The following is a 452,100-nucleotide window of genomic DNA, read 5'->3' on the forward strand; positions in this document are numbered from 1 at the left end:
CGAGCCCCGCGTCGAGGCAGTTGTCCGCCACCGCCAGCGGCGCGTCGAACGTCCACCCCGTTCGGCTGTCGACCAGTTCGATCGCGGGGTGCACCGTCGCCACCGCGTCGCGGACACGGGCGCGGGAGGCGTCGGGCGGGAGATCGTCGTCGAGCCGGAACGCGATCTCCGGCTCGATCCGGAGGTCGACGAACTCCGCGGCGGCGACGGTTGCGGGCGGGTCGACGACCGTCGATTCGAGGAGTCGGCCGTACCCGGGTTCGTCGACGCCGAGATCCGCCCGAACGCGCTCGTTGGTGAACCCGATCTTGTACCCGACCGGGTCGTCGCGGTCGGCGGCGAGTCGGTCGACGAGGCGCGCCTGTACGCGGTAGGCGTCGTCGATCGATCCCGGAACGACGGACATCGACCCGTCGTCGGGATCGAGCGGCGATGCGGTCCGGTGGGCCGCCGCGAGCGCCTCCGCGACCTCGTCGGCGTCGTCGGGCGTCATCGCCGGCTGCCGGGCTGCGGGTCGACGTGCGGCTCGGGCATGAGGTCCGCGAACGGCTGGGCGTCGATCCACTCCAGGAGATGCACGAGCTGGTCGGTCGCCGCCTCGAACAGCTCCTCGCCCACCTCGGGCGTCGCGTCGGTCTGATCGCCGAAGACACCGTTCTCGGAGTTGTCCGCGGAGTCGTAGAACGTCCGGGCGCCGAACTCCCGGTGATCCGCGTCAGAGAGGTCGACGATGCCGCCGTCGCGGGCGGACCCCAGGCGGTCGGTCCGCACCAGCTCCTCTGCGATGTGCATGACCATCGCGGTCTCCTTCGGGCCGCCGTGCGGGCCGTTATGCTCGAAGACTTCCGAGACGAGATCGGGGATCGACTCGTCCCACATCCACTCGACCGCGAACGCCGTCTCGTCGCGGCGGAGGCGACGGCCGACCTCGCGGAGATGCTGGACGTTGCCGCCGTGGGCGTTCACGTACACGATGCGGTCGATCCCGTGGTACGCGAGGTTGCGCGAGAAGCTCTCGACGTAGTCGCGGAAGACCGCCGGCTCGACCCACATCGTTCCGTGAAACTGTCGGTGATGCTCGGAGACGGCGATCCGCACGGGTGGCGTGCAGAGCAAGTCGGTTCGATCGGTCGCCTCGCGGGCGAGCGCCTCGCCGATGAGGTAGTCCGTCGCCAGCGGCAGATGCGGGCCGTGCTGTTCCGTGGAGCCGAGCGGGACGACCGCGACCGACTCCTCGGCGACGTAGTCGCCCAACTCGGGCCATGTCTGGTGAGAGAGGTACACGTACCCCACGAGGGTCGCGGGGGGGATGAAACGCGGGGATGGCGGGTCGTTCACGAACGTGGGCGAGAGACGGCCTTCCTTCGTCGGGTGCCGCCAGCGGCCGCTTCGCCACGCTTTTGCTCCGCGCGGTCGACCTCACGGGTATGTTCGGAGGCGGCGGGATGAACCCGCGCAAGATGCAGCAGATGATGAAGCAGATGGGCATCGACGTGACCGAGATGGACGCCGAGGAGGTCGTCATCCGCACGGGCGACGAGGAGCTCGTGTTCGACGGCGCGCAGGTCACGCGCATGGACGCCCAGGGACAGGAAACGTACCAGATCGTCGGCGAGCCGACGACCCGCGAACTCGGCGACGGCGACGAGGGCGGCGACGGCGACGCGGCCGAGGCCGTCGAAAGCGAGGCGGACGCCGACGGCATCACCGACGAGGACGTCCAGCTCGTCGCGACCCGTGCGGGCGTGAGCGAGGCCGACGCCCGCGAGGCGCTCGAGGACGCCGACGGCGACCTCGCCGCGGCGATCTCCGGGCTGGAGTGAGCTCGTACCTCCTCGTCCACGCCGACTCGGACCGCGAGTACCTCCGCGGTCCCGGCGACGAACTCCAGACCGACCTCGGCGTGCTGGAGGTGCCCGACGACGTGGCCCACGGCGACGTGCTGGAGACGCATCTCGGCGAAGCGTTCCACGCCCGACGCCTACGTGGACCGGATCTGTTCAACCACTTCGAGCGCACCGGCGCGCCGATGATGCCGCGCGACATCGGGCTCGTCATCGGCCACACCGGCGCGCAGTCGGGCGATCGCGTGCTCGATGCGGGCACCGGAACGGGGGTCCTGTCGGGATTCCTCGGTCGGATCGGCGCCGACGTGACCACCTTCGAGGTCGACCCCGAGTTCGCCGAGGTCGCCCGCGGGAACATGGAGCTGGGCGGCGTGAGCGACCGCGTCGACGTTCGAACCGGCGACCTCACCGACGAACTCGACGACCTCGCCGCGGGCGACCCGTTCGATCTGATCACCCTCGACACCGGCGACGCCGCCGCGGTCGTCGAACGAGCCCCGCAGTTGCTCGTCCCCGGCGGCTACGTCGCCGTGTACACGCCGTTCGTGGAGGACGCGCGCGACACCGAACTCGCCGCCCGGGAGGCCGGCCTCGGCGACGTGGAGACGCTGGAGACGATCCAGCGCGAACTCACCGTCGACGAGCGCGGCACCCGCCCGAGCACAGCGGGCGTCGGCCACACCGGCTACCTGCTGTTCGCTCGCCGCGTCGAATAGTATTTCAACGAGAAAATTACGGAAATAATCCGGAGCGCGTCACACGCTTCGGCATCAGTGAGACCCCGTGCGATCGAGGGGGCAACACAACACAGCGAGTCCCGGGGCGCTCCGGACCACCGAGACGCCGGGGAACACCGATAAGTCGGTCGGAACCCTTAGTCCAGATAGTAATGAGCGCCGACGACACGGCCGAGGCCCGTCGAGGGGAGCCGACCACGTGGTCCGACTTCGGCATCGCCCTGTACGAACGGCTCACGGGGCGGGGCGCCGAGGTCAGCTACAGCTTCGACGATCTGGAGGTGGATGTCCCGAGTAGTGCGGACGAGGACGCGGTCCACGCCCACTGGAGACTTAACGGGACGGTCCGCGTCTCGTCGAGCGAGCACGAGGACCCCGAGGAGTGACTGACGGTTCGCCGCGCGACGGCTCCCGGCCGGCGGGCGGCGACGCCGACCCGGTCGCCGTCGGCGACCTCCGCGTCGCGGTCGACGTCGAGGCGACCGTCGACGGCGACCGACTCGTCGTTCGCTCCGTCGACGGTCGGATCGACGTGTCGGCCGACACCCTTCGGACGCTCGGACGATTGGAGTCGCTTCTCGAGCAGCTACCGGGCCGGGTCGGTGAACTGATCCACCGGGTCCCGATCGGCGTCCACGTCGGCGACGTGGAGGTCGCTCGCGTCGACCCCGGCGTCCCGGCGGGCCCGCTCGCGCACGTGCTCGGTGTCGCGCCGGCCCGACTCGACGTGGGAGGAGTCGCCAGCGCGGTGCTTCGCGGTCGGTGGTGACGGCGACGCGGCGAGATGCCGTCGCATTCCTGAACGATCACGGTTTTCGGGCGCCGTCGCGGTCGACGATCACCCCGTCGAACGTATCAGCGAGAACAACTCCTCCCTGAAGCCGTCCGAGTCGAACGCCTCGGCGAGCGCGTCGTCCGTGTGCTCGTCGGGCGCAGTTCGGACGGCGGTCGGATACGCTCCCCCGACGAGGAGGTACGCGCCGCCGACGGGACGGACGGCCGCCCAACCGCGCGCGCGGACGGCGACGCCGTCGAGGCGACACAGCGCGTCGTACCCCGCGACCCGCGAGTCGTCGCCGAGCGCGGCCGCCGACGAGTCGACCGCATCGGGGTCGACCCGCCGGACGCCCTCGAAGCCGCGCTCCGTCAGCGTGTCCGCGAACCCGGCGTGGGCCCGGTTGGCGACGAGGCTCGTGAGCGCCGAGGACGGGCGGGTCGCCGGCGACACCGTGAGCCGACTCGCGACGAAGAACCGCCACAGCCGGTCCAGCCCCGTCTGTTTGGCGACCCGGTCGCGGAGCGTGCGGTCCTCGTACACGACGGTCGCCGCCTCGACGGTGACGACCGCCGCGTCGAACTCGGTCGTCCGTCGACGCTCGCGCTCGCACCACCCTCCCTTCGCGAGTGTGTCCGTGGGGACTGACGGATACGGGTCCGACATGCGTCGGGATCCGGTGTCGGGTGCGGCAGGGATAACTCTGCGTGACGGACACCGCGATCCGCTCCCGAGCTTCGGTCGAAGACGGTCCGGGCCCGGAGCGGCGGGTGCCCCCGGCGCTCGCGCCATGGCGACCCGCCGAGTCGGTGACTTTAACCGATATCCACCCCCATAATCGACAAATGGCTTTTGAGGACCTCCTGGAAGACCCTGTTATCCAGAAGTACCTCCACGAGCTCGTCGGTCCGACGGGGATGCCCGTCGCCGCGGCCCCGCCGGACGGCGAGGTCACCGACGAGGAACTCGCGGAGGAGATGGGACTGGAGTTGAACGACGTGCGTCGCGCGCTGTTCATCCTGTACGAGAACGACCTGGCGTCGTATCGGCGCGTGCGCGACGAGGACTCAGGGTGGCTCACCTACCTGTGGACGTTCCACTACGAGAACATTCCGGAGAACCTCCAAGAGGAGATGCATCGCCTGCTCGAGGGGCTCGAGGAGCGCCGGTCGTACGAGTCCGACCACCAGTTCTACCTGTGTGAGATCGACTCGATCCGCTTCGAGTTCGAGGAGGCGATGGAGTTCGGCTTCGAGTGCCCCGAGTGCGGGTCGCCGCTGGAGTCGATGGAGAACAGCCGCCTCGTCGAGGCGATGGAGTGGCGCATCGACCAGCTCGCGGACGAGCTCAACGTCGACCGCGAGGAAGCCGAGGCCGAAGCCTAAATGGTCGTTCTCGCGACCAAGTGCTACGTCTCGGGCGACGCCCGCGAGCGTGCGCTCGACGGGATGACCTCGCTCGTCGCCAACGACCTCGGCGACCTGGACGTGGAGTTCGAGGTCGGCGTACGACACGACGACTTCGTCTCCGTGACCGTCTCGGGCGACGACGAGACGGTCGCTCGAAACGTCCTCCGCGAAGAGTGGGGGGAGATCACGGACCACTTCACCGACGGCGAGAGGTACGTCGGCACGCTGGAGGGCTGGGACGAGGACGGCTTCGTGCTCGACGCCGGCACGGAGGTCCGGATCCCGGCCGACGGGCTCGGGCTCGGGACGGGGTCGCCCGAGCAGATCCGCGACCGCTTCGGCATCGTCCAGCATCTGTCCATGCGGTTCGTGTACGACGAGGACGGCGACCACGAGCTCGCGGACGACGAACGCGACCGGCTGTACGACTGGACGCGCGGCCAGGGGCGCGTGAACGCCAACTCCGCGACTCGCGCGGAGGTACGCGCGACCGTCAACCGGGCGGGCCACGCGAACGACATCGTCACCGTCGAACGGCTCGGCCTGCTCGAACAGAGCGTCATCTGCCGGGAGAACACGGACGCCCCCGGCCTCCTGGCGTCCATCGGCGGTTATCTCCCCGCGGAACTGAAGGCCGTCATCCCGCAGTAGCATGGCTCGACGGAGACGACTCCTCGCGCTCGCGGCGCTCGTGGGAATGCTCGCGCTCTCGGGGTGTCTCGGCTTCTTCGGCGGCGGCTCCGTCTCCGACGAACGGCTCGACCAGTCGCCGGCGGGCGGCGAGTACGACTGGAACGCGAGCGTCGACTCGGAGCTGGACGCACACATCACGATCCACGACGACGCGACGTTCTCGGCGGTGTACGCGGTCAACGGGAGCGAGCTCGAACTGTTCAGACGCGACGGCCTCGGCGGCACGAACCCGCTGGACGTGCGGGCGGTGCGCTACCGCTACCCCAACGGAACCGTGATCAACGGCTCGGAGCTGGCCGATCGCGGCGCGGTCGATCGGACGCGCGACGTGGTCCGGATCGACCTCCCCGGCGACGGCGACGTCGAGGGCGACCGAGTCGCGTTCACCGCGGGGTCGACGCCCAAGCGGTTCGCGCTCCCGACGTACGTGAAGGGGTCCTACGAGGTCGTGCTCCCGCCGAACCGCCGCGCGTCGCTGCCGGTGTTCGGCGACGTGAACCCCGGCGGAGCGACCACGTCCGTCGACGACGAGAACAGGCTGCACGTCCGCTGGGACGACGTGCAATCCGAGTCTGTGATCGTCCAGTTCTATCTCCCGCAGGACATCCGGATCTTCGGGGCGGTGTTCGCCCTCCTCGCGGTCGTCGGCGGGGGCGGACTGCTGTACTACCGCCGGCAGATCGACGCGCTGCGTGAGCAGCGCGAGAAACTCGGGCTCGACGTCGACACCGACGACGACGACCTCGGGGACGACGGCCCGCCGCCGGGAATGCGCTGAGTCTCGGGACTTCCGGCCGGGGTTCGACGTTCACCCTGCGGAACCGACGCCCCTTTTCGCTGGCACCCCCTTCGCCCGTCAATGACGACCGATCCGTCCGCCGGCCTCGATATCCCCTCGGAGGCCGACCTCCCGCCCCTGGCGCTCGACATCGACGGGACGTTGACGACGCCCGAGCACACGATCGACCCGCGCGTGTTCCGGGTGCTCCCGGCGTGGCCCGCGCCGGTGGTGCTCGCGACGGGCAAGTCGTTCCCGTACCCGATCGCGCTGTGTCATTTCGTCGGGATCCCCGAGCGGGTGATCGCGGAGAACGGCGGCGTCGTCTGCGTCGACGAACAGGTGCGCATCGAGGGCGACGTAGAGCGCGTCGCCGCGGCGGCCGACGCCTTCCGCGAACGCGGCGGTGAGTTGGGCTGGGGGGACGCGGACACGGCGAACCGCTGGCGGCAGACGGAGGTCGCCGCCCGCGTCACCGCCGACGAGGCGCTCCTCCGCGAGGTGGCCGACGAGTTCGATCTCACCTTCCTCGACACGGGGTACGCGTATCACCTCACCGACCCGAGCGTGAGCAAGGGGAACGGGCTCCGGGAGGCGGCGTCGGTCCTCGGCCGGGAGCCGTCGTCGTTCGTCGCCGTCGGCGACTCGATGAACGACGCCTCGACGTTCGCGATCGCCGGCGAGAGCTACGCGCTCGCGAACGCCGACGGGGTCGCGACGGACGCGGCGGACGTCGTGGTCGATACGGGATACATGGACGGGACGATGACGGTGCTCGCGGACGTGATCGACCGAGCGGAGCGCTGAACGGGGAGCGGGCGCGGGCGACGTCACGCTGTGATGCGGGGTTCGCGGCGAGGACCCGATCGCGTCAGGCTTCGGTCGCTTCGTCCTCGAACGGAACGAACGAGCCGTTGATGTCCCACTCGTGGATGCAGTACACTTCGCCGGCGGCGTTGTCCCCGGCGACGACCCAGCTTCCGGTCTCGTCGTCGAACCGCTCCTCGCGGCCGCACCGTTCGCAGGTGCGCGCCCGCGGGCGGCGGATGCGGACTGACATACTGCACGGTGGTCGGCGTATCACCTTAACGCTCTCGGGGAGCCGACGCGACCGCCTCGGCGTCGCCGCGGTCGGCCTCGCGGACGTGCATAGTGGCCGCTCGACAGGAGGCGACAAACCGCCGGGGGTATTATTCCTCGACACCTACCGAACGACGATGGGATTTCACACGTTCGACGCCGACCGCGCGGACAAGCTCGAAGACCCCGGCCGATTCCGCTACTGCTCCGGCGAGGAACTGCTCGCCGCGCTGGCGGTCCCCGCGGACGCGACGGTCGCCGACCTCGGGTCCGGAACCGGCTTTTACACCGACGTGATCGCGCCGCACGTCGGCACCTGCTACGCCGTCGACGTGCAGTCGGAAATGCACGACCTGTACGCCGAGAAGGGAACTCCGGAGAACGTCGAGACAGTCACCGCCGGCGTCGAGGACCTCTCGCTGGCCGACGACACCCTCGACGCCGCCTTCTCGACGATGACGTACCACGAGTACGCGAGCGACGAGTCGCTGGCGGAACTCGCGCGCGTCGTCCGCCCCGGCGGCCGCGTCGTCACGGTCGACTGGACCGCCGACGGCCCCGGCGAGGCCGGGCCGCCGCGCGACGAGCGGTTCGGCGTCGGCGACGCCGCCAGCGCGTTCGAGGACGCCGGCTTCACCGTCGAGCGCGCCGAGACACGCACCGACACGTTCGTCCTCGTCGCGCGTCGCTGAGGATCGGCGGACGGCCCGACGGCGACTCCCGACACCCCGGAGCGGCACGAGCGGGTGTCCGTGCCGCACCGCTCGCCCGAACAACCGACGGGTGGGACTGAAAGGGGCCGGCGTTCTGCGCGAAGCCCGACGAAGCAAGCACCGCAGGAGGGAGGCGAAGCCGACCGACGAGGAGCACAGCGAGTCGCGCGAGCGCAGAACGCCGGGGGCGTTCGCGGTCGACACCGAATCCATGACTGCAGCGTCGGAACTGCCTGTCTCAACCGCGGCGACTACCGATGATCGTCCCAGAACCGCTCCAGCCCGAAGCGTAGCATGTCCGAGCTCACCGGGCGGAACTCCTCGCGCTCGTACTCGGGGAGGTACTCCCGGACCGCGTTCCACGACTCGCGCGCGTAGCGCGCGTCGATCAGACACCGCACGCCGACCTCGTCGCTGCCGCGGATCACCCGACCGATCGCCTGCCGGGCCTTCCGAACCGCGGGGACGGTTAGCGCCGTCTCGAACCCCTCGCCGAACTCCCGGTCGTACGCCGTCTTCACCGCACGCGTCCGCGGCGACGACGTGTTGATGATCGGGACGCCGCAGATCACCGCCGCGGCGAGGCGGTCCCCCTCGTAGTCGACGCCCTCGGTGAGGGTGCCGCGGATGCTGGTGACGAGCACCTTCGCGTCGCCGTCGAAGAAGTCCGTTTTGAGCGCCTCGGTCGCGGTGTCGTCGCTGGACTCGTCGATGAGGACAGCCTTGTCGACCCGGCCGTTCGCCTCCAACTCGCCGGCCATCCACTCCGCCTCGCCGTAGCTGGGCATCCCGACGAGGACGTTTCCGGGTGTCGTTGCCGCCACCTCCGCCGCGGCGTCGGCGTGCGCGCGCCGGGTCTCGTTGTCCTCGCCGGGAGGACCGCGATTCGAGAACGTGAACTTCGGCGCGTCGACCGCGAACGACGCCCGGTTCCCCTCGGGGAACCCGAGGCCGTAGGTCCGATCCTCGACGGGTCGTCCCTCGGACTCGAGGTAGTTGAGCCCCGTCACCTCCCGGAACACGTCGAGCGGCGCGAGCGTCGCCGACATGAGCACGCCGCCGCCGAAGTCGGCGAGGCGCTCGCCGATGGCGTCCGCGGGCACGCAGTTGTGCAGCGCGAGCCGGGCGTTGTAGGCGCGGCGCCAGGAGTCGGACGGCTCGGTCTCGTCCCACGTGCGCAGGAGTTCGAGTTCCCGGAAGTACGTCTCGTGATCGCAACGGTACCAGGCGTTGAGCGTCCGTCCGACGCCCGGGGCGGCGCGCTGGCGGTCTCGCGGGCTTTGCCCGCTCGACGATTCCGAGGCGCTTCGCGCCTCGCCGTCCTCCTCTTCTGTTTCGTCCAAGATCCGCGCGGCGACGGCGCCCACCTGCTCGGCCCTGGCCCACACTTTTTCGCCGTAGCCGGCGTCGCGGGCCCACTCGGTTATCTCGTCGACGCCGGGCTCCTCGGGGTCGCGAAGCGGGATCTCCTCGTCGTCCAGGTCGGTCGGGTCGTCGCGCCAGCCGCGGCGCTCGGCGTCGAGGAAGCCCTCGACGCGGCGGTCCAGTTCCTCGCGGAGGTCGCGGAGAAACTCGACAACCAGCTTCACCTCGTCGAGGCTCACCTCGGCGTCGGCCAGCTCGCCGCGCACGAGGTCGGCGTCGGTCGTCCCCTCGACCCGGCGTCCGGAGTCCTCGAACTGCACGGGCTGGAGGACGCGCGTCAGTTCGTTCTCGGCGTCGCGAAGGCTCGCGTCGGCGACGCCGTCGGAGACCAGATCCCGGACGCGCGGCTCGAGCATGTGCGCCTCGTCGCAGACGACGAACGTCGAGTCGTCGACCAGCGCGCCCGTGAACCCGCCGACCGTCGTCGGGTCGAACGCGTGATAGTAGTTGCCGACGACGACCTCCACTTGCGGGAGGATCGCCCCCATCATCGAGTGCGGGCAGGTGCCGTGGCCCGCCGAGAGGCGGACCAACTCCTCGGCGTCGATCAGTCCGCGGTCGGCGAAATCGAACGGCACCGCCTCCGCGGCGTCGCCCTCCTCCGGGAGGTCGTCGAGGTACTGTGCGTAGAAGGGGCAGTACTCGACCCCGTCCCGGGTGGCCGATCCTCCGTGTTCGGGCATCTCCGGGAGATAGGGCGTCGGCTCGCCCGCCGTTTCGAGGTAGCTCGCCCCGTCATCGCCGGTGTCGGAGAGTCCGGTCTGCGCGCGGCGGGCCTGCTCGGCGAGCGCGCCCGCGGTCGTCTCGCCGCCGTCGCCGACGAGGTCCCGGGTGCGCTCGCGCAGCCCCTCGCAGCGCTCGTACACGTTCGAGGTGTCGATGCCGCCGCGGTTCTCGCGGGCGTACGGGCACACGTCGGCCTTCCCGACGAGCGTCATCCCGGAGACGGGGCGCCAGTCGTCCGGGAGGTCGTCGTTGATCGTGCGGAGGTCCGCCTCGAACTGTCGGAGCTGCTGCTTGACGCTCGTGAGGACGAGCACGCGCTCGTAGTCGCTGTCGGGGTCGCGAACCAGGTCGATGCCGGCGGTCAGCGCCAGCATCGTCTTCCCGGTGCCGCATGCGCCTTCCAGCGCGAGGAATCCTCCGTCGTCGGCGACGGTGCGGGCCGCCTCGATCCCGTCGGCCTGCTCGGGGTACGGGTCGGGGTGCCCGAACACGGTTCGCCACGGCTCGTCCGTCGCCTCGGTCACGGTGTAGTCGGCGGTTGCCACGGGTTTACGTCCGTCGATGGTCCCGCTTTCGTATTTGAATCTGCAGTCCGGTCCGCCGACCTTGTCGCCCCCGGAACTACCGAACTCGTCGCTGCCGCGGCGACCGTCACAGCAGGCTCCCGCCGAGCACGATCACCGAGAGGTTGTTGGCGAACACCCCGAGGCCGGCCGCGACGAGCAGCCCCAGCCACACCTCGATGAGCAGGCCGTAGTAGGGACGAACGCGCGCCGGCGTCAGCCGGTAGGTCTCCATCAGCCCCCGGAAGACGACCGCCGCGAGCACGACCGCGCCGAGGTTCACGCCGACGATCACGGGCAGCGGCTGTCCCAGCGCCCACCGCATCAGCGGGTTCGCCTCCGCCTCGGCGCCGACGACCGCGGCGGCGAACATCGTCGTCAGGAGATCGACCGACACCAGCAGGAACAGCGCGACCGCCGCCCACGCCCAGTACTCCTCGACGCGCTCGGCGATCGCGGGCCCGCCGGGTTCACTCACGGGTTCGGGACGGCAGCGTGTCGGGGTAACGGTTTCGGCGCGATCCGGGACCCCGGGGCGTGGCGCGGGTCACGGACCACGGTGCGCCCACGACCCGTCGCCCGCGCTCGCGTCGTCGCCCGTACGGTTCCCCGTGCCCGCGGCGGCGACGGCGGATCCGGGGTCGATCCGCCCGTCGACGGCCGTCTCGCGGAGCAGTCGCTCGGCCTCCGCGGGCGTGAGGCCGTCCTCCCCGGCGGCGGCGCTCATCTCGGCGACGACGCCCGCGACGGCCGGCGCGGCGGCGGAGGTCCCTTCGAGAGTCGTCCCGTCCGGGAGCGCGACCGTCCCCGCCGCCCGTACGTCCGTGGTCGACGGCGAGTACGCCGCGAGACGGCCGTCGGGACCCACCGCGCCGACGGAGATGACGCCATCGGCGGTCGCGGGCGCGACCGCGCTCCCGTTGTCTGCGGCGTGGGCGAGTCGGTGGCGCGCGGCGAACAGGTCCACGTGGCCGTCGCCGGGGTCGCGTACGTCGACCGCGACGTAGTAGGAGCCGCGGGGAAGCACCGCGTCGATCGCCTCCGCCCGCCCCGACTCGCGGGTCGACTTCGCGACGACCTCGTCGGGACCGTCGGCCACATCACGGTACAGATACAGGTCGTAGTCGCCCCCGCCCGTCCAGTACAGCCGCAGCGTCACGGCGCCGGAGACCCGTCCGTCCCCGAGGCGGTTGCCCTGCGTGCCGTTGTCGTCGAACGCCAGCCAGCCCGGGTCGGTCGCCGTGCCGCGCCAGTGCCGCCGCGCGGCGTTGCCGCCGGAGCTGACGAACACGGTGCCGGCGTCGGCCGCGCGCTCGGCGACGCCCGCGATCCGGTCCATCCCGTCGGCCGTCCGCGGGTAGTAGCTCCCCGCGTCGACGATCACGTCGACGTCGCGCTCGAGGAGCCAGTCCACCGCGCGGGCGTACGCTTCGGGCGTCGGTTCGTGGCCGACCGAGGCGAGATACAGCGACGACTCCGGCGCGCGCTGTCCGACGACGCTCGCGACGGCGGCGTCGTGACCATCCGCGTCGTGGTCGCCCACGATCAGGCCGAACCGCGAGCTCGTCACCCGCTCCCGCGCGACCACCCGGCCGTCGATGTCGGCGGCGTCGCCGAAGGTGCTCCCGATGACCCCGACGCGAACCCTGTCCGTCTCCGAGTCAGCGCCGACTGATTCGGTTGGAGACGGCTCGACCCGTGCGCGATCTATCGGGGCGTGAACGGACGACCCCGATACGGATCCGGCGGTGACCCCGGCGAAGAGTTGGCCGACGTCGCCGTACTCCGGGGGCGAGCTACCGCCGACGACCGCGGCCTCGTTGGTCACGTCGGCGCCAACGAGGCCAGCGCCGGCGCTCGCAACGACGATGACGACCGCGAGGAGTGCTGTCGTTCGACCCATCGTCGGTCACCGCGCGCGAACGCGATCGGCGGCCACGAGTGTCGCGAGCACGAGCAGTCCGCCGGCGAGGAACGCCACGCCCGGCGAGAGCGTCCCGAGTGTCTCGCCGCCGGTCGCCCCGACGGCGTCGCCGATCCGCGGCACCGTCTCCGGCCCGGAGAGCGTCGCGACCGCCGGACCGAACACCGACTGTACGAGGACGCTCGCCCCCGCGAGCACGGCGACCGCGCCCAACAGCCCGCGAAGCGAGTCGAGCAGCGAGGAGCGCTCGGACTCGCCGCCGACGGCCACGACGACGCGGTCGTCCGCGGGGCCGTACACGGTCATCTCCCGCCCCTTGACGGAGTAGCGGGTGTCGGCGGCCTCGACCAGTCCGGCGTCGACGAGCTTCGAGACGTGGTGGCGGACGTTCTGGACGGACGTGTCGGCCGCGTCGGCCAGTTCGGAGGCCGTCCGCGGTTCCTCGTGAACCGCCCCGAGTATCGTCCTGGCCGTCCCCGGGGCGAGGGCGCCGATGAGGTCGTCCGCGCTCTCGTCGTCTATCCAACAGACTCGGACGCTCTCGTCGTCGTCCGCCGTCGACGGTTCGGTGTCGGTCGACGCGGAGGACGTCGTGTGCTCCGGCGTGGCGGGATACCTCGGCAACGCGGCGCCGGAGTCGGCGGTTCCCCCGTCCGCCCGTGCGCCGTTCGCCCCGTTCGGGTCGTCCGCCCGTTCCCCGTCCTGCTCGTCCGGAACGCGGTCGCTCCCGTTCGATCCCTCGGCGTCGTCGGGATCGTCCTGGCTCGACGGGAGCGGCTCTGACATACAGGGAAATCTTACATAGAAGAACAAAACGTTTCGGTCCGGACCTGTCGGATCGCCGGGAAACCGGGACCCACGGCGACAGTCTCTCACTCACTCGCCGTCCGATCGCTACCGATCGGTGTGGGGAACCGGCCGAGAACGTACAACAGCGCCGTGAGCACGAGCACCGCCGCGACCGCGACGGCGAACAGCCGGAACACCCGATCGAACCCGACGCCGGCGTCGGTGAGCGCGCCGACGACGCCCGACCCGTTGGCTTCGAACAGCAGCGCCGCGCCCGAGAAGACGGCGTACGCGCTGGCTCGGTCCGGCGCGGGCAGCGTCGACAACATGTACGTGTCGACGGCGGGGAACAGCGCGTGGGCGGCGTAGCCGATGAGCGCCGAGACGACGGCGAACGCCGCCAGCGACCCGGCGTACGTGAGCGCCACCAGCGACGCGAGGAACGCGGCGTTGAGCGCGAGCAGGTACGGCACCTTCGGGAGCCGGTCGGCGAGGCGCCCGCCGAGCCAGAACGCCGGGACGCCCGCGGCGAACGCGACGGTGAGCAGGAGGTTGGCGTTCGCGGGCGTCAACCCCTCCGAGAGCAGGTAGCTGACGTAGAAGTTGAACACGCCCTGCCAGGCGAACCCAGCGACCGCCACGAGCGACATCCCCGCCAGCACGATCCGCCAATGCGACAGCGCCGACCGGAAGTCGCGGTCGGCCTCCTCGGGCGACGCCGGCCGGTCCCCCGCGGAGCGACGCACGACGACCACAAGCGAGGCCGTGGAGGTCGCGGCGCCGACGGCCAGCGCCCAGAACACGACGCGCCAGTCGCCGAGGCGCGCGATGACCGTGAGAACGAGCACCGGCGCGACGACGCTCGCGATCTGGCTCGCGGTGCCGTGAATCCCAACCGCTCGCCCGGTCCGCTCTGGGTACAGCGCGCCGATGAGGGGGATCGCGGCGACGAAGTAGCCGCCGGTGGCGAGGCCGACGGCGAACGCGCCGATCTGCAGGGCGTACAGCGAGTCCGCGGTCGCGGTGAGCGCCGCCGCGGCCGACAGCGCGACGCCGGTTGCGAGGACGACCCGTTCGCGGCGAACCCGCGTGAGCACCCAGCCGACCGGGATCCGCGGCGCGGCGGTGCCGAGCCACACGAGTGTCGTGACCGAGCCGACCGCGGCCGCCGAGAGCCCGAGCTCCCGCTGGAACTCCGGGACAAGCGGGGCGAACGCGACCCGCCCGAAGTTGACGAGGAAGACCAGCCCACAGAGGGTGGTGAAGAGGCGCTTCGTCACGTGAACGGGTGTCGATTCGCGCGGCGGGTGTCAAGCGTTGCGGAACCGGGGACCGGTCCCGTCGGTGTCCGTGGCCTCGGGCGCGACGGTGACGCGATCGAAACCGAGAGCCGATCTCGGCGCTCCGTTGATACAGACTTTTGTTCCAAGCATATGTACGTTCGATCGGTATGTCACGGTCAAAACTCATCGCTGGCGTCGCGATCGTTGGTATCGTTGCTATTGCGCTCCGTCGTCGCCGTGGTGGAGAGACGGAAGCGGACGACTGATCCGACCACGCGTCCCGACTGTTCTTTGCGGTCCGTCGCTTGGGGCTCCACCGAACCGTCCGGCGGTAGCCGTCCCCTCGCCGGCGACCACGGATCCAGCACGCTCAAACCCCGACCCGCCGAAGCCGGAGTCACCCGACCGTGCGCGTCCTCGACTACCTCGAACTCGACGCCCAACTCGACCGCGCGGGCATCGGCACCGCCCACGACCAGCAGGTCGAGGCGCTCGACCGCGCCCGCGCGGCCGGCGCCGACGTGGCGGTCGTCACCTCCCCGTGGGCCGGCGGCGACCCCCGAACAGCCCTTCGCCGGGCCGTCTCGGGTCGCTCACTCCTCGCCGACGTGGACGTGATCCACCTGAACCTCATCGGCCCCGCGAGCGTCGCGCTCGCGCGGTACGCGAGGCTGACGGACACGCCGCTGGTGCTGCACTGTCACGTCACGAGCGAGGACTTCCGCGAGAGCTTCCGCGGGTCGAACGCGGTGGCGCCCGCCCTGCGCCGATACCTCCGGTGGTTCTACTCGCAGGCCGATCTGGTGCTCACCCCCTCCGAGTACACCAAACGGCAGCTGCTGGAGTACCCCGTCGACGCGCCGATCCGCGCGCTGTCGAACGGCATCGACCACGACTCCGTCGCCGGCCACGAGGCGTACCGCGAACAGTACCGCGAGCGCTTCGATCTGGACGGCGTCGTCGCGTTCGCGGTCGGCTCCGTCTTCGAGCGCAAGGGGCTCACCGACTTCTGTGAGGTGGCCCAGCGTACGGACCACGACTTCGCGTGGTTCGGCACCGTCGATTCCGGACCGCAGGCCTCCAGGACCGTGACGCGATGGACGGACGACCCGCCCGAGAACGTCACCTTCACCGGCTGGGTCGACGACAAGCCCGGCGCGTTCGGCGCCGGCGACGTGTTCTTCTTCCCGACGAAAGAGGAGAACCAGGGTATCGTCGTGCTGGAGGCGATGGCCTGCGGGAAGCCGTGCGTCCTCCGGGACATCCCCGTGTTCCGCGAGTACTTCGAGGACGGCCACGACTGCCTGCTGTGTGACTCCCGCGAGGAGTTCGTCGAGGCGCTGAACCGGCTCGCGGACGACCCCGATCTCCGGGAACGACTCGGCGAGAACGCCCGCGAGACGGCCGCGGAACACTCGCTGGAGCGCGTCGGCGAAGAGTTGGTCGACACCTACGAGCGGCTCGTCACGGCGCGGTAGCCCGGTCGACCCGCGTGAGCCGCGCCGAAGACGCAAGGCATTACCCCTCGCTCCGGAAACGGCGGACGAATGCAGACCGTCGCCGCGTTCACCGACACGTACCTGCCGACGGTGAACGGCGTCACTTACACGCTGGAGTCGTGGCGCGAGGAGTGGCGCGCCCGCGGCGGCCGGATGGACGTGGTGTTCCCCGACGCGCCCGGGCACGACCCCACGAACGGCGAGCACACCACCCGCAGCGTCGGCTTTCCCTTCTACGACGGCTTCCGGATGGGGCTGCCGGGTATCCCCGACGCCGTCCGCGACGCGGACGTCGTCCACGCGCACACGCCCTTCGCGCTGGGTCTCTCGGGGTGGTATCTCGCGCGACGGATCGACGCGCCGCTGGTCGCCTCCTACCACACGCCGACCGCCGAGTACGCGGACTACCTCGCGGCCGGCCCGGCCGCCGCCGTCGTCGAGGGCGCCGCCCGACGCTACGAGCGACGGTACATGAACGCCGCCGCCGCGGTCGTCGTTCCCAGCGAGCCCGCCGGCGATCACCTCCGCGATATCGGCGTCCACACACGCGTCGAGGAGGTTCCCAACGGCGTCGACACCGAGTTCTTCGCGCCGCCGGACGCCGAGACGCTCGCCGCCTTCCGAGACGAGTACGACCTGCCCGACCCGTCGGACGGTCCCCTCCTCGGCTACACCGGCCGTCACGGCTTCGAGAAGGAGCTGACCGAGGTCCCGCCGGCGGTCGCGGCCGCCGACGCCGAGGCGACGATCGTGTTCGGCGGCGACGGCCCCGCCCGTGACGCGGTCGAGGCCGCCTGCGACGAGGCCGGCGTCGACGCGCGCTTCCTCGGCTTTCTCCCCCGCGAGGATCTCCCGGCGCTGTACGCGGGCCTCGACGCCTTCGTGTTCCCCTCGCCCGTCGAGACGCAGGGACTCGTCGCGCTGGAGGCCAACGCCTGCGGGACGCCCGTCGTCGGCGTCGACGCCGGCGCGCTCGCGGACACCGTCGTCGACGGGGAGACCGGCTACCACTACCCCCACGGCGACACTGCGGCCTTCGCCGACGCCATCGACCGCACGCTCGCGGAGCGCGAGGCGCTCTCCGAGCACTGCCTCGACCGTCGCGGGGAAACGAGCGTCGAGCACGCGGTCGACCGGCTGGCGGACCTGTACGACTCGGTGACCGAGTGAGGCCGGCCGCGCCGCTCACCGTCGGTCGCGTCGAAAAAGGGGACGCACTGCGGTCGGTTTCCTGGTTACTGGGTGGAGCGGCACGGAGACCGCTCCGCCGCTTCATCGAGACCTCCCTTCGCGGAACTCGCTCCGCTCGTTCCGCGTGCTCTCGTTCGCTCCCCCCGGTCGCTCACGAGAACTTCGGTCGGTCTCGTTAGCTTCTGGGCGGCTCGCCCACAAGCTCGCCGTCGATGTACCGAGACCTCCCTTCGGTCGGTCTCGCTAGTCTTCCAGCGCCTGTGCGATCCGCTGAAGCTGCCGGGTCGCGTCGCGGACCTCGTCGCGGAGCTGGCGCACCTCGCGCACGAGTTCCTCGTTTCCGACGGACTCCTCCTCGGCGCCGGGGCCGCCGGGGCCGCCGGGGCCGCCGCCCATCCCGCCACCCATGCCGCCGGGACCGCCACCGCCGCCCATCATCCCGCCCATCATCTGCGCGAAGGGGTTGCCGCCGCCGCCCATGCCGCCGGGACCGCCACCGCCGCCCATCATCTCCTCGGGGGAGGGAGCGCCGCCCTCACCCTCCTCGCGCTCCTGTTCGCGTCGCTCGCGGATCTCCTCGACACGCTCGCGGAAGGACTTCTCCTCGCCGTCGTCGCCTCCGTCGGCGCCCTCGTTTCCGTCCGATCCGGCGTCCTCGGGGTCGTTGTCTGCCATGAATCCGGGTTCGGTCCGGCGTCCGAAAAGCGTTGTTCCTCGGGGGGCGGAACCGAGCCCTCTTGTACCCCGGTCCCCGAGCGGGGCGCGTGTTCGCGGATCGGTCCGACGCCATCGCCGACGACGCGCCCCATCGCGGCTACGGGGTCGCGCTCACGCCGGGCGTGAGCGGGCCGTGCGCGTTCGTCACCGGCTACGGACCCGGGAACCGCCTGCTCGCGTGGCGCGACGGCGCCCTCCGCGACGTGGCGACCCCGGCCGTCGCCGACGAGGGCCGTCACGCGATCGGCGTCGTCGCCGCCGACCTCGACGCCGACGGCGCCGAGGAGATCTACGTCCACAACACGGAGTCCTATCGGGGGAAGACACGGGATACCGACCTCCTGCTCGACCCCGTCGACGTGCTCCCGGATCACGAGGACATACGGTGGCGCGACCTGTTCGGCCTGTCGATCAACGCCGACCGCGGCAACTTCCGCGCGGGCCGCTCGGTCGCCGCGCTCGACCGCTACGGCACCGGCCGCTACGGCGTCTTCGTCGCCTGCTACGGCGTCCCGTCCCGGTTCTACGAACTCGGCGACGACGGCGAACTCTCGGACATGTCGGAGGCGGTCGGCCTCGACCTCGACGCCGGCGCCCGATCGCTGTACGCCGGTCCGCTCGTGAGCGATCGGATGGATCTGTTCGTCGGCGTCGAACGGGGACCGAATCGACTGTTCCGAAACGCGTCGGGTCACTTCGAGGAGGTCGCCGGAGTCGTGGGACTCGACGCGCCCGGGACGAACGCCCGCGGCGTCACGATGGCCGACGGCGACTTCGCGGTCGGCGGCTGGGAGACGCCGAGCCGGCTGTTCGCCCGGAGACCGCCCGCTACCGGCGACGCGCACCCGGACGGCGGACCGCCGCCGGAACGATTCGCCGACGTTACCCCGTCCGCGTTCGCGGCGCCGACGCGGGTCCGGACGCTCGTCGCGGCCGACTTCGACAACGACGGTCGCGAGGAGCTGTTCTGTAACGCGCTGGGCGCCCCGAACCGCCTGTTCCGCAAGGAGCGGGAGGGGTGGACCGCGCTCGACCCCGGCGACGCCGCGGAACCACGCGGGCTGGGAACCGGCGCCGCAGTCGCCGACTTCGACGGCGACGGTGCCCTCGAGCTACTCGTGGTCCACGGCGAACTCGCCGCCCAGCCGCTCTCGCTGTACGCCGTCGACGGCGCCGCCGAGAACGACTGGCTCCGCGTGCGCCCGACCACCCAGTACGGCGCCCCCGCCCGGGGCGCGGCCGTCACCGTCGAGACGGCGTCGCGCACGCGGACGAAGGTCGTGTGCGCCGGCTCGGGCTACCTCTGTCAGATGGAGCCGGTCGCCCACTTCGGCCTCGGCGACGAGACGCCCGAGCGCGTCACCGTCCGCTGGCCGGACGGTCGCGAGGCGACGCTGGAGTCGCCCACTCCGCGGGCCGAACACGACCTCGCTCACCCGATGGCGCCGCGGTTCTGATCGCTTAGGCTCGATCCCCACTCGGTGACGTAACCGCTTTGGGGCGCCCCGGCGCACGTCGAGCCGTGACCGACGAGCGCGCGCCGAGACGGGGGAAAGTCGACCGCGACGCCTTCGAGTCGGCGGTGCGGCCGAACCTCGGGGCCGCCCGCGAGGACGTGCGCCTCGGCCCGACCCACGGCGTCGACTTCGGCGTCGTCGACGTGGCCGACCGCGCGGTCGTGTGCGCGACCGACCCGATCTCGCTGCTGCCGGAGTTGGGCTACGAGCGCGCCGGTCGCTTCGCGCTCTCCTTTGCCCTCGGGGACGTGGCCGTCTCCGGCGTCCCACCCACCCACTTCTGTCCCTCCTTCGCCCTCCCAACCGACGTGGGCGACGACGACTTCGAGGCGTTCTGGGCCGCCATCGCCGCCGAGTGCGAGGCGCTCGGCGTCGCGATCCCGACGGGTCACACCGCTCGCTACCCCGGCGCGTCGCTCCCGTGGGTCGGCGCCGCCACGGTGCTGGGCGTCGGCGATCCCGACGACGTGATCCGACCCGACGGCGCCCGCCCGGGCGACCGTCTGCTCGTCACGAAGGGCCCTGGGATCGAGACCGCGGGGCTGTTCGCGTCGCTGTACCCCGACGAACTCGCCGAACGGGGGCTCGACGAGGCGACGATCGACGCCGCGGCCGCCCTGCTCGACGAGACGAGCGTCGTGCGTGACGCGCTCGCGGCCGCGGAGGCCGGGCGCGAGAGGGTCGGCGGTGACGGTGCCGCCGCGAGCGACGGGGTCGGTCGAACGGTCGACGCCGACGCGGGTGTCTCCGCGATGCACGACGCGACCGAGGGTGGCCTCCGAGGGGCGCTGTGTGAGACGGCCGAGGCTGGCGGCGTCCGCATCGACGTGGACTCGACGGCCGTCCCGACGAACGCCGCCGCCGTGGCGGCGTGCGAGGCGCTCGACCTCGACCCGTGGGCGTGTACGACCTCCGGGACGCTCCTGCTGGCCGTCGACCCCACAGCCGTCGACCGCGTCGTGGACGCGTTGGAGTCGAGGGGAACCCCGGTCGGCGTCGCCGGCGAGGTCCGTGAGGGATCGGGCGTGTTCGTCGACGGCGAACGCGTCGAGCCGCCCGTCGAGGACGCGTCGTGGGCGGCCTACGAGCGACTCTCCGGGTCGGACTGACCGATATCCCGACTCACAGTTATTCCTCGCCCCCGGCGGCCGCCAGTCGCTCCCGTGTCGCCGCCGCGAGGTCGTCGAACGCCGCGTCGGCGGCGGCGACCTCGTCGGCGAACGAGAGGAAGCCGTGGCACATCCCCTCGTAGTCCAGGTGCTCGGCGTCGACCCCGGCGTCAACGAGCCGGGAGACGTAGGCGGCGCCGTCGTCGCGCAACGGGTCGCGCTCGCCGGTGACGACGACCGCGGGGGCGCCGTCGGCGAGCGTCGCCTCGTCCGCCCGCAGCGGCGCTGCGTACGGGTTAGCGGCGTCCACGTCCGAGCGGAGGTACTCGCGCCAGAAGCGACGCATGTCCGCGCGTGTCAGGAGCGGGCCGTCCGCGTTCGCCTCGTAGGAGTCGGTCCCGAAGTCGCGGTCGGCGATCGGGTACAACAGTGTCTGGACCGCGGGTGCCTCCCCGTCGGGAGTCGCCAGCGACGCGGCGGCCGCGAGGTTCCCGCCGGCCGAGGACCCTGCGACGCCGACGACGCCGTTTCCGCCGAACTCGGCGGCGTGTTCGCGGGTCCACCGGAGGGCGCGGATCGCGTCGTCGACGGCGGCGGGGAACGGGTGTTCGGGCGCGAGTCGGTAGTCGACGGAGACGACGACGGCGCCGACCCGGCGGCACAGCCGCCGCGCGAGGTCGGCCGCGGAGTCGAGCGTGCCGAGACACCAGCCGCCGCCGTGGAGGAAGACGAGCGTCGGCGCCGGCGTCTCGGCGGGGCGGTACACACGAAGCGGGAGGTCGTCGCCGTCGGGGCCGTCGATGGCGAGGTCGAGGGTTGAGTCGACCGGGAGATCGGCGGCCGAGGTGAACAGCTCGTCCTCGATGCGCCGGGCGCTCTCCACGGAGAGGGCGTGCCACGGCGGGACCCCGAGCGACTCGGTCTCGGCGACGACCTCGCGGAGTTCGGGGTCGAGGCCGGCGAGTCGATCCGGGCGGGTGCCGTCCTCGGCGGCGTCGGTCATGCACCCTCGGATGCGCGGGGGCGACAAGAATCCCCGCGTGCCGGATCGCGCACCACCGCGGTCACCGAAACCGAGCCGCTCTTGCGAGGGCGTGCCGGACGTCTCAGTGTGTCGCTCTCGCTCGCTCGTATCGTCGGCGACGACGCGGACGTGCTCGACGACCGCGACTTCCGCCTGCTGTTGCTCGCGTCGCTCATTTCGCCGATGGGCGCGTCGGTCGTCTCGCCGGTCGTCGAGTCGCTCGCCGGCCCGTACGGGGTTTCGGCGACGGAGGCCGCGCTGCTCCTCTCGGCGTTCACCGCGCCGGGGATCGTCCTCATCCCCCTCTCGGGTGTGTTGGCCGACCGCTACGGCCGCAAACCCGTGCTCGCGTCGGGGCTGGCACTGTTCGGGCTCGCGGGCGTCGCGCTCACGCTGACGACCGACTTTCGGACCGCGCTCGCGCTTCGACTGCTTCAAGGGGTCGGCTACACCGGGATCGGCCCGATCCTGATCACGGCGACCGGAGACCTGTTCTCGGGTGCCCGCGAGTCGGCCGCGCAGGGCGTCCGCTTCACCGCCGTCGGCGCGTCGCTGACGGTGTTCCCGTTCCTCGCGGGACTGCTCGTCGGGTTCGCGTGGCAGTACCCGTTCGCGCTGTACGCCGCCGCGCTCCCCGTCGCCGCGGTCGTGTGGCTGCGGTTCGAAGAATCCGCGGACCTCGGGAACGCTGGCGGCGACGCGGAGGTGGCCGGCCGCGACGCCGACACCGCAGGCGACGAACGCGGCGGCGTCCGCACGCTGCTCGCGCTGGCGACGCGCCCGCGCGTCGCCGCGACGCTGGTCGGCCGGGCGGTTCCGGGGTTCCTCTGGTTCGGCTTCCTCACGTACAACTCGATCGTGGTCGTCCGCCTGCTCGGCGGGACGCCCGGCGCCGCGGGCGCGCTCGTCGCCGTCGCTTCGATCTCCAGCGCCGTCGCGACGACCCAGACCGGCCGGATAACCGCCCGGTTCGGCCGGACGGCGCCGACGTTCGCCGCGCTCGTGCTCGCCGCCGGCGGGCTCGCGGGGCTCTCGCTCGCGCCGTCGGTCCCGGTCGCGCTCGCCGCGGGCGTCCCCGTCGGCGCGGGCTTTTCGGTGTCGCTGACGCTGTACCGCTCGGCGATCACGGGGCTCGCCGGCGACGACACCCGCGGCGGCCTCGTCAGCCTCGGGGAGTCGATCGGCCGGCTGGGCTCGACCGGCGCGCCGGTCGCGATGGGCGCCGCAGTCGGGTTCCTCGCGGACGCGGTCGGGTACGCCGCCGCCGTCAGGACGGTCTCGGTCGCCGTCGCCGTCGGCGTCGTGGCGGTCGGGGGCGTTCTCCTCCTCGTGGGCGATCTGGGCGCCGACACCGACGGCGAGTCACCGACCGCCACCGACGACTGAGCTCGCGGCCGCGGGCCGCGACGCCAACGCCTAACCGTCTCCCGTCGAACGCCGACCCATGACCGACACGAACGCCGGGGACGACCACGCGCTCGCCGCCGCCCGCGAGCGCGACGCTGCCGACCCGCTCCGAGCCTATCGGGACCACTTCTCGGTGCCCGACGGGGAGCGCTACATGGACGGGAACTCGCTGGGCCTCGCCTCCGACACCGCCCTCGCGACGCTGGAGCGCGTCGTCGACGAGTGGCGCGAGCTCGCGATCCGCGGGTGGGAGGCGGCCGACCCCGACTGGTTCCACTACGGCGAGCACCTCGGCGACCTGCTCGCGCCGCTTGTCGGCGCTCGCGAGTCCGAGGTCGTCGTCGCCAACTCGACCACCGTCAACATCCACACCCTGATCGGGACGTTCCTCGACACGCTCCCCGGCACGCCCGCCGGTCCCGATCCGTCGGCCGACCCGCCGGCGGTGCTGGTCAACGACCTCGACTTCCCCACCGACCACTACGCGATCCGCGCGCAGTTCCGCCAGCGTGGGCTCGACCCCGACGAGGGGCTCGTCGCCGTCGAGTCGCGCGACGGACGGACGATCGAGGAGGCCGACATCGAGGCGGCGCTCCGCGAGCGCGACGACGTCGGGATCGTGTTCATGCCCTCCGTCCTCTACCGGTCGGGCCAACTGCTCGATATCGACCGGATCACCGCGGCCGCCCACGAACACGGCGCGCTCGCGGGGTTCGACTGTGCCCACTCGATCGGGGCGGTCGACCACGCGCTCGGCACCGCCGGGGCCGTCGACGCGAGCGCGGACGGGGCGGAAAGTGGCGGCAGCGGGGACGGCGGGGGCGCCGACTTCGCGGTGTGGTGCTCGTACAAGTACCTCAACGCCGGCCCCGGCGCGACCGCGGGGCTGTACGTCCACGAGCGCCACCACGGCACGACGCCCGCGCTCGCCGGCTGGTGGGGCAACGACAAGTCGACCCAGTTCGAGATGCGCCACACCTACGAGGGGGCCGACACCGCCGGCGCGTGGCAGATCGGTACCGTCCCGGTGCTGTCGTCGGCGCCGATCGAAGGGGCGACGGAGCTGGTCCGCGAGGCCGGGATCGAGCGGGTCCGCGAGAAGTCGCTCGCGCTCACGGACTACCTGATCGATCTGGTCGACCACCGCCTCGGCGACGACTTCTCGGTGGGAACGCCCCGCGAGCACGCCCGCCGCGGCGGCCACGTCGCGATCGAGCACCCCGAGGGCTACCGCGTGAGCGAGGCGCTGCGCGATCGCGGGGTGATCGTCGACTTCCGGCCGCCGAACGTCGTCCGCGTCTGCCCGGCGCCGCTGTACACCCGATACGAGGACGTGTGGCACGTGGTCGAGGCGATCGAGGAAGTAGTCGAGTCGGGTGTGCACGTAGAGTACGAGCCTCGGGGCGGCGGCGTCACCTGACCGGGGTCACTCGCCGAGATAGCGCAGTCCCGCGCCGGCGACGAGTACGAGGCCACCGGCGATGAACGTTCCCGGAAGCGGAAGCACGAACAGGCCGAGGCCGATCAACAGCACGGCCGTGGATAGTCGCATGGCCCCCGTTGGCTGACCGGACGGAAGTACTCGGTGACGGTTCCGGCGGTACCGGAAGCCGCGAAACGACACGGTCGCCGGCGGTGTCAGCCCCGACCGATATCTTCGGTCGTGGCCGTCGTCATTCCTCAGAGTCGTCGCCCGCCGTCGCCGCCGGCCTCCTCACTCCCGAGAGTACTCGGGGGCGAACATCTGTGCGGACGTGGGCGTCGGGTCGCCTTCGGTGAGGTTGTACGCCGAGAGGTCGGCGTCGCTCGCGCCCGCGGCGCGCAGGAGGTCCTCGTCGTACGCCGAGTGGCCGGTGTACTCGTCCGGGTCGCGCGCGAGGATCGAGAGCACGGCGTCCGCGAGCACGTGCGGGGTGCGCCAGTCGTCCTCGGTACCGAGCCCGAAGTAGCGCGTCGCGCGGGTGTCGACGGCGGTCACCGGCCAGAACGTGTTACAGCCGATCCCGTCGGCCGCCAGCTCCTCGGCCAGCGAGAGGGTGACGAACGACATCCCCAGCTTCGACCACGCGTAGGCGGCCTTCCCCGGCGCCCGGTCCATCGTCACCGGCGGCGCGTTCGTGAGGATCCACCCGCCGTCCTGCTCGCGGAGGTGCGGAAGGAACGCCCTGGAGACGAGGTACGTCCCGCGAACGTTCACGTCCGTCATGAGGTCGAACCGGTTCGCGGGGAGGTCCGCGACGTTCGCCAACTGGATCGCGCTGGCGTTGTTGATCACGATGTCGACCGTGCCGAACTCGTCGATCGCCTCCTCGACGGCGGCCTCGACGGCGTCCTCGTCGCGCACGTCCAACTGGATCGCGTGGGCGTCGACGCCGCGCTCCTCGCACTGCTCGGCCGTCGTGTGAATCGTTCCTGGCAACTCGCCGCCGGGTTCGGCGGTCTTGCCGGTCGAGACGACGTTACAGCCGTGTTCGGCGAGCGTGAGCGCGATCCGCTTGCCGATGCCGCGGGTCGTCCCGGTGACGAACGCCGTCGACCCCGACAGGTCGGGCGCGTCGAACGGCGGGTCGGCTCGGTCCGGTCCGGCGGGCATCGCGGGATCGGCGTCGTCGGCTGGGGCGGTGTCGTCGGTCACATCTCTCCCTGCGGGTGGGGGCGCCGTAGAAGTACCGCCTCGGGACCCGAGCCGAACCGCGTCGGGACAAGAACTGAACCGGCTCGGGGTGGGAACTGTCTCGTCCGGCGGGCCGTCCCGAGCCCCGACTCGGCGCCACCGCCCCGGTTCGCCGGCCGCCGTCGACCGAGCTACTCGGCGCCGTCCGCCAGCAGCTGTCGTATTTCGCTCAGCTTGAAGTACGAGGCGAGGCCGAGGATCGTGACGGGCCACAGTCCGACGAACTGGCCGCGCTGCTTGTCGCCGCGCACGTAGTAGAAGTACAGGGCAAGCACGACGGAGCCGACCGATGCCAGCACGGCCGGGCCGAGACCGTCGGCACCGACTTCCTCCGCCGTTTCGATCGCCGTTTCCGCTGTTGTATCACTCACATATACTGTCTGGGTCCGTGAAGGGAAATCTCTTCCCCCACCGTCGGTTCCCACCGGGCGGAGTCGCCGAGCGTCGTCGCGCCGCGAAGGATGCTAAACGGTTACACACCGACGGCACCAGGAGTCCGCATGGACGACCTCGACCCGGACACGGCGATGATCGCCGCGGGTATCGTGCTCAGTCTGATCGCCGTGCTGGAGTACTATCCAGCCTGGAGGAACGTACGACACCGCCGGGCGGATCACCCGTGACCGTCGGCGACCCGGTCGCGTACGCCGGCCAGCACCAGTCGATAGCGCTCGACCAGCGTCGCGAGCAGGCGCCGCTCGACCGCCGAGAACCCGAGGACCCGCAACACGGCGGCGTACGCCGCGAACCCGAGGAGCGTGCCGACGACCGCCGCGGGGGCCCGGGGGAGGAGTCCGCGCGCAGCCAGCGCGATGGCCGCGAACGGAACCGCCGCAACGAGCGGCTTGGCGTGTGCGCGGGTGAAGGGCTGAAGCCCCTCGACCCGGTACAACACCGCCACCTCCAGGCCGTTGTTGACGCCGAGCATGAGGAGGTAGCTGGCGACCAGCCCCGGCAACCCGAACTCGACGGTGAGCGGGATCGCCGTGACGGCGAGAAACAGCGTGATCGCGGTGTTGACGACCAACAGCGCGCGCTGGTGGTCGGTCATTCGCAGGAGGATGCCGACGCTGCCGGCCGCACACGCCAGCACCTGCGCGAGCACGAACCCCGGCAGCAGCGGCGCGTACCGCACGAACGTCGGCCCGAACAGCGCCATCACCGCCTCGCGGTGGACGATCGTCGGCACCGACAGCCCCACCACGCCGACGAGCACGAGTCGGCTGGTGACGTGGTACAGCCGCGACAGCGCCTCGGGGTGATCGCCGTCGTTGAGCGCGGCCGCGACCGGCGGGATGAACTGGTTGATCGCCATCAGGGGGAGCCGGACGAGGCTCCCGACGAGGACGCCGACGGCGAACACGCCGCCCGCGGTGCCCGACAGGAACACGGCGATCAGCGGATAGAAGCCCAGACGCTGAGTCGTCGTCGCGAAGCCGCTGAGGAACAGCGGCGTCGTGTATCCGACGTACCGACGTCGGATCGCCGCGGCGTCGGGCACGCGGACCCGCGGCCGGAACCCTCGCGAGCGCACGAGCCAGCCCGTCCCGACGAGCGCGAGCGCGCCCATCGCGAGGGGGAGCCCCACGGCGACGCCGACGAGGCCGCCGAGTGCGACCGCGCCGGCGACGCCGACGGCCAACTGGACGAGCGGGAACGCGACACGCTGGAACGCGTTCAGCGCGGTCACCTCCTCGGTGGCGCGCAGCACCCGCGCGACCACGAACAGCGACACCGTCAGCGGCAGTCCCGCCCCGAACGCGCGGAGGTACAGCGGGAACGGCGGTCCCTTCCCGGTGAACGCGGCGATGGCGGGCGCGCCGAGGAACAGCCCCGCGCCGAACAGCGCCGAGACGCCCACCACCAGCGCCGCCGCGAACGTCGCGAGCGCGTCGCGCTCGGCCTCGTCGTCGACCGTCGGGAGAAATCGGCTGAGGCCGCTGCCGAACCCCATCGCGAGCCGTCGGAGAAACCGCGAGAGTCGCCGTGCGAGCGCGAACAGCCCGTACGGCTCCGCGGCGAAGGTGTTCGTCAACAGCGCGGTGAACGCCAGCGTCAGCCCGCGCTGGGCGAGGATGCTCGGCGTGGAGACGACCGCGCCGTGGGCGACCCGTTCGAGCGCGTCCGCGAGGCGCGCCTCGGTCGGGTCGAGGTCCGCGGCGACACCGCGGTCGGCGTCGCCGCTATCGCCGTCGGCGTCCTCTGTAGTCGCGGTCGATCCCCCCGCCGATCCCATCGACTCGCCGGAGCGGAGAGTCGGAGAAAAACCCGACGAAGTGGACCGGCTACTGTGGGTCTGGATCGTTCTCCGGGTCCGGCTCGTACGCGTCGCCGACACGCACGTCGAGCGCCTCGGGGAGCGTCCGGAAGTCGAGGCGCTCGTGGGTCGCCAGCTCGCCGTCGCGACTGAACGTGATCGGTTCGCCGTCGCTTTCGACGTGCAGCTCGGCCGCGCGAAAGTGCGTCACGCCCTCGGTCCCTCCGCCGAGCAGGCGGTGGACCGCGGCCTCGACGGCCATCCCGGGGGCGGGCATCTGCTCGGCCACGACGACGTCGAACTCGCCGTCATCCATGTCGGCCTGGCCGCCCTCCCCGACGAACCTCCGCGAGTTGCCGACGAGCACGCACAGCGCCTCGCCGGCCCACGACTCCTCGGGCGACTCGACGCGCACGTCCAGCCCGTCGAACGCCATCGTCTCGCGGGCGCCCGCCAGGAGGAACGCGAGCGTGCCGAACTGCCCCTTCAACTCGTCGGAGGTCGCCGTGCTCGCGTCGGCCGGGAGCCCGGCGATACACGAGACGAGGAACGGCTCGGCGCCCCCGTCGTCGGTTTCCGTGCTTTCGTCGTCGGTTCCTGTGCCCTCGGCGACGCCGACGTCGATGGCACGGGCCTCCCCGGTGTCCGACAGTTCGATCCCGTGGTCCAGCGACTCGATGCCGAGCGTGCCGGCGAGGAGGTTCGCCGTGCCGGCCGGGAGCACCGCGAGCGTCACGTCGCCGAGGGCGTCCGCGCGGTGCAGCCCCCGGAGCGCGTCGTTGATCGTACCGTCGCCGCCGCAGACGGCGAGCGTCGAAACACCGGTCTCGCCGGCCTCCCGGGCCAACTCGATCGTGTGGGCGCCGTCCTCGGTCTCGGTGACGGCGAAGCCGCGTGCCTCCATCGCCCGGCGGACGTGCTCGGCGTGACCGCCCGTGCCGCTGTGGGGGTTGACGAGACAGCGACGCGACCCGATCCGCATATCCGAGAAAACGTCAGCAGCGCACTTCAACCCGCCGCGTCCGCGGTCCGTCGCGACCGGTCAACTCCTCGTGTCGGCGGTCGGTGTCGGAGCGGTTCGAGACGGGACACTTCGAGTCGCGACGGGTTGGGCCGAGGCGATCCGAGGTGGCGGAACCGGCCGGCGGAGGTACGGTTAAGTCCGTCCGAGGACGTTTTCCTCACATGGGCGATGAGACTGCCGCGAGCGTCGGCGACGACGTGCTCGATCGGATGCTCCGGGGCGGGCTCCCGCGAGGCCAGGCGATACTGGTGCGCGGCGGCCCGGGGACGGGGAAGTCGACGCTTGGGATGCAGTTCCTCGACGCGGGCGTGCGGGCCGGAGAGGCGTGCCTGTACGTGACGACCGAGCAGACGCTCGACGACGTGGCCGACTCCTTCTCGGCGTTCCCGTTCGCCCTCGACGACGACTGTCTCGACGTGCTCTCGCTGCACGCGACGCCGGGAACGACGCTGGAACACCCCGACGGCACGGGTGACGTGATGACCCTCCAACAACTCGACGACGACGCGGCCATCGGCGGGGACTTCTCGTTCGGGGAGTACACCCAGGAGCTGACGGCGGCGTCCCTCCGCGAGGAGTTCCGTCGCTACGCCGACTACGACCGCATCGTCGTCGACTCCGCCAACGGCCTCGCGGGGTTCAGCGACAGCCGCACCTACCGGCGGATCCTGCTCGACGTGATCGCGATCCTCTCCGACGAGGGCGACGCGACGGTACTGTTCACGGCCGAACAGGGCGGCGACGACGCGGAAGCCGTCGGCTCCCTGCTCCAGTACGCCGTTCACGGCGTCCTCTCGTTGACGCGCGAGCGTATCCGGGGCGACGGCCACCGCTTCATCGAGATCACCAAGCTGCGCGGCGTCGACCACGACAGCCGGAAGCTCGAGCTCCATATCGACGACGAGCGCGGCGCGCACGCGGTGCCCGGTCGACGGAGCCAGCCCCCGGCGGTGAAGACCCACGGCCATCGACCGGTCGGGGTCGACGGGTTCGACGACCTCGTCGGCGGCGGGATCGTCGCCGGCGCGGGCGTTCTCTTCGAACACGACGGGACGGCGAACGTCTCGACGTTCCTGGGGTCGTTCCTCGACGCCGCGCTCACCCGCGGCGACCGGCTCGCGGTCGTCCCGACGATCCACCTCCGCCCGCACGGACTGGAGACGATCCTCTCGGGGTTCGGCCACGACGCCGACGAACTGCTCGACGACGGCCGACTCAACGTCGTCGACCCGATCGGCACGTGGGACGCCGACCGCGACGGCGTCCACGCGCCCGACACGGCCGACGGCGTCCGCGGCGCGTTCGACTCGATCCGCCCCAGCGACGACGAGACGGTGCTCACGTCGATCGTGAACGCCGACGCGTACGTGAACGCGCTCTCGCCCGCGGAGGCCCGCGAGCTCCGCTACTACGAGGAGTCGAGCCTGGTCCGCCCGAGCGACACGCTCGTGCACGTCCACAACCCGGGCATCGCGGCCGACGAGGTGTCGGCGTTCTTCGAGAACACCGCCGAGCAGGTGATCGAGACGTGGCTCTCCGACAGCGGGCTCCAGTACGTCCACCTCCGGAAGTCGCCGTGCGGCTTCGTCGGCACGACCTCGCTGGTCGAGTACCTGAACGAGGAGCCGTACGTCGCGGTTCAGCGGCCGCCGGGCGACCGCGAGAACCCGATGGCCGAGGAGCCGTATCCGGACGCGTATCCGTCCGACAAGTAGTCGAGGAGCCGGAGACGCCGACGGCCGTACGGAGGAGACAGCTGCGCGCCGGTTCGTGGTCAGTCGGCTCGCCGGTTCGTGGTCAGTCGGCTCGCTCGAAGGCCCGCACGGTGTCGTCCCCGAGGGCCTCGACGTCCGTCTGCGTGAACCCGCGCGACTCGAACACCGACCCCCAGTCGTGGCGGTACAGCGGGAGGCCGTCGTCGACCTCCACGATGCCGCCGCCGCCGTCGCCCTCCAGTTCGACGGTCACGAGCGCGTCGCCGGCGACGCGGGCGATCTCGTCGAACGTCGTGGACATCTCCGTGGGGTGGACGTGCTGAAGCGTCTCGACCGAGAAGACGGCGTCGAACGCCTCGTCCGCGAAGGTCGGGAGCACGTCGGCGATGGCGCCGGCGTGGAACGACCCGGCGTCGGCGAGGTCGGGGTACTCCTCGCGGAGCACGTCGAACGAGCCGGGGTTGATGTCGACCCCGGCGAGGTCGGTGAACCCCTCTTCGTGGAGATGCGCCAGGTGTCGGCCGGAGCCGCAGCCGAGTTCCAGCACGCGCGCGCCGCGGCCGACGGCGCCGCCGAGGCGGTCGGCGACGACCTCGCTCACCTCGTTGGGCCCGTAGTGTGCGTAGTACCGCGGGGAGAACTCCCCGGTGCGGTCCGCCCAGGCGTCGCGGAGCTCGTTTGCGTTCATACGATCCGATAGGGACGGCCACGGAGAACACTTCCGACTGGCGTCACGATCGACGCTCGGCGCCGACACGCCGACGAGGTCGCCACACGGATCCGGACAACGCCTATCCGCATCTGGCGCCAACCCCCGACGTGTCACGGCTCGCTCGACTCCTCGTCGCCGTCGCGGTGCTCCCGCACGAGGCGGCTCACGCCGCCGCAGCGCGGCTGTTCGGCCTCGACGCCGAGATCGAGGTGCTGCCGGCGTGGGCCGGCCCGGGGCGCCCGCTCGGACGATTCGACGCGCCTGTCTCTCGGGAGACGCCGACGACGGTCGTCCGGGCGGTCGCGCTGGCACCGCTTGCGTACGTCGGCGTGGCCGCCGCGCTCGACGCCTTTCTTCCGGGTGGGTCCGGGGTTCGCTATCTCGCGATCGCGCCGCTGGCGTACTGGGCGGCGCTGTCGAGCGGCGACCTCGCGGTCGCCGCCGACCCGGGGACGGTCCGCGAGCGCGGACACTTTCTCGTGGCCGACGAGGGGTGGAGCGGCCCGACTGCGGACGCGTTGACCGTGCTCACGACGGGCGCCGTGGCTGGACTGCTCATCGCGTGAGCCGGCACCTCCGTCAGTGCCCGCCCTCGAACGGAACCGATTAGCCGTGCGCATCCGTCGCCACGGACGTGCCACTGCTTCGTCGCGCCGGCGCCGCCGTCGCAGCGGCCCTCGCCGGCGCGGGTGTCATCGACGAGTCGCGCCTGCGCGCGACGACCGACCTTGCGTGGCCCCGGATCGTCACCGGCTTCGCCATCATGTCGAAGCGGACGGTCGACCTCGCGCTGGTCGGCCTCGTCATCGGTCCGACGGCGGTCGCCGGGCTGACGCTCGCGAACGCGTTCTGGATGGCCGCGAAGTTCGTCGCGATCGGGCTGGCCGGCGGAACGGTCTCGCTCGTTTCCCAGAACTACGGCGGCGGCGACGACGAGCGCGCCGCCGCGGTCGTCCGCCTCAGTGTCCTGATCGCGGCGGCGCTCGCGGTGCCGGCGGTCGCGGCGTTCGGCCTCGCGGCCGAGCCGCTCGTCGGCCTGCTCGGCGGCGACCGGACGGCGATCGGCTACGGCGCGACGTATCTCGCGGTGGTCGCGCCCGGCCTGCTGTTCGAGTTCCTGAACCTGATCGCCAGTCGAACGTACGCCGGCGTCAGCGACACCGTCACGCCGATGGTCGTCCGCGCGGGCGGCGCCGTCGCCAACATCGCGCTGTCGGCGACGTTCGTCCTCGCGTTCGACATGGGCGTCGCCGGCGCCGCGCTGGGGACCGCGCTGGCGACGGGGCTCGTGACGGTCGTGTTCGCGTGGGGGATGACCGGCCGGAGCTACCTCCGCGGGCGCGGCGCCAGCCCCGTCCCGCTGCGCGTCCGCGGGTCGGCCCACGACCGCGAACTCCTGGGACAGATCGCCAGCGTGTCCGCGCCGCTGGTCGCCCGCCGCGCCGCCCAGGGGCTCGTCGTGTTCCCGCTGCTGGCGATCGCGGCGACGTTCGGCCCGGTCGCCGTCGCCGCCGTCGGCGTCGGCCGGCAGGTGCGCGCGCTCCTCGGGAGCTTCTCGTGGGGCTTCTCGATCGCCGCCTCGACGCTCGTCGGACAGGAACTCGGCCGCGGCGACGAGGCCGAGGCCGAGGCGTACGGCCGCGGGATCACCCGGCTGTCGCTGCTCGTGTACCTCGTCGCCGCCGCGGTCGTCGTCGCCGCGGCCGAGCCGATCGCGGCGGTGTTCGTCGACGACCCCGCGAACCTGTCGCTGTCGGCGGACTTCGTCCGCGTCGCGGCGATCTCGGTGGTCGCGCTCGGGGTCGACGGGTCGATCACGGGAACCCTGCGCGGCGCCGGCGACACCCGCGTCCCGTTCGTCGCGACGCTGGCGGGCGCGTATCTCGCGGCGCTGCCGCTCGCGTGGGCCGGGACGGCGATCCCCGCGCTCGGCGTCGGCGGGCTGCTCCTCTCGCTGCTTGCCGAGACGGCTGTACCCCTGGTGGTGAACGCCCGCCGCTTCCGCTCGAACCGCTGGAAGGCCGTCAGCCGAGAGTACCGCCCGAGCGCGGGCGACTGAGGGCGCGAGATGGAGCCGACGCTCGGGGGGAGGGGGGGGGACGCCCGCGGCACCACCCACCCTTATGCCCGCCCGCGGCACCACCCAGCTATGCGAGTCACGGTACTGGGCGCGGGGACGATGGGCGCCGGCATCGCGCAAGCGGCCGCGACCGCCGGGCACAGCGTCGCGCTGCGGGACGTGGAGGAGTCGTACGTCGAGGACGGCATCGCCCGCATCGACGACACGCTCTCGGCGGGCGTCGAACGCGGGAAGGTCGACCCGGACGCGCGCGAGGCAGCTCTCGACCGGATCGCGGGGACGACCGACCTCGCGGCGGCGGTCGACGGCGCCGACCTCGTGATCGAGGCGGTGCCGGAGGACGCGGAGCTCAAGAAGGAGGTGCTCGGCGCGGTCGAGGGACACGTCGACGCCGACGCGGTGCTGGCGTCGAACACGTCGGCGCTATCGGTGACGGAACTGGCGAGCGCGCTCGATCGGCCAGAGCGCCTGCTCGGACTCCACTTCTTCAACCCGGTTCACCTGATGGGACTGGTCGAGGTCGTCGTCGCCGAGCGCACCGACGACGCGACGCTCGCGACCGCCCACGAGTTCGTCGAGTCGCTGGACAAGGTCGCCGTCGAGGTGCGCGACTCGCCGGGGTTCGCCTCCTCGCGGCTGGGCGTCGCGCTCGGTGCCGAGGCGATCCGGATGTACGAGGGGGGCGTCGCCGGCGCCGCCGACATCGACGCCGCGATGGAGTTGGGGTACAACCACCCGATGGGACCGCTGCAGCTGACGGACGTGATCGGGCTGGACGTGCGCCTGGACGTGTTGGAGTACCTGCGCGAGGAGTTGGGCGAGCGATTCCGCCCGCCGCAGGCGCTCAAGCGGAAGGTCCGCGCCGGCAAGCTGGGAAAGAAGACCGGCGAGGGGTTCTACGTCTGGGAGGACGGGGAGGCGGTTCGGCCCGCGGACGAGGCGGGTGAGGAACGATGACCGGCGATCCCGACACCGACCCCGAGACCGTCGTCGCCGACTGCGAGTTCGTCGACTGCGCGGTCGGCGACCGCGCCGACGGCGTCGCCACGGTCACGCTCTCGCGGCCGGACGCACGAAACGCCCTGAACGCACAGCTTCGCGAGGAGCTGAAACGCGTTCTCGACGCCATCGAGCGCGAAGACAGCGGCGTCCGGGTCGTCGTGCTCACCGGCGCCGACGAGGCGGGGGCCTTCGTCGCCGGCGCGGACGTGACCGAGCTGCGCGAGCGCGACACGACCGAGCAGCGTCGCGCGAGCGACCGTCCGCGGGTGTACGAGCGCGTCGCCGACCTCCGGCGGCCGGTGATCGCTCGGATCAACGGCCACGCGCTCGGCGGGGGCTGTGAACTCGCGCAGGCGTGCGACGTACGAATCGCCCACGAGCGGGCGACGCTCGGCCAGCCGGAGATCAACCTGGGGCTCATCCCCGGCGGCGGCGGTACCCAGCGGCTCGTCAGGCTGGTCGGCGAGGGGCAGGCGATGAAGCTGATCTGTTCGGGGGAACTCATCGACGCCGAGGAGGCGGCCGACATCGGACTCGTCGACGAGGTCCACGGGGACGACGACTTCGACGACCGCGTGTACGACCTGGCGGCGTCGATGGCGGACAAGAGCCCCGTCGCGCTGGAGCACGCCAAGAAGGCGGTACGAGCCGCCTCGCGGATGGGGCTCGACGAGGGGCTCGACTACGAGTCGGAGCTGTTCGTCGGGCTGTTCGCGACCGCGGACAAGGACGAGGGGATCGACGCGTTCCTCGAGGACCGCGAGCCGGAGTGGGAGGGCCGATAGGGGGAGTCGGGAGGAGAGTGGAGGCGAAGAGACGGCCCCGGAACCGGCTCAGTACCGGGCCGCCGCGTCGACGATGCCGACCGTCTGGCCGACGCCGACGAGCGCGAGGCCGGCCAGCCGGACCGGCGCGTCGATGGGCGCACCGGAAGCGAGCCCGACGACGTAGGCGACGGCGCCCGCGAGCGAGAGCGTCGCGGCCGCGTAGTTGACCGTTCGTGCGGTTCCCCGTGACTCACGGCCCGTGTACCACAGCGCGGGAACGGGGAGGAGGGTCCAGCCGACGACCGAGGTCGCGACCAGCGGCGACGACGCGGGATCCGCGGCGACGAGCAGCCCGACGGTGCCCGCGAGCGTGACGGGGATCCCGGCGAGGATCACGAGCCGCCACGCCCGGAGGACGCCCGTGGCCATGTCTCCCCACGAGAGCCCGACGAACGCGACGAGCAGCACGTCCATCACGAGGTGCGCGATCAGCACCGGTCGGTCGGCGACGGGTCCGAGGTGAGCGGCGACGGTGAACCCCCACGCGAGCGGAACGAGCCCGGCGGGCGCGGTCTCACGGGTGCGTCGGAACACGCCGGCTCGACGGCGGTCGCGGTGAAAACGGTTCGGGCTACAGGACGGCGACGCCGACGACGGGGACGAGGACGAGCAGGTAGACGGCGGCCTCGATCGCCCACGCCCGGCGGATCCGACGGAGCCGCTGACGGGGGAGCCCGCTCGAGCGCGGCAACACGACGAGCGCGAAGAAACCGACCATCGGCGGGTACATGAGCACGGCCGCGGCAACCAGGGAGATCGGGCCCGAACCAAGCACGCTCCCGACCGCGAGCAGCAGCCAGACGTACAGCGCTCCCGAGAGCGTCCCGGCGACGTAGTGAACGACCGACGCGAGGCGTTCGGGCGAGTTGTCGGGGTGGGTGTCGGTGAGGACGCCGGCGGCGACGCGCGGCGGCGTCCAGCCCTCGTCGATCCGGTCCATCACGCGATCCATCGCGAGCGTCGCGACGACGCCGGCGACGAGGCCGACGAGGAACAGCAGCGGTACCGAGATCGGAACGGCGGCTTGCGCGAGCACGGACGTGTCCACGGGCGCAAGCCACCTATCGGTTTCCGCTGTCGGGGAGCGAAGGACCACCGCAACCCGGGCGCCCGCGCGGCGACTCGTCGGTCAGTCGTCGGTGATGCGGACCCACTCCTCCAGCGTGAAGCGGTCGAACTCGGTCGACTCGACCAGCTCCCAGTCGGCCTCGTCCCACTCCGGGTAGGTGGTGTCGCCCTCGTACTCGCCGTGGACGCGGCTGAGCACCATCCGATCGACGTGCGGCTGGAACAGCTCGTAGATCGCTCCCCCGCCGATCACGGAGGCGGTGTCGACGTCGAGCGATTCGGCGATCTCGACGGCCTCGTCCACGTCGGCGGCGACGTGTGCCGTGTCGGCGTCGACCGAGTCGACGCTGCGCGAGAGGACGATCCGTGCCGACCCGGGGAGGTCGTCCAGCATCGACTCGAACGTCCGGCGGCCGAGGATCACCGGGTCGTTCGCGATTCGGTCGCGGTACTGCCGTTTGTCCGCGGGGATTGAGGGCCACGGGAGTTCGCCGTCGTCGCCGATGACGCCGTTGTCCGCGACTGCGGCGACGGATACGAGTTCGACCATACGGCGACCACGGGGCCCCCGGACATACCGTTTTCCCGCGGCGCCTCGGCTGACAGCCTGCGTCGGGGACGTCCGATCGACTTCGATCCGGCCCGACTCATCACGCCACCGCGAGTAGCCTCTCCCCTCCACCACGGTTATGTACTCGCGGCGGTCGCCTTCACTCGACATGCAGATCGGAGTCGTCGGCGTCGGCCGGGGCGGCACCGCGCTCGTGGACGCGCTGCTGGCGGACGACGCGGGGCGCGACACGGACTCCCTCGTCGGCGCGGTCGCCATCGACACCGACGCGGGCACGCTCGCGGACCTCGAGCGTGTCGCCGAGGACGATCGGCACCTGCTCGGGACGGTCCACACGGAGGGAGCGGGAACCGCCGGCGACACGGAACTGGCCGCCGAGATCGCTCGCGAGGAGCGGCCGGAACTCCAGGCGGCGGCCGATTCGCTTCCCGTCGGACAGATGGACGCCGCGCTCGTGTGTGCAGCGGTCGGCGGCGGTACCGGTGCGGGCATCGCCCCGGCGGTCGTCGACCTGCTCGGGCAGGTGACGAGCACCCCGGTGTACGCGCTCGGTGTCCTCCCGGGCGTCGCCGAGGTCGGCGGCGACGGCGACGCCGCCGACGCGACGGCCGACGGGCCGAAGCGGTCGACCGCCGCCGGCGCCGGTAGCGACGCCGGTAACGGGTCTGTGAACGGGGGGGCCGCCGGAGCCGACGACCGCGACCGACCGGAGGGACCGGACCGGCCAATCGCGTCGAACGCGGCGGGCGCGGTGCGCGCGCTCTCGGCCGCGAGCGACGACCTGTTGCTCGCCGATCTCGACGTGTGGCGCGCCAGCGGCGGCACGTACGCCGACGCGTGGCCGCAGTTGGACGCCGCGGTCGCCGGACGGCTCGGGGCGCTGTTGGCCGCTGGCGAGGCGGTCGACCCGACGCCGGAGCGCGTCCTCGACGCCAGCGAGCTGACGAACACCCTCGGCGCCGGCGGCGTCACCGCGCTCGGCACCGCGGCCACCGCGGTCGAGAACGGTCGTCGCACGGGACTCGTCGGCGGCCTGCTCGACCGCGTCGGCGGCGCCGACGGCCCCGCAGTCGACGAGGGCGAGGCGGTGTCGATCGCGACCAACGCCGCCCGGAAGGCGATCGCCCACCGGCTCAGCCTCCCGTGTGACCCCACCAGCGCGTCGCGCGCGGCGGTCGTGTTCCGCGCGCCGCCGGCGTGGCTCAGCCGCCGCGGGCTCGAACGCGCCCGGAGCCTGATCGAGGAGGAGACCGGGGTGCCGGAGATCCGCTGGGGGGATCACCCCGACCCGACCGCCGAGGAGTTCCGCGTCACGGTGCTGCTGTCCGGGATCTCCACCGCCGACCGGCTCGCCGCGCTCGGCGACGCTGTCGACCCCACGCGGCTCGGGTGACCGGTTACCGGAGGCGAATCGCCGTCGCCGGACCGCCTATCGCCGCCGAACCGACCCGTTTAGGGCGATCCCCACGCGAGTGTCGTGTATGACTACCGACGGGAGAGCCGGGACCGACGATCCGCCCGGCGGAAGCGACGAACCGACCGTCCCCATCGTCTGCGAGGAGTGTGACACCCGAACGCGCGTGCCGCTGTCGGAGCTCGCGGACCAACTTCGGCGCCACAACGAGACGAGACACGACGGCGAGGACGTCGCCGGCGTCGAGCCCGCGCTCGCCGACCGGATCGCCGATCTGGCCGCCGAGGACATGGGGCTGTTGGACGGGGAGTGAGCGTGGTTCCCCGTCACCGTCGCCGCTCGATCCGTCCGAACCGGATCAAGTAACCGGCTCCCGTAGCGCCCACGTGTCGGCCGTCGGATCCAGGTTCGAGGGTTCGGTTCCTCGGTCGGTGAGAACGCCCGCGTGATACAGCATGGTCTTCAGTTGAAACACCGTCGGCGCGTGATACACGGTCCCGTCGGTCAGTTCCGCTCGCCGTAACTCGCCGTCCGCGTCCAACACGCGACCCCGAACCTCGTCGTCGCCGCGCACGAACAGCTCGACGGTGAACGAGGGGTGCAGTTCGTGGAGGTACTCCGCGAACTGTGGGAGGGTCGGAGCGGCGACTCCGTCCTCGTGGAGTCGCTGGAGTTCCTCGACGAGCAGCTGCGTCGCCGGATACGCGTAGACGACGCGGCGGGTGAGTAGCCCCCACTTCGGCGCGAGATCACAGAACCGTGCCCGCGAGCGCTTCCAGTCGTCGAATACCTGAAGCGCAGCATCGACCGACCCGTATTCCCGGAGCACGAACCGGACGACCTCCCGGCCGAGGGGTGTCAGCCGAGCCGAGGCGGGTTGGCCGTCGATGGGGTTCAGGAAGGCCGCCCCGGTTCTGGCGTCATCAGTTGCGCGCACGACGTACTCCGCGAGGATCTGTTCTGTGTCCCGTTCGTGGTAGACAGCGAGTGGATACGCGAGGTAGTTCTTTGGATGATTGAGGCCGAACGACTTGCCGGCGACGCCTTGCGCACTGGCCTGGAATCGGATAGCCGTCGTCTCTGTCGTCGTTCGGCTCCCGACGACGCGGGGGGTTTCGACCGGATCGACGGTGCCGTCAGGCGTCACGCCAAGGATCCCGACGTTCAACTCACGAGCGAGCGTCCGGGCGGACTGCGAGACGGTGTCGGCCGGGGCGGCGACGTACGCGGCGTTCGCGTCGTGGAGCCGGTCGTACGCCTGGACGATTCCGCGCTCGACGTCGGCGGCGCTCCGATTCGTGTGGCCTTTCGCTTCGACGACCACCAGCGGCGGGTCGTCGCCGAGGCGGTCTACGGCCAGGAACTCGTCGCTCAGCAGCCGCACGCCGACGAGGTCAGGGTAGCCGGAGCCGACGCGGACGTGGTTGAACGGCGCCAGTTCGTCCGTGATGTCCGGATCGATGGACTCGTTTGCGAGCCACTGGTCGGACGAGAACTGGGTATCGACGACCGCGTACCCATCGTCGGCGTCGTCGGGGAACAGGCGGCGCTTCGCGTGCGCCAACACGCGCGGTTCCGAGAGCGGCGACGCCGCGCTTGCCATGACGGTACACTGCTATCACCAGCTTATGAAGATGGGGGTGAGCGCGGGATGAAGAGATACGTCATTATGGAACCCCGCACGATACATGAATATTCTCGAGGCGATCGCAACCGGGCACACGACCCCCAACGAGATCTCGGGGGCGACCGGGATCGATTCGGGGCCGCTGTCGAAGTACCTCCAGACCCTCCGGCGGCTGCGGTTGATCGACCGCGAGGTACCCGTGACGGCGTCGGAAAAGCAGTCCAAGCGGTCGCGGTATCTGGTGGCCGACGAGTTCCTCCGGTTCTGGTTCCGGTTCGTCGAACCGAATCGCTTCAGCATCGAAGAAGCACCCGACGTCGTCTACGACGGAACGATCGAGCCGAATCTCCCCGACCACGTCGCAACGACGTTCGAGGACGTCTGTCAAGAGGCCGTCTGGGAAGCGATCCGTCGTGGCGAACTCAAGTCGTATTCCGAAGTCGGGCGGTGGTGGTACGGCGAAGACGAGATCGACATCGTTGGACTCGCCCCGGATACCGACCGGATCTTGTTCGCGGAATGTAACTGGACGAGCGAGCCGGTTAGTCCCGCCCTTGTGTCACAGCTGCGGGAGAAAGCCGAGCGTGTTCGCTGGGGGCCGGACACGCGCGACGAGGAATTCGCGTTGTTCTCGAAAAGCGGGTTCGTCGATGGATTCGCTGACGACGTAGATAATAACTGGTCGCTGTACGGGCTGCGTGAAATGAGAGCTCTTCTGTAGTCGAACTACCCAACTTCTGTCGACCCAATACTCCCGTTCCTGTCGCAGCACGCGTCTGAACAAGGTCCCTCACTTGTAGACAACAACGCGTGAACGGTGAGAGCGATCAGGTAGTGTCGATGACACATCTAACGAGTCATTGATCATGGCTATCCCAGCCCGGTTTAGCTGTGCGCGATCCTCAGCAGCGAACACGCTCGTTCGGAATCGTTCGCCTATCGAACGGAATCAAAGTCAGCAGACACGGTTGGCATATAAGTAACCCGCCCACGTCTATCGAATTCGGACCGTTCGGAAAACGAATGGGCGCTGCAGGATTTGAACCCGCGACAGCTTGGTCCGAAGCCAAGCACTCTGTCCAGACTGAGCTAAGCGCCCGCAGCCGTTCATACCCGACAGGCCCGCTTAAGTCCCGCGCTTCGGATCGCTGGACGAGACCGAAAATATGGAGCCACCAGTCGATGGTCACCGGTGGGCGACGACGGGTACCGACGGTCGGGGCGGAGACGGGCAGTCGGTCGGGCGTCGCTTCCATGTCGGGTTGTATTCCGGTGTCGAGCCCTTCGCACGGTCGCAGTTCCATCGGCGGAACAGTGGCATCGGAACGTTCGGGCTCTCCCCCGAACGCTCTCTCGGAGTCCTCCGGACGTCGGGGTGTTCCGAAGACCGGCGTCGCGGTCGTCCCGCGTCCTTTATCCTTGCCCGGCGGGTGACCGCGAACCATGAACGCGACCCGGTCGATCGGCGGCTTCCTCGAGCTCGCCCGCGTCGGCAACGCGGTCGCGGCGGGTGCGCTCACCTTCGTCGGCTCGTTCGTCGCGGGAGGGCTCGACACGCTCTGGGCTGTCGCACTCGCGGTGATCGCGACTGCGGCGGCGACGGGCGCGGGAAACGCGGTCAACGACTACTTCGATCGCGATATCGACGCCGTGAACAGACCGGATCGCCCGATCCCGAGCGGTCGGGTGTCGGCCCGCGCGGCCGCCGGGTTCGCGGCGGCGTTGTTTCTGGTCGCCACCGCCGCCGCGCTGTCGCTGCCGCCGCTGGCGCTGGCGATCGCGATCGTGAACCTCCTGGCGCTTTTGGCGTACACGCAGCTGTTCAAGGGGCTACCCGCAGTGGGCAACGTCGTCGTCGCGTATCTCACCGGCTCGACGTTCCTGTTCGGGGCGGCCGCAGTCGGGCCGATCGCGCCGCCGACGTGGACGCTGTTCGGGCTCGCCGCGACGGCGACGTTCGCCCGCGAGGTGGTGAAGGACGTGGAGGACACGGCGGGCGATCGCGAGGAGGGGCTCCGGACGCTTCCGATCGTCGTCGGCGAGGGTCCCGCGCTCGCGCTCGCGACGGTCGCGATGGCGGCGGCAACGCTGGCGAGCGTGCTCCCGTACGTCGACGGGACGTTCGGCCCGGCGTACCTCGCCGTCGTCGTGCCCGCGGACGCGACGATGCTCGGCGCAACTGCGTGGGGATTCCGTGACCCGGCGGCGGCCCAGCGGTGGATCAAGCGTGGGACCTTCCTCGCGGCGGCGGCGTTCGTCGCGGGCCGTCTCGTAACGGTGGTCGGGTAGTCGTGCAACGGCGTCACGTCGCCCATCCAATCATAAAGAATAATACCGGCTCACGGCAATCATCGCATAGTTGGATGACTCCAGGCGAGACGGAGCGAACGACGAGCCCGCGAGAGCGCGCCGTCTGCGCCGATCGGCTTGTGAGGGCATCCCATGTATGAGGTCGAGGCGCTCGACGCCGAGATCGAGCCCGGGTCGAACGTGCTCCTCACCGGGCCGGCCCTGAGCGGAAAGCGGGAGCTCGCGCTCGACGTGCTCGCGGAGGGAACGCGCTCGGGCGAGGGCGCGATCATGGTGACGACCAAAGATTCAGCCGACCGACTCCTCGAACAGTTCGCCAAGCGGGAGCCGTACGAGGGTCGACCGGTCGCCGTCGTCGACACGGTCACACGGCAGCAGGGAGTCAACGACGTGCGCGAGAGCGACCGCATCAAGTACACCTCGTCGCCGGTCGACATGACCGGCATCGGGATCAAGCTCTCGTCGTTCCTCGAGGCGTTCTACAAGGATCGCGGTATCCGCCAGAACCGTGTCATGGTCCACTCGCTGTCGACGCTTCTCATGTACTCCGATCTCCAGACGGTGTTCCGGTTTCTCCACGTGTTCACCGGTCGGATCCAGAGCGTCGACGGGCTCGGACTGTACTGTATCGACTCGACGGCCCACGACGACCAGACGATGAACACGCTGAAGCAGCTGTTCGACGGGATCATCGAAACCAGGGAGGACGGCGAGCCGACGGTCAGGCTGTCGAACGCCTGAGCACGGGTCGACGCACGAACCCTTTTGACCCGAGACGCCGCATCGCCGGGTATGCCAGTCACCGACGACGACGGCCTGCGCGAACTGCTCTCGATGGACCCTATCGCGGTCGTCGGGTGTTCGAGCACGCCGGGAAAAGCCGCCCACGACATCCCGGCATACCTGCAGGACCACGGCTACGAGGTGATCCCGGTGAACCCCTACGCCGACGAGATCCTCGGCCGCGAGGCGTACGACTCGCTGGCCGATGTCGACGAGGACATCGGAGTGGTCGACGTGTTCCGCCCGAGCGAGGAGGTACCCGATATCGTCGACGACGTGCTCGCGCGCCACGAGGACCGCGACGACGTGAGGGGGGTGTGGCTCCAACTGGGCATCTCCGACGACGAGGCGCTCGCGCGCGCCGAGGACGCCGGGCTGGTGACCACACAGGATCGGTGTATGAAGGTCGAACACGACCGGCTGATCGCGTAGCGCGGTCGTCGCGTCGCCTACCAGTCGTCCGAGTGACGACCGTCGAGCGACCGCGGGGCGTCCCATCGTGGGTCCGCCGAGCGTGTCATTGCGGGTTCACCGGCGGTTCGCGGCGGTCGGCGCGGGACACGCCGTTTATCCGCTCGCCGGTCGAAGCGGAGCGCATGCCCGCACGCGCCCCGAACCGGAACACGCTGTGGGGTCGCGCCGTCGCCGACGAACTCGCCGCCGCCGGCGTCGGCGCCGTCTGCGTCACCCCCGGTTCGCGTTCGACGCCGCTGACCGTCGCGCTCGCCGAACACCCCGACATCCACGTCTTCTCCCACCTCGACGAGCGGGCCTCCGCGTTCTTCGCGCTCGGTCGGGCGCGCCGCACCGGCGAGGTGACCCCGCTGGTGTGCACCTCCGGCACCGCCGCCGCGAACTTCCACCCGGCGGTGATGGAGGCTGCACAGTCCAGGGTGCCGATGCTCCTCCTCACGGCGGACCGCCCGCCCGAGCTTCGCGACTCGGGCGCGAACCAGACCGTCGACCAAGAGAAACTGTACGGCGACGCGGTCCGGTGGTACAAGGACCTCCCCGAACCCGAGGGCGACGACCGGAAGCTCAGGTCGCTTCGCACCGACCTCGCCCGCGCGGTCTCGACCGCCGAGGGGACGCCGGCCGGGCCGGTCCACCTGAACGTTCCGTTCCGCAAGCCGCTGGAACCCGTTGCGGTCGAGGGCGACGTGCCCGACGATCTCCCGGAACTCGCCGCCGGGGGTCGCGACGGGGATCGCCCGTTCGTGTCCACGACCGCCGGCCACCCGATGCCGGACGACCGGGACCTACAGCAACTTGCGCGTGCGCTCGCGGTCGAACGCGGGCTGATCGTCGCCGGCCCCGCGGACCCGCCGGGCCCCGACCCGCAGGCAGTGACGGCGCTGGCGCACGCGACCGGCTTCCCCGTGCTCGCGGACCCGCTCTCGGGGCTGCGGTTCGGCTCGTCCGTCCGGGTCGCCCCCGTCCTCGGCGGCTACGACGGGTTCCTCGCGGCCGGCGCTCCCGACGGCTGGCCCGACCCCGAAGTCGTCGTGCGCTTCGGCGCCTCCCCGACCTCGAAGCCGCTCCGAAAGTACCTCGCCGGCACCGGGGCCCGCCAGCTCGTCGTCGATCCCGCCGGCCGGTGGCGCGAGGCGGAGTTCGCCGCAACGGACCTCGTCGTCGCCGACCCCTCCCGGCTGTGTGGCGCGCTCTCGCGGCAGGTGGGGCAGGTCGGGAGCGAGCCCGACTCGACGGCGTGGCGCGAGCGCTGGGAGGCCGCCGAGGCCGTCCACTGGGACGCCGTCGATGCCGTCGCCGACGAGGGGCGCTTCTTCGAGGGGCGCGTCCTCGCCGACGTGGCCGAGTTGGCTCCCGAGCCGTCGACCGTGTTCGTCTCGAACTCCATGCCCGTCCGCGACGCCGACCGCTTCGTCGCGCCCGCCGCCAAGGGGCTCACGATGCTCGGGAACCGCGGCGCCTCCGGCATCGACGGCATCGTCTCGACGGCGCTGGGCGCCGGGTCGGCGACGACCGACGACCTGACGCTCGTCACGGGCGATCTCGCGTACTACCACGACATGAACGGGCTGCTCGCGCTGGCGCGCTGTGACGTTGACGCGACGGTCGTCGTGATCAACAACGACGGCGGCGGCATCTTCCACATGCTGCCCATCGAGGAGTTCGACCCGCCGTTCACCGGGCAGTTCAAGACGCCTCACGGTCTCGACTTCGAGCCGACCGAGGAGTTGTACGACCTCTCCTTTGCCCGCGTCGACGGCGACGACCGCGAGGAGTTCCGCGATCTGTACCGCGAGAGCGTCGCGAGCGCGGGAACGGACGTGATCGAGGCGACGAGCGACGCCGAGGCGAGCCATCGCGTGCGCGAGGAGATCGCCGATGAGGTGGTCGACCGCGCCGCCGGGATCGACTGATCCGGGACCCGGCGGGTTCCCGCGACCCTGTGGCCGCTTCAGAAGCCGATCCTCCCGACGCCGCCCTCGGTGGTGGCGACGTACGCGCCGTCGGGACCGGCCGCCGGGTCCGGGGGGTAGCCGCCGGGAAGCGTCGCGCGCCACAGTTCGGTCCCGTCGTCGGTAGCGTGGGCGAACACGGTCCGTGCGTCGCCGTCCGAGGAGACGACCGCGTCGCCGGCGCGGGCCAGGGGGATCGCGAGGTCGGTCGCCTCGGCGGTCCACCGCTCGGTCCCCGAGTCGCGGTCCAGCGAGACGACCCGCGAGTCCGGGTTCGTGTAGAGGCCGTCCGCGTCGAAGGGAACGTCGTGGATGAGGCCGCCGCCGTCGTACGACCAGCGTTCGGCTCCGTCGGGGCCGAGGCGGGCGACGCGCTCGCCGCCGACGTAGCAGTCGTCGAGGTACCGCACCGAGGTGACGACCTCCCCGGCGAGGTCCCACTCCGCGCTCCCGTCGGCCGTCGACACCGCCGCCGTCGTCGGCTGATCCGGTTCCGGGTCGTAGCGGTCGAACACGAGGACGGCCCGACCGTCGCCCGCGGCCGTCGCGGTCACGCGCGCGTCGTTCGGCGCCTCTGAGCGGAAGCGCCGCTCGCCCGTTTCGAGGTCGAAGCAGTCGACCGCCGTGTCCGCCTCCACGAGCGCGACGCCGTCGGCGACGGTGCCGCCCATCGCGTCGCCGCTCTCGGCCGTCCACCGGGAGGAGCCGTCGCCCGTCTCGATCGCGAAGACGGCGTGGTCCGGCTCGTCGCTGATCGCGTCGTCGTTGGTGCCCACGACGACGGCGCCGTCGCCGAAGCCGAGGAGGGAGTGGAAGCCGGCGACGCCGGTGCCGAAGCGCCAGCGCTCGTCGCCGTCGGCCGTCAGCGCGTGGAGCACGTGGTCGTGGGCGCCGGTGCCGACGCTGATCCCGACGAGCGCGTACAGCGTTCCGTCGTGGACGCGGAGGTCGGCGGTGGGGCGACCGTACCTGTACTCGCCGTCGAGCGAGACGGCCGTCTCGAACGTCCACGCGGTCTCCCCGGTGGCCGCGTCGAGGCCGACCACGTCGGTGCCGACGGCGACCGCGACGGTCCCATCGACGAACGCCGGTTCGGAGACGAGGTCGTCGCCGAGGGACCGCTCCCACGCGAGCGACCCGCCATCGACGTCGATGCCGGTTCGGGGCTCTGGCGAGTCAGTGTCCCGATCTGCGGTCCCCGGATCTCCGTCTGAACCGCCCGAACCGTCCGTCCCGTCGTCGGTCGCTACGGTCCCTGTGCGTCCGTCCTCGGGACCGACACAGCCGGTCAGCCCGAGGAGCGCGCCGCCGCAGAGACCGAGCGCGTCACGTCTGGAGGGCATCGGGCGAGCGATCCCGACGGCGACGCATGGGTTTTGTGGGGCGATCGTCGTCCGTCGACGCCCGCCGTCGCTCGCCGTCCGCCGACACCCGCCGTCGCTCGCACCGCGCACCTTTTTGCGGGCTCCGGCCGCGCGTTCGGGTATGAGCAACAGCGACGACGCGGACGAGGCGACCGACGCCGGCGCCGACGCCGTCTCGGAGATATTCGACCCCGAGCGATGGGAACCGGTCGACGGCAGCGAGGCGTTCGACGACATCACCTACCACCGCGCGGTCGACTCGCCGACCGTCCGGATCGCGTTCGACCGCCCGGAGAAGCGAAACGCGTTCCGCCCCGGCACCGTCGACGAACTGTACGCCGCGCTCGACGACGCCCGCAAGCGAGCAGACATCGGCTGCGTCCTCCTCACCGGGAACGGGCCGTCGTCCACGGACGGCGGCTGGGCGTTCTGCTCGGGCGGCGACCAGTCGGTCCGGGGCGAGTCGGGTTACGAGTACCGCGACGACGACGAGGCCGACGAGTCCGACGACGAACTGGTCCGGGAGGCGAAAGCGGGTCGACTCCACATCCTCGAAGTACAGCGGCTCATTCGCTTCATGCCCAAACCCGTCGTCGCCGTCGTCCCCGGATGGGCGGTCGGCGGCGGCCACTCGCTGCACGTGATCTGCGACCTCACACTCGCCAGCACGGAACATGCGAAGTTCCTCCAGACGGATCCGGACGTGGCGAGCTTCGACGGCGGCTTCGGCTCGGCGTACCTCGCCAAGCAGGTCGGCCAGAAGAAGGCGCGGGAGGTGTTCTTCCGCGGGAAGACCTACTCGGCCGAGGAGGCCGTCGACATGGGGATGGCGAACGAGGCGATCCCCCACGAGGAACTGGAGGACGTGGCGCTGGAGTGGGCCGACGAGATGACGAGCAAGTCGCCGACGGCGATGCGGATGCTGAAGTACGCGTTCAACATGACCGACGACGGGATGGTCGGCCAGCAGGTGTTCGCCGGCGAGGCGACTCGGCTGGCGTACATGACGCCGGAGGCGCAGGAGGGCCGGGACGCGTTCTTAGAGGGGCGCGAACAGGACTTCAGCCAGTTCCCCTGGCATTACTGAAGCCGACGACCGGCGGCGAACGGGGACCCTCTGCCGCGGCGAACGATCGTGTTCGTTTCACTCCACCAACTATTTCCTCGTCCTCGTGGTGTTTGGTATCGTATGACATCCGATTTCGGAGACGATCCGATCGCGACCGTGACTCGCGTCCCGCCCGCAGAGGAGTCGACGGACCCGATCCCGACCGTGACCCGCGTCCCGCCCGCGGACGATACTGCCGGCCGGAGGCCGACGACACGGACGCGGTGAACGGGCGGTTGGGGCACGGCTGGGAAGCCCACCCTTCATGCCCCGCGGGTCCCTGCCTCCGACAATGAGTACGGAGACGGGGCAGGCGGACATCTCCAGACGCCGGGCGTGGGTGATCGCCGCGCGCCCGCAGACGATGCCGGCGGCGCTGGCGCCCGTCCTCGTCGGGACCGGGCTGGCCGTCCGCGACGGCGTGTTCGCGCCCCTGCCGGCGCTCGTGGCGCTGGTGGGGGCGGCGCTGATCCAGATCGGGACGAACTTCGCGAACGACTACTACGACGCCGAGAAGGGCGCCGACACCGCCGAGCGCGAGGGGTTCACTCGGGTGACCGCCGGCGGCCTCATCGACCCCGCCGAGGTGAAGCGCGCGATGTGGCTCACCTTCCTCGCGGCGATCCTCGTGGGGGCGTACCTCGTCGCCGTCGCGGGTCTGCCGATCCTGATCGTCGGGCTCGTCTCGGTGGCGATGGGCGTCGCCTACACCGGCGGGCCGTACCCGCTGGCGTACCACGGGCTCGGCGACGTGTTCGTGTTCGTCTTCTTCGGGCTCGTCGCCGTCACGGGCACCTACTACGTGCAGGCGGCCGCCGCGCTGGGCGTCGAGTTCCTCACGCTCGTCCCGCGCGCGGAGTTGGTTCCCGTCGCCGCGCTCGTCGCGGCGCTCCCGATCGCCGCCATCTCGACGAACATCCTCGTCGTCAACAACCTCAGGGACAGGGAGGAGGACGCCGAAACCGGCAAGAACACCCTCACGGTCCGGTTCGGCTACGGCTTCTCGCGGGCGCAGTTCGTGCTCCTGCTCGGCATGGCGTACGCGATCCCGCCGGTGTTCGCAGCGTCGACGGGCGACATCACGGTGTTGCTGCCGATGGCGACGCTGCTGTTGGCCGTCCCCCTCACGAGGACCGTCCTCACCGAAACCGCGGGCGACGCGCTCAATCCGGCGCTGGAACGCACCGGGAAACTGCTCGCCGCGTTCGCGGCGCTGTTCGCCGTCGGGCTGGCGCTGTGAGCGTCGTCGCGCTCCGCGAGTTCGCGCTCGACCTCGCGACGCCGCTGTCGACGGCCGCCGGCGACATCGAGACCAGAGCGGGGATCGTCGCCCGTGTCGACCTCGGAGGCACTACGGGCGTCGGCGAGGCGGCACCGCTGCCGGGGTGGACGGAGTCGGTGCCGGCGTGTCGTGCGGCGCTCGAACGCGCACGCGACGAGGGCGCCCCGCCGGGGGCGGAGACGCCCGCGGCGCGCCACGCGGTCACGCTGGCGTATCGGGACGCGTTCGCGCGACGCGGCGGCCGCTCCGTCGCCGCGTCGCTGGCCCGCGACACGCCGCCGGCGTCGGTGCCCGTGAACGCGACCATCGGCGACGGGGGCGTCGACGAGGCCGTCGCCGCCGCGGAGGCGGCGGTCGATGCCGGGTACCGAACGCTGAAGCTGAAAGTCGGCGCTCGGGGCCTCGAGGAGGACATCGAGCGGGTCCGTGCGGTCGTCGACGCCGTGGGCGACCCGGAAACAGATGGCGACGCCGTCACGCTCCGGGTCGACGCCAACGGCGCCTGGGACCGCGAACCCGCGCGCGAGGCCCTCGCCGCGTTCGACGGACTCGTCGAGTACGTCGAACAGCCGCTTCCCGCCGGCGACCTCGCCGGACACGCCGCGCTCCGCGGCGTCGGCGCCCCGGTCGCGCTCGACGAGTCGCTGGCACGGCACGGAATCGACGAGGTGATCGCGGCCGGGGGAGCGGACGCCGTCGTGCTCAAGCCGATGGCGCTGGGCGGACCGTCCCGGGCGCTCGCGGCGGGTCGCGCGGCCGCCCACGCCGGACTCGTTCCGGTCGTTACGACGACCATCGACGCGGCGGTCGCGCGGACGGCGGCGGTTCACGTCGCGGCGGCGCTCCCCGGGGGCGGCGAACGCGCACACGGCCTCGCGACGGGCGGGCTACTTGCGGCCGATCTCGTCGCCGCGGATCCGGCTCCCGTCGAGGGCGGGCGGGTCACAGTCCCGGCCGGGTCGGGACTCGCGGGCGACGCGTTCGACGGCGTCGTCTGAGAGGTGATCGCGGTCAGCCGCCGGCGTCAGCGACGACGGTGTGACGGCCCCCCGTCCCGACTGACTCCCAGGCGACGGTCGTCCCGGCGAGACGGGGACGGCCGCCGGGGCGTACGCGAGCCCGTCGCCCGCGCCGACGCGAACGGTACCGACGCCACCCACCTTCGTGAACGACCGGGAAAGACTTTAGCCGGGACCGGCCGACCGGTTCGATGGCATGACAAACCTCGTGAGGAACGTCGGTTCGACGGTCGAGGAGCACCCGGACGAGACGGCGGTGTGGTACGACGGGACCGACATCAGCTATCGGGATCTGTGGGGCCAGACCGGCGCGTTCGCGTCGGGACTCGACGACGCCGGCATCGACGTCGGCGGGCGCGTCGGCATCTACCTGCCGAACCTCCCGCAGTTCGTGATCGGCTTCCACGGGACGCTGCGAGCGGGGGGCGTCGTCGTTCCGATGAACCCGCAGTACAAGTCCCGGGAGATCGAGCACATGCTCGCCGACTCCGGCGCCGAGGTGGTCGTCACGCTGCCGGATCTTGCGGAACACGTCGCGGAGGTACGCGACGACACCGACGTGCACACCGTCGTCACGATCGGCCAGGCCGTCGAGGGGACCGTCTCCTTCGAGGAGTTCTGCGGCGACCCGGCGTTCGGGACGGTCGACCGCGCGGACGACGACATCGCCTGCCAGCCGTACACCTCGGGGACGACCGGGACCCCGAAGGGCGTGTTGCTCACTCACGACAACCTCGCGTCGAACGCCGAGATGTCCGCCTCGCTCGTCCCGGACGGGATCACGACCGACGACAAACAGCTCGGCGTCCTCCCGCTGTTCCACATCTACGGGATGACGGTCGTGATGAACTCGACGCTGTTCGACGGCGGGGCGTACTACCCGCTGCCCGCGTGGGACGCCCAGCAGGCGTTCGATCTCATCGAGTCGCAGGAGCTGACGCTGATGCACGGCGTTCCCGCGATGTACAACGACGCGATCAACCAGCCCGACGCCGCCGAGCGCGACCTCTCGTCGCTCCGCCTGTGTGGCGTCGGCGGCTCCGGCATCCCTGTCGAGGTGCTGCGCCGCTTCGAGGAGCTGTTCGACGCGACGATCTACGAGGGGTACGGCCTCACCGAGACCAGCCCGGTCACGCACTTCAACACCCCCGAGAAGGGCCGTCGCGTCGGCTCGATCGGGAAGACGCTCCCCGGCGTCTCGGCGATGGTCGTCGACGACGAGTTCGCGGAGGTCGCCCCCGTCGACGAGGGGCCGGTCGACGAGGACGAGGTCGAACTGGACGACGTGACCGGCGAGGTCGTCGTCAGCGGACCCAACGTGATGAAGGGATACCACGACCGCCCCGAGGCGAACGAGGAGGTGTTCACCGAGTCGGGCGGCAAGCGCTGGTTCCACACCGGAGACATCGGCTACCACGACGCGGACGGCTACTTCTACATCGTCGACCGCGAGAAACACATGATCAACACCGCCGGGTACAACGTCTATCCGCGGGAGGTCGAGGAGTTGCTCTTCGAGCACGAGGCTGTCGCGGACGCGGCGGTCGTCGGCATCCCGGACGACCGGAGAGGCGAGACGGTGAAGGCGTTCATCGTTCCCACGCCCGGCTCTGACGTGACGCCCGACGAGATCAGGCAGTTCTGTCTCGACAACCTCGCGGAGTACAAACACCCGCGGGAGGTCGAGTTCGTCGAGGAGCTCCCGCGGACGACGACCGGGAAGGTCCAGAAGTTCGAGCTCCGCGGGGAGTAGCCGGTCGACCGCGGGCCGTCGACCGAGGCAAGTCACGCGCTGTCGATCCGACACCCTCGTCGTGGCTCGCGTCGGACGGGGAAACGACCAAACCCCGGGGCGTCATCGCACCGGTATGGCATCCGTAACCGAGTTCTCCGACGGGACGGTCCGACTCGAACGCGACGACGGCGTCGCACGCATCGTGTTGAACGACCCCGACCGACGAAACGCGCTGTCGGTCGCGATGACCGACGGCATCGAGGCGGCGCTCGACGAACTGGAGGGCGGCGACGCCCGCTGTGTCGTCGTCGAAGGCGAGGGGCCCGCGTTCTGTGCCGGCGGCGACATCGACTCCATGCAGGAGCGGCAGGGCTCCGACGAGCCGGTGGATCACGCGGTCCGTCACGTGATCCAAGAGATCGGCCGCTGTGTCAAACGGGTGTACGAGTGCGAGTTCCCGACGGTCGCCAAGGTGGACGGCGCCGCGTTCGGCGCCGGCGCGAACCTCGCGATCGCCTGCGACGTGACCGCGCTCCACGAGGACGCCCAGATCGGCTTCGGCTTCCGCGAGGTCGGCCTCGCGGTCGACTCCGGCACCTCCTACCTCCTCCCGCGGCTCGTCGGGGAGAACGTCGCGAAGGAACTCGTCTACACCGGGGAACTGCTGAGCGCCGAGCGAGCCGAGGAGTTGGGCGTCGTGAACCACGCCGTCGACGACGACGAGTTCGAGGCGCGCGTCTCGATGCTGATCGATCGGATCGCGTCGGGGCCGACTGTCGCGCTGCGGACCTCCAAGCGCCTGCTGCGCTCGGAGTTCGCCACCTTGGGCGAGGCGATCGAGCACGAGGCCGGTGCGCAGGCTGCCGTCTTCGACACGCACGACCACGCCGAGGGCGTCGCCGCGTTTACCGGGAAGCGCCAGCCGGAGTTCGAAGGACGGTAGGGTCCCGACCGACCGCGGGGCGAGCGAGGGTCAGACGGCAGTCCGCGGAGCGAAACGTAGAAGGGACAACCCGAGAACACTGGTTGCATGGCCGAGTACACCGTAGAGTTCGTCGGCACCGGCGAGACGATCGAGGTGTCCGACAAGCAGACCATTCTGAACGCCTGCATCGAGGAGGGCATCGCACAGGAGTACTCCTGTCGCGTCGGGATGTGTCTGGCGTGCACCGCCGAGATCGTCGAGGGCGAGGTGGCCCAGCAGGCGGCCGTCGCCCGCGCGCTCACCGAGGAGGAGGCCGAAGACTACGCGCTCACCTGCATGGCCCGTGCGCAGTCCGATCTGAAGCTCGATCGCGGCAAGTACCCGCCGAGCATCGAGGACGACGCCGCGACGTCCGCCGGCGCCGCGGCCGACGACGATTGATCGACCACGATCGCGTCGAAAGCGTAGCCTCGCGATGGCGCAAGCAGGGTCTCGTGAGACCGTCGCCAGCGAGGCTGAGTGGACGACCGTGGACGTGGTCGACGACGGGTCGAGTATCTCCGAGGAGGAACCGGCGGAGGGGGGCCTCGTCATCGAGAACCTCGGCCCGTGCGGCGTCCGGGTGTCCATGCGCTTCCGGTCGGCGGAGGCAGCCTCGAGTGTGTCCTGACGAGTGCCGTCTCAGCGGTTCGCCTCCAGCCACTCGGCGGCGAAGTCGACGAGCGGCCGCATCCGGCAGACCGTGGCCTCGGCGTCGCCGACGGTTCCTCGCCATACCTCGCCACCCTGAGCGGACTCGAAGGCGGCCTCGATCGCCCGGAAGTCGTCGCGCGACTCCGGCTCGGTGAACTCGACCCACTCGCGCTCGCCGTCGACGATCACCGGACCGCCGTCGCGCTCGGGCTCCCCGCCGTAGTCGGCGCGGTACTCCGCGAGGTGCAGCGAGGTGTTCGCGTCGACGCCGATCCGGACGATCAGCGCGTCGCGGTCGTACAGCCGCGCGAGCGGCGACTCCTCCCCCATCGGCGAGTCGTACGCGTGATCCGCGGTCACCGCCTCGGCGTCGGCGCCCCACGCCGCGAACGACGTGGTCGGGTGGCGACTCCGCCGCGCACCGGGGCAGTCGCGCAGACACTCCGGGATCGCACCGACACCCCGCGTCGGCGTCACATCGGGGCGGTACGGCGCCGCCTCCGCTTTGATCGACTCGACCCACTCGTCCGGAACGGGGGGGTTCTCCCAGCTCGTGGGGTCGGACAGCTGCGTCGAGTGGGTCGGCACCGCGAGCGTCCCCCGCGCGGTCACCGCCCCCAGCAGCGCGTCGACGACGGTCGGCGCGCCGCCGGCGACCCACCCGATCGCCGACAGCGACGAGTGGACGAGCGCGGTCTCGCCGGGCGTCACGCCCAGTTCACGCAGGTCCGCACGCAGCCCGTCGGTCGTCAGCGGCGCGTCGGTGCGCTCGACGACCTCGTGTTCGCTCATGGGACGACGGCACCGCCGAGGGTGAAAACGACTCCGGGTGCGTGCTACTCGACCGCACAGTTGTTCGGGCCCAGTTCGGCCTCGAACGCCTCCTCGTCGCCCATCGACTCGGCGCCGAGGTTCGTCGCGACGATGCGCTCGAAGTTCGCCGGACGCGGGGGAAGCTCCCCCGCGATCCGGTCGACGAACGCCGCCCGGTCGAGCGCACACACCTCGAGCTCCGCGATCCGCGCCAGCGGCGCGACGTAGTCGTTCGCGCGGGCGTCCGCGAGGTCCGCGAAGTGTCCCGGCGCGATTCGCGTGTCGACGGGGAGCGCGAGCAGTCGGTCGTGGAGCGTGTCGTACGCCGTCGCCGCGAGGTCGCGGGCGCCCTCGTCGCCCGCCTCCAGGTCCGGCCGGCCGACGCTCCGCAGGAACAGGGCGTCACCCGTGAGGAGCATGTCCGCGTGCGCTCGGTCCGGCCGGCGGAGCCGGAGACACATCAGTTCGGTCGTGTGCCCCGGCGCGTGGATCGCGTCGAGTTCGGCGTCGCCGATGTCGAGCGTGTCCCCGTCCGACAGGGGAGTCGCGTCGAACCCCAGCCCGCGCTCGGTCGCGCCGGCGGGGAGAACGACGACCGCGTCGCCGTCGGTCGCCTCGCGGACCGCGCGGACCCCGCTGACGTGGTCGGCGTGGACGTGCGTGTCGATCGCGTACCGCAGTGAGGCGTCGCGAGCGTCCGCGTCGGCGACGTACCGATCGGCGAACGCGCGAAGCGGATCGACGACGGCGGCCTCGCGTCCGCCGGGGCCGTCGGCGACGACGAGATGCGCCAGACAGCCCGAGGAGGGCCGCTGGTACTGGATCACGGTCACGTCGTCGTCGCGGACGATCGGCTCCGCGAGGTACGTCTCCGCCCACGCGTCCATGCCGCCCGCGAGGTTCACCGCGTCGACCCCGGCGTCCGCGAGGTCGCGCGCGACCTCGGCGCTCGCCTCCCCCCGCCCGCAGACGACGACGATCGGCTCGGGCAGGTCCTCCGGGAGCGGGTCGGTCGGCTCCCCGCGGGCCCCGGCCGCAATGAAGTTCACGTGGGGGACCTGACGGGCGGTCACGGCGCGGCCGCCGACGTGCCACGCCTCGAACTCCGGTCGGTCGCGCACGTCGAGCACCGATACCGGGTCGCCGGCGCGGAGGCGTCGCGCGAGCGCTTCCGGTGTGATCTCGCCGCCCGCCGGCGGCCCGAGCGCAGTGGGACGGCCGGATCCGTCGCCGCCCCCTGTCGAGGCGTCGTCGCCGGCCGGGTCGCCGGCGCCGGTCGTGTCGCCGTCACCCATCCCGCGGTCGGGATCGCGCATCGTGTCGGCTCACTCCCGCGGTTCGAACGCGTGTCTGACGACCTCGCTGTCGTCGTCCCACTCGAAGGAGTCGTGGACGCGTTCGAGTCGCTCCCTGTACGCCTCCAGGTCCTCCGATCCCTCCGCGCGGGCGTCCTCGTCGGTGAGGTCGCCGAGCGTGCGGCGCTCGATCGCGGTCACCTCGAACGTCGTCCCGTCGATCTCGAAGGTGTCGCCCTCGTCGGCGTATGCGTGCCCGCGGTGGAGCTGTGTCACCGCGCCCTCCGCCGCCATCTGTTGGACGTGATCGTTGGGCAGGATCTCCGAGGCGTCGATGTGTGCCATACCGGATCGGTCGTGTCGCGCGGGGGAAACGTTAACGCCGCGCTCGGCGACCGATCGATCATGGATGGCGAGGCCTTCCGCGAGCGCATCGAGTCGGCGAAGGCGACCGAGCTGGAGCGACTCGGCTCGAACAAGCTGCTCATCGCGCTCACCGACGCGACGCTGGAACCCGAGGCGGTACTGCGGGCCGCGGCCGACTCCGAGCACGCCGCACACACCACGTTCGCGGCGTGGGCTGACGACGGGCCGATCGACCGGGAGGCAGCCGACGACGGCACGGCCGACGGCGACGGCGAGCCCGCCGCGGAGCTGTTCGAGTGGCTCGCCGAGCGCGAGCGCGACCACCGCGAGCGCGTGCTCGACTCGCTGGCGGATCTGGGCGTCGACCACGACCCCGCAGACGGCGGCACCATGCACGAGTACCTCCGCGCCCGCGAGGACCCGGTCGAGCGCGTCGCCGCCGGGACCGTCGGTCGCGGGCTCGTCAGCGACCGGTCGCACCTCCAGATCGTCTCGTTCTTCGTCAACGAGGGCGACGAGGCGCGCGCGGGTCTGTTTCGGGACCTCCGGGCGGAGACCGAGGAGGAACTGGAGCGCGGGCTGACCCTGTTGGAGGGGGCCTGCGAGACCGAGGAGGACTGGGAGCGCGCCCGGATGGTCGCCGAGTACGCGATCCAGATAGCCTACGACGACTACGCCGACGCGCTGGCGGGGATGGGTATCGACGTGAAGCCGGTGTGTTGAACCGGGCGCGACACCGGCCACGGGTCGGACCGCTCGGCGCGGGACACGCCCGTCGATCGGAGCGGTAAGAACGGATTTCGACCATCGACGGACCGCCTCCGTCAGCAGCCCGTCCGCGACCGAGCCAGTCCGGACGGGCACGTCCCTGTGAGACGTTCGGGACGCCGGCGTCGCGGGAGAGGCCGAACGGCGGTCGGTTCGTCGATCCGGACCCGTCGAGTACGGGCAGGATATCCTGCGGCGGGCAGCGATCGGGTGAGCCTACCCACACGTGTCGCCCCGCCCGAGACGGGCGACGAGAACGGAGCGTCGACCGTCCGAAAGTAATCGGCGGGCAGCGTCGGTACGTTCTCACAAACAAAGAGATTCGCCGGGAAACACACGCCGACATGGCGACGGAAACCGAGATCCGTGAGGGTCGCTCGTACACGTTCCGCCCCTACGAGCCGGGCGACGTGGGTGACTTCCTCGATCTCTTCGAGGCGACGTGGGACGAGCGACGGAGCGAGGAGTGGGTTCGGTGGCGGTTCGAGGAGAACCCCTATCTCGACCACGTGCCGATGTTCGTGGCGGAGGCGGGCGGCCGCGTCGTCGGCGCCAGGCCGTACTTCGCGTTCCGGATGCGGGTCGGAACCGAGCCGGCGCTGGCGCTGTTGACGGTCGACACCATGGTCCACCCGGACCACCGCGGCCGGGGGCTGTTCACGACGATGACGCGGCGCTCGCTCGACTACTACGCCGACGGCGACGTCGACTTCGTGTTCAACCAACCGAACGAGGCGTCCCGCTCCGGATACCTGCGCCTGGGCTTTCGCGCGCTCGACCGATGCAGGACGTACCACCGGGTCCGCCATCCCGGCGCCTTCCTCGACGAATACCTCGGCGAGTGGAGCGCCTCGGGGATCACGCGCGGCGCCGACCTCCTCATGTCGGGGTACCTCCAGCTCTCGACCGGCGACGGGTGGGACACCGACGACGTGAGCGTCCGCCGCGTTGCGGGCGTCGCGGTCGGCGAACTCGCTCACCTCGCACGGCGGCCCGTCCTCCCTGGCATCACCGCCGACCGCGACGAGGCGTTCTACAGGTGGCGCTTCGCGAGCCCCGAGTGGCAGCGAACCACCTACATCGCCTCCCAGGGCGGCGAGACGCTCGCGGCCGTCATCGCCAGAACGCGCACGAACGGGGAGGGCGTCATGATGACCCAGATCGCCGACCTAGCCCCGATGAGCGGCTGCCGTGACTGGAAACGCGGGCTCGCGGCCTGCACCGAAGCGGTGATCGCCGACGCGAGCGCCTCGGACGTGGTGTCGGCGCCGACCCGGGCGTTCCCCGCGGACGTCGCGACCGCCTACGGCTTCCGCCGGGACGACACGCTCCCGCTGTCGGCCGGGTCGTCGACCGACTCGGTCCTGTGTGTCCGTTCGCTGCACGAGGACGACGACGACCCGTGGACTCTGCACGACGTGTCGCTGTGTGACCCGCGCAACTGGGCCCTGAGCTTCGCCGAACGGGACACGACCTGAATCAGCATGGACGACTCACTCGCACGACAGACCGCTCAGTAGAGATGACTTACCGCGACTACCTCGACGGAAAGAAGGTGATCCTCACTGCCGCCCTGACAGGCGGCGTCCACGGAAAGGAGGCGAACCCGAACCTCCCGGAACACCCCGAAGAGATCGCACGGGACGCCCGAGCCTGTGAGAAACTCGGGGCCTCGATCGTGCACGTCCACGGACGCGACCCCCACGGTGAGAACGACGCGCGACGCCTTCAGGCGGTCACGGAAGCGATCGGGGAGCGCTGTGACGACATCATCGTCCAGCATACGACCGGCGGCCAGGGGCCGCTCCGCGAGCGCATCGAGGGGATCCGGACCGACCCGCCGCCCGAGATGGCGTCGCTGGATCTGGGTCCGTTCAAGCGCGGTCGCCACATCATCACCGACCACACCCGCCACAACATCGACACCCTCGCGGTGGAGATGCGCCGGCGCAACATCACGCCCGAACTGGAGGTGTTCAACAACGGCCAGTTGGCCGAGGTCACGCGCCTCGCGGAGGACGACCTCATCGACCCGCCGTACTTCGTCAACCTCGTCTTCGGCGGCGCGAACTTCTCGCCGCCGCGACCGGGGACCGTCCTCGAGACGGTGCGGTCGCTCCCCGACGACGCCGAGTTCAACCTCCTCGCGACCGGGCGGCATCAGCGCCCGCTCACCACGCTGTCGGTCCTGCTCGGCGGCCACGTCCGGGTCGGGATGGAGGACAACCTCTACATGGGGCGGGGAACGCCCGCGGAGAGCAGCGCCGAACTGCTCGCCGAGACGGTCGACCTCATCGACGCCCTCGACCGCGACATCGCGACGCCCGAGGAGACCAGGAAGCTACTCGACATCGACGAGCGACAACTGGCCGGGGACCGCCACTCCGCGTCGGCCGCGGTGTCTCCCGGCGAGCGCGACGACGGGATGTGTCCTCACCTCGAGTACCGCCGCGAGGGCGACGGCCGGACGTTCGACAACCGACGCGCGTACTGCGCGATCGCCGAGGAGTTCGTCAGCCCCATGAAGGCCGACGTCTGCAACGGTCGGTTCCACTTCCACCACGAGGAGCACTGTGACGTCTACCGCGAGCACGCGGAGGACCTCGACGTCGCGGGGGTCGAGCAGAGCGACTTCGAGACCGAGGGGTCGGAGTTTGAGGCGGAAGACTGACCGTCGCGCCACGATGGGTCATCGATCCCGGGGTGACGACACGATCGCCGGCCGCGCGCTTCGGTGGATCCTACCGACATGCATCGAACAACAGTCCTGTCGGAACCGTCTTCGGACCCGAGCGTCGACGCTCCAACCGGGGTGAACCGATGACCCTGGTTGATCGACTCACGGCGGCGGTGGACCGGGTTCGACCTGTCGACCCGTACCACTACGAGTGTACCGCGTGTGAACGCGTCTTCCCGGCCGAGCGGTCGACGTGCACCGTCTGCGGCGGCGACGTCGAGCGGGTTCGGCGCGGCACGACCTCGACGCACGGCGATCCGTCGCCGTGACCGCGGACCGACCGCACCGAGGCGGGTCGCATTCGGCACCCGCCGTTTCGAATCTCGAAACCGCGTCCCCGCCGGGGTGCACACCTGTGCAAAATCGACAGACTGCGGGCGGATCTCCGAGCCGAGCGATTGAAGGGAACCGGCGACGGCGTATTCGATGATGCGACACGACCACCTCCTCTCGGCGGGCCAGCTCACCCGGGAGGACATCGAGGCCGTCCTGGACCGCGCGGCCGACCTCGCCGACGACCCGGGGGCCGTCGGCGGGCGCCACGCCGACCGCCTGCTCGCGCTGTGCTTCTTCGAGCCGAGCACGCGCACGAAGATGTCGTTCGACACCGCGATGAAGCGCATCGGCGGCGACACCGTCGACATGGGCTCCGTGGAGTCGTCGTCGGTGAAGAAGGGGGAGTCGCTGGCCGACACCGTCCGCGTCATCGAGGGGTACGCCGACGGGATCGTCCTCAGACACCCGAGTGAGGGCGCCGCGAAACTGGCCTCCCAGTTCGTCGACGTGCCCGTCATCAACGCCGGCGACGGCGCGGGGCAGCACCCGAGCCAGACCCTGCTCGACCTGTACACGATGCGCGAGCGGGCGGGACTCGACGACCTCACCGTCGGGATCATGGGCGACCTGAAGTACGGGCGGACGGTCCACTCGCTGGCGTCGGCGCTCACCAACTTCGACGCGCGAATGCACTTCGTCAGCCCCGAGTCGCTACGGCTCCCCCGAGGCGTCCGGTTCGACCTCCACGACGCCGGCGCCCAGCTCAGGGAACACACCGATCTCGACGAGGTGCTCGCGGAGCTGGACGTGCTGTACGTCACCCGGATCCAGCGCGAGCGGTTCCCCGACGAGAACGAGTACCAGCAGGTCGCCGGGCAGTACCAGATCGACGCCGGGACGCTGGAGCGCGCCCGCGACGACCTCACGGTGATGCACCCGCTGCCGCGGGTCGACGAGATCGCCCCCGACGTGGACGCGACCGACCACGCCGCCTACTTCGCGCAGGCGCACAACGGCGTCCCCGTGCGGATGGCGCTGTTGGACGAGCTGCTGGGCGATGGCGACGCCGGCGCTGCTGCTGCGACTGACGGAGGTGACTCGCGATGAGCGACGCCCCCGACCGGGAGCTTCGCATCTCGAAGATCCGGGACGGAACCGTCATCGATCACATCACCGGCGGGCAGGCGCTGAACGTGCTCGCGATCCTCGGCATCGGCGGCGACGAGGGGATCGGGGTGTCGATCGGGATGAACGTCCCTTCGGACAAGCTCGGGACGAAGGACGTGGTGAAGGTGGAGGGCCGCGAGCTGAGCCAGGGCGAGGTCGACGTGCTCTCGTTGCTCGCGCCGGAGGCGACGGTCAACATCGTCCGGGAGTTCGAGGTCGTCGAGAAAAAACGCGTCGAGCGCCCCGAGCGCGTCGTCGGGCTGCTCACCTGCCCGAACCACAACTGCATCACGAACGCCGACGAGCCCGTGGAGTCGGCCTTCGGCGTCGTCGACGACGGCGTGCGCTGTGAGTTCTGCGGCGAGATCGTCCGCGAGGACATCGGCGACCACCTGGCGGTTCACTGAAAATCCCGGACCGCCGCATCCGCCCGCACTGCCCTCGACTGTCGGCCCCCCGCTTCGGAAACGCCTATTCCGCTCGGCCTGCCACACCACGTATGTCTCTCATCGACACGCTCCGCCGTCCGGAGTACACCGGAGAGAACCGATGCGGGCCGTGCACCGCCGTCAACGCGGCCGTCGTCGTCGTCGCGGCCGCGGTTGCCGCGGTGCGGCGCCGGTCGCTTGGGCTCGCGGTGTTCGGGGTCGGCGCGGCGCTCGTCTATCTGCGTGGCTACGTCGTCCCCGGCACGCCCGGGTTCGCCCCGGATCTCGTCCGGTCGCTGGGCCTCGAGGACCGCTTCGACCACGTCGCCGCCGGCGGCGGCGACCCCGAGCGCCGTCGCGAGTCCGACGACCTCGTCGCCGACACGGACCCGCAGGAACTGTTGGCCGCGATGTTCCGCCACGGCGTGATCGAGGAGGGCGACGGCGACGACGACGCGCTGTACCTGACGCCGGCGTTCGAGGACGCCTGGCGTGAGGAGCTGGCGGCGCTCCGGGCGGCGAGCCCCGACGACCTCGTCGAGGCGACCGCGGAGGTCGTCCCGTTCGAGGCCGAGGGCGAGCGGAAGTACGGCGGCGTCTCCGTCGAGGGCGAGGAGGGAGTCGTCTGGCTTCGGCCGACGAACGCCACCGGCGACGTGGCCGCCGTGCGCGCGATGGCGCGGCTGGACGTGCCCGAGTCGCTGCGCGCGCCGGCGACGACGCCGCTGCGGCTGTTCACTCCCGAGTGTCCCGCCTGTGGCGGTGATCTCGAGGAGCGCACCGTCGCCGACGGCTGCTGCGGCGGAACCATGGGGTTCGACGACACGCCGACGCGGGAGGTGCTCGCGTGCGTCGACTGCGAGGCGGACGTGCACGTGTTCGACGACACTGGCGACGCCGGGGACGCTGGTGACGCCGGCGATCCGGACGACGCGTTCGACGCGTGAGGAGCGATCCAGGGACCGATCGTGGAGTTGGTCCCGTGGCAGTCCCGCGGTTGATCCCGTGGTCGTCCCGCGGTTGATCTCGGGAACGGACGCGGTTCGGGTCGGAAACGATTAGTGCCCGCCGCCTGAACTGTTCGGTATGTCCGGAAAAGCCAAACTCGTCGTGTTGTTCGGTGTCGTCGTGCTCATGTACGTCCTCTTCAGCTCCAAGAGCGAGCCGGTCGAGGTCGAAGTCGAGACCGAGGACTGAGCGCTGTACCGGTCGCCCGACCACACGCCGGTTCGATTCACCCCGCTTTCGAAACACGTACCCTCGCGAGCGGCCAATGGCCCGTATGACCGAGTACGGCGTCGTCACCCGCAACGCGGAGGAGACGGAGTGGCCGGAGTTCGACCTGGCCTTCTACGAGGTGAAGGACGTGACCGGGCGCTCGGCCGAACCGATCGACACGGCCGTGAACATGGTGTCGTGTTTCGGCGACAACGCCGCCGCCGAGGCGAATCCCGAGCTCGTTCCCGTCGACGCCGACGGTCGATCGGCGACCCGCGACCTGTCGTACTTCGACTGGGCGTACATCTGCCCGACCCACGAGGAGTACCGGCGCGGCCTGCTGGAGATCGTCGAGGACTGCGCGGCCGTCTTCGGCGACGTGCGCCTCGACGACGTGGGGTTCCCCCGGGAGGGATTCTGTCGCTGCGACCGGTGTGAACGGCTGTTCGAAGCAAGCGACCACCAAGAATGGGCTGACTGGCGCGCCGAGGTGATAACCGAGTTCGTCGCCGAAGCGACCGAGCGGATCCCCGGGAAAGCCTACCTCACGCTGTACCCCGACCCCTATCCGGGCCATCTGTACGACCGCGCCGGCCTCGACCTGGACGCGCTGGCCGCCCACGTCGACGAGTTCGTCGTCCCGCTGTACGACACCAACTACGGGACGACGTACTGGCTGGAGACGATCGCGAAGGGGTTCGAGAGCCGGCTCGCGGAGCTCGACGTGACGTTCTCGGTGGAGCTGTACGCCGTGAACGTCGAGGTCGACGACCTGAACCACGCCGCGGAGGTCGCCGCCGCCTACGGCGAGGACGTGTTCTTCGGCTACGATGCGAGTCAGGCCGTGGCGGCGCTTCGTCGGATGAAAGCGGACGCCCGAGAGGGCCGGAGCTACGGCGGGGACGACTCCGGGGCGGCGAGCGAAGGAGTAGTCGAGGATGACCAAGACGGGAATCACGATGAGTCCGCGTGACGGATCCGCGTGACAGGTTGTAGGCTACGACAGCGGACCGTACGCGAGCGCCCAGATGACGACGATCGTCAGTAGGAAGACGACCCCGGCGACACCGGCGAGAAGGAACAACAATCTGCCGGTCTCCTTCTTCTGCTCCTGATCGGCCATACACGAGACACGAGTCGCGACCACAAAGGTCACTCGGGCGGATGGATCGGCGGCGTGGTTCCCTCTCCCTCGCTCGTCCGGTCGCCCGTTTCGCGGGCCGATCCATGGCCCGAATCAGTATTCGCGATCCGAGTGACTCTTTTCACCGGGCCTCCCGTACCCCGTCTATGACTCTCTACGACAGACTCTACGAGCTGTACGCGGAGTTCGACACGGAGACGCTCCGCGCGTATCGGGAGTTCGTCGACTTATTCCCGCCGCTGGACTCGCGCGTCGCCCTCGACAGCTGGGACGACGCGAACGCCGACCTCGAAGAGCGCCGGGGGCGAATCGAGCGCGCCTTCGGCGGCGACGACGGCGACGCGCTGGCGGAGGTGGCGGCGATCGCCGATCGCGAGTCGGCGTTCACCGCGCTCGATCTCCACGGGAAGTACGGCCGGGCGCCGAACGCGCTCGTGCTCGACGTCGACGAGACGCTGCGCTCGGCCGGCGACACGGACAACGAGATCCCCCGCGAGACGCTGCACCTGCTCACCGAGTTCGCCGAGCGCGGCGTCCCGCTGGTGATCTGCACCGGCCAGACCCTGGAGAACGTGAAGGGCTTCCTCATCCAGGGGCTGGGCAACGAACTCGTCCACTCGGGGGACGTGTCGGTCGTCTACGAGGCGGGCGCGGGGGTGTTCACGCCCGGCAGCGGCGCCGACACCAAGCGGCTCCTCTACGACGACCTGGACGACGACGTTCGGGGCGTCGTCGACCGCGTCCGCGACGGCGTGGTCCACGAGGCGCCCGAGCGTGTCCGCCGGGGCTGTCACCTCCAGGGAAACGAGTTCAACGTCACCCTCAAGCCCAACTACGAGACCGGCAGCGACGACGCCGAGGCCGTCGTCGACGAGGCGATGGTCCACCTGCTCGATCTCGTCGGCGGCGCCGCGGGCGAGCGGCTCGCTCTCGACGACGGTCCGGCGGCGGCGCGGGCGCACTACGCGGCCGAGGACCCGGAGATCGCGGGCGCGATCGACCGGGCCGACGCGAGCGCCGACGCGGCCGTACCCGAGGCTGCGGCGTCGCTGTTCGACCGACTCGAGGTCGCGCTGTACCGCGCCGACGCCGCCGAACTCGCCGCCGCGGAGCTCCACAAGGCCGCCGGCGTCGAGGCGTCGCTGGACGTGCTCGGCGTCGACGACCCGTTCGTCTGCATGATGGGCGACTCGAAGTCGGACCTCCGGGTGATGGAGTGGGCCGAGGAGACCGGGTCGGGCGTCTCGGCGGCGCCGGAACACTCCTCACAGAACGTGTTGGACCACGTCAGAGCGACCGACGACCTCGTGTTCGCGCCGGGCGCTGCCGCCGACGTGCTCCGGACGATGTACGCGTGGTGTGCGCTGGCGGAGCTGAACGGTTCCGAGTGAGGAACCAGCCGTTTGAAGCCCCCCGCGGACGCCCCTGATCGCATGACCGTTCGCATCATCGGTGCGCCGACCGACTACGGCCAGGACCGGCGCGGCGTCGACATGGGCCCGTCCGCCATCCGCTATGCCGGCCTCTCGGACGCGCTGGCGTCCGCGGGCGTCGACGCCGTCGACGCCGGCGACCTCACGGTGCCCCGTGCGGAGGAGCGCGACCCCGACGCCCGACAGCCGAGCGCGGGGAACGCGAAGTTCCTTCAGGAGACCGAGGAGGTCACGACCGCGCTCGCCGACCGCGTCGCCGACAGCGTCGCCGCCGGCGAGACGCCGCTCGTGCTCGGCGGCGACCACTCGGTCGCGATCGGCTCGCTCTCAGGCAGCGCGCGCGACGCCGAGATCGGCGCCGTCTGGTTCGACGCCCACGGCGACTACAACACGCCGACGACCTCGCCCTCCGGCAACGTCCACGGGATGCCGCTGGCGGCCGCGCTCGGATACGCGGAGTGGGACGGCGTCGAGTGGGCGAACGCGCCCGGGTTGCGCGAGGAGAACGTCGCGTACGTCGGCCTCCGCGCGCTCGACGACAGCGAGCGCGAGGCGATCCGCGCGACCGAGATGACGGCCTACACCATGTCCGACATCGACGAGCGCGGGATCACCGACGTGGTCGAGGCGGCGCTGTCGGTCGCGAGCGACGGCGTCGACGGTGTCCACGCTAGTCTGGACATGGACTGGCTCGACCCGACGATCGCCCCCGGGGTTGGGACGCCCGTCCGCGGCGGCGTCACCTACCGGGAGGCCCATCACGCGATGGAACTCGTCGCCGAGACGGACGGGCTCCGCTCGATGGAGGTCGTCGAGGTGAACCCCGTCCTCGACGAGTCGAACGAGACCGCCTCGCTCGCGACCGAACTCGTCGCCAGCGCGTTCGGCAAGCGGATCCTCTGACCGCGGCGCGTATCGGGAACGACCGGAGGGGTTCGAGACGGGCCGGTAGGTAACTGATATGGTTATCAGTATTCGTCTCAGAGTGACCGTCCAAAACGCGGCTCTTACGCACTCAGACTTGAGCTAGTTGTTGGTGAATGATCCAATCCAAAAGAAGGACAAGTGCAGGCGTTGCGACGAGAAAAATCCCGTACGTGACTATGACGGAACTATTAGAATCGATCCACAGTTGTTGGAGGGAACTGAGCGATCGCGGGAAACGACCAGTACCGACGACGACAAGCCCGAGATTCAACGCGACGAACGATAGGCAAAGAACCGTGTAACGGACTGCAAGGGTGTACAGCGAGCGGGGCGAAAACATCGTGTACTCCGTACTGCAGCGTCCGGTTAGTAATGCGGCCGGTAACCGAATTGCAACGGGTATCCGGGTCCGGAAGGAGGAGTACATACGATAGCAGCTAGGTCGAAAGACGACAGTCCACGGGTCGTCTTCGGCTACTGTTAGACGTACTCGCGAATCTGGTCGGCAAACTCCGTCGACTGTTCCATGTTCCGCATGACGATCTTGAGCGAGCCGCCTCCCCCACCGCTTGCCACCTTCACGTTTCCGAGCCCGACTAGGGCCTCGGTTACTGATTTGCGTTCCTCAACACCACGGACTTTGTCCAGCGGGAGTTCCTGACGTATGAGTGATATGAGGCGGTACTCACGGATCATTCGTCGGTTCGTCAGGTAGTAGGTAGTGAGACTGTTCGACCAGTACACCTCCAGTCCCTTCGAGAAGAAATACAGACCGACGAGCAAGGTCACAGTTGGATAGACGTATGGGACCTGCGAAAAGAACATAAGATAAACAGTCGCCGCGAGGAGTGGAAGGCCGAGGCAAATCTTCACCAGCGCAACTCGCTGTGTCGGATGGCGCTTGTCTACGATGTGCTCATCCCCCCGCATGGTCGGTGACTCTGGAGCCGCCACGAAGTGGATATAGAACCCCATAATGACGATGAAGCCTCCGAATACGGCGAACGGCAGGCCGAGAAGCGGCGGTACGTCAAGTTCGCCAAAATAGACATAGATTCCAGCGATGATGAACGGTAAGCCGAGGATCGTACTCCAGACCGCGGGTTTCCCTCGGGCCATTTTATTGCCCTCCGATCATCGAGTGAAGGACGCCCGCTACAGAGAGGGCGAACCCACCGATGGTCAGTACGTAGGGGTCGCTCAGTGCGTCGAGTTGCCCCTCCTCTCCGTTTGTGAGGAATCCACGATTGACTGGCTCCTCTGTCGTGGGTTGAGGTTCTTCAGTCGGAGTCTGTTCTGTTCCCACCTCGTTTTGATCCGTGGACGTACTGGTCTCGTCTGAGACGTCAGCCTCTGTCTCGGTCGCAGTGGCCGTCTCTGTCTCGGTCGTAGTGGGCGTTTTAGGTGCGAATTCGTCGCTGGAGATCGCGTACAAGCTGTGATCCCAATTACCGACGAGGAGTACGCCGTCCACGATGGCGGGCGGGGAACTAATGAAATCGCCACGCGGATATCGCCAGAGGTCCTCACCAGTCTTTGCGTCTATCGCCCGCAGGTCACCTTGCGTAATAAACACCACTCCGTCGGCCACTGCGGGTGACGCTCGCACGCTCGCCTCTTCCTCAGAGATGAAGGCGGTCCACTCGACCGATCCGCTTGATCGGTCGAACGCATAGAAGTCGGACTGACCTTCGCCCCCTATGAATACCCGCTCGTCTGACACCGCGGGCGACGTGATGACATCCTGGTTCAGTTCGGTCGTCCATTCGGGAGCGCCGTCCGTGCGGGAAAGTGCGAAGAAGTTCCCGTTCTCGGTTCCCACATAGACGGTCTCATCGGTGACTGCTGGTGGGGCCCGAACTTCGCCTCCGAGGTCAGTACTCCACACAACTGACCCGTCACTCCCATCCAACGCGTACATAGTTCCCCCGCTGCTTCCGACATAGACCGTCTCGTCGACGAGTCCGAGCCCGGATTCGAAGAAGAACTCTTTGTCGAAGCGCCAGATCACTTCACCCGAGTCGGCATTGACTGCGTTGACAGCGTCGTCGATGAAATACACCTGGCCGTTTGATGCGGCAACCGGTGTGGTGATCTCACTGCTCGTGGATATGGTCCAGTTCCTGTTGCCCGTCACGGCGTTGAGCGAGTAGAGCTTCCCATTTTTTGACCCGACAAACACAGACTCGAAAGCAACACACGGCGTCGGTATATCCTCGGGGATATCACCCAACGGTTCATCGAGGCTGGTACGCCACTTCCGTGTGCCGGTCGCCAAGTCGACAGCGAACACCTCTCCCTGCGCGGAGGTGAAATACACTGTTCCGTCAACAACTGCGGGGCCCGACGGGAATCCCGGTAGCATATCGTACCGCCACCGTTCGCCGACGTTCTCTTTCGGCACACGAGCGTGCGGGTTATAGCCCGTGTTTCCACCGTTCCCACCGAACGACGCCCAGTCAGCTGCTGTGTCGTTATCAGCTGTCGCCAGCGTAGGGCCCACAGCCGTAGCAAAAAGAAGTGCACCGCTCGATTTTAACGCGGCTCTCCGACTTATTTGGCTCATTAGCGTAGCGATAGACTCGATTATAAAAAGTGTTCCGTGAATTTGTTTTTTTATAAATAAGATGATGTGACAGGTGCGGATGTGTGAATCATAACACGGTAAAGTGGTACTGATACCATTGAATTGATCGTGGTAATTGGATACATTCCGAGTGTTAAGTACCTACTGTGGGCAAGTTTGACTGCTTACTCCGCAATGATGTGATGAGGATCCGCTCCGTCAATCGATCGAAATCGAACTGTCTGAAAGTCGTTCCGGGAGTGGTGAGAGAGTCAGTAGAATCCGGCAGACACGGTTCAACTGTGGAATCCGATTAACTCCAAATCACAATCTCTGACTCCAGGAGAGAGATGTGAACGACTCTGTCACAATGTACAACTGATTCACCGTCTGACTCTCCCGACGGGTTCCAGCGAACGGTTGAGAATCGAGGACGCCCGGAGAGACCCGTTCTCGGTAGATTGACCATCCCCTCGGCCCCACACGTCGACATCCGCTGGAGCGACGTCTCGACCGACGCCGACCTCGTCGCCTACAGTCGCGACTACGCCGAGTCGGCGGTCGCAACGTACGACTACCGGCTCCCGTCGCTGTCGGTGGTCGCCGACTGGAGCGTCTCCGGGCGGGCCAAGCGCCGCGCGGCGGTCGTGAAACACCCGAAGATCCCGGGGGCGGGCGTCGGCGACCGTCTCGACTGGGACGCCACCCGTCGCGAGCACGGCGACCGACTCCCCGCTCCCGACTCGCGGTTCGACTCCCTCCGCGAGTGCCACGTCGTCTGTTCGCGGCGCGCGGCCGACGCCTTCGACGAAGCCGAGTGGCGCCGGGTGCTCCGACACGAACTCGTCCACGTCGAGCAGTTCGCTCGGTTCGGCGCCACCGGCCACGGCGCGTGGTTCCGCGACCGGGCGGCGACGGTGAACGCCGACCGCCACTGCCCCACGTTCCACCGCGGGCGCTACCTGATCCGCTGTCGGGGATGCGGGGCGGTCGTCGCGGACCGGTGCCGTCGCTGTCGAACGACGCGGCTCGCGGGGCTGTCGATGCGTGAACAGCGCGAGCGACTGGGGCCGACCGACTGCTGTGGAGCGTTCTACGAACTGGAGGACACGCGGACGGGGGAGTGACGCGAGCGCCTACTCCGCGTCGGCGTCGGCGGCGGCCGACTCCGTGGTCTGCTCCTGTGTCTCCTCGGCGCTCCGCTCGGCCGAGACGCGCTCGGCCGAGAGCACGTCGACGGCGGCGACCGTGTCGCCCTCGTCCAGATCCATCACGGTGACGCCCATCGTGTTGCGGCCGATCGTCGAGATGTCCTCGACGCGGGTGCGCATGATCTGTCCGTCCGCGCTCATCGCGAACAGGTGATCGCCGTACGTGACCGCCTCGACGGCGCACACTCGTCCGTTCCGGTCGTCGGTCTTGATGTCGATGAGCCCCTTGCCGTTGCGGCTCTGTGTACGGTACTCGTCGAGGTCGGTACGCTTCCCGTAGCCGTTCTCGGTCACGGTGAGCACCCAGTCGTGGGCGTCCTCGTCGATCGCGGCGATGCCGGCGACGCGGTCGTCGTCGGTGAGCTTGATCCCGCGGACGCCGCGGGCGGTGCGGCCCATCGCGCGAACCCCGCTCTCGTCGAACCGGATCGCCATCCCGCCGCGGGTGCCGATCACGAGATCGCGCCCGCCGTCGGTGACCTCCACGTCGGCGAGCGCGTCGCCGTCCTCCAGTTTGATCGCGCGGATCCCCGTCGAGAGGATGTTCTCGAACCGGTCGCCGGCGGTCCGCTTCACGTAGCCGCCCTCGGTGACCATCGTGAGGTACTCGTCGCCGGTGAGGTCGGCGGTGTTGACGACGGCCGTCAGCTCCTCGTCGCCGTCCAGATCGAGCACGTTCACCGCCGACTTCCCGCGGGCGGTGCGCCCCATCTCGGGCACCTGGTACGTCTTCAGCTGATAGACGCGACCCTTGTCGGTGAAACACAGCAGGTAGTCGTGGGTCGACGCGAGGAACACCGAGGACACCCGGTCGCCCTCCTTCAGGTCGGTGCCGATGATCCCCTTGCCGCCGCGATTTTGCGCGCGGAAGTCTGCCGCGGGCATCCGCTTGATGTAGTCGTCCTCCGAGAGGACGACCACCGACTCCTCCTCCGGGATGAGGTCCTCGTGGGTGACGCTGCCGGTGTCCTCGACGAAGCCGGTGCGGCGGTCGTCGTCGTAGGTGTCTTTGATCTCGCGGAGCTCGTCTTTGATGACCTCGAACAGCTCCGACTCGGAGTCGAGGATCTCGTTCAGGCGCTCGATGGTCGCCTGCACGTTCTCGTACTCGTCTTCGATCTCGGCGGCCTCCATCGAGGTGAGCGAGCCGAGCTGCATCCGAACGATGTGTTCGGCCTGCTCCTCGCTGAACTCGAAGGTGGTCCGGAGGGCCGCCCTCGCGGCGTCGCGGTCCTCGCTCTCGCGGATCGTCTCGACGACGTCCTCGGCGTTCTCCAGCGCCTTCAGGCGCCCCTCGAGGATGTGCGCGCGGTCCTCGGCCTCCTCCAGGTCGTACTCGGAGCGCCGGGTGACGACCTCCTTTCGGTGCTCGATGTAGTGCTCCAGCGTCTCCTTCAGGGTGAGCACCTTCGGCTGGCCGTCGACCAGCGCGAGGTTGATGACGCCGAAGGTGGACTCGAGGTGGTGCTCCAGCAGCTGGTTTTTCACGACCTCGACGTTCGCGCCGCGCTTCAGCTCGATGACGACGCGGACGCCCTCGCGGTCGGACTCGTCGCGGAGGTCGGATATGCCCTCGATGACCCCCTCGTTCACGTCGTTGGCGATCCGCTCGACGATGCGCGCTTTGTTCTCCTGATACGGCAGCTCGGTGACGACGATGCGCTGTCGGTCGTTGCCGTGTTCCTCGACCTCCATCTCCGCGCGAACACGGACGCGGCCGCGACCCGTGGTGTACGCCTCGCGCACGGAGTTGCGGCCGACGATGTTCGCGCCCGTCGGGAAGTCCGGCCCCTTCACGTGCTCCATCAGGTCCGCGACCGTCGCGTCGGGGTCGTCGATCAGCTCGATCGTCGCGTCGATCACCTCCCCGAGATTGTGCGGCGGCACCTTCGTCGACATGCCGACCGCGATCCCGGTCGACCCGTTGACCAACAGGTTCGGGTACGCCGCCGGGAGCACGTCCGGTTCCGTCAGGCGGTCGTCGTAGTTCGCCGAGAAGTCGACGGTGTCCTTCTCGATGTCCGCCAGCAGCTCCGCGGCGATGTCGGCCATGCGGGCCTCCGTGTACCGCATCGCGGCGGCGGGGTCGCCGTCCATCGAGCCGAAGTTCCCCTGCCCGTCGATCAACGGGTACCGCATGGAGAACTCCTGGGCCATGTTGACGAGCGTGTCGTAGATGGCGGAGTCACCGTGCGGGTGGTAATCGCCCATCGTCTCCCCGATCACCGACGAGGACTTCCGGTGGCTGGTGTTGCTGGTGACGCCCATCTCGTGCATCGCATAGAGGATGCGCCGGTGGACGGGCTTGAGGCCGTCCCGCACGTCGGGCAGCGCGCGACCCGCGATGACCGACATCGCGTAGTCGATGTACGACTGCTCCATCTCGTCCTCGATGCGGACGCGCTCGACCTGTGCCGCCTCCACGTCGTCGGGGTCCACGTCGGGTACGTCGGAGCTCATCGGGATACCTCCGTCGTCCCGTCGTCGGGTCGCGTTGCTCCGGTCGCTCGCGTCGTCGGTGTCGCGCTGGTCGGTGTCGCGTCGGTCATTGTCGTCACTCGCATCAGATGTCTACCCACTCCGCCTCCGGCGCGTGCTCTTTGATGAACTGCTTGCGCGGCTCGACCGAGTCGCCCATCAGGACGTTGAACATGCGGTCGGCGGCCGCGGCGTCGTCGATCGTGATCTGTTTGAGCACCCGGTTCTCCGGGTTCATCGTTGTCTCCCACAGCTGTTCGGGGTTCATCTCGCCCAGGCCCTTGAACCGCTGGACCTGATCGGGCTTCCCGTCGCACTTCTCCTCGACGATCGTCTCCCGCTCGGCCTCGGTCATCGCGTCGTAGGTGTTTCCGCGGTACCGAATGCGGTACAGCGGCGGCTGAGCCGCGTACACGTAGCCCGCCTCGACGAGCGGCCGCATGTGGCGGTAGAACAGCGTGAGCAGGAGCGTCCGGATGTGGGCGCCGTCCACGTCCGCGTCGGTCATCATAACAATTTTCTTATACCTCGCCTCCTCGATGTCGAACTCGTCGCCGATGCCGGTGCCGACGGCGGTGATCATGTTCCGGATCTCGTCGTTCTCGAGCACCCGGTCGAGGCGGTGTTTCTCGACGTTGAGGATCTTTCCGCCCAGCGGGAGGATCGCCTGGAACTCGGGGTTTCGACCCTGTTTAGCCGAGCCGCCCGCGGAGTCGCCCTCCACGATGAACAGCTCGGCGTCCTCGGGATCGCGCGACTGGCAGTCGGACAGCTTGCCGGGCAGCGCCGTCGACTCCAGCGCCGACTTCCGTCGGGTGAGCTCCTCGGCCTGCTTTGCGGCCTTGCGGGCGCGAGCGGCCTCCGCGGCCTTGCTCACGACCGTCTCGGCGACGTCGGGGTGTTCCTCGAAGAACGTGCCGAGGTGCTCGTGGACCGCCGACTCGACGATCCCGCGGACCTCGCTGTTGCCGAGTTTCGTCTTCGTCTGCCCCTCGAACTGCGGGTCGGGGTGTTTCACCGAGATGACGGCCGTCAGCCCCTCGCGGACGTCCTCGCCCGTGAGGTTGCCGTCGAGGTCGCCGATGAGGCCGTTGTCGTTGGCGTAGTCGTTGACGACGCGCGTCAGCGCCGTCTTGAACCCGGTGAGATGGGTCCCGCCCTCGCGCGTGTTGATGTTGTTGGCGAACGCGTGGATCGACCCCTGCAGCTCGTCGGTCGCCTGCAGTGCGACCTCGACCTGCACGACGCCGTCCTCGGCCGCCTCGTCGGTGTCGAAGTACACCACGTCGGGGTGCAGCGGCGTGCGCGTCTCGTTGAGGTACTCGACGAACTCGCGGATACCACCGTCGTAGTGGAACGTCTCCGCCGCGCCGTCGCGCTCGTCGGTGAGCGTGATCGTGACGCCCTCGTTGAGGAACGCCAGCTCGCGCAGGCGGTTCGCGAGGGTGTCGAACGCGAAGTCGATCGTCTCGAAGATGTCCGTGTCCGGCCAAAACCGGATGGTCGTCCCCGTCTCCTCGTCGGCGTCCATGTCCCGGACGCGCTCGAAGGCGCCCTCCTCGGGCTCGCCGTGGTCGAAGCGGTGGCGCCAGACGGCGCCGTCGCGCTTCACCTCGACCTCCAGCCAGTGTGACAGCGCGTTCACCACGGAGACGCCGACGCCGTGGAGCCCGCCCGACACTTGGTAGGACTTGTTGTCGAACTTCCCGCCCGCGTGCAGGATCGTCATGATGACCTCCACCGCGGGGCGGTCGTACTTCTCGTGGGTGTCGACGGGAATCCCGCGCCCGTCGTCCGACACGGAGACCGACCCGTCGTCGTGGACGGTCACCTCGATCCCGTCGCAGTAGCCCGCGAGCGCCTCGTCGATGGAGTTGTCGACGACCTCGTAGACCAGGTGGTGGAGGCCGCGAGAGTCGGTCGAACCGATGTACATCGCCGGACGCTTGCGGACGGCCTGAAGGCCCTCCAGCACCTGAATCTGCCCGGCGCCGTACTCACTATTCCCTGAATCTGACATAGGAACCTTACCAGACCCTAACGGAGCCCCGGTTATAAGTCCTCCCACGCGCGCGCGTGAGCGACCCGTGATACCGTCCGGTGGTCAGGCTCATCCGGTCCCCTTGCTCTGCGGCTCCGCGCGCTCAGCGCGGCACGGAGCGTGCTGAACGGACAGTCAGGGCGGTTTAATAACCTCGTTGACAGTCTTCGGACCGTCTCCCCGTCGACGGCCGCCCGTTCACTTCCACCGCGGTGAGGACACGGTTATAACCCCGCGTCGGATAGGGATTGCCACGAGAATGACGTCGTTCCAGTCGCAACTCGGCGAGGATCAGGGGATCGCCGACGAGCTGGCCGAGGGTCAGCGGGAGATCTCCATCGCCGAGTTCTTCGAGAAGAACAAGCACATGCTCGGGTTCGACTCGGGCGCCCGCGGGCTGGTCACCGCTGTCAAGGAGGCCGTCGACAACGCGCTCGACGCCTGCGAGGAGGCGGGGATCCGGCCGGATATCTACGTCGAGATCAGGGAAGTGGGGGACTACTACCGCCTGATCGTCGAGGACAACGGCCCCGGGATCACGAAAGAACAGCTTCCGAAGGTGTTCGGGAAACTGCTGTACGGCAGCCGCTTCCATGCCAGAGAGCAGAGTCGCGGTCAACAGGGGATCGGTATCTCCGCGGCCGTTCTCTACTCCCAGCTCACCTCCGGGAAGCCCGCGAAGATCACCTCCCGTCCGAAGGGCGAAGTCGACGCGCAGTACTTCGAGCTGATCATCGACACGGACACCAACGAGCCGGAGATCAACGCCGAGCGGACCACCTCGTGGGATCGCTCACACGGTACGCGCATCGAGGTGGAGATGGAAGCGAACATGCGCGCGCGCCAGCAGCTCCACGACTACATCAAACACACCGCCGTCGTCAACCCCCACGCCCGGCTCGAACTCCGCGAGCCCGGCCTCGACGAGCCGCTGAAGTTCGAGCGCGGCACCGACCAGCTCCCCGCCGAGACCAAGGAGATCCGCCCGCACCCGCACGGGGTCGAGCTCGGCACGCTGATCAAGATGGTGGAAGCGACCGAGAGCTACTCGGTGTCGGGCTTCCTCCAGGAGGAGTTCACCCGTGTCGGCAAGAAGACCGCCGACAAGGTGGTCGACAACTTCCGCGACCGCCACTTCGGCCGCGAACTCGGCTGGAGCGCCGACGAGGACGCCGTCGCCGAGGCGGTCGGGGAGGCGGTCTCCAACAAGGGCGCCGACGCGACCGACTTCTTCGCGAACGAGATCGCGAGCACGCTCGGCGGGCGCGAGCGGACGAGCCACCACGAACTCGTCGGGATCGTCGACGAGGTCGCCGACGCCGCCGAAGCGGAGCACGGCACGCGCTTCGGCGCGACCGTCCGCGACAACGCCGTCGGGGCCGCGTGGGCGACGATGACCGCCTACGACGAGGAGGCCGACGAGGACGAGCTCACCGATGACCTCTACGGCCTCGTCGACGAGGCCACCTCCACCCGGAAGGACGACGCCGTCGTCGCCGGGATGGCCCAGCGGCTCGCCCGGCGATTCGCCGCCGCCGACGAGCGCGTCCGGGCGACCCACGACGAGCTCCTCCGCCTCGTGGACGAGGCGGCCGACGACACCGAGGAGTTCGACGACGCCACGTTCGGGGAGACTGCCCGCGAGAACGTCGTCGACGCGCTGTGGTCGCGGATGGTCACCGTCCCCGACGACCCGCCGAAGGTTCGCGAGACGGCCGGCGACCGCGACACCGCCAGCGAGCTGCTGGAGGCGATGCGCGAGACGGACATCCTCGCGCCGCCGACGGACTGCCTCGCGCCCATCACCGCCGAACTCGTCGAGGCGGGCCTGCGCAAGGAGTTCGACGCGGACTTCTACGCGGCCGCGACGCGCGACGCCGAGGTCCACGGCGGCGACCCGTTCATCGTCGAGGCCGGCATCGCCTACGGCGGCGAGCTGGAGGACGGCGGACAGGTCGACCTGCTCCGGTTCGCCAACCGCGTCCCGCTGGTGTACCAGCGCGGCGCCTGCGCGACCACCGACGTGGTGAAGCGGATCGGCTGGCGCAACTACGGGCTCGACCAGCCCGGCGGCTCGGGGATGCCGAACGGCCCCGCGGTGATCATGATCCACGTCGCCTCGACGAACGTGCCGTTCACCAGCGAATCGAAGGACGCGCTCGCGAACATCCCCGCCATCGAAGACGAGATCGAACTGGCGGTGCGGGAGGCCGCCCGCGAGCTCAAGAGCTATCTGAACAAGCGGCGCTCGATGCAGAAGCGCCGGGAGAAGCAGGACGTGCTCGGACGCATCCTCCCGGAGATGGCCGACAAGGTGTCGGAGGTCACCGGGCGCGAGCGCCCGAACATCGACGCCGCGTTGGCCCGCATCATGAACAACGTCGGCATCGAGCGCGAGCGCGAGGGAGACACCGTCCGTCTCATCGTCGAGAACCACTCCGACCGCACCGAATCGCCCGACGTGACCGATATCGTCAGCGTCGAACCGACGGACGTGCCCGACGAGGCGACGGTCGTCGACCTCGACGGCGAGTGGTTCGTGAAGTGGAACCCGAGCGTCCCCGGCGGCGAGGAGGCCGTCCTGGAGTACACCGTCATCGGCGACGCCGACTTCGACGTGAACGTCGACGGCATCGAGACCGAGAAGCTGACCGTGAACGCCTGATATGAGCGCAGACACACCCCACACCAAGCTGAACGAGGAGAAGGCCCGCGAACAGCTGATCGACCTCGCGGCGGAGTTCTACGACCAGTTCGAGCACGGGGACATCCCCGAGATGACGCTCCCCACGCGGACGAAGAGCAACATCGTCTTCGACGAGGAGGCGGGCGTCTGGGTGTACGGCGATCGCACCTCCACCCGCTCGGCCAACTCCGTGCGCGGCGCGCGAAAGCTCCTGAAGGCGGTGTACGCCGTCGAGTTCCTCGCCCAGCAGCTGGACGAGGACCGGTCGTCCACCCTTCGTGAGCTGTACTACCTCTCGGAGTCGTGGGACTCCGAGGAGGCGCAGTTCACCTCTCAGGACGAGTCGAACCAGCTGATCGAGGATCTGGAGATCGTCTCGGGGGTCACCCGCGAAGACTTCCACATGCGCCCGGAGGAGTCGGGCGCGAAGGTGATGGGCCCGCTACAGATTCGCGAGCAGACCCGCCGCGGCGACCGCGACATCCACTGTCAGGAGGACGTCGGGCAGGGGGGGTACCAGATCCCCAACAACCCCGACACGATCGAGTTCCTCGACAACGACGCTGAGTTCGTTCTCTGTGTCGAGACCGGCGGCATGCGCGACCGGCTCGTCGAGAACGGCTTCGACGTCGACCACGACTCGATCGTCGTCCACCTCGGGGGACAGCCGGCCCGCGCGACCCGCCGCCTCACCAAGCGCCTGCACGACGAACTCGACCTGCCGGTCGTGGTCTTCTGTGACGGCGACCCGTGGTCGTACCGGATCTACGGCTCGGTCGCGTACGGCTCGATCAAGTCCGCGCACCTCTCGGAGTACCTCGCGACGCCGGAGGCCGACTACGTCGGTATCCGCCCGCAGGACATCGTCGACTACGACCTCCCGACGGACCCGCTCGCGGACTCGGACGTGAACGCCCTCGAGTCGGAGTTGGACGACCCGCGCTTCCAGACCGACTTCTGGGAGGAGCAGATCGAACTTCAGCTCGACATCGGGAAGAAGGCCGAACAGCAGGCGCTCGCGGCGCAGGGCCTGGACTTCGTCACCGACACCTACCTCCCCGAGCGCCTCGGGGAGATGGGCGTCATCTGAGGCGTCGGATCCTACCCCCGTTCGAACGACCGCTCGCGCTCTCGTTCGTCTTCCCTCCCATCCTCCTCCCGGAGCCGATCCAGTTCCGCGTCGACGTCGTCGACGTCGGACGTCCGGTCGGACCCGTCGGCACAGGCGTCGCAGTAGACGTTCTCGCCCGAGCGTGTCGTTCGCAGCGGGACCCCGGCGACGTAGAACCGCCTCGCGTACCGGCGGTGCTCCCCGCGGAACACCCGCCGGCCGCAGGCGGCACACGGCTCCGGCGGGTTGCGGACGCGCTCGCGCTCGACGGTCCCTGCCGTACCGAACGTGTCCGGCGATTCGAGCCCGTCGCGGGCCACCTGCGGGATCGCGATCGCGACCAGCGCCGACAGGACGAACACGAGCGAGCCGAGCACGGCGACGAGCACCGAGAGGTTCGCGGCCACGGCCGCGCCGGCCCAGACGGCGCCGCCGAACACGAGCAGCCCGGCGGCGGCCGCGGCGATCACGGTCGCGAGGTCCCGCGTGGCGCCGTTGCTCCCCGAGAGGGACCGTTCGGTGCCGTCCGCGTACACCGCGCGACGCGGCGCGCCCGAGGTGTAGCGGTACAGCGCGTACAGGAGGTTGCCGACCCCGCCGGTCAACAGGAACAGGACGGCGTGGATCGGGAGCCGACCGACGCCGCGCTTGCGAACGACGACCCGCTCGCCGTCGTCGGCGACCGTCTCCCAGCCCTCCGCGTGGAGGTCCGCGACGCGTCGCCGGAGCCACGCTCGGTCCTCCGCGCTGGGGGATTCGCGCCCGCGCTGGTCGCGGTCGGTCGACCGAACGGGGCGGCCACAGCCCGAACAGAACCGGTCCTCGGGGTCGATCCGGGTTCCGCAGCCGTCACAGGTTCGCGAGCGATCGGCCGCCGACGATCGGGAGGGCATCGACCGGTACGTCGCTCGTCCGTCGGCAAGTAGCTTGCGTGCAGTGTCGCTACGGGGTGGCTTCATGGCGCGTTCAGGGGCCGACACGGACGCCGCTCGCTCGCGGGTGTGTGGGGCTACTCAGCCGACTCGTCGAGCGCGACCGGGATCGCCCGCTTCGCCACGTCGCTCGCGAACGCCGCGGAGTCGGCCTCGAGGAACGCCTGCGTGTTGTAGTGGATCGGGACGACCAGATCCGGGTCCATGCGTTCGGCGAGGGCGGCCGCCTCGGGACCGCTCATGCAGACGGACCCGGAGACGTTCGCGAGCAGCAGCGACACGTCGAGTTCGGCGAACGCCGCGAGCGCGTCCGAGTCGCCGGGCCAGAACACCGAGGTCCCCTCGCTCCCGACGGTGAACCGGTAGCCGACGCCGAGGCCCTTCGGGTGCGGCACGGAGCCGTCGTCGTTCGCGTGCGGGCCGTCCGCCTCGTTGTACGCCGGCATCGACCACACGTCGCCGACGCCGTCGACGGCGACGTGGTCCGCCTCGCCGACCCGGACGACCTCGAACGGCAGTTCGTCGACGGGCTTCACGTCCCGGTCGATGTTCGTGGCGTCGACGCCCTCGTACACGACGACGGTGGCGTCGTCCGCGGCGACGCGCTCGATCCCCGCGGAGTCGTAGTGGTGGTCGTGGGTGACGACGACGAGGTCGGCGTCCATCGGCCGGCGGTCGGTGGCGCGCGGGTGCGCGGCCTCCTTCGGGTTGCCGCCGCCCGGCGGGGTCCACTCGCCGGTGAGCACACCGTACCGTCCGGGATCGGTGTACGCGACGGTGCCGTCCTCGCTCTCGATACGCGCGGTGGCGTAGCCGTACCACGTGACCCGCAGGTCGTCGTGTCGAACGGTCATGTGGTCGATCGTGGCGGGCGCCGTCTATAGGTATCGTTCGGCGAGCGGGCCGGCCGAGAAGCCGACGGCGAAGGCGAACAGCACGGTCGAGAGCGCGGCGAACCGGAGCGTGAGCGACAGCGAACCTCCGCCGGCGGCGACGACGGCGGTGGCGACGAGCGCGGCGGCGGTCGCGACGCCCAGCAGCGCCTGCAGCGGGTACGCCGCGACGGTCCGGCGTGGGTTCATATCGGCCCCACGAGCGCCCTCCGCTAGTGTCTTGTCACTCGTCGCCGACGAGCCGGCGGACCCGCGTCAGGGAGTCGGCATCGGCCGGCGACTTGTCCTCACGCACCGCGAGAAATCGCGGGAACCGTAGCGCGTACCCGGAGTCGTACGTCGGCGACGCCTGGATCTCCTCGTAGCCGACCTCGAAGACCACCTCGGGGGCGAACGTCACGGTCTGTCCGGACTCGGCGCGCACGTGCGGCTCCAACAGGTCGGTGAGGTCCGCCAGCTCCTCGTCGGTGATGCCGGTCGCGACCTTGCCGACGGTGGCGTACCCGGCGTCGCCGTCATCCCTGTCACCGTCGCTCCCGGCGCCGCTGCTCCCGCCGTTGTCGACGCTGCCGGCGTCGCCACCCGTACGGACACTCACCTCGAACGTCCCGAACAGCTCCGCGCGGCGGCCCTCCCCCCACTCGGCGCCGGTGACCACGAGGTCGAGCGTCTCCACGTCGGGCTTGCGCTTGAGCCACTCCTTCCCGCGGTTCCCGGGATCGTACGTCGACTCCGGGCGCTTGAGCATCACGCCCTCGTGACCGGCCGCCAGCGCCTCGGATTCGAACGCCTCGATCTCCGCGGCGTCGTCGGAGACGAGCAGTTCGGAGACGCCGTCGTCGAGCACCTCGCGGAGCCGGTCGTGGCGCTCGGAACACGGCGCGTCGAGCAGGTCGTCGCCGCCGGCGTGCAGGCAGTCGAACGCCCGAAGCTCGACGCGCACCTCCTCGCGCATTCGGTCGACGTCGTGCTTGCGGCGGAAGCGCCGGAGGATCTCCTGAAACGGAAGCGGCTCGCCGTCGTCGTCGACCGCGACCGCCTCGCCGTCGAGGATCGCCGGCGGCGTGGCGTGCTCGCGGACGTGCTCGACCAGCTCCGGGAGCGCGGCCGTCACGTCCTCCATGTTGCGCGAGTAGATCGATATCGGGCCGTCGGCGCCGGCCTCGGTGGTGTCGACCCCGGGGTCGTCCGCGTCGCTCCCATCCGCGTCGTCTCCCGTCTCGTAGTGGATCTGTACCCGCGCGCCGTCGTACTTCGTCTCGACGGCGACCTCCTCCCACGCCGCCAGCGCGTCCGCGACGGTCCCAGTCTGCGCGAGCATCGACCGGACCGGCCGGCCGACCGACAGCGACACCTCCCGGAGTCCCCGCTCGCCCTCGTCGCGGGCGAGTTCGGCGACCCGGCCGTGGTCGTTCGTCACCTGCAGCGCGCGCTCGACCAGCGCGACCAACTCGTCGGTGCGGTCGTCCTCCCCGCGCTCCTCCGTCGGCGTCGTCACCGACGCGCCGAGGAACGCCTCGGCGGTGGCGTCCCGAAGCGTGCCCGAGCCGACGCCGATCCGCATCTCCCCGAGCACGAGCCGCGCGAGGTACGTCGCCTCGACCGGGGTTGCTCGCGTGAACAGCCCGAACAGCGTGTCCTCGCGGAACGACTCGCTGCCGTCGCCGGTCGCCTCCGCGACGGCGACGAGTTCCTCGTACACCTCGCTGACCGTCAGGTCGCCGCCGCCGGCGTCGTCCGCGTCGCCCCCCGCGAACGCGGCGAGTCCGGTCTGTCCTCCCAGATCGAGGTCGGCCGCGACCGCGCCGATCTCGCCGGTCTCCGCGAGTCGCTGCTCGATGTCGTCGGCGGTGACGTTCGCGCCGGCGGCACGCGCCAGCGCCGCGTGACACAGCGACGGGCCCACCGAGAGCGTCCGGCCGTCCCACCCCGGAAACACTGCCCCGCGGAGGAACCGTGCGACGATCGCGAGGTCGTCGCCCTCGGTGACCCTGTCGCCGTCGGATACGTCGTCGCTTCCGGGCGCCGTGTCGCCCTCGACGGTCGCGTCGGCTCCGGTCGCTGTGCCGCCGGCGGCGGCCGACAGCGCGTCGGCGACGAGCGCGACGGTCGCGAGGTCGCCGGGCTCGGCGGCCATCGACTCCGCGCGCTCGGCGAACGTGGCGAACTCCATGCCCGGCCGGAGTCGGGCGGCGAGAATAACTCCGACGACTCGCGCTCACGGGCGAACGTGACTGCCGCCTTGCGACAGCGATACGCCGACATCCGAGCAGTAGGGTATCCATCCCGGGTCCCGACCGTGATATCGTGGCAGCCGACCCCGACGGCTTGAAGGACGCCGCGAATGCATCGGCGACTATGACTGACGCCGACGGGGGGCTCGCCGATCGGGTCCGAAGCGTGTTGGAGACTGACCCAGAGGAGTTCCGGCAGCGGGCGGAGGCGGACGCGGAGACCGTGAAGGCGGAGCTTCGCGACGGAACGTTCGACAACCACCAGTCGATCATCGGCCTGGAGTACGAGTTCTACGCCGTCTCGGAGGGGCGGTGGCGGGAAGGGGGCGAGGAGGACGTCGACGGGGCGGGGCAGGTCGCGGCCGACGTGAACGCCCCACATCTCAGCAGGGTTCCCCGCCGTCTGCTGGAGCTCATCGGCTTCGAGAAGGAGCTGGGGCTGCACAACGCCGAGATGACGACGAGCCCGCAGCCGCTCAACGCCGCCGGCGTGCGCGCGCAAGCGGCCGAGGTTCGCGCCCGGCTCGAGGCGGCCGAGGAGACGACCGGCGCCGAGGGGATGCGCCTCGTCTCGGACGCGATGTGGACGGTCCCGCCGGTCGGCGAGACCGCCCGCGAGTACCTCACCGACTCCGTCGAGGACGACGGCGTCCGCGTCGCGACCAACATGAGCGACGCCGTGCGCTATCACGCGATGGCCAACGGTCCCGGGTCGGAGTCGTTCTCGATCGACGCCCCGCACGTCGAGTTGACGGCGGACACGGTGCTGCCCGAGAGCCTCATCACGTCGATCCAGCCGCACTACCAGGTCGCACGCGCCGAGGACATCCCCCGGATCCACACCCTCGCGCTCCGGATCGCGGGACCGCTGCTCGCGCTCGGGGTCAACGCCCCGTTCTTCCCGCCGGACCTGTACGCCGACGACGCGACCGCGGCGGACGTCCTCGCGGACGGCTGGCACGAGAACCGCGTCGCGGTCTTCGAGTCGGTCCTCAACGAGGAGGGAGCCGAGAAGGTGACGTTCCCCGAGGACCTCGCCACCGTCGAGGAGGCGGTCGACCGCGTCGCCGCCGACCCGACGATCGTTCCGATGCCGGTCGCGGAAGGCAACCGCTTCGACGACGCGTTCGCGACGCTGCGTCGCAAACACGGCACCTTCTGGCGGTGGGTGCGCCCGGTGTTCGACGGCGCCACCCGCTCGGCCGCGAACGCGCGTATCGAGTTCCGACCGATCCCGGCTCAGCCGACCGTGAGCGACTCCGTCGCCTTCCTCGCGGCGTTCGCGGGCCTGCTGGAGAGCCTCCCCCGGCGGCGCCATCCCGTGTACGACCTCGACTGGGAACTCGCCCGCGACAACTTCTATGCGGCCGTTCGCGACGGGATCGAGGCGGATCTCTCGTGGATCACGACCGACGGCGTCGAGACGAGCGACGCCGACACGATCTTCGACGACCTGCTGTCGCACGCCGAGGCCGGCTTGGAGGACGTCGGCCTCTCGGAATCCGCGGCCGAGTCGTATCTCGCACCGCTGCGCTGGCGGGCCGAGGCGGGAGTGACACCCGCGGCGTGGAAGCGCCGTCGCGTCCGCGCGCGTCTCGACGACGGCGCAGACCTCGCCGACGCGATCCCCGCGATGCAGCGAACGTACGTCGAACGACAGCGCGAGACGCTGGTCGACGGGACGCTCGCCGACTGGGTCGACGAATAGCGCTTCGGGCGGGCAGTCCCTGCTCGACCGCGTCACCCCGCGAGTCAGGGTCGCCACGGCGGACGGGGGGACCGCCTCGCGGTCGGTGGTGGCTGTCGCCGGCGGTGAACAGGTGTGAGCCGCGCCCCGGTACCGCCTCGGTCGCCGTGATCCGCGCGCCGGAGGCCGTCGACGGCGCGTTCGCTGTCGGGGATAAAAAACGTCGGCGCCCCGAAGCTTCGGGTGCCGGGGACCGCGAGAACGGCCGTGGTCTCAGGCGGTGAGTTCGTCGACGTCCTTGTGCTTCGTGACCTCGACGCCCTCGTCGGTCACGACGCACATGTTGATGCCGTTGCCGGTGGCGGTGTCGCGCTCCAGCGCGGACTTGACCGCGCGGGCGGCGACGCGCTTCGCGTCGTCGATGGACAGGTCCTCGTCGTATTCCTGCTCGAGCACGCCCAGCGCGAACTGCGAGCCGGAGCCGGTGACCGTGTACTCCTCCTCGGTCATGCCGCCGGCCGCGTCGATGGAGTAGATGTGTGCGCCCTCGTCGTCGACGCCGCCGAGGATGGGCTGGACGATGAAGAACGCGCCAGAGCGGAGGAGGTTTCCGGTGAGCGTCGACAGCGCCTGCATGCTCATGTCCTTGCCGCGGCGAGTCTCGTAGAGGTTCGTCTCGGCTTTCAGCGTCTGGATGAGGTTCTGCGCCGCGGAGACCGACCCCGCGATGGTGAGCGCGCCCGTCGGGTGGATCTGCTCGACCTTCTGGACGTCCTTCGAGGAGACCATGCGACCCAGCGAGGCGCGCATGTCCGTCGCCAGCACGACGCCGTCCTCGGTTCGCAGGCCGACGGTCGTCGTTCCGGTCTTCATCTCGCCTTCGCCGGTCGACTGGGCACGACGCTCGTCGGCGTTGGGGAACTCCCCGAGTTCCGGCCCGAACACGGTTTCGTCGCCGCCGATGGCGTCGAGGTCCGCGAGGTCACTAGATGGTCGCATTGACATTCGATAGGGCTCCGCCGCTGATAAATGCACTCTTTCAGGAACTCGCCCGACGGCCACGCTATCGCTGGGTATCGTGGCCCTCGTCGGCGGTACCAGCGTCGCCTGCCGACTCCGCGGCGGCGTCGTAGGCGTCGTGGATGCGGGCGACGACCTGACCGAACGGGAGTGTCACCCCGGCCCGGCGGCCGAGGAGTACGACGGGGAACGCGAGGATCCCCGCGAGGACGGTGAGGTGATGGAGCGCGTTGAGTCCGACAGTTCGGACAGCGTGTGCGGCGTGCGTCATGACCGTTGACAGCCCAGGACCGTCTTCCAGTAATAACTCTTTCGTGGCGCGGGTGACAGCCTACCCCTCCGCAGTAGTGCGGTTTTGTCGATCGCACCCCGATCCGCCGTCGGAGCCGAATCAGCTCCGTGAGAACCGAGACGTTCGGAGGACCGACACACCGGATTCGCATACGTTACGAGAAACCCGCGGGTGTCGTGCGGGTTCCCATCCGACCGGACCGGCGGCGTGTGATGGAGCGTGCCGTGATGGACAGCGGAGTGGCGAGGAACGGGGCGACGACGAGGATCGATCAGTTCCGCAGGGACTCGGTCCGCGACCCCGACCGGGTGTCGGCTCCCGGGGCCACCTGTGCCCCGAGTGCCGACTCCAGTTCCGCCGGCGAGATGCCGCTCTGTGTGGCCGCCTGATCGACGGTGAGTGAGGTGCCGCGATACAGTGTCAGAGCCGTGGTCAGCGCTTTCAAGCACATTGGCTGAGTACACCGATACGACAGAGTTGTTGGTATTAACTCGTTCTAGTGAATACATAGTGTACTCACTGTTGTATGGCTGTAGAACAAAACAATATTCGAAATCTATTCTTTGAATCTGATTATATGTGTGTTTTGTCTCACCGAGATGATCGGGTTCTGCCCGCACCGATGTCGGACCGGATCGGACCGCATCCGTGGGGAGAGGTTACCTCGCCGGAGCCATCGAATGCCCGGCCCCGGAATCAACGGGTTATTGTCCACAGGTCGGCGAGTAGGTGTATGAGCAACTATCTCGTCGCGCTCGAGGCGGCCTGGTTGGTACGGGACGTGGAGGCGATCGACGACGCGATCGGCGTCGCCGTCAGTGAAGCCGGCCGTCGGCTGAACGAGGCGAACAAGGAGTTCGTCGACGTGGAAGTCGGCGCGACGCCGTGTCCCGCCTGTGGGGAGCCGTTCGACTCGGCGTTCATCGCCGCCTCGACGGCCCTCGTCGGGCTGATGCTGGAGATCGACGTGTTCAACGCCGACAGCGAGGAGCACGCCACTCGGATCGCGAAAAGCGAGATCGGCGGCGCCCTCCGCGACGTGCCGCTGGACGTGCTGGACGTGGTCGAGACGGAAGCCGACGACGAGGACGAGTGAGCCGCGACGGTCGGTAACCACCCGGTACGACCGAACGATTTTTAATTACCTTGGGTAATTCGGGTACATGGAACTCCCGACGCCGCAGGACCTGCGCGAGCGGCGGACGTCGCTTGATCTCACCCAGAGCGCGCTCGCCGAGCGCGCGGACGTGTCGCAGCCGCTGATCGCCCGTATCGAGGGCGGCGACGTGGACCCGCGCCTGTCGACGCTCCGGCGCATCGTCGAGGCGCTCGACGAGGTCGAGGGCGACGTGGTCCGCGCTCGCGACATCATGCACGAGTCGGTGATCAGCATCGCGCCCGACGACTCGGTTCGCGAGGCCGTCGACCTGATGGAGGAGGAGGCGTACTCCCAGCTTCCGGTGATCCAGAACGGCACCCCCGTCGGCTCCATCTCCTTTTCGGACGTGAACCAGGCGGGCGAGGACGCCGCGGAGCTCCCGGTCAGCGAGGTGATGTCGGAGTCGTTCCCGCCGGTGAGCCCGGACGCGACCGTCGACGAGATACGGAACCTACTGGAGCACTACAAGGCGGTCGTCGTCACCGACGGCGGCGACGCCATCGGGATCATCACCGAGGCGGACCTGGCGGCACAGTTGTCCTGAACCCGGGGCCGAACCCGCGGCCCCGTCTACAGCGAGTTCTTGATCTTCTCGAAGAACCCCTCGCTCACGTCGATCTTCTCGCCGCCCTCCTCCGCGAACGTCTTGAGCGCCTCTCGCTGCTCGGTCGTGAGGTCCTCGGGCGTGACGACCTGCACCTGCACGTAGAGGTCGCCGTTCCCGCGCCGCCGCAGTCGGGGCATCCCCTTCCCCTTCAGGCGGAACGTCTCGCCGCTTTGGGTGCCCGCGGGCACCTCGAACTCGACGCTCCCGTCGAGCGTCTCCAGTTGGATCGTGTCGCCGAACACCGCCTGCGGGAACGAGACTGGCTCGGTGAGGTGGAGGTCGGCGCCGTCGCGCTCGAAGCGGTCGTCGCCCTCGACGTGCACCTCGATGAGCAGGTCGCCGTCGCGGGCGCCGGGCTCGCCGGGCGCGCCCTCGCCGTCCATTCGGAGCGTCTGCCCGTCCTGGATCCCCGCGGGCACGTCGACGGAGAGACTGGCCTCCTCGCGCGTGACGCCCGAGCCGTCACACACCGCACAGTCCTCGGAGTACAGCTCCCCCTCGCCCTCACACCGCGGACACGTCCCGGTCTGCTGGACGCGCCCTAGCGGCGTCTGTTGGACCTGCCGCACCTGTCCGCGGCCGTCGCACTGCGGGCACGTCTGCACGTCGGCGTCCTCCGGATGACCGCTCCCGCCGCACTCCTCACAGCGGCTGGGTCGTGCGACCGAGAACTGCTTCGTGACGCCGTCGTGGGCCTCCTGCAGGTCGATCTCTAGGTTCGTCCGAAGGTCCTTCCCGGGCCGCGGGCCGCCGCGGCCGCCGCCCCCGCCGCCGAAGAACTCCTCGAAGATGTCGCCGAGGCCGCCCATTCCACCGCCGCCGCCCATCCCGCCGCCCATGCCGCCGCCGAAGGGACCGCCGCCCATCCCGCCGCCCGCGCCGCCGGGACCGCCGCCCTCGAACCCGCCGCGCTTCTCGGCCTGCTCGAACTGCTCGTGGCCCATCTGGTCGTACGCCTGGCGTTTCTCCTCGTCGGTGAGGACCTCCTTGGCCTTCTTGACCTGCTTGAACTTCTCCTCGGCGTCGGGTTCGTCGCTGACGTCCGGGTGATACTCGGTTGCCTTCTGGCGGTACGCCTGCTTGATCTCCTCCTCGGAGGCGTCCCGCGAGACCCCGAGCACGTCGTAAAAGTTCTCGCTCATTGGTTGTTCGTGGTTGGTCGCTCGTGCTATTTCAATCGCGTGGCTCGCGGGAGGACTGATCGATCTCGGTCTCGTGAGTGGACGAACCGACTACTCCTCGGTTTCGTCCTCGTCCACTTCAGAACCCTCGTTCCGCTCGCGTTCTGAAAATACGAAGAACTCGCTCCGCTCGCCCTTCGAGCCTCGGACGACTCCTCGGACGCTTACGCGTCCTCCTCGTCGTCCACGTCCTCGAAGTCGGCGTCGACGTACTCCTCGTCGTCGCCGTCGGCGGCCGCGCCCGCGTCGGGACCCTGACCGCCCATACCGCCCATGCCGCCCATACCGCCGGGACCGGCGCCCGCGGCGCCTTCGGGGCCGCCCGCGCCGCCGGGGCCGGCCTGGGCCTGCTGCTGGTACATCTGCTTGCCGATCTCCTGGAGCGCCTCCGAGAGCGACTCGGTGGCGTCCTCGATCGTCTCGGTCTCGGCGTCCTCGTCGGCGAGCACCTCCTCCAAGTCCTCGATCTCCTCGCGGATGTCGGACTCGAGGTCGTCGTCGATCTCCTCCTCGTTCTCCTCGAGGAGCGTCTCCGCGCGCTGGACCGCGCTCTCGGCCTCGTTGCGGGCCTCGATCCGGCGGCGACGTTCCTCGTCCTCCTCGGCGTGCTGCTCGGCCTCCTCCTGCATCTGCTCGATCTGCTCGTCGGAGAGGCCGGCGCCGCCCTCGATGGTGATCGACTCAGCGTTGCCCGAGCCCTGGTCCTCGGCTTCGACGTTCACGATGCCGTTCTCGTCGATGTTGAACGACACCTCGATCTGGGGGGTGCCCGCCGGCGCCGGCGGGATGCCGGTGAGCTGGAACTCGCCGAGCAGCTCGTTCTCCTCGGCGATCTCTCGTTCGCCCTGGAAGACGCGCACCTGCACCGAGGTCTGGTTCGCGGCCGCGGTCGTGAAGATCTTCGACTCCTCGGTCGGGATGGTCGTGTTCTTCTCGATAAGGCGCTCGAAGAGGCCGCCCTTCACCTCGATCCCCAGCGACAGCGGCGTCACGTCGAGCAGGACGAGGTCGTCCACGTCGCCCGAGAGGACGCCGCCCTGGATGGCCGCACCGAGCGCGACCGCCTCGTCGGGGTTGACGTTCTTCTTCGGCTCGGTGCCGAGGATCTCCTCGACTTTGTCCTGTACCTGCGGCATCCGGGTGGAGCCGCCCACGAGGATCACCTCGTCGATGTCGTCGGCGTCGTAGCCGGCGTCCGAGAGCGCCTGCTGGGTCGGCTCGACGGTGCGCTCGATGAGGTCCGAGGTGATGCTCTCGAACGTCGCGCGGGTGATCTCGGTTTCGAGGTGGACGGGACCGGAGTCGGTCGCCGTGATGAAGGGGAGATTGACGCTGGCCTGCTTGCGCGATGAGAGTTCGATCTTCGCCTCCTCGGCGGCGTCCTTCAGTCGCTGGAGCGCCTGCCGGTCCTCGCGGAGGTCGATCCCGTGGTCGTTCTGGAACTCCTCGGCGAGGTGGTCGATGATCGCCTCGTCCCAGTCGTCGCCGCCGAGGTCGTTGTCCCCGTTCGTGGCGACGACCTCGTACACGCCGCCGCCCAGGTCGAGCACGGACACGTCGAAGGTGCCGCCCCCGAGGTCGTACACCATGACGGTCTGGTCGGACTCGTCGTCGAGGCCGTACGCCATCGAGGCGGCGGTCGGCTCGTTGACGATGCGTTCGACGTCGAAGCCGGCGATCTCGCCGGCGTCCTTCGTCGCCTGGCGCTGCTTGTCGTTGAAGTACGCGGGCACCGTGATGACCGCCTTCTCCACGTCGTCGCCGAGGTACTCCTCGGCGTCGCGCTTGATCTTCTGGAGGATCATCGCCGAGATCTGCTGGGGCGTGTAGTCCTCGCCGTCGATCTCGACGGTGTGGCCCTCCTCGCCCATGTGCCGCTTGATCGACTGGATCGTGCGGTCCGGGTTCTGGACGGCCTGGTTCTTCGCGGGTTTGCCGACGAGCCGCTCGCCGTCGTCGGTGAACGCGACGACGGACGGCGTCGTTCGGTCGCCTTCGCCGTTCACGATGATCTCGGGGTCGTCACCCTCCATCACCGCGAACGCGGAGTTGGTGGTCCCGAGGTCGATTCCGAGGATCTTGTTTGTCGCCATCTTGGCCCCGAATAGCGCCGCGAGTCCGTTAAACGTTACTAGACAGAGCGTACCGCGGTCTCCGTGGTACCCGCTGCTGTCTTGCGATTCGAGCTATCTCGCGGTCGGACGAGTGACAACGCTTATCACGAACCGCGAATCCAGCCGACGAGCGGTCGGCAGATCGAACGGACGGCGCGATGTGCTCTCTTCCCCGACCGCTCGGTGGGTGTCTACCGGAGCGCGCCCGGCCCGTCGCGAAGCGCGGCGACGGCGTCCGCGACGATCGCCGTCCGTCCGGGCGACGCGAAGCACTCGTGTCCGCCGTCGTACAGCCGGATTCGGTCGGCCGGTAGCCGGTCGCCGATCGCGTCGACCCCGACGAGTCCGTCGGTCAACGTGCAGAACGCGACCGCCTCGTCGCCGGCGGCCGGCAGCGACGACTGCGCGCGTCGGATCTCCCGTACGAACGGGGGAGCCAAGCCGATCGCGTCGCGCGCGCTCGGCTCCGCGAGTTCGCCCAACGTTTCTCGGTCCGGTTCCACCGGGACGAGTTCCCTCCCCGTCGGAAGGAGTCCGAGCACGCGAAAGAGGACCCGTTGACTCGGGTGTAACCCCCACCACGGGCTGAGGTGGACGGCGCGCTCGGGCAACACGCCGGCGTCGATGGCGTGGGCGGCGATCAGTCCGCCGGTGCTGTGTGAGAGCACGCTGTCCGCGCTCGGTCCGTCGTCGACGGCGGCGGCGAGCGGGTCGAGATACTCGTCCTCGAAGCGTCGCACGTTCGTCGGGATCTCGACGGCGCGGGTTCGGAACCCGGCGTCCGCGAGTTCGTCGAGCAGCCAGCCGACGGCGGGCTGTTCGGGCGTGTTTCCCCAGCCCATCACGAACCACAGGGGGTCGCCGTCCGCGGGACCGTGAACGGTGACGTTCATACGTGCACGTCTTGACACGGCGACAAAACGGTACGCCTCCTCGTAGTCGAGCTCTCACCTCGTTCGCTCGAATCCGCTCACGGCTCGCTTCGCTCACCGTTCGCGCGTCGAGGCCTCACTTCGTTCGGCCTCACATCACTCACTCGCCGTCGCTGACGGTCACCTGCGCGGCTTCGATCACCTTGTCGGCCATCTCGTACCCCTGCTTGTACACGTCGGCGACCGTTCCCGCCGGATGCTCGGAGTCGACGCGCATCATCACCTCGTGGCGCTCGGGGTCGACCTCCTGCCCGGGTTCGGGGTCGATCACGGCGACGTTCTCCTCGCCGAGGACCCGATCGAACGTCTCCAGCGTGGACTCCACGCCGGGACGGATGTCGGCGCCCTCCTCTTGGTCGAGCGCGCGCACGAGGTTGTCCCGTACCTCGGTCAGGCGGCTCACGAGCGACTCGGTCGCCCGTGCCTTCTCCTGTTCCTGACGCTTCTTGGCACGCTTCTTGTAGTTCTGGAAGTCCGCTTTCGTCCGACGGAGGCTCGACTCCAACTCCTCAACGCGCTCGCCGGACTCGACGGCCTCGCGTTCGAGGGCCGCCACCTCCTTCGCCAGCGCGTCGTCGTACGCGGCCACCTCGTCGGCCAGCGCGGTCTCGGTCACCGCGTCGTCGCCGCGTTCCGTCGACGGGCTCGCGTCCGCGGTCGCCGCGTCGGCGGCGTCGGTCGCGTCCTCCGAGTCGTCGTGTCCGGCGTCCGCCTCTTCGCTCATACCCCACCGAAGCGGTCGCGCGGAGATACGGATTGCGGATCCGAGCGTGGCCGAGACTGTCGACCGGCAAGTAGCACACGAACGTTCGGCCGTCGCCCGCGCCGTCCTACTCGTCGCCCGCGCCGTCGTCGGCCTCGGCGGACTCGGCGGCGTCCCGCAGGTCGTCGATCCGGCTCGACAGCACCGACAGCGCCGCGTCGGCGTCCACGTACCCCCGGTCGTAGTCGCCGTACACGTCGTCCGCACCGGCGAGGAACCGCGAGACGGCCTCGTTCATTCCGGCGTCGGCCCCGTCGCCGCCGTCGCTCTCTTCGTGGTCCCCGTCGCCGTCGTGGGCCGCGTCGTCGCTCATGGCTTCCGGTTGGTCCGTGGGGCATGAGTGGCTTGCGGCGCGTGACGCGCGGAGGGTGTGGAGCGAGTACGAGGGGGATACCCAACCGCTCGGGCGCCGAGACACCACACGGTCGAAGATGTCACGATCCACCGTCCGGGCGCCCGAGCGCCGGCTTCCTCCGTCCACATGAGCGACGGGCGTTCGAGGGGGGCCGCGGCCATTCTCCGGGCCGTCATCGAACGCGCCCGCGACGAGTGGATCGGCTTCCTCGCGGCCGCCGTCGCCTACTACGCCCTCGTCTCGATCGTGCCGCTGACGGCGCTGATCGCGCTCGCGGTGGCGACGGTCGCCGGCGACGCGGTCGCGGGCTGGGTCCTCGCCGCGCTCGGGGACACGCTCTCGGGCGCCGGGCAGGAGGCGATCCGACGGGGTCTCACCACCGCGACCGCCCGGTCGCAGGCGACGGTCGTGGGGCTCCTCGTACTGTTGTGGGGCGGATCGCGGCTGTTTCGCGGGCTCGACCGCGCGTTCGGACGGGTGTACCGGACCGACGACGGCACCGACACGGTCGGGCACGCGCGCGACACCGTCCTGGTGCTCGTCGGCGTGTTGTCCATGGTCGTCGCCGTTGCGACGGTCGGCGCGGCCGCGGTCGCGATCGCACTCGCGGTCGCCACGGAACTCGACCAACTGCGTTCGCTTGCCGAGGTGCGGACCGCACTCGACGGGATGATGGACGGAGCCGTCGGCGTCGTCGCTCAGGTCGTGCTCATCGTCGCGCTTCTGTTCCCGGTGTACTACGTGCTCCCGAACGTGCCGGTGACCGTCCGGGACGCGGTCCCCGGCACCGTCATCGCCGCCGTCGGCTGGACTGTGCTGTTCGCCGGATTCGATCTGTACGTCGGTCTCGCGAGCGGGAGCGCGCTCTCTGGCGTTCTCGGCGGCGTCGTCGTGGTCGTGACGCTGCTGTACGTCGCGTCGTTCCTCCTGCTCGTGGGCGCCGTCGTCAACGCGGTGCTCGCCGAGGCGTGACCCGGGAGACGCGCGGAGCGAGCCACCGGTACGGAACGCCTCCGGAGCGTGGCCGCCCCGACGGCGGACTTATCCGGCACGGAGTCCCACCGCCGAGCGTGCCGTCGGTAACGCTCACCTACGAGGACGGGACGGTCGGGGTCGCGGGCACGTCCGAGGAGTCGCTTCCGGGCGTCGAGACCGACGACCGCTCCGGCACCCGGCGAGCCGCCGCCTACCGCTACCCGGCGCTGCGCGACGCGCTCCGGGAGGCCGGCCACGAGATCGACGACCACGTGCTCGATCTCCCGGAACTCCCGCCGCTCGACTCCGCCTACTCCCTCCGCGAGTACCAGCGCGAGGCGCTCGACGCCTGGGAGGCGAACGACCGCCGCGGGGTGCTCGAACTCCCGACCGGCAGCGGGAAGACCGTGATCGCGCTGGCGGCGATCGCGGCGACGGGGACGCCGGCGCTCGTCGTCGTCCCGACGGTCGACCTGCTGGAGCAGTGGCACCGGGAGCTGTCCGCCACGTTCGACGTGCCGGTTGGTCGCCTCGGCGGCGGCGAGCAGACCGTCGAGGCGCTCACCGTCGCCACCTACGACTCGGCGTACCTCCGCGCCGACGAGTTGGGCGACCGCTTCGGCCTGCTCGTCCTCGATGAGGTCCACCACCTCGGCGGCGAGGGCTATCGGGACATCGCGCGGCTGTTCGCCGCGCCCGCCCGCCTCGGGTTGACGGCGACGTTCGAGCGCCCCGACGGCGCCCACGAGGCCGTCGCGGAGCTGGTCGGCCCGGTCGTGTACGATCTCGACCCCGACGACCTCGCGGGCGAGCACCTCGCGGACTACGAGGTCCGCCGGGTCGAGGTGGAGCTGACCGACGCGGAGCGCGAACGGTACGAGGAGGCGCAGGGGACGTTCCTCGAGTACGTCCGCGAGGTGGGGATCACCTTCCGCTCGGGCTCCGACTACCAGGAACTGGTGAAGCGGTCGGGGAACGACCCGCGGGCTCGCGAGGCGCTGCTCGCCAAGCAGCGCGCCCGCGAGGTGATGATGAACGCCGACGCGAAGCTCGCGGAACTGTCCCGGATCCTCGACCGCCACCGCGGCGAGCGGGTCATCGTCTTCACGGCCCACACCGCGCTCGTGTACCGGATCTCCGAGCGGTTCCTTATCCCCGCTATCACCGCCGAGACCGGGACCGAGGAGCGTCGCGAGATCCTCTCGCGCTTCCGGGACGGTACCTACTCGCGGGTCGTCGCGGCGAACGTGCTCGACGAGGGCGTCGACGTGCCCGAGGCGAGCGTCGGCGTCATCCTCTCGGGCAGCGGCTCCGAGCGGGAGTTCACCCAGCGGCTCGGGCGGATCCTCCGGCCCGGGGCCGACGGCGCGAAGACGGCGACGCTGTACGAACTCGTGACGAACGAGACGGCCGAGGAACGGGTGGCGCGGCGGCGACGGTAGCGGGAGACGGAGCGAAACCGGAACAGTGCGCACGAACGCGCCGATTCAGACGATCTCGACGCGGATCGACCCGGACTGGCTGAACGACTCGAACGGCAGCGACGTGGGGACGGTCACGTCCGTTCGCTCGCCCGAGCCGACGGTCACCGCCTCGGAGGCCGTCTCCTCGGATTCGGAGCCGTCGACGGTCACGCTGGCAGTGACGATCACGGTTCCGGTCCGTTGCTCGCTGCCACGGTTCTCGACGGTCACGCGCACGAGCAGGTCGCCCTCGTCGCCCTCCACGTCGGTGAAGTCGGTGACGACGAGCCCTTCGCCCCCCGAGGCGGTCGCCTCCGGGGAGCGCGGCGGCGTCATCGGCCCCGACGGCTCGGCCGGCTCCGTACAGCCGGCGAGCGCGGCGAGGCCGCTGGCGGCCGCGAGGCGTGCGCCCGTCGCGAGCAGGCGCCGGCGGTTCACGTCTACCCGGTTTCGCGGATCCGGTATGAGCCTTGTCCATCGCGGCGTCCGTCGGTGGGGTGCCGAGACTGGAGGAATGAGGAACGACACCGCCGCCGCTTTATCGCCCGGAACAGTACACCCGGCGACGTTCCGTGATCACGAAGGACCTCCTGCGCGTCAGCCGCCGCGGCGGCTACCGCCCCCGGTTCGTCGCCGGCGACTCCGAGGCCCGTCGCCTCGCGGCACGCGTGTTCGGCGTCTATCAAGGCCACGTCGGCGAGCGCAAGGCCGATCTCGACGAGGCGCTTTCGGCGCTCGAACGCGAGGCCGACGACTACAAGCTCGTCCGCGGGTTCGCCGCGCTGCTCGATCGGGAGGCCACGTTCGAGACGCGGGCGCCGCTCCCGCCGCGGCGCGCCCGCCGGGTCGCCTTCGAGGCCGCGGAGACCGTCGGCGTGACGGGCGACGAGCAGCGCCCGGCGGCCCTCGACCGCGCGGGCGACCGCCTCGGCGTCGACCCCGCGGACATCGACTCGTCGCTGTACGCCGACCGCGACGCGAACCGCGTGCTCGCCGCCTTCGACCCGCGCTGGGACCCCGACGAGCTGCTCGTGCAGTACGACCTCTCGCTGGCACAGACGGCCCTGTTCGACGCGACGGAGGTGCGCGTTCGGTCGACGGACCCCAAGGCGCTCGTCTCGGCGGCCAAGCGGCTCGGCCTCCTGTACGAGATCCGCGTGCGCCACGGCGGCGGCCCGACCGATCGCGAGGTGGTCATCACCGGTCCGGACGCGCTGTTCCGCCGGACGCGACGCTACGGGACCGCCTTCGCCCGCCTGTTGCGCACCGTCGCGGGCACCGCCGACGAGTGGACGCTGGAGGCCGATATCGACGACCGCGGGCGCGAGTACCTGCTCGAACTCGACGACGGCGACGTGTCCGTGCCCGGCGTCGAGCCGCTCGCCGAGCCCGCGTTCGACTCCGGCGTCGAGGCCGACTTCGCCGCCCGGTTTCGCGCGCTCGACCTCGACTGGGACCTCACTAGGGAGCCGGAGCCGCTCGAAGTCGGTGCGAGCGTCATGATCCCCGACTTCGCGTTCGAGTACCGCCACGCCGACTACCGCGTGTTCTTCGAGGTGATGGGTTTCTGGACGCCCGAGTACGTCGAAAAGAAGCTCGCCCAGCTCGCGGACGTGGAGGACGTCGAACTGGTCGTCGCTGTCGACGAGAGCCTCGGCGTGGGCGAGGAGATCGCCGCCCGCGACCACCGCGTCGTCACCTACTCCGGGACCGTCCGCGTGAAGGACGTGGTCGACGTGCTCCGCGAGTACGAGGCCGAACTGGCCGACGAGGTGACCGCCGACCTGCCCGCCGAGTTGGACCCCGACGCCGACGTTGTCGCCGTCGACGACCTCGCCGCCGAGTACGGGGTGCCGACGGACGCCCTCGACGACGTGGGCTTCCCGGAACACCGGCGGATCGGCGGGACGCTCGTGCGGCCCGCGGTGCTGGACCGCGTCGGCGACGGGATCGAGCCGGGGATGTCGTACGCCGACGCCGAGGCGGTGCTGGCGGACGCCGGACTCACCGACGCCAGCGCGGCGCTGTCGGCGCTCGGCTACCGCGTCGAGTGGGAAGGGCTCGGGGGCGGGACGGTGCGCGAGCAGTCGGAGACGGTGTAGTAGCGCAGCGATCGGTCCGGCTACTCGCCGAGGTCGGGCAACTCCTCCTGGTACCCCTTCGGTACGACCGATCGAAGCTCGTCGTAGAGGTACAGCCCCACGCCGATGGGAACCCGACCGCCCGCGAGTTCGTGCGTGGCGATCAGGTATCCCCAGTCGCCGTCCCACTCCGGGAGGTCCTGATCGTGGCCGGCGGCGAACGCGGTTGCCTCGCCCGGCGACAGCTCGATGACGTTCCTCGTCGCGAGATGACCCCACTTCCTGACGGCCGTGGTCGTCGGTTTCCAGTGCTCCTGGCGGGTGCGCAGGACCGTCATCCCGACGCCCTCGCGCTCCTGCGGGCTGGGGAGACCGTCGGCGAAGACCCAGATCTTCCCCTTCCCCTTCTCCCAGAAGGTGTGGCCCTCGAACGTCCCCGAGTCGATCCCGAAGCGCTCGTCCCACCAGTCGAGTACCGCCTCGCGGGTCGCGCGCCCGTCGACCTCGCGCTCGTCCGCCGTCGCCGGCAGCCGGTCGAACTGGCCGCCGTCGTTGCCGGGGGCGCCCGCTCCATCGGCTGTGTCGCTCATGCCGCCACCTCCGCTTCCTCGTCCGCGTCGTCGCCGGCGGCCTCTCCGCCCCCGTCGCCACCCACGCGAAGCTTCGCGAGGAAGAACCCGCCCGTGTCGTTGTGGTGCGGGTAGATCCGCGTCGACCTCGCGACGCTCGGGTCGTACTCCTCGTCGTGCCACTCTGTCACCCCCGGAACCGACTCCAGGGGGCAGTCCCACTCGACGATCCGGCAGTCCTCCTCGCGGAGCACGTGATCCAGCACGGCCTCGTTCTCCTCGGGCGCGAACGTGCACGTCGAGTAGACGACCGTGCCGCCGGGCCGGGTCGCCTGCACCGCGCGGCGGAGGATCCCCTTCTGGACGCCGGCGACCTCGTGGACGTGATCCAGCGTCCACGTGTCGAACGCGTCGGGGTTCTTGCGGATCGTCCCCTCACAGGAGCACGGGGCGTCGACGAGCGTCGCGTCGAACGCCTCGAAGTCGAACCCGTTCAGCGAGTAGTTGCGCGCGTCCTGCTGGTCGACGACGAGGTTCGTCACGCCCAGTCGCTCGGCGTTGTGCCGCAGCGCCGACAGCCGCCCGAGGCTGGTGTCGTTGCCGACGAGGACTCCGGCGTCGTTCATCCGTGCGGCCACCTGCGTGGTCTTGCTCCCCGGCGCGGCACAGGTGTCCCACACGCGCGTGCCGGGCTCTGGGTCGAGCGCGAGCGCCGGGAGACAGGACACCTCCTCCTGCCCGTGCACCCAGCCGTGGGCGTACGGCCACGTCGTCCCCGGCGACCGGTCGGCCATCCGGAAGAGCCCGTCGTGCCAGCCGGCGCGCTCGTATTCGGTCCCCTCCTCGTCGAACGCGCGGGCGACGCGGTCGGCGTCGGCCGCGAGCGTGTTGACGCGCACGACCGACGGAAGCGGCCGCTCGCAGGCGGCCCGGAACGCCGCCTCGTCGTCGACGAGCGAGGCGTACCGGTCGAGTACGCCGCCGTCATCGTTCATACGCACGAATCCGTGCCGCCGCGGTTGTCCCTTTCGGACGGCGGCGCGACCTAGGTTTATGCCCGAGAGCGGTCGAGTACGCGTATGGGACATATCGACGTGGTCTCCGAGCGGTCGTTCGACGATCCGGTGCTCGTGGAGGGACTCCCGGGCGTCGGGCTGGTGGGGAAGATCGTCGCCGACCACCTCGTCGAGACGCTCGACATGGAGCTGTACGCGACCGTCCACTGCGACGGCCTCCCCGCGGCGGCCGCCTACGCCGCCGGCGACCGTGCCGTCACGACCCCGGTACGGCTGTACGCCGATGCCGACGCGGACCTACTCGTCCTCCAGTCGGACGTCCCCGTCACCCCGGACGCCGCCGAGGAGTTCGCGGGCTGTATCGAGGGCTGGTTCCGCGAGGAGTCGGTCACCCCGCTGTACATCGCGGGGCTCCGACGGGAGGGCGAGGGGGAGGAGCTGCCGACGCTGGCCGGACTCTCGGTCGCCGGCGCCGACGCGGTGCTGGACGGGCTCGATATCGCCGCTCCGGACTCGGCGGGGCTCGTTTCGGGCCCCACCGGCGCCCTCCTGGCGCACGCGATGGAGACGGACCTCCCGGCGGTCGGACTGGTCGTCGAGGTCGACCCGCAGTTCCCGGACCCCGCCGCCGCCCGCGCCGTTCTCGAGTCCGCCGTCGAGCCGATCACGGGCGTCGACGTGAACGTCGACCGGTTGGACGAGCAGGCCGAGCGCATCCAGCGCGCGAAAGAACAGCTCGCCGCGCAGCTCCGAGAGCAGGGGGAAGAGAACATCTCACAGGCACAGCGGCTCCGGATGTACCAGTGAGAAACCCCGGGTCGGATCGGACCTCTCGGATCGGGTCTCTCGGGTCGGATCGGCGGGTCGCCGCCGGTAGATCGGCGTCCGGAGGGTTCAAATGTCGGCTGGCGGGGATGGATCCCCACTTCGGTTTCAACGGACCACGTTCGCGGACCGTCGCGAACGGGGAAACGACTAACACCGCCGCCGCCGCGCGTTCTCACATGACGACCTTCTCCGATCGCGTCGAACGGATCTCCATCAGCGGCATCCGCGAGGTGTTCGAAGCCGCCGGCGCCGACGCCATCAACCTCGGGCTCGGCCAGCCCGACTTCCCGACGCCCGAACACGCCCGGCAAGCTGCGATCGACGCCATCGAGGCCGGCGACACCGACGCCTACACCGGCAACAAGGGTATCGAGGCGCTGCGCGAGGCGATCGCCGACAAGCACGCCCGTGACCAGGGGATCGATGTCGATCCTGGCGACGTGATCGCGACCGCCGGCGGCAGCGAGGCGCTCCACCTCGCGATGGAGGCGCACGTCGACGCCGGGCAGGAGGTCCTGATCCCGGACCCGGGGTTCGTCGCCTACGACGCCCTGACGAAGCTCGCGGGCGGCGAGCCTGTGCCGGTCCCGCTGCGCGAGGACCTGACGATCGACCCCGCCGCGGTCGAGGCGGCGATCACCGACGACACCGCCGCGTTCGTCGTCAACTCCCCCGGCAACCCCACGGGAACCGTCTCCTCGGAGGAGGACGTCCGCGAGTTCGCGCGGATCGCCCGCGAGCACGACGTGTTGTGCATCTCCGACGAGGTGTACGAGCACTTCGTGTTCGACGGCGACCACCGCTCGCCGATCGAGTTCGAACGCGACAACGTCGTCGTCGTCAACGCCGCCTCGAAGGCGTACTCGATGACCGGCTGGCGCCTCGGCTGGGTCACGGGCGCGAGCGACCGCATCGAGCGCATGCTGCGCGTCCACCAGTACGTCCAGGCGTGTGCCTCCGCGCCGGCGCAGTACGCCGCCGAGGCGGCCCTCTCCGGGCCGCAGGGGGTCGTCGACGAGATGCGCGAGGCGTACGAACGTCGGCGCGACCTCGTCGTCGACGGCCTCGCGGAGGCCGGACTCGACTGTCCGACGCCGGAGGGTGCCTTCTACGCGATGCCGCGCGTGCCCGAGGGGTTCGTCGACGAGTGTATCGAACGCGGCGTCGTCGTCGTCCCGGGCGAGGCGTTCGGCGAGCACGGCGCCGGCCACGCGCGCATCTCCTACGCCACCGGGGAGGACGACCTGGAGATGGCGCTGGATATCATGGCCGAGGCCGCGGAGGTGGTTCGGTGACGGCACCCGAGTTCGACCCGGATCCGGACGCCAAGCACGGCGAGCGCCCCGACTCGCCCGAGGCGCTGCGGGAGTCGATCCCCGCGTGCGACCGCGTCGCCTACTTCAACACGGGCGCGACCGGCCCCTCGCCGGGCCGCGTGCTCGACGCGTCGGCCGCGTGGGAGCGGTACCACAAGGTGGACGTGCTCGCCGAGTCGGACCCCTACGAGGTCGCGTTCGCCGAGTACGAGCGCCTCCGCGAGCGACTCGCCGCGTTCCTCGGCGCCCCGAGCGAGGCGGTCGGGCTGACCGAAAGCACCGCCGACGGGATCAGCGCGGTCGCCGCCGCGCTCGACTGGGAGTCCGGCGACGTGGTCGTCCGCACGGACCTCGAACATCCCGCCGGGACGCTCCCATTCGACCGCCTCGAGCGCCGTCACGGCGTCGAGGTGCGCGTCGTCGAGACCGAGGACGGCCGGATCGACACCGACGAGTTCGCCGACGCCGTCGCCGACGCGGATCTGGCGTGTTTCTCGTCGCTGTCGTGGAACTACGGCACCCGACTCCCAGTCCGGGAGCTGTGTGAGATCGCCGCCGACGCGGGCGCGTTCTCCCTCGTCGACGCGGTGCAGTCGCCGGGCCAGCGCCCGCTGTCGGTGCCCGAGTGGGGCGCCGACGCCGTCGCCTGCTCCGGACACAAGTGGTGTCTCGGGCCCTGGGGCGCCGGACTGTTGTACGTCGACCCGGCCGTCGAAGCGGATCTGCATCCCGCGCAGATCAGTTATCGAAGCGTCGAGTCGCCCGGCGCCGACGCGTACGAACTGAACCCCGGCGGCGCGCGCTTCGAGCGCGGAACCGCGTCGCTGGCGCCGCACGTCGGCCTCCGCGAGGCCGTCGAGACCATGGAGTCCGTCGGGCTCGAGGCCGTCCACGGGCGCGTGCTCGCCCTCTCGGATCGGCTGACCGACCGGCTCGACGGCGACCGACTGCTGTCGTCGGCCGACCCCGACTCGGGACTCGTGACGGTCGACGTGGCCGACCCCGAAGCGACCGTCGAACGCCTGCACGACGAGGGGATCGTGATCCGCGACATCCCCGATCCCGAGGCGGTTCGGGCGTCCGTGCACGCGTTCAACACCGAGTCGGAGGTCGATCGGCTCGCGGAGGCGCTGAACGCGGAGCAGTAGACGGGGACGACCCCTTCGCCCGTGGCGTCGGTGTCGGGGTGGACGGCTACGACGCCGTCGAGACGACCTTGATCACGTCGCCCTCCTCCAGTTCGGCGTCCTCCCCGATCCGTCGGTCTTCGCGCGCGTCGACGGCGTGGAGGTAGCCCTCGCCGATGTCGGTGTGGACGGCGTACGCGAGGTCGCGGGGGCCGCTGCCGCTCGGGAGCAGGAACGCGTCCGGGAGGACGTTTCCCCTCGCGTCGGTCCAGTGGGTCTCGTTTTGTACGGGGAAGGCGGTGATCAGATCGAGGAGTCCGTACACCGCCTCGTTCAGCGCCGCCTGAACCCCGGTCCCGCCGAACTCGTCCATTACCTCGCGGATCCGTTCGAGTCCCTCCGCCTGCTGGTCGCTGAGCTCGCCGACGATCTCGAAGTCCTCGTCGCCGGGGTCGTAGTCGACGACCCCGGCCTCGGCCGCCCGTCGGAGCGCGAGTTCGCCGTCGGCAGTCGCGGGGATCACGGGCTTGTCGGTCTCGCGCAGGCGCTCGATGTTCCCCGCCGGCGCGATGTCGGCCTTGTTCGCCACGAGCACGATCGGCTTCGTGCGGGCGCGGATCGCCGCCGCGAGCTCGTCGCGGTCCTCGTCGCTCCACTGGATCGGGTCGTCGGGATACTCCAGCCCGCGGAGGACGATCGTCACGTCGTGTTCGGTCGCGCCGAACCCCGTCAACAGGTCCGTGAGCGCCTCCTCCAGATCGAAGTCGGGCGAGCGCGACTTGCGCTCGACGGACTCCCAGTTACGGTCGAGGATGCCCGCGAGCCACGCGTCCATCTCCGCCTCGACGAAGTCGACCTCCTCGACGGGGTCGTACTCGCCGACCTCGACGGGCTCCCCCTCGGCGTTCGTCGCGCCCGCGGCGTCGACGACCTGCAGGATCACGTCGGCGTCGGTCAGCGCGTCGAGGAACTGATTGCCGAGCCCCTTCCCCTCGTGAGCGCCCGGCACCAGCCCTGCCACGTCGAGCAGTTCGACGGGAACGTAGCGCGTGCCGTCGTGACAGTCCTCGTCGCCGCAGCGCTCCTCGCGTTCGAGGCACGGGCAGTCGGTACGGACGTGGGTGACGCCCCGGTTCGGGTCGATCGTGGTGAACGGGTAGTTGCCCACGTCCACGTCGGCCATCGTCGCGGCCGTGTAGAAGGTGGACTTGCCCGCGTTGGGCTTGCCCGCGAGCGCGATGGATATCATGGAGAGCACTCGACTGTGCCGCCGAAAGGCGTTTTCGGTCCCGGGGGCTCGGGCCGTCGCCGCTCCCGGCCGGTGCCGTTCGTTTAAATATTCCCGACGGCTACGGTCGGCCATGACCGCGCTTTCGTTCGACGAGACCGGCGTCGACGTCGTCTACGAGGGGACCGAGTTCCGACTGGAGAAGGAGCTGATCGAGGAAGCGACCCGTAAGTCGTACATGGACGTGACCGACCACGAGGTGCTGCAGATCGTCGAGGAGTCGCCGTCGCTGTCGGGCGAGCCGCGTCGCATCGGTGACATCGTCTGAAGCGGGCCGCCGCCCGGGAGGGATCGCGTTCGACGGCGGTTCGCTACGACTCGCCGAGCGTCGTTCCGATCGGGTCGTCGCCGTCGGGAACCGTCTCCCGGTGGAGCCGCCCGGCTACTTCATCCGCGAGCGTCCGTAGGTTCACCGTGTCGTCGCGGTTGTACGAGATCAGCCGCTCCAGCGATCGCTCGTCGCCACGCTCGTACTCGTGCCACAGTCGGACCGCATCACGGCCGGTGATGTCGGGCCCGTCGCGGGCGATGCCCACCTCCGTCTCGATGGGTTTCAACCCACCTGTCAGCCCGAGCGTTCGACAGGGGTACATGAGATCGAGGTGGGGCGTGTCGATCTCCATGTCGAAGGAGGTTTCGAGGAAGGGCACGTCGAAGCTCGTTCCGTTGAACGTCACCAGGAGATCGGCGTCGCGGAACTGCTCTCGCAGCGACTCCGCCGAGAGGTCCCGCCCCTGCACGAGCGTCGTCGTCTCGCCGTCCCGGTGAAACGAGACGGTGGTGACGCGGTCGCGGTCGTGCGAGAGACCGGTCGTCTCGATGTCGAAGAAGCACGCGCCGTCGCGGAAGTCCTCGTACAGCCGCCAGCGCTCGCCCGACGGGAACGCCCGATCGAAGAAGGGGGCGTCGCGGTCGTCGAGGCGTTCGGTCGCCTCGTCGATGAACGACTCGATGCGCGAGGCCGTCGTCGCGCCGACGCCCGGCGCGCGGTCCTGCCGGAACTCCCCCCACTCGCGGATCCCGTTCTCCCACATGCGGCGCTCGGTCGTCGCGCCGACTCCCTCGACCGGAATGAAACTGTTTCTGATGCGCATGGTGTGTCCGCGACCGCGGGGGCGAGGTGTCGCCCGAGCCGCGGCCGCCGTGTTGGTCGATGTGGAGTCACACCGAGGCTAAAGGGTTCTGTTGCGATCCGTCCGACTGTCCGTCTGCCGTCCACCGGCGGCGACCGATGCAGCGGGGAGACCCACGCGGTACGGTTATTCCCTCGGCGCTCCTCCGGGTCGGTATGTGCGGTCGCTACTCGCTCACGCTCTCCGCCGGCGATCTCGCCGAGCGGTTCGACGCCACCGCGCCCGACGACTGGGAGCCGCGGTACAACTGCGCGCCGGGGCAGGACCTCCCCGTCGCCGCCGGCGACGCTCCCGACGAGTTCCGCCGGATGACGTGGGGGTACACCCCGCCGGAGGCCGACGACGCCCGAGACCTGATCAACGCCCGAACCGAGACCGTCGACGAGAAGCACGCCTTCGCGGAGTCGTTCGAATCGCGCCGCTGTCTGGTGCCCGCGGACGGCTTCTACGAGTGGAGCGACCACGAAGGCAGGAAGCGTCCGTACCGAGTGGCCTTCGAGGACGAGCGCGCGTTCGCCATGGCCGGCATCCACGCGACGTGGGAGCCGCCGACGCCGGGGCGGCAGGCCGGCCTCGGCGAGTGGGGCGGCGGGAGCGAGGACGGCGCGGGCGACGAGCGGGTCGAGGCGTTCGCCGTGCTCACGACGGAGCCGAACGAGTTGGTGGCCGATCTCCACCACCGGATGGCGGTCGTGCTCCCGCGCGACCGGGAGCGCGACTGGCTCGCGGGGGAGGTCGGGAAACCGGACCTCCTCGCACCGTACCCCGGCGACGACATGCGGTACTACCCGGTCTCGACCCGCGTGAACTCCCCCGCGAACGACGAGCCGTCGCTGATCGAGGAGCGGACCGCTCGGTGACCGTGCGCCGATCGCTCGCGGTTCACCGCGCTCGTGGCCGAAGTCGCCGATTCGACGGTCGAGTGACGCCGTCGCGGTCGAGGCGCGCTCGCGGGTGCCACCGAGAGTAGCCGGGCCGCTCGCCGTTCTCCGAGCCTCGAGATACTTCGCCATATCGAACCGGATTCAATATAGCGATATACAATTTACCCGACTGACAGCGAACTCCGGATACACGAGTGTACCGATCCAACGAGCGTCCGATGAGTTGCCCCGTGGAGCGATCGGCCGATCGGAGCGGCGTCGACGAGAGCGTCCCCACGCCGCCGTTCCGCTACTCCAACAGCGAGTAGATGTGTTCGTCGTACGTCTCCCGGACGTTGTCGCCCCAGTTGTGGGTGTAGGTGTCGATGATGTCGTCGCCGACGTCGCCGCGGAGGTACTTCACGACGCCGCGGTCGCCGGTCCGGTCCCGCAGGTGGGTCGTGAAGAAGTGCCGGAAGTAGTGGGGCGTCACGTTCTCGGTCGCCCCGGCCCCGCGCTCGTACCAGCCGGCGTCCTCGGCGTGTGTTCGGACGATGCGGCCGACTTGTTCGGGTGTGAGGCGCTCGCCCCATCCGCTCCCGGTGCCCACGAACAGGGGCTCGGCCGGCGAGACGGCGTCGGGGCGGATCGCGAGCCACCGGACGAGCGTTTCCGACAGCTCGTCGTCGACCGGGATCACCGTTCCGCGCTTGCGTTTGTTCGAGGCGGTCCGCTCCTCGCCGTTGTACGACTCGCCGATCGACGGCTCGCTGGCGACGAACAGCGAGTCCGGTCGGCCGTCCAACTGGGCGCGCGTCCCCGCGTTGTCCCCCGCGGGACCCCGTGAGATGGTCAGATCTCGACGGTCGAGGTTGCACAGTTCGCCGACGCGCATCCCCGTCTTCAGCAGCGTGACGACCAGCGCCCGCTCCAACGGGTGGGCGATGCCGCCGACGAAGCGCCGCATTCGCGGCACGGAGATCTCCCGGCGAGCGGGGTCGGTGTCGATCCGCTCGTCGAGCTCCTCCATCACCAGCGCCATCGGGTTCGCGTCGAACGCCCCCACCTGCGTCATGTACGCGAAGAAGCGGTGCAGGTACGCCGCGTACGTCGCCGTCGTCGACTCCGCAAGGTCCGGATCGCGGCGCAGTTCGTGGACGAACGCCATGCAGTCGCGGTGGGAGGCCGCCGCCGCCTCGCTCGCGCCGTCCGCCGGTCCCCGACCCTCCTCCGTGAGGAACGACTCGAACCGTCGGAGCACGCGGCCGTACTCCGCCCGCGTCCGCCGACTCTTCCCGTGAAGTTCCATGTCCTCGAGGAAGTACCCGATCGGACCGTCGCCGGCGCCGTCGGCGTCCTCGTCTTCCGGCCCGTCCGCCGCGCTCACGAGTCCACCAACACGTAGCCGCCGTCGCGGCCGCTGTAGCGAACCCGCCCCCGCGACTGGAGATCGCCCATCGTCTCGTCGACGCGTGCCTCGATGTCGCCGGCGACCGCCTCGACGAGTCCGTCGAACGACACGGCATCGCCGTCCGAGAGGGCGCCGAGGAGGTCGTCTTCGAGGCCGTTACCCCCAGGGTTCGAGGGGGGAGAACCTCCCTCCACGGTTGCGGAATCGGGTGCCGGTTCATCGCCGTCCTCGGCCGATCGCGACTCGACTCCCGCGGGCGGCCCGAACTCGTCGGCGATCCCGAGGTCGCGGCGGCCGGCCTGCACCATCGTCCGGAGGAACTCCGATTGGGACATGTCCAACCGTTCGGCGTCGGCCACCCACGCCTCCTTTTGGTATGCCGGCACCCGCGCTGTCACGGCGACTCGTTCGGTGTCGGCGTCCGCCTCGCTCATATCCGCATCTTCGCCGCGGAGTACATGAATCTGGTGCACTCCCACGTCCTACTGCCCTAATTCTGTATGTTTCATCTAATACGAAGTGGGGCATAGAGGCGTTCAAGAGCATAAAATCGGCCAAAAACTGCAGTATCGGCTGGCTCCATACGTGATGCAGAAATCTGTCTCTATATCTGTCCGACGGTGGCCCGATCAGTCCGCGGCGACGTGTTCCTCGACCAGCCGATCGATGTCGTCGTCGATCTCGTCGATCTCGTCCGTCTGGTCGTCGACCGCCTCGACGATCGCCGCCGTTCCGGACGCCGTTTCCTCGGTCGTCTCGATGACCTCCTCGACCATCGTGGTCACTTCCTCGGTGCCGGCGGCCTGCTCGTCGGTCGCGCGGGCGACCTCGTCGATCCCCTGATCGACTTCCTCGACCACCTCGTCGATCTCCTCGAAGGTCTCCGTGGCCTCCTCCACGGCCGTAACGCCCCGCTCGATCCGCTCGTTGTTCTCCTCCAGGCTCTCGACGGCGGTCTCCGTCTTCGTGTGGATCCCGTCGATCATCGACTCGATGCTCGCGGCCTGCTCCTGTGAGTCCTCGGCCAGCGATTTGATCTCGTCGGCGACCACGCCGAAGCCCTCGCCGCCGTCGTCGACGCGTGCGGCCTCGATAGACGCGTTGAGCGCCAGCATGTTCGTCTGTTCGGTGATCCCGTTGATCACCTCGATCACCTCGTCGATCTGCTTGACGCTCTCCTGAATGGCCTTCACGTCGTCGGTAACGCTGTCGGCCGCGCTGCTGATCGCCGTCATCGCGTCGGCGATCTCCTCGGCCGACTCCGCCCCCGACGCCGCGAGCTCGCGGGCGTCGGAGCTGGCTCCGGCGACCTGTTCGGAGGAGGCGGCGATCTGCTCGACGGCGGCGCTGAGGCTGCCGACCTCGTCGCCGACCTGTTCCATGGCTTCGTGCTGCTGAGCCACCTGCTCGCGGATCTCGTCTACCTGTCGGGCGATCTCCACTGACGACCCCTGTAGCTCCCCGATGGAGGTCTGGATCTCGCTTGCGGCGTCCACGTCGAACCCGTCGTTCCGGTCGACGTTGTCCCGGATCTCCTGGTCGATGTCGACGTCGATATCCTCGTCGATATCGCTCTTCGACGCCAACTCGTCGGCGTGTTGAGACGACATATACTCACCAGTGCTTGGCAAATAAAAAACGCTGTTTTGGAGGTATCATATCTGAGTACAGGCGTGATCGAGCGCGAGGTGGTGTGGCGTCGCATAAATCACATACTGCGATATCTATTCGAACCGCCGTCACTCCCACAGTTTCGGATCCGTTGTGTGTCATCTCACAGAGAGACCGACTGGGTGGGGTACTGTCCGGTGATTTTCGTCGTCGGGTAGAAACGGCAAGTCAAAAAATTCTCTGAGTGATAAGAATGACAAACAGCTGTACAACACCCGTTTCACACTTCACGACGGAGGAATAGAAGACACGCCTCAGATCCATCCTCCGAAACTGAGTCACTCAGTCGCCGTCGTACCGTCGAGCCATGACGGCATCGGGTGACTCGTACGCGTCCTCATGTCGGACGCACGCGCTGACCCGGCCGTCGTCGTCGACGACGTGACGGTCAGGGCGGCGCTCGTCGCAGACGGAACCGAACGTCCCCGTGAGGATCGCGGTCGCCTCCCCGTCGTTCCCGCGGCGCGCGGCATCGACGGCGTCTTCCACGGCCGTGCGTGCGTCACCCGACAGGAGCGGCTCGTCCGGACCGTCACCCTCGGTCGTCTCCCCGTCACCGGGGCGCCAGCCGAACAGGTCGGCGACCACGTCGTCGATGTCGTCGGCGGCAGCCGTCAGTCCGAGGCGGCGCCGCACTTGCTCCGTCAGTCCCGTCTCGGCGTTTGCACGCTCGCGAAACACCGTGTGCAGTGCGTCGAGGCGTTCCCAAGCGGTTCCCGAGAGGTGGTCGAACTTCTCGGGGCGGACCTTCGCAGGGCAGCGCGTCGCGAAGCGACAGCCGGACGGCGGGTCCCGCGGCGACGGGGGCGTCCCGCGCAGCGTCACGCGATCGCGGTCGGTCCCGGTGTGGCTGCCCGGGATCGCCGACAGCAGTGACAGCGTGTACGGGTGCGCCGGGTCGGTGTACACCGACTCGGTGTCACCCAACTCGACGAGGTCTCCGAGGTACATCACTGCGACCCGATCGGCGATGTGGCGGACGACCGAGAGGTCGTGGGCGATGAACAGGTACGTGAGTCCAAGCTCCTCCTGAAGATCCTCCAGAAGGTTGATCACCCGAGCCTGGACGCTCACGTCGAGCGCGGACACCGGTTCGTCGAGTACGATGAACTCGGGTTCGAGCGCGAGCGCCCGGGCGATGCCGACGCGCTGACGCTGCCCGCCCGAGAACTGGTGCGGGTAGCGGTAGTAGTGCTCCTCGTTGAGTCCGACGAGATCGAGCAGCTCGAACACCCGCCGTCTGCGTTCCGAGGCGGTCTCCCAGTCGTGGGCGTCCAGCGGCTCCCGGACGATCTCGCCGACCGTCATACGGTCGTTCAGGCTCGCCTCCGGGTCCTGGAACACCATCTGGGCGTCCCGCTGCCACTCGCGGAGCTGTTTCCCCGTGAGGCGCGCCACGTTGCGCCCGTCCGAGACGACCTCGCCGCCGGTGGCGTCCTCGAGTCCGAGGATGGTCCGGCCGAGCGTCGTCTTCCCGCAGCCGGACTCGCCGACGAGTCCCAGCGTCTCGCCGCGGCGGATGTCGAATGAGACGCCGTCGACCGCCTTGACCGGATCGTCGCCGAGGAACCCGTCGTCGTCGTAGTACTTCTTCAGGTTCCTGACCTCGACGAGGGGGTCGTCGGCCGTGACGTCCGAGTCGGCTCCGGCGGTCGACTCGACAGATCGACTCGCGTTGAACTCGCTCGCCGTCTCCGACTCCGTCGGCTCGTCGTTGCGGCTCACGCGCGATCACCGCCGTCGGCGACGGCGTCGCCGTCGGGGGTTCTTTCCCCCCGGGGATCGCCGGCGTCGAGATCGTGATCGTAGCCCTCCTCGTGGAGCAGACACGCCGCGGAGTGGTCGGGGCCGACCCGGACCGGCTCCGGGTGCACCCTGTCGCAGGCGTCGAACGCCTCCGGACAGCGGTCGGCGAACCGACAGTCGTTCGGTTCACTCGTCGGCGTCGGGACCTCGCCGCCGATCGTCGGCAGACGGTCGCCCGACACCGTTCGGCCGGGAATCGACGCCAGGAGCCCCCGCGTGTACGGGTGTTTCGGGGAGCCGAACAGTTCGGCGACGGGTGCCGACTCCACGATCTCGCCGGCGTACATGACGTTCACGCGGTCGGCGGTCTCCTCGATGACGCCCATGTCGTGGGTGATGAACATGATCGCGAGATCTTCTTGGCCTTGTAGGTCGTCCAGCAACTCCAGGATCTGCGCCTGGATCGTCACGTCGAGCGCGGTCGTCGGCTCGTCGCACACCAGCAGATCCGGGTCACACGCGAGCGCGACGGCGATGACCGCCCGCTGGCGCATCCCCCCCGAGAACTGGTGGGGATACTCGGTGACCCGGCGGCGTGCGTCCGGGATCCCGACCGACTCCAGCAGTCGGACGGCCTCCTCGCGGGCCGCCTGCCCACGCAGCCCCTGGTGGATCCGCAGGGTCTCGCGGATCTGATTGCCGACGGTGTACACCGGGTTGAGCGAGTTGCTCGGGTCCTGAAACACGATCGAGATGTCGCCCCGGTGGGTGTCCCAGTTGTCGTCGGTCAGTTCGTCGCCGCGGAACCGGATCGAGCCGGACTCGATGACGCCGGGGGAGTCGATCAGCCCGAGGACCGAGCGGGCCGTGACCGACTTCCCCGAACCGGACTCGCCGACGATCCCGAGCGTTTCGCCCTCCTCGACCGTGAAGGAGACGTCGTCGACCGCGCGGATCGTCTCCTTGTCGGTGTGGAAGACGGTCGTCAGCCCCTCGACCTCGAGGAGCGCGTCGCCGCCGTCCGCCGGGGCAGCCTCATCGACTATCTCTCCCGCGTGCGCGTCGTCGTCGGCCGCCATCAGGCACCACCTCCGCGACCACTGGCGGCGCCCTGGTCTTCGGCGTCGGACTCGGGATCGATCGCGTCGCGGATCCCGTCGCCGAGAGCGTTGAACCCGGTCACGACGAGCGTGATCAGGATCCCCGGGATGAGCGAGATGTGCCAGGAGGCGGTCGTCACGTAGTCCTGTCCGGCGTTGACCGCCCGTCCCCACTCGGGGGTGGGCGGGTTGACACCCAACCCGAGGAACGACAGGCCGGCGATGGCGATGATCGCGCCGCCGAGCGTCATCGACCCGTACACGAGCACGTAGCCGGTGATGTACGGGAGCATGTGTTTTCGCATGATCGCCGTGGGCGTCTGTCCGAACGACTTCGCGGCGTCGACCCACTCCCGGTTCGACACCTGCAGCGCCGGGCCGCGGAACGAGCGCCACATCGCCGGCCAGCCGGTGCCCGCGAAGATCAACGCGAGCACGAACGCCCCCGAGTATATCTTCCCGATCCACGTTCCAGAGAGGATCACCGAGAGCATGATGAGCAGGAGCAACTGCGGCATCCCCAGGACCGCGTCCGAGACGAGCACCGCCCCGAGATCGACTTTTCCGCGGTAGTACGCCGACAGGAGCGCGAGGACGATCGCGACCGACACGGAGAGCCCGACCGAGACGAGCCCGATCACGAGCGAGATCCGCGACCCGTGGGCGATGAACGTGAACAAGTCCTTGCCGCTCGGGAGCGTCCCGAACGGATGGATCCGGCCGTAGTCGTCGTACTGCATCGGACCGACGTTCTCCTGTGGCGTCCCTTGCGACTGCGACCCCAGGTTCGCCTGTCCGACCGTCACGGTCTGGGTTCCGCCGTCGGCCCAATAGGTGACCTCGTGTCCATAGGGGTCTTCGAGGTTCGCGGCCGTCGTCGTGGGACCGAGCGCCGGCGCGAACAGGACCATCACGAAGAACATCACGACGACGGCGACGCCGAACAGCCCCCACTTGTGACTCCGGAACCGGTCGACGACGTCGTCGCGCGGCGTCCAGTCGGCGATCCGGTAATAGGTTCGATACCGCTCGTAGCCGACCCACACCCACGCCAACGCCGCGAACGAGTACGCGTAGATGAGCGCCGCCCGGAGCAGCCACGCCAGGTCCGGCGACAGGCCGAGGAACGTCCCGACGTAGCCGCTCCCGTCGTAGTATCCCTGATTCGGAATCGTCTCGCGTGAGAGGAGCGTCGGAACGCCCTCGGCCGCCCGTTCGAGCGCGAGCACCGTAGCGGGGACGGCGACGCCGGGCAGCGCGGACGCGGCGTCCGCCAGCAGCGCCGAAAGGAACTGCGCGACCGCGCCGGCCTGGAGGGCGAACAGTACGGCCGCGACCCCCACCCAGACCGCCGCAGGGCGGGGGTTCGCGGTGATCCGGTCTCGAAGCGGTTCAGCCTCGCTGTCGGTGTAGGTTCTGGTAGGTGTCGCCATGTGGAGTCAGGTCCCCTCGTATCCGACACGCGGGTCGATCAGCGTGTAGAGGATGTCCTGTGCGATGTTGATCGTGAGCATGAGCACGATAAACACGAACATCAGCGATCCCACGAGCGGCAGGTCGCCCTGGATCGCGGCGTCGAAGAACAGCTTCCCCATCCCGTTGATACCGAACACCTGCTCGACGAGCACGCTCCCGCCGATGAGGAGGAACGCCTCGGTGGTGATCACGGGAACCAGCGGGACGAGCGCGTTGCGGAACACGTGCTTCCAGACGATCGCCCGTCCGGGGATCCCACGTGCGCGAGCGAAGTCGACGTACTGCTCGTTTTTCGTCTCCAGAACCGCCGTCCGTCCGATACGCATCTCGTTGCCCATCGACGCCGACCCCAACACGAGCGCGGCCGGGAGGATCTTCTTGATCGCCGCGAGCGTCTCCCGCGGCTGCGTGAAGAGGGCGAGGGGGTCGCCGGCCATGTACGACAGGCCGGGGTTGCCGGTTACGCCGGACGGGAGGGTGATCAGGAACGTGTCCCAGTCGAAGCCGAACAGCGACTCCGACCCGACCAGCAGCGCGAGGAGGATCACCGCGAGCCAGAAGTTCGGCATCGCGCGCCAGACGATCCCCGAGACGGAGGCGATGTAGTCGGCGACCGTGTTCGACCGGATCCCGGCGTAGAAGCCCAACGGCACGCCGATGCAGATGGCGATGAGCACCGACCAGAAGCCGAGCCAGACGGTGCGCGGGAGGAAATCCAGCACCAACGCGCCGACGTTGGAGCCGGTGTACACCAGCCACGTCTGTCCGAGATCGAGCGTGAACAGGTTCCACATCCAGTCGACGTAGTGCTGTAACGGGGGTTGATCGAGGCCGAGTTCGGTCCGGGCCGCCTCGTATTTCGCCTCCGTGAGTCGCTCGTTTCCGCTCAGGAGGTTGGCGGCCGGGTCCACGGGACCCTGGTAGATGATGAACCAGGTCATACTGGTTCCCAACCACAGGACCGGGACGGACATGAGAACGCGCTTGACGATGTATTTCAGCCGGTTCATGTGTTTCGGGAGGTCAGGGGGTCTCGTTGGTCACTTCGATCGCACTACAAAAATACTGTTGAATCGAGGAGGCCGGCGCTCGATCGTGTCAGTTGCCGTCCTGGTCCTCGAGCGTGAGGGTGTTGAACGTCTGGTTCTCCATCGTCCCGGCCATTCGGACGTTCACCCGGTTCTGCCAGAGGCGCTGGGAGACGGAGTGGACGAGCGGGAGCTCCTGGACGGCGGCCCAGTTGACCTCCTCCTGGAAGTAGTAGACCTCGTCGCGTGCGCGGACCGCCTCGTCGCTCGGTCCGCGGTTGTCGAGGTACGTGTCCCACTCGCGGTCCGACTCCGGCATCAGCGGGTCGAACGGTGCCTGCGTGGACTCTGCCCCGTCGTGGCTGTACCCCGCGGCGTCGAGCGCCGACTCCAGCTCGTCGGGAGTGACGTCCTCGATGGCGACGCGAACCCGGTTGTTCTCGGTGTCGACCTTCACGTGGTCCTCGGGGAAGTCGCCGTCGAGCTCCGCGTAGACGTTCGAACGGACGGTGTCTCCGTCGTCGCCGCCGAGGTCGACCCCCTCGGCGACGACCTGGTACGTCCACCGGGTGAACATCCCGCTGGCGCTGTCGTACGGCGGGATGAACCGGAGGAAGTTGTCCGACTCCGGCCACTCCATCCCGTCGCCCAGCGAGAACATGTCCATCGCCCCGTCGAGGGCCTGCCCGATGATCGTCCCGAAGTCGGCCTTGACGATGTTGATGTCGATGTAGGCGGCCGTCGCCTTGTCGCGCAGCGTCTGGGCGATCGATTCCCAGGCGCCGTCGCCGGAGAACACCGTGAACTCGATCTCCGCGCGGTTGTCCTCACCGTAGCCGGCCTCCTCCATGACGCGCTGTGCCTCGCCGATGCGGGCCTCGCCGACGCCGTACGGGTAGCCGTCCGAGAACTGATCCATCCGGTTGCGGTGCCCGTCCTGGTAGTGCTTGTTGTAGTTCTCGCCGGGGTTCTCGCCCTCCCGGGCCATGAACGCGCCCGGCGGTGTGAGGTGGTATGCCGCGGGCTGGAGCCCCTTGTACACGTCTTGGGAGATACGATCCTGGTTGATCAGGTAGGCGATCGCCTTGCGGACCGGCTTCGGGGTCCGCGCGGCGTTGAACACGAGGTAATCCGTCGACAGCGTCGGAGCTTCCCCGTAGTTGGCGGTGTTCCCGTTGTCGAGTTCGTAGGTGCCCGTCCGGTAGGTGCCGCGGTTACGGTCGATGGACCGGCGGTCCGAGTTGAACGCCGCGGTCGGCATTCCCTCCAGAAGGATGTCGAGGTTTCCGTTCTTGAACCGGGAGAACCGCGTCTGCTGGTTCCCGATCACGGTGTACACGATCTCATCGATATAGGGACCCTCGCCGTAGTAGTCCTCGAACGCCGACAGGCGGATCTGGTCGCCCTTGCTCCAGGCGTCGATCTGAAACGGCCCAGTGCCCGCGAAGTAGGGGCCGTCACCCGACGTGGAGAAGTACTCGTTGTACTCGTACTCGCCCTCCCACATGAGGCCGTCGACGCCCTCGTGGTCCTCGTAATCCTTCGGGTACGCGACCGAGCCCTCGGGGATCGGGGCGAACGTGCCGCTGGCGATCTGCGACATCGTGCCCGTGAACGGGGTCGCCATCGTGAACTCGAAGGTGTAGTCGTCCACCGCCTCGACGGCGAGCGTACCGGGGATGTACGCCGAGACGCCGTCCTTGTCGCCCTGTTTCTCGTGGGCGATGGCGAAGGTGTCGCCGACGATGTCGTCGGCGTTCCGGGTCTCCTCTGCGCCCGCGAGCCGCTCCCACGAGTACACGAAGTCCTGTGCCGTCAGCTCGTCGCCGTTGTGGAACTGGACCCCCTCCCGAAGCTGGAAGGTGTAGGTGAGCCCGTCGTCTGACACCTCGTAGTCCGTCGCGAGCCCGGCGACCGGCGGGAGGTCGCCGTTCTCGAACGTCATGAGCGTGCCGTTGTACTGGTTATAGCCCGCGCCCGACCCCTTGGCGTTTATCGGGTCGAGCGTCTGGACCGGACCGTTGGAGGCCAACTGGAGCGTCCCGCCGGTGTACTCCCGCTCCGCCTCCGGCGTCGACGTTGCCGTCGAGGTCGACGCCGGCGTGTCGGTGTCGGCTTCCGTCGACTGTTCGTCCGGTTGGTTCCCGGAGCAGCCCGCGAGCGCCGCCGCCACGCCCGAGCCTGCCGCGGTGAGAAAACGCCGCCGAGTGGTGTCCTCGGACATCACGTACATCCGTTACTTCGGGCATAATGTAACTTGTCATCTACAGTCCTATGTGTATATATAGGCACACAGATCGCTCTCTATTCCACACATCTGCATTTTCACGTATCGTCCATTATATACACTCACACGGCGAACCCGGTGCGATCGGTCCGCTCGCGAACGCCCGGGACCGGGACCGTTTTGAACCGGGTGTCCCACGCCACCGATATGGGTACACCGCTCGACAGGTCCGGCTCCCCCGAGGGCTCGCTGATGGCCTCGCTCGACCAGCCGTCCACCGACGAACGGACGCGCGTCGCCGTCATCGCCGACCCGCATCTCTCGACCGAGGAAACGGGCACCTCGAAGCTGTTCGACCGCACCGAGGAGCACGTCGCCACCGCCGTCGCGGATATCGCCGGCCGCGACGTGGACGCGACGCTGTGTGTCGGTGACATCACGAAGGACGGCGAGCCGTGGAACTTCGACCGGTTCGACGAGCTCGCGACGGACCTCGACGCCCCCTTCTACTCGATCCCCGGCAACCACGACGTGCCCAAGGAGGGGTACGACCACGAGAACCTCCCGATGGCCGAGTTCGAGGCGCGATACACGCCCGACGGTCAGGGCTTTCCGTTTCACGTCGAAGTCGGCGGGATCGACGTGATCGGCGTCAACACGGCGGGAACCGAGGAGTGGCTCTACAACTCGCACGCGGGGACCGTTCCCGACGGCCAACTCGACGAGTTGGACGCGATGCTTGCGGACGCCGACACGCCGCTCGTGCTCGCACACCACAACCTCCCCGCCATGTCCGAGCAGGTGCACGAGCACCGCGAATTGGCCGAGCCGGACATGTTCGTCCCCCCGGAGATGGACGACCCGGAGCCGTTCGTCGAGACGCTCGAACGCCACAACGCGCCGCTGTTGCTCACCGGGCACCTGCACATGCCCTCGGCCGCTCTCCAGGGGTCCGTCCGGGAGTTGATGATGCCGACGACGTGCTCGTTCCCGCAGGGGTACTGTCTGGTCGAGGTCGGCCCCGAAGGAACCGATGTGCGGTTCGTTCCGGTCACCGACTTCGATGGAATGGTCGTCGGCCACCGCGAGCGGTCGACGGACTCGGTGACCGCGCGGGGGCTGACCGGCATGGCGGCCGCCCGCCTCGCACAGTTCCCGCTGGTCGAGGAGTGAGATGACCGGCCGCGACGCCGCGGGCGACTCCGAGGGGGCACTCGCCGCTGACGCTCCCACAGACGCGCCCGACGACGGGGCGCCGGCAGATGGACCTGCCCCGACCGCCCCCGAGGTTGTCACCGTCGGCGCGGCGACCGTCGACCGAACGTACCGCGTCTCCAACATTCCGGAGCCGGACGGCGGCGCATACGCGGACGACATCGTCGAGGCGTTCGGCGGCGTCGGCGCGAACGTCGCGCTCGCGAGCAGCCGTCTCGGTCGCGCCGCCGGGCTGATCGCTCGGATCGGCGACGGCGACGTGGGCGACCGGATCGTCGCCGATCTCGACGCGAGCCGGATCGACGACAGCCGCGTCCGACAGAAGCCCGAGACGAGTACGCACTGCGTGATACTCCGAGACGGCGATGGGAAACGAAGCATCGTGACCGCCGGCGACTCCGCCAAACGACTCCGGCTGACCGACGCCGATCGATCGTCTCTCACGAACGCCGACGCGGCGTTTCTCACCGCCTACAACCCCGATCCCGTCCACCGCGACGCGCTCGATCTCGCGGGGCGGAACGATGCGCCGCCGTTCGTCTTCGACCTGTCGGGGCCGCTCGCCGAGCTGGCCGGCCGCGGCGCGCGCGAGGAGACGATCGACCGGTGGGTCGACGCGGCAGACCTGTTCGTCGTCGGCGCGGTCGCCGCCGAGCCGTACCTCGGTTGTACGGGTCGCGAGGCGGCCGAAGAACTCCGTTCTCGCGGCGCGCGTCGGGTCGCCGTCACGGCCGGCTCGGACGGGGCCGTCCTCGGCGACGAGGACGGGTTCCACGACCTGCCGGCGTTCGAGGTTCCCGTCGTCGACGAGACGGGCGCCGGCGACGCCTACGTGGCGGCGTTGATCGACCGCTGGGTGCTCGGCGGGGTCGACGCTCGCGAGGCGGGCCGCTTCGCCGCGGCCGCCGCCGCGCTGAACGTGACGGCGGAGGGTGCTCGCGGCGGGCTGGCGACCCGGAGGGAGGTCGAGACGTTCCTCGCTGAGCGGTAGTCCCCGATCGGCGGTTCACTCCCGCGGTTGTCTACGGATAAGCAAGGCGAGTGCCTCGGGGCTTGACCCCGAGGCTGTTCACGGCCGGGCGGCCTCGACGAGCTCCCGAACGCGGGCCTCGGAGACGGGGTTGCCCACGTCGCCGTCCTCCTTGAGCGCCGTGCCGACGACGACGCCGTCGGCGAGTTCGAGGATGTCGCCGACGGTGTCTGCGGTGACGCCGCTGCCGACCAGGATCGGCGTGTCGAGGTCGTTGGCGTCCCGGCGATCCACGGCGTGTTTCAGGTCCGAGCGCTCGGTCTCGTGACCGGTGCCGCTCCCGCTGACGACGACGGCGTCGGCGAGTCCGCGTTCGACGCCGTCGGCGACGGACTCGGCGGAGAACCCCCGGGCGGCGATCGGCGCGGAGTGTTTCACGTCGTGGTCGGCGAGCACCGCCACGTCCGCGTCCAGCCGCTCGCGCAGGCGCATCGTCTCGTGGGCCGACCCGTCGATGACGCCCTGGTCGGTCACGCGGGCGCCGGTGTGGATGTTCACACGAACGAAGTCGCCGCCGGCGGCCGCGGCCACCGACAGCGCCGCGTCCGCGTCGTTGCGGAGGACGTTCACCCCGACCGGCACGTCCGTAACCTCGACGACCGCCCGCGTCGCGCGGGTCATGCTCGCGACGACGTGCTTCGGCACGTCGTCAGGATAGAACGGCGCGTCGCCGAAGTTCTCGACCATGATCGCGTCGACACCGCCCGCCGCGAGCCGGCGCGCGTCGCGCTCGGCCGTCTCAAGTATCGTCTCGCGATCGCCGTCGTACTTCGGTGCTCCGGGGAGCGCCGGGAGATGGACCATCCCGATCACCGGCTGTCTGCCGTCCGCGAACAGTGACTCGAACATGGCACTCGCTACCTGCGGTCCCGGCGTTAGTCTGACGATCGGACCGGAGATCGCGTCGTCGTCTCTCGAACAGATCCCTGCCCCGACAGCGACAAATAAACTGTATTTCGCGATATAGAATCGGTCTGGCAGCCCAACCGTGCGGTCGACTCACAGTACCGAGACGACTGTCGCCCGATGCTAGGAGACGAACGAATCGAGCGTCCCCTGGCGGATCTCGAAACGTGCGCCGCCGGACTCGGATCTCGAGAGGTCGACACGCCAGTCGTGGGCGTCGACGATCCCCGAGACGATCCCGAGGCCGAGTCCCGTCCCGCCGTTCAGGGAGTAGCCGAACTCCAGGACGCGTTCTCGTTCGGCTTCGGGGATCCCGTTTCCGTCGTCGCTCACCGCGAATCCGCGGGCGTCCCCGAGTGCGTCGATGGTTACGGTCACCGACGGGTTCGCATGCTCGCTCGTCGGGTTCGAGTCGGAGCCAACGTCGCCCCCGCGCGAGCTCTCGCCGTCGACGGGCTCCGCGGCGGGTTCGGCTCGGAGCTGGTTCGTCCCCGAAGCGTGCTCGACGCTGTTCCTGAAGAGGTTCTCGAGCAGCGTTCGCACCCGCGCGGGGTCGCCGAGCATCATCGGGTCGGCTCGGACCCGCAACGTCGCATCCGGTGCGGCGACCGTCGCCCACGCGTCCCGCGCCGCCTCGCCGATCGACACCGGGACGGGGTCGGTGACCGGGTCGCTCACGCTGCGTAGCGACTCCAGCGACTCGACGAGTTCGTTCAGTCGGTCGACGCCGACGCTCAGCGCCGACAGGTGTTCCGCGGGCTCGTCGGCGTCGGCGGGGAGGGATTCCTCGGCGAGGAGGGCTCGGCCGCGGACGATCTGGATGGCGTTTCGCGCGTCGTGGGCAACCGCGCTCGACAGGGCCTCGAGTCGGTCTCGCTCCGTACGGAGCATCCGCTCGCGATCGACCCAGTCAGTCACGTCTCTGACGGTTCGACCGACCATCGGACGGCCGTTCGCCACGTTTCCCGGGACGTGGACGACGTCGAGGACGCGCGTCTCGTCGTTCACGTCCGCCTCGATGCGGTGCTCGTGTCGCTCGCCGTCGGCGAGGGCACGGTCGCCGTGGTCCCGGAGCGCATCCGACACGTCAGACGGAAACAGGTCGGCGTCGGTCGACCCGAGGATCCGCTGGCGGGGAAGACCAACGAGGTCGGAATAGGCGTCGTTGGCTGTTCGGTGCCGCCCGTTCGACAGCACCGCCATCGGCTGATCCGCCCGGTCAACAAGCAGTCGGTGCGGTCCGGCGTCCGCGTCCGCGGCGCAGTCGGACCCGTGTCTGTCGAGGATCTCGCGAACGCGCCGGGCGAGCGTCCGGGAGGGATCGGGGCGGTCCGCTCGGACGTACTCGGAGACGCCCGCCGAGATCGCGTCGCTCGCGAGTCTCTCGCTCCCTGCGTCGGTGAACAGGACGAACGGGATCCCGTCGCGCTCGGCGCGCACCTCCGCGAGCAGATCGAGCCCGTTCCCGTCCGGAAGCTCGAACGCGCTGACCACGCAATCGACCTCCGGACCGTCGGTAACCGCGCCGACCGCCCCGTCCGTGGACGCGACGCTCGTCACCGTCGCATCCGTCAGGTCCCGGTCCAGTTCGTCCGCGACCCGGTTGCGGCTCCCGTCGCCCGGATCGACGTACAGAACGTGCGGGAGACGACTTGTCATCATACCATAGCTATTATTCAGACTACATAATAGTGGTCATTGTGTCCGAAGCACACGGCGAGAGCGTTGTCGACGGACTCCGGGAGGAGGACTCGGGAACGGTGTCGGGTGATGCCGTACGGCCCGGGCGACTCACTCGGGCGCCAGCGCGGTGTCGACGCCGCTGGCGAGCGCGATCTCGAGCGACCGGGTCGCACGCGTCGCCTCCGCCTCGTTTTCCATCAGGACGGTCTCGCTGGGGAACAGATCCTCGCCGAGCACGAGCCCGTACTCCCGGGCGGTTCCACCGGTGACGGTGAGGTAGATGCCGAGGCCCGTGTCGGCGATCGCCGCCTCCTCCTCCCGTCCGGCGTCGGGATAGACGAACTCCACCCCGTCGAGCGCGTCGGTGCCGAGGACCGCCTCCACGAGCCGCTCGTAGCGCGGCGAGATACACAGCGGTCCCTCGTAGTCGGCGACGAACGAGCGGTCGAGGTCGGCGCCGGCCGGGAGCGTTTCGGGCGTCGCCATCAGGGTGTGTCGGACAGTGTCGCCCAGGCCGGTCGCGATGCGCACGTCGGTGTCTCGGGGGTCGATCCGGGCGTTCACGTCGGCGAGGTCGGAGATGCCCTCGGGCTTCAGGCCCACGACTTCCTCCAACACGAGGTCCGCGGAGTCGAACCCCAGGGCGAACTCGTGGGTGCGAAGCGCGCGGAACGGCTCCTCGCGACCGACGAGGCGGACCTCGCGGCCGTCGATCGCGATCGGCGCCGAATCGAAGACGATGCGACGCGGGTGTCCCTCGCGGTCGTCTCGCACCAGCGTGTACTCGGGACCGCGACCATCCGGATCGCTGTAGGCTGCGAGCCGGTCGTACACGCCGCGCTCGTCGCGATCGGTGCCTTTGGTGATCGCTTTCTCGTACCGAAGCGTCGAGGACACGTCGTCGGCCAGCGCCGTCGCGTCGTCGCCGCCGACCGCCGCGAGCCGCTCCAGCGCTGCCTCCAGCGGTCGCCCCTTCCGGGGGACCGCGACGGAGACGGGTCTGCTCATTGACGGAGGGTGGTGACCCCGGTGCAAAAGCGGCGCGTTTCCGGCACGCCCCGGCCGACCCCGATGCGGGTCGTCGGACCTCCGGGAGGGGACCCCGTGTTACTCCTCGTCGTCGGCTCCGTCGCCTCCGGCCGCGCCGCCGGGACCGAACACCGAGGACAGACGCGTCCGGAACTCCTCGAACTCCTCGAGGTCGTCGTGGACCTCCTCCAGCTCCGCGCGCATCTCGGACAGCTCGTCGTCGACGAGCGCCGAGACCGACTCGACCTCCCCGCCCAGCGACGCCAGCTCGTCGCGCACCTCGGCGACGGCCTCGTCCTCGTCGGCGACCTCCTCGGAGAGCTCGTCGAGGTCGGCGCGGACCTCGTCGAGCGAATCCTCGAGCGATTCGGCGGTGTCGCCGACCTCGTCGCCCAACTCGTCGACGTCCTCGCGCAGCGTGTCGACCTCCTCGCGGAGGGAATCCGTCTCCTCGCGGGCGGCCGCCGCGTCCTCGCTGGCGGCCGACGCGTCCTCCCGAACCGACTCGACATCGTCGCGCATGGACGCGCGCTCGTCGGCGGCGTCGGCGACCTCCTCGCGGGTGTCCGCGATGTCGTCGGTCAACTCGTCGAGGTCGGCCTGCAGGCCGTCCATCCACTCGCTGGCGAGGCCGTTCTCGTCGACGAACTCCTCCAGCGCGTCCGAGTACGCCGCCATGTCCTCGACCTTGGACTGGAGCCGGGAGATGCGGGCGTCGACGCTCGTCGAGTGATCGAGCTCCAGTTCCTCCTTGAGCACCTCGCGGTCCTCCTCGGAGACCCTGCCGGCGCGAAGCTCCTCGGCGAGCGCCGCGGCGACGCCGCCGGCGGCGACCCCGGCGGCGCCCGTTCCTGCGGTAGCTCCGGCGGGTCGCTCCGTCTCATCGGTGTCCGCGTCGACCTCGTCGGTGTCACCCTCGTCGATGCCGTGGTCCGTGCCGACGACGGAGTCCGTCTCGGACGCTTCGTCGTCCGCGATCGCGGCGGCCCCGTCGTCGGGATCGCCGTGGCCTTCCGCCGTGTCGACACCGTCGTCGGCGGCTTCCCCGTCGAGGTCGTTCTCGCCATCGTCGGCCGCTTCGTCGTCGAGATCCAGCGGGCTGTCCGCGCCGGCTTCGACGCCGTGGTCGTCGTCGCCGGACTCGCCGTCGATGTCGGACGCCCCCTCGCCGTCCTCGTCCGGGTCGAGATCGAGCAGTCCGTCGGGGTCGTCCACGTCGTCGCCGCCCGCGTCGTCGCCGACCGCGTCCTCGACGGCCGGATCGTCGTCCACGCTCTCGGCGTCCAAGCCGTCGGCGCCTCCCTCGTCGCCCGTCAGGTCGTCGAGGACGGATTCGGGGGACTCCTCGTCCATCCGCTCGTCCTTCTGGGCGAGTTCGTCGTCGCTCGCGTCCGGCGCGAGCGGGTCGGTCGCCTCCCCGGCGCCCAGGTCCGATTCGGCGCCGGCGAGGTCGAGCCCGTCGGACCCCTCGTCGTCAGCGGCCTCGTCGTCGGCGTCGTCCCCGGCGAGCACGTCGCGGACGGCCTGCGAGGAGTCGTCGCCGATCACGTCGGCCACGTCGCCGACGGGGTCGTCGTCCTCCGACACCTCGGCGACGGTGGGCGCCCCGAGAAAGCGGTCGCCCTCGGCGGGGTCGTCGGTTCGGATCCCGTACACCGTGACCACCTCCTCGCCGGCGTCGAGCCGGCGGCGGTACTCGACGCGGTGGTCCTGATACGCCGTCCAGTGTTCGGACTCGAACTCCGGGTGGAAGCCGATGCGATCCATCGGGAAGTCCTCCGGGATCTCGTCGACGAGGCGGAACTCGGTCGCGCCCTCGCGGTCCGACCGGAGGGTGAACTCGATCGCGGGGACGGGGAACTCGTCGGCGGTGAATCGCTTCTCGACGGTGACGCCGTCCTCCTCGACGGTGACGACGCCTGTAGCATCGGGCCCCTTACTCATGGGTACATCGAGCCGAGTACAGTATAAAAATTCACCGGGCCGATTATCGCATCGACAGGCCGCGAGGCCGTCGCACAGCGGTCCGCGCGGTCCGACTCGTCGAGGTCCGGAGATCGCTTCAGTCCGCTGCCGGCGTCGCCATACATGCCGGCGGCGGTCCGCTCCGGATGTCGCCCCCGTGAGCGCTACGCGGTGACGACGGTGACGGGCATGTCGGCCTCGAGGATGATACGCTGGGTTTCGTCGCCGAACAGCGCCTTGCCGGTCGGCGAGCGCTTGCGCCCGGCGATGAAGACGTGATCGCAGCCGCGCCGGCGCGCCTCCGACAGGACGGTCTCGGCCCGGTCGCCGACCATGCCGACGGCCTCGTACTCGATGTCGACGTCCTCCAGCACCTCGCGCCCGATGTCGGAGGCGTACGCCCGAGCCCCTTCGAGGGCCTGACCGACGCCGTAGGTGGATTCACCCCGGGTCACCTCCGCGAGTTGCTTGCGCCGTTCGTCGTACTCGTCCTCGTCGGCGACGTACAACAGCGTGAGGTCGGCGTCGACGCCGGCGGCGAGCTCGCCGGCCTCCAGCGTCAGCGTCTTCGCGGTTTCGGTCGGTCCGACGACTGCGAGGGCGTGGTCCATGATGTCCGACTGTCGGGATGGCGTGAAAAATCCTGAGGGTTTGCGGGTGTCGACACGCGACGGGCGTCGCGGATGTTTCTCAGAGGTCGAGCCGGTCGCCGATCTCGACGACGTCGAGGCGCTCGGGGTACTCGAAGCCGCGGACGTGCTCGTGGAGCGCGGTCGGGTCGGCCGTCAGCCCCTTCCACATGTCCCAGTGGCTCGGGAGCATGCGGTCGGCCCGCAGCGCCTCGGCGACCTCGACGGCCTGGTTCTCGTCGCAGTACCAGCGCGTACGCTGCGGTTCGCGCGTCCGCTTGTCCGGGACGCGCCCGACGGATCCGAACGCGACCACCGCCAGATCGATGTCGTACTCGGCCCCGAGGTCGGCGAAGCCGTCGTGGGGCTTCGTGTCGCCCCCGTGGAAGACGGTCGTGTCGCCGTACCGGATCACGTAGCCGACCGGATGCGTCGCATCGGCGTCCGCGACCCCAACCACGTCGATGTCGAAGCCGCCGACGGAGAACGAGTCGCCCTCCTCGACCTCGGTCAGTTGCTCGTCGTCGACGTCCCAGTTGTCGGTCCAGCCCTCGTCGTCCGTGACTTCGAGAGAGTCGTCGGCGGCGTAGAAGTCGGCCCCGGAGTTCGCGAGGATCGGCGCCTGCGAGGGGCCGTGCGTGTGGTCGGTGTGCTCGTGGGTCGAAAACACCGCGTCGGCGTCGTACACGTCCCGGGGGTCGAACGGCACCGGGGTCATCCGGACCGTGCGCGGCGGGTCGCCCAGTCCGACGTACGGGTCGATCCAGAGGCTCGTCTCGTTTGCGCCCTTCAGGACGAAGCCGTTGCAGCCGAGGTACCAGACCGCCACGCCGTCGGGCTCGGCGGCCTCGATCGTTCGCGGGAGCCAGTCGCCCCAGTCGGACGTGATCGTCGGGTCGTTCGCGTCGCTCATGGCTCCCGCTTCCGGGTATGACCGGTAAGGCCTGTCGACTCGCCGCAGCCGCGGCTCGTTGGAGTGCGGCCCCGGTGACTCCCGTGTGTCTCGCTTTCGGAAGCGTTGGCTACCGGCGATTCCGGAAGCGTTCGACTACCGGCGACACAGCGTCCGGATAACAATCCGCCGTGCTACCATCCCCCGAAAGCATATGTCGAAGCACTCCACTGACACGAACATGTCTCCGGGAACGCATCGAACGCTCGAGTTCGCGGCGATGCGCGACAACATCGCCGAGTGCGTGGCGCTGGTCGACGCGCAGACGTTCGGTCGGTCCGCGAACTGAGGCGCCGGGGGTCACGATGGTTACGAACCGATGTCGTCTGTGTCGCCGGCGTCGACCCGTTCAACCGCGCCAGGACCGATAGAGGTCGTGGCCGACCATTCCGACGCCCGGGAGGGTGACGAGCCAGTTGATCAGGCCGCCGAGCACCGGGATCGCCGTCGCCAGCGCCAACACGAGCGCGCCGACCAGCACCGCCGTCCCATCAGGGTCACCCCCGTGTGTGAGGAAACTGCCGACGACGCCGACCATCACGGCCGAGCCGACGATCCCGACGCCCGCGAGGACGAGCGCTCCGGGGATGGCGATCACTAACCCGATGATCGTGATCGCCAAGATCCCCAGCGCGATCGGGACGCCGATCCCGACGATCAGGCCCCAGACGACCGTCTCGCCGGGATCGTCGCGGAACTCGTCGAGCTTTCGCGCGGCGTACTCCGGCCCGAACGCGACGAGCGCGCCGCCGAGGAGGAGGTTGATCACGAATCCGGCGCCGAAACTCACCGTGAGCCTGGTCCCGAAGTCGAGCGAGGACCGCGGGTCAGTTGCACCGGATTGTGCGGCCGCGACGCCGGCGGCGACCACAGCCAGCGCGACGGTCACGGCGACGGCGACGACGGCGCTGGCGGCGCTACTCGGGGAGGGCTTCGATGTGGAGGGCATCGTCGGGAGAGGTCTCGCTCGCGGTGAATAGTTTGCGGTGGGCGGTCGGCGATCGCTGTCGTGATCGCGCACCGGAACGGCACTCGGGACGGAACCGGTGACCGAAGGCGGACGGTCGACCCCGCCGCCCCTACCAGGTGCCGTGGAAGGTGTCGAACTCCAGGTCCTCCAGCGGCTCGTTGCCGACGGCGATCTCGTACTCGCCGGGCGTGAGCATCGGCTTGTGGAACTGCGGGCCGTCGTCGGTCGTGATCCGCGGGCAGCCGGTGTTGACGAACGCGTCGAAGTCGAAGTTGCGGAGGCGGTCCGGCGTCACCTCGTCCATCGTGAGCAGGTGGGCGTTGTCGTTCTCCTCGACGATCTCCTCGGCCTTCTCCCAGCGGCCCTGGCCGATCTTCGTGCAGAAGATGACGCCGAAGGTGTCGGCGTCCATCGCGCGATGGACGGCGCCGTAGCGCTGCTTCAGGAACTTCTCGGTGTCGGCGATCGTGACGACGTTGTTGACGGGGTCGCCGATGACGACCGTCTTGTCGGGGTGTTCCATCGCGAGGCCCAGCGGGTGGAACTTCCCGCCGCCGATGTACAGCACCTGATCGGCGTCGATGTCGGCGCTGGCGTAGTTGCAGCCGAGCACCTGCCCCTCGTGTGTGAGGCGGTCGTCGCCGCGGCGGGTGTGGACCTCGAAGCCGCGCTCCTCCAGCCAGTCGACCATGTCGCCGAAGAGGTTCATGTGCTGGGCGGTCGTGACGAGCCCAACGTCGGGGTCGTCCTCGGGGTCCTCCAGTTCCGCGAGCGACTCCTCCATGATCGGGTAGGGGTCGACGTTGGAGAACAGCGGGACGTAGATGATCTTGTCCGACTCCTTCATCGGCGAGTGGCCGAAGTGGACGAACACGTCACACCGGCGCATCAGGTAGGTGTCGAGGTCGCAGGCGCCGTAGCAGGGCTGGCCCGAGATGAGGTACGTCACGTCGTCGGTCAGCTCCCGGAGGTCGTCGGCGACCGCGGGCGCGCGGCGCTTCAGCCCCTCGGGGAACTGGAGGCCGACCTTGTCGGCGTCGCGCTCCTCGACCGCCTCGACGATGCGGTCGAGCTCGTAGTCCCACTCGCGGTCGTGTTTGAGCGACATCCCCGTCTTGGTGAGGTCGCCCTCGCTCCGCTGACTCATTGCACCTTGATAACTACCGAAGGCGGTTAAGCGACGCGCTCCGGCGGCTCCCACGCGAACGCCTCGCACGCCGTCGATACGCCCTTCAGGGTCCCCGACGCAGTCGTCGACATGACCGGTCACCGGTTCCACGTGGTGGACGTGTTCGCCCGCGACGGCGAGCGCTTCACCGGCAACCAACTCGCCGTGTTCCACGACACGGCGGACCTCCCCGAGGAGGAGTTGCTCGCGCTCACTCGCGAGAGCGAATTCTCGGAGTGCACGTTCGTCGAGGGGACGACCGAGGGCGGCTACGACGTCCGCATCTTCGACCCGGCCGAGGAGCTCCCGTTCGCCGGCCACCCGACGCTCGGAACCGCGGCGGTGCTGCGCGAGTTGGTCGACGGCGATCGCGACACTGACGCCGACGACGCGGCGGCCGCCCCCGCCGACGACGCCCCGACGGGCCGCGCCAGCGACGAACTGACGCTGAACCTCGGCGTCGGCCCGATCGACGTGTGGGTCGAACGCGTCGACGACGGGGGGTCCGATGGCGACGGCGCCGGCAGGGCCGACGGCGACGACGGCAGTCACGTTCGCGAGGAGTACTGGATGCGTCAGATCCCGCCGGAGTTCGGCGAGACGGTGCCCGCCGGGATCGCCGCCGACGTGCTCGGTCTCGACACCGCCGAGGTCGACGCCGAGCACCCGGTGCGGTCGGTGTCGACCGGGCTCCCGACGTTGGTGGTCCCGCTCGCGTCGGTCGACGCGGTCGAGCGCGCGGCCACGACCGAGCCCGCGTACGGCGAGTTCATCGACGAGTACGGCGGCCACAACGTCCTCGTCTTCGCCCGGGGCGGCGTCGACGGCGGCGACCTTCACGGCCGGGTGTTCGCCGACTGGGCGGGCGTTCCGGAGGACTCCGCGACCGGGTCGGCCGCCGGCTGTCTCGCCGGGTGGCTGCTCGAACACCGATACCTCGGCGACGGGCCGGTCGCCGCGACCGTCGAGCAGGGGTACGAGATGGGGCGCCCGTCGCGGCTTCGACTGCGAGCCGAGCGGGATTCGGACGGCGATCCGGCGGTCGAGGTCGGCGGCGCGGTCGTCCCGGTCGCGGCGGGCCGACTGCTGTAGCAAACGGTCCGTGCCGACTCAGATGCCCGGGACCAGCGCCGTCACGCCGAGCGTTTCCAGCACCATCCACCCGATGAAGACGCCGTACAGCCCGAGCAACGATATCGCTTCGGGACGGTCGAGTTCGAGGTCGGTCCGCGTGACGACGAGGAAGCCGATCGTCGCGACGGTGAGAAAGCCCATCATCGGGACCGCCGTGCCGAAGTCCAGCGCCACGGTGCCGCCCGGAACGAGCAGGACGCCGACGGGGACCGCCACGAGCAGGTCGAAGGTGTTGCTCCCGAGGACGTTCGCGAGGCTCGTCGGCCCGCGACCGGCCTCCGCCGCGCGTACCGACACGACCGTGTCCGGCAGGCTGGTCCCCGCGGCGACGACGGTGAGCCCCCAGACGGCCGAGGGGACGCCCAGCGCCGCCTCCAGCGAGAGCGCGGCCTGCACGAGCGCCTCGACGCCGACGACGATCGCGACGAGCGATCCGGCGAGGAACAGCCACTGGCGGGCGGCGTTCACGTCGTCGACCTCGGGGGCGTCGAAATCGGACACGTCCTGCGACTGGATGAAGAGGTACACCGCGTACAGCCCGAGCGGGATGAGGGCGAGCGGCCGCGTGAGCGTCGACGTGAGTCCATTGGCGACAGGCTGTGGGGCGTAGATCACGCCCAGCGAGAACGTGAGCAGCAGCACCGCGACCGCGAGCATGTAGAACTGGGTCTCCTTGTACACCACGTCGCGGTCCGCCCGCAACCCCCGACCGCGGAGGGCGCTCCAGCCGGGGATGACGAGGATGTTGAACACGGCCGAGCCGACGATGGCGCCGACGCCGAGGTCGAAGTCGCCGTGCAACAGCACCGACACCACGACGCTCGTCAGCTCCGGAAACGACGAGCCGACGGCGGCGATGACGGCGCCCTGTACGACGGCGGGGAGCCCGTAGTGGGCGCCGAGGCGTTCGCTCGCGGACTCCAGCCGGCCGCCGGCGACCCAGACGACGGCAGTCCCGACGAGCGCGAGCCCGATCGCGGGGAACAACGAGACCATACCCGAGAGCGGGGGCGTCGGCTCAAAAACACACCCGAAACGAGACGACGCTGCGAGTGAGACGCGACGACTACGCGATATCGCGGGACGTGTCGATGGCGACACGCTCCTCGAGATTCAGCTTCACCGTCTCGTCGAGCGCGCGGCCGCCGCGGAACTTCGGAACGGCGAGCTTGTTGACCACGTCCGAGCCGCGCACCTGGGTGTCGAGGTCCCACACCACGTCGGCGACGTGCTCGGTCATCGCGCGGTTGCGCGGCTCGTCGTCCTGCTTCATCGCGTGGAGGAACGCGACGCTTTCGGTGTTGACCATCGCCGTCTGCAGTTCGGTGAGGAAGCGCCGGTACCGCGAGCGGTCGGCCCGCTCCAGCGGGTCGGCGACGTCGACGATGAGGTTCGCGTTCTCGGGGAGCGCGCTGACGAGCCGATTGGCCGCGTCGAGCGGCGCGTCGCCCCCGATGTCGCGAACGGTCGGGGTGCCGACCCGCGACTTCGTCCGTTCGAGCGCGTCCTCGACGGCCTGGTCCGAGCGCAGCGTCGTGAGGTACAGCGTTCCGCGCGCGTCCGTGAGCTCGTACAGCAGCAGCTCCGACTGGCTCGCCGGCGACGCCGAGAACAGCACGATGCTCCCGGCCGGGATCCCGCCGTCGAGACGGCGATCGAGCACGTCGATCCCGGTCGGAAGTCGATCCGCCATGCGATCGGATGACGGTCCGGCGCGATATAACCGTTTCTCACGCTCGTGTCGGGCAGATTTCACCAGGACCCCACCCGGCCACCGTATCCGCACCGCGCGTGTACGCGTCGACGACCCGCTCGTCCCCGAGCACGGGGCCGGATCCGCCCGTGTTCCCCTTCTCCTCCCGCTCGTGCGGTGCCGATGCGCGGGGGACCCGTGCGACGATCGGACACCCAAGGAGATCGCCCACACCCGCAGGAACGGCGGCCGCTCTCGTCACGACGGCGCCAACGACCGGCGTGCCCAGCCGCCGGGCGACGGCGGCCGTCTTCGCGGCGTCGCGCAGGGCCGCCGCGCACGGCTCGGTCACGAGCAGCGCCCCGTCGGCGACGCGCAGCGGCGCGACCGCGTCCGGGGAGGCCCCAGCGGGGCAGTCGACGAGCACACGGGGCTCCTCCGGCGCGGATGCGGCAACCGCCCGGAGCGCTCCCCGGCGATCGCGGTCGCGACCGTCGGTCGGCGCCGGGAGGACCCGGACCGCCGGCGCGACGGCGTCGGCGACCGCGGCAGCCAGCGGCGAGTCGTCGTCGCCTCGGTCCGGATACGTGACCCGTCGATCCGCTGCGGCCACCGCGCCCAGATCCGGTAGATCCCAGTCGGCGTCGACCGCGATCGCCGGCGTCCCGGCCCTCCCGAACGCGCGAGCCAACCCGAGCGCGGTCGTCGTCTTTCCCGTGCCGCCCTTCCCGCCGGTGACCGCGAGCATGGGCCGACTGGGTCGGCATCCGGTTTCAACCCTCGCGACGCTGTCGCTGTTCGGGAACCGAGCGAACGGACGAACGGGAACACGGACACGGCCGGCAACCACCGGTCCGGCGCCGGCGGTGCGGTCGTGGCGATCCGGGAGTCAGTCGTGACAGCAGCCGCCGGCCTCGCCGCCGAAGTCGACGGCGAGCGGGTCGGAGATCGCCTCGTTCAGCGTTTCGAGGCGGTCCCGTAGCTCGTCTTGCGCCTCGACGTACTCCTGCATCACCGACAGCGAGTGCAGATCCTGTTGGGCGGCCTGTACCTTCTCCATCGTCTCCTGATCGGCCTGTCCGGCCTGCTTGGCCATCGCGAACTCCTGACGGAGCTGTTCGAACTCGGAGATGCGCCGTTGGGCCTCCTCGTCGTTCTGCACGGCCGCCTTCGCCTCCTCGAACCGGCGGTACGTGGAGGAGTCGGCGATCGCGGCGCCGAGCTCCGTCGCCAGCGCCTCGACGGCGTCGTCTGTCGCGGGCGCCTCCGGCGCGTCGGTCTCGATGCTCATAGCTCGGCTTGGGTTCGATCGCTGTTAAGCCCCGCGGCTGGGGAACTGCGGGAGCGAGCAGTCGCTCACGGAGTACACGGGATCGATACGTCGCCGGCGGACGGCCGTCTCACGTCGCGATCGCGTAGCCGGCGGCGGCGACGGTGACGACGACCACCAGCACGGTCCAGTTGCGCGGGGTGTCGAACGAGCCGTAGGGGCCGCCCTTTCTGGTGAACAGGTACGCGAAGTAGACGACCACCGGGGCGAGCCGAGCCGGCGTCGACACCGACACGCCCGCGAGAAGATCGAGACCGAGCGTCAGTGCGAGCGCACCCAGCGCGGCCGCCGCGGCGACGGCGAGGTCCTCGCGCGCGTCGGAGAGATCCATCTATCGGGTGATGGACGAACCGCAAGTAATCGGTGTCGATTCGGAACCGGCACACCGGCGCACAGCCGCCCGCACCCGTGCGACGAGTCGGGTGCGGTCGCTCGCAGGGCGCGAGCGCGTTATTCGTCGGCGTCCTCGAGCTCGTCGACGAGCTCGTCGGCGTCGACGTCGACGTCGTCCATGTCCACGTCGTCGAGGGCCTCCTCGATGTCTTCGCCGCCCATTCCGCCGCCGCCCATGCCGCCCATCATGCCGCCCATACCGCCCATCATGCCGCCGGAGCCGTCGATGACCTCCTCGACGACGACGCGGTCGAGGTCGAGACGGCCCATGATGTCCTGTGCGATCTGCTGTTTCGAGAACATCCACTGCTGGTTCATCTGCATCATCGGCGTCGCCTCGATGTACAGCGTACGCCTGTCGACCTCCCGTAGCTCGGTCTCGCGATCGACCTCGCCCGTCTCCTCGTCCTCGTGGGCCTCGACGGTGACCTCCTCCTCGACGGTCTCCTCCTCGATGCGGACCTCGGGGGTCTCCTGGAGGTACATGCCGATGAGGCCGGCGGCCTTCTCCTCGTCGTCGTCGACGAGCTCGAGGATCTCGTAGTCGTACTCGAGGTCGTCGCCGGCCAGCGGGTGGTTGAAGTCGACGCGCGAGCGCCCGCCGATGACCGTCTCGACGTAGCCCTGCTCGCCGTCGATGGTGACCTGGGCGCCGGGGTAGCGGTCGTCCTCCGGGATCTTCTCGGCGCTCACGGTGCGCACGTCGTCGGGGTCGAACTCGCCGAACCCGTCCTCGGCGGGCACGGTGACGACGTTCGAGTCGCCGACGGCCTTGCCTACGAGGTCCTCGTCGACGGCGTCGAACACGTGCCCCTCGCCGACGACGATGATGCGCGGGGAGAAGTCGTGCTCGTCGTCGTCGATGCCGGCCTCCTCGGCGACGTCCTTGCGTGTCGTGTCGACGACGCGGCCCTCGTCCTCCTCCTCGCCGGGAACGGTGCGGACGGTGTAATCCAGCCGGAGGAAGTCCCCGTTCTGGATACCCTCGTCGGACTCCTCGGTGTCGACTGCGTCCTCGCTCGCCTCATCGCCGGCGTCGGCGGCGTCAGCCGCCTCGGCCTGCTCTTCTTCGCTCATGTGCGCATCGTCGCTCGTGCGCTTCTTAACAGTCACGTTTCGGCCGGACGGGCGAACTCCACGAGGACGGCGGTATCGGGCGGCGACCCGCCGGAGGGCGTCTCCGCGGACACGCCATCCTTTTGCTCGGCCGTCCCCACCCCGGTCGCATGTACGAGGTGGAGGTGAAAGTCCCCGCCGACCACGACGGCATCCGCGCCCGACTCGCGGACATCGACGCGACCCGCGTCCGGCGCGTTCGACAGGTGGACACCTACTACGACGCGCCGCATCGCGACTTCGCCGAAACGGACGAGGCGCTCCGGATCCGGCGCGAAACCGTCGCCGGGGACACGAACGCAGCCGGCAACGACGAACCGGGAGCCGCCGCGGACGGGGATGGAGATGGGGACGGCGACGGGGACACCGAGACGAAGATCACCTACAAGGGTCCGCTCGTCGAGGCCGAGTCGAAGACGCGCGAGGAGTTCGAGACGGCCGTCGTCGACGGCGACGCCGCCGAAGGTCTCTTCGGGGGGCTCGGCTTCTCGCCCGCGGCGACCGTCGAGAAGGACCGTGAGTCCTTCTCGGTCGACGGCTACACCGTCACGCTCGACGACGTGGCCCGCGTCGGCGAGTTCGTCGAAGTGGAGCGCGAGGCGACGGAGGCGGAGATCGAGTCGGCTCGCGAGGGCGCGTACGCGGCCCTCCGTAAGCTGGGGCTCGATCCCGACGATCAGATCCGAACTTCGTACCTCGGGCTCCTGCTTCAGTCGCAAGACCTGCCGAACAATTCCTCAGAGTAATCGACTGGTTCGGAACTCTTTCCGCAAGTTATACTGCGACCGAATTCCTCCCACCGACTAATGAGGAACATTCAGGTCTCCGAACTCGACCGGCGGGCAGTTGAGGACCACGAGGTAGAGATCGTCGAGCGGAAGGGGATCGGCCATCCCGATTCGATCTCCGACGGCATCGCGGAGGCAGTCTCGCGTGGCCTCTCTCAGTTGTACTTGGACCGCGTCGGCAAGGTGCTCCACTACAACACCGACGAGACCCAGTTGGTCGCCGGCACCGCGGCACCCTCCTACGGCGGCGGCGAGGTGATCGACCCGATCTACGTGCTCATCGTCGGCCGCGCGACGAAGGAGTACGAGACCGACGACGGGCGGGAGCTGACGCTGCCCGTCGGCCGCGTCGCGCTGGAATCCGCCCGGGAGTACCTCCGCGAGCACATCCCGGAGCTGGAGGTCGGCACCGACGTCATCGTCGACGTGAAGCTCGGTGAGGGGTCGGGCGACCTCCAGGACGTCTTCGGCGAGGACGGCGCGCAGGTGCCGATGGCGAACGACACCTCCTTCGGCGTCGGCCACGCGCCGCTGACCGAGACCGAGCGGATCGTCCGCGAGGCGGAGCGCGCGCTCAACGGGCCGTACCACGACGAACACCCCGAGATCGGCCCCGACGTGAAGATCATGGGCAAGCGCGAGGGCGATCACATCGACATCACGGTCGCGGCGGCGATGGTCGACACGTACATCGACGGCATCGACGACTACCGCGAGGCGACCGAGCGCGTCGAGGCGTACGTTACGGATCTCGCCGAGAGCTACACCGACCGCGAGGTGAGCGTCGCCGTCAACACCGCCGACGACCTGGAGGCGGGGTCGATCTACCTGACGACGACCGGCACCTCCGCCGAGCAGGGCGACGACGGCTCCGTCGGCCGCGGCAACCGCGCGAACGGGCTCATCACGCCGAACCGGCCGATGAGCATGGAGGCGACCTCCGGCAAGAACCCCGTCAACCACATCGGGAAGATATACAACCTCCTCTCGACGGAGATCGCGGAGGCCGTCGTCGAGGAGGTCGACGGCATCCGCGACCTGCAGGTCCGTCTGCTCTCGCAGATCGGCCGCCCGATCGACGAGCCCCACGTCGCCGACGCGCAGGTCGTCACCGCGGAGGGCGTCGCCGTCGCGGACATCGAGGAGGAGGCGACCGCGATCATCGACGAGCGACTCGCCGACGTCACCGACGTGACCCGCCGCGTCATCGAGGGCGAACTCTCGACGTTCTGAGAAGCGCGGTCGCTCGACATCTGTCGGTAGCGTACACCCGGCGACGGCCGTCGCGCGCGGCGGCGTCGCCGGGAGTTTCGCTGCCCGCCGCGCGGTCGTCGTCAGACCACGCGGTGGCTGGCTCCCGTCTCTGATAAGAACCTTCGTGACGGTCGCAAGCTAGCGCTCAGCCGTCCGCGAGTTCGCGCGCGAGGGAGGTGGCGATGTCAGTGTCGGCGGACTCGACGAACCTGGCCACCTCGACCCCGCTGCCGTCGAACACGATCACCGTCGGGATGTACTCGACGCCGTGCTCGTCCATCCCCGGTCCCCGCTTCTCGCCGTCGACGTTCTCGACCGGGAACTGCTCGATCCGGTCGGCGGGGACGCCCGCGGCGTCGAGCGCGGCCGCGAACCCCGGGAGCTGCCGCGTGCAGTCGGGACACCAGTCGCCGCCCCACACCTTGTACGTCAGTCCCTCGGCGCCGAGCGCCGCGGCCACGTCCGGGTCGATGTCGGTGGCTGTGTCGAACTCCATCGTCGAAAGCGTTGTGCTCATGTGCGTCGATGGGTCGTACGCCGGGTTAAGCGCGACGCCGCCGGCAGGTCGAGCGTGGAGCCGCCGGGCTCGGCCGTGCGCTCGTGCGCGGCGACCGCCAGATGGCTTGCCGCCGACTCGGGAGCATTTACGCGTCACGCCGGTACCGCGGGTATGGACGATTCGGTAGTCGACACCATCGGCTCGCCGCTGGTCGAGGTCGATTCGCCGCCCGGCGCGACCGTGGCGGCGAAGCTGGAGTCGCGAAACCCGGGCGGATCCGCGAAGGACCGCCCGGCGATGCGGATGATCGAGCGCGCCGAGGACGACGGAACGCTGGAGCCGGACGACACGCTCGTGGAGCCGACCTCCGGCAATACCGGCATCGGTATCGCGATGGTCGGGGCCGCGAAGGGGTACGACGTGACCGTCGTGATGCCGGCCTCGAAAAGTGAGGAACGACGGCAGATCATGGCCGCCTACGGCGCCGACCTGGAGCTCGTCGACGGCGACATCGACGCCGCGAAGGCGCGCGCCGACGAGCTGGAGGCCGAGGGGATGGTCCAGCTCCGGCAGTTCGAGAACGGCGCGAACCCGGCGGCGCACTACGAGACCACCGGCGTCGAGATCCTCGACCAGCTCGACGGGCGCGAGCCGGACGCGCTGGTCGCCGGCGTCGGCACCGGCGGAACGATCTCCGGTATCGGACGCCGCCTGCGCGAGGCATTCCCCGGGATGGACGTGGTCGCCGTCGAACCCGAGGACTCGGCGGTGCTGTCGGGCGAAGAGCCGGAGTCGGACTCGTTCCAGGGGATGGGTCCGGGGTTCGTCAGTCCCAACCTCGACACGGATCTGCTCGACGGCGTCCTCACCGTCGGACTCGACGAAGCGGAGGCCGAGTGTCGGCGCCTCGCCCGCGAGGAGGGGATCCTCGTCGGGCAGTCCTCGGGCGGTTCGAACGTCCGCGCTCGCGACGTTGCCGAGGCGTTCGCCGCCGGCGAGGACCCCGGCTACCGCGACGTGGCGGTCGACGGCTGGGAGCCGCGCTCGGACGACCGCGTCGGCGTCGCCGGCGACGACCCGCTGGTGCTCACCGTGTTCTGGGACTCCGGCGAGCGCTACATGTCCACCGGGCTGTACGACTGAGGACGACGGCGGATCGCCCCTCGTCGGTGGACCGGCTCAGTCGTCGAACTCCTCGCGCGTGACCCGGACGCCGACAGTCTCGTCCACGTCGCGGAGGTCGTACTCCGGGAGCTCGGCGTCGTCGCTGCGCGCGAGGTACATCGGCTCGACGAGCCGGCCGTCCGCCAGCCCGTACAGCTTCAGGAACCGGTCGGTCTCCTCGCGCCGGACGGCGTCGTTGCGGACGGCCGTCGCCAGTCTCCGGGAGAGCCACTCGTCGCGAGTGATCGACGGCTCCCGGATCAACACCTCGTCGACGAAGCGGACGAGATACCAGTTGAGGTCGTTGCACAGCGACACCGCGGCGCCGAGGCTGACGGTGTCGAGCGCGATCGAGTTCTCGAACGGGGACCGGAGGTCGTACGTCGCGAGCGCCTCGCGGGCCGTCTCGCGTGAGAGCAACTCGTAGCGCAGGTCGGTCTCGGGCTCGCCGACGAGACAGACCGTGGTCATACCTCCGGGTCGCCGCCGCCGGGCAAAGCGGTTACGCTCCGCGGACGGTGCCCGCCTCGGCATGGGGGCCCAACGCTATCTGTGCCATCGGCGACCGCCGGGGCGTCACTCCTCGGCGGCCCACTCCAGCGCCGCGCGGAGGTCGCGGTTCGGCGGCGAGCAGGTGAAGTCGCGGCACGCGTACGCCGTCGGCGCTCCGTCGCGCGCGCCGCGGTCGCGCCAGATCGGCGGTACGTCCTCGAGCCCGAGGTCGTCGACCCAGTCGGCGACGCCCTCCGGAGTCGGCGGACGCGGGGCGATCACGACGCCCGGGAGGTAGCGACTCGCGAGCGTGTCGCGCCACTCGGCGGGCATCTCGTCGCACGCGAGCGTGAGTTCGAAGGGGCCGCTTCGGTCGCGGGCGGCCGCCAGCGCCAGCGTGACGTGCTCCAACGGCGAGGTCGTCACGTCGTCAGCGTGGGTCGCCAGCGCGTCGCGGGCGACGGCGGCGAAGTCCTCGTCGGGCGCGAACAGGTCGAGATCGAGCAGGAGTCGCGTCGCCACGCCGAGGCTGGAGGGCGTCGAGGCGTCGGTCGGTTCCTGTGGGCGGACGACCAGATCCTCGCCGTCGTTCGGCGTCGAGTAGATCGTCGCGTCGTCGGCGTCGTAGAACGCGTCGACGACGGTCCGGCCGAGATCCAGGGCGAACCCGAGGTGGTCCACGTCGCCGGTGACGCCGTACAGGTCGAGGGCGGCCCGCCCGAGGTACGCGTAGTCCTCGAGGTAGCCGTTCCCCTTCACCTCGCCCTCGCCGACCGCGTCGCCCTCGCGTTCGATGTAGCGTCGACTGAGGCGGTCGCCGTTCCAGAGGTGGTCGCGGACGAACCCGAGCGCGTCGGCGCCGCGGGCCGCCAGCTGCGGGTCGAGCGTGTGTCCGGCGGCGGCGAACGCCGAGATCGCGAGCCCGTTCCACCCCGCGAGCACCTTCTCGTCGCGCGGCGGCCGCTCGCGGGTCGACTCGCGGTGGTCGAACAGCGCCGTCCGCGCGCGCATCAGCCGCTCGCGAACCGTCTCGACCGGGAGATCGTGCGTCTCCGCGAGGTCGTCGACGGCGGTCGCACGGGTGAGCACGGTCGTCCCGCCCTCGAAGTTACCGCCCGACTCGACGCCGAACCGATCGCACACCAACTCCGCGTCGTCGGCCTCGAACTCGTGATCGGCGGCCGCGAGCGCCTCGGAGACCGATTCCGGCGTCCAGACGTAGAACTCCCCTTCGCCCTCGCCTGAGTCGGCGTCGAGGGTGCCGTAGAACCCGCCGTTCGGGTGCGACAGCTCCCGGTCGAGGAACGCGAGCGTCTCCCGGGCGACGGTCGCGTACTTCGGCCGGCCGAGCAGGCGGTGGGCCTCGAGGGAGACGCGCGCCAACTCGGCGTTGTCGTACAGCATCTTCTCGAAGTGGGGGACGACCCACTCGCGGTCGGTGCAGTAGCGGTGGAACCCGCCGCCGACCTGGTCGTACAGGCCGCCGTCGACCATCGCGTCGAGCGTCTCGACGGCGACGTTCAACGGTTCCTCACGGCCGCTGCGCGCGGACGCCTGCATGAGGAGATCGAGGCGACCCGTCTGTGGGAACTTCGGCCCCTGTCGACCGAAGCCGCCGTGCTCGCGGTCGGCGCTGCGAAGCGCGGCCGTGACGGCGTCCGAGAGCACGTCCGCGTCCGGAGGGCCGCTGTCGGGCTCCTCCGCCGTGTCGGGAGCGTCCGCGTCGCCGGCGCCGGTCGATTCCAACTCGTCGCGGGCGGCGGCCGTCCACTGCTCGGCGCGGGCCTCCATGTCCGCGCGCTGGTCGGGGTCGTTCCACGAGTTCGCGATGTTGCGACACACCTCCAGGAACCCTGGCATCCCCTGGCGGCCGTCCCGCGGGAAGTACGTCCCGACGTAGAACGGCTTCCCCTCCGGCGTGAGCCACACCGAGAGCGGCCAGCCGCCGCGTCCGTTGACGAGTTGGTTCACGGCCTGGTACACCCGATCCAGGTCGGGCCGCTCCTCGCGGTCGACTTTCACGGGCACGAACGCGTCGTTGAGGACCTCGGCGACGGCGTCGTCCTCGAACGACTCCTCCTCCATGACGTGACACCAGTGGCACGCCGAGTAGCCCACCGACAGGAAGAGGGGTACGTCGCGCTCGCGGGCCGCCGCGAGCGCGTCGTCGTCCCACGGCTGCCAGTGGACCGGGTTGTCCGCGTGTTGGCGCAGATACGGGCTGGCCTCCTCCTCCAGCCGGTTCCGCGCCGTCGGATCGCTCATTGTCGGTGGGTCGGCGGCGGGACGGATAAGCGGGGCGGCCGCGGGTCCTCACTCCCGTGTTCGGCGGTCTATGATGCACGAACGTGGTTACTGGGTGTCGTTCAGAGAGTAAGGCTTACACGCCCGTGCAGTATCGCATCGAGCATGTCCGAGACAGTGCTCCTCGTCGGGGGCGGCGGACGCGAACACGCCATCGCCCGTGCGGTCGCTGAGGACGCCTCGCTGTACGCCTGCGCGAGCAACCGGAACCCCGGGATCGCGTCGCTCGCCGACGGCTTCGAACAGATCGGCGAACGGGACGCCGACGCCGTCGTCGATTACGCCCAGCAGATCGACGCGGATCTCGCGGTCATCGGCCCCGAGTCGGCCCTGGAGGCGGGCGTCGCCGACGCCCTCGACGACGCGGGCGTGTACACCTTCGGTCCGCGCGCCGAGGAGGCGCGCATCGAGACCGACAAAGCGTTCCAACGGCGATTCATGGACGAACACGACGTTCCGGGAACCCCGGACTTCGAGACGTTCGACTCCGCCGAGGCCGCCGCGGAGTACGTCGAGGCGTACGACGGCGACGTGGCTGTCAAGCCCGTGGGGCTCACCGGCGGAAAGGGCGTCCGGGTGACGGGCGACCAACTGACGAAGGAGGCGGCCGTCGACTACGTCCTCGACGCCGAGTGGGACGAGTGGGTGATCGAGGAGCGCCTCCTCGGCGAGGAGTTCACCGTGCAGGCGTTCGTCGCGAACGGGGAGGTCCGCACCACGCCCGCGATCCAGGACCACAAGCGCGCCTACGAGGGCGACGAGGGACCCAACACCGGCGGGATGGGCAGCTACTCCGACACGGATCCGACGCTCCCGTTCATGACCGACGCGGACTACGAGGCGGCCGTCGAGGTCATCGAGGCCGTCGTCGACGCGCTCCCCGAGTACAAGGGCGTGCTGTACGGCCAGTTCATGCTCGGCGCCGACGGCCCGAAGGTCGTGGAGTTCAACGCCCGCTTCGGCGATCCCGAGGCGATGAACACGCTCCCCGTTCTCGAGACCCCGTTCGTCGACGTGCTGACGGCCGCCCGCGACGGCGAGTCGCTTCCGGACCTCGAGTTCTCCGGCGAGGCGACCGTCTGCAAGTACGCGGTGCCGGCGGGCTACCCGGTCGATCCGGACGCCGGCGCACGGATCGAGGTCGACGAGTCGAGCGTCGGCGACGCGCTGTTGTTCTACGCCAGCGTCGACCAGCGAGAGGACGGCCTGTTCACGACCACGTCGCGCTCGTTCGCGGTCGTCGGCCTCGGCGACTCCATCGCGGCGGCGGAGGCGGACGCCGAGGACGCGCTGTCGATGGTCGACGACGGGTTCCACGTGCGCCACGACATCGGCACCGCGGAGCTGGTGCAGTCACGGATCGATCACATGGCGCGGTTGCGCGGGGAGTGAGACGCGGTTCCCGCGCGTCGTCTCGGTCGCGTTGCCCGCGAGACGGACGCGTCGCTGACGGCTGGCTGCTTGCGAACACGTGACGCGGCCGGGACGGACTCGGACCGCGCGCGTCACGGTTTCGCGAGGCGGTCCGAGGCGTGAGTCACTGCACGGCGACGGTGGTCCCGTCATCCGTGAAGAACCCTCGTCCGACGGCAGGTCCGGCGCTCACCGGTCCGACCGGACGACCTCGAACGCACGAGATTGATTATCGCCGGTCTCGACGCTTCCACTGTGACCACCGACGAGGAGATCGACACCGACGCGGACGACCCCGGCGCCGTCGACGGCGGCACCGACGGCACCCCGGAACGCTACGATCGCGTGGAGCGCCATCCGACGCCGGGCGGACACAACTCCCTGCGCTACTGGACCGACGCCAAGTCACCGATCAGGGTCGGGCTCAACTACCTCGTCGTCTGGCTGATCCGGATCTCGCCGAGTCTCAGGCTGAAAAGTTGGCTCCTCCGTCTGTTGGGTGCTACGGTGGGGTCCGGCGTCTCGTGGGGGTTGGAGGCGACGCCGGACGTGTTCTGGCCCGAGCGGATCGAACTGGGCGACGACGTGATCGTCGGCTACGACTCGGTGTTGCTGTGCCACGAGTTTCTCCAGGACGAGTACCGCCTCGGCGACGTGGTCGTCGGCGACCGGGCCATGCTGGGCGCGAAGGTGACCGTGCTCCCCGGCGTCCACATCGGCGCCGACGCGCAGGTGGCGGCGAACTCCCTCGTCGCCGACGACGTGGCGCCGGGCGAGACCGTCGCCGGCGTGCCGGCGGAGCCGGTCGATCGGGAGACGGGCGACGACGAGAAGAACGAGAACTGAGGCGTCGCGAGTCGGCGTTCTCGTTATTCACGGATACGGACGACGCCCTCGGTGAACGCTTGTCGGTTCGGCACGACGTACTCCGCGTCCTCGCTTTCGACGTGCGTGACGAACACGTTTACCTCCTGGACGATGCCGTCGGTGTCGCCGATGCGGACGCGATCGCCGATGCTGTACGGCTGTTCGAGCAGGAGATAGAAGCCGGCGGCGCCGGACGCGAGCAGGTCCCGGAACGCGAGCCCGCCGAACAGGACGATCGCGAAGCCGTACGTGGCCAGGAGGACGACCAGCGCGGCGGTGTCGACGCCGATCTGTCCGAGCGCGACCAGCACCGCGATGAACACCACCGACCACTTGGCGATCGAGGGAACGATCCCGGCCTGCGGAACCTTCACCCCGCGCAGACGCTCGTCGATCAACAGTTCGACCTTGTCGCCGACGACGAGGCCGACGATGAGCACGAGAACGGCGAGAAACAGCGACGGCAGGAAGCCGGCGGTTCGGTTCCAGAAGGCGGTGATGTACTCCACCCGGGCGATCGTCAGCGCGACGATGAGACCGAGGATGAAGATGAAGTACCCCGAGAGGTTCGCGACGAGCGAGACGGTCGACGTCCCGAACCCCCGGGCGGTCCGCTCGAACGTCGTCCCCTCGATCGTCTCCGGGACGCCCGCGCCGACGAGTATTCGGCGGTTCACGCGAACGACGAGATAGCCGAGGAAGGCGGCGAGTACGATTACGCCGAGCGCCAGCCACAGACGCGCCGGAAGGCTCGTCAGTGCCGATCGAACCCTCCCGCCGCCGAACTGGAGCGGCGGCGGGGCCGGGACGGCACGTACCGCCGTCGACGGCACGGGCTCGACGGTCGCGATAGAACTCGCGTCGGTCATGCGTCAGTACTCCTCCGGGTCGAGTTCGAGGACGAGCTGCCCGCCCTTGAACGCACGGACGAGTCCGTCCGACTCCGAGAGCACGATGGCGATGGCGTTCGTGTCGCGCGTGATGGCGCCGCCGGCCATGTGGCGCGCGCCCAGTCCCTTCGGGATGTCGACGCCCTCCGCGCCCGGCTCGAGATAGCGGTACGCGGAGACGATCTTCCCCGAGTCGCTGATGACGAACGCGCCGTCGAGCCGGGAGAACTCCTTGAGCATCACGTTCACGATGGGATCGCCCACGTGAACGTGGCTCTTCTCGAAGGGGTTGTAGCTGAGCGGTCGGGACTTGTTCATCACCTTGCCCGCGTCGCCGACGACGAACAGCGCGCCGACGGGCTTGCCCTTCTGTCCCTTCTTCCCGAGTTCGATCGCCACGTCGAACACGTCGCGGACGACGTTCGGGTCCGCGCGGGAGTTGGCGAACAGGTCGTAGATCCCCGAGTGCATCGACTCGGTGACGGGGCTCCTGATGACGGCGTCGATCGGATCGCCGAACACGTTGATGGCGCACGCGACCACGTCGCCCTCCGCGCAGTAGCCGTGGTCCATCGCGCCCTCGACCCCGAAGCGGATCCGGTCGCGCACGTTGTCGAACTCCAGCGGGAGCTCCACGTAGCGCTCGGCGTCGTGGGCGTTTTCCTGAGCGACGACGACGGCTGACTCGCCGTCGACCTCGCGGTAGTCCTCGTACGTCGAGCCGGTCGGTGCAAAGAGGAACAGCCCGTCGACGTCCGCGACGAGGTCGGCGAGGACGTCGGCCGAAGTAGTCATTGGATGAATGTTTCGCGGCCCGTTGATATCGGTTTCGGCACCGTCATGCACTCGTCTTGCGTTCCCTCCGGATGTCGCGGCGACCACGATGCCGGCGGTACCTCGCCTGCACCGAGTCCGTCCCGACTTGCGGTATGAGAAGTCTCGCCGTTCGGCGAGGGGATATCACGCGATGTCCTGTCCGCCAAGCTGAACGGTCCAGCTCACGGGATCCGTGAGGTCAGCGCCCCCGAGTCGCCAGCGCTCGCCCCCACTCGGGCCGACCCGACCTCCGGTATCGGGCTCCGCGTCGACGGTGTCCTCGGTGTCGACGACCGTCGGCCGAGCGACCAACCGGGTCGGCGTCGAGACCATCGACAGCGGGAACCCGTTGTCCGACCTGAAGCTGTACCGCCGCAGCGCCGACCGCGGGAGCGACGCGCCGGCGCATTTCAGCACGTCCGCGTCGTCGGCGTCCGCGACGACGGCCGACAACAGCGCCTCGTAGCTCCCCGTCGGCGCCGACCCGTCGGCGGGTACCACATCGAGCACCGAGACCTTCCGTGCCCCGGCGGACTCGGACTCCCCGCGGCCGCCGTGGGCGACCGCGACGAGCGCGGCGACCGGCGTCCCGTGCTCGTCGTTGAAGACGTACGTCGTCGGGTCCCACCGCGGATTCGCGAGCCGCCAGCGGTACCAACGGGCGTCGCGACCGACATGGATCGACTCGGGAACACCGGACCGGTACAGGTCGACGAGCGTCGCCGTCGGCGTCGTCTCGTGCCGATCGGCGGTCCACCCCCCGGATGGGTCGGCGGTGCCGGTGCTCAGCGACGTGAGCCCGCGGACCACCGGTGCGGCGAGGTGTCCGAGTCCGGCCGCCGCCTTCCACTGTGGCTTCTCTGTCGACCGTGCGGCTGCGAGCCTGGAAAGGTCCTGCACCCGGTAGTACGTCGAAAGGGTACCGACGTCGCGCCAGTCGAACGACTGGAGCCCGGGGAGGATCGCCGCCGAGGGGAAGTTGTAGTAGTAGTCCGGCGGCCCGTCTTCGTACCGATCGAGCAGCCGTTCGGTCATCTCGGTAAACAGCCCGCGACGGCGGTGATCGGGGTGGACCATCCAGTCGGCCGGCTGGAAGGCCAGCGCCGACGCGTCGCCGGCGCGGAGGGGGACGGCGAGGCACGGTTCCGCCCCCACGAGTTCCCCGTCGGCCTCGGCGACGACCATGGGGACCTCCTCGACGTACGGGTTCGCGGCGAACCGCCAGGCGAACCACTCCTCGCCCTTCCGAGTTCCCCACACCGCCTCGTAGAGGTCGAGGAATGCGCCACGGTCCTCGGGACGGAACGGCCGAACCGTCGCTTGCCGCTGTGTGTGCATGGGTTGGACTCGTTCGGTACTCCCACGCCATGCTGATTTGTTATGAACGTGTTTCTCGGGGATCGATGCCCGTGTTCCCCTGGACCGATTCGTCCTTCTGACTCCGCACGTGGTGCTGTTAGCCCCGGTATGTGTCGGCTATCTCGGTCGGTGTGAGCGAGCGGTGACGCTCCTTTCCGTTCGTCTCCTGAGGCGCGAAAGAAGCGAGTGCCTCGCATCGCTCGCTTGTGCCCGCCCGCCCTGTTTTGAATCCGCTCGGGAAGCATTCGAGGTCTCGCTTCGCTCGACTCACCGCGGACTCACGGGTCGCTCCGCTTCCCGTTCGTCTCTCGATGCGCTTCCTCCGGTCGCGCCTCGCACTGCGCGGGACCGGATTCGAACCGGAACCAGACGTTCCGAGTCGCTCCCTTCGGTCGATTCCCGGCCTGCGACTGGGAGGGTCCGAATCCGCGCCTGCTCGTTTGCTCACTCCACTCCGTTCCGCTCGCTCACTGCGCGGGACCGGATTCGAACCGGCGGACCTCTACAGGACAGCGTCCTAAGCGCTGCGCCGTTGGCCTGGCTTGGCTACCCGCGCTCGAAACACAGTATCCCGAATCGCCGTAAGTAGCTGTCGGACCGAGGCGACACGATTTATGACCGCCCGCCCCCAACACAGTATCGATGTACCGCGCCAGCGACGAGGTGGAACACGAGGAGTGGCTTTCGCGACTCCACCGAGCCGCCGAGTCGCTGGAGCTGTCCGCCGAGGCACGCTCGAACGCGACCGACCTGTTCCTCTCCGGCGTCCCCGAAGCCGACCGGTCGAAGCCCGCGACGGCCGCGGCCGCGCTGTACGCCGGCGCCCTCATCGCCGGCGACGAGCGGTCCCAGACCGCGGTCGCCGAGGCGATGGACGTAACCCGGCTCTCCGTTCAGCAGCACTGGAAGGACATCCTCGAGGACGCCGGGTTCCGCCCGCCGTCGTGGTGAGGCGACAGCCCCTCCGTGGTCGACGGCGTGTCTCGGGCTACTCCGTGAGTAGTCGATACGCGAGCAGCGCGAGTCCGGTAAAACCGACCAACTGCCCGAGGAGAAACAGCGCGCCCCCGACGTACGCGAGTTCGCTGCCGGGGTCCCGGCCGGCCAGTCGGATCGCCTGATAGCCGAGCAGGAGCGCGACAACGCCGACGAGGATCAGTTGCGTCGACCGTGATCGACGTGCCAGCCAGTCGATCGCGGCCTCGACACCGGCCATCGCCCCGTCACTCCGTGTCCGGCGGCTCCGTCCCGCGCCCCTCGCGGTCGGGCGTGCGGTCGCCGTGGCGGTCGATCTCGCCGCGGACGATCCGCGTCGACGAGATCCGATCGCCGTCCTCGGCGGGCACGTGGTCGACGACCTCGATTCGGAGGCTGGGCAGGCCCTTCTGCTCGCGGATCTCGTTGACACGCTCCGCGCCCGACTGTGTCTCCGGGGAGACGATCAGCGCGTCGAACCCCGGCTCGACGGCGATCCCCGTCGGCTTCGTTAGCTCGCGGATATCGTAGTCGCGACCGTGCTCGGCCGCGATCGGGGCGATCTCGTCGTCGAGGTCGCGCTTGCGTTCGGCGAACGGGCGAACGTACCGGTCCGTGTGACGCGTCTCCGGGGCCAACTCGTCGGAGGTGAGTCCGACGGTGAGGTCCCCGAGCTCGAACGCGCGCTCGAACAGCGCGCGGTGGCCGTCGTGGACCGGGTCGAATGTCCCGCCCAGCGCGACGTTCATACCCGCTCGTGGACGCGCCGGCACCTAAAAGCGACGTTACGGAGAATCGAGGAGAAAGCCTCGCGCTTCAGCGCGGGAAGGATGTCAACCGTCGTCCCGTTCGGTCTCGACGGAGATCCGAACCGGCTCGGTCGTCTCGCCGGCGGGCTCGCCGTCGCCCGTCAGTCGGGAATCGAGCGTGAACACGGCGTTCAGCTGGTCCTGTACCTGCCCGACAGCCCCCTCGACGAGCGCGGCGGGCTCGATCGCCTCGTACTCGTACGGGTTGTTGCCGGCGCCGGCGGACTCTCGTTTCGTTCGGCTGACCGTCTCCTCGTCGTGAAGCTCCGCGAGCGCCTCGCGAACGGTGCTCGGATACAGCCCCGTCCCGTCCGCGACCTCCTCGCTCGTGGAGCCGGGCTGCTCGCGGAGGTACACGTAGATCCGCGCCCGCGTCTCGGTGTCCAGTAGCCACGCCAACAGATCGACGATGCGCTCGTCGAAGCCGTCGGCGACGTGGGCGACGTCGGCCGCGCTCGATTCGAGCCGCTGTGCGGCCTCGCGCAGCTCCTCTCGCGGGGCGTCCTCGTCGTCGGCGCCGTCCGTCTCGCCGCCGTCTTCGGGGGCCTCGTCGGTAGCCATGTGTCCCATCTCGTCGGTCAGAACTCCGCAGGGAAAACCCCGTCGCCGACTCTCACCGTACCGTTCGGACCGAACCGATACGCCGGGCTATACCCCGTGCTCGTCGATCAGGAGATCGCGACACAGGGCGTCGATGCCGCGCTCTTCGCGGATCCGGCGCTGACGCGACGCGCCCGACTCGCGTTCCAGCAGGAACCGCAATCCCTCGACGTCGAGGCGGTCGCATTCGCGGTCGACGACCGTCGGCAGGTCGACCACCGAGTCGCCGTCGCGGTCGACGAAACTGGCGCCACGGCCGTGGCGCATGGCTCGCCACTTGTTCTCGTCGAGCAGTTCCCGACGGAGCCCGCCGGCGTGGTCGGGGCCCCCGGCGCCACCCACCCCGGCGTCGCCGGCGGCCGGATCGGACTCGTCCTCGTAGCGCTCGGCCAGATCGACGACGAGCGCGTGGACGTACTCCACGAACGCACAGACGACCTCGGGGTCGGACTGTGCGTCCGGCGTGCGAACCTCCACGGTGCCGTGCCCCGTGTGCGGGCGCACGTCGAACCAGAGTTCGCCGCGGTCCTCGATCGAGCCGTGCTCGACCATTCGCCGCTCGAAGGCGTCGTACGCCGCGAAGTCGGAGAAGTGCCCGGGCATCCCGGTGTTCGGGAGGTTCTCGAACACCTTCGCTCGGGCGGACGCGAGCCCGGTGTCGAAGCCGTTCCAGAACGGCGAGTTCGCCGACAGCGCCAACAGCGGCGGGAGGACCCAGCGGACTCGGTTGGCGATCCACGTCGCCTTGTCCGCGTCGTCGACGCCGACGTGGACGTGGAGCCCGGCGGTCGTGTTGCGGTGTTGCGGGTACTGGATCCGATCCAGCTGCGACCGGTATCGAGGCTTCTCCGCGTGGTCGAGGTCGCGCCAGACCGCCGCCGGGTGGAGTCCGGCCCCCGCGACCCGGAAGTCGTACGACTCGGCGTGCTCCACGAGCGCTTCCCGTACCGCGCTCACGTGGTCGTGAACGGAGCCCGGGTCATCGATCAACGGGGTCTGCGTCTCGATAACGGATTTGAACAGCTCGTGATCGATGCGGCCCGCCAGCGGTTCGGGCGGCTCGCGGTCCCCGTACACGAGCTGATCGCTTCCGGAAGTCGGCCGGCCGTCGCCGTCGACGACGTAGAACTCCTCTTCGACTCCAAGCGTGCCCATCCGCTCGAACGCCGACGCCGAACCCGTGTCCATCGCCGACGGCTTCGGCGTGCGGTGGTTTATATCTCGGGAAACCGGCCCCGAACGTGACGGCATGCCGACCTGATTGGCACTTGGATAGTTCGGCGCACCGAGACGAACGTTCAAAACCGATGCCGTGACCACCGGCCACTGGACGTGCAGGCGTCCGGTCGTGGATGGCGCCGGACGTGTAGTCCGCGTAGCCGCGCCGACGCGCGGCCGAGCGATCGATGGCACCGTTCGAAGCGGAACGGGGAACGGTGAACCCGTCCAGCGGCGACGCTATCGCGGCGTCGCGACGACCCCGAGGTGGTCCTCGTGGAAGCGGTCGAGCGGCCGGGTCTCCAGCACCTCGTAGGTCGACTCCAGGTCCGCGAGCACGTCGTCGAACACGGCGTCGGGAGCGGCGGCAACGTCCTCCGAGCGCGCTTTCACCGCCAGCAGAAGTCGGCCGTCGTCGGCGAGGAACTGCCGGTTCCCGACCGCCACGTCGGCCTGTCCACGGGTCGCGACGTCCTGCACGAGCACGTCGCAGTCGGCCTCGACGACGTGCGCGTACGTTTCCGGTCGTCGTGCGTCCTTGAGCAGCGGGAAGAGGTTCGACCGCGGCTTGCAGGCGTCGAGCAGGTCGCGCACCGGCCGCGGCGAGAACTCCACGGCATAGGTCGGCCCGGCGAAGTCGGCGACGTGGCTGACGGTGGTGCCGTTCGCGGCGCCGAGATACAGCACCCTCTCGCCCCCGGACAGCGCCGTGTCCATCCCGAGTTCGAGCATCCCGCCGAGCTTCGACCGGCCGGCGTCCCACGCCCGCCACTCGTCGTCCGTCGGCTCGCCGTACACCGGCGCCCCGCGCGTGCACAGCCGCTCGTCGCCGTCGATGACGCGACGCTCGACGCCGTCCGGGAGCGACGGATCCGTCCCGGTCATTCCGAATCACCGCCGTCGTCCCCGGCACGGGCACGGATGGTCCGCATTCGCTCGTCCAACTCCGCCTCCAACTCGGGGCGGTAGTCGCCGGAGTAGTGGTCGATGCGCGCGGCGATGGTCAGTTTCCCGGCGAGCGCTCGCGATGCGGATCCGCGGTCCTCCGGCCGCGTCCCGCGGACGTACTCGTGGGTGTAGATGACGCCGTGTTTCGGCGAGGAGCCGTGCCCCCGAAGGTGCGCGAACAGCGCGTCCTCGGCGCCGAGCACCTGCAGCGTCCCGGAGGGCTTCTTGGCAAGAGTCTCCAGCCCGCCGGCCAGCGAGATCAACCGGGCGGCAAGCACCGGTCCCGCCAACGCAGAGAGGTTCGGCGCGGCGACGGGCGCCCGCGACCCGATGAACGTCTCCAGTTCGTCGGACTCGTGGTCGAGCTCCGCGACACGGGTCGCGAGCGAGACGACGCGCTCCTCGGCCGGACCCTCCGGGTCGCGGTCGGCCAGCTCACGGCAGCCGTCGACGCCCGTGCCCGCATCGGGGAACAGCGTCCCCGCCCACTCGGAGACGCGCTCCGCGAGCTCGTTTGCGACGCGCTCGGCGTCGTCCATCGCGCGAACCGCGTGGAGCAGCTGGCGGTCGTCGGCGCGCTCGCGCTCGTCGACCTCGGCGCGGGTCGCCGCCACGGTCGCCTCGCGGAGCGTCGCGTAGTAGTCGTTCTCGTCGGCGGCGAATCCGGACTCGACAGCCAGTGCCGGCCAGTCCGCCGGTGCCTCCGCGTCGCCGTCGCGAACGCGGTCGGCCGGCGACTCCCCGTCGCCGGCGGCGAACCACGCCCGGGAGATATCGTCCCGGTGGTCTGCGTCGTCGGTAGTCATGCACATCCGTTCCCGGCGGCGGTTCATGAGCGTTGTCTCCGCGGCCGGGGATACGAAGCAAGTAACCTTTGGCCGCGCCGGCGGACCACGCGAGCATGCACCAGCCGGAACTCGGCACCACCGACGCCCCGGAGGTCGGCGAACTCACGCCCCCCACGCGGACGCTGATGGGCCCCGGTCCGAGCGACGTACACCCGCGCGTCCTCCGCGCGATGAGCACGCCGCTCGTCGGCCATCTCGACCCGTCGTTCATCGAGATCATGGACGACACGCAGGAGCTGCTCCGGTACACCTTCCGCACCGACAACAAGTGGACGATCCCCGTTTCGGGCACCGGGTCGGCGTCGATGGAGGCCGCTATCGGCAACCTCGTCGAGCCCGGCGAGACCGTGCTCGTGCCGACGAACGGCTACTTCGGCGGCCGCATGGCCGAGATGGCGCGGCGCGCAGGCGGCGACGTCGTCGAGGTCGACGCGCCGTGGGGGGAGCCGCTCGACCCGGTCGACGTACGGGCGGCCTTCGACGAGCACCAACCGGACGTGTTCGGCTTCGTCCACGCGGAGACGTCGACGGGTGTCCGTCAGCCCGACGTGCCCGAACTAACGAGTATCGCGCACGACCACGACGCGTACGTGATCGCCGACTGTGTCACGTCGCTGGGGGGCGTTCCCCTGAAGGTCGACGAGTGGGACATCGACGCCGCCTATTCGGGACCACAGAAGTGTCTCTCGTGCCCGCCGGGCGCGTCGCCGCTCACCCTCAACGACCGCGCGATGGACAAGGTACTCTCGCGCGAGGAGCCGACCCGATCGTGGTACCTCGACCTCTCGCTGCTGGAGGGGTACTGGGGCGAGGAACGCGCGTATCACCACACCGCGCCGGTCACGAACGTCTACGCGCTGCGTGAGGCGCTCAGGCTCGTCGCCGAGGAGGGCATCGAGTCGCGCTGGGCGCGCCACCGCGAGACCGCGGGCGCCCTGAAGGCCGGCATCGAGGCGATGGGGCTGGAGATGAACGTCGCCGACGAGTACTGGCTGCCGAGTCTGAACGCCGTTCGCGTCCCCGACGGCGACGCTGGGCAAGGCCCGGCTTCAACCGGCGCTTCGCGCCACACTGTCGACGACGGGGCGGTCATCGCGGACCTGCTGGACGGGTACGATCTGGAGATCGCCTCCGGGCTCGGCGACCTGGCGGGCGATATCTTCCGTATCGGCTGTATGGGCCACTCCGCTCGTCCGGCGAACGTCTCGCTGCTGGTGTCGGCGCTCGGCCAGACGCTGGCGGAGCACGGCGCCGGCGTGGACGTGGGTGCGGGCGTCGAGGCGACCGCGTCCCGGTTGTAACGGCGATCGGCGCCCGACCCCGGCGACGGGGAACCGGCGGTCACTTTTTCTCCCCTGCGTCCCAACATCGAACTGATATGTACGAAGACATTCTGCTGGCGACGAACGGCGGCGTCGCGTCGATCAACGCCACGGACCACGCGCTCGATCTCGCGGCCGACCGCGCCAGACTGCTCGACGATCTCGACATCGCCGTCGACCGCGAGGCGACGCTGCACGCGCTGTTCGTCGTCGACGAGGACGCCATCACGACGTACCCCGGCGACGAGTACGTCGACGGCCACGAGGGTCCCGAGTACGGGTTCGAGGACCTCGGGGAGGAGACGCTCGCCGAGGTCCGCGAGCGGGGAACCGACGCCGGCGTCACCGTGGAGACGCATCTCCGACACGGAACGCCCGACGAGACGATCCTGGCGGTCGCCGACGAGATCGACGCCGACCTCATCGTCGCCGGGAGCCAGCGACGCCCCGACGAGTACCGCATGCTCGTCGGCAGCGTCACCGAGCGCGTCGTGCGCGCGAGCGACCGGCCGGTGCTCGTGGTGAAGACGCCGGTCGACGAGGCGGGCGACCCGATCGCGTAATCGACACCGCAGGCGACGATCCCGACCGTGACTGCGGACGGTCGGGCTACCACTCGGCGAGGGCGTTCACGCCGTGATAGCGCCAGAGGACGGCGAGGAAGGTGAGCGCCCCGAGCACCGCGAACCCGCCGCCGACGAAGAACACCCACTCCATGCCGACAGTTCCCATCAGCCACCCGGCCGCGACCGGCCCGATCACCGATCCCGGGCGCCACACGAGCTCCCGGATCCCGAAACTGGAGGCGACCCCGTCGCCGTCGCTCCCCTCGTCGGCGAACAGCGCCATACTCGCGGGCTCGCGGAAGCTGTCCGCGATTCCGAGCCCGGCGTTCAACAGCAACAGCGGCAGAAACGCGGCGGAGACGGCGCCGAGGTACGGCAGCGTCGACGGCAGCCCGAGCGCCTCCCCGAGGGCCGGCGTGAACGGGACGACCACCGCGACGAGTCCGTAGGCGCCCCCGCCGGCGAAGACGAACAGGGCGCGGCCGCTGGCGTCCGAGAGGCGGCCGGTGTACGGCTGCAACAGCATGTTCGTGAACTTCTCGGAGACCGTGATCACCGAGACGGCGAACGCGGGCATCGCCAGTCCGCCGCTGGCCGCGGCGTAGCCGGCGAACACGGGGATCCAGTTGCGAACGAGGGTGACCGCGACGGAGTACTGCGCCCGAAACGACGTGAGCGTGAGGATCCGGCGGTTGAGCGCGAGGTCGGCGAACGGGAACCCCTCGACGCGGGTCTCGTCGGCTGAGAGCAGCAGCGCCGTCGCGAGGAACGTGATCACGTACAGCCCGGTGATGATGAGGAACAGCTCCCGCGACCCCCCGAAGTAGTCGTAAAGTCCGCCCGCCGAGAGCCCGCCGACGATCGACGCCGCGAACGAGGCGGCGTTGGCCCGGCCGATCCGGCTCGCACGGGTTCCCTTGGTCGCGAGTTGGCCGACGAGCCCCAGCGTCATCAGCCCCATCCCGGTGAAGACGACGCCTTGCAACCCTCGGACGGCGAGCAGCCCCGCGTTGTCGGTGACGACGCTGAACGCGCCGTACGTGGCGATCCCGACCGCGAGGGTGCCGAGGAGCACGATCCGCTTGTCGTAGCGGTCGCCCGCCCACGCGAGCGGGACGACGGCGACAGTCTGCGCGAGCGTGTAGGCGGTGTACAGGAGTCCGAAGGCGACGCCGTCGATGCCGAGGTCGGTCGCGATCTTCGGGAGGACGATGATGAGCGCGATGCTCCCGAAGCCGCCGGCGAACCGCGAGAGGTACAGCGTCCAGAACTGCAGACGCGAGGCGGAGGAGTCGGTCACGTCCTCGGCTTCGTGTCGGCAGTCAAATGACCGTCGAACGAGTTCCGCCGTCGTTGCGTCGCGTGTGTCGCGTCAGAAGCAGGCTTGGGGGGAGCTGAACCAAGCCGTCGGCTCGCGTCGCTCACGGCTCACTCCGTTCGCCGTTTCCATCGAGGCGCTCACCTCGCTCGCGCCTCGCGTCGCTCGCCGCCGTCTACTTCAACACCTTCAGATGGCCTCCGAACGGCGCGGTTCCTCGAACGGTTCGCTCCGCTCACCGTTCTCGTCACGGTGCGCCTCACAGAACGGGCTTGGAGGGAGTTGAACCCCCGACCGACGGATTAAGAGTCCGTCGCTCTCCCTGACTGAGCTACAAGCCCTTGCGTCCCGAAAATGTGAGGGTACGCTAAAAGACCTTCCGTTTCACCGACGGCGGCTGGAGACGAACATCACCGCTTAAGTGTCGTCCGTCCCGATTCCGGTCCATATGAGTACCGGCGTCACCGTCTCGTCGATGTCGACGTACGCCATTCTCGGCTGCGGGAGCGTCGGGCACGCGGTCGCCGACGCGCTGACGCTCGAGGAGAAGGACGTACTGATCCTCGACAAGGACGAGTCCCGCGTGGAGGCCCTGCGCGATCAGGACCTGAACGCCCAACAGCAGGACATCGCCGACGACGACGTGGTCGAGGCGGTCGCCGACCGCGACGTGATCCTCATCCTCTCGTCGGACGTCGACGCCAACAAGGACGCGGTGCGGGCCATCCGCGAGCGCGGCGGCGACCAGTACGTCGTCGTCCGCGCCTCGGACCCGGTCAGCGAGGACGAACTCGCCGATCTGGGCGCGGACGTCGTCATCAACCCCTCGACCGTCATCGCCGACTCCGCGCTCCGGTCGCTCGAGTCCGGCGAGCTGGAGTACAAGGCCAGACAGCTCGCGGACATCCTCCGCGGGACCACCGGAACGCTCGCCGTGCTGGCCCACGACAACCCGGACCCCGACTCCATCGCCGCCGCGGTCGCGCTCGCGGCGATCGCTGCCGAGTACGGCGTCGAGGCGGAGATCCTCTACGACGGCGAGATCGGGCACCAGGAGAACCGGGCGTTCGTCAACACGCTCGGGATCGATCTCCACGCCCGCGACGACGCTCAACCGCTCTCGGAGTACGGCGCGCTCGCGCTCGTCGACTACGCCGAGACCGGCGGCAAGGAGATCGACGGCGAGGTGGACATCTACATCGATCACGACGAGCCCGAGGCGGTCATCGACGCCGCGTTCACCGACATCCGCAAGAACGTCTCCGCCACCTCGACGATCCTCACCAAGTACCTCCAGGAGTTCGACCTCTCGCCGAACGAGACGGTCGCGACCGCGCTGTTGTACGGCATCCGCGCGGAGACGGTCGACTTCAAGCGCGACACCACGCCCGCGGACCTGACGGCCGCGGCGTACCTCCACCCGTTCGCCAACCACGACACGCTGGAGGACGTGGAGTCGCCGAGCATGAGCCCCGAGACGCTGGACGTGCTCGCGGAGGCCATCCAGAACCGCGAGGTCCACGGCAGCCACCTCGTCTCCAACGCGGGGTTCGTCCGCGACCGCGAGGCGCTCGCACAGGCGGCCCAACAGTTGCTCAACCTCGAGGGGATCACGACCTCCGCCGTCTTCGGCATCGTCGACGACACGATCACGCTGGCCGCGCGCTCGAAGGACATCCGGATCAACATCGGGAACGTCCTTCGCGACGGCTTCTCCGACGTCGGCGAGGCGGTCGGCCACGCGAAACAGGGCACCGCCGAGATCCCCCTCGGACTGTTCACCGGGATCGAGACGACCGAGTCGAACCGCGACACGCTGCTCGCGCTCTCGGAGGAAGCGGTGCGAAAGAAGCTGTTCGACGCGATGGGCGTCGAGAGCGGCTCCGGAGCGAGCGAGTCCTCCAACGGCACGTAGCGACCCCGCCCCGACCGCCGACACGCCGGTACGTCGTCGTCCGCGGTGTCCGTCTGCAATCGACTATTCGTCAGTGATCGAACTCCTGCGTCGAGGATGCCGCGGCAGAAAGAGATATATACACTGTGTTACGTAATACCACACGAGAGGTGGTTGGCATCGAACGAGGACACACGAACGGATCGACCGTTGCAGCGACCGCCGACCGACACCCGAACCCGAGGGTTTGACGCCGTAGCACAACGCACCCGGCACGTCCGATCGCCGGGGCGGAACAACCGGACAGGCGTTCGACCACAGCACAGGCGTTCGACACGCTATAGCCGATCAACACGGTACAGGCGATCAACCACCGCCCGAGCGGCTCACCGGTATCGTACGTCGGACCGCCGCGGCACCGCGCCGCGGTTCCCCGGGTTCTCACGACGTTCGTCGCGAACGGAACGTGGAGCGCGCCGACCGCGATACGGGCGCCGATCGCGACGCGCACACGGCTGTGGGATCGGCGATCGGAGGCTGGGGATGGTCCCCGCAGTCAAGCGATATCTCTGCTGGTGTCGACGACGACGCGGTCAGTGAGCTTCAGTTTCAGGGGCTCGTCGAGTGCGGCACCCCCGCGGACCTTCGTGACGTACAGTCGGTTCTCGATCGTCATCGTGGCCGTCCGCACGTCCAACAGCCAGACGCTGTCGACCCGAGCGAGCGTTCGCGTCCGGCCGGCCGTGTCGGTCGCCGGTTCCGGACAGTGGAGGTAGCCTGCCCCGTCGGCGTCGTCGACGGCGTCCGCGGCCGCATCGAGCACCCGACGGAGGTCCGTCGGCGTGAGCTCCTCTACCCCGAGCGTCGGCGTCACGACGAGCGTCCCTCGCTCGGGAAGCACGGCGAACGTTTCTTCGGGGGCGGCCGCCAGCGCCGCCGGGTCGCGTTCGATGACCGTCGCCTCGTCCGGGTAGCCGTCGGCGACCGCCGAAGCGGGGCGGTTCAGCGAGACGACGAGCGCGTCGCTCGGTTCGGCGGCCGCCTCGAGAAGGAGTTCGGCGCTCGACCCGACCGGCGCGACGAGCGCCGTCAGCGACCCGACGGGGAGTCCGCCGCCGAGGCGTCGGTCGAGCGGGTCGATCCCGGTGGCGTGCACCTACGCGACCGCCTCCTCGTTGGTCTCGTCTTTGAGGCGCTCGATGGTGTCGTTGACGAGGATCACGTCGCCGACGGCGCGCACCCATCGGTACGGGATCATCACGCCCTTCCCGGGTTCGACCCGGTCGGCGAACAGCTCGTCGCTGAGTTGTGCCAGCGCGAGGCCGGTGACCGCCTGCGCGTCCAGGTCGAGGCGGACGTCCTCGACTTCCCCCACGAACACGCCGTTGTTGGAGTAGACCTCCCTCCCCACGAGAGTCGTGATCTCCTGGGGCGCCGCGTCTGCGTTCATGCTCCGCTGATCGGCGGGGCGGGTCTTAAAATCGTTCCTCGCGGGCTCACACGCGTCAGACACAGGGCGGACGCCGAGAACGGGTGTGCCGCGAACCCACCTACAGTAGGGGGCGTCCGCACCACACGCGGGTCGTGTTTCGACACTCGACGGGTCGGGCCGGCGTGCGTCGCGCCCCGATCGGGCTCGAGGGCGACGATCGCCCTGTCCAGCGGGCTTATGTGACTCCCACACACACCTTCACCCATCCGATGTCTTCCGATCTCCCGTCCCCGCCCGACGGCGGGCCGGACCTGACCGACGCGGACTACGACTACGGCTCAGAGGACGTCGCCCGGCCGGGGCTCGTCGCCGATCTGGAGGGGCTCGTCGCGGGCGACGTTCGCTTCGACACCTACTCCCGACAGCTGTACGCGACCGACGCGTCGGCGTACCAGCGGACGCCAATCGGCGTCGTTCTCCCGCGCTCCACCGACGACGTGGCCGCGGTGATGGAGTACTGCGCCGAGCGGGAGATCCCGGTGCTCCCGCGCGGCGGCGGCACGTCGCTGGCGGGCCAGACGGTGAACGAGGCGGTCGTCATCGATTTCACGCGGTATATGGACGAGATCCGCGACCTCGACTCCGACGCCCGCGAGGCGACCGTCGACGCCGGCTGCATCGTCGAGGAACTCAACGAGGCGGCCGCCCCACACGGGCTGAAGTTCGCTCCGGACCCGGCGTGGCGCGACAAGTCCGCGATCGGCGGCGCGATCGGCAACAACTCCACCGGGTCGCACTCGCTGCGGTACGGCAAGACCGACGCGTACGTCGACTCCTGTGAGGTCGTCCTCGCGGACGGCTCCATCGAGACGTTCGGCGAGATCGCGGTGTCGACGATGCGCGAGGAGGCCGACGCCGACGGGGAGTTGCTGGAACGGATCTACGCGGAACTCGTCCGGATCATCGACGAGGAGAGCGAGGCGGTGACCGAGCGCTACCCGGACATGAAGCGCAACGTCTCCGGGTACAACCTCGACGTGCTCGTCGAGGAGGCGCGGGGGGAGTGGGCCGGCGACGCGCCGGAGACCGGCGGCGGCACCGGCGAACCGGGGACGGTGAACCTCGCGCGGCTCATGTGCGGGAGCGAGGGGACCCTCGGGATCGTCACCGAGGCGACCGTCTCGCTGGTCGAGGTGCCCGAGACGAAGGCGATCGCGCTGCTCACCTACGACTCGCTGCTCGACGCGATGGCGGACGTGGCCCGGATCCTCGAACACGACCCCGCCGCCGTCGAGGTGATGGACGACACGTTCCTCGATCTCGCCCGCGAGACGGCGGAGTTCGGCGACGTGGTCGGGCTGTTGCCCGAGGGAACCGACTCGACGCTCCTCGTGGAGTTCTACGCCGAGAGCGACGCAGAGGGGCGACAGAACGTCGCCGATCTGGTCGCCGATCGCTGTCCGGGGACCGACACCGAGGCCGTCGCGGCCGCGGACGGCGTCGACGCCGGCGACGAGGTGTACGCCACGGGCGCGTTGGAGGCACACGACCCCGAGCGGCGCGCGACGTTCTGGAAGATGCGCAAGGCGGGAATGCCCATCCTCCTCAGCCGGACCTCCGACGCCAAGCACATCTCCTTCATCGAGGACTGTGCGGTCCCGCCGGAGCATCTCCCGGAGTACGCCGCCGACTTCCAGGCGCTGCTGGAGGAGGTCGGGACGTTCGCGTCCTTCTACGCCCACGCCGGTCCCGGCGTGCTCCACATCCGGCCGCTGGTCGACACGAAGACCGTCGACGGCATCGACCAGTTCGAGCGGATCGCCGACGGCGCCTCGGATCTCGTCGTGAAGTACGGCGGCAGCGTCTCCGGCGAGCACGGCGACGGCCGCGCCCGAACCCAGTGGAACCGAAAGCTGTACGGCGACGACCTCTGGTCGACCTTCCGCGATCTCAAGACCGCGTTCGATCCGGACTGGCTCCTGAACCCCGGGAACGTCTGCGGCGACCACAGCCTCACCGAACACCTTCGATTCGACCCGGAGTACGCCTTCGACGCGGGCTTCGATCCGGAGCTGAACTGGGACAACGAGAACGGTTTTCAGGGGATGGCGGAGCTGTGCCACGGCTGTGGCGGCTGTCGCGGCGGCCAGTCGACGACCGGCGGCGTGATGTGTCCCACCTTCCGCGCGGCCGACGAGGAGATCCAGAGCACTCGCGGCCGGGCCAACCTCCTCAGGGGGGCGATGTCGGGCGACCTACCCGCGGACCCGTTCTCCGAGGAGTTCACCAGCGAGGTGATGGACCTGTGTGTCGGCTGTAAGGGTTGCAAGCGGAACTGCCCCAGCGGCGTCGACATGGCGAAGCTGAAGGCCGAGGTCGTGCACGAGCGTCACGAGCGTGAGGGGCCGAGCCTGCGAGACCGCCTGTTCGCGAACGTCAACCTCGTCTCGCGGGTCGGCTCGGCGCTCGCGCCCCTCTCGAACCTCGCGACGAGGCTCCCCGGGTCCGGGTTCCTCGGGGAGAAGCTGCTCGGTATCGCCGCCGAGCGCGACCTCCCCCGGTTCCACCGGACGACGCTGCGCGACTGGTTCGAGTCGCGCGGCGGTCCGGCCGTCGCCGAGGCGGACGCCGAGCGCGTCGCCGTGCTCGTTCCCGACACGTACACGAACTACAACCACCCCGAGGCCGGGAAGGCCGCGGTCCGCGTGCTCGAAGCGGCGGGCGTGCGCGTCGAACTCGCAGACGTGGAGGACACCGGCCGCCCGGCACACAGCATGGGCTTTCTCGACGCGGCCCGCGAGCGAACCGCCGCGGCGGTCGCGGACCTCACCCCCCGCGTCGAGAACGGGCGCGACGTGGTCGTCGTCGAGCCCAGCGAGGCTGTGATGCTGCAGTCGGACCTGTTGGATCTGCACGACTCGGAGGACGCCGCGACGGTCGCCGCCAACAGCTACGGCGTGCTGGAGTACGTCGACGCCTTCCGCCTCGACGAGGGGATGGACCTCGGCGGCTCAGGCTCGCTCACGTATCACGGACACTGCCACCAGAAGGCGACGAAGAAGGACCACCACGCGGTCGGCGTGCTCCGGCGCGCCGGCTACGAGGTCGACCCGCTGGACTCCACGTGCTGCGGGATGGCCGGGAGCTTCGGCTACGAGGTCGAGCATCACTCGATGAGCGAATCGATCGCGTCGATCCTGTTCGACCAAGTCGACGACAGCCCCGGCGAGGAGGTCACCGCCCCGGGCGCCTCCTGCCGGACGCAGCTCGCGGAGCGCGACGGCGCCGACGGCGACCCGCCCCACCCGGTCGAGAAGGTGGCTGCGGCGCTCCGGTGAGCACCCCTCGGAGACGGGCCGACTCGCCGGGTCGCTCCGCCGCGACACTGTTAACAGGGGTCGTACCGAGCCGTCGGTATGAACCGACTCACCGCCCTCCCGCTGTTCGGCTTTCTCACCGTCCTCGCCGCGCTGTACGTCACGGGAGCGCTCGACGGCGTCCCGTTCGCGGACCGTGCCGTGGGGTTCCTCCTCGGGCTGTTCGCGGTGCTCGCGATGGTCGCGGGCTACTCCTTCGGGCGCGGATATCGCGGCGACGACGACGAGGACACTGCGCAGTGATGGATCGGCGTTCGAGACGAGGTATGGCGGCTCGCAGCGTCGGCCGGACGCTGCGGCCCGCGTTCAGATTCAGAATCGGTTCTGGAAGACGCGGCCGTCGACGACGACCGTTCCGTCGCCCTCGACCGCGACCTCGTGGTCGCCGAGGGGGAACTCGAGCCGCCAGTCGGCGCTCTCGTGGCGCGCGAGCGACGCGAGCGCGTCGGCGTCGACGGCCCGTTGAAGGGTCGCGTTCAGGTCCATCGGGTCGACATCGTTCACCGTCGCGACCGCGCCGACGACCGCCGAGACAGGAGAATCGGCAGGGGTCGGGTCGTCCGTGGTCGCGTCGGTCGCCTCGCCGGCGTCGGTTCGAGCGTCTTCGAGCACTTGTGTCCGTGTCATTGTGTAGTCGCGGTCCGGATCGCCCCCGCGGCGCGAACGCGGCGACGCGGTGGATGGCTGTGGCGTCGCGGGATCCGCGCTCTGGCGACCCAGTTCAGACAATCTGTTGACTTGTATGTACATAAACATCCGTCAGACGGATCGATGACAGCACGGAATGGAAGGCGGTCGCTCCGGCAGTCGTCGCGGGCTACAGCCCGTCTAGGACCCGTCCGAAGGCGTCGAGCGCCGCCTCACAGTCGTCGGGTGCGCGACCAAGCGAGACGCGGACGCCGTCGCTCATCCCGAAGAATCGACCGGGGACGACGAGCACGCCGGCGTCCCACGCGGCCTCGCTCACCGCGTCGCCGTCGACGCGCTCGTGTTCCAGATACGCGAACGGCGACCCCGGCTCGACGGAGCCGGCGAGGTCGTCGCGGTCGGCGAGGAACCCGACGAGAAGCTGGTGGTTCCGGCGGCAGTGGTCGCGGGCGTCGGCGACGAGGTCGTCGCGGTGGCCGAACACGCGCCGCGCGAGCGCGACGCTCGGCGCGGCGAGCGCGGGGACGTGGTGTTCCACCAGTCGCGCGCGCTCGATGAACGCCTCGGGTCCGGTGATCCAGCCGACGCGGAGCCCGCCCAACCCGTGGAACTTCGTGAGCGATCCGAGGGTGACGGTGGCCGCCAGTCCGGCGCCCGTCGGGCCGCCGAAGGCGTCGCCGGCCGCATCGTCGCCGCCGGTCCCGCTCGTGTACGGCGCGTACACCTCGTCGACGAGCAGGTAGCCGCCGTGGTCGGCCGCGACCTCCGCGGTCGCCGCGAGCGTCGCGCGGTCGACCACGGCGCCGGTCGGGTTGTGTCGGTTCGTCACCGTGACGTGCGCGAGCGGTCCCGCGAGGTCGGGGGCGGCCGCCGCGACACGCTCCGCGTCGAGACCGTACTCCGGACCGGGGCGGCGAACGCGCGCGACACGGCTCCCGATCCCGCGTGGCGTCTCGACGAGCGGCTCGTACCCGGGGGCTTCGACCAGCGCACACGGCTGTGGCCCTCCCTCGGCGGCCTCGGCGGCAGCCGTCCCGCCGTCGTCGACGGGCGCATCGTCGTGACGCTCCCGGGCGAGCGCCGCGGCCGTGGCGCACGCGAGGAAGCCGCCGTGGGTCGCGCCGGCGGTGAGCAGCACGTTGGCCTCATGGACGTCGTACTCGTCGGCGACGTGCTCGCGCAGTGACCTGCCGGCGCCGGGCTGTGACAGCCCGCGGAGCCGAGGGGGCACGAGGTCGTCAGGGTCGCCCGCGGGCAGCCGGCGGAGGTCACTGGTGCCGAGATCGTGCTCGGCGGCGGCCGGACGCCCCTCGATCCACTGCAGGTACGCGAGCGGCGGGAACATACTGCCGGGTTCAGGGCCGACCCCAAAAACGCTCCGTCGGCGGACGGTTCGGGACCGTCTCACTCGGTCGACCGCCCGCTCGCCCGGATCTCGTCGTACGCCGTCGTGGCCGCCGCCTCCGCGGCAGCGACGCCCTCGAACCGCGCCAGGTGGGACGCACAGTCGCAGTCGGAGGCGCCGAAGCCGGCGACCGGGTCGCCGTCGGGGGCCGCCCTCGCGAGCGTCCGCGCGAGACGGCACTCCTCGTCGCGGCCGCCGTCCAGGCGCTCGGCGGCCGACAGCGACACGCCGTCGTGGCCGCCCAGGTAGTCGACGTGCCAGTGTCGCACGTCGTGCTCGCCGCCGGCGACCCGGCGGTGGCGGTCGATCCGCGAGAACCCGCCCGACCCGAGCGCGCTGCCGGTGTAGACGTACCCGCCCGCCGGGAACTCGTGGACGCCGAGCGCGCCCACCTCGACGGTGATGGGGTCCGGAGCGGCGAACACCAGCGTGTAGGTGCCTGTGTCGCTCACCGCTGTGCCTCCGTGTCCCCGCCGCCGTCGAACCCGGCGGCGGGGTCGCCGCCGGCGTCGTCGAGCGTGACCTGGACGGAGTCGCTTCGCTCGTGTTCGAGCAGCCGTCGCTTGAGTTCGGGCCCGCCCTCGGCGGAGAAGCCGCCGAGCCCCTCGGCGGCGACGACGCGGTGACACGGGACGACCAGCGGGACCGGGTTGCGCCCGCAGGCGGCGCCGATCGACTGCGGCGCGCTGTCGAGGTCGGCCGCGATGTCGCCGTAGGTCCGAGTCTCGCCGTACGGGATCGCCGCCATCGCGCCCATCACTCGCCCGGTGAAGCCGTCGGGGTACCGGACCGAGAGATCGAACGCCGTCCGGCTCCCCTCGCGGTACTCGCGCGCCTGCCGTTCGATCTCGTCGGCCGCGGCGTCGACGTACGACGCGTCGAGCGTGAGCCGCCCGCCGGGGACCGCGAGCGTCACCGGGTCGTCGTACGCCGCCCGCTTCGCCGTCGCGTCCATACCGGTTGTGGCGGCGGAGCCGTATTCAACCCGGCGGCGGCCGGACACGACGACGGGCGAAGGGGGGTCGTCGGACGGGACCGATACGGTTTTTGACCGGGCCGGTCCTCCCGCGACGTATGCGCCACCCGGCCGACAGACTCGCCGCGCTCCCGGACGGGGAGTTCGCCGCCTTTGCGGCGCGGCTGGGCCGGATCTGGCCGGAGTTCGAGGCGGCCGCTTCCCCCGCGACCCCCGACGGGACCGTCGAGGTGTCGCTCGCGCGCCGGCGGTCGGACGCCCCGCCCGAGCGAGCGGTCGTCAGCCTCCGTCGCGAGCCCGTGACCCTGGAGGACGTGAACGAGTTCGCAGTGTTCGCGGCCGAACGGGACCTCTCCTTCGCGGTGCTCGCGACCGTCGACGAGGTCGACCCGGACGCGACCCGACGCGCTCGGGCCGCGCCGGTCGACGTGTACGACGGCGTCGGGCTCGTCTCGCTGGCCCGCGACGCCGGCGTCGCGGTTCCGGCGGCGGACGGCGGCGACGATCCCGAGACCGAGTGACCGGCAGCTCGGACCCGGACTGACCGCCGATGGACCCGAACCGACCGCAACCGGTAAGCGCGCCAGCCACCACGCACGATCACTGTGGACGACACCGTCGAGTGGCTCCGTTCCCGACCCTATTACGAGGGGCAGATCGCCGACCGCCGGACGCTCCCCGGCCGCGAGGCGTCCGTCGCCGACGTCGACCTGGAGCCGCGGCTCGCGAGCGCCCTCGCCGACGAGGGGATCGAGTCGCTGTACGAGCATCAGGCGCGGGCCGTCGAGGCGGTCCGCGACGGCGACGACGTGGTGCTCGCGACGCGCACCGCCAGCGGCAAGTCGCTCGCGTACACCGTGCCCGCCTTCGAGCGGGCGATGGACCACGGCGGCCGAACGCTGTATCTCGCGCCGCAGAACGCGCTCATCGCCGATCAGGAGGAGACGCTCTCGGATCTGGCGCACGGACTCGGCTTCGGATCGCGCGTCTCCGTCGACCAGTACACCGGTCGCCTGTCGAAATCGGAGAAGCGCGACGTACGCGACCGGCAGCCGACGGTCCTCCTCTCGAACCCCGACATGCTCCACTACGGGCTGCTCCCGTGGGCGTACAAGCACTGGGAGTGGTTCTTCGGGTCGCTGGAGACGGTGGTCATCGACGAGGTGCACGGCTACCGCGGCGTCTTCGGCAGCCACGTCGCGCTCGTGATGCGGCGGCTGAACCGGATCTGCGAGCGGTACGGCGCCGACCCGCAGTTCGTCTGCTGTTCGGCGACCATCGGCAACCCCGTCGAGCACGCCGCGCGGGTGACCGCACGACCCGAGTCGAACTTCACGCTCGTCGACGCGGACGCGTCCGCTCGTGGTCCGCGCCACTGGCTGCTGTGGAACCCGCCGGAGTACGAGGGCCGGCAGGCGGACCAGCAGTCCGGGCGGCGGCGGTCGAGCCACACCGAGACGAAGCGGATCTTCTGTGACCTCGTGCAGGAGGGGTACCAGACGCTCGTGTTCACGCGCGCCCGCCAGACCGCCGAGCGGTACGCGAGCGACTCCGCGAAGGAGTTGCGCCAGCGGGGTGCACACGAGGCTGCGGGACGGATCGAGGCGTATCAGGCGAGCCTGACGGACGAGCGTCGCCGAGAGATCGAATCCGGGCTCCACTCTGGGGACGTGGCCGGCGTGTGGTCGACGAACGCGCTCGAGCTCGGCGTCGACGTGGGCGGCCTCGACGCGGTGATCCTCGACGGCTACCCCGGCACCCGGATGTCGGCGTTCCAGCAGGCGGGCCGCGCCGGACGGGGCACCGACGACGCGCTCGTCGTCATGGTCGGCGGGGAGGACCAACTCGACCAGTACCTCATGGCGAACCCCGACGACCTGTTCGATGGCGACCCCGAGCGGGCGATGGTCGACCCCGAGAACGGCGAGTTGCTGCCGGGCCACGTCGCCAGCGCGGCCGACGAGAACTGGCTCCGCCCCGAGGACGAGTCCCACTTCGGCGACGGCTTCGCGTCGGTGGTCGAGTCCCTGGAGGCCGACGGCACGCTCGAACGGATGGACACCGCCCGCGGCGTTCGCTGGACGTACGACGGCCCGGGGAGCGCCCAGCACTCGATGAGCCTCCGGACGATCGACGACCGCGAGATCGACCTCATGGACGCCCGGACCGACGACACGATCGCGTCGCTGTCGTTCGCTGACGCCCTGCGCGACGCCCACCCGGGCGCGGTCTACCACCATCAGGGGCAGACGTACGAGGTGGACGAGCTCGACCTCGACCGCGACGTAGCCCGCCTGCGACCGACGTGGGCGGACTACTACACCCGCGTCCTGACCGACAAGGACGTCGTCGTGAACGAGGACCTCCGCGCCCGTCCGCTCGACGCGCGCGAGGACACCGAGATCCGCTTCGCCGACGTGACCGTCACCGAGCAGATCACGGGCTTCGAGCGCAAGGACGGGTCCACGGGCGAGCCGATCGGCTCTGAGGCGCTGGATCTCCCGGAGACGACGCTGCGGACGCAGGCGCTGTACTACACGGTCCCGGCGGACGTGGAGGGAGAGATGCGCGAACGCGCGGCCGAGGCCGGGCGGGGCGATGCGGGCTTCAACGGCGGCATCCACGCCGCCGAGCACGGCTCCATCTCGCTCATGCCGCTGGACCTCCTGTGCGACCGCGCGGACATCGGCGGGGTCTCGACTCCGTTTCACCCGCACACCGAGCAGGCGACCGTGTTCATCTACGACGGTCATCCGGGCGGCGTGGGGCTGACGCGTGCGTCGTACCGCGACGCCGACCGCCTGCTCGCGCGCACGGCGCGGCTGATCGCCGGCTGCGACTGCGCCGACGGCTGTCCCGCGTGCGTCCAGTCGCCCCACTGCGGCAACGCGAACGAACCGCTCTCGAAGCCGGAGGCGGTCACGCTGTTGAACGCTCTCGGGGGAACCGACGAGCCGATTCCTGAACCGGGCGAGCACGACGCTCCACCCGAGGGACGCTGACGCACCCTCGTCGCCTCGCGGAACGCAAACTGTCCACGTTTGGAAGGTACAACGGCCGTTGTACCAGATTTTCATTCATAGCGGAGTAAATATCGACAAGTCTTAAGTGGGCGCTACGGATACGATAGGGTAACTCCACGGATGGAGGAACGATAATGAAGAACACGGAACTCAACCGACGAGACGTAGTGAAAGGCGCCGGCGCCCTCGGGGCGGCCGGCATGGTCGGACTGGCGGGCTGCTCGGGTGGCGGTGGCGGCGACGCCCCCGTCGAAGCCCTGCATGCCTGGACCGGCGGCGACGGCGCGACGGCCGCCGAAGCGCTCGAAGAAGCGTTCAACGAGGAGTATCCGGACACGGAACTGGAGATGAACCCCATCGGCGGGGGCGGCAACCAGAACCTCGACGCGGTTGTCGCTAACCGGCTGCAAAACGACAACCCGCCCAGCACGTTCGCGAACTGGCCGGGCCCCAACCTGGGCCGCTACGAGGGCGTGCTCGGCGACATCTCCGACCTCTGGGAGGAGGCCGGATTCGCCGACAGCCACGTGCAGGAGGCCGTCGACCTGCACCAGTACAACGGCGCGTTCCGCGCGGTCCCGCTCGGCTCGCACCGCCTGAACTGTCTGTTCTACAACACCTCGGTCGTCGAGGAGGCGGGCGTCGACCCGTCCTCGCTGAACAGCGTCTCCGCGCTCGTCGACGCGCTGGAGACGGTCGCCAGCGAGACGGACAAGACCCCGATGACCCACGGCGCCAGCGGCACGTGGACGACGACGCAGCTGTTCGGCGTCACGCTGTTGGGCTCGGCCGGCTACGACGAGTACATGAACTTCGTCGAGGGCAACCCCTCGGAAGACGCCGTTCGGAGCGCCTTCGAGTCGCTCGCGACGATCCTCGAGAACTACATCAACGACGACGCCGCCTCGATCGGCCTGACCGAGTCCAACCAGAACATCATTCAGGGCGAGGCCGCGTTCATCCACCAGGGCAACTGGGCGGCGGGCGCGTACCGCAACGCCGAGGACTTCGAGTACGAGTCCGACTGGGGCTTCAAGACGTTCCCCGGCACCGAGGGGATGTACACCCTCCACTTCGACTCGTTCCTCTTCCCGTCGAACAACCCGAGCCCCGAGAACACGCGGACGTGGCTGGAGTTCGTGGGCGGCGAGACCGCGCAGGTCGCGTTCAACCAGTACAAGGGCTCGATCCCGACCCGGACCGACGTCGACATGTCCGATTTCGGTCCGTACCTGCAGCAGACGGCCGAGGACTTCGCGGACGCCGACGAGCGCCCGCCGAACATCCAGCACGGTCTGGGTATCACGGCCGAACAGCGGTCCACGCTGAACGACGTGATCTCCAGCGAGTTCTCCGGGCCGTACAACGTCGACGCCGCCACGCAGGGCTTCGTCGACGCCGTCTCCAACTGACCGCGTTCTCATGCGCGACATTCTTTCGAGCGTTCGACAACGACTCCGGCGCGCAGCCCACGCGACCCGGACGAGTGGCGACGCGGGCGACGGCGGGGAAGACGACACCGTCGCGAGCGACGACGGCGACCCAGCCCTCGACGGCGCCGCGGTCGTGACCGACGGCGGAACTGCCGCCAGCGGCGACGGAATCGCCGAACGGCTCAACGACCGGTTCGGCGACGACTTCACCGAGTCGGCGCCGTTCTGGCTGCCGCCGTTCCTGCTGGTCGGGCTGTTCGTCTACGGCGCCATCGCGTGGAACTTCGTCATCTCGCTGACCGACTACGAGGGGTTCATCGGCCCGGACTACTCGGACCTCGACTTCGAGATGTACGTCCGGGCGGCCAACGACTCGGGGGTCATCGACGCGACGGTCAACACGTTCCTGTTGGTCGTCGCGTTCACCGCCGTCGCGCTCGCCTTCGGGATGGTGCTCGCGATCCTCATCGACCGGAACATCCGGTTCGAGAACACGTTCCGCACCATCTACCTGCTGCCGATGAGCCTCTCGTTCGTCGTGACGGCGCAGTTCTGGCTGTGGATGTACAACTACAACAACGGCGTCGTCAATATCGTCCTCGGCACGGCCGGGATCGGCCCGATCAGCTGGATCGGGAACTCCTCGCTCGTCCTGTGGGCGGTGGTGTTCGCGCTCGTGTGGCAGTTCTCCGGGTACACGATGGTCGTGTACCTCGCGGGACTGCGCGCGATCCCGACCGAACACTACGAGGCCGCCCGCGTCGACGGCGCATCGACGCTGAAGATGTACTGGCGGGTCATCCTCCCGCAGCTGAAGGGGTCGACGATCAGCGCCGCCATCGTCCTGATGGTGTTCGCGCTGAAGGCGTTCGACTTCCTGTACTCGCTGGTCAGCGGCTACCGGCCGCCCAACGGGGCGGACATCCTCGCGACCAAGATGGTGCGTGAGGCGTACAGCACGAACAACTGGGCGTACGCGTCGGCGATCGCGATCATCCTGTTCCTGATGGCGCTGTCGATCATCGGCCCGTACCTGTATTACGAGTACAAACAGGGGAACCTATGAGCGACGAACCACTCGACGGATCCGACTCGACGGACTCGACCGGCCGAACCGACGGCATCGCCGACCGCCTCCGCGACGACCTCGCGGGGGTCGACGGCTACCGCGTCGCGCTGTACGTCACGATCCTCGCGATGACCGCCTTCTTCCTGACGCCCATTGAGTCGGGACTGGTCACGGCGTTCAAGACGAATCCGGAGGGGATCTCGTCGACCCTGCCGTTCGCGCCGCCGCCGCCGCGGTTCTTCACGCTTGAGAAGTGGCAGACCGCACTGGCGGCGCTCGGTCGTGGGATGGTCAACAGCGCGCTGTACGCGGTGCCCGCGACGATCCTCTCGGCGCTGCTCGGGAGCTTCGCCGCCTACGGGCTGACGCAGGCCGACTGGCGGGCCCGGTACAAGGCGCCGGTGTTGACCATGCTCGTCGCCGGGATCTTCATCCCGTATCAGGCCGTTCTCGTCCCGCTGTCGCAGTTCTGGGGCGCGATGCCGCTGCAGGAACTGCTCACGCCACTGTGGGTGCTGGGCGTGCCGGAGGCGTACACCGGGCTCGTCGAGTTGACGATCACTCACGTCGCGTACGGCATCCCGATCTGTATGGTGCTGTTCCGGTCGTACTACCGGAACGTGAGCGAGGAGATGATCGAGGCGGCGCGCCTCGACGGCGCGACGTTCCGCCGGACGTACCGCCGGATCGTCTTCCCGATCTCGACGCCGATGTTCGCGGTCGTGCTCATCTACCAGTTCACACAGATCTGGAACGACCTGCTGTTCGCGCTCATCCTCGTGTCCACCGAGTCGAGTCCGGCCGCCCCGGTCGTGCTCATCCTCGCGGGCCTCGGGGAGTCGATGGAGGGACAGGACTTCGCGCTCCGGATGGCCGGGGCGTTCATCGCCGCGCTGCCGACGCTCATCGTGTACATCATGTTCGGCGAGGAGTTCGCCGAGGGGGTGGCCACGTGAAGTGCGAGGACGAGCGAAGCGAGTCCTCGAATCGAGCGGGGAGTGAAGCGACCCGCGAGACGGGCGAGGGCGAACGCAGTGAGCCCTCGAAGCGAACGGCGAACGCAGTGAGCCGTGAGAAGTGCGAGGCACGAGCGAAGCGAGTGCCTCGAAGCGAGCGGCGACCGACGGGAGCCGCGAGCAATGCGGGGGCCGACAGCAGTGAGCCCTCGAAGCGAGCGGCGACCGGCGGGAGCCGTGAGAACCGCGAGGCCGACCGCAGGGAGGCCTCGAATCGAGCGGTGCGAGTCGCGAACGCGTACGACGCGCCGACCGCAACACCGACGGCGTGTGCCGTCGGATCGACCGATCACGACCGATCGACCCGCACTCGCGGGTCACGTGGGGGACTCTGACAATGGCACAACTCGAACTCGAGGACGTACGAAAGGTGTTCACGGACGACGACGGCTCGGATATCGTCGCCGTCGACGACGTGACGGTCGACATCGAGGACGGGGAGTTCCTCGTGCTCGTCGGCCCGTCAGGCTGCGGGAAATCGACGACGCTACGGATGGTTGCCGGGCTGGAGACGGTCACCAGCGGCGACATCCGTCTCGGCGGCCGGTCCATCGTCGGCCAGAAGCCGCAAGACCGGGACATCGCGATGGTGTTCCAGTCGTACGCGCTGTACCCGCACATGACCACCCGGGAGAACATGTCGTTCGGGCTGGAGGAGTCCACGGACATGGCGGACGCGGAGATCGACGAGCGCGTCGGGAACGCGGCCGACATGCTCGACATCCCGGAACTGCTCGACCGGAAGCCGTCGGAGCTGTCCGGCGGGCAACAGCAACGCGTCGCGCTCGGCCGGGCGATCGTCCGTGAACCGGAGGTGTTCCTGATGGACGAGCCGCTGTCGAACCTCGACGCCAAGCTCCGCTCGCAGATGCGGACGGAACTGCAGCGCATCCAGGACGACCTGGACACGACGACCGTCTACGTCACGCACGACCAGACCGAGGCGATGACGATGGGCGACCGGATCGCGATCCTCGACGGCGGCGAGCTCCAACAGGTCGGCACGCCGCTGGAGTGTTACCACCGCCCGGCGAACCACTTCGTCGCGGGGTTCATCGGCGAGCCGGCGATGAACTTCTTCGAGGCGACCGTGGAGGGCGACCGGCTGGTCACGGACCGCTTCGAGTACCCGCTGACGGCCGACATGCGCGAGGCGGTCGAGGGCGCCGACGGCGTGACCCTCGGTATCCGCCCGGAGGATATCGAGGTCACGGCCGACGACCGGGCGACCGACGGCGACGAGTTCGCCACGGTGGTCGACGTCGTCGAGCCGATGGGCAACGAGAACGCCGTCTACCTCGGCTTCGGCGGGGACGCGACGGACACGTTCGTCGCGACCGTCGGCGGCATGCGCCGCATCGACGCCGGCGAGTCCGTCGTCGCGCGGTTCCCGTCGGACGCGGTTCACCTGTTCGACGCCGCCAGCGGCGACGCGTTGCACAACCGTTCGCTGGAGGACGCTGCCGATACCGATCCGCGGATCTGAGGGTCGGCCCGCGCTCGGTTTCACCGCGCCCGTCGCCGCCGGCCGGCGGCGAGCTTCCGGCGACGCGGGCGTTATCCCCGTCGGTCGACTCGGTGTCGCCATGGAGGCGACCAGTCGATGACCGACCCAGAGGGATCCGATCGCGACGAGCCGATCCCCGGCGGACAGGTTCGTCACGGAACGGGCGTGAACTCGACGCGCGCGTTCCCAACCGAGACACACCCGTCCCACCGCGACCCGTTCGTCCTGTTCGAGCGGTTCTACATCGACCCTGACACGGGGTTCCCCATGCATCCCCACCGCGGGTTCGAGATCGTCTCGTACATGCTCGACGGGGGGATGGAACACGAGGACTCTCTCGGTGTGTCACACACCGCCCGCGAGGGCGACGCGATGCAGATTACGACCGGCGGCGGCATCCGTCACTCGGAGTTCCCCGCCGACGGGGCCGCCTGCAACGGGCTTCAGTTGTGGGTGAACCTCCCGCGCGAACGGAAGGAGATCGAGGCCGACTACGCTGACGCCGCCGCCGCGGATCTCCCGACCGCGACCGAGGACGGCGCGACCGTGACGACCGTCGTCGGCGACGGGTCTCCGCTCGAACTCCACACGCCGATGGAGTATCTCGACGCCCGCGTCGACGACGCGTGGACCTGGACGGTCCCGGACGGCTGGACCGGCTTCGCCTTCGGCGTCGCGGGCGCCGGAACGGCCGACGGGGACCGGATCGACGCGGGTGACGTACTTCCGGTCGACGGCGGTCGATCGGTCGAGTTCGCCCCCCACGATTCGCAGTCCCCGTCCGACGGTGACGACGCCGGGTTCCGCGTGGTCTGCGTCGCCGGCGAGCCGCACGACGAGCCGATCCGCCAGCGTGGTCCGTACGTGCTGTGAGCGGCTCGCGATTCCTGTCGGGATCGCTACGTAAAGCGGATTCAGGGAACGCTCTTTTGCCGGACGGCCGTACAATGAACCGCACATGAGCTACGAACTCGATCCGTTGCCGTACGACTACGACGCACTGGAACCGCACATTTCCGAGCAGGTGCTGACGTGGCATCACGACACCCATCATCAGGGGTACGTCAACGGTTGGAACTCTGCGGAGGAGACGCTCGAAGCGAATCGCGAGGAGGGCGACTTCTCGTCCTCGGCCGGTGCCATTCGCGACGTGACGCACAACTCGTCGGGCCACATTCTGCACGACCTGTTCTGGCAGAACATGAGTCCCGAGGGCGGCGACGAGCCCTCGGGCGCGCTCGCCGACCGCATCGCCGAGGACTTCGGCTCGTATGAGGCGTGGAAAGGCGAGTTCGAGGCCGCGGCGGGCAACGCCTCCGGCTGGGCGCTGCTCGTGTACGACACGTTCTCGAACCAGCTCCGCAACGTCGTGGTCGACAAACACGACCAGGGCGCGATCTGGGGCGGCCATCCGATCCTCGCGCTGGACGTGTGGGAGCACTCCTACTACTACGACTACGGCCCCGCCCGCGGCGACTTCGTCTCCGCGTTCTTCGAGGTCGTCGACTGGGACGAGCCCGCCACCCGCTACCAGCAGGCCGTCCAGCTCTTCGAGTAAGCCGGCGACGACGAACGGATCCGGAGGGATCCGAGCCGGACACCCGCGTTCTTTCGACGCCACGCCCGGTAGCCGCGGCGCCGCAAGAGCCCACCAGCACGCCGGCGAACCGTCCCGATCGCTTGCAGTGTGCGCCATCAGTACTCTCGACACCCACAGTTAGGATGCTTGCGACACACACGGAGGCCATGGAACTCGCCGAGGGCGTGTACGCGCTGGAGTTGACGATGGAGCGAGAGGAGGGAACGGCCGCGTTCCATCCAGTGGCCGTCGAGACGCCGAGGGGACCGCTGCTGATCGACGCCGGGCTCCCGGGACAGACCGATCAGTTGGCGGCGGCGCTGTCGGAGCACGGGCTCGACCTGGCTGACGTTCGTGGGATCGTCCTCACGCACCACGACGGCGACCATGCGGGCTGTCTGGCGTCGGCGCGCGAGCGTGCGGCCGACCCCGTCGTGTACGCGCACGAGGCGGCGGCGCCGTACGTCGACGGCCGGGAGTTCCCGGTCAAGAGCGACCCCGACGGCAACCGCTACGAGCCGGTTCCGATCGACGTGGAGCTACAGGACGGCGTGACGTTCCGGACGAAGGCCGGGCCGATGCGGGCGGTGTTCACGCCCGGCCACGCGCCCGGTCATCTGGCGTTTCACCTCCCCGAGGCCGAACTGCTGCTCGCGGCCGACGCGCTCCGCGGCGAGAACGGGGAATTGATCGGCCCGGCGGAGCACTTCACGCCCGACATGGCCGAGGCGACTCGATCGGTCGGACGCCTCGCGGGGTTGGACGCGGAAACGGTCCACTGCTACCATGGCGGCACCGTTGACGCCGGGACCGCCGAGATCGAGGCGATATACGAATCGTTGACGGCCGAGTACTCGAGGTAGGGAGTCGGGGTCGAGAACGGGCCGCACGGAGGTTCCGCCGCCGGACGATTCATATCGCCACCGACCGAGGCGCCGATCGATGGAGCACATCGAGATCGACGAGGTCGAGACCGGCGGCTTCGGCAACGACGTGGAGATGCGACGCCTCACCGACGCGCTCGGGACCGAGGACATGGCGATCAACCACTACCGGCTCGAGCCGGGCGAGGGGTTCTCCGGCGGGCTGCACACCCACCTCGATCAGGAGGAGGTGTTCGTGATCCTCTCGGGGGCCGCGACGTTCGAGACGGAGGACGGCACCGTCGAGGTCGGCGAGGGGGAGGCGGTCCGGTTCGCGCCCGGCGAGTACCAGACCGGGAGCAACGAGGGCGATGAGGCCGTCGACGCGCTCGCGCTCGGCGCGCCGGCGGACTCGACGGAGGTTCGTGTGCCGGTCGAGTGCCGCGAATGCGGGCACGAGGCGCTTGCGGCGGTTCCGGACGACGACGGCATGGGGTTCGTGTGTCCCGAGTGCGGGACCGAGGCCGACCTCCCGACGTAACCGCCGGCGATCGCGACCGCTCCCGACCCGTCGCCCTTTAGCGACGCCGCGAACTACCGACGGGTATGCCGATCGAGAAATCGGAGTTCCCGGGGCTGTACCCGTGCGACTTCTACACGCCCGCGGAGCTGTTCGAGCCGGACCGGATGTACACCGTCTACGAGATCGCGCGGCTCCTGCAGGGGCTGGAGCCGGACGCCGAGATCGACGAGGGGACCGAGGAGGTGCTGCTCGACTGGGCGATCCCGTGGGTCATGACGAACGCGGAGGAGCTCGTCGTCGCGGAGCCGCGCGGGGACGACGAGCCCGGCTACTACGGCGTGCGCCGGCCGGAGGACCTCGACGGCGCCGGCGACTCGGCCGACAGCGACGACTCCGAGCACCCGGACGACGCGTCCGCGGACGGAGCGTGAAGCTCCTCGTCGCCGGGGGCGACCCCGTCGACGCGGGCAAGACGACGTTCGCGGTCGGGCTCGCCGCGCGGCTCCGCGACGACGGCTCGCGACCCGCCGTGTTCAAGCCCCGCGCCGGCAACGACCGGTGGTTCGACCACGACGACGTTCGCCTCGCGGCGGACGACGGCCGGCTGTACGGGAAAGACATCGACCGACTGCTCCGGGCCGCCGAGGGCGACGCGACCCACGAGCGGCGGAACCCGATCCACCGCCTCTGGCGACCGACGTCGGGCGAGACCGGGCTGCTCGGCGAGTCCGGTCGGACGTTCCTCGTCGACCGCGTCCGGACCGCCGACGGCGACGAGTGGGTGGTGAACGGAACCGCCGAGGTCCCGTCCCGACTCCGCGATGATCTCCCGCTCGGGGGCGCCCGTCGCGTCGACTCGATCCGGGCGGTCAACGACGCGATGCGCGAGCTCCACCTCCCCGCGCTCGACCGCCTCGCGGAGGACGTTCGCGCGGCCGGGGAGTCGGGTGTCGCGCTCGTGGAGTCGTACGGGGACGTGGCGATGCCGCTTCGCGAGGTCGAGTTCGACGCGGTCGCCGTCGTCGACCCCGGTCGGTGTCGCGTGTACGACGGCGACCGCTGGGCGCTCGCGCGCGAGACCGCGACCGGCGACCGCGACGAGGGGACGCTTGAGGTCCACGTCGACCGCGTGACCGCGATGCTCGATCCGCTCTCGACACACGACCTGCGCCCGCTGACCGGCGAAGAACGAGGCGACCCCGACGCCGTCGCGTCGGCGTACCGCGAGGCGTACGGCGAGTTGCTGGCGGCGGCGCGGGATCGATAGCGCGACTGACAGCCCGGGGCCGCTGACGGCTGCGCTGCGTCCGGTCGCCCCGCTACCGCGTTCGCGCCGCTCGCCCGGCGAGTTCCACGTGATCGAACGGCGAGTCCAGCACGCTGGGCCCGTGGCCGACGTGTAGCTCTCGGAGGCCGTCACCGTCGACGCGGTCGCGAACGCGGTCGATACTGCGGATCAGTGCATCTCGGTCGCCCTCCTCCAGATCCGTCCGGCCGAAGCCGCCGTTCTGGAAGATCAGGTCGCCGGCGAACAGGACGCCCGCGTCCCCGTCGTACAGACAGAGGTGGTCGTTCTTGTGACCGGGCGTGTGCAGCGCCTCGTAGCTGCCGAGACCCAAGTCGACGCTTCCGCCGTCGGGGATCTCGTTGTCGACCGAGGGCTGGCTCGTATCGAAGCCCCACGTCTCGACGCCGAAGGCGTCGCACACGGCCTCGACGTTGCCGACGTGGTCGTGGTGGGTGTGGGTGAGGACGACCGCGTCGAGGCCGTCGACGCGCTCGCGGACGAGCGGGAGGACGTCGAAGTTCGAGCCGGTGTCGACGAGGACGCGTCGGCCCGCGTCGCCGTCGTCGGTGGTCGCCGAGGAATCGGCGCTCGCGGGGCCGGACACGAGGAACGCGTTGCTCGTGAACGCCTGCACGCCGGCGGCGAGGTTGTGGATCATGGACGTGCGTTCGGCGGCACGGGTCTTGGGGGTTCGCGTTCGGCGCCGTCGCGTCGGTGGCGGCGGCCCGGAAGCGAAACCGATAGTTGCGCCCGAGGTCACCGCTCGGCCATGTCGACGGACGCGTCGGCGGTCCCCGACCCGCGCGCGGAGATGGAGGAACGAGGGTACGAGATCGTGTACAGGCCGCACGAGGAGATGGCCCGCTACAACGCGTTCTACAACGTCGAGTACGAGGGCGAGGTGATCGCGCCGCCGGCCGCGCGGCGCGAGGGCGTGCCGCTGAACGAGGTGTGGGTGAGCGAGCTGTACCGCCCCTACGAGCGGTACCTCCTCCACCACGAGCTGAGCGAGATCCGGTTCCGCGCCGAGGGGTACGGCGTCGAGGAGGCGCACGAGCTGGCGTTGGAGGCGGACACGGTGTTCGAGGGCGACCCGAAGTGGGAGGAGCTGTGGACCGAAGTGAACGTCGTCCCGCCCGAGCGCGTCACGGCGCTGGAGGGATTCGGACCGACGCTGTTCGAGCGGATCCAGCGGAACCGGCCGTACTGCGACATGGACGAACTCGGCGAGGTACCAGGGATCGGACCGGAGCGACACGGCCGTCTCCGGGGGGCGTTCTGGTGTCTCGACTGCGATCTGTAGCGGTCCGCGTCCGCCGTCGGTCGCCACCTTCGGTACGTTTACGGCGACCCGGCCGCCCCTCTCGCGTATGCAGCAGTACCTCTCGACCGTGGAGGACGTACTCCGGGACGGCGCCTACAAGCCGAACCGGACCGGCGTCGACACGCTCTCCTCGTTCTCGGCGCACTACGAGGCCGACCTCGCGGACGGCTTCCCCCTGCTCACGACGAAGGACCTGTCTGGCTTCCGCTGGAACTCGCTGATCCACGAACTTCTCTGGTATCTTTCGGGCGAGGAGCACGTCCGCGACCTTCGCGAGAAGACCGGCATCTGGGACGCGTGGGCAGACGATGAGGGGCGCCTCGACACCGCCTACGGTCGCTTCTGGCGTCGCTACCCCGTTCCGGAAGAGGGGCTGGAGGGCGAAACGTGGCCCGACGAGACCCACCGGTGGATGAACGACGACGAGCGCACCTTCGACCAGCTCGCGTACGTCCTCGACACCCTCCGCGAGAACCCGAACTCCCGGCGGATCGTCGTGAACGCGTGGCACCCCGCGAACGCGACCGTCTCGACGCTCCCGCCGTGTCACTACACCTTCGTGTTCAACGTCCAGGGCGACCGCCTGAACCTCCATCTCACCCAGCGCTCGGGCGACCTGGCGCTCGGCATCCCGTTCAACATCGCCGCCTACTCGATCCTCCTCACGGCCGTCGCTCGGCGCACCGGCTTCGAGCCCGGAACGTTCGCCCACAGCGTCGTCGACGCGCACGTCTACTGCGGGACTGAGGACCGCGGCGACTGGTACGGGCGGAACCGCGAGGAACTCGCCGGGCGCGTCGCCGCCGCGGAGTCGAGCGAGGCGTATCGGGAACTGGCCGACTGGGTCGAGGGGACCGCGCCGGCGGAGGCCGACGGCGACGAGAAGAAGGACCACGTGCCGGGGCTGCTGCGGCAGTTGGGCCGCGAGCCGCGCGAGAAGCCGACGCTGCGCGTCGCCGACAAGCCCCTCGACGACCTGACGTTCGACGACATCGAGCTGCTCGACTACGACCCCGCGCCGGGCATCGAGTTCGCGGTCGCCGAGTGATGGACGACGACGACAGATCCCCGCCGAGCGATGGCGATACTGACGGCGACGGCGACGAGGACGCCGACGTTCGCGTCTCACTCATCGCCGCCGTCGCAGCCAACGGCGTCATCGGTGCCGACGGCGGGATGCCGTGGCACTTCCCGACCGACATGCGTCACTTCAAGGAGACCACGACCGGCCACCCGGTGATCATGGGACGCCGGACGTACGAGTCGATCGCGAGCGACGTCGGGGGGCCGCTCCCGGACCGAACGAACGTCGTCCTCTCGCGGTCGAGCCCGGACCTCTCGGACGACGTGATCGTCGCCGACTCCGTCGAGGAGGCGCTCGCGGCCGCCCGCGGCGACGCCGCCGAGCGGGGCGTCGACAGGGTCTACGTCGCCGGCGGCGGCGACGTCTACGAGCAGTTCCTCCCGCTCGCCGACGAGCTGGTGTTGACGGAAGTTCACGAGTCGTACGAGGGCGACACCACGTTTCCCGAGTTCGACCCCGACGAGTGGCGGGAACTCGAGCGCGACGAGCGCGACGGCTTCGACTTCGTCGTCTACGAGCGCGCTCGATAGGCCGGTTCGCGCTCGCCCCGCCCGATTCCCCCGGTCGCTCCAGAACGCCTTTCGACGTGCCCCCCGACGTGTCGAGTATGTCCACCCGCGGTCTCGCCGCGCTCGCGTGTTGCCTCCTGCTCGTGGTCGCGGGCTGTGCCGCCGAGCCGGCCGGCCCGTCGACGGCCGGGAGCGCCGACGCGACGGAGACGGTGCCTCCCGGATCGGGCGGAACGCCGGTCACCGCCTCGCCTCCGGCGAACGGCCCTCGCGTCACGGTCGTCGAGATCGTCGACGGCGACACGTTCCGGTTCGAGTACGAGAACGGCACGACGGACACCGCACGCCTCCTCGGTGTCGACACGCCAGAGGTGTACGGCGAGAACTCCCCGGACGAGTTCGAGGGCGTCCCGGACACGGACGCCGGCCGGTCGTGTCTGCGCGAGTACGGCGACCGCGCCAGCGCCTACGCGAGGAACCGACTCCTCGGCGAGGAGGTGACGCTCGCGTTCGACTCGAACGAACCACGCCGCGGGTACTACGATCGGCTGCTCGTGTACGTCCACCACGACGGCGGCTCGTTCAACTACGCGCTGATCGACCGGGGCCTCGCCCGCGTGTACGACTCCTCGTTCGAGCGCGGCGACACGTTCTACGCCGCGGAGGAGCGCGCGATGGCGGGGAGTCGCGGACTGTGGTCCTGTCGGAACGGCACGCCCGGTCCAGCCGGCGACGACGAGACGACCGCCACCGCGACGGTGACCGCAACGCAGACCGGCGACGGCGTCGTCGTCTCGCGGATCCACGCCGACGCCGAGGGCGCCGACGGCGAGAACCTCAACGACGAGTACGTCGTCCTCACGAACCGCGGGGACGAGGCGGTCGACCTCACGGGATGGACGCTGTCGGACGAGGCGGGCTTCACCTACGAATTCCCCGCCGGCGTAACGCTGGCGGCGGGCGCGTCGCTGACGCTCCACGTCGGCAGCGGCGAGGACACCGAGACCGACCTGTACTGGGGTCGGGGTCGACCGACGCTGAACAACGACGGCGAGACGGTGATCCTGCGCGACGCGAGCGGGACCGTCGTCGCGGAGCGGTCGACCTGAGGCTCCCGCCGCCGCCGACACAGCTATCCGTCGTACGCGGATCGTTCACTCGTGCCACACCTTCGATTCGATCTCTCCGTCGCCGTCACCGACGCCGAGCGCGCGTCGTTCGCCGACTGGGTCGCCGAGACGTACGCCGAGGTCATGGACACCGGAACCGACCACGTGGGCGTGTCGGTCGTCGAGAGCGACCCGCAGTTGGGCGGCGCAGATCCCGAGGATCCGGTCGCGCTCGTGAACGCGGACGTCCGTGTCGGGCGGACCGTCGAGCAGCGCCACGCGCTCGCCCGCCGCCTGACCGCCGAACTCGGCGATCGATTCGGCGTCCCCGAACGAACGGTGTACGTCGTCGTCACGGAACACGAGGGGACGGACTTCGTCCTCGGCGGCGACCCGCTGGACGACTGGGGCGCCGCCGAGCGCGACGACGGAGACTGAGCGATCCCGAAGAGTCAGCCCTTCCGCAACACCGCCTCGTAGTGGTGGTCGTTCGTGTACCGCACCGTGGCGACCGACCACTCCGAGCCGACGCACGCCTCCCGGAGTACGTCGGGCGCGAACGGCCGGAACAGCAGGGTGTCGCCCACGTCCCCCTCGTACTCGAAGTGCATCACGCGGTAGCCCATGCCCGGCGTGGGGTCGGGTCGCCACCCGAGGAGGTCGCGGACGCCGTCGGCGTCGGGGTCGTAGTTGTCGAGGACGGCGACGGCGTCGTCGGTCGTCACGACCGCCATATCCGCCAGAAACTCGCGGAGGCGGTGTGGCGGCCGGGCCAGTCCGAGTTGGGTTCCGTGGGCGTAGACGGCCCGGAAGCGGTCCCGGTCGAACTGCTCGCGCAGCGCGAACATGTCGCCTCGAACCGCCGAGTCGACGCCGCGCTCGCGCATCGTCGCGACGAGGTTCGCGGACGACTCCAGCCCCACCACCTCCCCCTCGTAGCGTTCCTGAAACCGGAGTACGTCGCGTCCGGCCCCCGCACCCAGATCGAGCAGCGGCGTCGCCAGCCCGTCGGAACCGAGCGTCTCGTACACCGACGCGTCGCGCTCGGCGAAGTAGAACCGCTCGATGGGGTGATCGAGGCGCTCGTTCCCGTCCACACACCACAGCGGCTCCGTCCGCTCGTCGCGTGCGAACTCGCGGATCGCGCGGCCGAACGGGTCCGTTCCGTCGGTGCGGGCGTCGTCGCCCCCGGAGTCGGCGGTCGTCATACCGGCCCCGACGGGAGCGGTCAGGAAAACGATGTGTGATATCGGGTACCGCGACACATAGCGGGTGGCCGACCCTCCCACCGGTTCGGGGAGCGAAGAAACCGGCAAGGATGGCAGCTACCACACCGACTACCGACGCGGCCGGCAGTCGGGTGGTATGTCCCAACTGCTCCCCGACGAGGCCGCGGATCGACTCGTCTCGACGTGCCGGACGACCGTCGGCGACAACGCCCGCTCGGTGACGTACTTCTCGCGGACTGACCACGAGCAGCTGTATCTGCGCGACGACCTGGAGCAGGACGCCGACCTGATGGCGTTCATCGGCACCGAGCGGCAGGACTTCGCGATGGCCAGCGACGGCTACTCAGGCACGGAGCTGGGCGGGTACCGCTACACCCTACGTGTGTTCGAGAACGGCTACGCCGTCCGCATCGACGGTCGCGACAAGGGCGTGCTCGTCACCAGTGACGGGATGGAGCTGCGTGACTTCAACCACCTCGCCAACGCCGTCTCCTCGACGCTAGAGGAGTGGGAGGGCGAGGACTGACGACGGCGCCGGCGAACCCGGAGAGTCGGCCCGCCACGGTCACTCCCAGAAGCTCTTCGTCCGCGCGTACTGCCGCTCCTGTTGCAGGATGTCTCGGTAGAAGTCGTCCTCGTCCTCCCGAAGCTTCCCGATGATCCGCGCGGCGTTGTGCGGCCCCACCCCGCGGGCCGCCAGCGCGATCACCGCCTGCTTCCCGTGCGCCTGCACGAGATTGGCCGAGCGGTTCGCCTTCCGGGTGAGCTGCCTCTGCTCCTCGTCCTTCTCGCTCGCCTGGACGGCCTGGACGACCTCGTCGGCCCACGGGTTCAGCGCCGCGATGCGGGTGGATCCGCACTCGGGACACTCCGGGCTGTCGCGGACGCGGCGCACCTTCGTCCGCTGGGTCCACTCGCCGCAGTGGACACAGAGCTGGATCACGTGGTCGTCCATAATTCGATCCCGGATCGTCTCGATCACGGAGGCGTCGGCGTTCTCGGGGACGAGGAACTCCCGGCCCGAGGAGCGGCCGTCGGTCCCCAGCGGCGTGCGTTCGCGGGCGGCGACGACATCGACCTCGCCGGCGTGGATATCGGCGAGCAGCTCGGCCGTCTCCTCGACTGCGAGTTCGGTGTGGAACACCTCCCTGACGGCCTCGTCGAAGACGGGCGTGTCCTCCAGCGCCGCCATGAGTCGGTCGCCGCCGAACCGTTTGTTCCCCTGATACCGCTTCAGCGCGCCGAACTTCGCGGCGACGTGCGCGAGCGTGAACTTGAGCGTGTCCGAATGCTTCAAGGCGAGTTCGAGGAGGGCTTCGACGTGTTCGGCGTCGGTCTCCTCCAGCACCTGGATAACCGTCCCCGGTGTCACGCCGTTGGGCACTTCCAACTCGATGCGGTAGGGGTCCGCTTCCATCCCGACCGACGAGCCGGTCCGCTGGCCGACGAGCGCCGAGAGGAGGCGCCCGAGCGTGCGGTTCACCTCGTGGCCGAAGGCGGCGTTGACGGCGATCGACCGCCCCCTGCCCTCGACGACGATGCGCGAATCCGTCGGCATCGGGTGGCCCGCCTCGACGTGGCGGCCGACCGTCTCGAGCCCCACGCGGATCGTCTCCGCGCCGGCGGGGTACCGGCCCGCGAACTCGCGGGCGACCGCGTCGGCGTCGGCGCCGCCGGCGAACTGCGGCTCGGCGACGCCGCGCATCTCCCCGACCTCCGCGGCGACGGCGCGGGGGACCGGGATCTCCTGCCCGGTCCAGGAGGGCACCTCGCCGGCGGGGTCCTCGATGGGCGCGACGTTCACCTCCGACTCCTCCTCGTCGATGTCGTTGATCCGCCACAGCTCCCCGCCCTGAATGAACGCCTCGCCGGGCTGGGCGAAGTTGACGACGAAGCGCTCGTCGAGCGTGCCGATCTGGCGGCGCGAGGAGATGTCGTACACGTCGTACGTCTCCTCGTCGGGGATCATCGAGAGGTTCCGGTAGTAGTACTGCCAGGTGCCGCCGGAGGTCTCCAGCACGTCGCGCTCCTCGTCGATCCACAGCAGCCGGTTCCCGGACAGCTCCCGGGCGACCTCGCGGAACGTCTCCTCGGGGAGATCGCGGAAGGGATACGCCCGCGTGATCAGATCGTACGCCTCGCGGGCGTCGACCTCGCCCATGTCCATCAGCAGGCCGACGATCTGGTTGGCGAGCGTGTCGAGGCTGCCGTGGTGGATGCCCGACTCCTCCACGTCGCCCTCGACGGCCCGCCGGGCGATCGCCAGCGCCTCCATCGTGTCGTCGGGGCTGTCGGTGACGACGGTGCCGCGGCTCACCTCGTCGCGGCGGTGACCCGCGCGGCCGACCCGCTGGAGCAGGCGCGCGACCTCGCGCGGGGAGTTGTACTGTACGACGTGATCCACCCTCCCCACGTCGATCCCCAGCTCCATCGAGGAGGTACAGACGAGCCCGTCGACATCGCCGGCTTTGAACCCGTCCTCGACTTCGATCCGGGCGTCCTTCGACAGCGACCCGTGGTGGACGCCGATCGGCTCGCCGAGCGTCTTGAACCGCGATCCCAGCGCCTCCGCGGTCTGCCGGGTGTTCACGAATATCAGGACCGACTCGTGCTCGCGGACGATGTCGCGGATCAGCCGGACGTGGCTGGCGATGTCCGGATCGGTCGCGAGCTTCCCGGCGAGGCGTTCGTCCTCCGCCGTCACCTCCGGGGAGACCACGTCGAACTCCACCTTGCTCCCCACGTCGACTTCGACGATCTCACAGCCGCGGTCGCCGGTGAGGAACTTCCCGACCTCCTCCGGGTCGCCGACCGTCGCGGAGAGACCGATGCGCTGGAAGTCGCCGGCGAGCCGGCGCACGCGCTCTAACCCGACAGTCAACTGGGCCCCGCGTTTCGAGGCCGCCAACTCGTGGACCTCGTCGACGACGACGTGGTCCACGTCCGAGAGGGCCGCACGGAGTTTCTCACCGGTCAACATCGCCTGCAGCGTCTCCGGCGTCGTCACCAGCACGTCCGGGGGGTCGTTCGCCTGCTTGCTGCGCTGGTAGTCGGTGGTGTCGCCGTGGCGCACCTGCACGTCGAGGTCGAGGTACTCGCCCCACCACTCCAACCGCTCGCGCATGTCCCGGTTGAGCGCCCGCAGCGGCGTCACGTACAGGGCGCCGAGGCCCTCCGGACGCGTCCCCGCGAGCGCCGACAACACCGGCAACATCGCCGTCTCGGTCTTGCCGGTCCCCGTCGGTGCGATGACAAGGGCGTCCTTCCCATCCGCCAGCGGCGGGATCGCCCGCCGCTGTGGCGCCGTGGGCGTCGTAAACCCGCGCTCGGAGAGCGCCGACCGGACCTCGTCGCCAAGCGCCGCGAAGGCGTCCATCCCCGTCGCTCGCGGCGTGTCGGTCATCGACGAGAATAACGGCGCGAACCGGTTAAGCGTCGCGCTCCCGGCGTTCGCGAGCCGCGTCGCTACCGGGGTCGGGCCCGCCGCTCACTCCCGACTGACGGCGATGTTTTGGACGGTGCCGTCACACTCCGGGCACGTCCCGGGATGGCTGTCCGTTCGGGTCCGCGCGCCGCAGCCGAGACACTCGAACACGCCCTCGGACGCGCTGTACGGATCGATACCTGATGATGGCATACGCTATCGAACGACACGGTTTGATGTAAGCGTTAGCTGCATATTCAACGCATCAGTTCTAGGTGTACAAGGGAGAACGGTGGACGATCGTTCGATTCTCGTTATCGGAGTTCCGCCTCGGCCAGCTCGACAGCCTTGCGGACGGCGCCAACGGACGTGAGATAGCCGGCGCCGACGCCCGCCTTCGACGCCCTCGCCGCCGTGCCGGTGAGCACCGTCGGCCCCAGCTGCGCCACCGCACGGTCCCCGACGGAGACGAGCCACCCGGGCACCTCGAAGCGGTACGTCGCGAGCCGGGGAGCGAAGTCGTCCGGGGAGGCCGACAGCTCGTGGTCGACCAGCCGGCCGACGTTCTCGGCGGCCGTCTTGGCCTCGCGGATCGCCGCGGACGCGGAGGCGGGGACCGGTTCGCCGTCCGCGTCGACGACGCGGGCGGCGTCGCCCAGCGCGAACGTGCGGTCAGTGAGTCGGAGGTCGGCCCGCACGACAGGACGGTCGCCCTCGACCGCGTCGTCGCCGGCGATGCCGCCGGTCCAGACAAACTGGTCGTAGCGGAGGTCACCGCCGTCGGTGGCGATCCGGTCGTCGAACACTCGTTCGACGGCGGTGTCCGTCTCGACGTCGACGCCGCACGCCTCAAGCTGTTCGTGGACGGCCCGACTGAAGCCCGCGGGGAAGTTCGGGGCCACTTCGTCCAGCTGCTCGACCAGCGCGATCTCCACGTCGTCGGGCACCTCGGCGCCTTCCTCGCGGGCCAGCGCGGCGAGTTCGCCGGCGACCTGCACGCCCGACAGGCCGGCGCCGCCGACCACGACGCGCCCGCCGTCGTCGACCAGCTCCGAGAACTGCTCCCGGATCGCCGCGGCGTCGTCGAGCGACTTCAGCGGCGTCGCGTGCTCGCGCAGCCCCTCGATCCCGTAGTACGCGGTCTCCGAACCGAGACACAGGGCGCCGTAGTCCCACTCGATCGCGTCGCCGTCGGCCAGTTCGGCTCGGCCCGCGTCGGGGTCCACGTCGACGACGCGGTCGACGACTAGTTCGGCACGGTCGAGCAGGTCGTCGAGGGGTACCGAGATCGCCTCCGCGACCGCCGGCCGGCGGATCGCGCGGTGGGTCTCGTGGACGAGCACGTGGTCCGCCCTCTCGTTGACGAGCGTGATATCCACCTCCGGCGGAAGTCCGGATTCGAGCCTTCTGGTCAGGGCGACGCCGGCGTAGCCGGCGCCGAGAACGACGACATGCATACGGGCCACCGTATGGGGCACGTGGGTAAGGGCGTGACGGGCGTCGAAGACCCGGCGGGGTCGTCCGAACGTTCAACTACGGAGCCGGGACCAGCACGCCCATGACGTGAGGACGGCCCGCGGGCGACGAGCGGGTGTGCGGCGCACCGCTCGCGGGTGACGGAGTCGGCCGAGAGATCGTCGGCGCTCCGGGACGCAACTGCGCCGCCTGTCAGCCCAGGACACAGCGACGGCTCCGTGTCGGCCGAACCTGTGTCCGCTCCCGTCGAAACACGGAGCGGCACTTCCGAGTCAGAACAGAGACTTCGACTCCCCGAGTACGCGCGCCGGACCGCCGACCTCCCAGATATCGGTTTCGACGCCGACCTCGGCGACGCGCTCTTCGACGCGCTCGGCGTGCTCGGTCGGCGTGTTGACGTAGACGCTCGCGCCGGTGTCCGTCGAGAAGTACACCGGAATCTCCTCCTCCTCCCGGAGTTCCCGGACGGCGTTGAACACGGCGATGGTTTCGGGCTGCCAGTACACCCAGCCGGCGGGGCCGGTCATCGTCGTCGCCGTCAGCGACAGCGAGTCGTGCTCCGCGATCTCGAAGATCCCAGAGAACTCTCCGACGCGGAGGCGGTCGCGCATCCGCTGAAGCTGCTCGTGAACGTGGGCCATCCGCGCGTCGAACATGTGGCTCGCCTCCGCCTCGCGGTGGGCCTCCTCGGTCTCCTTGTACGAGGGAACGAGCGCAGTCACCACGCGGAGGTCCTCCTCGGGGTCGAAGCCGTCCGGACCGACACCCACGTCGAGGCGCTCGGCGCGGCAGTCCTCGTCGTTCATCCCGGCGTACAGCACGGAGTAGGCGCCGGTGACGGCGCGAGCGGCCGACGACGAGCCGCGGCGCGCGATCGTCGAGATCTCGGGTCGGGTCATGTCGAGGCCGGCGGCCTCCACCAGCGACGTCGCCAGCGCCGCGAATCCTGAGGAGGAGGAGCCGAAGCCGACGTTCGACGGGAACGAGTTCTCCGATTCGACGCGGACGGCAGCGTCGAGATCCGCGAGCGCGCGGACGTGGTCGGCGACCATCTCGATGCGCTCGGCGCCGCGACCGTCGACGACCTCCCCGTCGATCCGGAACTCGTCGTCGGTCGGCGACGCGTCCGGCTCCCACTCGACGGTCGTCGTCGTCCGCGAGGGGGCCGTACAGAGACTGATCGAGTCGTGGTACGGGAGGCGTCGCTCGGCGTCGCGCATCCCGTGGTACTTCACGAGGCCCTGGATGGGGTGGGCCGTCGCGGTGGCCTTCATACCCGCCGAACGGGCGGGCGGGTGGTTAGTCGTTCCGAATGCCCCTCCCCCGACCCGTCGAGCGGCGCGGACGATCGGCCCGCGTCACTCGTACTCGTAGAATCCCTCGCCGGTCTTCTTCCCGAGGTCGCCGGCTGCGACCTTGCGTTTGAGGAGGTACGCCGGCTTGTACCGATCGCCGAGCTCCTCGTGGAGCGTCTCGCTGGCGTCGAGGCAGATGTCGAGACCGATGTGATCGGCGAGTTCCAGCGGGCCCATCGGGACGTTCGTCCCGAGTTTCATCCCCTTGTCCATGTCCTCCTTGGAGGCGACGCCCTCGTCGTACGCGCGGATGCCCTCATTGATCCACGGCATGAGCACGCGGTTGGTGACGAATCCGGGCTTGTCGTCGCTTTCCCACGTCTCCTTGCCCAGATCTTCGGCGAACGCGTGCGCCAGATCCGTCGCCTCGCCGGCGGTCTTCTCGCCGGTGACGACCTCGACGCCGGTCATGATCGGGACCGGGTTCATGAAGTGGAGGCCGACGACGAGGTCCTCGCGGTCGGTCGCCGAGGCGATCGTCGTGATAGAGAGGGTGGAGGTGTTCGTCCCGAGCACGACGTCGTCGTCGGTCACGGCTTCGAGATCCTCGAAGATGTCTTGCTTCACCTCCATATCCTCCAGAGCGGCCTCGACGACGAGGTCGGCGTCCGCGAGGTCGCCGAGATCGGTCGTTCCCGCGATCCGGTCGTAGATCGCCCCGGGCGAGTCGTCGAGTTCTCCCTTCGCGTCGAGGCGCGACAGCGACGACTCGATCGCCTCCAGCCCGTTGTCGACGAACCGCTGTTCGATATCGCGCATCACTACGTCGTATCCGGCCGTCGCGGCGACCTGGGCGATGCCGTTGCCCATCGTCCCCGCGCCGACGACGCCCACCGTCCGGATTTCCGAGAGTTCGCGCATGGGAAGTGATGTCCCGTCACCCACCGTAAGCGTAGCGGAGCGACGGCGGGAATTATCCGCTCGTGAGAACCCGCGCAGAAAGATTAAATCCTCCGGGTTCGACCGGTTCGATAGGTGACCAGGTGTGGGGGATGAGAACGTCAGGGAGTTGAAATTCGTGGGCCCGGCGACGGCCGCCGTCATCGTGGACGCGCCGTTCGACGCGGCGGACGTTCGCGACAAGGCGGTTTCCTACCGGATGCTGATCGACGCGGGGGTGAACCCGGGCGTCGCCGCGCGCATCCGGCGGGAGCACTCGCTGGCCTGGTCGTTCGAGTCCGAGGGCGAGGATCTCGCCCGCCGGTCGACGCAGGTCCGCGGGCTCGGCGACGACGAACGGGCGTGGGTCGCCGCCTCCTCGGGCGACTGGCAGGCGGACGACGGCGGCGGGACCGGCGACGTGGACGAGGGAACCAGTGACGACTGGGGCGACACCGACGGCGACGAGGTCGACGGCGCCGACCAACCGGATGACGGGGCGCCGGACGGCGAGTCGCTCGGCGACGACGCGGCCGCCGAGCGGGCGTGGGTCGCCGCCTCCGCTCGCGGCGACGCGTCGGGGACGAAAACCGACGGCTCGGGCGACCCGGTCGCCGCGGAGTCCGCGTGGCGTGAGCGGTCCCGCCCCACCCCGGTCGTGGACGTCGAGGGAGTGAGTGACGGAGACGCGGCCGACCTCGCGGAGGCGGGCATCATCTCCGCCCGCGCGCTTGCGGTCGCCGATCCCGAGGCGGTCGCCGAGGCCCTCGATCGCGACGCCGCTCGCGTGGTCGACCTTCGCGACGCGGCCGCCGAACACGTCGACTGATCGACCGAAGGCGATACTCGCGATCGAGTAAATATCAGTTCGCGTACACCATTTGATTTATCATCGATGCCGTGGCGCAGTTACGTATGCTCCCCGACGCGGACGCGGCCATCACCCGGGACGGTAAAGCGCTCATTCTCGCGTACGACCACGGTATCGAACACGGTCCCGTGGACTTTCAGCCGAATCCGGAAACGGCCGACCCCGAGCGGGTGTTCGATCTGGCGACCCACGACGCGGTGACGGCGCTGGCGGTCGGAAAGGGCGTCGCGGAGGCGTACTACCCGAGCTACGCCGCCGACGTGTCGTTGCTGGCGAAACTCAACGGCACCTCCAACCTCTGGATGGGCGAGCCCGACTCCGCGGTGAACTGGTCGGTCGAGTACGCCGCCGAGTTGGGCGCCGACGCGATCGGCTTCACCCTGTACGGCGGCTCGAATCACGAGGTTGAGATGGCCGAGGAGTTCCGCGACGCACAGGAGGCGGCCCGCGAGCACGACCTGGGCGTCGTCATGTGGTCGTACCCGCGCGGGCAGGGACTGAAGAACGACACCAGTCCGGGGACGATCGCGTACGCGGCGCGCCTCGGGCTCGAACTCGGCGCCGACATCGCGAAGGTGAAATACCCCGGGTCGCCGGAGGCGATGGCCGAGGCCGCGCGGATGGCTGGCCCGACCAAGGTGGTGATGTCCGGCGGGTCGAAGGCCGACGACCGCGCGTTCCTCGAGACTGTCGCCGGCGCGATCGACGGCGGCGCGAACGGCCTCGCCGTCGGTCGCAACGTGTTCCAGCGGGAGAACCCCGAAGAGATCCTCGACGCGCTGGAGGCGGTTATCTTCGAGGAGGCGTCCGTCGACGAGGCGCTCGAACACACCTCGACCCCCGCCGTCGCCGACGACTGATGGGCGGCTCAGACGGCGGTTCCGACCGCGCAGACACCACTGACCCCGACCGCGCCGGCGACACCGACGACCCGACCGCCGTCGCGGAGGCGGTGCTGGAGGCCGCCGCTGCCGTGGCCCCGGAGATCCGCGCGGGACTGCCGGGGCGGCGCCGCTATCTCGACGACGAGAACCCCTCGGGCGAGGACGTGCTGGCGGCCGACGTGTACGCCGACGAGCTGCTGGAAGGGACGGTGGGCGATATCGACGGCGTCGGCACGTACGCCAGCGAGGAGCGGGAGTCGGCCGTCGACACCGGCGACGGCGCCGTGTCGGTCGCGGTCGACCCGCTCGACGGCTCCTCGAACTTGGAGTCGAACAATCCGATGGGGACCGTGATCGCGGTGTACGACGCCCCGCTCCCGGCCTCGGGTCGGGACCTCGTCGCCGCCGGGTTCGTCCTGTACGGACCGGTCACGACGATGGTCGCGGGCGTCGGCGCGCCCGCGGAGGCGACGATCCGCGAGTACCTCGTCACCGGGGCGGGCGACCGCGAGGACCTGGGACGTATCGACCTTCCCGAGGACCCCACCGTCTACGGCTTCGGCGGACGGGTACCCGACTGGCCCGACGATTTCGCGGCCTACGTCGACGAGATCGAGGACGAACTGAAGCTGCGCTACGGCGGCGCGATGATCGCGGACGTGAGCCAGGTGATCTCCTACGGCGGCGTGTTCGCGTACCCGGCGCTGGAGTCGGCACCCGACGGGAAGCTCCGCCTTCAGTTCGAGGGCAACCCCGTCGCGTACCTCGTGGAGGGCGCGGGCGGCCGCTCCTCGGACGGTGCCCGCTCGCTGCTGGACGTCGGGGCGACCGGGATCCACCAGCGCGTGCCGGTCCACGTCGGGAACGCCGAGCTGATCGATCGGCTGGAAGCGACGCTTTCGGAGGTCCGGAACCGATAGACCCACACGTCGGGCCTGCGGATGCCGGACAATGCGAGATCGATACAAGGCGCTCATGTTGCGCAGCTTTAAGGACGCGATGGATATCGTCGACGAGTACAACGGCTGGGCTGCCGAGGCGTTCGACGACTCCTCGCCGGTACCGCCGCAGGCGGTGCCGCAGGTGGCGATGATGCTGTACCAGAGCCGGGTGATGGACGGGTGGGGTGGCGAGGGCGGGTTCGACGTGCCGGAGTTCGACGACAAGATGTTCGACTAGCGAGGCCGACCGAAGGGAGGCCTCGGGGCGCCGGCGGCGAGGTCTGTGGGCCGAGCCGCCCAGAAGAATAGCGAGGCGCGAGGAAGCGAACGAAGCGAGCGATCGAGCGCCTCGGATAGGCGGCGGCGAGCTTGCGGGCGAGCAGCCCAGAAGATCAACGGGGCCGATCGGAAGGGAGACCTCGACCTACGACGACCGCGACCCCGCTCAGTCGTCGCCCGCGGCCATGTCCGCCTCGACGGTGCCGACGCGTCGATCGAAGAAGTCGTCGAGCAGTTCGAGGCTCCGGAGCTTGTCGTCGATATCCGAGGATCCGTGTCCCTCCTCGCCGAGCTCCTCGTACTCGTAGCCGTCGCCCTCCTCGTAGCCCGCGTCCTCGAGGGCGTCACGGAAGATCCGTGCCTGCGAGACGGGCACCCGGCGGTCGTTGACGCCGTGGACGATGAGCAGCGGGGCGGCGAGGTTGTCGGCGTAGGTGACCGGCGAGCGCTCCTCGTACAGCGCCTCGTTCTCGTCGGGTTCGCCGAGGTACTTCACCATCAGCTCCGAGCGGAAGTGCGGCATCGTGTTCTCGGCCATGTCGAACAGGTCCGAGACGCCGACCCACGCGACCCCGGCGTCGTAGAGGTCGGGGAACTGGACGAGCTGCCAGTAGGCGGAGTAGCCGCCGTAGGAGCCGCCGAAAACGACGACGCGGTCGTCGTCGAGCCAGTCGTACTCCGCGAGGACGTGCTCGGCCGCGGTGGCGACGTCGCCCTGTTCGGCGCCGCCCCAGTCGTCGTACAGCTCCTCGACGAACTCGCGTCCGCGTCCGGTGGAGCCGCGGTAGTTCACCTGCAGGACCGAGAAGCCGCGCGAGAGCAGGAACTGCGTGCGGTAGCTGAACGAGAGGGTGTCGCGGGCGCGCGGACCGCCGTGGGGGTTGACGACCAGCGGCGACGGGCGCTCGCCGGAGTCGTAGAGGATCGCGCCGATCTCCAGTTCCTCGGAGGGGTCGTGGTCGACGGCGCGCTGGGGCGTCTCTGGGACGCCGTCGGAGTCGACGGTGAAGTACTCGGCGTCCGCGAAGTCCTCGGGCGAGAAGGGGCCGTACTCCGCCTCCAGCACCGTCTCGTACTCGTCGGTGTCGATGTCGTACGCGAGCAGCTCGGAGCGCCGCGTCGGTGTCGTGTGCTGGACCAGCACGCGTCCGTCCGAAAGCGGCGTGTCGTCCGCCAGCGACGCGACGCCGCCGGGCAGGTCGAGTTCGCGGCCCTCGCCGGTCTCGACGTCGTAGACGACGGGGACGGCCTCGGCGTCCCGGGAGCGCGTCGCGAGGAACCGCTCGCCGTCGGGAAGGAAGAACGCGGGCGTCTCCTCGTACTCGCCGTCGCCGTACCACGTCACGTCGTCGGCCTGGAGGTCGTAGACGCCGCAGCGCCCCTTGTCCGGCGTGTTGTCGGAGACGAGCAGCGCGTCGCCGTCGGGGTGCCAGTCGGCTGGGGCGGACTCGGCGCCGGTCTCGCCGATCTCGAGGTTCCGGGCGTTCGAGCCGTCGATGTCGGCGATAAACACGTCCGCGTTGTCGTAGTCCTCGGAAGTGTTCGTCATAAACGCGAACCGCTCGCCGTCGGGCGACAGCTCCGCCGTCCAGACCGCGCGGTCGTAGTCGGTGAGCTTCGTCGTCTCGCCGGAGGGGAGGTCGTGACGGTAGACGTTCATCTGGCCGTCGGCGTTCGAGCCGACCAGCAGCGTCTCGCCGTCGTCGCCGACCGACTGGAGCGTCGACTGCCCGTCCATCTCGACGACCGGCTCGGCGGTGCCGTCGCGGTCGATCGCGTGGACGTCGTTCTGCTCGTTGCCGGCCTCGTCGAGGTGAAAGAAGACGCGGTCGCCCGCGGCGTCCCACGCGAAGCCGTGGCGGGCGTCCTTCGGAACCTGCCCGTCGGACCACTGCTCCAAGTCGCCGGAGTCCGGATCGAGGAGGTACAGCTGGTTGCGGCCGTCGATGTCGTAGTACAGCGCCACCTCGTCGCCGTCGGGGGTCGGCGCGGGGTGGGCCATCGTCGGCAGCTCTGCGAGGGATCGGAGGGTGTCGTCGTGATCGTCGCTCACGCCCGTATGTTCGGCGCGGTCGCCTTGAGTCTGTCCAGATCGACCGTGTGGAAAGGGATTTGACAGGCGATCGCGGACGGGCGACTCGCCCCGCCGTCCATGGAAAACTCTTTCCGCAATTCTTGCGCACACCTCCGTATGAAAGTCCACGTGGGCGCGGCGGCGACCGAGGAGGAGGCGGGCGCCATCGCCTCGGCGCTGGCCGAGCACTTCGGCGTCGACATCGAGGTGTACGCCGGCGACGACGCCGACGAGCCGCTCGCGGTCGCCGAGCCCCCCGAGATCGAGTACCCGCTGGACGACGATCTGGGTCCGACCGACCGCGAGGCTGCCCTCCGAGCGGAGATCGACGACATCCTGCAGGGCGGCCCCGAGAAGTACAGGGATCGGCTTCCCGGACAGGGAAAGCTGTTCGTCCGCGACCGCCTCGACCTCTGGTTCGGCGAGGGCGGCGAGGGCGGCGTCGGCGACGCCGACCGCGAGGGCGCCGCGGACGGCGTGAAGTTCGAGGACGGCAAGTTCGCCCACTTCGACGCGTGGCACGGGAACTCTCCGGACGTCGACGAGTCCGACGAGGGGAACCGCCTCCCCGCCGACGGGCTCCTCACCGGCGCCGCGACCTTCGAGGGCCGCGACCTCCACTTCATGGCGAACGACTTCACCGTGAAGGCGGGATCGATGGCCGGTCGCGGCGTCGAGAAGTTCCTCCGGATGCAGCAGCGGGCGCTGAAGAACGGGAAGCCGGTGCTGTACCTGATGGACTCTTCAGGTGGCCGGATCGACGAGCAGACGGGCTTCTTCGCCAACCGGGAGGGGATCGGGAAGTACTACTACAACCACTCGATGCTCTCCGGGCGGGTCCCGCAGATCTGCGTGCTCTACGGCCCCTGCATCGCCGGCGCCGCCTACACACCCGTCTTCGCCGACTTCACCGTCATGGTCGAGGGGATGTCCGCGATGGCGATCGCGTCGCCGCGGATGGTGAAGATGGTCACCGGCGAGGAGATCGAGATGGACGACCTCGGCGGCCCCGACGTGCACGCGAAGTACTCCGGCAGCGCCGACCTCGTCGCGGAGGACGAACAGCACGCCCGGGAACTCGTCGCCGACCTCGTCACCTACCTCCCGGACAAGGCGGGCGAGAAGCCGCCCCGGAGCGATCCGAAGCCGCCGACGTACTCCTCCGACGGCATCGACGAGCTGATCCCCGAGGCACCGAACCGGCCGTACGACGTTCACGACCTGCTCGACCGCATCTGCGACGCGGAGTCCGTCTTCGAGCTGAAGCCCGAGTACGGGAAGGAGATCGTCACCGCGTTCGCCCGCATCGACGGCAAGCCCGTCGGCGTCGTCGCGAACCAGCCGACCGAGCGCTCGGGCGCTATCTTCCCGGACGCCGCCGAGAAGGCCGCGGAGTTCATCTGGACGTGCGACGCCTACGAGATCCCCCTGCTGTACCTCTGTGACACGCCGGGGTTCATGGCCGGATCGCAAGTCGAGAAGGACGCCATCCTCGAGAAGGGGAAGAAGTTCATCTACGCGACCTCCTCGGCGACCGTTCCCAAACAGACCGTCGTCGTCCGCAAGGCGTACGGCGCGGGCATCTACGCGATGGGCGGTCCCGCATACGAGCCGGAGTCAGTCATCGGGCTTCCCTCCGGCGAGATCGGAATCATGGGCCCCGAGGCGGCGATCAACGCCGTCTACGCGAACAAGCTCGCCGAGATCGACGATCCGGAGGAGCGCGCCGAGCGCGAGGACGAACTCCGCGAGGAGTACCGCCGCGACATCGACATCCACCGGATGGCCAGCGAGGTCGTCATCGACGAGATCGTCCCGCCATCCGATCTCCGCGAGGAACTCGTCCAGCGGTTCGACTTCTACGAGGACATCGAGAAGTCGATCCCCGACAAGAAACACGGCACAGTCCTCTGATCGGGTTTTTATTCGATGGCGGGACCAGCCCGTCCGTGACCTGACGAGCGACCGGACGACGGCCAGCGGGTGCGCGATGCCCCGTCGTCCGACGCTGCCGCATCGCCTGTTCGCCCCACACTTCCTCGACAGCTCCTCACGCGATAGCGCCACAGATCGTCTCCGCAGTGACGTGGATCATCGGTCGAGCGCCGCGCGGAGCAGCCGGAGTTCCTCGCGGACCGCCCGCCACGAGTCGATCGACCCCGGGATCGACTCGCCGTCGCCGCCGCCGGCGTCACGGGCGTGCTCGTCGACGAGCGATCGTACCGCCTGCGGGTCGTCGACGCGTCGAAAGGAGAGCCCCTCAGCCGCCGTCTCCAGTGTCACGGTGCCGTAGCCGAACAGCGATCCCGAGACGGACTGCTCGTACGCGGAGTTCTCGACCGTCGAGAGCCGCACTCGCCGCACCCGTCGCCCGACGACGCCCGTCCTCACCGACGCCGCGCGGTCGGTGAGCACGTACCGCGTGTTCACCAGCGACAGCACGGCCGCTCCAGGGATCGCGAGGCCGACGAGGACGGCGACCGCCGCGATCGCGACGCCGAACCGGCTCGTCGCCGCCGGGCCGACGGCGACGGCCATCCCCACGGCAGCCACGAGCACCCCGACGAACGCCGCGGGGATCGCCGCCGAGAGCCGCGGCTGACCGGTCCAGATCACGGACTCGTCGTCGACCGGCACGGCGTCCGGCACGTCCGCGGAACCGGCGTCGGACATCACTCCTCGTCGCCGTCGACGGTGTCGGTCTCCGCCGTCGCGTCGTGCGCGAGCGAGTCCCCGTCGGCGTCGGGAGCTGCGTCGCCCTCGATCGCGGCGCGGATCGCGCGCAGTTCCGCGAGAACGTCGTCGAGCACGTCGGCCGTCGACTCGCCGTCGCCGGCGTCACCGCGGCTGCGGGCGCGGATGCGCTCGTTCACCAGTTCCTGGATCCGCTTGGGCTGCTCGACGTTGTCGAAGCTGAGTTCGACGCCCGACCCGCCGGCGGTGGAGATGTCCACGCTCCCGTAGCCGAACTGCGTGCCGAAGAAGTCCTGCGCGTACGAGGTGTCCTGCACCTTCTCGAAGCCGACGCGCTTTACGTCCCGGGAGACGACGCCGCGTTTCACGTACAGCGCCTCGGTGGTGATCACGTACTCGGTGTTCTCGCGCGAGAGGTACGCGGCGACAATGATCGGGATCCCGATGAGCACCAGCGACAGGGGAACGCCGACGACGAGCGCGGGGACGAGGCTCATCGAGTGCGGCTTGCCCGTCCAGACGACCTCCTCTTCGGGATCGAGCGAGAGCCAGTCGAAGCCGTCGGGGAGTTCCCCGTCGCCGGAGGGTGACGACATAGCGAAGCGTGTCGCACCGAGCAGCATAAAACCAGCCGCCGGTGGTCCTCACTCCGCGTGTTCGCGCTTCAGTGACAGCACCGTCCGCTCGAACGTGCACACGAGCGTCTCGCCGTCGTTGTCTCCCTCCTCCGCGGCGTCGGCGTCCGCGTCGAGTTTGTACGCGTCGACGCGCATCGTCACGACGCCGCGCTCGCCGTCGCTGGTCTCGCGTTTGTCCAGCACCGTCGACTCCGCGCGGACTGTGTCGCCGTGGAACACCGGGTTCGGGTGCTCCACGTCGTCGTACGAGAGGTTCGCGACGATGGTACCGTCGGTCGTGTCCGGGATCGACAGCCCCGTCGCCAGCGCCATCGTGTAGATGCCGTTCACCAGGCGCTCGCCGAACTGCGTCTCCGCCGCGAACTCGGCGTCGAGGTGGAGCGGCTGCTGGTTCATGGTCATGTCGCAGAAGACCTGGTTGTCCCGCTCGGAGACGGTGCGACGCTTCTCGTGGACGATCGTCTCGCCGACCTCGAACTCCTCGTAATACTTGCCGGCCATGAGCGGGGCGACGGCGGGGCGGGTGAAAACCGTGCGGGACCCGCCGTCACGGCTCGCCGGCGTTCGGTCGTTCGCTCGGATCCAGTCGGCGGGATTGATACGCCGGTCGGACGAACGCCGACCTATGCCACGGCGTAGCGTCATGTTCTCTCCCGGCGACCGCCCCGAGCTGCTGCGGAAGGCGCCCGCGACGGGCGCGGACACGATCGTCTTCGACCTCGAGGACGCGGTCGCGCCCGGTCGGAAGGCGGAAGCACGGGCGGCCGTCCGCGACGTGCTCTCCGACCCCGACTTCGACCCGGAGGCGGAAGTATGCGTCCGCGTCACCGGGACGGAGACGTACCGCGATCTCGAGGTCGTCGCCGACGGCGGCGCCGACTTCGACGCGGTGATGTTCCCCAAGGCGGAGTCGGCCGACGCCGTCGAGCACCTGGGCGATCAACTCCGGGAGCACGATCGCCCGGTTCCCGTGATCGCGCTGATCGAGACGGCGCGCGGGGTGCTCGGTGCAGAAGCGATCGCGGACGCCCGGCCGACCGACGCGGTCGCCTTCGGCGCCGAGGACCTCTCGGCGGACCTAGGCGCGACGCGGACCGACGAGGGAACGGAGGTGCTGTACGCCCGCGAGAAAGCCGTCGCGGCGGCCGCGGCCGCCGGCGTCGACGCGATCGACACCGTCTACACCGATTTCGGCGACGAGCCGGGGCTCGCCGAGGAGACGCGCTTCGCGGCGACGCTCGGCTACGACGGGAAGATGGCGATCCATCCCTCGCAGGTGCCCGTGATCAACGAGGCGTTTACGCCCGAGGGCGACGAGATCTCGTGGGCGAAGTCAGTGCTGGCCGCCCGCGACGCCGCGGCCGCCGATGACCGCGGCGTGTTCGAGGTCGACGGCGAGATGGTCGACGCGCCATTGATCGCGCAGGCCGAACGGGTCCGCGAGTACGCGCGACTGGCTGGGGTATGGGACGGTCAGCAGGACGAGTGACGGCCGGAGAATGGGGTCTCCGAGCGAGCCGCTACCGGATCAGGGCCACAGGCCGCGGACGCTCTTCGCCTCGGCGATGCGATCGAGCGCGACGACGTACGCGGCGTCGCGCCACGTGATGTCCTTCGCCTCGACTTCGCCGCGCACGGCGTTCCACGCCGAGAGCATCTCCGACTCCAGCTCGGAGTGGACCTGTTCGAGCGTCCACGTGCGGCGGTTGATGTCCTGGAGCCACTCGAAGTAGCTGACGGTGACGCCGCCGGCGTTCGCCAGGATGTCCGGGATGACGTGGACGCCGCGCTCGGCGAGGATCTCGTCGGCCGCGAACGTCGTCGGCCCGTTGGCGCCCTCGATGACGATGTCGGCGCGGATCTCGTTCGCGTTGTCGACGGTGATGACGTTGCCGACGGCCGCCGGGATCAGCACGTCAACGTCGAGTTCGAGGATGTCGTTCCCGTCGTCGAGCAGCTCGGCGCCGTCGGTCTCGTCGGCGTAGCCGGTGACGGCGTTGGGCTGTTCGGCGAAGCTTGGGATCGCCTGGGCGTCGAGCCCCGTCGGGTCGTGGACGGCCCCGCCGGAGTCGGAGACGGCGACCACGTCCGCTCCCCAGTCGTCGAGCAGGCGCGCCGCGTTCGCACCCACCGAGCCGTACCCTTGCACGGCGACGGTGAGGCCGTCGAGATCGTAGTCGTAGTGCTCGGCCGCCTCGCGTGTGATGATCGCGACCGACCGGCCGGGCGCCTCCTCGCGCCCCTCCGATCCGCCGACGACGGGCGGCTTACCCGTGACAACGCCGGGGGTGGTCTCGCCCTCCTGCATCGAGTACGCGTCCATGAACCACGCCATCGTCTGCGCGTTGGTGCCCATGTCGGGCGCCGGAATGTCCTTCTTCGGGCCGACGAACTTCCGCAGTTCCTCGGCGAACCGCCGGGTGAGACGCTCGTGCTCGCCGTCCGAGAGGTCCTTCGGGTCGACGACGACGCCGCCTTTCCCGCCGCCGAACGGGAGGTCCATCACGGCGCACTTCCAGGTCATCCACATCGACAGGCCGACGCATTCGTCCTCGCTCACGTCGGGGTGGAAGCGCAGGCCGCCCTTGTACGGGCCGCGCACGTCGTCGTGTTGGGCGCGATAGCCCGTGAACACCTCGACAGAGCCGTCATCGCGCTCCAGCGGAACCGCGACGCGGTGGACAGTAGTCGGGTGTTTGAGTCGCTCGACGACGCCGGGGTCGACGTCGAGGTGCGCGGCGGCGTGCTCCAACTGCCGTCGGGCCGTCTCCAGGGCCGATTCCGGCTCCGAGTCCTGCTCGTTCTGTTCGTCGGTGGCGACGCGCTTCTCGCTGCTGTCTGCTGTTCCAGTGGACATTGTGAGATGCCGACCGCCGGGACACGGCGGGGTCGATGTCCGTCGGTCGGAGAGAGGTGAATATAGTATTGATGATATGGATTTTTCTTAGGTATATATATTCAATAATACAGAAGACGGTTGCGAGCGAGATCGGCACAGTTGTTTGTTAAGTGATATAGTTAGCCGAGCGTCGGTAGAAATAACCGCCGACCGCTGGAAGCAGAGCATAATGACGGACGAAGCCAATCCATTCGAGAGCCTTCAAGAGCAGATCGACGACGCGGCGGAACACCTCGGCGTCGCCGACGACGTGCTCGACCGGCTCAAGCATCCGGAACGCGTGTTAGAGTTGAATCTCTCCGTGAAACAAGACGACGGGTCGCTGGAGCGGTTCCGCGCGTTCCGCTCGGAGTTCAACGGCGACCGCGGCCCGTACAAGGGCGGTATCCGCTATCATCCGGGGGTCACCCGCGACGAGGTGAAGGCGCTGTCGGGGTGGATGGTGTACAAATGCGCCGTCGTCGACATCCCCTACGGCGGCGGCAAGGGCGGGATCGTCGTCGATCCGTCCGACTATTCGGCAGCGGAGATCGAGCGGCTCACGCGCTCGTTCGCGGAGGAACTGCGCCCGTTCATCGGCGAGGACAAAGACATCCCGGCGCCCGACGTGAACACGGGCCAGCGGGAGATGAACTGGATCAAAGACACCTACGAGACGCTGGAGAACACGACCGAACCCGGCGTCGTCACGGGCAAGTCGCTGGAGGCCGGCGGCTCCGAGGGCCGCGTCGAGGCAACGGGTCGGTCGACGATGTTCACCGCCCGCGAGGCGTTCGACTACCTCGACAAGGACATCGAGGGCGCCAGCGTCGCCGTGCAGGGCTACGGCAACGCCGGCCACATCGCGGCGTACCTCATCGAGGACCTCGGGGCGAACATCGTCGCCGTCTCGGACTCCTCCGGGGCCGTCTACGCCGAGGACGGGCTCGACGCCCGCGAGGTGAAAGCGTACAAAAACGAGACCGGTTCCGTCTCCGGATACCCCGACGCTGACGAGGAGTTGACCAACGAGGACCTCCTCACGCTCGACGTGGACCTGCTCGTCCCCGCCGCCCTCGAGAACGCCATCGACGGCGACCTCGCCCGCGACGTGCGGGCGGACGTGATCGTCGAGGCCGCGAACGGCCCGCTCACCCCGGAGGCGGACGACGTGCTCACCGAGGCCGACGTACACGTGTTCCCCGACATCCTCGCGAACGCCGGCGGCGTCACCGTCAGCTACTTCGAGTGGGTCCAGAACAGACAGCGCTTCTACTGGACCGAGGAGCGCGTCAACGAGGAACTGGAGCGACACATCGTGAGCGCGTTCGACGACCTCACCGAGTGCTACGAGTCGTTCGACCTGCCGAGCTTCCGGACGGCGGCGTACGTCGTCGCCGTCCAGCGTGTCGCCGACGCGTTCGCCGATAACGGTAACTGGCCGTAGCCGGTCGCGCGTTCGTCATCCCGATCCCGGTGGCCGGTCCCTTACCCCGTCACGTTTTGTCGATCCGGCTCCTCACTGCTCTATGGCGCGAGACGGCTCCGACGACCCCACTGGAACGGCCGCCGCCGCCGGTGGTCGATTCGACGTGTCCGGCGGCCCGACCGCGGCGAGTACCGACGCCGTCGACGAGGCGCTGAAGACGCGGACGATGGACGAGGCGCCCGTCGGTATCACCATCGCGGACGCGACGCAGCCGGACATGCCGCTCGTGTACGCGAACGCCGCCTTCGAGCGGATAACCGGCTACCCGCCGTCGCACGCGGTCGGTCGAAACTGCCGGTTCCTGCAGGGCGAGGCGACGAGCGAGGAACCGGTCGCGCGGATGCGGGCGGCGATCGAGCGCGACGAGGCGACGACCGTCGAGGTCCGCAACTACCGGCGCGACGGCGAGCTGTTCTGGAACGAGGTTACGATCGCTCCCCTACGCGACGACACGGGGAGAGTCACCCACTACGTCGGCTTCCAGCAGGACGTGACACGACGCAAACGCGCCGAGCGCGCCGCCGAACACCGGGCCGCGCGTATCGAACGCGAGCGTGTCGCACAGCGGCGCCTCCTCCGGCGGCTCGACGGCGTGATCGTCGACGTTACCGAGGCGGTGACTCGCTCGACCTCGCGCACCGACCTCGAACGCGACGTCGTCGACCGCATCGACCGGACGTACGCCGGCGCGTGGATCGGTCGCTACGACCCCGGTTCGAACGAGATCGAGGTCAGGACGACGGCGGGCTCGACGAACGGCGACGTGGCCGGGAGCCGCCACCCCCTCGGCGACGCGACGGGTGACGGCTCCACCGTCGACGACACCGAGTCCCCCGGCGGCCCGGTCGCGGCGGCCGTCTCGGCGGCGATGTCCGAACGGTTCGTCCATACCGAGCCGATCGACGGGGCGCCGGACGGCGTCACCGCCGTCGCGGCGATCCCGATCCACTACGGGGACGCGACGTACGGCGCAGTCGGCGTATACACCCGAACTGATGGGGGATTCGCGAACGACGAGCGAGCCGTGTTGACGGCGCTGGGGCGCGTTGTCGCGACGGGACTCAACGCGATCGAAAGCCAGCGAACGCTTCGCGAGGAGGAGACGGTCGAGATCGAGTTCGGGATCGGCGATCACCCGCTGTCGGCGGTCGCCGAGGCCGCCGGCTGTACGCTGCGCCATCGCGGCGCGCTCGGCGACCGGGACCGACCCTCGATGCTGTTCGAGGCATCGGCCGACAGCGCTGTAATCGACGCCGACGCGATCCGAGCCGCCGGGGACGAGTCGGTCAGCGTCCACTCCGTGCTCGCCGAGACCGCGGACGCGGCGGTGGTCGAACTGTCGGTGCCGGACTCCCAGCTCCGAACGCTCATGGCGGAGTACGGCGCCGACCTCACTGCGGTGATCGCCGACGCCGACAGCGCCCGTCTCTCGGTGTCTGTCGCACGTGAAACCCTCGCACAGTCACTGGTCGAGGCTGTCACCGACCGCTACGATCGAGTGGAACTACTCGGCTACCGCCGACGGACCCAACGGGATCGGACCCCGCCCGAGTTCGTCGCCGCCGTGGAGGAAGAACTGACCGAACGACAGCACGCCGCGCTGGTCCGTGCGTTCGCCGCCGGCTACTTCGAGTGGCCACGCAACGCCGACGGCGACGAGATCGCCGCGACGATGGGGATCGGCCGCTCGACGTTCCATCAACACCTCCGCGCGGCCGAGCGGAAACTCGTGGCGGCGTTCGTCGGGTCGGAACCGTCCGAATCGATGCGTGCGACCGGAGACCCCAACTAGTTGCGTATCTCGCTTACCTGTATACCACCCATACAAAGGAATGCATCATGCCACAACCCGGCAGCGAAGGAATCTGGCTGTGGATCGGCACGCTCGGAATGTTCTTGGGGATGCTGTACTTCATCGCCAAGGGCTGGGGCGAAACTGACCGTCGACGACAGGAGTTCTATATCGTCACGATATTCATCACCGCCATCGCGTTCGTGAACTACCTCGCGATGGCGCTCGGGTTCGGCATAACGATCGTCGAACTCGGCGGTGAGGAAGTGCCGATATACTGGGCACGGTACACGGACTGGCTCTTCACCACGCCGTTGCTGCTCGTCGACCTGGGCCTGCTTGTGGGTGCAAACCGCAACGAGATCGGTTCGCTCGTCGGCCTCGACGTGCTGATGATCGGGACCGGCGCCGTCGCGACGCTGAGCCAGGGCGCGGGCGTCCTCTCGGTCGGGGCACGCCGCCTCGTCTGGTGGGGCGTCTCGACGGGCTTCCTGCTCGTGCTCCTGTACATGCTGTACGGCTCACTCGCCGACAAGGCCAGCAAGCTCTCGGGCGACGCGGCGTCGACGTTCAGCACTCTGCGGAACCTGATCGTCGTCATCTGGCTGATCTACCCGGTCTGGTGGATCGTCGGCACCGAGGGCCTCGGGCTCATCTCGTTGAACATCGAGACGGCCGGCTTCATGGTCCTCGACCTGGTCGCGAAGGTCGGCTTCGGGATCATCCTGCTGTCGAGCCGGAAGGTCCTCGACGCCGCCGGCTCGGAGACGGCTGACGCCACCGCGGCCGACTGATCGGCCCGGCGCCGACGCCGTCGACCGCACCGACTTCGACTGATCGCCGTCGACCGCATCGGCTCCGAGGGGTCGCCGCCGGAGTACCCCGGCGCCGACGCGACCCGACGACCCGCGGCGACGACCGTGCGCCGACGGAACCCACATCGATGACACACCACCGACCATGACGACCGTGCTCACGTATCTCCAGTTCCACCTCGCGTTCCTCGTGCCGGCCGTGCTGGCGTTGACCGCGACCGGGTTCGTGAGTCGCTCCCACATTGGGGCGCCACGCGCGGTCGGGGACAGTGCGGTCGCGCGGTCCGGCTACGGGCGGCGCTACTGGACCGGCGTCGCGGTCGTCACGCTCGTGGCGCTCGCGTACACCGTCCCGTGGGACAACTACCTCATCGCCGTCGGGGTCTGGGGATACGGCGAGGGCGCGACCCTCGCGACCCTCGGCCACGCGCCCGTGGGCGAGTACCTGTTCATCCTCGTCCAGCCGTGGCTGACGGCGCTGTGGCTCTCGCATCTCTCGATCCCGTCGGCGTGGCCCAGAGCCGACCGTCCGGTCGTCACGCGGGTCGCCGGCGTTGGGCTGGCGGCGGCGATCGGGGTCGGCGGGTGGGCGATGCTCGGCACCGACGCGACGCTGTACCTCGGCGCGATCGCGGCGTGGGCGGCCCCGGTGTTGGCCCTGCAGTGGGCCGTCGGCGCCCCCCAGCTGTGGGCTCGGCGCCGCCTCGTCGCGCTCGCGACGCTGATCCCGGCGCTGTACCTGTGTGTCATCGACCGCGTCGCCATCGCCATGGACATCTGGATCCTCTCGGAGCGGTACACGACCGGGATCGAGATCGCCGGGCTCCCCGTCGAGGAAGCAGTGTTCTTCCTCGTGACGAACCTGTTCGTCGTGCAGGGGCTCGTGCTGTTCCGGTGGGTTATCGACCGGTGGGTCGACGGCGATTCAGTGGGCGACGGATCGGCCGACGCCGCCAGGTGATCCACCGAGGGCAGCGTTCGTCTTTGCTCCCGCCGACGGTCACCCGATGTCCGCCGGTGTCGACGCCCTGTACACCGCTTCCGCCGAGACGGAGCCGATGGTCGAACACCGACAGCATCGCGCTCGTCCCCGGCGGCGTCGAGGGCGACCGCTCACCCCGGGTAGCTGGGTACTACGCCCCGTTCGACGGCTATCCGGTCACGCCCGTCGACGCCACGGTCCCGGAACCGACCCGCCGCGACCTCGGGATCGACCTCACCGACGGGTGACATCGCCGCAACGTCCCCGTCCGCGGCGCCGGTCACGACGGGGGTGGGATCGCTCGGGCGTCGACGGGACGGCGCGGGGGCATTCGTGCGGAGGTCGTCGAGTCCGGCCCGGTCGCCGTCGGCGACGGGATCGAGGTACTCGAATCCGACCCGCGATCGGTGGGTCACACGATCGCCGAGCAGTCGGGGAGTCACACGGCGAGTGACGCGTCGCGCCCACGGCGACCCGGAGGACGCCCTCGGAATCCGTGCGACCGTCCCGCACGACCGGACTGCCACTATTGCCCGGCCCACCGTTCGTGTTAGTATGTCACACTATCTCACGAGACGACGCCTACTCGGGTCCCTCGGACTCGCGGGTGTCGCAGCCGTCGCGGGATGTCTCGACAGGGTTCCCGGACGCGGGGCCGTCCCCGTCGGGACCGATGGCGCCTCGGGGCCGCCGTCGCGTGACGGAACGCTGTATCAGCCCTGGCCGCACGACCGGCTCCGGGAAGCGACAGTCAGCGGCGGCCCGGACAAAGACGGGATCCCGTCGGTCGACGACCCCTCGTTCGCGCCCGCCGGTGAGGTCCCCCTCGCGGACGACGAGGTGGTGTTCGGCTACGCCGGCGAGGCGGACGTGAAGGCGTACACCCAGCGCGTGCTCGTCTGGCACGAGATAACGAACGACACGCTCGACGGGACGCCGGTCGCGGTCACCTACTGTCCGCTCACGGGGACCGCCATGGGGTTCGAGCGCGGCGACACCACCCTCGGCGTCTCCGGAAAGCTGGTGAACAGCAACCTCGTGATGTACGACCGCGCGACCGACTCCCGGTGGCCGCAGGTGCTCGCCACCGCCGTCGACGGTCCCCGCGAGGGCGACCAGCTCCGGGAGGTCGGGCTGACGTGGACGACGTGGGGACGGTGGCGCGAGGCGCACCCCGACACCGAAGTGCTCACCGAGGACACCGGCTACGCCAAGCGCTACGGCTCGGACCCCTACGGCAACTACAACCCCACGAGCGGCTACTACGGCGGCGGCCGGACGCTGTTCTCGCCGCTCGACGAGGGCTGGGCGGCGACCTTGGACGAGCCCAAGCGCGTCGTGATCGGGGCCCGCACGGCCGACCGCGCGGTCGCGTTCGACAAACCCACGCTCCGGGAGAAGCGGGTGCTCGAAACCGACGGCGGTGGTGCGAACGGCGACGGTGGGAGCGACACCGGCGGGGCCGATGGAGGTGACGGCGACGCCGGAGCCGACGCCGACGCTCTCCTTGCGGTGTACGATCCGGGTCTCGATACGGGGTGGGTGTACCGGTCCGGCGGGGAGAGCGTCGAACCGGACGACGACCGCGAGGGGCTGTTCGTCGTCGACGGCGAAACGCACCGCGCGGGCGATCTGCCGCTGGAGCGGATGTACGCTCTCGACGCCATGTGGCACGCGTGGGGCGGGTTCTATCCGGAGACCGCGTATGTCGCGTGAGCACGGGGGCGGGGGATCGCGCGGCCCCGCCGCCGTCGCGATGACGGCGCTAGCGCGGACCCGTCGGGGGCTGGTCGCCGCGCTCGCCGACCGCGTCGCGGCGGCGGTACTGGTCGCGTCCACGGTCGGCTACGCGCTGGTGTACGCCGTCGCCGTCCGCGACCTCGGCGTCGCCTCGCGGGCAACCCGTGGGGGCGGGGAGGGCCTCGTGTCCGCGACCGTCGTCGCGACGCCGCTGACGCGCGCGCTCTCGGGGGAGGGGGTCGCGCTCGTCGCGCTCGGTCCCGTCGAGTACCTGTTCGTGCCCGCGACGCTCGCGGTCGCAGTCGCCATCGGTCTGCTCGTGGGCACGAACCTGGCGCTGTCGACGCTGGCGTGGCGGCGGCCGGCCGTCTGCGACATCTCGCCCGCGTCGGGGCTCGCGGCCGGGCTGCCGGCGCTGCTGTCTGGGACGGCCTGCTGCGGGCCGCTGGTGTTCATCGTGCTCGGGCTGCAGGCGACCAGCGCCGCGTTGACGGCGATCGCGTGGCTACGGCCCGCCTCGGTTCTCCTGCTCGTCGCCTCGCTGTTGTGGGCAGGGTGGAACCTCGACGTCCGGGCCTCCGGCTCCTCGGGGACGATGCTTTCGGAGATGTAGGCGGTCACCGTCCAGTCGGAGTCGTCGACTTCCTCGCTGGCCTTCGGGTCCATCGCCGCCGGTACGGTCAAGCGCGAGGAGTGGAGGCCGAGCGGGACCCCACACACCCCGTCGGACTACTCGGGAGGAGGTCCCGACGGTTCGCTCCGGCTATGCCGGATCGAACAGCGTCTCGCCGTCGACCATGTGCTCCTCGACGGCGTCCATGTCGAGCGTGACGCCGATCCCGGGCTCCTCGGGGATCGTGATGTAGCCGTCCTCGATGACGTCCTCCTCGACCAGGTCCTCCCACCAGCCGAGCTCGTAGGAGTGGTACTCGACGGCCAGCGAGTTCGGGATCGCCGCGCCGACGTGCGCGCTCGCCATCGTCGCCACCGGCGAGGAGACGTTGTGCATCGCGACCGGGACGTAGTACTGGTTGGCCACGTCCGCGATCTTGCGGGTCTCGCGCATCCCGCCGACCTTCGGCATGTCGGGCGCGACGATGTCGACCGCCTGGTTCTCGATGAGGCGGCGCTCCTCGGTCACGCGGTAGCGGTTCTCGCCGACGGCGATCGGCGTGACCGTGGACTTGGTGACCTCCTCCTGCACTTCGAGGTTCTCCGGCGGAACCGGGTCCTCCAGCCACCACACGTCGTACTCCTCGATGGCGTCCGCGAGGCGCTTGGCGCTGCCGCCGGAGAACGTCCAGTGGCAGTCGAACGCGACATCGGCCTTGTCCTTCACGCGCTCGGTGACCGCCTTGACGATCTCGACCTTGTGGCGGATCTCGCCCGGACGGAGGTGGCGGTTCGCGCGGTCCTTCTCGAGGCCCGACGGCACGTCGAGGTCGAACTTCAGCGCGTCGTAGCCCAGCTCGTCGACGACGCGCTCGGCCTCGTCGGCACACGCCTCGGGGTCGGCCTCCTCCTCGGTGTGACAGTCGCAGTAGACGCGCATCTCGTCGCGGTACTTCCCGCCCAGCAGTTGGTAGGCGGGCACCTCCAGGATCTTGCCCGCGAGGTCGTGCAGCGCGACCTCGATGCCCGAGATGGCGGTGACGGTCACTCCTTCGACCGACCCCTCGCCGGACATCTTCTGGACGAGGTGCTCGTACAGCCTGTCGATGTCGAGGGGGTTCTCCCCGACGAGGAACGGCGTCATCCGCTCGATGAGTTCCGGGACGCCCGCGCCCCAGTACGCCTCCCCGGTTCCGACGATGCCCGCGTCCGTGTACACGCGCACGAGCGTCCACGGGAAGTTCCCGTCCACCATCGTGCACTGCACGTCCGTGATCTCGACGTCGCGGCCGCCGCCTCGCTTCGCCGTCGCGCCCATCGTCCCGGCGGACAGCTCCCGCATCGTGTACTCCGCGTTCGGGTCGTGGAGCGAGTCGTAGTTCCGGCTCATGTGTACTGAGTTTACTCGCAATAGTGTAAAGGTTGGTAGTCGATTCGACGACGCCGTCGGTCCGTCTCGGCCGGACGCGACATCCGGCGACTGCCGCTGACCGACCGTCACGGCATCAGCGTCCGCCCGAGGCCCGGACCAGCTCCACCGCGCGGTAGGAACCGTACGAGAGCGCGACGAAACCGAGGGCGAACACGACGGCGCCGGCGGCGATCCCGAAGTCGCGCCAGACGACGTTGACGAGCACGAGCAGCAGGTAGACGAGCGCCGCGAGCGCGGGGATCCCGAGGATCGCCGCGACCAGCGACTTGGTGTCGTCGTACGGCCGGCGGGATGCCATATCGACCCGTGGGGTCGGCTCCGAAAAAACGGCGTCGGTGGCAGGGCGTCGACGCTATTCGGACGTGTTCGTGGCGGTGCCGGTCGTGGTGGTCGACGTATTCGTCGTCTCGCTGTCGTCGTCCGTCGCGGACGGACAGTGTGCCTTCGGGGCGACCGTCCGTGTGACCGTCACATCCAAGCCGTCGGCCGTTACCGCGACGGTGACGGTATCGACCGAGGACGAGAACTGTTCCTTGAACCGTTTGTCTACGCCGGGACCCAGATCGCCGCCGGCCGGCTGACCGTTGCCCGTCCGAACCGCGTCGTCGCTCGTGATCTCCTCGACGGTCAGCCTCTCTGTGTAGCGGTTCGTCACCCACACGCGAACCGGCGACGCGCCGTTGCCGGAGTTGCTGTTCGATATCTCGCAGGCGACGACGCCCACGTACGCCTCGTCGTTCTCGACGACGTTGACGGAGACCGTCCGGTCCGCCTCGACGGCGGAGAATCCGGTGGTCCCGACACTCAGGCCCGTGACGATCACGACCAGCAGCGCGAGCCTGAGCGCGGTTCCCCTCATGAGTCAATCGAGCTCCGGCGGTTCGGTGTCACTCCCGAGCTTCATGTCTGACGAGTAGTAGCGGTTCGCGGCCGCCGAGACGGTGAAGGCGACGACGACGAACGCGAACCACCCGAGGTCGGGGACGAGCGTGAACGGAAAGGCGTTCACCCACACGGCCGCCAGCAGCGCCGCGGAGACGCCCGAGAGCCCGAGGTAGTACTCGCTCCACGGGATCTCCCTGCCTCGGACGACGTCGAGGTAGATCTCGACGTCCTCCAGCGCGGGCGTGGCGTCGACGGTGCCGCGGTCCTTGTCGAACTCGACGAGCCCCGCCTCGTCGAGCCGCGGGAGGTGCGACTGCTGGAGCGCGGTGTACACCCGCTTGCGCTCGTCGTAGCTCACCTCCGCCACCTCGATACCGTTCTCCCACGCGGCCACGCGCTCGGAGAGATCGCCGAGCTCGTGGGTCCGGTCCTCCTCGCCCGCGATCGCGTGAAGGGCATGCCGACGCCGCGGGTTCGCGAGGACGTCGAAGATCTCGTCCTCGGAGACGCCGGGCGAGTCCGCCTCCTCGTCCCCGGGCCCCACTGGCTGTACGGCGGAATCGGCCCCACCAGACATCCTCGTTCCCGACATAATGTCTACATATGTCTGACACCTAGCTGCAGATAAGTGTGTTCGTTATTTTCGTTTGTCATCACGCGGTCGAATTAATTTATATGAGGACAGTATCCGGAGTGGTAACTCGGTTTTATTTCTCGTTTCTCGACGCGATTTCTCCGGATGACCACGTTCTCAATCGCGGCCTGAGCTGTCGGATCGCGGTTCGGGAGCGTCTCTACGTCGGATCTCGTAGATCGGCGCGTTCGGGTCGATATCGCGGTCCGTTCGCCGCCTCAGCGTCGGCGTGTCGGTGTCACAATCCGAACCTGATGTCGCTCAGTCACGTCAATACAGTAATGTCCCCCGTGGTATGGGTGAGTGAGCACACCCCCGAAACGGTGTGCGTGAACGACTATGCAACGGCGAAAGTTCATCGCAAGTGTTGGATCGCTCGCGGCCGGCTCGGCCGCTGCAGTAGGTACCGGCGCGTTCACGAGTGTGACCGCGGATCGTGGTCTGAGTATCGAAACTGCGGGAGACGCGAACGCCTTCCTCAGTATCACGAAGGCCGAAGACGGTGACGGGAACACGTACGCGAACGCAAAGGAGTACGTCGAGATCGACAACGGGCAGGTCAGCCTTGACTTCACCCAAGCTGACGACAATTCATTCTCGTCGGCGTCAGGGATCAACAAGAACGCGAAAACGGTCTTCGATCGCCTGCTCGACGTAACGAACAACGGGACTCAGGACGTTGAATTCTGGATCGAATCCGACCTGGTCGCATCCAATGGAGGATTCCTGGGGATTTACTCCGAAGACGACGACAAAGGTACCGGATTCGACGTCGACGGCAGCGGAAACTGGGGCAAGGTTACTCTCACCCCCGGCGAGACCCTCGAAGACATCGGCGTCTACATCCCGGCAGGAGTCTCTCCGTCCGAAGTTCAGGGAGGGACCATCACCTTCAAAGCCGACAGCGGGAACTAACACGAACTCCCCTCACCATCTAAATTATGAAGCGGCGTAGATTACTAACTAGTCTCGGAACGCTCGTTGGTGGAACGAGCCTTGCGCTCAGTACTGGGGCGTTCACCAGTGTCAGCGCTGAACGCTCGGTCTCCGTCGACGTCACCGACGACGCCTACGCGTTCCTCAGGCTGAACGAGCGTGGCCGTGGTGAACGGTCCGAGATCGACGGTGGCACTCTGAAGTTCAATATTCCCGGTGACGATGAGGACGGCTATCCGAGCGGGAATCCGACGGACCCAGAAGGTCTCGGTACGGACTCAGTCTACCGCTTCGGTCAGGACGCGGAAGGCGGCGAAACGGGACTGTTCGGAATCACAAACCACGGGACGCAACCCGTCAAGGTGTACAGTACGCAGTCCTCGACCAGCAACGAGCCGTCGGTCACGATCTTCGACGTGGAGACGGGTAACCTGTTGACTGAGAACGATCCCTCAGATCCGCTCGGTGTCGGCGATCAACTCCTCTGTGGGCTGGAGATCGACACCTACGGCGTCCCCGTCCAAGCCGAGGAATACGATGTGTCGTTGATGATCAATGCTGTCGCGACAGACGACTGAGTAGCTAACAAACCCACATCGGCTCCACGGCGGTTCGATTCCGCCGGTGGGTTTCCGACCGACCACCCGAAATGAGACGACTCGCGGCCGCCCTCGCGGCGCTCGCCCTCGCGGGAGCCCTCGTGTTCCCGTCAGCCGCGGCCTCGTTCTCGCTCGCCGTCGACCCGATCGGTAACGACGTTGACCTCTCGCCCACCGACGACCCCAACGGCGACTACGCTTACCTCGACGACAACGACGAACTCGTCGTCGACCTCACCGCGACGAACACGGAGGTCGACGGCGAGGGCGTCAACGACGACGGCGTCACCACGATCTCGAACGTCTTCGAGATCCGATACAACGGCTCCCGGTACGCGCACGTGTGGATCACACACGGCTCCGAACAGGTGACGCTCGTCGCCCGCGGCGACCCCATCGAGTCGGAGTCGGCCAACGTCACCCTCGGGCCGAACGGGTCCGTCGCGGTCGGGATCGTCGTCGACACGACCGGCGAGACGCCCGACGGGCTGATCGACGACATGCAGGTGCACGCGAAGGTGGCCGACCCCGAGGACGTGAACGGCGGCGGCGACGGGGGCGGCGGCACAGGGGGCATCGGTGCCGCCGGCGTCGGGAGCACGGCGGACACCGACGACGGCGATGAGGCCGACGCCGGGGACGACGGGGACGACGGGGCGGCGGTCCAGCAGTTCGCGCGCAGCGACGCCGAGCGATCGGTCACGATCCTGGACCCGCCCACGGCCGGCCCGGTCACCGTCGACCTCGACGGGATGGCGATCGACGGCGGCCCCGGGAACCTCACGCTCGACGCGATCGACGTCACGGCCGCCGACAGCTCGACGGTTTCGCTGAATATCACCGCCGGCGCCCCCGGGACGGCGAGCGACTCGGTCGGCGTCGAGGCGCTCGGCGTCGTCGCGGTGACCGAGACGGACGGGAGCTCCGTGGAGGACGCGACGCTCCGCTTCAGTGTCGACCGGGATCACCTCGAGGAACGCGGGATAGCCCTCGACGACCTGGCTGTGTTCCGCGAGCGCGACGGCGAGACCGCGACGGTGCCCGTCCGCGTCGTCGGCGAGCGCGACGGGCGCGTCGTCTTCGAGGCCGACGCTGCGGACCTCTCGACGTTCACCGTCGCGGCGCTGCGGCCGTCGATCGGCGTCGCCGAGGCGTCGCTGTCGACCGACGCCGTCGCCGCCACCGGATCGGCGACCGTGACCGCACGCGTCGTGAACGAGGGCCGCACGGCGGGGACCCGAACCGTGACGCTCACGCTCGACGGCGAGCCCGTCGCCGAGCGGACGGTCGACCTCGACGCGAACGAGTCGACGTCCGTGACGTTCGAGGTGACCCCCGACGGGACCGGCGACTACGCGGTCGCCGTCGACGGGGCGAGTGTCGGGACGCTGACCGTCGAGGGCGACGCCGGGACCGCGGAACCCTCGGAATCTGTCGACACGGTCGGCGAGTCGGCCGGAGCGGGGACCGCAGACGGCGTGGCCGCGGACGTGACGGATGCTCCCGTCGAGGAGCCCGCCGGACTGGGACTCGTCGATGTCGCCGGACTCGCGTCGCTGGCGGCGCTGACGGCGTCGCTGGTCGTGCTCGTGCGGCGGATCTCCCGATGAGCCGGTCCCCGGGCCCGTGGACCGAACCGTTATGTCGGTTGGCATGACACCGCAAACAACCGCGTCGATGACCCTCCCCGACAGACCGCACCCGACTTACCGATGACCGACACACCCGATCGCTTCTGGTCGACACTCCGGCGGGAGATCCGGTTCGTCGACTGCGTCGCACTCTCGGTCGTCCCGGTCGTCCTCGCGGCCGTGTTTCTCCTCCCGCCCGAGACGCGGATGGAGTTCGCGTTCACGTACCGCCGGCCGACCGTCCTCACTGCCTTCACCGCTCACTTCGTCCACCGCTCGCTCGAACACCTGGTAGCCAACGTCGCCGGCTACGTGCTGCTGGCCGGACTCGGCTACGTGTTGGCGGTACTCGCCGATGAACGACGACTGTTCGGCCTCGCCGCGACGACGTACCTGTTCGCGTTCCCGCCGGTGCTGTCGGCCCTGAACCTCGCGGTTCCCCGAAACGCCGTCGGATACGGCTTCTCGGGTGTGACGATGGCGTTCGCCGGGCTGCTCGCGGTCATGCTGGCGGCGTACGCGGGCCGTCGACTCCACCCCGCCGTGAGCGTCCGGCACGCGCCCGCCGGGTTCCTGTCGGCGCTGGCCGCGGCGGCGCTGCTGGTTCCGACGGCGAGTCGCGTCGCGACGGCGGTGGCGGGTGTGGCCGCCCTCGGCGCGTTCGGGTACGCGGTATCGGGGACCACTGCGCTCCGCGACGGCCCGCCCCACGCGACGCTGTATCGCTCCGGGTGGGTCGACCTGTTCGCGCTGGGGGCGGTGGTGTTCGCCGGGTACCCGGTGGTCGGGTTCCCCTCGGATCTCCGCGTCGGCACGGCCGTCGTGAACACGTACGTCCATCTACTGGGGTTTTGCCTCGCGTTTCTCGTCGCGTACCTCGTCGCGGCGACCGAGGTGCTCGACGGGGATGCGTGACCGTGGCGGGACGGCGCCGCCGTGACCCGAGGATACTTATCTCGTGACACGAACACGTCATCGACGCGAATGGACGCCCGACGACTCCTCACGCTCGGCTCGGAACTCCTGTTGGTCGTCGTCGTCGTCTCCCTCGTCGCCGGGCAACTGCTCGGGCAGCCGATCCTCCTCAGCTACGTCGAGACCGGGAGCATGGCCCCGACGATGGAGCCCGGCGACGGCTTCATCGCGGTCCCCGCCGCCGTCGCTGGCGATCCCGAGCCGGGAGACGTGGTCACCTTCGACGCGCAGGAACTGAACGGCGGCGGCCTCACCACCCACCGGGTCGTCGGCGAGACCGAGCGCGGCTACGTCACTCGCGGGGACGCGAACCCGTTCACCGATCAGGACGGCTCCGAGCCGCCCGTGAAGGACGCGCAGATCGTCGCCCACGCCCTCCGTGTCGGCGGCACGGTGGTCGTGATCCCGGAACTCGGGACGGCCGTCATGGGGATCCGCGGACTGCTCACCGGCGCACAGCGGTGGCTTGCGGCCACCGTCGGGAGTCGATCGTTGCTGGGCACGCAGGGAATCGCCTACGTGGTCCTGGCGCTTTCGGCGCTCGGGTACGTCGTCGACCTGCTCCGAGGCGGCCCCGCCGACGGCCCCGACCGAACACGCTCGACCGATCGCGACGACGGGGTCTCGACGCGGCTGATCCTCGTCGGCCTCGCGGCGATGGTCGTCGTCTCGGCCACCGCCGCGATGGTCGTGCCCGCCGGCACCCAGGAGTTCGGGATCGTGAGCGCCGAGTTCGACTCCGAGAACCCCACGGTCATCAGGCAGGGAGGAGCTTCGACGATCGAGTACCGCGTCCCGAACGCCGGACTGGTCCCCGTTCACAGCTACGTCCGTCCCGCAAGTGACGGTGTCGCAGTCTCCCCGGAACACGTGTTCGTGGAAGGTCGCGGGGAATCGACGGTATCGATCACGCTCTCGGCACCCGACGAGACGGGCTACTATCGGCGATACGTCGCCGAACATCGGTATCTCGCGGTGCTCCCGGAACCGCTGATCCGCGATCTGTCGAGGGCCCATCCGTGGCTTCCGATCGTCGCGATCGACGCGATGCTCGGCGGAGGAATCTACGGGCTCGGTCGTCTGCTCATCGACGGCGGTCGGACCCGGATCCGTTCGCGGGACGCACGCTACGACCGGCCGATCGCCGCCAGGATACGGCGGCTGCTGACTCGATGACCGATTGACCAACAGACATATCAAGAACGCCACCACACGGAGCAGTGATGGATGAGGCCACGCGACTCCGCGTTCGGTCGGCCCTATCGTCGTGGCTTGCGGTTCTACTCGTCGTCTCGTTCGTTGTCGGCGGTGCCGGTGCGTGGGCGACGTACACGGCACACGTCGGTTCGGAGACGGAGACCGTCGAGCGGACGACCACGGTGTGGACCGCGACCGGGTCGTTCGACCACTCGGCGACCGTCGTCCGCGCGAACCCGCTGTATCCGATCGGAACGACGCTGACGAACCGATCGACGTACTTCCGTTCCGCCACCCCGGTGCTGGACGGTAGGTTCACCGTCGCCGCTCCCGGGCTTCAGGGGAACACGTCGGTGGAACTCGCGACGACGCTGTCGATCGAATCCGCCGACGAGGAGACGACCTACTGGAGCGACAGCAGACCACTGAACTCGACGACCGCCGACGGGCCGGCGACGGTCGCGTTCTCGATCAACACCACCGACGTCGCCGACCGGATCGCCGCGATCGAGTCGGGGATCGGCTCGACGCCCGGTGAGACGACCGTCGCCGTCGTCGTCGACGTGGCGATCCGGGGGACGACCGCCGACGGCGCGACGAGCCGACTTTCGTTCTCGAGTCGCCTCCCCGTCGAACTGAACGGCGACACGTACACGGTCTCCGATCCCGGCCCGATCGAGGAGTCAGTCGAACGGACGGTCACCGAACGGGTGGAACGCGAGTACGGTCCCGTCCGCTCGATCGGCGGGCCGATAGCGCTTCTCGTCGGCGTCGTCGCAATCGGGACAGTAGGGTACATCGCCGGTCGCGGACGCCCCGCACTCACGGAGGCGGAACGTGCTCGCCTCGAGTACCTGGACGACCGCTCGGAGTTCGACCAGTGGATCGTCTCCGTCGATATCCCGCCGGCGTCGGCGGATGGGCGCCCCGCTGAGGCGTCGTCGCTCGCGGACCTGGTGAACCTCGCGATCGACACGGACAACGCCGTGCTCAAGACGCCGGACGCGGAGGAGTTCCACGTCGTCGACGGGACGTACCGCTACACGTACCACGCGCCCCCGCCCGCCGGGTCCCACTCGAACGAGCGGCATTCGGCGGGGGAGGACGGATCCGTCCTTCCGGACCTATCGATCACACGGGGGACCGACAGCGGAGGGAACGACAGCCAGGGGTCGGAGGAGGACGACACAGACCCGACCGGCGGCAGCGACGGAGCCGACGACCCAGACTCGGCCGGCGGCAGCGACGGAGCCGACGACACAGACCCGACCGGCGGCAGCAACGGAGCCGACGACGTCACCGACCCAGCCGGAGCGACGGCCGGGTCCGCTGTCGATACCGGGACTGACGAGAGGGGCGCCGACGGGGATGCGACCGACATCGACGACAGTGGCGGAGACAACAGCGAGGGAGCGAGCGGCGAGGACGGCGGAACGGATAGCTGATCGACCGGGGCGGACGGGCGAGCCTACGTTCCGTCGAGGTACGGCTCACAAACCCGCCGGACACCCTCCTCGAAGTCGATCTCTGGCTCCCAGCCGGTGGCCTCGCGGATCCTCGAGATGTCGGCGCAGGTGTCGTGGACGTAGTTCTCCAGCGGGATCGGCTCGTACTCCGGCTCGACGTCGGTGCCGAGCGCGTCGTTGATCAGCTCGATCATCTCGTTGAAGGAGTACGGGTCGCCAGTCCCGAGGTTGTACACGCCGGCCAGCTCGTTGTCGGCGATCGCCTCCAGTCCGCGGACGATGTCGTCGACGTGGGTGAAGTCGCGCGTCTGGGAGCCGTCGCCCCACAGCACCGGCGCCTCGCCGTTGGCGATGTCGTCGGTGAACTGCGAGACGGTGTTGGCGTACTCGCCTTTGTGCCCCTCGGCGCCGCCGTACCCCTGATACACCGAGAAGAAGCGCGCGCCGGCACAGGTCAGGCCGTCGTAGAAGTCGTTGTAGTACTCCGCGTAGCGCTCGCGCCCGAGCATGGATGCGTCATAGCCCGTCGACGCCTCGAGATCCATGTCCTCGGGGCTGGGCTCCGTCCGGCTCCCGTACGCCGAGGAGGTCGACGCGTACACGACCGTGTCACAGCCGTCCGCGTGGGCCTGTTCGACGACGTTGACGAACCCCTCGATGTTGACGCGAGCGCCCTGCCGGGGGTTCTCCTCGAGCATCTGCCGCGACGACAGCGCCGCGAGGTGGAACACGACGTCCACGTCCGTCGGGAGGTCGTCGTCGAGCACGTCGGCCTTTAGGTACTCGACGTCCTCGGAGAGGTTCTCGGACGTTCCGAGGTACTCGTTGTCGAGCGCGATCACGTCGTTGCCGGCCGCGGCCAGCGTGTTCGCGAGGTTCGATCCGATGAACCCCGCGCCGCCGGTGACCAGCACGCGTGCGTCGTTCATACTCGGGATGGGCCAGCCCACGCAAAAAGCGGTATCGGTTGACTGATGCGCTGAGGGCGCCTCGATCGGCGGACATCGAACCGCCTTCGATCTGGAGACACCTGCCGATATCCGATCGAAAGCCGGCGGCGGCTTCCGGCGATCGAACCGCACGTCCCGGCCGTCGAACCGACCGAATCCGTGCGGATCACTCTCTCGGGTGTTCCGGGTCCGTGGTTTTATGCGGGTTCCCGGAGGACATTGAGCAAATGTCGTCCATCGAGCTTACAGACAGTCAGCGGAAGATCCTCAACGAACTGGTGAACCTCTACCGCGAGGAGGAGGACGCCGTCAAAGGCGAGACGATCGCCGACGCCGTCGGCCGCAACGCCGGCACGATCCGCAACCAGATGCAGAGCCTGAAGGCCCTCCAGTTGGTCGAGGGCGTACCCGGACCGAAGGGCGGGTACAAGCCGACCGCGACCGCCTTCGAGGCGCTGGACCTGCAGAACCTCGACGAACCGGCGTCGACGCCGCTGTTTCACGATGGCGACCGTCTCGAGAACGTGAACGTCCAGGAGATCAACCTCACGTCGGTCCACCACCCCGAACTGTGCCGCGCGGAGATCCACGTCCAGGGATCGGTGCGCGACTTCCACGAGGGCGACTCCGTCAGCGTCGGGCCGACCCCGCTGTCGAAGCTCGTCATCGACGGGACGGTCGACGGGAAGGACGACACCGCCTCGGTGCTCATCCTCAAGCTCGACGGGATGGAGGCGCCGTCGGAACCGCCCGAGCACTGATCGCGAACCGACGGGGAGTACCCACCCCGAAGTGATCACGGATGGCGAACGACCGAACTGCCGAAGGAGGACCGAGCGGGCTCGACCGGATCCGCGAGCGAACGCGAGCGACCGTGCGGTTCGTGGCCGACGTGCTGCGTGGCCACGCCCGGAGTCGGCACCTCGACAACCGCGAGAAGTGACTCACGGAGACGACGGCGAAGCGGCCCGCGAAAGCGGGTCGTGAGAAGTGACGGGGTCGCGCGGTGGATCTGCTTGTATCTCCGATCTTACATGTCGTTCCAGGCGTTGAGCGCGCGCCCGTACCCGGAGACGTCGGCGATCCAGCGGCTCGCGACCGCTTTCTTCAGCGCCTTGGCGGCCGGGCCGCCGAAGGTGTTGATCGGGAACTCGACGCCGCCGCCCTTCACGTCGTGGGCGACCGCCTCCTCGCCGACGGAGATGAGCGTCCCCTTGTCCTCGTGGCGCCACGACTTCAGCGGCGCGCCGCGCACGGCGCGTGCGAGGTTCTCGCCGGCGACCTCCGCGGCCTGCCAGGCGGCCTGCGCGGTCGGCGGGGCGACGTCGTCGTCGCCCTGGTCGACGAGCGCGGTGTCGCCGATGGCGAACACGCGGTCGTCGCTCGTCTCGAACGTGGACTCGGCGTACACGCGGTTGGAGCGCTCGTCGGCATCGAGATGGAAGTCCTCGACCTCCGGCTGCCCCGTGATACCGCCGGTCCACAGCAGCACGTCGTACTCCATCACGAGGTCCTCGGAGAAGTCGATGTCCTCTTTTGCGGGCGCGTCGCCGTCGCCGTCCTCGCCGTAGTACTCCGCCTCGGCGCCGCCGAGATAGACCGCGTGCTCGTCGACCTTCGAGATGAACTCGCCCGTCGAGACGGCGATGTCCTTCCCGTCGAGGCGCTTCCGGATGGCCCCCTGCACCTCGGGGTCGTTGTTCGGGAACACGGAGTCGAGCCCCTCGACGATCTCGATGTCGATTGGGGCCTTGTGGTCGTCGCGGTACTCGGCGATCTCGCCGGCCGACTGGATCCCCGAGAGGCCGGCGCCCCCGACCAGCACTTTCGCGGGCTCGGTCGTCGTCGCCTCCTGCCCGGCGGTCTTGACGGCCTGGTGGATCTCGCGGGCGTCGTCGAGCGTCTTGAGGGTGAGCGCGTGCTCACGAAGCCCGTCGATCCCGAAGAACGCCGTCGCCGAGCCGACGGCGACGAGGAGGTAGTCGTACTCGATCTCGTCGCCGTCGCGAGTGTGGACCACGCGCTCATCGGCGTCGACCTCGGTGACGCGGCCCCGAACGAACTCCGTGTCGTCGCCTTTGATCTCCTCGACCGGGATGGCGACCTTGGACTCGACCTCCGGCTTGCGGATGACCCGATGGGCCTCGTGGAGCACGAGGTGGTAGTCGGTGTCCGACACCCACGTCAACTCGGCCTCGTTCGGTTCGATCGCGTCCTCGAACGCTTTCACCGTCCCGGCGCCGGCGTACCCGGCTCCGACGACGACGACCTGCTGGCTCATGAAGACGTGTTCCCGGGCGGAGGATAAATGCGTGTTGAAACCGCCAGCAACGGGCGATTCCGGCGGCCGAGACGGGTCGGTGTCCCGGCTACTCCAGGGACAGGCCGGCGTGCCAGCGGTCGACGCCCGCCTCCCGTTTCACCTCGTCCATCCGCGCGAGCAACGCGGCGGCGAGGCTGGCGCACTCGGCCGCCCGCGACTCCCCCTCGGTGCGGAACTCCCCGGTGACACGGTTGGCGTACACCGCGCAGACGGCGCCGGCACGGAGGCCGTACACGTTCGCGATGGTGAGGATCGAGGCGGCCTCCATCTCGATGTTCTTCACGTTCGCCTCGCGCAGTTCGTCGACGAGCGCGTCGCTGCCGGCGGCCTCGAACCCCTCGAACCCGGAGCGGCCCTGCCCGGCGTAGAAGGAGTCGGCCGACATGGTGATCCCCACGTGGTAGTCGTATCCGAGGCGATCGGCGGCGGCGACGAGCGCGGAGACGACCTCGTGGTCGGCGGCGGCGGGGTAGTCCTCGCGGACGTACTCCTTGCTCGTTCCCTCCTGGCGGACCGCGCCGGACGTGATCACCAGGTCGCCAACCTCCATTCCCTCCTGGATGGCGCCGCAGGAGCCGACGCGGATGAACGTGTCGGCGCCGACGCGAGCCAACTCCTCGACGGCGATCGCCGCCGAGGGGGAGCCGATCCCGGTGGAGGTGACCGAGAGGGACTCGCCGTCGTAGGCTCCGGTGGCCGTGCGGTACTCCCGGTGGGAGGCCTTCTCGTCGTAGTCGTCCCACAGCGCTGTTACCTTGTCGACACGCCCGGGGTTGCCCGGGAGGAGGACCGTCTCGGCCACGTCGTCGGGACCCACCTCGATGTGGTACTGAACCTCCGCGTTCGGGTCCTCGCTGTCGTCGCTGGGGTCGCGATCGCTCATGTCCCCGCACTTCTTCGAGCGCCCTTGTAAGTCCGCCCGTTTCTCCGGTTCCGTCAGTCGGTTCGCGTGGCGACTCCCCCTGCCGGATCCGGTCCCCGGCGTCGCCCGCCGGCTCCCGTCGGTTTTTGTCCCGCGGGCGGAACCGAGGCGCATGGAGTTCCCCGACGCCGGCGACGACGGCTTCGACGCCGCCGACCCGGAGGCGGTCGGCCTCGACGCCGACGCCGTCCGCGACGCCGTCGAGTTCCACCTGACGACCGGTACGCCGCCCGAACAGGTCGCGTACGACTTCTCGAACCAGGAGCCGTGGGACGAGTCCGAGGGGGAGTTGGGGGACACGCTCGGGCCGATGCCCGACCGCCGCGGCGGACCCGCGGGACTGATCCTGAAGGAGGGCCGGCTCGTCGCCGAGTGGGGTGACACCCGCCGCGTCGACCACTCCTTTTCGGTCGCGAAATCGTTCCTCTCGATCGTCGCGGGCGCCGCGTGGGACCGCGGGCTGTTCGAACTGGACGAGCGCGTGGCCGACAGCGAGGGCCACGGTCCCGATTCGGGGTTCGGTTCGGCGCAGAACGCGCCGATCACCTGGCGCCACCTCCTGCAGCAGACCAGCGAGTGGGAGGGCACGCTGTTCGATCGCCCGGACAGCATCGACCGCAACCGCGGCGTCGGCAAGACCGGCGGTCCGGGCAAGGGCGAGCACCGCGACCTGGAGGATCCGGGCACCCACTGGGAGTACAACGACGTGCGGATCAACCGCCTCGCGCTGTCGCTGCTGCGCCTGTGGGCGAAGCCGCTCCCGCGCGTGCTCGCCCACGAGGTGCTGGATCCGGCCGGCGCGACCCGGACGTGGGAGTGGCACGGCTACCACAACTCCGACGTGCAGATCGAGGGACGAACGATGCAGTCTGTCTCCGGCGGCGGCCACTGGGGCGGCGGCTTCTGGGGCTCGGTGCGCGACCTCGCGCGGGCGGGTCACCTCCTGTTGAATCGAGGTCGGTGGGGGGATCAGCGACTGCTCTCCGAGGAGTGGGTCGAACACGCGACCGACCCCTGCGAGATGAACCCGAACTACGGCTTCCTGCTGTGGCTCAACACGGATCGAACGCTGTGGCCGTCGGCACCCGAGTCCGCGTACGCGATGCTCGGTCACGGACAGAACGTCGTCTGGGTCGACCCTGAGCACGACCTCGTGGTCGTCCTTCGGTGGCTCGCGCTATCGGACGACCGCGCCGGGCGCGAGGACCTCCCCAATCAGGACCGCTTCCTCCGGCGACTGCTCGCTGGTGTCTGACACGCCAGGCGCCGCGACGGCGGGGACTGATCGACTCCCCGAGGTCGTCGCGGACGGCAGGTACATACTTCTCGCGACCGTGATCCTGGCTATGACAGAGACTGCGACGTTCGGCGGCGGCTGCTTCTGGTGTATCGAGGCGGCGTTCGAGGAGATCGACGGCGTCGAGGACGTCACGTCCGGCTACGCCGGCGGGCACGCGGAGGACCCGTCGTACCGCGAGGTGTGCTCGGGCTCGACGGGACACGCGGAGGTCGTCCAGGTGACGTACGATCCGAGCGTCATCACCTACGAGGACCTGTTGGAGGTGTTCTTCACCGTCCACGACCCGACGCAGTTGAACCGGCAGGGACCGGACGTCGGGACCCAGTACCGGTCGATCGTGCTGTCTCACGACGACGACCAGCACGAGACCGCGGCGTCATACATCGAGGCGCTCGACGAGGAGGGCGGATACGAGGACGACGTGGTCACCGAACTGGAGCCGCTGGAGACGTTCTACCGCGCCGAGGAGAAACACCAGGACTACTTCGCGAAGAACCCCAACGACGCCTACTGCTCGATGCACGCCCAGCCCAAGATCGACAAGGTTCGCGAGACGTTCGCCGAGAAGATCGACGCGTAAGCCGCCGGGGACGACCGCGGGTCCGATCGCGGAGGCGTCGCCCACGCCTACGATCGGTTCGGCTCGACGCCCTCGAAGTACCGGTCGTAGTGGGCCGCACAACCGGGATTGAACGGGGCGTCACACGCCGGGCAGGCGAACTCGGCGTCGAGATACTCCTCGACCGACAGCGTCGACCCGCAGGCGCCACACAGCACCGCGGGCTCGCCGAACCGGTCGCGCGGCCACGGCTCGGGGTCGTGGTCCGCGACCGCGTCGTGACACTCGGCGCACGGAAAGAACCGCTCGCAACAGCCGAACCGTAAGGCGATCACGTCGGTCGGTCCGTCGTAGTGGACGCACCGAGTCTCCGGCCCGACGTCGACGCCGCGGACGGTCGTGCCATGGATGGCCTGTCGCACGCGGTACGACGGGGGCGGACGCGTCAAAATCGTTCCGTCACGGTCGCACCCGCGTCCCGGGTGGTGTCCCCTCGTCAGAGGTGACGCACCCCCAGTCGGGGCGCGTCTCCACGGTTATACGGCACGTTACAATGCCGCTCGCGACACGTTCAACAGTCGCTCGCGGCGGTGCGCCCCCCGCGCCGGCCGCGAGGACCCCCGGCGACCACCCCGCCGGTTCGGACCCGCCGACGGTCGCGACTGGCCCAGCATGGACACTACGGCAACGGACCCGGACCCTCCGTCCGGTCACCCATTTTTGCGGTGACGACGCCGTGACCCGGCCCCGTCGACGCTCGGAACGCACACGGTAGTCCCACCGCAGCGAACACGCCGGCCCCGTGGACGCACCGGAGGCCGCTCCAGATCCCGAGGATATACAGCTGATAACAATAGTCGAGTCGACCGTCGGGTAGACCACTCGCGGACGAGGTTCGTCGCCTCCCTCGACGCGAGTACCGGTCGAGCAGCGCTCGGCACCGGTGGAATCACGCGCCCGCCGACGCCGCTCGGACGGCTGCCGAACGCGCCCCCACGCCGACGGTTCGCCATCGCACCGCACTGACCCCGACCGCGCCTTCGGGCGTAGTCATCCGGTTTCGGCCCCACGGGTGGGCTCGACCCACCCACCCGGTTTTTCGCTCCGCCGGCGCCCGAACTCGACAGCGCCGGCCGAGTCGTCCGACAGCTTTGTCAGTGGCCCGCCGCCGATCGAATCCATGCCGGAACGAAGGGACCTCCCGCCGTCGCCGCCGGGGATCCCGGTGTTCGGAAACGCCGTGCAGTTCGTCCGCGACCCGTTCGGGTTCGTCCGCGAGTCGGCCCGGACGACGGGCGACGTGTTCCGGATGCGGTTTCCCGGGGCGGACGTGTACGTCCTCGCGCACCCCGATCACGTCGAGACGGCGCTGCTGGATCGCGAGTCGTTCGGAAAGCTCGACGACTTCTCGATCGCGTTCGGGGACGCGCTGCTCGCGGTCGAGGGGGACCGCTGGCGGCGACAGCGCCACGCGATGGAGTCGTTCTTCGACCCGACTCGGATCCGCGAGCACGCCGACACGATGGTCTCGCTTGCGGGCCGGCGGGCCGAGCGGTGGACGGACGGGTCGACGGTTCGGATCGACACGGAGATGCGGTCGCTCGCGCTCCGGAACCTGTTCGAGGTGGTCCTCGGCTACGCGCCGACGGCCGACGAGCTCGACGAACTCGCGGAGACGGCGCACGCACTGAACCTGTGGTTCGAGCCGACCTCGTGGGTACTCCCCGCGTGGGTCCCGACGCCGGCTCGGCGGTCGTTCCGCCGCGGCGTCGCACGGATGCGCGATCACGCGCGCTCGCTGCTGGCCGAGGGCGGCGACGAACCGGAAGAGGGGAGCCTGCTCGCCAAATTGGCGACGTTGCGCGACGACCCCGACTCGGGGGTCGACGAGGCCGAAGTGCTCGATCAGGTCGTCGGGATGGTGTTCGCGGGCCACGAGACGACGGCGCTGTCGCTGACGTTCGCGCTGCAGCTGCTCGGGGCCAACCCCGCGGTCGCCGAGCGTGTGTTCGACGAACTCGACGAAACGCTCGACGGCCCGCCGTCCGCGGCGGATCTGGAGGAACTGCCCGTCCTCGACCGCGTGATCCACGAGACGATGCGCCTGTACCCGCCGGTCCACGCGATCCCGCGCGTTACCGAAGCGCCGGTCACGCTCGACGCGCACACGATCCCCGCCGACGAGACGGTGTTGCTCAGCACGTGGTGTCTGCACCGCGACCCGCGGGAGTACGACGATCCCGAGACGTTTGCCCCGAGGCGGTGGGCGTCAACGACGCCCCGAGATCGGGGCTACTCGTTCGTCCCGTTCGGCGGTGGCCCGCGGATCTGCATCGGACGACACCTCGCGGAGCTGGAGTTGAAGGCGACGCTGGCGGAGGTGTGTCGACGGTATCGGATCGAGGCGACGGGATCGCTCGACGTCTCGCCGCAGATGACCACGCAGCCGGACGGGCCGGTGACGATCCGAGTCACCGACCGACGCCGTTGATCGCTATTCCGGGCGGGGCGGGGAGCAGCCCGAGTTCGCCTATCGAGTCGGCGCTCTCGGCTTCGAACCGCTCCCAGAGAGTCGGGGGCGGGATTCGACCCGCGGTCGTTCCAATCTGCGTCACTCCCTGATTCGAATCCCTTCCGGCGGCCGTTCACCTCGCTTCGCTCGGCAGAACAGCCGGGGGCGGGATTCGAACCCGCGAAGTCTCGATTACAAGTCGAGTGCATGCACCGCCCATGCTCCCCCGGCGCGTACTGGGGTGGTACTGTGTCCTCCGGTTAATCGGTATCGCTTCGATTCCCCCGAGCGGGCTTCTCGAGCTCGACCCGGTGGGGACGGTACCCGTGTCGCTCGTAGAACCGTCTCGCGTCCTCGTTGCCGGCCATCGCCTCCAGCGCGATCACGTCGACGCCGGCGTCGGCGAGCGCCGACTCCGCGGCCGCAAGCAGCCGTGACCCGACGCCGGCGCCGCGGTGTCGCTCGCGAACGAAGAGGTTGTACACGACCCCGCGGGTCACGTCGAGATCGTAGCGACCCGACTCGACGCCGAACGTCACGAACCCGACGATCGTCGGCGCCTCCGATCCCGACGAACTGCCAGTCGCGTCAGCGGCGTCCGGATCCGTCGCGTCCGAGGTTCCGGGCTTGGAGTCCGTGTCGTTCGGATCCGGAGCCCGAGCGACGACGAGCCCGTCGGTGACGACCGCGCGCGCGGCTGCGTCGGCCGCGTCGGGGCGGTTCTCCGCCGCGACGAGGTGTGTGCCGTACGACCGCTGCCCGTCCGCGAGGGCAACCCAGAGGTCGGCTACCGCATCGACGTCGTCCATCGTCCCGCGTTCGATCGTGACGCCGTCGTCTTCACACTCGCCGAGGGCGTTCTCGCCGGGTCCGCTCCCGCCCGGTCCGGTTCCTCCGCCGTCGAACCGAAGGCGGTCCCGGGCATCGGCGTCCGAGGGATCGGCAGGCATCCGATCGATCGGGACGGTCGCGTCGGGCTTGGCCCTTGTGCCCGTCCGTCGTTCATGTCGACTCGACGACGCTGAGATGCGGGTGAGAGAATGGTTAAGTGGGTCGGGCTACCTCTCGATTCGTGAGAAGGAATATCAATGGGCATTAGCGAAACGTACTCACGCGGCAGGGACCTCGTCACCTCTCGACCGTCGGTCCTCCTCGTCGTCGGCATCGTCGCGCTTCTGGCGCTGGATCTCGTCCGTCAGATCGCGGCGCCCGGGGGCCTTTCGATCGCTCAGCTCGCCGGGTTCCTGTGGGACGGGCTCGTGGTCGGGCTTTCGATCGGGCTGGCGGGCGTCGGGCTCTCGATGACGTACAGTATTCTGAACTTCGCGAACTTCGGCCACGGCGACTACGTCACCTCCGGTGCGTTCTCCGGCTGGGCGGTGACGTGGCTGTTCGCCGGCGCCGGACAGTTCGACGTCACGACGCTGCTGTTCATCGGGTCCGTCTCGACGAGGGACCTGGGCGTGTCGGCGTTCGCGACGCCGCTCGCGATCGTCGCGGGGCTGCTCGTCGCGGCGATCGCCACGATCGTGCTCTCGCTCGTTATCGATCGGCTGGTGTACAAGCCGATGCGCGACGAGGGCGGGATCTCGCTGCTCATCGCGTCGATCGGCGTCGCGCTGGCGCTGCGATACACGATCTACATCGTCTTCGGGCAGCGCACGCGCGGGCTCACCGACGCGCAGTCGGTGCCCGACATCGCGATCGCCGGCGGGTTCGAGGTGGGCGGACACCAGCTCGCGCTCGTCGTCATCGCGGCCGGGCTGATGCTCGGCGTCCACCTCCTCCTCCAGACCACGAAGCTCGGGAAGGCGATGCGCGCGATGGCCGACAACGAGGACCTCGCACGCGTCACCGGGATCCCGACCGAGCGGGTCGTTCGGTTCACGTGGATCATCGGGGGTGGCCTGGCGGGCGCCGGCGGCTACCTCATCGCGCTCGAGCGCGGGGCGATGAACTTCCAGTTCGGCTGGGTGCTCCTCCTGTTGATCTTCGCTGCGGTGATACTCGGCGGTATCGGCTCCATCTACGGCGCCATGTTCGGCGGCATCACGATCGGCATCGCACAGAGCATCTCGCTCGTGTGGCTCCCCAGCGAGTTCTCGACGGTTGCCGCCTTCGGCGTCATGATCTTCGTGCTGCTGTTCAAGCCCGACGGCCTCTTCTCGGGGGTGACAACGGCGTGAGTTCTCCGACCGAATCCGTCGACTCGACCGGGGACGCAGCCGGCAGCGACGCCGGTGACGACGCCGATCGGGATATTCCCGGGTGGACCCCCTATCGCGGGTGGTTCCGGGATCGATGGAGCGACGGCGGCGCCACCGCGTGGGCGACCGCGCTGGGTCACCTGCTGGTCGGCGGCGTGCTGTTCGCGCTCGTAGCGGGCTTCGATCTCGGCACGCTCCCGATCGGCGGGAGCCTCGTCTGGTTCGTCTATCTCTCGATCACCGTCGCGGTGCTGTACGCCGCCACGGCGCCGCCCGCGGAGCCGTACGTCGCGTGGCTCGAGGACCGCTGGATGGAGTCCGACGCGGACAAACTGCTCATCGTCCTCGGACACGTCGTCGTCGTCTTCTTCGTGTTCGCGGTCGCGCTCGGACTCCCGTTCAACGGGTTCATGGGCGCGCTCGGGTCGGTGCTGTTCTTTACCGCCGTGTACGCGATGATGGTGCTCGCGCTCAACCTCCACTGGGGGTACGCCGGGGTGTTCAACATCGGTATTGCCGGGTTCATGGCCATCGGCGTGTACGTGATGGCGATCCTGTCGTCACCCACCGAAGCCGGCGCGGCGTCGGTGCCCGGGCTGGGACTGCCGCTCCCGATCGGCATCCTCGGGGGCGTACTCGCCGCCGCCTTCGTCGGGCTGGTCGCGGCGCTGCCGGCGCTCCGGCTGCGGGCGGACTACTTCGCCATCGTCACCGTCGCGCTCTCGGAGATCATCCGGCTCACGCTTAACTCACGGACGCTGCAGGAGTTCACGATCGCGGGCGTCACGACGGGTACCGGCGGTGCGACCGGCATCACGATGCCGGGTAACCCGGTCAGGCTCCTCTTTTATGAGGGATTCGGCGCCGGCGCCGAACCCGCGCTGCTGGGGTCGGTCCTGTTCCCGCTGTTTCGCGACCTCCGGATCGAGCTGATCCCGCCGGGGTCGTCGTGGCTCGGGATCGTCTCGCTGCCGGCGTTTACGCTCGATCTCGCCGTCGAGCCGCCCGTTATCAGCAACTGGGCGTACGTGGTCGTGCTCTCGGCGTTCGTGGCGCTGTTCTACGTGCTGCTCGTCCGCACGGGGAACTCCCCGTTCGGTCGCGTGCTGAAGGCGATCCGCGAGGACGAGGTCGTCGCCAAGTCGCTCGGCAAGGACACGAACCGCTTCAAGATCGTCGCGTTCATGTTCGGCTGCGGGCTGATGGGGCTGGGCGGTATCCTCTGGCAGGGGAGCCAAGGGTTCGCCAACCCCGGCGCGTTCCGGCCCATCATCACGTTCTACATCTGGGTCGCGCTGATCATCGGCGGCGCCGGCTCCAACACCGGGAGCGTCCTCGGCGGCGCGCTGTTCGCGGGCGCCCTCTGGGAGGGCCCGGTGTACGTTCGGCGGGTCGTCACCAACTTCGTCGAGTTCGGCGACACGCCGAGCACGTTCCCGGGGGCGGTCGCGCCGTTCGTCGAGGGAGAGGTGCTCCCGTTCCTCGCGTTCATGCTCGACAACGTCTCGGCGCTTCGATTCATCCTGGTCGGCGTCATCCTCGTGATGCTCATGCAGCGACGCCCCGAGGGGCTGCTCGGCCACCGCAAGGAGGAGGCCGCGGCGATCCCGCTGACTCGTCCAGGCGGCACGTCCGCCGGCGGCGACGCGGTCGCGGACGGCGGGCGTGACGCCGACGACGACGGAGGTGCACGATGAGCGCCGAGGACGCGGCCGACCGGACGGACGGCGACGCCGCCGACGCTGAGCCGTCGCAGGCGACCGCACAGGGCGCGCGCGACGTCGACGAGCATCCGCTGGTCGTCGAGAACCTCCGCAAGACGTTCGGCGGGATCACCGCCGTCGACGACGCGAGCTTCTCGGTCGCGGAGGGGTCGCTCACCGGACTGATCGGCCCGAACGGCGCCGGGAAGTCGACGACGTTCAACTGCATCACCGGCGTGCACGAGCCCACCTCCGGACGGGTGAGGTTCCGCGGAACGGACATCACCGGAATGGCGCCCCACGCCATCGCCCAACAGGGGCTCGTACGGACGTTCCAGATCGCCCGCGAGTTGCCGGAGATGACCGTCTTGGAGAACATGATGCTGGCGCCGAAGGGTCAGGTCGGCGAACGGCTCACCAACGCGGTCGTGCCGGGGCTGCGCGACCGCGTCGTCGAACAGGAGGAGGAACTCCTCGAGCGGGTGTGGCAGCAACTGGAGTTCTTCGAGATCGACCACCTCGCCGAGGAGTACGCGGGCAACCTCTCCGGCGGTCAGCGCAAGCTGCTGGAGATGGCGCGCGCGCTGATGACCGATCCCGACGTGGTGTTGCTCGACGAGCCGCTCGCGGGCGTGAATCCCACGCTGGAGGAGAAGCTGCTCGACCGCATTCACGAGCTCCGCGACAGGGGCAACACGTTCCTCATCGTGGAACACGACATGGACGTCATCATGGACAACTGCGAACACGTCATCGTCATGCACCAGGGGTCGGTGCTCGCGGAGGGCGCCCCCGAACAGATCACGAGCGACGAACGCGTCGTCGAGGCGTACCTCGGAGGCGACGTATGAGTGGCGAGGCCGACCGCAGGGAGGCCTCGAACCGAACGGGGAGCGGAGCGACCCGTGAGGCCAGTGCGGACGAGCAACGCGAGTCCTCGAACCGAACGGGGAGTGCGGGGCGCGAGCGAGGCGAGCGCCCCGAGGAGTCGAGCGGGGAGCAAAGCGACCCGCGAGACAGTGAAACGACCCGCGAGACAGGCGAGGCCGACCGCAGAGATGCCTCGAACCGAACGGGGAGCGGAGCGACCCGTGAGGTCAGCGAGGACGAGCAACGCGAGTCCTCGAAAGACGTGGCCGACGGACCACCGATCGCCGCCGACGGGGGAACCGCGTCGACGGGCGCGACACGCTCGGCCGACGCGACGCTTCCGGAGGAGAGCCTGCTCCGCGTCCGGGATCTCGACGCCGGCTACGGCGACCTCCAGATCCTCACCGACGTGGACCTGGACGTGGGTGACGGGGAGTACGTCACCATCGTCGGCCCGAACGGCGCCGGGAAGTCGACCGTGATGAAGTCCGTGTTCGGGCTGACGTCGTACATGGGCGGCACTATCGAGTTCGCCGACACGCCGATCCACGGCCTCCCGCCCGAGGAGATCATCCACGAGGGGATCGGCTACGTCCCCCAGAACGACAACATCTTCGAGAGCCTCTCCGTGCGCGAGAACCTGGAGATGGGCGCGTACATCCTCGACGAGGTCCCCGAGGACCAGATCGAGTGGGTGTACGACCGCTTCCCGATCCTCCGCGAGCGGTCGGACCAGCGTGCCGGGACGATGTCCGGCGGCCAACGACAGATGCTCGCGATGGGTCGCGCGCTCATGCTCGACCCCGACCTCCTGTTGCTCGACGAGCCGAGCGCCGGGCTCGCGCCCGATCTGGTACAGGAGATGTTCGACCGGATCGACCGCATCAACGACGAGGGGACCGCGATCCTCATGGTCGAGCAGAACGCCAAGCAGGCGCTTCGCCGCTGCGACCGCGGCTACGTCCTCGTCAACGGGGAGAACGCGTACGTCGACGCGGGCGACGCGCTGTTGAACGACGAACAGGTCCGCAAGGACTTCCTCGGCGGCTAGACGTTCATCGCAGGGGCGACCGGCGGGACCGGTTCGTTCCGACGCTCGCCCACCTACCTGACTCAAGGAGAGAGTCCCGCCCTTCAGGGCGGGCGTGAATCCGCCACTCTACTTCACAGCTCGCGTTCGACGCTCACTCTGGGGTATCCTCCCTGACTTTCTTCTCGCCTTCCAGTAGTAAGCCCTTCCACGTCAGTCCACGGTGTTTCTTCAGTTCCTTCAGTCGTTCGTACTGTTCGTCGTCGTCAAACTCGATGCGAACTTCGACCATACAGTAACACACAAACTACATTTTTATGTGTGTTCCGATACACACAGTAGTCGATGAAGCGATCCAACACGTTCGAGGTGATTCCGCAGTCCGACGAGGACGAGGAGTTGCTTCGCCGCGTGTTGGACGCTTCTGCCGCTCTCTGGAACGAGATTAACTACGAGCGCCGCGAACACTATGCCGACCCTGACGGCGACGTATGGGACATTTGCGAGTATCGCGGTCGCTATAGCGGTGTTCTCGGGGCTTCGGCGGTTCAGCAAATCGAACGGAAGAACCGCGAAGCGTGGAAGTCGTTCTTTAGCCTCAAGAAGAAAGGCGAAGCCAACGGTAACCCCGGCTTCTGGAGCAACTCCAAAGACGGGCGAGAACTCCGCACGTACATCCGAAACACGTCGTACTCCGTTGAGTGGGGCGAATACTCTCGCCTTGAGATCCTCGTCGGCAAAGACCTGAAAGACGAGTACGGGTTGGGGCATCGCGAACGCCTCCGGCTCGAAGTTCGGGGCGACGCCAACTGGAAGGAGTATGAGAAGCAGGGTCGGTTGGAATTGTTTTACGACGAGCAAGCACAGATGTTCAGGGCCTTGCAGCCAGTCACTATTGATGATTCTCGACTGGCATCACCACTGGCTTCGGAAGAAGCCGCTCTGGATATTGGTGCGAACAGCCTCGTCGCCTGCACAACCACGACCGGCCAGCAATACCTGTACGAAGGACGTGACCTGTTCGAGCGGTTCCGCGAGACGACGCAAGAGATCGCCCGTCTTCAATCTCTGTTGGAAGAACGTCGGCACAGTAGTCACCGTATCCGACGCCTGTACGACCGGCGTACCAAGCGACGTGACCACGCCCAAGACGCCCTCGCCCGTGACCTCATCGAACGCCTCTACGATGAAGGTGTTTCGACGGTGTACGTCGGGGCGTTGACGGACGTGTTGGACACGCACTGGTCGGTTGAGACGAACGCGAAGACGCACAATTTCTGGGCGTTCCGAGCGTTCGTGAATCGACTGGCGTGTACCGCCGAAGAATACGGTATGTCGGTCGAGGTTCGGTCTGAAGCGTGGACAAGTCAGGAGTGTCCGAACTGCGGTTCGACAGCGGATACGACGCGACACCGCGACACGCTGACGTGTCCGTGTGGATTCGAGGGACACGCAGACCTCACAGCGTCAGAGACGTTCTTGAGACGGCAGACGACGGTAACACGGCCGATGGCACGGCCTGTATGCCTCAAGTGGGACAACCACGAATGGTTGGAGTCATCACGCTCTCCCTGTCCCAACGAGGAGCATACGAACCCGCAAGTTGCCTCCGTGGGCCGGTAAGCGATACCCCCAGCGCGAGGAAACCTCGCCGTTCACGGCGAGGAGGATGTCATGCCAGCGCGTAGCGGCCGTCCGATTTCTCGACGTGCCCCGCCTCCCGCAGCGTCTGCAGAATGGAGTACAGGGAGATCCGTTTCATCGACAGCCCGTCACACAGGTTGTCCTCGCGGACCGCGCCGTGGGTCGCCAGATACAGATACACCAGCTTCGCCCGGGGAGAAGAGACCCCGTTCGGGAGCTGTGTCATCGGGGTCGCTTCGTCGACATCGGCGGCCGCGGTGTCCGCGGCATCCGCAGCGTCAGCGTGCGTGGAAGCCATCGTGAGTTCTCCGATGTCTTCGACACCTGTAAAACTGTTGTACGACGATCGTCGAAACAGCCGGAGCCGCCCTGAGGCGGTCGTTGTTCCCCGCATAACCGAATCCCCCCGCTCCGAGTTCCGATGCAGCCGCCGGGTTGTGGTCCGCAGTTTCGACTGCTGACGGCGAGACGGTCGGAGAAAACTGACGGGCGCGGTCGATCGACGCGGGACAGATCAGTACGAGCGGGTCTTCGGCTCGTACTTCTTGTCCTCGCCCTCGAGGATGGCCGGCTTGTACCAGAGTTCCGGCGTCCCGTCGTTCCACGACAGCATCGTGTGCTTGAGCCACTCGTCGTCGCGGCGCTCCTGATGCTCCGCGCGCCAGTGGGCGCCGCGGAACTCGTCGCGCGCGAGCGCGCCGAGGGTGATCGCCTCCGCCAGATCGAGGATGTTGCGCGTCTCCAGCGTCTGGATGAGGTCGGTGTTGAACGTGCGCGAGGGGTCCTTCACGAAGACGTCCTGGTAGCGCTCGCGCGCCTCCGCGATGTCCTCGAGCGCCTGTTTGAGGCCATCCTCCTCGCGGAAGACGTTCACCCATCGGGTCATCGACTCCTGTACGTCCGAGCGGATCTCCGCGTGCTGGAGGCCGTCCTCCTTCTCCATGAGCGACTGGACCCGTTCGCGCTCGCGGACGACCGCCCGCTCGACGATGTCGCGCCCGTCGCCCGATCCGGTGTCGGCGGCCACCCCGCCGTCGGCGACCGCGTCGCCCTCGCCGCCCGCGGGCTCGACCTCGCCGGGTTGGACCGGCGTGTCGACCTCGCCGAGCTCGTACTCGCCGCGCTGGCCCGTCTCGATCTCCGCGGTGCCGAGGTCCTTGCCCGCGGCGTGGGCGCCCGCGCGCTTCCCGAAGACGATGAGCTCCGGCAGCGCGTTGCCGCCGAGGCGGTTCGAGCCGTGGACGGACGCGCACGCGCACTCACCGGCGGCGTACAGCCCGCCGACGCACGTCTCGCCGTTCTCGTCGGTCTCGATGCCGCCCATCGCGTAGTGCTGGCCGGGCTTGACGGGCATCGGCTCGTCGAGGGGATCGACGCCCTCGAAGTCCTTCGAGAGGTGGACGATGTTCTCCAGCCGGTCGATGATGCGGTCCTCGCCGAGGTGACGCATGTCGAGGTGGACGTACTCGTCGTCGATGCCGCGTCCCTCGTTCACCTCGGTCAGCTCGGCCCGGGAGACCACGTCACGGGAGGCCAGCTCCCCGTCGTTGTTCGCGTACCCGTGCTCGAACATGAAGCGCTCGCCGTCCTCGTTGTAGAGGATCCCGCCCTCGCCGCGGACGCCCTCCGTGATGAGAACCCCCGTGCTCGGGAGGGTCGTGGGATGGAACTGGATGAACTCCATGTCCTCGATGGGGACGCCCGCGCGATAGGCCATCGCGACCCCGTCGCCGGTGTTGGCGACGGCGTTGGTGGTGTGGCTGAACACCTGACCGAGGCCACCCGTCGCGAGGATGACCCCCTCGGTCGCGCGGAAGCCCGACAGCTCGCCGCTTTGAATGTCGTGGGCGACGACGCCGTGACACGTGCGGTCCTCCGGCCGCTCCTCGTCGGTGACGGCGAGATCCGAGACGTACCACTCGTCGTAGACGGTGATGCCGCGCTTGACGAGCTGCTCGTACATCGTGTGGAGCAGCTGGTGGCCGGTCTCGGCGCCCGCGTAGGTGGTTCGCGGGAACGAGAGGCCGCCGAACGGCCGCTGAGAGACCCGGCCGTCGTCGTCGCGGGAGAACGCCATCCCCCAGTGTTCGAGCTGGATTACCTCCTTCGGGGAGTCCTGACAGAGCGTCTCGATGGCGGGGGCGTCGCCGAGGTAGTCCGACCCCTTCATCGTGTCGTAGGCGTGGTCCTGCCACGAGTCCCCCTCGCGTAGGGCCGCGTTGATGCCGCCCTCCGCGGCGCCGGTGTGACTGCGCACCGGGTGGAGCTTCGAGACGATGGCCACGTCCGCGCCTTCCTCCTGGGCGGCGATGGCCGCGCGGAGTCCCGCGCCGCCGGCGCCGACCACGATGACGTCGTGTTCGTACATGTGTCGTGTGTTGTGTCCGTGTTGCTTCGTTCGGTCGCTGCGTTCGATGGTCGTCCGTCCTGCCGAACCCCCACGGTTCGTCGCTGAACTCGCTTGGGGTTCGGGCTACTTCAATCGCGTGCCGGTTCGGGTAGCTGACCGGGGCGAGCCTACCAGAACTTCAGGTTACTCTTGACCGCCTCCCGCTTGAGCTCCTGGATGTGCTCGGTCAGCGGGATGTCCTTCGGGCACACCTCGGTGCACGAGAACTGGGTCTGACACCGCCAGACGCCGTTCTCCTGCTCGAGGATGTTGAGCCGGTGCTGTTTGCGGTCCTCGCCCTCCCGTTCGTCCATGGCGAAGCGGTACGCCTTGTTGATCGCGGCGGGACCGAGGTACTCGTTGTTGCCCGCGGCGATGTTGCACGAGGACATACACGCGCCACACCAGATGCAGCGCGTGGACATCTTCACCTTCTCGCGGTTCTCCCGCGTCTGACGCTGCTCGTCCAACTCGCCGTCCGGCAGCTCGTCGGCGTCGAAGTACGGCTCGACCGCCTCCATCTGGTCGTAGAAGTGGTCCATGTCGACGACGAGGTCCTTCTCGACCTCGGCGTGCGGCAGCGGTTCGACGCGAACCGGCTGGTCGAGATCGGACAGCTGCGTCTTACAGCCGAGCCGCTGGCGGCCGTTGATGAACAGCGCGTCCGACCCGCAGATCGCCTGCCGGCAGGAGTGTCGGAACGTGAGCGAGGAGTCGAACGTGTCCCGCGCGTAGATGAGCGCGTCGAGAACGGTCATCCCCTTCTCGAACGGGACGTGAAAGTCGTCGAAGCGCGGCTCCTGTTTCCCCTTGACCTCCGGGTCGAAGCGGAACACCTTGAGGTGGACCGTGTCGTCGTCGCTGTCGGCGCGCTCTGCGGCCTCGCGGCGTGCACGCTCCTCGCGGTCGGCCCGAGCCTCGGCCTTCTTGCGCATCCGCTCCTCCTGTGCGGGCGCCAGCGGCTCGTCGTGGTCGACCTCGGTCTCTGCCTCGGTTTCCGTCTCCGTCTCTGGAACTTGCGTGCTCATTGTCAGAAGGTGGGGAAGCCCGCCCAGGCGTTCGCGGTGCGGATCCCCTGCACGACGAGCACCACGCTCGCCGCGATCAGCGTGTACTTGACGACCTGCTTCTTCGTGCCGGTCAGTCCCTGGTTCTCCAGCGCGTTGTAGACGCCGTTGACCCCGTGGAACGTCGCGGTGATCAGGAACAGCACCATCAGCGAGTAGTAGGTGAGGTCCGTCATCCGTGCGCTCGAGGCGAGGAACGACACCTCGTCGGCGTGGTTGACGAAGTGGAGCAGGAAGAAGTGGAACGCGAGCACCACCACGAGGAACGCGGCGGTGATGCGCTGCCACAGCCACCGGCGCCCGCCCGTCTCGAAGGAGGAGTAGCGCTCGGCCATCGCTAGAACACCCCCGCGAGGAACGTCGGGACCGACGCGACGACGATGGCGCCCGTCAGGATCAGCGACGCGTAGAAGCTCTTGTCCTGGCTTTCGAGACCGATCCCCAGGTCGACGAGCAGCAGGCGGCAGCCGTTCAGGATGTGGAAGACGGCGACCGCGAGCAGCCCGACCTCGAGGATTCGAACGACCAGCAGACTCTCCAACGCGACGATGACGGTGGTGTACACGTCGTTTTCGGCCGCGATGGCCTGCGTCTGTCCGGCCGCGGAGATGGCGGTACTCAGCACGGCGATGTGGGTGAACAGGTACCCCACGAGCACCCAGCCCGTGAACTTGTGGAACACCCATGCCCACATCCCCGCCGAGAACTCCCGCCACCGGCCGAAGTCCTCGACGAGACCCCTGTCATACGACTGGCTCATACGTCTGCCGCTCCGGCCTATGGGGGTATAGTAGTTACGTGACGCACCCGCACGCCCAGGACTGGAACCACGGAGCCCACCATACGACGCGACCCGGCGGGGGCCGGGAACTAATATGCCCGCGGTTCACCGGTCGGTACATTGCCTAACTCTTCTACGGACCGCGCCGAGGACGCGTTCGGGTTCCTCGGCGACGGTCTCCGGCTTACGATCCTCCAGACGCTCGCGACGCGCGAGCCGAGAGCGGGACCCCGAGCGGACGCGATGGCCTACAGCGACCTCCGCCGGGCCGTCGGCGAACGCGACAGCGGGAAGTTCAGCTACCACCTCGACAAGCTGACCGGTCGGTTCGTCGAGAAGGCCGACGCCGGCTACCGCCTTCGCGAACCCGGGCGCGAGGCCGTGCGGCTGCTGGACCGCGGCGTCGTCGACGGCCCGATCGAGTTCCACAGGGCTCCGGTCGACGCCAGCTGTCCGTTCTGCGGCGGCGGCGTTCGCGTGCAGTACAGCGACCACCACGTGATCAGCTACTGCACCGAGTGCGAGGGGCTGTTCGATGCCGACGAGACCCCGGAGGGAACGCTCTCCGGGGTCGTGCTCCCCCCGGCAACCGTGAGGACGGTGACCCCGAGTCGCTGTTCCGGCGGGCACATCGCGTGTTGCAGCGGCGGCTCCGCGCCATGTTCGACGGCATGTGTCTGGAGTGCGGGGGCGAGGTCGAGCGCTCGATACGTCGCTGCCCGGACCACGAGGCTTCGGGTGGACAGGCCTGCGAGGCGTGCGGTTCCGCGTACAGGGGCCTCGCGGAGCTCGTCTGTGAGACCTGCGGCCGCGGTCGCGTGAGCCACCCGCTGTTCGGAAACCCCGCCGCCGACGACGTCGCCGCCGACGGGACGCCCGGCGAGCACGCCTGGGAACGGTTCGCGACGTTCCTCACGTGGAAGCCGGTGAACACGGATGTGGGCGCGGTGGCGTTCGAGCGCCCCGACGGCGGCGAGCGCGTCGTGCTCGACGACGACTTCCGCGTGCTGGAGTAGGTCACCCCGGGCGGTCCGTCTCCTCTCCGTATCGTCTCGTCGTCGTTCCGTTCACCCGTCCGTTCGGCCGACCTCCGTCGGGATTGTCATCGCTCGACAGTGCTCGGGCTCTGGTCCAGTTCGACGACCCGTCGGGTCCGCTCACCGAGTTCGACGAGGTGACACAGCGGGTTTCCGGGGTACACCACCGGGTTCTCGAGGATGCCGACGAGGAGACCGGTGAACGGCGCCTCGATGGCGACGTTGTCGTCCTTGAACGGGTTCGTGATGGTACAGACCGTGTCCCCCTCGTGGACCAGCGAGCCTCGTTCGAAGTGCATGTCGACCATTCCGCCGCTGTCGGCCCTGAGCCACGTCTTCTCGCGTTCCTCGGTGATCACGGTCCGCCAGCCCGGCCAGCGGACGTGTTCGGCCTCAAGCATCCCGTACTCCGCGAACGTCGAGCGGACCCCCGAGAGCGCCTCGTCGATCAGCGCCCGCTGGAAGCGGTGTGCCTCGCCCATCTCGACGGTGATCGCCGGGATCCCGTCGGTCACAGCCTCCGTTCGGAGCATCCCGGAGGAGCCTTCGCTGTCGATGATGACGTTCGTTCCGTACGCCCGGGCGAGGCGAGCGGCGTCGGAGTCACCCATGTCGGCGCGGGCATGGATCATGTTCGTTCGCCCCCGCGTCGACGTGTGAAAGTCCAGCCCGAAGTCGCACGGGTCGATGAAGTTCGTGTAGATGCGCGCGGCCATTCGCTTCGCGCTCGTCGAGTCCGCCGAACCGGGGAACGAGCGGTTCAGGTCGCGGTCGTACACCGGAAGGTAGCGCTGTTGTGCGAGAAAGCCCGGAACGTTCAACACGGGCAGACAGATGAGCGTACCCGCCAGGTCCGCCAGGTCCCACTCGTGTGCCACCTCTCTGACGACCTCGATCCCGTTGAGTTCGTCGCCGTGGGCGGCCGCCGAGAGGAAGGCGGTCGGTCCCGGCCGCTCGCCGTTGATGATCGTCACCGGGATCCGGACGGGGTCGCCGAGATACGTCTCCGACACCACGAACCGGATGTTCTGTCGCTCTCCCGGGTCCACCCGACCCCCGTTGTACGTGAAGACGTCGGCGCCGGTCATGGTCGCCGGTGTGCGACCGAGCGTGATAAAGTACCGCGTCGGCCGACCGACGTTCGGCCCGCCGGGGCCGCCCCGACGGCGGTTCGTGCCCGTGACCCACACGGTCTTTCGCCGACCGTGACACATTTGATGCCCCCGACGAGTCATCGTGTATGACTGACGATCCGGTACGCGTCGGGGTACTCTCCCTCCACACGAGCAAGGAGACGAAGGCGATCTGCAACGCGGTCGAGGCCCTGGGCCACGAGCCCGAGTGGCTCCGGCGGGAGAACGCGGCCGTCAGCATCGAGGACGGCGAGGTCGCGATCGAGCCGGACGTCGACGTGATCGCCAACCGGATGCTGCTGTCGAACATCGAACAGCCGGCGGAGGGACTCGGTCTCGCGCACACGTTCGGCCGCGCACGACCGATCCTCAACGACCCGTCGGCCGTGCTCACGGCGATGCACAAGTTCGCCTCCGCCGTCGCGCTGGTGGAGGACGGCGTCCGCGTCCCGGACGCGCTGCTGGCGCTGTCGAACGACCGACTCAATCAGGGTCGCGATCGGTTCGGGTCGGAGGGCGTGTACAAGACCGCGATCGGGACCCACGGCGGCGGGACCTGGAAGATCGACCTCGACGAGCCGGTCAACCCGATGGTCGGGAACCGGCAGGCGTTCCTGCAGGAGCTCATCGACCGCGACGATTCGAGACATCACGACACCCGCGTGTACGTCGTCGGCGGCGAGATCGTCGGCGCCATGAACCGCTACGCCCCGGATGGAGACTGGCGAACCAACGTCGCGCTCGGCGGCGACGTGGAGGACGCCACGACCTCGCTTGACGACGAGGCGGCGGCGATGGCGCTGCAGGCGGCCGAGACGGTCGGGCTCGATTACGCCGGCGTCGACCTCGTGCAGGGGTACGACGGCTGGTACGTGCTGGAAGTGAACCCGACCGCCGGATTCAAAGGGCTGTTCGCAGCGAGCGGTCGCTCGCCGGCGCCCTACATCGCCCGGCTGGCCATCGAGCGCGGCGGCGGCAGCGTCGACGACGACCGCGTCGAGGAGCTGTCGGCGGTGCTCGACGATTCGACGCCGGCGTGTATGCCCGCCGAGCGCCGGATCAACGACGGGCAGACCCCGACTATCGGGTACATCGAGCAGGTCAACGTCGCCGGGACGCAAGGAGCGACACAGGCGTACGCGAAGTCCGACACCGGCGCGACCCGCTCGTCGATCGACACGCAGCTGGCCGCGGAGATCGGCGCCGGGCCGATCAAGAGCATGACCCGGGTCAAGTCGGGGTCGGTGAAGTCCGGGAAGGCTCGGCCGGTCGTCGACCTCGTCGTCGGGATCGGCGGCGAACAGCACACCGTCACCGCCAGCGTCGAGGACCGCTCGCACATGGAGTACCCGCTCCTCCTCGGACGCGACATCCTCCAACACTACCGCGTCGACGTGCAGCGCCGTGCCGACGAGGGCCGGAACCCCGAGAGCGACGAGGAGGAAGAAGAGGGCTCCGAGGAGTAGCACGCGGTAGCGACTCACGCCCGCCGGACAGGCCGGACCGCTTTTCCCTCTCGGGTGACCAGTGTTTAATATGGGCTTCGGGAGCTACGATGAATCCGAGCAGGAACGTCAGCAGAACGACGGCGCCGACGCGGCCGACGGGTCGACCGTCGACGCCCACGAGAACGACCACGAGGGCGAGGCGAGCTTCGAGGCGGGCGCCTCGACCGACGACCTGGTCTCGCAGCTGCAGACGATGAAGGACGAAGACGAGGACGACGAGGAGTAATCCCGGTCCCGAACGGGAGGGGAACGCTTCGGACCGACGCGTGACCGACGGCGATAGTTCGCCACGCGGTGTCGCCCGATTTTCGCCGATCTCGATACGCAGACGCGTCCGTCCGGTCGCGGGACGAGAATATCGTTCCTGAAACTCGGCGGCGAAGGTATATCAACGCGGTGGACGCCGATCCGAGTATACCCGATCCGCCGCCGCGGACGGGTCGGAACGACACACAATGTTCGAATTCATCACGGACGAGGAAGAGCGCGGGCAGGTGGGTATCGGAACCCTCATCGTGTTCATCGCGATGGTGCTGGTGGCGGCGATCGCCGCCGGCGTCCTCATCAACACCGCAGGATTCCTCCAGAGCAAGTCACAGGAGACCGGACAACAGAGCAGTAAGCAAGTCAGTAACCGTCTGCAAGAGGTCGCCACGGTCGGGAACGTTACTGGCGATCCCGAGAAAGTGGACTACGTGAACGTGACGGTGACGCAGGCACCTGGTGCTGGTGAGATCGACCTCCAGAATGCAACCGTCACTTGGATCGGACCACAGGGAACGTACCAGCTGACGCACGGTGCGAACTACAGCGCCGATGGAGGAGGGGTGGCGGCGGATACCCAGGAGTTCGGTCACAAGGTGACGAAAGACGCGGACAACTCCGCACCGGTACTGAACGACCCTGACGATCGTCTTCAGCTTGTCTTCGATGTCAGTGCGTACACCGACAATCTCGGTGAGGGTGAGGAAGTGACGATCAAGATCAACACGATGGCCGGGGCGACGACGAGCATCCGCTTCACCGTCCCCGAAGCGCTCGGACAGAAGGAAGCCGTCGAGCTGTAAGTCGGCTCCTCTTCTCACACTCTCTCGACACCACCCGACGCCGAGTGGCAACGCGATCGGTTCGTTGTATCGACCCGGTCGCCCCTCGGTGTCGCTACTCCTCCTCGACGACCTCGTCGACGCTCGCGGCGATGTCCTCCTTCGCCCGCCACAGGTACAGCGACGCGTAGCTGCGGTACGGCGCCCAGCGCTCGGCCGCCTCGACCATCTCCGCCCGGCTCATCTCGCGGCCGTACAGCTCCTCCATCCCCTTTCTGATCCCGAGATCGCCGACGGGGAACACGTCCGGTCGCCCGAGCGAGAACAACAGCTGCATGTTCGCGGTCCACTCGCCGACGCCGGTGATCGCGGTTAGCTCCTCGCGCACCGCCTCGTCGTCCATCGCGGCGAACGCCTCGCGATCCCAGTCGTTGTCGGCGAACGCCTCGGCGACGTTGCCGACGTACCGCGTCTTCTGTCGGGAGAGGCCGGCATCCTTCAGCGTCTCCTCGTCGGCCGCGAGCAGTCCCTCGGGCGTCACCTCCACCGCGTCGAAGAGGCGTTCGCGCGTCGCCGCCGCGGACGCCATCGACACCTGCTGGCGAAGGATCGACACGACGAGCCGTTCGAACGGGTCCGCGGCGGGATCGACCGTGAGCGGGCCATGGCGGTCGATCACGGGGCCGAGCCGGTCGTCGCCCCGGAGCGCCTCCAGCGCCTCGCGGTCGGCCGGGTCGAGATCGTCGAACGCCTCGGCGTCTGCGTCCACTGGCATACCTCGTGGTGGGCGGGCGGACGAGAAACGACTTTCGGGGACGGAACTGAGATCGTTCGAGGACTGGGAACCGTTCGAGGCCGGGCGTGCAACTCCGGAAAACTGGTGTCGTGTTTGCGTCGCGGCGGAGGGAAACGTTGAATCGGCGGGACTCCGACGCGACGCACATGGACGTTGATGACGTAGAAACGGTCGCGGTACTGGGCGCCGGAAACATGGGCCACGGGATCGCGGAGGTCGCCGCGCTCGCGGGGTTCGACGTGAACCTGCGGGACATCAACGAGGAGTTCGTTCAGAACGGCTACGACCAGATCGAGTGGTCGCTCGGTAAGCTCGCAGAGAAAGACCAGATCTCCGAGAGCGACGCCGACGCCGCGCTCGACCGCGTGACGGCTGTCGTCCCCGTCGAGGACGCCGTCGCCGACGCCGACCTCGTGATCGAGGCGGTGCCCGAGAAGATGGACATCAAGAAGGACGTGTACACCGAGGTCGAGGAGCACGCGCCGGACCGCGCCGTCTTCGCGTCGAACACCTCCAGCCTCTCGATCACGGAGCTGTCGGAGGTGACCGAGCGCGAGGAGCGCTTCTGCGGGATGCACTTCTTCAACCCGCCGGTGCGCATGCAGCTCGTCGAGGTCATCTCGGGCGCGCACACCGCCGACGGGACGATGGATCTCGTCGAGGACGTCGCCGAGCGGATGGACAAGACCGCGGTCCGCGTCCGGAAGGACTCGCCGGGCTTCATCGTCAACCGCGTGCTCGTCCCCCTGATGAACGAGGCGGCGTGGCTCGTCCACGAGGGCGAGGCGACCGTCGAGTCGGTCGACTCCACGACGAAGTACGACATGGGGCTCCCGATGGGGAGCTTCGAGTTGGCCGACCAGGTCGGCATCGACGTGGGCGTCCACGTGCTCGAGTACATGCACGAGGTGCTCGGCGACGCCTACGAGCCGTGTCCGCTGCTGACTGAGAAGGTCGACAACGAGAACCTGGGCAAGAAGACCGGGACGGGGTTCTACGACTACGAGGACGGCCCCGGCGCGGAGATCCCTTCCGACGAGGTCGACGAGGACGTCAAGCACGCCCTGCTGGCGGTGATGGCCAACGAGGTCGCCGGCCTGATCGGCAACGACGTCGCCGACGCCGGCGACATCGACCAGGCGGTGAAGCTCGGGGCGGGCTTCCCCGACGGTCCCGCGAAGATGGCCGACGGGATCGGTCTCGACGCGTTGCTCTCGACGCTCGAGGAGCGCCACGAGGAGACGGGCGCCGAGCGCTACGAGGCGGTCGACTACCTCCGCGAACTCGTCGACGAGGGTCGCGGCTTCTACGGCGGCGACGGCGACGAGGCCGGGGACGCGGTCGAGTTCGAGACGATCCGCATCGAGCGGGAGGGCCGCGTCGGCCACATCGTCCTCGACCGGCCCCACCGGATGAACACGATCTCCGGCGAGCTGCTGGACGAGCTCGGCGTCGCGATCGAGGAGCTGGAGGCCGACGACGACGTGCGCGCGGTGCTGGTCACCGGCGAGGGCGAGCGCGCCTTCTCCGCCGGCGCCGACGTACAGAGCATGGCCGCCGGCGGCGGCGACCCGCTGCAGTCGGTCGAGCTCTCCCGCAAGGGCCAGTCGACGTTCGGGAAGTTCGAGTCGTCGGACCTGCCGGTCGTCGCCGGCATCGACGGCTACTGCCTCGGCGGCGGCATGGAGTTCGCCACCTGCGCGGACATGCGAGTCGCCTCCGAGCGGTCCGAGCTGGGCCAGCCGGAGCACAATCTCGGCCTGCTACCCGGCTGGGGCGGCACCCAGCGCCTCCGTCACATCGTCGGCGAGGGCCGCGCCAAGGAGATCATCTTCACCGCCGACCGCTACGACGCGGAGACGATGGCCGACTACGGCTTCATCAACGAACTCGTCGCGAACGACGAACTCGAGGAGGCGGCGATGGACCTCGCGCAGGATCTGGCCGCCGGGCCGCCGGTCGCCCAGCGCTACACGAAGCGCGCGATGCTCGCCGGACGCGACGACACCGACGCCGGGCTGGAGATCGAGGCGCAGGCGTTCGGCCAGCTGATGAACACCGAGGACCTCATGGAGGGCGTGATGGCGTTCATGTCCGACGAGGATCCGGAGTTCGAAGGGACGTAGGCGAGACCGCAGGTCTCGCGAACGGCGAGGTCCTCGGGCCGAGCCGCCCAGTAAGCGATGCGGGATGTGGCCCGGTCAGGCCAGCTTGAACGCCCGGATCGTGTCCCGTTCGGTCGGCTCGTTCACCACCTGTACGCCGCCCAACTCGGAGAACACGTCTCGCCAGTTCCGGTGGTACAGCGGGAACTCGTCGTCGACGTAGCTCACCTCGGCGCCCTCGCGACCCCGCTTCGCGCCGTTGCCCTCGTTCTCGGCGGTGACGAGCAGGTCGTCGCAGACCCGCACGACCTCCTCGAACACCCACACGTCGTCCGGGTGGACGTGCTGGAGCGTCTCGACGGAGTACACCGCGTCGAACGCGTCGTCGTCGAACTCCGGGAGCAGGTCCTCGATGGCGCCCGTGTGAAACTCGCCCGTCTCCGCGAGCGTCGGGAAGAACTCGCCCATCACGTCGAACGACTCGTCGTTGATGTCGATGCCGGCGAGGCGGTCGAAGCCGTTGTGCCGGAGGTGTTCGAGGTGGCGACCCGAGCCGCAGCCGAGTTCGAGCACCCGGGCGTCCGTGCCGACGTAGAACTCGATCGCCGATCGGATCGCCTCGCTCACCTCGTCGGGTCCCTCCTCCGCGTAGTAGCGCGGGGAGAACTTCCCCTCGCGCTCGGCCCAGTCCTCGCGGACCTCGTCGGGGTTCATACCCGCCGGAACGGACCCCGAGCGTAAACCTCCGCCGGAGTCGATGGCGACCGGGTCGCCTGCGGTACGGGGGGATCGATCCGTGGCCCGCGCGGCACCCGCGATCGGCGGCGTCTCACTCCTCGCGGCGTTCCCGGTAGTCAGGCAGGAAGTCATCCTGTAGCACCGCCGACCGACCGCCGTCGATCGTGAGGCTCGCGCCGGTGACGAATCCCGCCTCGTCGCTGGCGAGGAACGCCACCGCCGCGGCGACGTCCTCGGGGACGCCGACCCGGCCGGTCGGGTGGATGCTCGCGAGTTCCTCGCGGCGCTCCTCGTCCATGTCGCCGGTGGTCCGGTCGATGGCGACCCAGCCGGGGTTCACCGTGTTGACGCGCACGTCGGGGCCGAAGTCGAGCGCCATCGACCGGGTCATCCCGTTGATGCCGGCCTTGACCGCGTTGTACGGGAAGATGCCCGGCGTCGTCGCGAACGCGTGGTTACTGGACATGTTGACGATCGCGCCCTCGTCCATGTGCTCGCGGGCGTGCTTCGCGCAGAGCCAGTAGGATCGGAAGTCCGTTTCGAGGACGAAGTTCCAGTCGTCCAGTTCGGCCTCGTCGGCGGCGGTGTACGTCTCGACGCCCGCGTTGTTCACGAGCACGTCGAGGCGGCCGAACTCCTCGGCGGTCGCCTCGAACAGCGCCGCGATGTCGTCGGGGTCGCGCATGTCCGCGCGGACGAAGACGGCCTCGCCGCCGGCGTCCTCGATGGCGGCGACGGTCTCGGCGCCGGCGTCCTCGCTGCGGCCGGTGACGACCACTCGTGCTCCCTCGGCCGCGAGTCGCTTCGCGACGCCCGCGCCGATGCCACGGGTGGAGCCGGTGACGACGGCGACCGTCCCGTCGTATCTGGATCGTGGTTCGAGTTCGTCGATGGCGGAGGTGTCGAAGCTGGTCATTCGTTCGTCGTGTCTCGGTCGGGTGACTTGATGATTGGTTCGCGATCGGTCGGTGTCAGCGTCAGTTTCGAGGTGGGGAACGTGGCCGCGACGAACCGCCCGAAAGCCCCCGCCGTGCTACGCTCGCGCGACTCGCTGCGCGCGTTCGCTCCCGTCAGTCGCTCACGTGCTTACTTCGTCGGGCTTCGCGTAGCCCGGCGGCCCCTTTCAGTCCCACCCGATCCTTGGACGGGCATCGGTGTCACCGGCGGCCGTCCGGCGTCGTCATCCCGGACTACCCACGTACTGCGGCGGGGAGTCGGGGATCGCCGTTCGTGGATAGTCCGGCTGTTGCCGCCGGTTCACCACTCGGCGACGCTCCCGTCCGGGCGGCGCCAGACGGGGTTGTGCCAGTCGTCGTGGCCGTCGCGTTCCTCGAGCACGTCCTCATCGATGTCGACGCCGAGTCCCGGGCCATCGGGAACCGGAACGAAGCCGTCCTCGTACTCGAACACCGACGGGTCCGCGAGGTAGTCGAGCACGTCGCTCGTCTCGTTGTAGTGGATGTCGAGACTCTGCTCCTGGATGAGCGCGTTCGGCGCGACGGCGTCCAGTTGGAGACAGGACGCGAGCGCGACCGGGCCGAGCGGGCAGTGCGGCGCGATCGACACGTCGTAGGCGCCGGCCATCGACGCGATGCGGTGACACTCGGTGATGCCGCCCGCGTGGCTCGGATCCGGCTGGATGATGTCGACCGCGTTCTCCTCCAGCACCTGCTTGAAGTCGGTGCGGTGGAACAGCCGCTCCCCGGTCGCGATGGGGGTGCTGGTGCTCGCGGCGATGTCGGCGAGCGCGTCGTTGTGCTCGGGGAGCACCGGCTCCTCGATGAAGAACGGGTCGTAGGGTTCCAGTGCCGCCGCGAGCTGTTTCGCCGCGGTCTTCGTCGCCCGACCGTGGAAGTCGATGCCGATGTCGACCTCCGGCCCCACGGCCTCGCGGACCGTACGCAGGCGCTCGGCGGCCTGCTCGATCGTGTCGGGGGACTCGACGCGCTCCAGTTCGGGCGTCGCGTTCATCTTCAGCGCGGTGAAGCCCGCGTCGACCTTCTCGGCGGCCGCCTCGGCAACGCCCGCGGGGCGGTCGCCGCCGACCCACTGGTACACCCGGACGCGTTCGCGGACCGGCCCCCCCAGAAGCTCGTGGACTGGGGCGCCGAGGTGTTTCCCCGTCAGGTCCCACAGCGCCTGATCGATCCCCGCGATGGCGGACATGAGAACGGGGCCGCCGCGGTAGAACCCCCCGCGGTACAGTCGCTCCCAGTGGTCCGCGACGGGGGCGGGATCCTCGCCGAGCAGGTACTCCTCGACGAGTTCCTCGACGGCGCCGCGGACCGTCCGCGCGCGCCCTTCTACCACCGGCTCGCCCCAGCCGACGGAGCCATCGGCACACTCTAGCTTCAGAAACAGCCACCGCGGCGGCACCGCGTACAGCTCGTAGTCGACGATCTCGGTCATACTCGCGTGTCCCGGTCGGTCCGCAAAAGTTCACAGGTGTCCCGTCCGTGGACGGTCGCCAGCGTCCGCGGGCATCCGCCGACCTCCGCCGGCGTTTCACGAGGCCGGGGCTACCGCAGTTCGATCGTCAGCGTCTCGCGGACGCCGCGATCGAGACGGCGGTACCGCGGCGACGTGCCGGACCGATCCACGTCGAACACGCGCAGGGAGACGACGAGCCGCCCCGCATCCGGCACCGTCGCTCGGACCACCGGTCCGGTCGCCGTCACGACGAGGTACGGCGGCGCGGCGACCGGGGAGGCCGGGAGCGTGACTCCGAGCGCGTCCGTGCCGGTCGCGAGCAGTCCGGGGAGGTGTTCGAGCGCACCCGCCGCGTCGAGCGCCTCCCGCATCGCGGGGACGACGGCGTCGCGGTCGGCCGTCGACGGGCGACCCTCGGGGGCCTCCCGGTCAGTCCACCGCTCCGCTACCGCGTCGGCGACGCCGTCGACGGCGTCGAGCACCGGGCCGTGTTCGGCCAGCAGTCGCTCCCGGACGGCGGCCTCGGGATCGGTGTCGCGCCCGTCGGCTGTCATGGTCGCTCGGTCATCCGGTCGCCCGGTCGGCGCCCCCGATTGTAAGCGCATCGGGGACCGCGGCGGGACGCCGCGTCGGCGGCCGCCACCGACCGCTTTTTGCCGCGCCGACGCCGACTCCGGGGTATGAGCATGAGCACGGACGAAGTCGAAGCGGCCATCGAGGCCGGCATTCCGGACAGTGAAGCGACCGTTACGACGCCCCGAGTCCCCGACGAGGAACACGAGGACGCCCACTTCGCCGCGGTCGTCGTCTCGCCCGCCTTCGAGGGGAAGTCGCTCGTCCAGCAGCACGAGCTGGTGTACGACGCCGTCGGCGACGCGATGACCCGGGAGGTGCACGCGCTGGAGATCAAGACGTACACGCCCGAAGAGTACGAGGAACACGGCGAATAGGTCTCGGCTGCGGTTCCGGCGATCGGCAGCAGTTGCTACTCCGGTTCCGTACCGAGGCTCCGCACGTCGTCGCCGAGGCGGAGCGTCCCGCCCACGCTTCCGTCGGGAACGGCCGTGTTCACCATCAGCCGGAACGCGTGGTCGAAGCGCGCGCCACCGCTCCAGTCGGGCATCGTCTCCTCGCGCTTGCGGACGAACCGCGTCCGGAAGTCGTCGAACTCCGCGCCCGTGTCGGGGTCGCGCGAGGGGACGACGCAGCGCTGGCAGGGGTTCACCCCGAGCAGTTCGGCGCCGCCGACCCGGAAGCGAACCCGCTCGTCGGGCTCGGCGACGAGTCGGTCCTCGACGAACGGCTCCTCGCTCGCGAGTTCGACGTTCGCGCGGAGGCGCCGGCGCATCGAGTCGACGCCCACGCAGTCGAACCACGAGGCGACCTCGCGGAGCGTCCCCCGCGACACCACCGTCGGCCCCGTCAGCTCCGTGTCGTCCGGATAGCCCCCCGCTCGCTCGCCGATCAGATCCACCTCGTCGCCGAGGAACGCCCCGACCCACGACGCGATACCCTCTCGCTCGTCGGGGTCGTCGAGGTCGAACGTCGCGGGCGCGGGGGCGTCGACGTCGTGTGGGGCCGCAAGCGAAACGATCCGTGCGTCGAGGTCGAACTCCGCGGACACGCGGTGGATCCGTCGTTCGTTCTTCCCGTTCACGTAGTCGCCGTCGGCGTCGACCAGCGCGAACTCCCGGTCCCGCGAGAGCCCACCGCCCGGCGCGAGTGCGGCGGCGTCCACGTCGACCCCGTCGAGCGACTTGATCGGGAACACCCGGATCCGATCGAGCGTCGTCGCGAGCGCGTCCTCGCTCATTGGCTGGTCCACGACGCCGCGCCCGTTGAATCGATCGGTCGGCGATGCCGCCGTCGCTGTCGTCCCCGTCGGCGCGATCGCCGCCGCTGCCGCTGTCGCCGGAGCACGGGTCGAGAAGACGGGAACCGGATCGGACCGCGTCGCAGTCGGCCGGCCGGGGTCGCGTTACTCCTCGTCTGCTTCGTCGCCGTCCGCGTCCTCGTCGCTGACCAAGTCGAGGCTCTCGACGAGGTCCGTGATCTCGTCGGCCGTGAAGGCGGTGTAGCCGTCCTCGGAGACCGTCGAGAGGGAGACGTCGTTCGCGGTGAGCTCGTCGTTGATGTCGAACAGCGCGCGCAGCGCGAGCCCGATCCCGTCGTCGAGCGTGAGGTCCTCGCTCCACTCGTCCTCCAGCAGCTCCTGGATCTCCTGGCGGGAGCCGCCGATGGCGGTGGCCTTCCACTCGTGGGGCGTCCCCGAGGGGTCGGCGCCGAACAGGCGCGGGCGACCGTTCTCGAAGCCGCCGATGAGGAGCGCGGCGCCGTACGGGCGCGTGCCGCCGCGCTGGGTGTTCTCCTGGATGTGGTCCGTGATGTACTTCGTCAGCGTCTCGACGCCGACCGGTTCGCGGTAGCGCAGGCGGTTGCCCTGCGCCATCCGGCGAGCGTGGTCGATGAGCTGCCGGGCGTCGGCGACGTGGCCGGCGCTGGCGGTTCCGACGTGGTCGTCAAGCTTGTGGAGCTTCTCGATGGACTCCGACTCCATCAGGCTGGAGGACGCCTGTGCCTGCGCCGCGAGCACGACGCCCTCGCTCGTCCTGACGCCGACGGAGGGCGCGCCGCGAGAGACTGCCTCGCGGGCGTACTCGACCTGGTAGATGCGGCCGTCCGGGGAGAACAGCGAGGTTCCGCGGTCGTACGCCTGCTGGTCGTTCCCCCTCATCGGTCACCACCGACGTGAATCGTCGTCGCGAGTGCGGTCATCGCTCATGGGTATGGGTCCACGCGGGAAAAACCCTCCCTAAACGGAGTTTTGGCGGGCGGAGGAACCCCGCGAGACGTGAGGTGAACCCAGCCGGTGGCGGAAGCAGACGCGATCGCTGGCGGAGAGACGCGATCGCCGGCGGAGGTGCCCTCACACGAGGCGTCTGTCGAATACACGTACTTATCCCACTCGGTCACCTACCCGTCGCCATGAGCGACGACACCCAGAACCGCAAGCCCCTCAGGATGCCCGACGACAACCAGGTGTTCGCCACCGTCACCGACATGCTCGGCGGCCGACGCGTCACGCTCCGCTGTGCCGACGGCGAGGAGCGAATGGGCCGGATCCCCGGCCGGATGCGCTTCCGAACGTGGGTCAAGGAGGGCGACATCATCATCGCGGAGCCGTGGGACTGGCAAGACGAGAAGGCCGAAGTCGTCTGGCGCTACGAGTCCGACGACGCCCAGCAGCTCCGCGAGGAAGGCCACATCTGAGACCGGCGGCGTCCGATCGCTCAGGCCGCGTCCGGTCCGTCGGTCACCTCTACCGGCTCCAACCCGCGTTCGGCTAGCTCCGCCTCGATTCGCTCCACTCGGGGGGCGATCACGTCCGGCCGATGGCTGTCCGTCCCGACCGCGACGGCGGCGCCGTGGTCGGCCAGCGCGTCGAGAAAGTCCGGCGAGGGGTGGAACTCGCCGTACTCGTCGAGCACGCGGCCGGCGTTCAGCTCGGGGACGGTCCGCGACTCGGCGAACGCCGCGGCCGCCCGCTCGTAGTGCTCCCGTGTCGCGAGCCCGCGTAAGGCGGGATTGCGCTCAACGAGGTCCGGGTGTGCCGCGATCGCGAACAGCTCCGACTCCGCGAGCGCGACCAGCTTCTCGAAGTACTCGTCGACGAGCGCGCGACGTTCCCGTTCGGGCTTGCCCGCGAAGTGCTCGCGGACGTGGACGTTCACGTCCTCCAGGTCGTGGACGCTCCCGATCGCGTAGTCGAACGCCGCCTCGTCGAGGAACGACGCGATCGCGGCCTCGTCGCGGGGTTCGTAGTCCAGCTCCACGGCGTCGAACAGGCGTACGTCGACGCGGTCGCGAAGCCGGTCGATCGCGTCCCGGCGCCGTTCGTAGGTGAGATCCAGATTGAACCCCATCTCGCGGCGGTAGCGGTCCTCGGCCGGCTCTTCCGAGACGACGCAGTGGTCCGCGATGCCGATCCCGGACAGCCCCGCCTCCGCGGCGGCGTCGGCCATGAACTCGATGAAGTACCCGTCCGAGTACGTCGAATGGACGTGGTAGTCGTGGTGCACGACGGAGTCGAGGGTGGCCCCCTTCACGAATCTTCGGGACCCGTGCCACCGCTTCCCGACCGCCCGATCCTCAGGCGTCCCCGTCGGCGCCGGCGCCGAGCGGGTCCGCGATCTCCGTCGCCACGAGCGCGTCGGCGAGCGCGGTGTAGTCCGCCGAGCCGTCGAGCTCGTTCAGCCAGCGCGGGGGGATCGCGTCCGTGCCGAAGCGCGCTCCCGCGACCGCGCCGGCGACGGCGCCGAGCGCGCTCGCGTTGCCGCCGCGGCTCACCGCCGAGACGACCGCTTCCTCCGCGTCGTCCGCGGCGGCCGCCTCGTGGAGCGCGGTCTCGAACGTCGCCGACCGGTCGCCGTGAGGATCGATGGCCACGGCGCCGCGGTCGCCGACGACCGACAGCGTCTCCCGCACCGCAACCGGGGCGTCGCGCGCCACGGCGACGGACATCGCCGTCGAAACCGCATCCGCGATCGTCTCTCCGTCGACGAGTTCGCCGACGACCACCGCGAGCGCGGCCGCGGTTTCCCCCACCGCGGGTTCGGGGTCCGTGTCGGACGCGGCGGCGCGCTCGGCTGCCGCCGCCGCTCGGTCGTCGGCGGTCCCCGTGAGGAGGCCGAACGGGACGCCGGCGAGGGGCGAGGCCACGTCGGTCGTCGGCCCGGAGTCGACCGGGAGGTCCGACGGGAAACTCCCGAGAGGGTCGAGGAGCCGGTCGGCGGCCGCGACGGCGGCGGTCGTGGGGGCGGTGGTCGTTCCAGCCCGGCGGCCGTCGGCGCCGAGCATCTCGGTCACGCGGCCGTAGCGGTCGCGAACTGCGGCCGCGGCCTCGCCGGCGACGGGGCGACCGAGGGCGTCGCCGCAGGCCAGTGCGAGAAGGCTCGCGCGAGCGCGGTCGCGGCGAGCGACGGACGGGTCCGCCGCTTCCGCCGGTTCGGAGTCGGAATCGGTCACGAGCGGTGGATCGGGGCGCGGACGACACAACCGTGTCGGTGCCGAGCGAACGGGTTCTCAGGCGAACTCGACGACCGTGCCCTCGTACCGGCAGTCCTCGAGGGCGTGCTTCGCCGCGAAGCCGGCCTCGTGGGGCGTCGCGCCCGAGCCGACGCCGACCTTGAGCTGGACGTCGGCGTCCGCGGCGACGTGGTCGATGGCCCCCGTGTAGTCGTCGTGTGAGAGGTCCGGGCACGCCGCGATGACGTTGTCGCCGCCGACGAAGAAGGAGAGCGCGCCGTGTTCCTCGCGCATGTACTTCATCAGCGAGGCGTACCCCTGCTCGATGTTGATGAACGAGTCGAACTCGTTGAGTCGGTCGGTGTACTTGCCGGTCGCGTCGTTCACGTCGAAGTGCGCGACGTGGACGTCGTCGTCCGCCGGGTCGCCCCCGCGGAACTCGCCGGCGAGCGCCTCGCTGCGGTCCGACGACTGCGCCGAGCCGGCCGCTTGCACGCGCTCGGTCGCGGTTTCGAGGGCGTCGATCGGCACCTCGTCGACGCCGACACCGAGACTCACGGTGACGGGATACCGGTTCCCCACGGACTCCTGAAGCAGTTCGTGATCCTGTCGGTCGAGGCCGTTCGTCACCGCGACCATGTTGTCGAAGCGGGTGAAGAAGACGTAGCCGCCCCGGTTGCCGATGTACTGTGCGATGTCCGCGAACAGGCGCGACTGCAGCGTCTGGAGGTCCATCTCCCGACGCGGCTCCGGCGTCACTGTCCACGGGCCGTAGTTGTCGATCTGCACCAACGTCAGCTGCGCGGCGGTCACTGTACCCGATCCCGGGACCGCCGACACATACGCGTTACCGTTCACGGATCCGTGACGGGGACCGTCGACGGCGACGGTCGCGATTTCGTCGTCGACGCCGACCGACTCGCGACCGTCGCTGTGGCCGAGACGGGCACCCCACGATGGGCGATGCGTTCAACAGCGTGCCGCGCCAACGGCGGCTGTGATACGCGGCGTCGTGCTCGATGTGGACGGAACGGTCGTGCGCGGACGTAACCCGCTCCCGGGAGCGCCGGAGACCGTCGAGTCCCTCCGCGATGTGGGCCTCGACGTCTGCTTCTGCTCGAACAACCCGACGAAGGGGCCGCCGGCGTACGTCGACCGACTGGGGGCCGCCGGGATCGACGCACGCGTCGACGAGGTGGTGACCGCCGCCGACAGCACGGTCGCGTACCTCCGCGAGCACCACGCCGACGACGCGTTGTACGTCCTCGGGGAGGGGGGCCTCATCGATCAGTTGTCGGCCGCGGGGCTGTCGGTCACCAGCGACCACAGCGAGGCGACCGCCGGCGTCGTCTCGATCGACCGCTCGTTCGACTACGACGAGCTCTCGCGGGCGCTGACGGCGCTCGGGGACGGAACGCCGTACGTCGGCACCGACCCGGACCGGGTGATCCCCGGACCGGACGCGCTGGTCCCCGGATCGGGCGCGGTGCTCAACGCCGTCCGAGGGGTGCTCGACCACGACCCCGACGCGGTGCTCGGAAAGCCGTCCGCGACCGCCCGCGAGTTGGTGCTCGACGTGCTCGGGCATCCGCCCGAGGAGTGCCTCGTCGTCGGCGATCGACTCGACACGGACATCGCCCTCGGCGCCGACGCCGGGATGACGACCGCGCTCGTCCTCACGGGCGTCACCGACCGCGAGGACGTCGCCGACTCGCCGTACGAGCCGGACCACGTCCTCGACGACCTCCGCGAACTCGACCGTGTGCTCGACGGGGAAGCCGCGGCGGACGCTACCGTCGAGTTCTCATCCGGCGGGTCGGCGAGCGCTGACGACCGGTAGTCGACCCGCGAGCGATTCGTGGACGACCAGTCGTCGGTCCGCGAGTGAACCGCCGATACAGTTTTGATCGTTCGGTTGATAGGATCCGCCGGGGATCCGATCATGACCGGCAGAACCATTCTCGAACTCGCGGGCGACTTCGTGGAGGACTACGAGGTCATGGTACCGTACCAGGCGCTGGAGACGGTGGGCCACGAGGTCCACGCCGTCGCGCCGGAGAAGGCGGAGGGAGACTCGGTGAAGACCGCGATCCATGACTTCCGCGGCGACCAGACGTACCTCGAGGAGCGCGGTCACGACTTCGTTGTCGACGGCGCGGTCGGGGACGTGGACCCGGCCGACTACGACGCGCTCGTCGTCCCCGGCGGGCGCGCGCCCGAGTACCTGCGCACGAATCCGGACGTGCTCGACGTGGTTCGGCACTTCTTCGAGGCCGACAAGCCCGTCGCGGCCCTCTGTCACGGCCCGCAGATACTCGCGGCCGCGGGCGTTCTCGACGGGCGGCGGATCACCGCCTATCCCGCGCTCGAACCGGAGATGGAGGCCGCGGGCTGTTCGTGGGTCGACGAGGTCGTCGTCGACGGGAACCTCGTCACTGGACAGGCGTGGCCGGACCACGCCGAATGGCTCGCTGCGTTCCTGAACGTGCTGGGAACCGACATCGACCACGGGGTCGAGCCCGCCGCCGCGGACGATTAGGCGAGGCCGATCGCGGGGGAGCCTCGACGGAACGACGGCGAGGCTTGTGAGCCGAGCCGTCCACGACCGGGGTTCGAACGCACTCTCGGGGGCACGAACAGTGCCGTCGTCGAGAATCGCGTACGGTACTGTCTGACGAAGACTTATATCCGAGAGCGTGGTACCTGTTGACATGGAAGAGCGCGACTCACCGTACGTCTTCCGTGACGAGCCGGACGACCCAGTCGGGGTCGTGAGCGACCGCACCGACGAGGAGGTCGTGATCATCGACGGCCGCGCGATGACGTACCGATCCTACCGCGGCGACGACGGCCGTCGCTGAGTTCGCGGACGACGCGGAGCGACCGCTCCCGGACGGTGATCGGTCGATCCCCGAAAAGCCGGACCGCCCGTCGGCGGCGGCGTTAACCTCAGAAGGCGTCGGCGTGGGTCGTGATGTCGGCGCGGAGTTCCTCGCGGAGCGCCGAGTGGACGTGGCAGATGCCCTCGGCGCGCTCGACCACGTCGGCGAGCGTCTCGTCGTCGAGGTCGGCCTCGACGTGAATGTCGAAGCGGATCGCCTCGAGGTCGTCGTCGTCGTCGAGGTCGGCCTCGGCGTCGATCTGGACCGTACCGAGGTCCTCGTGCCCGCGCTGCTTTGCGCCGACGCGGAAGGCGGGCAGGAAGCAGGAGGCGTAGTCGGCCACCAGAACGGAGTTGGGGTCGGGGCCGTCCTCGCCGAGCGCGTCGACGGTGAGCGAGAAGTCGCCGACCTCACTCGTGCTGGTGAAACCCTCTTCGCTGACGGTTGATGTCTCGATGTCTGACATACGGTACAGTGGACGGGCGGTTCGCGCGTAAACCTTGTTACTGCGGTATGTGACTCGCGAACACGCGCGACATCCGTTCGAGGGGTCGGGGAGTCGGCCGACTACTCGCCGATCGTGAACGTCTCGTCGTCGCCGAGGACGACCGCCTCGGCGTCGCTGCCGGTCGCGCGCACCTCGCGGACGAAGTCGTCGGTGTCGATCTCGATCGGCGGGAACGAGTCGTAGTGCATCGGGAACGCGTAGTCGACGTCGAGCCAGTCGACGGCGATGGCCGCCTGCGCCGGACCCATCGTGAAGTGGTCGCCCGTCGGCACCGCGGCCGCGTCGGGCTCGAGGAACGGCGCGATCACGTCCCTCATCTCCGACATCAGGGCGGTGTCACCGGCGTGGTAGAACGTCGTGCTGTCGGGGTCGGCCTCCTGGGTGGGCTTCGTCTCGGAGATGACGTAGCCTCCAGGCGTGCCCCCGGAGGCGCCGTAGCCGGTGTCGAGGCCGTTCGTGTGGTCGGCGCGGACCATCGTCACGAACGCGTCGCCCAGCTCGACAGTGCCACCCAGGTTCATTCCCGTCGTGTCCTCGACGCCGTACTCGTCGGCGACGTAGCCCGTGACTTCCGGGGTTCCGACGACGTGAGCGCCCGGGAATCGATCCACGTCCGCGATGTGGTCGGCGTGCCCGTGCGTGAGCAGCACGTGATCCGGGTCCAGTTCCCCGGGATCGGTGTCGGTGTGGGGGTTGTCGAAGAACGGGTCGATAAGGAAGGTGGTGTTCTCGATCTCGACCGTCCAGGTGGAGTGACCGTGCCAGGTGAGGTCCATGGGTGTCATGCGGCCGTGTGTTCGGACGAATTACACATAAAACCGGCCGACGACGGAGGGCGCTTCCGGTGGGACGCGCCCCGCTCCCTGAGGGCTCAGTCCGCTGGCTCCGCTCTCGCCCGCGCGTTCGCCAGCCCGGAGAGCCGGTGGACGTAGTCGTCCAGGTCGAGCGCGAAGCCGCGCTCGCGCGCCTCCTCGACGCCGATCCACGAGAACTCGAACTCGCTACCGTGCTCGTCGCCGCCGTCGCGGACGACGTGGGTCCAGCCGTCGCGGGGCTCGTGAACGCTCGCGTGATAGAAGTGCCGTACGTACGCCTTCGGCGGCGAGTCACGGCGGCTCCACACGTCGGTCGCCAGCTTATCGACGCTCGAAAGCGTCGCCAGCCCGCTCTCCTCGCGTACCTCCCGGAACAGCGCGCTCCGCGGGCGTTCGCCGGATTCGATCGTTCCTTTCGGGATCTGGAGCCCGTCGTGTCCCGGTCCCTCGAACACCAGTAGCTGCGAGCCGCCGCGAGTGATGTACGCGCACGCCTTCCCGACGTACGTGGTCTCCGGCTCGGTCATATGAGTTCCTTGACGCGTTCGATGGTAAAGGTACCCCTGATGTTGTATATACTCCTACTAGGTATTTCGCCAGGATATGGACGGACGATCACCGATTCGGGGGTCGGCGAGGGCGAGAACCGCGAGGACCATCCAGCCCGATGGGTAACCGGCTCCAGCGACGGTCAGACGGTGAACCTGGTGACGGTGGTCGCAGCCGTCTCCAGATCGGCGTCGCTGGCGGCGGCGACGGTGATGTCGTTCTCGCCGTAGCCGATGTCGAGGGTCGCCTCGAACTCGCCGTCCTCGGGGTCGACGACCGCCGAGTCGACGGGCGTCGTCACGGCGACGCGCGCGCCGGTGGTCTCGCCCGAGACGACGACCGTGTTCCCCTGGAAGTTCGTGTCGACGCGCAGCGCGGGCTTCTCGTCGCTGTCGTGGAGCCGCCGATCGAGGAAGCGCTCGCGGACGAACGCCGGCGTCTCGGCGGGCTCGCCGGCGTCGACGCCGTGTGCCAGGCGGACGAACTGCGCCATCGACCACGCCAGCGGCGTCGCGCTCCCGGTTCCCTCCCCGTAGCCCCAGTCGTACTCGGTCCGGTAGTCGCGGTCCCACACCTGCTCGGCGATCATCCGCCCGGAGTTGGCGAACCGCTCCATCGTCCGCAGCAGGGCCGTCGGCTCGAGGTCGGGCTCGCGGTCGGTCTCGGCCGGATCCGCCCGAAGCTCGTACTCGCCGCGCTCGCCGGTGAGGAGGGGCCACAGGCGGCCCTTCCCGTGGTTCTCGACCGACCACGGCGCGCCCACGTCGCCCTCGTCGCGCTCGCCGTAGCCGTCGCCGTTGTAGCGGTAGAAGGCGACTCCGGCGGGCAGGTCGACCCGGATGGTGTCGTCGACCTCGCGCACGGAGTTGCGCACCGTCTCGTCGTCCCACGGCTTGATCCCGAGGCGCACGAGTTCGAGGAAGCCGGCGTCGATGACGTCGCGCTCGTCGAGGCGCGGGCCGTCGTTGGCGAGCGTCCGCAGGTGGCCGGCCTCCGGGTCGCCGTCGCGGGTGACCCGGACGTAGTACGGCGTGTGCGTGTGGCGACCGGTACCCGAGTCGGTGGCCGTCCACGTCTCCACCTCGCCGGTCCAGCGGTCGGCCAGCGCGAGCCACACGAGCGCGTCGGCGTCGTCGCCGACCTCCAGCGCGAGCTTCCCGGCGCACGCCAGCCCGGCGATCTCTGCGGCGATCGACGACGGCGAGTAGCCTGCCTCCTCCTCCCAGCGCTCCTGGCCGCTGGCGGGGCCGTTGCGGGCGACGTAGTCGGCCGACCGACGGACGTGCTCGTAGTCGTACAGCGTGTCCGCGAAGTCGACGCCCGCCTTCCACAGCTGGTAGGCCATCACCGCCGGGAACGAGATGTTGTCCATCTGCTCGCCGCCCCAGCGGGTGATCCCGTTGAGGTAGGTGTTCTGCGGGATGAAGCCGTCCTCGTCCTGCTGGTACTCGTAGATGTACGCCAGCTGGTCGACGGCAGTGTCGATGTCGCCGGTGAGCAGCGAGGCGGTGAACACCTGATACAGGTCCCGCGCCCACACGAAGTTGTAGCCGTACCCCTTCTGCTCGTCGGCGTGGACTGCCTCGCCCCACGGTACCGACGGCGAGGCGACCGAGGCACCGAGATACGTCTTGTCCTCGACGGCCCGCAGCGTCATCAGCGCCGTGCGGTACTGGTTCGCGAGGTCGTCGTCGCCGGCGACGGCCTCGGGAAGCGGCCGGTCCTCCAGGAACGCTCGCCAGGAGTCGTGGTACGCCGTCTCGACCGCCTCGAACCCGGTCGCGAGCGATCCGACCGCCTCGCCGAGCGCCGCCGAGGCGTCGGCCTGCCGCGCGAACCCGAGCGACAGCGTCTCGCTGGTGTGTCTGCCGGCGCCGAGGCGACCCACGAGGACGACGTTGTCGTCGTCGATCGACGAGCGCGTCCGCGGCACCTCGCCGGTCGCGAACAGCGCCGCCAGCTCGTCGCTGCCGGCGGCACAGACGGTCGCCCAGTCGAAGCGGTCGGCCGTCGCCATCGCGACGGCGACGGAGTAGCCGTCGCCGTCCTCGTCGACGAGCCGCGCGTCGTCCCGCTCGCCCGTGTAGGCGCCGGGGTCGCGGGCGACGAGGTGGTGGCTCCCCGGCTGGCCGAGGCGCAGGCCGCGGTCGCGCGTGCCCGTGTTCGTGAGCGCCGTGTCCGCGGCCGCGAACACGTGGTACTCGCTCCCGTCGGCGGCGCGGAAGTCGACGTCCGCGACGAGCGCGTCGTGGGCCGGGTCGACCGCGTACTCGACGCGGAGCTCCCACTCGTGGCCGCGACCGTCGCCCGTCTCGGTGATCACGTGCTCGTACGCCAGCGCGTCGTCCGCAGTCGGCCGGACACGTCGCTCGACGGTGTCCTCGTCGCTGCGCTGCCCTTCGACGTGCGTCCGAACCGTGTAGTCGTCGGCGGCCGCAGAGACGATGAAATCCAGCGTGCGAAGGTTCATCAGGTCCACACGGGGGAACCGCACCTCCGTGAGCGCCCCCTCGGTCAGCGTGAACCAGACGCGCGAGGCGTCCGGATCGCCGTGGTCGGCGACGGTGCCGACGCCGAACTTCTCGCCGGTCGTCCACCGCGGCCGGTCGGTGGGCGCCGACGGCGCCGCGGCCGCACTGGGGAGGGCGTCGCGCTCGGCGAGCGTGGCGGTCACGCCCAGCCGGAAGCAGTGGGCGTACCCGAGCGGCGTCGCGCTGTCGGGCGTGCCGTCGTCGTACCATTGCTCCGGGAGGTAGCCCATCCGCGTCGTCAGGGGTCCGCCGTCCTCGATCAGCCCGTACAGCTCCGCCGCCCGGTCGAGCAGTCGCGCGCCGGTGTCCTCGCGGCCGCGGTCGCTCAGCAGCCCCCCGAGCGTCGCGGCGGCGCCGGCGCCCATCGCGGTCGCGAGCGTCCACACCTTCTCGCCGTCCTGCCCGTCCGTCCGCCACTCGTCGCCCTCGTAGCGGATCAGCCCCTCGACGGCCGACTCGCTCGGGTCGCGATACAGCCCGTCGAGCGACGCCCGGACGTGATCGGTCACGCGGTCGAGGGCGTCGTCCCCGACATCGATCCCGTCGACGGCGTCGACGGCCGCGAGGGCGTCGACGAGCGAGAACGTCGACGCGTCCAGACGGTCGTCCCGTTCGCCGTCGGCGAGCCGGACCGCGTACGTCCCGCTCCCGTCGTCCCACAGCGCATCGAGCGCGTCGAACGTCTCCTCGGCTGCCGCACGCGAGCGCTCGGCGAGTGCGTCGTCCACCGGCGCGCGCGCGACGGCGGCGTACGCCTCGACGAACGTCGCGGCGGTGTGAGTGAACCGGCCCGACATGTCCTCCCAGAGGTTCTGACAGCGACGGGGGAGCCCGTCCTCGTCGCGGCTCTCCTGGAGCGAGTCGACGCCGGCGGCGACGCTCTCGCGGATCTCCCGTTCGTCGTCGGCGGACAGCGCGTCGCGGTGCTCACGCAGGAGCGTCGCGAGGAACGCGACGGTGATCGCGGTCTGATCGGCCTGATACTCGTCCGAGCCGACGCGCCCCTCGACGTGCGCGTTGGCCCAGCCGGGAGCGAGCGACCCGTCGACCGCCCACACTCGGTGGGGCCAGGAGCCGTCGGGCTGTTGGGTCTCACAGTAGAACCGAGCGCTTCTCACGAGCGACTCGGGGTCCAGATCCAGCCCGAGCGGCTCGTTGGTCTCCAGCAGCTGCTGGGAGATACGCGCGTCGTCGCGCAACCAGGTGTAGCCGTAGCCGCCGGAGTTGCGGTAGAACGGGTCGAACTCCGGGCCGGCGATCCGGGCGCCGCTTGGCGCCTCAAGCAGCGACAGCGCCCGCATGTCGGCGCGGACCGTCCCCCGACGCGGCCCGTCGTCCGCGACCGCGACGGCGCCGCGCTCGCGCGCGACAGTCCGGAGTTCGTCGGCGTCGGCGTGGTCGGTCGCGCACTCGCGGAGGTCGGCGAGGGCCCGCTCGCGCTCGGTGTCGCCGTCGGTCAGCGCGGTCACCAGCGTCGTCCGGAGCCCGCGACCCGCACGCTCTAAGGGCGCGGCGACGACCACGTCGCCGCTGAGGTGCGTGTCCTCGTAGCGGTTGAGCGCGCCCTCCCGCGGGAGCGCGATGGGATCGGGATCGAGCAGCTCCTCGAACCGCTCGGGGATCTGCGCTCGGACGTCCTCGAGGCCCGTGGAGGCGGTGACGAAGTCGTGTTCCTCGCGATGGAACACCTCCACCGCGTCGCCGCCGACCGGGCCGTCGCCCTCGTGGATGAGCCGGCCGACGCGTGTCTCCTGCCCCTCGGGCGCGAGCGTGAGGAAGGCCACGAGGTGCGCCTCCGACGGGATCGACCCGCGCAGTTCGACGTGTGTGACGTGCTCGCGCCCGAGCGTGAGGTCGTACTGATGGACGGTGAACGCGCCGGCGTCGTACTCCGTCTCCACCAGCGTCGTCTCCCGATAGTAGTGCTGACGGACCGTCTCCAGCTCGTCGAACCAGTACGTTCGCTCGCCAGTCTCGATCCCGAACCGGGAGCGGTCGATGCCCGAGAGGCCGGACAGCGCCGACGAGAAGTCGCGTATCCCGCCCGTAGGGGCGACGTGGACGAGCCGGTCGCCGCGTCCGGACAGCGCGCCGTGGACGGTGCTCGCGGTGCCGGCGGAGCCGTGCTCCCGGTCGCGTTTGTAGTCGTTGAGTGCCGTTCGCAGCCGCATTCACCCGTGAAACTACTCGCGTGGTTAAAGTCTCCGCGGTACGTGAGCAGTTGCCACTCTCCCGACCGCGGTCGCGAACCCGCCCGACCGACCGGAGTCGCCCTGAGCCGACCGGAGCCTGCCCGAACCGACCGACTGGCGACGGTCCTCGCGTTCCCTACCCGTGAATCGGGATGACGACTACGTCGTCGACGGTCACCGCCCCGTCGCCCGTCCCGACCGTCGACCCAGTCACGAGGTCCTCGTCCCCGACGGCGGCGTCGACGGCGACCGTCGCGACGCCGCCGGCGAAGTTGAGCGCGACGACGACCGCCTCGCCGTCGGCCGCCTCGCGGCGGTAGGCGACGACATCGTCGTCCGTCCCCGCGCGTACGTCGTAGTCGACGCGCGACAGATCGGCCCGATGCTGGAGCGCCGGGTGCTCGTCGCGGAGGGCGAGCAGGCGACGGTAGTGCTCGGTGAGATCCTCGCGGGCGTTCTCGTAGTCCAGGCGGTCCCGCTTTCCGAGCTGGCCGGTCTCTTGGCCGGCGTACACCATCGGCGCACCGGGGAGCGTCGCCAGCGCGCCCGCCGACGCGAACGCCGCGGCCTCGCCGTAGGCGGCGAGATAGCGCGGTTCGTCGTGATTCTCGTGATACAGCATGAACGAGGCGTGGTCCGGAAAGCCCACGCGTCGGCGCTCGTCCACGGCATCGAGGATCTCCTTGGCACGCTTGTTGCCGTCGCCGACCTCCCGCAGACAGAACGCCGTCGTCGAGTCGAAGTGCATGTCGAACAGCCCGGACTGGAAGTCCGGGATGTACGGGATCGTCTCGTCGAGGAGGAAGAACTCCGAGTCGTGCGCCTTCACCCGGTCGTGCACCTCCCGCCAGAAGCCGTCCGGCACCGCCCACGCCATGTCACAGCGGAACCCGTCGACCAGCGGCGCCCACTCCTCCACCACGTCGAGGAGGTGCCGGCGCACTGCGAGCGTGGAGAAGTCGAAGTTGGCGATCAGCTCCCAGTCGAAGTACGTCCCGGGCTCGCCGTTCTCCTGCCACTCGTACCACGAGCGGTAGGGGCTGTCGGGGTCGCCGTACGCGTCCTGAAAGAACGGATGATCGCGCGCGGAGTGGTTGCACACGAGATCGAACAGGACGCGGATGTCGCGGTCGTGGGCCGCCTCGATCAGCGCCCGATACTCCTCGCGGTCGCCCAGATCCGACGCGATCGCGAGGAAGTCGGTGATGTTGTAGCCGTGTGGCGCCCCGTCGTGTTGGAGGACGGGCGTGAGCCACAGCGTGTCGACGCCCAGCTCGTCGAGCCCGTCGAGCCGCTCGCGGATCGCCGCGAACTGCGACCGCTCGCGGTCCGCGTCCCCGAACGTGCGCACGTACACCTCGTAGATGGTCGAGTCGAGCGCCCACGACGGCGGATCGTACGGTCGATCGACGGTCACGGTTCCGCGCCCACTGTCGGCGTCGACTCCGCGTTCCCCGTCGGTGGCGCCGTCGCGGTCGCCGCCGCTGTCGCCGCTCCCGCCGCCGTCGCTGCCCCCGTCACCCCGGGATGGCGATCGTCGCACGTCGACGGCGTCGGGCACGCCGTACGCGTCGTCGGTGAGCGGAACTGCGTACACCCGGGCGCGATCCCCGAGCACGGAGCGCTCGATCGTGAGCGTTCGTCCCTCGACGGTCACGTCCGACTCGTCGAGGTCGTCGCGGTCGTCGAGCAGGAACTCGACGCGCCTCGTGGACGCCGGCGCGAGCTTCGCGTGGATCCGGACCGCCTCCTCGTCGACGGCTGTCTCCAACTGGACGCGAGGGCGCTCCGGTTCCTCCCCGTCGCCGACGGGTTCCGCCTGTGTTCCGGAGCCGACTGCGCCGCCGGAGCCGGACTGGTCGCTCCGTCGTTTCGATTGCTCGCTACGGCCCGCATCGCCGCTGGCGGAGCGGCCGCCGTCCGCGCTCGGGGCGGTCCCCTCGGCGAACGCCCGCACGGTCAGGTCGTGGGTCGCCCGACCGTCGGTGAGGCGAAGCAGATAGCGGCCGGGAACGTCGGGCTCGAACCACTGGACGGGTTCGTCGCCGAGTTCCGCCGTCGAGCCGGACGGCGCGGTTACGACGCTCCACTCGTAGTCGACGTTCGGGTCGGGATCGCGCGGCGCGAGTTCCACGGCCTCGCCCGCCGCGCACACGCGCGGTTGCCCCGGATGCTCCATGACAGGCCGCTCGAACGGTAGCGGTTTCGCTCTTTCGCCGTCCGGGCGTCGCCGACCGACGTGAGTCGCCGACCCGTGGATGTGATCCCTCCCGAGCGGGACCGGGGAATCGCTAAGTGCCCGCCGATAGATGGCCCGATATGGACGGGAACGCCGAGGACGCGGGACCGGGCGAGCGGGAGGCTGCCGACGGGGACGAACGCCCGGTCTCGGTCGACGTGGAGATCGCCGACGGTCGGACGGTTATCGTCGTCGCGGGCGACAGGGACGCCGCGGTCGTGGTCCAGTCGGCCTCTGGCGAGCGGATCTACCTCCCGCCGGAGGACTTCGATCGCCCGCCCGAATCGGAGCGGGACGAGCGGCAGGACTCGTACGGCACGGGCACCCGACCGTCCGACAGTCCCTATCAGTCGGCGACCTCCGACAGCCCGTACCAGTCGGTCGCTTCGGACAGTCCCTACCAGTCGCCCGGCGAGTCGGACAGCCCGTACCAGCGCGGCGGCCCCGCGTCCGACCGGGTCGGACTGGAACCCACCGCAGACGGCTTCCGGATCGTCCACCCGGAACCGGTGACCGATCTCCGGCTACTCAGGTGAGCGCGAGAACTCACCGTTCCCCGTCCCGATTTCCGCGTTCCCCCGCCAGGATCCGCTCGTAGAAGGCGTCGTGCTCGTCGGCGACCTGATCCCAGGTTCGCTCCTCGTACTCGATCGGCGTATCGAGCGAGAGCGCACGCTCGATGCCGGCAGCGATCGCGTCGGAGTTCGGCTCGACCTCGATGAGACAGTCGTCGGGGAGCACCTCCGCGGCGCCGCTGGGGCCGGCGACGACGCGGGTGCCGACCGACAGCGCCTCGACGATGGTGATCCCGAACGGCTCCGCGAGCGACGGCGAGACGAACAGATCCGCGCTCGCGTAGTAGTCGCCCAGCTCCGCCTCGGGAACGTAGCCGACGAACTCGACGCGGTCGTCGATCCCGAGCAGCTCGACGAAGCGCTTCAGCTGCTCGGTGAGGTGACCGGTGCCCCCGATGACGAGCGTCACGTCGTCGCGCCGGAGCGTCGGCAGCGCGTACAGGAGGTACGCCAGCCCCTTCTGGTCGGTGTGCCTGCCGACGAAGAACAGCATCGGTCCGTCGATCCCCAGCTCGGCTTTCAGATCGCGCCCCGTCGGCTCGACCCGGGAGAAGCCGTTGTAGACGACCTCCGCGTCCCCCCCGTACTCGTGGGCGATCTTGCGGGCGGTGAACTCGCTCACCGCCAGGAGGTGATCCGAGCGGTTCACTACCCGCTCTTCGGTGCGCTTCTCCCGCTCGGGCGGGTCGGCGTTGCGATCCGACGACAGCGAGTGGAACGTCGTCACCCACTCGACGTCGTGGGTCGCCTGCGCGCGCGAGCCGGGGTTGTAGCCGAACCAGTCGTTCGTGTGGACGATGTCCGCCTCGGCCGCGCGCTCCACGAACGCGCCCGAGAGGCGGCCGATCCGGGTGATGATGTCGCCGTCGCCGGTGGGGACGCCGTGGATCCCGTCGCGTCCCTCCGGGGCGTACTCCGCCGGCAACACCAGCTCCACCTCGACGCCCTCACGAGCGTCGAGGCGATCGAACAGCTCGCCGACCGCCGTGTCCAGTCCGCCGGTCACGTTCGGCGGGAACCCCCACCCGAGCATCAGGACGGTGTACGGCATCGACTCGGACATTGCGGGTGCGGTACTTAGTCACTTGGCGTTGCTGTGAAGGTTCGACCCGGCGAACCGACTCGGGGTCAAGCCCCGAGGCACTCGGCCTGCTCCGCCTGTAGACGGGTCCCGAACGGCTCGCGCGACCACCTGCGATCCGGTCGACAACCCGGTACTTGATACCGCTTGCCCGTGACTGCGTATCCGATGCGGTTCGACAGACGAAGCGGCGTCCTGCTCCACCCCACCGCGCTGCCCGGCCCCTACGGGATCGGGGATCTGGGCGCGGGCGCGCGCTCGTTCCTCGACTTCCTCGATCGAGCCGACCAGTCGATCTGGCAGGTGTGTCCGCTGGGACCGACCGTCGGGATCCACGGCCACTCCCCGTACCAGACGTTCTCAGGGTTCGCCGGGAACCCGCTGTTGATCGACCTCGTCGACCTCGCCGAGCGGGGGTATCTGATCGACGAGGAGATCGACGTGGACGCCGGCGGCGACGGGGCCGGGGTCGACTTCTCGCTCCACGAGGTGCGCTACGACGCCGTCGAGTCGTTCAAACTCGATCGCCTGCGCGTGGCCTTCGAACGCTTTCGCGAGGTCGCGAGCGACGACGACCGAGCGTCGTTCGCCGAGTTCCGCGACCGCGAGGCCGACTGGCTCGCCGACTACGCGCTGTTTCGCGCGCTCAAAGCCGAGTTCGACGAGACGCTGTGGACGGAGTGGCCCGAGCCGGCTCGGACGCGCGACCCTGACGCGCTCGCGGCGTATCGCGAGGATCTCGCCGACGAGATCGAGTTCCGGGCGTTCTGCCAGTGGACGTTCGACCGGCAGTGGCGCGACCTGCGCGCGGCCGCCGCCGACCGCGGGATCGAGATCCTCGGCGACCTCCCGATCTACGTCGCGCTCGACTCCGCGGACGTGTGGGCCGCGCCCGCGGCGTTCGACCTGACCGACGACGGTCGCCCGGCCGCCGTCGCGGGCGTTCCGCCGAACGCGGGCGACTCCGGACAGCGCTGGGGGAACCCCGTGTACGACTGGGATCACCTCGCCGAGACGGGCTACGAGTGGTGGATCGACCGGCTCCGCCGGCTGTTCGACACGGTCGACTACGCCCGCCTCGACCACTTCAAGGGGTTCGACGAGTTCTGGGCGATCCCCGCCGACAGCGACGATCCCGCCGACGGCGAGTGGCGGGAGGGGCCGGGCGACGCGTTCTTCGAGACCGTGCGCGAGGAGTTCGACCGCCTCCCGTTCGTCGCCGAGGACCTCGGGTTCCTCGACGCCGGGAGCGCGGCGCTGCGCGAGGCGTTCGACCTCCCGGGAATGCGCGTGCCCCAGTACGCCGACTGGTGCCAACAGGGGCACATGTATCAGCCGATGCACTACCCGGAGGACTGCGTCGCCTACACCTCGACCCACGATACCGACACGGCCGTCGGCTACTACGAGTCGCTCGACGACCGGCAGCGCGACTGTCTTCACTACAACCTCGGCACCGACGGCGTCGATATCGAGTGGGATCTCGTCGAGGCGGTGTGGAACTCCGAGGCGACGCTCGCCGTGACGACGGTACAGGACCTGCTCGGCCTGGACAGTCACGCCCGATTCAACACTCCGGGGACGACCGACGGCAACTGGCGGTGGCGCGTCACCGAAGCCGGCCTCGACGGCGCCGTCGCGGACCGGCTCGCGCGGATCACGGACGCGACCGTCCGGTGAGCCTGCCCCGTCTCTCGACCGCCGATATTAACCTTGATTTTTTGCGGCTGAGCTATATGTAGGGGAGCGGCCTCAACTGAAGCAACCGGCGTGCGAGAGCGCGCGGGAGTACACCACAGATGTTCGAATTCATCACGGACGAGGAGGAGCGCGGGCAGGTGGGTATCGGAACCCTCATCGTGTTCATCGCGATGGTGCTGGTGGCGGCGATCGCCGCCGGCGTCCTCATCAACACCGCAGGATTCCTCCAGAGCAAGTCACAGGAAACGGGTCAACAGTCGAGTAAGCAGGTCAGTAACCGGCTGCAAGAGGTCGTTACCGTAGGAACGGCCAACACGACTGACGATACGATCAAGAGCGTCAACGTAACCGTTACGCAGGCGCCCGGCGCCGGCGAGATCGACCTCGCGAACGCGACGATCAACTGGATCGGCCCGCAGGGGACCGAGACTCTGACCCACACCGATTCCAGCGGGACGGACTGGCAGTTCAAGACCCACGCGGTGAAAGACACCGACGACACCGCCAACCCCACGGTCCTCAACGACGCTGACGACCGCTTCAACATCGAGTTCGAGCTAAAGGACAACGGGTATGGAGACACGAACGCACCGAACAATCTCGGTGAGGGCGACGAGGTGACGATCAAGATCAACACGATGGCCGGCGCGACGACGACCATCCGCTTCACCGTGCCCGAGTCGCTCGGACAAAAGAAAGCGGTCGAACTGTAAGCGCGACACTCTCCGCGGTTCTCTCGTTTTCGACCCTCGCGGCGACACCGCGAGGGCTTCGACTCCAAACGCCTAAGCCCCGGCCAGCCGACTCGCCGGCAATGCGCTACGCACGGATCCGCGACCCGGCAGGCACCGTTCGCCGCGGCACGTACGACGACGGCAGCGTGACCGCGGGCGGCGAGACGTACGACACCGAGTCCGACGACGTCGACCTGCTCGCGCCCTGCGAGCCGTCGAAGATCGTCTGCGTCGGTCGCAACTACGCCGACCACGCCGAGGAGCTCGGCAACGAGGTTCCCGACCGCCCGCTGCTGTTCCTCAAGCCGCCGAACGCCGTCGCCACCCCCGGCTCGACGGTCACGCTCCCGACCGGGAAGGAACGCGTCGATCACGAGGCCGAGATCGCGTTCGTGATCGGCGAGCAGGCGCGCAACGTCGCCGCCGCGGACGCGATGGACTACGTCGCGGGCTTCACCTGTCTCGACGACGTGTCGAACCGCGACGACCAGAACGAGGAGCAAAACTGGGTGCGCGGGAAGGCGTTCGACGGCGCCGCGCCGATCGGCCCCTGCATCGCCGATCCCGAGCACGTCCCGGACGACGCCGCCGTCGAGCTCCGCGTGAACGGGGAGACGAATCAGTCGTCTTCGCGCGACTACTTCATGTTCTCCATCCCCGAACTCGTCGAGGAGATCACGACGTACATGACGCTGGAGCCGGGCGACGTGGTCGCGACCGGAACGCCCGCGGGCGTCGGCCCGCTCTCGGACGGCGACCATGTCGAGGTAGAGATCGAGGGCGTCGGCGTCCTCGAACACGACGTGCGGCAGGGCTGAACCACCGATCCGTCGTCCGCAGTAGCGAGGGATGGACCCCGACGGCCGACGGGCCGCGTTTCTCCGCGCTCGGTCTACAGGCCCGAGACCAGGTCCCGAAGCACCGCCTCGGGGTCGTCTGCCTTCGCCACGCCGGAGGCGAGAAGCACGCCCGTCGCGCCCAACTCGCCCGCGGCGGCCACGTCCTCGCCGGTTGAGACGCCGGCGCCGCAGAACAGGTCCACGTCGGCGTCGACCGCCTCTACCGCGGCGACGGAGTCCTCCACGATCGCCGGGTCCGCGGTCGCGACCGATACGTCGCCGCCGATGAGTTCGGGCGGCTCGACGGCCACTGCGTCGGGGCCAAGCGCCGCGGCGGCGCCGCACTGCGCGGGGTTGTTCGCGCACACGACCGTCTCGAGATCCGCACGATCGGCCGCCGCGAGCGAGGCGTCGATGTCGGCCAGCTTCAGCCGGTTCTCGGAGTGGTTGATCAGCGTCCCCGTCGCGCCCGCGTCGGCGACCGCCTCCGCGAGCGTCGATCCGGTGTGGCTACCGTGCTCGACGGGCGAGACGTGCTGGGCCCATGTCTCGACGCCGGTGTCGGCCACGGCCGGGAGGTGCGCCGCCTGCGGTGCGACGGCGACGCGCGCGCCGGTGTCGTCGGCGACGGTCGCGCACGCCTCGGCGATCTCGACGGGGTTGCACGGGTACGCCTTCAGGTTGACGAGGATCAGGGTGTCGGAGTCGCTCACGAGAACACTGTCGTGGGGACGCGTGAAAAGTCGCTTCGGTCGCGACAGCGGTTGCGGACGATCGGAGCGATCCCCGTTATCTGGCGCCGTCGACTACTCGTCGTTGCGCTTGACCACGTCGCCGAGGGTCATGTTCCCCGATGAGGAGCTCTCCCAGTCGGCGTCGTCGACGGACTCGCCCTCGACCAGCGAGATGCCGAGCTTCTTCTCGAGCTTCTGTTGGACGCCGTCGGAGGGGAGGATGTCCCCGCGCTCGAGCTTTCGGATGACCGAGGCCTTCTCGTTGATGTCGCTCGCGAGGTCCTCCTGGCTCAGCCCGGTCGACTCCCGAGCCTGCCGGATCCGGTCGTCGTAGTCGCCCGTGACTGTCTCCATGTCGTCGAACATGTCGTGCTGGCGCCGCGAGGACGACGAGGAGGACGACGAGGAGCCCCCGCTCCCGGAACTCGACGAGGAAGACGAAGACGAGGAGGTGGAGTACTTCGTGGACGCCGAGGAGGCGCTCTCCGTGCGGACCTCGGTGCCGAAGTCCGAACAGTCCGAGCATAACTCCAGCTCCGCGCCCTCGACTTTCGTGGTGGTGAGCGACGCCTTCTCCGCGCCGCACATCTCACACTGGGGCATACCTCGACCTAGCGCGGTGTGCGGTATAAAACGTGTGCCACCATCGTCCCGTTCGGGGATCGTATATATATTCGAAATATCAGTAGTTGGTTCGGGCGAGTTGATATCAGAATATTTCCGATATCTTGATTTTGAAACCAACCATCGCTGCAAGTACAATGTCCGAAAGTGATGCAACGATGTCGCACTGGCTCGCCGACCACCCGCGGATGATGGGCGCGCTGTTCTCGCTCGTGCTGCTCCTGTCGAGTGCGGGGAGTGCGGTTGCGGGTGCGACAGTCACGTCTGGTCCGTAGATGCCAGCATCTCCTCGGTAATATCCAGATTCCACAATAGCTCGCCGTCAAACCGTACTGGGAATCTGCCGGACTTCAGGCACTCAAACAGCCTGTCGACCGAAGTAATAATTCTGCTGGTACCCCCAGTTCCGATCCACTGTTTCTCTACCCCCATCATGATCGGCTTCGCCATACCACCCAAGCCATGTCGCTTTGTCGGATACCAGTTCGGAGTAACTTGCACTTCTCGTTCTTCCAAATCGGTTTCTGAGATCTCCAACAGGAATCCAACCCCAGTTGAACACTGACACAACTGCACCAGCGGATCCCCCGCGATACTGTACGCGCTCTCGGCGAACGGTCCCGTCCCGACCACGTCGAGCGCGGCGTACAGGGGGAAGCCGGCGTCGAACAGCCGCGCCAGGTCGCGGCCGACCCGGGTCGCCAGCGAGTTCGGCAGGTCCGTCAGCGACACCACGCCGCCGAGCGCGCCCGCCTCGACCAGTCCCATCCCCTGCTGGTAGGACGTGCAGGCGTTGAGGAGGAACGCGTCGACGCCCGTCCGTTCGAGGCTCCGGAGGTCGAGGAAGCCGTCCGCACACTCCATGCCGCGCTCGTCGACGTGCCCGACGTAGTGGAAGAAGTCGTGTTCCTCGGCGAGCAGGTCGCGAAGCTCGTCGCGGGTCAGATCGCGCTCCTCGCGGATGTCGAAGGTGACGTGATCGCGGAAGCCGTACGTGTCGCCCAACTCGTCGATCATCGCCTCGTCGTTGCAGACGACGGTGACGCCGATGGTGAGGTCCTCAGCTGGCGTACGATCGAGGCGTCGCCGATACGTCTCGACGGTCGGCTTTGCCGCCCGCATGGGGAACCCCGGGCCGATCCACGCTTGTGCGATGCTATCGGCCGACTGCGGAGTCACGATCGATTCGGAGTCGTCGAGGGCGTTCTGGGTCGGACCGCTGGTCGTCCTCGGAGTGCGCGTCGCGGGGGCTTCGGCGTCGGCGCTCCGCGTCAGCGTCGCGCCGCGGACCGCGTCTCGCGAGGCGCGAACGAAGTCGTCGAGTTCGGTCACGCCGCCGTCGCTCGTCGCCGTACTCCGTGGCGGCGGCGAACGCACCACCGACAGGTCGGCCGCGAGGAACGGCAGCGCCGAGTCGTTCTCGGCGGCGGGCACTACGTCCGTCGTGTGGGGCCACTCGAGGCAGTCGAGCGTCGCATCCGGCGGTACGTCGAGGTAGGCGGCGGTCCGCTCGGCGAGGTCGGCCTCGTACCACTCCGTCCACGGCGGATCGAGACGCTCGGTGAGCACCTCGTGGACGTGAAGGTTCACGTCGTACAGGCCCGCAGCGCAGGCCCGCGTCGCGCAATCGAGGGTGAAACAGTGCCGCAGGAGATCTTCCAGCTCGGCGGCGAGCGCGTCGGGGTCCCGCGGTAGGTCGTGCCGGTACTCGCCCGCGCGGAGATACGGCTCTGCGCTCTTCTCGACGGTCGCGGCCAGGTAGAACGCGAGCGGCGTCGCCGAGAACAGCGCGTCGTACTCGAACGGCAGCCCCAGGGTGACGCCCGTGTCGACGCGCTCGACGAACCGCGGCGTCGCGAACGTCTCGCCGCGCTCGATCAACGGCGGGTGTCCCCGCAGCGTCGGGAACGAACGCTCCGGGGAGGTGGTCGCCAGCGCCGACCCGAACGTCGAGATCGCCCGTGCGAGCCCCGCCGGCGACTCGGGTACCGTCACGGTCCCCGCCGGCGACGTGCGCCGCGACCGCGCGCCGAGCAGGATCTTCCCCGTGTCGTCGCGGCGACCGTGGGCGCAGCGTTCGTCGCCGGCGACCCCGGCGCCGACGGCGGAGCTGGAGTCGCTCCCCGGGATCTCCAGCGAAACCTGCGGGTATCGGTCCTCGTAGGAGACGCGCGCCGGTCCGTCGACGGCGACGTACGTCTTCACGGGGGCCGTCGACAGCTCGAGGACGTGCGGACCCTGGGGGATCCGGGCGGGCGCTTCCGCCGTCGCGGTGGCGACCAGGGAGTTCTCCGCGTCCCGAACGTACACGTCGGCCGTACAAAGCGGCGTTATCGACGTGGCCTCGACGGCCCAACAGCCGTCGACGGGCGCGTGAAACCGGTCGGCCGCCGCGAGTCGCGTCGCCGAGGGATGGGATCCGACAGCAGTACCCGCCGCGGCGACCGGAAGGCGAACCTCCTCGATCGCGTCGACGAGCTCGAAGCGTCCGGGGCTGCGACCCCGTGCCGGGACGAGTCGAACCGCGGCCGCGTCGGTATCGCCGGCGCCGTCGACGGCGGCATCCGCGCTCGTCGACGGTCCGGAGTCTCGTGTCGTCATACGGTCACCGAAGGGCGTTCCATTCTGTCGTTCCCCAGCCGATGATGTGCCATCGTTCCTCTGGAACGGACGCCGTTTCGCGACGCCGAAGCTCGACGATCACGTCGAGTTCGTCGTCGAGCAACTCGACGAACTCGGCGACAACGGGGTCCGAACGGGGCTCCCCGCTGACGGGGCGAGGGAGATGAAAGTGTGCCATGCCGCCGCGGTCGCGTGTGGTCCGCGACACCTCGCGCAACAGCGACCCCGTCGCGTCGCCCCCCAGCGTCGCACTGAGCATGTCGATCCGGTAGACGCCGACGCGAAGCCCCAGCCGGTCGGAACGATCCCCGTCGACATCGGCGATGGCGTCCAGCACCGCGGTTCGGATGGCCCCCGGGTCCCCGACCGCCGTCGGGCCGGCGTCCTCGTCGACGCCCCCGTCGAGGTCCAGCCGATCCGGCCCGGCGTCGGAGTCGCCGGCCGTTCCCGTCGTGCCGGCCGCTTCGGAGGCCGAGTCGAACCCGCTCGAGGCGCTCACGTCCGTTCCGGATGCGGCGGCCGGATCCCGGACCGCCCCGTCGAGGCGGACGACCGCGGCGTCGTCGTTCGCGGCGTCGACGCCGTCGGGAAGCCACGCGTTCGGTGCCTCCGTTGCGCCCGTCGTGAGCGCGAGCACTCGCCGGCGCCGCCGGTGCGGCGCGCCGAAATACCGCGACGACGCGACGCGGTAGGCCTCGTCGGAGACGTCCCCGGTGACGAGCACGCAACACCCGTCGTCGAGCTCGGCCAGCGCCGCCGAGAGCGGCCGATCGGACCTCCGGCCGATCGGCCCGTCGGCGTCGGGTCCGTCCGTCGTGCCGGTCATACCTTCGCCATTCCCCCCGGGGGGACAAAAATACCCGTCCACGCACGTGCCTCACCCGACGGAGCGTCACCGGATATCCGACCAGGCGCCCCAGAAGCGCTGGACCGCGGTGAAATGGCCGACGACTGCGAACACGACGAGCAGCAGGGCGACCGCACCCAGGCCCGCGACGAGCGGTCCCGGGACCGCCGCGGCGACGACGCCGACGACGCCGACGAGCGCGAGCCGGTCCGCACGACCCAACAGCCCCCCGTACTCGCGGCCGATACCGACGGCCTGGATCTGCGTGCCGAGATACGAGGTCATCAACACGCCCGTCACCGCCGCGAGGCCGAGTCCGTAGCGGCCGATCCCGGCCGCGAGTCCCACGAGCAGCGCGATGTCCGCGTAGCGGTCGAGCACGTGGTCCAGCAGGTCGCCGCCGGAGGAGTCGGTGCCCTGTGCCCGTGCGAGCGCGCCGTCAACGAGATCGAGCCAGCCGTTCGCGAACACGAGCGCCGACCCGGCGACGTACGACAGCGGCGCCTCCGAGGGGGGTGCGAGGCCGAACGCGACCCCCCCGGCGACCGCACACGCGAACGCGAGCACGCTTACGCCGTCAGGCGAGAGCCCGAGCGCGTCGGCCGCACGGACGAACGGCGACAGCCCCTTCTCCGCCAGCGGTCGGAACTGATCCAGCGTCATCGGTACTCCAGGAAGTCGACCTCGCCGGCCGAGGGCTCGCGGTCACCGTCGAGCACCCGCCCGAGTTCGGTCGCGACCTCGTCGGGGTCGCGGTCGGTCGTCTCGATCTCGTACACCCGGTCCTCGCCGAACCGTTCGACCGCCTCGCCGAGAATCACGTCGAGCGCCTCGCTCTCGCGGTTCTCCCGGGCGCTCGCCTCGCTTTCCCCGCGCTCGACGAGCCGTCGTTCGAGCACGTCGGGGCGGCACCGCAACACCGCGACGCGGTCGGCGTCGAGATAATGGGCCAGGTGGGAGTCGACGACGCCCGTCCACTCGCCGAGGTGCTCGGCGACGGCGTCGAGGTCGGCGACGAGCGAGTCGCGCTCCTCGTCGCGGTCGGTGTACAGCCCCTCCTCGCGGATCAGGTCGTTGAGGTGGACGATCGGAAGGCCGTATTTCTCGGCGAGCAGGTCCGTCGCCGTCGTCTTGCCCGTCCCGGGCGTGCCCGTGACGACGAGGCGGTCGACGGGACCACCGCCGTCGACGCCGATATCGCCGTCGGTGGACGTCGCGCCGACCGCATCCTCGCCGTCCGGCTCCGTCGCGTCGGCGCCGTCGGTCACGCTTCGACCCCGGGCTCCAGGTCCGCGAGCACCTCGTTCAGCGTCGCGACCGCCTCGCGCGTGTCCTCTTCGGTTCCACAGGAGACCCGGACGCACTCTGGGAGCCCGAACGAGCCGGTGTCGCGGACGATGACGCCCCGCTCCCGTGCGCGCTCGGCGACGGCGCTCCCGTCGCCCACCTCCGCGAGGACGAAGTTGCCGGCGCTCTCGAACGTGGGCGCGTCCAACTCGTCGGCGATGTACTCGCGAGCCCACTTCGCCGACTCGACGCTTTTCTCGACGTGCTCGTCATCGTCGAGCGCCGCGAGCGCGGCGTCCAGCGCGACGGCGTTGGCCGCGAACGGCGTGTTCACGCGGGCGTACGCGTCGGCCCACGCCTCCGGGACGAGCGCGTATCCGATCCGCAGCCCCGCGAGCCCGTACGCCTTCGAGAAGGTGCGCGTGACCGCGACGTTCTCGTACTCGTCGAGGAGGCCCGCCGCGGAGGGCGCCTCGGTGTACTCGCCGTACGCCTCGTCGGCGACGACGAGCGTCTCCTCGTCGACAGCCTCCAGCAGCGCGACGAGTTCCTCCCGCGGAAGCTCGGTGCCGGCGGGGTTGTGCGGGGTCGTCACGTAGACGATCCGCTCCCCGTCGTAGGCGTCGAGGACCGCGTCGGCGGTCTGCGCGAACCCGTCCGCCTTCCGGAGCGGGTACGTCGAGACCTCGCCGTGATGATAGCGGGCGCTCATCGGGTAGTACGCGAACCCCGGCTCCGGAACGAGCACCCGGTCGCCCGGCGAGAGCATCGCCCGCGCGAGGTAATCCAGCGCCCCGTCGGCGCCCGGGCTCACCCACACCTGCTCGGGGGCGAGGTCCCACGTCTCGGCCAGCGCCTCGGTGAGGTCCGCGTGGGCGGCCTTCGGGTAGACGTGAGCGGACTCTGCGGCCTCCCTCGCGGCCGCGACGGCCCTCGGCGAGGGGCCGAACGGGTTCTCGTTCGAGGAGAGTTTCACCAGTTCCGCCGGGTCGAGCCCGAGATCGCGGGCCACCTCCTCGACGCCGCGGCCGGGGACGTACGGCGCGTTCGCCGAGAGGTCGCGCGTGTTCATGCGCGAGAGAAGTGGTGGACGCTTCTTAAGCGTGCTCACACCGGGCGGCTCGCGGTCGAGTTCCGGCGACGGGATCGACCGCCCGACGGCCCAGGATTCACCATCGTGCGGTCCCTTCCGGAGACGATGACGGACACGAACCCGACGGCCCGCCGATCCGCGGCGGTGCGCGCGCTCGTCGACCGCGACCCCGCCCGCGCGGGCGACCTGTACACGGTTGTCGGGCGCGGCGCCCTCGCCGGCCTCGAGGCGGAAGCGGCCGACCGCGAGGTACTGGGGGCCGACGCGACGTACGGCGGGTACGGGATCCGATACCTCCTCCTCGCGACGTTCGCGTACCGCGCCGCCGGGGTCGACCGCCGCGCCGGCCTGCGCGCCCGTGAGGGCAGCGCGGTCGCGGCCGACTACGCGAGCCGCTTCGACTCCGACGCCGAGCGCGCGTGTTGTTTCGAGGCGATGGGTGATCTCGGCGCCGCCGGCGGCATCGACAATAACGGCGCGGACGCGTACGACCGGGCTGTCGATCTGTACCGCGACGCTGCGGACCCCGATCCGCTCTCGCGGGCGACCGAGCCGCTGTTCGAGGCCGTCCGTTTGGGGGCCCAGCAGGCCGCCCGGAACACGCCTCACGCCTTCGACTGGGACGACCTTCACGGGTCGGACCCGAGCTCCGGCGACTACCTCGCCCGCCGCCCCCGGATCAAGCGCTCCCGGATGCCGACGGTCGCCGAGACGGTCTCGGAGACCGGCTTCCTCGCGCCGCCGCGGGGCACGACCGAGCACAACAACGCGACCTACGTCTGTCCCGAGTGCGGGCGGTCGGAGGTGAACTGGATCGCGGGCATCGAGGTGTGTCTCGACTGCGACGTGCGAATGCGCGGAAAGTAGGCGTCGCTATCGGCCGAGCGCGCGTCGAAGACGGCCGAGAATTCCGTCGCCCGTCTCAGGGCCGCCGCCGAACAGTTCTCGTTCCACCGCGTCGAGCTCGCCATCGCCGAAGCGGTCGTCCGCCCGGGCCTCGACCAGCCAGTCGCGCCACTCCTCGTCGCTGCGAACGCCGCGCGACTCGGGCCCCCACTGCTCGCGGAGCGCCGCCCGGTCCTCGAACGGCACGTCCATGTCGCCGCCGCCCCACACCAGCGGCGAGAGCGCGAACGCGTACTCCGCGTGATCGAGGGGACGAAACCGGTACGGGTAGCCGTTGAAGTCGAACACCTCGTCGGTCCCGACTGTCTCGCCCGTCGGAAGTTCGAGCGTCACGTCCATATCGGCAGAAGGTGTTCCACGGGGATGTGCCTTCGGCTACCCGTCCTTGCTGTCTGTCCGGACATCTGCCGGCCGAAGGTCGGCTGCCCGACGCTCCGCCTCGTCGACGACGGACGGCTTGCCCGCGAACCTGACCTCGATCGACTCGGGCCCGTACGTCACGTCGGCGTCGCCGCGCTCGTGGAGCCACGAGACGAACGCCTGCGACTCCCCCGAGGGCGGCAGCTCGAACGTCGCCGTCGAACCCGGGAGCGACGCGACTACCGCGTCGCGGAGGTCGTCGATCCCCGTCCCGTCGAGCGCGCTGATCGCCACGGGTTCGCGGGTCTCCACGCCGGATTCGGCGAGCACGTCAGCGACGATCCCGAGCGCGGCCTCTCGACCTGCAGCGTCCAGCCGGTCTACCTTGTTCATCACGGGGATCACGGGGCCCGTCGCGTCGGCCGCGAGCACCTCCACGGTCGTCTCGACGCGCCGGCGGAGGCGGTCCTCGTCGGCGCCGGCGTCGACCACCGCGAGCACGGCGTCGGCGGCGCCGACCTCGTCGAGCGTCGCCGAGAACGAGCGCACGAGGTCGTGCGGGAGGTCCGCCACCAGTCCGACCGTGTCGGTGAGCAGTACCCGGCGTCCCTCCAGCGTCGCCCGCCGCGTCGTCGTCTCCAGCGTCTCGAAGAGGCGGTCCTCGACCGTCACCGACTCCGCGAGGTCGTCGTTCAGGTTCTCGTCGCCGAACGCGTCGTCGCCCGAGGTGCCCGAGGACTCCGCGTCGACGTCGTCCGCCAGCCGGCGCAGCAGCGTCGACTTCCCCGCGTTCGTGTAGCCCGCGAGCGCGACCAAGTCGAACCCCTCCGCGCGTCGTCGCGCCCGGCGGGCGGCGGCCGCGTCGGTCAGCTCGTCCAGCTTCGCCTCCATCGCGTCGATACGCTTCTCCATGTCGAGGACGGGCGATCCCTTCTCGGTCGCCGCGTTCAACAGCGATTCCTCGGTCGCGCGGCGCACCCGGGGAAGCTCGTACCGGAGCGTCGCCAGATCCACCTGCGTTGTCGCGGCCGTCGATCCGGCGCCATCGGCGAATATCTCTAGGACCAGCCGGTAGCGATCCGTCAGCGTCGTCCCGGCCGGGAACAGCTCCAACAGGTCGGTGTACTGCCCCGGCGAGAGCTCGCCGTCGAAGACGACCGCATCGGCGTCCGCTTCGGCGACGGCAGTCGCCAGCTCCCGCGCCTTCCCGCCGCCGAGGTTGTACCGCAAGTCCTCCGCGCGCCGCTGGGTTACTTCGCCGACTACGTCGTAGCCCGCAGCCTCCGCGAGGCGCCGGATCTCCGTCGTGTCGGGTGTCTCGTCCGCGTCGCGGGCGGCGACGACCGCGCGCCCGCCGTCGAGTCTGTCTCGTACGTTCACTGTGTGTCGTGACCGCGCGCCGGTCGCCGTCGGGAGGGGAGTCCCGACGGGTCCAACCCGCGGTCGCTCGTTCCATCGGCCGTCCGTCCCAGGGGTGCCGTCACCCCTGCCGTGCCGACCGACGCGTCCTCGCCGACGCGTCGGTCAGCGGGACGAGGAAGAGGTCTCCATCGAGTCACTGTTAGTGGGACGCGACAAGAGGCTTGCTCCGGTGTGGTATCTACTGACGTGCTAGAAACTCAGTCCACGGCCTCGATCACGTAGTGGTGCTCGTCCTGTTTCACCAGGTCCGCCGCCTCGCGCATGCTCACGGCGTAGCCGGTGGGCCCGTGTTCGAGCTCGTGATCGGCGTTCACCCGGACGAGGTTACCGATCAGCTGCGCGGACGGCGGCTTCTGTGCGGCGCCGCAGTCGTACACGGTGAGGAGTTCGTTGCCGTCGTCGGTCTCGTAGACGATCACCCGGGCGTGCGCCGCGAGCCGCCAGCGATCCGCGCCGCTGGGGGGCAGCTTCAGCGTCATGGCGCCACGTCCGGGTCGAGGCCGGCGCGCGCCTCGATCTCCGCGATCACCTCGACGAGGTCCTGTTCGTCGGTGTGCTCGCCGTACACGCGCCGGACGAGCGCCGGGAGCGTGTAGGCGTACTCCCCGCGGCTGCGGTGCTCCACGAAGCCGGCGCGCCGGAGCACCTTGTTGCGGGCGTACGCGTACCGCCGGTTGCCGGAGCCGTCGGCGGCGCGGTGTGCCTCGACCGGCGTCGTGCGGCCGGCATGTCGATACGCGCCGAGCATTCCTCGGGTGACGTCCTCCAGCGACTCCACCGCGCGGGCGACCCCCGCGACGACGGCCTCACGGTGGCGCAGTTCGTCGCCGTCGAGGAACGCCGCCGCGTCCTCGACGCCGTCGAACCCCGAGCGCGAGCGGGCCGGCGAGATGTCGACACCGTCGGTGGGCGGGGGCGCGCTCCCCTCGCGCTCGTCGCTCGCGTCCCCCGTCGCGTCGGCAGCGTCGCCGGCGGCATCGCTCGCCTCCGTCGCCGCCGCGGTTCCGTCGTCGGCGACTGTGGCGGTCGCGGCGGCCACCTGCCCCTCGGCGTCCTCGGACGCGGCAGCGTCGCCGTCACGCGTGTCTACCCCGGTAGCCGCTCGGGCCGATGCGGGCGTCCCGCCCGCCGCAGCGGTCGACTCCTCGTAGTCGTGAAGCTCGGCCTGGTCGTCGGCCGGCCGCCCCCCGAACGCGGCGTCCCCGTCGCGACGCCGCGGTTCGGGCGCGGAGCCGTCGTGGGAGGTCGGCGCGGCGGCGACCGGATCCTCGCCGGGAGATCCCTCGTCCCCGCCGCGATACGGCGCGTCCGCCTTCTGCAACAGCGCCTGCGCGAAGGTGTCGGCCATCTCCGACATGTCGCGCGCCTCCTCCAGTTCCCGTTCGAGCTGCGTGATCCGCTGCTCCTTCTTGTCGAGTTCCTGTCTGAGGTCCGCGAGCTCCGATTCGGTCCGCTCGCGCTCGTCGGTGATCGTCTGCAGCTCCGACACCAGATCCCCGGAGACCGACTTGAGGTCGGGCCGCTCGAAGTCGTCGAGGCCGGGCGTCGCGCCCGCGTCGAACGTCTGCTTGCGGTGAAACTGCACTCGCCGAATGGACTCGGCCCAGTCGGTCATCAGGAACGCCTCCCCGTCGTCCATGTCCTCGATGGCCTCGCCGTACTTGCTGCCGAGGATCCGCGAGACGACCTTCGTGTCGTTGTCCCAGGTGAGCCGATGCCAGCACAGCCAGTCGCACTGGGTGATGAAGTCCTTCTTCACGTCCGCCGGGCGCTGGGAGATGCCGACGATGCCGAGGCCGTGCTTGCGTCCTCGCTTGCCGATCTTGATCAGCGTCTTGCCCGTCTTGTCCATCCCCGCGCCCTCGGGGATGTACTCGTGACACTCCTCGACGAGCATCAGGAACGGCTTCTTCAGCTTCTTCTCCTTGGCGAACAGCTGTCTGGCCGTCTCGCGGATCAGTTCGGAGGCCTCGTCCTCGTCGAGGTAGCCCGAGACGTCGAGGATGATCGGGACGTTCTCCTCTAAGGCGAGCGACGCGATCTTCCCCGCGTGCTCGCTCGACACCTGGATGTCACACTCCTCGTCGGCGCCGACGTGGAGTATCTCGAACTCCTCTTTCAGCCCGTAGTACTCCCCGTCGGAGTCGACGATGAGCACCGGAAAGCTGTTCGAGAGCAGTTTCTCGATGACGACCGAGGCGGTGTTGGACTTGCCGGACCCCGATTTCCCTGTGATGAACCCGCGCCCAGTCAGGATCTCGACCACCGGAAGCGAGATGGGCGTGCCCGCCGACAGCCCCGACTCCCCGCCGGCTCCGTCGCTCACGTCCGCGACGGTGATGGTCTCGTCGCTCATTACCGAACCCTGGCTTCCCACCGGGCTTAAACTTCTGCAGTCGCGTCCGACGCGCGTCAGACGCCGGGGGTCGTCGGAAGCTGCGGATAGACGCCCCCGACGTTGCCGGAGCCGGCATCCCGGGACGCGTCGAGAACACAGCCGCGGTGTGGGTTTAGGTGCCCACCGGTCGACAGCTCGCGCATGGACACGAGCCTCGAACTCCACGCGGCCGACGCGACCGGCTGGCGGGCCGGTCTGTACGACGACATCCGACACACCTTCCGCGCGCCGGTCGTCAACTGGATCTGGCGGACGGCGACGGCGAACCACCCCGAGTTCACTCGATACCTGTGGGGCCAAGTGAAGCCCGCATTCGAGACGCGCGCGTTCGCCGCGGCGTCGGTCGCGTACCGCGACGCGGTGCTCTCGGCCGTCGACGGCCCCCGCTACCGTCCCGGCGATCTCGACCTCGCGCCGGCGGAGGCGCGGGAGTTGCGCGGCCAGATCGGCACCTTCGACGCCGTCGCGCCGCGGCTCGCGGTGCTGTTCGAGCTGGTCGACCGGGCGATGAACGGCGGCGACGTGGGGACCGCGGTCCCCGACGATCGGAGCGCGACCGAGCCGTACCCCGCGGGGCTGGACGCGAACCGCGGACTCGACCCCTCGATGGTCGCCGTCGACGACGTCCCCGAGTCGGCCGCCGGGACGGTCGCGTCGATCCGGGACTTCCACGGCTTCGACGAGGGGCTCCCGAGCGTCTACCGCTGTCTCGCGCAGTGGCCCGGCTTCCTCGACCGGCTGTGGACCGACCTCGAACCGCACCTGCGCTCGGACGAGTTCGAGGCCACCCTCGCGGACGCATCGGCGGTCGTCGACGAGTACGTCGAGGGGCTCGCCTACCGCCCGGCGCTCTCGCGGGAGGCGGCGCTGGCGGCCGGATTCGACGAGGACGCCGTCGACGACATCGCCGGGCTGTTCGTCGAGTTCAACGGCGGGCCGGTCGAGACGGTCATCCCCGCGCTACCGCTGTTCGCCGACGCCGTCGGCGTGAGCGGGCGGCGACGGCTGTAGCCACACGGTGTGCCGGCGCCGAACGACACCGGCGAAGGCGGCCGGTCACCCGGCTGCCCGGACCGCCTCGACCGCCTCGTGCCACTTGCGGGCCACCTCGTCGGCGCGCTCCTTCTTGTCCTCGATGTCCTGCTGGTCGCGAAGCCAGTACAGGTCCGTGTAGAAGGCGACCAGCGTCTCCACTTCACCGTCCGTCAGATGTCCCACGCGGTCGGCGTTGCTCTCGTACACCTGCGGCGGCTCGACGCTCGCTGCGAGCGCCTCGTAGCGGCCCTCCTCGGCCAGGTCCGCCACGTACGACAGCGCCTCCAGTTCGGTCCGGAACGCGAGCCGGAGATGGTCCGTCTCGGCGCGTCGCCGCCGGCGGAACACGAAGTACGACCCCGCGGCCGTCGCTACCGCGCCCACGAGACTCCCGAGCACGAGTCCGGTCGCGACGCCTGCCATACTCGAGTTGTGTCGTCGGCGCCCGAAAGGTCCGTCGGCGGACGGCGGCGCGTGGACGTCGACGGCGCCGTCCCGCGCTACTCGAACTCCCCGAGGTCGACCTGCCCTCGTCGTCGCCGCCGGCGTTCCCGCTCGGCGTCCGTATCGCCCTCGTCGGCCCACTCATCGAGTGTCGCGTCCCCCGAGAGTGCGCGTCGTGGGGCGCCGTCATCCGTACCCTCGCCCGTGGGTTCGGCGGCGGTTGCCGCGCTCGCGTCGCCGGCGGCGACGCCCTCGTATCCGCCGAGGGTCGCCTGTTCCTCGGCGGCAAACGAGAGGTTCGACACCCGAACGCCGAGCTTCCGAACCGACTCGCCCGCGAACTCCTCGAGGAGGTCGAGCGCCACCTCCTCGACGAGGTCCGGGTCGTCGACCGGGCCCGGCAGCGAGTCGGCGCGCGTGTTCACGTCGAACGGCGGGCGGACGACCTTCACGCCGATGGTGCGGTACATCGCCCCGCGCGAGCGCGCTCGCTCGGCCACGTCGGCCGCGAGGGCGCGAACCCGCTCGCGTTGGGTGTCGGCGTCGCCAGTCCGGCTCGCGGACTCACGCGACAGCGACTTCGGACGTCCCGCGGGCGTCACCTCGCGGTCGTCTCTCCCGTTCGCGCGCTCGTGGAACTCCCTGCCGCGCGAGCCGAACCGCGCCTCCAGGTCCGCCGGGTCCGCCGCCGCGAGGTCGCCGGCCGTCTCGATGTTCATCTCCGCGAGATCGCTCGCGGTGACCGGGCCGACGCCGTGGATGTCGGAGACGGACAGCGGTGCAAGGAAGTCGGCGGCCTCGCCGGGCTCGACGACGGTGAGTCCCTCGGGCTTGTCGTAGTCGGAGGCGACCTTCGCGGTCGCCATGTTCGGCGCGACGCCGACGCTGGCGGGCACGCCGGCCTCGCGCTCGATGCGCTCGCGGACGTGGCGGGCGAGCCCTTCCGCCAGTGGGGCGTCGCCCGAGCCGTCGCCGGTCTCCCACGAGGTCCGGTCGGTCACGTCGAGGTACGCCTCGTCGATGCTCACCTCCCGGACCGTATCGGCGGCGTCGTGGAGAACGCCCTTCACCGTCGAGGCGACCTCCTTGTAGAACGCCATGTCGACGGGACGGTAGTGGCCCGACTCCGCGGGATCCGGCGCGTCCGGGTCCGCGGGATCCGCGTCGGCGACGCGGGGCAGCCGCTCCAGCGCCCCCGAGATGGGTTGAGCCGACTCGACGCCGAACTCGCGCGCCTCGTAGCTCGCAGTCGCGACCGCGCCGATCGTCTCGCCCGGCTCGTACCCCATCCCGACGACGACGGGGTCGCCCGCGAGTTCGGGCTCCTTCAGGCGCTCGCAGGAGGCGTAAAAACAGTCCATATCGACGTGGAGGACGACGCGCTCGTCGCGATCGTCCGGCGTCGGTGCCCCCGGGAGCGTCTCCTCCATACGAGACAGTGACTCCCCGAACACCCAAAAACCGTCGCCACCCGCGGTGACCGTGAGACCCGATGACCGCGAGCGCGGATCGTTATTTCAGCCGCTCCTGCAGGACCGAGGGGTGCGCCGCGGTGACGCCCTCGACGCCGCCGATCTCCTCGGAGATCACGTCGCCGAGTTCGTCGCCGTCGGCCGCGCGGACCTCAGCCATGAACATGTGGTCGCCCGAGGACGTGTATAGCGAAACGACAGACTCGAGCTCCTGCAACGCGCGCGTCGCCTCGACGTAGCGCTCGCTGTCCACCTCGATGCCCACGAGCGCGATCGTCTGCCCGGAGAGCTTCTTCGGGTCGACCTCCGCGGAGTAGCCGACGATGACGCCGTCGTCCTCGAGCCGGTTGATGTACTTGCGCACCGTCGGTTTCGAGACGCCGGCGCGGTCGGCGATCTCGGCGTAGGATGCCTGCGCATCCTCCTCGAGCGCTTCGAGGATGCGGTCGGCCGTCGAGGAGGTACTCATTGCCATATGTTTCGCGCCGCAGAAAAAATACCTTGCGAATGAGAAAACGGGACTCGTGGGGACGGCAATCATCGAGAGTGACCGGTTCGACCGTGCCGCAGTCGTGCGGTTCGACCGCTCACTCCCGCCGCCGGCTCACTTGTGGTTGTCGATGAACCGATCGTACGAACGCTCCCACTCGTAGTCGTCGTCGAAGTACCGCTCCGCGAGCGGCTCGTCGGGCATCTCGCCGATCTGCTGCTTCTCCTCTTGGTAGGAGGGGCGCTCCTCGTCGCGGTAGTACACGCCGGTGAGCACCTCGCCCTCGTACAGTTTGTCCTCGGTCTCGCGCATCAGCTCCTGCGCCTCGGCGCGGTTCGTCGGATCGAAGTCGTAGTCCTCGGACTCGTTGATGTCCGTGTACGGGACGTACTGCTTGGCGTCCTTGTTCCACGTCGGACACTGCGTCAGGAAGTCGATGTGCGCGAACCCGTCGTGCTCCATCGCCTCCTTCAGGATGCGCTGGGCCTGGTTCGGGTTCACTGCGGCCGTCCGGGCGACGAACGACGCGCCCGAGGTCAGCGACAGCGAGAGCGGACGGATCGGCGTCTTCGCCGAGCCGTGGGGCTGCGTCTTCGATTTGTGCCCCTTCGGGCTGGTGGGGGACGTCTGGCCCTTCGTCAGCCCGAATATCTCGTTGTTGAACACGATATACGTCATATCGTGGTTCTCCCGGGCGGTGTGCATGAAGTGGTTCCCGCCGATGCCGTAGCCGTCGCCGTCGCCGCCGGCGGCGATCACTTCGACGTCGGGGTTAGCGAGCTTCGCCGCGCGGGCGACCGGCAGCGAGCGGCCGTGGATCGTGTGGAACCCGTAGCTGTCGAGGTAGCTGTTCAGCTTGCCCGAACAGCCGATCCCCGTCACGAGCAGCGTCTCCTCGGGCGTGCGCCCGACCTCGGGCAGCGCGCCCTTTAGCGACTTCAGGACGCCGAAGTCGCCACAGCCCGGACACCACGTCGGCTGCGGTTCGATCTCGGGCGTGTACTCGTTGCGGTCGACCTCCCGTTCCTCGCCGATTGCACTGAATGCGCTCATTGTCAGTCACCTGCCGCGGGCACGAACTTCGTCTCGTTGCCGGGGAGCTCCCCGTCGTCGACGATCTTCGTGGTGAACCCTTCGACGATCTCCGCGGGCTCGAAGGGGTTGCCGTTGTACTTCAGCAGCGAGGAGAGCAGCTCCCCGTGCGTGCCGAGCTCCTTCTGGGTCAGACCGCGGAACTGTGCGGACGCGTTCATCTCGACGACGAGCGCCTCCTCGACGGAGTCGAGGAACGCACGCACCGTCTCGACGGGGTACGGCGCGAGTTCGGCGACCGTCAGCGCCTTCACCGACGTGCCGTTCTCGTTGAGGCGGTCGACCGCCTCCTCGACGGTCCCCTGCTGGGAACCGAACGTGAGGATGCCGTATTCGGCGTCCTCGGGCCCGTACTCGATGAGCAGGCCGTCGTCGTCGAGGTCGGCGCGGATGGCGTCGAGCTTGCGCTGGCGACGGTTCATCTGCGCGACGCGGTTGTCGGGGTCCTCCTCGATGTGACCGGCCGGGTTGTGTTCGTTCCCGGTCGCGAGGAAGCGACCGCCCTTCTGACCGGGCACCGAGCGCGGCGAGACGCCGTCCTCACCGTCGTGCTGGAAGCGGTGGAACTTGCCGTCGGCCGTGTGCGGCTGGTCGGCCAGTTCCTCCTCGGTGAGCGTCATACCGATGTCGCCGTTGGGCTCGCGGTCGAAGTGCGAGGCCGGGACGTTCGTCAGCTCGCCCGACAGCTTCTGATCGTAGATGATCATCGTCGGGATCTGGTACTCGTACGCCAGTTGGAACGCCCGGCGCGACGCCTCGTACGCCTCGGCGACGGTGCCTGGCGCGAGCACGACGCGCTGGGAGTCGCCCTGCGAGGTGTACAGGACGTGTTCTAAGTCCGCCTGCTCGGGCTTCGTCGGCATCCCCGTCGACGGCCCGGCGCGCATCGCCTCGATGAGCACCAGCGGCGTCTCGGTCATCTCCGCGAGGCCAAGCGGCTCGCCCATCAGGGCGAACCCGCCGCCCGAGGAGCCGGACATCGCCTTGACGCCCATGTGGGAGGCGCCGATGGCGAGCGCGGCCGCCGCGATCTCGTCTTCGACCTGCTCGGAGATCCCGCCCAGTTCGGGCAGGTTCTGGCTCATGATGGTGAACACCTCGGTCCACGGCGTCATGGGGTAGCCCGCGATGAAGCGGCACCCCTCGTCGATGGCGCCGTAGGCGATGGCGTCGGAGCCGGACATGAGCAGCTGATCCTCGTCGTGGTCGCCCGTGGGGACGGACACGTCGGGTGCGTCGACGTCGTACTCCTCGTGGACGAGGTCGTACGCCGTCTCCATGATCTCGACGTTCGGCTCGAGGATCTTCTCGGGCATCGCGTCCCGCATCAACTCCTCGATGGCCTCGAGCGGGATGCCGGTGATAGCGCACGTGACGCCGACGCCGGCGGTGTTGCGCATGACCTCCCGGCCCTGCTCGCGCGCGAGCGACCGGAGGTCGATATCGTACACGTGCCAGTTGTTCTCCTCGACGCGCTCGTCGAAGTTCGGTACCTCCGAGGGATCGAGGAGGCCCGAGTCGTAGACGATGACGCCGCCCTCGCGGAGCTCGTCGAGGTTCTCCGCGAGCGGCTTGGCTTCCTCGTTCCCGTAGTAGGCTTCTTCCTGCGGGTTACGGGCGAACGAGTCGCCCAGCGCCAGCAGGAAGTTGTAGCCGTCGCCCCGGGACTTGACGGGATCGGCGGAGGCGCGTACCTCGACGTAGGTGTGGCCGCCCCGGATGCGCGAGGGATAGTGACGATGCGTGAAGACGTGGAGCCCCGACCGCATCAGGGCCTTGGCGAAGTTCTGACTGGTCGAGGCGATACCGTCGCCCGACCCGCCAGCGATCCGCCAGATGAGTTCGTCGGCTGACATAGGTACTGATCGGCCCTCCGATGGGCAGTGTTTGACGATTGTTCTGCCCGGGACAAATGCCTTGCTATAGGTTCGCAAAGGGTCGATCGTGAGGGTTTCGAGGATCGATCGCGACGAGGACCGATCGACCGTCCAGTCGATCCGGACCTACGGCAGCCAAACCGATTCGCCAGGTGTCACCTCCGTCGATCGATATCTGGCCACTCCCCTGTGTGACCGACGGGACACGGAGGCACGGAAGTTCCGATCTCCCGTGGATAATTTTTCCAAGAAATTCTAAAATCTTATAAGAGATACAGAGATATCTCGCGTCAGGGCATGAGATGTGTTCCACTGATCGTCGCGGCGCTCCTCGTCGTGGCGACCGTTCCCGCGCCGGTCGCCGCACACGGGGTGGCGGAGAACGACCCGCCGCTCGCCGACGCCGGCCTCGATCAACACGTCGAACGCGGCACGGTAGTGTGGCTCGACGGCGGCGGTTCCCTCGATCCCGACGGGAAACTTGTCGCTCACGAGTGGTCGATCCGTACCCCCGACGGTCGGGAGATCGAACCGAACGATCCGACCGCGGTGTCGACGACGTTCACCGCGTCGACGGTCGGCCGATACGAGGTCACGCTGACGGTCACAGACGATCACGGAGTCGAACGAAGCGACACGCTGTACGTCGATGTCGGCGACCCCGAGGGGGAGAGCGTCGGGTCTGGACCGGCGAACTCGACGCCGCAGCCGAACGAACCGCCCGTCGGTCGTATCGACGGACCGGACAGCGTCGTCCGCGGCGAGCGAGCCACGTTCACCGCCGACGTGTACGACCCCGACGGGTCGGTCACGTCGTACGCCTGGTCGGACGGGCGATCGACCCGCGAGATCGACCGAACCGTCGATCTCCCGGCGGGCGAGACGTTCGCGTTCAGCGTCCGTGTCACCGACGACGACGGCGCGACGACGACGTTCCGGAAGTCCGTCCGGGTGCTGGCACCGGACGATGACACCGGGGGCGCGTCCGCCTCCACCGACCCAAGTAACGAGCGGCCGACCGCCCGGATCGAGGGCCCCGACCGCGTCGCGTCCGGCCACGACGCGACGTTCGTTCTCCGAGGGAGCGACCCGGACGGAACCGTCGTTCGACGACTGTGGCCCGAACGCTCCGAGACCGGGGCGGTCGTCGAGCACGCGTTCTCACGGCCGGGAACGTACACGGTTCGCGGCGTCGTCGTCGACGACGACGGCGCGCGAACGACGGCGACGAAAACCGTCGAGGTGTACGACGAGGGGCCCCCGGTGGTCTCGATCGACGGTCCCGACACCGCGAAAGCGGGGAGTACACAGGAGTATACGCTCGAAGCGTACGATCCGGACGGAGGAGAACTGACGATCAGTTGGGACCCGGGGCAGACGCAGTGGGAGCGCGAATCGAGTCAGTTCGTGAACAACGTCGAGATCGATGGTATGCTCGGGGACACGATGGAGGTCTCGGCGACGGTTACGGACGATGAAGGGAACACGGTGACTGTAGTGAAGGAGACGAACGTGGAGACTCAGACGAGCTTCGGAACCGGAGAATCCATTCCCTATATCTCGGAAATTTCGTCGAGATACGCCACTGACGACACAAAACAGACTTCGGAAACAGATTCTGTTGAACTCGGCACCTACGAATTTCTCGCAACCGTCACACACGAGGAGCGGAAGATCGTCCGCGCCACATGGCGGGTGAACGACACGAACAGCGCGGTCATCGTCGACACACTTGGCCGGTTTTCCGGCACCCGAGACACGGAGATTCACCACATGTTCGTCTCCGAGCAAGGAGGCAAAGTTACGAGAGAGGTGTCGCTCTCGGCGGTCGATGCTGACGGCGACCGGAGTGAACAGAAGTGGGTGAGCCGCGTGCACTCCGTGCAGACTCACGACGACATCGTATTCTATGCGATGAAATCCGGAGATTCCGCACGAAAGACCAGCTTAGAGGTGGAGCCGGGCGATCAGGTCGAGTTCACCGTCGGATCGCACCAGAACTACCGCCTCGCCTTCGGTGACGGGGATGCTGCGCGCGGGTCGGGGACGTCGGGATTGCAGAACGTCGAGATCGCTCACACGTATCGTGACCCTGGGACGTACAAGGCCAGACTGATCTCGACGCAGGGTCCGAAGGGTGAGGCGCTGAAGACTGTCGATGTCACGGTCCAGCCGAAATCGTATACGGAGTATTGGTATGAACGTACGGGGAGCACAATAGAACGAGTCATTTCTGAGCAGCGACCCACGGGGAAAGACTGGTTCAAAAAATCGGTATACGACTCCGGGACGTTCTTTACAGGACAAACAGTAACCGTGAGAGCCGATGCAGGGCGACCGTCGATGCTCGGGGACGATTGGGTTTCGAAGGGCACGAGGGTCGAAAGGCGTTCGCGCCGGATCACTCGCGTCAGGCAGTCGGATCCCGACGGCGAAGGAGACGACTGGCAGCTCGTAGAACGGAACGTTCGTACCGAGGAGCAAACGTACTACGAAGACAAGTATCAGTGGCTTTCGAGCCGCTACAGGCGTTCGGAATGGAGTTTCACCGGCGAGACCAGAACCGAGCGCGTGGTCGTCGGCGACGGACACGACCACGACCGCGAGCGGCACACGCGAACAACGAGGACCTGTACGAACTGGGATCTAGACTTGAGTCCATACGGCGGGTTCTCACGCGAGTGTTCCAACTGGCAATACGACACCGATGTCTGGTACACTGGACACGACCACAGTGGCTACACGTACTACGAGACAGACTACCTGTACAAGACCGAGGTTGAACGAACCCGAACAGTTCACTACCACGAGTACGCGAGCGAGCGCGAGTTCACCGTTACCACAGAGACCTTCGCAGAAACGGACTCCTGGACCGAGTGGCTGTGGGAGCGCGAGGGAAGTACCCTCAGACAGGAGCAATCGCTAAAGAGACCCGAGCCTGGAACATATATTCCCGGGACACTCCGTATAGTCGAAGTTCGGTGTGGATCTGAGGAGAGCAATCACGATTCAGTCATGTGCTGACGGCTAATTACGAATATACAAGTACGATAAATTATTATTGACGCTATGGAAATCACAACTGTTCGGACCGATCTGTTCCGTCGGAGGTCGGTACTGTGAATAGGAAGTACACAACCGCGCTCGCACTCGTCGCGATGATCTCTCTGGCAGGATGTCTCTCTTTCGTCGGATCGAATTCCGATCCAGTTGTCCGTAGCCAAGAGCCAGTAGAAATGGATGGTACCAGCCCCCAGCCACCGAAATTTGCCCATCATCAGTCGGATAGCGATGTCGAAACTCCCCCGCCGTTAGAGAATAAAACTCCACGCGAAGACATTAATGTTACACTATCTGAAATAATATTGATTGATAAAATAAACGACTATCGAGCGGATAGTGGTTCTGGACGTTTAGTGTCGGATCCCAGACTTGCCCGTATCGCTCGCCATCACTCATACGATATGGCCACACGCGATTTCTTCAATCACACCAACCCCGATGGAGAGACGTTCGCTGATCGGGTCCAGGAAAGCAGTTATGCCTGCGGTGGCGGTGGCGAAAATCTCAGGGGAGTCTTCTGGAACAGGAGCTATTCACAGACGGAAGAGGAGCTCGCAGAAGTCATTCTCCGTGGATTCATTGAGTCCCCGGAACACAACACGGGGATGCTCCTCCCGAGCCACGACACTATTGGCGTCGGGATATACATCGCCGAGGACGGGCGAACGTACGCCACAGTAAATTTCTGCGACGCTAACCCGGGAGAGGAAAACGAACCATGAATTGGTTCGATCACGGCCCCACGCGAAGACACTTCCTCGCGGCCACAGGTACCGCGACACTCGCCGGAACGTCCGGCTGCCTCGGCTGGCTGCGCGGCGACTCCGAGCGCGACGAACCCCGCGGCGGCTGGCACACCGAGGAGTTCACGACCGCCGAGGAGACAAAGACCTTCAGCTATCGCGAGGGAACTCGCACACCCTATCCCGGAGTGAAGCAGATATACGCGGGCGGCGGCACGCTCGTGCTCGTCTGTTTCGATTACGCTCACGAGCCGTCGATCCGGTGGTGGCGCGAGGAGTTCCCGAAGCTGTCGGACCTCCTCGCGGACGGCGCCTTCCGCCCGACGCTGCTCATGTTCCCGCTTCCGGTCAACGAGTGGTCGATGCTGCTCCCGAGCGCGGTGTTCGAGGTCCGCGCTCGGGGGACCCGAGCCGACGCGTGGCGGTTTCACGAACTGATCGTCGAGGCGGCCCCGGACTACTCGTTCGACCTACTTCGGGAGTCGGCTTCGGAGGTCGGCGTCGACGGAGCAGCCGTAGTCGAAGCGGCAGAAACTCGGCGGCGGCGGAACCAGACGCTCTCAGACCGCGAGTTCGGTCGTGACAGCGGCGTCGACGCGGAGTCGATCCCGGCGTTCCGGTGGGGAACCGACCCGATCGAAGGGTCCACCGCCGCCGAGATCCGGGAGTTCGTCGAATCACGAAACTGAGTCGAACCGAGAACGAGTCCGCTGATCGCCTTATCGGGCGCGCCTTACTCCTCGTTCTCGGGACTGCTCGGGTGATACTCGGTATCGTACTCGCCGACCTGTCCGTCCAGCCGGTCGGGATTGATCCGCCCGCCCAGCAGCATGAAGTCCAGCACGGTGCAGTACAGCATCGCCTCGACGACCGGCACGGCCCGCGGCGGAAGCACGGGGTCGTGGCGCCCGACGACCTGTACCTGCTTCTCCTCGCCGGTCTCCCAGTCGGCCGTCGTCTGCTCTTTCGGGATCGATGTCGGCGCGTGCCAGGTCACCTCGCCGTGGATCGGCTCGCCGGTCGTGATGCCGCCCTGCAGGCCGCCGTGGTCGTTGCCGACGGGGACCGGGTCGCCCTCCTCGCTGACCGTCTCGGGGTGGTCTCCCTCGTCGAACTCCCAGTCCTCGTTGCGGTCGTGGCCCGTGACCTCGCGGGCCTCGCGACCGAGGCCGAACTCGAAGGCCGTCGTCGCCGGGATCGACATCATCGCCTGTCCGAGACGCGCGGGGACGGAGTCGAACCGCGGCGCGCCGAGCCCGCGCGGGACGCCGCGCGCCTCGAACTCGATGGACCCGCCGATGGAGTCGCCGGCCTGCTGATACTCGTCGATCAACTCGCGCATCTCCTCGGCGGTCTCGGGGTGCGCGCAGCGGACCTCGTTCTCCTCGCTGTGTTCGATCAGCTCCTCGAAGCTCACGTCGGGGGCGACGATGTCACCGATCTGATTGACGTGGGCTTTGATCTGCACGTCGTAGTCGCTCTGGTCGAGCACCGCCTTCGCGACGGCGCCGCCGGCGACCCAGTTGACGGTCTCGCGCGCCGAGGAGCGCCCGCCGCCGCCCCAGTTGCGCGTGCCGAACTTCGCGGAGTAGGTGTAGTCGCCGTGGCTCGGGCGGGGCGCAGTGACGAACGGCTCGTACTTTCCCGAGCGGGCGTCCTTGTTCTGGATGACCATCCCGATCGGCGTTCCCGTGGTGTAGCCGTCCTGGATGCCGGAGTTGATCGTCACCTCGTCGGGCTCGCCGCGGCTGGTCGTGATCATCGACTGGCCCGGCTTTCGGCGGTCGAGATCGCGCTGAATTCGCTCCTCGTCCAGTTCCACGCCGGCCGGAACTCCCGAGACCGTACATCCCATGGCCTCGCCGTGGCTCTCGCCGTAGGTGGTCAGCCGGAACAGCCGACCGAACTCGTTGCCGTTCATGCCCCTGTTCGGTGGGTCGGCGGTATAAAATGCGGCGAAGGTGCGAAGAACCGCCGGGCGGTGGCGTCCGCCGAGGAGGACCGCGATCGCCTCGATCAGCGCTCGTGAATCCGCATCCGCACTGGTTGCGTCGGCCGGGTTGTGATACTCGCTTGCAGATTCGCCTCGAGGTCGACCGGGTCCACCACCTCGAACGCGAACCGGCGCAGCAGCGTCGCGAGGATCAGCTTTGTCTCCAGCAGCGCGAAGCGGTCGCCGACGCACCGGCGCGGCCCCGAGGAGAACGGGAAGTACGCCAGCGGGTGTAGCTCTCGTTCCATCTCGTCGGTCCACCGCTCGGGCCGAAACGCGAGCGGGTCGTCGTAGTGGGCGGGATCGCGGTGAACGACCCACTGGCTGATCGCCACCGGTGTTCCCTCCGGGATCCGGTAGCCGCCGAGTTCAACGTCCTCGGTCGGCTCCCGGAGGATCCCGTGCACCGGCGGGAGCAGTCGCATCGACTCGGTAACGACCTGATCGAGGTACTCGAGATCGCGGACGGTGTCGAAGCCGGCGGGCTCGTCGCCGAGTTCGGCCTCCAGTTCGTCGAGGAGCCGTTGCTCGATATCGGGATGACGAGCGAGCAGGTGAAGCGTGAACGTCAGCGACAGCGCCGTCGTCTCGTGGCCCGCCAAAAGCAGCGTCTTCACCTCGTCGCGAACCTGTTCGGCGGCCATCTGCTCGCCGTCCTCGTCTTCAGCGGTGAGGAGTGCCGAGACCACGTCGGCGTCGGGCGCGATCTCGCCCTCACGTAGCGCGCGACGCTTCTCGTCGACCAGTTCGTCGACGATGCGGTCGAGCGAGGCGACCGCCTCGCGGAGCTTCTCTCGGCCGAGCGTCGGTACCGACGCCGGAAGGAGATCGAGCAGGCTGCCGCCCGCGGACTGCTCCATCACGGTGTCGAGCGCGCCGCCGATCGCGGGCGTACGGTCGCGGATGTCGACGCCCATCAGCGCGCGGGCGACGATGTCGAGGGTCAGCCCCATCATGTCGCGGTGGACGTCGCGGACCTCGCCGTCGTCCCAGCGGGCGCTCGTCCGCTCGGTCGTCTCGACCATCATGTCGGCGTAGCCCGCGATGCGGTCGGGCGTGAACGCCGGCTGGATCAGGTGTCGCTGCCGGCGCCAGAAGTCGCCCTCGCTGTTGAGCAGGCCGTTGCCGAGCACCGGCCGGAGCTGCTGCTGGAACAGATCTCCCTTCACGTACTGCTGGTTCTCGGAGACGAGCACGCGCTGGATTGCGTCCGGGTCGGTCAGGAGGAACACGTCCTGACCGAGGATCCGGTAGCGCGCGACGCCGCCGTATTCGGCGGCGACGCGGTCGCGGAAGGCGAAGAAGTCCCGTTGGTTCTCCAGGAACGAGCCGAGGACGGGCAATCCGTCGGGGCCAGGGGCGGCTTCTGGGGGGCGTGCGGTGGAGAGATCCGTGTCGCTCATGTCGGAGGTTACACGCCAGCCGCCCATAGCGGTTGGTGAACGCGGGGTCGGTTCCGTGGAGTTGTCGACGGCCGCGGCGGTACCTCAGAACGCCGCCTCCAACACCGCCCGCGCGTCCGCTTCCGTGAGGTCGTACCCATCGGACGCGTACGACAGCAGCGAGTCGGCGGCGGCCACGCGCGCGGCCTCGTTGATTCCCCCCTCGTCGACGCCGTCGATCGCCGACAGCGACGCCGGCAGACCGAGGGCGTCGCGGACGCGTTCGACTTCGGCGATCGCTTGTTCGACCGTTCCGACCTCGAACGCCGCTGTCAGCATCGAGAGGTCGACGCCGGCGTCGGCCATCGCCCGCAGCGCGTGAGGTGCGACCGCCGCGTGTGCGAGCCCCTGCTGGATGCCGAACGCGTCGCGCAGGCCGTGGCCGAACGCGTGGATGGCGTTGATCGTCATCTCGCCCGGCCGCGAGATACCGTACTGCGCGAGCACGACGCCGGCGACCGCGCGGTCCATCGCCGCCGCGTCGTCGGTCATCTCGGGGAGTCCCTCCGCCAGCAGCCGAACTGCCCGGGTCGCAGTGGCGTCGGTGACGGCCGTTCGGTTCCGGGAGTACAGCGACTCGATCGCCTTGTCGAAGCCGTTCATCGCCGACCCCGCGAGCACGCCCTCGGGCGTCGTCTCGAACAGCGCCGGATCGTAGAACAGCGCCTCCGGAATCAGTTCGCGGCCGCCGACGCCCGTCGAGACCATCTCCGTGCCCCCGGTGCCGTCGTCGACCTCGGCGGCGATACCGGCGATGACCGACAGGTCCGCGCCCGCGAGGGTCGTCGGCACCGGGAACAGCGGCGTCAGGGTTGCGGGGTCGTCCGGGGTCGCGATCCCTCCGGTTTCGACCACTTCCTCGCGGGTTTGATCGAGCGACAGACCGCGGGCGCGCAGCACCGACGCGACCGTCGCCACGTCGAGGCTGGAGCCGCCCCCCACGGGGACGAACGCGTCGACGCCCAGCGCGTCGGCTCGTTCGACGGCGCGGGCGGCCTCCCGCAGGCGCTTGTCGGGCGTCGTCCCTGCGAACACCTCCGCGAGGCGGTCGCCGAGGCCGTCGCCGACGGCGTCCATCAACTCGGCGTTGCCGGCGACGTTCGAGCCGCAGACGACGAGCGCGGCCTCGCGGTCGCGCTCGTCGAGCGCGTCGCCGATGTCGGCGATACAGCCGCGGCCGTAGTGGATCGCGCCGGGGTCGTAGTCGAACGCGAACGGCGGCGTGTCGAGCGCGGACATGTGGTCGAGCGTCGGCCGCCCGGGCGAAAACGGCATCGGCGGCGGAAGTCGTCGGCGCGGTCCGGTAAGTTTCCGCGCTGGCAGACGCGGTTCGACGCGGGTCGGCCGGCGTCGTTCGTTCGCGTTGTCGACCGACTACCGATCGCTTTGGTCCCGTTCTGTCCCGGTTCGATCACGGATACCGAGGGTTGTCCCCGGGACAGAGGTACCCCTATTGCCGTGGCCGGGGTACTGTCGGCTCACACCATGACACAGTTCGACCGACGAACGGCGTCGAAGCTCAGTATCGTTACGACGGTGGTCGACGCGGCGATGGCGTTCGCCCGCGGCCGACGCAAGGAGGCGCTCGTGCTCCTCGGTGCGGCGGCGCTCTCCACGCGCGTGCCCGGACTCGGAACGGCCGTCTCCCTGCTCTCGCGGGTAGTCCGTCGGGTCAGGTGAGTCGCTCGGGCTATCGGCTCCGGTGAACCGCCCGGATCGACGGACCCCCCGAACAGGTCCGACCGCCGACGCAACTCGCCCTCGGCGGCCCCTACTCGGTCGAGACGGCCGCGCCGAGGTCGGCCATCGCCTCGAAGAACCCGGGGAACGACACGTCGACGTGCTCGGCGCCGGTGACGGTCGTCTCGCCGTCGGCGACGAGACCGGCGACCGTCAGCGCCATCACGAGGCGGTGGTCGCCGCGGCCGTGGACGGTCGCGCCGCCGAGCGTCGAGTCGCCGCCGTGGACCGTCAGCGAGTCCCGCTTCTCGGTCACCTCGGCGCCCAGCCTCTCCAGCGACTCGGCCATCGCGGCGACGCGGTCGGTCTCCTTGTAGCGGACGTGCTCGGCGTTCACGATCCGTGTTTCGCCGTCGGCGACGGCGCCCAACACGGCGATCGTGGGGAGCAGGTCGGGCGTGTCACCCACGTCGACCTCGACGCCCGAGAGCGACGACGCGCGGACGGCGATCTCGCCGGCGTCCTCGTCCCAGTCGATGTCGGCGCCCATCCGGTCGAGGATGTCGACGATGGCGGAGTCGCCCTGCGCGCTCGGGCGGGCGCCCCCGACGACGACCGCCTCGCCCTCCGCGGCGGCGACGGCGCCCGCCGCGAGCAGGTACGACATCGAGGAGAAGTCGCCGGGGACGGCGTACTCGTCGGCCTCGTAGGACTGCCCGCCTGGCACCCGAAAGCCCGTCTCCGTGCGCTCGGTGTCGACGCCGAAGTCGGCGAGCACCTCGCGGGTGATCTCGACGTACGGCGCCGATTTGAGCTCGGTTTCCAGGTCGATCTCGATCCCCTCGTCGGTGACCGCACCGGCCATCAGCAGGGCGGTGACGAACTGCGAGGAGACGTCGCCGGGGATGGCGACCGTCCCGCCGGCCATCGCGTCGCCGACGACGAGCGGCGCCCGCCCGTTTCGGCGGGTCGACTCCGCGCGTCCCCCGAGCGATTCGACGGCGTCAAGGAGCGGCCCCTGGGGTCGCGAGCGCAACGACTCGTCCCCGGTGAGGATCGCGAGGCCGTCGGTCAGCCCCGCGGCGGCGGTGACGAGTCGCATCGTCGTCCCGGAGTTCGCGCAGTCGATCACGTCGTCGGGAGTGGTCGGTCGGCCGCCGAATCCCTCGACCTCGACGCCATCGGCGCCGCCGCCTTCTTGCTCGTCCCCGTCGCCCTCGTTCGTCCACACGACCTCCCCGCCGAACGCCTCGACCGCTCGGCCGGTGGCTCTGGGGTCTGCTGAGTCCAGCGGGCCCGTGACGGTCGTGCCCGCTCCGTAGCCGGCGGCGAGGATCGCCCGGTGAGTGTAGCTCTTCGACGGCGGAGCGCGAGCGCGCCCGGCGATCCGGGACGGAGAGACGTGTACGTCCATGTGCCGGAGATGCGGGCGGTCGGGCAAGTGTGTACCGACCGCGACACCCGTTGCGGCGTGTCTGTGCTGCCGCCGGCCTTGTCGACGACTCACACGGACACACGTATCACACCGTATCAATCAGGCAAAGATAATACAACAGTTGTAGTTAATATTATGATATGGAGGAAACGCACGCAGAACGTCTCCTCGACGAACTGCTCGACCGGGGGCTGGTTCCCGGCGAGCGCATCGAGGAGGTGCAGCGGATCCGCGAGTCCGGGGAGATCTGGGGGGCGCTCGAGTACGCGATGAACGGCGAGATCAGCGAGCGGTGGCGATCGGAGGCGGTCGTCTGACTGTCGACCGTGACGGCCGGACTCGCTTGCTGGCCACGTTCGCGGCTCATCCGTCCCGTTCCTCGCGACGAAAACGACTATCCCGGCGGTCGCCGCATCCTCCGGTATGACACGCACGCTTGACGCCCTCGACGACCGTCTCGCGGCGACGGACGCCGACGCGTACTGTATCGAGGCCGGGAGCGCCGACTCGAATCAGCTGTACCTCTCGGGGTTCGACGCGCCCGACCCGTTCTTCACCGCCTACACTGGCGAGGAACTCGCGGTCCTCACCTCCGGACTCGAGTACGGCCGCGCGAAAAAGGAGTCGCACGCCGACACCGTCGCCCGGCTCTCCACGTACGACTACGCCGAGCGCGCCGCCGAAGCGGGACAGTCCACGGCACTTGCGGGCGTGTACGCCGACTTCCTCGCCGATCTGGGCGTCGAGTCGGCGCTCGTCCCCGAGCGCTTCCCGGTTGGCGTCGCGGACGGGCTTCGTGAGGCCGGGATCGGGGTCGACGTGGACCGTGACGACGTGATCGAGACGGTCCGGGCGACCAAGACCGACGAGGAACTCGACGCCGTCAGGCGTGCGACGGCCGCCAACGAAGCCGCGATGGCCGCCGCCGAGGACCTCATCGCCGCCGCCGAGGTGGCCGACGACGGGACCCTCGTGATCGAGGAGGGGGTTGAGGGCGGAGACGGCGCGGACAGCGAGGAGACCCCGCTCACCAGCGAGCGCGTGAAAGAGGAGATCGAGGTCACCCTCCTCCGACACGGCTGCGCGCTCGACGAGACGATCGTCGCCTGCGGCGCCGACGCCGCCGACCCACACGACCGCGGGTCGGGCCCCCTCGAGGCGGGCGAGAGCGTCATCGTCGACATCTTCCCCCGAGAGAAGGCGAGCAAGTACCACTCGGACATGACCCGCACCTTCTCGAAGGGCGAGGCGAGCGACTCGATCGCCGAGTGGTTCGAGCTGACCGAGGCGGCGCTCTCGGCCGCGCTGGACGCCGTCGAGCCAGGCGCCACCGGCGCCGAGGTGCACGCCGCCGCATGCGACGTGTACGAGGAGGCGGGTCACCCGACGCTCCGGTCGGACCCGGACACCGAGACGGGATTCATTCACTCGACGGGACACGGCGTCGGCCTCGACGTGCACGAACAACCGGGACTCAACTCCCGCGGCGGGGAGTTGGAGCCGGGGCAGGTGGTCACCGTCGAGCCCGGGCTGTACGACCCCGCGGTCGGCGGCGTCCGCATCGAGGACATCGTGATCGTCACCGAGAACGGCTACGAGAACCTCACCGAGGACTATCCCGTGGAGCTGGTGGTAGAGTGAGCGTCCGCGCGCACACCCTGCGAATGAACCGGGGGCCCCGACGCTCAGCCGGGACCCGAGCCGGAAGCGATCCCCGACGAGGATTTGGTCGACGCGGCCCATCGGTCGCCTATGAGCCTGTTCGAGCGGGTCGCCGACGCGTTCCGCGAACCGGGTGCCGGCGACGGGTCGGAGGTCGACATGACTGACTCGGACGACGCTGCCGGTTCGGGAGACGGTCCCGCGGACGAGCCGGCGGAGAACGGCGCGGACGAGCGAACCGACGCCGTCGTCGCCGTCTGCCAGCGGGCCCCCGATGGGATCCGCACTTACACCATCGAGATCGACGCCGAGGCCGCCGATGGCGCCGAGGTCACGGAAGTCACACCCGGCCTGTTGGAGGCGCACTTCGAGGTCGTCGAGGGCGGCGTCGGCGAGGACCACGTCACGGTCCGCGCGGTCGACTTTCGCGGCGAGGCGCGCACGGTCGAGGCGGGGACGCTCGTCGGCGTCCGGTTCGCCGCGCCGGTGGCGCCGGCGAACGTGCGGATGCGGCTGTTGTCGGCGGAGGACCACGGCGGCGACACGCTCCCCTCGGAGTGGTTCCGGATCGCGGCCGTGGAGTAGCGGCCGGGATCACCCCGCCCCCGCGTCCGACCCGCCCCGACCGATACCCTTTCGGTCGCCACCCCGATAGCGGGAGGCATGAAGTTGCTCGTCGTCGGCGCCGGGGAGATGGGCCGGTGGGCCGCGCGGACCCTCCGCCCGGTCAGCGAGCGCGTCGCGCTCGCGGACACGAACCCCCAGACCGCGATGGACGCCGCCGAGGACGTCGTCGACGGCCGGGTCGTCCCGCTCGACACCGACGAGTCGTTCGACTGCGTCGTCCTCGCGGTGCCGATCCCCGTCGTCGCCGACGCCGTCGCGAAGTACGCCGCCAACGCCGCCGACGGCGCGATCGTCGACGTCTCCGGCGTGATGACCGAACCGCTCGCGGCGATGGACGAACATGCGGCGGGCGAGTACGCCAGCTTCCATCCGCTGTTCGCCCCGCCCCGCGGCCCCGGCCGGATCGCGTACGTCCCCGGCGAGGCGGGACCGCTCGTCGAGCGCGTCCGCGAGCGACTGCGGGAGGTCGACAACGAGGTGTTCGAGACGACCGCGGGCGACCACGACGACGCGATGGAGAAGGTTCAGACGGGTGCCCACACGGCCGTTCTCGCGTACGCGCTCGCCGCCGGCGACGTGGACGAGCGCTTCCACACGCCCGTCTCCGAACCGCTGGCCGAGTTGGCTCGCACCGTCACCGAGGGCGAGCCCCGCGTGTACGCCGACATCCGCGAGACGTTCGCCGGCGCCGACGCGGTCGCGGAGGCGGCGCGGGCGCTCTCGGCCGCCGACCGCGACGAGTTCGAGACGCTGTTCGGGCGCGCCGGCGACGCCGTGGGCACCGAGTCGCGCACCGGAGAGGGCGATCCGCCCGGCGACGAGTGAGGACGCCGAGACAGAACCGTTACCCACCCCGACCGAGTAGCCGCCGGCAATGAGTCACTCGCCGCACCCGAGACCACACCCGCGGCCACGGGCGCGTTCGGTCCACGAGCGCGCCCGGACGCCGCGGTCGGCGACGCCCGCGAGGTGGTCGCCGTGAGCGTCGACCGCGAGGCGCTGCGCGACACCGCGAAGTACCTCCGCAACGTCCGCCCGGTCGACCCAGACGAGGTGTACGAGTACCTCCCCGACCGACCGCATCCGGCCGTCGTACGCACCGCCCTCCGCGAGGAGGCGTTCGATCTGGGGCTGTTCGAGCGCGAGGACGGCACCTTCGTCCCTGCGACCGAGGAGCCGGTCGACCCGCCGGGGTGGTCGCCGGAGTCGTTCCCCGACAACCATGCCGAGGCGATCGAGGATCTCCTGTTCGAGCGCTACGGCCTCGACTGGCACGAGGGTGACTCGGGCGACACGCTTCGGGAGACGATCGACCGGCTGAAGGAGGACTACTACCGCGGCAGGCCCGTCGAGTACGACGCCGACGCCGCCCTCGCGTACGCGGTCTACCACCAGCCGGACTTCTACGCCGCCGTCGGCTACGTCCTCGACCGACTCGCCGACCGAGGATTGCTCCCCCGGACGCTCCGCGTGTTCGACGTGGGCGCGGGCACCGGCGGCCCCGCGCTGGGACTCCACGACTACCTCCCCGACGACGCGCTGGTCGACTACCACGCGATCGAGCCGAGCACGAACGCGGACGTGCTCGACGAGCTGCTCGACGACACCCGACCGAACGTCCACACCACGGTCCACCGTGAGACCGCCGAGGCGTTCGACCCGGACGCAGTCGGCGAGGTCGACCTCGTCCTCTTCGGCAACGTCCTCTCGGAGCTGGACGACCCCGAGGCGGTCGCCTCCCGGTATCTCGACGCGCTCGCCGACGACGGCTCCTGTGTCCTGCTTGCGCCGGCGGACCTGAACACCTCGACGGAACTGCGTCGCGTCGAACGCGCGCTGACCCCGCCCGACGGCGACGTGAGCGTGTACGCGCCCGACCTGCGGCTGTGGCCCGGCGACGCCCCCGACGACCGCGGGTGGTCCTTCGAGGAGCGTCCCGACCTCTCGGTTCCCTCGTTCCAGCGGAAGCTCGACGACGCGGCGACGCGCGCGTACGACGAGGAGCCGGGCACCTACGTCAACACGGACGTGAAGTTCTCGTGGGCGATCCTCCGCCCCGATGGGGAGCGACGCCACCCGGTCGTCGCCGGCGCCGAGCGCCACCACCGGATGGCCGACTCCGAGGACCACGTCACCGACCGGGTGAACCTCCTCGCGGTGAAGCTCTCGGACGACCTCGCGCCCGACGACGCGAATCCCCTGTTCAAGGTCGGCGACGGCAGCGAGCAGTTGGAGCACTACCTCGTGCTCACGGGCGAGTCGTCGCTCAACCGCGACCTGCGGGAGGCGCCGTACGGCGCGATCCTCTCGGTCGAGAACGTCCTGATCCTCTGGAACGACGACGAGGGCGCGTACAACCTCGTGTGTGGGACGGAGACGGTCGTGGACACGGTCGCGGCCTGAGGCGGCGTCGGGACGTTCTGGTGGGAGCGGTCGCGATCGCCGGCGACTCGGGCCGGTCGCCCCGTCGGCTCAGGTCGGCCCGTAGCGCGCCACGCCGACGCGTGCGACCGCGACGGCGACGCCGCCCGCGACGACCACGGCGGCGACCGCGAGGTACGACGCGGGGTCGGGGCTGCCGACGGCCAGCTTCGCGGCGACGTTCGCGGGGTTCGTCGGCGACAGCGCCGCCGCGCCGAACAGTCCGAGCACGCCCAGCGAGTACACCGTCTGCGCCGCACGCCTGTCGGGCGCGGTGAGCGCAAGCGCGGCTCCGAGCGCCGTCACCAGCGCCGCCAGCCCCGCGGTCAGCCCGAGCAGTCCCAACACGCCCGCGACGGTCACGAGCGCGCTCGGCGAGGGCGCGATGGCGGTGCCGTTGACCGACAGCAGCGCGAGCCACAGCGCCGCCTGTATCGGCGCGAGGCCGGCGGCCGCCAGCAGCTTCCCCTCGACGATGTCTGTCATCGTGACGGGAGCGACCCGGAGCAGTTCCAGCGTCCCGCGCTCCAGTTCCTCGGTGAGCGAGTCGACCGTCACCGAACCGGCGATGAACACCGGGAGGAACAACAGCAGCGGGACGAGCACCGTGTAGGTGAAGCCGAAGTACGGCGACGAGCCCGCCCGCGGCGGCAGTTCCAGCGTCTGCGCCGTCAGCGACGCGGAGCGCTGATCGCGCTCCAGCCGCTCGAACGCCCGCAGCGCCTCGCGGGCGCGCACGACGACCAGCGTCGTCCCGACGTTGCCGTCGGGCACGAGCACCCGGACTTCGAGGGTACCGCGCTGGGTCGCCGTCGCCAGCATCGCCGCGTCGACCCGACCGTCGGCGAACGCGTCTGCGGCGGCCTGCCGGGTCGGGTATCGCCGGGCCTCCATCCCGTCGGTCCCGCCGACCGCGGCCGCGAGGTCGCCCGCGTCGTCGCCGGCGACGGCCGTCTCCACCGAGTAGCCCGCCGCGGCGCCGGGGTCGTACAGCGAGACGAGCCCGACGACGAGGAACGACGAGAACGCCGCCACGAACAGCTGGATCAACAGCGCCAACAGGATCGTCTTCTCCGAGCGCAGCGACGCCAACTCGCGCTTCGCGATCGTCCAGCGTGGGTCCCTGTTCGCGCGATCGCCCGCGGCGACGGTGCCCGGGATCGGGTTCGGGGCGTCGTCCGTCGGGGAGTCGACGGCGCCACCGTCGCCGACGGGAGCGCCTCCCGCGTCGCCCCCGCGATCGCTATCCAAGGGTGCTCACCACCGTGAGGTCGTAGGCGAAGTGGATCGCCATCGCGACGAACAGGGTCCCGGCCCACGCGCGCCGCCCCCGCGTCGCGCCGACGGCGCCGATCGCCGCCGTGACGACGTGCAGCGCGAGCGGGAGCGCCAACAGCGCGAGGCCGGCGGCCGGACCGAGTTCCCCGCCCATCCCCGAGGTGCCGAACGCCGCCTGGCCCAGCGGGAGCGACCCGAGCCCGACGACCTGAACGATCGCGGTCGCCTTCTCGGCGACGAAGAAGCCGGCGCCGGACAGCGCGCCCAGCTTCAGCGCCGTCGGGAGGTCGCGCTCGAAGCGCGACTGGTGGAAGCCGGCGTACACGCCGACGCCCTTCGCGACCTCCTCGACGACCGCGACGACGACCAGCAGGGCGACGATAGCGACCCCCTGCGGAAGCGCGAACAGCACCGCGATCCCGAGCAGCTCGGCGACGAACACGAACGGGAGCGACAGCGCTGCCAAGAGCGCCACGTCGCGGGGGCGGTGCAGCCGCACCGCGAGCGCGTCGAGGAACTTCAGCGGCACCGCCCGCTGTGTGAACATGTCCTCCTCGCGGTAGACGCCGACCCCCATCGCGAACAGGGTGCCCGCGACGAGGTAGAACGGCCCCGTCGAAAACAGGTACTCCGCGATCGACACCGCCTCGCCCTGCAGGTCGCGGACGACGAGCGTCAGCGGCGAGATGAGCGCGACCGGCGTCACGGTCGCGAAGATGGCCGGGACGAACGCGTACGTCGTCAGCGCCACCGAGACGGTGACCGTGACGAAGGTGAGCTCCTTGAACGACCGCGCGAACATCGCGCCGACGAACGTCGCCGCGAGGAACACCAACGCGATGGGGAACACCGCCGCGACCGAGAGGGGCCCGCCGCCGACGGCGAGGGCGATGAGCGTCGTCGCCGCGAGCGCGACCCCCGCGTACGGGAGCGTCTTGCCGGCGACGATGTCGGTCCGCGACAGCGGCGCGACGAGCAGCAGCTCGCCACGGCGGTTGATCCGCTCGTTGAGGATGGTCGACCCGTACGCCTGAATGACGAAGTTCATCGGCACGAGGAACGCGAACGCGAGCACGAGCGACGAGAACGGGAACGGCGGCGAGATCTCCGCCGGCGACCCGGTCGGCTGGCCGCCGAACAGCGAGCCCGTCGCGCCGCCGAAGTCGGGCACGCCAAGCCCGCTCCCGGCACCGCCGTCGCCGGTTCCCGGCCCGTCCGTTCCGTCGTCCGTGTCGTCCGCGTCGCCCCCGTCGGCGCCACCGGTTCCGTCGCCGCCGGTCGCGTCGTCGCCGCCGACGCCCGCTGTTCCGTCGTTGGCGCCGACGCGCTGGCTCGCGCGCTCGACGTAGCTGAGGGTGACGCCGACCGGGAACGCGGCCGACTGGTTCTCCTCCGCGAGCAACAGCCGGTTGTTGTGCCGCTCGACAGCCGACCGGAAGGCGCCGAGGGCGGCCTGTCCCTTCCGGGTGTCCGCCACCGAGACGGTGGCCTCGCGGTCCGACGGGTCCCGGTCGTCGACGTACACGTCGGCGGTCGGCGCGCCCGCCGGAACCGCCTCCAGCGGCGTCGAGTCGCTGACCGGCTCGTGGTACGGGCTGTCCGGGCTGACCGCGACCGCGTAGATGTCCTCGTCGAGCGCGACGCCGCCGGCGAGCAGGCCGCCCGCGGCGACGCCCACGGTCAACAGGAGCGCAACGGCGCCGAGGACGGCCGTTTTTCGGTCGACGCTGCCGGTCGCCCGCGACACCTCCCAGCGCGAGACCCGGAGCAGCTTCCGGGGTGAGATGCTCACTCCGCGGCCTCCGGCGGCTCGGGCGGATCCGACGACTCGCGCCCTCGGTCGCTGTCCGTCGCGCCGGGTGTGACCCGCCGGCTCCCCGGCATCGGCTGCCCGGCCACGTCGAGGAAGATCTCCTCGAGCGTCGACTCGCGAGTGCGGATGTCGACGACCTCACCGTCGGCGTCGGCCGCCGCCCCGCGGATCCCCTCGACGGCGTCCATCGAGTCGACGGTCGACACGTGACGGTCGCCGTCGGGCTCGCTGCCCTCGACGGGGACGGTCGTGAACACGCGATACGTCGTCTCGCCGTGTTCGTCACGGATCTCCTCGACGGTGCCGCGCGCGACGATCTCGCCCTCGTTCATGATCACGACGCGGTCACACACCGACTCGACGTGATAGAGGTTGTGCGCCGAGAACAGCACCGTCTTGCCGGCGTCCGCGAGGTCGCGAACGTACTCCAGCACGTAGTTGGTCGTCAGGGGGTCGAGCCCGGAGGCCGGCTCGTCGTAGATCAGCACGTCCGGGTCGTTGACAAGCGAGCGCGCGATCGCGACCTTCCGCTTCATCCCCTTCGAGACGTCCCCCAGCCGGCGGTCGCGGTGCTCCAGCTCCAGGTCGTCGAGCGCGGTCTCGATCCGTCGGTTCGCGGTCTCGCGCGGCACGTCGTACAGGTCCGCGAAAAAGCGGAGGTAGCTCCGCGCGGTCATGTCCTCGTACAGCGGCGATTCCTCCGGGAGAAAACCCAACGCGGTACGTGTCTCGGGGTCACCCGCGGGCTCGCCGGCGACGCGAACGGCGCCGGCCGTCGGCTCGATGAGCCCCGCGAGCGTCTTGAGCGTCGTCGTCTTGCCCGCACCGTTCGGGCCGACGACGCCGAAGATCTCCCCCGGCTCCACGTCGAAGGTACTCCCGTGCACGGCGACGAAGTCGCCGTACACCTTCCGCAGGCCGTCGACGGTTATCACACCGTTCGATTCGCTTCCGTCGATAAGAGGCCGTCGCCGCGCCTATCGGCCGTGAGAACGCCGTCGGCGGCGGGTCGCTTTGATGTACGACTCACTCCTGTGACCGGCACACCTCCGCGGCCGGTCACTCCCGCGGCCGGTACTCGACGCAGCCGAACGTGGTGTACTGCTCAGGGGTATCGGCCGTCTCCCCGCCGTCGACCCCGTACGGACGTTCGACCGAGTTCGGCGTCGACGCTCGTTCGTCTGGCGACCACGCCGCGTCGGCGCCGGCCGCGACCGTCGCTGTCGCGTACGAACCGACTGTGGTCTGCTGAGGCATATGTCACCGTATGTGCCCGTCCGAAATATGTGTTTTGACAGACTACTCTGTTCTGAGTAAATTCATTCAGCCATACTCTGTGGGGCACCGGCCGAACCGAAGCTCCGTGCGCATTCGACGGACCCCGGAAGGCACCTCGTCCGATAGAGCAGCTACTCTCGGGAGAAGAAGACACGAGCGGCCGATCAGTTGCGGTGGGAACTCAGTCGTCGTCGCGGTCGCCGCCGTCGGTTCGGGGTTCGGGTTTCTCGTTGCCTCGTTCCCAGACGCGGTCGGCGGAGCCACCGTGCGGTGCGGTGTGGCTGATGTCAGCCATGGTTCGATCTGTCATCGTGACTCTCACGAGCACCTCCCGGTATTTCAGCGTTGCATGGATCTACCTTAGACACACTGTACCATATTAGGAAAATTATACTCCTCATATTCGGATCCACATCCGATCAGATACCGAGGGACGACCGGCTCGACTCCTCCGGTACTGTCCAGCCCTCCCGGATCGAGCGCCTCGAGCTCGACGGTCGGGGGTCGGCCACGGGCGAGCGCCACGGTCGTCCCATCGAGGCAGACATATGTAGACGGCCGCGGACCCCATCGGTATGAACCGGACGATCGTCGGTCTATTGGCCGACAACGCCGAGCACGCCGACGCGTTTGCCGGTCGCTTCGACGAGGTGCAGGACGGACAACAGCCCGAGGCGGTGACGGTCTGCTGTTCGGACTCGCGGGTGTTACAGGACCACCTCTTCGGCAACGAGACGCCCGGGCGGCTGTTCACCTGCGGCAACATCGGGAACCGTGTGACCCAGCGGACCGACGCCGGCGAGGTCGTCTCCGGCGACGTGTTGTACCCGTTAGCGCACACAGGGACCCGGACGGCGGTCGTCGTCGGCCACACCGGCTGCGGCGCAGTGACGGCGACGTTCGACGTTCTCACGGGGAATATCGATGCGGACAACGAGCCGTCGGGGATCGAACACTGCGTCAGCCTGCTCGGCCCCCACCTCGAACCGGGTGTCGACCTGCTTCCCGACGGCCTCGACGACGACGAGGCCGTGAACCGGCTGGTCGAGTACAACGTCGACCGGCAGGTCGACCACCTCGTCGACAGCGACGACGTGCCCGCCGACACCGACGTGATCGGCGTCGTCTACGACTTCCAGGACGTCTATGGCGGCGAGCGCGGCGAAGTCCACGTGATCAACGTCGACGGCGAGCGCGATCCCGAGGCGCTACGGACGGAACACGAGGCGGTCGCCGACCGGATCCGCCGCCTCTGGACCTACTGACCCGACGCCGGATGTGACCGGATCGCACGGGGGCGATCGATCGAGATCGGCCGGGCCAGATCTCCGTACAGACACGATCTCATCCCGACGAGGACGGGGCACTGATCGGTGGTCGCCTCGACTGGATCGACGCCGACGCGGCCGCACACCTGACCGCTCATCCGTTCGACGGCGTCGACACCGAGTACCCGCACGCGCCGGGCGCGACCGACGGCCCCGACGACGTGACGCCGCCGCGCGAGCGCCACACTGTCTGCTACGGTTGCTTCGGCTGGCACTCGGCGGTCCGCAGCCACTGGCGTCCCGTGCGCGCGCTGCGGCAGTCTCCCGAATATCCCGACAGCGACGGAATCGCCGCCGGCATCGACGAGCGACTGACACCCGAGCGCCCGTACGGCTGGGCGTGGCTGCTCGCGCTCGCCCCGAACTCGACCGGTGGAGCGACCCGTGGGCGGATCGGTGGAGCGACCCGTGGGCGGATCGGTGGAGCGACACCCTTCGTCCGCCGGAAGAGCAGATCCGTGCGCTCGTCGGTGGACGGTTCCTCCCGATGGAACGCCCCCATCGCCTCGGGACGCACGGCGACTCCGCGTTCGCGCTCTCGCTGATCATCGATCACAGACGATTACGGAAGTACGAGGAGAAAGCCCCGTGTTTTAGCGGGGGGATGAATCCGACATCTCTCCCCAAATACCGACCGAACTACCCAAACCGATGTTTAACTAACTCATCACCCTACCAACAGCCAACCGAGGCGGCCTGCCCGCCCGCTTAATCGGACAGTATCGGGATTCCCTGATTCCACGCAGAAGGCACCCCCTTCTGCCCGGAACACGGGGTGCAGTCACCAAAAGTATCTCCGAATCCCACGCCGGGATAGGAGTACCGGCTGGGTGGCACAGCCAGTAGCTGTCCGTCGGGATGGCTACAAACCGTAACCATCCCAACCCAGCGGTGCGGTACCGTGGGAATTCTCGCCCTTTCAGCGCGGGGAGGATGTCAATCCTCCAACTCGCCCATCGCGTCGACGACGCGCTGGAGCATCTTCCGTTGTCCGCGCCGGAGGTTCTTCGAGACGGCCGGCTTGGACACGTCGAACTCCTCGGCGAGCGTGCCGAGCGTGGCCGAGCGCGGGCTCTCGAAGTACCCCTCGGTGGCGGCCGTCTCCAACGTCTCGCGTTCGACGTCCGAGAGGTCCTTACAGCCCTGGATGAGCGTCATCGCGGCGCCCGCGTTCTGGATGAACCCCTGCAGTTCGGGGAGTTCGGGCTCGTCTCGCTCCAGGATCTCGTACTCGTTGTCGCGGTCGAGTCGGGAGAGCGTGCCGTCCGCCTCGCCGCGGTCGTCGAAGCCGACGTGCCACAGCTCCGAGCCGTCGGCGATGTAGAACGGCCCTGTGATGTAGCCGCCGCCGTCGCGGACGGTCGACATCGCGGCCGTCTCGTCGATGACGGTCCGAACGTGGCCGACGCCGCCCGTCTTCGAGAGGAGTTTGTAGTCGCGCAGCCCGTCGTGTTCGCGCAGTTCCGTCAACCCCTGTCCGAGCGACTCGCGGTCGTCGCCCTCGACCACCATCCGCGTCTCCAGCGTGTCGGTCGCCGTGTCGAACTCCCAATGCACCGCCGAGAACGCGAGGTCGTGCTCCTCGGTGGCGTGGATGAACGGGCAGTCGTACTGCTCCATGTCCAGGGTGACGTCGATCATGGTGTTCGCTCCGATCAGCGGACGATTCTCGGAGACCTACATAATAGTTTATGCCGGTGGCGATCACTGCTCGCCGCCGAACCGGTCCCGAACGGCCTCGCGGTCGATCTTCGAGGGGCCCGAGTAGGGGAACTCCTCGACGAACGCGAGGTGCTTCGGGTGTTTGAACCGGGCGAGTCGGTCGTCGAGGAACGCCGTCAGGTCGTCCAGCGTCAGCGACTCCTCCCCCTGCACGACCGCCGTTCCGACGGTCCCCCAGGTGTCGTCGGGGACGCCGATCACGACCGCCTCTCTGATCGTCGGGTGATCGGTGAGCGCGTTCTCCACCTCGGCGGGAAAGACGTTCTCGCCGCCGCTGACGTACATGTTCTTTTTGCGCCCCTCGATGTGGTAGTAGCCGTCGTCGTCGACGCGGGCCAGGTCCCCCGTCGAGACCCATCCGCCGCCGAAGGTGTCCTCGGTCTCTTCGGGCGCGTTCCAGTAGCGGTCGGCGGCAGCGGGACTCGACAGTTCGAGTTCGCCCACGTCGCCCCGCGCGAGCGGTTCCCCGTCGTCGTCGACGACCCGCGCGGAGACGTGTGGGGCCGGCACGCCGACGGCCTCGGCCTTCTCGCGGGGCCAGTCGTCCGGCATCGCGAAGTTGTTCGGACCGCACTCGGTGAGGCCGTACCCCTGCGAGAGGTCGACGCCGCGGTCCCACCACGACTCGAGTACCGACCGCCGGCAGGGGCCACCGCCGGATTTAGCGAACCGCAGCGACGAGAGGTCGGTGTCGTCCCACCGCTCGTGTTCCGCCATCATCCGCAGCACCGCCGGCACCGCGACGAGCACCGTCGCCCCTCGCTCGTCGACGATGTCGAGCACCCCTCCCGGGTCGAACTCCCGCGCGATGACGACCGTGCCGCCGACGTGGAACAGCGGTACGGTGAGGACGTTCCACCCGCCGGTGTGAAACAGCGGGAACGGCATCGGCGTCACGTCGTCGCCGCGGAGGTTCCACGCCGCGATCGTCGTCATCGAGTTCCAGTACACCGCGCGGTGCGGGATCACCGTCTGCTTGGGCGTCCCGGTCGACCCACCCGTGTGGAGGAACAGGTGTGGCTCCGACAGCGACACGTCGGAGCGGTCCAGCCTGTCGTCCGCGGTCGGCCCGGGTTCGGTCTCGGCTGCCGGCCTGGCGGTCTCGAACGGCTCGCCGTCGAGGTCGTCGGCTGCGGTCGCGACGGCGTCGACGTCGTCGCCGACGACGAGCACCGTCGGGTCCTCGCCACTCGTGTCGGCATCCCCGAGCGCCTCGCCCGCGAGGCCGGCGGACTTCGCCTCGACGACGACCGCCGCGGGGTCGGTGTCGCCGAGGAGTTCCGACAGCTCCGGCGGCGCCAGACGGTGCGACAGCGGCGCGAGCACGGCGCCGATCTTGCCGGTCGCGAAGAACAGATCGATCAGCGCCGGCCGGTTCCGCGAGAGCGTCACCACCCGATCGCCTTTCTCGACGCCCATCGACCGAAGGAGTCGAGCCGTCCGGGTCGCGCGGTCGTCCAACTCCGCGTACGTGTACTCGCGACCGGTCGTCCCGTCGACCAGTCCCACCCGGTCGGGGGAGAGCATCGCGCGTCTGCCGGACCAGTCGCCGACCCAATCGGGACCGGTCCGCTGTGTGCGCCCCGCCGCTGTCGCGTTCGGGACGCGCTCGCTCCCCTCAGACATCGGCGAGGAACTCGACGAGCAGGTCGTTCACGCGCTCGGCCTCCTCGATGAAGAACAGGTGCGACCCGCCCTCGACGAACTCGGCGTCGGCGCCGGGGATCGCCTCGGCGAGCAGCTCCCCGTTCTCGACGGGGAGGACCCGGTCGTCGGTCCCGTGAGCGACCAGCGTCGGGATCGAGACCGCGTCGAGTTCCCCGCTGGCGTCGAACGCCTCCACGGCCGCACCCTGCGCCTCCCGCGCGCTCGGCGGCGCGTCCGAGTCGAGCCGCCAGTCGACGATGCGCTCGATCAGCTCCGGGTTGTCCTCGATGAAGCCGTCACTGACGGCGGGTGCCATCTTGTACCGGATCGCCTCGCGCTCGTCGGCGTCGTCGGGAACGGAGAACATCCGCGCGAGCGTCGACTCCGGCGTCGGCACCGCGTCGGGACCGCCGGGCGAGGTACACAACAGCGCGAGCGACCGCGCACGGTCGTGGGCTATCGCGTACCGCTGCGCGACCATCCCGCCCATCGACGCGCCGACGACGTGGGCCGCGTCGACGCCCGCGTCGTCCAGTACCGCTTCGAGGTCGCCGGCGAGTTGGTCGATCGTGTACGGCCCCTCCGGCACGTCGGACTCGCCCGTCCCGCGGTTGTCCCACAGCACCACGTGGTACGACCCCGCGAGCGCGTCCGCCTGCCAGTTCCACATCCAGCGGCCGTAGCCGAGCCCCTCACACAGGACGACCGTCTCCGCCTCGGCCGGGTCGCGCCCGCGCTCCTCGTACGCGATCGCGACGCCGTCGTGTTGCGCGGTTTGCACGGGGGAAGCCTGTCCACGCGCCACCTTCAAGCGGGCGCTTCACATGTTAACCCCCGAGGCTTTCGGTCGGCGCTCCACCACTACTGCCATGCCAGTCGCAACCGTCGACGACGATGCGACCGCGAGCATCGACGTGACGACCGAAACGATCGACGCGTACGCGGCGCTCACCGGCGACGAGAACCCGATCCACCTCGACGACGCGTACGCCAGCGAGACGATGTTCGGCGGGCGGATCGCTCACGGGATGCTCGGCGCCGGCGTCGTCAGCGCGGCGCTCGCGTCGCTCCCCGGGGACATCGTCTACCTCGACCAGGACTGCTCGTTCGAGGCGCCCGTCCGCCCGGGTGACACGGTCGAGGCGCGTGCGACCGTCACCGAGGAACTCGGCGGCGACCGACTCCGCGTCGAGACGGTCGCGTCCGTCGACGACGAGTCCGTCATCGAGGGTGAGGCGACGGTCCTGTCGTTGCCCCACGACTCCTGAGATCCCGACTCAGTGCCGCAGCGGACAACCTCCGTCCACGCCCCGTCCAAGGGAGAACGGGTCTCGGTTGTCGAATCCGCCGGACCAGACACGGCGATCTTCGGGTGGTGATCGATGATCGGGGATCCGCGACCGATTTCGCGTTCGTGACGCTCGACGAACCATTAATTATGTCGGCATTCGAAGAGGTACTATCCCGAACACGGGTATCCAAGCATGTTCGACAACCGCACTGACGCCGGCGAGCGCCTGGCCGATCTCCTCGTGGAGCGGGGGGTGGAGGCCGATGTCGTGCTTGCGGTGCCACGGGGAGGACTCCCGCTCGGTCGCGTCGTCGCAGACCGGCTCGGGGTCCCGCTCGACATCGTCTCCGCACGGAAGATCGGCGCGCCGTGGAATCCGGAGCTCGCGATCGGCGCCGTCGCCAGCGACGGCAGCGCCTGGCTCAACGACGAACTGATCGCGCAGTCGGGGATCGACGACGGGGACGTCGCCGACCGTCGCGAGCGGGAGCGGGAGGCCGCCCGCGAGCGCGTCGACGAGTATCGCGGCGACCGACCGCCGATGGATCTGACCGGGAAGCGGGTCGTCGTCGTCGACGACGGCGTCGCGACGGGCGCGACGATGCACGCGTGTCTCAGACAGGTCGCGGCCGCCGGCGCCGATCGGGTCGTGCTGGCGGTGCCTGTCGCGCCGCCTGACACCCTGCGGGACCTCGAATCGGAGGCCGACGAGGTCGTCTGCGTGGAGACGCCGTCTCAGTTCGGCGCTGTGGGGCGATTCTACCGGACCTTCGATCAAGTCACCGACGAACAAGCCCGATCATACCTTTCCACCGATGCAAACTGACGACTACTCACGGCGAGCCGGTATCCGGTCACACGACGCTCCCGAGACTGACCGCGAAGCTGCCGGTCCCGAGGCGACTGACGACGATCACCCGAGTCTGACGCGACGCGGCTTCCTCTCGGGGACAGCCGCGGGGGTCGGCGCCGTCGCGGCCGGCGCGGCGACGACGCCGGTCCGCGCGCAGGAGGGGTCGACGCGAACCGTCGAGATGACCGACAACCTCGTGTTCGACCCCGAGGAGGTCGCGGTCACGCCCGGGACAACCGTCGTCTGGGAGAACGTCGGTAACATCGGCCACTCGGTGACCGCCTACGAGGAGGACCTCCCGGCCGACGCCGAGTTCTTCGCCTCGGGCGGATTCGAGACGGAAGACGCCGCGCGCTCGGCGTACTCGGCGGGAGACCCGGACAGCGGCGACATCGCGGGGGGCGAGACGTACGAGTACACGTTCGAGACGGAGGGGACCTATCCCTACTTCTGCATCCCACACGAGAGCGCCGGAATGCTCGGGACGATCGAAGTGAGCGAGGACGCCGGGGCGACCGAAGGCGCCTCCGGCCCGGTAGTTCCGCAGGTCCCGGACGCAGCGAAGACGCTCGGTCTCGCGGCCGCGGCCACGCTGGTCGCGACGGCAGGCTTCGCGTACGTCTTCCTGAAGTACGGCGGCGACTACGGTGTTACTCGCTAGCGGACGACTGTCGACGCCCGATCGACGACAGTAGTTCGTCCGGCCGTCGGTCCGCCGGGTACGACCGGTCGTCGCCGTCGGTACAGCGGACGTTCACGACGCCGTCGACGTAGTCGACATCGCGAATTCGATCGTACGGAATCTCTTCGGTATCGGCACCGAGCGTCCAGCTCGTGTTGAGGAGGTTCGCCTCGACGTCCGAGTGGACCGTCAGCGCCGACTCGCCGACGGTCACGACCGTAACGTCGTACCGCTTGGCCGCGTCGATCCCGACGACCGAGCCACCGGCGGCGGTCACCGTGTACACCGGGGTCCGGTCCGGGTCGATGTCGAGGCTCGCGACCGTCGCACGACGGATCTGCGCTTCAGCGTCCGCGAGCGCGTCCGCTGCGCCGCGTTTCACCGCCCGGACGCCGGCGATCACAAGCGCCGGACCGCCGATCAGGATGGCCGCCCCGAGGTAAACCCGATCGGCCGCGAGGACGAAGTTCCCGCCTAAAAGCAGCGCCAACAGCAGCGCCCAGGGCCACTGCCAGCCGGCCGTCCACACCGGCGTGAACGTCCCGACGTCGATCGTGCCCTTGTCAGCCATCGTGGTGCCTCCGGGGCGTCGTCCGGCGCTCGTCGGCTGTCACGCCCCGAAGTTGGCCGGTGGCGTACTTCGGTGTTGCTCTCGACGGCGAGCAGTCGGTACCTCGGGCGATCACCGGAACCAGACCCGACGGATGGACAGCGGTGAGTCGCCCGTCGTACCGCCGACACTCGTCGCACTGGAGGCCGGGCGCCGCCGCTGTCAGGGTCGCATCAGAACGAGAGAGACCCTGTCGGAGGTGAGGTGGTCCGCTGGGGGCGGGCAGTCGGGGGTCGGCGCGTCCTCGAGCGGTCGTCGACAGGACGCCGTCGATCAGTCGCTCGTCATCGCGTCCGTACTCGCGGCGCAGTTGTTGGGGCCGAGTTCGAGGGTGAACGCCTCCTCGTCGTCGGCGTCCTGCTGGCCGAGGTTGGTCGCGATGATGTCCTCGTAGTTCGCGGGACGCGGCGGCATGTCGGCGAGGACGGTCTCGACGAACTCGTCCGTGTCGTAGCTGAGCGCGTCCATCCGCGCTTTCAGATCGCTGATCGGCGCGGTGTAGGTGTCGTCGTCGGCCGGGACCGCGGCGTCGCTGAAGTGGGCGCCGCCGATGAGGGTCTCCTCGGGCAGCGTCAGCACGCGGTTTTGCAGCGTGTCGTACAGCTGTTCGGCAGCCTCGGGGGCGCCCTCGTCACCCTCCTCGAGGTCGGGACGGGCGACGCTCTCGATGAACAGCCCGTCTCCGGTGGTGAGCAGGCTGCCGCCGAGCAGATAGGATGTCATCCCGCTGGTGTGGCCGGGGGTGTAGATCGTCTCGACGGTCGCATCGCCGACGTCGAACTCGTCGCCGTCGGCCGCCGTCGTCATCTCGTCGGCGTACGTGACACCGCGCGGGACGGCGTTCTTCGGGATGACGCCCTCGACGCCCTCCGCGGCGAGTTCGCGCAGACCGCTGATGTGGTCGGCGTGGATGTGCGTGTCGAACGCGTACGTCAGCTCTGCGCCCAACTTCTCGGCGTCGGCGATGTAGCGGTCGATGAACGCGCGCAGCGGGTCGACGATCGCCGCCTCGTCGCCGTCGATCAGCAGGTAGCCCAGACAGCCCGAGGACGGACGCTGGTACTGGTAGACGGATCCGGGTCCGTCGTACTCGGTGACCTCCTCGCGTTCGTAGATGCGCGCCCAGCCGTTCATCCCCTCTTCGAGGTGGTTCACCTCGTAGCCGCGCTGCTTCAGCGCGCCGGCGACGTACTCGCTGGCGCCGCCCTTCGCGCACAGGACGGTGACCTCGCGGTCGTCGGGGATCCGATCGAGGACGTCGTCGTCGATGTCGTCGTCCAGGAACTCGAAGTACGGAATATTGATCGAGTCGACGGTTTCGCCGTCGATCTTCCACTCCTCGTAGTCGGAGGTCATCCGCGAATCCAGCAGCGTGACCTCGTCGTCGGCGTCGATCCGGCTCTTGAGATCCTCGGGTGCGATCGACTCGACCTCGACCTCTGGCTCGGGGAATTCGTCTGCCATCACGATACCCAATGGGAGTCAGTATAATAAATATTGTGCAATATAGACAATACAACTTCTCGGACCAAGACCGGGACAACAGCCATATAGACATCGAGACGTTCAAAACGGCGTATTAGCGCTAATTCGGCCTTAAGAGCTGTTGGTGCAGGGAGGCATTATTGAATAGGTAACAAAATACTGCTGTCGGTAGAGTCTTTCTTGTTCATCTTCCACAATACCTTATGATGGTCGCGACGGCGTTCATCGGCCCGCTGTCGGAGCGTTGGCGGCGACGAACGCCGCGGGCGTTCGGTCGTTCTGGTACGACTCTCGAATATCGGGATCGGACCACAACCGTGTTGCCCGGGGAGTCCAACTCCCGGTCGTGACCCGACAGACACCCGGGCCCGATCGGATCCGTCCATCGAGACGCACCGTCCTCGCCGGGCTCTCCGCGGCTGCGGCAACCGCCACCGCCGGCTGTCTCGGCGGCGGCAACGGCGGGAGCGACGAGGTGCCCGACGACGCCGTCGAATCGCTCCCCACGCCAGTCCACGGCGACGAAGACGCGCCGGTGACGGTCGCGGTGTTCGAGGACTTCGCGTGCCCGCACTGTCGGACGTTCGCGGTCGACGTCCACCCTCGACTCGTCGACGAGTACGTCGACCCCGGTGACGTGCGGTACGAACACCACGACTTCCCCATCCCGGTGGACGACCGCTGGTCGTGGGAGGCTCCCGGCGCCGCGCGGGCGGTACAGGACACGGTCGGCGACGAGGCGTTCTTTACGTTCACCCAACGCCTGTTCGAGGAAGGGTGGACGGACGGTTCCCCGACGTACTCGGAGTCACTCCTCCGTGATCTCGCCGGCGCCGTCGACGCCGACCCGGACACGGTGGTGACCGCCGCGAGCGAGGGCCGCTACCGGCCGGTGTTGGAGGCGGACCGCGAGGCCGGACTCGACCGCGGCGTCCAGGGGACTCCGAGCGTGTTCGTCGACGGAACGCTCATCGATCGGCCGGACTACGCGACCATCTCGTCGGCGATCGACGACAGCCGCTGAGTGGCCTCCCCGGTTGGTCGTCTCCCTCGCGACAACCGATCAGCGATACAACACGGACTCAGATGTACGATTTCAGCTTCGAAATAACGTACGACGCAGGTGCCGACGAGTACGTCGACCGCTTCATCGATCGCGAGTCGCTCCGGTCGGAGGCGATCTACTCGTGTCTGGACCCGACGGAACTGTGGGCGCTCGAATCCGTCACGGGGGATCCGGCAGACCTCACGGCCGTCGACGAACTGCTCTTGGACGAGTCTGTCGACCGCGAGTCGATCAGCGACCGCGCGTGTCGCGCTACCCGGACGACCAGTCTCATGGCGAACGAGCGGCGGCGGCGGGTGGCGTTCACGTACGTCTCCGAGATCGAGTACTGTGAGGCCGTCCCGATCATCGCCGCCAAAAACGTTGACGGCGGACTACTCTTCGAGCAGGTACGTACCGGCGACACGGTTCGGTGGCGCGTGCTGGTACAGGACGACTCGAAGATCGGACTCCTGTACGACACGCTGGCCGCGAAGCTCGGGGAGGGGCTGTCGTTCTCCTTCGAGCATCTGACCGAGGTCACCAACTGGGAACGCGGGCTGGTGTCGGGAGCGGACATCCGCGCTGAGCAGCGGGAGATACTCACGATCGCCGTCGAGCGAGGCTACTTCGAAACCCCGCGGGAGGTGACGCTCGAGGAACTCGCCACGGACCTCGAGCTCCCTCGTTCGACCGTGTCGTACCGCCTTCGGCGTGCAACCGCGGAGCTCGCCAAGCGCTTCGCCGATCGAGAACTATGACCCACGATACCCCTTCCGATGGCCCCTCACACACGACATCCGAGCCGACGACGGAGACGGCGTATCCGCCGGACGTCCTCGTCGCCCCCGAGTGGGTCGACGACAGACTCGACGGGTTCGCCTCCGACGACTCCGACCGCCGGCTCCTCGAGGTCGACGTCAACACGGCGTTCTACGAGACCGGCCACGCGCCGGGCGCCGTCGGCGTCGACTGGCGGCGGGACCTTCGCGCGGCCGACCGCCACGACATCCTCGGCCCCGAGGAGATGGAGGAATTCCTCGGCTCGCACGGGATCACCGCGGACACGACCGTCGTCGTCTACGGCGACAACTCGAACTGGTTCGCGGCGCACCTCTACTGGCAACTTACCTACCTCGGCCATCCGGACGTCCGGATCATGGACGGCGGTCGCGAGTACTGGACCGACAACGGGTACCCGACCACGACCGAGCCGGTCGATCCGCCGACGGTGGCGTACGAGGGCACGCTCGACCCGCCGGCCAGACCGGACGTCAGGGCCTATCGCGAGGACGTTCTCGCGGCGCTCGGCGCCGAAACGCCTCTCGTCGACGTGCGCCTGCCCGATGAGTTCCGCGGCGATATCACGAGGCCGCCGGGCATCGACGAGGGGGCGATGCGCGGCGGGCACGTTCCCGGGGCGACGAACGTGTTCTGGGCCGAGAACGTCCGCCCGGACGGACGGATCAAGGAGCCGGACGAGCTCCGGGCGGTCTACGAGTCTCGGGGGATCGAGCGCGACGACGACGTGATCGTCTACTGTCGGATCGGCGAGCGCTCGTCGGTCACGTGGTTCGTGCTCGAGGAACTGCTCGGCTACGAGCGCGTCCGGAACTACGACGGCTCGTGGACCGAGTGGGGGAACATGATCGGCGTCCCGATCGAGGTCGGCGACGAGTGAGCCCCGTGAACGGGAGTTCGCTCCGTCGACTCTCGGTGGCTCACTCGCTGCGGTCGGTCCGGAGGTTCTCCTCGAGTAGCTCTCCCCGGGTGTGCCACGTTCGCGGACGGCAGCAGACGACGGCCGCCGCGAGGTAGCCGACGGCGACGACAGCCGTGACGAGCAGTCCCGACACCTGTCCGACGGCCGCGCTCGCGGGCCAGCCGAGATCGCTGAACGCCGTGATCCGGAGCACCCACGCACCGGCGATCACCGTGAACAGCGGGAAGTACACGCGGCGAAGCCGGTGGGCGAGCGCCTCCTCCGTCGAGATCTGTAGCTCCGGACTCCGGTAGTCGGCCGCCAGCCGTTCGCGCCACGAGTCGTCGAGGTCGTCCCGGCTCCCCTCCGGGTCGAGCCCGACGGCCCAGACGTGTCGCTGGAGCGTCCGCACCCGAGAGCGCCACACGTCGTACGCGCGGTACCGTCGCGCCTCGACGAACGCGAACAGGAGCACGCCTGCGCCGCCGACGAGAATCACGTAATGGGGGTTCGTCTCGCTGGAGAACGACCACGTCAACACGCCGGCGATGAGCAGGACCGCCCAGTTCGTGGTGCGGTCGAGGCGCTGACGCCACAGCTTCATCCGGTGGATCTCGCCGCGGTACAGGTGCGCCATCGCCGAACTCGGCCCCATGTTCTCGTCGAGCAGCCCCTCGCCGATCGCGGGATCCGCCCGCGGGGACCGTTCCGGCGTCCCACCGTCGGTCGACTCGGCGCGCGACGACGTCGTCTCGTCGTCGCTCATTCGCGTCTCACGACCGGGGTGACGGCTCTCATCATTATTGTAATATCTATACAAGACCACGCCTGATAAGTCCGACGGACCCGTGAGTTTCGCGCTGCACACCGCCGTCCGCGAGGCCGGGAACCGTCCCGACCGTCGAGGGACCGCTATCGCCAGACCGCGAGGACGGCGATACCGAGCGAGACCGCCGTCCACCCGGCCAGTCCGAGAAGACTCACTGTCGGCGAGGCGGCCGGGATCGGCGGCGGCGACGCCAGCGCCGGCGCGACCGCGAGCTCGACCACGAGGCCGCGGAACGCGCTGGCCGGGCTCACCCCGAGCAGGACGTCGAGGCTGCCCCCGACGGCGCCGCCGGAGAGGAGCCCGACGATCGCGAGGTCGATGCCGACGGCGACAGCCACGACCAGCGTGACGCCGACCGCGAGCGCCTCCCTGGTGGACCGCGCGGCCGCGGAGGCGGCGATGATCACCGCGGAGACGGTCAGCGCGTACCCCATCGCGAGGGCGACGAAGCGAACGAACACGATCGGCGAGTCGCCCGCCGAGTGGGTCGCGAGGAACGACGCCGCGCTGGGCGAGGCGAACGACGCGAGCACGCCGGCGACCCCCAGCGACGCCGCGACCACTGCGAGCACTCCGAACGTCCGACCGAGATAGACGCCGCCGACGTACTCCGCCCGAGAGACGGGGTACGTCCGGATCACGTCGAGCTCCGACCGGTCGGCGTCGCCGCGGATCGAGCGGTAGACGACACCGAACGCCAGCACCGGTACCAGCACCTCGACCACCGTCAGCAGGTCCAGCGTGAGCGAGACGTACCCGCCGGGCGCGCCGACCGCGCCGCCGGCGACGGCGATCACCACCACCGCGAACGCGCCTGCGACCGCGAGTAACGACCGCGTTCGGACGAGCGTTCGGAGTTCGCGGTCGATCACCGCCGCCGTCCGCGAGCGGCGACTCATCGCCGTGACACCTCCGTCTCTGTCGCCCGTTCGGCCGCGGAGGCGCTGTCACTGGGCGGTGCTTCCGCCGGCGGAACGACGCGATCGTGATCGGAACTCGTCGCCAACGCGGCGAACACGTCGCGCAGCGTCTCCGCCCCCGTCTCCGCTCGGAGGTCCGCCGGCGACCCGTCCAACTGGATCGCGTCGTCGGCGAGCACGATGACGCGGTCGGCGACGCGCTCGACGCCCGCGAGGTCGTGGCTCGCGACGACGACCGCGCGGTCCTCGTCGACGACGTCGCGGGCCGTCGCGAAGATGTGATCGGCCATCTCGGGGTCGAGTCCGCTCGTGGGTTCGTCCAACACGACCAGCGGCGGATCCCCGACGAGCGCCTGGGCGATCCCGAGCAGGCGCGTCATCCCGCCGGAGAGTGCCCCGACGCGGCGGTCGGTCGCCGACGCGAGGCCGACCCGCCCTAACGCGGTCTCGGGGTCGATCGACGTGCCGGCCAGCGACGCGTAGAACTGGAGCGTCTCCGCCGCAGTGAACCCCGGCCGGAACGACGGGGACTGCGGAAGATAGGCAACGTCGCGGCTGCGCTCGGTGTCATCAGCCAGTCGGCGAGACGGCGGTGCGGGTCGAGAGACGGTCCCGGAATTGGGCTGCCGAATGCCCGCGAGCAGTTCGAGGAAGGTCGTCTTGCCGGAGCCGTTCGGGCCGACGAGCGCGACGAGTTCGCCCGGCTCGATCGACACCGAGCAGTCGTCGACGATGGTCACGTCGCCGAAGCCCATGTGCACGTCCGACAGCGAGACGACGGGGTCGGTCACGTCGACACCCCCGTCGCGGCACCGGACGCGTCGACTCTCGGCTCGGTCTGAGCATCGACTGTCGGCTCGTTCCGATCGTCGACGCTCGTCCCGGTCCGATCGTCGCTCCCGTTCGTTCGTGCCGCCGTGATCGCGGCCGGTCGCACCGGCGCTGTCAGCGGCGCCGTGTCCACGACCCCCGTCGCCCGGAGACCGGGCACGGAACTCCCGAGCCCCCGCGTCAGCGTGACCGCCGGCGACCGGGCGAGCGTCCACGCCCCCGGTGTCGAGTGGAGGCGTCCGTCGATCGGTCCGGTCGGGCGGTACGGTCGGTCTAAAGCGCCGTCGCCGTCGCGGTCCTCACCGGGGAGGGCTCCCCAGTAGTTGCCCTCGTCGGCGACGGTCCACACTCGCAGCGCTCCGAGATCGGAGTCGACCGGATGGTCGTTCCCGATCACGTCGTTGTGCGTCACGTGGTTCGTCGGCAACAGTGACGATCCGCGCAGCCCGTACGTGTTGTCGACGATCGTGTTCCGTGTGTACAGCGATCCGGTTCCGGACACCGTCATTCCCCACTTGTTGTCGGTCAGGACGTTCTCCGCGTAATAGGAGTCCGACCCGACCGTGCTGATCCCGGTACGGGTAGCCGAGACGTGGTTCCCGACGACGAGATTCCCCGTCGGTCGTGTCATGATGATCACGCCGACGGACTCGTTTCGGATCTCGTTGTTCGCCACCAGCGTCCGCGAGGTGTACATCAGGTGGACGCCGAATCGGCCGTCGGCCAGCTCGTTGTGTCGGACGACGGTCCCGTGTGCTCGGTGCGTGTAGACGGCGTCGCGACCGCCGGTGAAGCTGCTGTTCTCGACAACGATCGGCTCGTACATCGCGACGACGCCCATGAACCCCTCGTCGGGCGTGGCCGCGCCGCGGAGCGTGATGTTCCGGACGACGGCGCCGTCGGCGGCTCTGGTGATGACCCCGCTCGCTGGCGTGTCGATCACGACGTTCTCGACGAGCGCGCCGTCGGCGCCGTCGAGCCGGATCGCGGCGTCGCCGCGCCCGTACGCCAGTTCGACGGACGACGACCAGTCGCTCGATGCGTTCACGGACCGCTCGGGACTGCCGACCGAGCCGACGCCGGAGATTCGGAGGTCGGTTACGGCCACACGGCTCGCGTTCACGTGGAGAACCGACCCGTTGCCGTCGCCGCGGATGTGTGTCGCGGCGCCGGCACCGCTGATCGTCACCGACGTGTTCACGGCGACCTCGTCGACCGCGTACTCGCCCGGCGGGAGGCGGATCGTCGTGTTCGGCGGCGCGGCCGCCAGCGCCGCCCGGAGCGTCGGCTCCTCCTCGCCGACGGTCACGGAGACTGGCCGGTCACGGAGCGACCGCGCCGCATCGACCGCCCGATCGGCCCACTGCGTGCGCTCGTCGACGGTCGCCTCGTACCGCTCGCGAGTGATCGGGCTGGAGGCGTCAACCGCCTCGTCGACGCGCTCCCACGGGACCACCTCGCCGCCGTAGCGCTCGGCGAACGAACTCGCGGTCCCGCGATCGGAGAACGGCATGGCAAGCGATCCTGTCGCAGTTCGCGCGTCGCTCCCGACAACGACGTACGTGTCCTCGGCGCGGACGAACGACGGGTCCGCGTCGACGACGGGATAGCCGCGGTCGGTGAGCGAGACGTTCGTCCCCGCGTAGTCGGTGACGAACACCGCCAGCGGTTGTCCGAACTGTCGGTCGTGGCCGGTTCGGCGGTGCTCCGCGAGATACGACTCGATCCCGTAGTAGCCGATCACGTACTCGTACTCCGCGTAGAACGCTTCCACCTTCGGGAGCGTCACCCCGTCCGCGTCGGCGGCTCTGAGCGTGGTGCTCGTCATCCCCAGGGAGACGGTGTCATCGAACGGCACCGGATCGACCGAATTACCGGCGCCGATGGGGACGGCGAAGGAACTCCCGAGCACCAGCGCCGACAACGCGACGGCGACGACGGCGGTTCGCGCGTACATGCGAGTCTCCTACTTGCCGAGCTGGCTGATCAGCGTCGGCGTCACCGCATCGAGCGTGACCAGTTCGCCGCCGTGTTCGGACCGGAACGACTCCGCGTCCGACTCCTCGGTGAACGCGAGGAGGTCCGCGCCCATCGTTCCGACGACGGACGATCCGGCCACGAACGTGACCGACTCCGCGGGGGCGAACGACGACGCCTCGACGTGTCGCGAGATGAGCCGCTGGCCGCCGTCGGTTCGGATCTCGTAGTCGACCGTCGAGTAGTCGGTCACGTAGAACGACGAGCGCGTCCAGTCCTCGTGTTCGTCGTCGAACTGGAACGCCTCCCACGTGCTGTCGAACCGCGCGGGGTTCGCGTGACCGTTGGGCGTTTGCCCCTCGTAGAACACCTCGCTGCTGGGCCCCGGGTGCTTCGAGATCACCATCCCGCAGACGTCGCAGGTCGCGTCCCCCGGAACCGTCACCGCGGCCGGACCCGCGTCTTCGTCGCCGCCGCCGAGGCCCGCACAGCCGGCCATCGACGCGACTCCGGCCGCAGCCGCGCCCGAGAGGAGGGTCCGGCGAGAAACCGTCCCGTCGGATCGCTGTTCGGAGGAGCGTTCCCCGGCGGTAACGGCTCCGGGGTCTGTCGATGTGTGGGGTATCATTCACGCCGAACTACTCGCCGCTCGGTCAAAGGGCGCCGGTTGTCGTGCGACAACTTCGATGCAGCGCCGGTCGACGCAGCACCCCGCGCCCGAAACACAGGTGTGGCAGCGACGCCGTTGCCACCGTCGGCTCTCAGACCGGCGGCGACTCGAGTTCGTCGCGGTCGACGGCGAGTTCGTACTCGACGTCGTCGTACTCGTAGTACACCCTGTCGATCGTCGCGTCCGACGGAAACTCGGTGATAGCGGTCACGCACCGCGCACGAGCGCCGGGTCGGATCCGGATATTCGCGTACCAGTGTGGCGGCAGCCAGTCGACGGCGTGTGACCCCCCGAATCCGCCTCCGATGGAGTCGTCGGTGGCGTACTGGTACCGGTCCTCGTCGAGCACGTCGTGTTCGTCGTACCACCATTCGACCGGTTCGTCGCCGACGTTCTCCACCTCGAAGAACAGGACCGTCGCAGTGCTCGGGTCCTCGTCGTCGAAGAGGCCGCCGTCGCTCGTCTCGACGTCGTCGGCGACGCCGACGAGGTGAACGTCGAACTCGTCGGTGATCGCGCGGTTGATCGGACTACCCACCGGTGTCCTCCCCCGTCTCCGGTGCTCGGACAGTGAGACTGACTGACATCGGCGGGTGAAGAGTCCGGCATGACATAAGGTTCACCCCGGATCGTCGTTCGATACCCACGACCCCCCTGTGACACGCGGCAACCGTTTATGTCCCTCCGGTAGTCGACGCCTACCCGAAGCGATAGGGACCGATCCCGTCGGGACCTCGGCCCCGAAACGGTTTCCTCTCGGCTCTCAAATCCGAAAAATACGGTCAATTCTTTTATACGTGTGCACGTGTGTGGCTGGTAGTACATGTCTAGAACCGCTCACGGGCAAACGATCGCGTGGGGAGCGGCGGGTATTCCCCTCGTGGTCGCGCTCGTGCAGACGTTGTTGGCGCTGTTCGGCTACACGTCGAGCTCGGCGGGGCTCACGCCCATCGCGGATCCGGTGTTGTCGATCCCGGTGCTGTTCGAGGCGGCGGTGGTGTTCAAGGACAGCTCGGCGACCGTGATGGGACTGTTCCTGCTTATCGCGCTGGCCTGGGCCGCCCAGGGCGGTGCGATGCTGATCATCGAACATCGGGAAGCCGCCTACGGTGCGGCCACGCTGTCGGCGGTGCTGTTCTTCGCGCTGTTCTTCGGCGTGTACGCGCCGCTGGCGTCCGCCGAGATCCCTCTCGTCCAGCTCGGCGCGTTCTACGCCGTTCCGGTGTGTGCGGCCGCCCTACAGCTCTTCGCGGTGGCGACGTACCCGTGGAACGAGGTGGTGCTCGAGGAGACCGGCAGCGACCTCGGGCGGCTGGAGGCCGATCTCGCGAACCGACGATCGGCGTTCGACACCGCCTTCGACGCCCGATTCGAGGGGCTCGAGACGCTCTCGAACGTCGCCCCGGGTGGCGTCCGCGACGTCCGCGACGGCGCCGAGGAGTTCCGTGCCCGGCTTGACGAGATCGACGACGACATCGCCGAGATCCGGACGATGTCCGACGGTGAAGCCGCACAGGCGGCCCGCGCCGGCGTCGAGTCGGAGCTCGACGGCGTCGACCCGGACGCGCGTATCGAGGAACTCACCGACGGGTTCCGGCAGGCGCTGGCCAGCGGGATCCGAACCGAGTACGGCGAGTTCGTCGTCCGCTCCGAGTACGGCGAGCGCTATCGAACGGTCAACCTCCCGACGAAGCACCGGGAGATGTCGATCCCGGGCGGTGGGGACGCCGTTCACCTCGACCACGTCGACGAGGAACTCGAGTCGCTGACGCGGACGACCGACTCGTTCGGCGCCGTCGCCGCGGCCGTCGAGGCGGTCGACGGGCACCGACAGCGTGTCCGCGCGCACGTCCGCGAGCGGGAGGCGCCCGTCGTCGAGGCGATCTCGACCGCGGAGGGCAGACTCGACACCCTCGAGGGACAGCTCGACGCGATGGACGTCCCGTTCGGCGACCGGATCGACGAGGTGTTGATCGCCGGACGCGATCCGGACCTGGTCGGCGCACGCGACGTCCGAGCCGAACTCGACCGCGCGCGCGAATCGCTGCACGAGTGCCAGTTCGACGATGCCCGTACGACAGCCGAGTCGGCCGCCGACGACGCGTCGACGCTCGTGACGGCCGCGGAACTGCTGTCGACGCTGGAGGCGAGCATCGACGCCCGCCACGCGACGGTCTCGATCCCGACGGAGATCCCCGACGGGTATCTCGAGGCGATCATTCCGGCCATGCGGTCCGGATACGACGGCCTCGACGCGACGGTCGTCGCCGGCGGCAACCGGATCTCGTTCAGTTACGAGGACGGCGCAAACGAGACGAGCGAGTCCACCGCCACGACGACCGTGAGCGATCCCGATGGGGGCGACGCGGTCGACTCGTCGGATCGCTCCGACGCCGTCGAGTCCGGGACGGGCCGGGAGTCCGTTCGCGTCGCACCGCCCGAGGAGGTCGTCGACGGGGTGTTGTACGCGTTCCGCGAGTTGGAGCGCGTCGCCGACGGTGACGACCGGATCGTCCAGTTCCGCCTCGAGGACCTTCCCGAGGGCGTCGCGACGCGTGACGTGCTCGTCAACGTCGAGCGGTTCGCGGGGCGTCAGTCCGATCTGTTCGATTCGGTCGACCTGCAGAGCCCGGAGCCGCCCGGCTTCATCGAGTTCACGCCGGCCGAGGGGGCATCGATCGAGCGATCCATGGCGACGGCGCACCGTCGCTTTCGCGAAAAGTACACGTAACCGCACCCACTGAGTACACAAAATGACCGAATCCTGCGAGATCTGTTATACCGAACCGGCTGCCTGGGAGGCGGATAGCATCGAAGAACACGTTCTGAACGCTCACGGCGACGCAGAGCCGTCGGTCCGAGCCATCTACGGCGATCGGTTCACGCACCTGTTCGAGGAGGGCGCGGACGCGGCCGCGGACGACGCCGCCGGCGACGGCCCGTCCGTCGGCGGCGGTGACGGGGGGTCCGACCTCGGAGACTCCGGCGACCTCGACCCCGTCTCGATGGACGACGACGGCGAGATGTACGGGCGGAAGTGGTTTCTCATCGGGGTCGGCGGCGCGGGGAACAACATCGTCGACGCCGTGTTGATGCGTCGCGACACGCTCGCGCGCAACCACGAGGACCGCGCCCGCATCTGGCAGGGCGGCCTCGCGGGGTACGGCCTGCTCAACACCAACATCGCCGAGTTAGAACAGACCTACTACGCGAAGGAGCTCAAGGAGTACTCGCGCAACGACCTGCTGTCGAACTCGATCATCGGGTTCGGCAAGCAAGGCTACAGCGGGATGGGGTACCGCTGGAGCAACGGTGCCAAGGTGGCGGAGGCAGACTTCGCCGACGGGAGCAACCCGTTCCGCGACCGCTGGGACATGACGAGTCAGGACATCCGCGACGCGCAGGCGGTGATGTTCGTCCACAGCGTCACGAAGGGAACCGGCTGTGGCGCCACGCCGGTCATCGCGGAGAAGCTCCGTGAAGAGGTCATGGAGTCCGGGCTCGTCATCGATCAGGCGATCCTCAGCTCCGTCGTGATCCCTTCGGAAGGGGGACAGCAGTCTTCCGTCGGCGGCCGCGCGAAGGCCAACGGCGTGATCGGCCTGTCGCGTATCTCCAGGTCCGCCGACGCGATCATCCCGTTCAACAACGACCACCTTCGACGGGCGAGCACCGACATCCACCCGCGGATCGAGGGGATCGAGCGCTACAATCCCCCGGAGTTCGCGGAGCTCAACAAGCCGCTGGTGGCGTTCCTCGAGGCGTTCACGATGTCGTCGACGCCGCAGCTCACCGACCGCGACGCGACGATGAGCATCCGCGGCAGCGTCTTCGACGTGGCCGACAGCTTCCGACTGGTCGAGGACAAGTACCCGCACGACATGGCCCCAGAGGAGCGACCGGCTGTCGTGCTCGCGCCGGCGCTGGGGCGACTCCGTTCGGACGACATCTCCGAGTCGAGTCTGGAACTGCTCGCGCGCAACACGCTGTTGCAAAACCGGCTCGCCGACTTCGACCCCTCGACGGCGTGGGGTGGAAACTTCATCATCTACGGACCGGAAGAGCAGATGACCGACGTCTCGGAGTTCGTCACCGACGGGACGCTTCAGGAGATCCTCAACGGCGAGGAGTTCCTGGACGCCAGCTCGCGCTCGGGCGTCGAGACGGTTGACGTCCAGGTGAACCAGCTCGTCATCCCGTATCTCGACGACGTGTTCATGTGGGGAACGCTGTGGAACCCGCGGATGCCGTCGCTGGAGTCGATGTACGAGCACGCCAAACGCCTCAAGGACGAGGGGCAAACCGTACAGGCGGAACAGATCCGCGACGTGTGGAACGAGGTGCAGCCGCTGTTCGACTGCCTCGGCCGGTCCAACATGCTGTGATCCATGTCGGGACCACCGATATCAACCGTGTTTATGGGGCTGTTCGGCGGCTCGGACGAGCCGGACATCGAGGGCATCGCCGACCAACTGGGCGCCCGTCCGACCGAGGGGAACGTCAAGCGAACGCTCGGCGAACTGGAGGAGTCCATGGACCGGCTGGCGGCGGCGGCCGACATCGCCGGCCCCGACGGTCGCGTCGAGAACGACGCGCCGCCCGCCGAGAAGGCGCGAGCGCTCGCGACGCTGGTCGAGCGCGGACAGCTCAGCATCGACCGCACCGCCGGCGGCGGCTCGGCCGGCTCCGCGGCGGACGGGTCGAGCGGGGACGGCGTCGTCGCGTCCGTCGCCGACGACGTGTCACGATCGAGGCGGCCGGCGGGACACCGTGCCGCCGCGCTGCTCGATGCGCTCGCGAACGCCGGGTCGACCGGCGAGGGCGAACTGCGCGACACGCTCGAGGCGGCCGTCGATCGGCTCGAAGCGGCCGACGACATCGACCGCGCCATCGAATCGGACGATCCGGAGCGAACGGCCGGTCGACTGACCGGCGTCGACGACGACCTCGCCGCAGCCGTCGCCCGCCTCGCCGAGATCGCGGGTGACAAGGATCGATCCGACGACACCGCGGGGACGGAACTGCAGGACGCACGCGTCGTCGTCGATCGCGCGCTCTCGAGGGCGCCCGGGTGTCGAGCGCCGGATCACGACGCCTCGCTCGTCGAGCGGGTCGAGCTCCTCGCGGAGGCTGTCTCCGGTGGCGGCGAGGACGGCGGCGACGCCCCGGGGACCGCGGCGGCGCGTCGGGTTCGCGCCGCCAACCGCGCGGAGTGCGAGCCGGCTCGGGATCTGCTCGACGGCGTCGCCAGCGGCGACGAGGACGACGTCACCGAGGCGCTGCGTACGGCGGTGGACGCGCTCAACGAGGCAGCGACGGTCCGAAACCTCACCGACGACGTCGACGCCGACGACGTGGCGACCAGGATCCGATCGCTGGAGGAGACGGTAGCCGGTGTCGACGGCCCGGTCGCGGACGCGCTCGCCGACCGCGTCGACCGTCTCGGCGCGATGCTCGACCGCGCCGACGCGAGCAACGCCGTCGTCCCGTACGCGGTCCGAGAGGAGGTGGACTTCTACGAGCGCGACCTGCTCCCGGTGCTGGAATCGAACGTCTCGGGCGGTAGCGGCGCGGAGGCGCGCAACGCAGATATCCCGGAACCCGGGACCGGCGGGGGCGCGGGTGACGGCGGCGGCGCGGACGCGGGAGCCGCGGTCGACGCGCTCGGGGATCGACGGGCGGATATCCGCTCCCGGTACGTCGATTCGCGGACCGATCACAACCACAGTATTCCGATGTTCTTCCTCTCGCTGTCGGAGTCGATGGAGGAACAAGCGCGCGAGGCGCTCGACGCGGGCGACCACGAGCGCGCCCGAGGGATCGCCTCGGCGGCCGACGACCTCCTCGAACGTGTCGAGGGGCTGTACGAGCGAAACGAGTACAGCGTGATGCTCAGGCGACTTCGCGGGTAGTCGATCCGCGTCGCCAATTATTGCGATCCGTACATGTGACGGTAGAGTTATATCTCCCTTACCAAAAATGCGAGACAGGTAGACCATGCCATATCTCTTTGTCGGCGCTGGACAGGCCGGGTGCTCGTTGGTGGACTCCGTGTTCAGTCATCAACGAGTCGCCCAACTGGCCACGCCAGTCGCGTTCAACTCGACGATACGGGACCTCCAGAACCTCTCGAACATCGAACGGGAGGCGTGGTACGGCGTCTCGGAGGAGAGCGGACTCGTCCCCGGTACGACAGCGGGGTTCGAGGAGGAAGTGACCGGGGGTTTCGGCCGCGACCCCGAGAAAGCCGACGCCGCGCTCTCCGGGCAGCAGCCGCAGTTAATCGACGCCTACCAGGAGCGGTTCGGCGAGGGAACGCCGCCGTTCGCGTTCCTGTTTCTCGGATTAGGGGGCGGAACCGGCTGCGGGATCGCCCCGCATCTCGCGGAGGCGATCGCCGAGTACGGCGGCCCGTCGACGGACATCATCGCGGTCGCGGTCCTCCCGAACACCGCGGGACAGGTGACCGGGGACGACGGGCCGAGCGCCACCCGACAGGCGACGAACGCGATGTACGGCCTCGACAGGCTGGAGGAGCACGTCGACGGCGTCATCCTCATCGACAACCAGCGGCTCGCCTACGAGGACGCCGCAGAGGGGCGGTTCAACGAGTACAACGACTACGCCGCGTCGGCGATCGTCGACCTCATCTCCGGCCCCATCCTCGAACGGATCAACCCCGGCGAGTACGACGACCTCGACGCGCCCGTCATCGACCTGCAGGACGTGGTCACCTCGCTCACGCTCGACGACGGAGGGGTCGGCTACGCGACGTTGGGACGGTCGGTCACGATGACCCGGTCGCTCCCCGGCTACATCCTTCCGTTCGTCGGACGTAAGTCCGTGGACGGGGCGACGCTCTCGCGGCTGGCCGTCTCGAAGCGCAGCGTCGAGGACGTCAACCCCGCGGACGCGGCGAAGGCCATCGGACAGGTTCGCGCGCCGGCGCCGTACCTCGTCGACGACGACTACCGGATCCAGGTGTCGGTGATCCGTGGGCTGCTCGACTCCTACTGTCCGGAGGTCAACATCGGGATGACGCTGACGAAACGGAACCTCGCGTCGTTCACGACGCTGTTGACGTTCGCGCGCGAGGACATCTCCCGGATCGCCGAGATCGAGGACCTCGCAGCCGAGCACGCCGCGGGGGTGACGGTGTGAACGGCGGCGATCGCACCCGCGGCGCGGCACTGCTGCTCGCCGTCGGACTCGTTTTGCTCTGCGGTGTGCTCGCGACGACGGTGCTCGCGCAGGACGCGGGCGGAGACGACCGGTCGGTCGGCGAGCTCGCGACCGCCATCGAGTCACAGTACGACGAGACGAAGGCCGCGGCCGACATGGCGTCCGAGCCCGTCCCGCCCGCGCTCTTGGGCGGCGGACTCGGCGTCGGTCTCGGCGCCATCGGGGGTGCGGTGTTCGCCTATCAGAACCGGGGGATGCGCTGAGATGGCGAGGACGTACACCACCGTCGCGCTCGCTGTGGCGATCGTCGCGAGCGCGCTCGCCGTCGGCCCCGGGGTCGCCGCCGGCGCGGCGGCCCCCGACGCCCCGTGTAGCGGCGTCGGCGACAGCCGACTCGTCGCGTACGACGACACCGACGAACGCGTCGGCGACGCGACCGTCTACCCGGGAACGACGCTGACGCTGTACGTCTGCTCCAGCGACGACCCGGAGGAGTACGACACTGCGTGGAGATTCGATGCGGCCGACGTGGCGGGTATCGAGCTGGTGACGACACGCGAGTCGAGCGTCGTCGTCAGCGTCACCGCCGCCGCCGACTCGATCTCGCCCGCGACGGCGGTCGAGCTGAAGGAGAACCTCGCGGGGCCGGAGATCGGGATCCAACGGGGGTACTCGACCACGGCGACCGTCGACGGCGAGTCGGTGAGGCTCCAGTTCGGGACCCAGTCGGACCTCGACGCCTACCGGGACGCGAACGCGACGTTCGAGACCCGGCGCTCGAACATGCTGAACGCCTCCGGGACGCTCGCCGCCGCGGCCGAGGACGGGAACGCCCTCGGGACCGACCCGGCGGACCAGCTGGCGACCATCCGAGAGGCCAACCTGACGACCGCCGGACAGCAACTCGAACGGGCGACGTTCGCCGCGGCCGTGGCGGGCGATGCCGACGACGCACGGACGGTGATCGAGGGCGTCGAGAACGAGCGTTCGGCCAGCAGGGATACGGCGAAATCGGACCTGAAACAGTATCTCGAAGTGCTCAACGATCGCGAGGACAGCGCAGCGATGACCGTCCTGATCGTGCTCGGCGGCACGCTGCTCGGCGGGCTCGTCGTCGGCGGGGGGGTCGGATACCTGCTCGCGCGGCGGACGCTCTCGAAAGTCGAGATCGACCGTGGCGTCTCGACGGCGACACAGTACAGCCTGAAACAGATCGCGGTGCCGCTGGCGATCGGCGCGCTCGCGCTCGTCGTCGCGGCGGTCGGCGCGGTCCTCGGCGGCGGCGACCTTCTGGCGGTGATTCTATGAAGCGACAGTACAAGGCAGCACTCGGCATCGGTGGTATCGTTCTCGCGACCGCGCTTGCGGGCCTGCTCTCGTTCCTCTACTTCGGCTCGCAGATCGGCGTGTACGTCATCGGCGTGGGCGCGCCCCTCGCCGTCGTGATCGCTATCGGACTGTACGTTCGGGGTGTGCTCACCCGGGACAACACCAGTCAGGGAGACTTCGTGCAGGAGGCGGCCCGCGCGGCGGCGGAGTCGTTTCGCGACGAGTTGACGACGTACAACCGACTCACGGGGGAACACGAGCGATGGGACCCGGGCGAACTCGACACCAGGGCACGGCAGATCGCGGACGACTTCGGGGACGCCGGCGTCGCGGTCGACGTCGCCGCGGCGACGATCTCGGTCGACTCGCCGGGGCGCGTGCAGGAGTTCGACAAACTGCAGGACGACGTCCGCGCGTTCGCGAACGATCGCGACCGGTCGTTCGGCGAGTTCGGACGGACGCAGATCGAGCAGGCCCGCCAGGGCGCACGCTCGGTGAACGAGTCGGTGCTCGACGGGAGCGGCGCCCCTCTCTCGGTGACGCCCGACGACGTGCCCGACGGCGCCGCTCCCGGGGAGACGGAGCGCGTCCTCTCGACGGCGCGCGAGGAGGCTGCCGCGGTCTACGAGGACGCCGTCGACCGCATCGAGTCCACGGTCGCCGAGTACGACGGCGACGCCGCGCGGATCGAGGCACATCTCGACACCGCGCGCGAGTCCATCGCCGACGCCGACTGGGACGGCGCCAGCGCGGCGATCGACGACGCGCATGGCGACGCCGAGTCGGAGGTGAGCGCGGCGTTCAGCGCCGACCGCGACAGCATCGACAAGCTCCTCTCGACGGTCGACTCGGTCGGCGTCGACCGGTACGCCGAGGACGCCGACCTCCGGACGTTCGAGGAGGCGCGCGAGCGGCTCGCCGGCATCGACTCGGCGCTCGCGAGCGACGAGCTGGATTCGGTCGGCGAGGACGTCCGACGGGCCGCCACGAGCGTCGTCGCGACGCTGGAGACGGAGCTGGAAACCAACGTCGAGGTGATCCGCGACGCGGACGTGCCGGTCGGATTCTACACGGCGCCGCCGGCGGTCGCCACCGACTTCGAGGCGCGACTGCGGGAGGCGGCGGACCTCGACGAGTTCCGCGACGAGTGGCTCGCCGCGGCGGGCGAACTGACCGAGGCCGTCGACGCGGCCGAGACGAAGGCGTCGGTGGCCGACTCCTACGGGATGGTCAGAGAACGGATCGCCGACGGGGTCCGAACGGACGGCCGCGTGACCGCCGACGACCTGCCGGTCCGCGACGCGGAGCCGTTCCTCGAGCTGTACGCCGACGGAAACGACGCCGTCGAGTTCGACCCGTCCGTTCCGGCCGTCGTCGCCGAGGGCGGCGGCGAGTCGTACACGGTGACCGCCACGGCGCAGCTGGCGACCTCGACCGGGACTGAACACGACCTGACGATCGCACTCTCCGGCGACGGGGTCGACGAACGCGAGACGGCGAGTACGTACGTTGCCACGGAGGCGACCTTCGAGGAGATCCCGTACGGCGAGTACACGGTGTCGGCGAGCACGCCGGCGGAGGAGTTCGCGGACCAGGAGACGACGATCCAGGTCGACGACGACAGGTCCGTCGAGCTCGCCCTCGACGAGGTCGGGCTTCGCGAGCGCGTCTGCGGCGGCGACATCGACGACGTCAGGAGTCAGCTCCCGACAGTCGCCCCCAAGCTGGAAGAGGAGTTCGCGGGCGACGAGTACCTCACGCCCGACTCCGACATCCCGGTCGCGGCGGAGTACGTCCCCTGTCTTCTCGTTCTGTGGGCGGAGGAGGCGGGTCACGAGGCGACGCTCGACGACGGGCGCGTCCTCGTGTACGACCACGACCAGTTCCGTTCGCGGCTCGACACGATCACGACCCACAACCTGACCGACGGCGATACGATGACATACGACCAGATGCGGCGAAAGTTCCTCTCCGTACCGGCATCCGACGACCTCATTCGCACGACGCTGCGCGAGCTTGACGCCGGCGTCGATATCGACGAGACGGGGGTGAGCGCCTGATGTCCCGGGCGGACACGTTCACCAGGTGGGGCGTCATCTCCTCGGGCGAGGGTGGCGGCCGGATCGCCGCCGAGCTGCTCGCTCGCGAGGACAACCCCGGGATCGACGACCGGATCGCGCTGTTGAACACGAACCGCGCGGACATCCTGAACACCATCGAGCGGGCGTCGCTCGAGGACACCTCGGAGTACACGACGGTGTTCGGCTCCAAACGCGGCGTCGGGAACAACTTCATCGCGGGCGAGCAGTGCGCACGCGAAGACATCGACCTCATCGTCGGCGACATCCAAGAACGGATGACCGGCGCCGACGCGTTCATGCACATGACGACGCTCGGCGGCGGGACGGGCAACGGGTCGATCCCGTACCTGATCGAGCAGCTGTCCGGGGGTGCGGACGCGTCGAACCTCCGTCCGTGGATGGACAGCGTCGTCCACGTCGCGCTGGCGGCGTGGCCCTACTACGACGAGCCCGCTCAGCGCCAGTTCAACGCCGTGATGGGGCTGTCGCGACTCCTGATGAAGCGCAACGGCGAACAGAACGCCGACATGGTGCTACTGGCGAGCAACTCACATCTCAACGACGACGGGACGCAGGGCAGCTACGACGCGGTGAACGACCGCATCGTCGCCGCGATCGACCTGTTCATCAGCGCCGGCCGGGAGGCCCGCGGCGTCATCGACGTGGAAGACTACGTCGCCCAGCCGTCGAACATCGGGGCGTATCACTTCACGCCCGCGGTCGCGACCGGGCTCAACGGGCGGATGCTCGAGTACGAGTTGATGTTCGACCGGGCGGCCGAGCAGACGTTCGTTCCGATGGACGTGACGACCTCGCGGGCGGCGTACGCGGTCGTCCGGGCCCCCGAGCAGCTCATCGAGTCGGGCGACATCACCGAGACCGGCGTCCAGTCGGCCTTCGGCGAGTGGAAGCGGGACAACGACATCGGCGGCGCCGTCGGGATGACGACGCTCACGCCCAAGCAGACCCGCGGCAACGACGTCGACGTACTGGTGTTGCTCGGCGGCTTCGACCTGAACCCGTTGCTCGATCACTCGCGGGACGCCTTCGAAACCCACAAACAGAACGTCGAGGCCGCCCGACAGCTCGGCAACGCGCCCGACGACTCCATCTCCGAGGCGCACGTGGCCGACCTCTCGGAGAACCTCGAACGGTACGTCTCGATCAACGCGAGGTGAGACAGATGGGGACCTGCACACACCGACGGCTGCTCGTCACGTTCCTCGTGCTGGCGCTCGTCGTCGGTCCGGCGACGGCGACCGCGACGGGCGGCGCCTCCGGCTCCCCGACGGCCGGGGCGCTGACGCCGTCGGGGTCGGTGATGGCGGCCGGCGATCTGAACCAGACTGATTCGGGGACGCTCCGGTTCGAACTGGCCGTCGGCAACGTCGGCAACAACTCGGAGGTACGGGTTCGATTCGAGTCGGGCGGCGACAGTGACAACGTCACCACGGCGGCCGAGAATCCGAACTCGAACGACGTGTACCGCTACCGAGTCGCTTCGGGCGACCTCCCCGACTTCTCGCTCGCGAACACAAGGATCACGGTCTCGACAGTCGACAATGGCACCGTTCTCCTCAACAAGACGGGGGTCGACCTTCGACACCTCGACCTCGCCGACGCGGAGGGCTCCTTCGACGACAACGGACGGCTCACCCTGAATGCGACCGACGAGACCGCGGGACTCGACGGCGAGTCGTTCGAACTGAACGCGTCCGCGAACGAGGGGCGGTCCGCGACGCTCTCGGCGACGCTCGAGAACGACACCGTCACGATCGACCGCGACGGCGCGTTCAAGAGACTGCTCGCGCCGCCCGCGGAGCTGACGCTGGCGGCGGCCGACGGCGGTCCCTCCGTTACAGGTGATACAGACGTGTCCCCAGAGGCCGCCGCACCGGACGCCACCGTCCTCGTGTCCCCGGGACGCGTGACGGTCCAGTCGCCGCTGTTGGTCGCCGGGACCGAGTACGGCGTCCACCTCAACACGACCGGGCCGAACGGGGAGTACGCCGCGGTGACGACCGCACAGGAGACCGACGGCGTCACGTCGGTGACAGTCGAAAACGAGTACGTCGCCGGCTTCGACAGCGTCACGATCGGCGTAACGACCGCGGGATCGGCGGTACTGTCGAGGACCTACAAGTCTGGCGGCGCACTCCCTGCGACCGTCGACAACGGTCAGCGGAGCGTGACGCTCCGGGAGGCGTCCTTCGCCGATAGCGACGTCTCGTTCGTCCTGCTATCGACCGATGGCGGGGTCCGGACGCTGAGCAACGCGTCCGTCGACGGCGCGACGCTCTCGCTGGCGGGACTCCCCGACGAACGAGGGCTCGATCCGAACGGGTCCTACCGGATGGTCGTCGCGTTCGCTGACGCGCCCGCGGTGACCGTGAGCGTCGGTGACGGCGGGGGGAGCTCGCCACTCGTGGTACCGACCAACGGGACGCAAGGGCCCGGAGCGAACACCACGGCGACCGGGACACCCGGGAACGAGTCGCAGGGCGGGATCGTCGGAAGTGTCCCCGGCGGACAGATCACGCTCGGGGTGCTCCTCGGGCTTGTCGTGCTTCTCGTGTTGGGACTCGGCTACGCCGTCGGTCAGTCGATGGGCGGCGGATCGAGCGGCGGCGGGTCCGGGGCGACACAGCAGACCCGGGACGTCCGCGTTCGGATCACCGACGGGTTCGCGAACGAGCAGCTCTCCGACGAGGTGTACCTGACGGCTCGACCGACGGGGCAGTCGTCGGCGTCGACCAGCGGCGTCAACCGCGACGCCGGCGGCCGCGAGGAGGCCGTCGACGGCGGGGTCGTCACGTGGACGCTCAACGCCGAGCCGTACGAGTTCACCGCCTCCTACAACGGAACGACCGTCACCGAGACGGCGGAGTTGCTCGACGATCGGCTGACGCTCAGCTTCGAGCCGGTGTCGAAGCGCGTCACCGTCATCGACGAGACGGGCGAACCGGTGCAGGACGCGACCGTCACTGCGACGTTCGACGACGAGCGGATCTCCGAGCGAACCGACGCGAACGGGCGGGCGTCGCTGACGGTCCCGATGACCGCTTCCAGCGTGGAAGTCACCGCGGAACACGAGCGATACGAGCCCGACACCCGCCGGGTGTCCGATCCGAACAACCTCCCGTCGGAACTCCGCGTCGTCGGCAAGACCGGGACGCTTCGGGTCGAAACCGCCATCGGCGGCGAGCCGACGGACGCGGTGGAGGTCAGCCTCGACACGGACGACGAGTGGCTCCGAGAGCGACTGGAGGAGTCGAGCCCGACCGACGAGGGGGACGACGCGGTCGGCCTCCCGGCGGGCGAGTACACCCTGGTCGGCTCGGTCGACGGTGCACCGTTCGAGGACGTCCGTTCGCGTGTGACCGTCCCCGAGGACGACACGGCGACGGTGACGCTTGACGTGCCGTTCGAGTTCCAGCTGTCGGCGACACAGCGGGAATCGCTCGAGTCGTTGCGCAGCGAGGCGGACGATCTCCTCCCGGGCGGTCGGCTCGACTCGGCCGTCCACAGCTACTACGCGAGCGTCGCGCGGTCGTTGGCCGACACGGTCGAACGGGTTCCCGAGTCAGGGATCCGGTTCGCCGAGACGGGCGTCGCTCCCGAGCCGGTCGTCGACGCGATGTTGTCGGCGGGTCGCGGCTGCGTCGAGGGCGTCGACAACGCGATGAACACGAAGCACAACGTCGACCTCTTCAGCGCGTGTGCGGACATGCGCGAGGTCTCTGAGGAGTGGCGGGCGGACTACGACCTCGACGACCTCTTCGAACTGGCGGCGGCCGACCGAGTGAGCCAGCGGGCGGAGTTGAAATCGCGACTCTCCGAGGCCGAATCGGCCGTCGAGGAAAACCGGGCCGAGGTGAACGTCATCTCGCCCGTGGGCGACGTTCTCGAGGAGCTACAGGCGTACGAACGCGAAACCAGAGAGTCGGACGAGGTGCGGAACGCGGCGTTCGTCTTCGCCGTCGCCGGCTTCGTCGAGTCGGTCACGGAGCTGTTCGAACACCCGCGGCTGCTCGACCGACTCAACAGGACGATGTACTGACGATGCTATCCAATCGACCTACCACCCCACCGATCGCAACGATCGCCGTGTGCCTCCTGCTCGTCGCCGGCACGGTGCCCGTCGGAGCCGCCCAGGCCCAGACGGACGCCGAGACGGCCGACGAGTTCCTCGCGGAGCTGCGGCAGTACGAGGACTCGCCGGCGCTGTCGACGTACTCCGAGATCGAGGTGATGCGCGGACAGGCGGTCACGGACGTACAGACCGGCGAGTTCACCGAGGCCGACCGAGAACGCATGACCGCGGTCGTGACCGTCCTCGAGGAGTTCACAGCGGCGTACGGAGCCGCACAGAACGACAGCACAGAGCAGAGCCTCGAACGGGCCGACGCCACCGCTCAGGCGATCGATCAGCTCGAGGCGGCCGGCGGCGACAGCTATGCGACGCTGGCTCGGCTCGGCCTCGAGCGGTTCTACCGCCAGCGCGGGGAGGTGCTGTACGAGCGCTCGCGGGAGGCGACGAACACCTCCGCCGAACTCGACGATCTTGAGAGCGCCGCGGCTGCGTTCGAGGCGGCGGGCGCGAGCGGGCGGTACTCGGCGGTGAACGCGGAGGCGAGCCGCGTCCGCGCGATCTACGAGTCCGACCGAAAGCGGATGGACGCCGCGTTGAGCGCCGCCGGGACGTTCGTCGACGACTGCGGTGACGCGTGCGGCTCGCCGACCGCGGCGATAACGACGCTCGGTCCGGGCGTGTTCGGGGCGTACACCGACGCGCGGTCGGCGACCGCCGACGCGGACGTCGCCGCCCAACTGGCTGAGAAGCACGGGCTCGGGACCGAAAGCGAGCGCGCGAACAGGCTCGCGACCGCGACCAACGACGCGCTGTTCTCGCTGTCGGTGGCCGCGACGGTACTGTCGCTCGTGTACGCGCTCCTCGTCGGCCTCGTCGCCGCCGCGTTCGGCTGGCGGATCGCGACGTGGGCCGACGACGTCGACGGCGCGAAGGTGGGACGGATCGTCCCGCGCGAGTCCGTGGAGGTGTCGGGACAATGAGCCGCTCGACGACCGTCGCGCGGCTGCTCGCGGTCGCGTTCGCTGTCGTCGTCGCGCTCGGCGCGGCGACGACAGCCGTCGCCGTCCAGACGACCGTCGAGAAGGACGCTGCGCTCACGGACCAGACGGTGACCGATCAGGTAACGTTCGAGTTCACAGCCGATGCGAACGAGACCGTCCAGGCGACCGACGAGATCACCCGCGCGAACGGCAACGTCGTCTTCGCGTTCGACTCGTGGGACCGCGTCGACGCCGGCGGTGGCGGCGGCGGAAGTTCCAACACGTGGGACGTGGTGTCCGGCGCCAGGTACGAGGTCACCTACGACGTGGCCGTAACCGGCGATGTCGCGGAGAACACGTACTCGGGAACTGCAGAGGTGGTCGGCGAGTCGAGCACCTATACCTCCGAGCAGCTGGAGGTGTACGTCGACCTCCTGTACCCCGAGTTCGGCTACCCCGACGCCGGGAACCCGACGCTGGTGTTCGACAACCCCAACAGCCAGTCGCAGTCGACCACCGTCGACGTGACCGTTCCGAACACGGGCCAGGGGGCGATGGTGATCTCCGAGGCGACGTTCTCGAACGTTCCCTCGGGCTTCTCCGTCGACACCGAGTCGATCCCCGACACGATCGACGCGAACGGCGAGGGCGACGTGGGGATCCAGGTCACCGCCGCCGACGACGTCTCGGCGGGGTCGTACAGCTTCACCATGACCTTGACGGACAATCTCGGGAACACGCGGGACGTGGCCGTCTCCGTCGACGTGGTGAAGCCGCCGATCGCCTCGGTTCCCGGCGACGAGGTCAACGTCGGTGACGTGCTGGTCGGGTCATCCAGTACGGTCGACTTCGCGGTCGAGGAGATCGCCGGCAACGACGGCATCGACGGGCTCAACGTCGAGGTGATCGGCGCGGAGACCGACGGCAGCGTCTCGTTCGACGGGCTCAGGTCCGTCTCCACGAGCCCGGGCGGCAGGGACACGACCTCGGTGACGATGAGCGCGCGAGACACCGCCGACCAGCACGAGGAGCTGGAGTGGGACGTGAAGGTGACGCCGGAGGCCGAGAGCGCACCCAGCTACACGTTCACGGTCACCGGTCGCGTGATCTACCCGGCGAAGCTCGAACGCGTCGAGGCGTCCGATTCGACGATCCCGTTCGACGAGCCCAGGTCCTCGACGTCGACGTTCCAGGAGACCACTGAGGTCGGTATCGTCAACTCCGGGGACCTGGAGATGAACGTCGTGAGCGCGGACGCGTCGATGGTGAGCGGGAGCCAGTACATCACCGCCGACATCGCCGACGTGCCGAACACGGTGGACGGGCTCTCGACCGGGCCGGCCACGCTGGCGCTCACCGCCGACGCCGACACGCCGGAGGGAGAGTACGACGTCGAGATCACCCTCCAGACGGAGGACGCGGGCACGCAGACCATCACGCGGACGGTGACTATCACGCAGGAGCCGCAGCTGTCGGTGTCCGGGTCCGTCGAGTACGGCGACGTGACGATCACCGAGAACCGCACGCAGACGATCGACGTGGCCGAGCGGCTCGGGTACGAGTCGATCGAGAACGTCGAAGTCGAGAAGATCGAGGGGCCCGACCGCTGGCTCACGGTCGTCAGCCGGCCCAGCGGCACCGTCGGCGCGGGCGAGACGCAGCCGATGGTCGTCGCGTTGCAGTTCGACACGGAGGCGGAGCTGTACCAGCAGTACCGCTGGCGGTTCCGCGTGTCGGGCGACGGCGTCGAGACGCAGACGATAACGGTGACCGCGCGAGCGAAGCCGTACAGCTTCGACCGCATCACCGAGCCCCTCGGCGAGTACGACTCCCAGGAACAGTGGAAAAGCGACACCGCGGGGCCGATGAACGAGATGCTCCTGTCGATGGAGGAGCGCCTCCGCGGCGACGCCACCGTTCCGGGGTCCGATCTCTCGCGGGGGCTGGCGGCGGGCCGGGCGACGCTGCTGTTCGTCGACTCGCTCGACGCCGCCCGGACGGCACAGGAGAACGGGAGCTACGGGCAGGCACAGCGCTCGCTGGCCAGGGCGGCCGTCGCGCGCGACCTGATGCGGCAGTACGCCGACTCGCTCGAACAGTCGGCGCTTCGATCGACAGCACAGCGCGGGGTCGCGGCGGCCGACGCGGCCTTCGATGAAACCGCCGCCGCCCAGCGTGACCACTACAGCGACGCCGTGGAGGCGAACGAGTCCGCCATCGAGTCCGCGCAGGCACATCGATCGCTGATGCAACTCGCCGACTACACGGGCGACGAGGAGGCGGAACAGCGACACCGGTCCAGCTACGAGGAGGCGTCGGACCGGTATCAGGCGCTCGTCGAGGACGCCGCGACCGATCGCGCCGCGGCGGACTCCGCGTACACGGCGTATCGCTCGAACGCCACGGTCGTCCTCGCAGGGTACCCGCTCGTGCTCAATCCCGCGCGTGCCGACTCGGCGCTCGATCAGATCAGCCGGATCAACAGTCGCTACGCCGACTCGGTCGACGGCTTCCGGCGGGCCGGCGCGACCGACGAGGCGAACACCGCGGCCGACCGGGCGGCGACGGTCGACGAGCGACTGACGGTCAGTCGATACGGCCTCTTCGGTGCGATCGGGACGTACGCGCTCGTCGTCGTGCTCGTCCTCGCCCGGGTGGCGTTCCGTACGTACGCGTACGTGCAGGACGCCGAGGCTGCCACGACCGGGGAGTTCCTCTCACGGACGTCCACCTGAGAGACCGAGAAGAAGCCGGGCGACGGCCTCCATGGCCATGCCCTCGTACACTCCCGTTGACCATCGCCGTTCCCGGCGCGAGCGGTACGGTACTACTTGAGCCGAGACTGTGTGGTCATTCGTACTGCGTCGAGAGCCGAGACGGCTGATCGGACTCGTCGGTCTCGACGTCGAGGGACCAGTCCCCCGACTCGACGGCTCCGTCCTCGTCGGCGACCGCCGAGACGGTGGCATGTGTGGCGCCCTCCCCGGCCGTGACCTCGGCGTCGACGACGACTTCGTCTCCCGGCTCGACGCCCTCGAGATCGACGACGTACCGCAGCGACGATCCCGGAGCGATCGTTTCCCCGCCGTCGCCGTCCGCGTACCCGCTGTACTCGACGTGGGGCCCGTCAGCGTCGATCGAGACGCCGGTGACCGGCCGCGAGCCGTCGTTCGTGACCGAGAGGAAGACGGATCCGAACCCGGGCTCGACGCGAGAGTCGGACTCGACCTCGACGCTCAGATCGTCCACGCGGTCGTCGTCCCCGTCCGTGACCGATTCGTGGACCACAAGGGTGTTGATCTGCTGTACGTCTCCCTCGGTCGAACGCCCGTCGACCCGGCGTGCACGGACGAACGCCTTCGCCACGTCGTCTCTGAGCGTGTGCGGCGTGGCGACAGTGACGTGTGCCGGCGAGTCCGGGGACACTCGCGCGTCGATCGGCGCCGACCGCTCGCCGCCCACGACGGCCTCCTCGACGTCCCACGTTCCCTCGTCGCTCTCGAGCGACACCGAGAGCTCGCCGCCGTCGCCGGCACCGTCCCGCCGCCAGGTGACCATCGCGACCAGTCCGCCCTCGTCGACGGCCAGTTCCGTCGCCGGCAGCGACGCCGTCCGGCCCTCCTGCTCCAGTCGCACGCTCGGGAGCGACAGCGTCGACTCCAACGGCACGTGGTAGCGGGTCCCGACCGCCTGTCCGTTCCCGCGGACCTTCAGTCGCTGTGCGTAGCCGCCGTCGTCCGTTCGCAGTTCGAACTCGACCGGCTCGCGCGACTCGTTCGACACTACCAACCGCTCCTCGAACACGACGCCGCGCCGGGGTGGTTCCGACGGGAACTGCCGGTCCATGGAGACGGGAAGGGGGTCGCCGGCGCCGCCGGCGGACCCTGAGCCGGCTCCCGACCGACCCTGTGACCCGGTCGATCCGGGGGCGGCACCGCCGGCGTCCGCACGGGCCGCGACACCGCCGGTCGAGGTGTCCTCCAGCAGTGAACTCCGCGTCATCGAGAGGCGCTCGGAGACGCGGCCGCCGCTCGTCTCGACGGTGACGGCGCGCTCGCCGGGCGATGCGACCGGCAACGCGAGCCGGTAGGCGCCGTTCGCCGGGATCGACACCGGCATCGAGAACGAGCCGTCGTCGTCGGGAACACCCTCGACGGTGACCTCGTCGTCGACGGCGACGGGCGTGTCGTTGCGCAGCGTCACCGACAGGAAGCCGTCGGACTCCGATTCGAGATCGATCGCCGTCGGCGTCGTGGGAACGGCGGTCTCGGCCTCCAGCGGGTCGACGCCGTCCGCCCGCACCTCGACCGCGCCGCTGGGCAGGTCCTGCTCGAACGGGACCCGTTCGCTCTCGCCCGGGTCGAGCGTGCCGACGGTCGTTTCGCCGACGGTGACGCCCGTTACGCTCGTCTCGCCCTCGTTCTCGACGTCGATCGTCGCCGACAACACGCCGTCCTCGACGGCGTCAAGCGTCGTTTGGACCTGCACCGCGGTGGTCTCCTCCTGAACCTCGAGCGTTTTCTCGGTCGACTCGTCGCCGACGACTGCACTGACGGTCACCTCGTCGTCGGACGGGTTCTGTAGCGAGACGCGTCGTCGCTGGGTCGCGTCGGCGTCGATGGTGGCGGACACGGTCGAGGAGGCGACGCCGGCACCCTCCGCCTCGACGGTCGCCTCGACCTCGACGGCGCGGTCGCCCTCGTTCGTGAGCGCGAGGACCACAGTCGGGTCGGCGGGACGCACTGACTCCGTCTCGACGCTCAGCCCGACCGACTCGTCGCCCTGTCCGACCGCCGCGTACACCGTCGCCGTGCCGCTGCCGACCGTGCACACCAGGTCCAGCGACGGCGTCGCCGCGATCGGCGTGCCGCTCACCCCGTCGAGCGGGCGACGGTCGCCGTCGGCGTCCACCGCGAAATCGCTGCCGGCGATCCTGGCCGCCAGCGCGGCGATGCCGGCGTCCGCCAGCCAGGAGACGTCGCCGTCGAGACCCCACAGCTGTTCGTCGTCCTCGTACCCCACGAGCTGCCCGTCTTTCAGGGAGACGACCGCCCGCCCGGGAAGCAGCCCGACGTCGGTGACTGCGCCCGACAGCGTCTGTTCGTTGAGCAGTTCACCCGACGAGTCGAGCACCGTCAGGAACGACCACGAGGCGACCGCGAGCCGACCGTCGGCGGCCGCGACCGCCGGCGACTCGGCGACCTCCGCGTGCGGCTGGTCGAACCGCCCGGCCTCGATACCGGTGCGCCCCTCGACGACGACGAACTCGCCGTCGCCGGTCCGGACGTACACCCGGTCGTCGTCCGGGTCGGCGTCGACCGAGCGGCCGTCGCCCACGTCGACGCCCCACACCCGACTTCCCGAGTGGGAGAACGCTTCCAGTTCCGCGTCGGTGAGCGCGTACACCCTGTCGGCGACGGCGATGTCTATCACGCCGTCCCGGCGGGTAACGCGGCGTCGGTCGCCCGACGTGATGAGGTCGACCTGCCCGTCCGCGGTCGCGACCGCGATGACACCGGTTCCGGCGTCCGCGGCCGCGACCGCCGGCATGTCGAAGGCGTCGACCTGAACGTACCGATCGGGAACCGACGGGTCGTCGCCCCCCGTCGGCTCCGCTGCCTCCGCGGAGGTCGTCTCCGACGCCCCGGTTGCGGCTCCCGCATCGGCGGCCGACTGCTCCGTCTCGTCGGGCTCGCTCGACCCCGCTCCGGGATCGCGGGGCTCGTCGCCCGCTCTATCGCCCCATCCGTCCGACTCCGGGTCGACGGCGGAACCGCCCCACTCCTCGGAGTCCGAGCCGGCGTCGCCCACGACTACTCGGCCCCCGTATCGCTTCCCGTCGCCGCCGGCGCGTCGTCGGCATCGCCGCCGTCGGGCGCCGCGGGCGACTCCGTGCTCGCGGCGTTCTCCTCGCGGATCTGCTGAGCCTGCTCCTCGAGGTACCGCTTCATCTCGGGATACCCCTCCAGCTCCGAGGCCTGCTTCATCGTCGAGGAGACGTACTGACGGACCGTCTTCGGCTCGGACTTCTCGAGCTTCTCCATGAGATACCCCTTGTCCGGGGTGATCGCGTCGCCGTCGATGACGCTCTCGATGAGTTCGCGCTGCAGTTCCGAGCCGAGTATCCGGTCGGCGATCTCCGCGGGGGTGTATCCGACCGACGCCTCGCCCAGCTCCTCGATGGCCTCCTCGTCGAGTTCCTCGCCGATGCGTCCCAGCGACGTGCGCCACACCTCCGACATCACCTCGGCGTCGGGTTGGGGAATGAACTGCTGGATCGGGAACCGACGGGTCGCGGCCGGGTCGATGCTGAACGGCATGTTCGTCGCGCCGATGACGAGGAGGTTGTCCTCCACGTCGTTCATCTCCTGCAGGAACGCGTTCGTCAGCGCCCGCTCGTGGCGCTGGATGTCGTCCGAGCGGTCCGGGATGAGGGTCTCTACCTCGTCGAAGAACAGCACGGCGAACCCGTCGCCGGCGGCCTCGTGGGCCTGTTCGAACGCCGCGCGGATGTTCTTCTCCGACTCGCCGGAGTACTTCGACACCACGTCGCTGCCGCGGACCTCGAGGAAGACGACCTCGCCGTAGCTGTCCTCGATGTCGGTGTTGTGTTTCGCCTCGTAGGCGATCGCCTCCGAGACGAGCGTCTTCCCGCAGCCGGGCGGGCCGTACAGCATCATGCCGCCGCCGCGGTCGGCGAACTCCTCGCCGTAGCGCTCGACGACCTCGTCGCGGACGTCCGGCTCGAACAGCGACAGCATCATCTCGGCGGTCCGTTTCACCTCCTCGAGGCCGGCGACGTCCTCCTCGAAGCTCGTCGTCGGGTTCTGCGGCGTGATGTCGATGTTGGCCTCCTCCTCGTCGGCCTGCTTGCCCCCCCTCCCCGAGCCGTCGCCTCCCGATGCCCCCTCGCCGTCGGGGCCGCCGCCGGCGGCACCCGCCGGCGGGCCCGTGTTCGTCGGCGGTTCGTCGAGGAACTCGAACTCGGTATCGTCGTCGACACGGAGGGTCGTCGCCTGCGGCTCCAGCTCGTCGACGACGAACTCGACGCGCTCGCCGCCGATGTCGACTACCTCGTGGATCGGATGCAACAGGAACTGTCCCTCCGCGAGCGCCGACGTCAGCGCCTCCTCGTTGATGCCCTCGGCGTAGATGGTCGCACGTTTGCACGCGCGGACCGCGCCGAGCGACACGTCGGTGTCGACGTAGAAGTCGTTCGTCCGGTTGATCCCCCCGAACAGCGTCGCGACGTTGCTGTTGAGGTAGACCTTGTTCTTGATAGTGCTCGCGAAGCCGTCCTCCTCGGTTTCGACCCGGAAGAACGCCTCGCGACCGGCGTGGCGGACCCGGGCGATCTTCGCGCCCGGTCCGACTTTGCTCTTCCCTACGGTGACGTGGGAGGTCGGCTGGTCGTCTTTCGTGATCGGCGTGAGATTGGCACTCGTCATGCGACTGGGTTGTATGCGTTCATCGTTCGGGTCACGTACTCGCGAACCTGCCGTTCCTTCGCGTCGATCAGGGCGTCCGGCGGATTGAGCCACAGCGTCCGCGTGGCGACGTTTCGGACCGTCGCGACGGTGTCCCGGAGGGCACCCGCCACGTCCCGCAACGCGGCCGCGGAGTCGCCGCGGCCGTGGAGTTCCATCCGGCCGGCGCAGCGTTCGACGCGTTCGGCGGCCCCCTCCAGTCGGTCGGCGACGACCGGAACGAGCACGAACCAGTTCGCGACGGGTTCGCCGACGGCGGCGAGCGGCACGCTACGGCCGTCGGCGGGGTCCTCGCCGAGACGACCGGTCCCCCGTGCGGTGTCGACCGCCGCCGCCGGCGGTTCTTCCCCCTCGAACGCCGCGACGAGCACCCGCTCGACGGCCTCCGCGATCCGCGGGTCGTCGGCCGTGGCCGGCACCGGCAGCGGCAGGGCGTCGGCGAAAAGGTCCCCGATCCCGCGGATCGCGGCGTCGAACGCCGCGATCTCCGACCAGACCTGTCTGGGAGCGGGCGGCTCGCTCCACGAGAGCACTCGCTCGCTCGCCGCCTCCACGACGGCGACGCGGTCGATCCACGGACCGGCGTTCGACGGGCGCGACACGGGCTTACCTCCCGCCCCGCGGGCGTGCAGTACGCCGAGAGTCGGGTCGACGGTTCGACGGATCGGGTCCCATCGTATCGACCACGCCCCGCAGTGGAGTCCCGGTCGACATCCTCACTGCTCTTTGATCGTCTCGGCTTCCGTCTCCCCCTGCGTGATCTCCTGGGAGGACTCGTTCATCTGCGTGAGCTCGTCCGCGTTCCCCCGAATGCCGTCGAGGACGCTCTGGGCGTCCTCCTCCTCCATCCGCTCTTGCTTCGGGACGACGTTGCCCATCGCCGACAGCACGTTCGTGAACTGCTCGGAGGCGGCGACCGCCTCCGTCGGCCACAGCTGCTGGGTCCGGATCCGGTCGCGGAGGCGCTCTTGCTCGATCGAGAACTGGTCTTTGGTCGACTCGAGCTGGTTGATGATCTCCCCCAGATCCATCTGGTCCGGGTTCGGGTTCGGGATCGTCTCGCCTTGCTTCTCCTCCTGTTCGACGAGGTTGTCGTAGTGGTAGTACTGCTCGCGGGCGTGGTCGAACTTCCGGCGTTCCTCCTCGTCGAGCTCGTCGATATCGCGATCGCCCGCGATCGAGAGCATCTCCTGTTTGTACTCCTCGCGCGACTCGCGGAGGTTCTGGAGGTGCTCGGTCACGTCGGTCGTGTCCTCCGCGCGCGAGTTCAGCCGCTCTTGGGCCTCCTCGACCCGGCCGACGGCCGTCTCGATCCGCTCGGTGAGCGTGTCGAACGCCGCCGCCCAGTTGCTGTACATCTTCACCGCGCGGTCCATCTCGTCCTCGTCGTACGTGTGGGGGGGCCGCAGCACCGTCACCGTCGTGTTCTCGATCGAGACGATGTCGTTGTGCCCGAGGTAGTCGATGATGGCGCGCGCCGAGTTCTCGCTGCGCGCGTGCTCGCTCTCGGCGAGTGTCTCTGCGGCGTCCTCGACGTCGATGACGGCGTTGCCGTCCTGGTCGATGGAGAGGTCCTCGCCGCCGAGGACCTCCTCCATGAGGTGCGCGAGCAGCTCCTCCCAGTTGCCGCTGTCCTCGTCGGCCCAGTCGGCGAAGCCGTGCTCGAACCTGACCGCCGAGTCGTTCTGGCTGTTCGGGCGGGCGACGACTGTTCCGGACTCCTCGTCTTCCTCGAAAGTGGTGTATCGCATTGGATTTGGTAGGTATCGGGTGGCTTCGGTGGTCGGTGGTCAGAATCGCTCGTCGATCAGTTCCTCGCCGCGCTCGCGGACCTGCGCTCGCGCGTACGTGTTTCCGGCGTCGCTCGTCGTGAGGTGCAGTTCCTCTATCTCCTCGCGTAGTTCGGACTTGAGGGAGTCGGCCGTCGCAGCCGTCAAGTCCTGCAACAACGGCCGAGTGAGGTCCTCGGCTTGCGCCTCGACCATGCGGTCGAACGGCTCGACGGCCACCGCGAGGTTGCGCGCTTCGAGCACCTCGATGTGGGGGTCGCCGCCCTCGTCGTAGCCGTTCCGGACGGCCTCGATGACTCTCCGCTTGTCGACGTCGGCGCCGCTGGATCTGACGTGTGCGAGCACGTTCGACCGAACCTCGATCTCCGACTCGATCAGCGAGTCGAACTCGTCGGTCGGCATCACGTTCCCGGCGTCCTCGAACGCCCGGCTCACGTCGTCGCCGATGTCGTCGGCGAGCTTCTCGGCGAACTCCCCCAGCGCGTCCTCGACCAGGTACTCCCCGTCCATGTCGATGATGAGCCCCTCGCCCTGCAGGTAGCCGATCACGTCCGACGTCGCCGCAACCGAGATCGCCTCCTCCAGTTGGCCGTGCGAGAGCTTGCCGTGGGTCGCGCGCCGCTTGAGCTTCCCCTTGAGATCGTCCTCGCCGGTCTCCTCTTTCAGACGCGAGCCGACCGAGTAGTAGTCCCGGCTCCCGGCCGCGATACGCATCACGAGGTTCTGCCGTCGCAGCTGTGTCGCGAAGAAGTCGGCGTCGTCGTGCGCCAGGTCGAACGCCTTCCGGAGGTCCTCGGTCGTGACGACCATCTGGTCGCGGAACACGCCCTTGAGGCGCTCCGTGATCCCCGTGCGCGTGCCGCTCCCGAACGGGTCCCAGTAGAACACCCCGGATCGGATCCGTTCGAGGCTGTAGTTCTCGTCCTCCGCGAGGTCCCGCAGCGCCTCCTTCATGTCGGAGTTCGATAACTTCGGCGCCTTGAGCCGACGTTTCTCTCGGCTCTGGTACTGGTCTTTCAGGTCGTCGCGGACGCGGTCGACGTACAGGAACCCGTAGTTGGACTGTGTGATATCCTGTGAGATATCTTCCAGAACGTCGCGGTCGACGGGACGGAGCGGCATTACCAGACGATCCAAACTCAGGCGTACTAAGTGTTATCCTGCTAGTATCATGCGCCGAAACGGCGCCGTTCTCTCGGCCGAGATCGACAGCAAGGATCGAGTATGCCGCTCCTACCGAACGGGAATCGAGCGTCGAATCTGCCGGGGGTGAGCGGCGCTTTTCGATCGGCCCGACCAGTGCATGCGGCGGCATCGACGAGCTCCGTCAGTGAATCTGATATATTGATATTATTCTCCGAAGAACACTGTGATTAGCTGCTCGATTCCTCGATCGTGTTCTAGGAGTCTAACTAATATCGGGGGATACGATCTCATCACTCGAAAATACTTTGTAGGGCGGTGTGCGTGTTCGGGATATGAGCGATGGACGATCGAGCGAAGATCTGGCTGAACAGTCATACAGTATCGTACTAAAACCCGCTACGATTTCCAAAGACAACCCTGTACGACCGGCTATCGAGACGAACGTTGGACCGATTTCCACCTGTCACCGCATGCGTGACACGGCGACCCCGCCCGTGGGGGTACCGCTGTGACCGTAGATCCGCCGGACGGGGATCCCTCGACGGACCCGTCGGGTACCAGCAGATACGGCCGGCTCTCGCTGGCGGACGACAGCGTGATCGTCTACGATCGCGACCGGGTGGACGCGTGGATCCAATCGAGCGTCGCGTACGACCTCCCGCCGCGCGAGTCGTCACCGAACGCCGATCGCGTCGACTCCGGGGGCGCCGACACCGGCGTAGGTGGTGACTGACGGTGTCGGCCGGACACTCGGAACCGCGTGCGACAGCCGCCGGCAGCCGCGAGGCCGGCGCCACTGAACAGTTGCGTTCGCAGTCGACGAGGCTGATCCGGGAAACGGCCGACGCGCTCGACGCGGAGCACGCCGTCGTCTGTCTGTCCGGGGGCGTCGACTCGGCGACCACGGCCGCGCTCGCCGTCGAGGCGCTCGGCGCCTCCGCGGTGACGGCGCTGATCATGCCGACCGACACGACCGACGAGCGGCACGTGGGCGACGCCCGATCGTTTGCCGACTCGCTCGGCGTTGACCACGCAACCGTCCCGCTGGATCCCGCGCTGGACGTGTTCAAGCGGTACGTCGCCCCGCGGATCGCCGCGGACGGCGACGCAGTCGCCGCCGGGAATCTAGCTGCACGCCTTCGGATGGCGTGTGCGCATCTCGTTGCCGACGCGTCCGACGGGATGGTCGTCGGCACGAGCAACCGGACCGAGCGGCTGCTCGGCTACTTCACGAAGTACGGCGACGACGCCGCGGACCTGCACCCGCTCGGCGAGTACGACAAGACGGCCGTTCGGGCGCTCGCGACCGCACTCGACGTGCCACCGGAGATCATCGCCCGCCCGCCGACTGCGGGATTCTGGCCGGGACAGACCGACGAGTCCGATCTCGGTGCCTCCTACGCGACGCTCGACAGCGTGCTGGGTGCACTCGTCGGGGCGGGGTCGAACGCTTCGCCGTCGCCGATCGACGAGGCGACGGGTGTCGACCGCGAAACCGTCACCCGCCTCCTCGGTCGGGTCCGACGCACCGCTCACAAGCGAGAACGACCGCCCTCGCCGTCCCCGCACGTCGTCGACGCGTCCGCTGGAACCACTGCCGGTGGCGATCACTCGCTCGTCGGGGGCGACCGGCGGGCGGCGAGGATCGTCGCGAACGCTCGCGATCTCGTTGGCTCCCGTGTCGACGCGGCCGACGCCGAGGGCGTGGTCGTCGACCTCGGAGCCGGACGGGAGTCGGGTGCCGCCGCCGCGATCGCCGTCGAAGCGCTCGGTGCGGCGCGGGTCCGCGGGCTCCACCTTCCATGTCACAAGGCGGCCGGGCTCGACGCGCCGAGCCCACAGTCGATCGCCGACGACCTCGGGATCGCCGCGGACCGGGTGACGATCAGACCCCTCGTCGCGGAACTCGAGGCGGCGCTTCCGACGCGAGTAACCGAGCGAGCGGGGGCGACCGACCTGGGCGAGTTCGTCTCGCGGGTCCGGACGGCGTGTCGGTACTACGTCGCCAACGCCGACGACAGGCTCGTCGTGGGGACGACGAACCGAACGGACACCCTGCTCGGACGCGTGACGCGATACGGCGACGCGGCGGCCGACCTCCGGCCGCTGGGCGACACATATGCGAGCGAACTGTCGGCGATCGGTCGACAGCTCGGGTGTTCCGTCGTCGCTTCAGGTCCGGCCGATCAGTGTGACTACGGCCGTTTGAGCGGTGTCGCACCCGATGACACCCGAGCAACACCGGACGATATCCCCCCCGAGCTGCTCGATGCGATCCTCGTTCGGCTCGTCGACCGTGATCTCGGTATCGAGCGAACCGCCGACGCGGTCGACGCGGACCGCGAGGCGGTCCGGTGGTGTGCCGCCCGACATGCCTCGTCCAAGCGGACCCGCTCGCGCCCGCCGACGACCGCCGGCGGCGACGCTCGAAGGCACTTCCACGAACTCGAACTGAAGTTCGACTCGGCGGCCTCCGGCCCGCAGTCGTAGCGCCGACGGGGTACCGTCTGGTTGCTACCGCTCCAACGGTGCTTCCATCCGCGCTACGTCGAGGTGGAGGACGTTGTGGCCCTCGTCGGTCGCCTCGACTTGCCCGGTGATGACGAGCCCCGAGTTCGGAGTCGGCCCGACGATCACCGGATCGCCCACGCTGAACCGGGTGACCGACTCCCGAAACGTCACGGTGGCGCGACACTTCTCCGGATGATGGACGTTCGTGAAGTCGATCGACTCGACGGCCACGTCGACCCGGTCGTAGCCGTGGGCGAGTCCGATCGTCTCGCCGTCGCCGTTCGCGGCGGGGTCACGCCCCAGCGCCGAGAAGGCGGCCTCGGTCGGCACGTACCCGCCCTCGGAGCCCGGAACGCCCTCGACCAGTCCGAGCGACTTCATCATCTGCATCAGGTTTCGGATCGTTCCCACGTGCCGGTCGCACACGTCGGCGATCTCCGTGGCCGGCATCGGGGACTCGGTCGTCTCGTACCCGTTGACGAGGGTGTTCAGGATCTCCCGCTGACTGCTGGTCAGGTCCATCTGCGTCTACCGTGACCTCGCTGCCGTCGTTCAAATACGTTTGGTTCGTCTCGGTCGTACCGTCGACTCCGAGCGTTCGTCCGTACAGGAACTCGATTCCGGAAAGAACGGTCCCGTGTTCGGGTCGAGACTGTATGAACGTCGATATCCCCGATCGACGCTTCGGGATCGGCGGACCGCCTCCGACGAGAGGTCCGATATGTCCCCGCCGGCGGGCGTGACGCCTATGGGTTCGATCGTCTCCAGCGGAACCCGCCGAAGAGCGACGGTTTATATCGAAACCGAGCGAACCGTGTCGACGAATGTCACGAGAAGTGGTGTCACACACCCACGGGCACGTGTACGAGTTCGCGCCGGCGATGGAGCCGGTCTACACCGCGGCCGACGGCGAACGGCTGACGTTCGAGACGATCGACAGCCTCAACGGCGCCATCCAGACCGACGACGACCTGTTGGAGGCGATCCCCGAGGAAGTCAACGCCGCGACCGGCCCGGTGGCCGTCGAGGGCGCCGAACCGGGCGACGTCCTCCGCGTCGAGATCGAGGATATCCGCGTGAACGAGGACCGGGGGCGCGTCGTCACCGCGCCGGGGTTCGGCCTCCTGCAGGACCGCGATGACATCGAGCACCCCGCGACGCGGGTGACTGAGGTGAGCGACGACGGCGAGTCGCTGTCGTTCGGCGATCGAACGGTCCCGATCGACCCGGTCATCGGAACGATCGGCGTCGCGACGGCCGAGGAATCGGTCTCGACGTTGACCCCGCACGACCACGGCGGAAACCTCGACACGACCGATATGACGACCGGGACGACGGCGTACTTCCCCGTGTTTCAGGAGGGCGGGATGCTGGCGATGGGTGATTCGAAGGCGGCGATGGCCGACGGCGAGATGTGCGGCACCGGCGCCGAGATCGGCACCGACATCGACGTGACCGTCTCGGTCGTCTCCGACCCGCCGGTGTCGCTGGAGCGACCGCTCGTCCACACCGACTCGGCGTGGAAGACGATCGCGAGCGCCGAGACGCTGGAAGAAGCCGTCAGGCTGGCGAACGAGGACCTCATCGAACTCCTGTCTCACGATCACGGCTACTCGGCCACCGAGGCGTATCTGTTCAGCAGCCTCGTTGGCGGGCTGGAGATCAGCCAGGTCGTCGACCCGCTGGTCACCGCTCGCAACGCGATCCCCGAGGAGTACCTCTCGGACCCGTTCTGATCGGGGAGGGTGTCCTCCGGGCTGGCGCCTCAGCTCAGAACCGAGGGGGTGACTCCTCTCCGCCGTTCTCGACCGTGAGCGCTCGGTCGCTGGCGACGCACTCGACGGTCTCGATCTCGCGGACCACGTCCACACGTGTTCGACTGCCTGGCTCGCCACGGGAAACTCCACGAGCACGTCCGCCCCGACCCGGTCGATCGAGACGGTGCGCAGTGCGCACGCGGGCCGGGACGTGATTCCCGATCTGTATCCCGCGATCGCCGTACTGCGGCGTGAAGGCCGCGGCGGGCCGTCACGTCGAGAACGGCGAACCGACGTGAAGAGCGACGGACGCCGGAAGATCTCCGCGAAGCCGGTTCTCCGACTTCGGGACGGCGATATCGGTCTCGAAACGCCATCTGTCGGAAAGAGTCTCCGGCAAATAGACTTATCTGCTTGTCATGTCTCTGGGGTTGTGATGTCCACACAAGAGATCCGACTTCGAAGCACGATCGGTGGCTTCACCGCCGAGGGCAAACTGCACACGCTGAGCGTCTGGTTCATCCTCGCGCTCAGACTGATGATCGGATTGGCGTTCTTCCAAAGCGGCCTCGACAAGGTGTTGTCGGGCAGCTTCAGTGCTGCCGGGTATCTCCAGAACGCGCCGCCCGCGAACGGGAGCCCCGTCGCCGATCTGTTCGTCGCGATGGGGAGCACGGGGTGGTTCGTCGATATCGTTAACGTCGCCGTGCCGTGGGGCGAACTGCTCATCGGCCTCGGCGTGATCGTCGGCGGCCTCACCCGGCTGGCGGCGTTCTTCGGGGCGTTCATGATGTTGCTGTTCTACCTCGGTAACTGGGATATCGCTCACGGCTACATCAACGGCGACTTCGCGTACATGCTCGTGTTCCTCTCGGTCGCGGCGTTCGGCGCCGGCCGGATCCTCGGGGTCGACCAGTACATCGAGGCGTACGACGTGGGCGGCGAGACGCTCATCGAGCGGTATCCGTGGCTCCGCTACGTGCTCGGGTGATCATCCACGACCGCCGTCACGGCCGTGCAGCCGTCGGCGTGCGTTCGCCGACGGATCGACGTCGGACCGCCGTCAGTCCGGGGTGAATCGGGCACCGCGCTCTCGACCGTCGGCCGGACGGGATGACGTTATTACTGTCTCGCCCGTGATCCGGACGATGACCGACGACTCGAACGACCCCGGGGGCGTGCCGTCGCCGCACGTCGTCCCCGAGGGAACGGCGTGTGTCCTCTGGCACCGGCGGCACCTGCGCGTCCCCGACCAGCCCGCGGTGACGTACGCGACCCGGGAGTACGAGACCGTCTGTCCCCTGTTCGTCTTCGACCCACACTTCTACGGCGAGGACGCGCTCGCGTGCGACGCCCGGCGGCGGTTCCTCGACGAATCGCTGACCGACCTCCGCGAGCGATACGCCGACCGCGACACCACCCTGGTGTACGCCCACGGGGACCCGCTCGACGTGCTGGCGCAGTTTCGCGACGCGGGGTGGGACGTCGTCGCGACCGCGGACGCGACGAGTCGGTACGGGCGACGACGGGACGACCGCGCGGCCGAGCGGCTCGACGTTCGGTACGTCGACGGGGACGGGATCCGCCGAGGGGTCGACGACCCGCGCGACGAGTGGGCCGAACACGTCGAGTCGTACTTCCGGAGCGACCGGCTGAGTCCCGACGAGTCGGGGTTCGGGAGCCACGGCGTGGACGCCGCGACGAGCGTCGAGGCGATCGAGTCGGCCTACGACGTGACGCCGACGAAGGAGTCGGTCCCCGTCGGCGGGCGGTCGCCGGCGCTCGCGCGCCTCGATCGGTTCCTGGGTCGGATCCACGAGTACCCGGGGTCGATTTCGGCTCCAGCGGCCGCCGAGACGGGGACCAGCCGGCTGTCCCCGTACCTCCGGTTCGGCTGTCTCTCCGTCAGGGAGGTGTTCCAGCGGCTGGAGCGCGAGGCGCCCGAGGGCAGCGGCAAGGAACTGTTCCGCGACCGGCTCTACTGGAATCGCCACTACACCCAGAAGCTCCAGGACTGGCCCGGCTGGACGGAGCGCGCGGTCAATCCCGTCTTCAGATGGCTGAACCGCGACTCGCGCGACGAGGAGCGCATCGACGCGTGGAAGGAGGGGCGGACGGGCTACCCGATGGTCGACGCGTCGATGCGCTGCCTGCGCGAGACGGGGTGGCTCAACTTCCGGATGCGGGCCATGTGCGCGTCGTTCTTCGGCTCCCTGCTGGAACAGCCGTGGCGCGTCGGCGCCGACCACTTCTACGAGCACCTCGTCGACGCCGACCCCGCCATCAACTACACGCAGTGGCAGTACCAGACCGGGCTGACCGGCGTTGCCGCCGTCCGGATCTACAACCCCCGCAAGCAGGCCCGCGAGAACGACCCCGACGGGACCTTCGTCCACCGCTGGGTCCCGGAGTTGGCCGACGTTCCTCCGGAGCATCTCGACAGGCCGGAGAAACTCCCGCTGTCGATGCAGGCGGATCTCGGCGTCGAGATCGGGGAGGACTACCCCCGACCGATCGTCGAGTTCGAGACCGCCCGGCAGGCGGCCCGCGAGCGGTTCGACGCGCTCGCGGCCCGTGCCCGGGAGGCCGCGGATCACCCGGAAGTACGCCGACGGCTCTCTCTGTCGCGGTCGGGACGAACCGACGAGCCGGCGGATCCGAACGCGACGGGGGGAGCGGGCCGGAACGCCGGCCAGTCGAGCCTCGACGCGTTCGAGTAGCCGCCAGTGTCGGCGAGAGAGGGATCCGTGACGGAGCCGACGGGACCGGATCAGCGATCGGTGCTGGGTCGCTCGACAAGTCCCGACGGACGGAGCGCGGTCCGGGCGGGAGGCAGCACGCGGATCGCCCGGGCGAATGGTGTCGGGCTCTCCCCGCGGTCAGTCGTACAGGTGGTACACGGCGAGCGCAGTGACGAAGGCGGCCGCGAGCTCCGCGACCCCGATGATCGCGAACGCCGCTCGGAACGACAGCCCCATCGATCGAAGCGTCGGTAGCGCGAACAGGCCGACCACGGCGACGACGACCGCGAGCGCGAACCCGGCCACTGCGAGGCGGTTCAACGACGGCGGCATGCCGTTCGTGTCATCGGCAGACACCAACAGTAGGACCGGATCCGACATGGTTGTTTGAAAAATCAGTTGATCGGCGCTATGCAGTCGAGAGTCGGTCAGTCCGCCGCCGTGGCACCCTCGTCGGCGGAGGGCTCCGGCGCGCTCGACTCGCCGAAGATGGCGCGGCTGCGGAGCAGCACCAGGCCGAAGCCGACCTTCGCGCTCACGTCGAGCACCATGAACAGGAGCGTCTCGATGTTGAGCGGGACGATCCCGGCGCCCTCGCTGCCGATCAGCCACACGACGGGATACGCCGACCACAGCACGAGGACGAGGTTCCGGAGGACCCGGAACGTCGACCCGACGTCGTCGCTCATCGCGTTGGCCTTCTTGGTGAAACCGAAGTACAGCACGTACAGAATGTACAGCATCGCCGCCGTGCTGACGGCCCACCAGATGAAGCGGAACTCGTACACCTGCGTCAGGGCCCCGATGAGCCCGGTGCCGATCATGATCCCGTCAGCACCGACCAGCGCCAGGATTGTGCCGCGGTCGGCGTCGACCAACAGCGCGAGGTCGAGCAGGAGTAACGGCGTGGTGAACAGCCAGTCCGCGTACCGCGCCCAGTAGATCGGGTGTTCCTCGCCCGCGAACGGCACCATCGTGAGGCCGTATCCCAGCAGCATCGACAGGTACATCGTGAACGCGATGGCAGGGATCAGCGTCGTGATGGCGTAGAACTTCTTCGCGTCCGGGTCCTCGACGCCCATCCCGCGCATCATGAAGTAGATGGTGCCGAGTCCCATGAATGCCGTCCCGAGTGCGAGCCAGATCCACTCCGGCCGGGACGTGATCTGTCCCATCTGCAGCGGTACGTTCCAAGCGGTTGCTATTGTCCCCAACATCCACCTCATAGTAATACGGAGACGGTACTAACTCTGGAGCCAAATCACTGCGGTACCGATCGTGGCTCAAGTGAAATCAGTATCACAGTTTCGTCTGTCCGATCGGCGTTAGGGGGGTCGTACCGAACTGGTGTGATTCGAACGACCCCGACCAGCGACGCACGAGTGCTCCGACTGCTCACGAACTCGGGGGAGTCACGCGGCGGGGAGACACCGGCGTGGCGGGTACCCGTATGGGGTCACCACTCGAACAGGACGAAGAACTCGTGGTCGTTGCGACACCTGACCTGGCGGGCTTTCGGTTTCGAGCCGGTGGTCTCCGGTCGTTCCGAGGTTGTGATCGACTTCACCGTCCCTCCCTTCGGCAGTCCGATCGCGACCTCGGCGCCGCACTGCGGACACGGGAACTCCTTGACGGGCACCGTTCCAGTCAACACTGACACATCGTGTTAACTGTTCCCCATCGTTCGGGATGCGATACCCATACAGTTTGGAACGCTTTTCATTGGGGTCGTGTGCGTACGATTGAGTTGTCCATGAGCAGCGAGTCAACGGTCGGCAAGCGGTGGTCGGTCCGGGAGACGACGGGGGGGCTCCCGCTGACGGTGTCCCGGGCCGCGCTCATCGTTCTCACTGTCGGCTTCGCCGCCGGTCAGTTGGTCGGTGTACAGATCCCGCTGCGAACGCAAGCAGGGGTCTACCTGTTCGGAATGGTCGCCATGAACCTCCCACACGGCGGCTACGAGCACTTCGAGAACCTCCGTCGACGCGCGGCTTCGTTCCAAGGCTGGTACGTCGGCGTGTATCTGCTCGCGGTGGGGCTGTTTGCCGGCCTGTTCTTCCTGGCACCGATCGCGGGGCTGGCGCTCGCAGTGAGTACCGCCGTGGCGAAGGGCGGGTTCGGTGACCTCCATGTCCTGGAGGCGGTATACGGTACCGAGCACCTTCGGTCCCGCACGCAGCGCGTGATCGCCGCGGCCGTCCGCGGCGGTGCCGTGATGGTCGTCCCGATGGTGTTCTGGCCCGAGACGTTCCTCGCGTTCAGCAGCGTCATGGTGAACATCTTCGAGCCGGGCGCGCTCGCCGGCGTCGCCGGCGACCTCCAGGCGCGTCGCCTGATGCTCGGCGGCGGGTACGGCGCGCTCCTGCTCGCGCACCTCGGGCTCGGGTACGCCCGGGCGACAGGCTCAGGGTCGTTCCTCGCCGACGCCGCCGAAACGCTCCTGCTCGTCGCCTACTTCGCGGCCGTCCCGGTCGTGATCGCGGTCGGGCTCTACTTCCCGCTGTGGTACTCCGCCCGCCAGGTCGCCCGCACGCGGGCCGTCGACGATACCGTCATCGCCCCCGACGAGAACTCCGGGCTGCTCGACGCGCTCGAATCGGACGACCCGAAGGAAGTCACGCTCGCGTCGTGGGGCGTCCTCATCGCCGGGAGTGTCGCGACGTTCGGGCTCGCGGCAGCGCTGTGGACGGTGTCGCCACAACCGCTCGGCGGTGCGGGCGTGTTGATCGGACTCGTCGCGTTCTGGAGTATCTTCATCAGCATCGTGGCGCTCCCCCACGTCGTCGTCGGGCAGTGGCTCGACGGCGACCGCGGCATCTGGTACGTGCCCTGAACGCGTCGAACTCCGTCCTCGCCCGCCCCGAGAACCGACCCCACTCCGACGACGGTCCCGACGATACCCCCGACAACACGAACCCACAATGATCGACGGCACACCCCTCGAAGACGAGACTGTCACCGTGATCGGTGGCGGCGTCGCCGGCCTCGTGTCAGCGTGTTATCTCGCCGACGCGGGCGCGACCGTCACCGTCAGAGAGCGGAACGACACACTCGGCGGCGTCACGAACCGGCTCGAGGTGGACGGATTCACCTTCGACACCGGCCCCTCGTGGTACATGATGCCCGAGACGTTCGACCGATTCTTCGGGCAGTTCGGCCGCTCGGCGGCCGACTACTACGAGCTCGAACGGCTCGACCCGCAGTATCGCGTGTTCTTCAAGGACGGCGACACCGTCGATGTCACGCCCGACCTGGACCGGACCCGTCGGCTGTTCGAGTCCTACGAGGACGGCGCCGGGGACGCCCTCGACGAGTACCTCAAGACGGCGCGCCGGACCTACGAGATCGGAATGGAGCGGTTCGTCTACACCGACCGCTCGCGGTTCCGCGACCTGCTCGACCCGAGCATCGTCCGGGCCGCGCCCGCACTCAAACACCTGCGACCGATGCAACAGTACGTCGAGGGCTACTTCGACGAGCCGAAGCTCCAACAGCTCCTGCAGTACACGCTTGTGTTCCTCGGGAGTTCTCCCCACGAGACGCCGTCGCTGTACAACCTCATGGCGCACGTCGACTTCGAGCGCGGCGTCTACTATCCCGAGGGCGGGATGTACAGCCTCGTCGAGGCGCTCGTCGACCTCGGACGTGAGCTCGGCGTCACCTACCGGACCGGTCAGGAGGTGACCGAACTGGTACCGCTGGTCGACGGCGTGCGGGTCGTCGCCGGCGGTGAGTCGACCGTCGCGGACAGCGTCGTCGCCGACGCGAACCCCGCACACGTCGAACGCGATCTGTTGACCGAGGCGGGAGTGAAGCGCGACCCGTCCTACTGGGACGAGGCGACGTACGGCCCGTCGGCGCTGCTGTTGTATCTCGGCGTCGAAGGCTCGGTCGACCCGCTCGAACACCACTCGCTCGTGTTCCCGACGGACTGGGACCCTCACTTCGAACAGATCTTCGACGACCCGGGCTGGCCCGACGACCCGGCGTACTACCTCTCGGTGGCGTCGAAGACCGACGACGACGTCGCTCCCGACGGGCACCACGCCGTGGTCGTGTTGGTACCGATCGCCCCAGGCCTCGACGACGATCCGGAACGCGTCTCGGCGTTCCGCGATCAGGTGCTCGCGGACCTCGCAGCACAGACCGACGTCGATCTCCGCGACCGGATCGTCGTCGAGCGCTCGGTGTGCGTCTCCGAGTTCGCCGAGCGCTATCGAACACCCGACGGAACCGCCCTCGGCCTCGCACACACCCTCGACCAAACGGGGCCCCTCCGTCCCGCACATCACGCGCCGGGCGTGGACGGGCTCTACTACACCGGAGCATTCACCTCTCCGGGGGTTGGTCTTCCGATGGCAGTGATCAGCGGCGAACACGCCGCGGAAGCGGTCGCGCGTGACGCGGACCCGTCCCCTATCAGCGACCTCGCACCGAACCTATGACACGATCCGACACTCGCAAGACACGATCCGACACCCGCCAGAACGGACACGACGAGCGGACCGACGAGGCGTCCGTCGCCGTGCTGTTCGCCGGAGATGACCTCGCGGACGGCCCCACGGTTGCCGATCTCTCGGGGGAAGAACGGTTCGACGTCACGCGGTCGGGAGACTTCATCGAGGCCGCCGACACGGTGGACGAACACACCGTCGACTGCGTCGTCACGACCGTCAGCGAGGACGGCTTCGACGGTATCGCGTTCCTCGAATCCGTCCGCCAAGAGCACACCGAACTCCCCGTGGTAGTCGTCGCCGAATCGATCGACGGCGAGCTCGCACGGCGCGCCGTCGACGCGGACGCGACTGCGCTCGTCCCGACGAACGAACCGGACGCCGTGGAGGCGGTCGTCGACTCCGTGGACTCGAACGTCACGACGTACGACCGGGAGGCGGGGACGCGCATGCCGATCTCCGATCTCACCGTCAAAGCCGAACGACGTCTGAAAGAGCGGGCGCTCGACGAAGCCCCCATCGGCATTACGATATCGGACGCTACCGACCCGGAAGAGCCGATGATCTACATGAACGACTCCTTCGAGGAGATCACGGGGTATCCGCCGGATGAAGTGATCGGCGCCAACCACCGCTTCCTCCAAGGGCCCGAGACAGACCCCGAGAAGGTCGCGGAGGTGTCCGAGGCGATCAAAGAGAAGCAGGGGATCCAGACGGTCTTGCGGAACTACACACGCGACGGAAGCGAGTTCTGGAACCAGATCAGTATCAGTCCCATCCTCGACGAACACGGGGATATCTCTCACTTCGTCGGGTTCCAGATGGACGTCACCGAGCGAAAACAGGCGCAACAAGAGCTGGTGGCCGAGCGGGAGTCACTCGATCGGGTGCTCGACCGGGTGAACGGACTCGTGAGCGACGTCACCTCCGCGTTGGTGCGTGCGGAGAGCCGCGACGAGGTCGAGCAGCTGATCACCGAGCGTCTCGGTACCGGCGGGGAGTACACGGCGGCGTGGCTCGGTCGATACGACGAGACCGCGGGCCGTGTGGACATCACGGAACAGGCGGGCGCGCGGACGGTCGAGACGGAGATGGTCGACCTCGACGACGACGGCGACGGCGTTCGAACCCTCCGCGAGACCATCGATCGACAGGCGGTCCATCGACTCGACGACGCGAGCGATCTGCTCGGCGTCGCGGGCGGTGGAACCTGTGTGCTCGTCCCGTTGACCTATCGGTCGACGACCTACGGCGTCGTCGGGGTGCTCGACGAGGGGAACCTCCTCGACAGTCGCGAACGGGTGGTACTCGAGTCGCTGGGACGCAGCGTCGGCGTGTCGATAAACGACGTGCTGACGAAGCGGACCATTACGACCGACACAGTCCTCAACATCGGGGTAGAGCTGTCGGACGACGACCTCTTCCTCCCCGATCTCGCCGCCGAGCTCGGTGCCCGGTTCGACCACGAGGCGACGATCGCCGACGAACACGGCTCCGAGGTCGTGACCGTCGTCAGTACGGACTTCGACGACACGGAGGCGCTCGCCGAACAGGCGATGCGTCACGAGGACGTCGTCTCCGTCGAGCCGCTCGTCGAGACCGACGACGAGACCGTCGTTCAGTTCCGGCTGTCGAGTTCGCCGCTCGTGGAGGTCCTCTCGGAGGCGGGAAGCCGCGTGACGAAACTGCACGCCGATTCGCGGACGCTCGAAGTCGAGTTTCGCGTCGGAACCGAACAGGCGGCGCGTCGCGTTCTCGACGCGCTCAGAGCGGAGTACGATCGGGTCGAGCTCGTCGCCTACCACGAGGACGAACCGCAACAGACCGCCAACGGGTTCCGGGAGGAGCTCCGGAGCCAGCTCACCGATCGCCAGTTGACCGCGTTGCGAAAGGCACACGTCAGCGGCTACTTCGAGTGGCCACGGCGTGCCGAGGGCAAGCAACTCGCCGAGTCGATGGATATCGTCCCCTCGACGTATCACCAGCACCTCCAAGCGGCGAAGCGCAAGCTCGTCGACGCGTTCTTCGAGAGGTGACCGGTCGGTCGCCCACGTGCGGATAGGAGGTCGTCGACGGTTGCGCCCCGGCGGCTCGTCCGCCGCGGCAGCGAGACATCCGCTCAGTTCTCGAGGAACGTCTTCAGGTTCTCGAGGGTCGCTTCGGCCTCGCGCCGGTTGTACGCTGACGCGACGGGTGCGAGCACGGTGTCGATGACCGTTCCGGGGATGTCGTACTCCGCCTCGTAGCGAAGCAGCGTTCCGGTTTCCGTTCCGTCCAAGTCGTAGGTGATCGTCCCGTCGATGGCGCCGGATAGCGCTTGAGTCAGGCAACCCGGCGGGGACCGTTCGATGTCCTCGACGCTCCCGACGAGCGTCACGCCCGCGAGTTTGTATCGGTACTCGGCGCGTTTGCCGCCGTTCGGGAGGGCTTCGACGCTGCTCACGTTGATCAGTCCAGGCGTTATCTTCACGTGGTTGCGCGGATCGTCCAGAAACGAAAACACCCCCTCCGGCTGTGAGTCGATCTCGATCTGTGTTTCGACGGTGAACATGGTGATTTGGAGGACGTGTGACAGTACGGTCTTCTGTCGTGTATTCGTGTGACCCAATCAGTTGGGTTGCGATTCCCGATTCGGTGCCCGTCGATCGGACCCCCACCACGTTGGTGCCGTCACTTTGGGGTCACGTTCCGTGTGTCCCGACGCGTTCCGAACGGAGGAGACACGTACATGACGGTTCGACTCAGGCTCACAGACCCCGACCGAGAACTGACGATCGCGGCCGACCGCGTCCGGTTCGCGCCGGCGACTCGGGAGCGCATCGGCGTCGACGTCGGCGACCCGGTGTGCGTCGAGGCGGCCGAATCGACCGTCGCGGCGGTCGGAGAAGACTGTGCAGTGCTCCCGGAGGACGCCGTCCTCGCCGGGGCAGCCGTCGAGCGCAACGCCGGCGCCGACGCCGGAACGCCCGTCACGGTCGAAGCCGCGGCGGCCCCCGCGGCGCGGACAGTGTCCGTCGCCGCGGAGTCGTCGTCGCTCGACGGCGACACGGCCGCCCTCTCTCGCGCCCTGTCCGGGCGCTACGTGACTGCGGGAGACAGCGTCGAGGCACACCTCTTCGGTGGGAGCGTGGTGGTGTCGATGGCCGTCGTCGATCTCGACCCCGCCGGGCCGGTGGAAGTGACACCCGAGACCGAGATATCGACACGAGGCGACGCCCTCGACGCTGCCCCCCGGGCCGCGGAATCCGCCCCATCGCTGTCCCCGATCGGGGGACTTACCGACGAGCGAGCGACGCTACGACGCCTTGTCGTCGGCCCCCTCACCGATCCCGAAGCGTACGCCGGCACCGGCGTGCGAACGCCGGCTGGCGTGCTCGTGCATGGGCCGGCGGGAACGGGAAAGACGTCGCTCGTCCGGGCCGTTGCCGCCGACGCCGATCTGCCGCTCGAGGAGGTACCTCCCGAGGACTGCAAGCGTCGCGAATCGCTCGCGGCTGCGTTACGGGCAGCAGCCGCCGACGCGCCGGCGATCGTCTTCATCGAGGACCTCGCGGCGGCCGCACCAACCCCCGACAGCGATGGAACGCGGGCGTCGCCATCGGCGGTCGGATGGCTTCTCGACCGCGTGTGCGACCGCGAGGACCTCGTGGTCGTGGGGGAGGCCACCCATCCCGAGGACGTCGACCCCGGGCTCAGGCGAGGGGGTCGATTCGACGCCGAACTCCGGGTCGGCGTGCCCGACCGGGCGGACCGCGCCGAGATACTTCGCGTTCACGCCGCCGGCTCGCGACTCGCGAGCGACGTGGACCTCGACGCTGTCGCGGATCGAACCCACGGGTACACCGGCGCCGACCTGGAAGCAGTCCTCGTCGACGCCGCGACTCGGGCGGCTCACGATCACGACCGCGGCCGAGTAACCGTTCGCCAAGGCGATGTCGAGGCGGCTCTCGACGCCGTGAAACCGGCGACGCTCCGGGAGGTGACGGTCGATCGGCCGGAGATCGAGTACGGCGACATCGGCGGCCTCGATGCGGCGAAACGGGCGGTGATCCGGACGGTCGAGTGGCCCCTTCGATACCCCGAACTGTTCGATCACCTCGCCGTCGACGCGCCGACGGGGATCCTGCTCTCGGGCCCGCCGGGAACCGGCAAGACGATGCTCGCGAAGGCCGTGGCGACCTCGACGTCGGCGAACTTCCTCGCGGTCGACGGGCCGGAGCTGATGAACCGCTACGTCGGCGAGAGCGAACGCGGAGTTCGAGAGGTGTTCGAGCGCGCGAGACAGATCGCACCCTCGGTCGTCTTCCTCGATGAGCTGGACGCGCTGGCGCCCGCGCGGGGCCGGACGGACACGGGCGCCGCGGAGCGGGTCGTATCGCAACTGCTCACCGAACTCGACGGGCTGTCATCCCGCGGATCGGTCGTGGTCCTGGCGGCGACGAACCGGCCGGATTCGATCGACCCGGCGCTGTTGCGACCCGGACGGATCGAAACGCGCGTGACGGTCCCGCGTCCGGACCGCGACGAACGCGGGGCGATCCTCTCCGTTCACCTCGAGGACGTCCCGACCCGAGGCGTCGACCCCGACGCTCTCGCCGCCGAGACGGCGGGTTACACGGGAAGCGAGTTGGCCGGGGTCGTCCGCGAGGCCGCCCTGCTTGCCGCGGAGGGTCACCTCCGCGACCGCGGGTTCGAGATCGGTGACGTCGACGACGTCCTCATCGAACAGACTCATCTCCGCGACGCACTCGACAGGGTAGAGCCGTCCGTCGACGTCGATCGGCCGTGATCCCGTCACCGCTGGCTGTCCGTGACCAGCGGACACCGGTTGTCGGTTGCCTCGTCGATGTGGCCACGGACCTCTCTGGTTTGGTACACTCTTGAAGCGCCCGTCGGCAGTATCGGACGTATGGAAAAGGCGACTGTAGTGCTCGGCGCTCACGTGTTCGTCGGTATCGCGCTCGCCGCGTTCGGTGTGTATCGCGCGACGGTCGGACAGGTCGTTCCCGGCGCGCTAAACGTCGTGGTCGCCGCGCTCGTGATCGGCGCCGGCGTGTTCATCAGCCGGTGGTCGTGATCGGCGCCGGCGTGTTCATCAGCCGGTGGACCTGACCGCGTGTACCCGTTTGTCGCGCTGGTCGTCGGGCCCGGTGCTGCGAGTTGCAGACGAGTGCGTCTCGAGACCCGAGCGAGTCGACCGGCGAGTAGCCATGGCCCTCAAGGCGAGTTCGGAACTCCGACGCGGCCGCCGACGGCGCGACCGAACACGTTGCTGGAGTCCCCGATCCACCGAGTGTGGGACCCCGACCAAACTGTTGGGTACCGGGGCGGCAGTGCAGCGGCTCAGTGTAGCCGTGAGTGACGTCGAACGGTTCATATCGGCCGCCGTCGGCCCGCGGCGCCGCGGGGCATGGCAAACTGACTTGGTTCCCGATTGAAGCCGTTCAGCCGAGACATACGGACGTGACTGACGATAGCCAACAGGAGACCGAGGCCGACACGGACGACGAGTCCGAGTCCCAGGCGGAGGCGGAGACGGACGACGCCGACGTCGTCGTCGACCTCGACTCCGCCGAGGCGTACGAACAACGCGTCGATCAACTGCAGGAGACTGTCGAGAACCAGCAAGAGCGGATCGAGGAACTCGAGGACCTGCTGTTGGACCTGTCCACACGGGCGGCTGACGACCGGGGTCTCGGCGTGTGCCCCGAGTGTCACGGCCCCGTCGAGAAGGTGCGGCGCTGGTTCGGCCCGACCACGATCGAGTGCACTCGCTGTGGTCGCGAGTTTCACGAGTACTGAGTTCGGGGGTATCCGTCTTATAGTACCCAAGTTGACTTGGTATGGATTTGACCACCTTGTGGCGGGTACAATCACGTGTTCAGCGAACCGTGCGGAACCAAACCGAGCAGCCTCCCACCACTCACGATGGTCTCACAACAGCAGATCGAACGGAGCAAGGCAGTTCAGCGACGGACGGGACAGACCTTCCACGTCGCGACGAGGTTCCTCCCCGAACGCGCGCGGTATCCGACGTACGTCCTCTACGCGTTCTTCAGGACGGCCGACGATATCGTCGACGACGAGGATCCCGCCCCGCCGGACGAACAGCGACGGCGCCTCGAGCGGATGCGCGCGGCGGCCCTCGGCGAGCGCGAGGCCGACGATCCGGTCGTCGAGGCCTTCGCGGACCTCAGGGCCCGTCACGACATCCCACGGGAAGAGGTCGAGACGTTCATCCGGTCGATGTTGATGGACATCGACAAGAGCCGGTACCGGACCCGCGAGGAACTGTCGACGTACCTTCGCGGGTCCTCCGCGGCGGTCGGCCACATGATGCTGGAGCTGATGGATCCTCCCGAAAAGGAGACGGCGCGTCCGCACGCGGGGGCGCTGGGGGAAGCGTTCCAGCTCACGAACTTCATTCGGGACGTCCGCGAGGACGTCCTCGAGTACGACCGGGTGTACCTGCCGGCGGAGACGCTCGAAGCGAACGGGGTCGGTCACGAGGACGTCGCCGCACTGGAGTTCTCGGACGGCGTCGCCGACGCGGTACGCGAGGAACTGGCGCGGGCCGAACGGCTCTACTACTACGGCGTCGACGGGATCCAATATCTTCCCGAGGACTGCCAGTTCCCCGTGCTGGCGGCCGCAGTGATGTACGCGGACCAACACCGACTCGTTCGCGATCTCGGCTACGACGTGGTCTCGACGCGTCCCACGTTGACGATGCGGCGACGGCTCAGCCTGATCGCACGGGCCCGGCTCCGCTGGCAATTCAGCGACGATCCGCGCTCGGTGTTCGACCGGGTGACGGACCTCGAGGCACCCGACGGCGGCGGCGGTACCGACGACCGTCGGTCCCACTCGGAGTATGCGAACGATGTCTCGGTGCGCTCGGGGTGACCCCGACGGACGTCACGGCGGGTCGCCGGCGTGCGCCATCCGGTCGGAAGGGAATCGTGGGTGACCGCTCACCCCGGAGTGTGGCGTCGAGGGCCGCTCAGTCACCACCCGGGCCGAGCAGCGCGTCCACGTCCGCATGTGTCTCCAGTAGGTCGCGCATCACCTCGACCGTCCGCTCGTCTCGCGTCCGGCCGCTGCGGATCACGTCCTCCGCACGGTCGACGGTCGTGAGCGTGTCCGAGGCCACCGACAGCACCGGAAGGCCGGCCTCCTTCGCCTTGCCGAGCACGGAGCCGGACGGCCGGTGACCGCCGGTGAGGACGAGACAGCGCACGCTGTTGGCCTCGACGGCCGCCGTGGCGATGTCCGAGCGGTCGCCGCCGGTGATGACCGCGGCGTCGCGGGCGCGCCGGAAGTGGCGAAGCGCCTCCTCTGCGCCCATCGCGCCCACGGAGAACCGCTGGACGAGCGCGTCGCCGTCGCCCTCGACGAGCACCTCCGCGCCGAGCTCGTCCGCCAGCGCCGACACGGTCACGCCGGCCAGTTCCGGGCTTCGCGGGAGGGCGCCGAGCGTCTCGACACCCCGGCTCGTGAGAAACGGGATCACGTCCTGGTCGACGTCGTCGTACACAGCGTCGTCGATGCGGTTGAACAGGACGCCGGCGAGGCGGTCGCCCACGTCGTCGACGGCCGCGAGCAGGTCGTCCACGTCTCCCGGCGATCCGTACTCGGCCACCAGCAGGACCTCAGCGTCGAGGATCTCGGCCACCTCGGGATCGGTGAGGTCGACGACCCCGCCGGTGCGGACGTTTCCGCCGCCCTCGACGAACATGGTGTCGGCGTCCGCTGCGAGCCCGTCGTACGCCTCCGCGATACGCTCGCGGAGCTCGTCGGGGTTCTCGCGGCCGCGGATGGCCCCTTCGATGAAGGTTGGCGAGTAGACGATGGGTTCCATCTCGTGCATCTCGGCGTCGGTGCCGAGCAGCTCCCGAGCGAGCATCGGGTCCTCGTCGAGCGTCTTGCCGACGACGCTCTGGAGGCGCGTACCCTTCGGTTTCATGTAGCCGACCTCGCGTCCGCGCTCGGCGGCGATGCGCGCGAGCGCGAGCGTGACGGCCGTCTTGCCGGTGCTTTCGGCGGTCGATGTGACGAGTAACGGGTTCATGACTGAGTCTCCAGCTCCTCGGGGTCGACGGTGAGTCGCAGGTCGACGGCCCGGACCCCGTCGGGCGTCGCGACCAGTGGGTTCACGTCCAGTTCCACGATGCTCGGGAAGTCGGCGACCAACTGCGAGACGCGCCTGACGGCGTCGACGACCGCGTCGATGTCGACCGCCTCGCGCCCACGGGCGCCCCGCAACAGGGGCGCGGCGTCGATCTCCTCGGTCATCTCGACGGCCTCGCCGCGCCCGACCGGCGCGAGTCGGAAGGTGGTGTCCTCCATGATCTCGACGAACACGCCGCCCAGCCCGAACATGACCAACGGACCGAACTGCGGGTCCGTGTGACTGCCGACGATCGTCTCGACGCCCTCATCGAGGTCGATCATCTCCTGGACCTGGACGCCGAGGATCGTCGCGTCGGGCTGGTAGTTGCGCGCCCGCGAGACCAGATCCTCGTACGCGTCGGCGACCTCGCCGACCGGGACGCCGACCTTGACGCCGCCGATGTCGGACTTATGGAGGATGTCCGGCGAGACGATCTTCATCACGACCTCCTCGCCGATCCCCTCGGCGACCCGCTCGGCCTCCGCGGGGTCGTCGACCACCGCGCCGTCGGGCGTCGGGATGCCGTAGGCGTCGAAGATCTCCATCGCCTCGACGCCGAGGCGGTTGTCCGACCGATCGCGCACCGACGAGAGGATCTCGCGGACCCGCTCTCGGTCGGCATCGATCGGCTCGGGCTCGGGGTACGACCGCCCGCGTACCTCGCGGTACTCCGTCAGCGACTCCAGGCCGCCGACCGCGCGCGCCGGGTCGAAGTACGACGGGACCCCCCGATCGCGCAGCACGTCGCCGGCGTCGGCGAGTCGCTGCCCGCCCATCAGGCAGGCGGCCATCGGAACGCCGTGCTCGTCGGCGGCGTCGGCGATCATTTCGCCCAACTCTCCGAAGTCCAGCGTCGCGGTCGGCGCGGTGATCACGACGACCGAGCCCACGTCCGGGTCCTGCAGCGCGACGTCGAGCGCCTCCCGGAATCGGTCGACGCTCGCGTCGCCGATCACGTCGACGGGGTTGTACACGTTCGCCTCGTCGGGGAGTGCCTCGCCGAGGCGGTCGACCGTCTCCTCGCCGAAGCTCGCCAGCCGAAGGCGCTCGGCGTCGCCGACCGCGTCCGTCGCCATCACGCCCGGGCCGCCGGCGTTCGTCACGACGGCGACGCCGTCGGACTCGGGCACGTCGCCGCCGGCGAGCGCGCGGGCGGCGTCGAACAGCTCCTGGACGGACTCCGCACGCAACACCCCCGCGGCGTCGAGCCCGGCCTCGTAGGCTCTGTCCGAGCCGGCGATGGCGCCCGTGTGGCTGGAGGCCGCCTGTGCGCCGGCGTCGGTGCGCCCCGACTTGACGACCGCGACGGGCGTGTCGTCGGTCGTCTCGCGGGCGGCGTCGACGAACGCACGACCGTCGTCGATGCTCTCGAGGTAGCCGACGACCACGTCCGTGTCGGGGTCGTCGCCCCACGCGCGGACGAAGTCCGTCTCGTCGAGGACTGCCTTGTTGCCCAGCGAGACGACGTCCTTGAAGCCGATCCCCTCGCCTTTCGCCCAGTCGACGACGGCCGTGACGAACGCCCCCGACTGGCTCATGAACGAGACGCCGCCCGCGGGCGGCGCGTCGGGACCGAACGTGGCGTTGAGCCCGCGCGGGCTCGACATCACGCCGAGGCTGTTCGGTCCGACGAGGTCGATCCCGTACTCGGTGGCGACCGACCGGAGCTGCTGCTCGCGATCGGCGCCCTCGGCGCCAGTCTCGCCGAAGCCGGCCGTGAGGACGACGACGTTCCGGACGCCGGACTCGCCGCACTCGCGGACCACGTCGATGACGGCCCCAGGCGGGACCGCGACGACCGCCATGTCCGCGTCGGCGTCCGCGACCGACCCGACACACGACAGGCCCAACACCTCCTCGCGGCTCGGGTTCACCGGCACGACCTCGCCGTCGAACTCGGCCAGGAGGTTCTCCGTCACCGCCCGCCCGACCGACCCCTCGCGATCGGTAGCGCCGACGACGGCGACGCGCGCGGGTGCGAACAGCCCCGAAAGCGCCGCGCCGCCGTCGAGCGCCGCATCCTCGCCGTCGAAGGACGCGTCAGTCGGCTCGTGGTCACCGCTCATTGCCCACCCCGAATCGTCGCCGACCGGAGCGTCCGCCGGTCCCGCTCGCGAGTCGGCGGCGTCGGTCGACCGAGCGCGTCGGAACTCGTCTTGTGCACATCGTCACCGTCCGGCGGTTCGCGGGCGTCGCACAAGAATCTGCCCGCCGTTGTCAACGACTGGGGGCCGGCGATCGGCTGTCTCGGCGCCGCTACCGGCTATTCTTCCTCATTGATCGCGTGAGATACCGCGTGCTGGGTAGTCGTCTCGTGAGGGTGACAGCGGCGGGAGCGATCGAGTCAACACCACTCGCAGTCGCAGTAGCGGTCACACACCGGGTTGTCGCAGTCCGCGCTCCGAGCCGCACAGTGGGTTCGTCCGTGGTCGATGAGCAGGACGTGCATCGGGTAGGTGAGGCCGTCGGGGATCGTCGCGTCGAGCACGTCGTGCGCGCGGGCGTTCGACGCCGACTCGGGGACGAGGCCGAACCGCTTCGAGACGCGCTCGACGTGCGTGTCGACGGCCATCGTCGGCTTGCCGAAGTGGAAGTTGAGGACGACGCTCGCCGTCTTGGGTCCGACCCCCTTGATGTCGGTGAGCCACGCCTTCGCCTCGTCGGTCGGCATCGCGTCGAGAAACGCCAGCGAGTACGCGCCGCCCGTCTCCTCGCGGGTCGCCGCGAGCGCGCGCTGGATCCGCGCGGCCTTCGTGTCCGCGAGGCCGGCGACGCGGATCGCCTCCGCGAGTTCGTCGGTCGGGGCCGACTCGATGGCGCCGAAGTCGTCGTACGTCGAGAAGAGGGTCTCCGCGGCACGCTCCGTGTTGGCGTCGGCGACGTTCTGCGAGAGGATCGTCGTGAGCAACTGTCGGACCCCGTCGCCCGGGTCGGGGTCGCTGTCGGCGCCGTGGGCGTCGCCGGCGCCGACGGCGCCGTACAGGTCGATGAGGTCCGCGTGGAGGTCACGAACGGCCGCCTCGTCCCAGGTCGCGTCCTGACTGGACATGCCGAACTGTCGGAACTCACGTGGCTTCAACGCCGCGGCCGCGGCCCGGTTCGACGGCGGTGTCGGCGGCGAGTCTCCGCGACGGCGTCGATGGAACGCGACAAGCCCGACCGTTGTCGCCGGGAGGTCGCCTCCGAGTCGAGCGGATCCGCGCGCGGATCGACGTTCGGCCCAGTTGAGACCGCCACTGGACGAGGGCATCGACCGTTGCCCCCGATCCGGTTCTCACGCCGAACGGATCGAGCGGGGCGTCGTCACCTTCGGTCCCGACGAATCGCCACCATCGCTGCGGCCAGCAGGACGCCCAACGCGGCGTGTATCGGGCCGAACCCGGGCGTCTCGACGGCGGTGCGAAGTGTGCGGATCCGGCGCTGCACGTCGTCGTCGCCGTCGCCGCCGTCGCCGGCGGCGGTTGACGTCGACGCGGGGCCGCTCGGTGTGGCGGTCGCAGTGCCCGCGTTCACTCGGATCGTCGTGCTCGCGGACGTCTGTCGGTCCGTCCCGTCGGTCAGGGTCCCCGACACCGTTCCGTCGCCCGCGGCGTCGGACGGCACCCCCACCACCACGGTGAACTTCAGGGTTTCCCCGGAGTCGACTGTCGTCCAGAGCCACTCGTTCGTCGAGTTACGGAACGCGGCGTCGGTCCCGGACCACGACTCGAGCACCCAGCCGTCGGGCAGCGGGTCCAACGCCAACACCGTTCCGGGCGCGACATCGTCGCCGGCGTTCTCGACTGTCACGCCGATCTGCACCGTCTCGCCCGGCTCGACGGTGTCGCGGACGGGATCGAGCGAGAGCCCGAGCCCCCCGTCCGATTGGGCCGCGACCGGTCCGGTCGTCGCCACAGCAACGACCGTCAGCGCGACGATCGCCGCGTACAGCCACCGTGTGCTGCCGCCGTGAGGCGGGTCTCGGTCACGCATCCGTGTCGCCCCCGTTCGCCGAGACCCACTCGGTGACGAGTCGCTGGAGCGTCTCGGTTTCGACGGTTTTCCCGCCCGTTCCGGGGACTTGCGTGTCGTTCGACCAATGGGTGATCGCGGTCCTGATGTCGGTCGCGTCGAGTTCTCCCGAGTCGCCGCCCACGATCGCCTCGCGGACGGAGCTGGCCGTCTCTTGCACCTCGAACGTCTCGTTCACCGACTCCACGACGGAGCCGTCGGCCTCCAGCGCGACCGTCACGGAGTGAGAGCCGGCCCGGCGACCGGTGAACTCGACCGTCACCTCCGTTCGGTCGCCGCCGGCGAGGCGCCCCACCTCGTACGAGGACCGGGTCGGCTCGATGCCGTCGTCGGAGTCGACCGTCACCGAGAGCGCGGCGGACTCGGCGTCGCCGACGTTCCCGACGGTCGCGACCAGCTCGACGGTCGTTCCCTGCGTCAGTTCCCCGGGCGCCGAGCTCCCGAGGATGCTCGGGGACGCCGTCAGGGACGCCTCCGAGGTGACCGACGAGACCGAGTCGGACGCCTCGTCGATGTCGCTTTCGGTGCGACGGACCTGGTTCGTCGTCTCGACCAGCGCCGACCCCTCTCGGGTCCCCTCGAAGAAGTTCACCGCGTCGACCAGAAAGCCCGTCCTGGTCAGGTCGGTCTGGGCGGCGTTTCTGGTGAACGCGAGCAGGTCCTCCCGCTCTGACTCGGTGAGTGTCCCCTCCTCGACGGCGGCCATCGCCCGCTGAGTGCGCGCCTGGAAGTCCTGTCCGCGCCGCTCGTACGTCTCGGCGATCTGTCCGAGGATGGTTCGAGCGAGTACCCGTTCGTCGTTCTCGACGGCGGTCTGGAAGTCGGTCAGCAGCGAGTCGATGCTCGACTCGGTGTCGTCGATCCGGACGGCGTATTCGACGGCAGCGGGGAGGTCGCCGTCCGACAGTGCGCTGCGGTACTCCTCGAACAGTCGTGGAATTTCGGTGGTTGTGTCCCGCATTGGTTACCCCCTGATCGCGTTGAACAGCCCGAGGTGATGTGTCACGTTGATCTTCACGAGCGCGCCGATCCCCCCGCCGGTCGCGAACGCGTCGACGACGCCGCCGGCGACGAACAGGACGACCGAGCCGATCGTCTTCGCGACCTCCCAGATGCTGGGGTCGTTCCAGAGGCGATACACCGACTCGGTGAGCGAGAACGACTCGCCGAACTCCTTGGCATCCCGGATGATCCCCTGCGTGTCCTCGGCCTCGCTCGCGATCGACTGGGACGCGTCGGTCGCGGCGGACATGGCCGCGTTCGTGTCGCCCCGGAGGCCGTCTTGGGCCACGCGTTCGGGCGAGAGGTACGCGTAAAAGAACTCCAGTCCCGCCGCGATCGACGCTGGCGTCGACCCGAGGAACGACCCGGCCAGGGGAGCGACCCCGGCGGCCATCCGTTTCTCGGCGTAGTACTGGATCGACGTCGACACCGAATCGATGACCCGCTGGGCGGCCGCCTCGAGGGCCTCGTTGACGGCAGCGACCGTGTCCAGTCCCCCGTTTATGATCTCGCCGACGATGGTGTTGGCCTCGTAGTCGATCTTCGACATCGCGTCGATCTGTCGACCGAGCATTCCCTTCAGGATCGTCTTCACGGCGTCTTTGGCCTTCGACTTCGCCGTCGAGAGCACCGCTTTCGTCCCGAGTCCGACGCCCTTCGAGACCTTCTTCGCGATCGAGACGACGGTCAACAGCAGTTCCATCGCGGTGTTGATCGTCGGAAGCGCCATCTCCTGTGCCAGGTCGACCCGGTTGCTGCTCAACTCCTCGGCGGGACCGATGTACTCGAGGGTGTCCTGGGTGACGCTCAGCCCCGAGTCCAGCCGGCGGATCGCGTCGATCGCGGTCCCCTGATCGATGTCCCCGCGTTCGACCGCCTCGGTGAACGCGCGATTCGCCTGTTCGGCCTTGGCGGTCGCGCCGAGGTTCGCGACCGAGATCTCGTCGACTCGTTCGGCCGTCTCCAGGTGCGCCGCCTGGAGCGCAGTGAGCGGGTTCTCTGTGACCGTGAGGGTGCCGCTGCTCGTGGCCTTCGCGCCCGCGTCGTCGACGACGGTGAGCTTGACGGTGTACTCGCCCGGCGACTCGTAGGCGTACTCGACCGTCTGTCCCGTCGCGTCGCGGCTTCCGTCGCCGGTCAGGTCCCACCGGTACTGCTGGATCGCTCCGTCCGGATCGGTGCTCGCCGAGGCGTCGAAGCGAACCGTCTCGCCGGCCCGGGGCTCCGCAGTCGAGGTATCGAACACCGCCGACGGCGGCTTGTTTTCCGGTTCGGCCACCGACAGCGTCCGCTCGATACTGCCGACGGCGCCGTCGTCGTCGATGACTCTGAGCGTAACCGTCACGTCGCCGGCCTCCTCGAACGTGTGTTCGACCGACCGACCGCTCGCGTCGACCCCTCCGTCGCCGTCGAGATCCCACTCGTAGCCCGTGATAGAGCCGTCCGGATCGTCGGCGGCCGACGCATCAAACGTGGCCGGCGACCCCGCCACGGGCGGCGACGGACTCACCTCGAACGTCGCCGTGGGTTGTTGATTCTCCGGTTCCGCGACCGTCACCGAACGGCTGACCCTGTCGGTCGCCCCGTCGTCGTCGGTAACCCTGAGCCCGATCTCGTACGTTCCCGAGCGCTCGACGCCGCGCTCGACGACTCGACCGGTGGCGTCGTAGTCGCCGTCGCCGTCGAGGTCCCACTCGTACCGGCTGATCGAGCCGTCGGGGTCGCTCGCGCCCGAAGCGTCGAACGTGAGCGTGTCGCCGACCGTCGGGGACTGCGGCGAGATCTGAAACGACGCCGACGGCGCCCTGTTCCCACTCCCGACGGTGACGGTCTCCGTCGTCACCGCCGATGCCCCGTCGTCGTCCGTCACGCGGAGCGAGACCGGGTACTCGCCGCTACTGCCGTAGGTGTGGGTGACCGTCTCGCCGGTGGCGTCGTAGTCGCCGTCGCCGTCGAGGTCCCACGCGTACCCGACGATCGAGCCGTCGGCGTCGCTCGCGTCGCTCGCGTCGAAGACGACCTCGTCGCTGGTGGTGGGCGACTCGGGGACGTACTGAAACGCCGGGGTCGGCACCTGGTTTCCGCCCCCCGCAGTCTTCGCGACGACCGAGTCCCAGTACGCGGTGAAGTCCCCGCTGTTGAGCGTGAGATACGAGATGTCCGTCTCCCAGCTCGCGGCGTCGACGGTCGTGGTTCCGCCGCTCGATCCGCCGTCGATCTCGTAGTCGAGCGTGATCTCGTTTGCACCGGCGTCGTACTGATAGACGATGTCGTAGCTGATCCACTCCCCGGGAGAGAACGACCCGACGGCGACACCGCCGGGCGCGTACAGCGTTCCGTCTCGGTGCATCGTGAGAATGGAGCGGCTCGACCCGTCCGACCAGCCGCCGCCGGCGTCCGTCCTGAGTTTGAGTCGCGCGTAGTACTTGTCGTGGCAGCCGAAGGATCCGGCGGCGCCGGGGAGGATGGCGCCCGAGAACCGAACCGCGGTCTCGCCGGGGTGGCCGCCGATCGGCGCGTTCGCGATCGCCTCCCAGCAGCCGCCGTGACTTCCTTTGACCCGTAGCGACCGGCTGCCGCTGTGTGCGCGCTCGCTGACGACCGCCTGATCCGTGGACCCGTCCTTCCTCCAGCCGCTCGGGTACCCGCCGACCGAGACGGACTCGAAGTCCTGATCGACCCCCGAGAACTCCGCACGCGCGACCGTCGAGGCGCCGACGGCGACGGACGCGGCAGCGCCGAGACCCAGGAACGTTCGTCTGCCGAACCGTCGATTCATACCGGTTCGAATACCTAATTGAAACTTATATCTATCTCATTATACAACTAACTGGACCCCGAAACGATCGGAGTACCGATCGGTTCTCGGTGCCCGCCGTCGCCGGAGTCGTTAGGTTCCGGTGCTGTCAACACCGACCACTTCGAACCGGGCTCCACCGGCCTCGCCGTCCGCAATGCTGATGTCCCAGCCGTGTGCCTCCGCGATCTCCCGGACGATGTACAGCCCGTATCCCGTGCTCTCGTCGTCGGTGGTGTGACCGACCTCGAAGACGCGTTCACGCTCGTCGTCGGGGATCCCCGGGCCGTCGTCGGCGACGTAGAACCCGCCGGGGATGTCGCCGACGGTGATGCGGACGTCGTCTCCGCCGTGTTTCACGGCGTTCCTGATCAGGTTCTCGAGGAGCTGTTTGAGTCTGCTCGGGTCGGCCGGGACGGTCCGATCCGTTTCGACGGTCAGTTCCGCTTCAGCCGTGTCGGTGTGTGCCCAGCACTCCGAGACGACCGACGCGAGTTCGACGGGTTCGACGTCGCTGTCGTCGTGACCCTGCCGTGCGATCGCGAGCGACTCCTCGAGCAGCGACAGGGCCCGGTCGATCGCGCTCGCCGCCGAGTCGAGGTGGTCGGTATCCGTCTCCTCGCGGGCCAACATGACCCGCCCCTGAGCGACGTTGAGCGGATTCCGGAGGTCGTGTGAGATCAGCCCGGCGAACTCGTCGAGCTGTTCGTTCTGTCTGCGGAGTTCCCGTTCGTGTTCGACCCGATCGAGCGCGGCAGCCACGGCCGTCGCCAGAACCTCGGTGAACGTCTTGTCCGTCTCGTCGAACGCGTTCGGCTCGGTCGACGAGACGATGAACACGCCGTGATCGTTGAGCGGATGAACGATCACGCTCCGGCTCGGCGTTTCCGCGGCGAGCCGTTCGTGGGTTCGGATGTCGTCGATGGATCGTGGCTCTCCGCTGTCGAACGCCTCCCAGACGAAGTCGCTGGCGGGGTCGTCGTCGACTCCTCGGTCGTAGATCGGGAGCTCGTCGAAGGAGGTCTCGACGGAGTCGGCGTGGGCCGTCAGCTCGAGCTGTCGCCCGCCGCTGCGGGCGAAGTGGACCCCGCTCAACTGCGCTCCGAGCGTTTCGTTGGCGGTCTCGACGGCGATCTCGGCGATCGCGTCCCGCGTGGACGCCTGCATCAACTGGCGGGTCCGGTCCTGGAGCTCCTCGAGCACGTGCTCGCGCTCGATGCGGTGTAACACCGCGGTGGCGTGTTCCGCGAGCGTCCGTGCCATCGACACGTCGAGGTCGTCGAACGCGTCGGGTTCCGACGCCCCGACGAGGAGCACGCCGTGGTCCGACAGCGGAAGCACCATCTCGCTGCGCACGGGCGTCTCCGGGTTGTATCGCTCCGACACGTCGGCGATGTCGTCGTACACGCGCGGTTCACCCGACTCGTAGGTCCGGCCGGCGATCCCCTCCCCCGAAGCGAACGTCGGCGGATGGCCGATCACCTCCTCGGTCTCGTCCGTCCACGCGACCGGAACGAGTTCGTCCTCGCGCTCGTCGTGGAGATGAACCCCGTTCAACGGGAGATCGAGCACGTCGCGGAGCGCGTCCGCGGTGATCTGCGCGACCGCCTCGGCCGTCGCCGCCTCGACGAGCGCCCCCGTCGCGCTGTGGAGCCTCTCGATCGCGTTCGCTCTGCGCTTCCGCTCGGAAATATCGATGTGCCAGACGTACCAGCCGTCGGCGATCTCGCCGTCGGTGCCCCACGGGATCCCGCTCAGCAGGAACTCCCGTTCCCCGTCGGCCGTCTCGCGGACGACCTCCTCGAGTATCGACTCGCCCTCGGCGATCCGCGACCGGAGCGCTCGGTGATCGGCGAGCCGTTCGGGGGGAACGACGACGTCGGCGATATCCGCCCCGGCCACCTCGGGTTGCTCGTACCCGAACGTCTCCTCGAACGCCGCGTTGACCGCCCGAATGCGATGAGTGTCGCCGCCGTCGAGTATCTCCCCCTCGATAACCGGGCTCGGGGCATTGGCGAACAGGGCCCGGCGCCGGTCGCGCTCCTCGTGCAACTGCTCTCGGGTTTCGAACGCCCGCAGCGCGTGCGCGAGGTTGTCGGCGAGGCGTTCGAGCAACGTCCGTTCGGGCCGCCCTATCGCACCGTCGCGGTCGGCGGTAACCACGAGGACGCCGTGCACCGCGTTCGTCACCTCGATCGGGACCGCCGCGAGTTCCTCGACGCTACGTGGGTACTCGCCGGCTCCCGAACGTGCGCTCCCGTCGGTCCATACGACGGTGGCGCCGTCCTCCGAGGCGGCGCGTGCGGCGTCTTCGGCGGCCGATTCGAGCGCGCCGCTGCCGTCACCGACAGTCGAACCGTCGCCGGCTCCCGACGACGGATCGCGGTCGGCGAACAGGAGCGACTCGAACGCGATGTCGCCGGCTTCGGCGTCGAACGTCCCGACGCCGGCAGCCGAGAACGGGTCGGCGTCGACGAGGCGCTCACACACGCGGTCGACCGCGTCGGCCGCCGTCGTCGCTCTGACGAGCGCCTCGTTCACGTCGCTCGCGAGCGCGTGGCGTCGAGCCTCCGCAGGCGTCCCCCCGACTGCACGGGTACGTTCGACTGCAGCCAGCACACGCTCCACGACCCGTTCGTGTCGGTCCGATCCCGCCCGTTTCGGGAGGTGATCGGTCGCGCCCGCCGAGAACGCCTCGCGCTCGACCCGCTCGCTCTCTTCGTCGGTGTAGAGCACGAACGGGAGCTGCGGGTGATCCTCGCGTACCTCCTCGAGCAGTTCGATTCCGGTTCGATCCGGGAGCACCTGCTCGGAAACCACGCAGTGTATCGGGATCGACGCGAGCAGGTCGAGTCCCGCCTCGCCGTCGACGGCGGTTTCGACGACGACGGAGTCGTCGCGCTCGAAGTACTCGGTGATCAGAGCCGCGGACTCGGGCTCGGGGTCGACGTGGAGTACGCGGATCTGATCTGTCATTCCAACTGATCGATATCTAGACACCACAATATATAGGTTCGGCATTAGTATCAGTTTCGATACCCTACCGACACACGTGATACGACGGGGTCGACGTGCCGTCCGTCACCACTCGTACGTCCGGCGCTCGGCGGATCCCTCGCCGGTCAGCACCGACAGCGTCGCGACGAACGTCACCGTTCCGTCGGCGATCGACCGCGCGACCGGCGTGTCCGGCACCGCGACGGCGTACGGGTCGACTCCGTGGCCGGCGGCGTCGGTCAGATCCTCGTAGAGCGCGTCGTGCGCGGCCGAGAGAGAGACGAACGCCGTCGGGGCGTCGCCGTCGTCGACCAGCGACGGGGCGGTTTCGTCGGCCCCCGGAACGACCACCGGCCCGGGAAGGCACTGCGCGTCGTATCGCAGCCGGATCTCGATCCGGTCGGTCCGGACGACGAACGCGACGTGACACCCGGACCGAGCGGTCCACTCGTCGGTCTCGAGGCCGTCAGCCCCGGACGCGACCGCACGGTCGATCGTCCGAGCGATGTCGCGTTTGTCGTCGTCCGACAGCGGCGACCGCTCTCGGGCCGCGATCGGTGCACCACTCCGATCCGGGGACTCCATACCCGACGGACTCGACTGCCACACAAAGCCGTTCGCCCCCGAGTATCACCAGCGAAAGCGACCCATCCGGCACGGGGAGGGTTCCCATCGTTCGGGACCCGTGCGGCGTAATAGCCGTCGAGGTGAGTGGGCGGGTAGTTGCTCGTCCCTCCAGCCCGTCGCAGACGAGATCCGCCCCGATCCCCACGCGAACCAGCCGTGTGCGACGGCACGGTCGCGCGCCCTCGTCGCGTTCCGCATGCTGAACCCTTTTCACTCGAAGCGACGAACGCCCGATCGATGACAGAGATCGAGGACATCGACATGGAGTTCGTTCAACTCGGGGGGACCGGCATCCGGACCAGCGAACTGCAGTTCGGCACCTGGCGATTCGGCAAGGAGACCGAGGAAGGCAACGTCGAGATCGGCGAAACGCGCGCCCACAAGCTGCTCGACGCCTACGCGGACGCCGGCGGTCGCTACATCGACACCGCCGACGTGTACGGCGGCGGCGAGAGCGAGCGCTGGATCGGCGACTGGCTCGCCGACCGCGACCGAGAGCGCTACACGATCGCCTCGAAGATCTTCTGGCAGATCCGCGACGGCGACCCGAACAGCCGCGGCACGAACCGGAAGAACATCCGCCATCGGATCGACGCGCTGCTCGATCGCCTCGGGACCGACTACGTGGACGTGCTGTACATCCACCGCTGGGACGACCAGACGGACGCACGCGAGCTGATGAAGACGCTCGACGGACTCGTCCAGGACGGGAAGGTGCACTACCTGGGCGCCTCGACGCTGCGACCCAACGCCTGGAAGGTCGCCCGTGCCAACGAGATCGCCCGCAACGAGGGCTGGGAGCCGTTCTCGGTGCTCCAGCCGCGCTACAACCTCGTCGACCGCGAGATCGAGGGAGACTACCTCGAGATGGCACGCCACCAGGACCTGGCGGTGTGTCCGTGGAGCCCGCTCGGACAGGGCTTTCTCACCGGGAAATACGACCGCGAGGACGGGCTAACGGGCGACTCGCGCGTCGCCGAGTCCAGCCGGTTCGCGGACGCCTATCTCACCGAGGAGAACTTCGACCTCCACGACGAACTCGACGCCGTCGCCGACGAGGTCGACGCCTCGCCCGCACAGACCGCCCTCGCGTGGCTGATGCACCGCGACGGCGTCACGGCGCCGATCGTCGGCGCCCGAACGACCGAGCAGTTGGAGGAGAACCTCGCGGCCGCGACGATCGACCTCTCCGAGGAGCAGGTCGAGCGGCTCACCGAGGCGAAGGGCGGCCCCTACGCCGGCCTGTAGTCCGGCCCGGAGGACTCCGTTCCCCCGCCGACGCAACTCGTTCGAGAGCACTCGCTGCACGAGTTACCTCACACACCTGAGTTGAGATAGTCACCTATTCTTCCGTGCTCGGCCATCTCACGCGGTTCGGCGGGGCTCGGGGCGGTGGCGGCGACGGCGGCGTCTCACAGTTCGATCGCGGCCAGTTCCGCCTCCAACTCCCCGATCTCCTCGTTGTACGCCTCGACGAAGCCGCGGAACTGCGGAGCGTACTGCCGAACGTCGGCCGCGGAGGGTGCCTCGTACTGCGAGAGGAGGTAGACGCCGCCGCTGCCGCCCGCGCGGAGGTACGAGACGCCGTCGCGGTCCCACTTCAGCTCCCAACGGGTACCGTCGACGCGAGCGGCGTAAGTACCGTAGTCGCCGCCCTCGTAGCGGTGAAGCTCGCCCGCCATCCGGTCGCAGGCGTCACGAACGGCGTCGAGCACGCGGTCGCGCTCCGCGACGGCCGTCTCCGTCGTCGTCGCCTCAGGGAACTCGGCGGATACGTCGTCGAGGACGCCCTCCAGCGAGTCGACGTACTCGTTGAACCCGCGGACGAACGCGTCGTAGTCCGCCAGCGCGGTCGCCAACGGTTCGGGCTCCGGGTCTCGCTTCGTCGAGATCACGTACACGTCCGCGCCGCTCCTCGGCGAGAACAGGAGGTACTCCAGATCGCCGCCCTCGTACTTCACCGTCCACGTGCCACGGTCGGTGTCGACGTCTCGACTGCCGTAGTCGCCGCCCTGCAGCAGCGCCAGTTGGTAGGCGATCCGGCCGGCGTGCTCGCGGACCGCCTCGACGATCTCGTCACGTCGGTCGGCGACCGCGTTCGCATCGGCGGGGTCGACCGGGGGCCAGTCAGTCACGGTCGGAGGTGACGCTGGCAGGGCATAACCACCGCGGTGTCGGTCGACCGAGCCGTCACCTCAGCCGGCTACCCGTGCGTGAAGATGTACGCCTGCCCGTCGTCGACGCCGACACACAGGTCCAACTGCTTCGAGAGGTCGAGGCTCGTGGGGTTCTGCTTACAGACGACGAGGTCGTCGAACGGTTCCTCACACGCCGGACAGGCGACCGCGACGGTGTTCTGGTACGACTTGATCGCGGCGTTGTCCTCGCGCTTGGTCAGCGACGTGAGCAACTCCTCCGTGTCGATGTCCATGTCCACCGATACGAACCCCACCTTATCAATCATCAGGAACGGACAGTCCGGGCGTCGGATCGCGTCCCTATCGGAACGGCTCAGACCCGCTCGATCACCGTCTCGGCGAACCGTGTCAGCTCCGCCTCGGGGTCGTCGCCCCCGGCGGGCGAAACGAGGACGTGGTCGACGCCCAGGTCGTCGAGGCCGCGGAAGTACTCAACGAACCACTCGGCGCCGGCGCGGTAGCCGAGGTGGCGGTGTTCGGGCCCCGCAGTGGGGTCGTCGGCGAGTTCCGTCCGAACCGCCATCGCGTACGGCTTGTCGCCGGCGGCCCCGCGCCAGTCGTCGAGATATGACTCCAGCGTCGATTCGGGGAGGTGATAGAAGAACCAGCCGTCCCCGTGGTCCGCGATCCACTCGATCGACTGCCGGGCGAACCCGGTCGGAAGCAGCGGGATCGACTCGCCGACGGGCTTCGGGACCACGTCGAGGTCGCCGTCGAGCTCCCCCCACGAGCCGTCGACATCCGGAAACTCGTCGCGCCACACCGTTCGCAGGAGGTCGATCGACTCGCGAAACCGTTCGCCGCGGTCGTCGATGTCGACGCCGAACGCCGGAAACTCCGGGTCGCGGTCGCCGGTCGCGACGCCCAGCACCAGCCGACCGTCCGAGAGGTGATCGACCGTGGCGGCGCTTTTGGCGACGTGCAGCGGGTGTCGCAGCGGCAGAACGGCGCTCGCGGTGCCGAGCGCGATCTCGTCGGTGTGGGCGGCGACGTGGCCGAGCCACGGCCAGGTGTCGAACGTCTGGCCGGCGTCGCCGAAGCGCGGCCAGTACAGGGGCACGTCGCGCGCCCACAGCCCGTCGAACCCGACCGCCTCGGCGTGGGCTGCCAGCGTCATCTCTTCCTCGACGGAGGGGCGCGACTCGCGTGCGTCCGTCAGCGGGAACCCCGTTCCGAAGGTCAGATCGTCGCCGGCGAACAGACGGCCGTACCCGCGATGGTCGCTCCAGTCGGTCACGCGCCGTCGTCCGCGCGCGGCGCGTATGTCGTTGGTGATCCCGGAGCCCCGTGTGTACGAGCGACGACGCTGCGATGGCCGTCCAGTTCCCTCACCGGTACGGGTTCACGTCCGCTCGAACGGCGGAAGCACCCTCGCAGGAGGGAAGCCGGACCCGATATCGACCGTGAGACAGTACAGCGATCACGACTCGGGTGTAGCGACACCGTGAACATCGAACCGGGCACCGCCGGCAGCACTCTCGGTGACCGTGATATCCCAGTCGTGTGCGTCGGCGACTTGCTCAACGATAGCGAGGCCGAGCCCCGTTCCGAGGTCAGTCGTCGAAAACCCACTCTCGAAGACACGGTCCCGATCGTCGACCGGGATCCCCGACCCGGTATCTTCGACGTAAAATCCACCGGCGAGAGTACCGACAGTCACACGAACGTCTTCGCCGCCGTGTTCGACCGCGTTCCGAAGGAGATTCTCCAGGAGATGACGGAGCCGATCGCCGTCGGCCCGAATTGCCCCCTCCGTCTCAATATTCAGACACGCCCCGGCCGGTGCAACCGTCTGCCAACACTTCTCGGTGACGTCCGCCAGGTCGACCGGCTCACACTCGGTCACTGACGTTCCCTCCCGAACCAGTACCAGAAGTTCTTCGATCAATGCCCTACAGCGGTCAAGAGCATGCCGTATTGCAGTCAGATGCTCGTTTCGGTACTCCTCCTGTAACAGTTCGAGACGTCCTTCAACGACGTTTAGTGGGGACCGTAGATCGTGACCGATCACTTCAATAATGTCCTCCAAACGCTCGTTGTGTCGTTCGAGTTCGTGTTCGTACTCCTTGCGTTCGCTGATATCCCGGCCCAGTGCGAGGAACCGCAGTTCGTCTCCGAGCTCGATCTTCATAACCCACACCTCGACCGGGAACGTGGATCCGTCCTGTCGTCTAAGCCGAGTCTCGGCTTTGAATCGCTTTCCGACATCCATCGATTCCCAAACGTCCTGCAGTTCGTTTCGAGTGAGGCCAGTGTCGAGATCGGCCACGTTCATCGAGAGGAGTTCCGCTCGCGAGTATTCCAGACTCTCGACGCTCCGATTGTTCACCTCGAGGACGTCCCCGTTTTCATCGTGGACGACGATCGCATCCGGCGAACTCTCGAACAGCGCTCGCCACCGCTCTCGACTGCGTGCTAACTCCCGCGTCCGTTCTTTCTGTTCAGTGACATCGGCGTTGACCGCGACGAAGTGTTCGATGTCCCCTGATTCGCCAACGACTGGTGCGATCGTCTGATCGGCGTCATACGTATCGCCGTTCTTCGACATGTTGGTTATCTCGTCTCGCCAGGTACCACCTGCCAAGATCGTCTCCCACATCTCCCGGTAGAACTCCTTGTCGTGCTCCCCGGACTGGAGGAGGCGCGGGTTTTCTCCGATCGCCTCGGTGGCAGTGTACCCGGTCGTTTCTTCGAATGCAGGATTGACGTACTCGATAGTGCCGTTGCTATCCGTGAAATAGATGGAATGCCCGGACGCTTCGACAGCGTTCCGGAAGAGTCGGAGCTGTTGCTCTCGTTCCTTTCGCTCCGTGATCTCGCGAATTATCCCGTCAAAGTATACGTCACCGTCTTCCTCCGTTCGCATCGCGGTGACTTCTATCCAGATCTCGCCCCCGGAGAGCGTCTCCTGGCGAAGTTCTCGTTCCCAGACGACACCCTCCTCTTTGAGTCTTCGGCTCAGCTCAGTTCGGTCTTCGAAGTCCTTGTAGAACGTTGTGGCTTCACGGCCGAGTATCTCATCGACCGACTCGGCGTCGAAGATCTCGGCGAGAGCGGGATTCGCGTCGACCACCCGTCCAGTTTCACCGGGAGTTGTCCGATAGATTCCCACAGGGAGGTTCCTGATGACACGTTCGTAGCGGCGCTGACGCGATCGAATCTCCGCTTGTGAGAGTGCATAGGCGATGTCCTCGGCGAGTTCGCCGAGCAACTCGCGCTCCTGCTCGTCAAACGCGTGGGTTCGGTCGGCGTAGACGTTCAGGACGCCGTACATGGTGTAGTCGTAAACGAGAGGAACCGCAGCACTCGACCGGTAGCCTCGTTCCAGCGCATCTTCGCGCCACGGTTCGTACTCGTCGCTTTCAGGGATCTGCTGCATGACCTCCAAGTCACGGGTACGGACTGCACGACCGGTAGGACCCGCTCCGGTCGAACGTTCGTCGGTCGTCACCTCTATCGAATCGAGATATCCCGATTCGACCCCCGCTGCGGCCCGTGGCTGGACCGTTTGTGAGTTCGGATCGTGCTCACCGATCCAAGCGAACCGGTAGGGATCGGCGTCGCTGATGATCTCACAGACCCGTGTTTCGATCTCGTCGCGTGTCTCCGCCCGCACGAGCGCCTGATCCACGTCTCGAAGGACGCGATTGATCCGTTCGAGATTCTCCGCGCGTCGAGTCGCACGGTGCTGTCGGACGGCGTTCAGAACGCGATTCGCGAGGATCTTGTACTGTTCGGAACCGGACTCTTTCTGGAGATAATCGGTAACGCCGTGCTCGATCGCCTTGCTGGCGACTTCTTCGCTGCCCTTGCCGGTGTACAGGATGAATGGCAGACTGCCGTACTCCTCGCGGATCGCCTCAAGGAACTCGAGCCCGTCCATCCCCGGCATGTCGTAGTCGGAGATGACACAGTCGAAGTCCGCGTCACTGAGGCGGTCCGCTCCCTCATGTGCGCTTGTCGCCGTTTCGACGTGAAGACGGTCCTCCTGTCGTTCGAGGAACTCCGCGGCGATCTCTGCAAGGTCCCGAGTGTCGTCGACGTGAAGGACGCGAATCGGTCCGCTGGGGTCTTTCCCTGCTGGGCTCATTCTGGATCCGGGGAAAACCATCGAGTTTGCTCGTTCCGGAGGGCTCCCATACGGCGTTCACCCTGCTTGCGGTGAAGACCGTCACAGCTAGTAGTCATCGGTCGCGAACGGTCGACGATTTGCCTCCGCCTGTGTTCGGCACTCCCACACCCCCGATAATTGCAGCAGTACGGTTCGTCCATATCGCCCGCTGTGACTGACTGGACCGATAGCCCGAACCGTCCGAAGAGGACTCGCTGGGAGGCTCGTTCTCCGTCATACTTGTTTGTGACTGTGTTTTAGTCCCGCGTAATCAAACCATAGTATATTATAATAACCATTATGCTAACGATGGATTATATGAATAGCAACGATCGCGGCGAGGGGTTACCGGATGACTGTCTCAGAGGTGTCCATCCTCGGGAGGTGGAAACGATAGCCGGCCTCGGTAGTTGGTATGTCGATCTCGAACGAAACGATACCGAATGGTCAGAGATGGCGAGCGAGATACTCGGGTTCCCGAGTGACAAGGACTCATACGGGCACGATGACGTTCCTTCGCTGGTTGTCTCTCCAGGCAAAGAGGTCGTCCGACAGGAGCGAAACAAAGTGTTCAACGGCGAGGCGTTCGACATCGAGTATCGGATCGAAGTCGAGGGCACGACGAAGTGGATCCACGAGCGTGCGGAATGCGAACACGATGACGGCGGAAATCCGGTCGCGGCGAACGGGGTCCTACAGGATATTACGGACCTCAAGGAACGCGAACGGGAACTCGAGTTGTTCCGCAACTTGGTCGATAACGCGTGCGATGGGGTTTTGATCGTTGATCCGGACACGAGCGCCATAATCGACGTGAACGGGACAGCGTGTCGACTGCTCGGATACGATCACGAGGAGCTAGTGTCCCTGTCGGTGCCGGACATTACCCCGGCATTTTCGATGGAAACGTGGAACGACTTCGCCGCAACCGTGAGAGAAAACGGGACCGAAGTGATCGAGAGCGAGCATCAGCGCAAGGACGGGTCCACGTTCCCAGTCGAGTTACGCATCTCTCATGTCTCACTGGAGCAGGAGTATCACGTTGCGACTGTCCGAGACATCACCGAACGGAAGGAACGAGAACAGCAACTGGAGGCGGCCCACAAGCGATATCGGACACTCATCGACGCTGCGCCTGATCCGATCTTCGTCGCGGATGCCGACACGGGTGAACTCATCGAGGCAAACGCCGCAGCAGCAGCCCTTCGAGATCAACCGCGTAGTGAAATCATCGGGCTCCATCAGACTGCGCTCCACCCCGGGGAGGAGGCGGAACGATATCAGGAACTGTTCGATGACCACGTCGAAGATCCGGACGCGATCGGGAGATTCGATGACGGTGAACCAAACTATCTCACAACGACAGACGGTAGTCGGGTCCCGGTCTCCATCAACAGTTCGACCGTATCACTTGACGACCGCACGCTCATACACGGGATTTTTCGCGACATCTCCGAACAACGTCGCTACGAAAACGCACTCACCGGGATCAACACGGCGGCACAGGAGCTCCTGCAGGCCGAAACCGACGCGGAAATCGCACAGATCACCGTCGAGACTACGACTGGGGTGCTCGACGCGTCAGGGTGTGTCGTCTATCTCTACGACAACCACTCCGGAGAACTAGCCCCGGCCGCGTATACCGAAGATCTCGACGAGGTTCTCGGAACCCTACAGCGTATTCCACCGGGCGACAGCGTCGCCTGGCGTGTTTTCACAGACCGGAAACGGGAACGTTTTGACGATATTCGAACCAGCGACGGCGGATGCAACGCCGGGACGCCGATCCGGAGTGAGCTTCTCATTCCTCTCGGAGAACATGGAGTCTTCCTCGTTGGTGATACGTCGGTCGGCGCGTTCGATGAGATGACCGAAAAGATCGCGGGGGCCCTCGCCTCGACTGCCGAAGCGGCGCTTGATCGCGCCGAGCGAACCCAGACACTCCGGGAGCGAGAACGGGAATCACAGGTACAAGCTGAGCGACTTGAGCGCATCGATCAGCTCAACGACGAGATCCGGACGATCATGCAGGCATTAATACAGGCCCAGTGCCGCGACGCGATCATCCGGTACGTGTGTGACTCACTTGTCTCTCTCGATCGATTCACATATGCATGGATCGGTGAACCCGACCCCGCGGCGAGCGAAATAGGAGTTTCCGCACGGGCCGGGGCACCGCAAAACTACCTGGACACAGTCTCGCTCGATCTCGAACCGGGTAATACGATCCCCTCGGTCCGAGCGGCCAGGGAGCGAACGACCGTCACAGTCCCGCGGATCGCAACAGCCCCACACCAGACCGAGTGGCGAGATACAGCACTGCGCCACGGATTCCAGTCCGGAATCAGCGTCCCATTGGTTTACGACGAATTCTCATACGGGATCATGACTATCTACAGCGATCAACCCGACACGTTCGACGACAGAACCGAGTCCGTGTTGACCGAACTCGGTGAGCTCGTAGGCTATGCACTCAATACGAGCGAGCAACGGAATGCGCTCCTCGGTGGGGAAACGATCGATGTGACGTTCGACCTGACAGGTGCGACGGATCTCTTCGTCGAATTTGCGGACCATCTCTCGACAAGCATTCTAGTCGAAAACATCATCCCGCGGTCAGAGGAGACGTACCTCGTCCACTTCCAGTGTGAAGACGCCGGGTCCGTGGACGTCCAAGCTGTCGCCGAAGAGCTCTCATCCGTAGCCGACCTCCGGATGATATCCGAAGCGGACCGGACGGTGTACGAAGCTGTCGTCATCGGTGACTGTCTCGTGACAACCCTCGCAACGGTCGGTGCGAACATTCGGTCAGTTGTGGTCACAGGTTCACACTGCAGGGTCAGGGCGTCGATACGCGAAGAGCGGGAGAAGCAAACCCTTGTCCGACACCTGAAGACCGAGTACCCGGATGTCAACGTAGCGATACACGAGCAGACCACGACGTCTCCGTCTCATTCGTGGATGCGGTTGTTGGACGACTCGCTGACGGGGCGGCAGCGGGATATCTTAGCGACGGCATACTATAGTGGATTTTTCGACCAGCAACGCAAGCGGACCGGTACGGAGATCGCGGACTTACTGGATATCTCACAACCAGCATTTTCGACACAACTTCGGGCGGCACATCGAAATCTTCTCTCCACACTCTTCGGCGAGGAGTCCGAAAAGTAAACATATAGTAACTGATGTGTTGTTGGGCTATTACCGAACTCCGCATGTAAGGTGAACGCAGTCAGTGCGTCATCGAGCGACGGAGAGGGCCGAATCCGGCCCGGAAACCCTTGCAGTTCGTCTCAAGTATCCATGCGGCTCACCCGAGGGCTTCCGGGCACCAGAATCCACTTGGGCTTAGGACGTAAGCACAAGTGAATATCACCAATCAGCTCATCGGTCGTTTCCTGCAGTATCGAGCCTCCTATCTCGAGACGCGTGGTTTAGATGCGGTATATATATACTGTATATTGCTATACAGAATCTGTCGGGATCCACAGACCACTAGTTCGCCGTTTCGGAGGATTCCAACGCGGCCACAGACCGCCTCGACCTGCTCAAGGATATGTGGGGAGACCGTCGCCCCCACAGTCGCGCTCGCCGCGTATGATATCGCGCATCTCGCGAGCCCCGTTTGGGTCGATCCCCATCGTCGGCTCGTCGAGGATCAGCCGTATTACGGAAAGTCAGATCGCTCATAACACAACAACCATCTCTCCGGGGTATCCATCGCGAGTATGGTTGGTCCGTTCTGGAAGCCATCCGATCTACCTCCGGCAAGCATTCTGAAGTACTATCTCTACAAATCGACCAAGGCCGTCGAGTTCTACCGCCCGATCATGTATCTCTTCTTCCTCGCACAGGGACTCGATTTTACGCAGATAGCCGTTCTCGAAGCGATTTACAACGTAACGACGCTGCTTGGTGAGATTCCGACGGGGTACATCGGTGACCGTGTCGGTCGACGAAACAGTCTGTTGATCGGAACCGCGCTCATCTCGCTTACGCTGCTCGGAATCGGCCTGTCGGGTTCCTTCTGGGCGCTCGCGGCTCTGTACGTCTGTTGGTCGATGGGCTACAACTTCCGCTCGGGAAGCGAAGACGCGTGGCTGTACGATACGCTCACGGACGGTCTCTCCGAGGACCAGTTCGCGCACGTCCGTGGCCGCGGCGAGTCCGTCGCACTAGCGATCGGCGCTGGGGCGGCAATCATCGGAGGCTATCTCGGAAGTATCGACCTGTCGTATCCGTGGTTCGTTGCTGCCGGGGTCACAGCACTCGGCGCGTTCGTTCTCCTGACGATAGACGACCCCGAGACCTACGAACGAACCGATACCACGGACTTGAGTCTCCGCCGTACGCTCTCGATCATCCGGCAGACGGTCTCACAGCACAATATGCGGGCGTTCGTGCTGTATTACTACGTCCTCTACGCGGCGGTGACGTACCTCGTGTTCGTGTTTCTCCAGCCGATCTTCGAGACCGTCGTACTCGACTTCGGTGTCTCGGAGTCGCAGGTGAAGTCTCTACTCGGCTGGTTCTACGCGGCGTACAGCCTCTTCGGCGCGGGACTGAGCTACTACACTGGTGCGATCCGTGCGCGCCTCGGACTTCGAACGTGGTTTCTGTGGCTGCCGTTCATCGTTGGCGGCACACTGGTGGGGATGTACTTCGTCCCGGTCCTCGCGCTTCCGACGTTCCTCCTGATTCGCGGGCTCTCGGACGTAACGCGGTCGTTCGCTGGCCAGTACGTCAACGATCGTATCGAGACGATAGGACGTGCGACAGTACTCAGTGCGATGGCGATGGTCAGTGGCCTCGCCGTCGTCCCGTTCCAACTCGGGAGCGGTATCATCTCCGACGTCGTCTCCCCATTGTTTGCGCTCGCTGTGGCTGGTGTCGTCCTCATCGTCGGCTCGACAGGGATCTTGCTCTGGGAGACGCCGATCGAACGATGACGGTCGGTACTACGGGGAGCGTGACGTCGTACTCTACAGTGTCCGAGCAGCCCAGACGGGACCCGACGTGAACGGGTTTCGATGTCCCGGGCGCGTCGTGGGGTAGTTCGACTCGGCCTGGCGAGGGTGTTGACGATCGGTCACGGGTATCCGCGAAGCGATGTGGGAACGATATCGAGTCTCGCTTGAGGCGCAAGGACCTCGCCGAGAGAATCGAGAGAGCATATCGTATCGATTCGATGGCTGTACGAAAATTCGATGGTTGGACGCGAACGCCTTACCAAGCCTGTCTCAACCCTCTATCTGCAATGGCAGAATGTAACCACCGCCACGCCGAAGATAGCGGTTCTAAACCGAGAGGTGGCTAATTATGCGCGTTCCTGTCCCGAAGAACAAACTCGTCGCATTCACTCTCGTCGGTGCGCTCCTCACAGCTGGTGTCGCTGGGGTCCTTGCTCTGCCCGGCGGCGGCCTCGCACAGGCTGGCGAGCAACCTGACTCACCCGATTCAACGGCGTCGGAAGCATCACAACGGGTCGCTTCGGATGCGCCGACGCCGAATCAGGACTTCACGCCGGCAGTCCGGACTCAGTCCGGGTACGAGGATGGAGAACACGGGGAGTACGAAGAACACGGCGAACACGAAGAAGGGGAAGAACACGACGAACACGAAGAAGGGGAAGAACACGACGAACACGAAGAGGGGGAAGAACACGACGAACACGAAGAGGACGAGTGACCGAGATGACGGGATCGCTCGCATCGGTGTACGAACGGTTCGGGGAGACCCACCGCGAGTTCAGCTGTTGTGACACGACGTTTCGGATTCAGGCGACAGGCATTCGGGCCGAGACTTCGGCAACCGCGGCCCGAGAAACGGCAGAATCACTCGAAACACAGCTGAACGCCTTTGATGAGGCGAGTGCCGTCAGCCGACTCAACCGTGAAGGGGAGGTCGCGAACGAACACATCGAGCGCATCGTCCGCCGTGGGCTCGAATACAACGACCGGACCGACGGGGTGTTCGATATTCAGCAGGGTCGTATCGAACACACTCTCAAAACGTTCCTGCGTGGTGATAGTGAAACACTACCAACGGAGTTTGATTCCGGAACTGTCCGAATCAGCGGGTCGCACGTCACAACCGACGTCGAACTCGACCTGAATGGCCTCGCCAAGGGATACATCGTGGATCGAACCGCCGAGACGCTCACGGGACTCGGCCGATGTGGGTTCGTCAGTGGTGGTGGAGATATGTCTCCACCGACGGGATCGGTCGCCATCGAGAGCCCGTACGGTGACGACACACCGCTGAAGGTCCTCGACACGGACTGGTACGTCGCGACATCCGGCGGATACCGACGGTCGCGAAACGGTACTGACCACGTCTACGATCCGACCACCGAATCGCTCGGCTCTCGTCATGAATCGGTCACCGTCGTGGCGCGCCGAGACTGTATGGAAGCCGACGCCCTGGCAACGACCCTCGCGGCACTCCCACTCGCCGAGGCGCGCGAATTAGCATCGGAATGGGAGGGTCTGGAGGCGCTCATCATCCACGATGGCGTCTTTCATACGACGGATGGCTTTGAGACACATGTCCTGGACAGATAAGCAACGAATCACCGTCGTGGCGATGCTCGTCTTAGTGGTGGCTGTCCCTGCTCTTTGGCAGATCGGAGACGTGCGTGCCGCCCAAGCGACCGAACAAAAACAAAGCGACCTCGTCGACCAGACCGTTTCGACGCGACAGGCCCCAGCCGATTACGATGGTGACGGCATCAACGACTCCGCCGACCGATGTCCGACGCGACAGGAAACGAAGAACGGGTTCCGGGACGCGGACGGCTGTCCCGATGTCGTCGAAACGACGGGGGCATCGTGATGTCACAGTTCGTCTGGCTCCTCGACCGAGGTGCCGCACTCGTGACGTATCCGGCGCTGTATCTGGCAGTTCTCACGGGAGTCCTCTACAACACGGAGTCGTTTGGAATGCTCCACGAGGCCGCGCAACGAATTCATATCGAACTATCCGTGTTCGCGATGATCGTCGCGTTGCTACACGCGGGACTCGGTGTCCTTGATGCGTGGTTCGTCGTTACCGGACAGGTTCCAGCGCCGGCATACTCGATGCCGTACTTTCTCGGCGGCGTCGCCGTCGGCGCAGGGGCGCTACTGATGTTCGTTGTCGCGGTGTTGGGCTTTACTGACGCAAAACGCTTCCAGCACCCCTGGGGCCCACGCGTGGTCCACTCGTTCGCATATGCCGGGTTCGCTTTCGGAACAATTCACGCGGCCGCAATCGGGACTGATCTGACGGGACTCATCCGTCCTCTGCTGGGACCCTCGGTGGCGTTTCTCGTGTACGTGCTCCTGTTGCGTCTGTTGGTGCTTCGAGGGATTCCGTCGAACGCGACCCCGGGTTAGTAGCTGTCCCAAAGGCCTAGGATACGGTCGACGACTTTGTCCGTGAACGAGCGCCGGTGAACCGTGTAGAGGTACTTGACGCGATCGGGATCGCTGACCTCGTAGACGACACTTCGGCCGTCGCGTTCTTTGGTGACGAGGTCAGCCTCGGCGAGTTTCGAAAGATGCCACGAGACGGTCGACTGCGCCTTGTCGAGGCGGTCGCTGAGTTCGGTTGTCGAGAGCGGACCGTCCGCGAGAAGATGTGCGAGGATGCGGCGACTGTATTCACGGCGCAGCGCGTTCATCACTGTTCGATCGGCTTCGTCGAACTCGGCAGCCGGATAGTACCGCGTGTACGTGCCGTCGTCCGAGACGTCGATCAGGTCCTCGTCGCCGAGCCACCTGAGCTGGTACTGGAGCGTCCCCTGCGCGTACTCGAGTTCGTCGAGGAGCGCGCGAAAGTGAACGCCTGGTGTGTCGGCTATCCGCTGGTAGATTTCCCGCCGCGAGGCCAATTCGAGATCCGGGTCCGACATTGCTCAGTCCCGCGTCAAAGCGACGAAAAACGCCAGGAGGCCACCGAGGATCAGGATTGCACTCCCGTGTTCGAGTAATTCCAGCGTCGCGTACGGGAAGTACGGGAGCAGCGGGTACTCGAGAAACACGATGAGTCCGTAGACGGCGAACATCGCGTACCCGAGCGTGACGGTCCGCATCCGACGATCACGTTCCCGTCGCCACGCGAGGTAGCTGAGGACGCTGAGCCCGGCGGCGAGGACGAAGATACCGAGACTGACGTACTGTTCGAGAAGTTGAGCGAGTGCCATACGTTACTGTCTGTGTACACGGCCGGTTCGACGTGCTCGGCGGTCTGTTCATCTCAACCGTGGGTGGTATCGGAGAAAACGATTGGCGTTCAAGCGTCGAATCCAACCGACGAGAACCCGTCAAGGTCTCGGGGGAGCTCCCACGGACCGACTCGACCGCGAAACCCAGCGAGAGATTCCGTCCGATGAGCCGGACGCTCCGGATAGCGGTAGAACGGTCACGTCGATACGTCGCTCCAGATCCGAGCCGATCGACCCGCCGTTTTATTCGCGCCCTGGCCGTAGTTGTCACATGATCTCACGGATCCTCGTTCCGATGGACGACTCGGAGATGGCACGACTAGCCCTCGAATACGCCCTCGAGAACCATCCGGACGCCGATATCACCGTCTTGAGCGTCGTGGGAGGACCGTCGGCGATGGGAGGGGTAGCCACCGCGCTCGCTCTGGAGGAGAACCTCGAAGAGGCCGCTCAGGAGCGCGCCCAGGAGGTGTTCGACGGCGCCCGGGATATCGCCGCCGAGTACGATGTCGATATCTCCACCGAGGTCCAACTGGGGCATCCGGCACGGGCGATTCTGAACAGGGCCGACGATTTCGATGCGGTCATGATCGGGAGCCACGGCGGCTCGGTGGCCGACCGACTGGTCGTCGGAAACGTCGCAAAGAGAGTGTTCCGCAACTCCCCCGTCCCTGTAATCGTCGCCCGGTGAGCGGCTCCGAGTGACTCCATCTCGCGCCCGAAGGCGTGGGAATCCCGACTCCAGTTGGGATCGTGTGGGTGACGAGGTCCCCTGTTCTCGCGGTGTGAAGCGTCCGCTCTCCGAACCGAACGGGGCCGTCGATGGGTGTGGCAACCAACCGTTCTTCTAGCTCAGCGATCGACGGTGCGCGCAGCGAAGACGTCCGCGAGCATGTTCTGCATCCCCCGGCGGAGCCGCTGTGAGGTCGCGGTGTCGGAGATCTCGAGGCGCTCGGCGAGCTCCGCGAGCGTCACCTTCCGCGGCACCGCGAAGTACCCCGACTCGTATGCGGTCGCGAGCGCCTCCCGCTGTGCGCTCGTGAGCGCGGGTGATTCCGACGACCCTCCACCGCCGCTCCCGTCGCGGACCCGCTCGACGGTCGGCCGAACGCCCCGCTCGAGGCACCGGTGATACCAGTCCGCCAACGCCTCGTGACTGTGGAACCGGAGCGTGAGGTGCCAGGTCCCGTGAGCCTCAACCGCCTCGGTACAGGCCACGTCGGCGTCGACGAGCGCCGCGAGCATCGGCGAGTGCCGTTCGCCCCAGCGGACACACAGTACCCACTGGTCGTCGCCCCGGTGGACCGCCTCGACGTCGGCGACGGCCGGCTCCGCGGCGACGAGGTCACACACCCTCGCCGGGTCGGCGGCGGTCACCGTGAGGTACGGCGCAAGCCGACCCTCCAAGGGGATCACCCGTTCGAGCTCGATCCGGGCGTCGCCCGCGACGGTCAGCGTCCGACTGAGGGCGAACTCGCGCGGCGCCACCGCCACCGTCGCGTGAACACTCATTCGGGCGGACGTGCGTTCGCCACAGCGGCTCATATAGCCCCGTATCGGCTGCCACGTTCCGGATGCGAAGTCGCCACGAACGGAAACCCAACTGGCCACAACAGGTCGACGAGTCCGTCCTGCCGGGCCGAGAACCGCCCCGATTTGAACCCGTTGGGAGTCGATAGTCAGCGTTCATACGAGATGACAGCGATGATTGGTTTGTGGGGTCGGTCGACGACCGATCCGGTCGGCCGATCGCCCCGCGACGTGGGATCGAGCGAGAAGGCGACGAACGACAGTACTCATGACACGAAACTTCAGGTCCGAGGACGAGGGGAAGCGCGTCGTAACCGCCGACGGCGACGAGATCGGGACGATCGAGAACACATCGGGGTCGATGGCGCACGTGAAACCGTCGGAGAGTCTCTCACAGAGCGTTCGACGGCGCCTCGGCTGGGCCGAGGAAGGGGAGGACACGTACGAGCTGCGGACCTCGAACGTAGACAGTATCGAGTCCGACGAGATCATGCTGAAAAAGAACCTCTGAGCGACGGGGGCGATCCCCGTTCCCGAGTTTTTCCGACCGCCGAAACCGTTCGAAGCCGCTACTACGTCCGACCGCCGTGGCGTTGCGAGATCAGGGCCGGGTATCCGCCGACCGGGGCGTGTCGTCGGGCGTGTCGTCATCGGTTGTCCCGTCACGCAGCGCCTCCGGCACCGCCTCCGTCGCGAGCACGACGGTCGCATCCCCCTCGCCGACGACCGCGGTCGCGTCAAGCGTGAGCTGCCCCCGCTCGTGCCACGACGGGGCGATCCACGAGTCGCAGCCTCGAAGCAGCCCGGGCTTCGGCCTGACGTGCCACTTGTCGTTGCTCCCACGGCGGGCCCAGCCGACGGGGAGCCCGGTGGTCGTCACCAGCCGCTTCCAGTCGTCCGTGTTCCCGTGTCGGGTTGTCATTGGTCGGGGTCCTCCGCGGCGACGTCGACCGTCCGGTTCGCCGCCCGGCAGCATAGCGGCGGGGCATGGACAGTGCTACCGTTTATTAGCGACACCGTCGCCCCCGGTGAGCCGTCGCACCAACCCGTCGAGGTGGCTCATCCCGACGACGACCGCGACATCGCCCTCCCGCCGGAGTGTCGCGATCCGGGCGGCCATGACCGCCTCGCGGGTCTCGTCGACGAGCGCGGTCTCCGGCGGAGGATCGACGACGTCGACGAACGCGCGGTGCTGTGCGAGGTGCGTCGCCTCGTGTTCGGCCTGCGTTTCGGGGTCGTCGAGCAGGGTGGCCTCGTACGCGATGTGCGCGTACACCCGCGGCGTGTACGGGGTGTACGCGGCGACGACGGCGCCCAGCCGGCACGCCGCGGCCTGTACGAGCCCACGTCCGAGGTCCGCGATGACGGTCCGCGTGAGCGACCGAGCGTCAGAGTCGTCGCGGAGACGCCGGATCAGCGCGCGCACGTACGCCCGATTGGGAGCGTCGACGCCGACGACGCGCGCCTCGCCCGCAGCCCGGATCGCCGCGCTCATTTCACCGCCCAGCCGCGGCGGCGTGTGCGAATCACGGGCGTAGCGGCGGAACAACGGCATCGAAAGCGGCGGAAGCTCGAGCGCGAGCGTGTCCGGCGTGAACGTCTCGAGGAGCTGAGAGACCCGAACCACGCTCGCGGGGTGGTCGTGGACGACTCCGATGAGCAGAATCGCGCCGACCTCGTTCGAACCCGGGAGGCAGCGAACCTGCGCCGAGTCGAGCCTGGGGTCCGCGTCCGCAGCGTCGACGGCGTCGGAGATCGCGTCGCAGTCGTACATGAGCAGTCGGGGCGATCCGTCCGGCCGGGATCGCCGTCGATAGGACTGAACGCGCCACGCCCACGAGTAAGTGTCGACGATTCCCGAGTCAGCCGTTACCACGCCGGTCCGATCGACGGAGCGTATTTCGTGTCGGTCGTCGAACTGATCGTGAGGGAGAACAGATGCTATCACGGAGCGACCCCCTGGAGAACGTGGAACAGCTCATCGAAGGTATGGACCGTCAGATCGAGGCCGCGACGCGGTCGTGGCCAGGGGTCGAGTTCACGGACGACGAGGATCACGCGCCGATCGACCTCGTGGCGTACGACGACGAGTTCGTCGTGATCATCGGCCTCCCGGGGTTCGACCGCGAGGACGTGTCGGTAACCGTCACCGACCACACGCTCCGTGTCAGCGCCGAACACGACGAATCGACCGAGGTCCACGAGGGCGACGAGCGAGTCGTGCGCCGCGAGCGCCGGCACGAATCGGTCCAGCGGTCGATCACCCTCCCCGACGAGGTCGATGTCGATTCCGTGACCGCACGCATGACCAACGGCGTCTTGACGGTCACACTCCCGCGGATCGAGGGTGAGCCGTCACGAGAGATCGATATCGAGTAGCCGACAGCGGCGTCGAACGGAGTACCCGGGGAGAGTTCCGACGCGAACCGCCGGGGCGATCGCCGCGCTCGGCCGTGTTCACCGCTCCCCTTCGGTAATCGACCGCTGGACCCTACCTCGAAGTCGGGGCTTCGTTGGCGCACGACGCCCTGCAGTGTCAGTTACCGCGGCGTCGCCGACTCCGGCGGCACGAGCAGAACGTTGTTGTTCCCCTGCGCGACGATCGATTCGGCAGTACTCCCGAGGAGGAGCCGCCGGAGCCGACTCGTCCCGCGGGCGCCGATAAGCGTCGTCGTCGCGCCGACGCGCTCCTCTTCGGCGACGATCTCCTCGACTGCGGCGCCTGAGCGGACGTTCGTCTCCACCTCGATACCCATCCGATCGCGGAGTTCGTCGGCCATCCCCTCCAACTGCTCACGCGCCGCCGGGTCCGAGTCGCCCCTCTCCCGCTGCTCGCGCCCCCGTACGTGGAGGAGAGTCGCGCGCTCGGTCGCGCCCGTCAACGTCGGGAAGAAGTCGTACGCGCGCTCGGCGTTCTCCGAGAAGTCCGTCGCGTACAGCGTGTTCCGGAAGAGGTGTTCCTTCTTGACCGCGTGGCCGGTCTCCGTCTTCTCGATCCGCTCGACGAGCAGCGGTCTGACCGCCGTTCGAGCGACGTTGCGGACGGTCCCACCGATGAGGCGATTGCGCAGCGGCGACTCCCCCCGCGAGCCGATAACGATCATGTCGGCGTCGAGTCGCTCCGCGAGGCCGTTGATGCGCCGGTGGGGCGTCCCGCGGGCGACGTGCGTTTCTACCTCGAACCCGGCCTCCTCGAACACCCCGCGTTGGGTCTTGAGCGCCTCCCGTGCGTCGGATGCCACGTCCATCCCCGGCAGTCCGCTGGAGACGTTGTCCGGGACGACGGTGAGCAGGTGTACCTCCGTCACCCCGATATTGTCGAGGCACTCGAGGCATGTCCGGGACTCGATCGCCGCCTCGTTCGCGTCGGACAGGTCGGTCGCGAATACGATCCGCATACGAGACGCTACGCGCCCCATATTAATATTGTTTGTCTTGTGCAATACAAAGGACAAAGAGACGAGTGGAGGGGCGAACACCGTCCGTTGGGACTATGTGCGTCGCAGTCGCGTCGGAAGGCGATGAGCGAGACACCACTGACGGTGGGGGTTCTCGGCGGCATGAGCAGTCAGTCGACGATCGAGTACTATCGGCTGCTCGACGAGGGGATCAACGACGCGCTCGGCGGACACCACGCGGCCGAGATCGCGATCCGAAGCGTCGACTTCGGGGAGATCGAGCGGTTCATCCGCGAGGATCGCTGGGACGAGGCCGGCGCGTTCCTCGCGGACGCCGCACGCGACATCGAGGCCGCCGGCGCCGACTTCGTGGTCATGGCGACGAACACGATGCACCGTGTCGCCCCTGCGATCGAGGACGCGCTGTCGGTTCCGTTCGTCCACATCGTCGACGCGACCGCCGACGCGATCGACGATGCCGGAGTCGACACCGTCGGCGTGCTCGGAACGGCGGCGGTGATGGAGGGTGACTTCTACGCCGAGCGGTTCGGCGACCGCGGGATCGACGTGATCGTTCCCGACAACGAGGACCGGACTCTCGTCGACGACGTGATCTTCGAGGAGTTGACGGCCGGCGTGATCCGCGACGAGTCCCGGGAGGCGTACCTCCGAGTTATCGACGACCTCGTCGAGGCCGGCGCCGAGGCCGTCGTCCTCGGCTGCACGGAGATCGACCTGCTCGTCGACCAGTCCGACCGCCCGGACGTTCCCCTGTTCGACACGACTGCGCTCCACGCCGAGCGCGCTGTCGAGTACAGTCTGCAAGGCGTCCGCTGAGGTCAGTTTTCGGAACTCATCGTTTAGATCTGTTCGGAATATCGGTTCGCCTGGGTGATAATTGGTCTAACAATATCTTTGGTAGAACTAATTGGTACAGTATTCTATACACTTCGCCAAACCGCAAGAGAGCGTCTCGATCGGTTGGGTTGCGTGTGTGAACGGCCAGCAGCTACGCATCAATCGGATTATTCGATCACGGGGATCCTAAAGCTGATAATTGCATGTTCAGGATTATACCTCCGTGACGATCAAGTTAACATAATGTCCACAACAGGAGTCACAGCCGATCAGGGAACCCAGGCGGACGGCGGGGTCGTCCAGAAGGTTCGCTCGTTCATCAGGTACACCCCGGACGGGAGCGGGATCCCGGAAGACCAGTGGACCCGGCGCCACCGGAACATCAGGATCGGACTCGCGCTCCATATCCCGTTTCTGATCGCGCTCGGGCTGTGGGAGGGGACGGACACTCTGATCACGGGCGCAACCGTTCCGTCAGTCCCGACCTGGCTGGTCGCGACGATGGCCGGGATCACGATCGCACTGCTTGCGGCATCGAGCGTTCCGCAGCTTCCGAGGCGATGGAAGACGGCCTCGACGTCGCTGGGGCTGATGGTCACCTCGACGATGCTCGTCCGGTTCTCGGGCGGGTTCATCGAGGCGCACTTCCACTTCTTCATCGTCATGGCGATCATCGCTGTGTACGAGGATTGGATGCCGTTCGGGATCGGCCTCGTGTACGTCGCCGCCGGCCACGTCGTCTTCGGGATGATCGACCCGACGACAGTGTTCAACCACGGACCCGCGCTCAGCAACCCCTGGGCGTGGTCGGGGATCCACGCTGTCGGGATCCTGATGCTCGCGGGCGCGCTGATGACTAACTGGGTCTCCATCGAGAAGTCCCGAGAGGTGTCCGCGAGACGCCTCGAGCAGGTCACGGCGGCGAAAGACGAGATGGCAGACGTGGAGGAGGCGATGGCCGAAGCCGACGCCCGCCGCGAGGAGGTCGAGGAGCTAAACGACCATCTCGAGCAAAAGGCGGACCGCTTCAGCAGCGCGATGGACCGCGCGGCCGACGGCGACCTCTCTGCTCGGGTCGACTCGGACAGCAAGAGCGCCGCGATGGCGCAGATCGGCGACTCGATAAACCGAATGATCTCGGAGTTCGAGGACGCGATGGACGAGATCCAGTCGTTCGCCGGGTCGGTCTCGCGGGCGACCCAGGAGACGACGACGAGCGTCGGCGGGGCGCGTCAAGCGAGCGCGAGCGTCAACGGCTCGATGGAGGAGATCGCCGAGAACGCCACCGAACAGCGTGAACTGCTCGAGGAAACCGCCGGCGAGATGGCGACGCTCTCGGCGACGATCGAGGAGGTCGCCTCCTCGGCACAGCAGGTCGCGTCGACCTCCGACCAGACGGCGACGCTCGCGGCCGACGGCGAGGAGACGGCCGAGGAGGCCTACGAGCGGATGGCCGAGGTCGAGCAGACGATCGAGGAGACGGTCGAGACTATCCAGGCGCTGGACGGGCAGATGGACGACATCGGAGAGATCGTCGATCTGATCACGGAGATCGCCGAGCAGACGAACATGCTGGCGCTCAACGCCAATATCGAGGCCGCCCGCGCCGGCCGCGAGGGCGACGGCTTCGCGGTCGTCGCGAACGAGGTGAAGGCGCTCGCCGAGGAGACGGCCGACGCCGCGACCGAGATCGAAGACCGGATCCACGCCACCCAGAACCAGACCCAACAGACCGTCGAGAACGTCCGCCGCGCCGAGGAGAGCATGGAGGCGGGCGTCGACGCCGTCGACGAACTCGGCGACGCCCTCGCGGAGGTGCAGACGAACACGGAGGAGACGAACGAAGGCGTCCAGGAGATCAGTCGAGTCACCGACGATCAGGCCGCCACGACCGAGGAAACGGTATCGATGATCGAACCGGTCACGGATATCTCACAGGAGACCGCATCGGAGGCCGAGGACGTCGTCGACAGGACCGCGGAGCAGGTGGAGACGATGGAATCGGTCGAACTCGACGCACAGGAGCTCGCACGGGAGGCGGAGAGTCTTCACGAACTACTGGAGCAGTTCACGACGGACTCCGTGGACGAGCCGACGCCGGCCCCCGCCACAGAGGGGACGAACAGAGGCGTCGCGCTGAACGACGGCGGAACCGTCGAGTAAGGCTGCGAATCGGTGTGACGGGTCGTGGTACCTCGACTCTCGGAAGGGTTATCCCCCGTCCACCCTTCCGTTTGGTTGCAATGGCAAACGGTAAGGTTGACTTCTTCAACGACACGGGCGGCTACGGTTTCATTTCGACTGACGACGGCGATCTCGACGACGACGAGGACGTGTTCTTCCACATGGAGGACGTCGGCGGCGAAGACCTGACGGAAGGGACCGAGGTCGAGTTCGACATCGAGTCCTCGCCCAAGGGGCCCCGCGCGGCGAACGTCGTCCGACAGTAATACTGAGACACACCTGTCGCCAACGGCGACAGACAACGACTTCGATTTTTCAGCTGACCACAGGTCCGAGCCGACGCTATCTCTACACAGCGTACTGAGCGACCGGGAGCCCTCGCTCACAGGTATCGGGCTCGCGCGGACGGCGAAACAGTGAGTCACGTCCCGGGGAACGCCGGTCGCACGCCGATCGAACGCGACAACGAGTTCGACCTGCCGACGCCGAGAACGAGTCCGCGTTCGGGTCCGCCTAGACGAGCAGTTGCACGTCCGACTCGGCCATATGCTGGAGCGCGGTTGCCGCGCCGACGCCGGTGACGACGTCGTCGTAGAAGTCGTCCTCGTCGTAGTCCATCAGGTCGATAGTCATCTGGCACGCCTGGAGTTCGACGCCCTGGTCGAGCGAGACGTCGATGAGCTCCTCGAGGGTGGCGGTGCCGTTGTCGTCGATCCGCTTTTCCATCATCCTCGTCGCCATCCGGTCCATTCCGGGCAGCGCCGCGAGCGCGTTCGGCATCGGCATGTTCGGGTTGCCGACGGCCGACAGCTGGAGGTTCCTGGACTTCTCCTCGTGGAGGATATCTAGGCCCCAGAAGGTGTGGAACACGACGACGTCCCAGCCGAAGGCGGCCGCGGTCGACGCCAGGATGAGCGGCGGGTACGCCATGTCGAAGGTCCCCTTGGTGGCGACGATAGTCATCTTCTTCTGTCCGTCGTCGGCTTCGAGCCGTGCGACGGAGTCCTCGAGCTCCTCGACGCGGTCGCGAAGCTCCGCCTCGGTCATCGTCTCGTCGCCGTCTGGCGAGTTTGCGGAAGTATCGGTGCTCATCTTACGCGGTCTTCTGGATGTAGTGTTTGAACTCGTCGCCGTCCTCGACCTGGTCGAGCAGATCGACGCCGTCGGTGCCGGCGGCCCAGCCGTCGATGTCGCTCATGCTCCCCGGGTCGGTCGCGACGACCTCGAGGATCGCTCCCTCGCCGAGGCCGTCGACGGCCGACTTCGTCTTCACAACTGGCATGGGGCACGATGCGCCTTTCACGTCGAGCGTCTCGGTGATGTCGAATATGTCGCTCATTGGTTGATCACTCCGATGTTGTATTGGAGCTGTAACGCAATATCAGTGGGTGACATAAAACCATATCGGTTCTCGAACCCCGGCAACTGATATGTCCATACACACGTGGTAGAGCGATTTAACGATTCGAGAAGGAACACTAGTGGTCGATCGAATTCAGCGAGATTCGCCAAATTAGTATTGTATGTTGTGAGAACTTCTATCCGAACCCTTATGTTCGCGCCCCGAATACGAAGCGGTGCACACAATGAATCCCGACGAGTTCCCGACGCCCGACGCGGACGTCGACACGGTCTCTCCCGAGTCGCTCAAGAGCCGGATCGACGCCGGGGCGGAAGTCACGCTGCTCGACACGCGGATGAGTTCGGACTACGGGGAGTGGAAGATCGGCGGCGAGAACGTCGAATCAATCAATATCCCGTACTTCGAGTTCCTCGAAGACGACATCGACGACGACGTGCTCGACCGGATCCCCGACGACCGCGAGGTCACCGTCCTGTGCGCGAAGGGCGGCGCCAGCGAGTACGTCGCGGGCACGCTCGCCGAGCGGGGGTACGACGTGAATCATCTAGAGGACGGGATGAACGGCTGGGCGCGCATCTACGAGCGCAAGGAGGTAACCGACTACGACGGCGCCGGGACGCTGTACCAGTACCAACGCCCGTCCTCGGGCTGTCTCGGCTACCTGCTGGTCGACGGCGACGAGGCGGCGATCGTCGACCCGCTTCGCGCGTTCATCGACCGCTACCTCGCCGACGCCGACGAACTCGGCGTCGATCTCGCGTACGCGCTGGACACCCACATCCACGCCGACCACATCTCGGGCGTTCGCGCGCTCGACGAGGCGGGCGTCGAGGGCGTCATCCCGGAGCCCGCGGTCGACCGTGGAGTCAGCTACGCCGACGAACTGACGCGGGCCGCCGACGGCGACGAGTTCGCGGTCGGCGACGCGACGATCGAGACGGTGTACACGCCCGGCCATACCAGCGGGATGACCTCCTATCTGCTCGGCGACAGCCTGCTCGCGACCGGCGACGGGCTGTTCATCGAGAGCGTCGCCCGCCCCGACCTCGAGGAGGGCGACGACGGCGCGCCCGAGGCGGCGCGGTTGCTCCACGAGTCGCTGCAGGAACGCGTGCTGACGCTGCCCGACGAGACGCTCATCGGCGGCGCCCACTTCAGCGACGCCGCGGTCCCAACCGACGACGGCACCTACACCGCGCCCATCGGCGACCTGACGGAGCGCATGGCCGCGCTCTCGATGGACGAAGACGAGTTCGTCGAGACGGTGCTGGCGGACATGCCGCCGCGTCCCGCGAACTACGAGGACATCATCGCCACCAACCTCGGACAGCGGACCGCCGACGACGAGGAGGCGTTCACCCTCGAACTCGGCCCCAACAACTGCGCCGCCAGCCAGGAATCCCTGGCAGACGACTAACAACCTCGGTCAATGGTACTCGATCCAGTTCCACTGCAGGTGTTCGCCGAATACTTCCCGAACGGGATCAGCCGGTACGCTATCGGCGGCCTGTTCGTGGGACTCGGCGCCAGCATCATCTATCTCGGCACCGGTATCAGCGCCGGCGCGAGCACGTTCCTCGAGTCGACGCTGTCGTACGTGTCGGGACAGTCCCGGTTCCAACAGTACGTCTCCTCGCGTGACTGGCGCTTGGTGTTCACCGTGAGCATCGTCGCCGGGGCGGCGATCTACTCGTTCACCCTCGGCGACAGCTTTCAGTACTCCACGGACGTGCAGGTGTGGCGCCTGTTCGTCGGCGGGATTCTCGTCGGCGTCGGCACCCGGATCGGAAAAGGCTGTACGTCCGGGCACGGGATCTGCGGGGTCGGCTCGGCTTCCCGAACCTCGCTCATCGGCGTCGCGACGTTCCTGCTGGTCGCGATCGGCGTCGCCCAACTCGTCGCCGCGATGGGGGTGAGCCCGTAATGGCCGACTCCGACCGCCATCCGCTGTTCATACCGCTGATCGCCGTCGGCGGGCTGATCTTCGGGTTCGGCCTCGGCTACAGCCACATGGCGCGGCCTGAGGTCGTGCTGGATTTCCTCCAGTTCGAGGACCTCGGATTGCCGTTCGTCATGTTCGGCGGCGCGATCGTCACCGGCGTGGTGTACTTCCTCGCGCCGAAACTGCTCGATCGGCCGCCGCTGACGAACCGGAACTTCGAGCGGCGGCTGAAGCCGTTCGACAACCAGGTCCTCGTCGGCGGCGCCGTCTTCGGCGTCGGCTGGGGCCTGTCCGGGATCTGCCCGGGCGCCGCCTACGCCAGCCTCGGCGTCGGCAACCTGACGATCCTGTGGGCGCTCGCCGGGATGTTCCTCGGCGCGTACGCCCAGGGGCTGTGGCGCAGCCGCAACGAGGCGGGCGATGCGGCCCCCGCGGGCGCGGACTGATCGCCGGTCGGTCGGTCGGTCGGTCGGCGAGATAGCTCCCTGTCGAACGAACGCACTGTGTCATCCCCTCGGCGTGGCTTTGCCGGGCTGAAGAGGATCCTTGACCCGCCCGCGTACGGAGACGCAAGGAGGAAGCCCGCGGCTGTAGCCGTGAGCGAATTCCGACCCGCGGAGGGATTCACCGAGGCCGTCGCGTCGTACCGATGGCTCCGTAGGCAGATCGTGGCCGGGGGTGGTCCGACCGGTTCGAACTCGGGAGAGAGGCGACGGAATACGCCAGGCGGATATATCTGCGACCGACAAGGGAGGGGTATGGACGCGAACCGCGGACGGAGCCCCGACCTCGATGCCGTCGGCCCGACGCTTTACCGCGAATCGGACCGGCTGGATCCGACGAAAGTGTTCTGCACGGAAGTGTTTGAGGGGGCCGAGGAAGACACGTATCGAGTTGTCCAACTCACCACCACCCAGTCGTTCGATACCCTGTACGATGCCTTCGACGAGCGGTTAGCGGAGGTCGATGACCCCTCCGAAGCCGCCGTCATCATCATGTCCCCACATGCTGAAGGCGAGTCCACTGTCTCAGAGGTCGGGGAAGACGTACCACTGTACGGGTTTTGGGTCGACCCGCAGGACCTGACTGGGATCTCGGTCGCGTTTTCCCGACTGATCGAACGGTGGGAAGACACCCCTGGCGAGACGAAGATCTGCCTTCGGAACATCGAATCGCTGCTCCCGTATCACGACACGGACTTGGTGTATCGGTTCTTGAACACGGTGCTCGCGACCTTGCAAGGAGAAGGAGCCGACGTACACGCGCACCTTCGACCGGCAGCCCTCGAGGACAAAACGTTCCAGTTGCTCTCGTCACTATTCGCCCGTGTCGTCGATCCGAGCGACCCGAACACGACGGACGGGTCGGACCCCGACTCCATCGAACCGCTCGCGACGTCGCCGACAACACAGCCTGAGAACGACTCCGACGCGGTTGCGGAACCGCACGGCGACGAGGGGACGGTCGAAATGTCGGACACCGAGATAGACGAGTTTCTGGAGTCGACCGGACATGGCGTCCTAGCACTCGCCGGCGAACAGCCATATGCGATCCCAGTGTCGTACGGATACGACCTTGAGACAGGGACGTGTTATCTTCAACTGTCCCGGTTCAACGAAAGCGAGAAACACAGGCGGCTCGACGCATCCGCGAACGTCTCTCTCGTCGTCGTCGAGTACGCCCGACCGGACCAGTGGAAGAGCGTGATCGTCGATGGTTCGTTGACCAAGGTTTCGTCGGACGCCGTCGACGAGGGGACGATGCTCGACGCGTACGCCGAGAGCAATCTCGCCTCGATCGACGTGTTCTCACGGGATCTGTCGGATATCTCATTCGAGTGGTACGTTCTGGACCCGACCGAGTTCAGCGGTCGACAGAGCCCGACCGGGCAGTGATCTCGTTCGAGCGGAGCCAAACGAATCGATCAGTTCACATCGAGTGGGGTGTCCTCCGCTCGATCTCCCACTGACGAGGCCAGTACTGGGTCGAACAGCCCCAAACTGCAGACCGTGGGCGTCACTTGTCGACCGCTGGGCAGGCGCCCGCGTCAAGGAGGTTCGAACTCGATCCGAGGGTAAGTTACGGTGATCCACCGCCTGTCGAACGCGCAGCTTCACGGTCCAGCAACGACGAATCCGGCTTCCCACAGCGCTCCCGGCCACACACGCCTGCGTCGTCGGCCGCGCGCTCGACGCCGCCCGAGAGCCCGCCGATATACCAGTCGAGACTGTGGGCCGTGTTGCGCTCGTGGTCGTCCAACGCCGTGCGCGCCGCCCGAAGCGAGCCGAACGTCTCCTCGTACGAACAGTCGTCACAGCGAACGAGGACGTCTGTCGCCATATCCATCGTTTGGACCGCCATCGACGTAAAGGACACCATCGCCGGCGCACCGACGGAGGGGCGATCGAGAACCGCTGTCACGTCGCGTCGATGTTCTGGCGCCGTCCATCGGAGTAGGTATTGTGTATTTCTTGCAAAACTATTATACTGATGGGTCGCGTAGCCTGGATCGATGAGCGAACGAGACCAGATCCGAGAGCGGAAAGCCGAGGAACTCAAGAACAAGCTCGGTGGAGAGGGAAACGACGACGAGTCCACGTCGGACCGCAACGAGCCGGTACACGTCGAGAGCACCGAGCACCTGCAGGAGCTCGTCGATGAGGGCGGCGTCGTCCTCACGGACTTCTACGCCGACTGGTGTGGTCCGTGTAAGATGCTCGAGCCGATCGTAGCCGAGATCGCCGCCGAGACCGACGCGACCGTCGCGAAGGTCGACGTCGACGCCCAGCAGCGCCTCGCACAGCAGTACCGCGTTCAGGGCGTCCCGACGATGTACCTGTTCGCCGACGGCGAGCAGGTCGAGCAGCTGGTGGGCGTCCGCCAGAAGGACCAGCTCGTCTCGCTGATCCAGCAGTACGCCTAACTCCCGAGTTCACGCTCACCTCACCGGCGAGCGGTCTCCCGCCCACACAGCCGAGATGCAGGTGGGTCTTCTTCGGTCCCGCGTTCCGACCCCGTTCTGTGACGACACGATGCTCGCTCGCCCGCGAGCGACCTCGCCGCGCGAGCAGTATTGAGTACGATGCGCAACATTAAAGCCCGAACAGTCAGTATTGGATAATGCGCACAATCGAGACTACCCATGAGCACCGAGATCGACATCACCGAGACGTTAGACGTGAAAGGACTGAGCTGCCCGATGCCCATCGTGAAGACGAAGGGCGCGATCGACGACCTCGCCCCCGGCGAGGTGCTCGAAGTCGTCGCGACCGACCCCGGCAGCGTGAGCGACATCGACGGCTGGGCGTCAGGAACCGACGGCGTCAGGCTCCTGGAGCAAGAGGAGGGCGACGACGTGTTCAAACACTACGTCCGCAAGGAGGACTGAGCATGGACGAGATCGGGATCATCGTCTCCAGCGACGATCCCAAGAGCCTCGCGATGGCCACTAACCTCGGTCACGTGGCGCTGACGATGGACACGGACGTGTTCCTGTACTTCACCTTCGACGGCTTGACCCACCTAACCGAGGGCGAGAAGGACCTGTCGTCGATCCAGCCGCTCCTCGACGAGGGGATGCCGAACCCCTACGACATGCTCGGCAAGCTGATCGCCGACGGCGGCGATGCGGTCACGTCGGTCGCCTGTACGACCACACTGGACATGCTCCAGTGGGACCGCGACGCCATCGACGACGACGTGACGACGAAGTTCGCCGGCGCCGTCACCTTCCTCGAGGCCGCCGAGGACGCCGACCAGGTCTTCACCTTCTGATCCCGGCCGGTCAGTTTTCGGTTTTGAGCCGACTCCCCACCGACGGGATCGCCGTCGTATTCGACTCGCGAACGGACGCCCACTCAGCAGTCGCCGATACGCGAACGCTCAATCAGTTCGTGATCTGCACGGCGGCGCTGCCGCTCGACGGGCGTCGTATCCGACGGGAGTGGAACGCTCCCAGCTCAGCGCGTACTGACGCCGAGCGCGGAGTACACCGCGCACGTGTTCGCGAAGGCGGTGCCGAGCATGAGGACCGCCACGATGCCCAACACGAGCGACACGACGCCCTGGAGTTCCACGACCTGTGCGAGTCCCGCCAGCGAGACGATACCCGCGATCGCCCCGACGGCGATCCGAACGAGCTTGTCCGTCGATCCGACGTTCGTTTCCATACCCCACCGTACGGGGTCCAGATACAAGAAGTAGTTGCCCGGTCGTGGGGCAATCACGACAGACACCGTGCCTTCGAACCTGGGTCGGACCACCGGGAGCCGAGCGACAAACGCGACACCGTTCGCCCCGGTGTCCTCGATCCACACGTCGCCGTCGTCGCGGGCGATCGACCTCATCGTGGCGGAACCGACGCGGGCGGCACGAGTAACACGTTGCTGGTACCGCGAGCGATCACGGACTCGGAAACGTTCCCGAGCAGCAGTCGACGGAGGCGACTCGTCCCGCGAGCGCCCAGCAACGTGAGCGTCGGGTCGATTCGGCGCTCCTCGGCGAGGATCCCCTCGACCGCCTCGCCGGATCGGACGGCGATATCGGTCTCGACGTCCATCCGTCGATCCAGATCGGCGGCGCGCTCGGCGAGACGCTCGCGGGCGACCGCGAACGACTCCCCGCGGTCCGTCCGCTCGCGCTCCAGGACGTGCAGCAGCGTGACCCGATCCGCCGCACGTCGAAGCCGGGGGAGGAACTCGAACGCGCGCTCCGCGTTGTCCGAGAAGTCGGTCACGTACAGTATCTCGCGAAACAGGTGCTCCTGTGTGAGCGTGGCGTCGGCGTCGGCCGCAGTGTCGGATCCGTCGTCGATCCGCTCGACGAGCAACGGAACCACCGACGTGCGGGCGACGTTGCGGACGGTATCGCCGATGAGGCGGTTGCGCAGCGGGCTTTGTCCGCGCGATCCGACGACTGTCAGGTCGGCCGGAAGCCGCTCGGCGAGCCCGTTGATCCGGCGGTACGGCGCCCCGCGAGCGACGTGCGTCTCCACGTCGAATCCCGCCGCCTCGAACGTCTCGCGTTGGGGTTCGAGCGCCTCGGAGGCGTCGCTGGCGGCGTCCATCCCCGGCAGGCTGCCCGAGACGTTGTCGGGGACGACGGTGAACAGGTGGACCTCCGAGACCCCGATAGCGTCGAGACAGTGGAGACAGGTTCGCGAGCGGAACGCCGCTCGGCTCGCCTCCGAGAGGTCCGTGGCGAACACAGCGCGCATGCGTTCCGTTCGTCCCTCGGCTACAAATACTGTGAGGCGGCGGCGAATCGGTTCTATCGCGTCTTTTCGCGCCGGCGACCCCGTCAGTCGTCGGCCGTCCGGGCGGAGTTCGTGCCGTGTCGCCGTTCGAACTCGCCGATCAACCCGTCGATTCTCCCGTACCAGTCGTTGAGGTCGTGCTGGAGTGAGTCGACCACCTCGTCGGCGTCGACCGGCTCGAACACGTGATAGTAGCCGCCGTCGTCGTAGTTGATCTGTCGTCGGCGGACCACGCCGGCGTCGACGAGCCGCCGGAGCGAACGATACGCGGTCGACCGTTCGCGATCGACCGCCTCCGCGACCTGTTCGACGGTGAAGGGGTGGCCCTCCGCCGTGAGCAGCTCGTACACCGTGCGGTCGAGCTCGGTCACGCCGAAGAAACACTCGAGCACCCCCTCACACTGCATGGACCGATCGAGTTGTTCGGCAACTGGAACGTTCATAGGTGCGGGTACGCATCTCATATCCAAAAAATATTGTGTGGATTCCGAATAACTGGGGTCGGCCTCCGGACCGTGTCGGCTCTCTCCGCGGGCTACCTGCTCGGCCGTCGCCGGACGGGCTGGTGGGTCGCCGCGATGTCGATGAAGTTGTCGAACACCGTTTTCGCGGCGCGCGACTGCTCCACGGCCTCGTCGGTGATGCCGTCGAGAACGGCACGGATCCGTTCGTCCGGGAGGTCCTTGCTGTCGGTGACCCATTCGGCGGTCCGTCGGTCGTATTCGGGGTGGAACTGGACGCCGTACGCGCTGCCGACACGGAAGGCCTGAACGCCGTTCTCGTTTCGAGCGAGGGTTGCCGCGCCGGGGGGAACCTCCGCGATTCGGTCCGAGTGCGTCTCGAAGCTCACGAACTCCGCGGGAACACCATCGAACAGCGGGTCGTCGCCGATCCGCGTGATCGATTCGTAGCCGAGTTCGTACGCCCCCATGTCGACGACACGGCCGCCGAGAGCCTGCGCGAGGAACTGGTGCCCCCAGCAGATCCCGAGGATCGGTACGTCCGCCTCGTACACTCGACGGACCCACTCGGTCGCCTCGTGGATCCAGTCGTGGTCGTCGTACACCGACGTCTGCGATCCACTGATCACGACGCCGTCGAACTGCCAGTCCGAGGCCGACACCGATGGGGGAAACACCCCCTCGCTGATCTCGTACACGGTCACGTCGGCGTCGAGTTCGCGCCGAAGGTTCGCCTCGGCGGGCGTGTCTCCGACCGACGCGTCGAGGACGGCGAGTGTCGTCTCCATACAGAGGGATACGCGGGGAGGGCACATATAGTCTTGGTATAATTGTACAATATCCATGTGTCTGTACGTCGCCGTTCGTTCGTTCCGCACCGTCCGTGCAGCGACGCTTCACGAGCCGGTTCACGAGCGGTGTGTGTCGGTCCGTCGGCCCGACGGTTCCGTCGAGCGGAGCAGTCGCTCTCGGGCGCGGAGCGTGGCCGAGAAAACTGCCGCCTCGAAGTTCGTGGCCGGTTAGTCTGCGGTCGACGGCTCCGGCGACGACGACGACGCGCGGAGTTCGCGGACGCTGCTCACAACCACCGCCGCGCTCACGAGGAGCGCAGCGCCGAGGATGATGGCGAGGCTGACGAGGTCGAACACCTCGATACCGAGGTAGCTGCCGGCCTCGCGAACGGCGACGGCGACGGCGCCCAGCAGCAGCATCACGCCGAAGTACACCTTGATGTCGTCCTCGTCGACCAGGTTGGTCGCACCGGCGCCGATCCGAGCACCCAGGGCACTGCCCGCCAAAAGCGGGGCGACGATCGAGAGGTCGACCGCGCCGGACTGCGCGTACAGGAACGACCCGATACCGCCCGAGAAGACGATCTCGAACAGGTCGGTCCCGACCGCGACCGGCACGGGCACGCCGACCAGGTAGAACAGCGCGGGCATACGGATGAAGCCGCCGCCGACGCCGAGGAACCCGGACAGCAGGCCCGTGGCGAACGCGACCGCGAGCACCATCCACAGCGAGACGGTGAAGCCGCCGCGGACGGAGATCATCGGGGGTATGTTGTACGACTGGATCTTCTGGGCGATCGGAGGAATATCGTCTGCGCCCTCGTCGCCCTCCTCCACGTCGTGGGAGATCCCGCCGTCACCGTCCTTCAGCGCCGTGTAGGTGACGAACGCACCGATCGAGCCGAGCAGGCCGATGTAGGCGACGCTGACCACGGTCCCCGCGAGTCCGATATGCTGGAGGTACTCCAAGCCGATCTTCCCGACCTCGATACCGCCGGTCGTCCCGGCGATCATCAGGACACCGAGCTTGTAGTCGACCTGTCCCAGATCGCGGTGTTTCAGCGTCGCGATGACGGAGGTACCGAACACGAACGCCAGGCCGGAGGCGACTGCGACGTTCGGCTTATAGCCCATCACCAACAGCGCGGGCGTAACGAGGAACGATCCCCCCATTCCGAAGAACCCGAACAGGATCCCGATGAGGAGACCGAACGAGGCGAACATCGCCAGGAGCTGGATACCGACACCGAGTATCTCCATCTCAGATACCCCGCAGGAAGTCGATGATCCGCTTCCCGAGTGCCGACTCGAGTAGCCCGTAGCCGAAGTACAGTACGATCGCTTCTAACAGCACCAGTCCGATGATTGCCGCTGCTAACGTATTTCCGCTCAGGCTGTCCAAGCCGAGTTGCAGTATTGTGCTTACCATGGAATCCTCACACCATCCCGTATCCGGTCAGGGTGTATAATGGTTTTGCAATTGTAGTACAAGACTGTATTCCGGTAACGAACCCATGGTGATGTGTAAGTTATGGGTGGCTACACACGAGAGACGCAGGTCGGGGCGCGATCGTGGTACTCCGGCCCAAAGTGAGTCGCTGCCATCGGTACGATGACAAGTTCCCTCGGGGCGTCTGCTCTACTACTCGTCGGTGCGCGCCAATGCGCGTCGTCTCGCGGCTGTTTTTGAGTACCACACACGGTCTCGATCCGCGAACGAGCGGGACGTGACGAGCAGTGCCCGATCTATTCACGGTCGATCAGCGTGTCCACCGGCTGCGCCGTGTCCCTGTAGGATTGTGTGATTAGTACACAAATATTATGCTCGTGGAGCCGGTAGTGTACGGTAACTCATGCCCGATGCGATGTCCGACCAACTGCGAGAAGATATGGAGTGTGAGGGGCTGCTCGAGTGCTTCCACGGGCTCAAGCAGCTCGACAGAGAGTGTTATCGGACGCTCGTCGCCGCCGACGGCGAGTTGACCGTCGACGAGGTCGCCGAGCGCGTCGACCGCGAGCGTTCGACGGCCTACCGATCGATCCAGCGGTTGCTGGACACGGGGTTCATCGAGAAGACCCAGGTCAACTACGAGCAGGGCGGCTACTACCACGTGTACTCGCCCGCGGGGCCGGGCGACATCGCGGACGACATGCAACGGATGCTCAACGATTGGTACGCCAAAATGGGGCAGCTCATCGGCGAGTTCGAGACCAAGTACGAAGAGCGCGAGTCGGCGTCTGCCGAAGCCGCCGAGCAGTAGCGATCCCTCGACAGTCTCGGTCGGGACCCATTCACGTCGGGCCATCTGTTTGTGTACGCCTGCAGACAGTAGGAGAATCGGGAGCTAACCTGACACCGATCGGTACCATCAGTTATGCGTCGGCCTCCGAGTGTAGGCCATATGATGGGCGATCGGTTCGACTCCGACGGGGTTGGTTCCACGGACCACACGTCGACGAGGGGGGTGTTACCGACCGCACAGACGACGTGTCCGGACTTCGTGTTCGACGCGCTGGCCGCGGAACGGCGCCGTACCATCTGCCGCGTGCTCGACGAGGAGGGGGCACGCGACCTCGACGATCTCGCGATCGACGTCGCGACTGTGGAACACACTGCGGCGGAACCCGGGGTGACGAACGAGGAGTGTGAGACCGTGTACGCGTCGCTGTACCACCAGCACGTCCCGAAGCTGACGTCACTCGATGTCGTCAGGTTCGATCCCGACGACGCCACCGTGGCGCCCGGCGAGCGCTTCGCCGCTGTCGTCGCCGCGCTCGATGCCGTCGAGACGGTACTGGACGAGCCGGTCGCTTCCCGAGGCATCAATGGATGACTCGGACGCGTCGCCGGAGCGAGACCCGCAGGTCCACTGGAGGGGTCGCGACTGGACCAAAACGGCACACAGACAGTTCGATCCCGCGGCCGGCGGTGATCTCACGAGCGCGATCGTGCGGGCGCTCGCCGACGCGAAGCGTGTGTCACCCCACGAGCTGACCGGCCCGACGTTGTACGACTGTGTCGACATGGACGCGGTCACCCAGTTCGTGGCAGCCGGACGGTCTCCGACCGCTCCAAAGCCCGACTTCGTTCGGTTCGAGTACGACGAGTCGCTCGTCGAGGTTCGTACCGACGGCCGTATCAGCGTGTTCGCATCCGTCGCCGACGCCGTGTGACTGAGAGGGCAGTTCGGGGCTCCGGGACCGATCCGCTGTGTCGTCAGTTCGATCGAGAGCGAGAGCGTCGCGCCGACGTGACGACCGATTCCGCGCCCGCGAGCTTTTACCCGGCGCGGCCCTCTCCCCGTGCGATGGACGTCGCTATCGTTACCGTCGGCGACGAAGTGCTCGCCGGGGAGACGACGAACACGAACGCCTCGTGGCTCGCGGGCGAGATCGCCGGCAGGGGCGCGCGGGTCCGGCGCATCCTCACGATGCCGGATGACCGGTTGGCGATCACGGAGCGGGTCCTCGCGTGGAGCGACGCCTACGACGCCGTGATCGTCACCGGTGGACTGGGCGGGACGCACGACGACGTGACGGCAGATGCCATCGCGGCCGCCTTCGACGCCGAGTTGGCCGTCCGCGAGGAGGTTCGGGCGGCCGTCGTCGAGACGGTCGCCGCCTACCGCGACGCGAACCCCGACCTCGTCGAGGCGCACGAACTGGAGATCGACGTCGCCGCGTGGGCGTCGCTCCCGGCGGGCGCGCGGTACGTCCCCAACGACGAGGGGCTGTGTCCGGGCTTCGTGCTGGAGAACGTGTACGCGATGCCGGGCGTTCCGGCGGAGGTCGAGGCCGTCTTCGGACGCGTCGCCGACGAGTTCGCCGGCGACGAGGTGACGCGGACGCTGTACACGCCGCAGCCGGAGGGGTCGATGGTCGAGACGCTCGACGGCGCGCGCGATCGGTTCGACGTTGCCATCGGGAGCTATCCCGCCACCGACGGGCACAACCGGCTGACCGTCCGCGGCGACGACGCGGGCGACGTGGAGGAGACGATCGGGTGGCTCGCGGAACGAGTGCGGATCGCCGAAACGGAGTGAATCGGCCCGGGTGTCACTCTCCCAACTGGGTGTCACTCCCCCGCCCGGTTACACTCGCGTCAGCGCGTGTTCAAGTCGCTCCAGCCCGTGGGTAGGACAATGACATCCGTCACGCCCACGCCGGGCATCCATCACGTCACCTGTGTCGCCGGCGACCCGCAGCGGAACATGGACTTCTGGGTCGAGACGCTCGGGCTCCGACTCGTAAAGCGGTCGGTGAATCAGGACGACCCGGGGACGTACCACTTCTTCTTCGCCGACGCGGAGGGGACTCCCGGAACCAGCATGACGTTCTTCCCCTGGGAGGACCTCTCGCAGGGGAAAGTCGGCTCCGGGCAGGTGTCGCGAACCGCGTTCCGCGTGCCCGAGGGGAGCCTCGACTACTGGGAGGAGCGCTTCGACGAGCACGGCGTCGAGTACGACGAGCGCGTCGAACGCTTCGGTGACGAGGCGCGCAGCGCCTCGGAGAACGCGAGCGGCGACGAGCCGCGAGCAGAGACGGTCCTCCCGTTCCGCGACCCAGACGGCCTTCCCGTCGAGCTTGTCGAAGTGGCGATCCCCGACGACGACCCGACCGTGCCGTGGACCGAGTTCGTCCCCGCCGAGCACGCGATCCGCGGCTTTCACTCGGTGACGCTGTGGCTGGCGAACCCCGACGCGACGATGGACCTCCTGGATACCATGGGGTTGGAGCAGGTCGCGACCGAGAAGTCGCCGGGCGACACGCCGGGCGACGAGCGAACCCGGTTCGCGGCCGCCGGCCCGGTCGGCAAATACGTCGACGTGTTGCCGACGGTGCAGGCGGGCCGGCAGGGCCACGGCACCGTCCACCACGTCGCGTTCCAGACGCCCACCGACGACGACCAGTCCGCGATGCGCTCGGCCGTCCAGCAGGAGGGGCTGCGACCGACTCAGCAGATCGACCGCCACTGGTTCCGCTCGGTGTACTTCCGCGAGCACAACGGCGTGCTGTTCGAGCTCGCGACGAGCGACCCCGGCTACGACAGCGACGAGCCGCTCGACGACCTCGGCGGCCGGCTGGTGCTGCCGGGCGAGTTCGAGGCGCGCCGCGAGGAGATCGAAGCGCAGCTCGCGGACGTGACGGTGCCGCGGGCCGAGGCGGCGGAGACAGCCGAAAGCGAGGCCGACGACTGAGGGGCGGACGCGTACGCTCGCGGACTCAGAATCCGCCGTAGCGGAGATACACCATATCGGCGATAAGCAGCAGCTGAAAGAGTCCCTGCACGAGACCCAACTTCGCGTTCTGTTGGCCGATCGCCGAGATGACCGCCGGGTCGGGCGTGGCCGAGATCATCTGCTTGTACATCCGGATCTCGCCGGGTAACAGGAAGCCGAACCCCTGGACCGACAGCACCGTCACGATCACGAGCGCGACCGCGATCACGGGCGTCGTCATCTGGAACTGACCGATCGTCGTCGCGACCCACGCCAGCGACCCGACGCTCCCGACCACGAAGACCGCCTGCCAGCGCCGGTCACCGAAGACGTTCATCCGGTAGCCGAACAGCAGGAGTATCGGGATCACGTTCGCGGCGGTGAACAGCGGAAGCCACACGTCCGCGTGCGGGAACACGCCGATCCGCTGCGCGAGCGTGATCCCGCCCGCGATCGTCGTGAACGCAAGCGCCGGGAGAAGGAACGCCGTTTTCGGCGTCAGCCGCTCGAACACCGCCGCGCTCTGTTCCTCGTCGAGTCCGCCGACCACGGGGCCGAGCACGGCGCCGATGAAGAGGTCCGTCCCGGTCCACATGAGTCCCGCCATCACGTGTACGTACGTATGTATCTGGACCGAAGCGCCGGTGAGGGAGTACCCCAGTGCGAGCAACGGGACCGCCACGACGGCGACCGCGAACGCGGGATTGCCGCGCTGTGCAAGTCCCCGAACCGTTCCCCGAACCGATGTCGTTGACATATCGTTTCGGGGACGTGCAAGGGGAGACATAAACGTGTCTCCGCTGCGACAGCACCCCGACCACACCGCCCGTCACGGCGGTCCGGGACCCGAACGCAGGTCGCTACTCCTCGACGGTTACGGTCCCGTCGGCGCCGACTGTGACGATGTACCCACAGTACTGAAACGTGACGTACCCGGACGTGTCACGGAGGACCGACGTCAGTGCGTCGGGGTCGACGACGGCCGCGAGCGGCGGGTCGAGTTGCTCGGGTTGAACCCCGTCCCGTTCCGCGATCGTCGAGACGATCTCGTGGACAGTTTCGGAAGTCAACTGGATAGATGAAGGACGTTCCACATAAATAAGAGCCTTGTCGTAGCGGTCGTTTGGCGTTCCCGCGTGGCTCCGGAGCGAACGGTATCCAGGAATCCTGTGCGGGAGAGTTATGACACCGGCAGGACCTTTCCATGCGGAGATGAGCCCGCAGCCAGACCGGACGGACGTTCCGAGGGACGTTCGGACGACGACCGATCTCGACGACGCGTTGGCGGGGTTCGTCGCCCACGTCAGCACGGGAGACTCGGGTCGCCACCGGGGTGAAGTCGAGCGCGTCGTCGGCGACTTCGTGGAGACGACGGGCGACCTCGGCGCCGTGACGGTGGGTGATCTATCAGTCGGACGGCTCGAAGCGTACGCCGCCCACCTTGCGCGCCGGGCCTGGGCCAGGGAGGACGACCCCGACGCGGGGATCACCGGGCGGACAGCTCACCAGTACTTCGCCCTGGTTCGGTCGTTTTGCACGTCCCTCCTCGAGCGCGACGCCCTGGAAACGAACCCGGCGAAATCGGCCGTCCCGACGGACGCGCTGCCGGACCGCTCGGTCGGCGTCCGCGGCGACGACCGCGAGCAGTTCTGGAGCGCCGACACCCGCGAGCGGATCGTCCGCTGGATGGACTGGCGGATCGACGACGCACTCGACGGTGGGTAGCTCGGCCCGGCGCGTGCAACGCGTGACCGGGCGCTCGTCGCCGTGATCGCCTACTCGGGCGCTCGCGGCGCCGAGCTGTTTCGCGACCCGCAAAACGACCGCCGACAGGGGATCCGCTGGCGACACGCCGATCTCGAGGAGGGGACGCTGCGTGTGTACGGCAAGACCCAGGAATGGCAGCGGACGCCGAAGCTAGAGCCGGGGACCGAACGGCTCCGCGCACACTATCGTCGCCAGGATCCGCCCGGCGAGGAGTGGCCGGTCTTCCCGACGAGCCACCTGCCGAGCCTCTATCGGCTCGTTCGGGACGCCGACGGCGTCGCCGCCGAGCCGACGAACGATAGCGTGTGGCGACTGCTGCGCGAGCACGACCTCGTCCCGCCGGCGATCTCGACGGCGGGCGCGCGAACGCTCCTGAAGCGGCTCTCGGCGGAAAGCGGCGTCACCGAGGACGGCGAGGCGCTGCTCCCGCACGGCGCGCGGCGTGGCCTCGGCGACGAACTGTACGACACGAGCGCGGAGCTGGCTCAGGAGGTGCTTCGACACCGGTCCGTCGAGACGACGCACGCGAGCTATCGGGACGACAACGTCGAACGGCTCCGCGAGGCCGCGGAGGACGCGCTCGATTCGTAGCAACTCCCTTCGAGTTCGTCGACTCCGTTGAACTCCCGGTGGTTCGTCACGCCCCGTGGTCGAACAGCAGTTCGATAAGGGTGCTCGGCTCGATGAACGGCAGCGGTACACGAGCATTCGCGAGCGAAGCGAGGTGTTAGCCGCCGGAACGGAGTGAAACCCTGTGACGACGGTGTTTTGGCATCAACGGGTGGTACCGAGAGTCGACTGACCGAGCGCAGCGGGTGAGAGCGGACCCCGGTAACGAAGGTTGCTCCGGTCGGTTCGCGACCGGTTCACCGCTTCCGTTCGCCGCCGGCGACGCGGTCACTGTCGGCTGTGACGGAACTGTCTTATAATATAGCCGGAAACACACGGGCGAATATCGTCGAATGAGCCCCACTCGTACATCGCCCCACGGTCAACTCGAGGAGATCCGGGTGCTCCACGTCGATGACGAGCCGGACTTCGCTGACTTGGTCGCCACCTTTCTCAGCCGTGAAGACGACCAGTTCGCCGTCGAGACAGCCCTCAGTGCCACTGAGGGGATCGAACATCTCGCTACCGAACGGGTGGACTGTGTCGTCTCCGACTACGATATGCCGGGCCGAAACGGGGTCGAGTTCCTCGAGGCCGTCCGCGAGGACCACCCCGAACTGCCGTTCATCCTCTACACCGGGAAGGGAAGCGAGGAGGTCGCCAGCGACGCGATCTCGGCGGGGGTCACCGATTATCTGCAGAAAGAGAGCGGTACCGACCAATACGCCGTTCTGGCGAACCGGGTGCGAAACGCCGTCGAACGGTATCGTGCCGACCAGGAGCGCCACCGCCAGCAGGAAGCCATCGAGAGCGCACAGGAAGGCATCAGCATCCTCAGCACCGATAGCGAGTTCATCTACGTGAACCAGGCGTACGCGGACCTCTACGGCTACGAGCCCGAAGAGATGCTCGGCGAACACTGGGAACTGGTCTATCCCGATGACGAAGTGCCGTTTGCACGTGAGGAGATCGTCCCGACGGTTGCCGACGAGGGGTACTGGCACGGCGAAACCAGAGGACTCAGAGCGGACGGCACGACGTTCCCCGAAGATCACGTCGTCTCACGGACGCGGAACGAGGAACTGGTCTGCACGGTACGCGACCTGAGTGATCGCCGCGAACGCGAGACGGAACTCCGGACGAAGATCCGTGCGATGGACGAAGCGCCCGTCGGTATCACGATCACCGATCCCGATCAGGAGGACAATCCGGTCGTCTACATCAACGATCGATTCGAGGAACTGACAGGCTACGACCGTGATGACGTTATCGGACGGAACTGTCGCTTCCTTCAGGGGGACGACACTGCCGAGGAGCCGGTCGCTACGATGCGGGAGGCGATCGACGCTCAAGAGCCGGTCACGGTCGAACTCCTGAACTACCGGAAGGACGGCACCGACTTCTGGAATCGCGTCTCGATCGCTCCCGTACATACCGAGGACGGGTCGGTCAGTCAGTACGTCGGATTCCAGCAGGACATCACCGAGCAGAGGCGACACGCCGAGCAGTTACAAGCGCTCCACGAACGAAATCGGATGCTGATGACCGTCGGTTCGAGCGACGAGATCGCCGACATCGGCGTTGCGGCGGCGAGCGAGATACTGGGACTGGACGCGTGTTCGATCCACCTGTACGATGCGGAGCAGTCCGGTCTCGTGCCGGTGGCCGCGACTGACACCCTGTCCGATCTCCTCGGCGAGGTACCACTGTTCACAGGCGGGGACAGTATCGCGTGGCGCGCGTACGAGCAGGGTGAGTCGCTTGCGATCGACGACGTACAGGACGACCCGGACAGGAAAAACCAGGAGACGCCGATGCGGAGCGAACTCTATCTCCCGCTTGGCGACCACGGGATTATGTTGGCCGGCTCTCCGGAACCGAATAGCTTCGACGAGCAGGAGTTCGTGCTCGGACAGATCTTGGCCGGGAACCTCACGTTGGCACTGGACCAGGTCAGACAGACCGACCAACTGCGTGCACACGAGGCGGAGTTGATCCGCCAGAACGACCGGCTCGAGGAGTTCACCAGTATCGTCTCCCACGACCTCCGGAATCCACTGAGCGTGGCCGAAGGACACCTAGATCTCGTCCGAGAGGAGTATGAGAGCGAACTCTTGGACCCTATCGAACACGCGTTGGAACGAATAGACACCCTGATCACGGATCTCCGAACGCTGGCCCGTGAGGGCGAGACGATCTCCGAGGTCGAATCGGTCGATATCGCGACGATAGCCGATAGTTGTTGGGCCAGCGTCGAGACGGCGGACGCCACGCTCGTCACGGACATCGATCGGAGAATCACTGCCGACAGGAGCCGCCTGAAGCAGGTGTTCGAGAACCTCGTTCGCAACGCGGTCGAGTACGGCGGTGCCGACGTGACCATCACCGTCGGGGAACTGGAGAACGGGTTCTATATCGAGGACGACGGACCGGGCATCCCCCCCGAGGAGCGTACCGATGTGTTCGAGACGGGGTATTCGACCAACGACGAGGGAACCGGGTTCGGACTGAGCATCGTCGAACAGATCGTTGCGGCCCACGACTGGGACATCCGTGTCGTCGACGGAACCGACGGCGGTGCACGGTTCGAGATCACCGGCGTCGAACTCGTCGGTGAGTAGTACACGTGCGTGCTCTCAGCGGTGGCGAGTCCCCTGTTCTACTGCGGCGATGAGATCCGACGGGGACGGAACCCCGGAACGTCCGGGGAGTAGGTCCGCCTACCGACCGTTTGCTGCGGTTGCTCGCGACGCTCGCTCCCTGGCAAGAGCTCGACCGGCAGCCTGCGAGCCTCCCTTCGGTCGGCTCGTTGCCTGCTCACTCGACCGTTCGCGGTTAGTGGCTCGGTTGTCAGCTTTACCACACGACACAGTGACACGTCGACGAGTTCAATCGAGCCGGCTAGCTTTTTGTCCGATGACGAGCGACTCGTAGTCAGGTCCCCGAGACCGAGATCGACAATGGAACTCGACAACTTCGTTTCACAGCACGCGCCCGGCGAAAGCGACGACCGCTTCGAGCTGGAGAACGGCAAGCTCCTCGACATCGACGTCGACGGCACGGTCCTCACGAAGGCCGGATCGATGATCGCGTATCAGGGCGACCTCTCGTTCACCGGCAGGTCGTCGGCCGAGGGCGGACTGGGCGGCTTCATCAAATCGAAGGTGTCCGGCGAGGGGACGCCCGTCATGGAGGTGGAGGGGACGGGACACCTGTACGTCGCCGATCAAGAGAAGCAGATCCAAGTCCTCTCGCTGGCCGACGGCGAATCCATCTCGGTGAACGGGAACGACGTCCTCGCGTTCGAGGCGGCGGTCGACTACTCGATCTCGACGATCGGCAGCCTCGGAGGCGCCTCCGCGGCGGGGCTGACGAACGTCTTCCTCACCGGCCCCGGACTGATCGCGATCACGACCCACGGCGACCCGCTCGTGCTCGAACCGCCTGTGAAGACCGATCCGGACGCGACCGTCGCGTGGTCTGCCGACCTCTCGCCGGGTATCGAGACGAACCGCAGCCTGAGCGACGCGATCGGGCAGTCCTCCGGCGAGACGTACCAGATGGAGTTCACCGGCCAGAGCGGATTCGTCGTGATCCAGCCGTTCGAGGAGCGCCCGCAGCACCACGAGGGCTGATCCCCGTCGCCGGTTTGTTGCCCCTGTGACCCCGGAACCTTTGTCGGCCGCAGCCGAGTGGGCGGTGTGAACGTGCAGGTGTACGGTCCGCTCCGTTCGGCGACGGGATCGAAGACCGTCCGGGTCGGTCCCGACTCGCTGCCGGAGCACCCGACCGTCCGCGATGTCCTCGACGCGCTGTGTGCAGCCCACCCACGGACGGAGTCACACCTCAGCGACGGGGACGGGTCGTTGCGTCCGAGCGTCCGGGTGACCGTCGACGGCGACCGGGCAGCTATCGACGACGACTGCCCGGCCGACGCGGAGGTGCGGGTGTTCCCCGCGATGCGCGGGGGGTAGTCGACCTACAGTCCGTACTGTGTGCGGACGGGTTCCGCCAGTCCGACCTCCTCCAGCTTCTCCATCGGGACGAGCATGGAGAGCTGGACGACGCCCGGCAGCCGAGCGATCTCGACGCCACCGGTGAACGTACAACGGCCGCGGATCTCCCCTTCGGTCATGTCGAGCAGGTCGCCCGCACGGTCGAAGGCGTTCTCGGTCGCGTCGTTGATCGTCGCGCCCGAGCCGACGACCTGGATCGGCGCGGCGTCGTGCAGTTCGTCCACGTCGTACTCGTCGGCGACGGCCTGCCCGGCCTCCCGCTCGTCGGCAGTGTACGGCTTCGCGATGTGCGGCAGGTCCGCCTCGTTGGGGAGCAGGATCGGCCCGCCCAGTTCGAGGTCCTTGATCACCTCGACCTCCAACTCGGTCCGTCCGCTCACGTCTGTCGTGTGTAAGGAGAGCTCGCCGTCCCCCTGGTTCGCGTGGAGGTCCCCGACGTAGAGGCCGGCCCCCTCGACGCGGACCGGACAGATCAGCGTCGCGCCGGGCCGGACGTCGTTGGAGTCCATGTGGCCGTCGGTGCGCGCCTCCAGCTCGGACTCGTCGGCGAGTCCCCAGTCGTGGCTCGCGCCGATGAGAAACTGGCCGAAGTCGCCGGCGTTGTGCGAGTCGGGGAACTCACGGGCGGGCGTCGTCCCGATGTTCCCGATGAACGGTCGGAGGCGACCGAGCGCGCCGGGCATCTCGTCGGGACCGTACAGCAGGATCGGATGCTGGCGGGAGTGCTCCGGCAACGCCATCGCCTCGTCGGCGTTCTCCGCGAGCCGCCGGGCGCCGTCCCCGTCGACGGTGACGCCGACCGTCTTCTCGTCGTCGAACGCGACGGTGTAGCCGTACTCGAACCCAAACGACGAGGCGTTCGCACCGCATTCGGCACAGCGGATCGCGTCCTCGCCCGTCCCCTCGACGACGCTCTCGGGCCAGAGTGCGCCGCATTCGGGACACTTGTGGTCGACGAACGGGTCGTCGCCGAAGGCGCCCTCGCGTTCGGCCATACTCCCCGTGCTCGTGGCCGTGCTCGTCACCTCGACGTCGTTGATCCGGACGACGAGCGCGTCGCCGGGCTCGGCGTTCTCGACGCGGATCGGTCGCGTCACCTCGTGACCGCCCCTGAACTCGGGGGTGATCATCGGGCCCCAGCACGCCGGCGGGGTGTGCGTGCGAACGGTTCCGCCGTCGGCGACGGTACCAGCCCACTCCTGATCGGGACCGACGAGCCCGAGGGTGAACGCGTCCACCTCGAGTTCCTCCTGGATCTGTTGGGACATACGATCGTGGCTATGTGAGCCAGTCGCATAAGCGTCGCCGACAGGGGACGGCCCGCCGGAGTCGCTCCGCCGAACGTCCGACGAGTTGAACGGGGGAACGCGCGGACCGCGTTCCCTTCGCGAACCCGACGGCGGGTGGAACGGGTCGGCGTCTCACCCACCACTGATCTCGGGGATTCAAACTGGAGTTGCTACGTCGGCTCACCGGCCGAGAGGGTCGTCAGGACGGGGTTGTGTGTCGTACACACAATCCTTATTACGGCGGAGAAAGTATAAGATATGTACAAATGCCCGATTCGATGTCCGAACAACTCCAGCGGGACATGGAGTGCGAGGGGCTGCTGGAGTGTTTCCACGGTCTGAAGCAACTCGACAAGGACTGCTATCAGACGCTGGTCTCCGCGGACTCGCCGCTCACTATCGACGAGGTCGCCGAGCGCGTCGACCGCGAGCGCTCGACCGCCTACCGGGCGGTCCAGCGCCTCCTCGATGCCGGGTTCATCCAGAAAGAGCAGATCAACTACGATCAGGGCGGCTACTACCACGTCTACAGTCCGACCGACCCGTCGGAGATCGCCGACGACATGCAGCGGATGCTCAACGACTGGTACGCGAAGATGGGCCAGCTCATCGGGGAGTTCGAGACCAAGTACGAGCAGCCCGATCGAGTCCCCGTCGAGAACTGACTGGGACGGGACGGCCCCTCCGTCACTGGCCGCAGCTTCTCCCTGTTCGACGAACCGCTATCGGCGGGAATCGTCTTGTACAATACCCGCACTATCAATTCAGCCGAGGCTATCTCCGAACGTAGTTTGGTTCCGATGACTCCCAGAGTCTTGGACACAGTCAACAATATTAATGGGATGCCCGCCGTCTCTACAGGTAGAGCCATGACCGACGCAGCATACGACCTCGACAAGACCGTTGATGCCAGGGGCGCGGCGTGTCCCGGCCCACTGATGGACCTGATCGGCGCGATCAAGAGCGTCGACTCGGGCGCGATCGTCAGACTCCGCAGCGACAACGAACAGTCGACGACCGACGTACCCGAGTGGACCGAGGAGTCGGGCAACGAGCTGTTGGAACTGGTCGAGACCGACGACGGCTACGACTTCTACGTGAAGAAAGCATGACCGAGGAGATCGTCATCGTCGGCGCGGGGACCGGCGGGAGCGTTCTCGCGAACGACCTGGCCGAGCGGCTCGACGCCGAGATCGACGCCGGGGACGTTCGGGTGACGCTCGTCAACGACAGTCCCGACCACGTGTACAAGCCGGTGTGGCTGTACGTCCCGTTCGGCAAGCGCGAGTCCGAGGACGGCCGTCGTCCGCTCTCACAGCTCGTCGACGACCGCGTCGATCTGCGGATCGACCGCGTGATCGACGTCGACACAGACGCCAAGCGGATCGAGTACCGCGACGGCACCGGCCCGAACGAGTACGACCACCTCGTGCTCGCGACCGGGTCGACGCTCGCGCCCGACGAGGTGCCGGGCCTCCGGGAGGGCGGGTACGACTTCTACAGCGAGGACGGCGCCGAGGCGCTCCGAGAGGAGTTACTCTCGTTTACCGAGGGCCACCTCGTCCTCAGCGTCGTCGGGACGCCGCACATGTGCCCGGCCGCGCCGCTGGAGTTCGTCTTCATGGCGGACGCGTGGTTCCGGGAACGGGGACTGCGCGACGACGTCGATATCACCTACACCTACCCGGTGAACCGCGTTCACGGCAACCCGAACATCGCCGAGTGGGCGCGCCCGAAGATGGACGAGCGCGACATCGCCGTCGAGACGTTCTTCAACGCCGAGGAGGTGGACCCCGACGAGCAGGTCATCTCGTCGATGGAGGGGTCGGAGCTGGAGTACGACCTCCTCGTCGACATCCCGCCGCACCGCGGGGTCGACCTGATCGAGGAGGCCGGCCTCGGCGACCGCGGCTGGGTCGAGGTCGACAAACACACTCTCGAAGCCAAACACGCCGAGGACGTGTACGCGCTCGGCGACACCGCCGCGACGGGCGTGCCCAACGCCGGTAGCGTCGCCCACTATCAGGCGGGCGTCGTCGGCCAGCGGCTCGCGAGCCACGTCCGCGGCTACCCGGCGACGGAGACGTACGACGGCAAGACGCTGTGTTTCATCGAGACCGGCATGGACGAGGCGTCGTTCGTCGAGTTCGACTACGAGAACCCGCCCGCGCCCGCGCCGCCCTCGGAGAAGCTTCACTGGTCGAAGCTGGCGTACAACGAGGCGTACTGGCTCACCGCGCGGGGGTTACTGTAACATGAGCGATTCGGAACCAGCCCAGCAGGAGGCCGAGTCGGTCGACAGCGACGCGCTCGAGGAGGCGATCGCGGAGAACCCCGAAGCTGTCGCCGAGTTCGTCCAGCGACTGGACGCGGTCAACGAACTGTTGGACGTGCTCGCGCTCGGGGAGGGCGCGCTCAGCGACGAGATGGTTCGTGAACTGTCGAGCACCGCCGGGACGCTCGCGGAGTCGGCGGACGGACTCGCGACCGAGGAGACGGTCGCGCTCGCGGCCGCCGTCGGCGACAACGGCGAGGAACTGACCGAGGCGCTCGACACGTTGGTGACCCTGCAGCGCTCGGGCACCCTCGACGAGTTGGCGGAGATCGCCGAGGTCGGCTCCCTCGCGACCGCGGCGCTCAGCGACGAGATGGTGCGCTCGCTGGCGAGCACCGGGTCCGGGCTGGGTGAGGTCGCCGACACCGCCGCCGACGAGGACACCCGGGAGGGGATCGAGACGCTCCTCGACGGCGTCGGCGACGCGGAGGCCGAAGCGCCCGAGCGCGTCGGCGCGATCGGGCTCGCCCGCGGGATCAGGGACCCCGAGGTCCAGTACGGGCTCGGGTACCTCCTCGCGCTCGCGGGCGCGATCGGCCGCGAGCGGGCCGAGAACGCGTAGTCACGGATACACCGCCGGATGATCTGAGGCCGGTCGTCTCACTGAGATCGGAGCCCCGAGTCGGAGTTCCGGACGGGGCGACTACCCGGGGAGCACCGGCGGCAGTCCCCAAAGAGCGAACAAATATTCGCCGTTTCGATAGCCAGTTTTGATACAGCGAACAGTTCCTTACTCGAGAAGGCAATATTAACATGCGCGGACGGCAATCATCGAGTGATGATTAGATCCAATCAAGACTGGTGGCCAGACCAACTGAACCTGGATATCCTCGACCAGAACACCCAGAACCACGGGCCGATGGACGAGGAGTTCGACTACGCGGAGGCGTTCCAGTCGCTCGATTTCGACCAAGTGAAGGCGGACATCGAGGACGTGATGACGACGTCCCAGGAGTGGTGGCCGGCCGACTACGGTCACTACGGTCCGCTGTTCATCCGAATGGCGTGGCACAGCGCCGGGACGTACCGAACGTACGACGGCCGTGGCGGCGCCTCCGGCGGGCGACAGCGGCTTCCGCCGCTCGACAGCTGGCCGGACAACGCCAACCTCGACAAGGCTCGCCGACTGCTGTGGCCGGTCAAACAGAAGTACGGCCGCAACCTCTCGTGGGGTGACCTGATCATCCTCGCCGGCAACGTCGCGCTGGAATCCATGGGGTTCGAGACCTTCGGCTTCGCCGGCGGGCGTGAGGACGACTACAAGCCCGACGAGTCCGTCGACTGGGGTCCGGAAGACGAGTTCGAGCTGTCCTCCGAGGAGCGGTTCGAGGAGGACGGGACCCTCAAGTGGCCGCTCGGCAACACGGTCATGGGGCTCATCTACGTGAACCCCGAGGGCCCGAACGGTGAGCCCGACCTCGAAGGCTCCGCACAGAACATCCGCGAGTCGTTCGGTCAGATGGCGATGAACGACGAGGAGACGGTCGCGCTCATCGCCGGCGGACACACGTTCGGGAAGGTCCACGGCGCCGACGACCCCGACGAACACGTCGGCCCCGAGCCCGCGGCCGCGCCCATGGAGAAGCAGGGCCTCGGCTGGGAGAGCGACTTCGGCGAGGGCAAGGGCCCCGACACGATCACGAGCGGGATCGAGGGCCCGTGGAACACCACGCCGACCCAGTGGGACACGAGCTACGTCGACAACCTGCTGAACCACGAGTGGGAGCCGGAGAAGGGTCCCGGCGGCGCGTGGCAGTGGACGACGAAGGACGGCGAGCTCGACGACGCCGCGCCCGGCGTGCAGGATCCCTCGGACCGGGAGGACGTGATGATGCTCACGACGGACGTGGCACTGAAACACGACCCGGACTACCGCGAGGTCCTCGAACGGTTCCAGGAGAACCCGATGGAGTTCGGGATCAGCTTCGCGAAGGCGTGGTACAAGCTCATCCACCGCGACATGGGCCCGCCCGAGCGGTTCCTCGGCCCGGAGGTTCCCGACGAGGAGATGCTGTGGCAGGATCCCGTCCCCGACGCCGACTACGACCTGATCGACGAGGAGGACGCCGCCGAGCTGAAATCGGAGATCCTCGACACCGACCTGTCGACCTCTCAACTCGTCAAGACCGCGTGGGCGTCCGCTTCGACGTACCGCGACAGCGACAAGCGCGGCGGCGCCAACGGCGCCCGCATCCGCCTCGAACCCCAGCGTAGCTGGGAGGTGAACGAGCCGGCCGAGCTGGAGACCGTCCTGGACACGCTCGAGGAGGTCCAAGCGGAGTTCAACGCCGCGCAGTCCGACGACACGAAGGTCTCGCTCGCGGACCTGATCGTGCTCGGCGGCAACGCGGCCGTCGAACAGGCCGCTGCCGACGCCGGCTACGACGTGGAGATCGCCTTCAGCCCCGGTCGGACGGACGCCACGCAGGAGTGGACCGACGAGGAGTCGTTCGAGGCGCTCAAGCCCGACGCGGACGGCTTCCGCAACTACCTCAGCGACGACGCCCCGGGCCGCGCCGAGGACCTGCTGGTCGACAAGTCGGACCTGCTGAACCTGTCTGTCAGCGAGATGACCGCCCTGCTGGGCGGCATGCGCGCGCTCGGCGCGACGTACCAGGACACCGACCGCGGCGTCCTCACGGACGAGCCCGGGACGCTGACCAACGACTTCTTCGTGAACCTGCTGACCATGGACACGGAGTGGGAGCCGGTCTCGGAGTCGCGTGAGATCTTCGAGGGCATCGACCGCGAGACGGGCGAGGTCGAGTGGGAGGCCACCCGCTTCGATCTCGTGTTCGGCTCGAACTCGCGCCTGCGTACCGTCTCGGAGGTGTACGCCGCAGAGGACGGCGAGGAGGAGTTCGTCGAGGAGTTCGTCGACACCTGGGAGAAGGTCATGCGGCTCGACCGGTTCGACCTCGAGTAGCGACACACCCGGCCGGATCCCGGGCACCGTCTTTTCGTTCCGGTGACGAATTCGATAGCCGGCAATGGTGGCATGCGATAGACGCCGGGTACAGGGGATACCGGAGACTCGTCACAGGGAGAAACACAGAACCAAGAGTGATCCTCCTCCATCGGTAGGTTTCTCAGCCGTTTGTAGCGAATCACGGGACCCCCGTGGGTGTGCGAACTGTGCTACACCATCCTCAGCGGGTGCAGCCAGCTGAGACGAATACTCATCGCGCGGTAGTGCGGGGGGAACGTCGATATCACCCTACTTGACCCGTTGTGACCGGGGCCTCCAGTGAGAAATCCGTGACCCCATGAGGAAGGATCGTAAATCGCCGGACGCGAAGAGGATCACACCGGATCCACCGTTTCTGGTTCTGTAGAAATTGACGAAAGTTTGATATGAACGCTGTATGAACACGCTGTATGGATAGACGATCGTTTTTGAGGAGTCTCGGTGTCGCCGGACTGACCGGCATAGCAGGCTGTACCGGGGATACGGACTCCGGCGACGGGAACAGTGGCGGCGGGCAGAGTCGAGGGGGGTCGACGGCGACCGCGACGGACGACCCGTCAGCGACATCGGAATCAACCGAGACAGCGACGGACGAGTCAGCACAACCTGACACGGCCGCCTCGGAGACCGGGTATTCGGTTCGGATCCGCTACAACGGCGAGTGGCAGGGAAGCGTTGGCACGGCGGAGTCGACGCGGTCCGTCGACGGCGAAGGCGACCGGACGATCTCGATAGAGGGCTCGCCGGACATCATCACCGTGAACGCTCAAAAGCAGGACGACTCGACAGACGAGATCACGGTACAGGTCCTGAAGAACGGAGACGTGATCGAAGAAGCGAGTTCGACGGCAGCCTACGGGCTCGCACAAGTCAGCGCAAATCTCTTCGGTGGTGGTGGATCGGACGACGGCGGCGGCGGCAGTGAAGAGAGCCCGTTCTCGGTTCGGATCCAGTACAACGCGGCATGGCAGGGATCGATATCGACAGGTGAGTCGTCGCGTTCGATCAGCGGCACCGGCTCGAGGACGATCGACATCGACGGCTCACCGAACGTCATCACCGTAAACGCACAGAAACAGGACGGGTCCGACGAGAAACTCACCGTCCAGATCCTCGAGAGCGGAGACGTGGTGAAAGAGACGTCCACTACCGCCGGATACGGAGTGGCACAGGTGTCGTACTCGAACTTCTGACTCGCCTGCCAACGTACCTCCTTGCGACACGACGGGGCGGGAGCAACCATGCTGCCGAGAGCTGTGACGACCGCCCGTCGGTACTCAGTCGACCGTCCGTGTCGCCGACGCGACGTACACCCCCGCGATCTCCGTCTCGTCGACGGCGAGGGTCAGCTCCGCCCCCTCGCTCGCGGCTTCGTCGGTCACGACCGTTACCGCCTCGACCGGGTCGCGCGCGACGAACGCCCGGATCCGATCGAGCCACGACTGGCGTCCGCCGCGACGACCGACGAGCACGTGGCGGGAGTCGGCGAGTTCCCGAAGCGAGGGCTGCAGGTCGGCCTCGTCGAGTTCCTCCGGCGCGACGGCGTGTATCACCTCGATCGTGATCGTCTCGGTCACGGGCGTGTCTTCGGCCGCTGTCGCATCTCCTTGTCGGTCGAGTGGCGCCGGCTCGTCGTGCCGTCTCGACCGGCGTGAACGATTCGGCGGTTCAGGTCGCCAACGCGTCGCTACTCCGTTCTCCTGACCGTTATCACCGGAACCGGCGCCGACCGAACGGTCTTTTCGGCGACGCCGCCCAACAGAACCCGATCGGTGCCGCGACGACCGACCGTCCCCATGACGACGGCGTCGATGTCCTCCCCATCGACAGTGTCGAGGATCTCGGCGACCGGGTTCCCCCGTCTGAGATGCCGAACGACCTCGCCGACACCGTACGATTCGGCCTGTGCGGCGACGTCGTCGACGGCGTCGGTCGCGGCCCCCTCTCCGGCTTCCGCCGAGACGGCCGACCGGACATCGAACCCCAGCGACGCGGTGTCCACGACCGACAGCGCGTGAACGGTCGCATCGAGCGCCGACGCGAGCGAGAGCCCGTGTTCGACCGCGGGGGCCGCTCCGGGGCTGCCGTCCGTCGGAACGAGGATGTCGTCGTAGGGAAACGCGAGTTGCTCGTCCGGTTGCATCCGTGCCGTCAACACCGGGACCGACGACAGCCGGACGACCTTTTCAGTCACACTGCCGAGCAGGAACCGGGAGATCCCCGCTCGCCCGTGCGTGGGCATCACGATCAGATCGTGGCCGTGTCGGTCGGCGTAGTCGGTGATCTCCGGCGCCGGATTCCCCTGAACGACGTCCGTGTCGAAGTCGACGTCGAGTGACGCGAGCGTCTGCCCCGCATCCGCAACGACGGACTCCCCGTGGTCAACGAGTGCATCCACGGGCTGTCCCCGAATGACGGTCACCGAATCACGCGTCGTGTCGGCGACGAAAAGTACGTGTATCGTCGCGTCCTCGGTGCCGGCGATCTCGGCGACGTGGTGGAGAACGGCTCTCGCGCCGTCGCTCCCGTCGAACGGGAGAAGGATATCGTCGTACATGCCCGGTAGCGGGCGATACGCGCTGCAGTCAATAATGGTTTGTTGCCGATACGTTCCGCAGTCTCCCGGCACGCACCGGGCCACCTCGCCGACAGATATATCATAGACGTTCGTGATATTTACATGTGGAGCGTGATACACGTGAACACCCCATCGACGAACGAGGCGGACCGAGCGCGTCCCGAGCCTCCAGCCGCTCGACGCCGTACAGGGGTTCGTACGGCGATCGTACACGTTGGCTGCGCTGTGGTCGGACTCGCCGCGACGACCGCGTTCGCCGTCCGCTTCTACCCGGAGCTGGTCGGTGCGGTCGAGCGACTGCAGCCACAGCTGTTGACCTCGACCGCGTTGGTGTTCGTTCTCTTCTGGATGTGGGCCGCCGTCTGGGTCGCAGTCGAGGTGGCGTGGGAGTGGCGGTCTCGACGCGTTCACACTGAACGGTAGTGGCCGGTCGGACCGAGCGCCACGGCGACGGTCGTCGATGCCGCCCAGTTCGAGCGTGTCCGGCCCACGTGTCCCGCAGTACGCCGCGGTACGCCGATGAAATTATGTCGCGACCGCGACCACGTCCGGTATGCCGAGAGACGAGCGGTCGACGGACGCGGCGGTCAGCGACCCCTCGGCCGCGCCAGCAACCGACGCCGAGCGGGTCGCCGTCGCGTGTCTCCGTGCCGGCATCGAGGCGTCGCTTCCGGCGACGGTCGTCGCCGAGGCCGTCTCGATTGAGGAGTCCGTGTTGGCCGTCGGGGACGATACCTACGACCTCGACGCGTACGGCCGGATCGTCGTTGTCGGCGGCGGTAAGGCGGCCGACGGCGCGGCGAGCGCCCTGGAGTCGATTCTGGGCGACCAGATCGCCGCGGGTGTGATCGTCGTCGACAGCGCGGACGACTCCGACGGCGGGGACGATGCGGGGGAGTCGCGGATCGAACGGGTCGTCGGTGGGCACCCCGTTCCGACGAGCGCCGGCGTCCACGGGACGACCCGCGCGGTTGACCTGGCCCGAGCGGCCGACGAGGAGACACTCGTGCTTGCGCTTGTCACCGGCGGCGCGAGCGCGTTGTTCGCGGCGCCGGTCGACTCGGTCGGGTTGCCCGCCTTGCGCGAGACCACGGACGCGCTGTTGAGCGCCGGCGCCGACATCGAGGAGATCAACGCCGTCCGGAAACACCTCTCGCGGGTGAAAGGCGGGCGACTCGCGGCCGCGGCCGCCCCCGCGACGGTGGTGGGGATCGCCCTCAGCGACGTGGTCGGCGACGACCTGAGCGTGATCGGTAGCGGGCCGACCGCGCCCGACGACTCGACGTACGAAACCGGCCTCGACGTACTCGATCGCTACGGGATCGACGCCCCGCCCGCTGTACGCGAGCACCTACAGCGAGGCGCGGAGGGCGCCGAACCGGAGACGCCGACGGCCGACGCGACCGTCTTCGATCGGGTCGACACGCACGTGCTCGCCAACGCGGCAACGGCGCTGGAAGCGGCCGCGGCGGCCGCCGCCGACCAAGGGTACGACCCGATCGTTCTGTCGAGTCGCATCAGGGGAGAAGCCCGGGCGGCGGGCGTGACACACGCCGCGGTCGCCGAGGAGATCGCCGACTCGGGGAACCCGATCGAGCCGCCGGCGGTCGTTCTCTCGGGCGGCGAGACGACGGTATCCGTCCAGGGCGACGGGACGGGCGGGCCGAACCTCGAGTGTGCCCTCGCCGCCGGCATCGAGTTCGCGCTCCCCGAGTCGCCGGTCGCGGATCGACCCGTCGCGTTCCTCGCCGCCGACACGGACGGCCGCGACGGCAGCACCGACGCCGCGGGCGCGCTCGTGACGGCGCAGACGGTCGGGAACGCGGCCGACGCGGCGGCTGCGCGGGCCGCGCTTGACGACAACGACGCGCTCTCCGCGTTGCGCGACCGGGACGCACTGATCCGAACCGGCGCGACCGGGACGAACGTCAACGACCTCCGTGTCGTCGTCGTCGGGCAGTGAGCCGCCGTCGAACAGATCTCGGCGCCCTCGGCCGGTCCGGCGGCGGCGACCGAGCGGAACGCATTTTTCGATCGATGTCGACCGCATATCTATGGCGAGCGACACGCTGTACGACCGCCTCGGCGGCCACGAGGGGATCCGAGCCGTGGTCGACGAGTTCTACGACAGGCTCGCGGCCGACGAGGAGTTGGGCCCGTTCTTCGAGGACGCCGACATGGAGCGGCTCCGGGAGACACAGACTGACTTCCTGTGTGAGGCGGCAGGGGGGCCGGAGACGTACGACGCGGCGCCGGTCCGCGAGGCACACCTCCACGTTCCCTTCACGCCCGATCACATCCAGCGGGCCGTGGACCTGCTGTACGAGAGCCTGGAAGCGTTCGACGTCGACGAGTCGGACGCGGACGCCGTCGTCGATGCGGTCGCCGCCTACGAAGCCGACCTGCTGGCGGAGCAGGAAGCCGACGGCGAGTGACGAGGGACTAGCCGTCCAGGGTGCCGTTCAGCACCTTCGCCGCGACGAGGATCGGGTCCCAGACGGGACTGAACGGCGGCGCGTACGCGAGGTCCAGCCGTTCGACCTCGTCGACGGTGAGCCCGCCCTCCAGCGCGGTCGCCACCGTGTCGATGCGGACTGCCGCCCGGTCCCTCCCGACGATCGACCCTCCGATGAGTCGCCCGCTCTCGCGGTCGGCGACGAGCGTGACCGTCGTATCCTCGTTGCCCGGGTAGTAGCCGGACCGCGACCCCGCGGTGATCGTCCGCGAGACCGGATCGAACCCGGCATCGCGGGCCTCGTCGGCGTCGAGGATGCCCGTTCGGCCACACTCCTCCTCGAACGCTTTCACGACCGCCGTCCCCGCGATACCGCCGGTCTCGGTCGGTGTCCCAGCAAGGGTCTCCCCGATCGCCCGGCCGGCCCGGTTCGCCGTTAGCCCGAGCGGGACCCACGCCTGCTCGCCGGTGACGACGTGGCGGTCCTCGGCGCAGTCGCCGGCGGCGTACACGTTCTCGACGGTGGTCTCGCCGTACTCGTCGACGGCGATGGCGCCCGACTCGCCCAACTCGACGGGTGTATCCTCGACGATCTCGACGTTCGGCGCGACGCCGACGCCGACGACCGCCATGTCCGCGGCCACGGTTGTCCCGTCTCCGCACCGAACGCGGGCGACGCGCCCGTCCTCCCCGAGCAGTTGATCGACCTCGGTGCCGAGGTGGAGGGTGACCCCTTGCTCGCGGAGGTGTTCGACGACCGCCTCCCCGACCGCCTCGCCGAACATCGGGATCGGCAGCTCCGAGCGCTGGAACAGGTGCACGTCCACGTCCCACGCGTCCAGCGCCTCGGCCATCTCGACGCCCACGTACCCCCCGCCGACGATCGCGGCGGTCTCGGGCGGCTCCATCGCGCCGTAGCGGGCGACCATCTCCCGGTCGAGGTTGTCGCCGCCGCCGAGATCCTCGACGGCGAACGTCGCGGGCGGCGTCAACAGCGCGCGCACGGCCGCCGCCGAATCGAGCCCGTGGATCGTGAACGAGCCGGTCAGGTCGCTCCCGGCGATCGGCTCGGTGCGGGCGCGCGCACCGGTCGCGACGACGAGGTCGCCGTACGGCTGCTCGAACGAGCCGTCCGGGCCCTCGACCGCGACCGTCCGGGCGTCGGTGTCGACGCCGACGACCCCGTGTTCGCGCCGGAGGTCGATCCCCCGCTCGTCGATCGCCGCGGGCGACAACGACAGCAGGTCGTCGAGGGTGTCCACCTCGCCTTTGACGAAGTACGGCTCGCCGCAGTGGGCGTACGACACCCAGCTGCCGCGCTCGAACACGATCACCTCGCGGTCGGGGTCCTCACGGGAGAGCTTGCTCGCCGCGCTCAACCCCGCCGCGTCGCCGCCGACGATAACGACCGGATCTGTCACATCCGTCGGTGACCGGGAGGTGACTTACAGCTATCGCCGGCTGGCGCCCGACTTGCACGCGAGAGCGGGTCAGGACAGGCGCTCGGTCGCGATCGCGGCGCCCTCGTCGAGCGCCGCCAGCTTCGCCCACGCGATCTCGGGATCAACCATTCCGAGCCCAGCCTGCGTGCCGAAGCCGCAGTCGGGTGCGGCCGCAAGCGGCGTCGAGGCGTCGACCGCGTCGGCGACGCGCTCCAGCCGGTCGGCGATGGTTTCCGGATGGTCGATGACGTTCGTCTTCACGTCGACGACACCCGGTATCAGGGTCCAGTCGTCGGGAACGGGCTGCTCGGCGAACGCGCGGTACTCGTGCTGGTGGCGGGGGTTCGCCTGTTCGACGCTGAGCCCGCTGATGTCCGCCTCGTAGATCTCCGGGAGCATCTCGACGAGGTCCGTGTCGAGGTGGTGAGGTCCCTCGTAGCTCCCCCAGCAGGTGTGCAGACGGACCTGCTCGGCCGGAACGTTCGACAGCGCCTCGTTGAGCGCCTGCACGTGCAGACTGGTCGCTTCCTTGATCTCCTCCAACGGGGCGTCGGCATAGGCGGCGGTGTGTCCGATCGTGAGCAGTTCGGGGGCGTCGATCTGCAGCGTCAGGCCGGCGTCGGCGACGAGTTCGTACTCCTCCGCCATCGCGTCGGCGACGGCGAAGAGGTACTCGTCGTAGGAGTCGTAGTGCTCGTTGACGTGCGTGGCGGTGACGACGCTCGGCGACGCGGCGGTCATGAACGTGTCGTCGAAGTCGGCGTCGACGGCCTCGATCGCCTCGCGGAACCCCACGATCTCGGCCTCGGCCTCCTCGCGGCCGGTGTACTCGACGGGACCGGCGACGACGGGGTGCATCGAGAGGTCGATGACGTCCGTCCTGAACGTCTCCTCGGCGTAGTCGGGGAACTCCTGGAGGTCGGCCCACAGCTCCTGCTCCCGTTTGCCCTCGATCCCGCTGAGTCGGTCTGCGACGTACCAGTTGAACGAGACGCGGGACTGTTCCCCGTTGTTGGCTACGTCGATACCGACCTCGGCCTGTCGCTCGATTACGTCGCGCGTGGCGTCCGCGACGGTCCCGTCCCACTCGTCGGCGTCGGTCTCTTTCCCGCTCTGTCGGTCCGTGAGCAGATCGAGTAGCTCGGGCGGTCGCGGGAGGCTTCCGATGTGTGTCGTCCGGATCCGTTCGTCGTTTGCTGTCATGAGTACGTAAATCGATAATATATTTGTATCATATTATAACTCAAGGTATTCACAATTCCCCGTGGGGTCCCGTGCTCCGCCTCGAATCGTCAGTCACCGCTCACCGGTCGTTCCGACGTACCCGCGGATCACCGATGCCTCGGCCTTTCGAACGAGTTCGCCAGCGGTGCTCGTCGAACAGTCGAGCACCGCCGCGACGTCGGCGATCGTTCCCTCCCGCGGGACCTCGTAGTACCCCTTCGAAACGGCGGCGTCGAGCGCCGCACGCTGTCGGTCGGTGAGCCGAGCGAGCGGACGCGTTCGTTCGAACCCGTGCACGCGTTCGATCGTCAACTCTCCGAGTTCGGAGAGTCGATCGTGGAACGTGCTGAGAGCCGAGCGCTGTCCCACGGCTTCGAAGCGAACGCGACCGGTGTCGAAAAACACGACCGGCGGGAGAAACACCACCCGCGCGTCGGCGATCGTCTCGAGCAGCGCCGTCGAGAACTCGTACTCGCCCTGGCGGAGAAAGGCGTACGTGCCGTCCTCGCCGTCGACGAAGTGTGACCCGAGGAGCGAGTCGATCTCACTGACAGCCGTCGCTGTCGCGTCCGGTTTACCGTCACACCAGAACAACGTCGTCGCATCGGCGGTCGGACTCCACATGAGCAACTCGGCCCGCGTGATCGCCGTTCCCTCGATGATCCGTCGATGGAGCGGATGGACGAGCCGATCGGGGTAGGTGATCGAGAACTGGATCCGATTCATTCCACACGACCCGTAGTCTACGGCCCGACGTATCAACGATCGCTCCTGAGCGGTCCCCTCGCCGGGCGAGCGTTTGGAGGCTTCGACGCTGTCAACGGTCCGCCGCCACCACATCGGGAACGCTCCGAACGAGCGTCCGGAGGTGATCCGCCCCATCGAGAGCGTGCATCTCGGCCGTCGGAATCGTCCGTTCGAGTCCACGAGCGGCGGCGAACGGGACGTTCGTGTCGGCCGTTCCGTACCACAGGTCCACGTCCGCTTCGATCGCACCGAGGTCCACCCCCCAGTCCGTCGACGTGGAACGGAACTCGGTGACTGCACCGCACCGGTGGTGCGCGAACGCCTCGACGAAGTCCGCCTTCACGGTCTCGGCCACGCGATCCGGGACCGGGTCGTCACCGCCCGATGCGGTGTATTGTCCGACGACGAACGAGGGGTCCAGCCGCTCCGCACACCACGCCTGTCCACGGAAGAGCCCGCCGAGCACGCTCGGTGCTCGTGTCGCCATGGTGGTTAGCAGTCGCTGTACTGCGGGTGTGTCTCCGCCGACCGTCGGCGGAGTCGCCCCGGCGATCACGTCCACGTGGTCGACCCGCTCGGGGCGTGCTACCGCCGTCGAAAGAGCGTACGGGCCACCACCGGAGAACGCGACGAGCCGCGCGGTGTCCACGCCCGCGTCGTCGAGTACCGGCGTGACGAACTCGGCGGCGTCGGCGATCGATCGGTTCGGCCACGGCGACGAACGACCGTAGCCCGGTCGCTCGGGAGCGAGTACCCGGACGTCGTGTCTCCTGGCGCCACGAGCGAGCAGCGCTCCGAAGCGACGGGACCCCGGCGTTCCATGGAAGAAGACGAGAGGGGTTCCGTTCGATCGACCGTACTCCGCGTAGGCGATCTCGCGTTCTCCGTCGATACGAACCACGCTGGTCTCACAGCGGTCCCGGTCTCTCTCGTCGGTCGACGGAGCAGACGTCGTCATCGGTCGGTGGTTGTCATGGCTGTTCCGTGGTAGTGGTGCCGGACTAGTCCGTCGATTTATATACTGAGCTGCCGGTCGTTGCTCACGATCGCCACTCTGCTGAAATCGATTGGATAATATAACCCCTCCCGGGACGACCCGCCACGTGGACACGATGACTGTGTCAGACCTGATGCGGACCGACGTCGTCACCGCCCGAGCGGACACGCACGCCAGCGAGCTTGCCGCGCGGATGCGCGACGAGCAGGTCGGCAGCGTCGTCGTCTCGGAGGACGGACGGCCGACCGGGATCGTCACCGACCGGGATCTCGCGATCGGCGTCGTCGCCGAGAGCGGTGACCCGGAAGCCCGAACCGCGGCCGACGTCATGAGCGAGGAACTGACCACAGTTCCGTCCGACATCGGGGTGTTCGAACTGTGTGACGAGTTCGCAGACGCCCGCGTGCGGCGGCTGCCCGTCGTCGACGACGACGGTACGCTCGCCGGCATCGTCACCCTCGACGACCTCCACGTGATGCTCGCCGACGAACAGCACGACCTCTCGAGAGCCGTTCAGTCGGCGATCCCGCCGTACTGAACCCGGCGACGTGTCGTCGACGGGTGCAATCTGTCGGCGAGCCTCACGGTACGCTCAACCGTGCGGGACTCGTGGGGTCAGGTACATGATGCTCCCCACCCACGCGCTCGCCGGCGCGGCCCTCGCGGTTCCGCTGGCGACCGTCGCGCCCGAGGCGGCCGTCGTCGTGCTCGCCGCGGGGCTGCTGGGCGGCGTCCTCCCCGACATGGACCTGTACGTGGGGCACCGTCGGACCCTCCACTTCCCGGTGTACTACTCCGCGGCGACAGCCGTCGCCGTCCCGTCAGCCTTCGTTCTCGGTACGACCGCGAGCGTCGCGGTCGCCGCCGTTCTTCTCGGCGCCGCCGCCCACAGCGTCGCCGACGTGTTCGGCGGCGGGCTCGAGCTTCGCCCGTGGCAAGCGACCGCCGACCGCGCCGTCTACGACCACTTCAACGGCCGCTGGATCGCCCCGCGCCGCTGGATCCGATACGACGGCGCACCCGAGGACCTCCTGCTGTCGGCGACGCTGGCCGCCGGCCTGTGGGGTGTCGTCGACGGTGAGTTGCGGATCGCCGTCGCTGGCGCGCTCGCGATCGCGGGCGCCTACACGGTCGTCCGGCGCGTCCTCCCGAGCGTCGTCGAGGTGATCGTGCCCGCGCTCCCGACGGCCGTCGTCTCGTCGCTTCCCGCGCGCTATCGGGCGTCGACAACGGCAGGTTCAGCGGCCGGCTCGGATGTCGGCCGCGACGAGCACGGGGGGAGCGGCCCCGGTCGTGACTCGCGAGACGGGCGATAACTATGCACGACGCGGCCCACGTCGCCGCGACAGTTCTGCAGGCTGGAATCGTCCTTCTGGGACTGGTCGCCGTCCGCCGGGCGGACGTGGCCGCCGCGGTCAACGCCGTGTTCGCGCTGGCGGTCGCGCTCCTGCCCGCCGGGCTGTCCATAGCCGCGCCGGCGACGGTCGGGAACGCAGTGTACGCTACTTCGGAACTGTCGCTGTGGCTTGCACTGGCCGGATTCATCCACGTCGTCGGGATGCTCGGCCGGTACGAGACCGTCTGGTGGTGGGACCACCTCACCCACACCGTCTCGGCCGCGCTGCTTGCCTCAGTGGTGTACAGCGGGTTCGTCGTCGCCTCCCGCTCGTCCACTGGACTTGCTCTCCAGCCAACTGGGGTCGCCGGCGCGACGATCGGCTTCGTGTTCGCGATCGGCGTGTTCTGGGAGCTCGGAGAGCTCCTCGCGCGGGACGTCGCCGAGTGGCTCGATGTCGAACCGGTGTTGGTCCATTACGGCTGGCGCGACACGGCTCTCGATCTCGTGTTCGACGTCGTCGGCGCGCTCATCGTCGTCGCCATGGACGTTCGACTGTTCGTCTCGATCGCGTCCGTGTCGCCGTCAGCGACGCGAACCGCGCTGCTGTGGGCCGGGTGGGGTGTCGCCGGCGGGTCGGTGTTGCTGACGGCGGGAGTGCTGCTCGCGCGCGACACCGGCGAGTCGAGGTGAACCGCCTCGGGTCGAGCTCCGAGGCACTCGCCTTGTACTGCCCGTAGAACACGAACAGCCCCGCGGAGGTGAGTACCCCGAGAACTGCGGGACCGGGTCACCGACTCCGCGACGCCGGGCCCTGTGAAGGTCTCGACGATCCGGAACGGACCGGGTCTCGCCGGAGCGATGGCGCCGTTGCGCCGGGTTCGTCCGAGTCGCTCACACCTCCGGGGTCGACTCCTTTCGTCCGGTGAGGCTGTCGGGGTCGAGCCGGTAGAACTCGAACTGCACGTCCGCGGTGGACCGGCCGAAGATGTCGACGAGGGGGATCCCCACCCGATCGAGTCCCGCCAACGACTCCGTCGCGACGTCGCTGTCGGAGGTCGATTCGAGTCGGCCGGACGCGACGACGCTGTGCCACCGGTCGTCGACGGTGTCGTGCGTGACGAACGTGACAGGCCGATCGGTCAGGGGCGGTTTCTCGCTGTCGGCGCCGACGGCCAGTCGGAAGTAGAACGTCTCCTCGCGTCCGTCGTAGCCGTACGAGACGGGAACGCTGTGGGGCGGCTCGTCGGCGCCGTTCTCGGAGGCCAGCGACATGACCCCGACCCCGCCGGTTCCGAGGAACTCGTCGCGCTCGGCGTCGTCCATCGTCACCGCTTCTGGGGCGCTCATACTGGGCAGTACGTCACCGATCGTGAAAAAACGGGCCGGCAGTTCGACCGGCCGGTAGCTCAGCCTCCGAAGCGGTTCCTGCCGACCGTGGCGGCGGCCTCGAGCGTCGCGGACGAGTCCGCGTCCCCCTCGGCCTCGTGAACGACCCAGTCGACGCCGTGTGCACGGGCGGCGTCCGCGAACTCGACCCCGGGGATTTCGGCGTCGCCGACGCGACCGATCACGGTCTCGATCGGGTCATCGACCTCGCGGAGGCTGTACAGCTGGAACGCGAACCGAGGCTCGGTCACGATCCGGCCTCCGAGCCGTCGGCAGCGGGGGCCAGCACCGACTCCGGGAGATACGCCGAGACGGTCCAGTTCGGCGCGTCGACGACCTCGTTGATCTTCAGGTCGACCGCGGCCGAGCACAGCACGTACGCGTCCGGCCGGGAGAACCCCCGGTGTTCGTTGAGGTGTGCGATCATGTCGCTGACCGCCGACTTCGTCGCGTCCATGAGGTCCGGCGCGATGCCGGTCGTCGCGTACATCCGCTCGTCGCGCCCGCCGGGCGTGAACGGGCCGTCCGTCTCGAACTGCGGTCCGGCGACGGGGTAGTCGTCGACGAGATCGAACCGAGCGGTCACGGCCATAGGGGCCTCGATGCCCGTGAGACACACCTCGCCGTCGCCCTGCGCGGCGTGGCAGTCGCCGATCGAAAACAGCGCACCCGCCGCCTCGACCGGGAGGTACAGCCTGGATCCGGCCGTCAAGTGCTTCACGTCCATGTTCCCGCCGACGCGCCGCGGCGGCATGGTCGAGTGAGGGCCGTCGTCTCCGGGGGCGACGCCGAGGTTCCCGGGGAACGGCGCCAGCGGCACCGCCACCTCCGGGGCGTCGTCGGCGGCGAACGTCGCGACCGGCGTCCCGTTCCGCCGGGCGTCCAGATCCCACTCGCGGACGTGCGGGTCGCGGAACTCCTCGGGGAGCAGGCCGCCCTCCCGTTCCCCCGGCGGGATCGCGGTGACGCCCCGGCCGCGGTGCTCGAACGCGAGGAGGTCGACGGCGAGGGTGTCCCCCGGCTCGGCGCCCGCGACGGCGACCGGTCCCGTGAGGGCGTGTCCCTCGGTGTCGACGGCGAGCAGTTTCTCGACGCTCGCGGGCGGGTCGAGCTGGCCGTCGTAGGCGTCGCGACAGTCGAAGCGGACGACGCTCCCCGGCTCGACGGTGAGTGCGGGCTCGATCGAGGCGTCCCAGCGGTAGTGGACGGCGTCGTCGGCGGACAGTTCGTAGTCGGGACCCGGGGCGTCGGGGACGGCGAAGCGGCGCTGTGTCATGTGGGACCGTGACGTTCCCGACAGTATAAGTCATGCAGCCCGGACGGATTCGAGTCGAAACCTTCAGACTCGCCGCCGGCAGACTCCGGGTGTGACACGGTATCGGACGTTCGGACTGTTCGTCTTCCTCGCGGCAGTGTGGGGCTCGGCGTTCATGGCGATCAAGGCCGGCCTGGAGTTCTTTCCCCCGGTGCTGTTCGCGGCGGTCCGCTACGACATCGCGGGCGTCGTGATGCTCGCGTACGCGGTGTACACGACGGACGACCCCGTGCCTCGCGGACGGGCACAGTGGACCGACGTCGCCATCGGCGCGGTGCTGCTCATCGCGGCGTACCACGCGCTGTTGTTCGTCGGGCAGACGGACCCGACCGTGACGAGCGCGGCCGCCGCGGTCGTCGTGAGCTTGAGTCCGGTTCTCACCACCGGGTTCGCCCGAGCGTTCCTCCCGAGCGAGCGGCTGACGGCGCTGGGGGTCGTCGGCATGGTCCTCGGGCTGGTCGGCGTCGCGGTGCTCTCGGAACTCGACCCCTCGAACCTCCTCGCCGGTAGTACGGTCGCGAAGCTGCTCATCTTCGGCGCGGCTGCGGCGTTCGCGCTCGGCAGCGTCCTCTCGCGCCGCGTCGACTCCGATCTCCCGATCGCGACCATGGAGGCGTGGGCCATGCTCGGCGGCGCGGTGATCATGCACTGCGTCTCGCTCGGGATGGGCGAGTCGGTCGGGAGCGTCGTCCTCACCGGGGAGGCGATCGCCGCGCTCGCGTACCTCTCGCTGGCCGCCAGCGCGGTCGGCTTCCTCGTCTACTTCGAACTGCTGGAGCGCCTCGGTCCGATCGAGATCAACCTCGTGAGCTACGTCGCGCCGGTCTTCGCGGCGCTGTCGGGGTGGATGTTCTTAACGGAAGTGCCGACGGCTGCGACGGGCGGCGGGTTCGTCCTCATCTTCGCCGGGTTCGTCCTGCTCAAGCGTCGCGCGATCCGCGCGGAGATCGCCGCGCTGACCGAGACGGACGGGGGGACCGCCGACTGATCGACAGCGAACCGAGGCCCGGAGACTGATCGGTACCGATCCCGTCGCCGCCTCCCGCGGAGTTATTGATGCCGACGGAGACCTCCAGATACAATGGATACACGACTCGCCGAGTACGTCGACGACTTCACCCGGCGCGACTGGCAGACGCTCGACCCCGGCGCGGTCGAGGACCCGGTTCGTCTGGCGCTCGTCGGCGCCGGGTGGTTCACGAAGGAGTGGGCGCTCCCCGGCATCGAGCGCTCGGCGTTCACCGAGGCGACCGTCGTCACCGACGTCGACGCCGACGCCGTCGACGCTGTCGCGTCCGCACACGACCTGACCGGTGTTACGCCGGAGGCGTTCCGCGCCGGTGAGGTCGCGGACCAGTACGACGCGGTGTACGTCGCGACGCCGAACGCGACACACTTGGAGTACGTGAGGGCCGCGGCCGAACAGGGGAAGGCGGTGCTGTGCGAGAAGCCGATGGAGGCGTCCGCCGACCGCGCCGAGCGGCTCGTCGAGGTCTGTGAGGACGCGGGCGTCCCGCTGATGGTCGGCTACCGGATGCAGACGGACCCCGTTGTCCGGCGACTGAGGGATCTCGTCGATGCGGGTTACATCGGCGACCCGGTCCACGTGCACGCGACGATGTCGCAGACGATGCTCGGCGAGCTCACCGGCGACCCCGACCAGTGGCGCCTCGATCCGGATCTCTCGGGCGGGTGCGCGCTGATGGACATCGGGATCTACCCGCTCAACACGACGCGGTTCGTCCTCGACGCCGACCCGGTCGCCGTCTCCGGCCACACCCGCACGGAGCACGAGGCGTTCGCGGGCGTCGACGAGCACGCGGACTTCCGGCTGGAGTTCCCCGACGACGTCACGGCGATGTGCACCGTCAGCCAGAACGCGGCCCACGCCAGTCGACTCGAGATCACCGGCACGGAGGGACGAGTGGTCCTCGATCCCGCGTTCTACGAGCGCGAGGAGCGCGAACTGGCGGTCGAGCGCGGCGACCTCCGGATGGACGTCGAGGTCGACCCGGTTCACCAACTGGAAGCGGAGTTCGCCTACTTCGGCCACCACGTGCTGACGGACACTCGGTTCCACCCGGACGGTCGACACGCGCTGGTGGATTCTCGGACGGTGGAGGCGCTCTACGAGTCAGCAGCGGTCGGCACCCGGATCGAACTCGACGAGTGACCGTCGCGAGCGGTCACCGTCGGTCCCGGTCCGACTCCCACTCGCTCGCGCTCGCGTCGAGTCGGTGTGCCTCCCGCACGAAATCGCTGTAGTGGGCGACGATGTCGCCGTGGGTCACGATCCCCTCGAGTTCGGCGTCCTCGACCACGGGGAGCTTCTTGATCTCGCCGTCGTTCATCCGTTTGACCGCCGACCTGATCGTCGCGTCGGGGGCGATCGTTTCCAACGGGTGGCTCGCGGCTTTGTCGACCGGGATGTCGTCGAGCGCTCGCCCGGTGACCACGCCGACACGGACGATATCCGTCTCCGTGAGGATCGCCAGCGGCGTTCCGTCCTTGGTGATCAGCACGCTCCCGATCTCGGTGTCGAGCATCCGCTCGGCGGCGTCTCGTACGGTCACGCCGGCGTCGCACGTGACGACCTCCCGTGTCATGAGGTCTCGAACGAGCATACTGTGGCGTCGAGACGGAGACATTCAGGTGTGTCGCTCGCGGTATCCGTGTCCGGCCCCCTCCGACCGCGTTCACGCTATGTTCCCCCCGTCGACGACGAATGGATGACCCGTGACGAACCGCGGCCCCCCGAGCACAGCCAGACGGCCGCGCTGGCGACTTCCTCGGAGCGCCACATCCGTCGCAGTGGCTTCGCCTGCACGATCTGGCCGATCCCTTCCTCGCCCATCTCCTCGCTCGCGCGGTCGATCACCTCGGTGTCGATGACACCCGGACAGACCGCGTTCACCCGGACGCCCGCGGGCCCGTACTCCGCGGTGGCGACGCGCGTGAGCCCGACGACGCCGTCGGTGACTCCCAACGCCTGCTGCGTGGCGCCACCGATGGACAGCTGACTACGATCCGCCGACCCTCGGCCGAACGGTCAGCACCGCGACCGAGAGGACGTACGCGACCGTGGCGAGGAGGTACGTGCCGCCGGCGGCGGCCGGTGTCGTCCCGAAACCGAGCCCGACGCCCCCGAGCGTGCTCCCGACGGCTGCGACGAGGGGCAGCGCGCAACTGGCGCACGACCCGAGCGCGATCAGGCCGGCGACGCCGGCGGAGGACCCGTATTCGGCGACGTCACGGACGGCCAACGAGACGAGATACGCCAGCGCCCCGTAGCCGATGACTCGGTAAGGGAACAGGAACAGCGAGACGAGCGGGCCGTCGTAGCGCACCATCGGCCCCCACCACGGCGGGAGCAGCACCACGTCGAGCCCGGTCGCTACGCCGGACGAGAGCCCGACTGCACCGGTGACCCATCCGAGGATGATAGCGTAGGCGGCGCCCACGAGGCCGGCGAGTGCGAGGACACCGCGACCCGATTCCGGACGGCCGGCGTGACGAACGCCGACAGCCGCGGCGGTGATCCAGACGAGCGGGATCGCGAGCGTCCGCGGCGCCGCGAGCCCGGCGTCGGTCGCCGCGAGGTACGCCAGCGCGAGCGCGGACTGCGCCCCGAGCGCGAGCACCGCGGTTCTGCCGTACTCGGTCGGCGAGTCGACCGAAAACCGCGTGACGAGGGGGTTCATGTTGGCTCGTCCTCCTCGTTTTCCTCACCGTTCACGGTAGCGCCGGGAGGTCCGGTCGGCCCGCCGTCCGCGACAGTCGGCCGGCGCCCGTCGCGCGTATCGGCGGAGTTCGGATCCGGCGTCACCGACGACGTCTCCCCGCTACCGTCACCGCCACCGTCGATCGACTCCTCGTCGGTGTCCGGGTCCGGACCGAGCGAGCGCGCGGAGTTGCCGACGACGAGGAGGCTGGAGGCGGCCATGGCCACCGCCGCCAACAGCGGCGTCACGACGCCGAGCACCGCCGCGGGGACGGCGATGGCGTTGTAGAGGAACGCCCACACGAGGTTCTCGCGGACGCGCCGCCGCGTCGCCGCGAGGGTGTCGAACGCGCGGTCGACCGACCGGAGATCGCGGCCCACGAGCACCGCGTCGGCCGCGTCGGCCGCCAACTCCGTCCCCGACGCGACCGCGATGCCGAGGTCCGCGGCCGCCAGCGCGGGCGCGTCGTTGCTCCCGTCGCCGACCATCGCGACCGTCCCCGATTCGCGGAGTCGACGAACCGTCTCCGTCTTGGCTTCCGGCGGGAGCCCGGCGTACACCTCGTCGACGCCGTCGGCGTCGCGGAGGCGGTCGGCGGCCGGCCCCTCGTCGCCGGTGAGCACGACGACACGTCGGTCATCGCTGAGCGCCGCGACGGCCGCACGCCACCCCGGACGCGGGTCGTCGACCGCGACGAGCACGCCGCGGACGGCGTCGTCCCAGCCGACGTAGGCGGCGAGGTGACCGCCGGCCTCCGCGGCGTCGTATCGGTCCCGCAGTTCGCTCGGCACGTGGATGTCGTCCTCGTCGAAGAGGGACTCGCCGCCGACGGTGACACGCGGGCCGCCGTCGACGTGACCGGAGACGCCGCGACCCGGGTGCGTCTCGAAGCCCTCGACGGTCGAATCCGGGCCGAACACGCTCTCGCCGTCCCGTCCACCGGACGCGTCCGACTCGGCCGCCGCATCGACGACCGCGGCGGCGACGGGATGATCGGAGCGCGCCTCGACGGCCGCGGCGCGGCCGAGCAGTTCGGCGCGGTCCGTCCCGTCGGCGGGGATCGCCTCCCGAAGCGCCATCTCGCCGGTCGTCAGGGTCCCCGTCTTGTCGAGCGCGACCACGTCCACCTCGTCGGCGGTCTCGACCGCGCTCCCGTCGGTCAACACGACTCCGTCCGCGAGCAGCGAGCGCGTCCCGGCTGCGATCGCCAGCGGCGTCGCCAGTCCCAGCGCACACGGACACGAGACCACGAGCACCGCGAGGCCGGTGAGCAGCGCCTCCGTCGGCGGCGCGCCGAGCGCCAAGTGGACGAGGAACGCGAGCGTCCCGAGGACGAGGACCACCGGGACGAAGATCGTCGCCAGCGCGTCGGCCAACTGCTGTGGCGCGCCCTCGCCGCGGACGTCCCACAGCAGCGAGACCACGCGATCGAGCGTGCGCTCCGTGCCGTCGTCCGCCTCGACGACGAACCGGCCGTCGGAGACGACGGTCCCGCCACGGACGGTCGCGCCCGGTCCCCGGCGGACGGGAAGCGACTCGCCGGTGACGAGCGACTCGTCGACGGCGGCGGTTCCCTCGCGGATCGTCCCGTCGACGGGGACCCGCTCGCCGGATCGCACGACTATCCGGTCGCCGCCCTCGACCGCCTCGACCGGCACGGTCTCCGTGCCGTCGGCGGTGGCGAGGCGTGCCTCGGCGACGCGGTCGCGCGTGAGGTCGGTCAGTGTCCCGACGGCGCGGCGCTTGACGCGCTCCTCGTAGTACGTGCCGACGGTAACCGCCATGATCACGACGACCGTCACGTCGAAGTACACCTCGACGCGCCCGAGCAGGATCGCGAGCGTGCTGTAGAGGTAGGCGGTCGTCGCGGCGAGCGCGACGAGGAGGTCCATGTTCGGTTGACGGGTACGGACCGCGACGTACGCGCCGCGCAGCAGCGGCGCGCCGGTGTATCCGAGCACGATCGTCGCCGATACCCAGACGTTCGCGAGGAGGAAGCTCCCGGCGCGGCCGCGGAGACCGAACAACAGCGCCTCCGTCGGCAGCCCGAAGTACGTCGGATACAGGAAGAGGACGTACCACAGCATCGCCATCATGCCGAAGAACCCGCCGACGAGTAACCGCCCGATCGTTTCGTCGTCGTCGCCGACGCCGTCCGCGTCGGTGGTGGGTGCCGCCGTGTAGCCCACGCCCGCGACGGCGTCGGCGACGGCGCCCGGGTCGGTGCGCTCGGAGTCGTAGTGGACCCGCATCGCGTCCGCCGGGAAGTTCGCGTCCGCGGCTG

Annotated in this window: 439 protein-coding genes, 4 tRNA genes and 8 pseudogenes (2 of these 451 only partly in view); 224 read left to right on the plus strand and 227 right to left on the minus strand. The window is 68.7% G+C overall.

Translation table 11 applies throughout. The features are described from left to right. Positions 1–493, minus strand: partial view of a 2-keto-4-pentenoate hydratase gene (locus tag K6T25_RS10985; RefSeq protein WP_222914046.1) — the 5' portion only. The gene continues 275 nt to the left of window position 1, outside the view; only the first 493 of its 768 coding nucleotides appear in the window; it begins with the start codon at positions 491–493; its stop codon lies beyond the left edge, outside the window. Next, entirely contained in the window at positions 490–1,284 is a 795-nt protein-coding gene (locus K6T25_RS10990) for a creatininase family protein (RefSeq protein ID WP_222918005.1), read from the minus strand. The genes K6T25_RS10985 and K6T25_RS10990 overlap by 4 nt, the downstream gene beginning before the upstream one ends. A gap of 143 nt (positions 1,285–1,427) precedes the next feature. On the opposite strand from K6T25_RS10990, the gene K6T25_RS10995 reads away from it, so the two are divergent. The 4 genes from K6T25_RS10995 to K6T25_RS11010 all read left to right on the plus strand — a co-directional run bounded on the left by K6T25_RS10995 (position 1,428) and on the right by K6T25_RS11010 (position 3,353). Continuing rightward, complete coding sequence (locus tag K6T25_RS10995) at positions 1,428–1,823, plus strand: nascent polypeptide-associated complex protein (protein ID WP_222914047.1); 396 nt, start codon at positions 1,428–1,430, stop codon at positions 1,821–1,823. Further along, positions 1,820–2,563 carry a methyltransferase domain-containing protein gene (locus K6T25_RS11000; protein ID WP_222914048.1) on the plus strand — a complete coding sequence of 248 codons (744 nt, stop codon included), beginning with the start codon at positions 1,820–1,822 and terminating at the stop codon, positions 2,561–2,563. Before K6T25_RS10995 ends, K6T25_RS11000 begins: the two co-directional genes overlap by 4 nt. Before the next feature lie 173 nt (positions 2,564–2,736). Then, positions 2,737–2,970 (plus strand): hypothetical protein, encoded by a 234-nt coding sequence (locus K6T25_RS11005; RefSeq protein WP_222914050.1) that lies wholly within the window; start codon positions 2,737–2,739, stop codon positions 2,968–2,970. Further along, positions 2,967–3,353 carry a hypothetical protein gene (locus tag K6T25_RS11010; RefSeq protein WP_222914052.1) on the plus strand — a complete coding sequence of 129 codons (387 nt, stop codon included), beginning with the start codon at positions 2,967–2,969 and terminating at the stop codon, positions 3,351–3,353. Before K6T25_RS11005 ends, K6T25_RS11010 begins: the two co-directional genes overlap by 4 nt. A 69-nt stretch (positions 3,354–3,422) precedes the next feature. On the opposite strand, the gene K6T25_RS11015 is transcribed toward K6T25_RS11010, so the two are convergent. After that, positions 3,423–4,025 (minus strand): DUF6517 family protein, encoded by a 603-nt coding sequence (locus tag K6T25_RS11015; RefSeq protein ID WP_222914054.1) that lies wholly within the window; start codon positions 4,023–4,025, stop codon positions 3,423–3,425. A 179-nt stretch (positions 4,026–4,204) separates the two neighbouring features. On the opposite strand from K6T25_RS11015, the gene K6T25_RS11020 reads away from it, so the two are divergent. From K6T25_RS11020 to K6T25_RS11035, 4 genes are all read left to right on the plus strand, one after another. Next, positions 4,205–4,744: a transcription factor gene (locus tag K6T25_RS11020; protein WP_222914056.1), complete on the plus strand. Its 540-nt coding sequence runs from the start codon at positions 4,205–4,207 to the stop codon at positions 4,742–4,744. Further along, entirely contained in the window at positions 4,745–5,419 is a 675-nt protein-coding gene (locus K6T25_RS11025) for a DUF2110 family protein (protein ID WP_222914058.1), read from the plus strand. It begins immediately after the preceding gene. 1 nt (position 5,420) lies between these two features. Next, positions 5,421–6,239 carry a DUF5803 family protein gene (locus K6T25_RS11030; RefSeq protein ID WP_222914060.1) on the plus strand — a complete coding sequence of 273 codons (819 nt, stop codon included), beginning with the start codon at positions 5,421–5,423 and terminating at the stop codon, positions 6,237–6,239. 81 nt (positions 6,240–6,320) lie between these two features. Further along, positions 6,321–7,046 carry an HAD-IIB family hydrolase gene (locus tag K6T25_RS11035; RefSeq protein WP_222914062.1) on the plus strand — a complete coding sequence of 242 codons (726 nt, stop codon included), beginning with the start codon at positions 6,321–6,323 and terminating at the stop codon, positions 7,044–7,046. 64 nt (positions 7,047–7,110) lie between these two features. Here K6T25_RS11035 and K6T25_RS11040 read toward each other — a convergent pair whose 3' ends face one another. Beyond that, positions 7,111–7,299, minus strand: a complete 189-nt coding sequence (locus K6T25_RS11040; protein WP_222914064.1) for an HEWD family protein — start codon at positions 7,297–7,299, stop codon at positions 7,111–7,113. A gap of 157 nt (positions 7,300–7,456) precedes the next feature. Here K6T25_RS11040 and K6T25_RS11045 point away from each other — a divergent pair, with 157 nt between their 5' ends. After that, positions 7,457–8,011 carry a class I SAM-dependent methyltransferase gene (locus K6T25_RS11045; protein ID WP_222914066.1) on the plus strand — a complete coding sequence of 185 codons (555 nt, stop codon included), beginning with the start codon at positions 7,457–7,459 and terminating at the stop codon, positions 8,009–8,011. 272 nt (positions 8,012–8,283) lie between these two features. On the opposite strand, the gene K6T25_RS11050 is transcribed toward K6T25_RS11045, so the two are convergent. The 5 genes from K6T25_RS11050 to K6T25_RS11070 all read right to left on the minus strand — a co-directional run bounded on the left by K6T25_RS11050 (position 8,284) and on the right by K6T25_RS11070 (position 14,739). Then, the gene (locus K6T25_RS11050) at positions 8,284–10,728 is read right to left on the minus strand and encodes an ATP-dependent DNA helicase (RefSeq protein WP_225917734.1); all 2,445 of its coding nucleotides are present in this window, start codon (positions 10,726–10,728) and stop codon (positions 8,284–8,286) included. Positions 10,729–10,834: 106 nt separating this feature from the next. After that, entirely contained in the window at positions 10,835–11,224 is a 390-nt protein-coding gene (locus tag K6T25_RS11055) for a hypothetical protein (protein ID WP_222914068.1), read from the minus strand. 69 nt (positions 11,225–11,293) lie between these two features. After that, the gene (locus K6T25_RS11060; RefSeq protein ID WP_222914070.1) at positions 11,294–12,649 is read right to left on the minus strand and encodes a S8 family serine peptidase; all 1,356 of its coding nucleotides are present in this window, start codon (positions 12,647–12,649) and stop codon (positions 11,294–11,296) included. A gap of 6 nt (positions 12,650–12,655) precedes the next feature. Further along, positions 12,656–13,456, minus strand: coding sequence for a winged helix-turn-helix domain-containing protein (locus tag K6T25_RS11065; RefSeq protein ID WP_222914071.1), 801 nt, complete (start codon positions 13,454–13,456; stop codon positions 12,656–12,658). Between the two features lie 86 nt (positions 13,457–13,542). Further along, positions 13,543–14,739, minus strand: coding sequence for an MFS transporter (locus K6T25_RS11070; RefSeq protein WP_222914073.1), 1,197 nt, complete (start codon positions 14,737–14,739; stop codon positions 13,543–13,545). A 410-nt stretch (positions 14,740–15,149) separates the two neighbouring features. Between K6T25_RS11070 and K6T25_RS11075 the strand changes: the two genes are divergently transcribed. Together K6T25_RS11075 and K6T25_RS11080 are read left to right on the plus strand one after the other, a co-directional pair. Continuing rightward, on the plus strand, positions 15,150–16,220 hold the full coding sequence (locus tag K6T25_RS11075; protein ID WP_222914075.1) for a glycosyltransferase family 4 protein: 1,071 nt from the start codon (positions 15,150–15,152) through the stop codon (positions 16,218–16,220). A 69-nt stretch (positions 16,221–16,289) separates the two neighbouring features. Further along, entirely contained in the window at positions 16,290–17,411 is a 1,122-nt protein-coding gene (locus K6T25_RS11080; protein ID WP_222914077.1) for a glycosyltransferase, read from the plus strand. 264 nt (positions 17,412–17,675) lie between these two features. Here K6T25_RS11080 and K6T25_RS11085 read toward each other — a convergent pair whose 3' ends face one another. Next, positions 17,676–18,107, minus strand: a complete 432-nt coding sequence (locus K6T25_RS11085; protein ID WP_222914079.1) for a hypothetical protein — start codon at positions 18,105–18,107, stop codon at positions 17,676–17,678. 89 nt (positions 18,108–18,196) lie between these two features. Between K6T25_RS11085 and K6T25_RS11090 the strand changes: the two genes are divergently transcribed. After that, complete coding sequence (locus K6T25_RS11090; RefSeq protein WP_222914081.1) at positions 18,197–19,606, plus strand: CRTAC1 family protein; 1,410 nt, start codon at positions 18,197–18,199, stop codon at positions 19,604–19,606. A 65-nt stretch (positions 19,607–19,671) separates the two neighbouring features. Then, positions 19,672–20,775, plus strand: coding sequence for an AIR synthase-related protein (locus K6T25_RS11095; RefSeq protein WP_222914082.1), 1,104 nt, complete (start codon positions 19,672–19,674; stop codon positions 20,773–20,775). 19 nt (positions 20,776–20,794) lie between these two features. Here the strand turns inward: K6T25_RS11095 and K6T25_RS11100 are convergent, their stop codons facing one another. Next, the gene (locus K6T25_RS11100) at positions 20,795–21,778 is read right to left on the minus strand and encodes an alpha/beta hydrolase (RefSeq protein WP_222914084.1); all 984 of its coding nucleotides are present in this window, start codon (positions 21,776–21,778) and stop codon (positions 20,795–20,797) included. A 108-nt stretch (positions 21,779–21,886) separates the two neighbouring features. Between K6T25_RS11100 and K6T25_RS11105 the strand changes: the two genes are divergently transcribed. Continuing rightward, the gene (locus K6T25_RS11105; RefSeq protein ID WP_222914085.1) at positions 21,887–23,185 is read left to right on the plus strand and encodes an MFS transporter; all 1,299 of its coding nucleotides are present in this window, start codon (positions 21,887–21,889) and stop codon (positions 23,183–23,185) included. Positions 23,186–23,243: 58 nt separating this feature from the next. After that, positions 23,244–24,626: a kynureninase gene (locus tag K6T25_RS11110; RefSeq protein WP_222914087.1), complete on the plus strand. Its 1,383-nt coding sequence runs from the start codon at positions 23,244–23,246 to the stop codon at positions 24,624–24,626. A gap of 6 nt (positions 24,627–24,632) precedes the next feature. Here the strand turns inward: K6T25_RS11110 and K6T25_RS15685 are convergent, their stop codons facing one another. The 3 genes from K6T25_RS15685 to K6T25_RS11120 form a co-directional block, all read right to left on the minus strand. After that, the gene (locus K6T25_RS15685; protein WP_275671153.1) at positions 24,633–24,758 is read right to left on the minus strand and encodes a hypothetical protein; all 126 of its coding nucleotides are present in this window, start codon (positions 24,756–24,758) and stop codon (positions 24,633–24,635) included. Positions 24,759–24,920: 162 nt separating this feature from the next. Continuing rightward, on the minus strand, positions 24,921–25,799 hold the full coding sequence (locus tag K6T25_RS11115) for an SDR family oxidoreductase (protein WP_222918009.1): 879 nt from the start codon (positions 25,797–25,799) through the stop codon (positions 24,921–24,923). A 212-nt stretch (positions 25,800–26,011) separates the two neighbouring features. Continuing rightward, positions 26,012–26,251 carry a hypothetical protein gene (locus K6T25_RS11120; protein ID WP_222914088.1) on the minus strand — a complete coding sequence of 80 codons (240 nt, stop codon included), beginning with the start codon at positions 26,249–26,251 and terminating at the stop codon, positions 26,012–26,014. 129 nt (positions 26,252–26,380) lie between these two features. Here K6T25_RS11120 and K6T25_RS15690 point away from each other — a divergent pair, with 129 nt between their 5' ends. Next, a complete protein-coding gene (locus tag K6T25_RS15690; protein ID WP_275671154.1) occupies positions 26,381–26,503 on the plus strand; it encodes a hypothetical protein in 123 nt (40 codons plus the stop codon). Here K6T25_RS15690 and K6T25_RS11125 read toward each other — a convergent pair. Both K6T25_RS11125 and K6T25_RS11130 read right to left on the minus strand, forming a co-directional pair. Continuing rightward, positions 26,494–28,116 carry a lipopolysaccharide biosynthesis protein gene (locus K6T25_RS11125; RefSeq protein WP_222914090.1) on the minus strand — a complete coding sequence of 541 codons (1,623 nt, stop codon included), beginning with the start codon at positions 28,114–28,116 and terminating at the stop codon, positions 26,494–26,496. The two genes, K6T25_RS15690 and K6T25_RS11125, sit on opposite strands and share 10 nt — an antisense overlap. A gap of 49 nt (positions 28,117–28,165) precedes the next feature. Further along, on the minus strand, positions 28,166–29,119 hold the full coding sequence (locus K6T25_RS11130; RefSeq protein ID WP_222914093.1) for a diacylglycerol/lipid kinase family protein: 954 nt from the start codon (positions 29,117–29,119) through the stop codon (positions 28,166–28,168). A gap of 203 nt (positions 29,120–29,322) precedes the next feature. Between K6T25_RS11130 and K6T25_RS11135 the strand changes: the two genes are divergently transcribed. Beyond that, positions 29,323–30,876 (plus strand): RAD55 family ATPase, encoded by a 1,554-nt coding sequence (locus K6T25_RS11135; RefSeq protein ID WP_222914095.1) that lies wholly within the window; start codon positions 29,323–29,325, stop codon positions 30,874–30,876. A gap of 82 nt (positions 30,877–30,958) precedes the next feature. On the opposite strand, the gene K6T25_RS11140 is transcribed toward K6T25_RS11135, so the two are convergent. Beyond that, complete coding sequence (locus tag K6T25_RS11140; RefSeq protein ID WP_222914097.1) at positions 30,959–31,564, minus strand: class I SAM-dependent methyltransferase; 606 nt, start codon at positions 31,562–31,564, stop codon at positions 30,959–30,961. 131 nt (positions 31,565–31,695) lie between these two features. On the opposite strand from K6T25_RS11140, the gene K6T25_RS11145 reads away from it, so the two are divergent. The 4 genes from K6T25_RS11145 (at position 31,696) to K6T25_RS11160 (ending at position 35,455) form a co-directional block, all read left to right on the plus strand. Then, positions 31,696–32,154 (plus strand): hypothetical protein, encoded by a 459-nt coding sequence (locus K6T25_RS11145; RefSeq protein WP_222914099.1) that lies wholly within the window; start codon positions 31,696–31,698, stop codon positions 32,152–32,154. Between the two features lie 68 nt (positions 32,155–32,222). Further along, positions 32,223–33,647, plus strand: coding sequence for an MATE family efflux transporter (locus K6T25_RS11150; protein ID WP_222914101.1), 1,425 nt, complete (start codon positions 32,223–32,225; stop codon positions 33,645–33,647). Positions 33,648–33,737: 90 nt separating this feature from the next. Then, the gene (locus K6T25_RS11155) at positions 33,738–34,625 is read left to right on the plus strand and encodes a 3-hydroxyacyl-CoA dehydrogenase family protein (protein WP_222914103.1); all 888 of its coding nucleotides are present in this window, start codon (positions 33,738–33,740) and stop codon (positions 34,623–34,625) included. After that, entirely contained in the window at positions 34,622–35,455 is an 834-nt protein-coding gene (locus tag K6T25_RS11160; protein ID WP_222914105.1) for an enoyl-CoA hydratase/isomerase family protein, read from the plus strand. Before K6T25_RS11155 ends, K6T25_RS11160 begins: the two co-directional genes overlap by 4 nt. A 48-nt stretch (positions 35,456–35,503) precedes the next feature. Here K6T25_RS11160 and K6T25_RS11165 read toward each other — a convergent pair whose 3' ends face one another. The 3 genes from K6T25_RS11165 to K6T25_RS11175 all read right to left on the minus strand — a co-directional run bounded on the left by K6T25_RS11165 (position 35,504) and on the right by K6T25_RS11175 (position 37,115). Next, complete coding sequence (locus K6T25_RS11165; RefSeq protein WP_222914108.1) at positions 35,504–36,031, minus strand: hypothetical protein; 528 nt, start codon at positions 36,029–36,031, stop codon at positions 35,504–35,506. Between the two features lie 37 nt (positions 36,032–36,068). Beyond that, entirely contained in the window at positions 36,069–36,545 is a 477-nt protein-coding gene (locus K6T25_RS11170; protein WP_225917735.1) for a hypothetical protein, read from the minus strand. An 81-nt stretch (positions 36,546–36,626) separates the two neighbouring features. Then, positions 36,627–37,115, minus strand: coding sequence for a dihydrofolate reductase (locus tag K6T25_RS11175; RefSeq protein WP_222914110.1), 489 nt, complete (start codon positions 37,113–37,115; stop codon positions 36,627–36,629). Positions 37,116–37,284: 169 nt separating this feature from the next. On the opposite strand from K6T25_RS11175, the gene K6T25_RS11180 reads away from it, so the two are divergent. Both K6T25_RS11180 and K6T25_RS11185 read left to right on the plus strand, forming a co-directional pair. Then, positions 37,285–38,529 (plus strand): FtsZ/tubulin family protein, encoded by a 1,245-nt coding sequence (locus K6T25_RS11180; protein WP_222914112.1) that lies wholly within the window; start codon positions 37,285–37,287, stop codon positions 38,527–38,529. 88 nt (positions 38,530–38,617) lie between these two features. Beyond that, entirely contained in the window at positions 38,618–38,863 is a 246-nt protein-coding gene (locus tag K6T25_RS11185; protein ID WP_222914114.1) for a DUF8149 family protein, read from the plus strand. Positions 38,864–38,908: 45 nt separating this feature from the next. On the opposite strand, the gene K6T25_RS11190 is transcribed toward K6T25_RS11185, so the two are convergent. Continuing rightward, entirely contained in the window at positions 38,909–40,153 is a 1,245-nt protein-coding gene (locus K6T25_RS11190) for a hypothetical protein (protein WP_222914116.1), read from the minus strand. Between the two features lie 58 nt (positions 40,154–40,211). On the opposite strand from K6T25_RS11190, the pseudogene K6T25_RS11195 reads away from it, so the two are divergent. After that, positions 40,212–40,898, plus strand: a pseudogene (locus K6T25_RS11195) (ATP-binding protein); the annotation flags it as partial. 303 nt (positions 40,899–41,201) lie between these two features. On the opposite strand, the gene K6T25_RS11200 reads toward K6T25_RS11195, so the two are convergent. Continuing rightward, positions 41,202–41,276 (minus strand) — tRNA-Arg (locus K6T25_RS11200). Positions 41,277–41,620: 344 nt separating this feature from the next. On the opposite strand from K6T25_RS11200, the gene K6T25_RS11205 reads away from it, so the two are divergent. The 4 genes from K6T25_RS11205 (at position 41,621) to menD (ending at position 45,657) form a co-directional block, all read left to right on the plus strand. Next, on the plus strand, positions 41,621–42,466 hold the full coding sequence (locus tag K6T25_RS11205) for a geranylgeranylglycerol-phosphate geranylgeranyltransferase (protein WP_222914118.1): 846 nt from the start codon (positions 41,621–41,623) through the stop codon (positions 42,464–42,466). A 153-nt stretch (positions 42,467–42,619) separates the two neighbouring features. Beyond that, positions 42,620–43,228, plus strand: a complete 609-nt coding sequence (locus K6T25_RS11210) for an RAD55 family ATPase (RefSeq protein WP_222914119.1) — start codon at positions 42,620–42,622, stop codon at positions 43,226–43,228. A 51-nt stretch (positions 43,229–43,279) separates the two neighbouring features. Further along, positions 43,280–43,702 (plus strand): CoA-binding protein, encoded by a 423-nt coding sequence (locus tag K6T25_RS11215; RefSeq protein WP_222914121.1) that lies wholly within the window; start codon positions 43,280–43,282, stop codon positions 43,700–43,702. A 164-nt stretch (positions 43,703–43,866) separates the two neighbouring features. Beyond that, positions 43,867–45,657, plus strand: coding sequence for a 2-succinyl-5-enolpyruvyl-6-hydroxy-3-cyclohexene-1-carboxylic-acid synthase (gene menD, locus K6T25_RS11220; RefSeq protein WP_222914123.1), 1,791 nt, complete (start codon positions 43,867–43,869; stop codon positions 45,655–45,657). 38 nt (positions 45,658–45,695) lie between these two features. On the opposite strand, the gene K6T25_RS11225 is transcribed toward menD, so the two are convergent. After that, a complete protein-coding gene (locus K6T25_RS11225) occupies positions 45,696–47,039 on the minus strand; it encodes an outer membrane protein assembly factor BamB family protein (RefSeq protein WP_222914124.1) in 1,344 nt (447 codons plus the stop codon). 142 nt (positions 47,040–47,181) lie between these two features. On the opposite strand from K6T25_RS11225, the gene K6T25_RS11230 reads away from it, so the two are divergent. The 7 genes from K6T25_RS11230 (at position 47,182) to K6T25_RS11260 (ending at position 53,799) form a co-directional block, all read left to right on the plus strand. Further along, the gene (locus K6T25_RS11230) at positions 47,182–48,147 is read left to right on the plus strand and encodes a 1,4-dihydroxy-2-naphthoyl-CoA synthase (protein WP_222914126.1); all 966 of its coding nucleotides are present in this window, start codon (positions 47,182–47,184) and stop codon (positions 48,145–48,147) included. A 313-nt stretch (positions 48,148–48,460) separates the two neighbouring features. After that, positions 48,461–49,408, plus strand: a complete 948-nt coding sequence (locus tag K6T25_RS11235; protein WP_222914129.1) for a 1,4-dihydroxy-2-naphthoate polyprenyltransferase — start codon at positions 48,461–48,463, stop codon at positions 49,406–49,408. Further along, positions 49,405–50,448, plus strand: coding sequence for a mandelate racemase/muconate lactonizing enzyme family protein (locus K6T25_RS11240; RefSeq protein ID WP_222914131.1), 1,044 nt, complete (start codon positions 49,405–49,407; stop codon positions 50,446–50,448). Before K6T25_RS11235 ends, K6T25_RS11240 begins: the two co-directional genes overlap by 4 nt. Positions 50,449–50,665: 217 nt before the next feature. Then, a complete protein-coding gene (locus K6T25_RS11245; protein ID WP_222914132.1) occupies positions 50,666–52,222 on the plus strand; it encodes a long-chain-fatty-acid--CoA ligase in 1,557 nt (518 codons plus the stop codon). Between the two features lie 115 nt (positions 52,223–52,337). Then, positions 52,338–53,147: an enoyl-CoA hydratase/isomerase family protein gene (locus K6T25_RS11250; protein WP_222914134.1), complete on the plus strand. Its 810-nt coding sequence runs from the start codon at positions 52,338–52,340 to the stop codon at positions 53,145–53,147. A gap of 87 nt (positions 53,148–53,234) precedes the next feature. Further along, on the plus strand, positions 53,235–53,570 hold the full coding sequence (locus tag K6T25_RS11255) for a 2Fe-2S iron-sulfur cluster-binding protein (RefSeq protein WP_222914136.1): 336 nt from the start codon (positions 53,235–53,237) through the stop codon (positions 53,568–53,570). Between the two features lie 34 nt (positions 53,571–53,604). After that, entirely contained in the window at positions 53,605–53,799 is a 195-nt protein-coding gene (locus tag K6T25_RS11260; protein ID WP_222914138.1) for a hypothetical protein, read from the plus strand. Positions 53,800–53,810: 11 nt separating this feature from the next. Here K6T25_RS11260 and K6T25_RS11265 read toward each other — a convergent pair whose 3' ends face one another. Genes K6T25_RS11265 through K6T25_RS11275 form a run of 3 tightly spaced genes read right to left on the minus strand, consistent with a single transcriptional unit; the run spans position 53,811 to position 56,275 of the window. Next, positions 53,811–54,614 carry an AAC(3) family N-acetyltransferase gene (locus K6T25_RS11265; protein ID WP_222914140.1) on the minus strand — a complete coding sequence of 268 codons (804 nt, stop codon included), beginning with the start codon at positions 54,612–54,614 and terminating at the stop codon, positions 53,811–53,813. A gap of 44 nt (positions 54,615–54,658) precedes the next feature. Beyond that, entirely contained in the window at positions 54,659–55,951 is a 1,293-nt protein-coding gene (locus K6T25_RS11270) for an MBL fold metallo-hydrolase (protein ID WP_345778220.1), read from the minus strand. Positions 55,952–55,960: 9 nt separating this feature from the next. After that, positions 55,961–56,275 (minus strand): ASCH domain-containing protein, encoded by a 315-nt coding sequence (locus tag K6T25_RS11275; RefSeq protein ID WP_222914142.1) that lies wholly within the window; start codon positions 56,273–56,275, stop codon positions 55,961–55,963. Between the two features lie 60 nt (positions 56,276–56,335). Between K6T25_RS11275 and K6T25_RS11280 the strand changes: the two genes are divergently transcribed. The 7 genes and pseudogenes from K6T25_RS11280 (at position 56,336) to K6T25_RS11310 (ending at position 63,863) form a co-directional block, all read left to right on the plus strand. Next, positions 56,336–57,019: a ferritin family protein gene (locus tag K6T25_RS11280; RefSeq protein WP_222914144.1), complete on the plus strand. Its 684-nt coding sequence runs from the start codon at positions 56,336–56,338 to the stop codon at positions 57,017–57,019. Positions 57,020–57,408: 389 nt separating this feature from the next. Then, the gene (locus K6T25_RS11285; protein ID WP_222914146.1) at positions 57,409–58,542 is read left to right on the plus strand and encodes a GNAT family N-acetyltransferase; all 1,134 of its coding nucleotides are present in this window, start codon (positions 57,409–57,411) and stop codon (positions 58,540–58,542) included. Positions 58,543–58,586: 44 nt separating this feature from the next. Further along, a pseudogene (locus K6T25_RS11290) lies at positions 58,587–59,417 on the plus strand (beta-keto acid cleavage family enzyme); the annotation flags it as partial. 813 nt (positions 59,418–60,230) lie between these two features. After that, positions 60,231–61,184 carry an aspartate carbamoyltransferase gene (gene pyrB / locus K6T25_RS11295; protein ID WP_222918015.1) on the plus strand — a complete coding sequence of 318 codons (954 nt, stop codon included), beginning with the start codon at positions 60,231–60,233 and terminating at the stop codon, positions 61,182–61,184. After that, entirely contained in the window at positions 61,181–61,651 is a 471-nt protein-coding gene (gene pyrI / locus K6T25_RS11300) for an aspartate carbamoyltransferase regulatory subunit (protein ID WP_222914148.1), read from the plus strand. Before pyrB ends, pyrI begins: the two co-directional genes overlap by 4 nt. A gap of 92 nt (positions 61,652–61,743) precedes the next feature. Further along, positions 61,744–62,619, plus strand: a complete 876-nt coding sequence (locus K6T25_RS11305) for a DUF8054 domain-containing protein (protein WP_222914150.1) — start codon at positions 61,744–61,746, stop codon at positions 62,617–62,619. Positions 62,620–62,954: 335 nt separating this feature from the next. Then, entirely contained in the window at positions 62,955–63,863 is a 909-nt protein-coding gene (locus K6T25_RS11310) for an alpha-amylase family protein (protein ID WP_225917738.1), read from the plus strand. A 24-nt stretch (positions 63,864–63,887) separates the two neighbouring features. Here the strand turns inward: K6T25_RS11310 and K6T25_RS15695 are convergent, their stop codons facing one another. After that, entirely contained in the window at positions 63,888–64,013 is a 126-nt protein-coding gene (locus K6T25_RS15695) for a hypothetical protein (RefSeq protein ID WP_275671155.1), read from the minus strand. 167 nt (positions 64,014–64,180) lie between these two features. Here K6T25_RS15695 and K6T25_RS11315 point away from each other — a divergent pair, with 167 nt between their 5' ends. Beyond that, positions 64,181–65,425 (plus strand): HAD family hydrolase, encoded by a 1,245-nt coding sequence (locus K6T25_RS11315; RefSeq protein WP_222914153.1) that lies wholly within the window; start codon positions 64,181–64,183, stop codon positions 65,423–65,425. 42 nt (positions 65,426–65,467) lie between these two features. After that, a complete protein-coding gene (gene rocF / locus K6T25_RS11320; RefSeq protein WP_222914155.1) occupies positions 65,468–66,370 on the plus strand; it encodes an arginase in 903 nt (300 codons plus the stop codon). Between the two features lie 504 nt (positions 66,371–66,874). Here rocF and K6T25_RS11325 read toward each other — a convergent pair. Both K6T25_RS11325 and K6T25_RS11330 read right to left on the minus strand, forming a co-directional pair. Continuing rightward, positions 66,875–67,513, minus strand: a complete 639-nt coding sequence (locus tag K6T25_RS11325) for a PH domain-containing protein (RefSeq protein ID WP_222914157.1) — start codon at positions 67,511–67,513, stop codon at positions 66,875–66,877. Between the two features lies 1 nt (position 67,514). Beyond that, positions 67,515–68,960 (minus strand): outer membrane protein assembly factor BamB family protein, encoded by a 1,446-nt coding sequence (locus K6T25_RS11330; protein WP_222914159.1) that lies wholly within the window; start codon positions 68,958–68,960, stop codon positions 67,515–67,517. Between the two features lie 461 nt (positions 68,961–69,421). Here K6T25_RS11330 and K6T25_RS11335 point away from each other — a divergent pair, with 461 nt between their 5' ends. Next, complete coding sequence (locus K6T25_RS11335; protein ID WP_222914160.1) at positions 69,422–70,087, plus strand: SprT-like domain-containing protein; 666 nt, start codon at positions 69,422–69,424, stop codon at positions 70,085–70,087. 9 nt (positions 70,088–70,096) lie between these two features. Here the strand turns inward: K6T25_RS11335 and gyrA are convergent, their stop codons facing one another. Beyond that, entirely contained in the window at positions 70,097–72,631 is a 2,535-nt protein-coding gene (gene gyrA, locus K6T25_RS11340; protein ID WP_222914163.1) for a DNA gyrase subunit A, read from the minus strand. Between the two features lie 103 nt (positions 72,632–72,734). Then, entirely contained in the window at positions 72,735–74,669 is a 1,935-nt protein-coding gene (gyrB, locus tag K6T25_RS11345) for a DNA topoisomerase (ATP-hydrolyzing) subunit B (protein WP_222914166.1), read from the minus strand. Between the two features lie 280 nt (positions 74,670–74,949). Here gyrB and K6T25_RS11350 point away from each other — a divergent pair, with 280 nt between their 5' ends. Together K6T25_RS11350 and K6T25_RS11355 are read left to right on the plus strand one after the other, a co-directional pair. After that, positions 74,950–77,355, plus strand: coding sequence for a DNA topoisomerase VI subunit B (locus tag K6T25_RS11350; protein WP_222914168.1), 2,406 nt, complete (start codon positions 74,950–74,952; stop codon positions 77,353–77,355). 1 nt (position 77,356) lies between these two features. Beyond that, positions 77,357–78,466: a DNA topoisomerase IV subunit A gene (locus K6T25_RS11355; protein WP_222914170.1), complete on the plus strand. Its 1,110-nt coding sequence runs from the start codon at positions 77,357–77,359 to the stop codon at positions 78,464–78,466. Between the two features lie 11 nt (positions 78,467–78,477). Here K6T25_RS11355 and K6T25_RS11360 read toward each other — a convergent pair whose 3' ends face one another. The 4 genes from K6T25_RS11360 to K6T25_RS11375 form a co-directional block, all read right to left on the minus strand. Then, positions 78,478–79,380 (minus strand): zinc ribbon domain-containing protein, encoded by a 903-nt coding sequence (locus K6T25_RS11360; RefSeq protein ID WP_222914173.1) that lies wholly within the window; start codon positions 79,378–79,380, stop codon positions 78,478–78,480. Between the two features lie 116 nt (positions 79,381–79,496). Beyond that, complete coding sequence (locus tag K6T25_RS11365) at positions 79,497–80,273, minus strand: MBL fold metallo-hydrolase (protein ID WP_222914175.1); 777 nt, start codon at positions 80,271–80,273, stop codon at positions 79,497–79,499. Positions 80,274–80,297: 24 nt separating this feature from the next. Then, on the minus strand, positions 80,298–80,501 hold the full coding sequence (locus tag K6T25_RS11370; protein WP_222914177.1) for a hypothetical protein: 204 nt from the start codon (positions 80,499–80,501) through the stop codon (positions 80,298–80,300). A gap of 34 nt (positions 80,502–80,535) precedes the next feature. Further along, the gene (locus K6T25_RS11375) at positions 80,536–82,485 is read right to left on the minus strand and encodes an ATP-dependent DNA ligase (protein ID WP_222914179.1); all 1,950 of its coding nucleotides are present in this window, start codon (positions 82,483–82,485) and stop codon (positions 80,536–80,538) included. Between the two features lie 185 nt (positions 82,486–82,670). Here K6T25_RS11375 and K6T25_RS11380 point away from each other — a divergent pair, with 185 nt between their 5' ends. Further along, positions 82,671–84,254, plus strand: coding sequence for a glutamate-cysteine ligase family protein (locus K6T25_RS11380; RefSeq protein WP_222914181.1), 1,584 nt, complete (start codon positions 82,671–82,673; stop codon positions 84,252–84,254). A 252-nt stretch (positions 84,255–84,506) separates the two neighbouring features. Here the strand turns inward: K6T25_RS11380 and psmB are convergent, their stop codons facing one another. The 3 genes from psmB to K6T25_RS15885 all read right to left on the minus strand — a co-directional run bounded on the left by psmB (position 84,507) and on the right by K6T25_RS15885 (position 85,996). Beyond that, positions 84,507–85,232: an archaeal proteasome endopeptidase complex subunit beta gene (gene psmB, locus K6T25_RS11385; protein WP_222914183.1), complete on the minus strand. Its 726-nt coding sequence runs from the start codon at positions 85,230–85,232 to the stop codon at positions 84,507–84,509. A 64-nt stretch (positions 85,233–85,296) separates the two neighbouring features. Beyond that, positions 85,297–85,524 carry a hypothetical protein gene (locus K6T25_RS11390; RefSeq protein WP_222914185.1) on the minus strand — a complete coding sequence of 76 codons (228 nt, stop codon included), beginning with the start codon at positions 85,522–85,524 and terminating at the stop codon, positions 85,297–85,299. A gap of 292 nt (positions 85,525–85,816) precedes the next feature. Next, positions 85,817–85,996: a DUF7317 family protein gene (locus tag K6T25_RS15885; protein WP_486606332.1), complete on the minus strand. Its 180-nt coding sequence runs from the start codon at positions 85,994–85,996 to the stop codon at positions 85,817–85,819. Positions 85,997–86,278: 282 nt separating this feature from the next. Between K6T25_RS15885 and K6T25_RS11395 the strand changes: the two genes are divergently transcribed. After that, positions 86,279–86,641, plus strand: coding sequence for a DUF555 domain-containing protein (locus K6T25_RS11395; protein ID WP_222914187.1), 363 nt, complete (start codon positions 86,279–86,281; stop codon positions 86,639–86,641). Positions 86,642–86,708: 67 nt separating this feature from the next. Next, a complete protein-coding gene (locus K6T25_RS11400; protein WP_222914189.1) occupies positions 86,709–87,248 on the plus strand; it encodes a CBS domain-containing protein in 540 nt (179 codons plus the stop codon). A 26-nt stretch (positions 87,249–87,274) separates the two neighbouring features. Here the strand turns inward: K6T25_RS11400 and dnaJ are convergent, their stop codons facing one another. From dnaJ to K6T25_RS11425, 5 genes are all read right to left on the minus strand, one after another. Next, entirely contained in the window at positions 87,275–88,453 is a 1,179-nt protein-coding gene (gene dnaJ / locus K6T25_RS11405; protein ID WP_222914191.1) for a molecular chaperone DnaJ, read from the minus strand. Positions 88,454–88,656: 203 nt separating this feature from the next. Then, complete coding sequence (gene dnaK, locus K6T25_RS11410) at positions 88,657–90,585, minus strand: molecular chaperone DnaK (protein ID WP_222914192.1); 1,929 nt, start codon at positions 90,583–90,585, stop codon at positions 88,657–88,659. 212 nt (positions 90,586–90,797) lie between these two features. Then, positions 90,798–91,499: an alpha/beta hydrolase gene (locus K6T25_RS11415; protein ID WP_222914194.1), complete on the minus strand. Its 702-nt coding sequence runs from the start codon at positions 91,497–91,499 to the stop codon at positions 90,798–90,800. 139 nt (positions 91,500–91,638) lie between these two features. After that, positions 91,639–92,262 (minus strand): nucleotide exchange factor GrpE, encoded by a 624-nt coding sequence (locus tag K6T25_RS11420; protein WP_222914196.1) that lies wholly within the window; start codon positions 92,260–92,262, stop codon positions 91,639–91,641. 106 nt (positions 92,263–92,368) lie between these two features. Further along, positions 92,369–92,614, minus strand: a complete 246-nt coding sequence (locus K6T25_RS11425; protein WP_222918096.1) for a hypothetical protein — start codon at positions 92,612–92,614, stop codon at positions 92,369–92,371. Between the two features lie 168 nt (positions 92,615–92,782). Between K6T25_RS11425 and K6T25_RS11430 the strand changes: the two genes are divergently transcribed. Beyond that, on the plus strand, positions 92,783–93,628 hold the full coding sequence (locus K6T25_RS11430) for a YihY/virulence factor BrkB family protein (protein ID WP_222914198.1): 846 nt from the start codon (positions 92,783–92,785) through the stop codon (positions 93,626–93,628). A 98-nt stretch (positions 93,629–93,726) separates the two neighbouring features. Further along, positions 93,727–95,073: a DEAD/DEAH box helicase gene (locus tag K6T25_RS11435; protein WP_222914199.1), complete on the plus strand. Its 1,347-nt coding sequence runs from the start codon at positions 93,727–93,729 to the stop codon at positions 95,071–95,073. Positions 95,074–95,118: 45 nt separating this feature from the next. Here K6T25_RS11435 and K6T25_RS11440 read toward each other — a convergent pair whose 3' ends face one another. Further along, positions 95,119–95,532 (minus strand): hypothetical protein, encoded by a 414-nt coding sequence (locus K6T25_RS11440; RefSeq protein WP_222914201.1) that lies wholly within the window; start codon positions 95,530–95,532, stop codon positions 95,119–95,121. Between the two features lie 134 nt (positions 95,533–95,666). Between K6T25_RS11440 and K6T25_RS11445 the strand changes: the two genes are divergently transcribed. Beyond that, a complete protein-coding gene (locus K6T25_RS11445; protein ID WP_222914203.1) occupies positions 95,667–97,196 on the plus strand; it encodes a DUF790 family protein in 1,530 nt (509 codons plus the stop codon). Positions 97,197–97,216: 20 nt separating this feature from the next. Here the strand turns inward: K6T25_RS11445 and K6T25_RS11450 are convergent, their stop codons facing one another. Both K6T25_RS11450 and K6T25_RS11455 read right to left on the minus strand, forming a co-directional pair. Next, positions 97,217–97,765 (minus strand): DUF7122 family protein, encoded by a 549-nt coding sequence (locus K6T25_RS11450; protein ID WP_222914204.1) that lies wholly within the window; start codon positions 97,763–97,765, stop codon positions 97,217–97,219. Then, positions 97,762–98,739, minus strand: coding sequence for an RsmB/NOP family class I SAM-dependent RNA methyltransferase (locus tag K6T25_RS11455; protein ID WP_222914206.1), 978 nt, complete (start codon positions 98,737–98,739; stop codon positions 97,762–97,764). Before K6T25_RS11455 ends, K6T25_RS11450 begins: the two co-directional genes overlap by 4 nt. 84 nt (positions 98,740–98,823) lie before the next feature. Between K6T25_RS11455 and K6T25_RS11460 the strand changes: the two genes are divergently transcribed. The 3 genes from K6T25_RS11460 (at position 98,824) to K6T25_RS11470 (ending at position 102,052) form a co-directional block, all read left to right on the plus strand. Next, on the plus strand, positions 98,824–99,567 hold the full coding sequence (locus K6T25_RS11460) for a proteasome assembly chaperone family protein (RefSeq protein WP_222914208.1): 744 nt from the start codon (positions 98,824–98,826) through the stop codon (positions 99,565–99,567). A gap of 197 nt (positions 99,568–99,764) precedes the next feature. Beyond that, positions 99,765–100,883, plus strand: coding sequence for a pyridoxal phosphate-dependent aminotransferase (locus tag K6T25_RS11465; RefSeq protein ID WP_222914210.1), 1,119 nt, complete (start codon positions 99,765–99,767; stop codon positions 100,881–100,883). Then, on the plus strand, positions 100,880–102,052 hold the full coding sequence (locus K6T25_RS11470; RefSeq protein ID WP_425600867.1) for an aminotransferase class V-fold PLP-dependent enzyme: 1,173 nt from the start codon (positions 100,880–100,882) through the stop codon (positions 102,050–102,052). The genes K6T25_RS11465 and K6T25_RS11470 overlap by 4 nt, the downstream gene beginning before the upstream one ends. 46 nt (positions 102,053–102,098) lie before the next feature. Here the strand turns inward: K6T25_RS11470 and K6T25_RS11475 are convergent, their stop codons facing one another. Then, on the minus strand, positions 102,099–103,280 hold the full coding sequence (locus tag K6T25_RS11475; RefSeq protein ID WP_222914212.1) for a redox-regulated ATPase YchF: 1,182 nt from the start codon (positions 103,278–103,280) through the stop codon (positions 102,099–102,101). Positions 103,281–103,392: 112 nt separating this feature from the next. On the opposite strand from K6T25_RS11475, the gene K6T25_RS11480 reads away from it, so the two are divergent. Continuing rightward, positions 103,393–103,587 (plus strand): DUF5800 family protein, encoded by a 195-nt coding sequence (locus K6T25_RS11480; protein WP_222914214.1) that lies wholly within the window; start codon positions 103,393–103,395, stop codon positions 103,585–103,587. Positions 103,588–103,630: 43 nt separating this feature from the next. Here K6T25_RS11480 and K6T25_RS11485 read toward each other — a convergent pair whose 3' ends face one another. Beyond that, a complete protein-coding gene (locus tag K6T25_RS11485) occupies positions 103,631–104,413 on the minus strand; it encodes a ribonuclease H-like domain-containing protein (RefSeq protein ID WP_222914216.1) in 783 nt (260 codons plus the stop codon). Between the two features lie 194 nt (positions 104,414–104,607). Between K6T25_RS11485 and K6T25_RS11490 the strand changes: the two genes are divergently transcribed. Beyond that, positions 104,608–105,312 carry an SOS response-associated peptidase gene (locus tag K6T25_RS11490; protein ID WP_222914217.1) on the plus strand — a complete coding sequence of 235 codons (705 nt, stop codon included), beginning with the start codon at positions 104,608–104,610 and terminating at the stop codon, positions 105,310–105,312. A 313-nt stretch (positions 105,313–105,625) separates the two neighbouring features. Here K6T25_RS11490 and K6T25_RS11495 read toward each other — a convergent pair whose 3' ends face one another. The 8 genes from K6T25_RS11495 to K6T25_RS11530 form a co-directional block, all read right to left on the minus strand. Beyond that, positions 105,626–106,624, minus strand: a complete 999-nt coding sequence (locus K6T25_RS11495) for a tyrosine-type recombinase/integrase (protein WP_222918019.1) — start codon at positions 106,622–106,624, stop codon at positions 105,626–105,628. Positions 106,625–106,698: 74 nt separating this feature from the next. Further along, positions 106,699–107,160, minus strand: a complete 462-nt coding sequence (locus K6T25_RS11500) for a DUF5805 domain-containing protein (RefSeq protein WP_222914219.1) — start codon at positions 107,158–107,160, stop codon at positions 106,699–106,701. A gap of 195 nt (positions 107,161–107,355) precedes the next feature. Next, positions 107,356–108,336, minus strand: a complete 981-nt coding sequence (locus tag K6T25_RS11505) for a methyl-accepting chemotaxis protein (protein WP_222914221.1) — start codon at positions 108,334–108,336, stop codon at positions 107,356–107,358. A gap of 343 nt (positions 108,337–108,679) precedes the next feature. Then, positions 108,680–110,122, minus strand: a complete 1,443-nt coding sequence (locus K6T25_RS11510; protein WP_222914223.1) for an ABC transporter ATP-binding protein — start codon at positions 110,120–110,122, stop codon at positions 108,680–108,682. After that, positions 110,119–111,222 carry an ABC transporter ATP-binding protein gene (locus K6T25_RS11515; protein ID WP_222914225.1) on the minus strand — a complete coding sequence of 368 codons (1,104 nt, stop codon included), beginning with the start codon at positions 111,220–111,222 and terminating at the stop codon, positions 110,119–110,121. The genes K6T25_RS11510 and K6T25_RS11515 overlap by 4 nt, the downstream gene beginning before the upstream one ends. After that, positions 111,222–112,676, minus strand: a complete 1,455-nt coding sequence (locus K6T25_RS11520) for an ABC transporter permease (RefSeq protein ID WP_222914227.1) — start codon at positions 112,674–112,676, stop codon at positions 111,222–111,224. The genes K6T25_RS11515 and K6T25_RS11520 overlap by 1 nt, the downstream gene beginning before the upstream one ends. A gap of 6 nt (positions 112,677–112,682) precedes the next feature. Beyond that, positions 112,683–113,729: an ABC transporter permease gene (locus tag K6T25_RS11525; RefSeq protein WP_222914229.1), complete on the minus strand. Its 1,047-nt coding sequence runs from the start codon at positions 113,727–113,729 to the stop codon at positions 112,683–112,685. 88 nt (positions 113,730–113,817) lie between these two features. Continuing rightward, entirely contained in the window at positions 113,818–115,971 is a 2,154-nt protein-coding gene (locus K6T25_RS11530; protein ID WP_222914231.1) for an ABC transporter substrate-binding protein, read from the minus strand. Positions 115,972–116,181: 210 nt separating this feature from the next. Between K6T25_RS11530 and K6T25_RS11535 the strand changes: the two genes are divergently transcribed. Both K6T25_RS11535 and K6T25_RS11540 read left to right on the plus strand, forming a co-directional pair. Continuing rightward, on the plus strand, positions 116,182–117,147 hold the full coding sequence (locus K6T25_RS11535; RefSeq protein WP_222914233.1) for a metallophosphoesterase family protein: 966 nt from the start codon (positions 116,182–116,184) through the stop codon (positions 117,145–117,147). A gap of 1 nt (position 117,148) precedes the next feature. Beyond that, entirely contained in the window at positions 117,149–118,180 is a 1,032-nt protein-coding gene (locus K6T25_RS11540; RefSeq protein ID WP_222914235.1) for a carbohydrate kinase family protein, read from the plus strand. A 78-nt stretch (positions 118,181–118,258) separates the two neighbouring features. Here K6T25_RS11540 and K6T25_RS11545 read toward each other — a convergent pair whose 3' ends face one another. The 8 genes from K6T25_RS11545 to dph2 all read right to left on the minus strand — a co-directional run bounded on the left by K6T25_RS11545 (position 118,259) and on the right by dph2 (position 127,500). Then, complete coding sequence (locus tag K6T25_RS11545; RefSeq protein ID WP_222914237.1) at positions 118,259–119,068, minus strand: BtpA/SgcQ family protein; 810 nt, start codon at positions 119,066–119,068, stop codon at positions 118,259–118,261. 180 nt (positions 119,069–119,248) lie between these two features. Further along, positions 119,249–120,787, minus strand: a complete 1,539-nt coding sequence (locus K6T25_RS11550; protein WP_222914239.1) for an ATP-binding protein — start codon at positions 120,785–120,787, stop codon at positions 119,249–119,251. Between the two features lie 129 nt (positions 120,788–120,916). Then, positions 120,917–121,816 (minus strand): phosphoribosyltransferase HisG-related protein, encoded by a 900-nt coding sequence (locus tag K6T25_RS11555; RefSeq protein WP_222914241.1) that lies wholly within the window; start codon positions 121,814–121,816, stop codon positions 120,917–120,919. Between the two features lie 99 nt (positions 121,817–121,915). After that, positions 121,916–123,781, minus strand: coding sequence for a midas domain-containing protein (locus tag K6T25_RS11560; RefSeq protein ID WP_222914243.1), 1,866 nt, complete (start codon positions 123,779–123,781; stop codon positions 121,916–121,918). A 185-nt stretch (positions 123,782–123,966) separates the two neighbouring features. Beyond that, a complete protein-coding gene (locus K6T25_RS11565) occupies positions 123,967–124,413 on the minus strand; it encodes a universal stress protein (RefSeq protein ID WP_222914245.1) in 447 nt (148 codons plus the stop codon). A gap of 79 nt (positions 124,414–124,492) precedes the next feature. Beyond that, positions 124,493–125,344: an MBL fold metallo-hydrolase gene (locus K6T25_RS11570; protein WP_222914246.1), complete on the minus strand. Its 852-nt coding sequence runs from the start codon at positions 125,342–125,344 to the stop codon at positions 124,493–124,495. Positions 125,345–125,732: 388 nt separating this feature from the next. Then, positions 125,733–126,332 carry a DUF8173 domain-containing protein gene (locus tag K6T25_RS11575; protein WP_225917739.1) on the minus strand — a complete coding sequence of 200 codons (600 nt, stop codon included), beginning with the start codon at positions 126,330–126,332 and terminating at the stop codon, positions 125,733–125,735. Between the two features lie 130 nt (positions 126,333–126,462). Continuing rightward, entirely contained in the window at positions 126,463–127,500 is a 1,038-nt protein-coding gene (gene dph2 / locus K6T25_RS11580) for a diphthamide biosynthesis enzyme Dph2 (protein ID WP_222914247.1), read from the minus strand. A 111-nt stretch (positions 127,501–127,611) separates the two neighbouring features. Here dph2 and K6T25_RS11585 point away from each other — a divergent pair, with 111 nt between their 5' ends. Further along, a complete protein-coding gene (locus K6T25_RS11585; protein ID WP_222914249.1) occupies positions 127,612–128,613 on the plus strand; it encodes a PhzF family phenazine biosynthesis protein in 1,002 nt (333 codons plus the stop codon). An 18-nt stretch (positions 128,614–128,631) separates the two neighbouring features. Here K6T25_RS11585 and K6T25_RS11590 read toward each other — a convergent pair whose 3' ends face one another. The 6 genes from K6T25_RS11590 to K6T25_RS11615 all read right to left on the minus strand — a co-directional run bounded on the left by K6T25_RS11590 (position 128,632) and on the right by K6T25_RS11615 (position 133,148). Continuing rightward, a complete protein-coding gene (locus K6T25_RS11590) occupies positions 128,632–129,651 on the minus strand; it encodes a sodium:calcium antiporter (RefSeq protein ID WP_222914250.1) in 1,020 nt (339 codons plus the stop codon). A 70-nt stretch (positions 129,652–129,721) separates the two neighbouring features. Beyond that, positions 129,722–130,348: an RAD55 family ATPase gene (locus K6T25_RS11595; protein WP_222914252.1), complete on the minus strand. Its 627-nt coding sequence runs from the start codon at positions 130,346–130,348 to the stop codon at positions 129,722–129,724. A gap of 37 nt (positions 130,349–130,385) precedes the next feature. Then, positions 130,386–131,096 carry a MinD/ParA family ATP-binding protein gene (locus K6T25_RS11600; protein ID WP_222914253.1) on the minus strand — a complete coding sequence of 237 codons (711 nt, stop codon included), beginning with the start codon at positions 131,094–131,096 and terminating at the stop codon, positions 130,386–130,388. Between the two features lie 141 nt (positions 131,097–131,237). Further along, positions 131,238–131,639, minus strand: coding sequence for a YlbF/YmcA family competence regulator (locus tag K6T25_RS11605; RefSeq protein ID WP_222914255.1), 402 nt, complete (start codon positions 131,637–131,639; stop codon positions 131,238–131,240). 109 nt (positions 131,640–131,748) lie between these two features. Continuing rightward, positions 131,749–132,009 (minus strand): DUF8049 family protein, encoded by a 261-nt coding sequence (locus K6T25_RS11610; protein WP_222914256.1) that lies wholly within the window; start codon positions 132,007–132,009, stop codon positions 131,749–131,751. Positions 132,010–132,128: 119 nt separating this feature from the next. Further along, positions 132,129–133,148 (minus strand): FKBP-type peptidyl-prolyl cis-trans isomerase, encoded by a 1,020-nt coding sequence (locus K6T25_RS11615; protein WP_222914257.1) that lies wholly within the window; start codon positions 133,146–133,148, stop codon positions 132,129–132,131. A 149-nt stretch (positions 133,149–133,297) separates the two neighbouring features. On the opposite strand from K6T25_RS11615, the gene cyaB reads away from it, so the two are divergent. Both cyaB and K6T25_RS11625 read left to right on the plus strand, forming a co-directional pair. Then, entirely contained in the window at positions 133,298–133,933 is a 636-nt protein-coding gene (gene cyaB, locus K6T25_RS11620) for a class IV adenylate cyclase (RefSeq protein WP_222914259.1), read from the plus strand. 60 nt (positions 133,934–133,993) lie between these two features. Further along, positions 133,994–135,208, plus strand: coding sequence for a methionine adenosyltransferase (locus K6T25_RS11625; RefSeq protein WP_222914261.1), 1,215 nt, complete (start codon positions 133,994–133,996; stop codon positions 135,206–135,208). Between the two features lie 166 nt (positions 135,209–135,374). Here K6T25_RS11625 and K6T25_RS11630 read toward each other — a convergent pair whose 3' ends face one another. Beyond that, on the minus strand, positions 135,375–135,746 hold the full coding sequence (locus K6T25_RS11630; protein WP_222914262.1) for a TlpA family protein disulfide reductase: 372 nt from the start codon (positions 135,744–135,746) through the stop codon (positions 135,375–135,377). A 153-nt stretch (positions 135,747–135,899) separates the two neighbouring features. On the opposite strand from K6T25_RS11630, the gene K6T25_RS11635 reads away from it, so the two are divergent. Further along, positions 135,900–136,871 (plus strand): PLP-dependent cysteine synthase family protein, encoded by a 972-nt coding sequence (locus K6T25_RS11635; RefSeq protein WP_222914264.1) that lies wholly within the window; start codon positions 135,900–135,902, stop codon positions 136,869–136,871. Positions 136,872–136,907: 36 nt separating this feature from the next. On the opposite strand, the gene K6T25_RS11640 is transcribed toward K6T25_RS11635, so the two are convergent. Together K6T25_RS11640 and K6T25_RS11645 are read right to left on the minus strand one after the other, a co-directional pair. After that, positions 136,908–137,363 (minus strand): DUF5804 family protein, encoded by a 456-nt coding sequence (locus K6T25_RS11640; RefSeq protein WP_222914266.1) that lies wholly within the window; start codon positions 137,361–137,363, stop codon positions 136,908–136,910. A 105-nt stretch (positions 137,364–137,468) separates the two neighbouring features. Further along, positions 137,469–139,649 carry a thioredoxin domain-containing protein gene (locus K6T25_RS11645; RefSeq protein WP_222914267.1) on the minus strand — a complete coding sequence of 727 codons (2,181 nt, stop codon included), beginning with the start codon at positions 139,647–139,649 and terminating at the stop codon, positions 137,469–137,471. 144 nt (positions 139,650–139,793) lie between these two features. Between K6T25_RS11645 and purD the strand changes: the two genes are divergently transcribed. Further along, a complete protein-coding gene (purD, locus tag K6T25_RS11650; protein WP_222914269.1) occupies positions 139,794–141,080 on the plus strand; it encodes a phosphoribosylamine--glycine ligase in 1,287 nt (428 codons plus the stop codon). Between the two features lie 294 nt (positions 141,081–141,374). Continuing rightward, positions 141,375–141,947, plus strand: coding sequence for an acyltransferase (locus K6T25_RS11655; protein ID WP_222918023.1), 573 nt, complete (start codon positions 141,375–141,377; stop codon positions 141,945–141,947). 23 nt (positions 141,948–141,970) lie between these two features. Here the strand turns inward: K6T25_RS11655 and K6T25_RS11660 are convergent, their stop codons facing one another. The 4 genes from K6T25_RS11660 to K6T25_RS11675 form a co-directional block, all read right to left on the minus strand. Further along, positions 141,971–142,837 carry a mechanosensitive ion channel domain-containing protein gene (locus tag K6T25_RS11660; protein ID WP_222914271.1) on the minus strand — a complete coding sequence of 289 codons (867 nt, stop codon included), beginning with the start codon at positions 142,835–142,837 and terminating at the stop codon, positions 141,971–141,973. A 3-nt stretch (positions 142,838–142,840) separates the two neighbouring features. Next, positions 142,841–143,653: a diadenylate cyclase DacZ gene (gene dacZ, locus K6T25_RS11665; protein ID WP_222914272.1), complete on the minus strand. Its 813-nt coding sequence runs from the start codon at positions 143,651–143,653 to the stop codon at positions 142,841–142,843. Positions 143,654–143,818: 165 nt separating this feature from the next. After that, positions 143,819–145,012 carry a GNAT family N-acetyltransferase gene (locus K6T25_RS11670; RefSeq protein WP_222914274.1) on the minus strand — a complete coding sequence of 398 codons (1,194 nt, stop codon included), beginning with the start codon at positions 145,010–145,012 and terminating at the stop codon, positions 143,819–143,821. Between the two features lie 492 nt (positions 145,013–145,504). Continuing rightward, positions 145,505–145,589 (minus strand) — tRNA-Leu (locus tag K6T25_RS11675). Positions 145,590–145,675: 86 nt separating this feature from the next. On the opposite strand from K6T25_RS11675, the gene K6T25_RS11680 reads away from it, so the two are divergent. Next, positions 145,676–145,984 carry a transcription initiation factor IIB family protein gene (locus tag K6T25_RS11680; protein WP_222914276.1) on the plus strand — a complete coding sequence of 103 codons (309 nt, stop codon included), beginning with the start codon at positions 145,676–145,678 and terminating at the stop codon, positions 145,982–145,984. A 37-nt stretch (positions 145,985–146,021) separates the two neighbouring features. Here the strand turns inward: K6T25_RS11680 and K6T25_RS11685 are convergent, their stop codons facing one another. From K6T25_RS11685 to K6T25_RS11710, 6 genes and pseudogenes are all read right to left on the minus strand, one after another. Then, positions 146,022–146,249, minus strand: a complete 228-nt coding sequence (locus K6T25_RS11685; RefSeq protein ID WP_222914278.1) for a hypothetical protein — start codon at positions 146,247–146,249, stop codon at positions 146,022–146,024. A 7-nt stretch (positions 146,250–146,256) separates the two neighbouring features. Continuing rightward, positions 146,257–146,757: a phosphopantetheine adenylyltransferase gene (locus K6T25_RS11690; protein ID WP_222914280.1), complete on the minus strand. Its 501-nt coding sequence runs from the start codon at positions 146,755–146,757 to the stop codon at positions 146,257–146,259. Between the two features lie 87 nt (positions 146,758–146,844). Continuing rightward, positions 146,845–147,378: pseudogene (locus K6T25_RS11695) on the minus strand (helix-turn-helix domain-containing protein); the annotation flags it as partial. A gap of 87 nt (positions 147,379–147,465) precedes the next feature. Continuing rightward, positions 147,466–148,605 (minus strand): glutamate--cysteine ligase, encoded by a 1,140-nt coding sequence (locus K6T25_RS11700; protein ID WP_222914285.1) that lies wholly within the window; start codon positions 148,603–148,605, stop codon positions 147,466–147,468. A gap of 270 nt (positions 148,606–148,875) precedes the next feature. Then, positions 148,876–149,520, minus strand: a complete 645-nt coding sequence (locus K6T25_RS11705; protein WP_222914287.1) for a fibrillarin-like rRNA/tRNA 2'-O-methyltransferase — start codon at positions 149,518–149,520, stop codon at positions 148,876–148,878. Continuing rightward, the gene (locus K6T25_RS11710; protein WP_222918025.1) at positions 149,517–150,356 is read right to left on the minus strand and encodes an NOP5/NOP56 family protein; all 840 of its coding nucleotides are present in this window, start codon (positions 150,354–150,356) and stop codon (positions 149,517–149,519) included. Before K6T25_RS11710 ends, K6T25_RS11705 begins: the two co-directional genes overlap by 4 nt. A gap of 128 nt (positions 150,357–150,484) precedes the next feature. Here K6T25_RS11710 and K6T25_RS11715 point away from each other — a divergent pair, with 128 nt between their 5' ends. Together K6T25_RS11715 and K6T25_RS11720 are read left to right on the plus strand one after the other, a co-directional pair. Continuing rightward, positions 150,485–151,732, plus strand: a complete 1,248-nt coding sequence (locus K6T25_RS11715) for a pyridoxal-phosphate-dependent aminotransferase family protein (RefSeq protein WP_222914289.1) — start codon at positions 150,485–150,487, stop codon at positions 151,730–151,732. 77 nt (positions 151,733–151,809) lie between these two features. Beyond that, entirely contained in the window at positions 151,810–152,316 is a 507-nt protein-coding gene (locus K6T25_RS11720; RefSeq protein WP_222914291.1) for a universal stress protein, read from the plus strand. Between the two features lie 46 nt (positions 152,317–152,362). On the opposite strand, the gene K6T25_RS11725 is transcribed toward K6T25_RS11720, so the two are convergent. Together K6T25_RS11725 and K6T25_RS11730 are read right to left on the minus strand one after the other, a co-directional pair. Further along, positions 152,363–153,619: an MFS transporter gene (locus K6T25_RS11725; RefSeq protein ID WP_222914293.1), complete on the minus strand. Its 1,257-nt coding sequence runs from the start codon at positions 153,617–153,619 to the stop codon at positions 152,363–152,365. A 285-nt stretch (positions 153,620–153,904) separates the two neighbouring features. Then, positions 153,905–153,978: transfer RNA gene (locus K6T25_RS11730), tRNA-Lys, on the minus strand. A gap of 107 nt (positions 153,979–154,085) precedes the next feature. Between K6T25_RS11730 and K6T25_RS11735 the strand changes: the two genes are divergently transcribed. Further along, complete coding sequence (locus K6T25_RS11735; protein ID WP_222914295.1) at positions 154,086–155,552, plus strand: DHH family phosphoesterase; 1,467 nt, start codon at positions 154,086–154,088, stop codon at positions 155,550–155,552. Between the two features lie 535 nt (positions 155,553–156,087). Here the strand turns inward: K6T25_RS11735 and K6T25_RS11740 are convergent. After that, positions 156,088–156,687 carry a DUF7125 family protein gene (locus K6T25_RS11740; RefSeq protein ID WP_222914296.1) on the minus strand — a complete coding sequence of 200 codons (600 nt, stop codon included), beginning with the start codon at positions 156,685–156,687 and terminating at the stop codon, positions 156,088–156,090. Continuing rightward, positions 156,688–156,981, minus strand: a complete 294-nt coding sequence (locus tag K6T25_RS11745) for a PRC-barrel domain-containing protein (protein WP_222914298.1) — start codon at positions 156,979–156,981, stop codon at positions 156,688–156,690. A gap of 251 nt (positions 156,982–157,232) precedes the next feature. Here K6T25_RS11745 and K6T25_RS11750 point away from each other — a divergent pair, with 251 nt between their 5' ends. Together K6T25_RS11750 and K6T25_RS11755 are read left to right on the plus strand one after the other, a co-directional pair. Then, positions 157,233–160,301, plus strand: coding sequence for an FAD-binding and (Fe-S)-binding domain-containing protein (locus K6T25_RS11750; protein WP_222914300.1), 3,069 nt, complete (start codon positions 157,233–157,235; stop codon positions 160,299–160,301). Positions 160,302–160,379: 78 nt separating this feature from the next. After that, positions 160,380–160,583, plus strand: coding sequence for a hypothetical protein (locus K6T25_RS11755; RefSeq protein ID WP_222914302.1), 204 nt, complete (start codon positions 160,380–160,382; stop codon positions 160,581–160,583). Positions 160,584–160,652: 69 nt separating this feature from the next. Here K6T25_RS11755 and K6T25_RS11760 read toward each other — a convergent pair whose 3' ends face one another. The 4 genes from K6T25_RS11760 to K6T25_RS11775 all read right to left on the minus strand — a co-directional run bounded on the left by K6T25_RS11760 (position 160,653) and on the right by K6T25_RS11775 (position 163,309). Continuing rightward, positions 160,653–160,967: a HalOD1 output domain-containing protein gene (locus tag K6T25_RS11760; RefSeq protein ID WP_222914304.1), complete on the minus strand. Its 315-nt coding sequence runs from the start codon at positions 160,965–160,967 to the stop codon at positions 160,653–160,655. 190 nt (positions 160,968–161,157) lie between these two features. Further along, on the minus strand, positions 161,158–162,333 hold the full coding sequence (locus tag K6T25_RS11765; RefSeq protein WP_222914305.1) for a pyridoxal phosphate-dependent aminotransferase: 1,176 nt from the start codon (positions 162,331–162,333) through the stop codon (positions 161,158–161,160). 59 nt (positions 162,334–162,392) lie between these two features. Next, on the minus strand, positions 162,393–162,845 hold the full coding sequence (locus tag K6T25_RS11770; RefSeq protein WP_222914307.1) for a GIY-YIG nuclease family protein: 453 nt from the start codon (positions 162,843–162,845) through the stop codon (positions 162,393–162,395). Continuing rightward, positions 162,842–163,309 (minus strand): methylated-DNA--[protein]-cysteine S-methyltransferase, encoded by a 468-nt coding sequence (locus tag K6T25_RS11775; RefSeq protein WP_425600881.1) that lies wholly within the window; start codon positions 163,307–163,309, stop codon positions 162,842–162,844. Before K6T25_RS11775 ends, K6T25_RS11770 begins: the two co-directional genes overlap by 4 nt. A gap of 158 nt (positions 163,310–163,467) precedes the next feature. On the opposite strand from K6T25_RS11775, the gene K6T25_RS11780 reads away from it, so the two are divergent. From K6T25_RS11780 to K6T25_RS11835, 12 genes are all read left to right on the plus strand, one after another. Continuing rightward, positions 163,468–163,890: a restriction endonuclease gene (locus K6T25_RS11780; RefSeq protein ID WP_222914310.1), complete on the plus strand. Its 423-nt coding sequence runs from the start codon at positions 163,468–163,470 to the stop codon at positions 163,888–163,890. 84 nt (positions 163,891–163,974) lie between these two features. Beyond that, positions 163,975–166,371 carry a DEAD/DEAH box helicase gene (locus K6T25_RS11785; RefSeq protein WP_222914312.1) on the plus strand — a complete coding sequence of 799 codons (2,397 nt, stop codon included), beginning with the start codon at positions 163,975–163,977 and terminating at the stop codon, positions 166,369–166,371. A 155-nt stretch (positions 166,372–166,526) separates the two neighbouring features. Next, a complete protein-coding gene (locus K6T25_RS11790; protein WP_222914313.1) occupies positions 166,527–167,804 on the plus strand; it encodes an ABC transporter substrate-binding protein in 1,278 nt (425 codons plus the stop codon). A gap of 10 nt (positions 167,805–167,814) precedes the next feature. Continuing rightward, complete coding sequence (locus K6T25_RS11795; protein ID WP_222914315.1) at positions 167,815–168,891, plus strand: carbohydrate ABC transporter permease; 1,077 nt, start codon at positions 167,815–167,817, stop codon at positions 168,889–168,891. Further along, positions 168,888–169,850: a carbohydrate ABC transporter permease gene (locus K6T25_RS11800; RefSeq protein ID WP_222914317.1), complete on the plus strand. Its 963-nt coding sequence runs from the start codon at positions 168,888–168,890 to the stop codon at positions 169,848–169,850. Before K6T25_RS11795 ends, K6T25_RS11800 begins: the two co-directional genes overlap by 4 nt. A 397-nt stretch (positions 169,851–170,247) precedes the next feature. Beyond that, positions 170,248–171,396: an ABC transporter ATP-binding protein gene (locus K6T25_RS11805; RefSeq protein WP_222914319.1), complete on the plus strand. Its 1,149-nt coding sequence runs from the start codon at positions 170,248–170,250 to the stop codon at positions 171,394–171,396. A gap of 117 nt (positions 171,397–171,513) precedes the next feature. Continuing rightward, positions 171,514–172,290, plus strand: a complete 777-nt coding sequence (locus tag K6T25_RS11810) for a pirin family protein (protein WP_222914320.1) — start codon at positions 171,514–171,516, stop codon at positions 172,288–172,290. 85 nt (positions 172,291–172,375) lie between these two features. Continuing rightward, positions 172,376–172,975, plus strand: coding sequence for a superoxide dismutase (gene sod / locus K6T25_RS11815; RefSeq protein ID WP_222914322.1), 600 nt, complete (start codon positions 172,376–172,378; stop codon positions 172,973–172,975). Between the two features lie 188 nt (positions 172,976–173,163). Further along, the gene (locus K6T25_RS11820) at positions 173,164–173,859 is read left to right on the plus strand and encodes an MBL fold metallo-hydrolase (RefSeq protein WP_222914324.1); all 696 of its coding nucleotides are present in this window, start codon (positions 173,164–173,166) and stop codon (positions 173,857–173,859) included. Positions 173,860–173,938: 79 nt separating this feature from the next. Then, positions 173,939–174,400 (plus strand): cupin domain-containing protein, encoded by a 462-nt coding sequence (locus tag K6T25_RS11825; RefSeq protein WP_222914326.1) that lies wholly within the window; start codon positions 173,939–173,941, stop codon positions 174,398–174,400. Between the two features lie 65 nt (positions 174,401–174,465). Further along, the gene (locus K6T25_RS11830; protein WP_222914328.1) at positions 174,466–174,813 is read left to right on the plus strand and encodes a DUF5827 family protein; all 348 of its coding nucleotides are present in this window, start codon (positions 174,466–174,468) and stop codon (positions 174,811–174,813) included. Continuing rightward, positions 174,810–175,649 carry an ATPase gene (locus K6T25_RS11835; protein ID WP_222914330.1) on the plus strand — a complete coding sequence of 280 codons (840 nt, stop codon included), beginning with the start codon at positions 174,810–174,812 and terminating at the stop codon, positions 175,647–175,649. Before K6T25_RS11830 ends, K6T25_RS11835 begins: the two co-directional genes overlap by 4 nt. 52 nt (positions 175,650–175,701) lie before the next feature. Here the strand turns inward: K6T25_RS11835 and K6T25_RS11840 are convergent, their stop codons facing one another. Continuing rightward, positions 175,702–176,328, minus strand: a complete 627-nt coding sequence (locus K6T25_RS11840) for an MBL fold metallo-hydrolase (RefSeq protein ID WP_222914332.1) — start codon at positions 176,326–176,328, stop codon at positions 175,702–175,704. A 111-nt stretch (positions 176,329–176,439) separates the two neighbouring features. On the opposite strand from K6T25_RS11840, the gene K6T25_RS11845 reads away from it, so the two are divergent. The 5 genes from K6T25_RS11845 (at position 176,440) to K6T25_RS11865 (ending at position 180,134) form a co-directional block, all read left to right on the plus strand. Continuing rightward, complete coding sequence (locus tag K6T25_RS11845; protein ID WP_222914334.1) at positions 176,440–176,973, plus strand: helix-hairpin-helix domain-containing protein; 534 nt, start codon at positions 176,440–176,442, stop codon at positions 176,971–176,973. A gap of 67 nt (positions 176,974–177,040) precedes the next feature. Continuing rightward, positions 177,041–178,042, plus strand: coding sequence for a thymidylate synthase (gene thyA, locus K6T25_RS11850; RefSeq protein WP_222914337.1), 1,002 nt, complete (start codon positions 177,041–177,043; stop codon positions 178,040–178,042). Beyond that, positions 178,042–178,608, plus strand: a complete 567-nt coding sequence (locus tag K6T25_RS11855) for a dihydrofolate reductase (RefSeq protein ID WP_222914339.1) — start codon at positions 178,042–178,044, stop codon at positions 178,606–178,608. Before thyA ends, K6T25_RS11855 begins: the two co-directional genes overlap by 1 nt. A 77-nt stretch (positions 178,609–178,685) precedes the next feature. Beyond that, a complete protein-coding gene (locus tag K6T25_RS11860; protein WP_222914341.1) occupies positions 178,686–179,696 on the plus strand; it encodes a lamin tail domain-containing protein in 1,011 nt (336 codons plus the stop codon). A gap of 51 nt (positions 179,697–179,747) precedes the next feature. After that, on the plus strand, positions 179,748–180,134 hold the full coding sequence (locus K6T25_RS11865) for a tautomerase family protein (RefSeq protein WP_222914343.1): 387 nt from the start codon (positions 179,748–179,750) through the stop codon (positions 180,132–180,134). A 14-nt stretch (positions 180,135–180,148) separates the two neighbouring features. On the opposite strand, the gene K6T25_RS11870 is transcribed toward K6T25_RS11865, so the two are convergent. Next, a complete protein-coding gene (locus tag K6T25_RS11870) occupies positions 180,149–180,904 on the minus strand; it encodes a class I SAM-dependent methyltransferase (protein ID WP_222914345.1) in 756 nt (251 codons plus the stop codon). 157 nt (positions 180,905–181,061) lie between these two features. On the opposite strand from K6T25_RS11870, the gene K6T25_RS11875 reads away from it, so the two are divergent. Beyond that, a complete protein-coding gene (locus tag K6T25_RS11875; RefSeq protein ID WP_222914348.1) occupies positions 181,062–181,451 on the plus strand; it encodes a DUF7522 family protein in 390 nt (129 codons plus the stop codon). 39 nt (positions 181,452–181,490) lie between these two features. On the opposite strand, the gene K6T25_RS11880 is transcribed toward K6T25_RS11875, so the two are convergent. The 5 genes from K6T25_RS11880 to K6T25_RS11900 form a co-directional block, all read right to left on the minus strand. After that, positions 181,491–184,328, minus strand: a complete 2,838-nt coding sequence (locus K6T25_RS11880) for a DEAD/DEAH box helicase (protein ID WP_225917740.1) — start codon at positions 184,326–184,328, stop codon at positions 181,491–181,493. An 84-nt stretch (positions 184,329–184,412) separates the two neighbouring features. After that, positions 184,413–184,562 (minus strand): rubrerythrin-like domain-containing protein, encoded by a 150-nt coding sequence (locus tag K6T25_RS11885; protein WP_222914350.1) that lies wholly within the window; start codon positions 184,560–184,562, stop codon positions 184,413–184,415. Positions 184,563–184,663: 101 nt separating this feature from the next. Continuing rightward, complete coding sequence (locus K6T25_RS11890) at positions 184,664–185,806, minus strand: NAD(P)/FAD-dependent oxidoreductase (protein WP_222914352.1); 1,143 nt, start codon at positions 185,804–185,806, stop codon at positions 184,664–184,666. Between the two features lie 291 nt (positions 185,807–186,097). After that, complete coding sequence (gene mvaD, locus K6T25_RS11895; RefSeq protein ID WP_222914355.1) at positions 186,098–187,099, minus strand: phosphomevalonate decarboxylase MvaD; 1,002 nt, start codon at positions 187,097–187,099, stop codon at positions 186,098–186,100. A gap of 84 nt (positions 187,100–187,183) precedes the next feature. Then, positions 187,184–188,041, minus strand: a complete 858-nt coding sequence (locus K6T25_RS11900) for a 3-hydroxyacyl-CoA dehydrogenase family protein (protein ID WP_222914357.1) — start codon at positions 188,039–188,041, stop codon at positions 187,184–187,186. A 157-nt stretch (positions 188,042–188,198) separates the two neighbouring features. Between K6T25_RS11900 and K6T25_RS11905 the strand changes: the two genes are divergently transcribed. The 4 genes from K6T25_RS11905 (at position 188,199) to K6T25_RS11920 (ending at position 190,993) form a co-directional block, all read left to right on the plus strand. Next, complete coding sequence (locus K6T25_RS11905) at positions 188,199–188,888, plus strand: DUF7409 domain-containing protein (RefSeq protein WP_222914359.1); 690 nt, start codon at positions 188,199–188,201, stop codon at positions 188,886–188,888. A gap of 86 nt (positions 188,889–188,974) precedes the next feature. Continuing rightward, a complete protein-coding gene (locus K6T25_RS11910; RefSeq protein ID WP_222914360.1) occupies positions 188,975–189,790 on the plus strand; it encodes a class I fructose-bisphosphate aldolase in 816 nt (271 codons plus the stop codon). After that, a complete protein-coding gene (locus tag K6T25_RS11915) occupies positions 189,790–190,734 on the plus strand; it encodes a class 1 fructose-bisphosphatase (protein ID WP_222914362.1) in 945 nt (314 codons plus the stop codon). The genes K6T25_RS11910 and K6T25_RS11915 overlap by 1 nt, the downstream gene beginning before the upstream one ends. Positions 190,735–190,765: 31 nt before the next feature. Then, entirely contained in the window at positions 190,766–190,993 is a 228-nt protein-coding gene (locus K6T25_RS11920; RefSeq protein WP_073311031.1) for a hypothetical protein, read from the plus strand. A gap of 207 nt (positions 190,994–191,200) precedes the next feature. Here K6T25_RS11920 and K6T25_RS11925 read toward each other — a convergent pair whose 3' ends face one another. After that, positions 191,201–193,036, minus strand: a complete 1,836-nt coding sequence (locus K6T25_RS11925) for a S9 family peptidase (protein ID WP_345778236.1) — start codon at positions 193,034–193,036, stop codon at positions 191,201–191,203. A 189-nt stretch (positions 193,037–193,225) separates the two neighbouring features. On the opposite strand from K6T25_RS11925, the gene K6T25_RS11930 reads away from it, so the two are divergent. After that, positions 193,226–195,022 (plus strand): acyl-CoA carboxylase subunit beta, encoded by a 1,797-nt coding sequence (locus K6T25_RS11930; RefSeq protein WP_222914366.1) that lies wholly within the window; start codon positions 193,226–193,228, stop codon positions 195,020–195,022. A 177-nt stretch (positions 195,023–195,199) separates the two neighbouring features. Here K6T25_RS11930 and K6T25_RS11935 read toward each other — a convergent pair whose 3' ends face one another. The 3 genes from K6T25_RS11935 to K6T25_RS11945 are packed head-to-tail and all read right to left on the minus strand — an operon-like array spanning position 195,200 to position 196,941. Beyond that, positions 195,200–195,781 carry a PH domain-containing protein gene (locus K6T25_RS11935; protein ID WP_222914368.1) on the minus strand — a complete coding sequence of 194 codons (582 nt, stop codon included), beginning with the start codon at positions 195,779–195,781 and terminating at the stop codon, positions 195,200–195,202. Beyond that, positions 195,781–196,398 (minus strand): PH domain-containing protein, encoded by a 618-nt coding sequence (locus K6T25_RS11940; protein WP_222914370.1) that lies wholly within the window; start codon positions 196,396–196,398, stop codon positions 195,781–195,783. The genes K6T25_RS11935 and K6T25_RS11940 overlap by 1 nt, the downstream gene beginning before the upstream one ends. A 48-nt stretch (positions 196,399–196,446) precedes the next feature. Continuing rightward, positions 196,447–196,941, minus strand: a complete 495-nt coding sequence (locus K6T25_RS11945) for a MaoC family dehydratase (protein ID WP_222914372.1) — start codon at positions 196,939–196,941, stop codon at positions 196,447–196,449. 124 nt (positions 196,942–197,065) lie between these two features. Here K6T25_RS11945 and K6T25_RS11950 point away from each other — a divergent pair, with 124 nt between their 5' ends. Then, positions 197,066–197,929 carry an HpcH/HpaI aldolase/citrate lyase family protein gene (locus tag K6T25_RS11950; protein ID WP_222914374.1) on the plus strand — a complete coding sequence of 288 codons (864 nt, stop codon included), beginning with the start codon at positions 197,066–197,068 and terminating at the stop codon, positions 197,927–197,929. 39 nt (positions 197,930–197,968) lie between these two features. Here the strand turns inward: K6T25_RS11950 and gdhB are convergent, their stop codons facing one another. Then, entirely contained in the window at positions 197,969–199,297 is a 1,329-nt protein-coding gene (gene gdhB, locus K6T25_RS11955) for a glutamate dehydrogenase GdhB (protein WP_222914376.1), read from the minus strand. 211 nt (positions 199,298–199,508) lie between these two features. Here gdhB and K6T25_RS11960 point away from each other — a divergent pair, with 211 nt between their 5' ends. From K6T25_RS11960 to K6T25_RS11990, 7 genes are all read left to right on the plus strand, one after another. Further along, positions 199,509–200,765, plus strand: coding sequence for a Glu/Leu/Phe/Val family dehydrogenase (locus K6T25_RS11960; RefSeq protein ID WP_222914377.1), 1,257 nt, complete (start codon positions 199,509–199,511; stop codon positions 200,763–200,765). 82 nt (positions 200,766–200,847) lie between these two features. Next, a complete protein-coding gene (locus K6T25_RS11965; protein ID WP_222914379.1) occupies positions 200,848–202,599 on the plus strand; it encodes a PAS domain-containing protein in 1,752 nt (583 codons plus the stop codon). A 47-nt stretch (positions 202,600–202,646) separates the two neighbouring features. Next, positions 202,647–203,393: a bacteriorhodopsin gene (locus K6T25_RS11970; RefSeq protein WP_222914381.1), complete on the plus strand. Its 747-nt coding sequence runs from the start codon at positions 202,647–202,649 to the stop codon at positions 203,391–203,393. A gap of 166 nt (positions 203,394–203,559) precedes the next feature. Further along, positions 203,560–204,375: a lycopene cyclase domain-containing protein gene (locus tag K6T25_RS11975; protein WP_222914383.1), complete on the plus strand. Its 816-nt coding sequence runs from the start codon at positions 203,560–203,562 to the stop codon at positions 204,373–204,375. Between the two features lie 56 nt (positions 204,376–204,431). Continuing rightward, entirely contained in the window at positions 204,432–204,644 is a 213-nt protein-coding gene (locus K6T25_RS11980; RefSeq protein WP_222914385.1) for a hypothetical protein, read from the plus strand. 307 nt (positions 204,645–204,951) lie between these two features. Next, positions 204,952–206,112 carry a DUF3179 domain-containing protein gene (locus K6T25_RS11985; protein WP_222914387.1) on the plus strand — a complete coding sequence of 387 codons (1,161 nt, stop codon included), beginning with the start codon at positions 204,952–204,954 and terminating at the stop codon, positions 206,110–206,112. Beyond that, positions 206,102–206,749 (plus strand): hypothetical protein, encoded by a 648-nt coding sequence (locus K6T25_RS11990; protein WP_222914389.1) that lies wholly within the window; start codon positions 206,102–206,104, stop codon positions 206,747–206,749. Before K6T25_RS11985 ends, K6T25_RS11990 begins: the two co-directional genes overlap by 11 nt. Before the next feature lie 150 nt (positions 206,750–206,899). On the opposite strand, the gene K6T25_RS11995 is transcribed toward K6T25_RS11990, so the two are convergent. From K6T25_RS11995 to K6T25_RS12010, 4 genes are all read right to left on the minus strand, one after another. Next, positions 206,900–208,138, minus strand: coding sequence for a mandelate racemase/muconate lactonizing enzyme family protein (locus K6T25_RS11995; RefSeq protein WP_222914390.1), 1,239 nt, complete (start codon positions 208,136–208,138; stop codon positions 206,900–206,902). A gap of 115 nt (positions 208,139–208,253) precedes the next feature. Next, positions 208,254–208,478 carry a hypothetical protein gene (locus K6T25_RS12000; protein ID WP_222914392.1) on the minus strand — a complete coding sequence of 75 codons (225 nt, stop codon included), beginning with the start codon at positions 208,476–208,478 and terminating at the stop codon, positions 208,254–208,256. 54 nt (positions 208,479–208,532) lie between these two features. Further along, entirely contained in the window at positions 208,533–209,039 is a 507-nt protein-coding gene (locus K6T25_RS12005; RefSeq protein ID WP_222914393.1) for a hypothetical protein, read from the minus strand. Between the two features lie 3 nt (positions 209,040–209,042). Beyond that, positions 209,043–209,642, minus strand: coding sequence for a DUF7344 domain-containing protein (locus K6T25_RS12010; protein WP_425600868.1), 600 nt, complete (start codon positions 209,640–209,642; stop codon positions 209,043–209,045). A gap of 396 nt (positions 209,643–210,038) precedes the next feature. On the opposite strand from K6T25_RS12010, the gene K6T25_RS12015 reads away from it, so the two are divergent. The 6 genes from K6T25_RS12015 (at position 210,039) to K6T25_RS12040 (ending at position 216,482) form a co-directional block, all read left to right on the plus strand. Next, positions 210,039–210,614, plus strand: coding sequence for a DUF1102 domain-containing protein (locus tag K6T25_RS12015; protein ID WP_222914397.1), 576 nt, complete (start codon positions 210,039–210,041; stop codon positions 210,612–210,614). Positions 210,615–210,640: 26 nt separating this feature from the next. After that, positions 210,641–211,213: a hypothetical protein gene (locus tag K6T25_RS12020; protein WP_225917741.1), complete on the plus strand. Its 573-nt coding sequence runs from the start codon at positions 210,641–210,643 to the stop codon at positions 211,211–211,213. A gap of 71 nt (positions 211,214–211,284) precedes the next feature. After that, entirely contained in the window at positions 211,285–212,844 is a 1,560-nt protein-coding gene (locus K6T25_RS12025; protein ID WP_222914399.1) for a PGF-pre-PGF domain-containing protein, read from the plus strand. A 102-nt stretch (positions 212,845–212,946) separates the two neighbouring features. Then, the gene (locus tag K6T25_RS12030; RefSeq protein WP_222914401.1) at positions 212,947–213,780 is read left to right on the plus strand and encodes a hypothetical protein; all 834 of its coding nucleotides are present in this window, start codon (positions 212,947–212,949) and stop codon (positions 213,778–213,780) included. A 69-nt stretch (positions 213,781–213,849) separates the two neighbouring features. Continuing rightward, positions 213,850–215,016, plus strand: coding sequence for a signal peptidase I (locus tag K6T25_RS12035; protein WP_222914403.1), 1,167 nt, complete (start codon positions 213,850–213,852; stop codon positions 215,014–215,016). 47 nt (positions 215,017–215,063) lie between these two features. Next, positions 215,064–216,482 (plus strand): DUF5305 domain-containing protein, encoded by a 1,419-nt coding sequence (locus tag K6T25_RS12040; RefSeq protein ID WP_222914404.1) that lies wholly within the window; start codon positions 215,064–215,066, stop codon positions 216,480–216,482. Positions 216,483–216,505: 23 nt separating this feature from the next. On the opposite strand, the gene K6T25_RS12045 is transcribed toward K6T25_RS12040, so the two are convergent. Further along, positions 216,506–217,432, minus strand: coding sequence for an NAD-dependent epimerase/dehydratase family protein (locus K6T25_RS12045; protein WP_222914406.1), 927 nt, complete (start codon positions 217,430–217,432; stop codon positions 216,506–216,508). 248 nt (positions 217,433–217,680) lie between these two features. On the opposite strand from K6T25_RS12045, the gene K6T25_RS12050 reads away from it, so the two are divergent. Both K6T25_RS12050 and K6T25_RS12055 read left to right on the plus strand, forming a co-directional pair. Beyond that, the gene (locus K6T25_RS12050; RefSeq protein WP_222914407.1) at positions 217,681–218,214 is read left to right on the plus strand and encodes an HTH domain-containing protein; all 534 of its coding nucleotides are present in this window, start codon (positions 217,681–217,683) and stop codon (positions 218,212–218,214) included. A gap of 41 nt (positions 218,215–218,255) precedes the next feature. Beyond that, positions 218,256–218,396, plus strand: coding sequence for a hypothetical protein (locus K6T25_RS12055; RefSeq protein WP_222914409.1), 141 nt, complete (start codon positions 218,256–218,258; stop codon positions 218,394–218,396). 87 nt (positions 218,397–218,483) lie between these two features. Here K6T25_RS12055 and K6T25_RS12060 read toward each other — a convergent pair whose 3' ends face one another. Beyond that, a complete protein-coding gene (locus K6T25_RS12060; protein ID WP_222914411.1) occupies positions 218,484–219,734 on the minus strand; it encodes an NAD(P)/FAD-dependent oxidoreductase in 1,251 nt (416 codons plus the stop codon). An 88-nt stretch (positions 219,735–219,822) separates the two neighbouring features. After that, on the minus strand, positions 219,823–220,659 hold the full coding sequence (locus K6T25_RS12065) for a nucleoside phosphorylase (RefSeq protein ID WP_222914412.1): 837 nt from the start codon (positions 220,657–220,659) through the stop codon (positions 219,823–219,825). Between the two features lie 151 nt (positions 220,660–220,810). Between K6T25_RS12065 and K6T25_RS12070 the strand changes: the two genes are divergently transcribed. Both K6T25_RS12070 and msrA read left to right on the plus strand, forming a co-directional pair. Beyond that, positions 220,811–221,953: a serine hydrolase domain-containing protein gene (locus tag K6T25_RS12070; RefSeq protein WP_222914414.1), complete on the plus strand. Its 1,143-nt coding sequence runs from the start codon at positions 220,811–220,813 to the stop codon at positions 221,951–221,953. An 85-nt stretch (positions 221,954–222,038) separates the two neighbouring features. Next, on the plus strand, positions 222,039–222,578 hold the full coding sequence (msrA, locus tag K6T25_RS12075; protein WP_222918031.1) for a peptide-methionine (S)-S-oxide reductase MsrA: 540 nt from the start codon (positions 222,039–222,041) through the stop codon (positions 222,576–222,578). 47 nt (positions 222,579–222,625) lie between these two features. On the opposite strand, the gene K6T25_RS12080 is transcribed toward msrA, so the two are convergent. Next, positions 222,626–222,979 carry a CHY zinc finger protein gene (locus K6T25_RS12080; protein WP_225917742.1) on the minus strand — a complete coding sequence of 118 codons (354 nt, stop codon included), beginning with the start codon at positions 222,977–222,979 and terminating at the stop codon, positions 222,626–222,628. A 758-nt stretch (positions 222,980–223,737) separates the two neighbouring features. Between K6T25_RS12080 and K6T25_RS12085 the strand changes: the two genes are divergently transcribed. Continuing rightward, on the plus strand, positions 223,738–225,048 hold the full coding sequence (locus tag K6T25_RS12085; RefSeq protein ID WP_222914415.1) for a cytochrome P450: 1,311 nt from the start codon (positions 223,738–223,740) through the stop codon (positions 225,046–225,048). A 178-nt stretch (positions 225,049–225,226) separates the two neighbouring features. Here K6T25_RS12085 and K6T25_RS12090 read toward each other — a convergent pair. Together K6T25_RS12090 and K6T25_RS12095 are read right to left on the minus strand one after the other, a co-directional pair. Beyond that, positions 225,227–225,300: transfer RNA gene (locus K6T25_RS12090), tRNA-Thr, on the minus strand. 29 nt (positions 225,301–225,329) lie between these two features. Then, positions 225,330–226,019, minus strand: coding sequence for a GNAT family N-acetyltransferase (locus tag K6T25_RS12095; RefSeq protein ID WP_425600869.1), 690 nt, complete (start codon positions 226,017–226,019; stop codon positions 225,330–225,332). 138 nt (positions 226,020–226,157) lie between these two features. Between K6T25_RS12095 and K6T25_RS12100 the strand changes: the two genes are divergently transcribed. The 4 genes from K6T25_RS12100 to K6T25_RS12115 all read left to right on the plus strand — a co-directional run bounded on the left by K6T25_RS12100 (position 226,158) and on the right by K6T25_RS12115 (position 230,900). After that, positions 226,158–227,255, plus strand: a complete 1,098-nt coding sequence (locus tag K6T25_RS12100) for a branched-chain amino acid ABC transporter permease (protein WP_222914417.1) — start codon at positions 226,158–226,160, stop codon at positions 227,253–227,255. Further along, the gene (locus K6T25_RS12105; protein WP_225917743.1) at positions 227,252–228,973 is read left to right on the plus strand and encodes a branched-chain amino acid ABC transporter permease; all 1,722 of its coding nucleotides are present in this window, start codon (positions 227,252–227,254) and stop codon (positions 228,971–228,973) included. Before K6T25_RS12100 ends, K6T25_RS12105 begins: the two co-directional genes overlap by 4 nt. Then, positions 228,970–229,830 carry an ABC transporter ATP-binding protein gene (locus K6T25_RS12110; RefSeq protein ID WP_222914419.1) on the plus strand — a complete coding sequence of 287 codons (861 nt, stop codon included), beginning with the start codon at positions 228,970–228,972 and terminating at the stop codon, positions 229,828–229,830. Before K6T25_RS12105 ends, K6T25_RS12110 begins: the two co-directional genes overlap by 4 nt. A 371-nt stretch (positions 229,831–230,201) precedes the next feature. Further along, positions 230,202–230,900, plus strand: a complete 699-nt coding sequence (locus tag K6T25_RS12115; protein ID WP_225917852.1) for an ABC transporter ATP-binding protein — start codon at positions 230,202–230,204, stop codon at positions 230,898–230,900. A gap of 133 nt (positions 230,901–231,033) precedes the next feature. Here the strand turns inward: K6T25_RS12115 and K6T25_RS12120 are convergent, their stop codons facing one another. Next, positions 231,034–231,171 carry a hypothetical protein gene (locus tag K6T25_RS12120; protein WP_013440500.1) on the minus strand — a complete coding sequence of 46 codons (138 nt, stop codon included), beginning with the start codon at positions 231,169–231,171 and terminating at the stop codon, positions 231,034–231,036. Between the two features lie 53 nt (positions 231,172–231,224). Here K6T25_RS12120 and K6T25_RS12125 point away from each other — a divergent pair, with 53 nt between their 5' ends. After that, positions 231,225–232,502 (plus strand): RNA-guided endonuclease InsQ/TnpB family protein, encoded by a 1,278-nt coding sequence (locus K6T25_RS12125; protein ID WP_222914420.1) that lies wholly within the window; start codon positions 231,225–231,227, stop codon positions 232,500–232,502. Between the two features lie 49 nt (positions 232,503–232,551). On the opposite strand, the gene K6T25_RS12130 is transcribed toward K6T25_RS12125, so the two are convergent. The 5 genes from K6T25_RS12130 to sdhC form a co-directional block, all read right to left on the minus strand. Further along, positions 232,552–232,821: a TrmB family transcriptional regulator gene (locus K6T25_RS12130; protein WP_345778222.1), complete on the minus strand. Its 270-nt coding sequence runs from the start codon at positions 232,819–232,821 to the stop codon at positions 232,552–232,554. 216 nt (positions 232,822–233,037) lie between these two features. Next, positions 233,038–234,891: an FAD-binding protein gene (locus K6T25_RS12135; protein ID WP_222914422.1), complete on the minus strand. Its 1,854-nt coding sequence runs from the start codon at positions 234,889–234,891 to the stop codon at positions 233,038–233,040. 149 nt (positions 234,892–235,040) lie between these two features. Then, complete coding sequence (locus K6T25_RS12140; RefSeq protein WP_222914425.1) at positions 235,041–235,940, minus strand: succinate dehydrogenase/fumarate reductase iron-sulfur subunit; 900 nt, start codon at positions 235,938–235,940, stop codon at positions 235,041–235,043. Between the two features lie 2 nt (positions 235,941–235,942). After that, a complete protein-coding gene (locus tag K6T25_RS12145; protein ID WP_222914427.1) occupies positions 235,943–236,314 on the minus strand; it encodes a succinate dehydrogenase/fumarate reductase transmembrane subunit in 372 nt (123 codons plus the stop codon). Positions 236,315–236,316: 2 nt separating this feature from the next. Then, positions 236,317–236,739 carry a succinate dehydrogenase, cytochrome b556 subunit gene (gene sdhC / locus K6T25_RS12150; RefSeq protein ID WP_222914429.1) on the minus strand — a complete coding sequence of 141 codons (423 nt, stop codon included), beginning with the start codon at positions 236,737–236,739 and terminating at the stop codon, positions 236,317–236,319. A 141-nt stretch (positions 236,740–236,880) separates the two neighbouring features. Here sdhC and K6T25_RS15785 point away from each other — a divergent pair. The 3 genes and pseudogenes from K6T25_RS15785 to K6T25_RS12160 form a co-directional block, all read left to right on the plus strand. Beyond that, positions 236,881–237,090 (plus strand): annotated as a pseudogene (locus K6T25_RS15785) (DUF7347 domain-containing protein); the annotation flags it as partial. Between the two features lie 188 nt (positions 237,091–237,278). Then, a pseudogene (locus K6T25_RS15790) lies at positions 237,279–237,491 on the plus strand (DUF7351 domain-containing protein); the annotation flags it as partial. A gap of 87 nt (positions 237,492–237,578) precedes the next feature. Further along, on the plus strand, positions 237,579–237,776 hold the full coding sequence (locus tag K6T25_RS12160; protein ID WP_222914432.1) for a hypothetical protein: 198 nt from the start codon (positions 237,579–237,581) through the stop codon (positions 237,774–237,776). 86 nt (positions 237,777–237,862) lie between these two features. Here K6T25_RS12160 and K6T25_RS12165 read toward each other — a convergent pair whose 3' ends face one another. Continuing rightward, positions 237,863–238,885: a succinylglutamate desuccinylase/aspartoacylase family protein gene (locus K6T25_RS12165; RefSeq protein WP_222914433.1), complete on the minus strand. Its 1,023-nt coding sequence runs from the start codon at positions 238,883–238,885 to the stop codon at positions 237,863–237,865. A 152-nt stretch (positions 238,886–239,037) separates the two neighbouring features. Here K6T25_RS12165 and K6T25_RS12170 point away from each other — a divergent pair, with 152 nt between their 5' ends. The 3 genes from K6T25_RS12170 to K6T25_RS12180 all read left to right on the plus strand — a co-directional run bounded on the left by K6T25_RS12170 (position 239,038) and on the right by K6T25_RS12180 (position 241,505). Next, on the plus strand, positions 239,038–240,396 hold the full coding sequence (locus K6T25_RS12170) for a RimK family alpha-L-glutamate ligase (protein ID WP_222914436.1): 1,359 nt from the start codon (positions 239,038–239,040) through the stop codon (positions 240,394–240,396). Between the two features lie 70 nt (positions 240,397–240,466). Continuing rightward, a complete protein-coding gene (locus K6T25_RS12175) occupies positions 240,467–240,664 on the plus strand; it encodes a DUF5786 family protein (RefSeq protein ID WP_222914438.1) in 198 nt (65 codons plus the stop codon). Between the two features lie 229 nt (positions 240,665–240,893). Next, positions 240,894–241,505 (plus strand): archaellin/type IV pilin N-terminal domain-containing protein, encoded by a 612-nt coding sequence (locus K6T25_RS12180; RefSeq protein ID WP_222914441.1) that lies wholly within the window; start codon positions 240,894–240,896, stop codon positions 241,503–241,505. Positions 241,506–241,599: 94 nt separating this feature from the next. Here K6T25_RS12180 and K6T25_RS12185 read toward each other — a convergent pair whose 3' ends face one another. Next, on the minus strand, positions 241,600–242,259 hold the full coding sequence (locus tag K6T25_RS12185; protein ID WP_222914443.1) for a DNA-3-methyladenine glycosylase family protein: 660 nt from the start codon (positions 242,257–242,259) through the stop codon (positions 241,600–241,602). A gap of 167 nt (positions 242,260–242,426) precedes the next feature. Here K6T25_RS12185 and K6T25_RS12190 point away from each other — a divergent pair, with 167 nt between their 5' ends. After that, the gene (locus tag K6T25_RS12190) at positions 242,427–244,406 is read left to right on the plus strand and encodes a 3-hydroxyacyl-CoA dehydrogenase/enoyl-CoA hydratase family protein (RefSeq protein WP_222914445.1); all 1,980 of its coding nucleotides are present in this window, start codon (positions 242,427–242,429) and stop codon (positions 244,404–244,406) included. 75 nt (positions 244,407–244,481) lie between these two features. On the opposite strand, the gene K6T25_RS12195 is transcribed toward K6T25_RS12190, so the two are convergent. The 4 genes from K6T25_RS12195 to K6T25_RS12210 form a co-directional block, all read right to left on the minus strand. After that, the gene (locus tag K6T25_RS12195) at positions 244,482–245,099 is read right to left on the minus strand and encodes a class I SAM-dependent methyltransferase (RefSeq protein WP_222914447.1); all 618 of its coding nucleotides are present in this window, start codon (positions 245,097–245,099) and stop codon (positions 244,482–244,484) included. Positions 245,100–245,214: 115 nt separating this feature from the next. Continuing rightward, positions 245,215–246,039, minus strand: a complete 825-nt coding sequence (locus K6T25_RS12200; RefSeq protein ID WP_222914449.1) for an SDR family NAD(P)-dependent oxidoreductase — start codon at positions 246,037–246,039, stop codon at positions 245,215–245,217. Between the two features lie 341 nt (positions 246,040–246,380). Beyond that, positions 246,381–247,532, minus strand: coding sequence for a galactonate dehydratase (gene dgoD, locus K6T25_RS12205; RefSeq protein ID WP_222914451.1), 1,152 nt, complete (start codon positions 247,530–247,532; stop codon positions 246,381–246,383). Positions 247,533–247,642: 110 nt separating this feature from the next. Then, positions 247,643–248,107, minus strand: coding sequence for a DUF7988 family protein (locus tag K6T25_RS12210; protein WP_222914453.1), 465 nt, complete (start codon positions 248,105–248,107; stop codon positions 247,643–247,645). Positions 248,108–248,239: 132 nt separating this feature from the next. Here K6T25_RS12210 and K6T25_RS12215 point away from each other — a divergent pair, with 132 nt between their 5' ends. Further along, positions 248,240–248,503, plus strand: coding sequence for a BolA family protein (locus tag K6T25_RS12215; RefSeq protein WP_222918037.1), 264 nt, complete (start codon positions 248,240–248,242; stop codon positions 248,501–248,503). Positions 248,504–248,538: 35 nt separating this feature from the next. Here K6T25_RS12215 and K6T25_RS12220 read toward each other — a convergent pair whose 3' ends face one another. Next, entirely contained in the window at positions 248,539–249,366 is an 828-nt protein-coding gene (locus tag K6T25_RS12220) for an MOSC domain-containing protein (protein ID WP_222914455.1), read from the minus strand. 165 nt (positions 249,367–249,531) lie between these two features. After that, complete coding sequence (psmA, locus tag K6T25_RS12225) at positions 249,532–250,287, minus strand: archaeal proteasome endopeptidase complex subunit alpha (RefSeq protein WP_222914458.1); 756 nt, start codon at positions 250,285–250,287, stop codon at positions 249,532–249,534. Positions 250,288–250,538: 251 nt separating this feature from the next. On the opposite strand from psmA, the gene eif1A reads away from it, so the two are divergent. Continuing rightward, positions 250,539–250,823 carry a translation initiation factor eIF-1A gene (gene eif1A, locus K6T25_RS12230; RefSeq protein WP_222914460.1) on the plus strand — a complete coding sequence of 95 codons (285 nt, stop codon included), beginning with the start codon at positions 250,539–250,541 and terminating at the stop codon, positions 250,821–250,823. Between the two features lie 20 nt (positions 250,824–250,843). Here the strand turns inward: eif1A and K6T25_RS12235 are convergent, their stop codons facing one another. From K6T25_RS12235 to K6T25_RS12245, 3 genes are all read right to left on the minus strand, one after another. Further along, the gene (locus tag K6T25_RS12235) at positions 250,844–251,575 is read right to left on the minus strand and encodes a PHP domain-containing protein (protein ID WP_240009233.1); all 732 of its coding nucleotides are present in this window, start codon (positions 251,573–251,575) and stop codon (positions 250,844–250,846) included. 127 nt (positions 251,576–251,702) lie between these two features. Continuing rightward, positions 251,703–252,578 carry an ADP-ribosylglycohydrolase family protein gene (locus K6T25_RS12240; RefSeq protein WP_222914464.1) on the minus strand — a complete coding sequence of 292 codons (876 nt, stop codon included), beginning with the start codon at positions 252,576–252,578 and terminating at the stop codon, positions 251,703–251,705. 57 nt (positions 252,579–252,635) lie between these two features. Further along, a complete protein-coding gene (locus K6T25_RS12245; protein WP_222914466.1) occupies positions 252,636–253,391 on the minus strand; it encodes a GTP cyclohydrolase III in 756 nt (251 codons plus the stop codon). 184 nt (positions 253,392–253,575) lie between these two features. On the opposite strand from K6T25_RS12245, the gene K6T25_RS12250 reads away from it, so the two are divergent. From K6T25_RS12250 to K6T25_RS12260, 3 genes are all read left to right on the plus strand, one after another. Next, positions 253,576–254,418 carry an HAD-IIA family hydrolase gene (locus K6T25_RS12250; protein ID WP_222914468.1) on the plus strand — a complete coding sequence of 281 codons (843 nt, stop codon included), beginning with the start codon at positions 253,576–253,578 and terminating at the stop codon, positions 254,416–254,418. Positions 254,419–254,520: 102 nt separating this feature from the next. Continuing rightward, entirely contained in the window at positions 254,521–255,117 is a 597-nt protein-coding gene (locus K6T25_RS12255; RefSeq protein ID WP_222914470.1) for a DJ-1/PfpI family protein, read from the plus strand. 172 nt (positions 255,118–255,289) lie between these two features. Further along, a complete protein-coding gene (locus K6T25_RS12260; RefSeq protein WP_222914472.1) occupies positions 255,290–255,439 on the plus strand; it encodes a hypothetical protein in 150 nt (49 codons plus the stop codon). 88 nt (positions 255,440–255,527) lie between these two features. On the opposite strand, the gene K6T25_RS12265 is transcribed toward K6T25_RS12260, so the two are convergent. From K6T25_RS12265 to malA, 5 genes are all read right to left on the minus strand, one after another. Continuing rightward, positions 255,528–255,926, minus strand: a complete 399-nt coding sequence (locus K6T25_RS12265) for an OsmC family protein (protein WP_222914474.1) — start codon at positions 255,924–255,926, stop codon at positions 255,528–255,530. A gap of 101 nt (positions 255,927–256,027) precedes the next feature. Further along, on the minus strand, positions 256,028–256,744 hold the full coding sequence (locus K6T25_RS12270) for a metal-dependent hydrolase (RefSeq protein WP_222918038.1): 717 nt from the start codon (positions 256,742–256,744) through the stop codon (positions 256,028–256,030). Positions 256,745–256,839: 95 nt separating this feature from the next. After that, the gene (locus K6T25_RS12275; protein WP_222914475.1) at positions 256,840–257,310 is read right to left on the minus strand and encodes an NUDIX hydrolase; all 471 of its coding nucleotides are present in this window, start codon (positions 257,308–257,310) and stop codon (positions 256,840–256,842) included. A gap of 164 nt (positions 257,311–257,474) precedes the next feature. Then, positions 257,475–262,034: a DUF7997 domain-containing protein gene (locus tag K6T25_RS12280; RefSeq protein ID WP_222914477.1), complete on the minus strand. Its 4,560-nt coding sequence runs from the start codon at positions 262,032–262,034 to the stop codon at positions 257,475–257,477. Between the two features lie 157 nt (positions 262,035–262,191). Then, on the minus strand, positions 262,192–264,234 hold the full coding sequence (gene malA / locus K6T25_RS12285; protein WP_222914479.1) for an alpha-amylase MalA: 2,043 nt from the start codon (positions 264,232–264,234) through the stop codon (positions 262,192–262,194). Positions 264,235–264,374: 140 nt separating this feature from the next. Between malA and K6T25_RS12290 the strand changes: the two genes are divergently transcribed. Beyond that, the gene (locus K6T25_RS12290; protein WP_222914481.1) at positions 264,375–264,830 is read left to right on the plus strand and encodes a DUF7510 family protein; all 456 of its coding nucleotides are present in this window, start codon (positions 264,375–264,377) and stop codon (positions 264,828–264,830) included. Positions 264,831–264,840: 10 nt separating this feature from the next. On the opposite strand, the gene K6T25_RS12295 is transcribed toward K6T25_RS12290, so the two are convergent. Continuing rightward, complete coding sequence (locus tag K6T25_RS12295; protein WP_345778223.1) at positions 264,841–265,920, minus strand: glycosyltransferase family 4 protein; 1,080 nt, start codon at positions 265,918–265,920, stop codon at positions 264,841–264,843. A 198-nt stretch (positions 265,921–266,118) separates the two neighbouring features. On the opposite strand from K6T25_RS12295, the gene malQ reads away from it, so the two are divergent. From malQ to K6T25_RS12310, 3 genes are all read left to right on the plus strand, one after another. Next, a complete protein-coding gene (gene malQ / locus K6T25_RS12300; RefSeq protein ID WP_222914483.1) occupies positions 266,119–267,630 on the plus strand; it encodes a 4-alpha-glucanotransferase in 1,512 nt (503 codons plus the stop codon). Positions 267,631–267,749: 119 nt separating this feature from the next. Continuing rightward, positions 267,750–268,364, plus strand: coding sequence for an archaellin/type IV pilin N-terminal domain-containing protein (locus tag K6T25_RS12305; RefSeq protein WP_222914485.1), 615 nt, complete (start codon positions 267,750–267,752; stop codon positions 268,362–268,364). 101 nt (positions 268,365–268,465) lie between these two features. Beyond that, positions 268,466–269,203 carry a fumarylacetoacetate hydrolase family protein gene (locus K6T25_RS12310; protein WP_222914487.1) on the plus strand — a complete coding sequence of 246 codons (738 nt, stop codon included), beginning with the start codon at positions 268,466–268,468 and terminating at the stop codon, positions 269,201–269,203. 74 nt (positions 269,204–269,277) lie between these two features. Here the strand turns inward: K6T25_RS12310 and tpiA are convergent, their stop codons facing one another. Continuing rightward, positions 269,278–269,937 carry a triose-phosphate isomerase gene (tpiA, locus tag K6T25_RS12315; RefSeq protein ID WP_225917745.1) on the minus strand — a complete coding sequence of 220 codons (660 nt, stop codon included), beginning with the start codon at positions 269,935–269,937 and terminating at the stop codon, positions 269,278–269,280. Between the two features lie 93 nt (positions 269,938–270,030). Then, entirely contained in the window at positions 270,031–270,561 is a 531-nt protein-coding gene (locus tag K6T25_RS12320) for a multiprotein bridging factor aMBF1 (RefSeq protein WP_222914489.1), read from the minus strand. A 212-nt stretch (positions 270,562–270,773) separates the two neighbouring features. Here K6T25_RS12320 and K6T25_RS15795 point away from each other — a divergent pair, with 212 nt between their 5' ends. Further along, entirely contained in the window at positions 270,774–270,857 is an 84-nt protein-coding gene (locus K6T25_RS15795; protein ID WP_425600882.1) for a DUF7503 family protein, read from the plus strand. On the opposite strand, the gene K6T25_RS12325 is transcribed toward K6T25_RS15795, so the two are convergent. The 5 genes from K6T25_RS12325 to hisC all read right to left on the minus strand — a co-directional run bounded on the left by K6T25_RS12325 (position 270,841) and on the right by hisC (position 276,410). Next, entirely contained in the window at positions 270,841–273,183 is a 2,343-nt protein-coding gene (locus K6T25_RS12325; protein WP_222914492.1) for a hypothetical protein, read from the minus strand. The genes K6T25_RS15795 and K6T25_RS12325 overlap by 17 nt on opposite strands. 4 nt (positions 273,184–273,187) lie before the next feature. Then, positions 273,188–274,030, minus strand: a complete 843-nt coding sequence (locus tag K6T25_RS12330) for a DUF7504 family protein (RefSeq protein ID WP_222914494.1) — start codon at positions 274,028–274,030, stop codon at positions 273,188–273,190. Between the two features lie 66 nt (positions 274,031–274,096). Next, positions 274,097–274,714 (minus strand): CDP-alcohol phosphatidyltransferase family protein, encoded by a 618-nt coding sequence (locus tag K6T25_RS12335; protein WP_222914496.1) that lies wholly within the window; start codon positions 274,712–274,714, stop codon positions 274,097–274,099. After that, the gene (locus K6T25_RS12340) at positions 274,711–275,247 is read right to left on the minus strand and encodes an adenylate kinase family protein (RefSeq protein ID WP_225917853.1); all 537 of its coding nucleotides are present in this window, start codon (positions 275,245–275,247) and stop codon (positions 274,711–274,713) included. The genes K6T25_RS12335 and K6T25_RS12340 overlap by 4 nt, the downstream gene beginning before the upstream one ends. 68 nt (positions 275,248–275,315) lie before the next feature. Continuing rightward, a complete protein-coding gene (gene hisC, locus K6T25_RS12345) occupies positions 275,316–276,410 on the minus strand; it encodes a histidinol-phosphate transaminase (protein ID WP_222914500.1) in 1,095 nt (364 codons plus the stop codon). Between the two features lie 126 nt (positions 276,411–276,536). On the opposite strand from hisC, the gene K6T25_RS12350 reads away from it, so the two are divergent. Then, the gene (locus K6T25_RS12350) at positions 276,537–277,298 is read left to right on the plus strand and encodes a hypothetical protein (RefSeq protein ID WP_222914502.1); all 762 of its coding nucleotides are present in this window, start codon (positions 276,537–276,539) and stop codon (positions 277,296–277,298) included. Positions 277,299–277,304: 6 nt separating this feature from the next. On the opposite strand, the gene K6T25_RS12355 is transcribed toward K6T25_RS12350, so the two are convergent. The 4 genes from K6T25_RS12355 to K6T25_RS12370 form a co-directional block, all read right to left on the minus strand. Further along, complete coding sequence (locus K6T25_RS12355) at positions 277,305–277,676, minus strand: hypothetical protein (RefSeq protein ID WP_222914504.1); 372 nt, start codon at positions 277,674–277,676, stop codon at positions 277,305–277,307. A gap of 36 nt (positions 277,677–277,712) precedes the next feature. After that, positions 277,713–279,077 (minus strand): GTPase HflX, encoded by a 1,365-nt coding sequence (gene hflX, locus K6T25_RS12360; RefSeq protein ID WP_222914506.1) that lies wholly within the window; start codon positions 279,075–279,077, stop codon positions 277,713–277,715. A gap of 239 nt (positions 279,078–279,316) precedes the next feature. Further along, positions 279,317–279,598: a hypothetical protein gene (locus tag K6T25_RS12365; protein WP_222914508.1), complete on the minus strand. Its 282-nt coding sequence runs from the start codon at positions 279,596–279,598 to the stop codon at positions 279,317–279,319. Then, positions 279,595–281,475, minus strand: a complete 1,881-nt coding sequence (locus tag K6T25_RS12370) for a helicase HerA domain-containing protein (protein WP_222914510.1) — start codon at positions 281,473–281,475, stop codon at positions 279,595–279,597. Before K6T25_RS12370 ends, K6T25_RS12365 begins: the two co-directional genes overlap by 4 nt. Before the next feature lie 183 nt (positions 281,476–281,658). Between K6T25_RS12370 and K6T25_RS12375 the strand changes: the two genes are divergently transcribed. Continuing rightward, on the plus strand, positions 281,659–282,528 hold the full coding sequence (locus K6T25_RS12375) for a halocarboxylic acid dehydrogenase DehI family protein (protein ID WP_222914512.1): 870 nt from the start codon (positions 281,659–281,661) through the stop codon (positions 282,526–282,528). Between the two features lie 45 nt (positions 282,529–282,573). On the opposite strand, the gene K6T25_RS12380 is transcribed toward K6T25_RS12375, so the two are convergent. The 6 genes from K6T25_RS12380 to K6T25_RS15580 form a co-directional block, all read right to left on the minus strand. Continuing rightward, entirely contained in the window at positions 282,574–282,975 is a 402-nt protein-coding gene (locus K6T25_RS12380; RefSeq protein ID WP_222914514.1) for a hypothetical protein, read from the minus strand. A 77-nt stretch (positions 282,976–283,052) separates the two neighbouring features. Then, positions 283,053–284,426 carry a DNA polymerase Y family protein gene (locus K6T25_RS12385; protein ID WP_222914515.1) on the minus strand — a complete coding sequence of 458 codons (1,374 nt, stop codon included), beginning with the start codon at positions 284,424–284,426 and terminating at the stop codon, positions 283,053–283,055. 82 nt (positions 284,427–284,508) lie between these two features. Next, positions 284,509–284,937, minus strand: coding sequence for an HTH-type transcriptional regulator LrpA1 (gene lrpA1, locus K6T25_RS12390; RefSeq protein ID WP_222914517.1), 429 nt, complete (start codon positions 284,935–284,937; stop codon positions 284,509–284,511). Between the two features lie 135 nt (positions 284,938–285,072). Continuing rightward, positions 285,073–286,011 carry a thiamine pyrophosphate-dependent enzyme gene (locus K6T25_RS12395; RefSeq protein WP_222914520.1) on the minus strand — a complete coding sequence of 313 codons (939 nt, stop codon included), beginning with the start codon at positions 286,009–286,011 and terminating at the stop codon, positions 285,073–285,075. 2 nt (positions 286,012–286,013) lie between these two features. After that, complete coding sequence (locus K6T25_RS12400) at positions 286,014–287,906, minus strand: 2-oxoacid:acceptor oxidoreductase subunit alpha (protein WP_222914521.1); 1,893 nt, start codon at positions 287,904–287,906, stop codon at positions 286,014–286,016. Between the two features lie 276 nt (positions 287,907–288,182). Next, a complete protein-coding gene (locus tag K6T25_RS15580; protein WP_225917873.1) occupies positions 288,183–288,419 on the minus strand; it encodes a hypothetical protein in 237 nt (78 codons plus the stop codon). Here K6T25_RS15580 and K6T25_RS15765 point away from each other — a divergent pair. The 4 genes and pseudogenes from K6T25_RS15765 to K6T25_RS12415 form a co-directional block, all read left to right on the plus strand. Further along, a pseudogene (locus tag K6T25_RS15765) lies at positions 288,366–288,521 on the plus strand (PKD domain-containing protein); the annotation flags it as partial. The gene K6T25_RS15580 and the pseudogene K6T25_RS15765 overlap by 54 nt on opposite strands. Positions 288,522–288,713: 192 nt before the next feature. Beyond that, complete coding sequence (locus tag K6T25_RS12405; RefSeq protein WP_225917854.1) at positions 288,714–290,951, plus strand: PKD domain-containing protein; 2,238 nt, start codon at positions 288,714–288,716, stop codon at positions 290,949–290,951. A 95-nt stretch (positions 290,952–291,046) separates the two neighbouring features. Beyond that, positions 291,047–291,712: a CAP domain-containing protein gene (locus tag K6T25_RS12410; protein ID WP_222914525.1), complete on the plus strand. Its 666-nt coding sequence runs from the start codon at positions 291,047–291,049 to the stop codon at positions 291,710–291,712. Then, positions 291,709–292,422, plus strand: a complete 714-nt coding sequence (locus K6T25_RS12415) for a DsbA family protein (protein ID WP_222914527.1) — start codon at positions 291,709–291,711, stop codon at positions 292,420–292,422. Before K6T25_RS12410 ends, K6T25_RS12415 begins: the two co-directional genes overlap by 4 nt. 44 nt (positions 292,423–292,466) lie before the next feature. Here the strand turns inward: K6T25_RS12415 and aroC are convergent, their stop codons facing one another. The 3 genes from aroC to K6T25_RS12430 all read right to left on the minus strand — a co-directional run bounded on the left by aroC (position 292,467) and on the right by K6T25_RS12430 (position 296,407). After that, positions 292,467–293,654, minus strand: coding sequence for a chorismate synthase (aroC, locus tag K6T25_RS12420; protein WP_222914529.1), 1,188 nt, complete (start codon positions 293,652–293,654; stop codon positions 292,467–292,469). A 95-nt stretch (positions 293,655–293,749) separates the two neighbouring features. Then, complete coding sequence (locus tag K6T25_RS12425; RefSeq protein WP_222914531.1) at positions 293,750–295,129, minus strand: cytochrome P450; 1,380 nt, start codon at positions 295,127–295,129, stop codon at positions 293,750–293,752. A gap of 84 nt (positions 295,130–295,213) precedes the next feature. After that, the gene (locus K6T25_RS12430) at positions 295,214–296,407 is read right to left on the minus strand and encodes an iron-containing alcohol dehydrogenase family protein (protein ID WP_222914533.1); all 1,194 of its coding nucleotides are present in this window, start codon (positions 296,405–296,407) and stop codon (positions 295,214–295,216) included. Positions 296,408–296,653: 246 nt separating this feature from the next. On the opposite strand from K6T25_RS12430, the gene K6T25_RS12435 reads away from it, so the two are divergent. Continuing rightward, positions 296,654–296,848, plus strand: coding sequence for a hypothetical protein (locus tag K6T25_RS12435; RefSeq protein WP_222914535.1), 195 nt, complete (start codon positions 296,654–296,656; stop codon positions 296,846–296,848). Positions 296,849–296,939: 91 nt separating this feature from the next. Here K6T25_RS12435 and aroA read toward each other — a convergent pair whose 3' ends face one another. Continuing rightward, on the minus strand, positions 296,940–298,262 hold the full coding sequence (gene aroA, locus K6T25_RS12440) for a 3-phosphoshikimate 1-carboxyvinyltransferase (RefSeq protein ID WP_222914537.1): 1,323 nt from the start codon (positions 298,260–298,262) through the stop codon (positions 296,940–296,942). Between the two features lie 161 nt (positions 298,263–298,423). Here aroA and K6T25_RS12445 point away from each other — a divergent pair, with 161 nt between their 5' ends. From K6T25_RS12445 to K6T25_RS12465, 5 genes are all read left to right on the plus strand, one after another. Next, the gene (locus K6T25_RS12445) at positions 298,424–298,600 is read left to right on the plus strand and encodes a hypothetical protein (RefSeq protein WP_222914539.1); all 177 of its coding nucleotides are present in this window, start codon (positions 298,424–298,426) and stop codon (positions 298,598–298,600) included. Positions 298,601–298,706: 106 nt separating this feature from the next. Then, positions 298,707–299,924, plus strand: a complete 1,218-nt coding sequence (locus K6T25_RS12450) for a M24 family metallopeptidase (protein ID WP_222914541.1) — start codon at positions 298,707–298,709, stop codon at positions 299,922–299,924. A gap of 111 nt (positions 299,925–300,035) precedes the next feature. Beyond that, complete coding sequence (locus tag K6T25_RS12455; RefSeq protein WP_222914543.1) at positions 300,036–300,530, plus strand: hypothetical protein; 495 nt, start codon at positions 300,036–300,038, stop codon at positions 300,528–300,530. A 78-nt stretch (positions 300,531–300,608) separates the two neighbouring features. Then, positions 300,609–301,397, plus strand: coding sequence for a prephenate dehydrogenase/arogenate dehydrogenase family protein (locus K6T25_RS12460; protein WP_222914545.1), 789 nt, complete (start codon positions 300,609–300,611; stop codon positions 301,395–301,397). Between the two features lie 153 nt (positions 301,398–301,550). Next, positions 301,551–302,975, plus strand: coding sequence for a small ribosomal subunit Rsm22 family protein (locus K6T25_RS12465; protein WP_222914547.1), 1,425 nt, complete (start codon positions 301,551–301,553; stop codon positions 302,973–302,975). A gap of 69 nt (positions 302,976–303,044) precedes the next feature. On the opposite strand, the gene K6T25_RS12470 is transcribed toward K6T25_RS12465, so the two are convergent. The 5 genes from K6T25_RS12470 to K6T25_RS15700 form a co-directional block, all read right to left on the minus strand. Beyond that, positions 303,045–304,154 carry an ABC transporter permease gene (locus tag K6T25_RS12470; RefSeq protein WP_222918041.1) on the minus strand — a complete coding sequence of 370 codons (1,110 nt, stop codon included), beginning with the start codon at positions 304,152–304,154 and terminating at the stop codon, positions 303,045–303,047. Positions 304,155–304,236: 82 nt separating this feature from the next. Further along, positions 304,237–306,063 carry an ABC transporter permease family protein gene (locus K6T25_RS12475; protein WP_222914549.1) on the minus strand — a complete coding sequence of 609 codons (1,827 nt, stop codon included), beginning with the start codon at positions 306,061–306,063 and terminating at the stop codon, positions 304,237–304,239. Next, a complete protein-coding gene (locus tag K6T25_RS12480) occupies positions 306,060–307,019 on the minus strand; it encodes an ABC transporter ATP-binding protein (protein WP_222914551.1) in 960 nt (319 codons plus the stop codon). Before K6T25_RS12480 ends, K6T25_RS12475 begins: the two co-directional genes overlap by 4 nt. Before the next feature lie 124 nt (positions 307,020–307,143). Then, positions 307,144–307,341 carry a hypothetical protein gene (locus K6T25_RS12485; protein ID WP_222914552.1) on the minus strand — a complete coding sequence of 66 codons (198 nt, stop codon included), beginning with the start codon at positions 307,339–307,341 and terminating at the stop codon, positions 307,144–307,146. 202 nt (positions 307,342–307,543) lie between these two features. Next, positions 307,544–307,672, minus strand: a complete 129-nt coding sequence (locus K6T25_RS15700; protein ID WP_275671156.1) for a DUF7989 family protein — start codon at positions 307,670–307,672, stop codon at positions 307,544–307,546. A 265-nt stretch (positions 307,673–307,937) separates the two neighbouring features. On the opposite strand from K6T25_RS15700, the gene K6T25_RS12490 reads away from it, so the two are divergent. The 3 genes and pseudogenes from K6T25_RS12490 to K6T25_RS15805 all read left to right on the plus strand — a co-directional run bounded on the left by K6T25_RS12490 (position 307,938) and on the right by K6T25_RS15805 (position 309,402). After that, complete coding sequence (locus tag K6T25_RS12490) at positions 307,938–308,627, plus strand: carbonic anhydrase (RefSeq protein WP_222914554.1); 690 nt, start codon at positions 307,938–307,940, stop codon at positions 308,625–308,627. Between the two features lie 149 nt (positions 308,628–308,776). Continuing rightward, positions 308,777–308,953 (plus strand): annotated as a pseudogene (locus tag K6T25_RS15800) (DUF2891 family protein); the annotation flags it as partial. A gap of 77 nt (positions 308,954–309,030) precedes the next feature. Continuing rightward, the gene (locus tag K6T25_RS15805; protein ID WP_222914556.1) at positions 309,031–309,402 is read left to right on the plus strand and encodes a DUF2891 family protein; all 372 of its coding nucleotides are present in this window, start codon (positions 309,031–309,033) and stop codon (positions 309,400–309,402) included. A 224-nt stretch (positions 309,403–309,626) separates the two neighbouring features. Here the strand turns inward: K6T25_RS15805 and K6T25_RS12505 are convergent, their stop codons facing one another. From K6T25_RS12505 to K6T25_RS12515, 3 genes are all read right to left on the minus strand, one after another. After that, positions 309,627–310,331, minus strand: a complete 705-nt coding sequence (locus K6T25_RS12505; protein ID WP_222914559.1) for a helix-turn-helix domain-containing protein — start codon at positions 310,329–310,331, stop codon at positions 309,627–309,629. Positions 310,332–310,394: 63 nt separating this feature from the next. Further along, complete coding sequence (locus K6T25_RS12510; RefSeq protein ID WP_222914561.1) at positions 310,395–312,038, minus strand: AMP-binding protein; 1,644 nt, start codon at positions 312,036–312,038, stop codon at positions 310,395–310,397. Continuing rightward, a complete protein-coding gene (locus tag K6T25_RS12515; RefSeq protein WP_222914563.1) occupies positions 312,031–312,840 on the minus strand; it encodes an alpha/beta fold hydrolase in 810 nt (269 codons plus the stop codon). Before K6T25_RS12515 ends, K6T25_RS12510 begins: the two co-directional genes overlap by 8 nt. Before the next feature lie 88 nt (positions 312,841–312,928). On the opposite strand from K6T25_RS12515, the gene K6T25_RS12520 reads away from it, so the two are divergent. The 3 genes from K6T25_RS12520 to K6T25_RS12530 all read left to right on the plus strand — a co-directional run bounded on the left by K6T25_RS12520 (position 312,929) and on the right by K6T25_RS12530 (position 314,864). Continuing rightward, positions 312,929–313,327: a MaoC family dehydratase gene (locus tag K6T25_RS12520; protein WP_222914564.1), complete on the plus strand. Its 399-nt coding sequence runs from the start codon at positions 312,929–312,931 to the stop codon at positions 313,325–313,327. Positions 313,328–313,543: 216 nt separating this feature from the next. Next, positions 313,544–314,176 (plus strand): phosphoribosyltransferase, encoded by a 633-nt coding sequence (locus tag K6T25_RS12525; RefSeq protein ID WP_222914566.1) that lies wholly within the window; start codon positions 313,544–313,546, stop codon positions 314,174–314,176. Then, positions 314,166–314,864, plus strand: coding sequence for a plastocyanin/azurin family copper-binding protein (locus tag K6T25_RS12530; RefSeq protein ID WP_222914568.1), 699 nt, complete (start codon positions 314,166–314,168; stop codon positions 314,862–314,864). The genes K6T25_RS12525 and K6T25_RS12530 overlap by 11 nt, the downstream gene beginning before the upstream one ends. Here K6T25_RS12530 and K6T25_RS12535 read toward each other — a convergent pair. Together K6T25_RS12535 and K6T25_RS12540 are read right to left on the minus strand one after the other, a co-directional pair. Next, complete coding sequence (locus K6T25_RS12535) at positions 314,854–315,456, minus strand: hypothetical protein (protein WP_222914570.1); 603 nt, start codon at positions 315,454–315,456, stop codon at positions 314,854–314,856. The genes K6T25_RS12530 and K6T25_RS12535 overlap by 11 nt on opposite strands. Before the next feature lie 312 nt (positions 315,457–315,768). Next, the gene (locus K6T25_RS12540; RefSeq protein WP_222914572.1) at positions 315,769–316,962 is read right to left on the minus strand and encodes an MBL fold metallo-hydrolase; all 1,194 of its coding nucleotides are present in this window, start codon (positions 316,960–316,962) and stop codon (positions 315,769–315,771) included. A 394-nt stretch (positions 316,963–317,356) separates the two neighbouring features. On the opposite strand from K6T25_RS12540, the gene K6T25_RS12545 reads away from it, so the two are divergent. The 3 genes from K6T25_RS12545 to K6T25_RS12555 all read left to right on the plus strand — a co-directional run bounded on the left by K6T25_RS12545 (position 317,357) and on the right by K6T25_RS12555 (position 319,706). After that, positions 317,357–318,004, plus strand: coding sequence for a DsbA family protein (locus K6T25_RS12545; protein WP_222918043.1), 648 nt, complete (start codon positions 317,357–317,359; stop codon positions 318,002–318,004). 62 nt (positions 318,005–318,066) lie between these two features. Beyond that, the gene (locus K6T25_RS12550) at positions 318,067–318,786 is read left to right on the plus strand and encodes a helix-turn-helix domain-containing protein (protein WP_222914575.1); all 720 of its coding nucleotides are present in this window, start codon (positions 318,067–318,069) and stop codon (positions 318,784–318,786) included. Continuing rightward, positions 318,783–319,706 carry a sulfurtransferase gene (locus K6T25_RS12555; RefSeq protein ID WP_222914576.1) on the plus strand — a complete coding sequence of 308 codons (924 nt, stop codon included), beginning with the start codon at positions 318,783–318,785 and terminating at the stop codon, positions 319,704–319,706. The genes K6T25_RS12550 and K6T25_RS12555 overlap by 4 nt, the downstream gene beginning before the upstream one ends. A 40-nt stretch (positions 319,707–319,746) precedes the next feature. On the opposite strand, the gene K6T25_RS12560 is transcribed toward K6T25_RS12555, so the two are convergent. The 6 genes from K6T25_RS12560 to K6T25_RS12585 all read right to left on the minus strand — a co-directional run bounded on the left by K6T25_RS12560 (position 319,747) and on the right by K6T25_RS12585 (position 325,492). Then, entirely contained in the window at positions 319,747–320,493 is a 747-nt protein-coding gene (locus K6T25_RS12560; RefSeq protein ID WP_222914579.1) for a DUF2270 domain-containing protein, read from the minus strand. Between the two features lie 146 nt (positions 320,494–320,639). Beyond that, positions 320,640–321,455, minus strand: coding sequence for an ABC transporter permease subunit (locus K6T25_RS12565; RefSeq protein WP_222914582.1), 816 nt, complete (start codon positions 321,453–321,455; stop codon positions 320,640–320,642). Next, positions 321,452–322,267 (minus strand): ABC transporter ATP-binding protein, encoded by an 816-nt coding sequence (locus K6T25_RS12570; protein ID WP_222914585.1) that lies wholly within the window; start codon positions 322,265–322,267, stop codon positions 321,452–321,454. Before K6T25_RS12570 ends, K6T25_RS12565 begins: the two co-directional genes overlap by 4 nt. Next, entirely contained in the window at positions 322,264–324,264 is a 2,001-nt protein-coding gene (locus K6T25_RS12575; RefSeq protein WP_222914587.1) for a NosD domain-containing protein, read from the minus strand. The genes K6T25_RS12570 and K6T25_RS12575 overlap by 4 nt, the downstream gene beginning before the upstream one ends. 9 nt (positions 324,265–324,273) lie before the next feature. Beyond that, positions 324,274–324,783: a nitrous oxide reductase accessory protein NosL gene (locus K6T25_RS12580; protein WP_222914590.1), complete on the minus strand. Its 510-nt coding sequence runs from the start codon at positions 324,781–324,783 to the stop codon at positions 324,274–324,276. Positions 324,784–325,045: 262 nt separating this feature from the next. Then, positions 325,046–325,492 (minus strand): hypothetical protein, encoded by a 447-nt coding sequence (locus tag K6T25_RS12585; RefSeq protein ID WP_222914593.1) that lies wholly within the window; start codon positions 325,490–325,492, stop codon positions 325,046–325,048. 285 nt (positions 325,493–325,777) lie between these two features. Between K6T25_RS12585 and K6T25_RS12590 the strand changes: the two genes are divergently transcribed. From K6T25_RS12590 to K6T25_RS12640, 11 genes are all read left to right on the plus strand, one after another. Next, on the plus strand, positions 325,778–327,685 hold the full coding sequence (locus K6T25_RS12590) for a hypothetical protein (RefSeq protein ID WP_222914596.1): 1,908 nt from the start codon (positions 325,778–325,780) through the stop codon (positions 327,683–327,685). A 22-nt stretch (positions 327,686–327,707) separates the two neighbouring features. Beyond that, complete coding sequence (locus K6T25_RS12595; RefSeq protein WP_222914599.1) at positions 327,708–329,339, plus strand: FtsZ/tubulin family protein; 1,632 nt, start codon at positions 327,708–327,710, stop codon at positions 329,337–329,339. Between the two features lie 33 nt (positions 329,340–329,372). Then, positions 329,373–330,866, plus strand: a complete 1,494-nt coding sequence (locus K6T25_RS12600; RefSeq protein WP_222914602.1) for a hypothetical protein — start codon at positions 329,373–329,375, stop codon at positions 330,864–330,866. Positions 330,867–330,951: 85 nt separating this feature from the next. Continuing rightward, entirely contained in the window at positions 330,952–332,115 is a 1,164-nt protein-coding gene (locus tag K6T25_RS12605) for an FtsZ/tubulin family protein (protein WP_222914605.1), read from the plus strand. Then, positions 332,112–332,399: a hypothetical protein gene (locus K6T25_RS12610; RefSeq protein ID WP_222914608.1), complete on the plus strand. Its 288-nt coding sequence runs from the start codon at positions 332,112–332,114 to the stop codon at positions 332,397–332,399. Before K6T25_RS12605 ends, K6T25_RS12610 begins: the two co-directional genes overlap by 4 nt. 1 nt (position 332,400) lies before the next feature. Next, positions 332,401–333,444, plus strand: coding sequence for a hypothetical protein (locus tag K6T25_RS12615; RefSeq protein WP_222914610.1), 1,044 nt, complete (start codon positions 332,401–332,403; stop codon positions 333,442–333,444). Then, entirely contained in the window at positions 333,441–335,525 is a 2,085-nt protein-coding gene (locus K6T25_RS12620) for a hypothetical protein (RefSeq protein WP_222914612.1), read from the plus strand. Before K6T25_RS12615 ends, K6T25_RS12620 begins: the two co-directional genes overlap by 4 nt. Beyond that, positions 335,525–336,724, plus strand: coding sequence for an FtsZ/tubulin family protein (locus tag K6T25_RS12625; RefSeq protein WP_222914613.1), 1,200 nt, complete (start codon positions 335,525–335,527; stop codon positions 336,722–336,724). Before K6T25_RS12620 ends, K6T25_RS12625 begins: the two co-directional genes overlap by 1 nt. Positions 336,725–336,729: 5 nt before the next feature. Beyond that, positions 336,730–339,606 (plus strand): carboxypeptidase regulatory-like domain-containing protein, encoded by a 2,877-nt coding sequence (locus K6T25_RS12630; protein WP_222914615.1) that lies wholly within the window; start codon positions 336,730–336,732, stop codon positions 339,604–339,606. A 47-nt stretch (positions 339,607–339,653) separates the two neighbouring features. Beyond that, positions 339,654–340,619 (plus strand): hypothetical protein, encoded by a 966-nt coding sequence (locus K6T25_RS12635; RefSeq protein WP_222914618.1) that lies wholly within the window; start codon positions 339,654–339,656, stop codon positions 340,617–340,619. Continuing rightward, entirely contained in the window at positions 340,616–343,354 is a 2,739-nt protein-coding gene (locus tag K6T25_RS12640) for a COG1361 family protein (RefSeq protein WP_222914621.1), read from the plus strand. Before K6T25_RS12635 ends, K6T25_RS12640 begins: the two co-directional genes overlap by 4 nt. A gap of 115 nt (positions 343,355–343,469) precedes the next feature. Here K6T25_RS12640 and K6T25_RS12645 read toward each other — a convergent pair whose 3' ends face one another. The 5 genes from K6T25_RS12645 to K6T25_RS12665 form a co-directional block, all read right to left on the minus strand. Then, the gene (locus K6T25_RS12645) at positions 343,470–346,430 is read right to left on the minus strand and encodes an NHL repeat-containing protein (RefSeq protein WP_222914625.1); all 2,961 of its coding nucleotides are present in this window, start codon (positions 346,428–346,430) and stop codon (positions 343,470–343,472) included. 2 nt (positions 346,431–346,432) lie between these two features. Beyond that, positions 346,433–348,067: an ATP-binding protein gene (locus tag K6T25_RS12650; RefSeq protein WP_222914627.1), complete on the minus strand. Its 1,635-nt coding sequence runs from the start codon at positions 348,065–348,067 to the stop codon at positions 346,433–346,435. Next, on the minus strand, positions 348,064–348,708 hold the full coding sequence (locus K6T25_RS12655; RefSeq protein ID WP_222914629.1) for a hypothetical protein: 645 nt from the start codon (positions 348,706–348,708) through the stop codon (positions 348,064–348,066). Before K6T25_RS12655 ends, K6T25_RS12650 begins: the two co-directional genes overlap by 4 nt. Before the next feature lie 114 nt (positions 348,709–348,822). Then, entirely contained in the window at positions 348,823–349,857 is a 1,035-nt protein-coding gene (locus K6T25_RS12660) for a hypothetical protein (protein WP_222914631.1), read from the minus strand. A gap of 39 nt (positions 349,858–349,896) precedes the next feature. Next, positions 349,897–351,018 carry a hypothetical protein gene (locus K6T25_RS12665; RefSeq protein WP_222914633.1) on the minus strand — a complete coding sequence of 374 codons (1,122 nt, stop codon included), beginning with the start codon at positions 351,016–351,018 and terminating at the stop codon, positions 349,897–349,899. 532 nt (positions 351,019–351,550) lie between these two features. On the opposite strand from K6T25_RS12665, the gene K6T25_RS12670 reads away from it, so the two are divergent. Continuing rightward, positions 351,551–351,775 (plus strand): hypothetical protein, encoded by a 225-nt coding sequence (locus K6T25_RS12670; RefSeq protein WP_222914634.1) that lies wholly within the window; start codon positions 351,551–351,553, stop codon positions 351,773–351,775. A gap of 2 nt (positions 351,776–351,777) precedes the next feature. Then, the gene (nadE, locus tag K6T25_RS12675) at positions 351,778–353,532 is read left to right on the plus strand and encodes an NAD(+) synthase (protein WP_222914636.1); all 1,755 of its coding nucleotides are present in this window, start codon (positions 351,778–351,780) and stop codon (positions 353,530–353,532) included. Between the two features lie 24 nt (positions 353,533–353,556). Here nadE and K6T25_RS12680 read toward each other — a convergent pair whose 3' ends face one another. Continuing rightward, positions 353,557–354,075: a TrmB family transcriptional regulator gene (locus K6T25_RS12680; protein ID WP_222914639.1), complete on the minus strand. Its 519-nt coding sequence runs from the start codon at positions 354,073–354,075 to the stop codon at positions 353,557–353,559. 302 nt (positions 354,076–354,377) lie between these two features. Between K6T25_RS12680 and K6T25_RS12685 the strand changes: the two genes are divergently transcribed. The 3 genes from K6T25_RS12685 (at position 354,378) to K6T25_RS12695 (ending at position 358,030) form a co-directional block, all read left to right on the plus strand. Continuing rightward, complete coding sequence (locus K6T25_RS12685; RefSeq protein WP_222914641.1) at positions 354,378–355,289, plus strand: acetamidase/formamidase family protein; 912 nt, start codon at positions 354,378–354,380, stop codon at positions 355,287–355,289. Between the two features lie 457 nt (positions 355,290–355,746). Further along, complete coding sequence (locus K6T25_RS12690; RefSeq protein WP_222914644.1) at positions 355,747–356,301, plus strand: DoxX family protein; 555 nt, start codon at positions 355,747–355,749, stop codon at positions 356,299–356,301. A gap of 157 nt (positions 356,302–356,458) precedes the next feature. Next, the gene (locus K6T25_RS12695) at positions 356,459–358,030 is read left to right on the plus strand and encodes an FAD-binding domain-containing protein (RefSeq protein WP_222914646.1); all 1,572 of its coding nucleotides are present in this window, start codon (positions 356,459–356,461) and stop codon (positions 358,028–358,030) included. 159 nt (positions 358,031–358,189) lie between these two features. On the opposite strand, the gene K6T25_RS12700 is transcribed toward K6T25_RS12695, so the two are convergent. From K6T25_RS12700 to brz, 3 genes are all read right to left on the minus strand, one after another. After that, positions 358,190–358,432, minus strand: a complete 243-nt coding sequence (locus K6T25_RS12700) for a hypothetical protein (RefSeq protein ID WP_222914648.1) — start codon at positions 358,430–358,432, stop codon at positions 358,190–358,192. Positions 358,433–358,479: 47 nt separating this feature from the next. Beyond that, a complete protein-coding gene (locus K6T25_RS12705) occupies positions 358,480–359,268 on the minus strand; it encodes a bacteriorhodopsin (RefSeq protein WP_425600870.1) in 789 nt (262 codons plus the stop codon). 239 nt (positions 359,269–359,507) lie between these two features. Continuing rightward, the gene (brz, locus tag K6T25_RS12710; protein ID WP_222914651.1) at positions 359,508–359,690 is read right to left on the minus strand and encodes a transcriptional regulator Brz; all 183 of its coding nucleotides are present in this window, start codon (positions 359,688–359,690) and stop codon (positions 359,508–359,510) included. Positions 359,691–359,804: 114 nt separating this feature from the next. Between brz and K6T25_RS12715 the strand changes: the two genes are divergently transcribed. The 3 genes from K6T25_RS12715 to K6T25_RS12725 all read left to right on the plus strand — a co-directional run bounded on the left by K6T25_RS12715 (position 359,805) and on the right by K6T25_RS12725 (position 364,541). Further along, on the plus strand, positions 359,805–360,884 hold the full coding sequence (locus K6T25_RS12715; RefSeq protein WP_222914656.1) for a Brp/Blh family beta-carotene 15,15'-dioxygenase: 1,080 nt from the start codon (positions 359,805–359,807) through the stop codon (positions 360,882–360,884). An 88-nt stretch (positions 360,885–360,972) separates the two neighbouring features. After that, on the plus strand, positions 360,973–362,496 hold the full coding sequence (locus K6T25_RS12720) for a phytoene desaturase family protein (protein WP_222914660.1): 1,524 nt from the start codon (positions 360,973–360,975) through the stop codon (positions 362,494–362,496). Beyond that, a complete protein-coding gene (locus K6T25_RS12725; RefSeq protein ID WP_222914662.1) occupies positions 362,493–364,541 on the plus strand; it encodes a bacterio-opsin activator domain-containing protein in 2,049 nt (682 codons plus the stop codon). Before K6T25_RS12720 ends, K6T25_RS12725 begins: the two co-directional genes overlap by 4 nt. Positions 364,542–364,624: 83 nt before the next feature. On the opposite strand, the gene K6T25_RS12730 is transcribed toward K6T25_RS12725, so the two are convergent. Then, positions 364,625–365,056 carry an SRPBCC family protein gene (locus tag K6T25_RS12730; RefSeq protein ID WP_222914665.1) on the minus strand — a complete coding sequence of 144 codons (432 nt, stop codon included), beginning with the start codon at positions 365,054–365,056 and terminating at the stop codon, positions 364,625–364,627. A gap of 177 nt (positions 365,057–365,233) precedes the next feature. Between K6T25_RS12730 and K6T25_RS12735 the strand changes: the two genes are divergently transcribed. From K6T25_RS12735 to K6T25_RS12750, 4 genes are all read left to right on the plus strand, one after another. Next, positions 365,234–367,294 (plus strand): AAA family ATPase, encoded by a 2,061-nt coding sequence (locus K6T25_RS12735; RefSeq protein ID WP_222914667.1) that lies wholly within the window; start codon positions 365,234–365,236, stop codon positions 367,292–367,294. 120 nt (positions 367,295–367,414) lie between these two features. Beyond that, positions 367,415–367,582 (plus strand): hypothetical protein, encoded by a 168-nt coding sequence (locus tag K6T25_RS12740; protein ID WP_222914669.1) that lies wholly within the window; start codon positions 367,415–367,417, stop codon positions 367,580–367,582. A gap of 386 nt (positions 367,583–367,968) precedes the next feature. Further along, positions 367,969–368,307, plus strand: coding sequence for a hypothetical protein (locus K6T25_RS12745; RefSeq protein WP_222914672.1), 339 nt, complete (start codon positions 367,969–367,971; stop codon positions 368,305–368,307). Positions 368,308–368,433: 126 nt separating this feature from the next. Then, positions 368,434–369,411, plus strand: coding sequence for a phytoene/squalene synthase family protein (locus K6T25_RS12750; RefSeq protein WP_222914677.1), 978 nt, complete (start codon positions 368,434–368,436; stop codon positions 369,409–369,411). A 97-nt stretch (positions 369,412–369,508) separates the two neighbouring features. On the opposite strand, the gene K6T25_RS12755 is transcribed toward K6T25_RS12750, so the two are convergent. The 8 genes from K6T25_RS12755 to K6T25_RS12790 all read right to left on the minus strand — a co-directional run bounded on the left by K6T25_RS12755 (position 369,509) and on the right by K6T25_RS12790 (position 382,070). Then, positions 369,509–370,576 (minus strand): phosphotransacetylase family protein, encoded by a 1,068-nt coding sequence (locus K6T25_RS12755; RefSeq protein ID WP_222914679.1) that lies wholly within the window; start codon positions 370,574–370,576, stop codon positions 369,509–369,511. Continuing rightward, complete coding sequence (locus K6T25_RS12760; protein ID WP_222914682.1) at positions 370,573–372,744, minus strand: acetate--CoA ligase family protein; 2,172 nt, start codon at positions 372,742–372,744, stop codon at positions 370,573–370,575. The genes K6T25_RS12755 and K6T25_RS12760 overlap by 4 nt, the downstream gene beginning before the upstream one ends. 278 nt (positions 372,745–373,022) lie before the next feature. Continuing rightward, positions 373,023–373,727, minus strand: a complete 705-nt coding sequence (locus tag K6T25_RS12765; RefSeq protein ID WP_222914683.1) for an endonuclease III domain-containing protein — start codon at positions 373,725–373,727, stop codon at positions 373,023–373,025. Between the two features lie 254 nt (positions 373,728–373,981). After that, positions 373,982–374,650 (minus strand): NEW3 domain-containing protein, encoded by a 669-nt coding sequence (locus K6T25_RS12770; protein WP_222914686.1) that lies wholly within the window; start codon positions 374,648–374,650, stop codon positions 373,982–373,984. Beyond that, complete coding sequence (locus K6T25_RS12775; protein WP_222914689.1) at positions 374,643–375,650, minus strand: CARDB domain-containing protein; 1,008 nt, start codon at positions 375,648–375,650, stop codon at positions 374,643–374,645. Before K6T25_RS12775 ends, K6T25_RS12770 begins: the two co-directional genes overlap by 8 nt. Before the next feature lie 3 nt (positions 375,651–375,653). Beyond that, positions 375,654–378,470 (minus strand): PKD domain-containing protein, encoded by a 2,817-nt coding sequence (locus K6T25_RS12780; RefSeq protein ID WP_222914691.1) that lies wholly within the window; start codon positions 378,468–378,470, stop codon positions 375,654–375,656. A gap of 111 nt (positions 378,471–378,581) precedes the next feature. Further along, a complete protein-coding gene (locus K6T25_RS12785) occupies positions 378,582–381,464 on the minus strand; it encodes a GAF domain-containing protein (protein WP_222914693.1) in 2,883 nt (960 codons plus the stop codon). Positions 381,465–381,569: 105 nt separating this feature from the next. Beyond that, the gene (locus K6T25_RS12790) at positions 381,570–382,070 is read right to left on the minus strand and encodes a hypothetical protein (RefSeq protein ID WP_222914694.1); all 501 of its coding nucleotides are present in this window, start codon (positions 382,068–382,070) and stop codon (positions 381,570–381,572) included. Between the two features lie 279 nt (positions 382,071–382,349). On the opposite strand from K6T25_RS12790, the gene K6T25_RS12795 reads away from it, so the two are divergent. After that, the gene (locus K6T25_RS12795) at positions 382,350–383,360 is read left to right on the plus strand and encodes an aldo/keto reductase (RefSeq protein ID WP_222914696.1); all 1,011 of its coding nucleotides are present in this window, start codon (positions 382,350–382,352) and stop codon (positions 383,358–383,360) included. A gap of 164 nt (positions 383,361–383,524) precedes the next feature. Here the strand turns inward: K6T25_RS12795 and K6T25_RS12800 are convergent, their stop codons facing one another. The 4 genes from K6T25_RS12800 to K6T25_RS12815 form a co-directional block, all read right to left on the minus strand. After that, positions 383,525–384,247, minus strand: a complete 723-nt coding sequence (locus K6T25_RS12800) for a profilin-fold protein (RefSeq protein WP_222914698.1) — start codon at positions 384,245–384,247, stop codon at positions 383,525–383,527. 68 nt (positions 384,248–384,315) lie between these two features. Beyond that, positions 384,316–384,543, minus strand: coding sequence for a DUF7385 family protein (locus tag K6T25_RS12805; RefSeq protein WP_222914699.1), 228 nt, complete (start codon positions 384,541–384,543; stop codon positions 384,316–384,318). Between the two features lie 80 nt (positions 384,544–384,623). Next, complete coding sequence (locus K6T25_RS12810; RefSeq protein WP_222914700.1) at positions 384,624–385,547, minus strand: LLM class oxidoreductase; 924 nt, start codon at positions 385,545–385,547, stop codon at positions 384,624–384,626. A gap of 183 nt (positions 385,548–385,730) precedes the next feature. Beyond that, positions 385,731–388,400: a PAS domain S-box protein gene (locus K6T25_RS12815; RefSeq protein WP_222914702.1), complete on the minus strand. Its 2,670-nt coding sequence runs from the start codon at positions 388,398–388,400 to the stop codon at positions 385,731–385,733. A gap of 339 nt (positions 388,401–388,739) precedes the next feature. On the opposite strand from K6T25_RS12815, the gene K6T25_RS12820 reads away from it, so the two are divergent. Further along, positions 388,740–391,592: a PAS domain S-box protein gene (locus K6T25_RS12820; protein WP_222914703.1), complete on the plus strand. Its 2,853-nt coding sequence runs from the start codon at positions 388,740–388,742 to the stop codon at positions 391,590–391,592. Between the two features lie 322 nt (positions 391,593–391,914). Here the strand turns inward: K6T25_RS12820 and K6T25_RS15595 are convergent. Then, positions 391,915–392,083: pseudogene (locus tag K6T25_RS15595) on the minus strand (ABC transporter ATP-binding protein); the annotation flags it as partial. A gap of 168 nt (positions 392,084–392,251) precedes the next feature. Here K6T25_RS15595 and K6T25_RS12825 point away from each other — a divergent pair. The 5 genes from K6T25_RS12825 (at position 392,252) to K6T25_RS12845 (ending at position 395,797) form a co-directional block, all read left to right on the plus strand. After that, positions 392,252–393,370 carry an MFS transporter gene (locus tag K6T25_RS12825; protein WP_225917857.1) on the plus strand — a complete coding sequence of 373 codons (1,119 nt, stop codon included), beginning with the start codon at positions 392,252–392,254 and terminating at the stop codon, positions 393,368–393,370. A gap of 370 nt (positions 393,371–393,740) precedes the next feature. Then, positions 393,741–394,109 (plus strand): hypothetical protein, encoded by a 369-nt coding sequence (locus K6T25_RS12830; RefSeq protein WP_222914706.1) that lies wholly within the window; start codon positions 393,741–393,743, stop codon positions 394,107–394,109. Between the two features lie 5 nt (positions 394,110–394,114). Then, positions 394,115–394,984 (plus strand): FAD:protein FMN transferase, encoded by an 870-nt coding sequence (locus K6T25_RS12835; RefSeq protein WP_225917747.1) that lies wholly within the window; start codon positions 394,115–394,117, stop codon positions 394,982–394,984. Further along, positions 394,968–395,255, plus strand: coding sequence for a hypothetical protein (locus K6T25_RS12840; protein WP_222914710.1), 288 nt, complete (start codon positions 394,968–394,970; stop codon positions 395,253–395,255). The genes K6T25_RS12835 and K6T25_RS12840 overlap by 17 nt, the downstream gene beginning before the upstream one ends. Then, positions 395,255–395,797 (plus strand): ferric reductase-like transmembrane domain-containing protein, encoded by a 543-nt coding sequence (locus K6T25_RS12845; protein ID WP_222914712.1) that lies wholly within the window; start codon positions 395,255–395,257, stop codon positions 395,795–395,797. Before K6T25_RS12840 ends, K6T25_RS12845 begins: the two co-directional genes overlap by 1 nt. On the opposite strand, the gene K6T25_RS12850 is transcribed toward K6T25_RS12845, so the two are convergent. Further along, positions 395,794–396,315 carry a winged helix-turn-helix transcriptional regulator gene (locus tag K6T25_RS12850; RefSeq protein ID WP_222914713.1) on the minus strand — a complete coding sequence of 174 codons (522 nt, stop codon included), beginning with the start codon at positions 396,313–396,315 and terminating at the stop codon, positions 395,794–395,796. The two genes, K6T25_RS12845 and K6T25_RS12850, sit on opposite strands and share 4 nt — an antisense overlap. A gap of 3 nt (positions 396,316–396,318) precedes the next feature. Next, on the minus strand, positions 396,319–396,606 hold the full coding sequence (locus tag K6T25_RS12855) for a hypothetical protein (RefSeq protein WP_222914715.1): 288 nt from the start codon (positions 396,604–396,606) through the stop codon (positions 396,319–396,321). A gap of 292 nt (positions 396,607–396,898) precedes the next feature. Between K6T25_RS12855 and K6T25_RS12860 the strand changes: the two genes are divergently transcribed. After that, complete coding sequence (locus K6T25_RS12860; protein WP_222914717.1) at positions 396,899–397,318, plus strand: universal stress protein; 420 nt, start codon at positions 396,899–396,901, stop codon at positions 397,316–397,318. 161 nt (positions 397,319–397,479) lie between these two features. On the opposite strand, the gene K6T25_RS12865 is transcribed toward K6T25_RS12860, so the two are convergent. Then, positions 397,480–398,139: a helix-turn-helix domain-containing protein gene (locus K6T25_RS12865; protein WP_222914719.1), complete on the minus strand. Its 660-nt coding sequence runs from the start codon at positions 398,137–398,139 to the stop codon at positions 397,480–397,482. A gap of 286 nt (positions 398,140–398,425) precedes the next feature. Between K6T25_RS12865 and K6T25_RS12870 the strand changes: the two genes are divergently transcribed. Then, complete coding sequence (locus K6T25_RS12870) at positions 398,426–398,668, plus strand: hypothetical protein (RefSeq protein ID WP_222914721.1); 243 nt, start codon at positions 398,426–398,428, stop codon at positions 398,666–398,668. Between the two features lie 90 nt (positions 398,669–398,758). Here the strand turns inward: K6T25_RS12870 and K6T25_RS12875 are convergent, their stop codons facing one another. Beyond that, a complete protein-coding gene (locus tag K6T25_RS12875; RefSeq protein WP_222914722.1) occupies positions 398,759–399,079 on the minus strand; it encodes a hypothetical protein in 321 nt (106 codons plus the stop codon). Positions 399,080–399,154: 75 nt separating this feature from the next. Next, positions 399,155–399,931, minus strand: coding sequence for a TraB/GumN family protein (locus K6T25_RS12880; protein ID WP_222914724.1), 777 nt, complete (start codon positions 399,929–399,931; stop codon positions 399,155–399,157). Between the two features lie 164 nt (positions 399,932–400,095). Here K6T25_RS12880 and K6T25_RS12885 point away from each other — a divergent pair, with 164 nt between their 5' ends. After that, complete coding sequence (locus K6T25_RS12885; protein ID WP_222914726.1) at positions 400,096–400,536, plus strand: Hsp20/alpha crystallin family protein; 441 nt, start codon at positions 400,096–400,098, stop codon at positions 400,534–400,536. A 161-nt stretch (positions 400,537–400,697) separates the two neighbouring features. On the opposite strand, the gene K6T25_RS12890 is transcribed toward K6T25_RS12885, so the two are convergent. Then, positions 400,698–401,555: a universal stress protein gene (locus tag K6T25_RS12890; RefSeq protein ID WP_222914728.1), complete on the minus strand. Its 858-nt coding sequence runs from the start codon at positions 401,553–401,555 to the stop codon at positions 400,698–400,700. A gap of 123 nt (positions 401,556–401,678) precedes the next feature. On the opposite strand from K6T25_RS12890, the gene K6T25_RS12895 reads away from it, so the two are divergent. The 3 genes from K6T25_RS12895 (at position 401,679) to K6T25_RS12905 (ending at position 404,863) form a co-directional block, all read left to right on the plus strand. Next, complete coding sequence (locus tag K6T25_RS12895; protein WP_222914731.1) at positions 401,679–402,392, plus strand: aspartate/glutamate racemase family protein; 714 nt, start codon at positions 401,679–401,681, stop codon at positions 402,390–402,392. Between the two features lie 264 nt (positions 402,393–402,656). Beyond that, on the plus strand, positions 402,657–404,576 hold the full coding sequence (locus K6T25_RS12900; RefSeq protein ID WP_222914733.1) for a methyl-accepting chemotaxis protein: 1,920 nt from the start codon (positions 402,657–402,659) through the stop codon (positions 404,574–404,576). Positions 404,577–404,656: 80 nt separating this feature from the next. Further along, on the plus strand, positions 404,657–404,863 hold the full coding sequence (locus K6T25_RS12905) for a cold-shock protein (RefSeq protein WP_008418277.1): 207 nt from the start codon (positions 404,657–404,659) through the stop codon (positions 404,861–404,863). Between the two features lie 247 nt (positions 404,864–405,110). On the opposite strand, the gene K6T25_RS12910 is transcribed toward K6T25_RS12905, so the two are convergent. Together K6T25_RS12910 and K6T25_RS12915 are read right to left on the minus strand one after the other, a co-directional pair. Then, on the minus strand, positions 405,111–405,689 hold the full coding sequence (locus K6T25_RS12910; protein ID WP_222914736.1) for a DsrE/DsrF/DrsH-like family protein: 579 nt from the start codon (positions 405,687–405,689) through the stop codon (positions 405,111–405,113). Position 405,690: 1 nt separating this feature from the next. Next, on the minus strand, positions 405,691–405,936 hold the full coding sequence (locus K6T25_RS12915; RefSeq protein WP_222914738.1) for a sulfurtransferase TusA family protein: 246 nt from the start codon (positions 405,934–405,936) through the stop codon (positions 405,691–405,693). Between the two features lie 247 nt (positions 405,937–406,183). On the opposite strand from K6T25_RS12915, the gene K6T25_RS12920 reads away from it, so the two are divergent. The 4 genes from K6T25_RS12920 (at position 406,184) to K6T25_RS12935 (ending at position 409,797) form a co-directional block, all read left to right on the plus strand. Next, on the plus strand, positions 406,184–407,377 hold the full coding sequence (locus K6T25_RS12920; RefSeq protein WP_222914740.1) for an MBL fold metallo-hydrolase: 1,194 nt from the start codon (positions 406,184–406,186) through the stop codon (positions 407,375–407,377). 12 nt (positions 407,378–407,389) lie between these two features. After that, a complete protein-coding gene (locus K6T25_RS12925; protein WP_222914742.1) occupies positions 407,390–407,884 on the plus strand; it encodes a YeeE/YedE family protein in 495 nt (164 codons plus the stop codon). Continuing rightward, on the plus strand, positions 407,884–408,348 hold the full coding sequence (locus tag K6T25_RS12930) for a YeeE/YedE family protein (RefSeq protein ID WP_222914744.1): 465 nt from the start codon (positions 407,884–407,886) through the stop codon (positions 408,346–408,348). The genes K6T25_RS12925 and K6T25_RS12930 overlap by 1 nt, the downstream gene beginning before the upstream one ends. Before the next feature lie 312 nt (positions 408,349–408,660). After that, positions 408,661–409,797 carry a pyridoxamine 5'-phosphate oxidase family protein gene (locus tag K6T25_RS12935; RefSeq protein ID WP_222914746.1) on the plus strand — a complete coding sequence of 379 codons (1,137 nt, stop codon included), beginning with the start codon at positions 408,661–408,663 and terminating at the stop codon, positions 409,795–409,797. A 184-nt stretch (positions 409,798–409,981) separates the two neighbouring features. On the opposite strand, the gene K6T25_RS12940 is transcribed toward K6T25_RS12935, so the two are convergent. After that, positions 409,982–410,242 (minus strand): DUF7542 family protein, encoded by a 261-nt coding sequence (locus K6T25_RS12940; RefSeq protein WP_222914748.1) that lies wholly within the window; start codon positions 410,240–410,242, stop codon positions 409,982–409,984. Positions 410,243–410,414: 172 nt separating this feature from the next. Here K6T25_RS12940 and trxA point away from each other — a divergent pair, with 172 nt between their 5' ends. The 3 genes from trxA (at position 410,415) to K6T25_RS12955 (ending at position 411,676) form a co-directional block, all read left to right on the plus strand. Then, entirely contained in the window at positions 410,415–410,825 is a 411-nt protein-coding gene (gene trxA, locus K6T25_RS12945) for a thioredoxin (protein WP_222914750.1), read from the plus strand. A 219-nt stretch (positions 410,826–411,044) separates the two neighbouring features. After that, positions 411,045–411,290: a sulfurtransferase TusA family protein gene (locus tag K6T25_RS12950; protein ID WP_222914752.1), complete on the plus strand. Its 246-nt coding sequence runs from the start codon at positions 411,045–411,047 to the stop codon at positions 411,288–411,290. Between the two features lie 2 nt (positions 411,291–411,292). After that, positions 411,293–411,676, plus strand: coding sequence for a DsrE family protein (locus tag K6T25_RS12955; RefSeq protein ID WP_222914754.1), 384 nt, complete (start codon positions 411,293–411,295; stop codon positions 411,674–411,676). A gap of 185 nt (positions 411,677–411,861) precedes the next feature. On the opposite strand, the gene K6T25_RS12960 is transcribed toward K6T25_RS12955, so the two are convergent. The 6 genes from K6T25_RS12960 to K6T25_RS15810 all read right to left on the minus strand — a co-directional run bounded on the left by K6T25_RS12960 (position 411,862) and on the right by K6T25_RS15810 (position 415,762). Continuing rightward, entirely contained in the window at positions 411,862–412,071 is a 210-nt protein-coding gene (locus K6T25_RS12960; protein WP_222914756.1) for a YgaP family membrane protein, read from the minus strand. A 173-nt stretch (positions 412,072–412,244) separates the two neighbouring features. Further along, the gene (locus K6T25_RS12965) at positions 412,245–413,117 is read right to left on the minus strand and encodes a universal stress protein (RefSeq protein ID WP_222914758.1); all 873 of its coding nucleotides are present in this window, start codon (positions 413,115–413,117) and stop codon (positions 412,245–412,247) included. Positions 413,118–413,200: 83 nt separating this feature from the next. Further along, entirely contained in the window at positions 413,201–413,599 is a 399-nt protein-coding gene (locus tag K6T25_RS12970) for a helix-turn-helix domain-containing protein (protein ID WP_222914759.1), read from the minus strand. A gap of 92 nt (positions 413,600–413,691) precedes the next feature. Next, entirely contained in the window at positions 413,692–414,405 is a 714-nt protein-coding gene (locus tag K6T25_RS12975) for a type 1 glutamine amidotransferase (protein ID WP_222914761.1), read from the minus strand. 231 nt (positions 414,406–414,636) lie between these two features. Continuing rightward, positions 414,637–415,668 (minus strand): sulfite exporter TauE/SafE family protein, encoded by a 1,032-nt coding sequence (locus K6T25_RS12980; RefSeq protein ID WP_222914763.1) that lies wholly within the window; start codon positions 415,666–415,668, stop codon positions 414,637–414,639. Position 415,669: 1 nt separating this feature from the next. Next, positions 415,670–415,762, minus strand: coding sequence for a DUF7512 family protein (locus tag K6T25_RS15810; RefSeq protein WP_425600871.1), 93 nt, complete (start codon positions 415,760–415,762; stop codon positions 415,670–415,672). Between the two features lie 499 nt (positions 415,763–416,261). Here K6T25_RS15810 and K6T25_RS12985 point away from each other — a divergent pair, with 499 nt between their 5' ends. From K6T25_RS12985 to K6T25_RS13005, 5 genes are all read left to right on the plus strand, one after another. Further along, positions 416,262–416,669 carry a helix-turn-helix domain-containing protein gene (locus K6T25_RS12985; protein ID WP_222914765.1) on the plus strand — a complete coding sequence of 136 codons (408 nt, stop codon included), beginning with the start codon at positions 416,262–416,264 and terminating at the stop codon, positions 416,667–416,669. Between the two features lie 141 nt (positions 416,670–416,810). Next, positions 416,811–417,242 carry a DUF7344 domain-containing protein gene (locus K6T25_RS12990; RefSeq protein ID WP_222914767.1) on the plus strand — a complete coding sequence of 144 codons (432 nt, stop codon included), beginning with the start codon at positions 416,811–416,813 and terminating at the stop codon, positions 417,240–417,242. Beyond that, positions 417,235–417,582, plus strand: a complete 348-nt coding sequence (locus K6T25_RS12995) for a HalOD1 output domain-containing protein (RefSeq protein WP_222914769.1) — start codon at positions 417,235–417,237, stop codon at positions 417,580–417,582. Before K6T25_RS12990 ends, K6T25_RS12995 begins: the two co-directional genes overlap by 8 nt. A 134-nt stretch (positions 417,583–417,716) precedes the next feature. Then, a complete protein-coding gene (locus K6T25_RS13000) occupies positions 417,717–418,451 on the plus strand; it encodes a competence/damage-inducible protein A (RefSeq protein ID WP_222914771.1) in 735 nt (244 codons plus the stop codon). A gap of 99 nt (positions 418,452–418,550) precedes the next feature. Continuing rightward, a complete protein-coding gene (locus K6T25_RS13005) occupies positions 418,551–419,606 on the plus strand; it encodes a ring-cleaving dioxygenase (RefSeq protein ID WP_222914773.1) in 1,056 nt (351 codons plus the stop codon). A gap of 25 nt (positions 419,607–419,631) precedes the next feature. Here the strand turns inward: K6T25_RS13005 and K6T25_RS13010 are convergent, their stop codons facing one another. Both K6T25_RS13010 and K6T25_RS13015 read right to left on the minus strand, forming a co-directional pair. Then, positions 419,632–420,384: a hypothetical protein gene (locus K6T25_RS13010; protein WP_222914775.1), complete on the minus strand. Its 753-nt coding sequence runs from the start codon at positions 420,382–420,384 to the stop codon at positions 419,632–419,634. A gap of 103 nt (positions 420,385–420,487) precedes the next feature. After that, on the minus strand, positions 420,488–420,697 hold the full coding sequence (locus K6T25_RS13015; RefSeq protein WP_222914777.1) for a HalOD1 output domain-containing protein: 210 nt from the start codon (positions 420,695–420,697) through the stop codon (positions 420,488–420,490). Between the two features lie 142 nt (positions 420,698–420,839). Here K6T25_RS13015 and K6T25_RS13020 point away from each other — a divergent pair, with 142 nt between their 5' ends. From K6T25_RS13020 to K6T25_RS13040, 5 genes are all read left to right on the plus strand, one after another. Next, positions 420,840–421,352: a hypothetical protein gene (locus K6T25_RS13020; RefSeq protein WP_222914779.1), complete on the plus strand. Its 513-nt coding sequence runs from the start codon at positions 420,840–420,842 to the stop codon at positions 421,350–421,352. Positions 421,353–421,394: 42 nt separating this feature from the next. After that, a complete protein-coding gene (locus tag K6T25_RS13025; protein ID WP_222914781.1) occupies positions 421,395–421,985 on the plus strand; it encodes a site-specific integrase in 591 nt (196 codons plus the stop codon). 371 nt (positions 421,986–422,356) lie between these two features. Continuing rightward, the gene (locus tag K6T25_RS13030) at positions 422,357–424,624 is read left to right on the plus strand and encodes a hybrid sensor histidine kinase/response regulator (protein WP_222914783.1); all 2,268 of its coding nucleotides are present in this window, start codon (positions 422,357–422,359) and stop codon (positions 424,622–424,624) included. 339 nt (positions 424,625–424,963) lie between these two features. Beyond that, positions 424,964–425,638 carry an AIM24 family protein gene (locus tag K6T25_RS13035; RefSeq protein WP_222914785.1) on the plus strand — a complete coding sequence of 225 codons (675 nt, stop codon included), beginning with the start codon at positions 424,964–424,966 and terminating at the stop codon, positions 425,636–425,638. 66 nt (positions 425,639–425,704) lie between these two features. Continuing rightward, a complete protein-coding gene (locus K6T25_RS13040) occupies positions 425,705–425,977 on the plus strand; it encodes a ubiquitin-like small modifier protein 1 (RefSeq protein ID WP_222914788.1) in 273 nt (90 codons plus the stop codon). A 5-nt stretch (positions 425,978–425,982) separates the two neighbouring features. On the opposite strand, the gene K6T25_RS13045 is transcribed toward K6T25_RS13040, so the two are convergent. Further along, complete coding sequence (locus K6T25_RS13045) at positions 425,983–427,287, minus strand: acetamidase/formamidase family protein (protein ID WP_222914790.1); 1,305 nt, start codon at positions 427,285–427,287, stop codon at positions 425,983–425,985. Positions 427,288–427,574: 287 nt separating this feature from the next. On the opposite strand from K6T25_RS13045, the gene K6T25_RS13050 reads away from it, so the two are divergent. The 6 genes from K6T25_RS13050 (at position 427,575) to K6T25_RS13075 (ending at position 433,804) form a co-directional block, all read left to right on the plus strand. Continuing rightward, positions 427,575–427,973: a helix-turn-helix domain-containing protein gene (locus K6T25_RS13050; protein WP_222914792.1), complete on the plus strand. Its 399-nt coding sequence runs from the start codon at positions 427,575–427,577 to the stop codon at positions 427,971–427,973. 204 nt (positions 427,974–428,177) lie between these two features. Next, positions 428,178–428,420: a sulfurtransferase TusA family protein gene (locus K6T25_RS13055; protein WP_222914795.1), complete on the plus strand. Its 243-nt coding sequence runs from the start codon at positions 428,178–428,180 to the stop codon at positions 428,418–428,420. After that, on the plus strand, positions 428,417–429,562 hold the full coding sequence (locus K6T25_RS13060) for an NAD(P)/FAD-dependent oxidoreductase (protein WP_222914798.1): 1,146 nt from the start codon (positions 428,417–428,419) through the stop codon (positions 429,560–429,562). Before K6T25_RS13055 ends, K6T25_RS13060 begins: the two co-directional genes overlap by 4 nt. 1 nt (position 429,563) lies before the next feature. After that, entirely contained in the window at positions 429,564–430,205 is a 642-nt protein-coding gene (locus tag K6T25_RS13065) for a helical membrane plugin domain-containing protein (protein ID WP_222914799.1), read from the plus strand. Between the two features lie 216 nt (positions 430,206–430,421). After that, positions 430,422–432,569, plus strand: a complete 2,148-nt coding sequence (gene katG, locus K6T25_RS13070; RefSeq protein WP_222914801.1) for a catalase/peroxidase HPI — start codon at positions 430,422–430,424, stop codon at positions 432,567–432,569. A 452-nt stretch (positions 432,570–433,021) separates the two neighbouring features. Continuing rightward, entirely contained in the window at positions 433,022–433,804 is a 783-nt protein-coding gene (locus K6T25_RS13075) for a hypothetical protein (RefSeq protein WP_222914803.1), read from the plus strand. Between the two features lie 84 nt (positions 433,805–433,888). Here K6T25_RS13075 and K6T25_RS13080 read toward each other — a convergent pair whose 3' ends face one another. Together K6T25_RS13080 and K6T25_RS13085 are read right to left on the minus strand one after the other, a co-directional pair. Continuing rightward, positions 433,889–434,188: a DUF7526 family protein gene (locus K6T25_RS13080; RefSeq protein WP_222914805.1), complete on the minus strand. Its 300-nt coding sequence runs from the start codon at positions 434,186–434,188 to the stop codon at positions 433,889–433,891. 110 nt (positions 434,189–434,298) lie between these two features. Next, complete coding sequence (locus tag K6T25_RS13085) at positions 434,299–435,168, minus strand: universal stress protein (protein WP_222914807.1); 870 nt, start codon at positions 435,166–435,168, stop codon at positions 434,299–434,301. Positions 435,169–435,414: 246 nt separating this feature from the next. On the opposite strand from K6T25_RS13085, the gene K6T25_RS13090 reads away from it, so the two are divergent. From K6T25_RS13090 to K6T25_RS13100, 3 genes are all read left to right on the plus strand, one after another. Next, positions 435,415–435,612 (plus strand): hypothetical protein, encoded by a 198-nt coding sequence (locus K6T25_RS13090; protein ID WP_222914808.1) that lies wholly within the window; start codon positions 435,415–435,417, stop codon positions 435,610–435,612. A 130-nt stretch (positions 435,613–435,742) separates the two neighbouring features. Next, on the plus strand, positions 435,743–437,152 hold the full coding sequence (locus K6T25_RS13095; protein WP_222914810.1) for a glycerate kinase type-2 family protein: 1,410 nt from the start codon (positions 435,743–435,745) through the stop codon (positions 437,150–437,152). A 91-nt stretch (positions 437,153–437,243) separates the two neighbouring features. Next, positions 437,244–437,624 carry a truncated hemoglobin gene (locus K6T25_RS13100; RefSeq protein ID WP_222914814.1) on the plus strand — a complete coding sequence of 127 codons (381 nt, stop codon included), beginning with the start codon at positions 437,244–437,246 and terminating at the stop codon, positions 437,622–437,624. Positions 437,625–437,631: 7 nt separating this feature from the next. Here the strand turns inward: K6T25_RS13100 and K6T25_RS13105 are convergent, their stop codons facing one another. The 4 genes from K6T25_RS13105 to K6T25_RS13120 all read right to left on the minus strand — a co-directional run bounded on the left by K6T25_RS13105 (position 437,632) and on the right by K6T25_RS13120 (position 441,958). Then, the gene (locus tag K6T25_RS13105) at positions 437,632–439,065 is read right to left on the minus strand and encodes an FAD-dependent oxidoreductase (RefSeq protein ID WP_222914816.1); all 1,434 of its coding nucleotides are present in this window, start codon (positions 439,063–439,065) and stop codon (positions 437,632–437,634) included. Positions 439,066–439,134: 69 nt separating this feature from the next. Next, entirely contained in the window at positions 439,135–440,289 is a 1,155-nt protein-coding gene (locus K6T25_RS13110) for a cobalamin-independent methionine synthase II family protein (protein ID WP_222914817.1), read from the minus strand. Between the two features lie 93 nt (positions 440,290–440,382). Further along, the gene (locus K6T25_RS13115; protein ID WP_222914819.1) at positions 440,383–441,036 is read right to left on the minus strand and encodes a helix-turn-helix domain-containing protein; all 654 of its coding nucleotides are present in this window, start codon (positions 441,034–441,036) and stop codon (positions 440,383–440,385) included. A 91-nt stretch (positions 441,037–441,127) separates the two neighbouring features. Then, positions 441,128–441,958 carry an alpha/beta fold hydrolase gene (locus K6T25_RS13120; RefSeq protein WP_225917748.1) on the minus strand — a complete coding sequence of 277 codons (831 nt, stop codon included), beginning with the start codon at positions 441,956–441,958 and terminating at the stop codon, positions 441,128–441,130. A gap of 211 nt (positions 441,959–442,169) precedes the next feature. On the opposite strand from K6T25_RS13120, the gene K6T25_RS13125 reads away from it, so the two are divergent. The 3 genes from K6T25_RS13125 to K6T25_RS13135 all read left to right on the plus strand — a co-directional run bounded on the left by K6T25_RS13125 (position 442,170) and on the right by K6T25_RS13135 (position 444,083). After that, positions 442,170–442,592: a CBS domain-containing protein gene (locus K6T25_RS13125; protein ID WP_222914823.1), complete on the plus strand. Its 423-nt coding sequence runs from the start codon at positions 442,170–442,172 to the stop codon at positions 442,590–442,592. Positions 442,593–442,677: 85 nt separating this feature from the next. Then, positions 442,678–443,370, plus strand: coding sequence for a metal-dependent hydrolase (locus tag K6T25_RS13130; RefSeq protein ID WP_321170887.1), 693 nt, complete (start codon positions 442,678–442,680; stop codon positions 443,368–443,370). A gap of 2 nt (positions 443,371–443,372) precedes the next feature. Then, a complete protein-coding gene (locus K6T25_RS13135; protein WP_222914825.1) occupies positions 443,373–444,083 on the plus strand; it encodes a DUF2238 domain-containing protein in 711 nt (236 codons plus the stop codon). 201 nt (positions 444,084–444,284) lie between these two features. Here the strand turns inward: K6T25_RS13135 and K6T25_RS13140 are convergent, their stop codons facing one another. Genes K6T25_RS13140 through K6T25_RS13150 form a run of 3 tightly spaced genes read right to left on the minus strand, consistent with a single transcriptional unit; the run spans position 444,285 to position 446,055 of the window. Further along, the gene (locus K6T25_RS13140) at positions 444,285–444,740 is read right to left on the minus strand and encodes a pyridoxamine 5'-phosphate oxidase family protein (RefSeq protein WP_222914827.1); all 456 of its coding nucleotides are present in this window, start codon (positions 444,738–444,740) and stop codon (positions 444,285–444,287) included. Between the two features lie 59 nt (positions 444,741–444,799). Further along, positions 444,800–445,030: a hypothetical protein gene (locus K6T25_RS13145; RefSeq protein WP_222914829.1), complete on the minus strand. Its 231-nt coding sequence runs from the start codon at positions 445,028–445,030 to the stop codon at positions 444,800–444,802. After that, complete coding sequence (locus K6T25_RS13150) at positions 445,027–446,055, minus strand: acetamidase/formamidase family protein (RefSeq protein ID WP_222914831.1); 1,029 nt, start codon at positions 446,053–446,055, stop codon at positions 445,027–445,029. The genes K6T25_RS13145 and K6T25_RS13150 overlap by 4 nt, the downstream gene beginning before the upstream one ends. A gap of 91 nt (positions 446,056–446,146) precedes the next feature. Here K6T25_RS13150 and K6T25_RS13155 point away from each other — a divergent pair, with 91 nt between their 5' ends. Together K6T25_RS13155 and gfo6 are read left to right on the plus strand one after the other, a co-directional pair. After that, complete coding sequence (locus K6T25_RS13155; protein ID WP_222914833.1) at positions 446,147–447,082, plus strand: DMT family transporter; 936 nt, start codon at positions 446,147–446,149, stop codon at positions 447,080–447,082. Between the two features lie 93 nt (positions 447,083–447,175). Beyond that, complete coding sequence (gene gfo6, locus K6T25_RS13160; RefSeq protein WP_222914835.1) at positions 447,176–448,267, plus strand: D-xylose 1-dehydrogenase Gfo6; 1,092 nt, start codon at positions 447,176–447,178, stop codon at positions 448,265–448,267. Between the two features lie 13 nt (positions 448,268–448,280). Here the strand turns inward: gfo6 and K6T25_RS13165 are convergent, their stop codons facing one another. The 4 genes from K6T25_RS13165 to K6T25_RS13180 all read right to left on the minus strand — a co-directional run. Then, on the minus strand, positions 448,281–448,718 hold the full coding sequence (locus K6T25_RS13165; RefSeq protein WP_222914837.1) for a CBS domain-containing protein: 438 nt from the start codon (positions 448,716–448,718) through the stop codon (positions 448,281–448,283). A gap of 77 nt (positions 448,719–448,795) precedes the next feature. Next, positions 448,796–449,080 (minus strand): SDR family oxidoreductase, encoded by a 285-nt coding sequence (locus K6T25_RS13170; protein ID WP_222914839.1) that lies wholly within the window; start codon positions 449,078–449,080, stop codon positions 448,796–448,798. Positions 449,081–449,114: 34 nt separating this feature from the next. Beyond that, a complete protein-coding gene (locus K6T25_RS13175; RefSeq protein ID WP_222914841.1) occupies positions 449,115–449,795 on the minus strand; it encodes a DUF7546 family protein in 681 nt (226 codons plus the stop codon). Continuing rightward, on the minus strand, positions 449,792–452,100 hold the 3' portion of the coding sequence (locus tag K6T25_RS13180; RefSeq protein WP_222914843.1) for a heavy metal translocating P-type ATPase. Its footprint extends 364 nt past the window's final position; only the last 2,309 of its 2,673 coding nucleotides appear in the window; its start codon lies beyond the right edge, outside the window; the stop codon is at positions 449,792–449,794. The genes K6T25_RS13175 and K6T25_RS13180 overlap by 4 nt, the downstream gene beginning before the upstream one ends.

This window comes from Halobaculum rubrum, from assembly GCF_019880225.1.
GTDB classification, from domain to species: Archaea; Halobacteriota; Halobacteria; order Halobacteriales; family Haloferacaceae; genus Halobaculum; species Halobaculum rubrum.

Coding starts and splice junctions, on each gene's coding strand:
- K6T25_RS11635 (WP_222914264.1), top strand. CDS start 135,900: ATGGACGATTCGGTAGTCGACACCATCGGCTCGCCGCTGGTCGAGGTC.
- K6T25_RS11245 (WP_222914132.1), top strand. CDS start 50,666: ATGACAAACCTCGTGAGGAACGTCGGTTCGACGGTCGAGGAGCACCCG.
- K6T25_RS12260 (WP_222914472.1), top strand. CDS start 255,290: ATGGAAGAGCGCGACTCACCGTACGTCTTCCGTGACGAGCCGGACGAC.
- K6T25_RS12525 (WP_222914566.1), top strand. CDS start 313,544: ATGTTCGACAACCGCACTGACGCCGGCGAGCGCCTGGCCGATCTCCTC.
- K6T25_RS12355 (WP_222914504.1), bottom strand. CDS start 277,676: ATGGACGTGACGCTCGAACTTCCGACGGGCGAGACAGTCGGGACCGAC.
- K6T25_RS11610 (WP_222914256.1), bottom strand. CDS start 132,009: ATGGATCTCTCCGACGCGCGCGAGGACCTCGCCGTCGCCGCGGCGGCC.
- K6T25_RS12625 (WP_222914613.1), top strand. CDS start 335,525: ATGTCCCGGGCGGACACGTTCACCAGGTGGGGCGTCATCTCCTCGGGC.
- K6T25_RS12460 (WP_222914545.1), top strand. CDS start 300,609: ATGAAGTTGCTCGTCGTCGGCGCCGGGGAGATGGGCCGGTGGGCCGCG.
- K6T25_RS12050 (WP_222914407.1), top strand. CDS start 217,681: ATGTCGTCCATCGAGCTTACAGACAGTCAGCGGAAGATCCTCAACGAA.
- K6T25_RS12325 (WP_222914492.1), bottom strand. CDS start 273,183: ATGACGACACGAGACTCCGGACCGTCGACGAGCGCGGATGCCGCCGTC.
- K6T25_RS12400 (WP_222914521.1), bottom strand. CDS start 287,906: ATGTCAGCCGACGAACTCATCTGGCGGATCGCTGGCGGGTCGGGCGAC.
- K6T25_RS11845 (WP_222914334.1), top strand. CDS start 176,440: ATGTCGACGGACGCGTCGGCGGTCCCCGACCCGCGCGCGGAGATGGAG.
- K6T25_RS11560 (WP_222914243.1), bottom strand. CDS start 123,781: ATGAGTAAGGGGCCCGATGCTACAGGCGTCGTCACCGTCGAGGAGGAC.
- K6T25_RS12795 (WP_222914696.1), top strand. CDS start 382,350: ATGACAGAGATCGAGGACATCGACATGGAGTTCGTTCAACTCGGGGGG.
- K6T25_RS12750 (WP_222914677.1), top strand. CDS start 368,434: ATGGTCTCACAACAGCAGATCGAACGGAGCAAGGCAGTTCAGCGACGG.
- K6T25_RS12010 (WP_425600868.1), bottom strand. CDS start 209,642: ATGTCTGGTGGGGCCGATTCCGCCGTACAGCCAGTGGGGCCCGGGGAC.
- gyrB (WP_222914166.1), bottom strand. CDS start 74,669: ATGTCAGATTCAGGGAATAGTGAGTACGGCGCCGGGCAGATTCAGGTG.
- K6T25_RS11760 (WP_222914304.1), bottom strand. CDS start 160,967: ATGACACGGACACAAGTGCTCGAAGACGCTCGAACCGACGCCGGCGAG.
- K6T25_RS12385 (WP_222914515.1), bottom strand. CDS start 284,426: ATGGAGGAGACGCTCCCGGGGGCACCGACGCCGGACGATCGCGACGAG.
- K6T25_RS11260 (WP_222914138.1), top strand. CDS start 53,605: ATGGCGCAAGCAGGGTCTCGTGAGACCGTCGCCAGCGAGGCTGAGTGG.
- K6T25_RS12530 (WP_222914568.1), top strand. CDS start 314,166: ATGCAAACTGACGACTACTCACGGCGAGCCGGTATCCGGTCACACGAC.
- K6T25_RS12130 (WP_345778222.1), bottom strand. CDS start 232,821: ATGGCTTCCACGCACGCTGACGCTGCGGATGCCGCGGACACCGCGGCC.
- rocF (WP_222914155.1), top strand. CDS start 65,468: ATGACCGTTCGCATCATCGGTGCGCCGACCGACTACGGCCAGGACCGG.
- K6T25_RS11160 (WP_222914105.1), top strand. CDS start 34,622: ATGACCGGCGATCCCGACACCGACCCCGAGACCGTCGTCGCCGACTGC.
- K6T25_RS12900 (WP_222914733.1), top strand. CDS start 402,657: ATGTCCACAACAGGAGTCACAGCCGATCAGGGAACCCAGGCGGACGGC.
- K6T25_RS12435 (WP_222914535.1), top strand. CDS start 296,654: ATGACACAGTTCGACCGACGAACGGCGTCGAAGCTCAGTATCGTTACG.
- K6T25_RS11595 (WP_222914252.1), bottom strand. CDS start 130,348: ATGGCGGATCGACTTCCGACCGGGATCGACGTGCTCGATCGCCGTCTC.
- K6T25_RS12510 (WP_222914561.1), bottom strand. CDS start 312,038: ATGTCTGAGGGGAGCGAGCGCGTCCCGAACGCGACAGCGGCGGGGCGC.
- K6T25_RS11605 (WP_222914255.1), bottom strand. CDS start 131,639: ATGAGCATCGAGACCGACGCGCCGGAGGCGCCCGCGACAGACGACGCC.
- K6T25_RS11995 (WP_222914390.1), bottom strand. CDS start 208,138: ATGAGCCGGAACTACGACTCGCTCCACGACCCGAACGCGGAGTACACG.
- K6T25_RS12955 (WP_222914754.1), top strand. CDS start 411,293: ATGGACGAGATCGGGATCATCGTCTCCAGCGACGATCCCAAGAGCCTC.
- K6T25_RS12880 (WP_222914724.1), bottom strand. CDS start 399,931: ATGTACGACTGCGACGCGATCTCCGACGCCGTCGACGCTGCGGACGCG.
- K6T25_RS11915 (WP_222914362.1), top strand. CDS start 189,790: ATGGGCGGCTCAGACGGCGGTTCCGACCGCGCAGACACCACTGACCCC.
- K6T25_RS13035 (WP_222914785.1), top strand. CDS start 424,964: ATGGAACTCGACAACTTCGTTTCACAGCACGCGCCCGGCGAAAGCGAC.
- K6T25_RS12780 (WP_222914691.1), bottom strand. CDS start 378,470: ATGAATCGACGGTTCGGCAGACGAACGTTCCTGGGTCTCGGCGCTGCC.
- K6T25_RS11520 (WP_222914227.1), bottom strand. CDS start 112,676: ATGGCGACACCTACCAGAACCTACACCGACAGCGAGGCTGAACCGCTT.
- dph2 (WP_222914247.1), bottom strand. CDS start 127,500: ATGAGTCAGCGGAGCGAGGGCGACCTCACCAAGACGGGGATGTCGCTC.
- K6T25_RS11230 (WP_222914126.1), top strand. CDS start 47,182: ATGAGCAACAGCGACGACGCGGACGAGGCGACCGACGCCGGCGCCGAC.
- K6T25_RS12820 (WP_222914703.1), top strand. CDS start 388,740: ATGAATAGCAACGATCGCGGCGAGGGGTTACCGGATGACTGTCTCAGA.
- K6T25_RS11600 (WP_222914253.1), bottom strand. CDS start 131,096: ATGCTCGCGGTCACCGGCGGGAAGGGCGGCACGGGAAAGACGACGACC.
- K6T25_RS12765 (WP_222914683.1), bottom strand. CDS start 373,727: ATGTCCAGTCAGGACGCGACCTGGGACGAGGCGGCCGTTCGTGACCTC.
- mvaD (WP_222914355.1), bottom strand. CDS start 187,099: ATGAAGGCCACCGCGACGGCCCACCCCATCCAGGGCCTCGTGAAGTAC.
- K6T25_RS11375 (WP_222914179.1), bottom strand. CDS start 82,485: ATGGAGTTCGCCACGTTCGCCGAGCGCGCGGAGTCGATGGCCGCCGAG.
- K6T25_RS12660 (WP_222914631.1), bottom strand. CDS start 349,857: ATGCGATACACCACTTTCGAGGAAGACGAGGAGTCCGGAACAGTCGTC.
- K6T25_RS11670 (WP_222914274.1), bottom strand. CDS start 145,012: ATGCACACACAGCGGCAAGCGACGGTTCGGCCGTTCCGTCCCGAGGAC.
- aroA (WP_222914537.1), bottom strand. CDS start 298,262: ATGGACGTACACGTCTCTCCGTCCCGGATCGCCGGGCGCGCTCGCGCT.
- K6T25_RS12520 (WP_222914564.1), top strand. CDS start 312,929: ATGCCAGTCGCAACCGTCGACGACGATGCGACCGCGAGCATCGACGTG.
- K6T25_RS12020 (WP_225917741.1), top strand. CDS start 210,641: ATGAAGCGGCGTAGATTACTAACTAGTCTCGGAACGCTCGTTGGTGGA.
- K6T25_RS11855 (WP_222914339.1), top strand. CDS start 178,042: ATGGACGACGACGACAGATCCCCGCCGAGCGATGGCGATACTGACGGC.
- K6T25_RS13055 (WP_222914795.1), top strand. CDS start 428,178: ATGACCGACGCAGCATACGACCTCGACAAGACCGTTGATGCCAGGGGC.
- K6T25_RS11180 (WP_222914112.1), top strand. CDS start 37,285: ATGCAGATCGGAGTCGTCGGCGTCGGCCGGGGCGGCACCGCGCTCGTG.
- K6T25_RS13045 (WP_222914790.1), bottom strand. CDS start 427,287: ATGTCCCAACAGATCCAGGAGGAACTCGAGGTGGACGCGTTCACCCTC.
- K6T25_RS12060 (WP_222914411.1), bottom strand. CDS start 219,734: ATGAGCCAGCAGGTCGTCGTCGTCGGAGCCGGGTACGCCGGCGCCGGG.
- K6T25_RS11205 (WP_222914118.1), top strand. CDS start 41,621: ATGAACGCGACCCGGTCGATCGGCGGCTTCCTCGAGCTCGCCCGCGTC.
- K6T25_RS13140 (WP_222914827.1), bottom strand. CDS start 444,740: ATGAGCGCCCCAGAAGCGGTGACGATGGACGACGCCGAGCGCGACGAG.
- K6T25_RS11500 (WP_222914219.1), bottom strand. CDS start 107,160: ATGAGCGAGGCGGACGCCGACACCGAACGAGTCGCCGTGACAGCGCGG.
- K6T25_RS13130 (WP_321170887.1), top strand. CDS start 442,678: ATGATGCTCCCCACCCACGCGCTCGCCGGCGCGGCCCTCGCGGTTCCG.
- K6T25_RS12890 (WP_222914728.1), bottom strand. CDS start 401,555: ATGCGGATCGTATTCGCGACCGACCTGTCCGACGCGAACGAGGCGGCG.
- K6T25_RS13115 (WP_222914819.1), bottom strand. CDS start 441,036: ATGAATCGGATCCAGTTCTCGATCACCTACCCCGATCGGCTCGTCCAT.
- K6T25_RS11285 (WP_222914146.1), top strand. CDS start 57,409: ATGGCGACGGAAACCGAGATCCGTGAGGGTCGCTCGTACACGTTCCGC.
- pyrB (WP_222918015.1), top strand. CDS start 60,231: ATGCGACACGACCACCTCCTCTCGGCGGGCCAGCTCACCCGGGAGGAC.
- K6T25_RS13095 (WP_222914810.1), top strand. CDS start 435,743: ATGCCGAGAGACGAGCGGTCGACGGACGCGGCGGTCAGCGACCCCTCG.
- gdhB (WP_222914376.1), bottom strand. CDS start 199,297: ATGTCCACTGGAACAGCAGACAGCAGCGAGAAGCGCGTCGCCACCGAC.
- K6T25_RS12805 (WP_222914699.1), bottom strand. CDS start 384,543: ATGGACATCGACACGGAGGAGTTGCTCACGTCGCTGACCAAGCGCGAG.
- K6T25_RS11840 (WP_222914332.1), bottom strand. CDS start 176,328: ATGATCCACAACCTCGCCGCCGGCGTGCAGGCGTTCACGAGCAACGCG.
- K6T25_RS11045 (WP_222914066.1), top strand. CDS start 7,457: ATGGGATTTCACACGTTCGACGCCGACCGCGCGGACAAGCTCGAAGAC.
- K6T25_RS12350 (WP_222914502.1), top strand. CDS start 276,537: ATGACGGACACGAACCCGACGGCCCGCCGATCCGCGGCGGTGCGCGCG.
- K6T25_RS11590 (WP_222914250.1), bottom strand. CDS start 129,651: ATGGTCTCGTTGTTCCCCGCGATCGGGCTCGCGCTCGTCGGGACTGCC.
- K6T25_RS11155 (WP_222914103.1), top strand. CDS start 33,738: ATGCGAGTCACGGTACTGGGCGCGGGGACGATGGGCGCCGGCATCGCG.
- K6T25_RS12965 (WP_222914758.1), bottom strand. CDS start 413,117: ATGCGCGCTGTGTTCGCCACGGACCTCTCGGAGGCGAGCCGAGCGGCG.
- K6T25_RS11265 (WP_222914140.1), bottom strand. CDS start 54,614: ATGAGCGAACACGAGGTCGTCGAGCGCACCGACGCGCCGCTGACGACC.
- K6T25_RS12770 (WP_222914686.1), bottom strand. CDS start 374,650: ATGCGTGACCGAGACCCGCCTCACGGCGGCAGCACACGGTGGCTGTAC.
- K6T25_RS11115 (WP_222918009.1), bottom strand. CDS start 25,799: ATGCCCGCCGGACCGGACCGAGCCGACCCGCCGTTCGACGCGCCCGAC.
- K6T25_RS11020 (WP_222914056.1), top strand. CDS start 4,205: ATGGCTTTTGAGGACCTCCTGGAAGACCCTGTTATCCAGAAGTACCTC.
- K6T25_RS11125 (WP_222914090.1), bottom strand. CDS start 28,116: ATGGGATCGGCGGGGGGATCGACCGCGACTACAGAGGACGCCGACGGC.
- K6T25_RS11645 (WP_222914267.1), bottom strand. CDS start 139,649: ATGAGCGATCCGACGGCGCGGAACCGGCTGGAGGAGGAGGCCAGCCCG.
- K6T25_RS11985 (WP_222914387.1), top strand. CDS start 204,952: ATGTCACACTATCTCACGAGACGACGCCTACTCGGGTCCCTCGGACTC.
- K6T25_RS12555 (WP_222914576.1), top strand. CDS start 318,783: ATGACCCACGATACCCCTTCCGATGGCCCCTCACACACGACATCCGAG.
- cyaB (WP_222914259.1), top strand. CDS start 133,298: ATGTACGAGGTGGAGGTGAAAGTCCCCGCCGACCACGACGGCATCCGC.
- K6T25_RS11315 (WP_222914153.1), top strand. CDS start 64,181: ATGACTCTCTACGACAGACTCTACGAGCTGTACGCGGAGTTCGACACG.
- K6T25_RS11615 (WP_222914257.1), bottom strand. CDS start 133,148: ATGAGCGAAGAAGAGCAGGCCGAGGCGGCTGACGCCGCCGACGCCGGC.
- K6T25_RS12200 (WP_222914449.1), bottom strand. CDS start 246,039: ATGACCAGCTTCGACACCTCCGCCATCGACGAACTCGAACCACGATCC.
- K6T25_RS12615 (WP_222914610.1), top strand. CDS start 332,401: ATGGCGAGGACGTACACCACCGTCGCGCTCGCTGTGGCGATCGTCGCG.
- sod (WP_222914322.1), top strand. CDS start 172,376: ATGAGCTACGAACTCGATCCGTTGCCGTACGACTACGACGCACTGGAA.
- K6T25_RS11035 (WP_222914062.1), top strand. CDS start 6,321: ATGACGACCGATCCGTCCGCCGGCCTCGATATCCCCTCGGAGGCCGAC.
- K6T25_RS12310 (WP_222914487.1), top strand. CDS start 268,466: ATGCGCTACGCACGGATCCGCGACCCGGCAGGCACCGTTCGCCGCGGC.
- K6T25_RS12840 (WP_222914710.1), top strand. CDS start 394,968: ATGTCCTGGACAGATAAGCAACGAATCACCGTCGTGGCGATGCTCGTC.
- K6T25_RS12855 (WP_222914715.1), bottom strand. CDS start 396,606: ATGGCACTCGCTCAACTTCTCGAACAGTACGTCAGTCTCGGTATCTTC.
- K6T25_RS11795 (WP_222914315.1), top strand. CDS start 167,815: ATGCGCGACATTCTTTCGAGCGTTCGACAACGACTCCGGCGCGCAGCC.
- K6T25_RS13085 (WP_222914807.1), bottom strand. CDS start 435,168: ATGTACGACGATATCCTTCTCCCGTTCGACGGGAGCGACGGCGCGAGA.
- K6T25_RS12580 (WP_222914590.1), bottom strand. CDS start 324,783: ATGGCCGGCTGTGCGGGCCTCGGCGGCGGCGACGAAGACGCGGGTCCG.
- K6T25_RS11420 (WP_222914196.1), bottom strand. CDS start 92,262: ATGAGCGAAGAGGCGGACGCCGGACACGACGACTCGGAGGACGCGACC.
- K6T25_RS12220 (WP_222914455.1), bottom strand. CDS start 249,366: ATGAGCGAGGACGCGCTCGCGACGACGCTCGATCGGATCCGGGTGTTC.
- K6T25_RS12210 (WP_222914453.1), bottom strand. CDS start 248,107: ATGACAGCCGACGGGCGCGACACCGATCCCGAGGCCGCCGTCCGGGAG.
- K6T25_RS12100 (WP_222914417.1), top strand. CDS start 226,158: ATGGGCATTAGCGAAACGTACTCACGCGGCAGGGACCTCGTCACCTCT.
- K6T25_RS12365 (WP_222914508.1), bottom strand. CDS start 279,598: ATGACGCTGAAGCTGCCCCCCAGCGGCGCGGATCGCTGGCGGCTCGCG.
- K6T25_RS11430 (WP_222914198.1), top strand. CDS start 92,783: ATGAGCGACGGGCGTTCGAGGGGGGCCGCGGCCATTCTCCGGGCCGTC.
- K6T25_RS11625 (WP_222914261.1), top strand. CDS start 133,994: ATGAGGAACATTCAGGTCTCCGAACTCGACCGGCGGGCAGTTGAGGAC.
- K6T25_RS12065 (WP_222914412.1), bottom strand. CDS start 220,659: ATGAGCGATCGCGACCCCAGCGACGACAGCGAGGACCCGAACGCGGAG.
- K6T25_RS11630 (WP_222914262.1), bottom strand. CDS start 135,746: ATGAGCACAACGCTTTCGACGATGGAGTTCGACACAGCCACCGACATC.
- K6T25_RS12375 (WP_222914512.1), top strand. CDS start 281,659: ATGGACACGAGCCTCGAACTCCACGCGGCCGACGCGACCGGCTGGCGG.
- K6T25_RS12005 (WP_222914393.1), bottom strand. CDS start 209,039: ATGAGGGGAACCGCGCTCAGGCTCGCGCTGCTGGTCGTGATCGTCACG.
- K6T25_RS12860 (WP_222914717.1), top strand. CDS start 396,899: ATGATCTCACGGATCCTCGTTCCGATGGACGACTCGGAGATGGCACGA.
- K6T25_RS11870 (WP_222914345.1), bottom strand. CDS start 180,904: ATGACGACCGCCGACTCCGGGGGCGACGACGCCCGCACCGACGGAACG.
- K6T25_RS11540 (WP_222914235.1), top strand. CDS start 117,149: ATGACCGGCCGCGACGCCGCGGGCGACTCCGAGGGGGCACTCGCCGCT.
- K6T25_RS15795 (WP_425600882.1), top strand. CDS start 270,774: ATGGGCGCGCTGTTCTCGCTCGTGCTGCTCCTGTCGAGTGCGGGGAGT.
- K6T25_RS12430 (WP_222914533.1), bottom strand. CDS start 296,407: ATGTCCGCGCTCGACACGCCGCCGTTCGCGTTCGACTACGACCCCGGC.
- K6T25_RS11175 (WP_222914110.1), bottom strand. CDS start 37,115: ATGGTCGAACTCGTATCCGTCGCCGCAGTCGCGGACAACGGCGTCATC.
- K6T25_RS12755 (WP_222914679.1), bottom strand. CDS start 370,576: ATGAACCCGTTACTCGTCACATCGACCGCCGAAAGCACCGGCAAGACG.
- katG (WP_222914801.1), top strand. CDS start 430,422: ATGATTAGATCCAATCAAGACTGGTGGCCAGACCAACTGAACCTGGAT.
- K6T25_RS11275 (WP_222914142.1), bottom strand. CDS start 56,275: ATGGCACACATCGACGCCTCGGAGATCCTGCCCAACGATCACGTCCAA.
- K6T25_RS11185 (WP_222914114.1), top strand. CDS start 38,618: ATGACTACCGACGGGAGAGCCGGGACCGACGATCCGCCCGGCGGAAGC.
- K6T25_RS12600 (WP_222914602.1), top strand. CDS start 329,373: ATGGGGCTGTTCGGCGGCTCGGACGAGCCGGACATCGAGGGCATCGCC.
- K6T25_RS12815 (WP_222914702.1), bottom strand. CDS start 388,400: ATGAGCCCAGCAGGGAAAGACCCCAGCGGACCGATTCGCGTCCTTCAC.
- K6T25_RS12620 (WP_222914612.1), top strand. CDS start 333,441: ATGAAGCGACAGTACAAGGCAGCACTCGGCATCGGTGGTATCGTTCTC.
- K6T25_RS11225 (WP_222914124.1), bottom strand. CDS start 47,039: ATGCCCTCCAGACGTGACGCGCTCGGTCTCTGCGGCGGCGCGCTCCTC.
- K6T25_RS13165 (WP_222914837.1), bottom strand. CDS start 448,718: ATGCTCGTTCGAGACCTCATGACACGGGAGGTCGTCACGTGCGACGCC.
- K6T25_RS12825 (WP_225917857.1), top strand. CDS start 392,252: ATGTATCTCTTCTTCCTCGCACAGGGACTCGATTTTACGCAGATAGCC.
- K6T25_RS11085 (WP_222914079.1), bottom strand. CDS start 18,107: ATGGCAGACAACGACCCCGAGGACGCCGGATCGGACGGAAACGAGGGC.
- K6T25_RS11910 (WP_222914360.1), top strand. CDS start 188,975: ATGCTCCCCGACGCGGACGCGGCCATCACCCGGGACGGTAAAGCGCTC.
- thyA (WP_222914337.1), top strand. CDS start 177,041: ATGCAGCAGTACCTCTCGACCGTGGAGGACGTACTCCGGGACGGCGCC.
- K6T25_RS11765 (WP_222914305.1), bottom strand. CDS start 162,333: ATGTTCCCGCCGCTCGCGTACCTGCAGTGGATCGAGGGGCGTCCGGCC.
- gfo6 (WP_222914835.1), top strand. CDS start 447,176: ATGGATACACGACTCGCCGAGTACGTCGACGACTTCACCCGGCGCGAC.
- K6T25_RS11080 (WP_222914077.1), top strand. CDS start 16,290: ATGCAGACCGTCGCCGCGTTCACCGACACGTACCTGCCGACGGTGAAC.
- K6T25_RS11190 (WP_222914116.1), bottom strand. CDS start 40,153: ATGGCAAGCGCGGCGTCGCCGCTCTCGGAACCGCGCGTGTTGGCGCAC.
- K6T25_RS12000 (WP_222914392.1), bottom strand. CDS start 208,478: ATGGCATCCCGCCGGCCGTACGACGACACCAAGTCGCTGGTCGCGGCG.
- K6T25_RS11380 (WP_222914181.1), top strand. CDS start 82,671: ATGACTGACGCCGACGGGGGGCTCGCCGATCGGGTCCGAAGCGTGTTG.
- K6T25_RS12455 (WP_222914543.1), top strand. CDS start 300,036: ATGAGCCTGTTCGAGCGGGTCGCCGACGCGTTCCGCGAACCGGGTGCC.
- K6T25_RS11350 (WP_222914168.1), top strand. CDS start 74,950: ATGACGTCGTTCCAGTCGCAACTCGGCGAGGATCAGGGGATCGCCGAC.
- menD (WP_222914123.1), top strand. CDS start 43,867: ATGCCCGCACGCGCCCCGAACCGGAACACGCTGTGGGGTCGCGCCGTC.
- K6T25_RS12320 (WP_222914489.1), bottom strand. CDS start 270,561: ATGCCCCAGTGTGAGATGTGCGGCGCGGAGAAGGCGTCGCTCACCACC.
- psmA (WP_222914458.1), bottom strand. CDS start 250,287: ATGAGGGGGAACGACCAGCAGGCGTACGACCGCGGAACCTCGCTGTTC.
- K6T25_RS11215 (WP_222914121.1), top strand. CDS start 43,280: ATGCCAGTCACCGACGACGACGGCCTGCGCGAACTGCTCTCGATGGAC.
- K6T25_RS12960 (WP_222914756.1), bottom strand. CDS start 412,071: ATGGAAACGAACGTCGGATCGACGGACAAGCTCGTTCGGATCGCCGTC.
- K6T25_RS11715 (WP_222914289.1), top strand. CDS start 150,485: ATGCACCAGCCGGAACTCGGCACCACCGACGCCCCGGAGGTCGGCGAA.
- K6T25_RS11065 (WP_222914071.1), bottom strand. CDS start 13,456: ATGTCAGAGCCGCTCCCGTCGAGCCAGGACGATCCCGACGACGCCGAG.
- K6T25_RS12995 (WP_222914769.1), top strand. CDS start 417,235: ATGGATGACTCGGACGCGTCGCCGGAGCGAGACCCGCAGGTCCACTGG.
- K6T25_RS11390 (WP_222914185.1), bottom strand. CDS start 85,524: ATGACGCACGCCGCACACGCTGTCCGAACTGTCGGACTCAACGCGCTC.
- K6T25_RS11575 (WP_225917739.1), bottom strand. CDS start 126,332: ATGCCCTCCACATCGAAGCCCTCCCCGAGTAGCGCCGCCAGCGCCGTC.
- K6T25_RS11960 (WP_222914377.1), top strand. CDS start 199,509: ATGACGGACGAAGCCAATCCATTCGAGAGCCTTCAAGAGCAGATCGAC.
- K6T25_RS11210 (WP_222914119.1), top strand. CDS start 42,620: ATGTATGAGGTCGAGGCGCTCGACGCCGAGATCGAGCCCGGGTCGAAC.
- K6T25_RS10995 (WP_222914047.1), top strand. CDS start 1,428: ATGTTCGGAGGCGGCGGGATGAACCCGCGCAAGATGCAGCAGATGATG.
- K6T25_RS11480 (WP_222914214.1), top strand. CDS start 103,393: ATGACCGCGCTTTCGTTCGACGAGACCGGCGTCGACGTCGTCTACGAG.
- K6T25_RS11535 (WP_222914233.1), top strand. CDS start 116,182: ATGGGTACACCGCTCGACAGGTCCGGCTCCCCCGAGGGCTCGCTGATG.
- K6T25_RS12590 (WP_222914596.1), top strand. CDS start 325,778: ATGTCTAGAACCGCTCACGGGCAAACGATCGCGTGGGGAGCGGCGGGT.
- K6T25_RS12875 (WP_222914722.1), bottom strand. CDS start 399,079: ATGACAACCCGACACGGGAACACGGACGACTGGAAGCGGCTGGTGACG.
- dnaK (WP_222914192.1), bottom strand. CDS start 90,585: ATGGCGACAAACAAGATCCTCGGAATCGACCTCGGGACCACCAACTCC.
- K6T25_RS11755 (WP_222914302.1), top strand. CDS start 160,380: ATGAACCGACTCACCGCCCTCCCGCTGTTCGGCTTTCTCACCGTCCTC.
- K6T25_RS13010 (WP_222914775.1), bottom strand. CDS start 420,384: ATGTCAACGACATCGGTTCGGGGAACGGTTCGGGGACTTGCACAGCGC.
- K6T25_RS12685 (WP_222914641.1), top strand. CDS start 354,378: ATGTCACGAGAAGTGGTGTCACACACCCACGGGCACGTGTACGAGTTC.
- K6T25_RS12740 (WP_222914669.1), top strand. CDS start 367,415: ATGGAAAAGGCGACTGTAGTGCTCGGCGCTCACGTGTTCGTCGGTATC.
- K6T25_RS12255 (WP_222914470.1), top strand. CDS start 254,521: ATGACCGGCAGAACCATTCTCGAACTCGCGGGCGACTTCGTGGAGGAC.
- K6T25_RS12760 (WP_222914682.1), bottom strand. CDS start 372,744: ATGAGCGGTGACCACGAGCCGACTGACGCGTCCTTCGACGGCGAGGAT.
- K6T25_RS12485 (WP_222914552.1), bottom strand. CDS start 307,341: ATGCCTCAGCAGACCACAGTCGGTTCGTACGCGACAGCGACGGTCGCG.
- K6T25_RS12030 (WP_222914401.1), top strand. CDS start 212,947: ATGACCGACACACCCGATCGCTTCTGGTCGACACTCCGGCGGGAGATC.
- K6T25_RS13125 (WP_222914823.1), top strand. CDS start 442,170: ATGACTGTGTCAGACCTGATGCGGACCGACGTCGTCACCGCCCGAGCG.
- K6T25_RS12715 (WP_222914656.1), top strand. CDS start 359,805: ATGAGCAGCGAGTCAACGGTCGGCAAGCGGTGGTCGGTCCGGGAGACG.
- K6T25_RS11475 (WP_222914212.1), bottom strand. CDS start 103,280: ATGATATCCATCGCGCTCGCGGGCAAGCCCAACGCGGGCAAGTCCACC.
- K6T25_RS11735 (WP_222914295.1), top strand. CDS start 154,086: ATGAGTACCGGCGTCACCGTCTCGTCGATGTCGACGTACGCCATTCTC.
- K6T25_RS12650 (WP_222914627.1), bottom strand. CDS start 348,067: ATGACGAGTGCCAATCTCACGCCGATCACGAAAGACGACCAGCCGACC.
- K6T25_RS12910 (WP_222914736.1), bottom strand. CDS start 405,689: ATGAGCACCGATACTTCCGCAAACTCGCCAGACGGCGACGAGACGATG.
- K6T25_RS12830 (WP_222914706.1), top strand. CDS start 393,741: ATGCGCGTTCCTGTCCCGAAGAACAAACTCGTCGCATTCACTCTCGTC.
- K6T25_RS11970 (WP_222914381.1), top strand. CDS start 202,647: ATGCCACAACCCGGCAGCGAAGGAATCTGGCTGTGGATCGGCACGCTC.
- K6T25_RS11255 (WP_222914136.1), top strand. CDS start 53,235: ATGGCCGAGTACACCGTAGAGTTCGTCGGCACCGGCGAGACGATCGAG.
- K6T25_RS11705 (WP_222914287.1), bottom strand. CDS start 149,520: ATGACCGGGACGGATCCGTCGCTCCCGGACGGCGTCGAGCGTCGCGTC.
- K6T25_RS11135 (WP_222914095.1), top strand. CDS start 29,323: ATGGGCGATGAGACTGCCGCGAGCGTCGGCGACGACGTGCTCGATCGG.
- K6T25_RS11975 (WP_222914383.1), top strand. CDS start 203,560: ATGACGACCGTGCTCACGTATCTCCAGTTCCACCTCGCGTTCCTCGTG.
- K6T25_RS12170 (WP_222914436.1), top strand. CDS start 239,038: ATGACTGACGATCCGGTACGCGTCGGGGTACTCTCCCTCCACACGAGC.
- K6T25_RS12665 (WP_222914633.1), bottom strand. CDS start 351,018: ATGCCGCTCCGTCCCGTCGACCGCGACGTTCTGGAAGATATCTCACAG.
- K6T25_RS12445 (WP_222914539.1), top strand. CDS start 298,424: ATGGAGGAAACGCACGCAGAACGTCTCCTCGACGAACTGCTCGACCGG.
- K6T25_RS11140 (WP_222914097.1), bottom strand. CDS start 31,564: ATGAACGCAAACGAGCTCCGCGACGCCTGGGCGGACCGCACCGGGGAG.
- K6T25_RS11935 (WP_222914368.1), bottom strand. CDS start 195,781: ATGTCCGACGCCGGTTCCGCGGACGTGCCGGACGCCGTGCCGGTCGAC.
- K6T25_RS12865 (WP_222914719.1), bottom strand. CDS start 398,139: ATGAGTGTTCACGCGACGGTGGCGGTGGCGCCGCGCGAGTTCGCCCTC.
- eif1A (WP_222914460.1), top strand. CDS start 250,539: ATGAGCGACGACACCCAGAACCGCAAGCCCCTCAGGATGCCCGACGAC.
- K6T25_RS11930 (WP_222914366.1), top strand. CDS start 193,226: ATGAAAGTCCACGTGGGCGCGGCGGCGACCGAGGAGGAGGCGGGCGCC.
- K6T25_RS11550 (WP_222914239.1), bottom strand. CDS start 120,787: ATGATGACAAGTCGTCTCCCGCACGTTCTGTACGTCGATCCGGGCGAC.
- K6T25_RS12450 (WP_222914541.1), top strand. CDS start 298,707: ATGACACGCACGCTTGACGCCCTCGACGACCGTCTCGCGGCGACGGAC.
- K6T25_RS13100 (WP_222914814.1), top strand. CDS start 437,244: ATGGCGAGCGACACGCTGTACGACCGCCTCGGCGGCCACGAGGGGATC.
- K6T25_RS11925 (WP_345778236.1), bottom strand. CDS start 193,036: ATGGCCCACCCCGCGCCGACCCCCGACGGCGACGAGGTGGCGCTGTAC.
- K6T25_RS12565 (WP_222914582.1), bottom strand. CDS start 321,455: ATGAGTCGCCGCTCGCGGACGGCGGCGGTGATCGACCGCGAACTCCGA.
- K6T25_RS11515 (WP_222914225.1), bottom strand. CDS start 111,222: ATGGCGGCCGACGACGACGCGCACGCGGGAGAGATAGTCGATGAGGCT.
- K6T25_RS12380 (WP_222914514.1), bottom strand. CDS start 282,975: ATGGCAGGCGTCGCGACCGGACTCGTGCTCGGGAGTCTCGTGGGCGCG.
- K6T25_RS11490 (WP_222914217.1), top strand. CDS start 104,608: ATGTGCGGTCGCTACTCGCTCACGCTCTCCGCCGGCGATCTCGCCGAG.
- K6T25_RS11250 (WP_222914134.1), top strand. CDS start 52,338: ATGGCATCCGTAACCGAGTTCTCCGACGGGACGGTCCGACTCGAACGC.
- K6T25_RS12425 (WP_222914531.1), bottom strand. CDS start 295,129: ATGAGCGACACGGATCTCTCCACCGCACGCCCCCCAGAAGCCGCCCCT.
- K6T25_RS11545 (WP_222914237.1), bottom strand. CDS start 119,068: ATGTTCGAGTCACTGTTCGCGGACGGCAGACAGCCGGTGATCGGGATG.
- K6T25_RS12775 (WP_222914689.1), bottom strand. CDS start 375,650: ATGCGGGACACAACCACCGAAATTCCACGACTGTTCGAGGAGTACCGC.
- K6T25_RS12940 (WP_222914748.1), bottom strand. CDS start 410,242: ATGGCGACAGACGTCCTCGTTCGCTGTGACGACTGTTCGTACGAGGAG.
- K6T25_RS13060 (WP_222914798.1), top strand. CDS start 428,417: ATGACCGAGGAGATCGTCATCGTCGGCGCGGGGACCGGCGGGAGCGTT.
- K6T25_RS12275 (WP_222914475.1), bottom strand. CDS start 257,310: ATGACCGAGCCGGAGACCACGTACGTCGGGAAGGCGTGCGCGTACATC.
- K6T25_RS13030 (WP_222914783.1), top strand. CDS start 422,357: ATGAGCCCCACTCGTACATCGCCCCACGGTCAACTCGAGGAGATCCGG.
- K6T25_RS11400 (WP_222914189.1), top strand. CDS start 86,709: ATGGAACTCCCGACGCCGCAGGACCTGCGCGAGCGGCGGACGTCGCTT.
- K6T25_RS11025 (WP_222914058.1), top strand. CDS start 4,745: ATGGTCGTTCTCGCGACCAAGTGCTACGTCTCGGGCGACGCCCGCGAG.
- K6T25_RS11820 (WP_222914324.1), top strand. CDS start 173,164: ATGGAACTCGCCGAGGGCGTGTACGCGCTGGAGTTGACGATGGAGCGA.
- K6T25_RS12950 (WP_222914752.1), top strand. CDS start 411,045: ATGAGCACCGAGATCGACATCACCGAGACGTTAGACGTGAAAGGACTG.
- K6T25_RS11005 (WP_222914050.1), top strand. CDS start 2,737: ATGAGCGCCGACGACACGGCCGAGGCCCGTCGAGGGGAGCCGACCACG.
- K6T25_RS11745 (WP_222914298.1), bottom strand. CDS start 156,981: ATGAACGCAGACGCGGCGCCCCAGGAGATCACGACTCTCGTGGGGAGG.
- K6T25_RS12905 (WP_008418277.1), top strand. CDS start 404,657: ATGGCAAACGGTAAGGTTGACTTCTTCAACGACACGGGCGGCTACGGT.
- K6T25_RS12885 (WP_222914726.1), top strand. CDS start 400,096: ATGCTATCACGGAGCGACCCCCTGGAGAACGTGGAACAGCTCATCGAA.
- K6T25_RS12735 (WP_222914667.1), top strand. CDS start 365,234: ATGACGGTTCGACTCAGGCTCACAGACCCCGACCGAGAACTGACGATC.
- K6T25_RS11270 (WP_345778220.1), bottom strand. CDS start 55,951: ATGCGCGATCCCGACCGCGGGATGGGTGACGGCGACACGACCGGCGCC.
- K6T25_RS11130 (WP_222914093.1), bottom strand. CDS start 29,119: ATGCGGATCGGGTCGCGTCGCTGTCTCGTCAACCCCCACAGCGGCACG.
- K6T25_RS11800 (WP_222914317.1), top strand. CDS start 168,888: ATGAGCGACGAACCACTCGACGGATCCGACTCGACGGACTCGACCGGC.
- K6T25_RS13005 (WP_222914773.1), top strand. CDS start 418,551: ATGACATCCGTCACGCCCACGCCGGGCATCCATCACGTCACCTGTGTC.
- K6T25_RS11570 (WP_222914246.1), bottom strand. CDS start 125,344: ATGAGCGACGCGAACGACCCGACGATCACGTCCGACTGGGGCGACTGG.
- K6T25_RS12035 (WP_222914403.1), top strand. CDS start 213,850: ATGGACGCCCGACGACTCCTCACGCTCGGCTCGGAACTCCTGTTGGTC.
- K6T25_RS13075 (WP_222914803.1), top strand. CDS start 433,022: ATGGATAGACGATCGTTTTTGAGGAGTCTCGGTGTCGCCGGACTGACC.
- dacZ (WP_222914272.1), bottom strand. CDS start 143,653: ATGACTACTTCGGCCGACGTCCTCGCCGACCTCGTCGCGGACGTCGAC.
- K6T25_RS12370 (WP_222914510.1), bottom strand. CDS start 281,475: ATGAGCGACGAGACCATCACCGTCGCGGACGTGAGCGACGGAGCCGGC.
- K6T25_RS12535 (WP_222914570.1), bottom strand. CDS start 315,456: ATGGCTGACAAGGGCACGATCGACGTCGGGACGTTCACGCCGGTGTGG.
- K6T25_RS11805 (WP_222914319.1), top strand. CDS start 170,248: ATGGCACAACTCGAACTCGAGGACGTACGAAAGGTGTTCACGGACGAC.
- K6T25_RS12870 (WP_222914721.1), top strand. CDS start 398,426: ATGACACGAAACTTCAGGTCCGAGGACGAGGGGAAGCGCGTCGTAACC.
- K6T25_RS11060 (WP_222914070.1), bottom strand. CDS start 12,649: ATGGGTCGAACGACAGCACTCCTCGCGGTCGTCATCGTCGTTGCGAGC.
- K6T25_RS12935 (WP_222914746.1), top strand. CDS start 408,661: ATGGACGCGAACCGCGGACGGAGCCCCGACCTCGATGCCGTCGGCCCG.
- sdhC (WP_222914429.1), bottom strand. CDS start 236,739: ATGAGCCAGTCGTATGACAGGGGTCTCGTCGAGGACTTCGGCCGGTGG.
- K6T25_RS11280 (WP_222914144.1), top strand. CDS start 56,336: ATGGATGGCGAGGCCTTCCGCGAGCGCATCGAGTCGGCGAAGGCGACC.
- K6T25_RS12790 (WP_222914694.1), bottom strand. CDS start 382,070: ATGGAGTCCCCGGATCGGAGTGGTGCACCGATCGCGGCCCGAGAGCGG.
- K6T25_RS11720 (WP_222914291.1), top strand. CDS start 151,810: ATGTACGAAGACATTCTGCTGGCGACGAACGGCGGCGTCGCGTCGATC.
- K6T25_RS12195 (WP_222914447.1), bottom strand. CDS start 245,099: ATGAACCCCGACGAGGTCCGCGAGGACTGGGCCGAGCGCGAGGGGAAG.
- K6T25_RS12025 (WP_222914399.1), top strand. CDS start 211,285: ATGAGACGACTCGCGGCCGCCCTCGCGGCGCTCGCCCTCGCGGGAGCC.
- K6T25_RS11810 (WP_222914320.1), top strand. CDS start 171,514: ATGACCGACCCAGAGGGATCCGATCGCGACGAGCCGATCCCCGGCGGA.
- K6T25_RS12265 (WP_222914474.1), bottom strand. CDS start 255,926: ATGTCAGACATCGAGACATCAACCGTCAGCGAAGAGGGTTTCACCAGC.
- K6T25_RS11330 (WP_222914159.1), bottom strand. CDS start 68,960: ATGAGCCAAATAAGTCGGAGAGCCGCGTTAAAATCGAGCGGTGCACTT.
- K6T25_RS12040 (WP_222914404.1), top strand. CDS start 215,064: ATGGATGAGGCCACGCGACTCCGCGTTCGGTCGGCCCTATCGTCGTGG.
- K6T25_RS11235 (WP_222914129.1), top strand. CDS start 48,461: ATGAGTACGGAGACGGGGCAGGCGGACATCTCCAGACGCCGGGCGTGG.
- K6T25_RS12985 (WP_222914765.1), top strand. CDS start 416,262: ATGCCCGATGCGATGTCCGACCAACTGCGAGAAGATATGGAGTGTGAG.
- K6T25_RS12990 (WP_222914767.1), top strand. CDS start 416,811: ATGATGGGCGATCGGTTCGACTCCGACGGGGTTGGTTCCACGGACCAC.
- K6T25_RS11565 (WP_222914245.1), bottom strand. CDS start 124,413: ATGGACCACGCCCTCGCAGTCGTCGGACCGACCGAAACCGCGAAGACG.
- K6T25_RS12215 (WP_222918037.1), top strand. CDS start 248,240: ATGAGCACGGACGAAGTCGAAGCGGCCATCGAGGCCGGCATTCCGGAC.
- K6T25_RS12395 (WP_222914520.1), bottom strand. CDS start 286,011: ATGAGCGCATTCAGTGCAATCGGCGAGGAACGGGAGGTCGACCGCAAC.
- K6T25_RS12505 (WP_222914559.1), bottom strand. CDS start 310,331: ATGATCGACGTCACCCTGGACATGGAGCAGTACGACTGCCCGTTCATC.
- dnaJ (WP_222914191.1), bottom strand. CDS start 88,453: ATGAGCGAGAACTTTTACGACGTGCTCGGGGTCTCGCGGGACGCCTCC.
- malQ (WP_222914483.1), top strand. CDS start 266,119: ATGCGGTTCGACAGACGAAGCGGCGTCCTGCTCCACCCCACCGCGCTG.
- K6T25_RS12280 (WP_222914477.1), bottom strand. CDS start 262,034: ATGCGGCTGCGAACGGCACTCAACGACTACAAACGCGACCGGGAGCAC.
- K6T25_RS11700 (WP_222914285.1), bottom strand. CDS start 148,605: ATGGACACGGGTTCGGCGTCGGCGTTCGAGCGGATGGGCACGCTTGGA.
- K6T25_RS12055 (WP_222914409.1), top strand. CDS start 218,256: ATGGCGAACGACCGAACTGCCGAAGGAGGACCGAGCGGGCTCGACCGG.
- K6T25_RS12235 (WP_240009233.1), bottom strand. CDS start 251,575: ATGGCCGACGCCGCCGCGGAGGCGGGGCTGTCCGGGATCGGCATCGCG.
- K6T25_RS12970 (WP_222914759.1), bottom strand. CDS start 413,599: ATGAACGTTCCAGTTGCCGAACAACTCGATCGGTCCATGCAGTGTGAG.
- K6T25_RS12705 (WP_425600870.1), bottom strand. CDS start 359,268: ATGTTGGGGACAATAGCAACCGCTTGGAACGTACCGCTGCAGATGGGA.
- K6T25_RS11790 (WP_222914313.1), top strand. CDS start 166,527: ATGAAGAACACGGAACTCAACCGACGAGACGTAGTGAAAGGCGCCGGC.
- K6T25_RS12975 (WP_222914761.1), bottom strand. CDS start 414,405: ATGGAGACGACACTCGCCGTCCTCGACGCGTCGGTCGGAGACACGCCC.
- K6T25_RS12605 (WP_222914605.1), top strand. CDS start 330,952: ATGCCATATCTCTTTGTCGGCGCTGGACAGGCCGGGTGCTCGTTGGTG.
- K6T25_RS12895 (WP_222914731.1), top strand. CDS start 401,679: ATGAGCGAGACACCACTGACGGTGGGGGTTCTCGGCGGCATGAGCAGT.
- K6T25_RS11450 (WP_222914204.1), bottom strand. CDS start 97,765: ATGAGCGACACAGCCGATGGAGCGGGCGCCCCCGGCAACGACGGCGGC.
- K6T25_RS12725 (WP_222914662.1), top strand. CDS start 362,493: ATGACACGATCCGACACTCGCAAGACACGATCCGACACCCGCCAGAAC.
- K6T25_RS12980 (WP_222914763.1), bottom strand. CDS start 415,668: ATGGAGATACTCGGTGTCGGTATCCAGCTCCTGGCGATGTTCGCCTCG.
- K6T25_RS13110 (WP_222914817.1), bottom strand. CDS start 440,289: ATGACAGCAAACGACGAACGGATCCGGACGACACACATCGGAAGCCTC.
- K6T25_RS12560 (WP_222914579.1), bottom strand. CDS start 320,493: ATGAGCGACGACGAGACGACGTCGTCGCGCGCCGAGTCGACCGACGGT.
- K6T25_RS12095 (WP_425600869.1), bottom strand. CDS start 226,019: ATGCCTGCCGATCCCTCGGACGCCGATGCCCGGGACCGCCTTCGGTTC.
- K6T25_RS12180 (WP_222914441.1), top strand. CDS start 240,894: ATGTTCGAATTCATCACGGACGAGGAAGAGCGCGGGCAGGTGGGTATC.
- K6T25_RS11555 (WP_222914241.1), bottom strand. CDS start 121,816: ATGAGCAGACCCGTCTCCGTCGCGGTCCCCCGGAAGGGGCGACCGCTG.
- gyrA (WP_222914163.1), bottom strand. CDS start 72,631: ATGAGCTCCGACGTACCCGACGTGGACCCCGACGACGTGGAGGCGGCA.
- K6T25_RS11860 (WP_222914341.1), top strand. CDS start 178,686: ATGTCCACCCGCGGTCTCGCCGCGCTCGCGTGTTGCCTCCTGCTCGTG.
- K6T25_RS12045 (WP_222914406.1), bottom strand. CDS start 217,432: ATGAACGACGCACGCGTGCTGGTCACCGGCGGCGCGGGGTTCATCGGA.
- K6T25_RS11990 (WP_222914389.1), top strand. CDS start 206,102: ATGTCGCGTGAGCACGGGGGCGGGGGATCGCGCGGCCCCGCCGCCGTC.
- K6T25_RS12595 (WP_222914599.1), top strand. CDS start 327,708: ATGACCGAATCCTGCGAGATCTGTTATACCGAACCGGCTGCCTGGGAG.
- K6T25_RS15885 (WP_486606332.1), bottom strand. CDS start 85,996: ATGTGCTTGAAAGCGCTGACCACGGCTCTGACACTGTATCGCGGCACC.
- K6T25_RS12110 (WP_222914419.1), top strand. CDS start 228,970: ATGAGCGCCGAGGACGCGGCCGACCGGACGGACGGCGACGCCGCCGAC.
- K6T25_RS11880 (WP_225917740.1), bottom strand. CDS start 184,328: ATGACCGACACGCCGCGAGCGACGGGGATGGACGCCTTCGCGGCGCTT.
- K6T25_RS15690 (WP_275671154.1), top strand. CDS start 26,381: ATGGACGACCTCGACCCGGACACGGCGATGATCGCCGCGGGTATCGTG.
- K6T25_RS11885 (WP_222914350.1), bottom strand. CDS start 184,562: ATGCCATCATCAGGTATCGATCCGTACAGCGCGTCCGAGGGCGTGTTC.
- K6T25_RS12550 (WP_222914575.1), top strand. CDS start 318,067: ATGTACGATTTCAGCTTCGAAATAACGTACGACGCAGGTGCCGACGAG.
- pyrI (WP_222914148.1), top strand. CDS start 61,181: ATGAGCGACGCCCCCGACCGGGAGCTTCGCATCTCGAAGATCCGGGAC.
- K6T25_RS13065 (WP_222914799.1), top strand. CDS start 429,564: ATGAGCGATTCGGAACCAGCCCAGCAGGAGGCCGAGTCGGTCGACAGC.
- K6T25_RS11495 (WP_222918019.1), bottom strand. CDS start 106,624: ATGGAACTTCACGGGAAGAGTCGGCGGACGCGGGCGGAGTACGGCCGC.
- K6T25_RS12270 (WP_222918038.1), bottom strand. CDS start 256,744: ATGGACCTCACCTGGCACGGTCACTCCACCTGGACGGTCGAGATCGAG.
- K6T25_RS11525 (WP_222914229.1), bottom strand. CDS start 113,729: ATGAACCGGCTGAAATACATCGTCAAGCGCGTTCTCATGTCCGTCCCG.
- K6T25_RS12835 (WP_225917747.1), top strand. CDS start 394,115: ATGACGGGATCGCTCGCATCGGTGTACGAACGGTTCGGGGAGACCCAC.
- hisC (WP_222914500.1), bottom strand. CDS start 276,410: ATGAACACGCGCGACCTCTCGGCGAACGCGCCGTACGTCCCCGGCCGC.
- K6T25_RS15685 (WP_275671153.1), bottom strand. CDS start 24,758: ATGCGACTATCCACGGCCGTGCTGTTGATCGGCCTCGGCCTGTTCGTG.
- K6T25_RS11680 (WP_222914276.1), top strand. CDS start 145,676: ATGTACCGCGCCAGCGACGAGGTGGAACACGAGGAGTGGCTTTCGCGA.
- K6T25_RS11690 (WP_222914280.1), bottom strand. CDS start 146,757: ATGAACGTCGCGCTGGGCGGGACATTCGACCCGGTCCACGACGGCCAC.
- K6T25_RS12145 (WP_222914427.1), bottom strand. CDS start 236,314: ATGGCCGAGCGCTACTCCTCCTTCGAGACGGGCGGGCGCCGGTGGCTG.
- K6T25_RS12785 (WP_222914693.1), bottom strand. CDS start 381,464: ATGACAGATCAGATCCGCGTACTCCACGTCGACCCCGAGCCCGAGTCC.
- aroC (WP_222914529.1), bottom strand. CDS start 293,654: ATGAACGGCAACGAGTTCGGTCGGCTGTTCCGGCTGACCACCTACGGC.
- K6T25_RS12070 (WP_222914414.1), top strand. CDS start 220,811: ATGGAGTTCCCCGACGCCGGCGACGACGGCTTCGACGCCGCCGACCCG.
- K6T25_RS12915 (WP_222914738.1), bottom strand. CDS start 405,936: ATGAGCGACATATTCGACATCACCGAGACGCTCGACGTGAAAGGCGCA.
- K6T25_RS11750 (WP_222914300.1), top strand. CDS start 157,233: ATGTCTTCCGATCTCCCGTCCCCGCCCGACGGCGGGCCGGACCTGACC.
- K6T25_RS12015 (WP_222914397.1), top strand. CDS start 210,039: ATGCAACGGCGAAAGTTCATCGCAAGTGTTGGATCGCTCGCGGCCGGC.
- K6T25_RS11965 (WP_222914379.1), top strand. CDS start 200,848: ATGGCGCGAGACGGCTCCGACGACCCCACTGGAACGGCCGCCGCCGCC.
- K6T25_RS11370 (WP_222914177.1), bottom strand. CDS start 80,501: ATGAACCCACGCCGGACCGTCGCGGCGTACCCGCTGCAGGCGCTGCTG.
- dgoD (WP_222914451.1), bottom strand. CDS start 247,532: ATGACCGAGATCGTCGACTACGAGCTGTACGCGGTGCCGCCGCGGTGG.
- K6T25_RS12190 (WP_222914445.1), top strand. CDS start 242,427: ATGGACGTTGATGACGTAGAAACGGTCGCGGTACTGGGCGCCGGAAAC.
- K6T25_RS12135 (WP_222914422.1), bottom strand. CDS start 234,891: ATGTACGAACACGACGTCATCGTGGTCGGCGCCGGCGGCGCGGGACTC.
- K6T25_RS12125 (WP_222914420.1), top strand. CDS start 231,225: ATGAAGCGATCCAACACGTTCGAGGTGATTCCGCAGTCCGACGAGGAC.
- K6T25_RS11310 (WP_225917738.1), top strand. CDS start 62,955: ATGACCGAGTACGGCGTCGTCACCCGCAACGCGGAGGAGACGGAGTGG.
- K6T25_RS12720 (WP_222914660.1), top strand. CDS start 360,973: ATGATCGACGGCACACCCCTCGAAGACGAGACTGTCACCGTGATCGGT.
- K6T25_RS11305 (WP_222914150.1), top strand. CDS start 61,744: ATGTCTCTCATCGACACGCTCCGCCGTCCGGAGTACACCGGAGAGAAC.
- K6T25_RS11415 (WP_222914194.1), bottom strand. CDS start 91,499: ATGAACGTCACCGTTCACGGTCCCGCGGACGGCGACCCCCTGTGGTTC.
- K6T25_RS11460 (WP_222914208.1), top strand. CDS start 98,824: ATGGGACATATCGACGTGGTCTCCGAGCGGTCGTTCGACGATCCGGTG.
- K6T25_RS12850 (WP_222914713.1), bottom strand. CDS start 396,315: ATGTCGGACCCGGATCTCGAATTGGCCTCGCGGCGGGAAATCTACCAG.
- K6T25_RS12695 (WP_222914646.1), top strand. CDS start 356,459: ATGACCGACGACTCGAACGACCCCGGGGGCGTGCCGTCGCCGCACGTC.
- psmB (WP_222914183.1), bottom strand. CDS start 85,232: ATGCGACCATCTAGTGACCTCGCGGACCTCGACGCCATCGGCGGCGAC.
- K6T25_RS11875 (WP_222914348.1), top strand. CDS start 181,062: ATGTCCCAACTGCTCCCCGACGAGGCCGCGGATCGACTCGTCTCGACG.
- K6T25_RS12690 (WP_222914644.1), top strand. CDS start 355,747: ATGTCCACACAAGAGATCCGACTTCGAAGCACGATCGGTGGCTTCACC.
- K6T25_RS12185 (WP_222914443.1), bottom strand. CDS start 242,259: ATGCCAGTGGACGCAGACGCCGAGGCGTTCGACGATCTCGACCCGGCC.
- K6T25_RS12640 (WP_222914621.1), top strand. CDS start 340,616: ATGAGCCGCTCGACGACCGTCGCGCGGCTGCTCGCGGTCGCGTTCGCT.
- K6T25_RS12120 (WP_013440500.1), bottom strand. CDS start 231,171: ATGGTCGAAGTTCGCATCGAGTTTGACGACGACGAACAGTACGAACGA.
- K6T25_RS12290 (WP_222914481.1), top strand. CDS start 264,375: ATGGACGGGAACGCCGAGGACGCGGGACCGGGCGAGCGGGAGGCTGCC.
- K6T25_RS12415 (WP_222914527.1), top strand. CDS start 291,709: ATGAATTGGTTCGATCACGGCCCCACGCGAAGACACTTCCTCGCGGCC.
- K6T25_RS12730 (WP_222914665.1), bottom strand. CDS start 365,056: ATGTTCACCGTCGAAACACAGATCGAGATCGACTCACAGCCGGAGGGG.
- K6T25_RS11780 (WP_222914310.1), top strand. CDS start 163,468: ATGCGCCACCCGGCCGACAGACTCGCCGCGCTCCCGGACGGGGAGTTC.
- K6T25_RS15700 (WP_275671156.1), bottom strand. CDS start 307,672: ATGACAGATCGAACCATGGCTGACATCAGCCACACCGCACCGCACGGT.
- K6T25_RS12305 (WP_222914485.1), top strand. CDS start 267,750: ATGTTCGAATTCATCACGGACGAGGAGGAGCGCGGGCAGGTGGGTATC.
- K6T25_RS11825 (WP_222914326.1), top strand. CDS start 173,939: ATGGAGCACATCGAGATCGACGAGGTCGAGACCGGCGGCTTCGGCAAC.
- K6T25_RS13020 (WP_222914779.1), top strand. CDS start 420,840: ATGAGCCCGCAGCCAGACCGGACGGACGTTCCGAGGGACGTTCGGACG.
- K6T25_RS11425 (WP_222918096.1), bottom strand. CDS start 92,614: ATGAGCGACGACGCGGCCCACGACGGCGACGGGGACCACGAAGAGAGC.
- malA (WP_222914479.1), bottom strand. CDS start 264,234: ATGGAGCATCCGGGGCAACCGCGCGTGTGCGCGGCGGGCGAGGCCGTG.
- K6T25_RS11485 (WP_222914216.1), bottom strand. CDS start 104,413: ATGCGCATCAGAAACAGTTTCATTCCGGTCGAGGGAGTCGGCGCGACG.
- K6T25_RS11030 (WP_222914060.1), top strand. CDS start 5,421: ATGGCTCGACGGAGACGACTCCTCGCGCTCGCGGCGCTCGTGGGAATG.
- K6T25_RS12920 (WP_222914740.1), top strand. CDS start 406,184: ATGAATCCCGACGAGTTCCCGACGCCCGACGCGGACGTCGACACGGTC.
- K6T25_RS11325 (WP_222914157.1), bottom strand. CDS start 67,513: ATGGCCCGAGGGAAACCCGCGGTCTGGAGTACGATCCTCGGCTTACCG.
- purD (WP_222914269.1), top strand. CDS start 139,794: ATGTCCGAGACAGTGCTCCTCGTCGGGGGCGGCGGACGCGAACACGCC.
- K6T25_RS11455 (WP_222914206.1), bottom strand. CDS start 98,739: ATGAACGATGACGGCGGCGTACTCGACCGGTACGCCTCGCTCGTCGAC.
- K6T25_RS11100 (WP_222914084.1), bottom strand. CDS start 21,778: ATGACCGACGCCGCCGAGGACGGCACCCGCCCGGATCGACTCGCCGGC.
- K6T25_RS11530 (WP_222914231.1), bottom strand. CDS start 115,971: ATGTCCGAGGACACCACTCGGCGGCGTTTTCTCACCGCGGCAGGCTCG.
- K6T25_RS12330 (WP_222914494.1), bottom strand. CDS start 274,030: ATGACCGGCACGACGGACGGACCCGACGCCGACGGGCCGATCGGCCGG.
- K6T25_RS11355 (WP_222914170.1), top strand. CDS start 77,357: ATGAGCGCAGACACACCCCACACCAAGCTGAACGAGGAGAAGGCCCGC.
- K6T25_RS12700 (WP_222914648.1), bottom strand. CDS start 358,432: ATGTCGGATCCGGTCCTACTGTTGGTGTCTGCCGATGACACGAACGGC.
- K6T25_RS13000 (WP_222914771.1), top strand. CDS start 417,717: ATGGACGTCGCTATCGTTACCGTCGGCGACGAAGTGCTCGCCGGGGAG.
- K6T25_RS12845 (WP_222914712.1), top strand. CDS start 395,255: ATGTCACAGTTCGTCTGGCTCCTCGACCGAGGTGCCGCACTCGTGACG.
- K6T25_RS12680 (WP_222914639.1), bottom strand. CDS start 354,075: ATGGACCTGACCAGCAGTCAGCGGGAGATCCTGAACACCCTCGTCAAC.
- K6T25_RS11940 (WP_222914370.1), bottom strand. CDS start 196,398: ATGTCGTCACCCTCCGGCGACGGGGAACTCCCCGACGGCTTCGACTGG.
- K6T25_RS13135 (WP_222914825.1), top strand. CDS start 443,373: ATGCACGACGCGGCCCACGTCGCCGCGACAGTTCTGCAGGCTGGAATC.
- K6T25_RS12140 (WP_222914425.1), bottom strand. CDS start 235,940: ATGAGCACGCAAGTTCCAGAGACGGAGACGGAAACCGAGGCAGAGACC.
- K6T25_RS11900 (WP_222914357.1), bottom strand. CDS start 188,041: ATGCGCGAACTCTCGGAAATCCGGACGGTGGGCGTCGTCGGCGCGGGG.
- K6T25_RS11505 (WP_222914221.1), bottom strand. CDS start 108,336: ATGTCGTCTCAACACGCCGACGAGTTGGCGTCGAAGAGCGATATCGAC.
- K6T25_RS12335 (WP_222914496.1), bottom strand. CDS start 274,714: ATGACGCTGGATCAGTTCCGACCGCTGGCGGAGAAGGGGCTGTCGCCG.
- K6T25_RS11360 (WP_222914173.1), bottom strand. CDS start 79,380: ATGCCCTCCCGATCGTCGGCGGCCGATCGCTCGCGAACCTGTGACGGC.
- K6T25_RS13150 (WP_222914831.1), bottom strand. CDS start 446,055: ATGACACAGCGCCGCTTCGCCGTCCCCGACGCCCCGGGTCCCGACTAC.
- K6T25_RS11685 (WP_222914278.1), bottom strand. CDS start 146,249: ATGGCCGGTGTCGAGGCCGCGATCGACTGGCTGGCACGTCGATCACGG.
- K6T25_RS12630 (WP_222914615.1), top strand. CDS start 336,730: ATGGGGACCTGCACACACCGACGGCTGCTCGTCACGTTCCTCGTGCTG.
- K6T25_RS12490 (WP_222914554.1), top strand. CDS start 307,938: ATGAACCGGACGATCGTCGGTCTATTGGCCGACAACGCCGAGCACGCC.
- K6T25_RS11015 (WP_222914054.1), bottom strand. CDS start 4,025: ATGTCGGACCCGTATCCGTCAGTCCCCACGGACACACTCGCGAAGGGA.
- K6T25_RS13050 (WP_222914792.1), top strand. CDS start 427,575: ATGCCCGATTCGATGTCCGAACAACTCCAGCGGGACATGGAGTGCGAG.
- K6T25_RS11945 (WP_222914372.1), bottom strand. CDS start 196,941: ATGGCCGGCAAGTATTACGAGGAGTTCGAGGTCGGCGAGACGATCGTC.
- K6T25_RS12085 (WP_222914415.1), top strand. CDS start 223,738: ATGCCGGAACGAAGGGACCTCCCGCCGTCGCCGCCGGGGATCCCGGTG.
- K6T25_RS11920 (WP_073311031.1), top strand. CDS start 190,766: ATGCGAGATCGATACAAGGCGCTCATGTTGCGCAGCTTTAAGGACGCG.
- K6T25_RS12925 (WP_222914742.1), top strand. CDS start 407,390: ATGGTACTCGATCCAGTTCCACTGCAGGTGTTCGCCGAATACTTCCCG.
- lrpA1 (WP_222914517.1), bottom strand. CDS start 284,937: ATGAGTACCTCCTCGACGGCCGACCGCATCCTCGAAGCGCTCGAGGAG.
- K6T25_RS15695 (WP_275671155.1), bottom strand. CDS start 64,013: ATGGCCGATCAGGAGCAGAAGAAGGAGACCGGCAGATTGTTGTTCCTT.
- trxA (WP_222914750.1), top strand. CDS start 410,415: ATGAGCGAACGAGACCAGATCCGAGAGCGGAAAGCCGAGGAACTCAAG.
- K6T25_RS11040 (WP_222914064.1), bottom strand. CDS start 7,299: ATGTCAGTCCGCATCCGCCGCCCGCGGGCGCGCACCTGCGAACGGTGC.
- K6T25_RS11585 (WP_222914249.1), top strand. CDS start 127,612: ATGACCGGTCACCGGTTCCACGTGGTGGACGTGTTCGCCCGCGACGGC.
- K6T25_RS11640 (WP_222914266.1), bottom strand. CDS start 137,363: ATGACCACGGTCTGTCTCGTCGGCGAGCCCGAGACCGACCTGCGCTAC.
- K6T25_RS12175 (WP_222914438.1), top strand. CDS start 240,467: ATGGGCTTCGGGAGCTACGATGAATCCGAGCAGGAACGTCAGCAGAAC.
- K6T25_RS11950 (WP_222914374.1), top strand. CDS start 197,066: ATGCCACGGCGTAGCGTCATGTTCTCTCCCGGCGACCGCCCCGAGCTG.
- K6T25_RS11830 (WP_222914328.1), top strand. CDS start 174,466: ATGCCGATCGAGAAATCGGAGTTCCCGGGGCTGTACCCGTGCGACTTC.
- K6T25_RS11890 (WP_222914352.1), bottom strand. CDS start 185,806: ATGCATGTCGTCGTTCTCGGCGCCGGCTACGCCGGCGTCGCCCTGACC.
- K6T25_RS11395 (WP_222914187.1), top strand. CDS start 86,279: ATGAGCAACTATCTCGTCGCGCTCGAGGCGGCCTGGTTGGTACGGGAC.
- K6T25_RS11110 (WP_222914087.1), top strand. CDS start 23,244: ATGACCGACACGAACGCCGGGGACGACCACGCGCTCGCCGCCGCCCGC.
- K6T25_RS11465 (WP_222914210.1), top strand. CDS start 99,765: ATGACGACCTTCTCCGATCGCGTCGAACGGATCTCCATCAGCGGCATC.
- K6T25_RS11660 (WP_222914271.1), bottom strand. CDS start 142,837: ATGACCGACGCGAGTTCTATCGCGACCGTCGAGCCCGTGCCGTCGACG.
- K6T25_RS13175 (WP_222914841.1), bottom strand. CDS start 449,795: ATGAACCCCCTCGTCACGCGGTTTTCGGTCGACTCGCCGACCGAGTAC.
- K6T25_RS12930 (WP_222914744.1), top strand. CDS start 407,884: ATGGCCGACTCCGACCGCCATCCGCTGTTCATACCGCTGATCGCCGTC.
- K6T25_RS12165 (WP_222914433.1), bottom strand. CDS start 238,885: ATGACCGGCGCCGACGTCTTCACGTACAACGGGGGTCGGGTGGACCCG.
- K6T25_RS12295 (WP_345778223.1), bottom strand. CDS start 265,920: ATGCCGTACACCGTCCTGATGCTCGGGTGGGGGTTCCCGCCGAACGTG.
- K6T25_RS11365 (WP_222914175.1), bottom strand. CDS start 80,273: ATGACCGTTCGACACGACGACCTGCGGGTCACGTGGTACGGCTACGCC.
- K6T25_RS12575 (WP_222914587.1), bottom strand. CDS start 324,264: ATGTACGCGCGAACCGCCGTCGTCGCCGTCGCGTTGTCGGCGCTGGTG.